The 455,685-nt window shown below is 68.5% G+C and carries 410 protein-coding genes, 3 tRNA genes, 1 other RNA gene, 2 pseudogenes and 1 riboswitch (2 of these 417 running past the window's edge); of the genes and pseudogenes, 207 read left to right on the plus strand and 209 right to left on the minus strand.

Features of this window, described 5'->3' with window-relative positions; translation table 11 throughout:
* On the plus strand, positions 1-497 hold the 3' portion of the coding sequence (locus JL100_RS23010; RefSeq protein WP_202681990.1) for an alpha-ketoglutarate-dependent dioxygenase AlkB. It extends 73 nt beyond the left edge of the window; 497 of the gene's 570 nt are visible here — the last part of the coding sequence; the start codon falls outside the window, past its left edge; it ends in the stop codon at positions 495-497.
* A gap of 120 nt (positions 498-617) precedes the next feature.
* Here the strand turns inward: JL100_RS23010 and JL100_RS23015 are convergent.
* Positions 618-707 (minus strand) — tRNA-Ser (locus tag JL100_RS23015).
* A gap of 377 nt (positions 708-1,084) precedes the next feature.
* Here JL100_RS23015 and rplU point away from each other — a divergent pair.
* The 14 genes from rplU to JL100_RS23085 all read left to right on the plus strand — a co-directional run bounded on the left by rplU (position 1,085) and on the right by JL100_RS23085 (position 14,139).
* Complete coding sequence (rplU, locus tag JL100_RS23020) at positions 1,085-1,396, plus strand: 50S ribosomal protein L21 (RefSeq protein ID WP_201073604.1); 312 nt, start codon at positions 1,085-1,087, stop codon at positions 1,394-1,396.
* Between the two features lie 54 nt (positions 1,397-1,450).
* Positions 1,451-1,735 (plus strand): 50S ribosomal protein L27, encoded by a 285-nt coding sequence (gene rpmA, locus JL100_RS23025; RefSeq protein ID WP_202681989.1) that lies wholly within the window; start codon positions 1,451-1,453, stop codon positions 1,733-1,735.
* A gap of 156 nt (positions 1,736-1,891) precedes the next feature.
* Positions 1,892-3,040, plus strand: a complete 1,149-nt coding sequence (obgE, locus tag JL100_RS23030) for a GTPase ObgE (RefSeq protein ID WP_202681988.1) — start codon at positions 1,892-1,894, stop codon at positions 3,038-3,040.
* On the plus strand, positions 3,030-4,232 hold the full coding sequence (proB, locus tag JL100_RS23035; protein WP_202681987.1) for a glutamate 5-kinase: 1,203 nt from the start codon (positions 3,030-3,032) through the stop codon (positions 4,230-4,232). Before obgE ends, proB begins: the two co-directional genes overlap by 11 nt.
* A gap of 47 nt (positions 4,233-4,279) precedes the next feature.
* Positions 4,280-4,930, plus strand: coding sequence for an HAD family hydrolase (locus tag JL100_RS23040; protein ID WP_202681986.1), 651 nt, complete (start codon positions 4,280-4,282; stop codon positions 4,928-4,930).
* A gap of 82 nt (positions 4,931-5,012) precedes the next feature.
* A complete protein-coding gene (locus JL100_RS23045) occupies positions 5,013-6,251 on the plus strand; it encodes a glutamate-5-semialdehyde dehydrogenase (RefSeq protein WP_202682055.1) in 1,239 nt (412 codons plus the stop codon).
* A gap of 46 nt (positions 6,252-6,297) precedes the next feature.
* The gene (locus JL100_RS23050; RefSeq protein ID WP_202681985.1) at positions 6,298-6,939 is read left to right on the plus strand and encodes a nicotinate-nucleotide adenylyltransferase; all 642 of its coding nucleotides are present in this window, start codon (positions 6,298-6,300) and stop codon (positions 6,937-6,939) included.
* Between the two features lie 86 nt (positions 6,940-7,025).
* Positions 7,026-7,385, plus strand: coding sequence for a ribosome silencing factor (gene rsfS, locus JL100_RS23055; RefSeq protein WP_228420854.1), 360 nt, complete (start codon positions 7,026-7,028; stop codon positions 7,383-7,385).
* 90 nt (positions 7,386-7,475) lie between these two features.
* Positions 7,476-7,934, plus strand: a complete 459-nt coding sequence (gene rlmH / locus JL100_RS23060) for a 23S rRNA (pseudouridine(1915)-N(3))-methyltransferase RlmH (RefSeq protein ID WP_202681983.1) — start codon at positions 7,476-7,478, stop codon at positions 7,932-7,934.
* Between the two features lie 77 nt (positions 7,935-8,011).
* Entirely contained in the window at positions 8,012-9,589 is a 1,578-nt protein-coding gene (gene gpmI / locus JL100_RS23065; RefSeq protein WP_202681982.1) for a 2,3-bisphosphoglycerate-independent phosphoglycerate mutase, read from the plus strand.
* A 4-nt stretch (positions 9,590-9,593) separates the two neighbouring features.
* Positions 9,594-10,913 carry a murein hydrolase activator EnvC family protein gene (locus tag JL100_RS23070; protein WP_202681981.1) on the plus strand — a complete coding sequence of 440 codons (1,320 nt, stop codon included), beginning with the start codon at positions 9,594-9,596 and terminating at the stop codon, positions 10,911-10,913.
* Positions 10,914-12,311: a S41 family peptidase gene (locus tag JL100_RS23075; RefSeq protein ID WP_202681980.1), complete on the plus strand. Its 1,398-nt coding sequence runs from the start codon at positions 10,914-10,916 to the stop codon at positions 12,309-12,311.
* Positions 12,312-12,327: 16 nt separating this feature from the next.
* Complete coding sequence (locus JL100_RS23080) at positions 12,328-13,629, plus strand: divergent polysaccharide deacetylase family protein (RefSeq protein ID WP_202681979.1); 1,302 nt, start codon at positions 12,328-12,330, stop codon at positions 13,627-13,629.
* A 27-nt stretch (positions 13,630-13,656) separates the two neighbouring features.
* Complete coding sequence (locus JL100_RS23085; RefSeq protein ID WP_202681978.1) at positions 13,657-14,139, plus strand: RNA pyrophosphohydrolase; 483 nt, start codon at positions 13,657-13,659, stop codon at positions 14,137-14,139.
* Here the strand turns inward: JL100_RS23085 and JL100_RS23090 are convergent.
* From JL100_RS23090 to JL100_RS23100, 3 genes are all read right to left on the minus strand, one after another.
* Entirely contained in the window at positions 14,120-15,367 is a 1,248-nt protein-coding gene (locus JL100_RS23090) for a sensor histidine kinase (RefSeq protein ID WP_202681977.1), read from the minus strand. The genes JL100_RS23085 and JL100_RS23090 overlap by 20 nt on opposite strands.
* A gap of 141 nt (positions 15,368-15,508) precedes the next feature.
* The gene (locus tag JL100_RS23095) at positions 15,509-16,387 is read right to left on the minus strand and encodes a transglutaminase family protein (protein WP_202681976.1); all 879 of its coding nucleotides are present in this window, start codon (positions 16,385-16,387) and stop codon (positions 15,509-15,511) included.
* A gap of 209 nt (positions 16,388-16,596) precedes the next feature.
* Positions 16,597-17,010, minus strand: coding sequence for a phasin family protein (locus JL100_RS23100; RefSeq protein WP_202681975.1), 414 nt, complete (start codon positions 17,008-17,010; stop codon positions 16,597-16,599).
* A 402-nt stretch (positions 17,011-17,412) separates the two neighbouring features.
* Here JL100_RS23100 and JL100_RS23105 point away from each other — a divergent pair, with 402 nt between their 5' ends.
* Complete coding sequence (locus JL100_RS23105) at positions 17,413-17,916, plus strand: CHAP domain-containing protein (RefSeq protein ID WP_202681974.1); 504 nt, start codon at positions 17,413-17,415, stop codon at positions 17,914-17,916.
* Positions 17,917-18,151: 235 nt separating this feature from the next.
* On the plus strand, positions 18,152-18,454 hold the full coding sequence (locus tag JL100_RS23110; RefSeq protein WP_407696894.1) for a ribbon-helix-helix domain-containing protein: 303 nt from the start codon (positions 18,152-18,154) through the stop codon (positions 18,452-18,454).
* An 81-nt stretch (positions 18,455-18,535) separates the two neighbouring features.
* Here the strand turns inward: JL100_RS23110 and JL100_RS23115 are convergent, their stop codons facing one another.
* Genes JL100_RS23115 through JL100_RS23125 form a run of 3 tightly spaced genes read right to left on the minus strand, consistent with a single transcriptional unit; the run spans position 18,536 to position 20,906 of the window.
* Positions 18,536-19,429, minus strand: a complete 894-nt coding sequence (locus JL100_RS23115) for a TIGR01459 family HAD-type hydrolase (RefSeq protein ID WP_202681972.1) — start codon at positions 19,427-19,429, stop codon at positions 18,536-18,538.
* Between the two features lie 8 nt (positions 19,430-19,437).
* Positions 19,438-20,529, minus strand: coding sequence for a quinone-dependent dihydroorotate dehydrogenase (locus JL100_RS23120; protein ID WP_202681971.1), 1,092 nt, complete (start codon positions 20,527-20,529; stop codon positions 19,438-19,440).
* Complete coding sequence (locus tag JL100_RS23125; RefSeq protein ID WP_228420855.1) at positions 20,526-20,906, minus strand: DUF952 domain-containing protein; 381 nt, start codon at positions 20,904-20,906, stop codon at positions 20,526-20,528. The genes JL100_RS23120 and JL100_RS23125 overlap by 4 nt, the downstream gene beginning before the upstream one ends.
* Positions 20,907-21,211: 305 nt before the next feature.
* Between JL100_RS23125 and JL100_RS23130 the strand changes: the two genes are divergently transcribed.
* The gene (locus JL100_RS23130; RefSeq protein ID WP_201073652.1) at positions 21,212-21,430 is read left to right on the plus strand and encodes a hypothetical protein; all 219 of its coding nucleotides are present in this window, start codon (positions 21,212-21,214) and stop codon (positions 21,428-21,430) included.
* A gap of 70 nt (positions 21,431-21,500) precedes the next feature.
* On the opposite strand, the gene JL100_RS23135 is transcribed toward JL100_RS23130, so the two are convergent.
* The 18 genes from JL100_RS23135 to JL100_RS23225 form a co-directional block, all read right to left on the minus strand.
* The gene (locus JL100_RS23135; protein WP_202681970.1) at positions 21,501-22,055 is read right to left on the minus strand and encodes a 3TM-type holin; all 555 of its coding nucleotides are present in this window, start codon (positions 22,053-22,055) and stop codon (positions 21,501-21,503) included.
* A complete protein-coding gene (locus tag JL100_RS23140) occupies positions 22,052-22,579 on the minus strand; it encodes a cell wall hydrolase (RefSeq protein ID WP_202681969.1) in 528 nt (175 codons plus the stop codon). The genes JL100_RS23135 and JL100_RS23140 overlap by 4 nt, the downstream gene beginning before the upstream one ends.
* Positions 22,576-22,899: a hypothetical protein gene (locus JL100_RS23145; RefSeq protein ID WP_202681968.1), complete on the minus strand. Its 324-nt coding sequence runs from the start codon at positions 22,897-22,899 to the stop codon at positions 22,576-22,578. The genes JL100_RS23140 and JL100_RS23145 overlap by 4 nt, the downstream gene beginning before the upstream one ends.
* A gap of 74 nt (positions 22,900-22,973) precedes the next feature.
* Complete coding sequence (gene terL, locus JL100_RS23150; protein WP_202681967.1) at positions 22,974-24,479, minus strand: phage terminase large subunit; 1,506 nt, start codon at positions 24,477-24,479, stop codon at positions 22,974-22,976.
* A gap of 6 nt (positions 24,480-24,485) precedes the next feature.
* Positions 24,486-24,806 carry a hypothetical protein gene (locus JL100_RS23155; protein WP_228420856.1) on the minus strand — a complete coding sequence of 107 codons (321 nt, stop codon included), beginning with the start codon at positions 24,804-24,806 and terminating at the stop codon, positions 24,486-24,488.
* Positions 24,807-24,843: 37 nt separating this feature from the next.
* Positions 24,844-26,874, minus strand: coding sequence for a glycosyl hydrolase family 28-related protein (locus JL100_RS23160; RefSeq protein ID WP_202681965.1), 2,031 nt, complete (start codon positions 26,872-26,874; stop codon positions 24,844-24,846).
* A gap of 25 nt (positions 26,875-26,899) precedes the next feature.
* On the minus strand, positions 26,900-27,508 hold the full coding sequence (locus JL100_RS23170; protein ID WP_202681964.1) for a hypothetical protein: 609 nt from the start codon (positions 27,506-27,508) through the stop codon (positions 26,900-26,902).
* Positions 27,508-29,421, minus strand: coding sequence for a hypothetical protein (locus JL100_RS23175; RefSeq protein ID WP_202681963.1), 1,914 nt, complete (start codon positions 29,419-29,421; stop codon positions 27,508-27,510). Before JL100_RS23175 ends, JL100_RS23170 begins: the two co-directional genes overlap by 1 nt.
* Positions 29,418-29,990, minus strand: a complete 573-nt coding sequence (locus JL100_RS23180; protein ID WP_202681962.1) for a hypothetical protein — start codon at positions 29,988-29,990, stop codon at positions 29,418-29,420. Before JL100_RS23180 ends, JL100_RS23175 begins: the two co-directional genes overlap by 4 nt.
* 31 nt (positions 29,991-30,021) lie before the next feature.
* On the minus strand, positions 30,022-30,291 hold the full coding sequence (locus JL100_RS23185) for a hypothetical protein (RefSeq protein ID WP_202681961.1): 270 nt from the start codon (positions 30,289-30,291) through the stop codon (positions 30,022-30,024).
* A 29-nt stretch (positions 30,292-30,320) separates the two neighbouring features.
* Entirely contained in the window at positions 30,321-31,139 is an 819-nt protein-coding gene (locus tag JL100_RS23190; protein WP_202681960.1) for a phage capsid protein, read from the minus strand.
* Positions 31,140-31,319: 180 nt separating this feature from the next.
* Positions 31,320-31,880 (minus strand): hypothetical protein, encoded by a 561-nt coding sequence (locus tag JL100_RS23195; protein WP_202681959.1) that lies wholly within the window; start codon positions 31,878-31,880, stop codon positions 31,320-31,322.
* Between the two features lie 770 nt (positions 31,881-32,650).
* The gene (locus JL100_RS23200; protein ID WP_202681958.1) at positions 32,651-33,007 is read right to left on the minus strand and encodes a HigA family addiction module antitoxin; all 357 of its coding nucleotides are present in this window, start codon (positions 33,005-33,007) and stop codon (positions 32,651-32,653) included.
* Positions 33,008-33,177: 170 nt separating this feature from the next.
* Complete coding sequence (locus tag JL100_RS23205) at positions 33,178-33,789, minus strand: capsid assembly protein (protein ID WP_202681957.1); 612 nt, start codon at positions 33,787-33,789, stop codon at positions 33,178-33,180.
* Positions 33,790-33,834: 45 nt separating this feature from the next.
* A complete protein-coding gene (locus tag JL100_RS23210; RefSeq protein WP_202681956.1) occupies positions 33,835-35,289 on the minus strand; it encodes a portal protein in 1,455 nt (484 codons plus the stop codon).
* A gap of 4 nt (positions 35,290-35,293) precedes the next feature.
* On the minus strand, positions 35,294-35,695 hold the full coding sequence (locus JL100_RS23215; RefSeq protein ID WP_202681955.1) for a hypothetical protein: 402 nt from the start codon (positions 35,693-35,695) through the stop codon (positions 35,294-35,296).
* Positions 35,696-35,729: 34 nt separating this feature from the next.
* The gene (locus tag JL100_RS23220; RefSeq protein ID WP_202681954.1) at positions 35,730-36,179 is read right to left on the minus strand and encodes a hypothetical protein; all 450 of its coding nucleotides are present in this window, start codon (positions 36,177-36,179) and stop codon (positions 35,730-35,732) included.
* Complete coding sequence (locus JL100_RS23225; protein WP_202681953.1) at positions 36,176-36,511, minus strand: hypothetical protein; 336 nt, start codon at positions 36,509-36,511, stop codon at positions 36,176-36,178. Before JL100_RS23225 ends, JL100_RS23220 begins: the two co-directional genes overlap by 4 nt.
* Positions 36,512-36,772: 261 nt before the next feature.
* Here JL100_RS23225 and JL100_RS23230 point away from each other — a divergent pair, with 261 nt between their 5' ends.
* A complete protein-coding gene (locus JL100_RS23230; RefSeq protein WP_201073690.1) occupies positions 36,773-37,405 on the plus strand; it encodes a S24 family peptidase in 633 nt (210 codons plus the stop codon).
* Between the two features lie 84 nt (positions 37,406-37,489).
* Positions 37,490-37,855, plus strand: a complete 366-nt coding sequence (locus JL100_RS23235) for a hypothetical protein (RefSeq protein ID WP_228420857.1) — start codon at positions 37,490-37,492, stop codon at positions 37,853-37,855.
* Here JL100_RS23235 and JL100_RS23240 read toward each other — a convergent pair.
* The 4 genes from JL100_RS23240 to JL100_RS23255 form a co-directional block, all read right to left on the minus strand.
* Positions 37,828-38,115 (minus strand): DUF2312 domain-containing protein, encoded by a 288-nt coding sequence (locus JL100_RS23240; protein WP_158046941.1) that lies wholly within the window; start codon positions 38,113-38,115, stop codon positions 37,828-37,830. The genes JL100_RS23235 and JL100_RS23240 overlap by 28 nt on opposite strands.
* Positions 38,116-38,385: 270 nt before the next feature.
* Complete coding sequence (locus JL100_RS23245) at positions 38,386-38,697, minus strand: DUF1244 domain-containing protein (protein ID WP_202681952.1); 312 nt, start codon at positions 38,695-38,697, stop codon at positions 38,386-38,388.
* Between the two features lie 142 nt (positions 38,698-38,839).
* The gene (locus JL100_RS23250) at positions 38,840-39,994 is read right to left on the minus strand and encodes a carboxylate-amine ligase (RefSeq protein WP_202681951.1); all 1,155 of its coding nucleotides are present in this window, start codon (positions 39,992-39,994) and stop codon (positions 38,840-38,842) included.
* Between the two features lie 5 nt (positions 39,995-39,999).
* Positions 40,000-40,821 (minus strand): N-formylglutamate amidohydrolase, encoded by an 822-nt coding sequence (locus JL100_RS23255; RefSeq protein ID WP_202681950.1) that lies wholly within the window; start codon positions 40,819-40,821, stop codon positions 40,000-40,002.
* A 167-nt stretch (positions 40,822-40,988) separates the two neighbouring features.
* Here JL100_RS23255 and JL100_RS23260 point away from each other — a divergent pair, with 167 nt between their 5' ends.
* Together JL100_RS23260 and JL100_RS23265 are read left to right on the plus strand one after the other, a co-directional pair.
* The gene (locus JL100_RS23260; protein ID WP_202681949.1) at positions 40,989-41,948 is read left to right on the plus strand and encodes a DMT family transporter; all 960 of its coding nucleotides are present in this window, start codon (positions 40,989-40,991) and stop codon (positions 41,946-41,948) included.
* Positions 41,949-42,067: 119 nt separating this feature from the next.
* The gene (locus JL100_RS23265) at positions 42,068-42,844 is read left to right on the plus strand and encodes a FadR/GntR family transcriptional regulator (protein WP_228420858.1); all 777 of its coding nucleotides are present in this window, start codon (positions 42,068-42,070) and stop codon (positions 42,842-42,844) included.
* A gap of 6 nt (positions 42,845-42,850) precedes the next feature.
* Here the strand turns inward: JL100_RS23265 and JL100_RS23270 are convergent, their stop codons facing one another.
* The 4 genes from JL100_RS23270 to JL100_RS23285 form a co-directional block, all read right to left on the minus strand.
* Positions 42,851-43,666 carry an IclR family transcriptional regulator domain-containing protein gene (locus JL100_RS23270; protein ID WP_202681948.1) on the minus strand — a complete coding sequence of 272 codons (816 nt, stop codon included), beginning with the start codon at positions 43,664-43,666 and terminating at the stop codon, positions 42,851-42,853.
* A 104-nt stretch (positions 43,667-43,770) separates the two neighbouring features.
* Positions 43,771-46,068, minus strand: coding sequence for a CHASE2 domain-containing protein (locus tag JL100_RS23275; protein ID WP_202681947.1), 2,298 nt, complete (start codon positions 46,066-46,068; stop codon positions 43,771-43,773).
* Positions 46,069-46,070: 2 nt separating this feature from the next.
* Entirely contained in the window at positions 46,071-47,057 is a 987-nt protein-coding gene (locus JL100_RS23280) for an OmpA family protein (protein WP_202681946.1), read from the minus strand.
* Between the two features lie 23 nt (positions 47,058-47,080).
* A complete protein-coding gene (locus JL100_RS23285) occupies positions 47,081-47,545 on the minus strand; it encodes a FecR family protein (protein ID WP_202681945.1) in 465 nt (154 codons plus the stop codon).
* A gap of 291 nt (positions 47,546-47,836) precedes the next feature.
* Here JL100_RS23285 and pyk point away from each other — a divergent pair, with 291 nt between their 5' ends.
* Positions 47,837-49,288: a pyruvate kinase gene (pyk, locus tag JL100_RS23290; protein WP_202681944.1), complete on the plus strand. Its 1,452-nt coding sequence runs from the start codon at positions 47,837-47,839 to the stop codon at positions 49,286-49,288.
* 18 nt (positions 49,289-49,306) lie between these two features.
* On the opposite strand, the gene glcF is transcribed toward pyk, so the two are convergent.
* The 5 genes from glcF to JL100_RS23315 form a co-directional block, all read right to left on the minus strand.
* Complete coding sequence (gene glcF, locus JL100_RS23295) at positions 49,307-50,650, minus strand: glycolate oxidase subunit GlcF (RefSeq protein ID WP_202681943.1); 1,344 nt, start codon at positions 50,648-50,650, stop codon at positions 49,307-49,309.
* Positions 50,651-50,664: 14 nt separating this feature from the next.
* Positions 50,665-51,888 carry a glycolate oxidase subunit GlcE gene (glcE, locus tag JL100_RS23300; protein ID WP_228420859.1) on the minus strand — a complete coding sequence of 408 codons (1,224 nt, stop codon included), beginning with the start codon at positions 51,886-51,888 and terminating at the stop codon, positions 50,665-50,667.
* Positions 51,889-51,908: 20 nt separating this feature from the next.
* Positions 51,909-53,396, minus strand: coding sequence for an FAD-linked oxidase C-terminal domain-containing protein (locus JL100_RS23305; RefSeq protein WP_202682051.1), 1,488 nt, complete (start codon positions 53,394-53,396; stop codon positions 51,909-51,911).
* A gap of 274 nt (positions 53,397-53,670) precedes the next feature.
* Positions 53,671-53,796: a type B 50S ribosomal protein L36 gene (gene ykgO, locus JL100_RS23310; RefSeq protein WP_012973122.1), complete on the minus strand. Its 126-nt coding sequence runs from the start codon at positions 53,794-53,796 to the stop codon at positions 53,671-53,673.
* 99 nt (positions 53,797-53,895) lie between these two features.
* Positions 53,896-54,849, minus strand: coding sequence for a methyltransferase domain-containing protein (locus JL100_RS23315; RefSeq protein WP_202681941.1), 954 nt, complete (start codon positions 54,847-54,849; stop codon positions 53,896-53,898).
* A 406-nt stretch (positions 54,850-55,255) separates the two neighbouring features.
* Between JL100_RS23315 and JL100_RS23320 the strand changes: the two genes are divergently transcribed.
* Positions 55,256-55,759, plus strand: a complete 504-nt coding sequence (locus tag JL100_RS23320; protein ID WP_202681940.1) for a hypothetical protein — start codon at positions 55,256-55,258, stop codon at positions 55,757-55,759.
* Positions 55,760-55,991: 232 nt separating this feature from the next.
* Here the strand turns inward: JL100_RS23320 and JL100_RS23325 are convergent, their stop codons facing one another.
* The 5 genes from JL100_RS23325 to ehuB all read right to left on the minus strand — a co-directional run bounded on the left by JL100_RS23325 (position 55,992) and on the right by ehuB (position 60,609).
* The gene (locus tag JL100_RS23325) at positions 55,992-56,600 is read right to left on the minus strand and encodes a PqiC family protein (protein ID WP_202681939.1); all 609 of its coding nucleotides are present in this window, start codon (positions 56,598-56,600) and stop codon (positions 55,992-55,994) included.
* 3 nt (positions 56,601-56,603) lie between these two features.
* On the minus strand, positions 56,604-57,590 hold the full coding sequence (locus JL100_RS23330; protein WP_202681938.1) for an MlaD family protein: 987 nt from the start codon (positions 57,588-57,590) through the stop codon (positions 56,604-56,606).
* A gap of 30 nt (positions 57,591-57,620) precedes the next feature.
* Positions 57,621-58,379 (minus strand): ABC transporter ATP-binding protein, encoded by a 759-nt coding sequence (locus JL100_RS23335; RefSeq protein WP_323378296.1) that lies wholly within the window; start codon positions 58,377-58,379, stop codon positions 57,621-57,623.
* Between the two features lie 52 nt (positions 58,380-58,431).
* On the minus strand, positions 58,432-59,598 hold the full coding sequence (locus JL100_RS23340) for an MlaE family ABC transporter permease (RefSeq protein ID WP_202681936.1): 1,167 nt from the start codon (positions 59,596-59,598) through the stop codon (positions 58,432-58,434).
* A gap of 129 nt (positions 59,599-59,727) precedes the next feature.
* A complete protein-coding gene (gene ehuB, locus JL100_RS23345; RefSeq protein ID WP_228420860.1) occupies positions 59,728-60,609 on the minus strand; it encodes an ectoine/hydroxyectoine ABC transporter substrate-binding protein EhuB in 882 nt (293 codons plus the stop codon).
* Between the two features lie 117 nt (positions 60,610-60,726).
* Between ehuB and JL100_RS23350 the strand changes: the two genes are divergently transcribed.
* Positions 60,727-63,624, plus strand: coding sequence for a hybrid sensor histidine kinase/response regulator (locus JL100_RS23350; RefSeq protein ID WP_202681934.1), 2,898 nt, complete (start codon positions 60,727-60,729; stop codon positions 63,622-63,624).
* A 3-nt stretch (positions 63,625-63,627) separates the two neighbouring features.
* On the opposite strand, the gene JL100_RS23355 is transcribed toward JL100_RS23350, so the two are convergent.
* Positions 63,628-65,247, minus strand: coding sequence for a bifunctional metallophosphatase/5'-nucleotidase (locus JL100_RS23355; protein ID WP_202681933.1), 1,620 nt, complete (start codon positions 65,245-65,247; stop codon positions 63,628-63,630).
* Positions 65,248-65,413: 166 nt separating this feature from the next.
* Here JL100_RS23355 and JL100_RS23360 point away from each other — a divergent pair, with 166 nt between their 5' ends.
* Complete coding sequence (locus tag JL100_RS23360) at positions 65,414-66,826, plus strand: alanine/glycine:cation symporter family protein (RefSeq protein ID WP_202681932.1); 1,413 nt, start codon at positions 65,414-65,416, stop codon at positions 66,824-66,826.
* Between the two features lie 121 nt (positions 66,827-66,947).
* Positions 66,948-67,265 (plus strand): EthD family reductase, encoded by a 318-nt coding sequence (locus JL100_RS23365; RefSeq protein ID WP_158046965.1) that lies wholly within the window; start codon positions 66,948-66,950, stop codon positions 67,263-67,265.
* A 200-nt stretch (positions 67,266-67,465) separates the two neighbouring features.
* On the opposite strand, the gene JL100_RS23370 is transcribed toward JL100_RS23365, so the two are convergent.
* The 3 genes from JL100_RS23370 to JL100_RS23380 all read right to left on the minus strand — a co-directional run bounded on the left by JL100_RS23370 (position 67,466) and on the right by JL100_RS23380 (position 70,976).
* Positions 67,466-69,181, minus strand: a complete 1,716-nt coding sequence (locus JL100_RS23370; protein ID WP_202681931.1) for a DUF262 domain-containing protein — start codon at positions 69,179-69,181, stop codon at positions 67,466-67,468.
* A 1,047-nt stretch (positions 69,182-70,228) separates the two neighbouring features.
* Positions 70,229-70,302 (minus strand) — tRNA-Gly (locus tag JL100_RS23375).
* Positions 70,303-70,388: 86 nt separating this feature from the next.
* The gene (locus JL100_RS23380) at positions 70,389-70,976 is read right to left on the minus strand and encodes a GNAT family N-acetyltransferase (protein ID WP_202681930.1); all 588 of its coding nucleotides are present in this window, start codon (positions 70,974-70,976) and stop codon (positions 70,389-70,391) included.
* Between the two features lie 395 nt (positions 70,977-71,371).
* On the opposite strand from JL100_RS23380, the gene JL100_RS23385 reads away from it, so the two are divergent.
* The 7 genes from JL100_RS23385 (at position 71,372) to JL100_RS23415 (ending at position 78,039) form a co-directional block, all read left to right on the plus strand.
* On the plus strand, positions 71,372-73,150 hold the full coding sequence (locus JL100_RS23385) for an ABC transporter permease (protein WP_202681929.1): 1,779 nt from the start codon (positions 71,372-71,374) through the stop codon (positions 73,148-73,150).
* Positions 73,147-73,896, plus strand: coding sequence for an ATP-binding cassette domain-containing protein (locus tag JL100_RS23390; RefSeq protein WP_228420861.1), 750 nt, complete (start codon positions 73,147-73,149; stop codon positions 73,894-73,896). The genes JL100_RS23385 and JL100_RS23390 overlap by 4 nt, the downstream gene beginning before the upstream one ends.
* Positions 73,897-74,045: 149 nt before the next feature.
* Positions 74,046-74,438: a Co2+/Mg2+ efflux protein ApaG gene (gene apaG, locus JL100_RS23395; RefSeq protein WP_158046969.1), complete on the plus strand. Its 393-nt coding sequence runs from the start codon at positions 74,046-74,048 to the stop codon at positions 74,436-74,438.
* Positions 74,439-74,637: 199 nt separating this feature from the next.
* On the plus strand, positions 74,638-75,288 hold the full coding sequence (gene folE / locus JL100_RS23400) for a GTP cyclohydrolase I FolE (RefSeq protein WP_407697027.1): 651 nt from the start codon (positions 74,638-74,640) through the stop codon (positions 75,286-75,288).
* Positions 75,289-75,364: 76 nt separating this feature from the next.
* Positions 75,365-76,810 (plus strand): TrkH family potassium uptake protein, encoded by a 1,446-nt coding sequence (locus JL100_RS23405; RefSeq protein ID WP_228420862.1) that lies wholly within the window; start codon positions 75,365-75,367, stop codon positions 76,808-76,810.
* Positions 76,811-76,855: 45 nt separating this feature from the next.
* Positions 76,856-77,479: a helix-turn-helix transcriptional regulator gene (locus JL100_RS23410; RefSeq protein WP_202681927.1), complete on the plus strand. Its 624-nt coding sequence runs from the start codon at positions 76,856-76,858 to the stop codon at positions 77,477-77,479.
* Positions 77,480-77,541: 62 nt separating this feature from the next.
* On the plus strand, positions 77,542-78,039 hold the full coding sequence (locus tag JL100_RS23415; RefSeq protein WP_202681926.1) for a hypothetical protein: 498 nt from the start codon (positions 77,542-77,544) through the stop codon (positions 78,037-78,039).
* Here the strand turns inward: JL100_RS23415 and JL100_RS23420 are convergent.
* The 5 genes from JL100_RS23420 to JL100_RS23440 are packed head-to-tail and all read right to left on the minus strand — an operon-like array spanning position 78,006 to position 83,027.
* Positions 78,006-78,602: a hypothetical protein gene (locus JL100_RS23420; RefSeq protein WP_202681925.1), complete on the minus strand. Its 597-nt coding sequence runs from the start codon at positions 78,600-78,602 to the stop codon at positions 78,006-78,008. The two genes, JL100_RS23415 and JL100_RS23420, sit on opposite strands and share 34 nt — an antisense overlap.
* 58 nt (positions 78,603-78,660) lie before the next feature.
* Positions 78,661-79,959: a serine hydrolase gene (locus JL100_RS23425; protein WP_202681924.1), complete on the minus strand. Its 1,299-nt coding sequence runs from the start codon at positions 79,957-79,959 to the stop codon at positions 78,661-78,663.
* Between the two features lie 37 nt (positions 79,960-79,996).
* Positions 79,997-80,929: an Hsp33 family molecular chaperone gene (locus tag JL100_RS23430; protein ID WP_202681923.1), complete on the minus strand. Its 933-nt coding sequence runs from the start codon at positions 80,927-80,929 to the stop codon at positions 79,997-79,999.
* The gene (argF, locus tag JL100_RS23435) at positions 80,926-81,852 is read right to left on the minus strand and encodes an ornithine carbamoyltransferase (RefSeq protein ID WP_202681922.1); all 927 of its coding nucleotides are present in this window, start codon (positions 81,850-81,852) and stop codon (positions 80,926-80,928) included. The genes JL100_RS23430 and argF overlap by 4 nt, the downstream gene beginning before the upstream one ends.
* Complete coding sequence (locus JL100_RS23440; protein WP_228420863.1) at positions 81,849-83,027, minus strand: aspartate aminotransferase family protein; 1,179 nt, start codon at positions 83,025-83,027, stop codon at positions 81,849-81,851. The genes argF and JL100_RS23440 overlap by 4 nt, the downstream gene beginning before the upstream one ends.
* Before the next feature lie 386 nt (positions 83,028-83,413).
* Between JL100_RS23440 and JL100_RS23445 the strand changes: the two genes are divergently transcribed.
* The 4 genes from JL100_RS23445 to JL100_RS23460 are packed head-to-tail and all read left to right on the plus strand — an operon-like array spanning position 83,414 to position 85,721.
* Positions 83,414-84,331 (plus strand): CsgG/HfaB family protein, encoded by a 918-nt coding sequence (locus JL100_RS23445; protein WP_228421418.1) that lies wholly within the window; start codon positions 83,414-83,416, stop codon positions 84,329-84,331.
* 11 nt (positions 84,332-84,342) lie between these two features.
* Positions 84,343-84,648, plus strand: a complete 306-nt coding sequence (locus JL100_RS23450; protein WP_202681920.1) for a DUF4397 domain-containing protein — start codon at positions 84,343-84,345, stop codon at positions 84,646-84,648.
* A gap of 5 nt (positions 84,649-84,653) precedes the next feature.
* Positions 84,654-85,049 (plus strand): DUF4810 domain-containing protein, encoded by a 396-nt coding sequence (locus JL100_RS23455; RefSeq protein ID WP_202681919.1) that lies wholly within the window; start codon positions 84,654-84,656, stop codon positions 85,047-85,049.
* Positions 85,050-85,061: 12 nt separating this feature from the next.
* The gene (locus JL100_RS23460) at positions 85,062-85,721 is read left to right on the plus strand and encodes a DUF799 domain-containing protein (RefSeq protein ID WP_202681918.1); all 660 of its coding nucleotides are present in this window, start codon (positions 85,062-85,064) and stop codon (positions 85,719-85,721) included.
* A 36-nt stretch (positions 85,722-85,757) separates the two neighbouring features.
* Here the strand turns inward: JL100_RS23460 and JL100_RS23465 are convergent, their stop codons facing one another.
* The 4 genes from JL100_RS23465 to JL100_RS23480 form a co-directional block, all read right to left on the minus strand.
* A complete protein-coding gene (locus tag JL100_RS23465) occupies positions 85,758-86,561 on the minus strand; it encodes an ABC transporter permease (protein WP_202681917.1) in 804 nt (267 codons plus the stop codon).
* A 7-nt stretch (positions 86,562-86,568) separates the two neighbouring features.
* Positions 86,569-87,372: an ABC transporter permease gene (locus JL100_RS23470; protein ID WP_202681916.1), complete on the minus strand. Its 804-nt coding sequence runs from the start codon at positions 87,370-87,372 to the stop codon at positions 86,569-86,571.
* Between the two features lie 105 nt (positions 87,373-87,477).
* Positions 87,478-88,935, minus strand: coding sequence for a methyl-accepting chemotaxis protein (locus JL100_RS23475; RefSeq protein ID WP_202681915.1), 1,458 nt, complete (start codon positions 88,933-88,935; stop codon positions 87,478-87,480).
* On the minus strand, positions 88,932-89,234 hold the full coding sequence (locus tag JL100_RS23480) for a hypothetical protein (protein ID WP_202681914.1): 303 nt from the start codon (positions 89,232-89,234) through the stop codon (positions 88,932-88,934). Before JL100_RS23480 ends, JL100_RS23475 begins: the two co-directional genes overlap by 4 nt.
* 197 nt (positions 89,235-89,431) lie before the next feature.
* Here JL100_RS23480 and JL100_RS23485 point away from each other — a divergent pair, with 197 nt between their 5' ends.
* Both JL100_RS23485 and JL100_RS23490 read left to right on the plus strand, forming a co-directional pair.
* Positions 89,432-90,007, plus strand: coding sequence for a regulatory protein RecX (locus JL100_RS23485; protein ID WP_202681913.1), 576 nt, complete (start codon positions 89,432-89,434; stop codon positions 90,005-90,007).
* A gap of 175 nt (positions 90,008-90,182) precedes the next feature.
* The gene (locus tag JL100_RS23490) at positions 90,183-91,232 is read left to right on the plus strand and encodes a response regulator (protein ID WP_202681912.1); all 1,050 of its coding nucleotides are present in this window, start codon (positions 90,183-90,185) and stop codon (positions 91,230-91,232) included.
* Between the two features lie 17 nt (positions 91,233-91,249).
* On the opposite strand, the gene JL100_RS23495 is transcribed toward JL100_RS23490, so the two are convergent.
* Complete coding sequence (locus tag JL100_RS23495; protein WP_202681911.1) at positions 91,250-91,531, minus strand: hypothetical protein; 282 nt, start codon at positions 91,529-91,531, stop codon at positions 91,250-91,252.
* A 293-nt stretch (positions 91,532-91,824) separates the two neighbouring features.
* Between JL100_RS23495 and JL100_RS23500 the strand changes: the two genes are divergently transcribed.
* The gene (locus JL100_RS23500) at positions 91,825-92,205 is read left to right on the plus strand and encodes a hypothetical protein (RefSeq protein ID WP_202681910.1); all 381 of its coding nucleotides are present in this window, start codon (positions 91,825-91,827) and stop codon (positions 92,203-92,205) included.
* An 18-nt stretch (positions 92,206-92,223) separates the two neighbouring features.
* Here JL100_RS23500 and JL100_RS23505 read toward each other — a convergent pair whose 3' ends face one another.
* From JL100_RS23505 to JL100_RS23545, 9 genes are all read right to left on the minus strand, one after another.
* Positions 92,224-93,456: an ABC transporter substrate-binding protein gene (locus JL100_RS23505; protein ID WP_202681909.1), complete on the minus strand. Its 1,233-nt coding sequence runs from the start codon at positions 93,454-93,456 to the stop codon at positions 92,224-92,226.
* Positions 93,457-93,534: 78 nt separating this feature from the next.
* On the minus strand, positions 93,535-97,329 hold the full coding sequence (locus JL100_RS23510; protein WP_202681908.1) for a response regulator: 3,795 nt from the start codon (positions 97,327-97,329) through the stop codon (positions 93,535-93,537).
* On the minus strand, positions 97,326-98,450 hold the full coding sequence (locus JL100_RS23515; protein ID WP_202681907.1) for an FIST signal transduction protein: 1,125 nt from the start codon (positions 98,448-98,450) through the stop codon (positions 97,326-97,328). Before JL100_RS23515 ends, JL100_RS23510 begins: the two co-directional genes overlap by 4 nt.
* Before the next feature lie 146 nt (positions 98,451-98,596).
* A complete protein-coding gene (locus JL100_RS23520) occupies positions 98,597-100,918 on the minus strand; it encodes a mechanosensitive ion channel domain-containing protein (RefSeq protein ID WP_228420864.1) in 2,322 nt (773 codons plus the stop codon).
* Positions 100,919-101,073: 155 nt separating this feature from the next.
* The gene (locus tag JL100_RS23525) at positions 101,074-101,877 is read right to left on the minus strand and encodes a substrate-binding periplasmic protein (RefSeq protein ID WP_202681906.1); all 804 of its coding nucleotides are present in this window, start codon (positions 101,875-101,877) and stop codon (positions 101,074-101,076) included.
* A gap of 96 nt (positions 101,878-101,973) precedes the next feature.
* A complete protein-coding gene (locus tag JL100_RS23530; RefSeq protein WP_202681905.1) occupies positions 101,974-102,552 on the minus strand; it encodes a 3'-5' exonuclease family protein in 579 nt (192 codons plus the stop codon).
* 2 nt (positions 102,553-102,554) lie between these two features.
* Positions 102,555-104,369, minus strand: coding sequence for a putative nucleotidyltransferase substrate binding domain-containing protein (locus tag JL100_RS23535; protein WP_228420865.1), 1,815 nt, complete (start codon positions 104,367-104,369; stop codon positions 102,555-102,557).
* A gap of 159 nt (positions 104,370-104,528) precedes the next feature.
* Entirely contained in the window at positions 104,529-106,241 is a 1,713-nt protein-coding gene (locus JL100_RS23540; RefSeq protein WP_202681904.1) for a cation acetate symporter, read from the minus strand.
* Positions 106,241-106,543, minus strand: coding sequence for a DUF485 domain-containing protein (locus JL100_RS23545; RefSeq protein WP_202681903.1), 303 nt, complete (start codon positions 106,541-106,543; stop codon positions 106,241-106,243). Before JL100_RS23545 ends, JL100_RS23540 begins: the two co-directional genes overlap by 1 nt.
* Positions 106,544-107,010: 467 nt before the next feature.
* Between JL100_RS23545 and JL100_RS23550 the strand changes: the two genes are divergently transcribed.
* The 6 genes from JL100_RS23550 (at position 107,011) to JL100_RS23575 (ending at position 112,380) form a co-directional block, all read left to right on the plus strand.
* Positions 107,011-107,286, plus strand: coding sequence for a hypothetical protein (locus tag JL100_RS23550; RefSeq protein ID WP_202681902.1), 276 nt, complete (start codon positions 107,011-107,013; stop codon positions 107,284-107,286).
* Between the two features lie 67 nt (positions 107,287-107,353).
* Positions 107,354-108,475, plus strand: coding sequence for a sensor histidine kinase (locus tag JL100_RS23555; protein WP_202681901.1), 1,122 nt, complete (start codon positions 107,354-107,356; stop codon positions 108,473-108,475).
* 121 nt (positions 108,476-108,596) lie between these two features.
* The gene (locus JL100_RS23560; RefSeq protein ID WP_228421419.1) at positions 108,597-109,274 is read left to right on the plus strand and encodes a glycosyltransferase; all 678 of its coding nucleotides are present in this window, start codon (positions 108,597-108,599) and stop codon (positions 109,272-109,274) included.
* A 7-nt stretch (positions 109,275-109,281) separates the two neighbouring features.
* Positions 109,282-109,932, plus strand: a complete 651-nt coding sequence (locus JL100_RS23565; protein ID WP_202681900.1) for a TIGR04282 family arsenosugar biosynthesis glycosyltransferase — start codon at positions 109,282-109,284, stop codon at positions 109,930-109,932.
* 48 nt (positions 109,933-109,980) lie between these two features.
* The gene (locus JL100_RS23570) at positions 109,981-111,105 is read left to right on the plus strand and encodes a phosphotransferase (protein ID WP_202681899.1); all 1,125 of its coding nucleotides are present in this window, start codon (positions 109,981-109,983) and stop codon (positions 111,103-111,105) included.
* A gap of 45 nt (positions 111,106-111,150) precedes the next feature.
* Positions 111,151-112,380, plus strand: a complete 1,230-nt coding sequence (locus tag JL100_RS23575) for an ABC transporter substrate-binding protein (RefSeq protein ID WP_202681898.1) — start codon at positions 111,151-111,153, stop codon at positions 112,378-112,380.
* Between the two features lie 27 nt (positions 112,381-112,407).
* On the opposite strand, the gene JL100_RS23580 is transcribed toward JL100_RS23575, so the two are convergent.
* Positions 112,408-113,601: a phosphoglycerate kinase gene (locus tag JL100_RS23580; protein ID WP_202681897.1), complete on the minus strand. Its 1,194-nt coding sequence runs from the start codon at positions 113,599-113,601 to the stop codon at positions 112,408-112,410.
* Positions 113,602-113,907: 306 nt separating this feature from the next.
* Between JL100_RS23580 and JL100_RS23585 the strand changes: the two genes are divergently transcribed.
* The 4 genes from JL100_RS23585 (at position 113,908) to JL100_RS23600 (ending at position 117,950) form a co-directional block, all read left to right on the plus strand.
* Complete coding sequence (locus JL100_RS23585; RefSeq protein WP_202681896.1) at positions 113,908-114,951, plus strand: class I SAM-dependent methyltransferase; 1,044 nt, start codon at positions 113,908-113,910, stop codon at positions 114,949-114,951.
* Positions 114,952-115,150: 199 nt separating this feature from the next.
* Positions 115,151-116,734 carry a CYTH and CHAD domain-containing protein gene (locus JL100_RS23590; protein WP_202681895.1) on the plus strand — a complete coding sequence of 528 codons (1,584 nt, stop codon included), beginning with the start codon at positions 115,151-115,153 and terminating at the stop codon, positions 116,732-116,734.
* Positions 116,735-116,752: 18 nt separating this feature from the next.
* Complete coding sequence (locus JL100_RS23595; protein WP_202681894.1) at positions 116,753-117,379, plus strand: ParA family protein; 627 nt, start codon at positions 116,753-116,755, stop codon at positions 117,377-117,379.
* 316 nt (positions 117,380-117,695) lie between these two features.
* Entirely contained in the window at positions 117,696-117,950 is a 255-nt protein-coding gene (locus JL100_RS23600) for a hypothetical protein (protein ID WP_202681893.1), read from the plus strand.
* Positions 117,951-118,027: 77 nt separating this feature from the next.
* Here the strand turns inward: JL100_RS23600 and JL100_RS23605 are convergent, their stop codons facing one another.
* The 4 genes from JL100_RS23605 to JL100_RS23620 all read right to left on the minus strand — a co-directional run bounded on the left by JL100_RS23605 (position 118,028) and on the right by JL100_RS23620 (position 121,962).
* The gene (locus JL100_RS23605) at positions 118,028-118,249 is read right to left on the minus strand and encodes a hypothetical protein (protein ID WP_202681892.1); all 222 of its coding nucleotides are present in this window, start codon (positions 118,247-118,249) and stop codon (positions 118,028-118,030) included.
* Between the two features lie 93 nt (positions 118,250-118,342).
* On the minus strand, positions 118,343-119,743 hold the full coding sequence (locus JL100_RS23610; RefSeq protein ID WP_202681891.1) for a sensor histidine kinase: 1,401 nt from the start codon (positions 119,741-119,743) through the stop codon (positions 118,343-118,345).
* Positions 119,744-119,825: 82 nt separating this feature from the next.
* Positions 119,826-121,238, minus strand: a complete 1,413-nt coding sequence (locus tag JL100_RS23615; protein WP_202681890.1) for a dihydrolipoyl dehydrogenase family protein — start codon at positions 121,236-121,238, stop codon at positions 119,826-119,828.
* On the minus strand, positions 121,231-121,962 hold the full coding sequence (locus JL100_RS23620; protein ID WP_202681889.1) for a TVP38/TMEM64 family protein: 732 nt from the start codon (positions 121,960-121,962) through the stop codon (positions 121,231-121,233). Before JL100_RS23620 ends, JL100_RS23615 begins: the two co-directional genes overlap by 8 nt.
* Positions 121,963-122,126: 164 nt before the next feature.
* On the opposite strand from JL100_RS23620, the gene JL100_RS23625 reads away from it, so the two are divergent.
* From JL100_RS23625 to JL100_RS23660, 8 genes are all read left to right on the plus strand, one after another.
* Complete coding sequence (locus JL100_RS23625; protein WP_202681888.1) at positions 122,127-122,909, plus strand: hypothetical protein; 783 nt, start codon at positions 122,127-122,129, stop codon at positions 122,907-122,909.
* An 84-nt stretch (positions 122,910-122,993) separates the two neighbouring features.
* On the plus strand, positions 122,994-123,128 hold the full coding sequence (rpmH, locus tag JL100_RS23630) for a 50S ribosomal protein L34 (RefSeq protein ID WP_158047012.1): 135 nt from the start codon (positions 122,994-122,996) through the stop codon (positions 123,126-123,128).
* Positions 123,129-123,133: 5 nt separating this feature from the next.
* A complete protein-coding gene (rnpA, locus tag JL100_RS23635) occupies positions 123,134-123,550 on the plus strand; it encodes a ribonuclease P protein component (protein WP_202681887.1) in 417 nt (138 codons plus the stop codon).
* Positions 123,547-123,888: a membrane protein insertion efficiency factor YidD gene (gene yidD / locus JL100_RS23640; RefSeq protein ID WP_202681886.1), complete on the plus strand. Its 342-nt coding sequence runs from the start codon at positions 123,547-123,549 to the stop codon at positions 123,886-123,888. Before rnpA ends, yidD begins: the two co-directional genes overlap by 4 nt.
* A 9-nt stretch (positions 123,889-123,897) precedes the next feature.
* A complete protein-coding gene (gene yidC, locus JL100_RS23645; protein ID WP_202681885.1) occupies positions 123,898-125,643 on the plus strand; it encodes a membrane protein insertase YidC in 1,746 nt (581 codons plus the stop codon).
* Between the two features lie 117 nt (positions 125,644-125,760).
* Positions 125,761-126,426: a ribosome biogenesis GTP-binding protein YihA/YsxC gene (gene yihA / locus JL100_RS23650; protein WP_202681884.1), complete on the plus strand. Its 666-nt coding sequence runs from the start codon at positions 125,761-125,763 to the stop codon at positions 126,424-126,426.
* A 112-nt stretch (positions 126,427-126,538) separates the two neighbouring features.
* On the plus strand, positions 126,539-127,465 hold the full coding sequence (gene argB, locus JL100_RS23655; protein ID WP_158047015.1) for an acetylglutamate kinase: 927 nt from the start codon (positions 126,539-126,541) through the stop codon (positions 127,463-127,465).
* A gap of 153 nt (positions 127,466-127,618) precedes the next feature.
* Positions 127,619-127,978: a helix-turn-helix domain-containing protein gene (locus JL100_RS23660; RefSeq protein ID WP_202681883.1), complete on the plus strand. Its 360-nt coding sequence runs from the start codon at positions 127,619-127,621 to the stop codon at positions 127,976-127,978.
* A gap of 12 nt (positions 127,979-127,990) precedes the next feature.
* On the opposite strand, the gene JL100_RS23665 is transcribed toward JL100_RS23660, so the two are convergent.
* Positions 127,991-128,650 (minus strand): hypothetical protein, encoded by a 660-nt coding sequence (locus JL100_RS23665; protein WP_202681882.1) that lies wholly within the window; start codon positions 128,648-128,650, stop codon positions 127,991-127,993.
* A 135-nt stretch (positions 128,651-128,785) separates the two neighbouring features.
* Here JL100_RS23665 and JL100_RS23670 point away from each other — a divergent pair, with 135 nt between their 5' ends.
* The 10 genes from JL100_RS23670 to JL100_RS23715 all read left to right on the plus strand — a co-directional run bounded on the left by JL100_RS23670 (position 128,786) and on the right by JL100_RS23715 (position 142,187).
* Entirely contained in the window at positions 128,786-129,517 is a 732-nt protein-coding gene (locus JL100_RS23670; RefSeq protein ID WP_202681881.1) for a pyrimidine 5'-nucleotidase, read from the plus strand.
* A gap of 63 nt (positions 129,518-129,580) precedes the next feature.
* The gene (gene dapD, locus JL100_RS23675; protein WP_202681880.1) at positions 129,581-130,450 is read left to right on the plus strand and encodes a 2,3,4,5-tetrahydropyridine-2,6-dicarboxylate N-succinyltransferase; all 870 of its coding nucleotides are present in this window, start codon (positions 129,581-129,583) and stop codon (positions 130,448-130,450) included.
* A complete protein-coding gene (gene dapE / locus JL100_RS23680) occupies positions 130,450-131,643 on the plus strand; it encodes a succinyl-diaminopimelate desuccinylase (protein WP_202681879.1) in 1,194 nt (397 codons plus the stop codon). Before dapD ends, dapE begins: the two co-directional genes overlap by 1 nt.
* Complete coding sequence (locus tag JL100_RS23685) at positions 131,640-132,212, plus strand: hypothetical protein (RefSeq protein WP_202681878.1); 573 nt, start codon at positions 131,640-131,642, stop codon at positions 132,210-132,212. The genes dapE and JL100_RS23685 overlap by 4 nt, the downstream gene beginning before the upstream one ends.
* Positions 132,213-132,468: 256 nt before the next feature.
* Positions 132,469-133,134 (plus strand): LuxR C-terminal-related transcriptional regulator, encoded by a 666-nt coding sequence (locus tag JL100_RS23690; RefSeq protein WP_202681877.1) that lies wholly within the window; start codon positions 132,469-132,471, stop codon positions 133,132-133,134.
* Positions 133,135-133,176: 42 nt separating this feature from the next.
* Positions 133,177-134,727, plus strand: coding sequence for a sensor histidine kinase (locus JL100_RS23695; RefSeq protein WP_202681876.1), 1,551 nt, complete (start codon positions 133,177-133,179; stop codon positions 134,725-134,727).
* 183 nt (positions 134,728-134,910) lie between these two features.
* Entirely contained in the window at positions 134,911-137,004 is a 2,094-nt protein-coding gene (prsK, locus tag JL100_RS23700; protein ID WP_202681875.1) for an XrtA/PEP-CTERM system histidine kinase PrsK, read from the plus strand.
* Positions 137,001-138,362 carry a PEP-CTERM-box response regulator transcription factor gene (gene prsR / locus JL100_RS23705; protein WP_202681874.1) on the plus strand — a complete coding sequence of 454 codons (1,362 nt, stop codon included), beginning with the start codon at positions 137,001-137,003 and terminating at the stop codon, positions 138,360-138,362. Before prsK ends, prsR begins: the two co-directional genes overlap by 4 nt.
* 13 nt (positions 138,363-138,375) lie before the next feature.
* A complete protein-coding gene (gene prsT, locus JL100_RS23710) occupies positions 138,376-141,171 on the plus strand; it encodes an XrtA/PEP-CTERM system TPR-repeat protein PrsT (protein WP_202681873.1) in 2,796 nt (931 codons plus the stop codon).
* Positions 141,172-141,176: 5 nt separating this feature from the next.
* Entirely contained in the window at positions 141,177-142,187 is a 1,011-nt protein-coding gene (locus JL100_RS23715) for a methyltransferase domain-containing protein (RefSeq protein ID WP_202681872.1), read from the plus strand.
* Between the two features lie 108 nt (positions 142,188-142,295).
* Here the strand turns inward: JL100_RS23715 and JL100_RS23720 are convergent, their stop codons facing one another.
* The 3 genes from JL100_RS23720 to JL100_RS23730 are packed head-to-tail and all read right to left on the minus strand — an operon-like array spanning position 142,296 to position 145,784.
* Positions 142,296-143,246, minus strand: coding sequence for a glycosyltransferase family 2 protein (locus JL100_RS23720; protein WP_202681871.1), 951 nt, complete (start codon positions 143,244-143,246; stop codon positions 142,296-142,298).
* Entirely contained in the window at positions 143,243-144,415 is a 1,173-nt protein-coding gene (locus tag JL100_RS23725) for a glycosyltransferase (protein ID WP_202681870.1), read from the minus strand. Before JL100_RS23725 ends, JL100_RS23720 begins: the two co-directional genes overlap by 4 nt.
* A 34-nt stretch (positions 144,416-144,449) precedes the next feature.
* Complete coding sequence (locus tag JL100_RS23730) at positions 144,450-145,784, minus strand: putative O-glycosylation ligase, exosortase A system-associated (protein WP_202681869.1); 1,335 nt, start codon at positions 145,782-145,784, stop codon at positions 144,450-144,452.
* A 352-nt stretch (positions 145,785-146,136) separates the two neighbouring features.
* Here JL100_RS23730 and JL100_RS23735 point away from each other — a divergent pair, with 352 nt between their 5' ends.
* Both JL100_RS23735 and JL100_RS23740 read left to right on the plus strand, forming a co-directional pair.
* Entirely contained in the window at positions 146,137-147,549 is a 1,413-nt protein-coding gene (locus JL100_RS23735; RefSeq protein ID WP_202681868.1) for a glycosyltransferase, read from the plus strand.
* Between the two features lie 839 nt (positions 147,550-148,388).
* Positions 148,389-148,931, plus strand: coding sequence for a hypothetical protein (locus JL100_RS23740; protein WP_202681867.1), 543 nt, complete (start codon positions 148,389-148,391; stop codon positions 148,929-148,931).
* Between the two features lie 96 nt (positions 148,932-149,027).
* Here JL100_RS23740 and JL100_RS23745 read toward each other — a convergent pair whose 3' ends face one another.
* The 3 genes from JL100_RS23745 to JL100_RS23755 form a co-directional block, all read right to left on the minus strand.
* The gene (locus JL100_RS23745; RefSeq protein ID WP_202681866.1) at positions 149,028-150,176 is read right to left on the minus strand and encodes a hypothetical protein; all 1,149 of its coding nucleotides are present in this window, start codon (positions 150,174-150,176) and stop codon (positions 149,028-149,030) included.
* Positions 150,177-150,623: 447 nt separating this feature from the next.
* Positions 150,624-151,841: a hypothetical protein gene (locus JL100_RS23750; RefSeq protein ID WP_202681865.1), complete on the minus strand. Its 1,218-nt coding sequence runs from the start codon at positions 151,839-151,841 to the stop codon at positions 150,624-150,626.
* Positions 151,774-152,910, minus strand: coding sequence for an AAC(3) family N-acetyltransferase (locus tag JL100_RS23755; RefSeq protein ID WP_202681864.1), 1,137 nt, complete (start codon positions 152,908-152,910; stop codon positions 151,774-151,776). Before JL100_RS23755 ends, JL100_RS23750 begins: the two co-directional genes overlap by 68 nt.
* A 381-nt stretch (positions 152,911-153,291) precedes the next feature.
* Here JL100_RS23755 and JL100_RS23760 point away from each other — a divergent pair, with 381 nt between their 5' ends.
* From JL100_RS23760 to JL100_RS23770, 3 genes are all read left to right on the plus strand, one after another.
* Complete coding sequence (locus JL100_RS23760; RefSeq protein ID WP_202681863.1) at positions 153,292-153,981, plus strand: hypothetical protein; 690 nt, start codon at positions 153,292-153,294, stop codon at positions 153,979-153,981.
* Positions 153,982-154,060: 79 nt separating this feature from the next.
* Positions 154,061-155,161 (plus strand): polysaccharide deacetylase family protein, encoded by a 1,101-nt coding sequence (locus tag JL100_RS23765; protein ID WP_202681862.1) that lies wholly within the window; start codon positions 154,061-154,063, stop codon positions 155,159-155,161.
* Between the two features lie 86 nt (positions 155,162-155,247).
* Positions 155,248-155,592, plus strand: a complete 345-nt coding sequence (locus tag JL100_RS23770) for a hypothetical protein (RefSeq protein WP_202681861.1) — start codon at positions 155,248-155,250, stop codon at positions 155,590-155,592.
* Positions 155,593-155,616: 24 nt separating this feature from the next.
* Here JL100_RS23770 and JL100_RS23775 read toward each other — a convergent pair whose 3' ends face one another.
* On the minus strand, positions 155,617-160,350 hold the full coding sequence (locus JL100_RS23775; protein ID WP_228420866.1) for a carbohydrate-binding domain-containing protein: 4,734 nt from the start codon (positions 160,348-160,350) through the stop codon (positions 155,617-155,619).
* Between the two features lie 406 nt (positions 160,351-160,756).
* Here JL100_RS23775 and JL100_RS23780 point away from each other — a divergent pair, with 406 nt between their 5' ends.
* The 3 genes from JL100_RS23780 to JL100_RS23790 all read left to right on the plus strand — a co-directional run bounded on the left by JL100_RS23780 (position 160,757) and on the right by JL100_RS23790 (position 162,537).
* On the plus strand, positions 160,757-160,972 hold the full coding sequence (locus tag JL100_RS23780) for a hypothetical protein (RefSeq protein ID WP_202681860.1): 216 nt from the start codon (positions 160,757-160,759) through the stop codon (positions 160,970-160,972).
* Positions 160,973-161,326: 354 nt separating this feature from the next.
* Complete coding sequence (locus JL100_RS23785) at positions 161,327-161,773, plus strand: Panacea domain-containing protein (protein ID WP_202681859.1); 447 nt, start codon at positions 161,327-161,329, stop codon at positions 161,771-161,773.
* A gap of 17 nt (positions 161,774-161,790) precedes the next feature.
* Entirely contained in the window at positions 161,791-162,537 is a 747-nt protein-coding gene (locus JL100_RS23790) for a hypothetical protein (RefSeq protein WP_202681858.1), read from the plus strand.
* Between the two features lie 44 nt (positions 162,538-162,581).
* Here the strand turns inward: JL100_RS23790 and JL100_RS23795 are convergent, their stop codons facing one another.
* The gene (locus JL100_RS23795) at positions 162,582-163,502 is read right to left on the minus strand and encodes an FkbM family methyltransferase (RefSeq protein ID WP_202681857.1); all 921 of its coding nucleotides are present in this window, start codon (positions 163,500-163,502) and stop codon (positions 162,582-162,584) included.
* Between the two features lie 368 nt (positions 163,503-163,870).
* On the opposite strand from JL100_RS23795, the gene JL100_RS23800 reads away from it, so the two are divergent.
* From JL100_RS23800 to JL100_RS23860, 13 genes are all read left to right on the plus strand, one after another.
* The gene (locus JL100_RS23800) at positions 163,871-164,488 is read left to right on the plus strand and encodes an XrtA/PEP-CTERM system exopolysaccharide export protein (protein WP_228420867.1); all 618 of its coding nucleotides are present in this window, start codon (positions 163,871-163,873) and stop codon (positions 164,486-164,488) included.
* 70 nt (positions 164,489-164,558) lie between these two features.
* A complete protein-coding gene (locus JL100_RS23805) occupies positions 164,559-166,136 on the plus strand; it encodes an XrtA system polysaccharide chain length determinant (RefSeq protein WP_202681855.1) in 1,578 nt (525 codons plus the stop codon).
* 57 nt (positions 166,137-166,193) lie between these two features.
* Positions 166,194-167,174 (plus strand): P-loop NTPase, encoded by a 981-nt coding sequence (locus JL100_RS23810; RefSeq protein WP_202681854.1) that lies wholly within the window; start codon positions 166,194-166,196, stop codon positions 167,172-167,174.
* Positions 167,174-168,685 (plus strand): TIGR03016 family PEP-CTERM system-associated outer membrane protein, encoded by a 1,512-nt coding sequence (locus JL100_RS23815; RefSeq protein ID WP_202681853.1) that lies wholly within the window; start codon positions 167,174-167,176, stop codon positions 168,683-168,685. Before JL100_RS23810 ends, JL100_RS23815 begins: the two co-directional genes overlap by 1 nt.
* Positions 168,685-169,761: an XrtA/PEP-CTERM system-associated ATPase gene (locus JL100_RS23820; RefSeq protein ID WP_202681852.1), complete on the plus strand. Its 1,077-nt coding sequence runs from the start codon at positions 168,685-168,687 to the stop codon at positions 169,759-169,761. The genes JL100_RS23815 and JL100_RS23820 overlap by 1 nt, the downstream gene beginning before the upstream one ends.
* Positions 169,748-170,647, plus strand: a complete 900-nt coding sequence (locus JL100_RS23825) for an XrtA system polysaccharide deacetylase (protein WP_202681851.1) — start codon at positions 169,748-169,750, stop codon at positions 170,645-170,647. Before JL100_RS23820 ends, JL100_RS23825 begins: the two co-directional genes overlap by 14 nt.
* Positions 170,644-171,684 carry a FemAB family XrtA/PEP-CTERM system-associated protein gene (locus tag JL100_RS23830; protein ID WP_202681850.1) on the plus strand — a complete coding sequence of 347 codons (1,041 nt, stop codon included), beginning with the start codon at positions 170,644-170,646 and terminating at the stop codon, positions 171,682-171,684. The genes JL100_RS23825 and JL100_RS23830 overlap by 4 nt, the downstream gene beginning before the upstream one ends.
* A 6-nt stretch (positions 171,685-171,690) precedes the next feature.
* Positions 171,691-172,962 (plus strand): TIGR03087 family PEP-CTERM/XrtA system glycosyltransferase, encoded by a 1,272-nt coding sequence (locus JL100_RS23835; protein WP_202681849.1) that lies wholly within the window; start codon positions 171,691-171,693, stop codon positions 172,960-172,962.
* Entirely contained in the window at positions 172,959-174,503 is a 1,545-nt protein-coding gene (gene xrtA / locus JL100_RS23840) for an exosortase A (RefSeq protein ID WP_202681848.1), read from the plus strand. Before JL100_RS23835 ends, xrtA begins: the two co-directional genes overlap by 4 nt.
* A gap of 37 nt (positions 174,504-174,540) precedes the next feature.
* Positions 174,541-174,723, plus strand: a complete 183-nt coding sequence (locus JL100_RS23845; protein WP_202681847.1) for a hypothetical protein — start codon at positions 174,541-174,543, stop codon at positions 174,721-174,723.
* Entirely contained in the window at positions 174,720-175,655 is a 936-nt protein-coding gene (locus JL100_RS23850; protein ID WP_202681846.1) for a S1 family peptidase, read from the plus strand. Before JL100_RS23845 ends, JL100_RS23850 begins: the two co-directional genes overlap by 4 nt.
* A 4-nt stretch (positions 175,656-175,659) precedes the next feature.
* Positions 175,660-176,958 (plus strand): ArnT family glycosyltransferase, encoded by a 1,299-nt coding sequence (locus tag JL100_RS23855; protein WP_202681845.1) that lies wholly within the window; start codon positions 175,660-175,662, stop codon positions 176,956-176,958.
* Positions 176,955-178,196, plus strand: a complete 1,242-nt coding sequence (locus JL100_RS23860) for a BaiN/RdsA family NAD(P)/FAD-dependent oxidoreductase (RefSeq protein WP_202681844.1) — start codon at positions 176,955-176,957, stop codon at positions 178,194-178,196. Before JL100_RS23855 ends, JL100_RS23860 begins: the two co-directional genes overlap by 4 nt.
* Before the next feature lie 35 nt (positions 178,197-178,231).
* Here the strand turns inward: JL100_RS23860 and JL100_RS23865 are convergent, their stop codons facing one another.
* Positions 178,232-180,283, minus strand: a complete 2,052-nt coding sequence (locus JL100_RS23865; RefSeq protein WP_202681843.1) for a ThiF family adenylyltransferase — start codon at positions 180,281-180,283, stop codon at positions 178,232-178,234.
* A gap of 86 nt (positions 180,284-180,369) precedes the next feature.
* Positions 180,370-181,254 (minus strand): PEP-CTERM/exosortase system-associated acyltransferase, encoded by an 885-nt coding sequence (locus JL100_RS23870; RefSeq protein ID WP_202681842.1) that lies wholly within the window; start codon positions 181,252-181,254, stop codon positions 180,370-180,372.
* A gap of 683 nt (positions 181,255-181,937) precedes the next feature.
* On the opposite strand from JL100_RS23870, the gene JL100_RS23875 reads away from it, so the two are divergent.
* The gene (locus tag JL100_RS23875; RefSeq protein ID WP_202681841.1) at positions 181,938-182,720 is read left to right on the plus strand and encodes a LamB/YcsF family protein; all 783 of its coding nucleotides are present in this window, start codon (positions 181,938-181,940) and stop codon (positions 182,718-182,720) included.
* Positions 182,721-182,902: 182 nt separating this feature from the next.
* On the opposite strand, the gene JL100_RS23880 is transcribed toward JL100_RS23875, so the two are convergent.
* A complete protein-coding gene (locus tag JL100_RS23880) occupies positions 182,903-183,580 on the minus strand; it encodes a hypothetical protein (protein WP_202681840.1) in 678 nt (225 codons plus the stop codon).
* Between the two features lie 180 nt (positions 183,581-183,760).
* On the opposite strand from JL100_RS23880, the gene JL100_RS23885 reads away from it, so the two are divergent.
* The 9 genes from JL100_RS23885 (at position 183,761) to JL100_RS23925 (ending at position 192,127) form a co-directional block, all read left to right on the plus strand.
* Complete coding sequence (locus JL100_RS23885; RefSeq protein ID WP_202681839.1) at positions 183,761-184,048, plus strand: GapR family DNA-binding domain-containing protein; 288 nt, start codon at positions 183,761-183,763, stop codon at positions 184,046-184,048.
* A gap of 145 nt (positions 184,049-184,193) precedes the next feature.
* Positions 184,194-185,300, plus strand: coding sequence for a sensor histidine kinase (locus JL100_RS23890; RefSeq protein ID WP_202681838.1), 1,107 nt, complete (start codon positions 184,194-184,196; stop codon positions 185,298-185,300).
* Between the two features lie 204 nt (positions 185,301-185,504).
* Entirely contained in the window at positions 185,505-185,897 is a 393-nt protein-coding gene (locus JL100_RS23895) for a response regulator (RefSeq protein ID WP_202681837.1), read from the plus strand.
* Between the two features lie 319 nt (positions 185,898-186,216).
* Positions 186,217-187,239, plus strand: coding sequence for a helix-turn-helix transcriptional regulator (locus JL100_RS23900; protein ID WP_407696897.1), 1,023 nt, complete (start codon positions 186,217-186,219; stop codon positions 187,237-187,239).
* Between the two features lie 146 nt (positions 187,240-187,385).
* Entirely contained in the window at positions 187,386-188,144 is a 759-nt protein-coding gene (locus JL100_RS23905) for an ABC transporter ATP-binding protein (RefSeq protein ID WP_228420868.1), read from the plus strand.
* Positions 188,137-188,859, plus strand: a complete 723-nt coding sequence (locus JL100_RS23910; protein ID WP_202685844.1) for an ABC transporter ATP-binding protein — start codon at positions 188,137-188,139, stop codon at positions 188,857-188,859. The genes JL100_RS23905 and JL100_RS23910 overlap by 8 nt, the downstream gene beginning before the upstream one ends.
* Positions 188,860-189,001: 142 nt before the next feature.
* Complete coding sequence (locus JL100_RS23915; RefSeq protein ID WP_202685824.1) at positions 189,002-190,222, plus strand: ABC transporter substrate-binding protein; 1,221 nt, start codon at positions 189,002-189,004, stop codon at positions 190,220-190,222.
* Positions 190,223-190,237: 15 nt separating this feature from the next.
* The gene (locus tag JL100_RS23920) at positions 190,238-191,125 is read left to right on the plus strand and encodes a branched-chain amino acid ABC transporter permease (protein WP_267133589.1); all 888 of its coding nucleotides are present in this window, start codon (positions 190,238-190,240) and stop codon (positions 191,123-191,125) included.
* A gap of 3 nt (positions 191,126-191,128) precedes the next feature.
* Positions 191,129-192,127: a branched-chain amino acid ABC transporter permease gene (locus JL100_RS23925; protein WP_228420869.1), complete on the plus strand. Its 999-nt coding sequence runs from the start codon at positions 191,129-191,131 to the stop codon at positions 192,125-192,127.
* 272 nt (positions 192,128-192,399) lie between these two features.
* Here the strand turns inward: JL100_RS23925 and JL100_RS23930 are convergent, their stop codons facing one another.
* Positions 192,400-193,191, minus strand: coding sequence for a 2-keto-4-pentenoate hydratase (locus JL100_RS23930; protein WP_202685441.1), 792 nt, complete (start codon positions 193,189-193,191; stop codon positions 192,400-192,402).
* A 4-nt stretch (positions 193,192-193,195) separates the two neighbouring features.
* Positions 193,196-194,689, minus strand: a complete 1,494-nt coding sequence (locus tag JL100_RS23935; protein WP_202685442.1) for a CoA-acylating methylmalonate-semialdehyde dehydrogenase — start codon at positions 194,687-194,689, stop codon at positions 193,196-193,198.
* A 148-nt stretch (positions 194,690-194,837) separates the two neighbouring features.
* On the opposite strand from JL100_RS23935, the gene JL100_RS23940 reads away from it, so the two are divergent.
* The 4 genes from JL100_RS23940 (at position 194,838) to JL100_RS23955 (ending at position 199,184) form a co-directional block, all read left to right on the plus strand.
* A complete protein-coding gene (locus tag JL100_RS23940; RefSeq protein ID WP_202685443.1) occupies positions 194,838-195,410 on the plus strand; it encodes a glutathione peroxidase in 573 nt (190 codons plus the stop codon).
* Positions 195,411-195,543: 133 nt separating this feature from the next.
* Positions 195,544-196,269: a hypothetical protein gene (locus JL100_RS23945; protein ID WP_202685444.1), complete on the plus strand. Its 726-nt coding sequence runs from the start codon at positions 195,544-195,546 to the stop codon at positions 196,267-196,269.
* A 115-nt stretch (positions 196,270-196,384) separates the two neighbouring features.
* On the plus strand, positions 196,385-196,843 hold the full coding sequence (locus JL100_RS23950; RefSeq protein ID WP_202685445.1) for a flagellar basal body-associated FliL family protein: 459 nt from the start codon (positions 196,385-196,387) through the stop codon (positions 196,841-196,843).
* Positions 196,844-197,093: 250 nt separating this feature from the next.
* Complete coding sequence (locus JL100_RS23955) at positions 197,094-199,184, plus strand: sodium-translocating pyrophosphatase (RefSeq protein ID WP_202685446.1); 2,091 nt, start codon at positions 197,094-197,096, stop codon at positions 199,182-199,184.
* Between the two features lie 158 nt (positions 199,185-199,342).
* Here JL100_RS23955 and bamE read toward each other — a convergent pair whose 3' ends face one another.
* Positions 199,343-199,819 carry an outer membrane protein assembly factor BamE domain-containing protein gene (gene bamE, locus JL100_RS23960; protein WP_202685447.1) on the minus strand — a complete coding sequence of 159 codons (477 nt, stop codon included), beginning with the start codon at positions 199,817-199,819 and terminating at the stop codon, positions 199,343-199,345.
* Between the two features lie 140 nt (positions 199,820-199,959).
* On the opposite strand from bamE, the gene JL100_RS23965 reads away from it, so the two are divergent.
* From JL100_RS23965 to JL100_RS24000, 8 genes are all read left to right on the plus strand, one after another.
* Positions 199,960-200,505 carry a ubiquinol-cytochrome C chaperone family protein gene (locus tag JL100_RS23965; RefSeq protein ID WP_202685448.1) on the plus strand — a complete coding sequence of 182 codons (546 nt, stop codon included), beginning with the start codon at positions 199,960-199,962 and terminating at the stop codon, positions 200,503-200,505.
* A 68-nt stretch (positions 200,506-200,573) separates the two neighbouring features.
* Positions 200,574-201,152, plus strand: a complete 579-nt coding sequence (locus JL100_RS23970) for a YceD family protein (RefSeq protein ID WP_202685449.1) — start codon at positions 200,574-200,576, stop codon at positions 201,150-201,152.
* A gap of 101 nt (positions 201,153-201,253) precedes the next feature.
* Positions 201,254-201,439 carry a 50S ribosomal protein L32 gene (rpmF, locus tag JL100_RS23975; RefSeq protein WP_202685450.1) on the plus strand — a complete coding sequence of 62 codons (186 nt, stop codon included), beginning with the start codon at positions 201,254-201,256 and terminating at the stop codon, positions 201,437-201,439.
* A 50-nt stretch (positions 201,440-201,489) separates the two neighbouring features.
* A complete protein-coding gene (plsX, locus tag JL100_RS23980) occupies positions 201,490-202,593 on the plus strand; it encodes a phosphate acyltransferase PlsX (RefSeq protein WP_202685451.1) in 1,104 nt (367 codons plus the stop codon).
* Positions 202,594-203,568, plus strand: coding sequence for a beta-ketoacyl-ACP synthase III (locus JL100_RS23985; RefSeq protein ID WP_202685452.1), 975 nt, complete (start codon positions 202,594-202,596; stop codon positions 203,566-203,568).
* A gap of 148 nt (positions 203,569-203,716) precedes the next feature.
* Positions 203,717-204,049: an integration host factor subunit alpha gene (locus JL100_RS23990; RefSeq protein ID WP_202685453.1), complete on the plus strand. Its 333-nt coding sequence runs from the start codon at positions 203,717-203,719 to the stop codon at positions 204,047-204,049.
* A 2-nt stretch (positions 204,050-204,051) separates the two neighbouring features.
* The gene (locus JL100_RS23995) at positions 204,052-204,564 is read left to right on the plus strand and encodes a MerR family transcriptional regulator (RefSeq protein ID WP_202685454.1); all 513 of its coding nucleotides are present in this window, start codon (positions 204,052-204,054) and stop codon (positions 204,562-204,564) included.
* Between the two features lie 109 nt (positions 204,565-204,673).
* Positions 204,674-204,747: transfer RNA gene (locus JL100_RS24000), tRNA-Pro, on the plus strand.
* Between the two features lie 581 nt (positions 204,748-205,328).
* Here JL100_RS24000 and JL100_RS24005 read toward each other — a convergent pair.
* A complete protein-coding gene (locus tag JL100_RS24005) occupies positions 205,329-205,649 on the minus strand; it encodes a hypothetical protein (RefSeq protein WP_228420870.1) in 321 nt (106 codons plus the stop codon).
* Positions 205,650-205,738: 89 nt separating this feature from the next.
* On the opposite strand from JL100_RS24005, the gene cutA reads away from it, so the two are divergent.
* Both cutA and JL100_RS24015 read left to right on the plus strand, forming a co-directional pair.
* Positions 205,739-206,053, plus strand: coding sequence for a divalent-cation tolerance protein CutA (gene cutA / locus JL100_RS24010; protein WP_202685455.1), 315 nt, complete (start codon positions 205,739-205,741; stop codon positions 206,051-206,053).
* A 114-nt stretch (positions 206,054-206,167) separates the two neighbouring features.
* Positions 206,168-207,409 carry an MFS transporter gene (locus JL100_RS24015; RefSeq protein ID WP_202685456.1) on the plus strand — a complete coding sequence of 414 codons (1,242 nt, stop codon included), beginning with the start codon at positions 206,168-206,170 and terminating at the stop codon, positions 207,407-207,409.
* On the opposite strand, the gene JL100_RS24020 is transcribed toward JL100_RS24015, so the two are convergent.
* The 4 genes from JL100_RS24020 to JL100_RS24035 all read right to left on the minus strand — a co-directional run bounded on the left by JL100_RS24020 (position 207,396) and on the right by JL100_RS24035 (position 211,026).
* Positions 207,396-208,715, minus strand: coding sequence for an O-acetylhomoserine aminocarboxypropyltransferase (locus JL100_RS24020; RefSeq protein WP_202685457.1), 1,320 nt, complete (start codon positions 208,713-208,715; stop codon positions 207,396-207,398). The genes JL100_RS24015 and JL100_RS24020 overlap by 14 nt on opposite strands.
* A 19-nt stretch (positions 208,716-208,734) precedes the next feature.
* On the minus strand, positions 208,735-209,235 hold the full coding sequence (locus JL100_RS24025) for a CoA-binding protein (RefSeq protein WP_202685458.1): 501 nt from the start codon (positions 209,233-209,235) through the stop codon (positions 208,735-208,737).
* Between the two features lie 14 nt (positions 209,236-209,249).
* A complete protein-coding gene (locus tag JL100_RS24030) occupies positions 209,250-210,518 on the minus strand; it encodes a molybdopterin molybdotransferase MoeA (protein WP_202685459.1) in 1,269 nt (422 codons plus the stop codon).
* A gap of 247 nt (positions 210,519-210,765) precedes the next feature.
* Positions 210,766-211,026: an AbrB/MazE/SpoVT family DNA-binding domain-containing protein gene (locus JL100_RS24035; protein ID WP_202685460.1), complete on the minus strand. Its 261-nt coding sequence runs from the start codon at positions 211,024-211,026 to the stop codon at positions 210,766-210,768.
* A gap of 242 nt (positions 211,027-211,268) precedes the next feature.
* Between JL100_RS24035 and JL100_RS24040 the strand changes: the two genes are divergently transcribed.
* Together JL100_RS24040 and JL100_RS24045 are read left to right on the plus strand one after the other, a co-directional pair.
* Complete coding sequence (locus JL100_RS24040) at positions 211,269-211,457, plus strand: hypothetical protein (protein ID WP_202685461.1); 189 nt, start codon at positions 211,269-211,271, stop codon at positions 211,455-211,457.
* A 13-nt stretch (positions 211,458-211,470) separates the two neighbouring features.
* Positions 211,471-211,848 (plus strand): hypothetical protein, encoded by a 378-nt coding sequence (locus tag JL100_RS24045; protein WP_228420871.1) that lies wholly within the window; start codon positions 211,471-211,473, stop codon positions 211,846-211,848.
* On the opposite strand, the gene tnpC is transcribed toward JL100_RS24045, so the two are convergent.
* From tnpC to JL100_RS24080, 7 genes are all read right to left on the minus strand, one after another.
* Positions 211,841-213,199 (minus strand): IS66 family transposase, encoded by a 1,359-nt coding sequence (tnpC, locus tag JL100_RS24050; protein WP_202685838.1) that lies wholly within the window; start codon positions 213,197-213,199, stop codon positions 211,841-211,843. The genes JL100_RS24045 and tnpC overlap by 8 nt on opposite strands.
* Before the next feature lie 437 nt (positions 213,200-213,636).
* Positions 213,637-213,891 (minus strand): CopG family ribbon-helix-helix protein, encoded by a 255-nt coding sequence (locus JL100_RS24055; RefSeq protein ID WP_202684072.1) that lies wholly within the window; start codon positions 213,889-213,891, stop codon positions 213,637-213,639.
* A gap of 75 nt (positions 213,892-213,966) precedes the next feature.
* Entirely contained in the window at positions 213,967-214,953 is a 987-nt protein-coding gene (locus JL100_RS24060) for an ABC transporter ATP-binding protein (RefSeq protein WP_202684073.1), read from the minus strand.
* The gene (locus tag JL100_RS24065; RefSeq protein WP_228420872.1) at positions 214,950-215,984 is read right to left on the minus strand and encodes an ABC transporter ATP-binding protein; all 1,035 of its coding nucleotides are present in this window, start codon (positions 215,982-215,984) and stop codon (positions 214,950-214,952) included. Before JL100_RS24065 ends, JL100_RS24060 begins: the two co-directional genes overlap by 4 nt.
* The gene (locus JL100_RS24070; RefSeq protein WP_228420873.1) at positions 215,956-216,861 is read right to left on the minus strand and encodes an ABC transporter permease subunit; all 906 of its coding nucleotides are present in this window, start codon (positions 216,859-216,861) and stop codon (positions 215,956-215,958) included. Before JL100_RS24070 ends, JL100_RS24065 begins: the two co-directional genes overlap by 29 nt.
* Positions 216,858-217,775: an oligopeptide ABC transporter permease OppB gene (gene oppB / locus JL100_RS24075; RefSeq protein WP_202684075.1), complete on the minus strand. Its 918-nt coding sequence runs from the start codon at positions 217,773-217,775 to the stop codon at positions 216,858-216,860. Before oppB ends, JL100_RS24070 begins: the two co-directional genes overlap by 4 nt.
* Before the next feature lie 30 nt (positions 217,776-217,805).
* Positions 217,806-219,398, minus strand: coding sequence for a peptide ABC transporter substrate-binding protein (locus JL100_RS24080; protein ID WP_202684076.1), 1,593 nt, complete (start codon positions 219,396-219,398; stop codon positions 217,806-217,808).
* 216 nt (positions 219,399-219,614) lie between these two features.
* Here JL100_RS24080 and JL100_RS24085 point away from each other — a divergent pair, with 216 nt between their 5' ends.
* From JL100_RS24085 to JL100_RS24095, 3 genes are read left to right on the plus strand one after another with little or no spacing between them, the layout of a single operon-like run.
* Positions 219,615-221,849, plus strand: coding sequence for a VTT domain-containing protein (locus tag JL100_RS24085; RefSeq protein ID WP_202684077.1), 2,235 nt, complete (start codon positions 219,615-219,617; stop codon positions 221,847-221,849).
* Positions 221,846-222,631, plus strand: coding sequence for an endonuclease/exonuclease/phosphatase family protein (locus JL100_RS24090; protein ID WP_202684078.1), 786 nt, complete (start codon positions 221,846-221,848; stop codon positions 222,629-222,631). The genes JL100_RS24085 and JL100_RS24090 overlap by 4 nt, the downstream gene beginning before the upstream one ends.
* Before the next feature lie 4 nt (positions 222,632-222,635).
* Positions 222,636-223,610, plus strand: coding sequence for a lysylphosphatidylglycerol synthase transmembrane domain-containing protein (locus JL100_RS24095; RefSeq protein ID WP_202684079.1), 975 nt, complete (start codon positions 222,636-222,638; stop codon positions 223,608-223,610).
* Here the strand turns inward: JL100_RS24095 and JL100_RS24100 are convergent.
* The 9 genes and pseudogenes from JL100_RS24100 to JL100_RS24140 form a co-directional block, all read right to left on the minus strand.
* Entirely contained in the window at positions 223,579-223,806 is a 228-nt protein-coding gene (locus JL100_RS24100; protein WP_202684080.1) for a sulfurtransferase TusA family protein, read from the minus strand. The two genes, JL100_RS24095 and JL100_RS24100, sit on opposite strands and share 32 nt — an antisense overlap.
* Positions 223,807-223,846: 40 nt before the next feature.
* The gene (locus JL100_RS24105) at positions 223,847-224,620 is read right to left on the minus strand and encodes an efflux RND transporter periplasmic adaptor subunit (RefSeq protein WP_202684081.1); all 774 of its coding nucleotides are present in this window, start codon (positions 224,618-224,620) and stop codon (positions 223,847-223,849) included.
* A 10-nt stretch (positions 224,621-224,630) separates the two neighbouring features.
* Positions 224,631-226,598: a TolC family protein gene (locus tag JL100_RS24110; protein ID WP_202684082.1), complete on the minus strand. Its 1,968-nt coding sequence runs from the start codon at positions 226,596-226,598 to the stop codon at positions 224,631-224,633.
* Between the two features lie 131 nt (positions 226,599-226,729).
* Positions 226,730-257,362: an autotransporter-associated beta strand repeat-containing protein gene (locus JL100_RS36575; protein ID WP_267133590.1), complete on the minus strand. Its 30,633-nt coding sequence runs from the start codon at positions 257,360-257,362 to the stop codon at positions 226,730-226,732.
* Positions 257,363-257,932: 570 nt separating this feature from the next.
* Positions 257,933-258,712: pseudogene (locus JL100_RS36885) on the minus strand (DUF4347 domain-containing protein); the annotation flags it as partial.
* A 353-nt stretch (positions 258,713-259,065) separates the two neighbouring features.
* Positions 259,066-259,344, minus strand: coding sequence for a hypothetical protein (locus JL100_RS24125; protein WP_202684084.1), 279 nt, complete (start codon positions 259,342-259,344; stop codon positions 259,066-259,068).
* A gap of 168 nt (positions 259,345-259,512) precedes the next feature.
* Positions 259,513-259,815 carry a hypothetical protein gene (locus tag JL100_RS24130; protein ID WP_202684085.1) on the minus strand — a complete coding sequence of 101 codons (303 nt, stop codon included), beginning with the start codon at positions 259,813-259,815 and terminating at the stop codon, positions 259,513-259,515.
* A 114-nt stretch (positions 259,816-259,929) separates the two neighbouring features.
* Positions 259,930-260,166 (minus strand): hypothetical protein, encoded by a 237-nt coding sequence (locus JL100_RS24135; RefSeq protein ID WP_202684086.1) that lies wholly within the window; start codon positions 260,164-260,166, stop codon positions 259,930-259,932.
* A gap of 82 nt (positions 260,167-260,248) precedes the next feature.
* Positions 260,249-260,530, minus strand: a complete 282-nt coding sequence (locus JL100_RS24140; protein ID WP_202684087.1) for a DUF6916 family protein — start codon at positions 260,528-260,530, stop codon at positions 260,249-260,251.
* 483 nt (positions 260,531-261,013) lie between these two features.
* Between JL100_RS24140 and JL100_RS24145 the strand changes: the two genes are divergently transcribed.
* Complete coding sequence (locus JL100_RS24145; protein ID WP_202684088.1) at positions 261,014-261,646, plus strand: phage tail protein; 633 nt, start codon at positions 261,014-261,016, stop codon at positions 261,644-261,646.
* A gap of 55 nt (positions 261,647-261,701) precedes the next feature.
* On the opposite strand, the gene JL100_RS24150 is transcribed toward JL100_RS24145, so the two are convergent.
* On the minus strand, positions 261,702-262,061 hold the full coding sequence (locus JL100_RS24150) for a DUF6916 family protein (RefSeq protein ID WP_202684089.1): 360 nt from the start codon (positions 262,059-262,061) through the stop codon (positions 261,702-261,704).
* 97 nt (positions 262,062-262,158) lie between these two features.
* Between JL100_RS24150 and JL100_RS24155 the strand changes: the two genes are divergently transcribed.
* Positions 262,159-262,680 carry a GNAT family N-acetyltransferase gene (locus tag JL100_RS24155; protein WP_202684090.1) on the plus strand — a complete coding sequence of 174 codons (522 nt, stop codon included), beginning with the start codon at positions 262,159-262,161 and terminating at the stop codon, positions 262,678-262,680.
* A 39-nt stretch (positions 262,681-262,719) separates the two neighbouring features.
* Here JL100_RS24155 and JL100_RS24160 read toward each other — a convergent pair whose 3' ends face one another.
* A complete protein-coding gene (locus JL100_RS24160) occupies positions 262,720-263,019 on the minus strand; it encodes a DUF6916 family protein (protein ID WP_202684091.1) in 300 nt (99 codons plus the stop codon).
* A 225-nt stretch (positions 263,020-263,244) separates the two neighbouring features.
* On the opposite strand from JL100_RS24160, the gene JL100_RS24165 reads away from it, so the two are divergent.
* Entirely contained in the window at positions 263,245-264,003 is a 759-nt protein-coding gene (locus tag JL100_RS24165) for a terminase small subunit (RefSeq protein WP_202684092.1), read from the plus strand.
* A 13-nt stretch (positions 264,004-264,016) separates the two neighbouring features.
* Here the strand turns inward: JL100_RS24165 and JL100_RS24170 are convergent, their stop codons facing one another.
* On the minus strand, positions 264,017-266,590 hold the full coding sequence (locus tag JL100_RS24170) for an ATP-binding protein (protein ID WP_202684093.1): 2,574 nt from the start codon (positions 266,588-266,590) through the stop codon (positions 264,017-264,019).
* A gap of 200 nt (positions 266,591-266,790) precedes the next feature.
* Here JL100_RS24170 and JL100_RS24175 point away from each other — a divergent pair, with 200 nt between their 5' ends.
* From JL100_RS24175 to JL100_RS24195, 5 genes are all read left to right on the plus strand, one after another.
* Positions 266,791-267,132: a cupin domain-containing protein gene (locus JL100_RS24175; protein WP_202684094.1), complete on the plus strand. Its 342-nt coding sequence runs from the start codon at positions 266,791-266,793 to the stop codon at positions 267,130-267,132.
* Positions 267,133-267,150: 18 nt separating this feature from the next.
* Entirely contained in the window at positions 267,151-267,393 is a 243-nt protein-coding gene (locus tag JL100_RS24180; RefSeq protein WP_202684095.1) for a hypothetical protein, read from the plus strand.
* A 2-nt stretch (positions 267,394-267,395) separates the two neighbouring features.
* The gene (locus JL100_RS24185) at positions 267,396-267,653 is read left to right on the plus strand and encodes a hypothetical protein (RefSeq protein ID WP_202684096.1); all 258 of its coding nucleotides are present in this window, start codon (positions 267,396-267,398) and stop codon (positions 267,651-267,653) included.
* A gap of 138 nt (positions 267,654-267,791) precedes the next feature.
* Positions 267,792-268,682, plus strand: coding sequence for a DMT family transporter (locus JL100_RS24190; RefSeq protein ID WP_202684097.1), 891 nt, complete (start codon positions 267,792-267,794; stop codon positions 268,680-268,682).
* 230 nt (positions 268,683-268,912) lie between these two features.
* The gene (locus tag JL100_RS24195) at positions 268,913-269,155 is read left to right on the plus strand and encodes a hypothetical protein (RefSeq protein ID WP_407696898.1); all 243 of its coding nucleotides are present in this window, start codon (positions 268,913-268,915) and stop codon (positions 269,153-269,155) included.
* A gap of 1 nt (position 269,156) precedes the next feature.
* Here JL100_RS24195 and JL100_RS24200 read toward each other — a convergent pair whose 3' ends face one another.
* The 6 genes from JL100_RS24200 to JL100_RS24225 all read right to left on the minus strand — a co-directional run bounded on the left by JL100_RS24200 (position 269,157) and on the right by JL100_RS24225 (position 273,799).
* Positions 269,157-269,516, minus strand: a complete 360-nt coding sequence (locus JL100_RS24200) for a ribbon-helix-helix domain-containing protein (protein ID WP_202684099.1) — start codon at positions 269,514-269,516, stop codon at positions 269,157-269,159.
* 228 nt (positions 269,517-269,744) lie between these two features.
* A complete protein-coding gene (locus tag JL100_RS24205; RefSeq protein ID WP_202684100.1) occupies positions 269,745-270,224 on the minus strand; it encodes a glycine-rich domain-containing protein in 480 nt (159 codons plus the stop codon).
* A gap of 25 nt (positions 270,225-270,249) precedes the next feature.
* Complete coding sequence (locus tag JL100_RS24210) at positions 270,250-271,368, minus strand: helix-turn-helix transcriptional regulator (RefSeq protein WP_202684101.1); 1,119 nt, start codon at positions 271,366-271,368, stop codon at positions 270,250-270,252.
* Positions 271,369-271,643: 275 nt separating this feature from the next.
* Positions 271,644-272,303 (minus strand): CDP-alcohol phosphatidyltransferase family protein, encoded by a 660-nt coding sequence (locus JL100_RS24215; protein WP_228420875.1) that lies wholly within the window; start codon positions 272,301-272,303, stop codon positions 271,644-271,646.
* Positions 272,260-273,105 carry a CDP-diacylglycerol--serine O-phosphatidyltransferase gene (pssA, locus tag JL100_RS24220; RefSeq protein WP_202684103.1) on the minus strand — a complete coding sequence of 282 codons (846 nt, stop codon included), beginning with the start codon at positions 273,103-273,105 and terminating at the stop codon, positions 272,260-272,262. The genes JL100_RS24215 and pssA overlap by 44 nt, the downstream gene beginning before the upstream one ends.
* Before the next feature lies 1 nt (position 273,106).
* Positions 273,107-273,799 (minus strand): phosphatidylserine decarboxylase, encoded by a 693-nt coding sequence (locus JL100_RS24225; protein WP_202684104.1) that lies wholly within the window; start codon positions 273,797-273,799, stop codon positions 273,107-273,109.
* Positions 273,800-273,998: 199 nt separating this feature from the next.
* On the opposite strand from JL100_RS24225, the gene JL100_RS24230 reads away from it, so the two are divergent.
* Complete coding sequence (locus JL100_RS24230; RefSeq protein ID WP_202684105.1) at positions 273,999-274,433, plus strand: hypothetical protein; 435 nt, start codon at positions 273,999-274,001, stop codon at positions 274,431-274,433.
* Positions 274,434-274,464: 31 nt separating this feature from the next.
* Here JL100_RS24230 and JL100_RS24235 read toward each other — a convergent pair whose 3' ends face one another.
* Complete coding sequence (locus JL100_RS24235; RefSeq protein WP_202684106.1) at positions 274,465-275,517, minus strand: LysM peptidoglycan-binding domain-containing protein; 1,053 nt, start codon at positions 275,515-275,517, stop codon at positions 274,465-274,467.
* Positions 275,518-275,816: 299 nt separating this feature from the next.
* Between JL100_RS24235 and JL100_RS24240 the strand changes: the two genes are divergently transcribed.
* The 4 genes from JL100_RS24240 to JL100_RS24255 all read left to right on the plus strand — a co-directional run bounded on the left by JL100_RS24240 (position 275,817) and on the right by JL100_RS24255 (position 279,268).
* A complete protein-coding gene (locus JL100_RS24240) occupies positions 275,817-276,401 on the plus strand; it encodes an LOG family protein (protein ID WP_202684107.1) in 585 nt (194 codons plus the stop codon).
* A gap of 209 nt (positions 276,402-276,610) precedes the next feature.
* A complete protein-coding gene (locus JL100_RS24245; RefSeq protein ID WP_202684108.1) occupies positions 276,611-277,834 on the plus strand; it encodes an NADP-dependent isocitrate dehydrogenase in 1,224 nt (407 codons plus the stop codon).
* A gap of 173 nt (positions 277,835-278,007) precedes the next feature.
* The gene (locus JL100_RS24250) at positions 278,008-278,385 is read left to right on the plus strand and encodes a Gfo/Idh/MocA family oxidoreductase (RefSeq protein ID WP_202684109.1); all 378 of its coding nucleotides are present in this window, start codon (positions 278,008-278,010) and stop codon (positions 278,383-278,385) included.
* Positions 278,386-278,689: 304 nt separating this feature from the next.
* Positions 278,690-279,268: an OmpA family protein gene (locus JL100_RS24255; protein ID WP_202684110.1), complete on the plus strand. Its 579-nt coding sequence runs from the start codon at positions 278,690-278,692 to the stop codon at positions 279,266-279,268.
* A 179-nt stretch (positions 279,269-279,447) separates the two neighbouring features.
* Here the strand turns inward: JL100_RS24255 and JL100_RS24260 are convergent, their stop codons facing one another.
* The 13 genes from JL100_RS24260 to flgB all read right to left on the minus strand — a co-directional run bounded on the left by JL100_RS24260 (position 279,448) and on the right by flgB (position 293,164).
* The gene (locus tag JL100_RS24260) at positions 279,448-279,816 is read right to left on the minus strand and encodes a GcrA family cell cycle regulator (protein ID WP_202684111.1); all 369 of its coding nucleotides are present in this window, start codon (positions 279,814-279,816) and stop codon (positions 279,448-279,450) included.
* Between the two features lie 488 nt (positions 279,817-280,304).
* Positions 280,305-281,492: a vWA domain-containing protein gene (locus JL100_RS24265; protein WP_202684112.1), complete on the minus strand. Its 1,188-nt coding sequence runs from the start codon at positions 281,490-281,492 to the stop codon at positions 280,305-280,307.
* Between the two features lie 73 nt (positions 281,493-281,565).
* On the minus strand, positions 281,566-281,787 hold the full coding sequence (locus JL100_RS24270; RefSeq protein WP_202684113.1) for a hypothetical protein: 222 nt from the start codon (positions 281,785-281,787) through the stop codon (positions 281,566-281,568).
* 233 nt (positions 281,788-282,020) lie between these two features.
* Positions 282,021-282,890, minus strand: coding sequence for an AAA family ATPase (locus tag JL100_RS24275; protein WP_202684114.1), 870 nt, complete (start codon positions 282,888-282,890; stop codon positions 282,021-282,023).
* A gap of 1 nt (position 282,891) precedes the next feature.
* Entirely contained in the window at positions 282,892-285,552 is a 2,661-nt protein-coding gene (alaS, locus tag JL100_RS24280; RefSeq protein WP_202684115.1) for an alanine--tRNA ligase, read from the minus strand.
* A gap of 222 nt (positions 285,553-285,774) precedes the next feature.
* The gene (gene recA, locus JL100_RS24285; protein WP_202684116.1) at positions 285,775-286,851 is read right to left on the minus strand and encodes a recombinase RecA; all 1,077 of its coding nucleotides are present in this window, start codon (positions 286,849-286,851) and stop codon (positions 285,775-285,777) included.
* Positions 286,852-287,023: 172 nt separating this feature from the next.
* A complete protein-coding gene (locus JL100_RS24290; protein WP_228420876.1) occupies positions 287,024-289,648 on the minus strand; it encodes a hybrid sensor histidine kinase/response regulator in 2,625 nt (874 codons plus the stop codon).
* Between the two features lie 65 nt (positions 289,649-289,713).
* Positions 289,714-290,790: a flagellar biosynthesis protein FlhB gene (flhB, locus tag JL100_RS24295; protein ID WP_202684117.1), complete on the minus strand. Its 1,077-nt coding sequence runs from the start codon at positions 290,788-290,790 to the stop codon at positions 289,714-289,716.
* 72 nt (positions 290,791-290,862) lie between these two features.
* Positions 290,863-291,639 (minus strand): flagellar biosynthetic protein FliR, encoded by a 777-nt coding sequence (locus tag JL100_RS24300; RefSeq protein ID WP_228420877.1) that lies wholly within the window; start codon positions 291,637-291,639, stop codon positions 290,863-290,865.
* Between the two features lie 4 nt (positions 291,640-291,643).
* The gene (gene fliQ / locus JL100_RS24305; RefSeq protein ID WP_202684118.1) at positions 291,644-291,916 is read right to left on the minus strand and encodes a flagellar biosynthesis protein FliQ; all 273 of its coding nucleotides are present in this window, start codon (positions 291,914-291,916) and stop codon (positions 291,644-291,646) included.
* Positions 291,917-291,949: 33 nt separating this feature from the next.
* A complete protein-coding gene (locus JL100_RS24310) occupies positions 291,950-292,255 on the minus strand; it encodes a flagellar hook-basal body complex protein FliE (RefSeq protein ID WP_158047125.1) in 306 nt (101 codons plus the stop codon).
* Between the two features lie 53 nt (positions 292,256-292,308).
* Positions 292,309-292,719, minus strand: coding sequence for a flagellar basal body rod protein FlgC (gene flgC / locus JL100_RS24315; protein ID WP_201074202.1), 411 nt, complete (start codon positions 292,717-292,719; stop codon positions 292,309-292,311).
* A gap of 34 nt (positions 292,720-292,753) precedes the next feature.
* Positions 292,754-293,164 (minus strand): flagellar basal body rod protein FlgB, encoded by a 411-nt coding sequence (flgB, locus tag JL100_RS24320; RefSeq protein ID WP_202684119.1) that lies wholly within the window; start codon positions 293,162-293,164, stop codon positions 292,754-292,756.
* 315 nt (positions 293,165-293,479) lie between these two features.
* Between flgB and JL100_RS24325 the strand changes: the two genes are divergently transcribed.
* The 5 genes from JL100_RS24325 to JL100_RS24345 all read left to right on the plus strand — a co-directional run bounded on the left by JL100_RS24325 (position 293,480) and on the right by JL100_RS24345 (position 296,375).
* Positions 293,480-293,812 (plus strand): EscU/YscU/HrcU family type III secretion system export apparatus switch protein, encoded by a 333-nt coding sequence (locus JL100_RS24325; protein WP_228420878.1) that lies wholly within the window; start codon positions 293,480-293,482, stop codon positions 293,810-293,812.
* Positions 293,809-294,198 carry a hypothetical protein gene (locus JL100_RS24330; protein ID WP_202684120.1) on the plus strand — a complete coding sequence of 130 codons (390 nt, stop codon included), beginning with the start codon at positions 293,809-293,811 and terminating at the stop codon, positions 294,196-294,198. The genes JL100_RS24325 and JL100_RS24330 overlap by 4 nt, the downstream gene beginning before the upstream one ends.
* Before the next feature lie 28 nt (positions 294,199-294,226).
* Positions 294,227-294,520 carry a FliO/MopB family protein gene (locus JL100_RS24335; protein WP_202684121.1) on the plus strand — a complete coding sequence of 98 codons (294 nt, stop codon included), beginning with the start codon at positions 294,227-294,229 and terminating at the stop codon, positions 294,518-294,520.
* A gap of 11 nt (positions 294,521-294,531) precedes the next feature.
* Positions 294,532-295,314 (plus strand): flagellar type III secretion system pore protein FliP, encoded by a 783-nt coding sequence (gene fliP, locus JL100_RS24340; protein WP_228420879.1) that lies wholly within the window; start codon positions 294,532-294,534, stop codon positions 295,312-295,314.
* A gap of 368 nt (positions 295,315-295,682) precedes the next feature.
* Positions 295,683-296,375 (plus strand): YsnF/AvaK domain-containing protein, encoded by a 693-nt coding sequence (locus JL100_RS24345; RefSeq protein ID WP_202684122.1) that lies wholly within the window; start codon positions 295,683-295,685, stop codon positions 296,373-296,375.
* Between the two features lie 55 nt (positions 296,376-296,430).
* On the opposite strand, the gene JL100_RS24350 is transcribed toward JL100_RS24345, so the two are convergent.
* The 7 genes from JL100_RS24350 to JL100_RS24380 form a co-directional block, all read right to left on the minus strand.
* Positions 296,431-296,739 (minus strand): hypothetical protein, encoded by a 309-nt coding sequence (locus tag JL100_RS24350; protein ID WP_202684123.1) that lies wholly within the window; start codon positions 296,737-296,739, stop codon positions 296,431-296,433.
* A 65-nt stretch (positions 296,740-296,804) separates the two neighbouring features.
* Positions 296,805-299,876: a tetratricopeptide repeat protein gene (locus tag JL100_RS24355; protein WP_202684124.1), complete on the minus strand. Its 3,072-nt coding sequence runs from the start codon at positions 299,874-299,876 to the stop codon at positions 296,805-296,807.
* A 6-nt stretch (positions 299,877-299,882) separates the two neighbouring features.
* On the minus strand, positions 299,883-300,536 hold the full coding sequence (locus tag JL100_RS24360; protein ID WP_202684125.1) for a protein phosphatase CheZ: 654 nt from the start codon (positions 300,534-300,536) through the stop codon (positions 299,883-299,885).
* A gap of 62 nt (positions 300,537-300,598) precedes the next feature.
* Positions 300,599-301,390, minus strand: coding sequence for a MotE family protein (locus JL100_RS24365; RefSeq protein WP_202684126.1), 792 nt, complete (start codon positions 301,388-301,390; stop codon positions 300,599-300,601).
* 33 nt (positions 301,391-301,423) lie between these two features.
* Positions 301,424-302,053, minus strand: coding sequence for a DUF6468 domain-containing protein (locus tag JL100_RS24370; protein WP_202684127.1), 630 nt, complete (start codon positions 302,051-302,053; stop codon positions 301,424-301,426).
* Positions 302,050-303,135 carry a flagellar motor switch protein FliM gene (gene fliM / locus JL100_RS24375; RefSeq protein WP_202684128.1) on the minus strand — a complete coding sequence of 362 codons (1,086 nt, stop codon included), beginning with the start codon at positions 303,133-303,135 and terminating at the stop codon, positions 302,050-302,052. Before fliM ends, JL100_RS24370 begins: the two co-directional genes overlap by 4 nt.
* Before the next feature lie 16 nt (positions 303,136-303,151).
* Positions 303,152-303,724, minus strand: coding sequence for a flagellar basal body-associated FliL family protein (locus JL100_RS24380; protein ID WP_202684129.1), 573 nt, complete (start codon positions 303,722-303,724; stop codon positions 303,152-303,154).
* Positions 303,725-304,127: 403 nt separating this feature from the next.
* On the opposite strand from JL100_RS24380, the gene flgF reads away from it, so the two are divergent.
* The 4 genes from flgF to flgH are packed head-to-tail and all read left to right on the plus strand — an operon-like array spanning position 304,128 to position 307,490.
* A complete protein-coding gene (gene flgF, locus JL100_RS24385) occupies positions 304,128-304,853 on the plus strand; it encodes a flagellar basal-body rod protein FlgF (protein WP_202684130.1) in 726 nt (241 codons plus the stop codon).
* Positions 304,854-304,889: 36 nt separating this feature from the next.
* Positions 304,890-305,675 carry a flagellar basal-body rod protein FlgG gene (gene flgG, locus JL100_RS24390; RefSeq protein ID WP_202684131.1) on the plus strand — a complete coding sequence of 262 codons (786 nt, stop codon included), beginning with the start codon at positions 304,890-304,892 and terminating at the stop codon, positions 305,673-305,675.
* Between the two features lie 15 nt (positions 305,676-305,690).
* Positions 305,691-306,650, plus strand: a complete 960-nt coding sequence (flgA, locus tag JL100_RS24395; protein ID WP_202684132.1) for a flagellar basal body P-ring formation chaperone FlgA — start codon at positions 305,691-305,693, stop codon at positions 306,648-306,650.
* A gap of 39 nt (positions 306,651-306,689) precedes the next feature.
* Positions 306,690-307,490: a flagellar basal body L-ring protein FlgH gene (gene flgH, locus JL100_RS24400; protein ID WP_202684133.1), complete on the plus strand. Its 801-nt coding sequence runs from the start codon at positions 306,690-306,692 to the stop codon at positions 307,488-307,490.
* 182 nt (positions 307,491-307,672) lie between these two features.
* On the opposite strand, the gene JL100_RS24405 is transcribed toward flgH, so the two are convergent.
* The 9 genes and pseudogenes from JL100_RS24405 to JL100_RS24445 all read right to left on the minus strand — a co-directional run bounded on the left by JL100_RS24405 (position 307,673) and on the right by JL100_RS24445 (position 317,518).
* Positions 307,673-307,903, minus strand: coding sequence for a hypothetical protein (locus JL100_RS24405; protein ID WP_202684134.1), 231 nt, complete (start codon positions 307,901-307,903; stop codon positions 307,673-307,675).
* A gap of 309 nt (positions 307,904-308,212) precedes the next feature.
* On the minus strand, positions 308,213-309,223 hold the full coding sequence (egtD, locus tag JL100_RS24410; protein WP_202684135.1) for an L-histidine N(alpha)-methyltransferase: 1,011 nt from the start codon (positions 309,221-309,223) through the stop codon (positions 308,213-308,215).
* 39 nt (positions 309,224-309,262) lie between these two features.
* Positions 309,263-309,544: a GNAT family N-acetyltransferase gene (locus JL100_RS24415; protein WP_228420880.1), complete on the minus strand. Its 282-nt coding sequence runs from the start codon at positions 309,542-309,544 to the stop codon at positions 309,263-309,265.
* 102 nt (positions 309,545-309,646) lie between these two features.
* Entirely contained in the window at positions 309,647-311,716 is a 2,070-nt protein-coding gene (locus tag JL100_RS24420) for a TRAP transporter permease (protein ID WP_202684137.1), read from the minus strand.
* A 96-nt stretch (positions 311,717-311,812) separates the two neighbouring features.
* A complete protein-coding gene (locus JL100_RS24425) occupies positions 311,813-312,793 on the minus strand; it encodes a TAXI family TRAP transporter solute-binding subunit (RefSeq protein WP_211113173.1) in 981 nt (326 codons plus the stop codon).
* Positions 312,794-312,927: 134 nt separating this feature from the next.
* Complete coding sequence (locus tag JL100_RS24430) at positions 312,928-314,973, minus strand: NAD(+) synthase (RefSeq protein ID WP_202684139.1); 2,046 nt, start codon at positions 314,971-314,973, stop codon at positions 312,928-312,930.
* 405 nt (positions 314,974-315,378) lie between these two features.
* A complete protein-coding gene (locus tag JL100_RS24435) occupies positions 315,379-316,452 on the minus strand; it encodes an IS701 family transposase (RefSeq protein ID WP_228420881.1) in 1,074 nt (357 codons plus the stop codon).
* A gap of 17 nt (positions 316,453-316,469) precedes the next feature.
* Positions 316,470-316,835, minus strand: a pseudogene (locus JL100_RS36890) (hypothetical protein); the annotation flags it as partial.
* A gap of 401 nt (positions 316,836-317,236) precedes the next feature.
* Positions 317,237-317,518: a hypothetical protein gene (locus JL100_RS24445; RefSeq protein ID WP_202685820.1), complete on the minus strand. Its 282-nt coding sequence runs from the start codon at positions 317,516-317,518 to the stop codon at positions 317,237-317,239.
* Between the two features lie 58 nt (positions 317,519-317,576).
* Here JL100_RS24445 and JL100_RS24450 point away from each other — a divergent pair, with 58 nt between their 5' ends.
* Complete coding sequence (locus JL100_RS24450) at positions 317,577-318,938, plus strand: transposase (RefSeq protein WP_228420883.1); 1,362 nt, start codon at positions 317,577-317,579, stop codon at positions 318,936-318,938.
* Between the two features lie 287 nt (positions 318,939-319,225).
* Here JL100_RS24450 and JL100_RS24455 read toward each other — a convergent pair whose 3' ends face one another.
* The 3 genes from JL100_RS24455 to JL100_RS24465 all read right to left on the minus strand — a co-directional run bounded on the left by JL100_RS24455 (position 319,226) and on the right by JL100_RS24465 (position 320,746).
* Complete coding sequence (locus JL100_RS24455; protein ID WP_202680497.1) at positions 319,226-319,774, minus strand: hypothetical protein; 549 nt, start codon at positions 319,772-319,774, stop codon at positions 319,226-319,228.
* A complete protein-coding gene (gene dksA / locus JL100_RS24460) occupies positions 319,764-320,183 on the minus strand; it encodes an RNA polymerase-binding protein DksA (protein ID WP_158047149.1) in 420 nt (139 codons plus the stop codon). The genes JL100_RS24455 and dksA overlap by 11 nt, the downstream gene beginning before the upstream one ends.
* Before the next feature lie 137 nt (positions 320,184-320,320).
* Positions 320,321-320,746 (minus strand): flagellar assembly protein FliX, encoded by a 426-nt coding sequence (locus tag JL100_RS24465; RefSeq protein ID WP_201074276.1) that lies wholly within the window; start codon positions 320,744-320,746, stop codon positions 320,321-320,323.
* A 234-nt stretch (positions 320,747-320,980) separates the two neighbouring features.
* On the opposite strand from JL100_RS24465, the gene JL100_RS24470 reads away from it, so the two are divergent.
* The 7 genes from JL100_RS24470 to JL100_RS24500 all read left to right on the plus strand — a co-directional run bounded on the left by JL100_RS24470 (position 320,981) and on the right by JL100_RS24500 (position 327,601).
* Complete coding sequence (locus JL100_RS24470; RefSeq protein WP_202680498.1) at positions 320,981-322,153, plus strand: flagellar basal body P-ring protein FlgI; 1,173 nt, start codon at positions 320,981-320,983, stop codon at positions 322,151-322,153.
* Positions 322,153-322,470, plus strand: a complete 318-nt coding sequence (locus JL100_RS24475; protein WP_202680499.1) for a rod-binding protein — start codon at positions 322,153-322,155, stop codon at positions 322,468-322,470. Before JL100_RS24470 ends, JL100_RS24475 begins: the two co-directional genes overlap by 1 nt.
* Positions 322,471-322,917, plus strand: a complete 447-nt coding sequence (locus JL100_RS24480; protein ID WP_202680500.1) for a hypothetical protein — start codon at positions 322,471-322,473, stop codon at positions 322,915-322,917.
* Between the two features lie 237 nt (positions 322,918-323,154).
* A complete protein-coding gene (locus JL100_RS24485; protein WP_202680501.1) occupies positions 323,155-324,930 on the plus strand; it encodes a flagellar hook-length control protein FliK in 1,776 nt (591 codons plus the stop codon).
* 20 nt (positions 324,931-324,950) lie between these two features.
* Positions 324,951-325,643 carry a flagellar hook assembly protein FlgD gene (locus tag JL100_RS24490; RefSeq protein WP_202680502.1) on the plus strand — a complete coding sequence of 231 codons (693 nt, stop codon included), beginning with the start codon at positions 324,951-324,953 and terminating at the stop codon, positions 325,641-325,643.
* A 90-nt stretch (positions 325,644-325,733) separates the two neighbouring features.
* Positions 325,734-327,035 (plus strand): flagellar hook protein FlgE, encoded by a 1,302-nt coding sequence (gene flgE, locus JL100_RS24495; RefSeq protein ID WP_202680503.1) that lies wholly within the window; start codon positions 325,734-325,736, stop codon positions 327,033-327,035.
* Between the two features lie 149 nt (positions 327,036-327,184).
* The gene (locus JL100_RS24500) at positions 327,185-327,601 is read left to right on the plus strand and encodes a flagellar biosynthesis repressor FlbT (RefSeq protein WP_202680504.1); all 417 of its coding nucleotides are present in this window, start codon (positions 327,185-327,187) and stop codon (positions 327,599-327,601) included.
* A 12-nt stretch (positions 327,602-327,613) separates the two neighbouring features.
* On the opposite strand, the gene JL100_RS24505 is transcribed toward JL100_RS24500, so the two are convergent.
* Entirely contained in the window at positions 327,614-327,883 is a 270-nt protein-coding gene (locus JL100_RS24505; RefSeq protein WP_202680505.1) for a hypothetical protein, read from the minus strand.
* Positions 327,884-328,023: 140 nt separating this feature from the next.
* Between JL100_RS24505 and JL100_RS24510 the strand changes: the two genes are divergently transcribed.
* Entirely contained in the window at positions 328,024-330,081 is a 2,058-nt protein-coding gene (locus JL100_RS24510) for an O-linked N-acetylglucosamine transferase, SPINDLY family protein (RefSeq protein ID WP_202680506.1), read from the plus strand.
* A gap of 78 nt (positions 330,082-330,159) precedes the next feature.
* Here the strand turns inward: JL100_RS24510 and JL100_RS24515 are convergent, their stop codons facing one another.
* From JL100_RS24515 to flgK, 7 genes are all read right to left on the minus strand, one after another.
* On the minus strand, positions 330,160-331,494 hold the full coding sequence (locus tag JL100_RS24515) for a tetratricopeptide repeat protein (protein ID WP_202680507.1): 1,335 nt from the start codon (positions 331,492-331,494) through the stop codon (positions 330,160-330,162).
* Between the two features lie 93 nt (positions 331,495-331,587).
* Positions 331,588-332,328, minus strand: coding sequence for a DUF1217 domain-containing protein (locus JL100_RS24520; RefSeq protein ID WP_202680508.1), 741 nt, complete (start codon positions 332,326-332,328; stop codon positions 331,588-331,590).
* A 44-nt stretch (positions 332,329-332,372) separates the two neighbouring features.
* Complete coding sequence (locus JL100_RS24525) at positions 332,373-332,771, minus strand: flagellar biosynthesis regulator FlaF (RefSeq protein ID WP_158047161.1); 399 nt, start codon at positions 332,769-332,771, stop codon at positions 332,373-332,375.
* Between the two features lie 120 nt (positions 332,772-332,891).
* On the minus strand, positions 332,892-333,710 hold the full coding sequence (locus JL100_RS24530; RefSeq protein ID WP_202680509.1) for a flagellin: 819 nt from the start codon (positions 333,708-333,710) through the stop codon (positions 332,892-332,894).
* Between the two features lie 190 nt (positions 333,711-333,900).
* Positions 333,901-335,073 carry a glycosyltransferase family protein gene (locus tag JL100_RS24535; protein WP_202680510.1) on the minus strand — a complete coding sequence of 391 codons (1,173 nt, stop codon included), beginning with the start codon at positions 335,071-335,073 and terminating at the stop codon, positions 333,901-333,903.
* 98 nt (positions 335,074-335,171) lie between these two features.
* On the minus strand, positions 335,172-336,206 hold the full coding sequence (locus tag JL100_RS24540) for a flagellin (RefSeq protein WP_202680511.1): 1,035 nt from the start codon (positions 336,204-336,206) through the stop codon (positions 335,172-335,174).
* Between the two features lie 20 nt (positions 336,207-336,226).
* Positions 336,227-337,702: a flagellar hook-associated protein FlgK gene (gene flgK / locus JL100_RS24545; protein WP_228420884.1), complete on the minus strand. Its 1,476-nt coding sequence runs from the start codon at positions 337,700-337,702 to the stop codon at positions 336,227-336,229.
* 333 nt (positions 337,703-338,035) lie between these two features.
* Between flgK and JL100_RS24550 the strand changes: the two genes are divergently transcribed.
* From JL100_RS24550 to JL100_RS24575, 6 genes are all read left to right on the plus strand, one after another.
* Positions 338,036-339,727, plus strand: a complete 1,692-nt coding sequence (locus JL100_RS24550; RefSeq protein ID WP_202680513.1) for a methyl-accepting chemotaxis protein — start codon at positions 338,036-338,038, stop codon at positions 339,725-339,727.
* A gap of 108 nt (positions 339,728-339,835) precedes the next feature.
* Positions 339,836-342,400 (plus strand): tetratricopeptide repeat protein, encoded by a 2,565-nt coding sequence (locus JL100_RS24555; protein WP_202680514.1) that lies wholly within the window; start codon positions 339,836-339,838, stop codon positions 342,398-342,400.
* Between the two features lie 261 nt (positions 342,401-342,661).
* Positions 342,662-343,078 carry a flagellar biosynthesis repressor FlbT gene (locus tag JL100_RS24560; RefSeq protein WP_202680515.1) on the plus strand — a complete coding sequence of 139 codons (417 nt, stop codon included), beginning with the start codon at positions 342,662-342,664 and terminating at the stop codon, positions 343,076-343,078.
* 41 nt (positions 343,079-343,119) lie between these two features.
* Positions 343,120-345,396, plus strand: coding sequence for an O-linked N-acetylglucosamine transferase, SPINDLY family protein (locus JL100_RS24565; RefSeq protein WP_202680516.1), 2,277 nt, complete (start codon positions 343,120-343,122; stop codon positions 345,394-345,396).
* 76 nt (positions 345,397-345,472) lie between these two features.
* Positions 345,473-346,492, plus strand: coding sequence for an NAD-dependent epimerase/dehydratase family protein (locus tag JL100_RS24570; protein WP_202680517.1), 1,020 nt, complete (start codon positions 345,473-345,475; stop codon positions 346,490-346,492).
* Between the two features lie 32 nt (positions 346,493-346,524).
* Complete coding sequence (locus JL100_RS24575; protein ID WP_202680518.1) at positions 346,525-347,883, plus strand: nucleotide sugar dehydrogenase; 1,359 nt, start codon at positions 346,525-346,527, stop codon at positions 347,881-347,883.
* A gap of 46 nt (positions 347,884-347,929) precedes the next feature.
* On the opposite strand, the gene JL100_RS24580 is transcribed toward JL100_RS24575, so the two are convergent.
* Positions 347,930-348,460 (minus strand): hypothetical protein, encoded by a 531-nt coding sequence (locus JL100_RS24580; protein ID WP_202680519.1) that lies wholly within the window; start codon positions 348,458-348,460, stop codon positions 347,930-347,932.
* A 342-nt stretch (positions 348,461-348,802) separates the two neighbouring features.
* Here JL100_RS24580 and sciP point away from each other — a divergent pair, with 342 nt between their 5' ends.
* From sciP to JL100_RS24625, 9 genes are all read left to right on the plus strand, one after another.
* Complete coding sequence (gene sciP / locus JL100_RS24585) at positions 348,803-349,078, plus strand: CtrA inhibitor SciP (RefSeq protein WP_228420885.1); 276 nt, start codon at positions 348,803-348,805, stop codon at positions 349,076-349,078.
* Between the two features lie 299 nt (positions 349,079-349,377).
* A complete protein-coding gene (gene fliF, locus JL100_RS24590) occupies positions 349,378-351,042 on the plus strand; it encodes a flagellar basal-body MS-ring/collar protein FliF (protein ID WP_202680520.1) in 1,665 nt (554 codons plus the stop codon).
* An 88-nt stretch (positions 351,043-351,130) separates the two neighbouring features.
* Complete coding sequence (gene fliG / locus JL100_RS24595) at positions 351,131-352,093, plus strand: flagellar motor switch protein FliG (RefSeq protein WP_407697029.1); 963 nt, start codon at positions 351,131-351,133, stop codon at positions 352,091-352,093.
* Between the two features lie 34 nt (positions 352,094-352,127).
* Positions 352,128-352,901, plus strand: coding sequence for a FliH/SctL family protein (locus JL100_RS24600; protein WP_202680521.1), 774 nt, complete (start codon positions 352,128-352,130; stop codon positions 352,899-352,901).
* A 10-nt stretch (positions 352,902-352,911) separates the two neighbouring features.
* Positions 352,912-353,235 (plus strand): flagellar motor switch protein FliN, encoded by a 324-nt coding sequence (fliN, locus tag JL100_RS24605; protein WP_158047175.1) that lies wholly within the window; start codon positions 352,912-352,914, stop codon positions 353,233-353,235.
* A 37-nt stretch (positions 353,236-353,272) separates the two neighbouring features.
* Complete coding sequence (locus JL100_RS24610; protein ID WP_202680522.1) at positions 353,273-354,760, plus strand: sigma-54-dependent transcriptional regulator; 1,488 nt, start codon at positions 353,273-353,275, stop codon at positions 354,758-354,760.
* 22 nt (positions 354,761-354,782) lie between these two features.
* Positions 354,783-356,894, plus strand: a complete 2,112-nt coding sequence (gene flhA, locus JL100_RS24615; protein ID WP_202680523.1) for a flagellar biosynthesis protein FlhA — start codon at positions 354,783-354,785, stop codon at positions 356,892-356,894.
* A gap of 117 nt (positions 356,895-357,011) precedes the next feature.
* Positions 357,012-358,004 carry a flagellar biosynthesis protein FlhF gene (locus JL100_RS24620; RefSeq protein ID WP_228420886.1) on the plus strand — a complete coding sequence of 331 codons (993 nt, stop codon included), beginning with the start codon at positions 357,012-357,014 and terminating at the stop codon, positions 358,002-358,004.
* Positions 358,001-358,792 carry a MinD/ParA family protein gene (locus JL100_RS24625; RefSeq protein ID WP_158047178.1) on the plus strand — a complete coding sequence of 264 codons (792 nt, stop codon included), beginning with the start codon at positions 358,001-358,003 and terminating at the stop codon, positions 358,790-358,792. Before JL100_RS24620 ends, JL100_RS24625 begins: the two co-directional genes overlap by 4 nt.
* On the opposite strand, the gene JL100_RS24630 is transcribed toward JL100_RS24625, so the two are convergent.
* Complete coding sequence (locus JL100_RS24630; RefSeq protein WP_202680525.1) at positions 358,779-359,243, minus strand: hypothetical protein; 465 nt, start codon at positions 359,241-359,243, stop codon at positions 358,779-358,781. The genes JL100_RS24625 and JL100_RS24630 overlap by 14 nt on opposite strands.
* A 541-nt stretch (positions 359,244-359,784) precedes the next feature.
* On the opposite strand from JL100_RS24630, the gene JL100_RS24635 reads away from it, so the two are divergent.
* Entirely contained in the window at positions 359,785-360,783 is a 999-nt protein-coding gene (locus JL100_RS24635; RefSeq protein WP_202680526.1) for a hypothetical protein, read from the plus strand.
* A 10-nt stretch (positions 360,784-360,793) separates the two neighbouring features.
* On the opposite strand, the gene JL100_RS24640 is transcribed toward JL100_RS24635, so the two are convergent.
* Both JL100_RS24640 and fliI read right to left on the minus strand, forming a co-directional pair.
* Positions 360,794-361,210: a flagellar export protein FliJ gene (locus JL100_RS24640; RefSeq protein WP_202680527.1), complete on the minus strand. Its 417-nt coding sequence runs from the start codon at positions 361,208-361,210 to the stop codon at positions 360,794-360,796.
* Complete coding sequence (gene fliI, locus JL100_RS24645) at positions 361,207-362,538, minus strand: flagellar protein export ATPase FliI (protein WP_202680528.1); 1,332 nt, start codon at positions 362,536-362,538, stop codon at positions 361,207-361,209. Before fliI ends, JL100_RS24640 begins: the two co-directional genes overlap by 4 nt.
* Before the next feature lie 198 nt (positions 362,539-362,736).
* Here fliI and ctrA point away from each other — a divergent pair, with 198 nt between their 5' ends.
* A complete protein-coding gene (gene ctrA, locus JL100_RS24650; RefSeq protein ID WP_202680529.1) occupies positions 362,737-363,450 on the plus strand; it encodes a response regulator transcription factor CtrA in 714 nt (237 codons plus the stop codon).
* A gap of 119 nt (positions 363,451-363,569) precedes the next feature.
* Here ctrA and JL100_RS24655 read toward each other — a convergent pair whose 3' ends face one another.
* From JL100_RS24655 to JL100_RS24680, 6 genes are all read right to left on the minus strand, one after another.
* The gene (locus tag JL100_RS24655; RefSeq protein WP_202680530.1) at positions 363,570-364,418 is read right to left on the minus strand and encodes a CheR family methyltransferase; all 849 of its coding nucleotides are present in this window, start codon (positions 364,416-364,418) and stop codon (positions 363,570-363,572) included.
* Entirely contained in the window at positions 364,415-365,581 is a 1,167-nt protein-coding gene (locus JL100_RS24660; protein WP_228420887.1) for a protein-glutamate methylesterase/protein-glutamine glutaminase, read from the minus strand. Before JL100_RS24660 ends, JL100_RS24655 begins: the two co-directional genes overlap by 4 nt.
* Positions 365,582-365,594: 13 nt before the next feature.
* Complete coding sequence (locus tag JL100_RS24665) at positions 365,595-365,960, minus strand: response regulator (protein WP_158047184.1); 366 nt, start codon at positions 365,958-365,960, stop codon at positions 365,595-365,597.
* Between the two features lie 94 nt (positions 365,961-366,054).
* Positions 366,055-366,546 (minus strand): chemotaxis protein CheW, encoded by a 492-nt coding sequence (locus JL100_RS24670; protein WP_158047185.1) that lies wholly within the window; start codon positions 366,544-366,546, stop codon positions 366,055-366,057.
* Positions 366,543-369,293: a hybrid sensor histidine kinase/response regulator gene (locus JL100_RS24675; RefSeq protein ID WP_202680531.1), complete on the minus strand. Its 2,751-nt coding sequence runs from the start codon at positions 369,291-369,293 to the stop codon at positions 366,543-366,545. The genes JL100_RS24670 and JL100_RS24675 overlap by 4 nt, the downstream gene beginning before the upstream one ends.
* Positions 369,294-369,579: 286 nt before the next feature.
* Complete coding sequence (locus tag JL100_RS24680) at positions 369,580-370,206, minus strand: histidine phosphotransferase family protein (RefSeq protein WP_202680532.1); 627 nt, start codon at positions 370,204-370,206, stop codon at positions 369,580-369,582.
* A 117-nt stretch (positions 370,207-370,323) separates the two neighbouring features.
* Here JL100_RS24680 and JL100_RS24685 point away from each other — a divergent pair, with 117 nt between their 5' ends.
* Positions 370,324-370,512 carry a DUF3553 domain-containing protein gene (locus tag JL100_RS24685; protein ID WP_158047188.1) on the plus strand — a complete coding sequence of 63 codons (189 nt, stop codon included), beginning with the start codon at positions 370,324-370,326 and terminating at the stop codon, positions 370,510-370,512.
* Between the two features lie 39 nt (positions 370,513-370,551).
* On the opposite strand, the gene hpxZ is transcribed toward JL100_RS24685, so the two are convergent.
* From hpxZ to JL100_RS24700, 3 genes are read right to left on the minus strand one after another with little or no spacing between them, the layout of a single operon-like run.
* On the minus strand, positions 370,552-370,929 hold the full coding sequence (hpxZ, locus tag JL100_RS24690) for an oxalurate catabolism protein HpxZ (protein ID WP_202680533.1): 378 nt from the start codon (positions 370,927-370,929) through the stop codon (positions 370,552-370,554).
* Positions 370,930-370,934: 5 nt separating this feature from the next.
* Entirely contained in the window at positions 370,935-372,317 is a 1,383-nt protein-coding gene (locus JL100_RS24695) for an AtzE family amidohydrolase (RefSeq protein WP_202680534.1), read from the minus strand.
* A complete protein-coding gene (locus JL100_RS24700; protein WP_202680535.1) occupies positions 372,314-372,517 on the minus strand; it encodes a DUF4089 domain-containing protein in 204 nt (67 codons plus the stop codon). The genes JL100_RS24695 and JL100_RS24700 overlap by 4 nt, the downstream gene beginning before the upstream one ends.
* Before the next feature lie 155 nt (positions 372,518-372,672).
* Here JL100_RS24700 and JL100_RS24705 point away from each other — a divergent pair, with 155 nt between their 5' ends.
* On the plus strand, positions 372,673-373,380 hold the full coding sequence (locus tag JL100_RS24705) for a GntR family transcriptional regulator (protein ID WP_202680536.1): 708 nt from the start codon (positions 372,673-372,675) through the stop codon (positions 373,378-373,380).
* Here JL100_RS24705 and JL100_RS24710 read toward each other — a convergent pair.
* Positions 373,377-373,631 (minus strand): DUF3126 family protein, encoded by a 255-nt coding sequence (locus JL100_RS24710; protein ID WP_201074386.1) that lies wholly within the window; start codon positions 373,629-373,631, stop codon positions 373,377-373,379. The two genes, JL100_RS24705 and JL100_RS24710, sit on opposite strands and share 4 nt — an antisense overlap.
* A gap of 144 nt (positions 373,632-373,775) precedes the next feature.
* Positions 373,776-375,584 carry an allophanate hydrolase gene (atzF, locus tag JL100_RS24715; RefSeq protein ID WP_202680537.1) on the minus strand — a complete coding sequence of 603 codons (1,809 nt, stop codon included), beginning with the start codon at positions 375,582-375,584 and terminating at the stop codon, positions 373,776-373,778.
* 274 nt (positions 375,585-375,858) lie between these two features.
* Between atzF and JL100_RS24720 the strand changes: the two genes are divergently transcribed.
* The 6 genes from JL100_RS24720 to JL100_RS24745 are packed head-to-tail and all read left to right on the plus strand — an operon-like array spanning position 375,859 to position 381,929.
* On the plus strand, positions 375,859-376,989 hold the full coding sequence (locus JL100_RS24720) for a BMP family ABC transporter substrate-binding protein (protein ID WP_202680538.1): 1,131 nt from the start codon (positions 375,859-375,861) through the stop codon (positions 376,987-376,989).
* A 14-nt stretch (positions 376,990-377,003) separates the two neighbouring features.
* Complete coding sequence (locus JL100_RS24725) at positions 377,004-378,107, plus strand: ABC transporter permease (protein WP_202680539.1); 1,104 nt, start codon at positions 377,004-377,006, stop codon at positions 378,105-378,107.
* 4 nt (positions 378,108-378,111) lie between these two features.
* Complete coding sequence (locus JL100_RS24730) at positions 378,112-379,032, plus strand: ABC transporter permease (RefSeq protein ID WP_202680540.1); 921 nt, start codon at positions 378,112-378,114, stop codon at positions 379,030-379,032.
* Positions 379,029-379,706, plus strand: coding sequence for a biuret amidohydrolase (biuH, locus tag JL100_RS24735; protein WP_202680541.1), 678 nt, complete (start codon positions 379,029-379,031; stop codon positions 379,704-379,706). Before JL100_RS24730 ends, biuH begins: the two co-directional genes overlap by 4 nt.
* 10 nt (positions 379,707-379,716) lie before the next feature.
* Positions 379,717-381,249, plus strand: a complete 1,533-nt coding sequence (locus JL100_RS24740) for an ABC transporter ATP-binding protein (protein WP_202680542.1) — start codon at positions 379,717-379,719, stop codon at positions 381,247-381,249.
* A 2-nt stretch (positions 381,250-381,251) separates the two neighbouring features.
* Complete coding sequence (locus JL100_RS24745; RefSeq protein ID WP_202680543.1) at positions 381,252-381,929, plus strand: cysteine hydrolase family protein; 678 nt, start codon at positions 381,252-381,254, stop codon at positions 381,927-381,929.
* Positions 381,930-382,204: 275 nt separating this feature from the next.
* Here JL100_RS24745 and JL100_RS24750 read toward each other — a convergent pair whose 3' ends face one another.
* Positions 382,205-382,780 (minus strand): YqgE/AlgH family protein, encoded by a 576-nt coding sequence (locus JL100_RS24750; protein ID WP_202680544.1) that lies wholly within the window; start codon positions 382,778-382,780, stop codon positions 382,205-382,207.
* A 139-nt stretch (positions 382,781-382,919) separates the two neighbouring features.
* Here JL100_RS24750 and JL100_RS24755 point away from each other — a divergent pair, with 139 nt between their 5' ends.
* Together JL100_RS24755 and JL100_RS24760 are read left to right on the plus strand one after the other, a co-directional pair.
* On the plus strand, positions 382,920-385,007 hold the full coding sequence (locus tag JL100_RS24755) for a protein-disulfide reductase DsbD family protein (RefSeq protein ID WP_202680545.1): 2,088 nt from the start codon (positions 382,920-382,922) through the stop codon (positions 385,005-385,007).
* A 90-nt stretch (positions 385,008-385,097) separates the two neighbouring features.
* On the plus strand, positions 385,098-385,577 hold the full coding sequence (locus JL100_RS24760; protein ID WP_202680546.1) for a peroxiredoxin: 480 nt from the start codon (positions 385,098-385,100) through the stop codon (positions 385,575-385,577).
* A gap of 48 nt (positions 385,578-385,625) precedes the next feature.
* Here the strand turns inward: JL100_RS24760 and JL100_RS24765 are convergent, their stop codons facing one another.
* Entirely contained in the window at positions 385,626-387,146 is a 1,521-nt protein-coding gene (locus JL100_RS24765; RefSeq protein WP_202680547.1) for a malonate--CoA ligase, read from the minus strand.
* A gap of 132 nt (positions 387,147-387,278) precedes the next feature.
* On the opposite strand from JL100_RS24765, the gene JL100_RS24770 reads away from it, so the two are divergent.
* The 3 genes from JL100_RS24770 (at position 387,279) to JL100_RS24780 (ending at position 391,835) form a co-directional block, all read left to right on the plus strand.
* Positions 387,279-389,087, plus strand: a complete 1,809-nt coding sequence (locus tag JL100_RS24770; protein WP_202680548.1) for an adenylate/guanylate cyclase domain-containing protein — start codon at positions 387,279-387,281, stop codon at positions 389,085-389,087.
* Between the two features lie 57 nt (positions 389,088-389,144).
* The gene (locus JL100_RS24775) at positions 389,145-390,458 is read left to right on the plus strand and encodes an MFS transporter (protein ID WP_202680549.1); all 1,314 of its coding nucleotides are present in this window, start codon (positions 389,145-389,147) and stop codon (positions 390,456-390,458) included.
* A 195-nt stretch (positions 390,459-390,653) separates the two neighbouring features.
* Positions 390,654-391,835, plus strand: coding sequence for a TAXI family TRAP transporter solute-binding subunit (locus JL100_RS24780; protein ID WP_228420888.1), 1,182 nt, complete (start codon positions 390,654-390,656; stop codon positions 391,833-391,835).
* Positions 391,836-391,842: 7 nt separating this feature from the next.
* Here the strand turns inward: JL100_RS24780 and JL100_RS24785 are convergent, their stop codons facing one another.
* Entirely contained in the window at positions 391,843-392,487 is a 645-nt protein-coding gene (locus JL100_RS24785; protein ID WP_202680550.1) for a glutathione S-transferase family protein, read from the minus strand.
* 176 nt (positions 392,488-392,663) lie between these two features.
* Here JL100_RS24785 and JL100_RS24790 point away from each other — a divergent pair, with 176 nt between their 5' ends.
* The 3 genes from JL100_RS24790 to JL100_RS24800 all read left to right on the plus strand — a co-directional run bounded on the left by JL100_RS24790 (position 392,664) and on the right by JL100_RS24800 (position 395,378).
* The gene (locus tag JL100_RS24790) at positions 392,664-394,052 is read left to right on the plus strand and encodes a leucyl aminopeptidase family protein (protein WP_407696902.1); all 1,389 of its coding nucleotides are present in this window, start codon (positions 392,664-392,666) and stop codon (positions 394,050-394,052) included.
* An 80-nt stretch (positions 394,053-394,132) separates the two neighbouring features.
* Positions 394,133-394,576: a MarR family winged helix-turn-helix transcriptional regulator gene (locus JL100_RS24795; RefSeq protein ID WP_202680551.1), complete on the plus strand. Its 444-nt coding sequence runs from the start codon at positions 394,133-394,135 to the stop codon at positions 394,574-394,576.
* Positions 394,545-395,378, plus strand: coding sequence for a C40 family peptidase (locus tag JL100_RS24800; protein ID WP_202680552.1), 834 nt, complete (start codon positions 394,545-394,547; stop codon positions 395,376-395,378). Before JL100_RS24795 ends, JL100_RS24800 begins: the two co-directional genes overlap by 32 nt.
* 6 nt (positions 395,379-395,384) lie before the next feature.
* Here JL100_RS24800 and JL100_RS24805 read toward each other — a convergent pair whose 3' ends face one another.
* Entirely contained in the window at positions 395,385-396,311 is a 927-nt protein-coding gene (locus JL100_RS24805) for a 2-hydroxyacid dehydrogenase (RefSeq protein WP_202680553.1), read from the minus strand.
* Positions 396,312-396,424: 113 nt separating this feature from the next.
* Between JL100_RS24805 and JL100_RS24810 the strand changes: the two genes are divergently transcribed.
* Positions 396,425-397,534, plus strand: a complete 1,110-nt coding sequence (locus tag JL100_RS24810) for an Rpn family recombination-promoting nuclease/putative transposase (protein ID WP_202680554.1) — start codon at positions 396,425-396,427, stop codon at positions 397,532-397,534.
* Positions 397,535-397,558: 24 nt separating this feature from the next.
* Here the strand turns inward: JL100_RS24810 and JL100_RS24815 are convergent, their stop codons facing one another.
* From JL100_RS24815 to JL100_RS24860, 10 genes are all read right to left on the minus strand, one after another.
* Positions 397,559-398,758 (minus strand): pentapeptide repeat-containing protein, encoded by a 1,200-nt coding sequence (locus JL100_RS24815; RefSeq protein WP_202680555.1) that lies wholly within the window; start codon positions 398,756-398,758, stop codon positions 397,559-397,561.
* Between the two features lie 76 nt (positions 398,759-398,834).
* Entirely contained in the window at positions 398,835-399,269 is a 435-nt protein-coding gene (locus tag JL100_RS24820; protein ID WP_202680556.1) for an RDD family protein, read from the minus strand.
* Positions 399,266-400,891 carry an ABC transporter ATP-binding protein gene (locus JL100_RS24825; protein WP_202680557.1) on the minus strand — a complete coding sequence of 542 codons (1,626 nt, stop codon included), beginning with the start codon at positions 400,889-400,891 and terminating at the stop codon, positions 399,266-399,268. The genes JL100_RS24820 and JL100_RS24825 overlap by 4 nt, the downstream gene beginning before the upstream one ends.
* A 33-nt stretch (positions 400,892-400,924) precedes the next feature.
* The gene (locus JL100_RS24830) at positions 400,925-402,073 is read right to left on the minus strand and encodes an ABC transporter permease (protein ID WP_228420889.1); all 1,149 of its coding nucleotides are present in this window, start codon (positions 402,071-402,073) and stop codon (positions 400,925-400,927) included.
* On the minus strand, positions 402,073-403,182 hold the full coding sequence (locus JL100_RS24835; RefSeq protein WP_202680558.1) for a microcin C ABC transporter permease YejB: 1,110 nt from the start codon (positions 403,180-403,182) through the stop codon (positions 402,073-402,075). The genes JL100_RS24830 and JL100_RS24835 overlap by 1 nt, the downstream gene beginning before the upstream one ends.
* A gap of 37 nt (positions 403,183-403,219) precedes the next feature.
* Positions 403,220-405,064: an extracellular solute-binding protein gene (locus tag JL100_RS24840; RefSeq protein WP_202680559.1), complete on the minus strand. Its 1,845-nt coding sequence runs from the start codon at positions 405,062-405,064 to the stop codon at positions 403,220-403,222.
* 126 nt (positions 405,065-405,190) lie between these two features.
* Positions 405,191-406,999, minus strand: coding sequence for an extracellular solute-binding protein (locus JL100_RS24845; RefSeq protein WP_202680560.1), 1,809 nt, complete (start codon positions 406,997-406,999; stop codon positions 405,191-405,193).
* A 52-nt stretch (positions 407,000-407,051) separates the two neighbouring features.
* A complete protein-coding gene (locus JL100_RS24850) occupies positions 407,052-407,714 on the minus strand; it encodes a hypothetical protein (protein WP_202680561.1) in 663 nt (220 codons plus the stop codon).
* A 129-nt stretch (positions 407,715-407,843) separates the two neighbouring features.
* Positions 407,844-408,659 carry a histidinol-phosphatase gene (gene hisN / locus JL100_RS24855; RefSeq protein ID WP_202680562.1) on the minus strand — a complete coding sequence of 272 codons (816 nt, stop codon included), beginning with the start codon at positions 408,657-408,659 and terminating at the stop codon, positions 407,844-407,846.
* Positions 408,660-408,701: 42 nt separating this feature from the next.
* Positions 408,702-409,232, minus strand: coding sequence for a c-type cytochrome (locus JL100_RS24860; RefSeq protein ID WP_323378310.1), 531 nt, complete (start codon positions 409,230-409,232; stop codon positions 408,702-408,704).
* A gap of 250 nt (positions 409,233-409,482) precedes the next feature.
* Between JL100_RS24860 and JL100_RS24865 the strand changes: the two genes are divergently transcribed.
* Positions 409,483-410,247 carry a 3-deoxy-manno-octulosonate cytidylyltransferase gene (locus JL100_RS24865; RefSeq protein ID WP_228420890.1) on the plus strand — a complete coding sequence of 255 codons (765 nt, stop codon included), beginning with the start codon at positions 409,483-409,485 and terminating at the stop codon, positions 410,245-410,247.
* Positions 410,248-410,286: 39 nt separating this feature from the next.
* Positions 410,287-411,153 carry a prephenate dehydratase gene (locus JL100_RS24870; protein ID WP_202680565.1) on the plus strand — a complete coding sequence of 289 codons (867 nt, stop codon included), beginning with the start codon at positions 410,287-410,289 and terminating at the stop codon, positions 411,151-411,153.
* A 132-nt stretch (positions 411,154-411,285) separates the two neighbouring features.
* On the opposite strand, the gene nudC is transcribed toward JL100_RS24870, so the two are convergent.
* The gene (nudC, locus tag JL100_RS24875) at positions 411,286-412,194 is read right to left on the minus strand and encodes an NAD(+) diphosphatase (RefSeq protein WP_202680566.1); all 909 of its coding nucleotides are present in this window, start codon (positions 412,192-412,194) and stop codon (positions 411,286-411,288) included.
* A 123-nt stretch (positions 412,195-412,317) separates the two neighbouring features.
* Here nudC and ffs point away from each other — a divergent pair.
* From ffs to recR, 4 genes are all read left to right on the plus strand, one after another.
* Positions 412,318-412,415: signal recognition particle sRNA small type (gene ffs, locus JL100_RS24880), an RNA gene on the plus strand.
* A gap of 118 nt (positions 412,416-412,533) precedes the next feature.
* Positions 412,534-414,423 carry a DNA polymerase III subunit gamma/tau gene (locus JL100_RS24885; protein WP_202680567.1) on the plus strand — a complete coding sequence of 630 codons (1,890 nt, stop codon included), beginning with the start codon at positions 412,534-412,536 and terminating at the stop codon, positions 414,421-414,423.
* Between the two features lie 3 nt (positions 414,424-414,426).
* Positions 414,427-414,750: a YbaB/EbfC family nucleoid-associated protein gene (locus JL100_RS24890; protein WP_158043564.1), complete on the plus strand. Its 324-nt coding sequence runs from the start codon at positions 414,427-414,429 to the stop codon at positions 414,748-414,750.
* A gap of 203 nt (positions 414,751-414,953) precedes the next feature.
* On the plus strand, positions 414,954-415,547 hold the full coding sequence (gene recR, locus JL100_RS24895; RefSeq protein WP_202680568.1) for a recombination mediator RecR: 594 nt from the start codon (positions 414,954-414,956) through the stop codon (positions 415,545-415,547).
* A 10-nt stretch (positions 415,548-415,557) separates the two neighbouring features.
* Here recR and JL100_RS24900 read toward each other — a convergent pair whose 3' ends face one another.
* On the minus strand, positions 415,558-416,124 hold the full coding sequence (locus JL100_RS24900) for a carbonic anhydrase (protein ID WP_202680569.1): 567 nt from the start codon (positions 416,122-416,124) through the stop codon (positions 415,558-415,560).
* Positions 416,125-416,278: 154 nt separating this feature from the next.
* Here JL100_RS24900 and rmuC point away from each other — a divergent pair, with 154 nt between their 5' ends.
* The 6 genes from rmuC (at position 416,279) to JL100_RS24930 (ending at position 421,185) form a co-directional block, all read left to right on the plus strand.
* The gene (gene rmuC, locus JL100_RS24905) at positions 416,279-417,682 is read left to right on the plus strand and encodes a DNA recombination protein RmuC (protein ID WP_202680570.1); all 1,404 of its coding nucleotides are present in this window, start codon (positions 416,279-416,281) and stop codon (positions 417,680-417,682) included.
* 88 nt (positions 417,683-417,770) lie between these two features.
* Positions 417,771-418,289: a peptide deformylase gene (def, locus tag JL100_RS24910; RefSeq protein ID WP_202680571.1), complete on the plus strand. Its 519-nt coding sequence runs from the start codon at positions 417,771-417,773 to the stop codon at positions 418,287-418,289.
* A gap of 2 nt (positions 418,290-418,291) precedes the next feature.
* A complete protein-coding gene (locus tag JL100_RS24915; RefSeq protein ID WP_202680572.1) occupies positions 418,292-419,119 on the plus strand; it encodes a class I SAM-dependent methyltransferase in 828 nt (275 codons plus the stop codon).
* A gap of 21 nt (positions 419,120-419,140) precedes the next feature.
* Positions 419,141-420,076, plus strand: coding sequence for a methionyl-tRNA formyltransferase (gene fmt / locus JL100_RS24920; protein ID WP_202680573.1), 936 nt, complete (start codon positions 419,141-419,143; stop codon positions 420,074-420,076).
* Positions 420,073-420,831: a tRNA pseudouridine(38-40) synthase TruA gene (gene truA / locus JL100_RS24925; RefSeq protein WP_202680574.1), complete on the plus strand. Its 759-nt coding sequence runs from the start codon at positions 420,073-420,075 to the stop codon at positions 420,829-420,831. The genes fmt and truA overlap by 4 nt, the downstream gene beginning before the upstream one ends.
* 78 nt (positions 420,832-420,909) lie before the next feature.
* The gene (locus JL100_RS24930) at positions 420,910-421,185 is read left to right on the plus strand and encodes a CopG family ribbon-helix-helix protein (RefSeq protein ID WP_202680575.1); all 276 of its coding nucleotides are present in this window, start codon (positions 420,910-420,912) and stop codon (positions 421,183-421,185) included.
* Positions 421,186-421,230: 45 nt separating this feature from the next.
* On the opposite strand, the gene JL100_RS24935 is transcribed toward JL100_RS24930, so the two are convergent.
* The 3 genes from JL100_RS24935 to thrC are packed head-to-tail and all read right to left on the minus strand — an operon-like array spanning position 421,231 to position 424,556.
* Positions 421,231-421,821 carry a GNAT family N-acetyltransferase gene (locus JL100_RS24935; RefSeq protein ID WP_202680770.1) on the minus strand — a complete coding sequence of 197 codons (591 nt, stop codon included), beginning with the start codon at positions 421,819-421,821 and terminating at the stop codon, positions 421,231-421,233.
* 48 nt (positions 421,822-421,869) lie between these two features.
* Positions 421,870-423,132: a M16 family metallopeptidase gene (locus tag JL100_RS24940; RefSeq protein ID WP_202680576.1), complete on the minus strand. Its 1,263-nt coding sequence runs from the start codon at positions 423,130-423,132 to the stop codon at positions 421,870-421,872.
* A complete protein-coding gene (thrC, locus tag JL100_RS24945) occupies positions 423,129-424,556 on the minus strand; it encodes a threonine synthase (protein ID WP_202680577.1) in 1,428 nt (475 codons plus the stop codon). Before thrC ends, JL100_RS24940 begins: the two co-directional genes overlap by 4 nt.
* A gap of 176 nt (positions 424,557-424,732) precedes the next feature.
* Here thrC and JL100_RS24950 point away from each other — a divergent pair, with 176 nt between their 5' ends.
* Complete coding sequence (locus tag JL100_RS24950) at positions 424,733-425,320, plus strand: hypothetical protein (protein ID WP_202680578.1); 588 nt, start codon at positions 424,733-424,735, stop codon at positions 425,318-425,320.
* A 104-nt stretch (positions 425,321-425,424) separates the two neighbouring features.
* On the opposite strand, the gene JL100_RS24955 is transcribed toward JL100_RS24950, so the two are convergent.
* From JL100_RS24955 to JL100_RS24975, 5 genes are read right to left on the minus strand one after another with little or no spacing between them, the layout of a single operon-like run.
* Positions 425,425-426,447 carry a 5-oxoprolinase subunit C family protein gene (locus JL100_RS24955; protein WP_202680579.1) on the minus strand — a complete coding sequence of 341 codons (1,023 nt, stop codon included), beginning with the start codon at positions 426,445-426,447 and terminating at the stop codon, positions 425,425-425,427.
* A 4-nt stretch (positions 426,448-426,451) separates the two neighbouring features.
* Entirely contained in the window at positions 426,452-427,216 is a 765-nt protein-coding gene (gene pxpB / locus JL100_RS24960; protein ID WP_202680580.1) for a 5-oxoprolinase subunit PxpB, read from the minus strand.
* Between the two features lie 3 nt (positions 427,217-427,219).
* On the minus strand, positions 427,220-428,524 hold the full coding sequence (locus tag JL100_RS24965) for a TRAP transporter large permease (RefSeq protein WP_202680581.1): 1,305 nt from the start codon (positions 428,522-428,524) through the stop codon (positions 427,220-427,222).
* Positions 428,525-428,545: 21 nt separating this feature from the next.
* The gene (locus tag JL100_RS24970) at positions 428,546-429,091 is read right to left on the minus strand and encodes a TRAP transporter small permease (RefSeq protein ID WP_202680582.1); all 546 of its coding nucleotides are present in this window, start codon (positions 429,089-429,091) and stop codon (positions 428,546-428,548) included.
* A gap of 6 nt (positions 429,092-429,097) precedes the next feature.
* A complete protein-coding gene (locus tag JL100_RS24975; RefSeq protein WP_228420891.1) occupies positions 429,098-430,066 on the minus strand; it encodes a TRAP transporter substrate-binding protein in 969 nt (322 codons plus the stop codon).
* A 393-nt stretch (positions 430,067-430,459) separates the two neighbouring features.
* On the opposite strand from JL100_RS24975, the gene JL100_RS24980 reads away from it, so the two are divergent.
* The gene (locus JL100_RS24980) at positions 430,460-430,834 is read left to right on the plus strand and encodes a response regulator (protein ID WP_202680584.1); all 375 of its coding nucleotides are present in this window, start codon (positions 430,460-430,462) and stop codon (positions 430,832-430,834) included.
* On the opposite strand, the gene mobA is transcribed toward JL100_RS24980, so the two are convergent.
* Together mobA and fdhD are read right to left on the minus strand one after the other, a co-directional pair.
* Entirely contained in the window at positions 430,831-431,466 is a 636-nt protein-coding gene (gene mobA / locus JL100_RS24985) for a molybdenum cofactor guanylyltransferase MobA (RefSeq protein ID WP_202680585.1), read from the minus strand. The two genes, JL100_RS24980 and mobA, sit on opposite strands and share 4 nt — an antisense overlap.
* A complete protein-coding gene (gene fdhD, locus JL100_RS24990; protein ID WP_202680586.1) occupies positions 431,453-432,364 on the minus strand; it encodes a formate dehydrogenase accessory sulfurtransferase FdhD in 912 nt (303 codons plus the stop codon). Before fdhD ends, mobA begins: the two co-directional genes overlap by 14 nt.
* 573 nt (positions 432,365-432,937) lie before the next feature.
* On the opposite strand from fdhD, the gene JL100_RS24995 reads away from it, so the two are divergent.
* Complete coding sequence (locus JL100_RS24995; RefSeq protein ID WP_202680587.1) at positions 432,938-434,236, plus strand: lytic murein transglycosylase; 1,299 nt, start codon at positions 432,938-432,940, stop codon at positions 434,234-434,236.
* Between the two features lie 19 nt (positions 434,237-434,255).
* Here the strand turns inward: JL100_RS24995 and JL100_RS25000 are convergent, their stop codons facing one another.
* The 6 genes from JL100_RS25000 to gcvT form a co-directional block, all read right to left on the minus strand.
* A complete protein-coding gene (locus JL100_RS25000; RefSeq protein ID WP_202680588.1) occupies positions 434,256-435,503 on the minus strand; it encodes a S41 family peptidase in 1,248 nt (415 codons plus the stop codon).
* A 104-nt stretch (positions 435,504-435,607) separates the two neighbouring features.
* Complete coding sequence (locus tag JL100_RS25005) at positions 435,608-436,450, minus strand: RpnC/YadD family protein (protein WP_202680589.1); 843 nt, start codon at positions 436,448-436,450, stop codon at positions 435,608-435,610.
* Between the two features lie 358 nt (positions 436,451-436,808).
* On the minus strand, positions 436,809-438,401 hold the full coding sequence (gcvPB, locus tag JL100_RS25010; RefSeq protein WP_202680590.1) for an aminomethyl-transferring glycine dehydrogenase subunit GcvPB: 1,593 nt from the start codon (positions 438,399-438,401) through the stop codon (positions 436,809-436,811).
* Complete coding sequence (gene gcvPA / locus JL100_RS25015; RefSeq protein WP_202680591.1) at positions 438,398-439,747, minus strand: aminomethyl-transferring glycine dehydrogenase subunit GcvPA; 1,350 nt, start codon at positions 439,745-439,747, stop codon at positions 438,398-438,400. Before gcvPA ends, gcvPB begins: the two co-directional genes overlap by 4 nt.
* The gene (gcvH, locus tag JL100_RS25020; RefSeq protein ID WP_202680592.1) at positions 439,747-440,124 is read right to left on the minus strand and encodes a glycine cleavage system protein GcvH; all 378 of its coding nucleotides are present in this window, start codon (positions 440,122-440,124) and stop codon (positions 439,747-439,749) included. The genes gcvPA and gcvH overlap by 1 nt, the downstream gene beginning before the upstream one ends.
* A gap of 53 nt (positions 440,125-440,177) precedes the next feature.
* Positions 440,178-441,221, minus strand: a complete 1,044-nt coding sequence (gene gcvT, locus JL100_RS25025; RefSeq protein WP_407697030.1) for a glycine cleavage system aminomethyltransferase GcvT — start codon at positions 441,219-441,221, stop codon at positions 440,178-440,180.
* 247 nt (positions 441,222-441,468) lie between these two features.
* Positions 441,469-441,566, minus strand: a riboswitch (glycine riboswitch).
* Positions 441,567-441,657: 91 nt separating this feature from the next.
* Between gcvT and JL100_RS25030 the strand changes: the two genes are divergently transcribed.
* Both JL100_RS25030 and JL100_RS25035 read left to right on the plus strand, forming a co-directional pair.
* The gene (locus JL100_RS25030; RefSeq protein WP_202680594.1) at positions 441,658-442,533 is read left to right on the plus strand and encodes an AEC family transporter; all 876 of its coding nucleotides are present in this window, start codon (positions 441,658-441,660) and stop codon (positions 442,531-442,533) included.
* 115 nt (positions 442,534-442,648) lie between these two features.
* A complete protein-coding gene (locus JL100_RS25035; protein ID WP_202680595.1) occupies positions 442,649-443,236 on the plus strand; it encodes a DUF2889 domain-containing protein in 588 nt (195 codons plus the stop codon).
* Positions 443,237-443,246: 10 nt separating this feature from the next.
* Here JL100_RS25035 and JL100_RS25040 read toward each other — a convergent pair whose 3' ends face one another.
* On the minus strand, positions 443,247-443,687 hold the full coding sequence (locus JL100_RS25040) for a ribbon-helix-helix domain-containing protein (protein WP_202680596.1): 441 nt from the start codon (positions 443,685-443,687) through the stop codon (positions 443,247-443,249).
* A gap of 234 nt (positions 443,688-443,921) precedes the next feature.
* The gene (locus JL100_RS25045; RefSeq protein ID WP_228420893.1) at positions 443,922-444,218 is read right to left on the minus strand and encodes a BolA family protein; all 297 of its coding nucleotides are present in this window, start codon (positions 444,216-444,218) and stop codon (positions 443,922-443,924) included.
* A gap of 119 nt (positions 444,219-444,337) precedes the next feature.
* On the opposite strand from JL100_RS25045, the gene JL100_RS25050 reads away from it, so the two are divergent.
* The 5 genes from JL100_RS25050 (at position 444,338) to JL100_RS25070 (ending at position 450,170) form a co-directional block, all read left to right on the plus strand.
* Positions 444,338-445,315, plus strand: coding sequence for a DMT family transporter (locus JL100_RS25050; RefSeq protein ID WP_228420894.1), 978 nt, complete (start codon positions 444,338-444,340; stop codon positions 445,313-445,315).
* A gap of 128 nt (positions 445,316-445,443) precedes the next feature.
* A complete protein-coding gene (locus JL100_RS25055) occupies positions 445,444-445,968 on the plus strand; it encodes a J domain-containing protein (protein ID WP_228420895.1) in 525 nt (174 codons plus the stop codon).
* 97 nt (positions 445,969-446,065) lie between these two features.
* Positions 446,066-447,064: a cobaltochelatase subunit CobS gene (gene cobS / locus JL100_RS25060; RefSeq protein WP_228420896.1), complete on the plus strand. Its 999-nt coding sequence runs from the start codon at positions 446,066-446,068 to the stop codon at positions 447,062-447,064.
* A gap of 77 nt (positions 447,065-447,141) precedes the next feature.
* Positions 447,142-449,037: a cobaltochelatase subunit CobT gene (gene cobT / locus JL100_RS25065; protein WP_202680599.1), complete on the plus strand. Its 1,896-nt coding sequence runs from the start codon at positions 447,142-447,144 to the stop codon at positions 449,035-449,037.
* 104 nt (positions 449,038-449,141) lie between these two features.
* Entirely contained in the window at positions 449,142-450,170 is a 1,029-nt protein-coding gene (locus tag JL100_RS25070) for a Fe(3+) ABC transporter substrate-binding protein (protein WP_202680600.1), read from the plus strand.
* A gap of 65 nt (positions 450,171-450,235) precedes the next feature.
* Here the strand turns inward: JL100_RS25070 and JL100_RS25075 are convergent, their stop codons facing one another.
* Genes JL100_RS25075 through JL100_RS25085 form a run of 3 tightly spaced genes read right to left on the minus strand, consistent with a single transcriptional unit; the run spans position 450,236 to position 454,498 of the window.
* On the minus strand, positions 450,236-451,519 hold the full coding sequence (locus tag JL100_RS25075; RefSeq protein WP_202680601.1) for a diguanylate cyclase: 1,284 nt from the start codon (positions 451,517-451,519) through the stop codon (positions 450,236-450,238).
* Positions 451,520-451,545: 26 nt separating this feature from the next.
* Complete coding sequence (locus JL100_RS25080; protein WP_228420897.1) at positions 451,546-451,986, minus strand: response regulator; 441 nt, start codon at positions 451,984-451,986, stop codon at positions 451,546-451,548.
* Between the two features lie 37 nt (positions 451,987-452,023).
* Positions 452,024-454,498 carry a PAS domain S-box protein gene (locus tag JL100_RS25085; protein WP_202680603.1) on the minus strand — a complete coding sequence of 825 codons (2,475 nt, stop codon included), beginning with the start codon at positions 454,496-454,498 and terminating at the stop codon, positions 452,024-452,026.
* A 317-nt stretch (positions 454,499-454,815) separates the two neighbouring features.
* Between JL100_RS25085 and JL100_RS25090 the strand changes: the two genes are divergently transcribed.
* Positions 454,816-455,685, plus strand: partial view of a sensor histidine kinase gene (locus tag JL100_RS25090; protein ID WP_202680604.1) — the 5' portion only. 507 nt of this gene lie beyond the right edge of the window; the window shows 870 of its 1,377 coding nt (coding positions 1-870); its start codon is at positions 454,816-454,818; the stop codon falls past the right edge of the window.

The raw sequence follows: 455,685 nt of genomic DNA on the forward strand, positions 1-455,685 counted from the left end.
TGGGTTTGGTTGACGCTGGCAATTGGCGAAACGACCTTAAACGCCGGGTGCAGCACTTCGGCTATCGCTATGACTATCGCGCCCGCTCGGTTTCGCTCGCGGACCACCTGGGGCCGTTGCCGGGTTGGTTGGCCATGCTCGCCGGGCGCCTTGTCGACGGAGGCGCGTTCTCCAAACCGCCTGATCAGGTCATCATCAACGAGTACCTGCCGGGCCAGGGTATTTCAGCGCATATCGACTGCGTTCCGTGTTTCGGCGAGACCATCGCCATCCTCAGCCTTGGCGGTTCGACCGTCATGAAATTCCAGTGCTCCGCCAACGGCGCGGGGAGGGAATTGACGCTGCCGAATTGCAGTCTGCTGACGCTGATGGGGCCAGCGCGCTACGACTGGCTTCATGCGATCCCCGCAAGAATGTCCGACGTAATCGACGGCGTGAAAACGCCGCGCATCCGGCGGGTGTCCCTTACTTTCCGTTCAGTCAATATCGCCGCTTGAGCGTAAACTTGGTGGAGTCGTTTCAATGTGCCCCCGCCAGGGGAGCCGCATCTACGGTATCTTGCGGATTTATGCGCGACAGCGCGGAAAGGGCCGCATTCGCACGTAGTCATGCGCAAATGGCGGACGGGGTGGGATTCGAACCCACGGTACCCTTGCAGGTACGCCGCATTTCGAGTGCGGTGCCTTCAACCACTCGACCACCCGTCCGACGCAGCAGCTTCAACCACCGTCTGGCGGCGAAGCGGCGCGGAAACTAGCGTATGGAGCCGGCCTCCGCAAGGCCATCTTTGCTCTCGCGGAGCAATATCAGGCGAGGCTGTCAGGAGCACGTCCCGCCGGTCCGGCAAGCCCATGCAGGTATCGCCGATCCATTGATCGCCGCACCGGCCCGCGATCGAGCGCCGCACGGCCGACGGATAACATACTCTCTCTTTCAAGAGTTCATCCGCCCCCGCGGAATCCGCAATCCCCCTGTTGACTCTCCCCTGCCGATGAGTATAGTCGCCGCTCCTTACCAGCGGGCTCAAATCTCGGACGAGGTTTGTCGTGCCCGTAGTTTGTATTCAGATACGGCAGTGGCAAACATGTTCGCAGTGATCCGCACCGGCGGCAAGCAGTACAAAGTCGCCAACGGCGACGTGATCAAGGTCGAGAAACTGGCCGGCGAGGCTGGCGCTTCCATCAACTTCGACGAAGTCCTGATGGTCAGCGATGCCGGCAACACGACGGTCGGCACCCCCCTGGTCGCAGGGGCTGCGGTCACCGCCGAAGTCATCGCCCAGGATCGCGGTCCGAAGATCATCGTCTTCAAGAAGAAGCGTCGCCAGAACTACCGGCGCAAGAACGGGCACCGTCAGGACCTGACCGTGCTGCGCATCACCGGGATCAGCGCGTAACCCGCGCTCGATATCCCTGTTCGGTACGATCCTGGCCCATAGGAGTTCAGAGCAATGGCACATAAAAAGGCAGGCGGTAGCTCCCGCAACGGTCGCGACAGCGCCGGCCGTCGTCTTGGCGTCAAGAAGTACGGCGGCGAGAGCGTCATCGCCGGCAACATCATCGTGCGCCAGCGCGGCACCCAGTTCCATCCCGGCGCCAACGTGGGCGTCGGCAAGGACCACACCCTGTTCGCCCTCGTCGAGGGGCAGGTCAGCTTCCGCAAGTCGATCGCCGGCCGGACCTTCGTCTCGGTGAACGGTAACAAGGCCGAAGAAGTGCCGGCGGCCGCCGAGTAACGGCGCCCCAGCATCCTGCGGTCAGGAACTGGATAATCGGGGGGTCGGTTCAGCCGTCCCCCCGATTTTCGTTTGGGCTCCCCCTACCCTCGCCGGACTGCGCTCCCCACCTCCCGCAGATGACGTCTTCCGCTGACATATGTTGACATCCGAGCCATGAAATTCCTCGATCAAGCCAAGGTATACCTGAAGAGCGGTGACGGCGGGCCCGGCATCGTCGCCTTCCGGCGCGAGAAGTTCATCGAGTTCGGCGGGCCGGACGGCGGCGACGGCGGCAAGGGCGGCGACGTGATCATCGAGGCGGTCGAGGGGCTCAACACCCTGATCGACTACCGCTACCAGCAGCATTTCAAGGCGCCGCGCGGCGGCCACGGGATGGGCCGCGACCGGTCGGGCGCCAAGGGCGAGGACATCGTGCTGCGCGTCCCCGTCGGGACCCAGGTGCTCGACGACGACCAGGAGACCGTCCTGGCCGACATGGTCGAGGTCGGGCAGCGCGTCGTGCTGCTGCGCGGCGGCGACGGCGGGTTCGGCAACGCTCACTACAAGTCCTCGACCAACCGCGCGCCGCGCCAGAGTCATCCCGGCTGGCCGGGTGAGGAGCGCTGGGTCTGGCTGCGGCTGAAGCTGATCGCCGACGCGGGCCTCGTGGGCCTGCCCAACGCCGGCAAGTCGACCTTCCTGGCCGCCTCGTCGCGCGCCAGGCCCAAGATCGCCGACTATCCCTTCACCACGCTCCAGCCCAACCTCGGCGTCGTCTATGTCGGCGAGGAGGAGTTCGTGCTGGCCGACATTCCCGGCCTGATCGAGGGCGCCCACGAGGGCTCCGGCCTGGGCGACCGCTTCCTCGGCCATGTGGAGCGCACCCGCGTGCTGCTCCACCTGATCGACGGCACCCAGGAGGACGTGGCCGAGGCCTACGCGGTGATCCGCGGCGAGCTGGAGGCCTATGGCCACGGCCTCGCCGAGAAGCAGGAGATCATCGGCCTCAACAAGTGCGACAGCTTGTACGACGAGGAGATCGCGGAGAAGAAGGCGATCCTCGAGGAGGTCGCGGGCGCCCCGGTCATGGTGCTGTCCGGCGCCACCGGTACCGGCGTTCAGCCCGTCCTGTTCGAACTGCTCCGCGGGATCAAGGACGCGCGCGAGGAGGAGGCCGAGGAGGCCGCCCCCGGACGGCGCCACCCGGTCCCGGTCCACCACGGCGAACGCACCCTGTCGGAACCCGGCCGGGAGCCGGGCGGGAAAGACCCCCGAGACCTCGCCGACGATGATCTGGACGACGAAGACGATCATGCCGACTGACCTGGCCGCCGCCAACGCCAACGCCAACACCGCCGCCACCGCCGAAGAGACCTCCGCCGGCCGGGTCCCCACCCTGCGCGACGCGCGGCGGCTGATCGTCAAGATCGGCTCGGCCCTGCTGGTGGACGAGACCACCGGCAAGGTCCGGCGCGACTGGCTGGACGCCATGGCCGACGACGTTGCGGCGTGCAGGGCGCGCGGCCAGGAAGTCATCATCGTCTCGTCCGGCGCCATCGCCGTCGGGCGCGAGCATCTGGGCCTGATCGGCCGCCCCCTGCGGCTGGAGGAGAAGCAGGCCGCCGCGGCGACCGGGCAGATCCGGCTGGCCCACGCCTACCAGGAGACGCTGGCTCGCCACGAGGTGACCGTCGCCCAGATCCTGCTGACCCTGGACGACACCGAGGAGCGGCGCCGCCACCTCAACGCCCGCAGCACCATCGACACCCTGCTGAAGCTGGGCGCGGTGCCGGTGATCAACGAGAACGACACGGTCGCCACGTCGGAGATCCGGTTCGGCGACAACGACCGGCTGGCCGCCCGCGTGGCCCAGATGGTCAGCGCCGATACGCTGGTGCTGCTGTCCGACATCGACGGGCTCTACACCGCCGACCCGCGCCGCGACCCCACGGCCACCCTGATCCCCGAGGTCCGGGAACTGACGCCCGAGATCGAGGGCATGGCCGGCGAGCCGCCGCCGGGATACAGCTCCGGCGGGATGGTCACCAAAATCGCCGCCGCCCGGATCGCGCTGGCGGCGGGCTGCCGCATGGTGATCGCCAAGGGCAAGCGGATGAACGCGCTGTCGGCCCTCGACGCGCCCGCCGCCGGGGGCGGCGCCCCCTGCACCTGGTTCCTGCCCGGGGCCGAACCCAGGACCGCCCGCAAGCGCTGGATCGCCGGGCACCTCAACGCCCGCGGCACGCTGGTGGTCGATGCCGGCGCCGCCGCCGCGCTCGCCCGCGGCAGCAGCCTGCTGCCGGCCGGGGTGGTCTCGGTCGACGGCGACTTCCAGCGCGGCGACGCCGTGGTGGTCCGCGCCTCGGACGGGCGCGAGCTGGCCCGGGGCCTGACCGCCTACGCGGCCGACGACGCCCGCCTGATCATGGGCCACCACAGCCAGGACACCGCCGACATCCTGGGCTACCAGGGCCGTACCGAGATGATCCACCGCGACGACCTGGTACTCTCCTGACAGGTCCTTTCCTGACACGCACTCCGCCCGATAATCCGGAACACCCGATGATAAGAGCCGTCCTCTGGGACATCGACGGCACGTTGCTGGACAGCGAGCCCCATCACTTCAAGTCCTTCGTCGCGGTCTGCGAGAGCCACGGCCACACCCTGGCGAAGGCCGACTACGACCGCCTGCTGGGCCGCTCCATGGCGGAGGTCTACGCCCTGCTGAACGCCGTCCAGCCGCTGCCGCTGGACCTGCCGGAATTCGCCGCCGCCTGCTCCGACCACTACGTCACCCATGTGGCCGACGTGCCGCCGCGCCCCGGCGCTCTGGAGAAGGTCGCCGACCTCGCGGGCGCGGGCATCGCCCAGGCCTGCGTGTCGAACAGCGCCCGGCGCGTCGTCGAGGCGAACATGGCCGTCATCGCCATGCCCGAGGCGCTGGGCTTCGCCCTGTCGCGCGACGACGTGACCCGGGGCAAGCCCGACCCGGAACCGTACCTGCGCGCAGCCGAGCGGCTGGGCTTGCCGCCGGACGCCTGCGTCGCGGTGGAGGACAGCCCGATCGGCGCCCGCGCCGCCAAGGCGGCCGGCATGGTCACCATCGCCTGGCCGCAGCACCGGACGCTCGAATTCGACACGGTGGACCGGATCGTCGGGCGACTGGACGAGATCGACTGGACAGCCCTTCTCCGGGACCGGAAAATCACCTAAAGTCCCGCCCCCAACGAACCGAGACCGGGAGTAAGCCGCCGTGACCGCCGTCAAGCACACCGTCGATCCCTTGCAGGGGGAAATGCAGCAGTTGGGGCGCGCCGCGCGCGCCGCGGCGGCGGTGCTTGCCCAGGCCCCGACCGAGCGGAAGGACGCGGCGCTGCGCGCGGCGGCCGCCGCGATCCGGGAACGGTCCGCCGCGATCCTGGAGGCCAACGCCCGCGACGTCGCCAATGCCGGCGCGCGCGGCATGGCGTCCGCCCTGATCGACCGGCTGAAGCTGGACGGGGCGCGGGTGGAGGGCATCGCCAAGGGCCTGGAGGACGTGGCCGCCCTGCCCGACCCGATCGGCACCGCCATGGCGGAGTGGGACCGGCCCAACGGGCTGAGGATCGCCCGCGTCCGGGTGCCGCTGGGAGTCATCGGCATCGTCTACGAGAGCCGCCCCAACGTCACCGCCGACGCCGGCGGGCTGTGCCTGAAGTCGGGCAACGCCTGCATCCTGCGCGGCGGCTCCGACAGCTTCGAATCTTCCCGCGCCATCATCGCCTGCATGCGCGACGGCCTGCACGCCGCCGGCCTGCCCGAGGACGCGATCCAGCTGGTGCCGACCACCGACAGGGCCGCCGTCGGCATCATGCTGACCATGGTGGACGACATCGACGTGATCATCCCGCGCGGCGGCAAGTCCCTTATCGAGCGGGTCGCGGCGGAGAGCCGGATCCCCGTGATCAAGCATCTCGACGGCATCTGCCACGTCTATGTGGACGCCGCGGCCGATCCGGCGAAGGCGCGCGACATCGTGCTGAACGCCAAGATGCGCCGCACCTCCGTCTGCGGTGCCGCCGAGACGCTGCTGGTGGACCGTTCCGTTTCCGAAACCGTCCTGCCCGCCGTCCTGGACGCCCTGATCGCGGCCGGCTGCGAAGTTCGCGGCGACGAGGCGACCCGGAGGATCGACGGACGCGCCGTCCCGGCAACATCCGCCGACTGGGACACGGAATATCTGGACGCGATCATCTCGGTCCGGGTGGTGGACGGCGTCGAGGCCGCGATCGAGCACGTCAACCGCCACGGCTCGCACCATACCGACAGCATCGTGACCGAGGACGCGACGGCGGCCGAGAAGTTCCTGAACCAGGTGGACAGCGCCATCGTGCTGCTGAACGCCTCGACCCAGTTCGCCGACGGCGGGGAGTTCGGCATGGGGGCGGAGATCGGCATCTCCACCGGCAAGCTCCATGCCCGCGGCCCCGTCGGCGCCGAGCAGCTGACCAGCTACAAGTACCAGGTCCGCGGCACCGGGCAGATCCGCCCATGATCGGGAGCATGACCGGCATTCCGGCCGAGGGGAGCCCGGGCCCGGCGTGACGAGGGTGACACTCTACGGTGGCCGGACCTGGGCCGGCCGGCGGGTCGGCCTGCTCGGCGGGTCGTTCAACCCGGCCCACGAAGGCCACCGCCACATCAGCCTGCTGGCGCTCAAGCTGCTCGACCTGGACTATGTCTGGTGGCTGGTCAGCCCGCAGAACCCGCTGAAATCGACCCGCGGCATGGCGTCGCTGGAAGAGCGGCTGGCCGGCGGACGGCTGGTCGCCCGGCACCCGCGGATCATCGTCACCGACGTGGAGTGCGCGCTGGAAACCCGCTTCACGGCGGAGACCCTGGCCGGGCTGCACCGGTACTTCCCGCGGACCCGGTTCGTCTGGCTGATGGGGGCCGACAACCTGACGCAAATCCCGCGCTGGCAGAACTGGACGCGAATCTTTAACGGGACACCCGTTGCAGTCTTCAGTCGTCCTCCATATTCTTTAAGTGCGTTGCACGGCCAAGCCGCGCAACGCTACAGGTGTCGCCGGGTCGGCCAGGCCCGGGCCCGGGGGCTCGCGGAAATGCAGCCGCCGGCCTGGGTGTTTTTCCAGAACCCGTTGCATCCGGCATCGGCGACGGAAATCCGGAAGCGTCGCGCGCAAGCGGCGGCGGCTTCCGGCGGTCAACCGGTTCAATAGAGGTGAAAGCCATAGCTACGTTCATGCAACAGACCCCCGAGAACGGGTCGAATTCCCAACAGCTCCGCCCTGTGGAACTCTCCCACATGGACCTGCCCAGGCAGCTGAGCGATCTGGTCGTCAAGTCGCTGGACGACGACAAGGCCGAGGACATCGTCGTGATCGACCTCGCCGGCAAAACCACCATCGCGGACTACATGGTCGTGGCATCGGGCCGCTCGACGCGGCAGGTCGGCGCCATGGCCGAGCATCTGCGCGAGAAGCTGAAGGTCGCCGGGGCCGCCGCCGTCGAGATCGAGGGCCTGCCGCAGGCGGACTGGGTCCTGATCGATGCCGGCGACGTCATCGTCCACCTGTTCCGGCCCGAGGTCCGCAGCTTCTACAACATCGAGAAGATGTGGGGCATCGAGCCGCCGGCGGCGCGCCAGGACATGCTGTACGCCTGACCGGCAGGCTTGGACGGATCGGTCCCGTGCGGAACGGCCCCGTTCGGAACGGCCCCGTTCGGAACGGTTCGGCACTGAAAAGGTAGGCCCATGAAGATCTGGCTCGCCGCCGTCGGGCGGGCGCGGGCCGGGGCGGCGCGCGACCTGTACGAGGAGTACGCCCGGCGGATGACCTGGCCGCTCGTCCTCAAGGAGGTCGAGTCGAAGAAGCGCGTGCCGCCCGACGAGCTGAAACGCCTGGAAGCCGACCTGCTGCTGTCGGCCGTCCCCAATGCTGCCATGATCGTGGCGCTGGATGAGCGCGGTGCGGCCCTGTCGAGCGAGCGCTTCGCCGAGAAGCTGGGCGGCTGGCGGGACACGGGAGTCGGCGACGTCGCCTTCCTGATCGGCGGGGCGGACGGCCATGGCGAGGCGGTGGCGAAGCGGGCGGACCTGATGCTGGCGCTGGGTCCCATGACCTGGCCCCACCTGATGGTGCGCGCCATGCTGGCGGAGCAATTGTACAGGGCGCAACAGATTCTGGCGGGACACCCTTATCATCGTGCATAAACTGTCCGTTGGGTCCGGCCTGTTCCACGGCTGCCGAAACGGATCCTTTACCAAACTGGGATAGTGCTATGTCCGCCATGACCGATACCAAACGCCCCCGCCCCGTCGTCCTTTGCGTTCTCGATGGCTGGGGCTATCGCGAGGATCCGGCGGACAACGCCGTGGCGCAGGCCCATACCCCCGTGTTCGACCGGCTTTGGCAGTCCTGTCCCCGCGCCTTCCTCCACGCGTCGGAGGAGGATGTCGGATTGCCCAGGGGCCAGATCGGCAACTCCGAGGTCGGCCACATGAATCTCGGCGCCGGGCGGGTCGTGTTCCAGGACCTGCCGATGATCGACAAGGCGATCGCCGAGGGCGAGCTGGAGCATAACCCCGCGCTGAACGGCCTGATCGACGCGCTGAAGGCCTCGGGCGGCTCCTGCCACCTGATGGGCCTGCTGTCCCCCGGCGGCGTCCACAGCCACCAGTCCCATTTCACCGCCCTTTGCAAGGCGCTCAGCGCCGCCGGCGTGCCGGTCGTGATCCACGGCTTCCTGGACGGCCGCGACGTGCCGCCGCGCAGCGCCCGCGAACAGGTCGGCGAGTTCCTGAAGTCGATCGAGGGCGTGCCCGGCATCCGCTTCGGCACCATCGACGGCCGCTACTACGCCATGGACCGCGACAAGCGCTGGGAACGCGTGGAGCGGGCCTACAACGCGATGGTCGCCGCCCAGGGCCTGGAGGCGCCGGACCCGCTGAACGCCATCGACGCCGCCTACGCGGCGGACACCGGCGACGAGTTCGTCCTGCCCACGGTGATCGACGGCTATACCGGCATGAAGGACGGCGACGGCGTCCTGATGGTCAATTTCCGCGCCGACCGCGCGCGGGAGATCCTGACCGCCCTGCTGGACCCCGCCTTCAAGGGCTTCGACCGGCGCAACCCGATCCGGTTCGCCGCCGCCGCCGGCATGGTCGAATATTCGGCCGAGCTGAACCAATATCTGAGCGCGATCTTCCCGCCGAAGGAGCTGACCAACGTCCTGGGCAAGGTCGTGTCCGACGCCGGGCTGACCCAGCTTCGCATGGCCGAGACCGAGAAGTACCCGCACGTGACCTTCTTCTTCAACGGCGGGGAAGAGAAGGTCTATCCGGGCGAGGAGCGCATCATGGTGCCCTCCCCCAAGGTCGCCACATACGACCTCCAGCCCGAGATGTCGGCGCCCGAGCTGGCGGACAAGGCGGTCGAGGCGGTCGGGACCGGCAAGTTCGACATGCTGGTGATCAACTTCGCCAACCCCGACATGGTCGGCCATTCCGGCATCCTGGAAGCCGCGGTCAAGGCCGTCGAGGCGGTGGACGCGTGCCTGGGCCGCCTGGTCGACGCCGTCGCGGCGCAGGGCGGAGCCCTGCTGGTCACCGCCGACCACGGCAACTGCGAGATGATGCGCGACCCGGTCACCGGCGGCCCGCACACCGCCCATACGCTCAACCTGGTGCCGCTGATGCTGGTCAACGGGCCGGCCGACGCGGCGGGGCTGGCCGACGGCAAGCTGGCCGACATCGCGCCCACCATGCTCGACCTGATGAAGCTGCCGCAGCCGGCCGAGATGACCGGACGGTCGCTGATCCGCCGGGACTCGGCGGGCCGCGCGACAGATCGCGCGGTGGAGTAGACGCATGCGGAGGGCGGCATTGGCGGCGGCTGCCCTCCTCGGCGCCGCGGGCGGTTTCGGCGGGCCTTCCGGGCAACCTGCCTGGGCGCAGGCCGACCCCCGCGCGTCCCAGCGCGCGCTGACCGAGATCGAACGACAGATCGAGGCGGGCCGGCAGCGGGACGCGGCGCTCGCCCGCTCGGGCGAGGCGCTGGAGCGGGAGCTGGAAGGCCTCCGCACCCGGCTGGTCCAGACCGCCGACGAAGCCGCCCTGCTGGAAACCGAGCTGACCGGGCTGGAGGAGACGCTCCGCGCCCTGGAGGCGGAGGAGACAGCCCAGGCCGGCAAGCTCGACGCCGACAAGGCCAGCATCGCCGAACTGCTCGGCGGGTTGCAGCGGCTGTCGCGGATCCCGCCCGAAGCCATGATCGCCCGCCCGGAATCGCCGGTCGACACGCTCCGCAGCGCGCTGCTGCTGCGCTCCGCCGTGCCGATCCTGCGCGAACGGGCGGAGGCGCTGGCCCTGTCCCTGCAAAGGCTGGCCGACCTGCGCGCCGACCTGGCGGCCCGCCGCGCCCAGGCGCAGGACGCCCGCACGGCGCTGGCGGCCCGCCAGGACGAAATCGCCAAGCTGGTCGAGCGCCGGCAGGAGCTTCAGCAGCAGACCGAGGCGGAACGCCGGCAGGTCGCGGACCGGATGGCCCGGCTGGGCAACGAGGCGCAGGATCTGCGCGGCCTGATCGAGCGGCTGGAGCGCGAGGCCGAGCAGCGCCGGCGCGAGGAGCAGCGCCGCAAGGCCGAGGCGCTCGCCCGGGCCAAGGCCGAACGGGAGAAGGCGGAGCGCGAGCAGGCCGCCCGCGCGGCGGCCGCCGCCGCGGAGCGGGAGCGCGAGATCGCCGCCTCGATCACGCCGCCGACCCCGCCCGATCGTCCGGACGGCGGGCCAGGGGACGGGGCATCGCGCCTGCCGGTGGCGGGCCAGATCACCACCCGCTACGGCGAGGCGGACAAGTTCGGCGTGACCAGCCGCGGGCTGACGGTCTCGGCCCGGCCGGGCGCCCAGGTGGTGGCACCGTCGTCCGGATCGATCATGTTCGCCGGGCCGTTCCGGGGCTACGGCCTCATCTTGATCGTTGAACATCCGAATGGATACCATAGTCTTATCGCAGGACTGGGCCGTATCGACACCAAGGTCGGCCAGCGCGTGCTGGCGGGCGAACCCTTGGGCGTGATGGGTAGCCCGGCGGACGGCGATCCCGATCTCTATTTCGAGCTGCGACGGAACGGCCAACCCATCAACCCGCAGCGCGGCCTCCCCGCTTCCGATGGGAAAGGACAAGGTTAGATGATGAAAACGATCAGTGCTGCCGCCCTGGCGGGCATATTATTCCTGGCGCCGGCTTGTGCGATCGCCGAGACCAACACCTCGGAAACATACAGGCAGCTCAACCTCTTCGGCGACGTGTTCGAGCGCGTCCGGTCCGAGTATGTGGAGCCGGTCACCGACGAGCAACTGATCGAGACGGCCATCAACGGCATGCTGACCTCGCTGGACCCGCATTCCAGCTACCTGAACCGCAAGAGCTTCCAGGACATGCAGGTGCAGACCCGGGGCGAGTTCGGCGGGCTCGGCATCGAGGTCACCATGGAGAACGGCCTGATCAAGGTCGTCTCGCCGATCGACGAGACGCCGGCCTTCCGCGCCGGTCTCCAGCCGGGCGACCTGATCACGCACCTGGACGGCGAGGCGATCTCCGGCATGAGCCTGGCCGACGCGGTCGAGAAGATGCGCGGGCCCGTCGGCAGCGACATCAAGGTGACGATCCGGCGGGGCGAGGGCTCCGAGCCGTTCGACGTCAGCATCACCCGCGACACCATCAAGATCCAGTCCGTCCGCTACCGCGAGGAGGGGGATGTCGGCTATATCCGCATCACCACCTTCAACGAGCAGACCCAGATGGGCCTGGAGCGGGCGGTCGAACGCCTGGAGAAGGACCTGGGCAACAAGCTGACCGGCTACGTGATCGACCTGCGGAATAACCCGGGCGGGCTGCTCGACCAGGCGATCTCGGTGTCCGACAGCTTCCTGGACAAGGGCGAGATCGTCTCGACCCGGGGCCGCAAGCCGGAGGACGGGCAGCGCTACAATTCCAAGGCGGGCGACCTCGCCAAGGGCAAGCCCATCGTGGTCCTGATCAACGGCGGCTCGGCATCGGCGTCGGAGATCGTCGCCGGCGCGCTCCAGGACCACCGCCGGGCGATCGTGCTGGGCACCCAGTCCTTCGGCAAGGGCTCGGTCCAGACCATCATCCCCCTGCCCGGCCACGGCGCCATGCGCCTGACCACCGCGCGCTACTACACGCCGTCGGGCCGCTCCATCCAGGCGCTCGGCATCAGCCCGGACATCGAGGTCCAGCCCGCGCGGGTCGAAGAGATCCAGCAGGGGCTGCGCCGCCGGGAGTCCGACCTGCGCGGCGCGCTGCGGAACGACACCGTGACCGGCGGCCAGCAGGGGCAGCCCGCTCCCCAGGCGGCTCCGCCCACCCCGGCCCCCGGCACCCCGGCTCCCGCCACGCCGGCACCCGGTCCCGGCGCGCAGGGGGCGCCCCAGGGGACGCAGCAGGGCGAGAACGGCGACGCGGCGGCGGCCGCCGGGGCCAACGACCAGTTCGACTACCAGCTCGCCCGGGCGCTCGACCTGATCCGCGGCGTTTCGCTGTTCAACACCCGCGCCGTCAACTGAGGCCCGCGCACCCCCGATGGCAACCGCCGCCAAACAGGCTCCGTCCAAGGACAAGGCTCCCAAGGCCAAAGCCAAGGTCAAGGTCGCCATCGACATCGCCGCCATCCGCCGCGCCGTGGCCCAGGCCTTTGCCAAGCTGAAGCCGCGGCGGCGGAAGGCGGCCGGACCGGTGGTCGACGGCGAACGGACGCTGTCGACCGAGATCGACACCGGCGTCGAGCGCAACCTGGTCACCCGGCGCATCCGGACGGCAGCATTGGCGGCGAAGGCGACGGCGAAGTCGCGCAACGGCCGCCGGATCGCGGCGGTCGTCGCGATCCTTCTTCCCGTCCTGCTGGCCGGCGGGACGGCGGCCTGGCTGGTGGACGGGGCCGAGGAGACCGAGCGGGAACTGGAGGCGGCGGTACCCCGCATCGTCGTTCCCGTCCTGGCGCCGGACAGCGGCGGCGTGATCCAGGCCGAGCCGGCCAAGGCGGCGCCGGCCTCCGTCAACTCGCCCTACGACCCGGTCCCGATGGTGCCGGCGCCGGCGGCCGGACTGATCGAGGACTCGCCGCGCGGTCCGCTGCCCCGGATCGCGTCGGACGGCAGGACGCCGTGGCAAACCTATGCCCGGCCCTTCTTCCACGACGACAAGCGCCCGCGCATCGCCCTGGTGGTCGGTCCGCTGGGGATCTCGTCCAACGCGACGCTGCGGGCGATCGAGGGGCTGCCGGGCGCCGTCACCCTGGCCTTCTCCAGCACCGCCGGGCAGCTCGGCACCTGGGTGGACCAGGCGCGCCGGCTGGGACACGAGGTGATGCTGGACCTGCCGGCCGAACCGGCGGATTTCCCGCGCAACGATCCCGGCCCCGGCGCCCTGCTGGTCTCGCTCGACGGCGACCGCAACCAGCAGAGGCTGCTGGGATCGCTCGGGCGGGTATCCGGCTATGTCGGCGTCCTGTCCCTGTCGGGCACCCGCTTCACGGGCGCCCCCGACAGCGTCCGCCCGATGCTGGCGGAGGTCAACCGGCGCGGCCTGATGTTCCTGGACGCCCGCGCCGGTGCCCGCAGCATCGCCGCGCGGGAGGCGACCCGGATCGGCCTGCCCCGGGCCATCGCCGACACGCTGGTCGACGAGGTTCCCTCCCGGTCCGCGATAGAGGCCCGCCTGCGCCTGCTGGAGGAAGCGGCGCGGCTGGACGGCGCCGCAGTGGGCATCGCCCAGCCCTACCCGGTCACGCTGGACCAGCTCGGCGAATGGATCAAGACGCTGGAGGGGAAAGGCATCGTGCTGGCCCCCATCACGGCACTCGTCAACAAGCAGGCCGACCGGTAAACCGTCCGGCAGGAAGACACCCACCCCATGAGCAAAGCGGACAAGCTGCCCTACCGCCCCTGCGTCGGCATCATGCTGGTCAATGCAGGCGGCAAGGTCTTCGTCGGCCGGCGGCTCGACACCCCCGACGCTTGGCAGATGCCCCAGGGCGGCATCGATCCCGGCGAAACCCCGCGCGAGGCCGCTCTCCGCGAGCTGGTCGAGGAGATCGGCACCGGAGCCGCCGAGGTCGTCGCCGAGACGGCGGGCTGGCTGCGCTACGACCTGCCGCCCCACCTGATCGGCAAGGTCTGGAAGGGCAAGTACCGCGGGCAGGAGCAGAAATGGATCCTGGCCCGCTTCACCGGAACCGACGGCGACATCGACCTCGCCACCGACCATCCGGAGTTCGACGCCTGGCAGTGGGTCGAACCGGACCGCCTCGCCGACCTGATCGTCCCCTTCAAGCGGCCGATCTACGAGGCGGTGGTGGCGGAGTTCCGGACCCTGCTCACGCCTCTACCGGACTGACCACGCGCGTTTCCAGGCGTTCGGCGGGGAAGTAGAGGGTGACCGTGGTGCCATGGCCGGAGACGCTGTCGATGCGCAGCCGGCCGCCATGCAGCTCGACCAGCCGCCGGGTCAGGGGAAGTCCCAGCCCCGTGCCCTTCTGGCGGCGGTTCATGGCGTTGTCGATCTGGCTGAACGGCTCCATAGCCCTGACCTGCTCGTCGGGACTCATCCCGATCCCGGTATCCGAGACGGCGACGGCCAGCCCGCCCTCCTCGGTCAGGACCGCGGAAACCGTCACGCCGCCGCCGGCCGGCGTGAACTTGACCGCATTGGAGACCAGGTTCAGGACCATCTGGCGCAGCTTGCGCTCGTCTCCCCACAGCGGCGGCAGCGGCGCCGGGACTTCCGCCCGGAGGGTGACGCCGCCGCGCTGCGCCAGCTCGGCGACGATCCTGACGCTGGACCCCACGATGGACCGGACATCGACCCTGCCCTCGCTCAGTTCCAGCCGGTTCGCCTCGGCTTTGGACAGGTCGAGCAGATCGTTGATCAGGTCGAGCAGATGGTGGCCGCTGACACGGATATCCGCCGCGTATTCCGCATAGCGCTCGTTGCCCAGCGGCCCGAACACCTCCGACTCGATCAGCTCGGCGAACCCGATCACCGCGTTCAGCGGCGTGCGCAACTCATGGCTCATGTTCGCCAGGAAGCTGCTCTTGGCGGAGTTGGCCGCCTCGGCCGCCTTGCGGGCCTCGTCCAGCTCGCGGTTCTTGGCCCGCGCCTGCTCGACCGACCTGCCCATCAGAGCCAGCGCCGTCGCGATCCCGCGATACTCGCCCCCCTCCGTGATGATGAAGCCGCTGACCAGCGCCCCGGGCTTGTCGTGGGCGATACGCTGGCTGACCTCGTCCAGGCTGAGGTCGGCGTCGACGACCAGCGGCAGGCGGTCCATGAGGAGGGAAATCGGCCGGCGCTCGTACAGGTCGCGCAGCAGCGGCTTGGCGAAGGTCGCGTACAGGTCCGGCCGGGCGATCATTCCGACCACCGCGCCGCGATTCACCACGGCCAGCCCCGGCCATTCCGGATGGTCGGCGAAGGTGTCGTAGACCCGCGTGCAATGCACCAGCGGATCGATCGACGGCAGCGGGATGACAAGATCCCCGGCCCTGAAGCCGCCTTCCGCGGGCGTCGCCCTGTTCGGTCCTGGCAAGCGGTAGCTGCGCGGCACGGGCGCACATGCAGACATGTCGTCTTGCCTCGAAATTTCAGGGAATGACACCCCGCAATATAGCGGAGGTGCATGACGGATTTTTGACGGTCCGGTTTCACTGCCCGCAAAAGATTTCGTGGCCGACGGTTCTTCCCGGCCTGATGATCGGCCGACGGGCTACTCGGAGGTGACCGTCACCTCGACCTCCATGCCCAGGAAGTCCTCCGCCTCGCCGAACCAGTCGCCGGTCAGGGGAACCGCCTGGGCGGGGTCGCGGGTGACGGCGACGCGGATAAGGCCGGCGCCGCCCACGATGCCGTTGGTCGGGTCGAACTCGACCCATCCGGCACCCGGCAGGTAGATCTGGACCCAGGCATGGGTGGCCCCGCCGCCGACGCGGCTCTCGGGATCGCCGTCGACCGCCGGGTCGTAGAGATATCCGGAAACGAAGCGGGCGGCGAAGCCCAGCGTGCGGGCCGCCTCCATCATCAGGAGGGCGAAGTCGCGGCAGGTGCCGGACCGCGACTCCAGGGTCTCCGCCGGGCTCTGGGTCCCGACGGCGACCCGCGCCTTATAGGTGAAGCTTTCCTTGATGGTGCCGGTCATGGCGACCAGCATCTCCTGGGTCTCCGTCGGGCCGTCGGTCCGGATGAACTGCTTGGCCCATTCGTCGACCAGATGGTCCGGATCGGGGAAATGCCGCTCCGTCGTGCGCCCGAGATCCGGGATCTCCGCGGCCGAGTAGGAGAAAGGATAGGTCTTCGCGTAGTCCTCGATCGGGAAGTCGGGATTGGAAAGGCCGAAATGGTCAAGCCGGATGAAGCTCTCGAACCGCAGTTCGGTCGCGGTCTGGTCGAAGGAGGCGATGGCGATCGAGTTGCCGAAAACGTCGTGCATCCAGCGGATGTCGGTCGGCGGTGGGCTGATCATCATCCTGGTTTCGAGCAGCCGCATGTCGTGACTGTCGCGCGGCCTGAACATCAGGCGGTGCTCCCCGAAGCTCACCGGCGCCGAGTAGCGGTATACGGTCACGTGCTTTACGTTCAGGACGGTCATCGTCGTCACCTTTGCCGGCACCCGAAGGGCACGGGCGCGGCATCAACGCAACGACCGACCAAAGGTTCCCACCCGCCCCGACGCCGACAGGGCACGCTGGAATCGGGGCACGCTGGAATCGAACAAGGCCGCGGCGGTGCCGGCGCGGCCTGGACGACCCGATGGCGTTGATCCGGCGCGGCAGCGGTCCCGCCGCCGCGCCCGCGATCTCAGGCGGCCTTGGAGACCGTCAGCGCCTTCAGTTCGGCGACGCTTTCCTGGGTACGGGAGCTGATGACCGAATAGGCTTCCCGGCCGCCCTTGGCGGCGATCTCCGACAGTTCGCGGACCTGCGCGCTGACCTTGTCGGCCGTGGTCTTCGCCAGTTCCGCCTGCATGTTCAGGGTGGCCGGCAGATCCTTGACCGCCAGGACGGCCTTGGCGCTCTCCGCGGAATCCTTCAGGTTGGCCTCGGCGATCTCGACCTGACGCTTGATCAGGGACTGGGCCGTATCGGCGAAAATCCTGCCGACCTTGACCATGGCTTCGAAATTGCGGTTCTGCGCATCGATCAGCGCCTTGACGTCGACATTCGGAATTTGGCCATTGAACAGCTTGCCGAAGTCGAAATTGTTCTGGGACATCTGTTGGAACTCCAATAGTTTCATTCTTGTTGCACCGCAGCAAACTGATGTAGCTTTTATAAATGCCGTTCCGATGCTTTGCCAACATGGAATCGCACACCCCGATCATCGAACGGCACCGGCAGACAATTTGCCGCAGGCAAGCTCAGGAATGACAGACAAACAGGGCGTTCCGAGTAGACCGGACGAGGAAAGGCATCCAGAACGGCAAAGGCGCTTCGTCTAATACTTACGCTTCACCTTTAATAGACCGACTTGTTTGTATTTATCATGGGCCGAAGTCCGTCAGCTACCCCTTTCGAGGCATTTTATTTTTACAACATGTGCTATCGATACAACATCTTTGCTTGCTGGCGGAACGGCCGCCGCTGTAGAAGGAGAAAACAGGCCAGGGAGCGGACGATGCCTTTTCTCCGGTTGACGACGTCGGGAGTTGCCGCGGTTCTATTCTCTCTGACGGCCCTGTCGCTGTCCGGACCGGCCTTGGCCGGTTACGTGAACTGCGTCCAGTTCGTCAGGCAAGCGGGCGCGATCGAACTCTCGGGCAATGCCTGGATGTGGTGGCCCCACGCCAAGGGGCGATACGAAACGGGACAGCATCCCCACCGTGACGCCGTGATGGTCTTCCGGCGGACCAAGGCGATGCCGTTCGGCCACGTGGCCCTGGTAAGACATGTGCTGGATTCGCGCACGATCGTGGTGGAGCACGCCAACTGGGCGCCGCGCGGCGGTGCCAAGGGCCGGATCTCGCGGGACCTGGTCCGGGACGTCTCCCCCGGCAACGACTGGACGGCGGTACGGGTCATGTACCGGCCGACGGGAAGCTACGGAAAGGTGTACCCCGCCGATGGCTTCATCCACCCCAATCCGCCCGACTCCTTCGCCGCTCCGATCATCGAGCCCTGACCGCCCGAATTACCCCCTCTGTGTCATTTTTGGGTAATTTGCTTCTCCATATAACTTTCTGCGTTGTCATACGATCGTCTGCATAGTACCAAAGCCATATCAGCTTTCGCCCAATGCATATTTGGCTAACAGAGTGGTGGTGGTGTCGATGCAAGCGACGAATATGGACACGGCATTGATTTGCCGTAACGTGACGGTCTCAGGACGCCGGACCAGCATTCGGATGGAGCAGGTGATGTGGACCTCGCTTACCGACATTTGCCGGCGCGAGGAGCGGTCCATCAACGAGATCATCTCGATGATCGACGAGAAGCGGGCCGACACCAATCTCACGGCCGCGATCCGGGTTTTCCTGATCTGCTATTTCCGGGATGCCTCGGCCTTCCAGAGCCTGCGCTTCGCCGGCATGGCGGAGGAGTCGGATTTCGACGTGAACGCTGACCCCTCCCCTGACGAAGGACTCCGGTGCGGCGCCCTGGTAAACTCGGCGCTCGACGTCGTCGGCCCGCGGCGCCCGGCGGCAAGCGACGGCAACTGATCGCCGGGATCGGCGCCCCAGGCCGGCTCCGCCCTGCGGGCTGAGGCCGGCCTGCAATTCAATTCGACGCCCCGCGTTTGGTTACCAGTGGAACCGAGGAATGGCGCCCCGAGGAGTATGACCGCTCGCGGCTGCCGCGGCGGCCAGCCTGGCCGGGTCGGGGTGCTCGCCCCAGGCGGTCGCCAGCTCCTCCAGGTGGATGCCGCTGGTCACCAGGAGGGCGTCGATCCCGGCGGCGTTGGCCCCCGCCACGTCGGTCCGGAAGCTGTCGCCGACCGCGACGATCCTCGTCCGGTCCTGGATGCCGAGCAGGTCGAAGCAGCGCCGGTAAACCGGGGCGTGCGGCTTGCCGTGATAGCGCACCGAGCCGCCCAGTTCCTCGTAGCGCTGGGCCAGCATGCCGGCGCAGATCGCCATCTTCGTGCCGACCACCACGACCAGGTCCGGATTGGCGCAGACCATCGGGAGCGAGTGGTCGGCGCAGGATTTCAGGATCGCCTCGTAGTCGGCGATCGTCTCGTCGAAGCTGTCGATGCCGGTATTGACGACGAAATCCGCCCGCGCCGGATCGTCGACCATCTCGATACGGAGCCCTTCGAACACGTCCCCGTCGCGCGGCGGCCCGATATGGAGGCAGCGGCGACCAAGGCCCGCGTGCCACTCGTCCGGCGGATCGGCCAAGGCGTCGTGCGTGGCCTCGCCGGAGGTCATCAGGTGGTCGTAATGGTCCGGCGTGATGCCCATGCCGGCCAGCTTCTCCGCGACGCCGGCGCAGCGGCGCGGCGCGTTGGACAGCAGGCAGACGCGCTTGCCCCGGGCCCTCAGCCGGTCCAGGCAGTCGATCACGCCCGGATAGGCTTCGACACCGTTGTGCAGGACTCCCCAGAGATCGAGGATGTAGCCGTCATAGCGGTTTGCCAGCGCGGCGATCCCGGGATGGAGCGGGACCGCCGCGGGAGTTTCTTCGGAATGCATGTCGCCCTTCAAGCTGCGGGAGAAACGGGTGAAGCCCGCCGGTGGTCGGCCCCGACGGCGTCCTTCAGGGAAGAGAACCCGTCGGCGCGCAAAAGGGCAGCAAGGTCGCGGTTGATCTCGCTCACGAGACGCGGCCCCCGGTAGACCAGGGCGGTATAGAGCTGGACCAGCGAGGCGCCGGCGCGGACCTTGGCATAGGCGTCGCGGCCGGACTCGATGCCGCCGCATCCGACCAGCGGAAGCCTGCCTCCGGTCAGGCGGTACATGTCCGCCAGCACGGCGGTGGACGCCGCCTTCAGGGGAGCCCCGCTCAGCCCGCCGGTCTCGGCCGCGACCGCCGGCGGCAGTCCGGGAGGGCGGGAGACCGTCGTGTTGGAGACGATCAACCCGTCGATGCCGCTGGCCAGCGCCACTTCCGCGATATCGCCCTTGTCCTCGTCGGTCAGGTCCGGCGCGATCTTCAGCAGCAGCGGCGGCGCCTTGCCGGCGGCGGCCGTCTCGGCGCGCGCGGCCAGCGAGCGGTCGAGCAGTTCGGCCAGCGGTCCGCGGCCCTGGAGCGTGCGCAGGCCGGGCGTGTTGGGCGACGAGACGTTGACCACCAGGTAATCCGCGAGCCGGGCCAGCCGGCGTATGCCGATCGCGTAGTCGGCCGCGGCGTCCGCCGTCTCCTTGTTCTTGCCGACATTGGCACCGACCAGCCCCGGCCGGCCCGACCGGGCCTCCAGTCGGGCGGCGACGATGTCCAGCCCGTCATTGTTGAAACCGTAGCGGTTGATCAACGCCCGCTGCTCCGGCAGGCGGAACACGCGCGGACGCGGATTGCCCGGCTGCGGGCGGGGCGTCACGCTGCCCACCTCGACGAAGCCGAAGCCCTGGGCCAGCATGGCGTCCGGGACCTCCGCGTTCTTGTCGAACCCGGCGGCGAGGCCGACCGGATTGGCGAAGTCCAGCCCCCACAGGCGGCAGGCCAGGGCCGGATCGGCGGCGGCGCGGTTGGCCGGCACCAAGCCGGTCTTCAGAGCAGAGACGGTGAGGCCGTGGGCCGTTTCCGGATCGAGACGGCGGAGCAGTGGCCCCGCGACGGGAAAGAGGTCGATCAATTTCCGTCAATACTCCGGGGATCGTCGGCGAGGGCCTGCGGGAAGCGGTGCCGACCATCTGGACCCAGCGGCAGGGGATCGACCGCGACGACCGCCTCGACCGGCAGGGCGCCGTAGAGATGGGGGAAGAGTTGCCCGCCGCGTGACGGCTCCCATTTCAGGGCGGGTCCCAGCCGGTCGGCGCGCACCGTCAGCAGGACCAAGCCGGCCTGCCCCTTCCTGTGCTTGGCGGCGCTCTCGACGATCTGGGCGGCGGTGGAGAAATGGATGAAGCCGTCGGCAGCATCCTGGGACGAGCCTGGATAGCTTCCGGAGCGCTCGGCCGCCGCCCATTCCTCGGCCCGGCACATATGATAGATGACGGTGTCGCTGGTCATGGCCGGGACACTAGCCCAAACGCGCCGCGGTGCAAAGGCCGGGCGTCTTCCGTGGAATAACCCTATTCGCTTTGCAGAATGCGAGACCCGATGCGCGGATCTTTCGGCAATTTGCAAAGCCGGACTGGTTGCTAATCTGTCGCTAACCATAGCGATAGGGTTGGATTCGGCCGACGCCATCGCGGCATATCCGTTAAACCCATGTTCCGCCATGCGTTTTGTTTCTTGTCCGAGGTAACGATCGGACCCTTGGGTGACTGGCATCAATCTTGCCTCTGCAGGTTCACCACCAGGAGGAGGAAACCATGGATACGCGACTGCATTACCAAATCGACGAGAAGCGGCCTTCGAGCAACGCGATGAACTACGCGCTGAACGTGGTCGAGACCATGGGCGATACCGGCCTGGTCAGCGTCCCCATCAAGCCGACCACCGCGATGCTGACCGCCGGCGCCCGTTCGGGCCACGTCAGCGTCGAGACCGCCTGGAAGATCTATCAGGCGATGATCAACGAGGAAGGCTGACGTCCCGCCCCGGCTTGACGGTCCGGCCCCTGACGGCGCGGCGGCATGATGCCGCCGCGGCCGCCACGCGTCAGGACGCCCCCTTTCCGGCCCGGCGCGCCAGGAAAGCGAACGGCCCGGACTCCGGCCCGTCGCCCGCCGCGACCCGCTTGTCGTCGGACCTCTTGTAGACATAGATGCCCAGCACGCTGAGACCGACCGTCCAGATCGTGCCCAGGGAGGTCATCGCCGTGATGACCAGGTTCGCCTGCCCGGGGTCGGTGACGATCACCCAGGCTATGGCGAGCATCTGGGCGAGCCAGGTCAGCGCCATGATATAGCCGAAGGTCGGCCGCATCCGCCGGACATAGGCATCCTCCGACGCGACCTCCGCCCGCAGGCTCCGGTTCACTTCGGTCAGCGCGACCCGCCGGTCGGCGGAGTCCAGCTCGGCCATCCGTTCCACGTGGCGGTTCGCCTCGGCGACCTTCGCTGCCGGGATGCTGCCGTCGCCCACCGCGGCATCCACCGCCCGGACGGCCTGCGCGGCCTGGGCCGCGACGGGGCCGTCGATCTTCTCCAGCCCCGCCCCGACCGCCTTCAGGAGCAGCGGGAGCCCAAGCTGGGCCAGCGCCAGCGGGATCATGAGGGCACCCCGCTTCCGGATTCCCCGCCCGCCGGTTCAGCGGCCGCGTAGAACAGGCGGTCGCCGATCTCCGCGGTCGGTGCCAGCCGAGCCGCCCAATCCGGCAGGACCCCGCCGTCATGGTACAGGGTGGCGCCCCCGGTCGGATCGTCCAGCAGGCCGGCCGCCGCCCGCCGGGCGATCCGCAGGCAGGTCGCGAACAGCAGGGCGTCGGACGAAGCCCTGCCGCTCCCCGCCGGAACGGAGGGCTGGACGACCGAAAGCCGGAACCGCTCCGGGTTGTCGGCGCTCCAGCAGGGAAACCGCCGACAGATGTCGGCGATGGCGACGCCGGGCTCCAGGGCCGCCCGGTTCATGACGACGGCTGCCAACGCCTCGATGCCGCGTAGCGTCTCGGTGCGCGCCTCTCCCCACAGGGTGCGGGCGAAGGTATCGACGGTGCCGTCGTCCGGCCGGTCCTGGACGGGCCGGGTGGCGGGCGAGGCAGCCGGCGACGGGATAGGCACCAGCCTCCGGCGGGTCATCGCCGCTCTCCCGACCGCTCGGCCTGGATCAGGGCCGCCCCGTCCAGCTTCGCGTCGATCCGCAGCAGGTGGTCGGTCAGCCGGCGCTCGACGTCCTTCAGGTAGCCGACGGACACGTAGGTCTTGGCGACCTCCAGCTTGTAGGCGGACAGGCTCCCCCGCATCTGGGACAGCGCCGTCTCGGACAGGCGGTGGACACGGTCGAGCGCCTCCTCCGACTCCTGGCGGACATGCCAGATCAGCCAGAACAGGGCGGCCAGCATCGGCAGCTCGACGACGGTGATCCACCAGGAGAGATTGATCCCGGAAGCTTCAGGCATTTGGCTTTCTCCTGATCAGGACGAAAAAAGGCCGCCCCGAATGGGCGGCCCGGTCATTCCCGCTGGCGGGAAGGTCACACTTTGAAATCGGTCACGGCCCGGCCCGGCGGGCCACCGCGCCAATCGGCGCTCCGGCCGGGCCTGCCGACCGCGCTGAAACGGACCGGCTCGTTCGACAGGCAGCCGGCGACGGCGTCCAGGCCGTCGTCATGGCCCTTGTGCCGGCCGCCGGGGCGCCACTCGCGCATTTCCCGCACGAAAGGCGTGTCCCAGACGCTGCGGTGGGCATGCAGCGCGCCGGCGGCCAGCACGGCGTCGAACGCCTCCAGGATGCGGCGGTCCTTCGGCACGCTGGAGCTCTTCTCCACGACCGAGGCCCCGACCCCGCACCGGGCCAGCTCCCGCCGCAGGATGCCGGGCAGGAACTTGCCCACGCCGTTGGTCTCCAGCATGACCGACGGCAAATGGAGGTCGCGCAGGAACTCCGCCACCTGCCGGCACTGCTGCGCCGCCTCGTGGTCGTCGCCGTCCGGAACCGCCGTCAGGTAGCGGATCCGGTGCAGCCAGTAGCCTCCGTCGGCGTCGGAGAAGACGGCGGCCAGGACGCTGCCGTCGCCCGCCCTGCCCTCCCGCGCGGCGCCCTCAGGCGCCCCGTAGGCCGGGTCCCACCAGCAGCTGGCCGAGACCATCCGCCGGTCGCCCAGCATCAGCACCGGAATGCCGCGGGCCTCGCGGTAGTCCAGCTCGGCCTCGTAGGGCAGCAGGCGGTCCGGGTCGAGCCGCCCGTCGGCGATGCTGACCGGCTTCAGCATCATCTGGCTCTCGAACTTGTTCGGCCCCGTCGCCCGGCGGATGCGTTCGATCGCCTCGTCCGGGAAGCGCGTCGGCCAGGCGCTTTTCCCGTCGGCGTCCCGGATCGGGATCAGCAGCCGCTGGAACCCGTCGAGGAAGGGAACGGCCTCGCCGATCTCGGCACGCGGCTCGTCGGCATAGATAGTGTAGTAGCTGTGCGGCGTGCCGACATAGAGCTGCATGCCGCCGGGCACCAGGATATAGTCGATCTCGCTCAGCCGCTCGCGCAGGTCCTCCCGTTTCGGCGCGGTGTCGCAGGTGCGCGGGACCTCCACGTCGTCGCAGATCACGACGTCGGCCCGGCTGCCGGTCAGGTTCGCCCCGATCCCGCGGGCCAGCATGCTGGGATCGCGCAGTTCCATCGGACGCCGGACGGTGAACTGGTCGCTGGCCCACTGGTCGGCCCGCTCGGGCTTGAGGCCCTGGGTCTGGGGGTGGCGTTCGACGATCCGCTTGACGGTGCGGACCATCTTCTTGGCCAGCGCCAGGTCGGCCGCCAGCACCATGATCCTCAGGGAAGGATCGGTCTTCAGCAGCCAAGCCGCGAACAGCCCGACCACGGTCGATTTCCCGCTGTTGCGGAACGCCATCAGCAGGAGCCGGCGGTCTCCCCCGTACCAGCCCGTGGTCAGCCATTCGGCGATGCGCATGTGGTGGTCGGGCGACGGCAGGTCCTGGAACGTGTTCCACACGATCAGGAAATCCCTGAAACTCTCGAACCTTTCCACCGCCGTTCAGTCCCCGTCCGGGGCATCCGTCCCGTCTAGTTCGGCGATCGTGCGCGCCGCCCGGGCATAGACCTCGGCGAACGGATCGCCCGGAGCGCCATCGCCTGGGGCGGCACCGTCCGGCTCCGCCTTCGGCAGCGTCGCCGTGACCAGCCGGTGGAGCTGGAACAGAGCCGTCAGGTGGCTGATCGCCGCCTTGCAGGCGCCCTGGAGGGCGGTGAACTCCTTCGGATCGCCGGGCGGCGGGACTTCGCAGATCTTCCCGTAGGCTTCGACGGCCCGCTTCACCGCCGGCGGCAGGACCACCGCCAGCAGGGTGGTCCGCATATCCTGTCCTTCATCGAGCATCGGGTTCCAGGTCCTTTCATGGGTTGCGCGCCAGGATGTGCCAGGCGGCGCCGTTGGACATCGCGGTCACCGCATGCCCCTTCTCGACGAGCGCGATGGCCTCGCCGTCGGGTCCGCCGCCGCCCGCCTGGGTGACGGTCACGGCATTGCCGCTGACGTCGGATTTCTTGATCGTGACGGTGCGCCCCACCGCCAGGGTGGCGGACGGGGCCGGCAGTCGGACCTCGGTCGGACCGCCATAGGCGCTGACCAGGTAGAAGCATCGCGCCAGGTCCGGCTCGAACAGGCTGCCGCCCTCGAAGAAGCCGGCGTTGCCCGGCACCGCGTGGGCCGCCGTGATCCACCACGCCGCCCCGTTGGAGACGACGGTGACGAAATCGTACCGGCTGCCGAGCGGGAACGGCCTGCCGTCCGGCCCCGATCCGGTGGCGTCGGTGACCGTCACGGCGTTGCCGCTCAGGTCCATCTTCTTGACCGTCAGCGACCGCCCCTCGGCATCCAGCGGGGCCGGAAGGCGGAACTCGACAGCGCCGTTGAAGGCGCTGACCAGATGGACCGAGCGCGTCATGTCCGGCAGCACCAGCCCGCCCGCGACCGGATCGACGAAGCGGGTTTCGTACCGCATCGCCTCCACCGTCAGGTCGGTGACCTGGCTCTTCTTGAACCGGTTCTTGGCGGGATAGCCCGCGTTGTAGGCCGTGAACTCGCCGCCGGACTGGTCCCAGATCGCCGGCCCGCCGCTCGCCGAGAACAGGTTGGTGATCGAGGTCTCCCGCGAGCCCGCCTCCAGGTAGACGTTCGGCACGCCGCCGACCGATTCGGTATAGAGGTTGACCAGCAGGTTCTTGTCGGTGTCCGGCCCGATCCGGAAGCAGGAATGGGCGGTGGTGGACAGGTTCGCCTCGCAATCGACGAAGGCGTTGTTGTAGCGCCCGTGCTGGACATAGAAGCCCGACCCGGCGCTGGGCACCGCCAGCGAATAGACGCGGACGCAGTGGAACTTGTTGGCGTTCGGCGTGTCGCCTTCCCCGGTGCGGACCAGGTGGACGCCGTGCAGCAGGTGGCGGACCACCAGCACCCGGGCGAAGTTGTTCCAGTAGCAGGGCCGGTCCGGGCTGTCGCCGCCGTCCAGCACGATCCCGGTCCCGGTGTCCCACACCGTCACGTCATGGACGGCGTTCTGGACGCACGGCCCGTCGCGCCCGGTCAGCTTGATGCCGACGCTGCCCTGCTCGATCCGCAGATGGTGCAGGCTGGCGTAGCTGTCGGGCAGCAGGACGACCGGAAAGCCCTCTCCGTCCGCGCGCAGGATCGACCCGGCGCCCGACCCGTGCAGCGTCTGCCCGTATCCCACCGGCAGCGTCCCGGTCACCCGGTAGAGGCCCGGCGGCACGAAGACGGACGTGGCGGCCGTCAGCGCGGCCTGGATCGCCAGGGTGTCGTCGGCGATGCCGTCGCCCACCGCGCCGTAGTCCCGCACCGACGCCACGTCGGCCAGCTTGTCCCGGATCGAGCGCCGGACCGCGCCCGCTCCCGGGGCCACGAAGCTGCTCAGCGCGTCGGCGTCCACCGCCGGAGTCACGGTCGGGTTGCCGCCGCCGTCGAACGCCAGCAGCCGGTTCGCCCGCGCCGCCCGTCCGGGCAGCAGCGAGGAGGCCGGCAGGTCGGTCGCGGCGTAGCGAAGCGTCAGCAGCGCGTCGTCGGCGAGCTGCTGGACGCAGGCGGTCAGGTAATCGAACTCGTCGTTGAGCGACCGGGCCGGCAGCGCGCCGCTCTCCAGGAAGTCGGTAACCCGCTCGTAGGGCAGCCGGCGCAGCAGCGTGACCTGGACACCCTCGGGCGGGGCCACGTCGAAGGTGACGGTGCCGCCCGCCGTGGCGCCGCTTCCGGTCACCGTGAAGCCGCCGGTCTGCAGCGCGGCGTCGAGATGGACCTCGAGGTCCTCCGACGCGAAGATCGGGAACGGATAGGCGAAGGCCCGCTGGGTCCCGTCCGCGATATAGTGCCGACGCGGGGGGACCGCGCCGATCTTGATGTGTCCGGTCATGATGTGTCCACTTCCCGTGCCGCCCCTAATAGGCGTTGCCGAACAGTTCGAGCCGCTGGCGCTCGGCAAGCTGAGACTGGTCCAGCAGGTTGCGCCGGCGGGTATCCTCGGACTCCTGGGACAGCGCCTGCCCGCGCAGCCGCTCGACCGCCTGGGCGTTCCGGCTGTCGGCGTCGGTCCGGTTGACCAGCCCCAGCAGCACCGCCTCCCCGGACCCATCTGAGGTGCCGCCGCCTCGCGTTCCCAGGCTGGTGCGGGTGCGCCCGACCGCCCGGCGAAGGGCATCGCGGCGGGCCGCCTCGTCGGCCTCGGCGCTGGCCTGGATCTGGGCACGGCGGGTCTCGATGTCGGCCCGCTGCGCCTCTGCCGCCGCCTCCTGGTCCTGGAGGAGCCGGCGGGTCTGGAGGGCGTGGGTCTCGCGCAGCACCTCCTCGGCGTGGCGTTTCTGGTCGGCCAGCTCCCGCTGGCGGTTCGCCTCCTTCTGCCTTTCGAACTCCAGCTCCTCGGCCCTCTGCCGGGCCTCGGCCTCCGCCGCCTTGCGGGCGTCCGACGCGCTGGAGAAGCCGTTGACCACCCGCTGCGCGCTGGAGATCACCGGCAGGGCCTGCAAGGCCACGTTGGCAATGCCACCCATCAGTCGTTCACCTTCAATTCCATGGTTACGGAGAGCAGCGTGAACGGCAGGGGAGCGTCCTGCTCGATCCGCCACAGCGGTGCGGTCTGGTCGCGCGCCCAGCCGAGCGAGCGCAGCCGGCGGTCGCCGCTGACCCGTTGCGGGGCCGCGTCGCCGAGCGCCGCGTCGCCCAGCCGGCGTAACGGGAAATCAGTCAGGCCGGCGCCGACGTCGGCCCGCAGCGCGGCGGTGTCCTCCAGCTGGAAGACCGCCTGGACCAGCCGGAGCGCCGGCCCCCGGCCGCCGCCGGTGGACAGCGGGCTGGGCGGCAGCGGTTCGACCACATGGGTGAAGGGCAGCCCCGCCTCCACCGTGCGGGCCGGCGGGTCCAGGGTTATGGCCCCGCCGGACACCGTCGCGTCCGGCCGAAGCACGCCGTCGGCCACCACCGCGACGGCCCGCCCCTCCAGGTGGTCGAGCCCCGACCACACGGCGGCCGGTTCGTCGCTCTCGCCGTACAGGCCGGCATCCAGGTGGAGCGCGTCGTCCAGCCGCTCGATGTTCCAGCGGGTCGAGAAGCCTTCCGGCCGCTGGACCAGCAGATGGACGTCGTCGCCGACCACCGCGACGGAATGGATCGTCCCGCCGGTGTCGATCCGGGTCCAGGCGGTGACCTGCTCGGCGCGGAACAGGGTCAAGGCTCCCAGCGTGCCGTCGGCCATGACGATCAGCATCAGCCGGCGTCCCTGGTCGTAGTCCTGGTCCACCGGGCGGACCACCAGATGCCGGGCCAGCAGCGCGAGGTCGGTCGCCTGATAGGCCTGCTCGCTGTCGGCGAACAGGAACTCCCGGATCTCCCGGCCGTTGCGCGACACGAACAGGGTCGCCCCGTCAACGTCGCGCGGCGCCACCGAGCGGTCGGTCGGCGAGCCGATGCGGGTCTGGCGGTTGAGCTGGATGGTCTGGGGCGTCAGCGGCTCCCCCGTCACCATCCACTCCGCCCCCGAGGTGAAGACCTGCAGGTGCCGGCCCGAGAACACCGCCCGGATCGCGTTGATCTGGTCGGACAGGATGCCGAACTCGATCGCCTCGTCGTCCAGCCCGGTGCCCAGGTCGAAGTTCCAGATGTCGGCGGAGCGGGACAGCCACAGCCGGTTCGGCAGCTCGCGCGAGCCGCCGATCACCAGCCGGTCCTGATGGAACGCGGCCGAGACCGGATAGCCCCGCAGGGGCGAGAAGGCCTGCTCGTCCCACACCGCCGTGGCCGCCGTCCCGGTCAGCGCCTCGGCCGCCAGCACCCGCACCTGCGTCCCAGACAGCACGTCCACGACGGTGACTTGGCGGCCCGCGACCCGCAGCCTGACGCCCGCGTGCCCCGGCTGGAACACGGCGGCCGAGGCGGTCAGGACGACCGTCCCGGTGGTCCCGTCGGCGGTCAGGGTCACGCCGGCCGGCGCGAAGCGGTACCAGGGCTGGCGGATAGCGCCCCCTTCCACCAGGAATTGCCACTCCTCCAGCGACCACGCGGTCTCTCCCGTACGCTTCAGCTTGCGCGGGGCGACGTCGGGATGGCAGACCAGCAGGGTGTCGCCGCTCTGGGTCCAGGTGATCTGGCCCAGCTGCGACGCCGTCCAAGGGGACTCGACGGTCGCCACGACGGCGTCGCCGCGCAGCACGTCGATGCGGTATTCCGAGAAGGCCAGCAGGTAGGTCTGCTCGGTGCTGAACTCGAACGCGACCAGCCGCCCCGGCCCCCGCGCCGCGGCCGAGAAGGCCATGCCCGGCCGCCGGGTGATCCCGCCGGTCGGGTGGATCAGCAGGTTGCGCAGGGTCAGCGCCCCGTTGTCGTAGGCCCGGAGGTCGCCGCGCCCCAGCAGCAGGCGGGAGATCTCGCCGCCGGTGAAGTTGGTCTTCAGGATCCGGACCCGGGTCATCGGCCGCGCGCCTCGACCAGGGTGAAGTCCTCGAAGCCCGGCTGGCTGTCCTGCTGCACGTCGATCAGCCGGGCGCGCCGGAACTCCGCCTCCGCCAGCCGGGCCAGCGCCTCCGCCCGGCTGGTGTTCTCGGTCAGCGGCAGGCAGAACTCCGCCGCCAGCCGGGCGATCAGCGCCTGGTCGAAGAAGGGCGGGAACGCTGCCTCTGCCGGGCGGCTGACATAGGTCAGGGTGACCTGGTCGCTATCCGACTGGAGCGTGGTGCCGACGATCCTGTAGCCGATGCCCCGCCCCCGGCCGGGCGTCCCGGCGGACAGCGCCCGCAGGAAATCGACCGGCAGGGCATGGGCGAAGCCGTGGTCGCCGAGGGGCGCCTCGGCCAGCCGGGCCAGCGTCGCCTGGACCGTCGCGAAGCTCCAGGCGTTGGCCGAGAGCAGCGCGTCGCGGGTCGGCCCGTAGAGCGCGTCCGCGACCTCCGCCTCGGCGGTGCCGTCGGTGAAGCCGGTGATGGAAGCTGCCCCGATCTTGATCAGGGCCCTGCTGCACAGACCGATCGGGGTCAGCGCCATGGGGTGGTTCTCCTCTGGCAGGGGGGCGGGATCAGTCGCCGTTGGAGGCGCCGACCTGGGTCAGGTTGGCGACGTCCACGGTGCCGCCGCTGTTGGAGGCGACCAGCAGGATGCCGGCCTGGGGCGTCCCGTCGGCGTCGAGGTTGGCCATGATCATGTCGCCGACCCGCAGCATGTCGGAGGCGGCGTTGAAATAGCCGGCGGTGTCGGCGTCCGCCGCGAGGTCGCCGGTCACGTAGTGCCAGAGCGTGAAGCCGTTGGCGTAGGCGAGGACGCTCAGGTCCTTGGTCTTGAAGGCCATCTTCGGAACTCCTGGGGATGGGGGATCGATCAGTTCTCGAGGCAGCGCAGGGTGACGACTCCGGTGGTGTCGATCAGGCAGGCGCCCTGGCTCATCATGTTGTTGACGAAGTGCGAGGCGCGGTCGCCGTGCCAGGTCACGTCGGTGGTGACGTCGGCGCCGGCCGCGTGCCCGACCGCCGTCTTGTGGTACCAGTGGCAGAGTCGAACGTTGCCGTTCAGAGTCAGGCCGGAATGGGGGATCCACAGGGTGCCCAGCCAGCGCTTGGCCTGGGTGCCGCGCCACGGCAGCTCGTCCGGCCCGACATAGTCGGACTTGGCGAACTCCTCGATCCCCAGCAGCTGGCTCCACTGCTTCCAGCCGACCACCGCGTAGCGCTGGCCGTCGTCGGGAACGTCGGCCTGGCCCAGCGTCTCGAACGCGGCCAGCACCTTGGCCTTGGTCAGGCCGTCGGTGGCGAGGCCGGCATAGCTGACCGAGGTGTCCAGCTGGGCGATGATCAGGTCGTCGGTCTTGCGCCCCAGCGCATAGGCGCCGGCGTTGGTGATGACCGAGCGCTCGTCGATGTTGGTCTTCAGCTCGTCCAGCTTGTCGACCCAGTCGCCGGCGTAATAGTCGGTCAGGATGCATTCGACCGGCGCGTGGTCGATGTTCATCACCGGGACCGCGCCGTGGCGCGCCTTGGGCGAGGCGACCCCCTTGCCGACCTTCTGGAAGATGGTCGAGGCGGCGCGGACGTCGCCCTTGCTGCGCACCGTGTTGCGCAGCTTGGAGCCCATCCGCTGGAAGCTCTCGTGGACCTCGCGCTCGAACTGCTTGACGAAGGCCCTGTCGATGGTGGTGGACATGGATGCGCGACCCTTTCTGGAAGGCCCGCCGTGACGCGGGCAAAGAAAAAGGCCGGACCGCGAGGTGCGGTCCGGCCCGGTGGACGGAGTTCTGGTGTTGACGGGGAGAGTATTAGGTTTTTATTCCTTGTCGGTCAAGCCCTTTTTCATCGCTCCGCGAATTTTCACCGAAGGCCCGGTTCAGGCGGCGAGCTGTTCATCGTCGAAGATGTCCCACTCGTCCGTCTTGGTCCGGCGGGCGGCATCCTTGAGCCGGACTCGCTCCAGGACGAGGCGCGGGGTCGGCTGCCCGTCACCCGGCTGACAGATCTCCATCCGCTTGAAATGGCCGGGCTCCACCTGGATGGCGGGGACCCGCTTGTACAGCAGGCTCCAGACGGTATCCCTCAGCGACCTCTCCGCGAAATCGCCGATGGGCGTTCCGTTTTCCCAGCGGGACAGCGTCGTATTGTCGTTGCCCAGCTCGGCCGCGAACTGCTTGCCGTTCATCCGGCATGCCTTGCGCAGGAAGCGGATCTCATCCCCGGTCAGACGCACGGGAAGAAGGATGCGGGCCACCGCGACGGCGGCCGAAAGGTTCTCGCTGTCGACCAGTTCGATACCCTCGAAGCCGCAACTGTCGCAGCTATGGCGGAGCACGCCGTTGCGAAGGGTGACCGGAATGCCGATCACGTCGGCGTCGTACGTCGGCAGCAACTCGACCTTGTCGGTCGAAGCGCCGCACGCAATGCAGGACTCCATTACGACTTCCTCCGAACTCACAGTTCAATGGCGGAGACGACGATGATGACGTGGTTCGCTTCCCTTACCGAAACGGGAATCCTCAGGAACCGACCGTCAAGATCGGTTCCCTCGGCGGCCCACACCGGCCCTTGCCTGTTCTGCCTGATGCCAGTCACTCCGCGGTTTCGGCATGGCTGCTGTAGATGAGCCGGGCGCGCCCACGGCTGTCCGGCACGGTGATTGTTTATTCTGCGAAAGGGTTGATCGCGGGCAGAAACACTCCGTTTTCGTCATGGCCGGACTTGATCCGGCCATCGTTCGCGGGAAGCATCGAAGCCTCCGTGCCTTGAGATCCGCGGGTCAAGCCCGCGGATGACGAACCGAAGGAGAAAACAGTCGCCAGGAAGGTTCTTAATGGTTGACAGGCAAATACCGTGCCGCACAGCCGTGGGGCGCGTTCCGCAATCATTCTTCCGATGACTCGGGCCTCCTCTCATACACTTGCTGAGGCGCCTCTTGACCGCCTTTGAAAACACACGCCGATGTTTGATCCTGAATCAATATGAAAAAATGAATAAGTGCGCCAACAGACAAGCTGCCGCGAGAGAGAGGATTTCGGAACAGACCTCAATCTTTGATTCTACCTCAAACCACTCGATCCGCCCGAGACAGCCGATCCGATGCGTTGCGCCCATGGCGCAACACAGTGCGCCGAGTGGAACGGCCGGCTGCGAGGACCGGAGCGGTTCAACCTGATCGGGCACACCTCTATTCCCCGAAGGTCCGGCTCAGGCGGCCCGGAACGGCATGACCTCCGCCGCGATCCTGGCGCCGGCTTCCCGGCGGGCCGTCTCCAGATCATACCGCGCCTGAAGATTGATCCACATCTGCGCCGACGTGCCGAAATACCGGCCGAGCCTGAGCGCGGTATCGCCGGTGATGCCGCGCCGGCCCGCGACGATGGCGTGGATCCGAGTCGCCGGCACTCCTACGTCCTTCGCCAGCCTGTAAGCCGAAATGCGGAGCGGCCCGAGAAACTCCTCGGAAAGGATCTCGCCGGGATGAACGGGAGGAAGCGTCTCGCCGGTTGCCACGTCGGCAAAGTCGATGCTCCCCGCGTCGATATCCTCACGTGTGATGGCCATGCGGTCCTCCCGTCACTCTCCGGTTCAAGGGTAATCGACGCTCCCGACCTCGGCAACCGGAGCTGTACCCGATCAGGTCGATCCGCCCGAGACGGCCGATCCGATGCGTTGCGCCATGGGCACAACACAGCCGCGAGGATCGGAGCGGTTCAACCTGATCGGGTTCCGCTCTATTCGCGGTCGGGATACATCCGGCGGAACCCCTCCGTCACCTTGGCGAGCAGCGCCGGGTCGCGGTCGCGCCAGTAGCGCGGGTCGCGCATCATCTTGTGCAGGTCGGCCTCGCTCCCCGCCGGCTGGGTCTCGGCCGCCGCGCGGAGCGCCGCCGGCTCCGACGCGGTCATCATGCGGTGAAGGGCGATCACCCCGTCATAGCTGGTGGTCAGGCCGTCCAGCGCCGACGCCGGCAGGTTCTTCTTCGCCCAGGCCAGGAGCTGGCGGGAGATCTCACGCCAGGCGTCCTCGCCGCCGAAATGGCTGACCAGCCGCATCACCTCGCGTTCCGCCTCGAACTCGAAGGCGATCTGCCGGATCATCGGCACCAGCCGCTCGGCCGCCAGGTCGTACAGCAGCTGCGCCTGCTCGGGCGTGAAGCCGGCGGCGTGGAGCCGCTGGTTCAGGTCCGGGTCGGCCTCGAACAGCCCGTGGTCGCACCGGATGCAATAGCCGTCCGGCGCGTCCGGCACACCCAGCATCCGCATCAGCGCGGCGCGGTCGGGAACGCCGGCGCCGGGGGAAACCGGGTCCGAAGCCGCGGGGTCGATCAGCAGGGATTCGCTCATAGGTCACACTCCTTAGGATGAAACGAAAGGAAGGAAGAAAGAAACTCACTCCGCCGCCGCGGGCGCCGCCCGGACCAGCTCGCCCGGGACGCCGAACGAGCGGCCGAGCCAGCGGGCCGCGGCGGCATGGTCGACCGCCGCCTCGGCGTCCTTGCCGAGGCCGCCGGCCACCTCCAGCCAGCGCAGCGTCGCCTGGACGTCGCGCTGGGCCTGCGCCTGGGCCAGGGGCGAGCGGTACTGGAGCTCGACCGTCCTGCCGTCCACGGCGACGTCGGGGATCTCGCCGCGCCGGCGCAGGATCGCGACGGCCCGCATCATCAGCGGCGTCAGCAGCTCGGACTGGAGCCGGCCATAGGTGGCGCCCAGCAGGCGCGACATCTCGGCCGACCGCTCCAGCACCTCGGTCGCGGTCATCCGGCCGTCCGACACCTGCCCCAGCCGGTCCACCAGCAGGGCGTGCCGGATGCGCCGCCGCAGGTCGTCGAGCACCAGCTGCGACACGTCGAACCGGCCGGGCGCCGCCAGCGGCGTCAGCCCCGCCGACCCGACCGCCTTGGGGATGATGGTGCCGGGCACCAGCCGGATCGTGCCGGGGTTTAGCACCCCGTCGTCGTCGGCTTGCCAGATGCCGGTGACCGCGATCGAGGCGTTCTTGAGCACCAGCTCGACCACCTTGTTGGCGGTCTTGATGTCGGGCAGCGCCTTCATCACCGGCGACCGGCCATAGGTCTCGCCCGGCGCCTTCAGCCAGCGGAAATTGATGAAGGGCGACCGGGCGAACCGCCCCTCCGCCAGGACGGCCGCCTCCGCCAGCCCGCTGTCCAGGATCACGCTGTAGCGGTAGGCCGGGCCGTCCTTCAGGACCGCCTCGACCACCGCGAAGCGGGCCTGGGGATCGCGGGCGGCTTCCCGCTCCAGCGCGTCCGGGACGGCGGCGTCGGGGAACCGCAGCCGGAGCTGCGCCAGCGTCAGCTCGCTGCGCCGGAAGGTGCCGTCCAGCCGTCCGTCGGCGCCCTCCTCCAGCACGACCTCGGCCAGCGGCACCGCCGTGAAGCGGAAGCCGGAGTAATCGCCCGGCGCCGCCTCCTCGAACAGCAGGCAGGCGGTCCCGGCGGTCACCAGGTCCAGATAGCATTGGTGCATCTCGACCGCGAAGTTCGACCGGTCGAAGTGCGACTGGAGCGTGATGGCCGCCTTCTCCAGCACCGGGGCGGCGGCATCCCGCTCGGCGTCGTCCAAGTCCGGCCCGGGCGCCAGGCCGAACCAGCGCGACCAAGGCGGCGTCAGCTGGGCCAGCAGGCTGGCGGCGAGCTGTTCGACCGCGTCGGCCGCGGTGCCGTCGAACAGCCGGTCGGACTTGCGCTCGCCCGGGATTCCCCCCGGCCCGAACCCGCCGCCGTGGGGCAAGGCATGGTCGTAGCATTCCTGCCAGTGGGCTTCCCAGACGCTCCGCCTGGACTTGGCTGCGCCGAAGCGCTGGAGCAGCGCCGGGGCGTCCATCGCCCTATTCCCCCAGCAGGCGCTTGCGCGCCGGCGCGGCGCCGGTTCCGGCCTGCTGGAGCACGCCGCGCCACGAAGTCAGCACCGTGCCGGTCAGGCTGCGGTCGCGCCGGGCCAGCGCCTTCTCAGCGGCGGCCAGCGCATCGGCCCGCTCCTGGGTGGCCGTGGACGTCGTCGGCGCGGGCGTGGTCGGCGCGGGCGTCACGGCCTCGACCACCGCCGGCTTGGCGGCCGGCTCCTCGATCGGCTTGGCCGGCACGGGGTCGGGCTTGGAAACCACGGGAGCCGGGACCGGGACAGGCGTCGGGGCCGGCACGGTCAGCACCGGGCTGACGGTTTCCGCCGGTGCCATGGTCGCCGGGGTCACGACCACCGGCGCCTTGGGAGGTGAGAACATCTTGGCCATGGGGACAGGCTCCTTCGGATTTCGAATGGATTGTTCAGGAAAAGGCCGGCGAACCGGCACCCGCGGCCCCGCACGGCACCGGCGCCGCCGGGTCCAGCAGCCGCCGATAGAGCTGCCAGGGCGTCACCACCCAGCGGTCGTGCAGCCCCAGCACCCGCTTGGCCGCCTCGACGCAGGTGAACGGCCCCCAGGGCGCCGGACGGTCCAGGTCGCGCCGGACCGGGGCCGCCACCACGGCGTGCCCGCGCTCGGCGAACCAGCCGACCAGGTCGAAGCCGGCGGCGACCGGCTGGACCGCGATCTCCAGATGCGGCGACAGCGGGTCCACGGTGATCCAGTGGGTGCCGTCGTTCAGCGCCACGAAGCAGTGGCGGAAGCCGGGCCGCAGCAGCCGCAGCCACCACAGGTCGGCATCGCCGCAGAACACCACCCAGGCCCGCGGCTCGGCGCGGGGCGGGGCGGCGGGCGACACGGTGCCGCTCATCCCGCGAGCCGGGCATCGGCGACGATGCCCTTCTCGCGCAGGATCGGGTCCAGGAAGTCCAGCGCCTCCCGCCACAGGCCGGACGCCCGCACTTCCAGCCGGCGGTCGGGGTCGGGCGCCATCAGGCGGCGGCCGTAATGGACCAGCACATGCAGGTGGTCGCGGATCAGCTTGCGCTGGCGGTACAGCCGGTCGACCACGCGGAGCATGTCGAGCGGCTCGCAGGGGCGCGGCACCATGCCGCGGCCGGCGACGATGCGGGCTCCGGACGCGCGGGCCTCCTGCGCCTGGATGAACCAGAACCAGGCCTCCTCGGCGCTGTCGAACGGCACTCCGCAATCGTCGGAGAGCGGGACCGGGCGCGGAGAGCCGGGGTTTCCGGCGGGGGAAGGCGGATTGTGCCGACGGGATGACGGGGACGGGTGGCCGGACAAGGCGGCACCTCCTGGGCGGACGGGATTTCGGGAAAGGGTGTCTTCCGGCGGGAAGAACCCCCTTGATGTTCCCCTTATGTTCCGCTTTAATTCCTACGTCAAGCTCTTTGTGAAAACGTTCCTAGGGACATGAGGACCAGAATATGTGAAATTGTTCCCATGCTTAAACACGCAGACATATGGCAGGCGATCGATCGCCTCGCAGCCCAGAACGGGCTGTCGGCCTCCGGCCTCGCGCGGCGGGCCGGGCTGGACCCGACGACCTTCAACAAGAGCAAGCGGACCACGACCGAGGGGAAGCTGCGCTGGCCGTCGACCGAGAGCATCTCGAAGGTGCTGGAGGCGACCGCCAGCTCGTTCAGCGACTTCGTCAGCCTGGTCGACAACGAGCAGATCACGGGCGCCACCCAGCGCATCCCGGTGATCGGCTATGCCCAGGCGGGCGCCCAGGGCTTCTTCGACGACGCGGGCTATCCCGTCGGCAGCGGCTGGGACGAGTTGCAGTTCCCGCATGTCGGCGATCCCCAGGCCTATGCGCTGGAGATCACCGGCGACAGCATGGAGCCGGTCTACCGGGACGGCGACATCATCATCGTCTCGCCCTCGGCCAGCCTGCGGCGCGGCGACCGGGTGGTGGTCAAGACCACCGGCGGCGAGGTGATGGCCAAGCAGCTGCTGCGCTCGACCGCCAACCGGATCGAGCTCCAGTCGATCAACCCGGCCCACCCGCTGCGCACGCTCAGCCCGACCGAGATCACCTGGATGGCGCGGATCGTCTGGGCCAGCCAGTAGGCCGCCGGGAGACGGCCAGGGCGGCGGCTTAGGATTGGAATAAATTCCTTTGACAGTGGGGTGGGTTTGTGGTCATATCGCCCCATGATGGACGATTCGCACCCCAACGCCGCCGATCCGGCGACTCTTCTGGCCGACCTGTATCTGGATTTTTCCGGCCCGCCGCCGCGTGCGGCCCTGTCGGCGGCACTTTTGGGCGGCCGCGCCCCTCGTGACGCCGGGCGGATCGCGGCGGCCGGGCGCTTGGCCTCCCGCCTCGCCGCCGATGCCCGACTCGGCATCGCCCGCCGCCGGGCGGCCTTCGGGCGCAGCATTACGCGAGCCGATCCTCAAAACGATCCCCGGACCGATCCATGGCTCGCCCGCCTCGTCGCCGACCTGGCGCTTCACCGGGCGAGCGCGGTGGCCCGCATGGCGTCGGCTCACTCCATGCCGAGCGCCATCTTGTAAAGCTCGATCAACTCTTCTTCCTCCTGACGCTCCTCCTTGGCCTTCTTGCGAAGCCGGATGATCGTCCGGATGATCTTCACGTCGAAGCCGGTGCCCTTGGCCTCGAGATAGACATCCTTGATGTCGTCCGAGATGCCCTTCTTCTCTTCCTCGAGTCGCTCGATGCGCTCCACGAACGAGCGCAGGCGATCGGCGGCGATACCGCCGACATCGTTCGCCGGCCCGGCATCGGCCCGCGCCGCAACTGAAGTGTCCGTCATGAATTCCTCGTCACCAGAAACGACCTGTCGGAGGCACCATAGCCAATCCGACGGCCAAGGGCACCCCCGCCGACGCCCCGCCCAGAGAATCTTGTCCCCCACCCCCTTCTGGGGGAGAATGCCGTAGGTCGGACTTCGCCCGCCAGGGCGAACTCCAACGCCCTGCATCGACGCCCCGGCTCCCTCCGTCGGCGTCGGCCTTCGGCCGAGGCCGACCTACGGAATACCGGTCAAAAGCCCTGTCCCGCGGCCCGGCCGGGCCGCCGCCCCTCAGTGGTCCGAACGGGCCTGCGCCGCCGCGAAGGCCTGCTGCTTCTCGGCCGATGCCTCGGACTGGTGCTTGCTCTTCCACTCCTCATAGGGCATGCCGTAGATGATCTCCCGCGCCTCGTCGTAGCTCATCTCCATCCCCTTGCCCTCGGCGGCGGCCCGGTACCATTTCGACAGGCAGTTCCGGCAGAACCCCGCCAGGTTCATCATGTCGATGTTCTGCACGTCGGTGCGGTTGCGCAGGTGCTCGACCAATTGCCGGAAGGCCGCGGCCTCAAGCTCGGTGCGCGTGCGTTCGTCCAGTTCGGTCATCGTCGTCCACTCCCCAAAGCGCTCCCGTCCAAGCGAAAGCCGTCGGCTTGACATGGCATCGCCCGCCGCCGGGCGCAACCGCTTCGTCGGGAGGAGCGGTGCCGAACGGACCGTGCGGAACGCGCCGATGCGCCCGCCGCCCTCAGCCCGCCGCCGCCGGCTCCAGCCCGTGCAGGGTCTCGCCGATCAGCCAGTCCACCACCAGCTTCAGCGCGTCCTCCGCCGAGGCGCCGGCCGCCAGCGCCTCCTGGTAGACGGCGACTTGCCGGTGGGCGCTGGTGCCCCGGGCCACGATGCCCCGGGCGTTCTCGATCGCCTCGACGCAGCCCAGCGCCTCGGCGTCCTCGCGCAGCAGGCCGATCAGCTCCTCCAGCAGCTCGCCATAGGGGACGATGCCGCCTCGGCCGAAATCGATCAGGCCGGCGTCGAAGCCGTAGCGCTGCGCCCGCCAACGATTCTCCTCCAGCAGCAGGTTGCGGTAGCGCCGCCACGCGACGTTGCCGCGCCGCAGCCGCCACAGCATGCGCAGCAGGCAGACATAGAAGGCGGCGACGGTCAGCGTGTCGTCCAGCCGGGTGCAGATGTCGCTGATCCGCATCTCCAGCGTCGGGAACCGGCCCGATGGGCGGATGTCCCACCACAGCTTGGTCGCGTCCTCGATCACCCCGGCATCGACCAGGGCGCCGACCTGCTGCTGGAACTCGCCGAAGCTCTGGTACTCCTCCGGCATGCCCGTGCGGGGCAGCTCGTTCCAGACCGCCAGCCGATAGCTCTTCAGCCCGCTGTCCTGCCCCTGCCAGAACGGCGAGGAGGTGGACAGCGCCAGCAGGTGGGGCAGGAAGTAGCGCACCTGGTTCATCAGGTCGATGCGCAGGTTCTCGTCCTCGATCCCGACATGGACATGCATGCCGCAGATCATCAGCCGTCGCGCCGGCGCCCCGATGTCGCGGGCCAGCATGTTGTAGCGGTCGCGGTTGGTGTGCTTCTGCGGCAGCCACACCGCGAACGGGTGGGTGGAGGCCGCGATAGGCGCCAGCCCGTAGCGGTCCGCCACGCCGGCGACCGAACGGCGCAGCCGGGCCAGTTCGGTCCGTGCCTCCGACAGGTCGGCGCAGACGCGGGTGCCGATCTCGATCTGGCAGCGCAGGAACTCGGGATGGACCTGCTCGGGCGCCACGGCGGCGCAGGCCTCCAGCATGTCCTCGGGCGGGTCGGGCACGATATCGCGGGTCTGCCGGTCTACCAGCAGGTATTCCTCTTCGATGCCGAGCGTGAAGCTGGGGGCCGGTGCAGCCATGATCCTCAGAAATGCTGGATGCGATACAAGGTAGGGTCGGCCAGGACCTCGTCCAGGGCCTCGCCCAGGATGCCGGCCCATTCGGCGGCACCATGGCGGGTGTCGATCAGGTCCTGGCGGATCTCCACCAGCAGATGGGGCAGCCCCGGCACCACCGCATGACGGTCGATGGTCGATCCCTCCGTGCCCTTGCCGGTATAGGGCTCGTTGTCGCCGACCACCAGGCGGGCGTCGGCCCGGAGCCGTTCCATCACCGGCACCGGCATGCGGGGATCGCGGTCCCACAGGATGCCGATATGCCAGGGCCGCTCGATACCGTTCATCACGGGGGTGAAGCTGTGGATCGACACGACCGCCGGAACCTGCCCGCGCCCGCGCAGCCGGTCGATCTCGGCGGCCGCGGTCGAGTGGTACGGCCAGAACAGCCCGTCCACCCGCTGCGCCGCCTCCGCCGGGTCCAGCGCCCGGTTGCCCGGCACCACCACGCCGTCGCTGATCACCGGAATCGACGTCGGATCGTCCAGGTCGCGGTTGAGATCGATGATCAGGCGGGAATAGCCGGACAGCACGGCCGCCGCGTCCCAGCGCTCCACCAGCGCCCGGGTCACGTCGGCGGCACCGATGTCGTAGGCGATGTGCCGGGACAGCGCCGCGTCGTCCAGCCCCAGCGTCCCCAGCGACGCGGGCATGGCGTTGGAGGCGTGGTCGCACAGCAGCAGGACCGGCGCGCGGCCTTCGCGGTTCAGGACCGTCACCGGCGGCGGATCGCCGGGACCGAGCAGCGGCGGCATCGCCGAGGGCTTGGGAGCCGTGGAGGAAGCAGACATGACCCGCACTATACCCGAATCGCCGCGCGGCGAAATGCCCCGCGACACTGAAATCCGGGAGCATGGCCGCCCTGACGAAATCCTCCCTTGCCACGGCACCCCCGCCGGGTGTCCATGCACATCCCGCGCGTCCCTTTCCCGGCCCCGTCTCCTTCGGAACCTTCCCGATGCCCAGCGTCCCTCCGGCCACCCCTCCGGTCCCCTCGACCAAGACCATCGCCCCGGGTCTGTCCCCCGCGGCCATAGCGGCCGACCGCGCAGCGCGGATCGCCCTTATCGCCCTGCTGGTGGGCGCGCTCGGCATCGCGCTGTCGCCGATCTTCGTCCGGCTGAGCGAGATCGGGCCGACCGCCACGGCGTTCTGGCGCATCGGCTTCGCCATGCCGGTGCTGCTGGCCTGGCTGGCGCTGGAAGGGCGCGGCACGGCGGCCCCCCGCCGTCCCTCGACCCGGAGGGACTATCTGCGGCTGACCTGGGCCGGCCTGTTCTTCGCGGGGGACCTGGCGGTCTGGCACTGGTCGATCCAGTTCACCTCCGTCGCCAACTCGACCCTGCTCGCCAACTTCGCGCCGATTTTCGTCACGCTGGTGTCCTGGGCGGTGTTCAAGCAGCGCTTCTCGCGGACCTTCATCGCCGGGCTGGCCCTGGCGATCGGCGGTGCCGTCGTGCTGATGGGCGAGAGCCTGAACCTCAGCCTCAGCCACCTGTTCGGCGACGCGCTGGGCGTCGTCACGGCCATGTTCTACGCCGGCTACATCCTGTCGGTCGGCCGGCTGCGGGCGGAGTTCTCGACCGCCACCATCATGACCTGGACCGGGCTGGTGACCGGCCTGACCCTGATGCCCCTGGCCCTGCTGTCGGGCGAAAGCCTGATCGCCCCCAGCCTGTACGGCTGGCTGGTGCTGGCGGGCCTGGGCGTGATCAGCCATGCCGGCGGGCAGAGCCTGATCGCCTACGCCCTGGCCCACCTGCCGCCGGCCTTCTCCTCGGTCAGCCTGCTCCTGCAACCCGCCGCCGCCGGCGTGTTCGCCTGGATCCTGCTGGACGAACCGCTGAGCGCCTGGCAGGCCGCCGGCGCCGCCATCGTCCTGGCCGGCATCTTCATCGCCCGGCGGGGCAGCCGGTAGGCCGGCGCCCCCGATCGGTGCGCGGAACGGTCTGATCAGGACCCCCTGGCGTCAAACGCCGTCTGGTATTACCATGGAAACCCTATCGAACGAAGATCCGGCCCGGAGGAAGGCGCCAAGTGACCGAGACGAGCGAAGCGGCCGAACCCGTCGCCAAGGCCGGCGCGGACCGCGTTTCCGACAGGGTCGCGACGAAGCTCCTGGACATGATCGCCCGCGGCGAGCTGACGCCCGGCCAGCGGCTCCCGGGGGAGCGGCAGCTCGCCGAGCAGATGCAGGTCAGCCGGGTCTCGGTCCGGGCCGCCTTGCAGCAGCTGAAGACCCAGGGATTCCTGGCCGCGGTCCAGGGCGGCGGCACGCGGGTGCTCTCCACCGCCGGCGACATGGACCCGGCGCTGACCGAGATGATCCGGGTCAAGTTCGACAATCTCTACGACCTGGCCGAGATCCGGGTGATCCTGGAGTCCTGGGCGGCCCGCCGCGCCGCGGTCAACGCCACGCCCGAGCAGGTGGCCGAGATCGGCCGGACCGTGGTCGCCATGGCGCAGCCGTCGCGCGGCAAGCTGCGGGCGACCGACGACGTGGACTTCCACATCGCGATCGGCAAGGCGGCGGGCAGCCCGGTCTACATGCACATCCTGTCCGTCATCCGCGACACCTTGACCCAGATGCTGGAGTTCCACCGGCACGAGCTGTTCGAGCGCTCCGAGGACAAGATCGTGCTGGCCCAGCACCGGGCGATCCACCGCGCCATCGACCGGCACGATCCCGATGCCGCCGCGACCGCCATGACGGCCCACCTGACCTGGGTGCTCGACCACTACCACGCCGCCCGGCGCCGCCGGGACGAGGCCGGCGCGGAGAAGCCGCCGGTGGCGGGCGCCGCCGCCGGATAAGCGGCCTCAGCCCCGGCGCTGCGGAACCACGCCGCCCACCGCCCGGGTGATCTCCCCGGCGGCGCGGCCGACCAGGGTTCCCAGTTCGGCGATCCGCCCATCGGGGATCCGGACGGCGGGGCCGGAGATCGACAGGGCGCAGAGCGGCCGGCCATGCTCGTCATGGACCGCGGCCGCCACGCAGCGCAGCCCGACCGAGTGCTCCTCGTCGTCGACGGCGAAGCCGCGCTTCCGGGTCTCGGCCAGGTCCCTCGCGAGGTCGTCCGGCCCGGTCAGCGTCCGGTCGGTGATCCGCCTCAGCGGCAGGCCCTTCAGCACCGCGAGCGACTCCTCCTCCGGCAGGGCCGCCAGCAGGGCCTTGCCGACGCCCGAGCAGTAGAGCGGCGCGCGCGTGCCCGGCTGGGACAGGGCGCGCATCATCTCCCGGCATTCGACCTGGGTCAGGATGACCGCCTCGCCCTTGTCCTCGACCGCCAGGTTGACGGTTTCGCCCGACTCCTCCATCAGGCGCCGCATGACCGGGCGGGCGATCAGGGCATGGTTGCGCCGGCGCAGGAAGGCGCCGCCCACGGTGAAGGCCTGCACGCCGATGAACCAGCGCCCCCGGTCCTCGTCGAACGACACGTAGCCCCGCTGTTCCAGGTTCTTGAGCAGCCGGTGCGCGGTGCTGGGCGGCTGGCCCGTCAGGGCCGCCAGCTCGGCGGAGCCGACGCCGTCCCCGGCCGCGGCGATGCACTCCAGCAGGTCGAGCGACCGGCTCAGCGCCTGGACCGGACCGGCGGCCTCCGCCCTGGTCCCCCGTTGCCCGTGATCCCCGTCCAAAGCCTCTCCGCCCCTCTGGAAAATCCGATCTCCCGTGCCCGTTCTCCTGTGTAGGGGTTGCCGCGGACCGGCGCAACCGGGCGAAACGGCAGGCCCCGGCCCGCTCAGTCGAACAGGCGGTCCGGCATGGCCAGCCGCACCCCGTGGCCGGGCGGACCCAAGACTTCCGGGAAGCTTTCCAGCTGCGACGCCAGCGCGGCCAGCAGGGTTTGGCCGATGCCCGCCGCGGTGTCGGTCCCGGCGACGCGCGGCAGCCCCACCCCGTCATCCCAGACCTCCAGGATCACCAGACCGGCCCGCCGTTTCAGCTGGACTGCGATAGAGCCCCGCCGCCCCTCGGGAAAGGCGAATTTCAGGCTGTTGTTTACCGTCTCGTGGATTATCAGACCCATCGGCAAGGCGGTTTCGATATGGCAATGAAGGGTTTCCACCCGGATGTCGAAGGCTATCCACCCGTCCTCCAGACGCTGGTCCGCGAGTGACCGGCACAGGCGGTCGACCTGGGCCGCGACATCGATCCGCGCCAGGTCGCCGGAAAAGGCCAGCTGATCATGGATCCGCCCCAGCACCAGCAGGCGGTCCTGGATGGCGGACAGGCGTTCCAGCGCCCTGGCATCGCTCAGGCCGGACTTCTCCAGCGCGATGATGCCCCAGATCCCCTGCAGGTTGTTCCTGACCCGGTGATGGATCTCCCGAAGCAGCGCTTCGTTGTCAGCCAGCGCCTGCGCAAGCCGGTCCTGGGCCATTCTGCGCCGGGTGATGTCGCGGCCGATCAGGACAGCCGAGGCGGTGTCCAGCACCCCGACCGCCAGTTCCAGGAACATCGGCGCCCCGCAGGGCCGCGTCGTCTCCACTTCAACCGGCGGCGTCGGAACCCCGGCAAGGCGCTGCCGGACGAGACTCTCCAGATCCGGCGGGGACAGGCCGAACAGCGGGCCGGCGGCCTGCCCGACCAGCGCCGGCGGCGGAAGCGCCGCGAGCGAGGCGGCCGCCGCGTTGCAGGACTGGATCGCCCCGGCAGCCGAAACCGTCAAGATCGGGTCGGGACTGGCGTCCACGACCTGTCCCATCAGGCGGTCGCGCCGACGCCGGATCGCCCGCTCCCGCCGCCTACCCACGAAACCGGCGACCGGCGGAGCCAACGCCATCGCGAGCACCGGCAGCGTCCAGTCCAGCAGCAGTCCTCCCGTTTCGAGGAGCAGCAGGGCGGTACCCGCCGACGCCACTGCCAGGACGAGGGAGACGCCGTGACGGGTCCGGCGGCTCCCCAGCGCACCGACCGCCATCACGCCGCCCAAGGCGGCCATGATCTCCAGGAGCCCGGCGTAAACCGGCCGCTGGAGCCAGCGCTGCCCCAGCAGGTCTCCGATCATGGCCGATTCCAGGATCGGAGCGGAAACGGGCTGGTCGGACCCGGCGATCCGCCACGCGCCGCCGATGCCCTGGGCCGACACGCCCACCACGGCGATGCGTCCGCCCAGCACCTCACCGCCGGGAGCGGGGCCGGAGCCGAGCAGGTCGGCTGCACGGACGACCGGCACGCGGTCCAACCCGCACAGCCTCGGGCGGAACCAGCCCTCCGCATCGACCGGTACGCGCAGGGGTCCGACGCGCACCGCCTCCAGCCCGGCCCGGCCGGCTTCGACCAGGAAACCGGAGCGGCCATCGGCGACCCTGGCGGCCTCCGGTCCGAGCCCGGGCAGCAGCTTGCCGTCGGACTGGAGGACGGCGGCGAACCGGCGCACGACACCGTCGGAATCCACGGCCAGCGCGGTAACTCCGGCGCCGGCCGCGGCTTCCCGCAGGATCGGCAGGTTGCCGACCGCGGCGGAATGATCGGGCAGCCCGAACCCGCCATCAGGCCCGATCAGGCCGAAACGCCCCTGGGCGCCGGCCGGAGCGACCCTGTCCGGTTGCCCGGCTTCGCGCCGCAGCGCCTGGGCAAGAACGATCGGAACGCTGCGCAGCGCATCGGCGAACACGCGGTCGGTATCCGGCAGGTCGGCCAGGACGTCGGCAACACCCGGAGGCAGGTCCGGCACCCCGGCGAACCGCGGCGGCGACCAGCGATCCGGCTCGGCGAAAACCACGGTAAAGACGACCGCCTCGACGCGCAGTTGTTTCAGCCGTTCGACCAGCCGGGCCATGACCACGCGCGGCCACGGCCACAGTCCGGCCGACGCCAGGCTGGCATCGTCGATATCGACCGCCACGACGCGCCCGGGATGCTCGGACGGCGGACAGAAGACGGCGGCCAGATCGAAGGCCTTCAGACGCATCGCCTCCAGCGGCGGCGGATCGATCCACCGCAGGAGCAGCAGGCATGCCGCCAGCATGGCGGCGGCCATCAGGCGCGCACGGCGCTCCCGGGCCGCCCCGGACATGGGCAGGATCGCCGTCATGGTCAGCGCACCATCACCTCGACACGCCGATTGCGCGGCTCCGCCACCCCGTCCGGGGTCCGCACCAGCTGGTCCGTTTCCCCGAAGGACTTCACCTCGACGGCTCCGGCGGGGATGCCCTCCTCCTGAAGCAGCCTCGCCACCGCCGCTGCCCGCGCCCTGGCCAGCCGTTCGTTGGCCGGCGCCGCGCCGACCCGGTCGGTATGCCCGACCACCGTCAGGTCGGGCATCCGGCGCCGGCGGACTTCCGCCAGCAGGTCGGCGAGCAGATCGCGCGACGGGCCGGTCAGTTCCTCGCCTCCCGTCTCGAAATAGAGGATGAAGCTCGCCGGAGGCGGCGGCACGGCGGCCAGCGGCTCGCCGAACAGGCCGGAGACGGCGGCGGGCGTCAGGGTGCCGCGATCGGCGGGCGGTGCGTCGCCATCGGCCGATGCGCTGGCCGCATAAGGCCGGTCGAGCGCCTGACGGCCGCCGCGGGTCTCGACCAAGACCGTTCCCGCGCCCGTCCCTCCCGGCAGCAGGACCACCAGTTCGCTCCGCGTGGCGCGCCTCGCCTCCGCCAGCAGGCGGCCGAATCCGTCCCGGCAGCGCGCGATGTCGTCCGCCTGCCAGCCCTCCTCCTGCTGCTCCGCCCAGCAGTCGAAAGCGGCCTGCGCCCGCGCCGCCGGAACGGGGGCCAGGATCCGGGCATTCGAATCGAGAACGGACAGCAGGTCGGCGCGCGCCTCGCCGAGCCGCCTCAGATCCGCCCCGTCCAGGCCGCGTTCCCCCGGGACCGACGGTTCGACTACCAGACCCGCGGTGGCCGCCAGGGCGCGGTGCCGATACCGCAGACTGTCCAGCCAATCGTACTGCTCCGCCTCGCTCGCGGCGAGTTCCCGGTAGGCGGCCGCCAGTTCGAACAGGAACTCGCTTTCGGCCCGGCCGGCCGGGTTTTCGGGCGGCACGGCCGCGCAGCCGACTATCCCCAACGCAAGGAGGCCTCCCATCGCCCTGCCCCTCGGGGCCGCGCTCATGGCACTGACCCCGGAACGCGGGCGGCGAACCGGGTGCCGCGAACGCCGACCGTGCCGTTCACGGTCCGGATCCGGACGGTTTCCGGCGCCAGGACGGCGATCCGGCCCGAAACATAGACCAGGGATCCCTGCATCAGGGACATGATGAAGGAAAGAACTCCTTTCTGAGGCTCGAAGGCGAATTCTTCGACCGCGAAATCACTGTTCTCGCCCAGCGACACCTGGGTACCATCCCTGAAAGTGATGCCGAGACTGGAATCTGTACCGGTCTGTATACGGTCCTTCTCATAAAGTTCCACGCCTGGCTCCACCGCCAGGGTCCGGGGTCCGCGAGTAACTGTTCCGGTCCCGGAAGCATTCTTGATCTGTGCTACGGGCTGATCCGCCTGCAAGCTTCGCGGCTGGAAGTCGACGGCTATGGCCAAGCCAAGGGCAATTGCGAATACCACGGATCTACGCATGAAAGCCGCCGCCTCGGGTGAACCATTCCAAGCTTAAGACCTTCCCAATTTTGAAGCGAGACTTTCCGGATCCGGCCCGATTGCGCAAAAGCCATACGCAACCATACCAAATGTCCGCCCCTGCCCCCCGGCATTGACAATCCGTCACCGGACGGCAAGTTTTGGCTCGGCAATGCCCCATCCTCGGCCCCCGTCCGTTTCGGAACGACCGGCACCGGCATTGTCGACCATCCGACGCCTCCAGCCGGGGCGAAGCCTCCTGAAACAAGATCCGCGCGAGAAGGGACTCACATGAAACGCAAGGCCAGTTCGATCCGGCGTTCCCGCTCGACCAAGATCGTCGCGACGCTCGGGCCGGGCACGTCCTCGCCGGAGCGTATCCGCGCCCTGTTCGAGGCCGGCGTCGACGTGTTCCGCCTCAATTTCAGCCATGGCGTCCAGGAGGACCACGGCACCCGGCTGGAGATCCTGCGGGCCCTGGAGAAAGAGACCGGCCGCCCGATCTGCATCATGGCGGACCTGCAGGGACCGAAGCTCCGCGTGGGCCGTTTCGCCGACGGTCCGATCAAGCTGAGCCCCGGCATGCGGTTCCGGCTCGACCTGTCCGACGAACCGGGCGACGAGACCAGGGTCAAGCTGCCCCATCCGGAGATCTTCGAGGCGCTGACCCCCGACACCGACCTGCTGCTCGACGACGGCAGGGTCCGCCTGCGCGTGCTGAGCTGCGGTCCCGACCATGCCGAGACGGAAGTGGTCACCGGCACCCAGCTTTCCGACCGCAAGGGCGTCAACGTCCCGAACGTCGTGCTGCCGCTATCGCCGCTGACCGCCAAAGACCGCGACGACCTGCGCTACGCGCTCGACATCGGCGTGGACTGGGTGGCGCTCAGCTTCGTCCAGCGGCCGGAGGACGTCGCCGAGGCGCGCCGGCTGATCGCCAACCGGGCGGCGCTCCTGGTCAAGCTGGAGAAGCCCTCGGCCATCGCCCACCTGGACGAGCTGGTCGAGATGGCCGACGGCATCATGGTCGCGCGCGGCGACCTGGGCGTCGAGATGCCGGCCGAGGACGTGCCCAGCATCCAGAAGCGGATCGTCCGCGAGTCGCGCATGGCCGGCAAGCCGGTGATCGTCGCGACCCAGATGCTGGAATCCATGATCGGCTCGCCGGCCCCGACCCGGGCCGAGGCGTCGGACGTCGCGACCGCCGTCTATGACGGTGCCGACGCCGTGATGCTGTCGGCGGAAACCGCGACCGGCGCCTACCCGATCGAGGCCGTCTCGATCATGGACCGCATCGCCCGCCGGGTCGAGCACGACCCGCTCTACCGCGCCATCATGGACGCCCAGCACCCCGACCCGCAGCGGACCTCGGCCGACGCGATCACCGCCGCGGCCCGCCAGGTCGCGCACACGGTGTCGGCCGCCTGCATCGTGACCTACACCACGTCGGGATCCACGGCGCTCCGCGCGGTCCGCGAACGTCCCGACGTGCCGATCCTGTGCCTGACCTCCAAGCTGGAGACCGCCCGCCGGCTGGTGCTGTCCTACGGTGTCCACAGCGTCAATACGGGCGACGTCTCCACCTTCGCCGAGATGGTCCAGAAGGCCTCGCGCATCGCCTTCCAGGACGGTATCGCCACCGAGGGCCAGCGGCTGGTGATCACCGCCGGCATCCCCTTCGGCACCCCCGGCAATACCAACGTCCTCCGTATCGCCTGGGTCGAGGGCAACAGCCAGGCCTGACGCCGCCGGCGCTCCCGCCTACTCCGCCGCCTGGACCTGCGGGGGCGCTTTCGGCCGCGTAATGAAGGCCGGATTGCCCTTCAGGGCCTCAGGCAGCGGGCCGCCCGTGGCCCAGTCCAGCAGCTCGACCGTATGGACGATCGGGATGCCGGTGCCGGACCCGATCTGGGTCATGCAGCCGATATTGCCGGCGGCGATCACCTGGGGCCTGGTGCTCTCGATGTTGTGGACCTTGCGGTCCCGCAGCTTGGTCGCGATCTCCGGCTGGAGCAGGTTGTAGGTGCCGGCCGAACCGCAGCACAGGTGCCCCTCCGGCACTTCGCGGATCTGGAAGCCGGCGGTGCCCAGCAGGGCGCGAGGCGGCGTCTTGATCTTCTGGCCGTGCTGCATCGAGCAGGCGGAATGATAGGCCACCACCTGCCCCGTCTCGACCACCGGCTCGCCCAGGCCCAGCTCGGCCATGAACTCGGTGACATCCTTCGCCAGGGCCGAGATGCGCGCCGCCTTGTCGGCCAGTTCCTTGTCCTCGCGGAACATGAAGCCGTAGTCCTTGACGGTCGTTCCGCAGCCGGACGTATTGATCACGATGGCGTCCAGGCCGCCCCGCTCGATCTCCCGGGTCCAGGCCAGGATGTTGGCGCGGGCGAAGCCGTGGCTGCTGTCGGTCTGGCCCAGATGGTGGTTGAGGGCGCCGCAGCAGCCGGCCCCCTTGGCCACCACCACCTCGACGCCGTGGCGGGTCAGCAGGCGGACCGTGGACTCGTTGATCGCGGTGTTCAGCACCTGCTGGGCGCAGCCGTTCAGGATCGCGACGCGCTTCCGCCGCGTTCCCTCGGCCGGAATGACCTGCGGCTTGTCCACGGCGCTGGGGCCGGGAATCCGCTTCGGCGCCAAGGCCAGCATGCCTTTCAGCTTGGCGGGCAGGACGCCCGCCACCGGGCTTCCCGCCCGCGCGGCCATCAGCGCCATGCGGAACAGGCCCGGACGCGGCAGGACCGTCGCCAGCATTCTGCGCATCAGCCGGTCCGCCGCCGGGCGGCGGTAGGTCTTCTCGATATGGGCGCGGCCATGGTCGACCAAGTGCATGTAATGCACGCCGGACGGACAGGTGGTCATGCAGGACAGGCAGGACAGGCAGCGGTCGATATGCTTGACCACCTGCTCGGTCGCCGGCTTGTCGTTCTCCAGCATGTCCTTCATCAGGTAGATGCGGCCGCGCGGGCTGTCCAGCTCGTCGCCCAGCAGGGCATAGGTCGGGCAGGTCGCGGTACAGAAGCCGCAATGGACGCAGGCGCGCAGGATCTTTTCGGACTCGCGGACATCGGCGTCGGCGAGCTGGGCTATGGAGAAATTGGTCTGCATGGCGGTTCTCCGCGTCAGACCCCGGCGTACATACGGCCGGGATTGAAGATGCGCTTGGGGTCCAGGGTTTCCTTGACGCGGGCGGACAGGGCCGCCAGCGGTGCCGGCTGCGGATGGAACACGTCGGTCGAGGCCCGGACCGTATCGGGAGCCCGGATCAGCGTGGCGTGGCCGCCGCCCGATCCTCCACCCAGGCCGACCGCGCCGCGCACGGCGTGCTGCCCGGCCGCCTCGGCGCCGGGATCGACGGCGAGCCAGACCAGGCCGCCGCCCCAGTCGAAATAGGCGTCGGAGCCGGGCAGCCGCCCCTTGATGTCGGCCACCACCCGGGCACCGTCGGCGGGCGGCACCGACAGGCGCCAAACCAGCCGTTCCGGTTGGGCAACGAACGGCTTGACGTCCCGGAGGGCGGCCCAGAAGGCCAGCGACGGCTCGCGTTCCAGGAACTCCACCGTCCCGAATCCGCCGAGCAGGTCGCGCAGCTTGCCGGCCCGGTACTCGATCGAGGGGCCGAAACCTTCCAGCCGGATCGCGGTCGCGGCGGCGCCCCCCAGTTCCTCTACGCCCAGGCCGCCGGCGAGCGACGCCGGCACATGGGCGGCGCCGGCGACCTCGTAAGGACTTTGCAAGGCCAGCGCCATCACCCGGATGGCATCAGCGTCGTCCAGAGCGCGGACCAGCACGGTGCGGGTGTCCTCCGGGGCCGGAAGCACCTTCAGGGTGACCTCGGTCAGCACCGTCAGGGTCCCGTAGGCGCCGGCCACCAGCTTGGGCAGGTCGTAGCCGGTGACGTTCTTGACCACCCTGCCGCCGGCCTTGAAGGCCTCGCCGCGCCCGCTGACCGCCTGGAACCCCAGGAAATGGTCGCGCACCGCGCCCGCCTTGACCCGGCGCGGCCCGGCCAGATTGCACGAGACCACGCCGCCGACCGTCTGCCGCCCGGCCTCGCCGCCCAGCAGCGGACCGAAGTCGGTCGGCTCGAACGCGAACTGCTGGCGGTTCTCGGCCAGCAGGGCTTCCAGCTCGGCGAGCGGCGTCCCGGCGCGGGCGGACAGCACCAGCTCCTCCGGCTCGTACAGGGTCACGCCGGTCAGGCCCGACAGGTCGAGCGTGTGGGTCGCCTGGAAAGGCCGCCCCAGCGCCCGCTTGGTGCCGCTCCCCACCAGTTCCAGCGGGGTTTCCTCGGAAATGGCCCAGCGGACGGCCTCCAGGGCTTGGTCCGCATCAGCGGGTTTCAAACGTGTCTTCATGCCGGACCCTAGAAGCGCGGAAGATCGGGGAACGGGATCTGCCCGCGGTGGATATGCATGCGGCCCATCTCGGCGCAGCGGTGGAGCTGCGGAAAGACCTTGCCGGGGTTCAGCAGCCCCTCGGGATCGAAGGCGCATTTCAGCCGCTGCTGCTGGTTCAGGTCGATCTCGGTGAACTGGTGGATCATCAGGTCGCGCTTCTCGACCCCGACGCCGTGCTCGCCGGTCAGCACGCCGCCGACCTCGACGCACAGCTTCAGGATGTCGGCGCCGAAATCCTCGGCCGCCTGGAGTTCACCCGGCTTGTTGGCGTCGTAGAGGATCAGCGGGTGCAGGTTGCCGTCGCCGGCATGGAACACGTTGGCGACCCGCAGCCCATGCTTCTCCGACATCTCGGTCATGCGGTTCAGCACAAGCGGCAGCTGCTTGCGCGGGATCGTCCCGTCCATGCACAGATAGTCCGGGCTGATCCGGCCCACGGCGGGGAACGCGGCCTTGCGCCCGGCCCAGAAGACCATCCGCTCGTCCTCGGACTCGCTGACCCGGACCGAGACGGCGCCGCAGTCGCGGGCGATCTTCTCGACCTCGCCGATCAGGTGATGGACCTCCGCCTCCGGCCCGTCCAGCTCGACGATCAGCAGCGCCTCCACATCCAGCGGATAGCCGGCGTGGACGAACTCCTCCGCCGCGTGGATCGCCGGCTTGTCCATCATCTCCATGCCGCCGGGGATGATGCCCGCCGCGATGATCGCGGCCACGCAGTTGCCGCCGGTCTCGCTGCTGGGGAAGCCGATCAGGACGGCCCGCAGCGTCTCCGGCTTGCGCAGGATGCGGACGGTAACCTCGGTCACGACGCCCAGCAGCCCCTCCGACCCGGTCATGATGCCGAGCAGGTCGTAGCCTTCCGAGTCCAGGTGCTTGCCGCCGAGCCGGACGATGTCGCCGTTCATCAGCACCATCTCGATGCCGAGCACGTTGTTGGTGGTCAGGCCGTATTTCAGGCAGTGGACCCCGCCGGAATTCTCGGCGATGTTGCCGCCGATCGTGCAGGCGATCTGGCTCGACGGGTCGGGGGCGTAATAGAACCCTTCGTGAGCCACCGCGGTGGTGATGCCCAGGTTGGTGACGCCGGGCTGGGCGGTCACGGTCCGGTTGGCGTAATCGATGTCCAGGATCTTGTTGAACTTGCCCAGGCCCAGGATGATCCCGTCGGCCAGAGGCAGCGCGCCGCCGGACAGGGACGTGCCGGCCCCGCGCGGGACGACCTTGATCCCCAGCTCGTTGCAGTATTTCAGGACCTGGGAAACCTGCTCGGTCGTGGTCGGCAGGACGACCACCATGGGCAACTGGCGATAGGCCGTCAGGGCGTCGGTCTCGTAGACCCGCATCTCGTCGCGTTCGACGATGACGCCTTCGCCCGGCACGATGGCCCTCAGCGCATTGACGATCTCCGCCCGGCGGGCGAGCACCGAAGCGTCAGGCGTGGGCATCTTGATCATGCCGTGTTTCCTCCTCCAGCGGACGGGGCCGTGCAGCGGCAACAGCCGGTGCCGGTCTCTTGTCCCTTGGCCGCGCCACATGGGCGGCAACATTTCAGCGCGCGCACATTGGAAAAACGTCGCGTTGATGTAAAGTGGTATCACCACTTGGCCGAACAAGAGGTCCTGAAGAAAGGATCCTGCGGGTTTTCCCCACCCCTGAAAAGCAAAACCGCGCCGAAACTGCGGCGCGGTCACCCCCCGGAGATACGGGCTCTCCCCTTCAGCACGCTCAGCCCTGGCGCGCCTTGAAGCGGGGGTTCTGCTTGTTGATGACGTAGACGCGGCCCTTGCGGCGGATCACGCGGCAAGCCTTGTGCCGGGTCTTCATGGATTTCAGCGAGTTCACGATCTTCATGGTTCACAGTCCCAGGAGGGTAAGTCACAAGAGCGCCGGAAAATATGGAGCGCAAGGCCGGATGTCAACAAGCGCCTGTGTTTGCGCGCCGTTTTCGGGTCAGCCTTCCGTTCCGTCGGACAGTTTCAGCGCGAAGAACCGGTACATGCGCAGCCCGCCCTGGAGCGCCGCGACGCGCCGCGCCCAGAGCTCCACCTCCTCGACCACCGCCAGCTTGGTCTCGTGGTCCATGCTGTGCTTCTCCAGGAACTCGGTCAGCGACTGGATCGCCGCCAGGATCAGCACCCGGTGGGCATCGGTGACGTCCTCGGTGATGCGGATGTCCAGGTTGCGCTGCTGGAGCGAGGTGACCGTCTTGGCCACCGTCAGCGGGAACGGCTCCAGCGGTTCCTTCGCCAGCCATTCCTTCACGGCCGGCGAGCGGGGCTCGTCCTTCTCGAAGACATAATCGGTGAACAGCAGCTGCCCGCGCGGCTTCAGGCTCATCTCGATGCCGTCGTTCAGGCTCTCGCGGTCCTTGATGCAGAAGAACGATTCCTTGGAGAAGATGCAGTCGAACCGCTTGGGATGCCGGAAATTCTCGGGGTCGTAATGGGTGATTGTCGCCTGCTTGGCCATGCCGGCCTTGACCGAGCGCTCCATCCCCTCCTTCGCGAGGACGGGCGACGGCTCCAGCCCGGTGACCCAGCAGCCGTACTGGGCCGCCATCTTGCGCGCAGCCCCACCCAGGCCCGCCGCCAAGTCGAGCACGCTCATCGCGGGATTCAGGCCGAGCGGCTTGACCAGGTCCGGTATGTAGTCCTCGCCCCCCGGCGAGGTGAAGCCGTCGCCCCACAGCTTCTCGACCACGCCGATCCGGGTCGCGGACCAGAGCGGTTTGCCGAACCGGGAATTGACGCCGGGCATCGCCGGCCGGGGTCCCGCGGGAGCGGCCGGGGCGGCCGCCGCCGGTTCCGGCGCGGCGTCCGCCTTCTCCTCCGGCAGGTCGTATCCTTCCCACCAGGCGAGCAGGCGCTTTTTCCAGGGCTTGCCGGTGGCCGGGGCTTCGCTCATCTCCCAAACGTCGTCCTGAATGCGGCATGGAACAGCCACGGCGCGGACCGCCGACGGCCCCCCCTCCTACCATGATGCCGTTAAGCGCCCGTTAAGGGGGGAAAGCCGGCCCCGCGCCGATTTGCCGCCCTGCCCGCCTCGATCCACAAGCGGCTCCGCACGGCGCCCCTGATCGGCCTGCGGACATGGAGGGGCGGCGTCCCGCCACCCTGGTGCGCGGGACGCGCACCCTCCGACTCCGCGGCATCCGCTCGTCAGGATCACCGTGCGGGACCACCCGTACCCGGCACGCCGATGGCCTGCGACCTGGACCTATGAAGCACGCGCGACCTCCCCTTCCGAGAACCGCTATTCATGCTGGCTCCCTTGACGGAACCGTCAGGCCCGGGACCGGAAAGTCCGGGCGGTGCGGCTGGCCGGTCGGCGGAGCAAGGGTGCCCGCCTCCCCCAAGGGCACGGGTCATTGCACGCGGCGGGCCGGGTTCCCGCCGGCCAGCAGCATCGCTTTGAAGACGGCGCGGATCTGCTCGGCCTCAGGCTCCGCGGCGTGGTCCAGGACAGGCGCATTCCGCACCATTACCTCGGCGACAGGCCGCACCCAGACGCCGACCTCGAAATCATGTACTGCGACCCGGAGGAGGAAGCCGACCACGCCATCGTCGGCGGGGCGCCCGGACCGGGTCCGGACCCGTCCCCCGTCCCGCGGCAGGCTCCCCCGCCGGAACCCGCGCCCGCCGCAAAGCCGGCCGCGGCATCGGCACCGGCGCCCGCCGCTGCGCCGGATAGTGACCTTTCGGCCGTTTCGATAGTGACCCGCCCCGCCAGGCCCGCCTCCGCCCCGCTCTGCTCCACCTCGCTGTCCGGGCCGTCAGCGACGGTGCCGCCTTTGAGGGTGCCGACCGCCGCCTGACCGCCACCGCGTCCGGCGCGGCACCTGCCGAGCAATCAAAAGGCCTGAACCATGGGCAGAAACACCCCCTTTCCGTCATGCGCGGGCTTGACCCGCGCATCCACGCGCAAACTGCCGTGGTGAAGTTTGCGCGTGGATGGCCGGATCAAGTCCGGCCATGAAGAAATGGGGGTGTTCCCGGCGCCCGGCGACGTCCCGTTTGTCTGCTCCCCCGACGCGCGGCCCCGCCCGCTCACTTCCGGGCCGTGACCCGCTTGATGCCCGCGGCGATGTCCCGGCTCAGCGCGTTCACCGCCCGGTTCATGGCGGCGACCGTGGCCGCGTAGCCCTCGCCCTCGACCGGTTCGACGTACCGCGCCCGGGCACCCGCCCGCTCCGCCTCGGTCTGCCCGTCGAGCACGCTCCAATAGGCGTTCAGCACGACGTTGCCGGAAGCGTCCCGCTCGAAGGAGGTGACGTCGATGGCGACGGTGTGGGCCAGCGGCTCGCGCCGGCGCAGCGGCAGCACGAAGACGTTGTCGCTGGGCAGCAGGCCCCGCAGGTTGTCCGCCACCACGCGGGTTATGTCGCCCTGGAGCCGCTGGCCCCAGCGATTGCCCTGGCTGACCTGGATGGTGTTGGCACTGGACCGGGTCACGATCTCCGGCCGGTCCAGGTACTCGGGGAGGTTGGCCTGCTCGACCCCGATCGCCGGGCCGCGCGCCGCGGCCGGCGACCCCGGCCCGGTCGCGGACTCACGCGGCAGGGAGCTCAGGACATGCAGGTCGGGGGGCGGCAGCGTCTCGGCGCAGCCGGCGGCCAGCGGGACCAGCAGCAGCAATCCCCAGGTAAAGCGTTTCATGGTCTATCTCCCCAGCAGCAGGGCGTTGGGATTGCGTTCCAGCGTCTCGGCGAACCCGCGCAGCGAGCGGGACGCCACCGCAAGGTTGCGCATCGACGTCTCCAGGTCGGAGCGGACAGGCGAGTTGCGGGAAACCAGCTCGTTGGTGTTGCCCAGCATCGTCTGCGCCTGGGAAACCGCCTGCTCGACGCTCTCCGACGTGGTGCGCAGGGACGTGACCAGCGGCCCGAACTCCCGGTTGGCGGTGCCGACCAGCCCCTGGAGCTCGGCCATGGTGGCCTGGAGGTCCTGTTGCACCCGGGCCAGGGTGTCGGACCCCGTGGTGAAGGTGCTGCGGGCCGCCGCCATGGTGGTCTCGAACTCGCGCATGCCGCCGGCCATGGCCGCGAGGGCCTCGCCGATTTCGGGCGAGGACAGCAGCTTGTCCACGTTGGTCAGGGTGTTCATCGCCGTCGCGACCATGTCCTGGATCGGCAACTGCTCGATGTTGCGCCGGACCACGTCCAGGGTGGACGGGATCGCCGGGATCTCCGCCACGTCGGCATCGCCGCCGACAAGATTGGCCGGGCTGCCGGGCAGCAGGTCCAGCTCGACCATCAGCTGCTGGGTCACGTAGCTCTGGAAGACGAGCTGTGCGCGCAATCCCCGCTCGACCATGGCTTCGTAGCTGATGTCCGGCTGCTCGCCGTCGGGCAGTCCCGCCCATTTCATCCGGTCCCGGTCGAACTCGATATAGGTCGGGATGCGGGCGGTCAGATCCTGGCTGTCGATCACCAGGTCCACCCGGGTCACCGAGCCGACCCGGACGCCGCGGAAATTGACCGGCGCCCCGACATAGAGCCCGTTGACCGATCCGTCGAAATAGATCACCGCCGGCGCCAGGCGCTGGTTCAGGATGCCGCTGCCCAGCGCCACCAGGGCGGTGACGAACAGGGCGATGGCACCGAGCACGAACAGGCCTATCAGGCGTGGGTTCGCCTTTCTATTCATGGAAATCTCCCGGCGGAAAACGCTTCGTCCTCATGGCTGGGCCTCCTCGAGCTCGCCGCGGCTCAGGAAGTCCCGCACCGAGCGGTGGCGGCTGTGTTCCCGCAGGTGCCGGGGATCGCCCCCGTCGATGGCGGTGCGGCTCTCCGCGTCCAGGAAGACGGAATTGTTCGCGATGGCGAAGATGCTGGCCAGTTCGTGGCTGACGATCACGACGGTGGCACCCAGGCTGTCGCGCAGCTCCAGGATCAGGTCGTCCAGCCGGCGCGAGCTGAGCGGGTCCAGCCCGGCCGACGGCTCGTCGAAGAACAGGATGTCGGGGTCAAGGGCGATCGCCCGCGCGAGGCCGGCGCGCTTGCGCATGCCGCCGCTGATCTCCGACGGGTAGAAATCCTCGAAGCCGGCGAGCCCGACCAGCGCCAGCTTCAGCGACACCAGCTCGCCGATCTCGGCGGGCTTCAGCTTGGTGTACTGGGACAGCGGCACCGAGACGTTCTCGGCCAGCGTCATGGAACTCCACAGCGCGCCGCTCTGGAACAGCACGCCGAAGCGCCGGCTCATCACCGCCCGACGCTCCTGGTCGGCGGCGGTGAAGCTCTCGCCGTCGTAGCGGATGTCGCCGGCCGCCGGCTCGACCAGGCCGATCATGTGCTTCAGGAGCGTGCTCTTGCCGCAGCCGCTGGCCCCCATGATCACGAAGATGTCGCCGGTCGGCACCTGGAAGCTGACGTCGCGCTGCACGACGAAGCCGTCGAAGGCCATGGTCAGCCCTTCGACCGTAATCCTCGGCACCGTTACCTTTGGCACGGTGATCCTGGGCACTGAAGATCCGGGATCGCCCATGTCAGATTCCCAGCAGGTTGGTCATGACGGCGAAGACCGCGTCGACCACGATGATGAACACGATCGAGGTCACCACCGCCGAAGTGGCGGCGACGCCGACTGCCTGGGCGCTGCGCCCGGCCTGCATGCCGCGCAACGCCCCGGCATATGCCACCAGCATGCCGAACACGATGCTCTTGACGAAGCCGACCCAGAAGTCGGTCATGCTGAGCGCGCCGATGGTCTGGATGATGTAGGCGTTGCCCGACAGGCCCAGCATGGCCACGCCGACGATGTAGCCGCCCAGCAGGCCCAGGAAGCAGGAATAGACGAACAGCAGCGGCATCATCAGCGCCAGCGCCAGGACCCGCGGCAGCACCAGGAAGTCGATCGGCGAGATGCCGATGGTCGACAGCGCGTCGATCTCCTCGTTGCCCTGCATCGTGCCGAGCTGGGCGGCATAGGCGGCGCCGGTCCGTCCCGCCAGCACGATGGCGGTCATCAGGGCGGCCATCTCGCGGGTCATGGCGAGGCCGACCAGGTTGGCGACATAGATGTCCGCGCCGAACTGCTGGAGCTGGATCGCGCCGACGAAGGCGACGGTCAGCCCGACCAGCAGCGAGACGATGGTGACGATGGGCAGCGCCTGCGCCCCGGCATCCTCGATCGCCTGGAGGAAATCGACCCGGCGGAAGCGGGCGCGGCCGACCAGCATCCGGCCGAGCCCCAGCATGATCTCCCCCAGGAAGCTGACGGCCTGGTCGGCGCCCCGCAGGTTGTCGAGCACTGCGCGCCCGACCCTGACCGGCAGCGTCGCGGCGGCGCCGCCGCGCGCCGCGTCCGCCTTGACCGGCACCGCGCGGGCCAGCGCGATCAGCCGGACGACCCCCGGCGGCAGCGCCCCGGCGTCGAACCCGACGTCGCGGGCGGCGCACAGGTCCCGCACCTTCAGCAGGTAGCTGACCAGGGCGCTGTCCCAGCCCCGCAGGCCGCCGTCCTCGCAGACGAGCGTGCGGACCCGGCCCTCGCCCAGCAGCGACTCGATGTCGGATGTCCCGGCAAGGCCGTTGGCGATCCGCCAGTCGCCGGACAGCACGAGGGCCAGGCGCCCGGCGTCGCCGGGGCGCAACTCAACCTCGTTGCCCCGGCCGTCGCCCCGGGACCTGTCCTGCCTGATAACCGCCGTCATTGCACTCCGTCCGAACTCGGGCCAGCGGGCCGGGAGCCGGGCGTCTTCCGTTTCGTCCGGTTACCTGAACGAAGGAGGCAAACGCCGATTTGTTCCCGGAAACCGATAAATACCACGGCGCCGCCCAGGTCAGCGGGCGCAGAGTTCCGCCGTGGTCGCCTCGGGCAGTTCAGCCGCGGAGAGTCCGAACCGCGCCACCACGTCCAGATGCTCCGGCGTGCCCAGGAACGACCGCAATTCCCGGTTGAAGGCCTCGACCAGGTCGGCGTCCTCCTTGCGGAAGCCGAAGGCGCCGTGCTCGGCGGGTACCCCGGACTGCCGGGCTGCCGGCCGGAACGGCTGCGCCACCTCCAGGATCTTCGGCTCGCGCTCCACCGCCGCCCTGACGGCGGGCGCGGCGGCCGCAAGCGCATCCACCCTCCCGGTTACCACCCCGCGCGCGGCGGCGGCCACGTTGGGGAAGATCACGAGCTGGCTGTCGCGGATCCCCGCCGCCTGGGCCTGGGATCGATCGACCGTACCCGCCACGACGCCCAGCCGGACCGAAGGGTCCCTGGCGATATCGTCGTAGCCGTGGATGTCGCGGGGATTGCCTGCGCGCACCGCCAGCTCCATGCCCAGATGATTGACGGCGCGGTAGGTCGGCGAGGAGAACGCGATCTGCCGGCAGCGCTCCGGCGTGACATACATGCCGGATGCGATCACGTCGAAGCGTCCGGCCTTCAGGTCGCGGATCAGCGCGGCGAACTCCACCTCCACCGCCCGGATTTCCCGCACTCCCATCCGCGCGAAGACCCGGCGGGCGACCTCCGGCGCCTCGCCGGTGAGGCGCCCGTCCGGCAGACGGTAGGAGAGGGGCGGCAGCGGCGCGTAGCCGATCCGGACGGTCCGGGTTTCCAGGATCCGGTCCAGGGCCTCCCCGGCCCGGGACGATTCCATCGGCAGGATCGGACCGAGCAGGATCAGCAGGAATGCCACGATCGGCCCGCCGAGTCGGCAATGGGTCGCCATCATCGCCCCCGCAGTTCATACAATTCAAGGGTGGTTGACTTGTCTATCATAGTGCCATCATTGATAGCGCCGCCATCACCCATGTTAACCAACGAAGGACAGGAACCGCCGCAACCCATGAAGCGCGTCCGACTTCCCTCGATGCTGCTGGCGGCCGCGCTGCCCGTCGTCCTCTTCGCCGCAGCCATGACGGTCCTGTTCGACCGGCAGCAGACACGGTCCTGGGAAGCGGTCATGCATCAGGCCACCGCGGCCGCGCGCGCCACCGTCGACGAGCGCGTGACGACCATCCGGATCACCCTCGAGACGCTGGCCATATCGGGCTTGTCCGCGGACCGCCGGCGCGCCGATTTTCCCGTGCAGGCAGAGCGCATATTGGCCATGCGCCCGGACTGGATGGCTCTCCGGCTCACCCAGCGCGACGGCAGCGCCGAGGCGGATGTTCGCCGGGATGGCCTGGAAGTGCCCCGGAACGCCGAGCCCGACGGGGTGGAAGCGGACATCGCGGCGGTCTTCCGCTACGGCGAGCCGCGCGTCAGCGGCGTGCTGGCCGATCCGGCGCGGGCCGACGAGCCGGTCTTCGCGGTCAGCGTTCCCCTGTTCGGCGACGGCGGGGTCGAGCGCGTGGTCACGGCCCATGTGCGGGCCTGGACGATCAACCAGGCCTTGAGGGAACAGGGGATTTCGCCGGGATGGCGGATCGCGGTCCTGGACAGGGACGGCAGCCTGGTCGCCCGCACCCTGTCGGAGGATCCGCGCGATCCCGGCATCGGCGGCCCGCCGGACGCGACCCTGCTGGACGGGCTGCGGCGCGGGCTGCCGATGTTCCACGCGACCAACGCGCTGAACGAGGACCTGTACGTCGCCTCCGCCGTGTCGGGCCTGACCGGGTGGACGGTAGCCCTCGGCATGCCGGCGTCCCTGATCGACCTGCCGGCCCAGCGGACCCTGTCGGCGGTGGTCGGCGGCGGCATCCTGGCGGTCGTGCTGGCGTTCGGGATCGGTTGGCTGCTGGCGCGCTCCCTGATGAAGCGCAGCGCCGCCGAGCGGCGCCTGCTCCAGCTGGAATTGGCCCAGGCCTCCAGCGAGCGCACCGCGGCCATCCTGGAAAGCACGACCGACGGGGTCTTCGAGGTCAACCCGGGCTGGCGCATCATCTTCATCAACAGCCGCGCCCGCGCCCTGCTCGCGGGGGGCGCCGACGTGACCGGCCGCCTGCTGTGGGACGTCCTGCCCGACGCCGACACCACCGCCTTCTGGCACGAGTACCATCGCGTCGCCACGGAGCGGGTCCCGGCGGAGTTCGAGGAGTTCTATCCGGCCCTGGGGGCCTGGTTCTATGTCCGGGCGTTCCCCCTGCCCGACGGCGGGATCGCCGTCTATTTCCAGGACGTGACCGAGGGCCGCCGCGCCCGGGACGCGCTGGCCGACAGCGAGCGCCGCTACCGGTTCCTGGCCGAGAGCATTCCCCAGATCGTCTGGACCGCGACTCCGGACGGTGGAGTCGATTACGTCAACGGCCGGCTCAAGGCCTATCTGGGCGCCCGGGAGGAAAGTTTCGCCGACGGCTGGAGATGGCTCGAAAACCTGCACCCGGACGATGTCGAGAGCACCCGGCAATCATGGCGGCACGCCCAGGCCGCCCCCGGCGTCTATGAGCACGAGCACCGCTTCCGCCGCCATGACGGCATGTTCCGGTGGCATCTGGCCCGCGCCCTGCCGATGTTGGACGAGACCGGGCAGATCGTGAAATGGTTCGGCACCTCCACCGACATCCATGACCAGAAACTGCAGCAGGAGGCGCTCCAGGCCGCGCGCGACGAGGCCGAGCGCGCCCGCGGCGTCGCCGAGCAGGCCGACCTGGCCAAGAGCAGGTTCCTCGCCGCCGCCAGCCACGACCTGCGGCAGCCGATGCAGTCGCTGTTCCTGTTCGCCGACAGCCTGCAGGCCCACATCGCCGACCCGGAGGGGGCCGACAAGCTGCTGCACCTGCGGCGCGGCCTGGACGCGCTCAAGGTCCTGCTGGACGGGCTGCTGGACATCTCGCGGCTGGACGCCGACGTGGTCGAGCCGACCATAGAGGACGTGCCGCTGGACCCGCTGCTCGACCAGGTCGGAAGCGCCTACGCGAAGGTCGCCGCGGCCAAGGGCCTGTCGTTCGAGATCAACGCCTGCGGCGGCACCGTGCGCACCGACCGTACCCTGCTCAGCCGCATCCTGAACAACCTGCTGGAGAACGCCGTCCATTACACCGAAGCCGGCCGGATCAGGATCGATTGCCGCCGGACCGGCGACACGGTCCGGATCGAGGTCCAGGACACCGGCATGGGCATTCCGCCAGACCATATGGAAGACATCTGGACGGAGTTCCACCAGGTCGGCAACCCGGAACGCGACCGGAACCAGGGGCTCGGCCTCGGCCTGGCGATCGTCGATCGCCTCGCCCGCCTGCTGGGCCACCGGGTGGACGTGCGGTCGGCCCTGGGCCGGGGCTCGGTCTTCAGCGTCGAGCTGCCGGCCGGCGCCGCCGTGGAAGCCCCGACCGCCACCCCGGCCGCCCTCCCCGCCACCCCGGCCGCCCTCCCCGCCGCCCCGGCGCCCGCCGCCGCCGCCATCGCCGCCGCTCCGGCGGGCAGGCGGCGCTACGCGGTGCTGGTGGACGACGACGCGATCGTCCTCCTGGGCCTCCAGAGCATCCTGAAGGACTGGGGCTACGACGTGCTGGCCGCCGGATCGACGGATCAGGCGCTGGAGCGGCTCGGGACATCCGACCGCAGGCCCGACATCATCGTGGCCGACTACCGGCTGCGCGGCGGCCGGGTCGGCACCGAGGCGATCCTGAAGATCCGCGGTTTGTTCGGCAGCGACATCCCCGGCGTGATCCTGACCGGCGAGACCGGGCCGGAATGCGCGAACGATGCCGCCGCCTACGGCTTCAGCGTCGCCCACAAGCCGATCACCTCGCACCAGCTCAGCCTGGCGGTGGAGAAGCTGCTCAGCGACGCCGCGGACTGACCGTCACGGCGTCCGGGTGATGCGTCCCTCCACCCGCGGCGTCACCGGACCATGCGCCTTGATGTATTCGGCGACCACCATTTCCAGGTTGGGGCCGTAGTCATAGGCATTGGCGGCCTTGGCGAACAGGGCGTAGCCGTCGCCGCCCGCGCGCACGAAATTGTTGGTCGCGACCTTGTAGGTCGCCGCGGGGTCGAGCGGGCGGAAGCCGCCGTCCGGCTCGCGCACCTCGACCGACTGGATGCGCGCCCCTTCCGGCTTGGCGGGATCGAGCGAATAGCGCAGGCCGGCGACCTGCGGGAAACGCCCGGTGCCCGACATGGTCTTGTCATGCGCCTTGGATACCCCGCTCTCCAGGCTGGCGCGCAGGTCGGCGCCGCCGATCTCGAATGTCGCCAGGGTGTTGGAGAAGGGCAGCACCTCGATCACCTGGCCCATGGTCACCCGGCCGGCCGGGATGCCGGTCCGGATGCCGCCGCCGTTCTGGATCGCGATGCGGGTCCCCTGGTCGCGGGTCGCCCACAGCATCGCGTCGGCGATCAGATTGCCCAGGTTGCATTCGCCGAACCGGCAGGCGTCGCTGGTGCCGACCAGTTCCACGCCGGCCTCGCCGACCGGCTGGTTGCGGAGCTGGGCCAGCGGCACGTTCAGTTCGGCGACCTTCTCCCGCACGGCGGGGTCCTGAGCCACCTCGGCTCCCAAGGCCACCGGCCCGCCGGTCCAGGCCGTGGGCACGCCGGATGCGTCGAAGGTGACGTCCAGCCGGCCGAGATGGGTCCCGTAGGCGCCCGCCTGGACCACCAGCGCCGGGACGCCGGACGGGGTCTTGACGACGGTCGGATAGGGGCCGGCGGCCTTGTCGTTGCCGGTCTCCAGGAAGCTGTGGCTGTGCCCGCCGACATAGACGTCCACGCCATCCACCGCCGCGGCCAGCGCCTGGTCCTCGGCGTAGCCGACATGGGTCAGCGCGATGATCTTGTCCACGCCTTGCGCCTTCAGGTCGGCGACCGCTTTCGCCAGGGCGGCGGCCTCGTCGCGGAACGCCACGGTGGGGCCGGGGCTGGAGGTGATCGGGGTATCGGACGTGGTAAGGCCGATGATTCCGATCCGCTGCCCGCCCCTCTCCACTACGGTGGACGGCTTGTAGCGGCCCTCCAGGCCGGGCTCGCGCGAGCTGTCCAGGTTGGCGCTCAGCACCGGCCAGGACACCGCGTCCAGGTAGGGGCGCAGACCCGCCGGGCCGTCGTCGAACTCGTGGTTGCCGAGCGTCTGGGCGTCGGGGTTCAGCATGCCCAGCACCGTCTGGACCGCGCCGTGCTTGAAATGAGTATAGAAGAGGGTTCCCTGGAACTGGTCGCCGGCATCGAGGAACAGGGCATTGTCGCCGCGCAGCTCCCCCAGCTTCGTCTGCAGGCGGGCGGCGCCGCCGACGCACTTGGCGGCCGATTCGTCCTTCGGCGTGCAGAACCCGCCGGAGGAAGTCACCTGGTCGTAGCGGGCATGAACGTCGTTGACGTGCAGGATGCGCAGCTGGAATTCGGCGGCTCCGGCCGCCGCGGGCCAGAGCGCGGTTCCGAACAGGGTCAGGAGCCCTGCTCCAAGCAGAGCGTTTTTCGTCGCCATCGTCGCCCTCGCCATCGTCGCACATCCCTCTGGAGTATCCCGGCCCCGAAGCCGGCCTCCAACCTTTTGCACGATCGTGCGTTCAGTCTTCAAGAAGAACCCTCCCCGACCGCCCTGCGGGCTTCGACCGCAACGCTGATTCGAGTCCAAACCTGAAAGGCCTGCCATGGAAAGTGTCGATGCCGTGCTCGGCGCACTCAATACCGTGATCTGGGGCTACGTGCTGATCTATGTGCTGATCGGCGCCGGGATCTACTTCACCGTGAAGACCAGGTTCCTGCAGTTCCGGCGGTTCGGCCACCTGTTCGGCGTCATGTCCGGCTCCCGCCACTGCGAGGGCGGCGGGATATCGCCGTTCCAGGCCTTCTGCGTCAGCATGGCGAGCCGGGTCGGCACCGGCAACATCGCCGGCGTCGCGATCGCGCTGACCCTGGGCGGGCCGGGGGCGGTGTTCTGGATGTGGTGCGTCGCCCTGGTGGGCATGGCGACCGCCTTCGTCGAGGCGACCCTGGCCCAGCTCTACAAGGTGCCGCAGCCGGACGGCACGTTCCGCGGCGGTCCTGCCTATTACATCCAGCGCGGCCTGGGTTCCCGGACCTGGGGCATCGTGTTCGCGGTGCTGCTGATCTTCACCTTCGGGCTGGCCTTCAACGCGGTCCAGGCGAACACCATCGCCGACGTGCTGGGCGAGAGCTTCGGGGTGCCGACCTGGGTGACCGGGGTGGCGCTGGCGCTGATCTGCGCGCCGATCTTCTTCGGCGGCATCCGCTCGGTCGCCCGGGTGGCGGAATGGATGCTGCCGGTCATGGCGCTGGCCTACGTGGCGCTGGCGCTGCTGATCCTGGTGATCCACATCGACCGCGTCCCGGACATGTTCATGCTGATCGTCCGCTCCGCCTTCGGGCTGGACCAAGCGGCGGCCGGGGCCTTCGGCGGGCTGACCGTGGCGCTGATGAACGGGGCCAAGCGGGGCCTGTTCTCCAACGAGGCGGGCATGGGAAGCGCCCCCAACATGGCGGCCACCGCGACGACGACCCATCCGGCGACCCAGGGCTTCATCCAGGCGCTGGGCGTCTTCGTGGACACCATCGTCATCTGCTCGGCCACCGCCTTCATCATCCTGCTGTCGGACCAGTACGACGTGACCGGCGCCACCGAGATGGCCGGCGCCAGCCTGACCCAGTCGGTGATCGCGGAGGAGTTCGGCACGGCCGGCGGCCTGTTCATGACCTTCGTGATCTTCCTGTTCGCCTTCTCCTCGATCATCGGCAACTACGCCTATGCCGACGGCAACATGACCTTCCTGGGCGCCCGGATCAGCAGCTTCAACATCTTCCGGATCGTCGCCGTTCTGGCGGTGCTGGGCGGTTCGATCGGCGAGCTGCCGACCGTTTGGGCGCTGGCCGACGTCGCCATGGGGCTGATGGCGCTGGTCAACCTGGGAGCCATCCTGATGCTGTCCAAATGGGCCTTCGCGACCCTGGCCGACTACGAGGCGTCGGAGGAACGGGGATTGCCCCGGTTCGAGGCCAGCGGCAACGCCCTGATGCCGGGCGCCCTGAAGACGGAGGTCTGGTAGGTGGTACGGCCCCCGCATCAGGCGGCGATGCTGCTTTAGTCCCGATTGACAGGAATCGCCGCCGCCGCCACCGTGCGGACACGGCAATAACAACCAATCACGAACCGGGAGGAATCGACCCATGTTCACGCTGGCCCTGCTGCTCTACCGGAAGCCCGGCACCACCACCGAGCAGTACCAGACCTACTGGCACGACGTTCACGGCCCGATCGCGGCGAAGATCCCCGGGCTGCGCGGCTATGTCCAGAAGCACGTCCAGCCCGACGCCGAAGGCAACGTGCCGGTGGACGGCATCGCCGAACTGACCTTCGACAGCGCCGACGCCCAACAGGCCGGCTTCGCCTCGCCGGAGGGCAAGGCCGCGCTCGACGATGTCGCCAACTTCGCGGACACGTCGCGGGTGGTGGCGTTCCCGGTGGAGGTGCGGCGAATCGTGTAGCGGTCGGCCGGGGCGGGGCGGAAGCGGTGGTCCTGGGGAGCTGGCGCGGCGTCGGGCTGCGGGGATTCCCCAGTGCCCCGGACCCTATGGCAAAAGGGCATTAGAGCGGATTGCGTTAATTCTGGATCGCTTTGGAGCGTGATGTAGCCCAACTATGCAGGGACACCAGCATGGACGCTTCAGACTTAGCGCACGGCGCTCTAGAGCCGCCAAACATCACGGTAAGCATAAATCGCGAGATTCGTTGCGCGGGTACGTACATCGTCCGGTGTCCAGTCGTGCGCGGCGAGCACGGATGCTGGAATGCTCGCAGCCATCTGTTGATAAAGAAGCTTCTTTGCATCGAAATCAAGATTCTCCACTTGCGCATTCTGCGCTTCTCCAAGCAATATTAAATTTCCAATATTGTGAATTAGATCTGGAGTCCAGTTACCCTTAATTTGGGACTGAGGAAGAATATGTTCAATCGTAGGCACTTGGTATAATGGGTAGGTGAGGGCTTCGGCATCAGACAATCTCTTTAGAACATACTGCAGAAGAGAGTTTGATTTCTTATTGCTATTGTAAGAAAGCTTCCGGAAACCAACACAGAATTCATCCTCACTTGGCTGTCGCTCCCTCAGGGCGACGGTCAACTCCTGGATGACCAGAGCTGCAGTTGTAGTCGTATTAGCCCTATATAATTGTCTAGCATGTCGCGTATATATCGCTGCAATGCTTCCAGACGACCGCGATGATGTTATAGCATTGAATTTGAAGTGGAAATTTTCAATCGTCTTCAATGCTTTGCGGAGCGTCTTGTATGCGATCACCTTGCGATCAAAAGCTCGGATCAACGAGAGTACGCATGGATATTGCTGCTCGACATTAAAAATGCGCAATGAGCTTAACGAGTTTCTCACAACCCATTTGTACTTTTCGCGGATGACATCTTCCGGCACATTCATCCATGTATATAGCCGCGAGTCTTCAAGGAAATGGTTCAAATGTGATAATGCAACGGCACGTTCGTTCCCGTTCGCTACAGAGTCAGCCTTCAACTTATCCTTCACTGACTTGTATGCTTTCTGCTTTGTTACGGAAGAATATCGTGAAGCCCATGAGTGCACAAAAAATGCGTCTGGCTTCTGGGCAACACCAGCAAGCCTTAAGTTATCCGTGATGCCCTTCCATTTTTCTTTAAATACATCTACGTCACCGTTCTTAACAATCATCCCGCCAAAAACGTTCTTCATAAGATCAATTAGCTGAAGATCTCTCCCACGAGCATTCAGTGTCTCGAAGATTACGTAAGCATCGTCCTCATTCTCCATTTCAACCTTGATAATTTTTAGCTGAAGGACGACATCTCGGAGGTTTGCCAAATATTCTATCGACTTATCAAGTCGCTCTTTTTCGTATAGAAGACCATTTCCTGCTTTAACAACAGCTGAATTAACTTCCTTCAAAAAAAATTCATAAGCAGACTTCAGCTTATTCTCCTCCTCGCCGGGCTCAATATCGAGCTCAGAGTCTCCAAATCTCTGTATTTTATCCTGAAGAAAAGGAAACGATGTCTCCGTCTTCAAAACAAAACTCTTGACGTTCTTCCTATCAGTTGTCTCAACATAATTGTGAACACCCTGAGCCAAGTCATTAGCGCCTAGCCTTCTCAAAATATCGCGAACGACGCACAAAAGTATCGTAACCGTTGTCAACCTTTGCTGGCCATCAACAACACCAAACGACTCAATACCATCTTTATAAATAACCATGGATCCTATGAAGTAGTTTCCCTGCTCGGATTCCTGAATATCTGCCCAGAACTCCCTTAGTTGGTCTTCTGCCCACGAATATGGCCGCTGGAACCGCGGTATGGTTAGAAATCCACTTTTTAAAAGTTTTAGAATTTCAGTATCGCTCGCTTCGATCTTCATATCCCCCCCCAGGCGGAGCAAAAACGACTAATTCTCCAGAGGTTAAAGCAACTTTTTTGAAATGCTAGCGCAATTTCTTCAACTTTTCATTCCTAAAACAAACATTCTAATCAACCCCTACGGAGGGTCGGGTAACGCGCTAGTAGTTCTGGAACGGGGGTGGCCGGTCATCGCCATAACCTCGTGGTTAAACACGTTCGTGCGCTCGAAAAGGCGACAAGTCTCCTCCTGCCTGAAATTGTGCTAGCGGAGTCCCTGAAAATGCTTTTTGGTGACGGTATCGCGCAACGCGCGGGCGACGCCCCTGCCGACTTTGACGGCAAGCACCTGCCCCGACTTCTGCGGCTTCAGTATGCAGAATGCAACGCCTTGCGCAGCGTGAGGGAGAAACCCGCCTTACGCAATCAATTTTGATCTTGAGCAAGTCGGCGTAGGGGTGTTCCACGTCCAACCTCACGCGTTCCCCGGTCAGTCCTGCCGGCTCGGACTGTCTCATGCACGTCACCACGGCACTGACCACCGCCGACCGGAGTCAAGATCGCGATAACATGCTACAGGCATTCATCAGATGCCACTACTCTCCTACGATGTGCCGACGGTCCCGGTCTTCCGGGGCACTGGGCCGAACCCCGTCCGTTACGAGTTGTTGGGGATAATACTGTGCGGCAACGACCAGGAAGCAAAACTCGGTGCTCTGCCGCTAGCTCAGCCCGGAGAGCTTGTTCTTGGCGTCGGAGTTGTTGGGAAGGGGCTTCGCCATCTACTCGCAAGATTGTGATAGAGTGATGTCACAGACGAATAGCCGATCCTGAAGTTCGTCGTCAGTGATTGTGGCCTCACGGGTGCGCGCCAATTCTTCGGCTGCAGTCCTGGTCTAGAAGGTCTTGGTTGGGAGATGCCGTTGCGCCTCACGCCAGCGCAGAACCGGTGCGGGCCGCGGTTCCAGATGCTCGCCATCGCTCTTCCTGTGACAGCCTCGATTGTCACAGATTGCCACGGCAAAACCGGTAAAATGTATAGGATAAGCGCTGAACGTGGTAGGGAACTTGGAGCGGGTGAAGGGAATCGAACCCTCGTCGTAAGCTTGGGAAGCTTCTGCTCTACCATTGAGCTACACCCGCGTCGCCCCTGTTTATAGGGCATCGCCGCCCCCGATTCAAGGCGGCGATTCGCTCCCTCGTACAGGACCTTGCACAGCCCCGTGCCCTCACGCCGGCGCGTTCAGCAGCCGCCACTCCCGGGCATAGGCCGGCGCGCCAGCACCCTGGCGGGCGGCGATCTCGGGGGCCAGCATCGGCTCGGGCTCGGCGGGCCAGCGGGTCAGCAGGCCGGAGACGCCGGCGAGCGAGCCTTCCACCAGCTCCAGCGCCAGGAAGCGATCCAGGTCCACCGGGCCGGGCAGGCTCATGGCGAGCGTCAGGTCCCGGGTGAAGCCGAAGCGGCCATAGTAGGGCGCGTCGCCGACCAGGACGACGCTGCGCCAGCCGGCGGCCGAGGCCCGGTTCAGGCTCTGCCGGATCATCTGGGCGCCCAGGCCGCCGCTGCGCATGTGCGGCGCGATCGCGATGGGGCCGAGCAGGATGGTCGGCGTGACGCCGCCGATCAGGACGGGCCAGTAGCGGATGGTGCCCACGACGGCATCGTCCTCCAGCGCCACCAGCGACAGGCCGGGGACGGGATCGACGCCTTCGCGCAGGCGGTAAACGGTCTTGCCGGCCCGTTCGGGGCCGAAGGAGAGGTCCAGCAGGGTGTCGATGGCGGCGGCGTGATGCGGCTGCTCGATCGCAATGTTCATTGAGGCTTGTGATCCCGGCGGCAGGAAGTGGGCAGAGAGGCTGTGACGCCGTGCCGCCGATGCCGGGGAGGGAAACTCAGGGGTTCAGCCTGTCATCCCATGGGCATCAGCACGCGGCGTGAGGACTGCTTCGCTTGCGACAGTGCAAGCCGGCGTCCTTCGTCGTCGTAGGGCGTGCTGGGGCGACATGGGGCTGGGGTTACCCATACAGTTTCAATGGACGCTGGATATAACACCCCACCCCTTCCGGTTAAAGCAGGAAATTCGTCATGGGACATCATGGCCCTACATCGATCAAACCGGCGTGATCGGTACGCCACATCCATGACTTCCGACTGACTCGCGGGTTGTCCTGGGATACCGTCCGGCACGGCTGAAAGGACACGATTCAAGGCATGACGACAGGCGAAAGGATCGATATCGCGCCCGCCCCGGCCGCAACCGCCGCCCCTGTCCCGGCAGCGGGCCGGCGGCGGCGCAGCCGGCTGGAAGCCGTGCCGGCGGTGACGCTCGTCCTGTTCCTCGGGCCGATCGCCGCCGGCCTGGCCGGCACCTGGGCGCCGGCCTTCGGAATCCTGCCCGCGCTGGGCGGGACCGATCCGACGCTGGACCCGTGGCGCGGGCTGCTGGCGGCGCCGGGGCTGGGCGGGGCCGTGCTGCTGTCCGCGGGAACCGGGCTGGCGGCGACCCTGCTGTCCTTCGCCATCGCCCTGTGGTTCTGCGCCGCGTGGCACGGCACCCGCACCTTCTCCGCCTTCCGGCGGCTGCTCGCCCCCCTGCTGGCCCTGCCCCACGCCGCCTTCGCGATCGGGCTGGCCTTCCTGATGGCGCCCAGCGGCTGGATCGTCAGGCTGCTGTCGCCCTGGGCCACCGGCTGGACCTTCCCGCCCGATCTGGCGCTGGTCAACGACCCCCGGGGATTGGCGCTGGTGCTGGGGCTGACGGTCAAGGAGGTGCCGTTCCTGATGCTCATGATCGTGGCGGCGCTCGGCCAGACGCCGGCGGACAAGGCGCTGACGGTCGCCCGCAGCATGGGATACGGCCCGGTCACGGCCTGGCTGAAGGTGGTGCTGCCGCTGGTCTACGCGCAGGTCCGGCTGCCGGTTTACGCGGTGCTGGCCTTCTCCCTGTCGGTCGTGGACGTGGCGCTGATCCTGGGGCCGGGCACGCCGCCGCCGCTGGCGGTGCTGGTGCTGCGCTGGTTCTCCGATCCCGACTTGGCGCTGCGGTACCAGGCGGCGGCGGGCGCCTGCCTGCAACTGGCGCTGGTGGCGGCGATGATCGCCCTGTGGCGGCTGGGCGAGGTCGCCGCCGGATCGGCCTGCCGGGGCTGGCTGGTGTCCGGGCGGCGCGGCGGTTCCGGGTGGGCGGCGCGGGCGGCCTCGGCCGGGCTCGCCGCCGGGGTGGTCGCGGTCGCGGTCGGCTCCTCGGTCGGGCTCGGCCTGTGGTCGGTGGCGTCGCGCTGGCGCTTTCCCGACGCCCTGCCCGGCGGCTGGACGCTGGAGACCTGGGCGCGGGCGCTGCCCAACCTGGCGGGACCCGCCTGGACGACGCTGACGGCCGGGCTGGCCGCCGCCGGCATCGCGCTGGTGCTGGTGCTGGGCTGCCTGGAGAACGAGCAGCGGTCGGGGCTTCGGCCGTCGGCCCGCGGGCTATGGCTGCTGTATCTGCCGCTGCTGGTGCCGCAGATCGGCTTCCTGTTCGGGACCCAGGTGCTGCTGGTGGCGGTCGGGCTGGACGGCACCTGGCCGGCGCTGGTGTGGAGTCACCTTCTGTTCGTGCTGCCCTACGTGTTCCTGACCCTGGCCGATCCCTACAGGGCGCTGGACGAGCGGTACGCCCGGGCGGCGGCTTGCCTCGGCGCCTCTCCGGCGCGGGTCTTCCTGCGGGTCAAGCTGCCGCTGCTGCTCCGCCCGATCCTCGCGGCGGCGGCGATCGGCTTCTCGGTCAGCGTCGCCCAGTACCTGCCGACCCAGTTCGCCGGGGCCGGCCGGCTGCCAACGCTGACGACCGAGGCGGTCGGGCTGGCCGCCGGGGCGGACCGCCGGCTGATCGGCGTCTACGGCTTCGCCCAGGCCGCCCTGCCCCTGGCCGCCTTCGCCCTGGCGCTGCTGGCGCCGGGACTGTCCGGACGGGTGCGCCGGATCGGGACCGGAACGGAGGGACGGGCATGAGGGCGGGAATGAGGGCGGGCTTGGGACCGCCCCTGGGAGCGGATATCGAACACCGGCTGGAACTCGACCGGGTGACGCTCAAGCTCGGCGGGCGCGACCTGTTCGCGCCGCTGTCGCTGACCATCCAGGGGGGCCGGGTCGCCGTGCTGATGGGGCCGAGCGGCAGTGGCAAGTCGAGCCTGCTGGCCCATCTTTGCGGCACCCTGGACCCCGCCTTCGAGGCGGCCGGGCGCGTGGTGCTGGACGGCGCCGACCTGGCCGGGCTGCCGCCGGAACGGCGCCGGGTCGGCATCCTGTTCCAGGACGACCTTCTGTTCCCGCACATGAGCGTGGCGGAGAACCTGGCGTTCGGCCTGCCGCCTGGGGTTCGCGGGCGCGCCGAAAGGCGGGCGGTGGTCGAGCGGGCGCTCGCCGAGGCCGACCTCGCCGGGTTCGGCGGGCGCGACCCCGCGACGCTCTCGGGCGGCCAGCGCGCCCGCGTGGCGCTGCTGCGGACCCTGCTGGCGGAGCCGGCGGCCCTGCTGCTGGACGAGCCCTTCGGAAAGCTGGACGCCGCCCTGCGCGGCCGTTTCCGCGCCTGGGTGTTCGACCATGCGCGGCGGCGCGGGCTGCCGACGCTGCTGGTCACCCACGACCCGGCCGACGCGGAGGAGGCCGACGGGCCGGTCATCGATCTCGGGACGGCAAAGCCCAGTGAGGGGGAGCCCAGTGCGGGAAGCCCGGCGCGCCGCCCGATGAGGCGATAGATCACATACCAGAGTACGGTGTTAAGCCGGCGTAAACGCAAAGGGACGTAGAAATGTGACGGATACGCTCCTGGACAAGGAGGAAAGCACGGAGTAATTTTTGTTTCGCTGCCATTTCGATATAACCGACGCCCGGTCGCGAGCCCACCATGTACAGTCAGACAACCCGCTCGATCAGGGTTTCCGTAAAGCCGACGTTCCTGGAAGAGCAGTCTTCGCCGGCGGAACACCATTTCGTCTGGGCTTATCATGTCCGGATCGAGAACACCGGGGGCGAGACCGTGCAACTGCGCAACCGCCACTGGCGGATCACCGACAGGTTCGGCCGCGTCCAGGAGGTCCAGGGGGCCGGCGTCGTCGGGGAACAGCCCGTGCTGGAGCCGGGAGAGAGCTTCGAATACACCAGCGGCACGCCGCTGACCGCTCCCTCGGGCATCATGTCGGGCAGCTATCAGATGGAAACCGCGCGCGGCGAGAAGTTCGACGTGACCATACCGGCCTTCTCGCTGGACAGCCCCCACGAGACTGTCCAACTCAACTAGCAGCCACCCCCACAGCGCCGCCCAGCGGGGTGTCGGCCGTTCCGCGCATCTTGAAAGGCGCGAACGGGACGCCACTTCGCTGTCCATGCGGAACCGGTTCCCGCCCACGCACAACGGTCGGGGGACGACAGTGCGCGACACAGCGAACCGGGACAGAACCGACCATCGAAAGGTACCCGTCGTGAGTGCATCGAAGCCCCTGGCTACGGACAATGTCGTCCGTGGCCCTTCCCACCATCGCCGCAGCGCCCCCGGGATCGCGCGTCCAAGCCGTGCGGAAGCCGAACAAGCCGTCCGCACCCTCCTGCTGTGGGCGGGGGACGATCCCGACCGCGAGGGCCTGCTGGGCACGCCCGACCGCGTCGTGCGGTCCTACGAGGAGTTCTTCGCCGGCTACGGCGTCGACCCGGTCGAGCTGCTCCAGCGCACCTTCGAGGAGACTGACGGCTATGACGAAATGGTCGTCCTGAAGGGCATCCGGTTCGAGTCCTACTGCGAACACCACATGGTGCCGATCATCGGCAAGGCGCACGTGGCCTATCTGCCCAATCACCGCGTCGTCGGCATCAGCAAGCTCGCCCGCGTGGTCGAGGCCTATGCCAAGCGCCTCCAGATCCAGGAGAAGATGACCTCCCAGATCGCCAACACGATCGAGGAGGTCCTCCAGCCGCTCGGCGTCGCGGTCGTGCTGGAAGGCGAGCACCAGTGCATGACCACCCGCGGCATCCACAAGCCCGGCGTCAACATGGTGACCAGCCGGATGCTGGGCGCCTTCCGGACGGACCCGACGACCCGCCGGGAATTCCTCGCCATGATCGGCAGCCCGTCGGGCAACGGCATCGGCGGCTGATCCCGGAAGCATATGGCAGTATGATGGGGGCGCCGCGGCGACGCGGCGCCCTTTTACATTTCCGGACCTTGGCCCTTTGGATTTCCGCCCCGTCTTCTTCGTCCTCGGCATCCTGCTGTCGACGCTGGCCTTCAGCATGCTGGTCCCGATGCTGGCCGATCTGGCGGTCGGCCATCCCGACTGGCAGACCTTCGCGATCTCGGCGGCCTTCACCCTGTTCGTCGGCGTGTCCCTGCTGCTGACCAACCGCATGCCCGAATTCACGCTGTCGATCCGCCAGGCCTTCCTGCTGACCACGCTCTCCTGGATGGTGACCGCCGCCTTCGCCGCGGTGCCGCTGATGCTGGCGGAACTGGGGCTCAGCTACACCGACGCCTTTTTCGAGGCGATGTCGGGCATCACGACGACCGGCGCCACCGTGATCGTCGGGCTGGACTCGGCCCCGCCGGGCATCCTGCTGTGGCGCGCGCTGCTGCAATGGATGGGGGGGATCGGCATCATCGTGCTGGCGCTGTCGGTTCTTCCCATGCTCCAGGTCGGCGGGATGCAGCTGTTCCGGACGGAGTCCTCGGAGAAGTCGGACAAGGTGCTGCCTCGCGCCGCCCAGCTGGCGACCTGGATCGGCCTGATCTACCTGGCGTTCACCGCGCTCTGCGCGGTCGGCTACCGGCTGGCCGGGATGGAGTGGTTCGACGCCTTCGCCCACGCCATGACGACCATCGCGACCGGCGGCTTTTCGACCGCCGACGCGTCGGTCGCCTTCTTCGACGATCCGCTGGTCGAGCTGGTGGGGATCGTCTTCATGCTGGCGGGCGCGCTGCCTTTCGTTCTGTACCTCCGGGCCTTGCGGGGCGACCTGCGGCCCCTGATGACGGACCGGCAGGTCCAGTGGTTCGCCGCCGTGGTCGCCGCGGCGATCGGCATCATGGCCGCGCACCTGTGGATCGAGCGCGGCTACGAACCGCTTTCCGCGCTGCGGCTGGCATCGTTCAACGTCGTGTCGGTGATTACCGGCACGGGATACGCGACGTCCGATTTCGGGACCTGGGGACCGTTCGCCGCGGGGCTGATGTTCTTCCTGATGTTCGTCGGCGGCTGCGCCGGGTCCACCTCCTGCGGGATCAAGATCTTCCGCTTCCAGGTGCTCTACGCCACCGCCGACGCCCAGATGCGCCGGCTGATCCAGCCGCACGGGGTGTTCATCGCGTATTACAACGGCAAGCCGATCCCGGAGGCGGTCTCGGTGTCGGTGATGAGCTTCTTCTTCCTGTACGCCCTGTGCTTCGTCGCGCTGACGCTGTCGCTCCAACTGCTGGGGCTCGACTACCTGACGGCGATGAGCGGCGCCGCCACTGCGATCAGCAATGTCGGTCCCGGCCTGGGGCCGGTGATCGGGCCGAGCGGCACCTTCGCGCCGCTGCCCGACGCCGCCAAATGGGTCCTGTCGGCCGGAATGCTGATGGGGCGGCTGGAGCTGTTCACCGTGCTGGTCCTGCTGACCCCGGCCTTCTGGCGCCAGTGAGGGAATGGGGATACAGTCGCCCCGTCCCTTGGCAGGATCAAGGAAATGCTGGAATTCGGACGCTCCCTGCGCCGGCTCCGCCGGCTGAACGGCATCAAGCAGGAACACCTGGCCGAACTGGCCGGCGTGACCCAGGCGACCGTGTCGCGCTGGGAATCCGGGCGGCACCGGCCGACTCCGGAGCAGGCGGCGCGGCTGCTGCCCCTGCTGGAGGCGCGCCTGAACCCGGCGGGCGACGCCATGCTGAAGCGGCTGGTCGAGACCTCCGCCCTGCGGATCCACTTGGTCTGCGACGTCAGCCACCGGCTGCTGGCCGTGTCCCAGGGGCGCCGGCGGGAGTGGGAGAACGACGCGCGGGACCTCTACGGAGAGACCCTGTGGCCCTTCGCGTCCGACGGCATCCGCGACGGCGAGGCGCGCCTGGGCGACCTGGGCTGGTACGAGCCGGTCGCCTCCCCCGTAGCCGGCTGGACCGACTTCAAGCATTCGGGCGTGATCCGCATGGGGCCGGGCATGTGGCTTTGGGAGCGGGTCCGCCTCAGCGACGGCGGCTTCGCCCGGATGGTCACCACGATGCCGCTGGAGGATCTGCGGCGCGGCGTGCCCGAGGCGCGCATCGTCTCCCTGCCACCCGGAGCCCCGCCCGGAGCCGAGGAACCGGTCGTATGATTTATACGTCGGCCCGGGCGAGGGTGCGGCGCTAAGCTTGCCCTCTCCTGGAGGGATGAGCCATGCCGATACGACTCTTCCGGCGCCGCCCCGTCGCGGAGCCGCCGCTTGCCGAATTGGCCGCCGATCTGATGGCGGCCCGGGACGCGGACCGGATCGCCCTGATGGTCCTGGCGCTCGGCCCACGCCTGAAGGAACGCCTGGATCTCGATGAATGCCTGCGCCTGGCGGCGGCGGGCAACTTCACCGACGGGACCCGCGAAGCCCGCTTCGTCGAGACGCTGGCGCGCTTGGCGCGCCGCATCGAGCTGAACGCCGCCCCGGCCCGGCACTGGACCGGGGACGACCGCCGCCGCCTGTTCGATCCCGATTTCCTGGCCCGGCGCTGCGCCGGCGAACCCGTGCTGGCGGAGCTGAACGACCTGCTGTGGCACGCCGCCGTCGCCCGGCTGCGCCAGGCCGGCGAAAACCCGGCGGCGGTAGCCCTGGAAGCGATGGGGTTGACCGGGGAACCTGTGACTTCCCCCTACCGCAGCGTCACGGCCGCCAGATTGCCGTAGACCCCTTCCTCCAGCTTGGCGTTCAGCTCGGTCATCATGCGCTCGACCATGGCGAACAGGGCGTCGTCCCTGCCCTGGAGGGAGATGTTCTCGGGCACGCTGATGGTGCGGGCGACGGCGGCGCCGGTGTAGCCCTGGAAGCGGCGCGACGGCTGGTCCACGACCAGATCGACCGCCAGCTTGCCGTCGTAGCGCTCGGACTGGTCGGTGGTGAAGGCGCCGCGCAGGCCGGTGGTCGGCGGCAGGCCGGTCTCGACGATGCTGGCGTCCTTGATGATCACCCGCAGCGTGCCGCTGCCGCCCATGGCGCGCAACCTTTCGTTCGCCCAGCGGCGGATGGCGTCGGACGGCGGGACCGGGGCCAGGTGATCGACGTTCGGCTGCACCTGGGGCGGCTGGAACTGCTGGACGACCTCGATGGTGGCGACGTCGAACGAGATCGGGGCCGCGTCGGCGAAGCTGATCTGGCGGGCCGCTGGGCGCGGCGGCGCCGACTGGCAGGCCGCCAAGGCAAGGGTGGCGGCGATGACCAGGGCGGCCGGACGGAGAAGGCTGCGGAGCATGATGGCGGTTTCACGGAAAAGGAGGGGAGTCACGGATAGCACGGGGCCTCCGCCCCGGTCACTTGGATTTGGCCGGCGGAGGCTTGGGCGCCTGGGATTTGGGCGCCTGGGATTTGGACAACTGAGATTTGGACGGCTGGGATTTCCGGGTCTTCGCCGAGGCAGGCATGACCGCGGCGCGGAGGTTCTTCGGCGAGACCACCAGGCAATAGGCCTTGGCCTGGCGCAGGCGCTTGCAGGCGGCCGTGGCCTGCGCCTCCTCCAGTCCGACGACGATCGGCCGGTGCTTCTTGCGCCGCTCGATCGTCGTCAGCAGGGCGCCGCCGAGCACGGCGGCATGGCGCCGCATCAGCTTGCGCCCGGCGTCGGCCGCCTTCGACTTGGTGTTGAAGGTTCCGGCGATCTCGACGCTCCAGCCGCCCTGCGCCCGGGGAACGCCGGGAACCGAGACGATCGACGCGCAGGCGGGGGAGATGACGCCGGCGGCCGGCTCGTCCGGCTCCCCGGTGCGGACCGGATCGATGTCGCGCAGGGTGACCGGGATCTTCGGGTCGGGCTTGGCATAAGCCTCGTCCATCAGACGGGCGATGCTGTCGGCGCGGTCGCCGCGGCTCAGCTCGCCCAGCACGACCGCGACCAGCCGGCGCCCGTCCCTGACGGCCGATGCCACGAGATTATAACCCGCGGCGCAGGTGAAACCGGTCTTGATGCCGTCGGCTCCCCGGTAGTTGACCAGGAAACCGTTGACGCTGTTGAAGGTGCTGCCCCGGTGGACGAAGCTCCGGGTGCTGAAATAGCCGTACTGGTCGGCAAAGTTCCGCAGCAGCGCCAGCGCCAGGATCGTCAGGTCGCGCGCCGTGACGACCTGTTCCGGGTGGTTGAGGCCGGAGGCGTTGCGGAACTCGGTCCGGTTCATGCCGAGCGACCGGGCCTTGGCGGTCATGGCCTCGGCGAAGTCGGACTCGGTGCCGCCCAGCCGCTCGGCGAGGACCACGGCGGCGTCGTTGGCGGATTCGATGATGGCGCCCAGGATGGCGTCGCGCGCCCGGATGGTCGAGCCCTGGCGCAGGCGCAGGGACTGGCCGGTCTGGCTGGCCGCCCGGACCGACACGGGCAGCTCCTCGTCCAGCTTCAGCCGGCCGGTCCGAAGCGCGTCGAACGCCATGTAGACCGTCATCATCTTTGTGGTCGAGGCCGGGAAGCTGCGCAGGTTGGGCTGCTCGGCATGGAGCACGACCCCGCTGTCGGCATCGACGACCAGGCTGGCCCGGTACGCGGCGGCAGGTCTCGGAAAGAGAAGGCTGGAGAACAGGGCTCCGAAGAGGACCAGGGCCGCGAGCGCGCCCGCCGACGACATACGAACGCATACCCGCAGCACGTTGAACCCCTATGGATCAGCCGTAGACATTCTCCAATTGTGCATCATCAAAAGTATACGTCGAGTTACAGAACTCGCACGTGACCTCGACCCGGCCGTTAACCTTCAGTTCCGAGATCTCCTCCCGCGGCAGCGACCGAAGCACCGTCGCCACGCGATCGCGCGAGCAGCGGCAGGTGGCGCGGAGCTCCGTCGGAGCATAGACCCGCACGCCGTCCTCGTGGAACAGGCGGAACAGCAGGTCGTTGGGCGGCAGCTTCGGGTCCAGCAACTCGGAGTCGGTGCAGGTGCCGATCAGCACCATTGCCCGGCGCCAGTCGTCGGCCACGTCGCTGCCCAGCGTCTGCTGGATCTGGTCCTCCGGCAGGCGCTGGAGCATCAGGGCGCCGCCGCGCCAGATGCCGGCGGAGTCCGCCCCGGCGCGGCCGACCGCGACCTTGATGCCGGTATCGAGCTGTTCGGACTGGCGGAAGTAATGCTGGACGCAGTCCGACAGGGTGTCGCCGGTCAGTTCGACGATGCCCTGGTAGCGTTCGGTGTGCTCGCCCTGGTCGACCGTGAAGGCGAGATAGCCGGTGCCCAGCAGCGCAGGCACCGGGGCATCCGCGCCCGCATCGGCGCCGGCCAGCCGCTCGGCGTCGAACTGGGCGTAGCCGCGCACGTCGCCGGTGCTGGTGACGTCGGCCACCATCAGCGAGATCGGGCCGTCGCCCTTGGTCTGGAGCGTGAAGATGCCCTCGTACTTGAGGGCGCCCGCCAGGGTGATGGCGAGCGTGATGGTTTCGCCGAGCAGTTGGGCGACCGGCTCGGGATAGGCGTGCTTGGACAGGACCTCGTCGAGCATCGGGCCGACCCTGACCAGACGGCCCCGCAGGTGCGAGGCGTCGATCTGGAAAGGCTGCACGATGTCGTCGGCGAGGGGATTCTCGGCGTGACCGAAATGACTCATGAACTCAGACACCAGGTTAGAATGCCCTTCTGGGCGTGCAGGCGGTTTTCCGCCTCGTCCCATACCACGGAGTTCGGGCCGTCGATCACGTCGGCGGTGACCTCGTCGCCGCGGTGGGCCGGCAGACAATGCATGAATATGGCGTCCGGTTTCGCGTTTGCCATAAGGCGCCGGTCTACCCGATAGGGTGCCAGCATGTTATGGCGGGTTTCGGCGTCCTGCTGGTTCATGGAGACCCAGGTGTCGGTGACCACGCAGTCGGCCCCGGCCACGGCGGCCTCCGGGTCGCCGCCGACGGTGACATTTCCGCCCTGCCCGGCCGCCCAGCCGACCAGGTCCGGGTCGGGCCGGAGCTGTTCCGGGCAGGCGAGGCGCAGTTCGAAGCCGAACCGGACCGCGGCGTGGATCCAGCTGGCGGCGACATTGTTGCCGTCGCCGCTCCAGGCCACCACCTTGCCCGCGATCGGGCCGCGGTGCTCCTCGAAGGTCAGCACGTCGGCCATGATCTGGCAGGGGTGCGACCGGTCGGTCAGCCCGTTGATCACCGGGACGGTCGCGTGCTCCGCCAGTTCCTGCAGCTTCTTCTCGGAATCGGTGCGCAGCATGATCACGTCGACGAAGCGGGACAGCACCTTGGCGGTGTCGGCCACCGTCTCGCCTCGGCCGAGCTGCATCTCCTTGGAGCTGAGCATCACCACGTCGCCGCCGAGCTGGCGCATGCCGACCTCGAAGGAGACGCGGGTGCGGGTGGACGGCTTCTCGAAGATCATGGCGAGCGTCTTGCCGGCCAGCGGCTTGTCGCTCCTCCCGCCGGCCTTCAACGCCTTGCCGCGCTCCAGGATGGAGCGCAGCGTCGCGGCGTCGAAATCGTCGAGGTCGAGGAAGTGGCGGGGGCCGGCGCCGCCGGAGGCCGGCGCGCTCATGGCGCCAGCTCCGCGCAGGCCTTGTCCAGGATATCGATCGCCTCGTCCACCTGGGTTTCGGTGATGATCAGCGGCGGCAGCAGGCGCACGACGTTGTCGCCGGCGGCGACCGTCAGCATGCCGTGGGCGCGCAGCTTGTCCACGACGGTGCCGTTGACGATCTCCGGAACGAACCGCAGGCCCAGCAGCAGGCCGGCGCCCCGCACCTCCACCAGCGCCTTGGGGTGGCGGGCCACCAACTCGGTCAGGCGGTTCCACAGCACACGGGCGATACTGTCGACGCCTTCCAGGAAGCCCGGCTCCAGCATGACGTCGAGCACGGCGTTGCCGACCGCCGTCGCCAGCGGATTGCCGCCATAGGTCGAGCCGTGGGTGCCGGGCGTCATGCCGACCGCCGCTTTCTCGGTCGCCAGGCAAGCGCCCAGCGGGAAGCCGCCGCCGATGCCCTTGGCGACCGACATCACGTCGGGCGTGATGCCGGCCCATTCATGGGCGAACAGCTTGCCGGTGCGGCCCATGCCGGTCTGGATCTCGTCGAACAGCAGCAGCAGGCCGTACTCGTCGCAGACCTCGCGGAGCTGGCGCAGATAGTCGAGCGAGCCGGCACGGATGCCGCCCTCGCCCTGCACCGGCTCGATCGAGATGCCGGCGGTCTCGTTGGTGATGGCGGCGCGCAGCTCGTTCATGTTGCCGAAGGCGACCTGATCGAAGCCGTCCTGCATGGGGCCGAAGCCCTTGACCATCTTCTCCTGCTTGGTCGCGGCGATGGCGGTTGTGGTCCGGCCGTGGAAGGCGCCCCCGGCGGTGATGATCCGCCAGCGCTCGGGATGCCCCGTCTCGTACTGATACTTGCGCACCACCTTGATCGCGCATTCCCACGCCTCGACGCCGGAATTGGTGAAGAACACCGTGTCGGCGAAGGTGTGATCGACAAGTCGTCGCGCCAGGCTCTCCTGCCCCGCGACGCGGTACAGGTTGGAGGTATGCCAGATCTTGTTCGCCTGATCGGTCAGGGCCTTGATCAGGTGCGGATGGGCATGGCCCAGCGCGGTGACGGCGACGCCGCTGGCGAAGTCCAGGTAGCGTCGGCCGGTCGTGTCGAAGACATAGGGTCCTTCGCCCCGCTCGAACACGACATCCGCACGGGCATAGGTGGGCATGACAACAGGGATCACGGGTAAGCCCCCAACGGGTTCAATTCCGGAAACGGTCCACCAGCGCCGTCCTCCGGAAAACGGCGTAGTACGGAAAGCACGAACTCCCGGAAGGCGCAGCCGTCCGGGAGATCGCAGACTATCCGAAGCCGGGGACGGGATGTCAACGGGCGCGGGCGCGAATCGGGCGGGAGGGCGTGATTTCGTGGCGCGGAGCAGCGAAATTAAAGAAAATTCTCGGTAATAAAGCTTTAAAAGCCTTGTGACAACCTTGCGCCCGATTTGCATTCAAAGGAATGCATCCACGTGTTCGGGAAAACGCCTCAGCAATGATCGCCGCTGCATTTCGTCCTGGAAGCGACAGGATCCCCCTCGGCAGGCTACTTCGCCTTGCCCTTGCCGGAACGGTGGCATTGAGCGGATGCGCCACGCCGGCGCCGCCGCCGGCTGCGGTCCAGGCCCCCGCCGCTGTCGCGGACGCCCAGAAACAGGCGGCACTGGCGCCGCCCGCCGTGAAGAGCTTCAAGCGGAAGGTGGCATTGGGCCGTTTCACCAACGAGACCCGCTACGGCAAGGCGCTGCTGGGCGGTGACCTGGATCCGCTCGGGCGCCAGACCGGCGACATGCTGAGTTCGCGGCTGGTCGAATCCGGGCGATTCATCGTGCTCGAACGGCCCGACCTCGCGGCGGTGAAGGCGGAGCAGGCGCTGTCCGGCGGCGGCAACACAGTCGGGGCCGACACCCTCATCGTCGGGTCGCTGACGGAGTTCGGCCGCGGCGCCGAAGGCCAAGCGGGATTCCTCAGCAATACCAAGCGCCAGGTCGCCCGGGCCAAGGTCGAGGTGCGGCTTGTCGACGTCAGGACGGGACACGCCTATTTCTCGGCGACCGGCGCCGGGGAGGCGGCGGTCGAGCAGGGCACCGTCATGGGGTTCGGCTCCCGCGCCGATTACGACGCTACCCTGAACGACCGGGCGATCGGCGCCGCGATTTCAGACCTGCTCAGCAGCCTCGTCGCGAAACTCGAAGAGCGCCCCTGGCGCAGCGACATCCTGAAGGTCGACGGACCGCGCGTCTATATCAGCGGCGGCACCAGGCAAGGCCTGAAACCGGGAGACAGGCTCGCCGTCATGCGGAGCGGCGAGCGGGTGAAAAGCGCGCAGAGCGGTTTCGACCTGGAACTGCCGCCCTCCTCCGTCGCCGAATTGGTGGTGGAGAGCACGTTCGGCGACAGCGTCACCAGCGAGGGATCGATCGCGCGCATCACCGGCGGAACCATTCCGGGCGGGAACACCAGCGGCCTGTTCGTCGCCGAAGTGAAGTGAGGGGCCAGAAAATGTTCTTTCGTCCACTGACCTTGGCCGGCGCCCTGCTGCTGACCGCCTGCGCCTATCCGAGCACGACGGTCCGGACACTGGAGGAAAAGCCGCAGCTGGCCTTCGCCAACGCTTCCCCCACGGCCATGCTGTTCATCAACGGCGTCCTGGTGGGCCCGGCCGCCGATTACGACGGAAAGAAGAGCACGCTTCAGGTAGGAACGGGCACCCACACCGTCGAAGTCCGGGAAAACGACAGGGTCATCTATAGCGAGAAGATCTATCTGGGATCGGATCTGACCAAAATTATCTCCCTGCCCAAGTGAGCCAGATGATGAGAACCAGCCGTATTTTAATTTTGGCTGCGGTCGCGATTTGCGTCGGATGCGGCCCAACGACCAAATATTATTGGGGAAACTACTCCAAGTCGCTTTATGACTACCAGCAGAACCCTACCAATCAGGTCACGTACCAAGCCGCGCTGGAGAGCATCATCGCGTCGGGCGACCAGACCCGGAAGGTTCCCCCCGGCATCTACGCCGAGCTTGGCTATTTGAAGCTCTCGTCGGGCGACAGTGAAGGCGCCGTGGCGCTGTTCGAGAAGGAGAAATCCGCCTGGCCGGAGTCGGCGCTCATGATGGAGAAAGCCATCCTGAATGCGCGTGAAGGCAAGAACAAGGCCCCCGCGGCAACCGGCGTCACGCCGGCTTCGTTACCCACCAGCTAAGGCGACGTCCCCATGCGAATTCTCTTCAAGGCCGCCCTGGCCTGCCTGTGCCTGGCTGGATTGTCCGCGTGCGCGGTGCCGCCACAGAAGAAGGACTTCAGCACGATCCGCGCGAACCACCCGCGATCCATCCTGATCGTACCGGTGACGAACGCCAGCACGCAGGTCGATGCGCCGGACAATTTCCTGGCGACCCTGCCGGTGCCGCTGGCCGAGAAAGGCTACTACGTCTTCCCCGTGCACATGGTGAAGCGGGTCATGGAGGACGAGGGCCTGGCCGACGCCGACCTGGTCCACTCGGCGGATGCCCGGAAGGTCGCGGCCTTGTTCGGAGCCGATGCCGTCCTGTTCGCCAATATCCGACGCTGGGACAGCCAATACATCCTGCTGTCGACCACCACGACGGTGGACATTGACTATACGTTGAAGAGCGGCAGGACGGGGGAAACGCTTTGGGAGGAAACCGTCCATACGGCCTATTCTCCGCAGGCGCAGAACTCGGGCGGCCATCCCCTGGCCTTCCTGGTCACCCAGCTCATCGTCGCCGCGATGGAGAGGGCGGCTCCGAGCTACCTGCCCCTGGCCAGCCAAGCCAACGGCGTCGCCTTCTACACGGCGGGCCGCGGCATTCCCTCCGGTCCCTACGACCCGCAGTTCGGCAAGGACTATTGAAGCCTGGGCATCGGAGCGCGGGCCTGCATAACCGCCTCACGGCCGCAGCTTCCACCCCCGGCTGATCAGCACGCCGCATGCGCCCCACAGCGCCGCCGCCGTCCCGGCGACCACCGCCAGCGACGCCAGGGGGGACGCCTCCGCTCCGCCCAGGAAGCCGTAGCGGAAGCCGGAGATGGCGTGGAAGATCGGGTTGAGCTGGATGAGCGCGGGGAACGGCTCCGGCAGGGCGTCGGCCGGGACGAAGACGCCGGACAGGAAGGTCAGCGGCACCAGGACGAAGACGAAGGCCGCCGCCAGATGGTCCCACTTTTCGCACCACAGTCCGATCAGCACGCCGGCCAGCGACATCATCAGCGCACCCAGCGCCGCGAACGCGACGACCGCCCAGGGGGCGGCCATGGGCATCGGCCAGACCAGCAGGGTGCCGGCCAGCACCACCGTCCCGGTGACGAGGCCGCTCAGTGCTCCGGCCAGGGCGTAGGCGGCCGTCATCTCGGCGGCACCCAGCGGGGCCATCAGGATGTCGCTGATGATGCCTTCCATCCGGTCGAACAGCAGGCTGAACGCCGTGGTCTCGGCCGAGCGGAACAGCGCCGCCATCAGCACGAGGCCCGGCACCGCGAAGGACAGCAGCGCGTCGCCCTCCTCCGTGCCGCGCTCCGGCCCCAGGGCGAAGACCAGAACGATGAAATAGACCAGGGTCTGGAAGGCGGGCGCCAGGACGGTCTCCAGCGCCTCCTTCAGGTAGCGGCTCAGCTCGCGGCGGAACAGGGTCCGCGCACCCATCCAGTGGATGCGCCCGATCGCGCGGGGCCGCGGCCCCTGGAAACCAGACATGGCACCGTTACGCCTTCAGCTTGTAGCCGGTGGACAGCATGCGCAGCAGCAGGACCGCAAGCGCCGCGTTGATGCCCAGCATGACCGCGACGCCGATCGCCAGGGTGCCGTCGGACTGGCCGATGAAGCCGTAGCGGAACCCGTCGATCATGTAGAAGAACGGGTTGAAGTGCGCCAGCCACCAGAAGGCCGGGGGCAGCCGGTCCACCGAATAGAAGGTGCCGGACAGGAAGGTCAGCGGCGTCACCACGAAATTGGTGAAGGCCGCGATATGGTCAAACTTCTCCGACCAGATGCCGCCGATCATGCCGAGCTGGGCCAGCATCATGGACGCCATGAAGCCGTGGAACAGGATGAAGGCCGGGGAATGGAAGCCCAGCGGCACGAAGGACCAGATCGCCGCCCCGGTCACGACGCCGACCAGCAGCCCGCGGGTCACCCCGCCGCCGACGAAGGCCACCGCCATCTCCAGCGGGGACAGCGGCGGCATCAGCACGTCCACGATGTTGCCCTGGACCTTTGATATCACCACCGAGGACGACGTGTTGGCGAAGGCGTTCTGCGCCATCGCCATGACGATCAGGCCCGGCCCCAGGAAGACCAGGAACGGCACGCTGCCCGCCATCCGCACGACGCCGCCCAGCGCCAGCGCGAAGACGGCGTAGAACAGCAGCGTGGTGACGACCGGCGCCGCGATGGTCTGGGTATAGACCTTTATGAACCGATGCACCTCCCTCTGGTACAGGGTCCAAAGGCCGATCCAGTTGACGGTGCCGATATCGCGCGGCAAAGGCGGAAAATGGGTGCTCATGATGCCCTTCAGCTAAGTGCGCGCACCCTAATGTGAAGCGGGCGCATGGCACAATTGCCGAGAGCGAATGGCTGGTGGGCGGCAACGCCGCACCCCCGGCCGGGCTTACGCCCGCAGTTGGCGGACGAAGTCGTGGACCTGGCCGTCCAGGCTTCGGACTTCCGTCATCAGGTCGTTGGCGAAGCTTCGCACCCGGCCCGCCCCGTCGCCGGTATGGTCCGCCGCCCGGCCGACGCCCTGGATGCCCTGGGCGGTGGCGGCGACGCCGGTGGCGACCAGCTGCGCCGTGGCGGCGATCTCGCGGGTGGCGGCGCTCTGTTCCTCCACGGCGGAGGCGATCGTCGAGGTCACCTGGTCGATCGAGGACACGGCCCCGGTGATCCGGCCGATGGCATCCACCGCCGACCGGGTGGCCTCCTGGATCTCGCCGATCCGGGCGGTGATCTCCACGGTGGCGTTCTCGGTCTGGCCCGCCAGTCCCTTGACCTCCGCCGCGACGATGGCGAAGCCCCGGCCGGCCTCGCCGGCGCGTGCCGCCTCGATGGTGGCGTTCAGCGCCAGCAGGTTGGTCTGCGAGGCGATCGCCTGGATCAGTTGGACCACGTCGCCGACCTGGGCGGCGCCGCGGGACAGCGCCTCGACCGCGACGGCGACCGCCCTGGCCTGCTGGTTGGCGTCGTCGGTCATGCGCGAGGCGCTGGCGATCTGGCGGCTGATCTCGCCGATCGAGGCGGTCAACTCGTCGCTCGCGGTGGCGACGCTCTGCACGCCCGCCGATACCTCCTCCGCCGAGGACGCGGACGCTCCCGCATCGGTGCGGGTTTCCTCCGCGGTCCGGGCCAGCGCCTCGGCCTCGTGCCGGACCTGCTCGGAGACCTGGCGGAGGCTCGCCGAAACGCTGCCCACGCCCTGCTGGAAGGCGGCGGCCAGCGCCATCATGTCGTCGCGCCGGCGGCGCTCGGCGGCCTGCCGTTCCTCCTCGCGGCCCGCGGCCAGCCGCTCGTTCTCCGCCTGGGCAAGCCGGACCTCATGGAGCGCCGTCTCGGAGGTCCGAAGCGCCTGCCCCAGCCGGGTGACCATCCAGACCAGGACGCCTGTCTCCAGCACGACGATCACGGCATGCAGGACGACGCGCCCGAGATCGCCGCCGCCGGGAAACACCGCCGCCGGCAGGGCGAAGTTGAGGACCAGGTGGTGGACGGCGGTGGCGCCGGCCCCCAGCAGGATCGTCACCGGACAGGCGAAGCCGGCCAGCATCGCCAGGGCCGCGAAATAATACATATGCATGTCGATCTGCCAGACGGACCCGCGCATGTCGTAGACGAGGGCGGAGACCGTCATCACGAACGCGACCGCGACGACGCTCCGCGCGGACAGGCCGGTCGGGTCGCGCCAGACGGCAAGGCTGGCCGCCAACGCGGCGAAGCCCGCCAGGGAGACGGCTCCCACCGTGTCGCTCTCCGGGTAAAACCAAGCCAGGGCAAGGATCAGGGGAACATGCAGCCACAGCAAGGCGACGGAGAACAGCGCCATGTTCCGGCGCTGGTTCATCAAACCGGTCATTTCGAGGGGGTATCCGCTGGCAGGCACCCGGACATTGCGCGCGCGTCCAGGAGCAGATAAGCATCGTCAGGATGCCGGGGATCGTCCCCGGCATCCGGGCGCGCGACGATGATGAAGGACCGGGGCGCCGAGACCGGCAGCCAGCCGGCTTCGGACACCCGGGAGATGGCGTCCGTGACGGCGGTCCGGGGATCGAACACGACCATCACCGCATGGCCGGGCCTGGGCGACAGGGTCAGGGCGCCGCTGACGGCCAAACCGCCCGCGAAGAGGGCGCAAGCCGGAAGTAGTTCCGCCATCCGACGACCCATGGCCACGTCCGTCCGAACCAAAGGAGTGAAAATCTAAAATCCCGTCTTTCCAAAATAGGGTAATTCATCCGGATTCATATTACATTTTAGCCATATATCTCTTGACCGATCCGGATCCACCACTTGGACGACCACCACTTGGCCGACCACTGCTTGAAAAACCCAGCCCAACAGGAGCCTCGATCATGTCCTCCACCCCGGGTTCCACCCCGCCGGGACGGCGGCAGCAGAAGCCGGTCACCGCCCAATACCTGGAGAACGCGGCGCTCTACTATCTCCAGCGTTTCGCCAGCTCGTCGGCCAACCTTCGCCGGGTCCTGATGGGCAAGGTGGAACGGTCGGCGCGTGCCCATGGGACCGACCGGGCCGAGGGCGCCGCCCTGGTCGAGGCGCTGATCGAGCGTTACCAGCGCAGCGGGCTGCTGGATGACAAGGCCTATGCCGAGATGAAGGCGACCAGCCTGCACCGGCGCGGCACCTCGACGCGGGCGATCCGCGAGAAGCTGTCGCTGAAAGGCGTCGGCGGCGACGAGATCGCGGCCGCTCTGGAAAGCGTCGACGAGGAAACCCCCGGCGATACCGAGCTGGCGGCGGCGGTGGCGCTGGCCCGGCGGCGGCGGCTCGGCCCGTTCCGCCGGACCGGCCGCGAGGAACACCGGGACAAGGACATGGCGGCGCTGGGCCGCGCCGGCTTCGGCTACCAGATCGCCCGAAAGGTTGTGGATGCGGAAGATCCCGATGCCATTCAGACGGAAGATTAAGGTATAACCTGTTTTTAGAATAATTTTATTATTGCGCCGCAACCGATAAGTTCTATCGTAAGGGGTGCGGCGACCGGAGTTCCGGACGTCCGTGCCGGCCACGGACCGGCGATCGACCGACGACGGAAGCGACGACGAAGGTGCCGGCACGATGTCCACAGCCCGCGGGGGGTCCATGGCCCGCGAAGACGGCATTCCCACCGACATGCCGTCGGACGTTCGCGTGGTCGTGGCGGAGGATGACCGGGGCACCCGCCTGGTCCTGCGCGGCTTGCTGAGGTCGCTCGGCGTCCGGGACTTCGCGGAATGCGCCAACGGGGCGGAGGCCTTCGTGCAGATCCAGCGCTCCGCGCCGGACATCCTGATCTCCGACTGGGAAATGCCGGAGGTCTCGGGTATCGCCCTGACGCGGCTGGTACGCAACCATCCCGACAGCCCCAATCCCCTGATGCCGGTGATCATGCTGACCAGCCACAGCAACCACCAGTTGGTCGAACGGGCGCGCGACGCCGGGGTGACCGCCTTCCTGGCGAAGCCGGTATCGCGCAAGGCGCTGGCCGCCCGACTGGAGGCGGCGGTCCACCGGTCGCGCTGCTACGTGCTGACCCGCCGGTTCTTCGGCCCCGACCGCCGCCGCGCCCAGGCCGGGGCGGCATCGGCGGCGAAGCCGCTCGCGGTTGGCCAATTTCCGGGCCAGCCTCCGGGCCAGCCTCCTGAGGGAAGGAGCCAGCCGCCGAACGCCGACCTGGACGCGGCGGGCGACGCTTTCCTGATCGATCCGGCGCCGCTGGCCGCCGCGGCCGGCATGCCGCCGGGGCTGGTGCGGCCGTCGCCGCTGTCCCGGGCGATCCTCACCCGCGTGCGCGCCAAGCGGATCGACCTGGTGGCCGCCGACCGGAGCCGGCTTGAGATCGTCCGCGACGGCCTGCTGAAGAGCGGCAACCCGGAGCGGCTGGCCGCCGTGCTGATCGACACCGTGGACCAGATCCGCCAGAGCGTCGGCCTCAGCCACCCTCTGGTGCAGCGGGTCTGGTCCTCCCTGGCGGCGATCCGCGACCGGGTGGACCCTGCCGACGTCCGCTCGCTCGACATCCTGCACCTGCATGCCCACACGATCGAACGCCTGCTGGATTTGGCCGGCCAGCCGGACCGCCGCCTCGCGGAGACGACGGTGGCCGAACTGGAAACGGCGGTCGCCAAGCTGTTCCCCCCGCTGCGGGCATGAGGGCGCGGACTTGGGATTCAGGCGGAACGGCGCCGGTCGACCCCGCCGGGGTGGCGGACTTGGAAGCGGCGGTAGGTCTCCACCATCGGGCCGCAACGGCCGGCATCGCCGCGGCGCATCGCGCGGGCCAGGTTGTCTCGCATCATCTGCCGGATTGCCGGCGGCCCCCAGGGCCGGTCGAGAAGCGTGTGGCCCTTGGCAAGGGCGATCACGAATCCCAGCCGCTCGTGGCGGGAGATTTCCTCTACCTCTTCGGGTAACAGATCGGTGAATGCGATACAGTCGTTGAGCGTCAGCACTGGTGCCTCCCATGGATTGGCGGGAGAGGCGATTGGTCGGCGGGGCATGCTGCCAACGAACATCCGGCAGGTTTATATCCGGTCAGTGGCGGACATGCCGGGAACGGTCAACCGCGGGCGGTCCCTTGTTGCTATTCCCCGGATGCGGGGCGGCTCCATGTTCTTGGTTCATTATCCGGCCCTGCTGGCCGATGCCGTCCTACACCATAAGTAGGCACCCGAATGGGCACGACTTTCCACAATCGGCTCGAACATGCGTCAACTTGTCGCGATCCCCTGCCGCAGGCCGGGCCATGACGGATAGGCCGGCCCAGGGCGATCGCTTCGTCGTGCAGCGGGCTGCCGGCAAGAAGTGGGAAACCCTGACGGTCCACGGCAGCCAGGGCGAGGGCTCGGCCGCCTTCGCCGCCGCCGTGCAGGCGGCTCCCCGGTCGTTCCTGCGGCTGATCCGGCTGCGTGCCGATCCGGAGGCGCGCGGCGAGGTCTATGACTGGACGCTGGTCAGCCTGCACGATCCCCGCCGCGACGCGGTCCCGCCGGCCCGGAAGAGGAAGCCCGCGAAGTCCGGGGGCACCGAGCGGGTCCGTGCCCCTGTCAGGCTCTACGTCCTGCTGTTCCTGGCCGGGGCCGCGCTCGTCCTGCTGTGGCTTCTGGCGGGCGGGCGGCCCCGGTAGGGCGACCTTTCGGGCTTCCTACTTCTTGACCAGCGGGCACTGGCTCTGGGCCAGCGGCAGGTAGGCCTCGGCGCCGGGAATGGTCCGAACGATCTCGTAATAGTCCCACGGCTTCTTGCTGTCCGACGGGGCCTTGACCCGCGCCAGGTACATGTCGTGGACCATCCGGCCGTCTTCGCGCACATCCCCGTTGCGGGCGAACATGTCCTTGATCGGCAGTTCCTTCATCTTGGCCGCGACCACCTTGCCCTCGTCGGTGCCGGCCGCGTCGATCGCCTTGAGATAGTGCATGACCGAGGAATAGACGCCCGCCTGGACCATGTTGGGCATGCGGTTCATGCGCTCGAAATAGCGCTGCGACCAGGCCCGCGCCTCGTCGTCCATGTCCCAGTAGAAGCCCGTCGTCAGCACCAGCCCCTGAGCCGTCTCCAGCCCGAGGGAGTGGACGTCGCTGAGCACCAGCAGCAGGCCGGCAAGCTGCTGGCCGCCCTGGACGATGCCGAACTCCGCCGCCTGCTTGATCGCGGTCGTGGTGTCCGTCCCGGCGTTGGCGAGCCCGACCACCTGGGCGCCCGACCCCTGCGCCTGGAGCAGGAAGGAGGAGAAGTCGGCCGTGTTCAGGGGATGGCGGACGGCGCCCAGCACCTCGCCGCCGGCCGCCTTGACGACCTCGCCGACATCCTTCTCCAGCGCATAGCCGAAGGCGTAGTCCGCGGTCAGGAAATACCAGGTCTTGCCGCCCTCCTGGACCACCGCCTTGCCGGTGCCGTTGGCCAGCGCCACGGTGTCGTAAGCCCAGTGGAAGCCGGTCGGCGAGCAGGCGTCGCCGGTCAGGCGCGAGGTCGCGGCCCCCGAGGTCAGGGTGACCCGGCCGGTCTGCTTGCCGATCTCCTGGACCGCCAGCGCCACCGACGAGGTGGTCAGGTCGGCGATGGCATCGACATTCTCGCGGTCGAACCACTGGCGCGCGATGTTGGAGCCGATGTCCGGCTTGTTCTGGTGATCGGCCGACAGGATCTCGATCGGCTTGCCCAGCACCTTGCCGCCGAAATCCGCGACCGCCATCTCGGCCGCGACCACCGAGCCGCGCCCGCCGAAATCGGCGTAGAGGCCGGACTGGTCGTTCAGCACGCCGATCCTGACCGTATCCGCCGAAACCTGGGCTCCCGCCTGCCCCGCCGACAGCGCCACGGCGCCCGCCGCGAGCGCCCCGGCAAGCACCCGCGACAGCGTCTTGTTCGTTGACTTCATTTGGTTTCCTCCCGTCTTCGACTCCGTTCCTTGAAGACCGGGCAGGCTTTGGTGTCAACTGATCCTTGGGAGAAATCGTCAGGGCAGCGGATTGTCGTGGAGGCGAACGGCCCGGCGGAGCGGTTCCTCCGCGGCGGCGAGCGCCGCGTCGATGCGTTCCGCCAGGGCGGAAGCCGCCGCCCCGTCGCCCGCGTGGCAGACGTCGAGCAGGTGGTGCGCGATCGCCTGGACGGTGACCGCGCCGACATTGCTCGACGAGCCCTTCAGGGTGTGGGCCTCTTTGCCCGCTGCGGCGAGGTCGCCCCTGGCCAGCGCCGCCCGGATGCCGGATGCCGCCTCCCGCCCCGCTTCCAGGAACAGGTCGATCAGGTCGGAAACCGTGTCCCAACCCATGGCGTCGGCCAAGTCGGCCAGGCGTTCCGCATCCACCAGATGGTCCGCCGGACCGGGTTCGGCGGCGGGAACGGAACGTGCCGCCCAGTGCTCCAGCTTCTCGTTGACCAGCTTGCGGTTGATCGGCTTGGTCACGAAATCGACCATGCCGCAGGCGCGCCACTCCTCGCCCTGGAGCAGTTCCGCATCCGCCGTCATGGCGATCACCGGGGCGGAGCCCGCCGGCGGCGGCAGGGCGCGGATCGCGCGGGTCGCGGCGAAGCCGTCCATCTCCGGCATCTGGATGTCCATCAGGATCGCGTGGTAGGGCCGGCGCAACGCCGCCTCCACGGCCTCCCGCCCGTTGACCGCCACGTCGATGCGGCGCCCCTCCTCCTTCAGCAGGCCGGCCAGGATGCGCCGGCTGATCGGGTCGTCCTCGACCACCAGGATCGCGGTTTCGGGACCGGCCTCGATCCCGGCGGAAGCCGGCGGCGGAACCGGGATCTGGGCCGGGAGTTGGGCCGGCGGCGCGGGCGGCTCCGCGCCGCCTCCGCCGCGCCGGTGCCCCCAATAGCCGATGGCGTTGGCGAGCTTGCGGCGGTCCACCGGCTTGGGCAGGTAATCGTCCATGCCGGCCGCAAGGCACTTCTGCGGGTCACCCTCCATCGCGTTGGCGGTCATGGCGATGATCGGCACCTCGGCCCGGCCGCCCTTCAGCCTGCGGATCGCCGCGGTCGCCTCGTACCCGTCCATCTCCGGCATCTGGACGTCCATCAGGACCAGATCATAGGGCAGGTTGCAGATCGCCTCGACCGCCTCGCGGCCGTTGGCGGCGATATCGACGCGATGCCCCAGCCGGGTGATCAGCCCGGTGGCGACCTGCTGGTTCACCTGGTTGTCCTCGGCCACCAGGATGCGCAGCCGCCGGGCCGGCGCCGCCGCCTCGGCCGGGACCTCCGCCGGATCGGCCCCCTCCGGCGCGGCGCCGCCCAGCAGTTCGGCCAGCCGGGTCAGCAGGGTGGTGTGCCGCAGCGGCTTGTGCAGGAGGGCGTCGACCTCGACCCCGACCAGTTCGTCCTTCAGGCTGCCGACGCCCGACGACGAACACAGGGCGACCTTGAGGCCGCGCAGCCTGGGATCGGCGCGCAGGATCGCCAGCAGGTCGATGCCGGACATTTCCGGCATGTTGTGGTCGAGCAGGACGGCGTCGAGCGGCTGCCCGGCCCGGCTGGCCTGGCGCAGGATCGTCAGTCCCTCGGCGGCCGAGACGGCGGTGCGGGTCTCGACGCCCCAGGGGGCGAGCTGGCGCGCCATGATGTCCCGGTTGACCGCGGTGTCGTCCACGATCAGCACCTGCCGCCCCGCCAGCACCGACCAGTCGGCCTGCCGGGCGGCGGGGGCCTGCCCGGTACGCGGCAGCGGCAGCTCGAACCAGAAGGTGGAGCCCCGGCCGACCGTGCTCTCCACCCCGATCGTGCCGCCCATCAGGTCGACCAGCCGCTTGGAGATCACCAGCCCCAGTCCGGTTCCCCCGTACCGCCGCGACGTCGTCGAATCGACCTGCGAGAAATGGCGGAACAGGCGGCCCATGGCTTCGGGCGGGATGCCGATGCCGGTGTCGTCCACCACGAAGCGCACCCCGGCGACCTCGCCGGTGTCGTCGGCACCGGGATCCGCGAGGTCGATGACCTGGAGCGAGACGACGCCCTTCTCCGTGAACTTGACCGCGTTGCCGACCAGGTTCAGCAGGATCTGCCGCAGCCGGCCGGGATCGCCGCGCACCAGCTTGTGGAGCCGGGGCGGGACGAAGCTGACGATCTCGATGCCCTTGGACAAGGCCCGAGGGGCGAGCAGCTCGACCACCGCCTCCGCCTCGTCGAGGATGGAGAACTCGGTCTCCTCCAGTTCCAGGTGGCCGGCCTCGATCTTGGAGAAGTCCAGGATGTCGTTGATGATGGCGAGCAGCGCCTCGCCGCTCTCACGGATCGTCTCCGCGTAATAGCGCTGGTCGCCGGTCAGTGCGGTGTCCAGCAGCAGGCCGGTCATGCCGATGACCCCGTTCATCGGGGTGCGGATCTCGTGGCTCATGGCGGCCAGGAACTCCGACTTGGCATGGTCGGCGGCTTCCGCCCTGTCCTTGGCCTCGACCAGCTCGCGCGCGATGCGGCGGCGCTCCGTCACGTCCACATAGATGCCGACGGTGCCGCCGTCGGGCGTTCGGCGCTCGGTGCTCTCGATCGAGACGCCGTTGGCGAAATGATGCAGGAACGGCATGCCGTCGGCCCGGCGATGGGCGCGCGACCGGCTCTCCAGCCATTCCGCCGCCCGTTCGGGCGGGCGGTCGGCGTAGTGGCCGCTGGCCGCCGCGGCTTCCAGCGCCTCGGCGAAGGGCAGCCCGGGCCGGAGGAGGTCGGCGACCGGCGCGAACATCCTTCTATATTCCTGGTTGCACAGCACCAGCCGGTCGTCGGCGTCGAACAGCACCAGCCCCTCCGAGATGCTGGCGATGGCGGCGGCCAGCTTGGCCTCGGCCTCGGTCACCCGCTGCTCCGCCTCGACCGAGGCGGTGATGTCGGTCGCGGTGCCGCGGTATCCGGCGAAGCTCCCGCCGTCGTCGAACAGCGGCGTCCCGCTGATGCTGATGGTCCGGACCGTGCCGCCCGCGTCGCGGAACGCTCCGGTCAGTCCGCGGAACGCCCGGTGCGCCTCCAGGTCGGCGAACCGGCCGGCATCCGCCGCCATCGGCTCGCCGGCCCCCATCAGCTCGCCAAGGGTGCGGCCGACCGACAGTTCGGCCTCCGGCCCCAGCACCGCCTCGAAATTGCCGAGGAACCGGGTGAAGCGCAGGTCTGCGCCCATCTCCCAGAACCAGTCCGAGGCCGAAGCGGCGAAATGGCGGAAGCTGCGCTCGCTCTCGCGGATCTCCCGCTCTGCCTCCTTGCGGAGCGTGATGTCCCGGATCACGCCGATGAATTTGCGGCCTTCCGCAAGCGTGATCTCGGCCACCGCCAGCTCGATCGGGAAGATCTCGCCGGACCGCCGCCTGGCCACCGCCTCCCGCTGCCGGCCGATGATCCGCGCCCTGCCGGAGTCGCGGTAGGCCGCGACCTGGCCGTCATGGGGTGCCGCGTCGGCCGGCGCCATCAGCAGGGTCAGGTTCCGGCCGCGCAGCTCGTGCTCGGCATAGCCGAACATGGATTCGATCGCGCGGTTGACGCTCTCGATCATGCCCCGGTCGTCGGCTGTGACGATCCCTTCCCCGACATTGTCCAGGATGGTGCGGGCGACCGCCTCCCCCTCCGCGCGGATGCGGCGGTTGACGGCCTCAAGCTCCTCCTCCATCAGGCGGGTGCTTCGCTCGATCCGGGCACGCTCCTGGTCCGCCTCGGTATAGGCGGCGTCCACCATCTCCAACAGGGCCGCCATGTCGGGCTGGCCGTCGGGCCGTCCGCGTGCCGCCCGCTTGAGCTGGCGCTCCAGCAGCCGGTGCAGGCTCATCTTTCGCCGATGGTGGTGATCGTCATGGTCTGGTTGTGCAGCTCGCAGGCGCCGGTGCGGGCCTGGGGCGAGATCTCGCCGTAGGAGTAGAAGCCGAGGGTGCGGGCACCCCCGCCCAGGATCTCCGCGGCGCTTTCGACCTCCTCGGCGACCCGCTGGCCCAGCACCAGCTTGCGGCCGATGCAGGACACCAGGATCGCCAGATGGGTCCCCTCGGGTGCTGCGGCCATGCCGGCGGCCTCGCCGGCGCCGTCGATCAGCTTCTCGAAGCTGGCCCGCATCAATTGGGCAACGCTGCCCTCGGGCACGTCGCCCGCGAAGACCATGGTGTTCGTCGCGTCGTCCGTTCCGACCACCGTGCGGACCACCTCGCCGCCGTCGGGGCGGACGATGCGCAGCGGGAACAGCAGCGCCGAGCCGGGAAGCTCCGGCACCAGGTCGCCGAGATAGCGCTTGTAAAGGTCGAGCGCCGGCTGGTTGTCCAGGGTGTGGAGCACGTTGCCGGCGGAACCGGTGATCCGGCGTTCCGGCCCGAAGGGCTGCCAGCCGCCATAGCTGCCGTGGCCGACGGCGACCGCGTCGCCGTACAGGCCGATGGCGGCGACCCGCCCGGGCCGCGGCTGGTCCCCGGCGCCGACATGGGTGACCTTGAAATCGGCGCCGTCGCCGGCAAGGCCGCCGGTGATCGTGACATCGGCGCCCAGCACCTCCTGCAGGCCGCGGATCAGGTCGCTGCCGTTGATCCGCGTGCCGTCGGACAGGATGAACAGGGCGCGCAGGCCGTCCCCCGGCAGTTCGGCGGCGAGGCGGCGGCCGACGGCGCGCGACTCGTCCTCCCCGATCTCGACCTTGGCGATCCGGACCGGCGTCGCGTCGAACGAGACCGCGGAGGCGACGACGGAGCCGTCGAACACCTCTTCCCCGATGATCTCGCCGCCGGTCGAGCATCCGACCAGGGGTGCTCCGGGAAACCGCTCCGCGAGTTCGGCGAGGCGATCCGTCAGGTCGGGGACGCCGGGTGCGAAGAAGTAGAGGACGAAGTCCGCCCGGGACAGGTCGTCGGAAGGCCCGAAGTCCTCCCACCCCTGCCCCGGCGTCCAGGCAAGCTGTTTGACGCGCATATCCCGCAACTCCGGTGAACGGCCGCGGGCATCGGCGCCGACGGCATTGACCAACGGTCACAAGGATTACCCGCATGCGTCGCGTTTATCCACATATCCTTTCCGAAACGGGAAGCACCGTCCGATCAGTGCAATCCTTAGGTTGCTCATCGAGCCCGGAGCGCCTGGGGCGGAGATCCGGCGGGAGCGGGCAACTCCGCCGCCGCCGACACCTGGCCGTCGTTGCGGATGTGGATCGTGCGCTGCGGGAACGGGATCTCGATATTCAGCTCGTCGAACCGGCGCTTCATGCGGCGGTTGAACTCGCGCCCGACGGTCCATTGCTGGATCGGGCGGGTCTTGATCCGGGCCTTGATGATGACGGCGTTGTCGCGGAAGGCGTCCACGCCCAGGATCTCGATCGGCTCCAGGATCAGCCGGCCGAACTGCGGCGTCGCCTGCAGTTCGGCGCCCAGGTCCTTGATCACGCCGATCACCCGGTCGGCATCCTCGCCGTAGCCGATGCCGATGTCCATGACGTAGTAGGAGAAGTCCTTGGTCAGGTTCAGCACCGAGTTGACTTGGCTGAACGGGATCGAATGGACGCCGCCGGCCTGGTCGCGCAGCTTGATCGTGCGGATCGTGATCGCCTCGACCAGTCCGCTGTGGCCGCCGCCCACGTCCACCACGTCGCCGACCGAGATCGTGTCCTCGAACAGGATGAACAGGCCGGTGATGACGTCCTTGACCAGCGTCTGGGAGCCGAAGCCGATCGCCAGGCCGATGACGCCGGCACCGGCCAGCAGCGGGGCGATATTGACGCCGATCTCCGACAGGGTGACCAGGGCCACCACCGTGATCAGAACCACCATGACGGCGTTCCGCAGCAAGGGCAGCAGGGTGCGGACCCGGGCGCTGCGTTCGATCCGGGTGCCGTAGCGGTCGGTCCCGGTCAGGTAATGCTCGATCAGGTTGCTGGTGACCTCCCACGCGATGGCGGCGAGGATCAGGACGACTCCGATCGAGACGGCGCCCGAGCTGATGCGCTGGCCGATCGGCGACTCCAGCCAGGCGAAGCTGTCGACGCCCCAGGCGTTGAGCAGGGCCAGCAGGGCGAAGAACCAGACCACCGCCTTGATCACCCGCTGGAGGATCGGCAGGTAGCGGTTGGCGCGCTCCTCCAGGTGCGGGAACTGCAGCTTGACCTCGGGCGAGATCGAGAAGCCGCGGCGGATCAGGGCGTCGATCAGGTTCACCACGATGCGCGCCGCGATCAGCACCAGGATCGACAGGCCTGTGGCCCGCAACATGAACTCGAACCCGTCCTGCACGCTGAGCGCCCAGATCCCGTAGATCACCACCAGGTACAGGATCGCCAGGATGTGCCAGACATCGGCCAGCCGGCGCCGGGCGGCGCGGAACGCCCCGCTGCGGTTTCCGGCCGCGATCTCCTGGGCCTCGACGGAGCCGCCGCTCCCGCCGCCCAGCGGGCGGCCGCGCAGCCATTCGGCGACGTCGCGCCGGTTCTGCAGGATCAGGATCACCAGCATGCCGGTGATCACCAGCCCGACCAGCTTCAGCAGCGCCCCGTAGGAGCCGCTGGGCAGGCCCAGCATGTAGGCCGCTTCCGAGATGAAGTAGCCGTAGACCGCGGTATAGGCGAGGCGCCGGGCCCAGATATAGCCGTAGTGGGCCGATTCGTCTCCGATGGGGAGCATCCGCAGGTTCGGCGCGGTGGGCTCCAGCACGCCGCGGGTCAGCGCCAGGACCAGCTGGATCAGGATGGTGGCGTTGATCACGATCAGGGCGACCAGCCGCACCACCAACGGCGGATCGGTGACGGAGAGGGTGCCGTACCCGGCGACGGCGAAGACGCCGATCGGCACCAGCTCGAGGATGGTGCGCAGGACCACCAGCGGCAGGCGGGACAGGACGCGCTCGCTCCGCCGGTTCTCGATCGACAGCCGGGCGCGGCGCAGCAGGCGCGACATGGCGGCGCTGGCCAGGAACCCGACGCCGACCGCCAGGATGAGCTGGAGCCCGACCTGGATCCAGCGGTCGCGGCGCATCTCGTCGGTCGCCTGCCCCTGGAGCCATTCCACCGTGTCCGGCAGGTCGGCGAACACCGCGCCGATGGCGATCATCTGCCGGCTGAGCCGCCCGACCCGCTCCGACATGAATTCGAGCACCCGCGAGCTGGGCGGCTCGACCTCCTCCGGCCCGGTCTGCTGCTGGGTCTGCAACAGGGTGCGGAGCTGGGCGGTCAGGCGTTCGCGGGCGGCGGGGTCCTCCAGGGTGGCCAGCAGATCCTGGATCTGCCGGGTGGGGTCCTCCGGCTCGGCGGCGGGTGCCGCGGGCGCGGAGGCCCCCGGCAGCGCCGCGGAGGGAACCTGGGCGGAGGCGGGCGTGCCGCACAGCAGCAGGGCCAGCAGGGGCAGGACCATCAGAAGGCCGAGCACCGACCGGCCGAAGTTACGGTCGATCATCATCCGTTCGCTTGATCCGTGATTTCGGGAAAACGCGACGTTAACGCGGGCGGCCACGGCAAGCCACCCGGCGGGGTGTGTCTTTGTCGAGCCAAAAACCCGCCACGCCGCGATTCGTTGCGACGGTGGAAAAATCGGATGAGGTAGATTGATCGGGCTCAGTCGGTCGGCGGCCGGAAACTGACGTAGCGGGCGCGGATCGCGTCGATCGAGCCGTCCTCGCGCATCGAGGCCAGCGCCTCGTCGAAGCGCTCGACGAGACCGGCGGCGCCCGCCCGGCTGCGGGCGATCGCGAGGCGGAACTCGGTCCGCCTGATGGGGAACTCCAGGAAGGCGGACGGGGCGACGCCGCTCTCCTGGGCGGTCAGCAGGACAGGGTCGGTGAAGGTCACCAGGACGACCCTGCCCTGCGCCCGGACGACCAGGGTCAGGGCTGACGCGATGCTGGGAACGTCCTCGATCTCGACGCCGGCGGCAACGAGGCTGTCCTGCACCGGGTCGCCATGGATGGCGATGACCCTCAGCCGCCCCGGCCCGTCAAGCTGGAGGGCCGCGATGGCCGGAAAGCTGTCGAGCGGCGGGCCGGAATAGCCGGTCCCGACGAAGGCGCTGACCGAAGCCTCCAGCAGGCTTTCCGAAAGCACGAAGTCCCGGGCATCCCGGCCGAAACCGCCCCAGATGACGGTGGCGAACGCCCGCCCGTTGCGCACGGTATGCTCGGCGCGGGACGCCGGCATGTAGGTGTACCGGGCGGATCGGCCATCGCGCCGGAAAGCCTCGGACAGGATGTCGGTGACGAGGCCTTGCGGACGGTCGGGCGGCATCCCTTCGACGATGAAGGGAGGCAGCGGCGCCAGCACGATGTTGACCAGATCCAATGCCGCTGCCGGCTCCGGCAGCGGCATCAGGACCGGGAGACACAGCAGGAGCACGAGTCGCAGCAGCTTGAATGACCGTGCCATCTTCTGCCTCCGGGGTTGATGGCCTCTCGCCTCATTCAATCCCAAGTGCGGAAGCTTGGCAACGACCGCCGCATCTCCGTGTGCCGCACTGCGGCATCAAGCGGCAGGCGGGCGCAATGTCAGATAGATCAGGCCGGAGGAGACGGCATCGGCCAGCGGACCGGGAGTCCCGCGCTCGGGCAGATCGAGGTCGCGCAGGATCGCGTCGAACCGGAGATCGGCCGTCGGCCGGCCGGCCGACGGCCGGTGATGATCGTAATAGAGGCCCGACACCTCGACCACGGGGTTGGGAGTCTGGACGCCGATCCGCGGCTTGACCAGCCGGTCTATCAGCGCCACCGCGAAGGTCAGGTAATATCCCACCAGCGGCCGCGCCCCGACGAAGCGCAGCAGTTCGAGCGCCGCCTGCTCCTGATCCGCACGCTCCTGAACCGAGGGGGCGGGATTTGGCGCCGACGTCCCGACCTTGAGGTGGAGCCGCCGGCTGGTCAGCAGGCGATTGCCGCGGATCGGGATCGCTACGACCTCCAGCAGATCGGCGCGCTCCGCGTCGAAGGAGCTGGCGCCCACCGCCAGGGCGACCGACTCGCCGCTGGTGTCCTCGTCGAACAGGAAGGCGTAGGCGGGATCGGTCAGGTGGCGGCGGTTGAGCGACTTGCGCAGGTCCGACAGCATGATCAGAACATCTTCAAGTGGAAGTGATAGGTGATGAATTCCTTGAACCGCTTGACGATCGACAGCGAATCCTTCAACAGGTCCCGCTCCAGCCGGTTCAGCTGGTCCGGCCGGATGAAGTTGTCGGTCTGGGTGCCGGTCTCGCCGGCCGCCAGCCGGAGCTTGAGGCGCAGCTCCAGCATCGCCAGCAGGGCCTCGGTCAGTTCGGTCGCCAGGGTCGCGTCGAACACGCCCAGCGTCTGGAGCGCCCGGATGCGGTCGATCGTGTTGCGCTCCTGCAGGCGCTTCTCCAGGGCCAGGCTGCGCACGCCATGGACGAGCGGGAAGATCCCGCCCTTCTTGATGTCCAGCTGCTCCCCCTTGAGGTGCGAGAACAACCCGATCGGCGTGTCGAAGCTGAGCGTCGGCCGCGCGAAATGGGAAAAGAACATGTCGTTGGCGGACAGCGTCTCGATCAGGTAGTCGCGCGCCTGGTCGAGCAGCGTGGCGTCGCCGGCCACGGGCGCCGCGTCGTAGAAGATCGCCAGGTTGAGCTGGGCCGCCTCGTCCGGATGGTAGACCCAGCCGTGGATCGCCGCCCGGTATCCGGCCAGCGGGCGGGTCCATTCCGGCGTGTTGACCATGATGCCGCCCGGACACTGGGGATAGCCGAACTCGATCAGCGACCGGGAGAACTCCGCCGTGATCCTTTCCAGGTCCGGGCAGGTATAGCCGTCGCGCAGGATCAGGCCGTTGTCCTGGTCGGTCTTCAGGATCTGCTCCCCGCGCCCCTCGCTGCCCATCACGATCAGGCAGGAATTCTCCAGCAGGTCGGGCGGGGCCAGCAGCTCGAACAGCTTGGCGAAGATCCGGCGGTTGAGCGCCGTGACCATCTCGGCGATGAACTGGACCTTGACGCCGTTGCCGTGCAGGGCCTGGATCAGCGTCGGGATCTCCGCGGAGGCGGCGCGCAGGTCCGCCAGGTCGGAGGCCCGCTCGACCCGGATCGCCACGATGTGGGAGTTGTTGGCCAGGAAGCCCAGCAGGTCGACCTGCTCCAGGATGCCGACGATGGCCTCCCCCTCGGTCACCACGACGCGGCGGATGCCGTGCTTGGTCATCACCACCAGGGCATTGAACAGGAAATCGTCGATGTCGAGCGAGATCATCGAATAGCTGGCGAGCGGCCCGACCGGCGAGGTCACGGGCGCCCCGTCCAGGATCACCGCGTCGCGCAGGTCGCGGTCGCTGAGGATGCCGACCCGCGCGGGCGTCCCGGCGTCCCCCGGCTCCTCCCGGACCAGCAGCGAGGTCGAGCGCGTGGCCTTCATGGCCGCGACCGCGTCGCGGGCGCTGCAGTCGGCGCCCACATAGGCGGCGGGGTGGATATAGGCCTGCCGGATGCGGGCCATCATGAACGAGGTCATCTCGCGGTTCGCCTGGCGCACCGCCAGGTCGCGCAGCCGGTCGATCATCTCCTGGTGGAACCAGGCGCCGAAGCCGGGGTTGGTCCGGGCCAGGTCCAGGAAGCTCTCCTGCGGCAGCAGCTGGCAGACGGTGTCCTCGCGCGCGACGAAGGTGCTGGTGCCGGCCGATCCCAGCAAGGCCTTGATGTCAAAGCTCTCGCCCGGACCGTAGGCGGCCAGCACCTCGGTCCCGCTCAGCTCCTGGACGAGGCCCTTGAGCACGACATGCAGGTGGCCGGACGCCTCCTCCCCGCGCAGGACAGCGGCGCCCTTGGGCCAGACGGCGATATCGGAGACCGCCATGACCTGGTCCCGTTCGGCGGGGGTCAGGCGGTCGAACGGCTCGATCGTGAAACTGAAGGCTTCGAACACGTCGGCGCACCTTCGGCGTTGGAGGTCGGAAAAACGGGGTCCAAGAAAAACGCCCCAAGGTTGGCAGCCTTGGGGCGTCTTGGCGAGAGCCTGCGTCACGGGGGAGCGTTCCCCCGCGACACCATGGCGCAGACTGCGGGGGGCGCAGACTGCCTGCACTCAGTGGGACGAAGCACCCTCGGCGCCCAGACCGGTCTGGGAGCGGATGTACTGCGCCTCGTAGGCGGCGGCCTCGTCGGCGGCGTTCTGGCTCTTGTCGATGATCGAGAAGAACCAGGTCCCGACGAAGGCCAGGGTGACCGAGAAGATCGCCGGGTTGTCGTAGCCGAACGGCGCGCTGCCCTTGGCGTTGCCCAGCACGCTCTCCCACACGGTCGGCCCCAGGATCACCATCACGGTGGCGCTGATCAGGCCCAGGAAGCCGCCGACCAGGGCGCCCTGCGTCGTCAGCTTGCTCCAGAACATCGACATCACGATGATCGGGAAGTTGGCCGAGGCCGCGATGGCGAAGGCGAGGCCCACCATGAAGGCGATGTTCTGCTGCTCGAAGGCGATGCCGAGCACCATGGCCAGGATGCCGAGGACCACGGTCGAGATCTTCGACACCCGGATCTCCTGCACCTCGTTGACCCGGCCGCGGCGGAACACCGAGGCGTAGAGGTCGTGCGACACGGCGGAAGCGCCGGCCAGCGTCAGGCCCGACACGACCGCGAGGATCGTGGCGAAGGCGACCGCCGAGATGAAGCCCATGAACAGGTCGCCGCCGACCGCCTTGGACAGATGGATGGCGCCCATGTTGGTGCCGCCGATCATGTCCTTCAGCTTGTCGTAGGAAACGCCGTCGGCGCCCAGCTTGAAGTAGCTCGGGTCCTTCATCAGCAGGACGATGGCGCCGAAGCCGATGATGAAGGTCAGGATGTAGAAGTAGCCGATGAAGCCGGTGGCGTAGAAGACCGACTTGCGGGCCTCCTTGGCGTCGGCGACGGTGAAGAAGCGCATCAGGATGTGCGGCAATCCCGCGGTGCCGAACATCAGCGCGATGCCCAGCGAGATCGCCGAGACCGGGTCCTTGACCAGGGTGCCGGGCTCCATGATCGCGATGCCCTTGGGGTGGATGTCCACCGCGGCCTGGAACAGCGCGCCGAAATTGAAGTTATAGGTCACCAGCACCATCAGCGCCATGAAGGACGCGCCGGACAGCAGCAGGACCGCCTTGATGATCTGCACCCAAGTGGTGGCGAGCATGCCGCCGAAAGTGACGTACATGACCATCAGCACGCCGACCAGGATGACGGCGTAGTTGTACTGCAGGCCGAACAGGAGCTGGATGAGCTTGCCGGCGCCGACCATCTGGGCGATCAGGTAGAGCGCCACGACGACCAGCGAGCCGGAGGCCGCCAGGGTGCGGATCGGGGTCTGCTGGAGGCGATAGGAGGCGACGTCGGCGAAGGTGTACTTGCCGAGGTTGCGCAGCTGCTCCGCGATCAGGAACAGGATGATCGGCCAGCCGACCAGGAAGCCGATGGAGTAGATCAGCCCGTCGAAGCCCGAGGTGTAGACCAGCGCCGAGATGCCGAGGAACGAGGCCGCCGACATGTAGTCGCCCGCGATCGCCAGGCCGTTCTGGAAGCCGGTGATACCGCCGCCGGCGGCGTAGAAGTCCTTGGCCGACTTGGTCTTGGACGCGGCCCAGTAGGTGATCCCCAGGGTTCCCGCCACGAAGGCCAGGAACATGACGATGGCGGTCCAGTTGGTCGCCGACTTCTGGACGGCGCCGCTGATCGCGTCGGCGGCGAACGCCGAGCCCGGAACGGCCAGGGCGGCCGCGGCGACAGCCGATGCCGCCGCGAATGCTGCGATGACGCGCTTCATTATTTCAGGTCCTCGATGATCTGCCGGTTCAGTTCGTCGAACTCGGAATTGGCGCGACGGACGTAGATACCGGTCAGCACGAAGGCCGACACGATGATCAGCGCGCCGAGCGGAATGCCGATGGTGATGACGCCGAAGACGGGCGTGCCCAGGGCCTTGGGAGCGAACGCCACCAGGAGGATGAAGCCGTAGTAGATTACCAGCATCACGATCGACAGGAACCAACCGTAAGCTGTGCGCTTCTGGGTCAGCTCCGCGAATTTGGGGTTGTTCCTGATTTTTGTTGTTAATTCTCGCTGCATCCGGGGGTCCCCTCGATTTGTCCGAGCACCATGTCAGAAATGAAGCTCTGCTTTTAGTCGCGGGATCGTACCGGAAGCTTCGCGCAATGGGACTGATCTGGATCAATTGTTAAATGTTGCGGCGCATTCGCCGAAGCACCGCTGCGCTGCGGTGGCGGCAAGGGTCCATCCGAGGTTTTCTTCGATGGCGGCACCCCTCCCCCGCGACCATCTCCGCGCCGGCGTGTTGATCTCCGGAATGTCACGGCCCGGAATGTCACGGCAGTGCGGTCCAGCCGGGGCAGGGCGAGAACAAGGAGATCCGATGACCGCCGACCATTGGACCTATGATTCGACCAATAGTCAGATGCCGGCATCCCGTAAGGCAAGAGGCCATGCGCTCAGGCGACTTATCCCGAGGGCTGCAGGTCACGGAAGCTCCGGCGGGATGTTTCTCCTCCATGACTCCATGCACAGCGGGGAAGAGCATGGTTACCAACGAATTCTTCGTAACCTCCCGGGTCGGCAAATGGTACGTGGACAACGGGACCGACAGTCACGGCCCTTACCTCAGCCGGCACGACGCGACGGCCGACGCGATCGAGGCGGCGGAGCAGGTCTCCGGCCGCAAGAAGCCGGCGGCTGTCCTGGTGAAGCTGCCGGGCTCCAACGCGTCGCTGGTCTGGACCTCGCGGCGCGGTCTGGAATCCGGGCCGGAAGCCAGGACCATGGAGACCGTGGCGGAGATGGGGCCGGAGATCTAGGCGGCCCCTCCGGGCGGGCGGGCGCGGCACCGGGCACCGCCTTTCCCGCTTGCGGTCGGACTTGAGCATGGCCCACCCCCCCAGGCAGGAAGCTCGACACCGATATCGGGAGGAGCCGTCCGAGGAAACCTGCCGCCTGTTCGATGATCTGCGGCGGGAACTGGTGATCGCCGGGCTGGAGCGTGAGCAGGCGCAGATCGAAGCCGAGGACCTGCGCGAACAAGCGACCCTGTATGTGCAGGCCTGCGCGACCCTGGAAGCCCGTCTCGAAGCCATGTCCGATCACCTGTGCCGGACCGAGCGGGCACTCGCCGAGATGCGGCGGCTTCGCGACGAGGATCGGACCTTCCGGCGCTCGCTGGAGCGGCAGTTGCTGGCCAGCCGCGTGGAAGCCGAGACCGCCGAGGAGGAATTCCGCGTCGCCTTGGAGGAACTGGACCAGTCGTCCCGCGAACTGGCCGAGAGCAACACCCGGCTGCGCGACCTGAACGAGACGCTCGAACGCCAGGTTGACCAGCGCACCGCCGACCTGAAGGCCGCGCTCGCCGATCGGGATGCCCTGATCCACGAGATCCACCATCAGACCCGCAACAATCTCCAGGTCATATCGAGCCTGCTCAATCTGCAAGCCTCGCGCCTGGAGGAGCCGAGCGCCCGGGAAGTGCGGAAGAGCTTCGGGCGGATCCAGACCATGAGCCTTGTTCACGGCCTGGTGTTCGACGACAGCAGCACCGCCGACTTGCCGATCGGGCCGCTCCTCGCCACGGTATGCGACAGGATGACGGCCGACCTGGGTCCCTTTCCCGGGATAGCCGTGCGGGTGACGGGCGGGACCGGGCTCGTTCCCCTGAAGGCCGCCGGGCAGCTTGCCCTGATCGTGTCCGAACTGGTCGCCAATGCGCTGACCCACGCCTATCCGCCCGGCGCAGGCGAAGCCGACCGGACCGGCACCGTCGAGATCGCCGTCAGCGGCGAACCCCGGGCGAAGGCCATCCGGGTTCGCGACAATGGCGTCGGCCTGGACGAAGGCGGTGCCGCGTCGCGCCGCGGCCTGGGCCTGCTGCTGGTCCATACCCTGGCGCGACAGGTCGGCGCGCGGCTACGCTTCGCGTCCGCCGCGGGGTCGGGCTCTCCCCTGCGGCCGTTACGCGGCACGGAGGTCGAAATCCAGCTGCCGCAGACGGATTGATGGCGGATGGATTGATGGCGGATGGATTGATGGCGGATGGATCGGTGATAGACTAGCGCCGGACGCTCACTCCGCCCCGCAGGAGCCATCCCTGTCCACCCTCGGCATCGTCATTCCCACCCTGAACGCCGAACGGCCCGGCACCGGGGGCCTGCGCCGGACGCTGGACGCGATCGGTCCGGCCGCGGCTGCCGCGGGATGGCCGATCCTGGTGTCCGACGGCGGCTCGACCGACGGCACTCCGGAGACGGCCCGGCGGCACGGCGCGCGGGTCGTCCGGGCGCCGCGCGGACGCGGTTCCCAGCTCGCCGCCGGCGCGGCGGCCCTGCTGGCGGACGGCGCGGCGGAATGGCTGTTCTTCCTGCACGCCGACAGCGTGCCCGACCCGTCCTGGGCCGACGAGGCGGCCCGATTCGCCGCGGCGCCGGAAAACCGCGAACGCGCCGGCTACGGGCGGTTCGCGCTGGACGACGGCGCGGCGCCGGCCCGCCGGATCGAGCGGCTGGTCGAGTGGCGGTGCCGCCGGTTCGGCCTGCCCTACGGCGACCAGGGCCTGCTGATTCATTGCGACCTGTACCGCGCGGCCGGCGGCTTCCCCGCCATCGCCCTGATGGAGGACGTCGCGATGGTACGCCGGATCGGCCGGCGCCGCCTGGTCCCCCTCCCCTTCGCCGTGACCACGTCGGCGGAACGCTACCGGCGCGGCGGTTATGTCCGCCGGCCGCTGCGCAACCTCGGCTGCCTCGCCCTGTATCTGGCGGGCCTGCCGCCCGACGCCGTCCGACGGCTCTACGGGTGAGCCCGCGATGACCCTCGGTCCCGCCCCGACCGCGCGCCACCTTGTGGTTTTCGCGCGGGAAGCCCGCCTCGGGCGCGGCAAGCGGCGCCTGGCCGCCCATGTCGGCCCGGTCGCCGCCGTGCATTTCCAGCGCACCGCCCTCCCCGCCCTGCTGCGCCGGCTCGGCCGGGACCCACGCTGGACCGTCTGGCTGGCCCTGACGCCCGACCACGCGCGCCTGCCGCCGGGATTGCCGAATCGGGTCCGCCCGCTCCCCCAGGGCACCGGCGGCCTGGGCGAGCGGATGCGCCGCCCGATGCGCCGCCCGCCCGTCGGCCTGCCGCCCGGCCCGGTGGTGGTGATCGGAAGCGACATCCCGGCGGTCCGGCCGGAACACGTCGCCGCCGCCTTCCGGTCGCTGGGGAACCGCGCCTTCATATTCGGGCCGGCGACGGACGGCGGCTATTGGCTGGTCGGCGCGCGCCGCCGGCCGGCCGAACCGCGCGATATCTTCGCCGGCGTCCGCTGGTCGGGTCCGCACGCGCTGTCCGACACGCTCGCCAACCTGCGCCCCGGCGAGGCGGGGCCGCCGCTGGACCTGCTGGAGGACGTGGACGATCCGGCCGCCTGGCGCCGCTGGCGTCGCGGCGCGGAAAATCGGGCGTTCACGCCGTTGTGAATGTTGATGCCCTATCACCGCGGGCGCCGAACGGCCATAGTGTCTCACATGATCTCGACGCCCCTGCTACAGGCCCTGCACCGGCGGCTCATCCGGCTGTCCGGATACGGGGATGTCCGTCTCGAAGACCTGGCGCCCCTTCCAACCACCGGGCTGGCTCACGATCATGTGCGCGTGGCCGGCCACGGCGTCCTCCTGAGGGTGCCCAAGCAGAGCCAGCTCGGCCTGTCCGCGGCGTCCAACCTGACCTACCAGGCGGCCTGCTTCGAACGCGCCGGACCGGGGGGCCACGTGCCCGGCCTGCGCGCCGTGATGCTGCCGGAGGCGACGGTGCCGATGGGTGCGCTGGTGGTCGACGAGATCGTCGGCCGCCCTCCCGTCCTGCCGGCCGACCTGCCCGCGATCGTCCGCGCCCTGGCGTCGATCCACGGGCTGCCGGTGCCGCCTCCGCCGGCCCGCCGCCCGCTGCGCGACCTGGACGACCCGGTCGGCGCCACGCTCGGGGAAGTGACGGCCCAGGCGCGGCACCTGGACGCCGCCGGGCTCCACCCGGAGGCCAGCGCCGCCATCGGGCAGGAACTCGCCTGGGCGGAGGACTTCGCGCGCCGGAGCGGAAGGCCCCCGGTCACCCTGATCTCGTTCGACGCCCATCCCGGCAACTTCCTCATAGCCGGCTCGGGGTCCGGCACCGCTCCCGGCACCGCCGTCCTGGTCGACCTGGAAAAGGCCCGCTACGGCGCGGCCGGCTTCGACCTGGCGCACGCCACGCTCTATACCTCGACCACCTGGGACGTCTCCTCCCACGCCGTGCTCGGCACCGCCGACATCGCCGCCGCCTACGCGCTGTGGCTGGAAACCGTGGAGGCCTCCCTGGCGGACTCCTGCCGTCCCTGGCTGCTGCCGCTGCGGCGGGTGATGTGGCTATGGTCGGTGACCTGGTGCGCCAAGTGGCGTGTCGAGTCGCGGGCGGCGGCCAAGGCCGGCAAGGACCGTGCCGAGAGCGCCGAGGACTGGTCGGCCGCCCTCAGCGACGCGGCCCTGGTGGACCATGTCGCCGGCCGGGTGGCTGATTACCTTGATCCGGTCACCATCGCCGCCGTCCGGTCGGAATGGCTCACCGCCAATCCCCTGACCGACCTGCTCCCTCTGCCGGGCCAAACCACCAGAAGCTGAACCCCCAAAAGCTGAACATCGACAGGAGACTTCGGAACCGTGCCCATGCCGATTCGCTTCCCCCTGCTCGCCGCCGCCGTCCTGGCGGCGGGGCTTCATCTGAGCGCCGTGCCGGCAGGCGCCCAGGCGCCGTCATCCCCGGCACCCGGCTGGGACGCGACGCTGGCGGCCGCGCGCGGCAAGACCGTGTACTGGAACGCCTGGGCGGGCGACCCCAGGATCAACGACTATATCGGCTGGGTCGGCGGCCAGGTGCGCGACCGCTTCGGCATCGACCTGCGCCACGTCAAGGTGACCGACACCGCCGATGTCGTGTCCCGGGTGCTGGCCGAGAAGGCGGCCGGCAAGGACCGGGGCGGCTCGGTCGACCTGGTATGGATCAACGGCGAGAACTTCGCGGCCATGAAGGAGAACGGGCTGCTGCACGGCCCCTTCGTGGACCGACTGCCCAACGCGCCCCTGATCGACACGGAGGGCAAGCCGACCACCACGGTCGACTTCACCATCCCGACCGACGGGATGGAGGCGCCCTGGGGCATGGCCCAGTTCGTGTTCGTCCATGATTCCGAAGAGGTCGCGGATCCGCCGCGCAGCGCCGCCGCCCTGCTGGACTGGACCGGCGAGAACCCCGGCCGCTTCAGCTATCCGAGCCCGCCGGACTTCATCGGCAGCACCTTCCTGAAGCAGATGCTGGTGGAGGTGACGGCCGACCCGGCGCGGCTCCAGCGGCCGGCCGACGATGCCGACTTCGATCGGGTGACGGCGCCGCTCTGGTCGTTCCTCGACCGGCTGCACCCCAACCTGGCGCGCGGTGGCCGGAGTTTCCCGGCGACCGGCCCGGCGCTGAAGCAGATGCTGGCCGACGGCGAGGTCGCCATGGCCCTGAGCTTCCATCCCGGCGAGGCGTCCCGCGACATCGCCGGCGGCCTGCTGCCGTCCTCGGTCCGCACCTTCGTGCTGGACCGCGGGACGATCGGCAACACGCACTTCGTAGCGATCCCCTACAACGCGAACGCGCCGGAGGCCGCCATGGTGGTGGCCGATTTCCTGCTGTCGCCGGAAGCCCAGATCCGCAAGCAGGATCCCGCCGTGTGGGGCGACTTCACCGTGCTCGACCTGGACCGGCTCGATCCGGAGGACCGCCGGCGGTTCGACGCCCTGCCCCGGGGCGCGGCGACCCTGTCGGACGAGGAGCTGGGCACGCCCCAGCTCGAACCGCACCCCTCGTGGATGGTGCGGATCGAGCAGCAATGGACGAAGCGGTACGGGAGCTGAAGCTCCCGGACTTCGATCTTCCCGGCCTCAGCCCTTGAGCGCCGCGACGCCCGGCAGGTCCTTGCCTTCCAGCCATTCCAGGAAGGCGCCGCCGGCGGCCGAGACATAGGTGAAGGCATCCTCGACGCCGGCCGCGGCCAGGGCCGCCACGGTGTCGCCGCCGCCGGCCACGCTCAGGACCCGGCCCGCCTTGGTCAGCGCGGCGACGCTGCCGGCCACCGCATTGGTCCCGGCGTCGAACGGCCGGGTCTCGAACGCGCCGAGCGGGCCGTTCCAGACTACCGTGCGGCAGCCCTGGAGCTTCAGGGTCACGTACTCGACCGTGGCCGGGCCGACATCCAGGATCATGGAGTCGGCGGGCACCTGGTCGATCGCCACCACCTGGCTCTCGGCGCCGGCCTTGAACTCCTTCGCGACGATGGCGTCGCGCGGCAGCAGGATCTCGCATCCCGCCTGCTCGGCGATCGCCATGATCTCGCGCGCCTGCTCGGCCATGTCCTTCTCGCACAGCGAGGCGCCGACCGCGGTGCCACGGGCATAGAGGAAAGTGTTGGCCATGCCGCCGCCCAGCGCCAGCAGGTTGACCCGGCGCACCAGGTTGCCAAGCAGGTCCAGCTTGGTGGAGATCTTGGCGCCGCCGACAACGGCGGCGACCGGGCGCTCGGGATTCTCCAGCGCCAGCGTCAGCGCCTTCAGCTCGGCCTCCATCAGGCGGCCGGCGGCGTTGGGCAGCAGGCGGGCCAGCGCCTCGGTCGAGGCGTGGGCGCGGTGGGCGGCGGAGAAGGCGTCGTTGACATAGATGTCGCCCAGCTCGGCGAGTTGCTTCGCGAAGCCGGGATCGTTCTTCTCCTCCTCCGGATGGAAGCGGAGATTCTCCATCACGATGATGGAGCCGCCATGGAGCTTGGCGAGCGCCTCCCTGGCCTGAGGCCCGACGCAGTCCGGCGCGAAGGCGACCTTCTGGCCGACCGCCTTGGAAACCGCGTCGACTACGGGCTGGAGCGAATATTTCGGATCCGGGCCGCCCTTGGGCCGGCCGAAGTGGGACAGCACGACCACCTTGGCGCCGGCCTTCGACAGCTCCGTCAGGGTCGGAGCCAGCCGGTCGATGCGCGTCGTGTCCGAAACCGCGCCGTCCTTCATGGGCACGTTCAGGTCGGCCCGGACCAGGACGGTCTTGCCGTCGAACTGGTAGTCATCAAGGGTTTTGAAGCCGCTCATCGGTTCCGTCCCATTCCTCGTGAATTCAGCGCCAAGTGGATCGCCAAAGATGTCGCAGGGTGTCTTCGTGGCATTTTCATGATGCCGGTCGCAGCGATGGGAACCAACCACAACCGGCCCGGCAAATCAATGTCCCGCCGCCGCACCGGGCGGCGACTATGACAGGCTACCCGTATCGAAATCGACGGCCCCCGCCTCCCCGGCCCGGCCGGGCCCCGCTCGACTTGGCTTGCCTTCTCTTGCCTTGGCGCCGCGGCAAACCGGCATACCTCTGATATGATCGCCAACGTTGACGGAGCTTCGACCATGATCGGACCGGCAGGACGCGCGGCCTATGCCCTCAGCCAGACCGCCCGCATCTCGTGGTTCTTCGGGCAGTACCTCCTGGCGGCCAAGCTTGACGGCCGGGCCGTTCCCAAGGACCGGGTACCGGCCGGGCTGAAGACGCCGGACCGGGCGACCATCCTTGCGGACCTGCGGGCGCTGATGCGCCGCGACTTCGCCAACATCGACGCGGGCTATTACCGCATGCCCCACGACATGGTGGAGCCGCCGCGCAAAGTGCTGCGCGACGCGGTCCGCTTCTTCCAGGACCTGCCGGAGGTACGGCGGCGGCGGCGCGGCCGGATCGCCACCGAGGTCTTCGAGGAGCGGCGGGCGGAGGGCGCGAAGCTGCCGCGCTATTATATGCAGAACTTCCACTACCAGACCGACGGCTATCTCAGCGACCACTCGGCGGAACTGTACGACCATCAGGTGGAGGTACTGTTCGGCGGCGGCGCGGACGCGATGCGCCGGCAGGCGCTGGTGCCGCTCCACCACCATTTCCGGGAGCGCCGGGTCTCCGAGTGCAGGCTTCTGGACGTGGCCTGCGGCACGGGGCGCTTCCTGACCTTCGTGAAGGACAATTACCCCCGGCTGGACGTCACGGCCCTGGACCTGAGCCCGAACTACCTTCGCCAGGCCCGGCGACTGCTCAGCCCCTGGTCCCGCACCCGGTTCGTCCAGGCCGCGGCGGAAGGCATACCCGCCCCGGACGGGACCTTCGACGCGGTCACCTGCATCTACCTGTTCCACGAACTGCCCCGCAAGGTGCGGGCCGCCGCCGCGGCCGAGATGGCGCGGGTGCTGAAGCGGGACGGCATCCTGGTGTTCGTCGAAACCCTTCAGAAGGGCGACCGGCCGGATTACGACGGCCTGCTGGACCTGTTCCCGCTGGCCTTCTACGAACCTTACTACGACGACTACATCCGGCAGGACATCGGCGCGCTGTTCTCCGAAGCCGGCCTTGAAGTCGTCGAAACCACGCTGGCGTTCATGTCCAAGGTGGTGGTATTGCGCAAGCGGTGATAGCATCGGCGGCGGTACGGCGACACCAGCACTCCGCCGCCGTCGTCTTGCCGGCGAAAGCATGTTTATTACATTTTTATGACAGTAATATTACATATTGTTTGTATATCGGCTGTCTCCTATAAAGTTTTCCAATGTTTTCAGTTTCATGACAAACCTCAGGGGCTGACATTGGCCCCGGGTTGAGAGATACGAAAGAATGGCAAGCCAGGAGATCGAGCTGAAGCTGCGGGTCGAACCGCAGCATCTGCCCCGCTTCCGCAATTCCCCGGCCTTGGCCGGATCGGCGGGCCGTCCGGCCGCCAAGAACCTCGAAAGCGTCTATTACGACACCGAAGACCTGAGGTTGCGCAGCCGCGACGTGACGCTGCGGGTACGCAAGCAGGGACGCAGCTTCGTCCAGACCATCAAGGCCGCCAACCAGCATGCCGGCGGCGTATTCAGCCGGGGCGAGTGGGAATGCGCGGTGCCGACCGCCGAACCCGATCTCGCCGCCGTGACGGACGAGGAGCCGTTGCGCCTTCTGGGTACGGTCACCCAGGCCGACCTGCTGCCGGTCTTCGCCAGCCACGTCAAGCGGCAGGTCCGGATGCTGAACGCCGTCGCGGGCCACGGCTCCGAAACCGTGATCGAGGTCGCCATCGACCAGGGCGAGATCCGGACGTCCGGCGGGGAGGTCATGCCGTTGGCGGAACTGGAGCTGGAGCTGAAAGGCGGCGACCCCCAGGCCCTGTTCGACCTGGCGCTGGAACTGTCGGGCGTGGCGCCGCTGCGGATCGAGACCCGCACCAAGGCGGAGCGCGGCTACGCCCTGGCCGCGGGGGAGACCGAGTCGGCGGTCAAGGCGCAGAAGCTGCTGCTGACGCCGGAGCATACCGCCGAGCAGGCGCTGGCCTCGATCATGCGCAACTGCCTGAGCCACATGGTGCTGAACGAGGCGTCGGCGCTCAAGGGCGCGGACCCCGAGGGCGTCCACCAGATGCGGGTGGCGCTGCGCCGCCTGCGCTCCGCCCTGGGGCTGTTCCGCAAGCTGGTGCCGCCGGGCCAGTACGACTGGCTGGCCGGCGAGGTGAAGTGGCTGGCCGGCGAACTCGGCAACGCGCGGGACTGGGACGTCTTCCTGGCGGACCTGCTGGCCCCGGTCGAAGGCGCGCTGGACGAGGAAGCCGCCCGGGGCGGCCCGCTGACCGCGCTCCGCGAGGCGGCCCTGGCCAGCAGGGAACGGGCCTACGGGCGGGCGCGCGAGGCCATCCTGTCGCCCCGCTACACCACCCTGCTGCTCAAGCTGGGAAGCTGGCTGGAGGCGCGCTCCTGGCGCCAGCAGCCGCTGTCGGAGGAGGCGGCCCGCTTGTTCGCCCCGGTCACCGATCTGGCCGACGGGCTGCTCGCCAAGCGGCACAAGCAGGCGCGCCGGCGCGGCGCCGGCTTCGCCCACCTGCGGGCCGAGCAGCGGCACGAGCTTCGCATCTCCCTGAAGAAGCTGCGCTACGCCGCGGAGTTCTTCCGTTCGCTCTACGGCGACAAGGCCACGGCGAAGTATCTGCGCCGGCTCGCCGCCCTGCAGGACGACCTCGGCCACCTTAACGACGTCGCCACCGCCGAAACCCTGATGGGCCGGCTGGCCAACGAACAGACGGGCGGCTCCGGCCTGTGGCGCATCGGCGGCGGCATGGTGATCGGCTGGCATGCGCGCGGAGTGGCGCAGATCGAGCCGCGGCTGGTCCAGGACTGGGAGAATTTCGCCTCGGCCAGGCCTTTCTGGTCGAAGCCGTCGAACGGCTAGGATAGGATCGCCGCCACCATGCTCACAGTCCTCGTCGCCAACATCAAGGGCGGTTGCGGCAAGACCACGATCGCGACCCATCTGGCCGCCGCCTTCGCGACGGCCGGGCAGAATACCCTGCTGGCCGACGTGGACCGCCAGAAATCCAGCCTGGGCTGGGTCGACCGCCGTCCGGCCGACGCGGCCCCCCTGACCGGGCTGGACTGGAGCAAGGACTTGGCGACTCCGCCCAAGGGTCCGGGCCGTCTGGTCATCGACGCGCCGGCCGCGCTGAAGACCAAGCAGATCGAGGAACTGGTCAAGCTGGCCGACATCATCGTGCTCCCGGTGCTGCCCAGCACCTTCGACGAGCAGGCGACCCGGCGCTTCCTGGACAAGCTGGAAGAGCTGAAGCCGATCGCGAAGAACAAGAAGGCGGTCGCGGTGGTCGGCAACCGGCTGCGCGCCCGGACCAAGTCGGCCGACCGACTGGACGAGTTCCTGGACGGCGTCGGCCACAAGGTGGTGACCCGGATCCGCGACACCCAGCTCTATCCCGACACCGCCGCCACCGGCCTCAGCCTGTTCGACCTCAAGGGCAAGCGGGTCGGCGACTACCGCACCGACTGGGAACCGCTGCTCGACTACATAGCGCTGGTGGAATAGCCGTCCGGCGAGCCCGGTCCCGCCCGCGCCGGGAGCCCCCCTCGGAACACCGCCTCCTGCCGGACCATACCCCTCCGGCGCACTCCGCACCCCGGATGGGTTAGTCCAAAATTACTGGACGGGTTCCAGCAAACTCGACGGTCTATCCGGCTCAGATCCGGGCCGATGGAACCCTGGCCCCGCGGAAAGCCGCTGGGGCAGCGGTTTTTCCACCACTTTCGAAAGTGGCATGCGCCTTGCTGATAAGGAAAGCATCGGCGGACGGCGACGGTGCCGACGGCGAAACGAAACAGACCTTCGATCAGCGGAGAAAATCATGAGCACCAATGTCGGCGTTGAGCAGAGCGGCAAGTCGGGCGGCGACGCGTTCGGTCACTCCACCTCGGGTTCCATGGGCTTGGGCGGCGCGGGCCTGGGCTCCGCCTCGGCCTTCGGCAGCGGCAACGGCTCGTCCTCGGGCACCGCGTCGGGCTTCGGCGGCGATGCCAGCTCCACCTCGGCCGCCGCGGGCGCCCTGGGCGGCGACGTGAGCGACAACACCTCGATCGGCTCGATCACGATCAACTCCTGATCGCTGACGGCCCTTCGGGTCGGGAAAAAGGCGCGGCACCCTGGGGTGCCGCGCCTTTTCATTTCCGACGTCCGCTCTCAGTTCTCGTGGGCCGCCGTGTCGCCCGGTCCCCGCGGACGCGCGCCGGCCTGGTCGAAGGCCCGGCGGATCGAGAAGAAGATCACGCCGACGGCCACCGCGAAAACGATCAGCCCCATGTAATAGAACGTGTGATCCGCTGCGCGCGACGCCACGAACAGCCCGATCAGGCCGATCACGCCGACGATGCCGTTGGTCACCCATGTGCCGATCTTGTCCACCGTACTCTCCTCCGTTCCGCAAGGCGGCTCGCCGCCACCGTCCATGATTGCCCATCTCTAATAGGCAAACGCCGCGATCGTCGCAATCGATCCTTAGGTCGGCGGGGTGCCGGCCAGCGGGAGTTCCAGGACGAAGCAGGTGCCGCGGGAATCGCTCCCGGCCAGGCGGATGTCGCCGCCGTGGGCGCGGGCGACCTCGCGGGCGATCGCCAGGCCGAGCCCCGTGCCGCCGGCGCGGGCGGAGCCGGCGAAGGGCTGGAACAGGTTCTCCCGGGCGCGGGGCGCCAGGCCCGGCCCGTTGTCGCTGACCGTCAGGGCGAGCCGGCCGCCATCATCCTCCGGCGCCGCCGCGGCGACCGTGACCTCGGTGGCGCCGGCCTCCAGCGCGTTCCGCGCCAGGTTGGCCAGCGCGCGGGAAAGCTGCTCGCGGTCTGCCTGGACCTTCAGTCCCCGCGGCACCCGGTTGACCAGGGCGATGCGGGTGCCGGCGGCCGGCGCCAGCTCGGCCCCGACCTCCTCCACCATCTCGGCCAGCGGCACCGCCGCGCGCCTGAGCGGCAGCGTGCCATCGCGCGAATAGGCCAGGGTCTGGCTGCACAGCTCGACCGCCCGGTCGATAGCCTGCATCAGGCGCGGCGTGACCCGGCGGACCTCCGGATCCTCGCTGACCGCCAGCCGTTCCGAAACCAGCGCCGCGGTGGACAGGATGTTGCGGAGGTCGTGGTTGATCTTCGTGACCGCCGTGCCGAGGGCCGCGAGCCGCTCCTTCTGGCGCAGCGCCGAGCGCAGCGCCGCCTGCATGTCGATCAGCTCGCGCTGGGCCATGCCGATCTCGTCCGCCCGGACGGTCGGCGGCAGGGTCGCCGACAGGTCCTCGGGATCGCGGCGGAACGCCATCATGCTGGCGGTGATCCGCTGCATCGGCCGGACCATCAGGCCGTTCAGGCTGAGGAACACCAGACCCGCGGTGATCAGCGAGATCAGCACCGACAAGGCCAGGATCCGTTCGGCGAAATCGATCATCTCCGCGCGGAGCGGGGCCTCGTCCAGCACCAGCTCGACCTCGGCGCCGCCGTCCTTCGGCGAGACCCCGGCGACCTGGATGACCCGGTCGTCCCGGCGGACCAGCAGGGCCACGGCGTCCATGATCATGTCGAACCATGTGGCCCGCCTCAGGTCGTAGGCTTGCGCCACCGGCGGAGCGGGCGTCGTGCTCAGCATGTAGATGCGCTCGTCCGGCAGCTCGAGATCGACGGAATAGGCGCCGACATGGGCGAGCAGCTTCGTCTCCAGCTCCTCGGTGACCATCTGGTCGGGCGCCGCCTCGATCGTCAGGGCCGCGAGATGGCCGGCCGCCATCCTCTGCTCCAGCCAGACCTGGCGGAAACGGGCGACCGACGGCGCGAAGATCAGCACCTCCGCCAGCATGACGAACAGGATGGTCATGACCAGCAGCTTGGCCGACAGGCTGGAGGCGAACTTGCGAAGGATCATGGCCGGCGGCGCATCCGTTCCGTTGGGGAAGGATACGTTATACTTAAAAAGCCGGCTTATTGAACCCGCGCTTGGGAAAGTTTCAGCCGAACCGGCCGAGGAAGCGGACCAGCCCGCGGGTCCGGCCGCTGAACAGCTTGGGCGTGTAGAAGCTTCCCGCCGCCCGTTTCGCCGCCTCGCCCCGGGTCGGGTACGGCGCGATCATCGACGCGACGGCGCCGATCTTGAGCTTCTGCGAGATCGCCAGGCACCAGACCTGGATCAGCTCCCCGGCATGGGCTCCCACGATCGAGGCGCCGAGGATCCGGCCGTTGGGCAGGGTCACGACCTTGACCTTGCCCTCGGTGTCCCGCTCGGCCTGGGCGCGGTCGTTCTCCTCGAAGCCCCAGTTCAGCACGCGCACGTCGCCGTGGGCTTCCCGCGCCTGGGCCTCGGTCAGGCCGACATGGGCCAGTTCCGGCTCGGTATAGGTGACCCAGGGCAGCGCCCTGTAATCCACCTTGGCGGGCAGCCGGAACAGCGCGTTGCGGATCACGATCCCGGCGTGGTAGCCGGCGATGTGGGTGAACTGCGGGCCGCCCGCCACGTCGCCCACGGCATAGACCCGCCGGTTGGTGGTGCGCAGCCGGGCGTCCGTCTTCACCCCCTGGGGGGAGTACTCGATCCCGGCGAGATCGAGCCCCAGGCCGTCCACGTTGGCCTGCCGGCCGGCGGCCACCAGCAGGTCGGAACCCTCGACCCGGCCGCCGTCGCCCAGCACGACGGCGATGCCGTTGCCGTGGCGCTCCACGCGGGCGATCTCCACCCGCTCGCGCAGGTCCACTCCCTCCGCCCGGACGCGCTCGCGCACCACCGCGACCAGGTCGGGATCGTCCTTGGGCAGGATGGTGTCCTTCTGGAGCACGGTGACGCGCACGCCCAGCCGCCGGTGGGCCTGGGCCATCTCCATCCCGATCGGCCCGCCGCCGATCACGATCAGGTGATCGGGGGCGGCCTTGCGCTCGAAGATCGTCTCGTTGGTCAGGTACGGCACGCCGTCGAGGCCCGGAATGGGCGGCGTCGCCGCACGGGATCCCGTCGCCAGCACGAAGCGGCGGGCGCGGACCGTGGTGCCGCCGGCTTCCACCGTGTCCAGGCCGGTGAAGCGGGCCTGGGCCTGGATCACCCGCACGCCCAGCCCCTCGAACCGCTGCACGGAATCGTTGGGCGCTATGGCGGCGATCACGCCGTGGACATGGTCGTGGACCCGGGCGAAGTCGATCTCCGGCTCATGGCCGTTCACGCCGAAGCGCCCGGCGTGGCGGACCGCGTCGGCCGCCCGCCCGGCGGCCAGCAGCGACTTCGACGGCACGCAACCGTAGTTGAGGCAGTCCCCGCCCATGGCGCCGCGCTCGATCAGGACCGTGGAGGCTCCCATCTGGACCGCGCCGGCCGCGACCGACAGCCCCCCGGAACCGGCACCGATCACGCAGATATCCGTCCTGATCTCAGCCATTGGCGCGATTCCCCTTGAACTTCTTGTAGATCACCGGCACCAGGGCCAGCAGCGACAGCCCGGCGATCGGCAGCAGGATCTCCGGCTTGAAGATGATCGACAGGTCCGGCGTGCCGCCCGCGTCGAACACGGCGCCCACGCCGTTGCCCACCGAGGCGTAGACGAAGCTGCCGGGAATGATCCCCAGGAAAGTGCCGAGCGCGTAGGTGCCGAGCGGCACGCCCAGGAACGCCGGCACCAGGTTGACCAGCCAGAACGGGAACAGCGGCACCAGCCGGAGGACCAGCAGGTAGCTGAGCGCGTTCTCGTGGAACCCCGCCTCCAGCCGCGCCATCCACGGCCCGGCCCGGCGGCGAAGCCCGCTGCCCAGCGCGGTCCGCGCGGCGAGGAACACGCCGACCGCGCCGAGCGTGGCGCCGGTGACCACGTAGATGCCGCCCGCCAGCGTCCCGAACATGAACCCCCCCGCGATGGTCAGCACCGCGGCGCCCGGGATCGAGAAGGCGACGGCGGCCGCGTAGACGGCGATGAAACCCAGCGGGGCCGCCACGGGATGGCGTCCGACCAGGTCCAGCAGGGTTTCCCGGTGTTCCCCGAGGCTGGAGAAGTTCAGGTACCGGTGCAGTCCGAGCGCGAAGAAGGCGACCAGCCCGGCGGCCAGCACCGCCAGCGGGAGGAATCGCTTCAGGTTGGAAGGTTCGGACATCGGTTCGGCGGCGGCCATGGGCGTCTTCCTCTCCATCGGCGGGGTTCTTCCGAGACTTATCACCGGGCGATGCTCACCGGCCAGTCACCTTGCCGTGAGGCCTCCCGTGAGGTTGCCCCGAGAGGATGGAGCAGCGGGACGGTTGATCGGGTCGTGACACACGGCATCGGGGATCCAACGCCATGGCCGAGAAAAAGAGCCGCCGGCCCGCCGAAATCATCGAGCGCGGCAACATCTACTTCTTCTACCGCCCCAAGGTCCACGGCGAGGGCGAGCCGGAGGAAAGCGCCGGCGGCATCGGGGACCTGGAACGCTTCCACATGGTCCTCCGCCCCGACGGGGTGGCCCGGTTCCGACTGATGACCGTCGGCCGCAAGCGGCTGCCCGACGTGGAGGACCACGAGCGCAACTGGGGCTTCGTCGATCTGGTCGCGAAGCGCGCGACGGAGATCACGTCGGAGTTGGGCGAGCAGCACTACCGGACGAAGACCCGGGGGGAGCGCGTACGTCCCGCCGCCCGCCTCGCCGGCGAAGGGGTGTACGTGCTGGCCAGGACCGGCCACTCCCTGCATCTGGCCTATGCCTTGGAACTTCCGGAAAAGCCCGGCCCGGTCCAGAGGGAGTTGAACATACTGGCGGAGGGCAGCTTCGCGCTCTCCGTCAAGAACCCCGAGAAAGGGTCGCCCGCCGCTGCCGGGCTGGACGAGGAGCGGGAAGCGGATTATCCCGACAAGCTCCAGGAGGAATTCCGCGGCCGCCGCTTCGCGACCGAGGACACGCGCCTGCTCGATTATGCCGGGGCCGAGTTCATCCTGGTCGGGGCCGGGCGGGACGTGAAGCGCGATCTCGGCATCGGGCTGGACCCCGAGGACGAGTCGGAGAGCTCCGCCGATATCTTCGCCCAGCTCCGCCTCGCCAAGGCCAGGCAACCGATCGAACCGCTGCTGACCGGCAAGTGGAGTTGACGAACTTGGATTGACTCACGGAGTTCGTGCCCCTATACACCGTCCTTCGTTTTTCCAGTCACCAGTTTGAACGGAGTGTGTGTCGTGAAACGCACGTACCAGCCGAGTAAGATCGTGCGCAAGCGCCGGCACGGTTTTCGCGCCCGTATGGCCACCGTGGGTGGTCGCCGGATCCTGTCCGCCCGCCGGTCCAAGGGCCGCAAGCGCCTCAGCGCTTAAGCCCGATGCCGCCCGAGGGGAGCGCGCCCGGGCTCGGGCGCCTCAAGCGGCGGCCGGAATTTCTCGCTGTAGCCGGCGCACGCCGTAAATGGGTTGCTCCCGGCCTGATCCTGCAAGCCCGCCGCCATGACGACCGCCAGCACCCCGGTGCCGGCGACCCGTCCGTGCGCGTGGGCTTTACGGCCAGCAAGAAGGTCGGCAACGCCGTGGCCCGCAACCGGGCGAAACGGCGCCTCCGCGCGCTCGCGGCGGAGATCCTGGCCGAGCACGGCGCGCCGGAAACGGATTTCGTGCTGATCGCCCGGGGCGAGACGCTGGTCCGTCCGTGGAACGACCTGCGCCAGGACCTGACGACCTGCCTCAAGCGCCTGAAGGCGTGGCGCGCGCAACGGGATACGGACCGATGCGGGACCGGACGATGAGCGGCGGCACGACGCACACCTGCCCTTCGGGCGCAAGTCCGGCGGCATGGCTGCTGCGCGCGCTGGTCAGGGTTTACCAGTGGATCCTGGCCCCGGTCCTGGGCAACAACTGCCGTTTCGAACCAAGCTGTTCCAACTACGCGCTGGAAGCGCTATCTAAGCATGGCGCGATCCGCGGCGGCCTGATGGCCGCCTGGCGCATCCTGCGGTGCAACCCGTGGGGCGGAGCAGGCTGGGACCCGGTGCCGGATGCTGGAAGCGCCAGCACCCGCAAGGCCGACACCGGGCAAGCCACCAAAGACAAGTTTCATAACAGATGCGACCACGGCAGGGACTGACCAGGATCCATGACTGACCAGCGCAACCTCCTCGTGGCGATCCTGCTGTCGATCGTCATCCTGCTCGGATTTCAGTATTTTTACGAAATCCCGCGCATGGAACAGCGCAAGGCGGAACTGGCGCAGCAGCGCGCGGAAGAGCAGGCCCGCCTGCCCGCCCCGACCACCCCGGACGGCATAACCGCCGACGGGTCGCCGGTTCCGATCCCCGGGGCCCCGGCCGCGGGCGCCCCGCAGGGCCGTGCCCAGGCGGTGGCGGCCGGGCAGCGCGTCCGGATCGACACGCCGCGCCTGCACGGCACGATCTCGACCGTCGGCGCCCGGATCGACGACCTGACGCTGGCCGACTACCATGTTACGCCCGACAGCGGCAGCCCGGAGATCGTGCTGCTCTCCCCCGCCGGGACCAACCAGCCCTACTACGCCGAGTTCGGCTGGGTGCCGGCCGCCGGGACCAACCAGCCGGTGCCGAACGCCTCCACCCAGTGGACCGCGCCGGACCAGCCGCTGACGCCGGACAATCCGGTCACCCTGACCTGGGACAACGGCCAGGGACTGGTATTCGAAAAGACCTACTCGGTCGACCAGAACTACATGTTCACGGTGACCCAGCGGGTGCGCAACAACACCGGCGCCCCGGTCTCCCTGGTCCCCTACGGACTGGTGTCGCGCCACGGCACGCCGCCGACGCTGGGATACTACATCCTGCACGAAGGCCCCCTGGGCGTCTTCAACGGGACGCTGCACGAGTACAAGTACGACGACGTCAAGGAAGACGGCAACATCCAGTACCAGACCACCGGCGGCTGGATGGGCATCACCGACAAGTACTGGCTGGTGTCGCTGATCCCTGACCAGGGCGGCGAGTTCCGGTCGCAGGTGCGCCACACCACGGCGAACGGCCAGGACCGCTATCAGGTCGACTATACCGGGCAGCCGGTCACCATCGCGGCGGGCGAGAGCACCGAGACGACCAACCGCCTGTTCGCCGGCGCCAAGCAGGTCAAGCTGCTGGACGCCTACGCCGAACAGTACGGCATCAAGAATTTCGACCTCGCGATCGACTTCGGCTGGTTCTACTTCCTGACCAAGCCGTTCTTCTACGCACTGGACTTCTTCGGCACGCTGTTCGGCAATTTCGGCGTGGCGATCCTGGTGTTCACCGTCTGCGTCAAGGCGGTCTTCTTCCCCCTGGCCAACAAATCCTACAAGGCCATGAGCAAGATGAAGGCCCTGCAGCCGGAGATGACGAAGATCCGCGAGCGGTTCGGCGACGACCGCCAGCGGATGAGCCAGGAGATGATGGCGCTGTACAAGCGCGAGAAGGCCAACCCGGTCAGCGGCTGCCTGCCGATCCTGATCCAGATCCCGGTGTTCTTCGCGCTCTACAAGGTGCTGTTCGTCACCATTGAGATGCGGCATGCGCCGTTCTTCGGCTGGATCAAGGACCTGTCGGCTCCCGATCCGACCACCATCTTCAACCTGTTCGGCCTGTTCCCCTGGGACCCGCCGAGCCTGCTGCACCTGGGCGTCTGGCCGATCATCATGGGCATCACGATGTACCTGCAGCAGAAGCTGAACCCGGCCCCGCCGGACCCGGTGCAGGCGAAGGTGTTCATGGCGCTGCCGTTCGTGTTCACCTTCATGCTGGCCAGCTTCCCGGCCGGACTGGTGATCTACTGGGCGTGGAACAACAGCCTGTCGATCCTGCAGCAGTGGATCATCATGCGCCGCATGGGCGTCAAGGTGACCTGACGCGGCGACCCCGCTCCGACAGCGCCGCCCCGGGCAACCGCGGGCGGCGTTCGTCGTTATGGGAGACGGACCCGGCACGAGAAAAGCCAGCACGAGAGAAAAAGGAACACGACCGCCATGACCGGCCCGATCACCCCGACCCTGATGCCCGAGCAGACCGAATCCGGCCTGGAGGAAGGCCGGCTGCTGTTCGCCAAGGAGTGCAACTTCATCTGGGGCGCCGCCGACGAGGCCAACCTGCCCGAGGCGACCCTGCCGGAGATCGCCTTCGCCGGCCGGTCCAACGTCGGCAAGTCGAGCTTGGTCAACGCGCTCACCGGGCGCAAGACGCTGGCCCGGACCTCCAACACGCCGGGGCGCACCCAGCAGCTCAACTTCTTCGACCTGGGCGGCCGGATGATCCTGGTCGACCTGCCCGGCTACGGCTATGCCAAGGAATCCAAGACCAAGGTCGCCGCCTGGACCGGGCTCGTGAAGAATTACCTGAAAGGCCGGGTCACGCTCCGCCGGATCTGCCTGCTGATCGACGGCCGCCACGGGCTGAAGCCCAACGACGTCGAGATCATGGACATGCTCGACAAGGCCGCCGTGCCCTACCAGGTCGTGCTGACCAAGATGGACAAGGTGAAGAAGGCCGAGCAGGACGCCGTCGTGGAGAAGACCGTCGCCGGCCTGAGGAAGCACCCCGCCGCCCATCCCGAGGTGGCCTCGACCAGCTCCGAGGAAGGCACCGGCATCCCGGAGCTGCGCGCCAGCCTGGCGACCCTGGCGCTGCCGGCCTGAGCGGGACGCGAAGTCACAGCAGTGTTGCGGCCGAATCACTTGCAACGGGAAAGCGGTCTGTCGCAAAACCGCTGCTAGCAGGCACCGCCCCATTGACTTAGAGTTCCGCGCCATGAGCGAACCGACCGTCCCCCCCGCCCCGCCGCAGCTGTCCCGCGAGGAATGGCTGAACAAGGCCCGGACCCTGTCCGAGGCCCTTCCCTATATGCGCCGCTATTCCGGCCGCACCTTCGTGATCAAGTACGGCGGCCATGCGATGGGCGACGAGTCGCTGGGCGAGCTGTTCGCCCGGGACGTCGTGCTGCTGAAGCAGGTCGGCATCAATCCCGTGGTGGTCCATGGCGGAGGGCCGCAGATCGGCGCCATGCTGGAACGGCTGAAGATCAAGAGCTCGTTCATCGACGGCCTGCGCGTCACCGACAAGGAGACGGTGGACATCGTCGAGATGGTCCTGTCCGGCTCCATCAACAAGCAGATCGTCACCGCGATCAACAACCAGGGCGGCAAGGCGGTCGGCCTGTCCGGCAAGGACGGCCACCTGATCAGCGCCCGCAAGCTGCGCCGGACCCAGCGGGACACCGACAGCAACATAGAGAAGATCCTGGACCTGGGCTTCGTCGGGGAGCCGTACCAGGTGAACCCGCAGATCCTGGAGACCTTCGAGAAGTCGGACGTGATCCCGGTGATCGCGCCGATCGGCCTGGGCCGAAACGGCGAGACCTACAACATCAACGCCGACACGGCCGCCGGCGCCATCGCCGCCGCGCTGGGGGCCACCCGCCTGTTCCTGCTGACCGACGTCGTCGGCGTGCTGGACAAGCAGAAGAACCTGATCCCCAACATGATGCTGGAGGACGCCCGGCGCTACATGACCGACGGCACCATCACCGGCGGCATGATCCCGAAGATCGAGACCTGCATCTCGGCGGTCGAGCAGGGCGTCGACGCCTCGGTCATCCTGGACGGCCGGGTACCCCACGCCCTGCTGCTGGAGATCTTCACCGAAGGCGGCGCCGGAACGATGATCGGGCGGGACTGAGAGCCGATCCGGGGGAACGCGGTTCCCCCTCCCCTCTCATGATCGATGCCACCAGCTTCGCGGTCGTCTATACGTGGCGGCTCGCCGACGACGAAAGCCCCTATCGCCGGATGATTTCAGCGCGCAAAGCAATCCGTTGGGAGCGGCGGATCTATGAAGTTGTATTCCCTGGAGCAGGTCGCCCGGACTCAGCCGGCGGACTTCCGGAAGATAGAGGCGACGACCGACGCCGACATTGAGCGTCATATCGCGGAGGATTCCGACACGGCACCCGACCTGGGCAGCCGCGATCCTTCCGAGTTCGTCGCCCGCTCCCCCGACCTCGATGTCAGGACGATCCGCAAGCGGCTTGGCATCACCCAGGAAGAGTTCGCTTCCCGTTTCGGAATCAACATCTGGACGCTGCGGGAGTGGGAACAGCATCGCCGTGAGCCGGATGGACCGGCCCAGGCGCTCCTGAAGGTCATCGCCCATAACCCGGCGGCCGTGGCCGAGGCCATCGCGGCAAAGTAGGCGCCCGTCGGCTCAGCGCGCCGGCGCTTGGTTCCGGACGGCGCGGTCGAGGATCTCCCGCACGACGGCGTCCTCGCTGCGCTTGGTCGCCATGGCGGTGCCGCGGACGATGGCGTCGGTCAGGTCCATGGCGCGGGTCAGGTCGACGCGCCATTCCCCGTTCTCCCGGACGAAATCGGCGGGCACCATGACGGGGCGCTGGTTGACCACCAGGGTGCCGCTGGCGCGGTCGCCGCGCACCGACACCCTCTCCATGCCGGCCTGGGTGATGACGTTGGGTCCCAGCCAGTTCTTGCGCAGGCCGAACTCGACGATCTGGGCCGGGGTCATGCGCCTCAGCTCCGCCGGCTTCAGATAGTGCTGTAATCCCAGCGCGCCGAACTTCTCCGACGGGCCGAGGCCCGTCATCTCGCCGTCCAGCGCCGCCTTGCGGGTCCGCTCGACGCGGGCGAGGCTCTCGCGCGACAACAGCTCCAGCACGCCGCTGCCGTCCTTCGCCAGAAGCGCCTGGCGGGCCGCGACGAAGGTCTCGCCGACCGCGGTGGCGTCCTGGTGGGCCGGCGCCACCTGCGCCAGGGCCGGAGAGCCTTCCGGGTAACCCGCGCTGATGCCGGCGCCGGCGAGGATCGCCACGCCCAGCAACGCATTGCGCACCGCAGCCACAGTCTTCATTCCATCCATATCCGTCGCGAAGAGGGATCCGTCCCCCGGGGCGTCCATCACATAATGCGCGAATGCGGCGGCGCAAAGGCGTCCCCTGCGGTGCGGCCACTTGCCGTACCGGCCCAGCCGGCCCATTGTCACGCCATGACCGCGACCGACACCCGCTCCCCCACGCCGCTTTCCGGCATCGACGTCTGGATCTTCGATCTGGACAACACGCTCTACCCGGCCTCCAGCAACCTGTTCGCCCAGATCGACCAGCGCATGACCGAGTTCATCGGCGAGCGCTTCGACCTGCCGTGGGACGAGGCGCGCCGCCGGCAGAAGCAGTTCTTTCGCGACTACGGCACGACGCTGCGCGGCCTGATGACGGAGCACGACGTCGATCCGATCGAGTTCATGGACTATGTCCACGACATCGACGTGACGCCCGTGACACCGAGCCCCGAGCTGGACCGGGCGCTGGAACGGCTGCCCGGCCGCAAGATCGTCTATACCAACGGGTCCTGCCGCCACGCCGACAACGTGCTGGCCCGCCTCGGCATCGCGCGGCATTTCGACGTGATCTACGACATCGTCGCGGCCGGCTACGTGCCGAAGCCCGACCCCCGCCCCTATGGCGAGCTGATCGAGCTGCACGGCATCGAGCCCCGGCGCGCCTGCATGGTCGAGGATATCGCGCGCAACCTGGTTCCCGCCGCGGCACTCGGCATGACCACCGTCTGGGTCCGGACCGAAGCCGACTTCGCCCGCCCCGACCGCGGCGGCGTCGGGCACGGCGACCACATCCATCATGCGGTGGACGACCTGATCGAATGGCTGGTCGGCCTGACGCGGCCGGACGGGTCTCCGAACGGGACTGCGGTCGGCAGTTGACAGCGGCTTCGCCGGTGAACCATGTTCCGGTTTCCCTGATATAGAGCCGGATCGAACCCTGCCATGACTTCCGCCGACACGACCGACCTGCAGGCCGCCATCGAGGCAGCCTGGGAAAACCGCGACCAGCTGAACACCGGCACCAAGGGCGCCGTCCGCGACGCGGTCGAAGCCGCCCTGTCGGGCCTGGACGAGGGTCGCTTCCGGGTCGCGGAACGGTCGGGCGGCGAGGACTGGCAGGTCAACCAGTGGCTCAAGAAGGCGGTGCTGCTGTCGTTCCGCCTCAACGACATGGTGCCGATCCCCGGCGGGCCGGAAGACCCGGCGCTGGGCGCGTCCTCCTGGTTCGACAAGGTGCCGTCCAAGTTCGCCGGCTGGGACGACCAGCGGTTCCGGGCGGCCGGGTTCCGCGCGGTGCCGAACTGCGTGGTGCGGCGGTCCGCCTATATCGCGCCGGGCGTCGTGCTGATGCCGAGCTTCGTCAATATCGGCGCCTACGTGGACAGCGGCACCATGGTGGACACCTGGGCGACCGTCGGCTCCTGCGCCCAGATCGGCAAGAACTGCCACATCTCGGGCGGCGCCGGCATCGGCGGCGTCCTGGAGCCTCTGCAGGCCGACCCGGTGATCATCGAGGACAACTGCTTCATCGGCGCCCGCGCCGAAGTGGCGGAAGGCGTGCGGGTCGGGACCGGCTCGGTGCTGTCGATGGGCGTCTATCTCGGCGCCTCCACCCGGATCGTCAACCGCGAGACCGGCGAGATCCTGTACGGCCGCGTGCCGCCCTACTCGGTCGTGGTCTCCGGCACCATGCCGGGCAAGCCGCTGCCCGACGGCAGCCCCGGCCCGAGCCTCTATTGCGCCGTCATCGTGAAGCAGGTGGACGAGCGCACCCGTTCCAAGACCTCGATCAACGAACTGCTGCGCGCCTGATGACCGCCGCCCCGGCAGCATTGGACCCTGTTGCCCTGACCCAGGCGCTTGTGCGCTGCCCCAGCGTCACGCCGGCCGACGCCGGCGCGCTCGACGTCCTTCAGGGCGTGCTGGAACCGCTGGGCTTCGTCTGCCACCGCCTCCGTTTCGAGGAGCAGGGGACGGCCCCGGTCGACAACCTGTATGCCCGCCTCGGCACCGCCGGCCGGAACCTCTGCTTCGCCGGCCACACCGACGTGGTGCCGCCGGGCGACCCCGCGGCCTGGGCGGCCGACCCGTTCGCCGGCGCGATCGTCGACGGCAAGCTCTACGGCCGGGGCGCCTCCGACATGAAGGCCGCCGTCGCCGCCTTCGCGGCGGCGGTCGCCCGGCGGCTCGGCCGTGCGGGTCCGCCGCCCGGCTCGATCAGCCTGCTGATCACCGGGGACGAGGAAGGCCCCGCCGTCAACGGCACCCGCAAGGTGCTGGACTGGCTGGCGGAAAAGGGCGAGGTGCTGGACGCCTGCATCGTCGGCGAGCCGACCAACCCCAACACCCTGGGCGAGATGATCAAGGTCGGCCGCCGGGGCAGCATCACCGGCTACCTGACCGTCCACGGCACCCAGGGCCACGTGGCCTATCCCCACCTGGCCGACAATCCCCTGCCCCGGCTGGTACGGATGCTGGCGGCCCTGACGGCGGAACCGCTGGACCGGGGCAACGCCCATTTCCAGCCCTCCACCCTGGCGATCACCACGATCGACGTGGGCAATCCGGCGGACAACGTGATCCCGGCCAAGGGCTCGGCCAGCTTCAACATCCGCTTCAACGACGAGCACACGTCGGACACGCTGAAGGACTGGATCAGGCGGACCTGCGACTCCGTCGGCGGCGATTACGACCTGAAGTTCCGGGTCAGCGGCGAGAGCTTCCTGACGCCGCCCGGCCGCCTGAGCGACCTGGTCGCCGACGCGGTCGAGCGGGTGACCGGCCGCAGGCCGGAGCTGAGCACCACCGGCGGCACGTCCGACGCCCGGTTCATCAGGTCGCACTGCCCGGTGGTCGAGTTCGGCATCGTCGGGCAGACCATGCACAAGGTGGACGAGCATGTCGCCGTGGCCGACGTGGAACGGCTGACCGCCATCTACGAGGCCGTGATCGACGGGTTCTTCGCTCCCGATCCTTCCCCATCCACCGGAGGCGACGCGGCATGACGCTGACGGCACGGGAAGCGGTCTATTCGATCTTCGGGGCCTACCGGCTGGCCATGCTCGACAAGACCGGCCTCAGCTATTTCGACCGCACGCCGGAAGGCGCCCTGCGATCCTTCTACGCCGCCCTGATCGTCCTGCCGGCCTATGCCGTGCTGGTCGTGCTGCGCCTGTGGGACGTGCTGCCCCAGGTATCGGCCCTGCGCTTCATCACGGTGGAAGGCCTGGCTTATGTCATAAGCTGGAGCGCCTTCCCGCTCGCCATGTTCCACATCAGCGCGCTGCTCGACCGTTCCGGCCGGTACTTCGATTTCCTGAGCGCCTACAACTGGTCGTCGGTGATCCAGATGGGCGTCTACCTGCCGGTCGTCGCCGTCGCCGATTCCGGCCTGGTGCCCGAAAGCCTGGGCGAGGGGATGGTGCTGATCGTGACGCTGCTGGTGCTGATCTACCAATGGTTCATCGCCCGGACGACGCTCGATATCGGCGGCGGGGCCGCGGCCGGCGTGGTCCTGCTCGACATGATCCTGGCCGTCTTCATCACGGGCACCGCCGACGGCATGCTGGGCTGAAGGCGCCCCGGCGGGCCACCCGCCGTTCTTGCGGATTAAAACAATTCGGTCGGAAGGTCCGCCCGAACTCCGCGCTATGGTGGCATGGGGTCCCGCGCGGTCGCGCCCGTATCCAGCTTAAGCGTATCGGCTGACTTAACCGGGGCTTCGAACCGCTATATCCTGAACAACAGCCGGCCAACCCGGATCCGCCCCGTGCCGTAGGAATCGGCCGGATCGGATGCGGACCGATCGGCGCAAAAAGCGTGGAATCGCGATGATCAAACTCCTCCATATCGACGCCAGCGATTCCTACCGATCGCTCCTGGCCGCCATCGCTCCGGCCGGCTCGTTCGCGGTCACGTCGTCCTATGCCGGCGTCGCGGAAGCCATCGGGGACGAACGGGGGCTTGCCGGCTGCGACATGATCATCCTGGGCGGCGGCGCGGACCAGGCGGGTGCCGGCGTCACGGCGCTCAAGGCCGCCGCGCCGACCAAGCCGATCGTCGTCCTGGCCGAACGCCTCTCCCTGGACAGCCTGGGCGCCACCTTCGAGGCCGGGGCGATGGGCTATCTGGTCAAGGCGATCTCGCACGACGCGCTGTTCGAATCCCTGATGCTGGTGGTCCTGGGCGAGAAGGTCTTTCCCGCCCAGCTCGCCGACCTCCTGATCGAGAAGACCCCGCACGACCTGGACCCCGGGCTGGCCGAACGGCGCCGCGCCCTGACCGCGAAAGAGTTCGAGGTCATGCAGTATGTCAAGCTGGGCTACAGCAACAAGCAGATCGCGCGGACGCTCGGAATTGCGGACATAACCGTCCGTCTCCACATCAACAACGCGTTCCGCAAGATGAACGTGAGGAACCGCATCCAGGGTGCCCTCTGGATGATCGAGCACGAGGTGGAACTGAACAGCCGGAAGACGATGCCGAAGGCGGGATAGTGCCGAACGGAAAAGCTCCGGACAGGATAATGGTTGGATGCCATGAACGTTGACAAGCCGGACCTGCCCAAGGACGCCGCGGCCGGCAACCAGTCGTCTCATCTCTGGATCGCCTGTCCGGACGGCAGCCTGGAATATGTCAACGCCGGCTGGCGCCGTTTCGCCGGCCGCTCCGCCTCGGACATGCTCGGCGACGGCTGGCAGGGGCTCGTCCATCCCGACGATCTGCCCGGCTTCCTGGCGGAGTGGCACGAGGCCCGCCGGTCAGGATCGCCGCTGGCGGCCGAGGTCCGGTTGCTGTCGGCCGACGGTCCCGCGCGCACCTTCGTCGTGCAGGCCCAGCCGCTGACCGGCGAGGACGGCGCGATCGTCAACTGGCATGGCATCAACACCGCCGTGCCGGCAGATTCCCGGCCCCTGCCCCACGCGTACGAAAAGCCGTCGGAAGTCATGGCGCGCGTGCGCACCCGCATGGTCGCTTCGGCCAACCACGACCTGCGGCAACCGCTGAGCGCCCTGTCCTTCCTGTCGAACTCCCTCGCCAAGCGCCTGGACGACCCGATGTCCCAGGATCTGCTGGCGGCCATGGGCCGCGCCATCCAGTCGATGCAGACCGTGGTCGATGGCCAGCTCTATTTCGACCAGGTGGATTCCGGGCAGGTCCAGCTCAACCTCGCGGACCATCCCGTCAACGCCTCGCTGGTGGCGTTGGCCAACGAATTCAGCCCGTTGGCGGAGCGCAAGGGCCTGGGTTTCACGTTGCACCCCAGTTCCGCCATCGTCCGGACCGATCCGACGCTGCTAGACACCATGCTGAAGAACCTGGTCTGCAATGCGCTCCGCTACACGGTCGAGGGCCGAGTCGTCGTCGGATGCCGCCGCCAGGGCGATTGGCTCCGCATCCAGGTGCTGGACACCGGCCGAGGCATCGCCGCGGAGGAGCTGGGGCTGATCTGGCAGGACTTCTTCCGCAGCTCGCAGAGCGTCCGCGAATATCCCGGAGGCTACGGGCTCGGCCTGTCGGTGGTGAAGCGGCTGGCGGAGCGGCTGGGACATACGGTGGAGGTCACGACCAGACCCCATCAAGGCTCCTGCTTCACCCTCACGCTGCCGCTGAGCAATCGCAGGTCTTTGCCGGCGCCGGACGGCGGCAGGGCAACGACGCGGCCGCTCGACGGCCTGCGCCTGCTGCTCCTGGCCGGGGAAGCAGCCGCCGGAAACGCGATCCGGCTGCTCGTGGAGGAGTGGGGCGGGACGGTCCGGACCGTGCGCACGGCGCCGGAAGCGGAAAAGCTTCTGGCCGATGCGTCCTTCCCGCCCGACGCGATCATCGCCGACTTCCGGCCGGGCGGCGAGCGGCCGGGCACAGAGCGATTTGGCGGAGGAGCCAGCGGCATCTTCACCATGCACAAGCTGATCGGCGTCCGGGGCCATCCGCTGAAGGCGCCGCTGCGCGGCTTCATCCTGTCGGACGAGGACGGCGCCGTGCGCCGGCGCGAGATAGAGCTGGCCGGCTACGGCATGATCGTCAAGCCGGTCGACCCGGAAGCCCTGTTCCGGGCGCTTTCCCAGATCCCCCGCCAGCGGCCCTGACCGTCCCGAACCGTAAAGAAATCCGACGACGCCGGCGCCAAGCTCCTGACGGCAAACACGCAATTCCGGATCGTCCGGCCCGGGCGGCGTCAAAGGGGCTGACACATTGGGATTAACCGATTGGCCCCGCAGACGCGGGCCGCCCCCGGCGCTACTGTCCCCCACGCAAAGTGCGGACAGGGAATGCAGCTCGACCAGACGATGATCGGTGCGGCGACCCATGGGGTCGCGGCGCTCACATATCTGATCCTGACGGCTCTGCTGGCCGGGACCTGGCGGCGGAACCGCCGAGGCGGAGCCCATGGCGTGGCGCTGATCGCGGCCGCCTTCATGACCGCGGCGTGGGCGGGCGCGGAGGCCTTCGCCCGGATCGGAGCACCCCTGCCGGCGGCCGTCCCGGACACGCTGCTGGTGCTTCGCTCGGCCGGCTGGCTGCTGTTCCTGCTGGTGGTGCTGCGCGAGGTGACCCACGGCCCCGCCTCCGGGTTCTGGCGGAACCCCCTGGCCGCCATAGCCGGCGCGGCGGCGGCGGTGGCGCTGGCCGACGCGGCGGTTCCGCTGCCGGCCAACCGGTTCGCCGACGTCTCGCTGGTGGCCGGGCTGGCGCTGGCGGTGCTCGGATTGCTGCTGGTCGAGAACCTGTTCCTGTTCACCCGCGACAGCGCCCGCTGGACCTTCAAGCATCTGCTGATCGGGCTGGGCGGCCTGTTCGCCTTCGACCTGTTCCTGCACAGCGGGGCGCTGCTGCTGGGCCGGACCGACCCCCTGGCGCTGGCCGCCCGGCCGCTGGTCCAGGTGCTGGCGGTGCCGTTCCTGCTGGTGTCGGCGGCGCGCATCCGGACCCTGTCGTTCGACGTCACGATCTCGCGCGAGACGGTGCTGCACACGACGGCGCTGGTCGGCAGCGGCGTCTATCTGCTCGGCGTCGCGGCGATCGGCTACCTGCTGCGCGAGACCAGCATGACCCTGGGGCCGCTGGTCCAGATGCTGTTCTTCATGGGCGCCGTCATGGTGCTTGCGGTGTTGCTGCTGTCGGGCGAGCTGCGCGCCCGCGCCCGGATGGCGATCGCGCGCAACTTCTTCAGCCTCACCTACGACTACCGGCGGGAATGGCTGCGCTTCATCCGCACGCTGTCGGACAGCGCATCGCAGACCGGCCTGCACGAGCGCGCGGTCCGCGCCATGGCCGACGTCTTCGAATGCAGCAGCGGCGCCCTGTTCCTGCGCGGGCGCGGCGACATCTACGCCATGGCCGGGCGCTACAACTGGTCGGGCGGCGCCGGCATGCTGGCGCTGCCCAACGCCCTGGCCGAGCGGCTGGGCGAGCGGCGCGTCGTGCTCAACCTGCGCGACGGGCTGGACCTGTCCGGCGACCCGGCCGAACAGGCGGTGCTGGGCTGGCTGCGCCGGCTGAACGCGCCCTGGCTGCTGGTGCCCCTGCGGCTTCGCGACGAGATCGTCGGCGCCATCGTGCTGAGCGAGCCGCGCGCGCCGCGCGACCTGACCTGGGAGGACGAGGACCTGCTGGAGATCCTGGGGGTCCAGGTCGGCAGCTACATCGCGGAGGAGCAGGCGAGCCGCGCCCTGTTCGAGGCCCAGCGGTTCGAGCGGCTGGGCCAGTCCTTCAGCTTCGTCGCCCACGACCTCAAGAACATGGTCAGCCAGCTCTCCCTGATCCTCCAGCACGCCGAGAAGCACGGCGACAAGCCGGAGTTCCAGCGCGACACGCTGGAGACGATCGGCGATTCGGTCGAGCGGATGCGGGCGCTGCTGGGCCGCCTGCGCGAGCGCGCCGAATCCGGCCCGGAGCCGGTCGCCGGGGCGGCCGACCTGCGCAGCATGCTGCTCGACGTGGTCGAGCCCCGGCGGCGCGCGCTGCCCGGCCTGGCGTTCGACCGGCTGGACGAGGGCGTCGCGATCGCGGTCGACCGGCCGGGCTTCACCGCCGCGATCGAGAACCTGGTGCAGAACGCGATCGACGCCGCGCGCGGCCGGATCCGCGTCTCCGGCTTCGCCGAGGGCGGCCATGCCGTGGTCGAGGTCGCGGACGACGGGCCGGGCATGACCGACGCCTTCATCCGCGACCACCTGTTCCGCCCCTTCGCCTCGACCAAGAGCACCGGCTACGGCATCGGCATGTACCAGACGCGCGACCTGATCGAGCGCTGGGGCGGCCACCTGGAAATCGAGAGCGAGGTCGGCGCCGGCACCACCGCCCGGGTGCTGATGCCGCTCGCCCCACCGAAAGCGCATATGGAACGGCAGGCCATCCCATGACGGCACGCACCCTGCTGCTGGTCGACGACGATCCCGCGATCCTGCGCGGCCTGAAATGGTCGTTCGAGGATTGGGAGGTCCATACCGCCTCCGACCGCGAGAGCGCGCTCCGCCAGGTCAAGGCCCAGCGGCCGGCGGTCGTGACCCTCGACCTGGGGCTGCCGCCCGCCCCCGACGACGCGGTGGAGGGGCTGCGGACGCTGGCCGAGATCCTGGCGGCGGCGCCCGAGACCAAGGTGATCGTGGTGACCGGCAACGAGGAGCGGGCCCACGCGGTGCGCGCGATAGCGCTCGGTGCCTATGATTTCTACCAGAAGCCGATCGACGGCCAGGTGCTGGGCCTGATCGTCGACCGGGCCTTCAACGTGTGGCAACTGGAAGCCGAGAACCGCCGGCTCCAGCAGGTGCGGGAGCCCAGCTTCCAGGGAATCGTCACCGGCAGCGACGCCATGCTGGCGCTGTGCCGCACGGTGGAGAAGGTGGCGCCGACCGACATCAGCGTCCTGCTGCTGGGCGAGAGCGGCACCGGCAAGGAGCTGTTCGCCCGCGCCCTGCACGATCTCAGCCCGCGCCGCCGCGCACCCTTCGTCGCGATCAACTGCGCCGCGATCCCGGAGAACCTGCTGGAGTCCGAGCTGTTCGGCCACGAGCGCGGCGCCTTCACGGGTGCCGTGCGGCAGGTCAAGGGCAAGATCGAGACGGCGCAGAAGGGCACCCTGTTCCTGGACGAGATCGGCGACATGCCGATGAGCCTCCAGGTCAAGCTGCTGCGCTTCATCCAGGAACGGGTGATCGAGCGGGTCGGCGGGCGCGAGACGATCCCGGTCGATGTCCGGATCGTCTGCGCCACCCACCAGGACCTGGAGGCCAGGATCCGCGACGGCGCGTTCCGCGAGGACCTGTTCTACCGGATCGGCGAGATGGCGCTGAACATACCGCCGTTGCGCGACCGGACCGACGACTGCGTCCTGCTCGCCCGCCACCTGATCGACAAATTCTCCGCCGACCATGGCCGCAGGAAGCTCCAGCTTTCTCCGGACGCGCTCGCGGCGCTGCGCCACCATCCCTGGATGGGCAATGTCCGCGAGCTTGAGAACCGCATCAAGCGGGCGGTGATCCTGGCCGACGGGCAGAGCATCACGGCCGCCGACATGGGGCTGGCGGCACCGCCCGGCGGCGACGCCGGGCAAGCGTCGGCGACGCTCCAGCAGGCGCGCGACGAGGCCGAGCGGAAGGCGCTGTCCAGCGCGCTCGCCCTGTCCGCCGGCAACCTGTCGGCCGCCGCCAAGATCCTGGGCATCAGCCGCCCGACCATCTACAGCCTGCTGAAGCAGCACAACGTGAATACGCCGTCCTGAGGAGGGACCTTCCATGAAGACGCATCCGCCGACGAAAACCCGGCACGGCATGCGGCACACGCTGGGCCGCCTGCTGGCCGCAGCGCCCATTGCCGTCCTGGGCGCAGCCCTGGGCGCGGGCTTCACCCCCGCGTACGCCGACGCCCAGCGTTCCCAGGGCTTCTACCAGGACGCCGTCCGCGAGTACGAGGCCGGCAACGCCGGCGCCGCGGTGATCCAGCTTCGGAACGCGCTCCAGCAGGACGCCGGCAACCTGGAAGCCCGCCAGTTGCTCGGCGAGCTGTACCTGCGCACCGGCGACCCGGTCTCGGCCGAGAAGGAGTTGCGGCGGGTCTTCGACGCCCGGCGCGGCGACTCAGTGGAACTGCTGCTGGCGCAATCGCTGATGCTGCAGCGCCGCTTCGGCGACGTCTTCGAGGTTCTCTCGCCCCAGGGCGCCACGCCGGAGATGACCCGGTCCAAGCTGGTCATGACCGGACAGGCCTATATCGGCACCGGCCAGATCGACGATGCCGAGACCATGTTCCGGACCGCGCTGGACGGAGCCCCGGACGCGGTGGACGCCAAGCTCGGCCTCGCCCGCGTCGAGGCCCTGCGCAACGACCTGGATACCGCCTCGGCGCTGGTCGAAGAGGTTATCCGGACCGATCCCGAAAGCCTGGAAGGGCTGCTCCTGTCGAGCGAGATCGACCTGGTCCGGCAGCGCACCGACAACGCCCTGGCCGCCCTCAACCGCGCCGGCTCGATCGCTCCCGACGACCCCAGGGTGCTGCTGCCGCGTGCCCGCGTCCGGCTCCAGACCGGGCTGGTCGACGAGGCGGAGAAGGACGTGGCCCGCGTCCTCCAGCGGTCGCCCAGGGACGTCACGGCCCGTTACCTGAAGGCGTCGATCCAGATGATCCGGGGCGACGCCGACGGCGCGCGGGAAACCTTCCTGCCGATCGAGGACGCCCTGGCCGACTACACGCCCGCCCTCCTGCTGAACGCGCTGATCAAGTTCAATACCGGCCAGTATGCCCAGGCCGAAGCCGCCCTGAACCGCTTCAGCGCGGTGATGCCCGACCATACCGGCGCCCGCCGGATGCTCGCCGCGACCCATCTGCGCACCGAGAACCCCTTGAGCGCGGTCGAGGTGCTGAAGCCCCTGGTCGCGGCCCATCCGGAAGACCTGACGGCCCGCCAGATGCTGGCCGGCGCCTATCTGCGGCTCGGCGAGTTCGACCAGGCGACCGCGATCTACCGCGACCTCGCCACGGTGTCCGACCGCCAGACGGCGCTCCGCGCCCGCTCCACCCTGGGCCTGCTCCAGGCCGCCGGCGACCAGTCGCAGGACCTGCCGCCGGAGAAGCGGCGGCAGGCGGCCCTGGTGCTGGACTATATCCGCAACGGTGAGTTCCGGCGGGCCCACGAGGCGGTCGCGGCGATGCGGCAGGGCGAACCGGACAACCCGTTGCTGGCCAGCCTGGATGCCGCCGTCTTCATGGCCGAGGGCGACCTGGGCGCCGCCCGGTCGAAGCTCGAGGACGCCCGGCGGATGGACCCGGAGATGGCCGAGCTGATCGGCAACCTCAACGCCGTCGATGTCCGCATGGGCAACCTGGAGGCCGTGGAGAAGCGCCTGCGCGACGACGCCGCCGCGAACCCGCGCGAAGAGCAGCCGGCATTGCGACTGGCGCAGTTCCTGGCGCGCGGCCAGCGCCCGGACGAGGCGATCGCCGTGCTGGAGACCGCCGCGACGGCTCAGCGGGAATCGATCCCGGTGCGCCGGGCGCTGGCCGAATTGTACGCGCGCCGCTCCGACAAAGCCAAGTTGCAGGGAATCGCGGCCCAGCTCCGCCAGATCGGCGCCGTCCGGCCGGAGGGGCTGGCGGCCGCCGCGGCGGTCTACCGCGCCGCGGACGAACCGGGCAAGGCGGCCGACGCGCTGCGCGACTATGTCAGGGCCAAGCCCGACGACACGGAAGCCCGGGTCGCCCTGGCGCAGAACCTGATGGCGGCCGGACGGCAGGCCGAGGCCAAGCCGGTGCTGGAGGAGATCAAGGCGAAGGACCCGGCCAACCCGGTGGCGACCCTGGGCCTGATCGACCTGGCGCTGGCCGGCAACGACGTGGAGGGCGCGCTGGGGCTGGCCGACGGCCTCGCCCAGGCCGACCCGGTGGCCGCCGCCCAGCTCCGCAGCAACGTCCTCATCCGGACGAACCAACCGGCCGAGGCGCTGAAGTCCCTGGAGCAGGCGATGCAACGCTCGCCGGACCGACGGCTCGCCATGGCGCTGTTCGAGGTCCGCCGCAACCAGGGACAGGCCGAACAGGCACTCGCCGGCCTGGAGGACTGGGTTCGGGACAATCCCGACGACACCTCGGTCCGCACCGTTCTGGCCGACAGCTACCTGACCCTGCGGAACCTGAAGCAGGCCGAGTCCCATTACGACGTGCTGGTGCGGAACCGGCCGAACGACCCGATGCTGCTGAACAACGCCGCCTGGCTGAAGCACGAGGTGGACCGGCCCGAAGCGCTCGAACTGGCGCGCCGGGCCTACGCTGCCGCCCCCGGCTCGCCGGAGATCGCAGACACGCTGGGCTGGATCCTGGTCCAGGCCGGGGAAACGGGCGAGGGGCTGAGCCTGCTGCGCCGCGCCGCCGCCATCGCCCCGGGCAACCAGGACATCCAGTACCACCTGGCCTATGCGCTGAACGCCTCGGGCGCCAAGGACGAGGCCAGGACGATCCTGGAGAAGCTGACCGAGGGCGGCCAGGCGTTCCAGGCGCGGGAAGACGCGGCGGAGCTGCTGGCGTCGATCAGGCGATAGGGACCATGCAGCTTCGGGTTTCCCCCGCCGCCCCGCCGCGCGCATTGTCCGAGTCGCTGGTGTGCCCGCGCTGCCGGGCTCCCCTGCTGGACCGGGATGACGGGCTGTCCTGCCCGGCACCCGATTGCGGCAGGGTCTATCCGGTCGTGGACGGCACCCCGATCCTGATCCACGACGAGAACAGCGTCTTCGCCATCGCCGATTTCACGTCGCGCGGCGCCGGCGAAGGTGCCGGGCCGGAGACGATCAAGCTCCGCGACGAGGCGCCAGCCCGGGGCCTCAGGGCCGCCCTGCGGCGCGCGGCGGAACGGGTGATCTATTTCTCGGTCAACGCGTCGGACTGGAGTTCGGAGAAGTCGGTGGACTACGTGGCCCGGGCCCTGCCGGAGGCGCGCATCCTGGTGACCGGGGCCGGCGACAAGCGCTACCCCGACCTGCCCAACGTCCGCTACGTCTATACCGACGTGATCCTGGGGCAAGGGGCCGACCATGTCTGCGACCTCCACGACCTGCCCTTCGCCGACGCCACCTTCGACGCGGTGATCGCGGTCGCGGTGCTGGAGCATGTCGCCGACCCCTACCGCTGCGTCGCCGAGATCGCCCGGGTGCTCAAACCCGGCGGCTACGTCTACTCGGTGACGCCCTTCATGCAGCAGGTCCATATGGGCCGCTACGACTTCACCCGCTTCACCTTCCTGGGCCACCGCCGGCTGTTCCGCCACTTCACGGAGATCAAGGCCGGCATGGCGCTCGGCCCGGCCGGCGCCCTCGCCTGGTCGTTCGAATATTTCGTGCTCAGCTTCTTCCGCGACCGGCGGGCGCGGAAATACGCGAGGGCGGCGGCCAAGGTGGCGACCGTCCCGCTGAAATATATCGACCGCGTCCTGGCCAGCCGCGAAGGCTCGCTGGACGCCGCCGGCGGCGTGTATTTCTTCGGCACCAAGGCGGAGAAGCCGATCTCCGACCGCGACCTCCTGAAATTCTACCGCGGCCTCGACGTCGTCTACGAGGATTGACGCGGTGAAGGGAGGAATGGGCCACAGATGACGGCGATGGACAAGGATACCACCCGGATCATCTCCGTCCATCGCCGTTATCTGTGGCAAGAACATGCACTATCCGACCTACAGCCCCGACGGGTTCTCGCCGTTCAGGACGCCGCGGCCGGCGGACAGGGCGGCGCGGGCGATCTCGGCGGGGGGCAGGCCTTGGCGCCGCAACCAGCGGACGGCCTCGACGAAGCGCCGGTCGCGCGCGGCGCGGGTCAGCAGGACGCGGGCGGCCCAGTAGCGGCGCGTTTCCAGGATCGGGCGCAGGCGGGCGGCTTCGGCGCGGCCGTCGAGCCAGCGGATCACCCGGCCCAGCGCCTCGACATTGTCCATCAGGCGCGGCAGCACGCGGGTTTCGTCGCGCGACAGGCTGGTCGGGATGTTGGCGATGACCGTCCCCGGTTCGGGCACGAAACCGATGCTGTCAGCCGCGATGGCGGCGCGCCAGAACAGCTCGAAATCCTCGCAGGTCCGCAGGTCGATCGGGAACAGCCCGCCGATCCGCTCCAGCAGGTCCCGGCGCAGGATCACGCTCGACGTCTTGATGTGCCATCCCGCCAGCAGCGCGGCGGGGTCGCAGCGCTGCTCGACCGTCAGCGGCGATTCCGGGTCCGCCTCGGTTCTACAGGCCTGCCCGAAATCCTGCCCGAAATCCTGGATGCAGCGGGAGTGGATGAAATCCAGGCCGGGTTCCCGCCCGATCATCCGGCGGGCATCTTCCAGCTTGCCCGGCAGCCAGGCGTCGTCCGAATCGAGCAGCGCCACCCAGTCGCCGGTCGCCGCCCCGATGCCGAGGTTCCGCGCGGCGCCCGCTCCCCGGTTGGCCTGCCGGAGCGCCACCACGGGCGGGCCGGCCTCGCGCGCCAGGGTTTCCAGGATGCCCGGCGTCCCGTCGGTCGAGCCGTCGTCCACCACGATGACCTCGTGGGCCGGGAAGGTCTGGGCGCGCACGGACCGGACCGCACGGGCGACATGCTCCGCGCGGTCGTAGGTCGGGATCACCACGCTGAAGCGCGGGCCGGTCATGACGCCGGGGACAGGGGCGGTCCGCCGGTCAGCGCCGCCCGCAGATCGTCCTTCAGCCGTCCGGCCAGCCGGGGCGCGCACGCCGCCCTGACCGCCTCGACCTGGGCGCGGTAGCGCCCGCCCTCCCCCAGCGTGCCGTGGAGGCCACTGCGGATCAGGGCGGCCATCTCCTCCCCGTCGCGGCACAGATAGCCGATGTCGCCGTGGCGGTCGAACAGGTCGCGGAAGATCGGCAGGTCGAAGGCCAGCATCGGCTTGGCGAGCGCCAGCGCGTCGGCCAGCACGCCGCTCGGCGAATAGCGGTAATGATCCCCCCGGTAGGGCATGCAGACGAAATGCAGGCGGGCCAGGGCCTCGACATAGGCGCGCCGTCCCAGCTTGGCTTCGCCGGGACGGCTTGCCAGCGCCCGCAGGTCGGCCCCGGCCATGTCGGCGGCGAGCCGCCCGGCGGCGTGGAACTCCACGTCCGGTCCCGCCGCCCGGCCGGCGATGTCCAGGAACTCGGCGAAACCCTTCTCGCGCGAGGCGGCCCCCATGAAGCCGATGCGCAGCGGGCCGTCCGGGGCGGGACCTGCCGCCGACGCCGCTTCGACCGAGCTGACGGGATGCGGCAGCACGCGCACGTCGCCGGGGTCCAGGCCGGGCAGCGTCGCCAGCAACTCGCCCCGGATCGCAGGCTCCATCACGAAATAGCGGACCGGCAGCCGGCTCGGCAGGGACATGGCGGTCCGCAGGTCGGTCAGCCGGATGACGGGGTTGCGCGACCGCCAGGACCACAGCAAAGCCAAGTTCCCGTGCAGGACCACATGGACGTCGCGCACGCTCGACCGCAGCCCGCGGAGCTTCAGCGCGGCGATCAGCGACGGGCAAGAACTTGCCAGGATCAGGTGTGACCCGACAGCATCGGCCAGCAGCCGGCCGGCGAACTCCAGGTCGTGTCGCATCCGGCCGCGGAAATCGGGCGTCCGGGGCGGCAGCTCCACCGGTCGGAAATCCACATCAGCCCCGTCGGCGGGGTCGATCAGGCCCCGGATCAGCCCGATATGCCCGGCCTCCCCGTAGAAGCGGACGTGTTCGCCGGGGAAGGCGCGCACGACGGTTTCGAGCAGGCCGGTGTTCACCGGCACGTGCTCGTCGCCCCAGATGATGGGTTCGGTGACGGTGATCATGGTCGGACGGACATGCTGGAAAATGCGGACCCGGTCAGTTCGCCGCGGCGCCGGTGGCGGCGGGCCGCAGGAAGCCGCCCCGGCTGACCCGCGCAACCGCCGGCTCGGCCGCAGCCCGCTGCTCCAGCTCGGCCCGCTCGGCCGCGGCCAGGATCGCCCTGACCGAGGTCACGATCACCACGGACAGGAAGAACACCGTGTAATAGGCCATGGACAGCGCCGCCCCGGCGACGAAATAGCTGATGAAGCTGACCTGCATCATCCGGCCCAGGTGGAATGCCCATTCGAACTCCGGCCGGTCCCGGCTCATCCGGATGATCGCCCGGGTGTTCAGCCAGCCGACCAGGCCGATGCCGAGGAAGATCGCCAGCCCGACCGGTCCCTGGTCGCCCAGCACCTGGAAATAGATGCTGTGGGCCGCGCGCTGCGGCCGGCCGGGGACATAGCGCTGGAACACCTGCCGGACCTCGGTCGTGGCGAGGCCGCCGCCGACCACGGGCCGGTCCGCGGCCACCCGCATCGCGTAGTTCCAGGCGTCGAACCGGCCCTGGACCGACTCGTCCTTCTGGAAGTTCTCGATGGTGCCGATGCGCTCCTTCCAGGTCGCCGGCATCATCGTCACGGCCGGCACGAAGGAGGCCAGCAGGAGCACCATGGTCACGAACTTGCCCGACGAGCGCAGCCAGAACACGAAGGCCGTCACGCTGAGCGCCAGGAACCCCCCGCGCGAGTAGCTCCCGATCACCGAGATGATGGTCAGCGCCATGGCCAGCGCGAGGCCGATCTTGATCAGCCGGTTGGCCGTGGTCACCCGCAGGTAGTTCATCAGCGGGATGACCATGCAGCAGGCCAGCGCCAGGTGGTTGCGGTCCTCGATGATCGATTCCGGCGGCCCCAGCACGGTGTAGGCGCCGCCGTTGACGATCGTGAAGCCGCCGCCCTTGACCCCGAAATAGCCGATCGACAGCGTGATCATCCAGATCAGCGCCTGGATGCGGACTTGGCTGCGCATGATCGCCGCGACGGCCAGCGCGAAGACCAGGTTCTTGATGTGCAGGTCCCAGTGGAACCACGAGTTGGACGGGGCCAGCGAGGTCGCCGTCGTCAGCGTCATCCAGGCCATGAACAGCATGATCATGACCGTGGCGGCGTTCATCGGCAGCCGCTTCGGCTCCTTCGCCACCAGCCACGCGATGAAGGTGATGACGACGATCACCAGGTTGAGCTGAAGGGTGTAGGTGAAATCCCAGGTCAGGCGGTGCGGGCTCATGATCGCGATCCAGGCCCAGGTGAGCACGCCGACCGCCGGCATCGTCAGCGCCATCACCGCGAGGACCAGGAACAGCATGAACAGAATGAGGGAGCGCATTCAGTGCCCGTCCACCGGAATTTCAAAACCCGTAAAAATCTTTGAAAAGACCATTCGCCGGAATGGCCGGCCGCGGCGGCCCGGCCCGCATCATGGCGGCCATTTACGGTGCCCGGACCCGTAAGGGTCAAATCGAACTTGGAAGTAAGCCCATTTCGCCCCGCCGGTCCCCTTTGACTTTTTGCATAGGGATATGGCGGGTGTGTTTCATGCCGCTTGGCAATATTTCCCGGGTATCGGCGGCATCCTTCAAGGCGGACCAACCGTTTGCTCCGTGGAGCTGACTCCTGAAGGATCGGGCCCGAAAGGAACTAGGTTGACTGGGTTTGCTTCTTCACAGATTGATCAGGCCATGGTTTCGGCATCCGGCCGCGACGGCGAGGAGCGGAGCGACCGGGATCCCCTGAAGGTGCTGATCCTGTCCTGGTACTTCCCGCCGTCCAACACGATCGGCGCGATCCGGGTCGGCAAGCTGGCCAAGTACCTGATGCGCCGCCATGTGGACGTGCGCGTGGTGACCGCGCGCGAACCCGACCTCGCCAAGACCCTGCCGCTGGAGATCCCGCCGGAGCGGGTCGTCTATACCCGCGCGGTGGACGTCAACCGGCCGATCGACGTTGTCGGCAACCTGCGCAACCGGCTGCTCCGCCGAACCCCGGCGCCCGGCGGCGGCGCATCGGCCGGCGCCGGGGGCGGCGTCGGCGGGGGCCGCGGCACCCTGGTCGGCCGGGTGCTGTCCACGGTCAGCGACTTCTATCTCAACCTGTCCAACCTGCCGGACCGCTATGTCGGCTGGCTGCCCTGGGCCGTGGCGGGGGCCAGGCGCACCTGCCGCGACTGGAAGCCCGACCTGATCTACGTGACCGGCCCGCCCTTCACCGCCTTCCTCGCCGGCCACCATCTCAGCGCCAAGCTGGGCGTTCCCTGGATCGCCGAGTTCCGCGACCGCTGGGCCGACGACCCCTATTTCGAGGCGCCGGACTGGCGGATGGCGCTGCTCGACCGCATGGAGCGGCGGGTCGCCGGCAGCGCCAGCGGCATCGTCACCGTGTCCGAGCCCTGGACCGAGTTCTACCGCGCCAAGTACGGCAAGCCGGTGGCGACCATCTACAACGGCTACGACCCCCAGGACTTCCCGCTGCCGACCGAGCCTCCTCCCGCCTCGCCGGACCTGACCATCACCTATGCCGGCGTGCTCTATTCCGGCCGGCGGGACCCCTCGCCGCTGTTCCAGGCGCTGGCCTTGCTGGGACCGGAGCGGGAGCGGGTCCGGATCGAGTTCTACGGCAGCGACCCCGGGCTGGTATTCCCACCGGCCGAACGGGCGGGCGTCACCGACCGGGTCGCGGTCCACCCCGCCGTGCCCTACAAGCGGTCGCTGGAGATCCAGCGCCGGTCCGACGTGCTGCTGCTGCTGCAGTGGAACAACCCGCGCGAACAGGGCAACGTGCCGGCCAAGCTGTTCGAGTATTTCGGCGTGCTCCGCCCCATCCTCGGCATCGGGCTGGAGGACGGCGTGCCGGCACGCCTGATCCGCGAGCGTCAGGCCGGCTTCTTCTCCAACGATCCCCAGGCCATCGCCGACCAGATCCGCCGCTGGCTGGCCGCCAAGGACGCCGCCGGCGGCCGCCTGGAACGCCTGCCGCCATCGGCGCGGGAGGGCCTGTCGCGCGACATCCAGTTCGAGCGCCTGCTGGACTTCTGCGCCAAGGTCATCCAGCCCGCCGCCGCCGACTGCGCCACCCGCAAGCCCAGGGACGCCTGAGGGGTTCAGGCGAATTCGAGGCTGCGGCGATGGTGGACCGGAACCACCGCCGGGCGCGCCGGTCACCGCTTCAGCCCCCAACCGGCCTGCGACCAAACGAGAGACTGAGCAGATCGAGCATCGCCGTCATGCGACGACGGGTTTGGGTCATGAGGAGCGGACCATCCTCGACATTTCCGTGGCTTCCGCAGCCATTCACCAGCCCAGGACGACCGGGGCCCCGGCATTGGTAGTCTTGATGATTTGTTCGTATGGACCGTTGTCAGCGACAACAAACATGAGCGTCGGCCGGCCAACGCGGCCGTTCCGACCGGCCCGTAATTTCGGATAGTGGCTTACGATCTAAAGCAGCATGCCTCGGCAGTAACTTTCCGAATATGACCCATACGCCAACTGACTTGTCGAGTTACAATCAGAAAATTACTTGCTCGTTACTCGGAAACATGATTGGCGATAATTTGCTTGGCACCATCGCCATTTACATGAAGCAGCCATCTTTTGGACAGGTTGCAGTGTATAGTCGCACATTCTTTTTCCTGCACGGCTACCCCCTGGGAGAGCATCGGCTGCGCCAGCTCAGGTGGTAGAGTCATTTTAAGACGACAACTCCTCAGATTATTTCATAAGAGGCCGATATGGGATTTTCAGCTCAACAGGGCCGACGGCCTCGATCCGCCATTCCAGCCGCCACCGCCTTCGCCTTGTTGCCCCTGGCCGGAGTCCTGTTGGCCGGATGCGTCGAACCGGGAGTCGGAGAGCCGCTGATCGTTTCCCGATCGTCGCCTGTGGTCCCCATGGCCCCGGTCCCCGTGACCAGCGCTCCCTCGGATCACGCGGGCATGAAGGTCGTGCAGCCTCCCTTTGAAATGCGAACGGTCCAGGCTCTTTCCGGACACCCCAGGACGGAAGTCGCCCTCCTGGAGTCCGCACCCCGAGGTTCCGGCTTCGCGCCGGCGACGGAAGCTCCCAAGAGCACGTCCATCGCGGAAACCGACCTGATCCAGTCTCCGGCGATGCCGCACCTCACCATGGCAGACCGCGTCGTGGCGTTGCAGACCCAGACGATGCTCGCCGGCCTGGCATGCGGCAATGTGTGGGCCGATGCGGCGGCGTTTCAGAAATATGCGGACTTCACCGTCCGGAATTCATCCCTGCTCCGCAATTCCCAGTTGGACGTGGCCTCGAGGCTGGGCGGCGTGCACGCTTTCGACAAGATGCACACCCGCATTTCCAACGGCGAGTCCAAGCGCCTGATCGACCTCGGCGACACCGCTTATTGCGCCGAGATGAGAACTCCGTTCTACGTCGTGGTGTCCCTCGACGAGCAGCGGCTTGCCGCCATGGCGATGGACAACGAGACCGTCATCGCGTCGCTCCAGTGAGATCAGCGGCTTCCTTCGCAATTTCCCATCCCAGGCATTGACCTGCGCAAGGCGGCGTGCCCTTGCACCTGATCCGCGAGCGTCAGGCACAGGTCATCAGTAGCGGAAATCGGGCCTTGTGACCACGCCCAGCAAGGTGCCGGTGGAATTCGTGACAAGTAGCGCCTGCGGCCTTGACGCTGGCGTCGAGCCCGCCGGGAAGAATTTCGCAGACAGGTCCCCGGTGGAAACGCCGACATCCACTGTGTCGATCAACATCGCTGGCGTGGCGGCGACGACGTCGGCGACAGTGGATGCCGTCACGTCGACCAACCCGCCATCCTCGGTCGCCTTGACGGAGAAGTACTCAAGCAGCATCGTCGGAGTCAGCAGCCGGTAGGGTGGCGGAGCCGTAGGATCGGGGACAAGCGCAAGCGGCGGCCGGGCGCTTCGGACGACATCCAGCGCCAAGGCGAGCGTGTCGGTTGAAGAGACTACAGTCGGCGCTACAAACTTTACGGTGGTCAGCAGCTTGCCCGGAAGGTAGGCCTCCGGCGTCGGCACCGTGCGGATCACGGCCGGCACCGTCGAGTGGCGACTCACCCATGCTCTCGTGGACGCGCAACGGAACCCGATGAATTCCAGAATTCCGTCGTGAACCTGTTTGTGATTGATGTGCCTGTAATGGACAGGTTCGTGATGCGCGATCCTGTTCCTGAAATCGTTGATGGCGGCCACCCGATCCTTGACGTAGCCCCTTCCCTTGCCGGCCGGCAGGTTGGGGAAAACCGTTTCGAGGATGCTCTTGCCGCTCACGGGGTCAGGCAACGGCCACAGCCAGCTGTAGTCACGACGAAAGAGGTTGGACCAGAAGTCGAACGTGAGCGCCGCGATGATGTCGTCCGGCTTCGGACACATGTTGCCGTTCGCTGCCAGCCTGCCGATCGCTCTCTGAATGGCCGCCTGTGGCTGGATGTTCAGGCGATTATACAGTCGCCCGGAAGCGGGATCCATCCAACCAGGACCGCCGAAATTGCGTGAGAACGCCTCGTGCATCGCGTTTCGGGTTATCACCTCGGCGACGTGCAGCGGGTACAGGAACGACTTCGCGATCCTGGCATTCCAGAGATACAACTTCATTGCCATGTCGCGGTCCGAGCCGCCCGCAGCCATGAGGTATGGCGCCAATCGCGAGGGCGATATCGCCGCATCCAGGTCGCTATGTATCTGCCCTGTATAGTGGAACAGTTCTTGACTTTCCGCCATTGCTCACTATTCTCGGTCTCAGAGCAGCTAGCGCAACGCAAGGCGCAGCACAGACCCCGGACCAGGTACGCCGCGTCCGGGGTTTTTCATTTTTATATGGCTGGCTGCGGATTTTCCACCCTTATAAGCTGTGGCAGCGATACAGGCACGTCGCAAGAAAGCGTCTCGGGTTTTTCGGCACGTGTCACTCGCCGGTGTTCCGGCCGGAACGGAAGATTCATCCATTTCATCTTTTGCGATGCGTTGGGCCACGGCCCAACCTACGGTTTGATGCAGGGCGGAAGTGATGCGGGCCGCCGATCGTAGGTTGGACCGTGGCCCAACGCATCGGTCCGGCTGCCCCGGGCGGAACACCAGCCTTTCCGTTGCTCCGCAAGCTCCCGAAGCGAACGCCCTCTCCTCCGGGCAAGGAGAGGGCCAGGACGAAGGGCCGGCTCGATGCCGGCGTCAGCCCGCGATCTCCCGCTCCAGCTCGTTCGCGTCGATGAAGAACTTGGCGGCCCAGTTCAGGTATTCGAAGGTGCCGTAGCCGCCATCCACCGGGAAGGAGCCCTTGACGCCGCCGCGGGTTTCCGGCGGGCCGGCGGTCTCCACGGTGCGGCGGACATGGGCGTTGACCTTCAGCGCCGCGTCCTGGTAGCGGGCGGCGCCGGTGTCCTGGTACAGCATCAGCCAGCAATGGGCGACCTGGACGGCGCCGGTCAGGCATATCCAGTCGACCGCCGGCTGCCACTCCGCCGTCAGCCGGCCGGGAAGCGCCCCGTCGGGGCCGACGCAACCCAGCAGGCCGTCGGCCAGGCGGATGCCAGCCGCGCGGAATTCCGGATCGGGCGAGAAGCGGGACGCCTCCAGGATGCCGCGCAACGCGTAGCCCAGCGTGTGGGTCAGCGGCCGGTGCGGCTCCTCCAGGCAGCAGTCGGCCATCCAGCCGTTGGGCCGCTGACGGCCGATCGCCCAGCGCACCTGGGCCAGGCCCGCCTCTCCCCAGCCGCGCGACGGGTCGATCCGGGCGGCCTCCAGCAGGCCCCAGGCGACATGGGTCTCGTAGCTCTTGTCGTCGGCGCGGGCGAACGGCGTCGGGAAGCGGCGCCAGCAGCCGTCCGCATCCTGGGTCGCGGCCAGCCACTCCGCGGCCTGGGTCATGGCCGGACGGTAGGCGTCGCCGAACTCCGCCACGCCGGCCGCCAGCCCCAGCAGGATCTGCCCGGTGTTGAAGGTCACCGGCACCCGCGGGGTCTGGCCGACCATGCCGCCCTGGAACCCGCCCTCCGGGAATTGGATCGACACCAGCCAGTCCAGCATGCGCCGCGTCCGCTCCCGCAGGTCGGCGTCGCCGCGCAGCCGCGCCTGGACGATCAGCGTCGGCACGATATAGCCGGTCGTCTCCGGATACGACGGCGCCCAGCCGCTCACCAGGCTGTAATGCCGGGCGACGCCGCCGTCGCGCGAGGCCGAGTTGTCCTGGGCCGCGCGCAGCCAGTCCAGGGATGCGGCGACCGCCGCCTCGATGCCGGGGTCGGCGCGCCGGCCGCCGGAGCGATCCTGCCGCACGGCCGCCTTGGCCGCCGGCGGCAGCCGCTGGAAGTCCGCCAGGTCTTTAAGCGGACGCAGCCTGTCTTTGACGATCCTCGGGACCAATCTGGGCAGAAGCTCTTGAACCGGCACCGAAGTCTTTCCTCTCGCTGGCATGGGCCGCCCCCTCGGCGGGGTCGCGGTAGATGGTGACGCCCTGGACCATCAGGCATTCCAGGCAGGTGAACATGTCGGCCGCCCGGATCACCCAGGCATTGCCGTCGCCCAGCTTGATCCAGCGCAGGCCGCCGTCCCGCTCCAGGTAGCGGGTGACGTAGTCGCGCACGCCCAGGCCGGTCGGCTTGTCGATCCGGTCGGCCGAGACGACCGACGAATGGGCCATGACGGCGACCTTCAAGATCTCGCCGTTCCGGCCGGTCACCTCCCGCAGGAGCGGGCTGTCCGGCGTATAGACCGGGAACGGGAAGCTGTCGCCGCGCAGGTCCTCCAGCACGTGATAGAAGGTCACCGGCCCCAGGTCCGTGCCCATGCCCATCAGCCAGCCGTCGGCCTCCAGCAGCCGCCCGAAGGGGCTGTCGGAGTCGAACGCGAAGGGCGAGCGGTGATGGTCGGCGACCAGCCAGTCGGCGCGGTCGCCCAGCGCCGCCACCGAATGGGTGGGGTGGATGCTGCGACGGGCGCGCGGGTCGCGGCGCAGGGTCTCGGCGATCTTCCCCATGCCGGTCGGCGTCTCGCGCACGTCGAAGCGCGGGCCGGACTTCAGCGTCTCGTACATCGACCCGGTCATGGTGAAGGTCGGCATCGCCAGCGTGCCGCCCCGCGCGACGACCGTGTTCTCCAGCGCCGCCAGCACCGTTCCGGCCCCGCCCTCGACGAAGCCCAGCCTGGACAGCGAGCTGTGGACGAAGACCACGGCCCCGTCGGGCAGGCCCGCCGCCTTCAGGTCGCTTTCCAGCTCGGCCCGGCCGATCGCGCGCCGGCCGGCGCCGTGGCGCCGCTCGGACCGCTTCGCCAGCGCGGTCTCGACCAGGGCGGCCCCGGCGGAGGATATGGCCGCGTTGATCGCCCGCTTCACTCCGGCCGGCAGCAGCCGGCTGGCAGCCCGCAGCAGCGGCTCCGGAACCGTCGATTCGATCATGCGATGGATCCGCTTCCTGTTCTCCGGCGGCATCGACGCGGCTTGGCCAGGGTTCGCAGCCATCCGATTGTCTCCCCTTGGACTTATGAAAGTCTCTGCATGATTGCGCGGATCTTCTCCAGTCAATCGGAACTCGCCCTTTCTATAAATAAAGATATAAATTCACTCATTTCTCTTTACCCGTGCGAGGTTGCGGGAACCGTAATCAGCCATCAATGACGCCAATGGTGAGGCTGATACTTCATATGGATTGTTGCATCTTCGGCACCGGATTCGGGAAAACTCGACCTGCAACAGCCGGCGCCTTGAAGCCGTTACCTCTTCGTTGCGGATATGCCGCGAATCACCCCGGTGGAACGGCTCGGATACCTCGTAAGGACAGCGGACAAGCCGCTGTCGCGTCATGCAACTCTATGGGTTCTCATGGTTAGATCGGTTTCCACGATGAGCCGGGCTCCGCTGCGGCAGCATGGCACGGAAGCCGGCTCCGACCAGACGGCGCCCACCGGCATGGTGACGGATGGCGTGGCGCCGGACGAATTGACAGAGGAGCGGGAGGTGACGCAGAGCGTCCGGGACCGGATACCGGATGACAGAACGCTGGAGGAACTTGCATCCGACCTGCGCGCGCTGTCAGGCCAGATCATGACGGCTCGGGTGATGGGCCTGGACGACCGGCCGGACTCGGCCGCGCCCCCGGAAGACGACGCCGCCGGCTCCGGTGGGCGCGTCCTGGCGCCGGCGGCCCGGATGGTCGGCGACATGCTGTCCGCCGAACTGGGCCGGACCCTGGGCCCGACCCTGGAACGCACGATGGAACAGGCGGGTGCGCGCCAGCGGGAGGAACTCGCCTCGCTCCTGCTGAACCATACCCAGGGCATGCGGGCGACCGCCGACCGGGTGGACCGCCTGATGCGCCGGCTGGAGACCGACCGCGAACGGGAAGAGCTGCTCGGCCGCGCCCTGATCGACCGCCTGGACGCGCTGGCCGTCCGTCAGGAGGAACTGCAGGCGCTGCTCCGGCACCAGCGCCGCTCGCTGGTGCCGGACTGGGTCGCCGGCCTCCTGGCGCTCGCCGCGGTCGGCATCAGCATCGGATCGGCCCTGGCGCTCCATTTCGGCATCCAGCCCTGACCCACCCCCTCCATCTTGTCGCTTGCGGGCCGGCGGTGGCCGGCTAAATCAGGCACACAACTCAGACGAACGCGGGAACATGCGGGCGGAAAAGCAAAAAGTCCTGTTCGAGGACGACTGGAATCCAATCAAGGCTCCGCCCGAACTTCCCCCGATCCTGCTGGTGGTGGTGGATGCGGAGGAGGAGTTCGACTGGTCGGCCCCTTTCTCCCGTGATCAGCGCAGCGTCCGTTCCATGGCGGCCCAGGGTCCCATGCACCGAATCTTCGACAAGTTCGGCATCCGTCCCACCTACGTCGTCGATTACCCCGTGGCGAGCCAGCGCGACGGACTCGAACCGCTCCGCGACCTGCTGAAGGACGACGCCTGCCTGATCGGGACCCAGCTCCACCCCTGGGTCAACCCGCCGTTCGACGAGGAAATCTCCGAGCGCAACTCGTTCCCCGGCAACCTGCCGCCCGACCTGGAACGGGCCAAGCTGGAGGCGCTGACCCGCGCGATCGAGGACGGGCTGGGGCTGACGCCGCGGATCTACAAGGCCGGCCGCTACGGGCTCGGCCCGCGCACCTTCCGGACGCTCGCCGACCTGGGATACTGCATCGACCTGAGCGCCGTCCCGGGAGCGGATCTCCGGGTGCATCACGGTCCCGATTTCCGGCGCGTCGAGCCGCAGCCCTACTGGATCGGCCCGCCGGGCCGGCTGCTGGAGCTGCCGCTGACCCGGGGCTATGTCGGCCTGCTGTCCGGCCAGGGTCCCGGCCTGGAAGGGGCGCTCGAGTCGCCGGTGGCCCAGGCCTGCCGGATACCCGGCGTGCTGTCGCGCCTGGGGCTGATCGACCGGATCATCCTGACCCCGGAAGGGGTGCCGCCGGCACAGCACATGGCCCTGGTCCGCGCGATGATCCGGCGCGGCCAGCGCATCTTCATGCTGTCCTACCACAGCCCGTCCCTGGTGCCGGGAAACACGCCCTATGTGCGGACCCGGCGCGACCTCGACGTCTTCATGGACCGGGTGGAAGGCTTCTGCGAAAGGTTCTTCGGGGAGCTGGGCGGGACCGCCGGCGATCCCCTGTCGGTGCGCGATCTCCTGAAGCGGCACGCCGGACTGGCTCGCGACGAACAGCCGAACCGGGCGCCCTCGGTCCGCCCGGCGGCCCGGCAGTGCTCGTCGAGCGGCTGACCCACGATTGGCCAGTGGACGCCCGCCCGGGGTTGCGCCATGGTGATCCGGGTTAGCGTACAGACTGGCAATCAGGGTTCACAACCATGCGTCCTCTCCTCACCGCCGCCTTCCTCGCGACCGCCACCCTGGCGGCCGGCGGCTGCACGACCCTGTTTCCCGAGACGTCGGCCGCCCAGGCCTGCGCCGAGCTGCCGCCGTCGGTGTGGCCCTGGCAGCCGGTCCGGAACGCCCGCATCGAATTCCTTCCCGAGGCCGGCACCCAGGCCCTGTTCCCGACCCGGATGATCCAGGTCAGGGGCACGATCGAGGGCGGGGACGGTTTCCGCGAGCCGGTGCCGGTCACGTTCGAATGCGTCTTCCGAGGCGACCAGCTCAAGAGCTTCGGCTGGATCGAGCCGGCCCAGTTCATCACGCCCTATACGGAGTGACGCGGAGGGGGCAAGCCCCCTTCTTCAGGTCATGTGGATCATGTCGGCCTTCAGCTCGCTGGCCGACAGGCCCAGCAGGATGATCTCGATGCCGCTCCCCAGGTGGAGCACGGCGTTGCCGTCGGCATCGTGGGTCGCGGTCCCGATCACCTGGGCGGCCGTGCGAAGGCCGTTGCCGTTCAGGTCGGCGGCGATCTCCAGGATGTCGGCCCCGTGCTCGTTGAAGTCCCCGATCCGGTTGCGCCCGCCCGCCTCCGAGTCGAACACGAAGGTGTCGTCGCCGGAATTGCCCTTCAGGTAATCGTCGCCCGGGCCGCCCGAGAGGCGGTCGTTGCCGGTCCCGCCATAAAGGAAATCGTCGCCGGCCCCGCCCTTCAGGATGTCGTCGCCCTCCGCGCCGAACAGGATGTCGATCCCCTTGCCGCCCGTGACGGTGTCGTCGCCCAGCGATCCGTGGATCAGTTCGTTCTTGTCCGACCCGGTCAGGGTCTGCTTGCCCGACGAGCTGGTGATGCGGATATTGTCGAAGGTCAGGTAGCTTCCGTCGGACAGCTTGGGCGCCACGTTCCAGGTCGGGTCGTAATAGAAGGACGGGGCGCCCTTGGCCTGCACGATGGACTTGGTCAGGAAGCCGAAGGCCTCCATCGCGTCGGGCGACTGGATCGCGCTGAAGATCGCGGCGACCGCCGCCTTGGCGTTGGCGGCATAGCCGTAGGGCGACGTCGGCGTGCCCATGATGCCTTCGGCCGGGACCGACGGGGAGGAGCCGAAGCTGCCTTTGAAGAGGTCGGACCAGGTCGTGTAGACCGGCCCGTTCGCCGGCGCGTTGACCTTGAGGACGTAGGCCGCCCCGAAACGCGGGTCGAACCCGTCGTCGCCATGGATGAAGCGCCCCGACGTGAAGCCGTCCATCCATTTCAGCAGTTCGGCGGCCTGCGCGCTGCCGCGCTCCGCGATCGAGCCGAGGACCAGGGCCACGAAGTCGGACTGCCAGACCAGCAGGTCGCCGTCGGGCCACATGTCGTGGCGGAAGAAGCCCTCGATCTCGCCGTACTTGTCCATGGCGCCCTTGGTGATGTACCGCTCCACCAGGTTGTCCAGGTTGCTTTCCAGCATGTCGACGAAATAGGTCTTCATCTCGTGGTCGTCGGGCGTGATGTAGGCGGTGTCGTTCATGTTGCGCCACGTCCAGGCCCGGCCGCGCACCTGGTCGAAGTCCAGGAAGCCCTCGCCGTAGCCGCGGTAGTGGGGAGCGTACGCCCCGATGCTGTAGGAGGTCTGGGCCAGCAGCTCGTCCAGATAGTACTGCGACCCGGTAACCAGGTAGGGCAGATAGCTGAGCGCCGGCTGGTGGGCGGTGTCCATCTCCCAGCCGACCGCGGTGCCCCTGGCGAAGCCGTTGGTCAGCCCGTCGGAACCGAACTCGGCCCAGTTGGTCCGGCCGTCCATCCACAGCTTCGGATGCTGGTCGATGCGCAGGTACTCGCCGGTCTCCTCGTCCCGGTAGTGCCACGGGATGCTGCCGGCCGCGTCGGCGTTGGCCAGCATGGTCTTCATGGCTTCCGCGTCCTGGCTCGCCAGGTAGCGGGCGTTCCAGACCGGCATGATGCCGATGTCGCCGCGCCCGCCGACGTCGGACATCTTCTTGTAGATCATCGCGTTGCCCAGGGGCTCCGTGTTCGCCCCCGACGGCAGGGGAATGCTGCCGGCGAGCACGCCCAGGGAGCTGTCGATCGAGGGCACGGCACCGGTCGCCTGGAGATAGCCCACGTCGTAGGCGACGTGGATGTCCGGCTCGTCGCCCGACCAGATCTCCTTGTGCCAGCGGGTGTTCCGGTAATGGGCGATGTCGGTCTTGGCGTAGGCCACCGTGCCGTGGTCGAGCACCTGGATGTCGTAATTGTAGAAATTCTGGACGCCGGGCGTGTAGGAGCTTTCGACGCCCAGGGTCACGTCGGTCCGGACGCTGCCGTCCTTGAAGGCGCGGATGTCCAGGGTGACGCCGAGATGGTCGTTGATCTGCTTGACCAGCCGGTACTCGCTCGCCAGCGGGCCGCTCATCCAGGTCGTCAGGGTGCCGGCCGCGGCGGCCTTCGCCAGCTCGGCGGCGGCATCGACGGTGAACTTCGTGACGGTCCCGTCGGCGTTCTTCAGGTTCAGGACCACGTCGACGTCGTAGCCCTCGTCGAGGATGTCGGCCGGCCTGATGGCGGCCCCGGCCGGCGGCGCCGATGCCGCCTTGAGCATCAGGTCCACCTTGGCCCCGGCGGCCAGCGCCGGCTGCGCCACGGTCACGATGGCGTGGCGGACCGAGCCGTCCTCGTGGGTCGCCTTGACATCGAGCTGGACCGGCACCTCGCGCCCGTTGATCACGGCCACCAGGTACTTGCCCGGCCCCAGGTCGCCCTGCTTGAAGACATGGCCGAAACTGACCTCGCCGGCGGGTTCGGCCTTGTCGCCGTCGTTCTGCAGCTGGAGCGCCACGATCTCCCCCGCCTTGGCGGGTTCGGCCAGGTCGGGCGCCTTGACCACCGGGCCGGTGGCCTTCACCTGGATCACCGCCGGGACGATCGCCACCGGGGCGCCGTTGAACACAAGGGCGCCGCCCCATTTCAGGGCCTCGGCCCCCGTGATCGTGGTCAGGCCGGTGCGTGAATAGACCGCGTCCTCGGCCTGGAGCCGGGTGCCGTTGACCTCGATATAGTCGACATACAGGTTGCGGTCGCCCTGGGACGAGCTGTCGTTGGTGTAGCGCAGCTCAATCTTGCTCTGGGCCGTCGTGCCGGACGGGGGCGTGAAGCCGTAGGTCTGCCATTGCCCGTTGGCGTGCGACGCCGTGACCGGCGTGGTCGCCCCGATCTTCATGCCGTCGACATACAGGTCGAACTGCGGCGGAACCCCGCCGGCGACATCGCCCGAGGCCTTGACGGTGATCGTGCCGGAACCCGAGCCGCCGGACCCGCCGCTGCCGCTTCCGGGGCCAGGACCGGGGACAACGGGGTCCGGCGCCGCGGTGCCGGTCGCGAAGATCAGCGTGCCGCCCCACAGCAGGGCTTCCTGGCCCTTGATCGCGGGCTTGGAATAGCGCTCGTACCTGGCCTGCTCCGGCTCCAGCCGGGTGCCGAGCACATCGATATACTGGACGTAGAGGTTGCGGTCGCCGCCGGAGTCACCCTGGTCGTTGTCGTAGCGGACCTCCACCTTGCGCGGATCGGCGCCTGCGGGGAGCTTGAAGACGATGTCCTGCCACTGGCCGAGCTTGTGGGACGCCTGCACCGAGGCGGTCTGGCCGATCTTCTGGCCGTCCACGAAGAGGCTGAAGGTCGGCGCGCCCTTGTAGCTGTCGCCGGAGGCGCGCACGACGATGTCCGTGCCGGCGGCCCTGGCGAGCTGGACGTCCACCGTCTTGTAGGTCGCGGCGGAGTCGTGGCTGGACGCCTCGACCGACTGGGCCGCGACGGTCAGCGCGAAGCTGTCGGAGAAGGCGGCCGGCAGGATCATCTGGAGCCCGGCCAGGTCGGCCGGCTGAAGGATCCAGTTGCCGTCGTCGTCGCGCGCGCCCGCGGTGAAGGTGACCCCTTGCGGGACCTCGCTGATCATCACCGTAAGGTTTTCGGAACCGTCAAAGTCGATCAGGTTCGCGGAAATATCGATGGGCACTGCTGTCGGCTCCGTGGGCTTCACTTCGGCTCGAAGGGTGCCGGCGACGGAGAGCAGGGGTCTGTCCGCCACGGCCGAGACCTCGACGGACACGGTACCTGTGGTGGTGCCGTTCTTCCCGTCGCTCAAGCTGTAGGTAAAACTATCCCGGCCGCTCCAATAATCCTTCGGGATATAGGTCAGCGTCCCGTCGGCATTGATGGTAACCATGCCGTTGGCGGGCTGCCCCACGCCCGTCAGGTGCATGCTCTCCCCGGCGGGCACCGTGTCGTCGGCCAACACGTCGATGACGACCGGGGTTCCCTCCTTCGTGTCGGCGTGATCCGGCGCCGCGACGGGCACCAGGTCCTTGAGATCGACGGTGCCGTCGGCGAACTTCAGCTTCTCGATCCCGTCCAGCCGATCGCTCGATCCGCGGCCGGTCACGGTGACCGTGCCGTCGGTCTCGGCGGTCACGGCATAATCGGCGCGATCGAAAAGATAACCGGCCGTGTCGATCCCGGCGCCGCCCTCCAGGACGTTGCCGCCGGTGCCGCCGTGGAGCAGATCGTCGCCGTCGCCGCCCTTCAGGACGTCGTCGCCGCTGCGGAGCCAGGCGGGGGACCGGACAGCCGGATACTTGGCGGTATCGAACACCAGGGCGCCGCCCCACATCATGCCGGACTGGCCGGCCTGGACCTTGGTGCCCCGGTCATAGACCGACTGGTCCGGCGTCAGCGTCACGCCGTTCACCTCGATGCTGTCGATCCAGAGATTGCGGTCCTTGCCGGCCGATGAGCCGCCCAGGTCGTTGACATATTCGATCCGGATCCGGGAGGCGCTGGACAGGCCCAGCCGCGAGAACGCGAACTCCTGCCAGGCACCGTCGCCGTGGACCGCCGTGACCGTGACTTCGCCCAGGAAGACCTTGTCGGCCCAGACCCGCATCTTCGGCGCCCCCTGGTAGAGGTCCGCCGACGCCTTGACGCGCAGGCTGAAAGGCTCGGTCACCGTCGCCGGCGTCCCGTCGCCCCAGATCGTGTCGTTGCCCTGGCCACCGGTGAGGACATTGTCGCCACCGGTGCCGACGAGGGTCTGGCCAGCCAATTGAGCAGTCATGATACGGATACCTTGGATGAAAACTTTGCTGCGGCGCATCGCAAGCGCCTCAAGTCAATCCAAGGCTATTCGCACGGACTTAATGATCAGTAAAAGCATTAGTACTTTAAAATCGTAACCTGTTGTACATGGTGTATACAAAGTTAATTATGTAGTCCCTTTTGTGTCCTTATCTGTATTGATTTACTCCGGTAATTACCGCATTTTGTCATACAGCTTTACGCGCTGATTCCGTGCAATTTCGAAGTAAAGTCGAACCGGAGGGACTTCGGCTGGGATCACCGCACTCTTCAGGCCGCAACCTTCGATAGGGTCACCGGCGGCGTGGAATCGCCTCGCCCGCGTTCCGCTGGCCGTGATGCGTTGGGCCACGGCCCAACCTAAGGTTCGATGCAGGGCGAAGGTGATGCGGATCGTCGATCGTTGCTGGGGCTGCGGCCCAACGCATCGGTCCGGCTGGCCCGGTCGGGTCAACCTGATCGGGTACCGCTCCAGGCCAATTCGACCGCACGAGGCCGCCGCTGTCGAAGCCGGCGAGGCGGCGCTGTCAGGCGCACGGGAACTGGATTGCGACTTCACGCCGCAGGCGGCTGTCAGCAGCCCGATCAAGGTCGGCAGGTAAGCAGCCGGAACGACGCCGACCTACCCGACCGAGGCCGACCAGAACCGCTGGTCCGCCGCACGATACTGACGGCCACCGAGCGGTTCGACGATGGCTCCCGACAGGCGACGTGCGTCCAACCTGTTGCTGAACGGTCTGGCGGTGCCCCGGAAAGCGGGATTCAAAAGCTGGAACGACCACGGTCCGCAAGGTTCCGGCCGACAAAGGGCGCAGCAAACGCTTCCCGCACACTATCGGAAGGGGTATATTGCGCGACCGGAGGGACAGATGGGCGGTCTATCTGGGAAATGTCGATGCAATGTGCGGAATCACTGGCAATAGACGTTTGCCGCCGATCCGCCGGAGAGAAATTCCATGACGACCCTGACTCGGGAGGAGTTGGTTCTGGCGACCCTCGCCAGTCAGCCCGCCGCGTGGTACCAGCCCATTCACGTCCAAAAGCTGTTCTTCCTGATCGATCAGAATTGCGCCGACATGATCGGAGGCCGGAAATTCGATTTCCGGCCCTACAATTTCGGCCCCTTCGACCGAACGGTCTATGACACGCTGGATGGACTGTCCTTACAGGGATGCGTGATCACGCGCGGCCAGATCGGTGTGGATTATCGGGAATATCACCTGACCGAAGACGGTGCTGCGCGGGGTCGGATGGCGCAAGGCCGTCTGCCGGGACCGGTGCGGGACTATATCGACCGGTTGGTGCCATGGGCGTTGAGCAGTTCTTTCGATCAGATCGTGGAAGCGGTTTATGAAAAGTATCCGGATATGCGCGCCAACAGCATCTATCGCTCCCGGATTTGAGTTCGAGTGACGGCATCATGACGGTCGCTATCGGGATGTATTGCGTGGACGGCGCCGTGATCGTCACCGACAGCGCCCTGACGACCGGCGGTCCGGAGCAGGACGGCGCGACTTCGGAAATGCGCGGACCCAAGGTCCACAAGCTGAACGACCACGCGATCTTTGCCTATGCGGGCGATTATTCGCTGGCCGAGCGTATCCGGCGTCGGATCGAAGGCCTCTTGGACACCTGGATGAAGGAAGCGCCCGACGGTCTGGAATTGGCGGACATGATCAGTGGCGATCTCCAAGGCTATTTTGAAAAGCGCCGGAAAGACGCGATGCATGGCAGCGCCTCCGTCATGCTGGCTTTCGAAATCAATGGGCGCATCGAATTGGTCACCTTCGGCGGGCAGTTCATTCCGACCCACTACTCCAGAGGGACGTTTTATGTGGCGATGGGGACGGGCAAGAAGATCGCCGACCCCGCCATGTCCTTTCTTCAGGTCGCTTGCGACATCAAGGAATTGCGGGTGGACGACGCGGTGGTGCTGGCGATGCTGGTCGCCACGCAGGTGATCATCGCCAATCCCGGCGGCGTTCGCGGTCCCCTTCAGGTGCAATATCTGAAACGGACGGACAGCGGTTTCGAACACGTCGTCCTTGACGATCTTTCGGAACTCAACACCAAGATCAAGCAGATCAACGACCGGATTCGGACCGCGATCTTCGAGTCCGGCGTGCCCGCCAAGGCTGCTCCGATGCCGGAGTTCAATGATCGATGACCTTGATCGGCGACGCCACGATGCCGGCCTGACGCCTTCCGGGCTCACCGGTGGGACAGGGCCTCCTCCCGTGCCCGCCCGGGGGCGGACTCGCCGCTACCCGTCGCCTCCGCGACCCGCTCTTCCGGCACGAACAGGTAGTTGCAATTGTCGGGATGGTAGGGCACGTCGTAATCGGTCGTTTCCAGCAATCCGGCGTCAGGCATCATCCGGAACGAGCGGTAGCCCCGGTCCGCGTTCTGGCGCAGCAGCCGCTCGACCGCGGCGGCGCGCCGGTCCCGGATCCCGGCCGCCACCGGGCCGTCGCGGCCGATCGGATCGACCGTGTAGGGCAGTATCTCGATCAGGACGTAGGGGCGGTGGCGCCGCACGGTGCGCTCCAGGCCGTCCAGCACGTCGGCCTCGGCGCCCTCGACGTCGACTTTCAGGATGCCCACGTCGTCCAGGCCCAGTTCCTCGATCACGGCGTCTCCGACCCGCAGGGGGACGAGGCGCGCGTGGGGCTGCCAGTCCGGCGGCCAGAAGCCCTGGACCGTGGTGGCGCGCGGGTCGCCCGGATGCTCGCTGGTCATGGTGGCGAAGCGGTCGGCGTCCGACAGCCCGATCGGCAGGATCTTGAACGTGTCGAGCCGATTGATCGAGACGAGCTGGTCGAGATAGTGCAGGCACAGGGGCTGCACCTCGAACCCGACATAGGCGCGTTCGCGGTCGTGGCGGGCGACCTTCAGCAGCGTCTGGCCGAAATTGGCGCCCACGTCCACGAAACAGCCCGGGCGCAGGTCGAGCAGCCGCGCGATCATCCGCTCGACGATCGGTTCGTGCAGGGTCAGGTTGCCTAGCCCCTGGCCGTCGATCACCGGGACCTTCAAGCCAGCGACGCCGTCCGCGATGTCGAACCGGCAATGGTAGCGCAGGAAGGACGACGACAGGATCGCCAGCTTGACACGATCGGCGAGGCTCTTCATCACGGCATCCCATGGCATGTTTTCGGCACGCCGACCTGATAGCGAAGCCCGCAGCCTGCCGAAAGGCCGGAAAGGGTGTAGCACGGATCGAAAGGGGTGTCGGCCAAGTAATTCCGAACCGGTCGGACACACCCTTGACGAAATCGGTGCGATGTTACGGAAGAACCGGTACGCCAGTCCGACCGGTCACGCTTAGCCCTTTAGTGGTTGCCCGTACAGACCGTTGAAAAGCACTTGCTTAGATGATTGTTTTTCTATCGTTTTAGGGCGGGAACTCGGCAATTCGCCTAAAAAGCCGTCAGTTCTAAAGGGGTAAGTGGGGTGGAGGAATGATCTCGCGCCGTTTTCGCGGTCGGCCGATAAATCTGGTGACGGCATTCGCGTCGGCGTTCCTGGCCGTGGCCGGCCTGACGGCCTGCTCGTCCGCCGACAACCCGCCGGCCCCCGGCAGCGTCCAGGTCCAGCAACCGACCACGCCGGATTATCGCATCGGGCCGCTCGACACGATCCAGATCTACGTGTGGCAGAGCCCGGAATTCTCCGTGACCGTCCCGGTGCGTCCCGACGGCCGGATCTCGACACCGCTGATCGAGGACCTGGAGGCGACGGGCAAGACGCCGACCCAGCTCGCCCGGGATGTCGAGGAGAAGCTGAAGGTCTATGTCCAGGACCCGCTGGTGACGGTGATCGTCAGCGGCTTCGCCGGCCCGTTCGACCAGCAGGTCCGGGTCGTCGGCGAGGCGATCCAGCCCCGCGCCATCCCCTACCGCGCCAACATGACGATGCTCGACGTCATGATCGAGGTCGGCGGCCTGACCGAGTTCGCCTCGGGCAACCGGGCGGTGCTGGCGCGCGGCGGCGGCGCGGGTTCGGAGAAGGCCACCTTCAACGTGCGACTGGACGACCTGCTGCGCGACGGCGACATCCGGGCGAACGTGCCGGTGCTGCCCGGAGATGTGATCATCATTCCGCAAAGCTGGTTCTGAAGCTGGTTCTGGGGCAGCCGGTGCCGGGGCCTTCCCGACCCGGAACGCCAGGAGAAACCGGACGGTTCACATGAATGACCTGACCTTCAACCTCAAAGACCTGCTCCGCCACTACGCCTCCGAGACGTGGGCGCGGCGCTGGTGGGTGGTCGGCATCGTCTGGCTGGTCAGCCTGGCCGGCTGGCTGGTCGTGGCCAAGCTCCCGGACAGTTACAGCGCCGGCGCGCGCGTCTATGTCGATACCCAGAGCCTGCTGAACCCGCTGATGAAGGGCATGACCGTCCGGCCCGACGTGGAGCAGCAGGTCGAGATCATGCGGCGCACGCTGATCTCCCGGCCCAACCTGGAGCAGCTGCTGCGGCTGACCGACCTGGACCTGACGGTCGACAGCGAAGGTGCGCGCGAGGCGCTGCTGACCAACCTGGAGCAGCGGATCAGGTTCTTCGGCGAAGGCCGCCAGATCTTCAGCATCCAGTTCGAGGACAGCGACCCGAAGCTGGCCCATTCGGTCGTGCAGTCCATCCTCCAGATCTTCGTCGAGCAGAATGTCGGTGACAACCGGCGCGACATCGAGCGGACCCGGCGCTTCGTCGATACCCAGATCGCCGATTATGAGAAACGGCTGAGGGACTCGGAGGCCGCCGTATCGGACTTCCGCCGGATCAACGCGGAGGAGCTGCGCTACAAGGACGTCGTCAACGGCCGGCTCCAGACGACCGAGTTCGACATCCGCCAGCTCGAGAACCAGCTCCAGTCGACGACCTGGCAGCGCGACCAGCTGCGCGCCCAGCTCGCCGCGACGCCGGAGACGCTGGCCGGGGCCGACGCCGCCCAGGCTGCGGCGGCCCTGGCGGCGACGCCGGCCGGCCAGCGGCTGGAGCAGCTCCGCCAGCAGCTCACCGACATGCGGCTGCGCTACACCGAGCAGAACCCGTCGGTCGCCAATCTCCGCCGCATGATCCAGCAGGCCGAGGCGGATGTCCGCCGGCAGTCCTCCTCCAGCTCGGTCCCCAACCCGATGCGCCAGCAACTGGAATCGGAGATCCAGCGCCTCGACTCCGAGATCGGAGGCCTGAACCGCCGGCTGGAGCTGCGCAACGAGGAACTGGCCGACCTGCGCGCCCGGCAGAACGAGGTTCCCGCGGTCGAGCTTCAGCTCGCCCAGATGAATCGCGACTACGGCGTGCTCCGAGAGAACTACGAGCAGCTGATCGAACGGCGCGAGTCGATCCGGATGGCGGAACGGCTGGACAGCCAGACCACCAACGTCGATTTCCGCGTGATCGATCCGCCGGTGGTGCCCAACCGGCCGAGCGGGCCTAACCGGATCCTGCTGTTCGGCGGCGTCCTGGCGGCGGCTTTCGCGGCGGCCCTGGGCGTCGTGTTCGTGCTGATCCAGCTGAAGGACAGCTTCACCAACGTCAATTCGCTTCGGGATACCTTCAACCTGCCCGTGCTGGGCAACGTCAGCATGGTCGAGTCGCCCCACCGCAGCCGCTGGCGGCTGCTGGAGGTGTCGGCCCTGGGCGGGTCGGTGGCGGTGCTGCTGGTCGTGTTCGCCGGCCTGATGATGCTGTACCAGCCGGGAGCGCCGAAGCCGACGCTGTCGGGCCTGGCCGGCGGCCTGTTCGAGCGTGGCGAGACCTGATCCCCGGCGGATGCCGCAAGACCGTTCGATCCCGGCGAAGCCGGGGGATGCCCGGAGATGGGCTATCAAGAGAAGCTCCAACAGGGCAAGGCGACGAACATGGACCTGATCCACAGAGCGGTGCAGCAGTCGAGCGCGGCCCGGCGCGGCAACATCGTCGAGTCGCCGGGGACCGAACCGGTCGCCGGCCCGGCCCCGCGGTTGGCTCCGGCGGCGCCCCCGCCGTGGGAGGCCAGCGAGGCCGTCGAGATCACCATAGATCCGGCTCGGCTGCGCGAGATGGGCATGATCAATCCGGGCGACCGCCGGTCGCGGCTGGCTGAGGAGATGCGGCTGCTCAAGCGGCGGCTGATCCAGAAGCTGAACCCGATGGAGGCCGAAGCCGAGGGGCGCACCAACCTGGTGATGGTGACCAGCGCCGTGCCCGGGGAGGGAAAGAGCTTCATCTCGCTCAACCTGGCGCTCAGCTTCGTGGCCGACGAGCATTTCGACGTGCTGCTGATCGACGCCGACGCGATGCGGCCGAGCATCCTGCGGATGCTGGGGCTGCCGCCGTCGCGCGGCCTGTCCGACCTGCTGCTGGAGCCGGGCCTGGACCCGTCGGAGGTCCTGCTGCGCGACCGGCGGATGCGGCTGACCATCCTGCCGTCGGGCGGAGAGGTGCCGTCCGCCACCGACCTCTACAGCAGCCCCGCCATGAAGGAGCTGATCGACCGGCTGGCGCGGTCCCAGCGCAACCGGATCGTGATCCTCGACGCGCCGCCGGTGCTCGCCACCACCGAGCCGGTCGTGCTGTCCCACATCGTCGACCAGGTCCTGCTGGTGGTCGAGGCGAACCGGACCGCCCATTCCCAGGTGCAGCACGCCCTGGACCTGCTGGAACCCTGCGACAACGTCAACCTGATCCTGAACAAGTCGGCCGCCGGCAAGACCAGCGAGCATTTCGGCTCCTACTACGGCGGCTACGAAAAGGGGCGCTACGGCCGGCGCGGCCACGGCAAATCCGGGGATTCCGCCGCCGCCGAAGAGAAGGCCTGATGACTTACCGAACGGAACGTCGGCGGGCGCTGCTTCCCGCCGCCGCGCTGCTGGCCTTCACCCAGGCCCTGGGACCCGCGTCCGTCCTCCCTGCCCGGGCCGCCAACATCCAGGCGCAGCGGAGCGCCGGATTCGACGTCACGATCACCGACAACGTCGACCTGGAGCCGGACGACCGGGCGGACGCGGCCCTGATCCTGTCGCCCTTCGCCGGAGTCAACGTGCGCGGAGAAGGCGGCCGGGCCGATTTCATCTTCGACTACCGGCTGACCCTGGACACCACCCTGTCGAAGGAAACCGAGGTCGACGTCCGCAACGACTTCATCGGCTTCGGCACCGCCGAGCTGGTCGAGGACATGCTGTTCGTCGATGTCACCGGATCGGCCAGCCAGCCGCTGATCGACCCCGGCGGCAGGACCTCGACCAATGCGTCGGTCGGGCGCGGCAACCGGACCCAGGTCGTCGGCGGCTCGATCAGCCCCTACCTGCTGAACCGCTTCGGCAATGTCGCCGAGAGCGAGCTGCGCTACCGCTATTCCTACACCTTCGTGGGCAGGGACGAGGTCGGCGACAGCACGACCAGCGAGGCCCGGGCGCGCCTCTCCACCGGCCCCGTGTTCTCGCGGGTGGCGCTCGACGCCATCGCGGAGTACGAGAATACCGACTCGGAAAGCCGGACCGGCGACATCGAGCGCTCGACCTACCGGCTGAACGGGCAGTACGCGGTTTCCCGCCGTTTCTTCCTGCTCGGCTCGGGCGGATACGAGACGATCGACACCAATTCGCTGAACGACGATCCCGACGGGCCGATCTGGTACGTCGGCTTCCTGACCCGTCCGGGGCCGCGCACCGAGTTGCGGGTGACCTACGGCGAGCGCTACGGCGAACCCGACTACAACGGCTCCCTGACCTACCGGATCACGCCGCGCCTGACTTTCCAGGCGGGCTACGTCCATGTGCTGGAGACGACCCAGCGCCAGTTCAGCAGCTTCCAGCTCGCGGTGGACCCGTCGGGGCAGCTGATCGATCCGGTCACCAACCTGCCGGTGGACATCACCGACACCGATCCTGGCTTCGGCCTGCGCACCGAAGCCTTCATCGCCAGCCGGTTCCAGACCTCCCTGGTCGGCAACTACGACCGCAACACCGTCACCCTGGCCGGCACGGCGGAGGAGCGCGAGTACGACATCCGCCCGGACGAGCGCTACCTGTCGGCCCGCCTGGGCTGGACCCGGCGGCTGTCGCCTGAGACCAACCTGTTCACCGGAGTCGGCTGGCGCCGCACCGAGAACGACGACACGGCGTCCGGGGCCGCCACCCCGGCCGCCGGCGTCCTGGGTCCCGCGGCGCCCGAGAGCGATACCTTCAGCGCCCGCATCGCGCTGACCCATTCCCTCGCCAAGGACGTTCTCGGAAGCGTGGCGCTCGGCCGCACCCAGCGCGTCGCCGACGACGAGGCCGACGAATACACCGAGAACTCCCTGACCTTTGGCGTACGGATCGTGTTCTGATGTTCGAGGATTTCTACAACCTGACCGGGTCGCCCTTCAAGCTGGGGCCTGACCACCGGTTCTTCTTCCCGAGCCGGAACCACGACAAGGCCCTGTCGTACCTGAGGTACGGATTGCAGCAGGACGAGGGCTTCATCGTGGTGACCGGCGACATCGGAGCCGGCAAGACGACCCTGGTCAGCCAGCTGTTCGCCGAACTGGACCGGAAGCGGTTCCTGGCGGCGCAGATCGTGACCAGCAACATCGACGCCGACGACGTGGTCCGCATGATCCTGTCGGCCTTCGGGGTGACGCCCCGGACCGCCGACAAGGCGGGGCTGCTGCGCGCCTTCGAGAGTTTCCTGCTGTCCCAGCACCGAGCCGGACGCCGGGTCCTGCTGGTGGTCGACGAGGCCCAGAACCTGCCGCTCCAGACCATCGAGGAGCTGCGCATGCTGTCGAACTTCACGGTCGAGGGCGGGTCGCTGTTCCAGAGCTTCCTGGTCGGGCAGCCGCAGTTCAAGGACGTGCTGGCCGACCCGGCGCTGGAGCAGTTCCGCCAGCGGGTGATCGCCTCCTACCATCTCGGCCCGCTGTCGGAGGACGAGACCGCCGACTATGTCCGGCACCGGCTGCGCCTGGTCGGGTGGAGCGACGATCCCGCGATCGACGCCGAGGCCTTCGCGCTGATCCATCGGCACACGGGCGGCATCCCGCGGCGCATCAACACCCTGTGCAGCCGCCTGCTGCTGTTCGGGGCGCTGGAGGGGCTCCACGCGATCGACGCGCCCTCGGTCGAGGCCGTGGTGGCCGACCTGAACACCGAGGTGACCGAGGCGTCCGCCGGCGGCTCCGGGAGAAGGGCCGCCGCCCCGGCGGGAACGGCCGCCTCCGGCGAGGTGGCGACCCTGCTGGCGAGCCTGGACGAGCGGCTGGGCCGGCTGGAAAGGCTGACCGAGACGGTCAATTCCCACGATCGGACTCTGCGCCACCTGCTGGAGACGGCGATGGGCTACCTCGCGGTGAACGCGGCCGGCCCGGGCTGGAACGGATCGGCCGGCCGGATCGCGAGGGAGGACGGCGATGACCGTACGTGACGCCGCCACCCACCCTATCGTCAACGCCATGTCGGTGGACGTGGAGGATTATTACCAGGTCTCCGCCTTCGCCGGCTCGGTCGACCGCGCCCGGTGGGACGGATTCCCGTCGCGGGTCGGCGACAACACGCGGCGCGTCCTGGACCTGTTCGCCGGGGCCGGCGTGCGCGCCACCTTCTTCACGCTGGGCTGCGTCGCCCGGCGCGACCCGTCGCTGGTCCGGGCCATCGCCGACGCCGGCCACGAGGTGGCGAGCCACGGCTGGGAGCATCGGCGCGTCGGCGAGCAGACCCCGGCGGAGTTCAGCGCCGACGTGACGCGAACCCGCAAGCTGCTGGAGGACCAGTCGGGCCAGGCGGTGACCGGGTACCGCGCCGCCAGCTTCTCCATCGACCGCGGCACCTGGTGGGCGTTCGACGAGCTGGCCGAGGCGGGATACCGCTACAGCTCCAGCATCCACCCGATCCGCCACGACCATTACGGCGTGCCCGACGCCCCCCGCTTCCCCTTCGCGCCGGCCGCGGGCCGCGACCTGGCGGAGATCCCGGTCGGCACGGTGGACCTCAGGGGCCGGCGGCTGTCCTGCGCCGGCGGCGGCTTCTTCCGCCTGCTGCCCTACCGCTGGTCGTCCCATGCGATCGGCAGGGTCAACCGGACCGAAGGCCGGCCCGTGACCTTCTATTTCCACCCCTGGGAGATCGATCCCGGCCAGCCGCGCATCAGCCCGGCGCCGCTGCGCTCCCGGCTGCGCCACTACACCAACCTGTCCGTCATGGAAGCCAAGCTGAAGCGCCTGCTGGCCGACTTCCGGTGGGACCGCATCGACCATGTCTACCGGACGGTCCTGTCGCCGGATTCCCGGTTGCCAAGGGCGGCGGCGGAATGACGGCGATGGTCGAGGTCGGGGCGCTGGACCCGGCGACGGAGCCGGCGTGGGAAGCCTTCGTCGCCGAGTCGCCGGAGGCCACGTTCTTCCACCGCGCCGGATGGGCGCGCGTGATCGGGCGGAGCTACGGGCACCCGACATATTTCCGCTACGCCAGCCGCGGCGGCCGGATCGTCGGGGTGCTGCCGCTGGTCCATGTGAAAAGCCCGCTGTTCGGCAACGCGCTGATCGGTACCGGGTTCTGCACCTTCGGCGGAATCGCGTCCTCGGACCCCGCCGCGATCCAGGCGCTGGCCGGGGACGCCGCCGAGCTGGGCGCCCGGCTGGGGGTCGATCATGTGGAGCTGCGCCACGTGGACGCGCTGCCGATCGGCTGGGCCGTGAAGTCGGAGCTCTACGCCGCGTTCCGCCGTCCGCTCGACGCCGATATCGGGGTGACCTGGGGAACCCTGCCCCAGCAGAAACGGCAGGAGCTTCGGCGCAGCATCCGCGGCGGCCTGCGCCAGCAGGTCGGGCCGGGCCTGCTCGACGCGTTCTACCGGATCTACGGCACAAGCGTCCGCAACCTGGGCACGCCGGTCTATCCGCGCCGCTTCTTCGCCGCCATCGCGGAGGAGTTCGGCGACGCGGTCGAGCTGGCGGTGGTCCACGGCGCCTCCGGCCCGGTCTCGGCGGTGATGGCGTTCCATTTCCGCGACACGGTCTGCCCCTATTTCGCGGGCGGCCTGCCGGAAGCGCGGACCGAGCACGCCTACGACTTCATGTACTGGTCGCTGATGGACAGGGCGACGGAGCGAGGCGCCCGGCTGTTCGACTTCGGCCGCAGCAAGCGCGGGACCGGGGCGTTCGACTACAAGCTGGGCTGGGGGTTCGAGCCCCGGGCGTTGCACTACCAGTTCCATCTGGTGCGCGGGCGCGCGCTGCCCGAGGTCAACCCGCTCAACCCCAAATACCGCGCGATGGTGGAGACCTGGAAGCGCCTGCCGCTGCCGGTCGCCAACCTGATGGGTCCCGTGATCGCCCGCCAGATCGGCTGAGCCGCCATGAAAGACCTGCTGTTCCTGGCCCACCGCATCCCCTATCCGCCGAACAAGGGCGACAAGATCCGCTCGTGGCACCTGCTGCGCCACTTGGCGGAACGCTACCGCGTCCATCTCGGCTGCTTCGTGGACGATCCCGAGGACCGGGCCCACGAGCCGGTGCTGCGGGCGCTGTGCGCGAGCTGCCATTTCGCCCGGCTCGACCCGGCGCTGGCCAAGCTGGGCAGCCTGCGCGGGCTGGCGACCGGGGAGGCGCTGACCTTCGCCTATTTCCGCGACGCCGGGCTGACGGAGTGGGTGAGTGCGACCCACGCCGCCCGCGCCGTCGCCGTGCAGTTCGTCTTCTCCTCCTCCATGGCACCCTTCGCCGAGGCGGCCGAGGATTTCCGGGGCCGGCGGATCGTCGATTTCATCGACCTGGACAGCGACAAGTGGCGCCAGTACGCCCTGAGCGGCCGGGCGCCGATGCGCTGGATCCACGGGCGGGAGGCCCGGCTGCTCGGCCGGGCGGAGGTCGCCATCGCCGCCCGCGCGTCCGCCGGCCTGTTCGTCAGCGAGGCCGAGGCCGACCTGTTCCGCCGGCAGCCGGGTGTCGCGGCGGAACGGGTCCACGGCCTGGGCAACGGGGTGGACCTGGATTATTTCGACCCCAGCCGGGACCATGCCGACCCCTACCCGCCGGGCGGGCCGGTGCTGGTCTTCACCGGCATGATGGACTATCGGGCCAACGTGGATGCCGTGCGCTGGTTCGCGGCGGAGGTGCTGCCGGCGATCCGGGCGAAGCACCCGGAGGCGCGGTTCGCCATCGTCGGGGCGAAGCCCGACCCCGCGGTCAGGCGGCTGGCCGGGCAGCCGGGCGTGATCGTGACCGGCCGCGTTCCCGACGTCCGCCCCTATGTCGCCCACGCGGCCCTGGCGGTGGCGCCGCTGCGGATCGCGCGCGGCATCCAGAACAAGGTGCTTGAGGCCATGGCGATGGGCCGCCCGGTGGTCGCCACGCCCCAGGCCCACGAGGGGATCGACGCCGCGCGGGACGCCCACCTTCTGGTCGGCGACGACGCCGCCGGGCTGGCGGCGCAGGCCTGCCGGCTGATCGAGAATCCGTCCGAAGCCGCGGCGCTGGGAGCCCGCGGGCGGTGCCTGCTGGCGGACGGCTACACCTGGGAACGCCGCCTGGCGCCGCTCGACGGCATCATCGAGCGGGCGCCTGCGGTGTCCCCCGCCTCGCTGGACGCGCCCTGCTCCCTCGACCGTTCCTGCGAGGAGCGGGCATGACCCAGCGGACCGACATGGACAGTCCCGGCCTGGACGGCGGCTACTACGCCGCCGCCGCGACGGCTCCGGCCGACCCGGCCTGGCCGCGCGCGATCGCCTGCTTCGCCGGGATGGCGGCGCTGCTGGTGGCGCTGCTCCACGACGTGGCCGGAGCCATGGTTCATACCTGGTGGACCAACGTCACCTACAACCATGGTTTCCTGGTGCTGCCGACCAGCCTGTACCTGATGTGGCTGCGCCGGGACGGGCTGCGCCGGCTGACGCCCCGGCTGGAGCCGCTGGGGCTGGTCGCCCTGGCCGGGATGATGCTCGCCTGGCTGCTCGGCCGGGCCGGCGACGTGCTGGCGGTGGAGGAGACGGCGCTGGTCGGCATGCTGGTCGCGCTGTTCGTCTTCCTGTTCGGCCGCGCGGTGGCCCGGCTTGTCGCCTTCCCGCTGGCCTTCCTGTTCTTCATGGTGCCCGTGGGCGACGCGCTGATCCCGCCGCTCCAGGACTTCACCGCCGTCTTCGCGGTGGGGCTGCTGCGCCTGATCGGCATCCCGGTGTTCCACGACGGGATCATGATCGAGATCCCCAACGGCCTGTTCCGGGTCGCCGAGGCCTGCGCCGGCATCCGCTTCCTGATCGCCAACCTGGTGATCTCGGCCCTGTTCGCCCATCTGGCCTATGCCAGGCGCTGGAAGTTCTGGCTGTTCCTGGGCATCGGCTTCGCCCTGCCGATCATCGCCAACGGCTTCCGGGCGTTCGGCATCATCCTGATCGCCCACCTGACCGACGGCAGGCTGGCGGCCGGCGTGGACCACCTGGTCTATGGCTGGATCTTCTTCTCCTTCGTGATGATCCTGCTGCTCGCGATCGGCAACAGCTTCGCCGACCGCCGCCTTGGCGACTTCCCGCGCGACCTCTCGATGCCGTCCGCCGGGGTTCGCCGGGGCTGGTCCTGGCGCCTGCCGCTGGCGCTGCCGGCGGTCCTGGTGGTGCTGGCGGGTCCGGCCTATGCCTGGACGGTGATGGGTCCGCAGGAGGTCCCGCCCGCTCCGGCCGCGCTTCCGGCCCCGGCCGTGGCCGGCTGGACCGCCGCCCCGCCGACCGACTGGCGGCCGGCGTTCCCCGGCGCCGACCGTACGGCGCTGGCGGGATTCCGGAGCCCGGAAGGCCGGTCCGCCGAGCTGTTCGTCGCCCATTACGCCTACCAGCGGCAGGGGTCGGAAGTGGTCTATTACGCAAACCGGCTGGAGGGGGACGGCTGGACGCGGGTGGAGAGCCGCACGGTCGAGGGCGTCGGCGGCATGCCGCCCGCCCGGCTAGACCGGATGGTGCGCGGGCAGCGCCAGCGGCTGGTGCTTTCGTGGTACTGGGTCGGCGGACGCTTCACGGCGAGCCCGTATGAGGCCAAGTTGTACCAGAGCGTCGCCACCCTGCTCGGCATCCGTCCCGCCGCGGCCCTGGTCGCCCTGTCGGTCGAGCGGCCGGAGGACGCCGCGCGGTTCCTCGGGGCTTTCGCGCTGGAGCCATACCTGGAGCAGGCCGCCGCGCGATGACGTTCTCCCCTCGATGAGGTCCCCCCTATGAGGTCTTATGGATAGCCTGCTGTTCCTGTTCTCGCTGATCGGCGTCGTGGTCATCGTCGGCTGGGCCGTGATGAACGACAAGGTCCCGGACGGCGGCAAGACCACCGGGCTGCTCGCCATGCATCACCCGGACAGGGATCGGCCGGACCGGAACGGGCAGACCGCCCGCAAGCGCCGGCGCCCGCGGTGAGGAGGCGCATCACGGGAGCGGCGCTGCTGACGGCGCTGGCGCCCGCGCTGGGCGGCTGCGCCGGCCTTGCCGCCCCCGGCGCCCTCCCGAACGCCGCCCGGGCGGAGACGCCGCCGCCGGTGGTGATCTGCCACGAGCCGGCCCGGGACCTGATCCTTCGGGTGGCTCCGGCGGAATGCCGCGGCAGGATCATCGACGAGGCCGAGGCCGCCGCCCTGGCGAGCGCGCGGGCCCAACGCCAGCGGGCGCAGATCGTCGGCGACCGCCGTTCCCGGCCGGACGACAGGGTGGAGATCCGCAGCGCCGGCTCCGGCTTCTTCATCAACGGCCAGGGGCAGGTGCTGACCGGCTTCCACGTGGTGGCTCACTGCGCCGCGCTGACCGTCTCGACGGTCGAGGGCGGGCGGAAGCCGGCCAGCGTGGTCGCCTCCGACCAGGGCATGGACCTGGCGGTGCTCCAGGCCAAGGCGAAGCCGAAGCGGTTCGCCCGCTTCGACCCGGCGCCCGGCCGCAGCCGGGGCATCGACGCCTCGGTGGTGGGCTACCCGGCGCTGGGCGCCGCCACCGTCGTGCCCAGCCGAACCGCGGTGGAGGCGTGGCCGGCCCAGGTCACCTCCGATTTCGCCGGCGGCGGGACCGAATTCTCGGTCGAGGGCCGCATCCGCGCCGGCCACAGCGGCAGCCCGGTCCTGGACGGGACCGGCAGGGTGATCGGCATGATCCGCAGCAAGGTGGACGAGGTGACGACCTTCCGCGAGACCGGCCGGTTCGTCGACGACGTGGCCCAGGCCGTCACCAACGAGACGATCTTCCGCTTCCTGGCGCCCCGGAACATCTCCTACGCCACCCGTGCGCGCGGCCCCGAACTGTCCGGCGACGACCTGCTGGAGCGCGCCGGCGCCTACTCCGCCCGCGTCGAATGCTGGAACTGACGCCGTGCGCCGCGACCTGACGGGCGGAAGCGCCGGCTTCCTGGTCGCCGTGGCGGTGCTGTTCCTGGGCACCCGGATCGGCTGGATGGCGGCGGTCGACGCCGCCCCGATGAGCGACCAGCTCTGGTATTTCCAGCGCGCCGCGGGCCTGCTGGACGGCGAGGGCTACTCGGTCGGGGGGCAGCCGACGGCGTTCTGGCCGGTCGGGTACCCGGCGTTCCTGGCCGGCCTGTTCGCCTTGTTCGGCCCCGGCGTCGAGGTCGCCAAGGCCGCCAACCTCGTGCTGTCGGCGGCGGCGCTGTTCTTCCTGTTCCGCATCGCGCGGCGCGCGACGGGGTCGGAGACGGCGGCCCGGGCGGCGCTGGTGCTGGCGGTGCTGTCGCCGACGCTGATCTTCTACACCGAGCTGCTCTATGCCGAACTGCTGTTCATGGCCCTGCTGCTGGCCGGCCTGGACGCGCTGCTCGCGGCGCTGGACCGGCCCGGCTGGCGGAGGCCGGCCCTCGCCGGCCTCTGCTTCGGCCTGGCGGCGCTGGTCAAGACCCAGGCGCTGCTGCTGCCGGCCTGCGTGATCGCGGCGGCCTACGTGCTGCGCCGGACTGGCCTGCGCCGCGCCGTGGCGGCGGGGCTGGTGCTGCACGCCGCCTGCCTGACCGTGATAGCGCCCTGGACACTCCGCAACGCCCTGGTCCTGGGCGAGCCGGTGCTGGTCTCGACCAACGGCGGCTTCAACCTGTTCATGGGCAACAATCCCTGGAACCGCTGGGGCAACTACATGTGGCCGGCCCCGCCCGAATTCACCGCGGCGACGGAAGGTCTGGACATCCTGGAGCCGATCCCCGACGAGATCGCCCTGGACCGCCGGCTGAACGAGGCGGCCCTCTCCTATATCCGGGAGAATCCAGCGCAGGCCCTGCTCCGCGTGCCCTACAAGCTGGACCAGTTCTTCCGGTTCGACCCGCTGCCCCTGGAACAGGCCGAGATCGGCGCCCGGCGCAACGGCCAGGACATCGGCGCCCTGGTCGCGGCCGTCACGCCGCTCGCGGCGCTATGGCACTGGGTCCTGGTGGTGCCGGCTTTCCTGTTTCCGTTCCTGTTCCCCTGGGCGCTCCGCCCGCGCGACGCGGCGCTGGCGGCCTTCGTCCCGATCGGCTATTTCGCCGCCATCGCCGGCGTCTTCTTCGGGGAGCCCCGGTTCAACCTGCCGCTGCTGCCGCTCCATGCGCTGCTCGCGGTATCGCTGGCGGCCGGCCTGCTTCGGACGATGCCCCGGTCGGGAACGAGGTTCGGGAAAAAAGCATGAGCGCCGCCGGTTCCACGGAAGCCGCCGCAAGGGTGGCAGTCATCGGCGGCGGCCCGGCCGGCCTGATGGCGGCCACCGTCCTGGCGGAGGCGGGCGTCGGCGTCGAGCTGTTCGACGCCATGCCCTCGGTCGGGCGCAAGTTCCTGCTGGCCGGGCGCGGCGGCCTCAACCTGACCCATTCGGAACCGTTGGAGGACTTCCTGCCCCGCTACGGCGACCGGGCGCCGACCGTGCGGCGCTGGCTGGAGATCTTCTCGCCCGCCGACCTGCGCGAATGGGCCGCCGGCCTCGGCGTCGAGACCTTCGTGGGCAGCAGCGGGCGGGTGTTCCCGGTGCAGTTCAAGGCGTCGCCGCTGCTCCGCGCCTGGCTGCGGCGCCTCGGCGCCCTCGGGGTCGCCGTGCATACGCGCCACCGCTGGCTCGGCTTCGACGAGGCAGGGCGGGCGTTGGTCCGGGGTCCCGACGGCGCTCCCCGGCCCGTCCAGGCGGATGCGGTCGTCCTGGCGCTGGGCGGGGCGAGCTGGCCCCGGCTCGGCTCCGACGGCGGCTGGACCGGCATCCTGGAAGCCCGCGGCATCGCGGTGCGTCCCTTGCGGCCGGCCAACTGCGGCTTCGACGTCGCCTGGGAGCCGGGCTTCATCGCTCGGCACGAGGGGGAGCCGCTGAAGAACCTGGCGCTTAGCTTCGAGGGCCGCACGGTCCGGGGCGAGCTGATCCTGACCCGCACGGGGATCGAGGGCGGCGCCGTCTACGCCCTGGGCGCACCGCTGCGCGACGCGATCGAGCGCCACGGCTCGGCCCGCCTGACGATCGACCTGCGGCCGCAGCTTTCCCCCGAACAGGTGCGCGACCGGCTGCGGCGGCCGAGGGGGTCGGAATCCTGGTCCACCTGGCTGCGCAAGTCGGTGAATTTGACAGGTCCCCTGCCCGGCCTGCTGCGCGGCGCCGCCGGAGCCGATGCCGGGCCGGCCGACATTGCCCGGCTGGTCAAGGCGCTGCCGCTCCGCCTGACCGGCATCAAGCCGATCGAGCGCGCGATCTCCTCCGCCGGCGGCATCGACCTGGACGAGCTTACCGGCGACCTGATGCTGCGGCGCCTGCCCGGCCTGTTCGCCGCCGGGGAGATGCTGGACTGGGAAGCGCCGACCGGCGGCTATCTGCTCCAGGCTTCCCTCAGCAGCGGCGCGGCCGCCGCCCACGGCGTCCTCGCCCACCTGGGCCGGCAACCCCCAGCCTGAGCCCCGACGCCTGAGCCCCGGAACCTTCCTGCCGTTCAGGCGCTGCGGGCGACATCCTGGTCCTGCCGATCATTCCCGTCCGTCCGGCGGTCGTCGCCGACGATCAGCTCGTCCAGCGGCCTGCGGTGGGAGCGGCTGGCCGGCCGCGTCGTCCTGGGACGGCCGATGCGGCCCATGAAGACCAGCGAGTCGACCTCGTGGCCGGACACCCGACCCAGCTCGACCGCCAGCTTTTCCGCCTTGGCGATCAGCTTCGGCGCTTCCGTGAACCGCGTGCCCGTCACGGCGTAGCTGGCGAAGGCGAGCGGCGCCAAGCTCGGCTGCAAGGCCAGGCCCAGCTTCGCGGCGGTCAGCCAGAAGCGCTGCAGCCGCTGCCCGGCGGCCAGCAGTTCCTCCGCCGTCGGCCGGGCGGCCCGCGGGGTGCTCCAGCCGATCGTGAAATGCCCGGCGCAGGCCATTCCCGGCAGGATGTCCAGCTGAAGGCTGGCGGCGCCCGTCCCCAGCAGGTTCATCCGCTCGACCCGCGACCAGTCCTGCATGGCCCAGCGCATCAGCTTGCGGGTCATCCCGTCGAGGCCGATGGCAGTGGACGGCAGGCCGTGCGGGCTGAACGGGTTCTCCCAGTCGATCATCCGGCGGTGGACGTCGTAGGCCTCCCGGCAGCGCAGGCGGATGTCGGTGGCCAGCCCATTGAGGCGGGAGAACTTCCAGCGCTCCCCCCGGCTCTCGAACCAGGAGAGGGTCAGGTCGGGACCCAGCGCCTCGGCCAGCGCGTTCTTCTGCGCCTGCGTCAGGCTGTCGCGCTTGTAGGCGGTCCGGTCGACCGACCGCAGCTTGACGAAGCCTTCCAGCGGGTCGGGCCGGATGCCCGGCTGCTTGGGCAGCCTGACTTCGATCCGGCTCTCCGTCCGGCTTTTTCCCTCCACGTGCGCCCACTCCATCCGCCGGCCGAACCGGGCCGCCGCGATGGCGATGGTCTCCAGCAGATGGCCGACCGACAGCAGCGTCGGCTGGCCGTCGGCATATTCGTAGACGTTGGCACCGGCCTCGTTCCGGACCAGCACGGTCACCGAGTCGTCGCCGTCGATATGGAAGCGCCAGGGCTGGCTGTTGTCGCCGCTGGGCGCCCAGCGGGCGAGGTCGAGGATCCGCTCGATCTCCGAGGCGCGCAGCTCCGGCTTGGCCTGGGGCGCGTTGCGGGCGATCGCCTGCATCATGCGCATGCCCAGTTTCTGCTTGAACCGCTGGCCGAAATGCCGGCTGCCGCCCGGCAGCTTCTTGCTGACGAACCGCCCGCGATAGGCGTCGAACTGGTGGAACCAGGGGGCCGCCTTGACGCCGCCGCGGTTCAGCAGGATGCGGAGTGCCTCGATCCCGGTCACGCCGGCGCAGATCTGGCAGGCCATGCCGGTGGAGGGGCCGCGCTGGTTGACCAGGTCCAGCCGGGACGGATCGACCAGATAGGAGCGGTGCAGGCCGCGGGGCGTCAGCCCGACCAGGAAATTGACGTATTGCTGCTCGATCGGCTGGCCTTCCAGGCCGAAATACTGCTCGAAGGTCATGCCGCCGGGCATGAAGACCAGATAGGCCGTGCCCATGCCGATCGGCCCCGCCGTGATCGCCGGGATGCCCAGCTCGGCGCAGCGGGCGAACACCTTGGCGCGCACGTCCAGGACGAAGAAGTCGAAGCCGTCGATGAAGAGGTCGACGCCGTCCAGGAACTCGTCGATGTTGTCGTCGCTGATTCCATTCGGGAAACGGCGGATCTCGGCGGTCGGGTTGATGTCGCGCGCCATACCGGCCATCACGTCGACCTTCGGCCGGCCGAGCGTGGCGGTGCTGGCGCCGATCTGCCGGTTGAAGTTGACCGTCTCGAAGACGTCCATGTCCGAGATGTTGAAGGCACCGATGCCCAGGCGCGCCAGCGTCAGCAGGTGGACTCCGCCGACGCCGCCCATGCCGGCGATGGCGACCCGCTTGGTGCGCAGGATCTGCTGCTCCCACTCGGTGACCCACCCGATGTTGCGGCTGAATGCCTCGTCATAATCGAAGTCGAACGCGCGCGCAGGCATCGTGGGCATGGTCATGGTCGGCATGTTCCTCAAAATCGCGTCCCGGGCGGCCAATCACCGTCGGTTTGCCCCCGTCGGTTTGCCCCGGTCGGCGCCCACCCTCAGTTGGCGACCGCGAGGCAGGCCGACCGGGAGGGAGCGGTGACCGCGACCGCTTCGGCCGGGCTCGTTTCATCCAGCGGCCACAGGCGGCCGCCATCGGTAATGATTTCCCACACGTCGGGACGCTCGGCATGGACGCGCCGCAGCAGGGCGCCCAGGTCGGCCCAGCAGGGCTGCCGCCGTCCATGGTAATCGACCAGCGATCCCAGCGGGTTGAAATGGATGCCGAGGCGGGTCAGCAGCCGAAGCAAAGCCGGCTCCATCACCGCGGCCCAGTGGGTGATTCCCTCGCGCACGCTCATTTCGACACAGGACTTAATGAGCCCGAGCGGCAGATGAAAGAGCATCTTGCGCCATTCCTCGGGGGAAAGCGTCGCCTCGACCCCGGTTTCCGGCGTGTGCTGACGGAAACTCTTGACGATCGAGAAGCGGGAGATCTCGGCCGTACGGTAGACCGGGAACGGCGCCACGGCATCCGCGGCGATCGCGCCGGCGATCCGCTGCATCGGCAGCACCCGGCGCTCTCCGCCGTCCTGCGGCAGGACGAGGCGGACCGTGCCGATGGCGTTGCCGGTGGCGCGGTGGGTCAGCAGGGAATGGACGGAATGGTCGTCGAAGGAGTCGCGTTCGAAGCCGTCGGGGTTGTTCGCGGGATCCTCGAACTCATTATCGATGCAATAAACCTGAAAACGAATACGGAAACAATTATTCTTAAGATCTGAAGTCGTCGCGACGGAAGATTCGAAAACCGAGTTGTAATATTCCAGGCCGGTGAAACCGGGAGACTTTCGCGATGCCGCGGTATCGTTCGTGAGTGAAGTGGCGTTGCCGATAGCCTGCCCTTCGGATACGAGCCGCTCAACTCCAGATCTCGAATGGTACATGGTGTCTTCCAGTTTGTTTTTTGGTTGCACAAACCACCGTGTCCCGGTGATGGCGGCTCCTGCTCATGGTCTCTCGGCGACGGTAAGCCCCGGTCGCATGCTTTTCGGCGCAGCCGCGCGGATCCGGCATTGCCTCACGGTGTGACGCGGAGCGGGTGCAAGTCCCCTGGGAAACCCAGGGCGGCTCCCCGCGCCCGATACCGTTCAGCGCAGCAGAATGCAGCGAGCGAACTGCAAATTCGCACTTCAACAAGTCGCTACAAGGGAAACGGACCCCGAAAGGCCAGACCGCTTACAGCAGATCAAGCATAAAGTTTGATATACGGTTCTTCGCCATGTATCAAAGCACTCAAAAGTTAAATCTCACTTAATCGAGTGCAGATCAACTTTATGCCACGGCCGCGAATGTATTCGAAATAGAGGAAAATTTGACGTGGCAAAGATGTGACCTCGATAAGAATTGCTGTGACTTTCAGGGGCTAATCCTGTGAATTTTCCGGCATAATCACCGTCAATTTCGAAGGATGATCAGCTTATGCGATCAACTGATTTGAAAGGATTCGATGCCCTCGACGCAGTCGGCCCGACGCAATTGGCCGACTGAACAAGGTTGTCCCGGGGCTGCGAAATCGCCATCCTGAAGCGGGCTTTCGGCAGAAGAGACCGGCGAGGATGGTGAAGGAATGGCAGGGATTTCCCGGGTTGACCTGAACTGCGACATGGGCGAGAGCTTCGGCGTCTACACGCTGGGCAACGACGCCGATATGCTGAAGATCGTCACCAGCGCGAACGTCGCCTGCGGGTTCCACGCCGGCGATCCCCTGGTGATCGACCGCACCGTGCGCCTCGCCCTGGAGGCGGGCGTGGCGGTCGGCGCCCATCCCAGCTTCCTGGACCAGTGGGGTTTCGGCCGCCGACCGATCCTCGGGGAGGACCCGGCGGACATCGAGAAGATGCTGGTCTACCAGATCGGCGCGGTGCAGGCGCTCGCCGCCGCCGCGGGCCACCGGGTCACCCACGTCAAGGCGCACGGATCGCTGGGCAACATGGCGGCGGTCGATCCCGACCTCGCCCTGGCCTGCGCCCGGGCGGTGCGGGCGGTCGACCGCGACCTGATCTGCGTCGTCATGCCCGGCATGGAGACCGAGCGCGCCGCGGAACGGATGGGCCTGAGGGCCGCGCGGGAGATCTATGCCGACCGCACCTATGACGACGACGGCAACCTGACATCGCGCAAAAAGCCCGGCGCCGTGCTGCACGACGCCGGGTCGGCGGCGGACCGGATCGTCCGCATGCTGGAGGAGGAGGCGATCACGACGGTGAGCGGCGCCCGGATCCCGGCGCGGATCGACACCATCTGCGTCCACGGCGACAATCCGCAGGCGGTCGGTATGGCGCGGACGATCCGCGGGCGCCTGGAAGCCCTCGGCATCGCGATCGAGCCGTTCAGCCGGACCCTGGCGTGATGAACACTACCGGCGGTGAATTCTCGCCAGGATCGTCATGACCGGACTTGATCCGGTCATCCACGCGCAATCTCCATCCCGCCGGTTTGCGCGTGGATGCGCGGGTCAGGCCCGCGCATGACGAAGAAGGGGCGCCCGACAGACGCGGACCATGGTCCGCGCATGGCGAAGACCGGCACCGATCACGGCCGGTCGAAGATCGGCGGGTTCGCCTGCGTCCGGATCGTGGTGGCCGAGCTTCCCGGAGGGGCGTTCTCGCGCCGGGTCTGGCCGAGCGTGTCGGCGGCTTCGCCCGACACGGTGTCGGAATGGGACGCCGAACCGTCGGGTGTCGCCCAGCCGACGCTGGTGGCGCCGCCCGAAGCCCCGCCGGCCGAGCCACGAAGCGGCTCGCCGTCGGGTCCCAGCAGGACCGAAGCGCTGTCCCGCGCCGACTTGCCGCCACCGGGCATGCCGACCAGCCGGTCCGCATCGGGCGAGCGGCCCGCCGGCCGGTCCGACATGTCACCCGAGACGTGGGTATGGTGGCGGTCCGGATCGGTGTAAAGACGCGACGTCCGGCCGGCGCCCTGGCGGCTATCGCGCTGGTAGCGATAGCCGAGCCACGCCGCCAGCAGGATGCCGGCGCTCGCGGCGAACATCACGAAGGGCACGGGATGGTCCCGAATCACCGCGCTGATGCCGCCCGGCCCGTCGCTGCGGCGCCGGTCGTGGCCGCCGTCGATGTCACCGCCGATGTCGCCGCCGATGTGGGCGCGCCCATAGGCGCTGGGGGTGTCGTAGGGGATGTACGGGTGCTCGGGCGTGTTGCTGAGGTAACGCCTGTTTTCGGTATCGGAAGCGGGTATGGCGTCCACCATTTTTTTGCCCCATTCGTTGGTTGTTGCTTGGGGACCGCCGCGGCGCGACGGCTATGCGATACCAACCGCGGGGAACGGCGGAACGTTCCGCAGCCGTCCCGCTGCGGCCTTGTTGCCAGAACCGGCGCTTGCCGGTATGACGCCATTCCCAAACCCCAGCCCCATCCACGGAGCCTGATCTTGATCGACGCTGGTGCTACGACGGCCGAACAGTTGAAGCAGTTCGCCGACCGCATGGAAAACCTGCTGAACGAAATCGATGGACTGAAGAACGACCTCAAGGACCTGAAGGGCGAGGCGAAATCGGCCGGCTTCAACATCAGGGCGCTCGACCGGCTGGTCGCGATCCGCCGCAAGGACTCGGCCGACGCCGAGACCGAACTGCTGAACGACCTGCTGCTCTACGCCCACCACACCGGCACGCATCTCGACCTCGCGGTTCCGGAGACGGCCGAGGAAGCAGCCTGACCGGCCGCGCCGGGCGGGGCTCGACATTGCGCCCCGCCCGATGCATCATCGCACGCATGCGTTCCGCCGGTCTGCCGGCCGGACGGGCCGTCCGCATTGCTCCGGTTCCGGACGCCCCCTCGATTGATTGGGACCACTAAGCTTGATGGGCACCGCCATTCCTGGCCAGCAGATCTCCGAGATCCAGCGGCTCGAAGCACTTCGCCGGTACGGCATACTCGACACCCCCCGCGAGGAGGAGTTCGACGACGTCACGCGCCTTGCAGCCTATGTCTGCCGCGCGCCGGTCGCGCTCGTGAGCTTCGTCGACGCAAACCGCCAGTGGTTCAAGTCGGAGATCGGACTGGACGCCAGCGAGACCCCGTTGAACGCGTCGGTCTGCCGCCTCGCCATCAAGCAGTCGGAGCTCTTCATCGTGCCCGACCTGGCCGCGGACGGCCGGTTCTCCGACAACCCGCTGGTGGCCGGACCTCCGGGCATGCGTTTCTATGCCGGCGCGTTGCTGAGGACCTCGGACGGGCATGCCCTCGGCACGTTGTGCGTCCTCGACCACGAGCCCCGCCCCGGCCTGGACGAGGAGCAGAAAGCCGCCCTGTCCACCCTCGCCCGCCAGGTGATGTCCCTGCTGGAGCTGCGCCGCTCGATCCAGCAGAAGGACCTGATGCTCAAGGAAGTCAACCACCGGGTCAAGAACAGCCTCCAGCTCGTCTCCAGCCTGCTGCGGCTGGAAAGCCGCCAGATCTCCGATCCGGTGACGCGCCGCCATTTCGACGAGGCCTGCTCCCGCGTCGCCACCGTCGCCCGGGTCCACGAGCGCCTGTACAAGACCGACAAGGTCGGGGTCGTGGAATTCGGCATGTTCCTGCGCGACCTGTGTGCCGACCTGGCCCACTCCGCGATGGTCGAGCAGGGTCACCATATCGAGGTGGAGGCCGACACCCACGAACTGCCGACCGACAAGGTCATCCCGCTGGCGCTGGTCGTCAACGAACTGGTGACCAACGCAGTCAAGTATGCCTACCCCGCGGGCCGCCGCGGCGTGATACGAGTCCGTTTCAAGACCCTGCCGGACGGCGGGTTCGAGGTCGGCGTCGCGGACGAGGGGGTCGGATTGCCCGCCGGGTTCGATCCCGCGAACACCCAAAGCCTGGGAATGCGCATGGTTTGCGCCCTGCTGGGGCAGTTCGGCGGCGAGTTAGCCTGTGAGTCCGGCCCGTCCGGAACCATGTTCCGGATCCACGCCGCGGGGTGACCGCATCGGAAAGACCGGAAGCCCATCGGGAGGCCCATTGGAACGAACGCTTTGTAGGCACTTGGACGATTCGATCCGGCAGGTGTTGACCTCTTGCCACTTCTGAGTCCCGAAATGTAGCTTGGTCCGATGCACGCAATCTCAAGAATTCGCCTTGTCCATTCCACCCCCGCCGCTTCCCTGCCCTCGGACCGGCAGGAACCCGTGCGATCGCGGCGCGTCCGCATCCTGATCGTGGAGGACGAGGCGATCCCGGCCATGCTGCTGGAGGAAATGGTCGAAGACCTGGGGTTCACCGTCTGCGGCAAGGCGATATCCGGTCCCGGCGCCGTGATGGCCGCCGAGGACTACCGGCCGGACCTCATCCTGATGGACATCCGGCTTGCGCAGGGGACGGACGGCATCGACGCCGCCGTCGAGATCCGCCAGCGCCTCGGCATTCCGTCCCTCTTCATGAGCGCCTTCAGCGACCAGGCCACCCTGAAGCGGGCACAGGCGGCCCAACCTGTCGGTTTCGTCGGCAAGCCCTATGACGACGCCCGGCTGGGTGCCGCGCTGACCGCGGCGCTCCAGGGCATGGGGCTGGCCGAGGACTGAGAGTATCCGCCCTTGACGCCGATACCCTCGGCCCCGGCCCTCGAATGATCCGGACGCTTCATCTTCACGCCGTCAGGTATATGTTGAAGTAAGCAGGAGAATACCGCTACACACCCGCCTATCCCGTCGTTGGAAGCACGGGCATGACCTGTGCCGAGGGGCAGCCGAAACGTTGCGGAAATTTAGCGATAAACTTGACGATCAGCCGGTGGAATCCTGTCTTGTCTTCCGTCCGCGTCTGGAAGACTGTATCGCCCGGTTTGATCGATTACGCCTCGTGCTTCTGTCTGGGCCTTCCGGCATCGGTAAGACCACCCTGATGGCGCGCTGGCACGCCATAGCGCGCAACCGCGGCATAACGGCGGGTTGGCTGTCACTGCACCGCAACGGGCATGACCCCCGGCACTTCCTGGCGGATCTGGCGGACATGCTGGAGCCGGTCCTGCCGGCCTTCGGGCGGCGGGTCGCCGGCCTTGGCTCCTGCGGGTCGTCAGCGACCCTGGAAGACGTCCTGTGCGACCTGGCGGGGGAACTGGACCGCCTCGGACGCCGGATCATCCTGTTCCTGGACGATTATCAGGCGGTGACGGACCCGGCGGTCCATCGCGACGTCAACCGGATGCTGAGCGGCCTGCCCGCCTGCTTCACGCTGGTTATCGCCACGCGCGCCGACCCGCCGCTGCCGCTCGCGCGGCTGCGCGGCTGCGGGACGCTGCTGGAATTGCGCGCATCCGACCTGCGCTTCACCCTGGACGAGGCGCGCTACTACCTGACCCGGGTCCAGGCCCTGGACATTGCCGAGGACCAGGTCCGGGAAGTCACGGAGAAGACGGAGGGCCGCATCTCGGCCCTTCAACTGGCGGTGCTGACCAGGCGCCTGATGGCGAAGGAGCGGGACGCCCTGCCGGAGATCCGCCACCGCACCGACCGATGGCTCGATCGGGCGGACCCCGGCCAGCCCGATGGGCCTCCCCAGTCCGACGACCCGCTGCTGCGGGGTTTCGCCGCCGTCATGGTGGGTTATGCGGCGGGGGCCGCGGGCGACCTGGAATCCGCGATGGCCCAGTGCCGCGACGCGATCGAAATATCCGGCCGCGTGCTGGAAACGCTCCAGCCCGAGACCGCGCGGCCGGCACCCGCATCGTCGGACCGCCTGCACCACCGCGAAATCCAGATTCTGCGGCTCGTCTCCGAAGGGTTGCGCAACCGCGAGATCGGCGAGCGACTGCGCATCTCGGAGGACACGGTCAAATGGTACATGAAAAGGTTGTTCGCCAAGCTGTACGTCACTACCCGGACAAGCGCGGTCGCCCGGGGGAGGGAAATGGGCTATCTGCAGTAGGTCTTTGGAGTTTCGGCAGAATGCCACCCTTTCGGGTGGTGCGCCGCGTCCCCCCCTGTCCCTAACTTCACGCAAAATCCAGGACATCCGACCGCATGCCCCGGCGACGGGAGATCCGGCGGACCGTCCGATAAGGGGAGGTACGCATGGACGGGGATCACATACTTGAAACCCGGAATCTGACGAAGGAATTCAAGGGTTTCATCGCGGTCAAGGACGTCAGCCTCCAGGTCCGCCGCGGCAGCATCCATGCCCTGATCGGCCCGAACGGGGCGGGCAAGACGACCGTCTTCAACCTGCTGACCAAGTTCCTGACGCCGAGCGGCGGGCAGATCCTGTTCAACGGCAACGACATCACCCGGGTCAAGCCGGCCGACATCGCCCGGCGCGGGCTCGTACGCTCCTTCCAGATCAGCGCCGTCTTCCCGCACCTGACCTGCCTGGAGAACGTACGCGTGGCGCTGCAGAAGCGCCTGCGCGGCGACAGCTTCGACTTCTGGCGCTCGGAGAAGGCGCTGCACGCCCTGAACGGCCAGGCCGAGGCGCTGCTGGACTCGGTCAACCTGGCGGCCTACCGCGACACCGCCGCCGCCGAGCTGCCCTACGGCCGCAAGCGCGCGCTGGAGATCGCCACCACGCTGGCGCTGGAGCCCGAGCTGATGCTGCTCGACGAGCCCATGGCCGGCATGGGGCACGAGGACATCGACCACACCGCGGCGCTGATCCGCAAGGTCTCGGCCAACCGCACCATCCTGATGGTCGAGCACAACCTGTCGGTCGTGTCCGACCTCTCGGACAAGATCACGGTGCTGCGCCGGGGCGAGATCCTGGCCGAGGGGCCTTACGCGACGGTGTCGAAGGACCCGCAGGTGATGGAAGCGTACATGGGGACGGGACATGCCTGACGGGGCCGCGACGACGACGGGGATGCTGGAGATCCGGGATCTCCACGCCTTCTACGGCGAGAGCCACATCCTGCACGGGGTCAGCCTGGACGTCCGGCGGGGCGAGGTGGTGACCCTGCTGGGGCGCAACGGCGCCGGCAAGACCACGACGATGCGCTCGATCATGGGCATCGTGGGCAAGCGCACCGGCTCGATCCGGCTGAACGGGACGGAGCTGGTGGGTCTTGCGTCGAACCGGATCGCCCGGCTCGGGATCGGCTACGTTCCGGAGGAGCGGGGCATCTTCTCCAGCCTGAACGTGGAAGAGAACCTGATGCTGCCGCCGACGATCAAGCCGGGCGGCATGGACGTGGAGGCGATCTACCGGCTGTTCCCGAACCTGAAGGAGCGGCGCAAGAGCCAGGGGACGCGGCTGTCGGGCGGCGAGCAGCAGATGCTGGCGATCGGGCGGATCCTGCGCACCGGGGCCGACCTGATCCTGCTGGACGAGCCGACCGAGGGCCTGGCGCCGGTGATCATCCAGCAGATCGGGCGGGTGGTGCGGGAGCTGAAGCAGAGCGGCTTCACCATCCTGCTGGTCGAGCAGAACTTCCGCTTCGCCGCCACCATCGCGGACCGCCACTACGTGATGGAGGAGGGGCACATCGTCGACATGATCCCGAACGACCAGCTCGAAGCCAACATGCACAAGCTGCACGAATATCTCGGCGTCTGATGGTCCGGCCGGGACAGCTTTGCCGGTGCGTTGGGCCATGGCCCAACCCGACGCGGCACGTGAACCGCCGGAATCAGTCGTTTCAGCCGGAACGGCGCAGAACAACAAGGTAACAGGGGAAACGGTGAACAGGATGAGCAAGATGCTGAAGCAGATCATGACGGGTACGGCTCTCGCGGCACTGTCGGTCGGCTTCGCCGCCGCGGCGAACGCGCAGGGAGCGGTCTCGGACGGCAGGATCAAGATCGGCGTCCTGAACGACCGCTCCGGCATCTATGCCGACGTGGCGGGCGAGGGCTCGGCCGTGGCCGCGCGCATGGCGGCGGAGGAGTTCGGCAACGCGATCGACGGCGCGCCGATCGAGATCGTGGTCGCCGACCATCAGAACAAGGCCGACATCGCGGCCAACGTCACCCGCCAGTGGATCGACCGCGAACAGGTAGACGTGATCGCCGACGTGCCCAACTCGGCCGCGGCGCTGGCGGTCCAGGAGATCACCCGCGACAAGAACCGCATCTTCCTGATGTCCGGCCCGGGCAGCTCGCGCCTGACCGGCGACGCCTGCTCGCCGACCGGCATCCACTGGACCTACGACAACCACGCGCTGGCCGCCGGCACCGCGCGCGCGCTGACCGAGGAAGGCAAGAACACCTGGTACTTCATCACCGCCGACTACGCCTTCGGCCACTCGCTGGAGGAGGAGACCACGGCGGTGGTCAAGGAGCTGGGCGGCCAGGTGCTTGGCTCGGTGCGCCACCCGCTGGGCAACTCGGACTTCTCGTCCTTCCTGCTCCAGGCCCAGGGCTCGGGCTCCCAGGTGATCGGCCTCGCCAACGCGGGCAACGACACCACCAACGCGATCAAGCAGGCCAACGAGTTCGGCATCACCCAGGCGGGCCAGACGCTGGCCGGCATGCTGCTGTTCATCTCGGACGTCAATGCGCTCGGGTTGAACGCCGCGCAGGGCCTGGTCGCCACGACGGGCTTCTACTGGGACATGGACGAGGACACACGCGCCTGGTCGGCCAAGTACCAGGAGAAGACGGGCTCGAAGCCGACCATGGTGCAGGCCGGCGTCTATTCCTCGGTCAAGCACTACCTGAAGGCCGTCCAGGCGGCCAAGACCGACGAGGCGAAGGCCGTCGTCTCCAAGATGCACGAGCTGCCGATCCAGGACATGTTCGCCAAGAACGGCAAGATCCTGTCCAACGGCCGCATGGTCCACGACATGTACCTGGCCCGCGTCAAGGCGCCGTCCGAGAGCAAGGGGCCGTGGGACTATTACGAGATCGTGAGCACCATCCCCGGTGACCAGGCCTATCTCGACGCGGCCGCCAGCGGCTGCAAGATCGCCCAGAAGTAAGGGACGGACCCGCAAATGATGGAGCTGCTGGGGATTCCGCCCCAGGTCCTGTTCGGTCAGCTCCTGCTGGGGCTGATCAACGGGTCCTTCTATGCCCTGCTGAGCCTTGGGCTGGCCGTCATCTTCGGCATGCTCAACGTCATCAACTTCGCGCACGGCGCCCAGTACATGCTGGGCGCCTTCGCGGCGTGGATGCTGCTGAAGTTCGCCGGGATCAACTACTGGGTGGCCCTGGTGCTGGCCCCCGTGCTGGTCGGCCTGATCGGCGTCGTGCTGGAGAAGCTGATGCTCAGCCGGCTCTACAAGCTCGACCACCTCTACGGCCTGCTGCTCACCTTCGGCCTCGCCCTGATCATCGAGGGCATGTTCCGCCACTGGTACGGCGTCTCCGGCCAGCCCTACCCGATCCCCCAGGCGCTGGCCGGCGGCCACAATCTCGGCTTCATGTTCCTGCCGACATACCGCGGCTGGGTCGTCGCCGTCTCGCTGGTGGTCTGCTTCGGCACCTGGTTCATGATCGAGCGGACCCGCCTGGGAGCATACCTGCGCGCCGCCACCGAGAACCCGGTGCTGGTCCAGGCCTTCGGCATCAACGTCCCGGTCATGATCACCGCGACCTACGGCTTCGGCGTGGCGCTCGCCGGCCTGGCCGGCGTGCTCGCGGCGCCGATCTACCAGGTCAACCCGCTGATGGGCTCGCACCTGATCATCGTCGTCTTCGCCGTCGTCGTGATCGGCGGCATGGGCTCGATCCTGGGCGCCGTGCTGACCGGCTTCATGCTCGGCATCCTGGAGGGCTTCACCAAGGTGTTCTACCCCGAGGCCTCCAACATCGTGATCTTCGTCGTGATGGCCGTGGTGCTGCTGATCAAGCCGGCCGGTCTGTTCGGACGGGAGAAGTAAGCCATGGCAACCCATTCCCAAACCGCTCCCTCCCGGGCCGCCCACCCACAGGCCGAAGCCCCGCGGGCCGGCCAGGGCTCGCCGGCGCTGAAATGGGCGGCGCTGGCGGCGCTGCTGGTGGTGGCGCTGGTCGCCCCGTTCCAGCTCTACCCGGTGTTCCTGGCCAAGGCGCTGTGCTTCGCGCTGTTCGCCTGCGCCTTCAACCTGCTGATCGGCTATGTCGGGCTGCTGTCGTTCGGCCACGCGGCGTTCTTCGGCTCGGCCGCCTACGTGACCGCCCACGCGGTCAAGGTGTGGGGCCTGACGCCCGAGCTGGGCATCCTGCTCGGCGTCGCGGTGGCGGCGCTGTTCGGCCTGGGGTTCGGCTTCCTGGCGATCCGACGGCAGGGGATCTACTTCGCGATGGTGACGCTGGCGCTGTCGCAGATGGTGTTCTTCCTGGCGCTCCAGCTGCCGTTCACCGGCGGCGAGGACGGCATCCAGGCGGTGCCGCGGGGCTACCTGTTCGGGGTGATCGACCTGGGCGACAACCTGGCCATGTACTACTTCGTGCTGGCGGTGTTCCTGGCCGGTTTCCTGCTGATCTACCGGACCATCCACTCGCCCTTCGGGCAGGTGCTGAAGGCGATCCGGGAGAACGAGCCGCGGGCGGTGTCGCTGGGCTACAAGGTGGACCAGTACAAGCTGGCGGCCTTCGTGATGTCGGCGGCGCTGGCGGGCCTCGCCGGCGGGACCAAGGCGATCGTGTTTCAGTTGGCGTCGCTGACCGACATCACGTGGCAGATGTCGGGCGAGGTGGTGCTGATGACGCTGCTGGGCGGGCTGGGCACCATCTTCGGCCCGGTGGTCGGCGCCTTCCTGGTGGTCACCTTGCAGAACTACCTGGCCGGCACGCAGCTCCCGGTGACGGTGGTGACCGGCGTCATCTTCGTCGTCTGCGTCCTGCTGTTCCGCCGCGGCATCGTCGGCGAGATCGGAGCCCTGCTCAAGGGCCGGGGGTGAGGCTTCGGGGAGGAACCTGCGTCCACGGCCGCCTTTGATTGGCTTTATGGCTGGTCACGGGCTGCCGTGGACACCCGCACAGGCTTCGGTATGGGAGAACGAACTGCTTTCGGCGCAGGCTCCCCGAGGCGACATTCCCGTACCAGAACGCGGTTGCCTATATCGCCGTAGGTCGGCCTTCGCCCGTCAGGGCGAACGCCGACGCCCTGCATCGACGCTCCGGCCACGCTGTCGGCGTCGGCCTTCGGCCGAGGCCGACCTACGGTAGGAACTCACCCGAAGCTCAGCTCCACCGCCCCCAGCCTCCCCAGGTCCATCGCCACCCGGTCGCCGGCAGCGACCCAGTTGGTCTGGACGACGCTGCCGGTCAGCACCAGGTCGCCGGCCTTCAGCCCTCCCCCCTGCCCGGCCAATTGGTTGGCGAGCCAGGCCAGCGCCTCGAACGGGTGCCCCAGCACATCGGAACCCCTGCCCGTCCCCACCACGGCGCCGTTGATCAGCATGGTCCCCGCGATCTCGTCCAGGGCGCCCCAGTCATGGACCGGGGCGCCCAGCACGCAGCCCGCGCCGAAGAAGTTGTCGGCGATCAGCAGCGGGGTGCCGACGGTCCGCCAGTCCGCATAGCGGTCGTCCACGATCTCGGCCGCCGGCATGCAGCACTCCACGAACCCGGCGACGGAGTTCCTGTCGTAGGGCGCGCCGGACTCCGGCACGTCGGCGCCCAGACGCACGGCGATCTCGCATTCCACCCCCGGCCGGCGGAAGGTGGCACGGTTCAGTACCGCCCCGCCCGCCGCCACGGTGCTCGACGGGATGCCGCCGCGGCACGGGCTCGGAATGCCCAGATAGGCCTGCATCACCGCCGTGGTGCAGCCGATCTTGTAGCCCGCCAGCTCCCCGAAGCCGGCTCCGGAGAGCTTCCGGTTCAACGCCTCCTGGACCTGGTAGGCCTCCGCCTCGTCGGCCGGCTGCAACGGGTCGGGCAGCCGGTCGAGCGCCCGCAGGCTGAGATGGGCGGCGAACAGCTCGCAGGCGGCGAAGACGGCGCTCTCCGGGGTCATCATGGCGTCACTTCATGACGGGCATGGTGAACTCGGCCCCGGCGCGGATACCGGTCGGCCAGCGCGAGGTCACGGTCTTCAGGCGGGTGTAGAAATGCACGCCCTCCATGCCGTGGACCGCATGGTCGCCGAACAGGCTGCGCTTCCAGCCGCCGAAGCTGTGGAACGCCATGGGCACCGGGATCGGCACGTTGATTCCGACCATGCCGACCTTGATCCGGTTGGCGAAGGTCCGGGCGGCGTCGCCGTCGCGGGTGAAGATGGCGGTGCCGTTGCCGTACTCGTGGTCGTTGATCATGCCGACCGCCTGGTCGAAGTCGGGCACCCGCACGACCGCCAGCACCGGGCCGAAGATCTCCTCCTTGTAGATCGTCATGTCGGTGGTGACGTCGTCGAACAGGCAGCCGCCGATATAGAAGCCGTTCTCGTAGCCCTGGAGCTTCAGGTCGCGGCCGTCGACCACCAGCTTGGCGCCCTCCTTGACGCCCTGGTCCACGTAGCCCCGGACCTTGTCGCGGTGCTGCCGGGTGACCAGCGGCCCCATCTCGGCCTCGGGATCGTTGCCCGGGCCGATCTTCAGCGCGCGGACCTTGGGCTCCAGCCGCTCCATCAGCGCGTCGCCGACCCCGCCGACCGCCACCGCGACGGAGACCGCCATGCAGCGCTCGCCGGCCGAGCCGTAGGCCGCCCCCATCAGGGCGTCGGTCGCCTGGGACAGGTCGGCGTCGGGCATCACCACCATGTGGTTCTTGGCCCCGCCCAGGGCCTGCACCCGCTTCCCGTGCTCGGTGCCGGTCCGGTAGATGTATTCCGCGATCGGGGTGGAGCCGACGAAGCTGATCGCGTCCACGCGCGGGTCGGTCAGCAGGGCGTCGACCGCCTCCTTGTCACCGTTGACCACGTTGAACACGCCGGGCGGCAGGCCCGCCTCGGTGAGCAGCTCGGCCAGACGCAGCGCCGTGGACGGGTCGCGCTCCGACGGTTTCAGGATGAAGCTGTTGCCGCAGGCGAGCGCCACCGGGAACATCCACATCGGCACCATGGCCGGGAAGTTGAACGGCGTGATGCCGGCGCAGACCCCGACCGGCTGGCGCATGGAGAAGCTGTCGACGTTGGTGCCGACGTTCTCGCTGAACTCGCCCTTCTGCAGGTGCGGGATGCCGCAGGCGAACTCCACCACTTCCAGGCCGCGGCTCAGCTCGCCGCGCGCGTCCGACTGGACCTTGCCGTGCTCGGCGCTGATCAGGCGGACCAGCTCGTCGGCATGGGCCTCGACCAGGTACTTGAACTTGAACATCACGCGGGCGCGGACGACCGGCGGAGTCGCCGCCCAGCCGGGAAGCGCGGCGGATGCCGCCTCGACCGCCGCGGCCACGTCGGCCTTGTTCGCCAGGGCCACCCGGCCGCTGACCTCGCCGGTCGCCGGGTTGAACACGTCGGCCCGGCGGTCGCCGGTCCCGGCCACGATCCTGCCGCCGATGTAATGATCGATGTCGGGCATGTTCGCCCTCCCCCTCTTTGATTGGTTGGTTGCGAAGGACACTAGCAAGCAATCGGGTACGCCGACAATCTCCGGGCGGCGGATCCCTGGACCGGCACCGCGAAAAGCCTATCTCCTGGATCAGGTTCCGCCTTCGACGGGTTTTGCCATGCGCCGTTCCGCCTGTGCCGCCGTGCTGATGCTGCTGTCGCTGGTCCTCGCCTTTCCGCCCGCCACTGGGAACGCCGCGATGCCGACACCCGGGACCGCCCATGACTTCGATTTCGTCTCGATCGATGGCCAGCCGTTGCCCCTGAAGCGGTTCGCCGGCAAGGCGGTGCTGGTGGTGAACACGGCGTCGATGTGCGGCTACACCCCGCAATATGCCGACCTCCAGGCCCTGTGGGAGCGGTACCGCGGGCGCGGCCTGGTGGTGCTGGGCGTGCCGAGCAACGATTTCGGCGGCCAGGAGCCGGGCAGCGCGGAGCAGATCAAGGATTTCTGCGAAGTCAATTTCTCGGTCGATTTCCCAATGACGGAGAAGCAGGCCGTCACCGGCGCCGGAGCGCACCCCTTCTACCGCTGGGCCGGGCAGGAGCTGGGGCAGGCCGCGGCGCCGCGCTGGAACTTCCACAAGTACCTGATCGCGCCCGACGGCCGGCTGGCCGGCTGGTTCCCGACCTCGGCCTCTCCCGGATCCGACAAGGTCGTCCGGGCGGTCGAGGCCGTGCTGCCGGAATGACCCCCGGGTCGGAGCCTGGATGATCCTGCCGTTCGCTGTTGCGCCGACCCCCGTGGCTTTGCGATAAAGCACGCTCGCGAAGGGGGTACGTACGTGTCCCCGGCATGCTTGTCGACACCACGGGAACCGCGGCATGACGCTCGGTCTGCATGACTACGAACGGCGTCGGCGGCGTCGCTTCTGGGTACGTACGGTCAAGTTCCTGGCATTCGTCGGCGTACTCCTCGGCGTCGGCCTGTTCGCGTACCAGATGGGCGTCGAGCAGGTGAAGGCGCGGGAGGCCGGGCTGCGGGCCGAGAACGCCCAGCTTGCCGGCGCCAACGCCGACCTGGCCCGCTCCGTCGCCGCGCTGCGCACGGCCGCCCAGACGGCGGAGACCAGGGCCGCCGAGCTGGAGGCGCGGCTTTCCCGCGAGTTGCCGACCGGCGACCTGGCGCGCCTGACCGAGCTGGCGCGCGAGCGGCTGGCCGCCGGAGTCGATCCCAACCGGCTGGTCTTCGTGCTGAACCAGATCCGGACCCCGCGCCAGTGCGAGAAGCCGGAGAACAAGCGGTTCATCCTGCCCACGCCGATCTACAAGGGTCCCAACTCCGCGGTGGGCTTCGCCAACGGCGCCGTCACGGTCAGCGGCGAGGGCACGCCGGCCCGCAGCGCCGCCGGCAACGCCGAGGGCTGGTTCGATCCCGCGGCCCCCGTGACGATCCGGTTCACCGAGGCGGGCGGCCGGCAGACCGAGGCCACCGGAGTGCTGCCGCTCAACCACGTGGTGGTGGCCGCCGGCATCGAGCACCAGTTCACGGTCGTGGCGGGGTCCCGGTCCTTCGTCGAGGTCACCGGCGAGCGCTGCCCATTCCCCTGACCCCATCCCGTTCACCATCCCGTTCAGGTGTAAGTTAATCGGGTATTAAGGGCTCCCGGTCCACATATCGCCCCTGCCGCCCCCGGGGCGGAAAGGCGTGGCGACGAGGGCCCTCATGAAGATCCTGATCCTGCTGCTGGTGGCGCTCCTGTTCGGCGGCGGCGGCTTCGGCGCGGGCTGGTTCCTGTTCGCCAACAAGGACGCGCACGAGGAGAAGGTCGAGGCGCCGCCGGAGCCGGAGCCGCCCGCCGGTCCGCCCGTCTTCGTCAATATCGGGCCCCTGACGGTCCCGGTGCTGGGCGCCGAGCGGATCGACCAGTTCGTCACCCTGATGGTCGCGCTGGAGGTGGCCGACGCGCCCATGGCCGACAAGGTCCGCGATCAGGCGCCCCGCCTGACCGACGCCTTCCTGACCGGGATCTACGGCGCCATCGCGTCGGGCAAGGCGATGCAGGCCGGGATGCTCGACGTCCCGCAGGTCAAGGCGAAGCTCAACGAGGCCACCGCCAAGGTGATGGGCAAGGGCGTCGTGCGCGACGTGCTGATCCAGGTCGTCAACCAGCGCCCGATGTGACGGCGCGGGCGAATCTCCGGAGTCGCGGCCCGAGTCGCGACCCTTAGTTTCCTATTCGTTGCCCCAATTCACGGCGGGATGGCGAATTTCCGCCCCGCGGCGTGGCATCGTCGTGCCGAATCAGCCCCGCAGTTGCTTTGTCGGCGGCCCTCCGGCATGCTTCGCCGACAAGAAGTTGCCCGCTACAGCCTTGAATCAACGGGATGATTGCGCGCGATAAAAGCTCTTCGACGGAAATCTGGGGGGATCGATGTCAGTTGCGTTCGTCTTCGTCGTCCTATGCGGCCTCGCGGCCCTCGGCTACGGCATCTATGCCGGCCGGGAGGTCATGGCCGCGAGTGCCGGGTCCGCCCGGATGCAGGAGATATCCGGCGCCATCCAGGAAGGCGCCCAAGCCTATCTGAACCGGCAATACACCACCATAGCCGTCGTCGGCGTCGTGATCGGCGTGATCCTGGGCTTCATCCTCGGGCTCCACGTGGCGGGCGGCTTCTTCATCGGCGCCATCCTGTCCGGCGTGGCGGGATATGTCGGCATGAACGTATCCGTCCGCGCCAACGTCCGCACGGCGGAGGCGGCGCGCCACGGCATGACCCCGGCGCTCGACATCGCCTTCAAGTCCGGCGCCATCACCGGCATGCTGGTGGTCGGGCTGGGCCTGCTGGGCGTGGCGGGCTATTACGGCGCGCTGCTGGCCGCCGGGCTGGAGATCCGCGCGATCCTGGAGGCCCTGGTGGCCCTCAGCTTCGGGGCATCGCTGATCTCGATCTTCGCGCGGCTGGGCGGCGGCATCTTCACCAAGGGGGCCGACGTCGGCGCCGACCTGGTGGGCAAGGTCGAGGCCGGCATCCCGGAGGACGATCCCCGCAATCCCGCGGTCATCGCGGACAATGTGGGCGACAATGTCGGCGACTGCGCCGGCATGGCCGCCGACCTCTTCGAGACCTACGCAGTCACCATCGTCGCCACCATGCTCCTGGCGGCGATTTTTTTCGTGGGCGAGACCCAGGCCCGGCTGATGATCTATCCGCTGGTGATCGGCGCGGTCTGCATCATCGGCTCGATCGCCGGGACCTTCTTCGTCAAGCTCGGCCCTTCCAACAACATCATGGGGGCGCTGTACAAGGGCCTGGCGGTCACCGCGGCGATCTCGGCCGTGCTGATCTTCCTGGCGACCGCGATCCTGCTGGGTTTCCGCACGCCGCTTGAGCGGATCGGCGGGGAGGCGGTGACGGGCATCCGCCTGTTCGTCTGCGCCCTGGTCGGCCTGGGCGTCACCGGGCTGCTGGTCTGGATCACCGAATACTACACCTCGACCGCGTTCCGCCCGGTTCGCAGCATCGCCAAGTCGTCCGAGACCGGGCACGGCACCAACGTGATCCAGGGCCTCGCCGTCTCCATGGAGGCGACCGCCCTGCCGGCCCTGGTGATCTGCGCCGGCATCATCATCGCCCATGCCATGGCGGGCCTGTTCGGCATCGCCGTCGCGGCCACCACCATGCTGGCTCTGGCCGGGATGGTCGTGGCTTTGGACGCCTACGGCCCGGTCACCGACAATGCCGGCGGCATCGCTGAGATGGCCGACCTGCCCAAGGAGACCCGGGTCATCACCGACGCGCTCGACGCCGTCGGCAACACCACCAAGGCGGTCACCAAGGGCTACGCGATCGGCTCCGCCGGCCTCGCGGCCCTGGTCCTGTTCGCGGCCTATATCGAGGACCTGAAGCATTACTTCCCCGACGTGGTCGTCAGCTTCAACCTCCAGGACCCTTACGTGGTCGTCGGGCTTCTGATCGGCGGCCTGCTGCCCTACCTGTTCGGGGCCATGGGCATGACCGCGGTCGGCCGGGCGGCCGGCTCGGTCGTGGTCGAGGTGCGGCGCCAGTTCCGCGAGATCAAGGGCATCATGGAAGGCACGGCGAAGCCGGACTACGGCCGCGCCGTGGACATGCTGACCCGCGCCGCGATCCGCGAGATGATCCTGCCCTCGCTGCTGCCGGTGGCGGCGCCGATCGTGCTGTACCTGGTGATCAGCCTGATCGCCGGCCAGGCGGAAGCCTTCACGGCCCTGGGCGCCATGCTGCTGGGCACCATCGTGACCGGCATCTTCGTCGCGATCTCCATGACCTCGGGCGGCGGCGCCTGGGACAACGCGAAGAAGTACATCGAGGAGGGGAACTACGGCGGCAAGGGATCGGAGGCCCACAAGGCGGCGGTGACCGGCGACACCGTCGGCGACCCCTACAAGGACACCGCCGGCCCGGCGGTCAACCCGATGATCAAGATCACCAACATCGTCGCGATCCTGCTGCTGGCGATCCTCGCCAAGCTGGGGGGCTGATACGGTTTCCGGGTGATCAGCATGATCACCCGGAAACCGAAAACCCGGCAGATCAATGCCATGGGCATTGATTGAAAGGGTCATACCGAAACCGTTGCAACGGTTTCGGTATGACAACCCCGCGGACCCGGGCGGCGCGCGCCGCCCGGGTCCGAGCCTCAGCGCCGGGGCAGGCCCGGCTGGCGGACTCCGCCCTGGCCGCCGGAGAAGCGGCCGATATTGCCCAGCATCTGTTCGATGAAGTTCATGTCGCGGCCGGCGGTCGGCGTCGTGCGCTCGACCAGTTCGACCTGCTGGCCGGCGGACTGGTCCAGTTCCTTGATGTCGGCGACCGTGCCGTTCTCGGCGAACCGGACGACCACGACCTTGCGTTCCACCACTTCCGGCTGGAAGAACGCGGTCTTCTCCGTGCGCGCGCCGATATAGTACCAGGTGTTCTCGTCGAAGGTGCCGACCGTCGACGGAGTCCCCAGCGTCACCGCCACGTCGTCGCGCGTGCTGACGCCGGGCTGGATCTGGTCGAGCCGGGTCTTCTCCGCGAGATTTCCGCGCGTGTCGATCGTGGGGGAGCAGGCGGCCACCGTCAGGCCGAGCAGGCAGGCGGCGGAGACGTGACGAAGTGTTGGTCTGACCATGATTGCCCGGTAATGTCCATTGAACGCCCTCCCCGCCATCCGAGGCGGATTGACGGGGACTGGGGCGGCACCCATTTCGGGTGGGACAATTGCACCCCCCGCGCCGCCATGTCAACTTTTCGGATCAGGGAGATCCCCCCTTGCTGAACCGCCTGTTCCGGCGCAAGCGCCCCGAGGCCGAGGCCCTGGACCTCTACGAAACCATCGTCGCCCAGGCGCGGCGGCCGGAATTCTATGCCGGATTCGGCGTGCCCGACACGATCGACGGGCGGTTCGAGATGATCGCGCTGCATGCGTTCCTGGTGATGCGCCGGCTGAAGGGCCAGGGGCAGGCAGCCGCCGCCGTGTCCCAGGAACTGTTCGACACCCTGATCGCGGACATGGACCGCAGCCTGCGGGAGATCGGCATCGGCGACCTGAGCGTGCCCAAGCATATCAAGAACATGGCCAAGGGGCTGTACGGAAGGATCGTCTCCTACGAGAAGGGCTTGGCGGACCCCGGCGACGCCGAGCTTTACGCCGCCCTCGACCGCAACCTGTACGGCACCGTCCTGGAAGTGCCCGAAACCCATCTGGCCGCCATGGCCGCCTACATGAGGCGGGAGACCGCCGCCCTCGCCGTCCAGCCGGTGGAAAGCCTGGCCGCCGGCCGTGTGCAATTCGGGCCGCCGCCTGTTATAGGGTGACATTTTATCAGGGTGACATTTTCGCCGGTGCCGACCGCCCGGCACCGGAGGACGTCGAAGGAGGCCCCATGACCGACCAGCCGATTGCCACCCCGTCGATCGGACCGGAATTCTCCCGGAACGTGCTCGCCGACAAGGTGAGCGGCGAGGAGATGGTCCAGACCATCAAGGCCAACCCGCAGGAGTGCCGGCGGCTCGCCGGGCGGCTGGACCTGCGGGACCTGAAGTCCCTGACCGCCACCGTCCGGCTGAAGCGGGTGCGCGGCGGCCAGATGATCCGGGTCCGCGGCACGCTGGAGGCCGACGTGGTCCAGACCTGCGTCGTCACGCTGGAACCGGTGGAGAACCATGTCGCGGACGAGTTCGAGATCCTGTTCGCGCCCCGCCACCTGATTCCCGAGATCCCTGCCGAGGTGGAGATCGATCCGGACGCGGAAGAGCCGCCGGAACCGCTGGTCGGCAACCGGATCGACATCGGCGAGCTGACCGCCCAGCACCTGTCGCTGGCCCTCGACCCCTATCCGCGCTGCCCCGGCATCGCCTTCGAGGACCATATCGAGGACGCGCCCGCGGAAGGCGTGGAGGAGGTCGCGGCCGAGCGGCCGAATCCGTTCCTGACCCTTGCCAAGCTGAAGCGGCCCCACTAAATTCGCGGTTCGCGCTTGCCCCCCGGGGGCGTTTTCTGTAATGAAGCGGTTCGCATAAGGCGGCTCCTTCGGGCCGCCTTTTATAATAGAGAGTTCCGACGATGGCTGTTCCGAAGAAAAAGACCTCCAAGTCCCGGCGCGACATGCGCCGCTCCCACCACGCCCTGACCGCCGCCTCCTATGCCGAGTGCCCGAACTGCGGCGAGTTGAAGCGCCCGCACCATGTCTGCGGCTCGTGCGGCCAGTATGACGGCCGTGACGTGGTGGCAGAAGCCGCGACCGCTTGACCGGTCCGGCGGACGGATCGGAACCGGACGGTGTACGGAGATCGGATGCGGTGAGCGCGCGTTTGACGATCGCCCTGGATGCCATGGGCGGAGATCATGCGCCGGAAGTGGTTGTCGCGGGTGCCGATATGGCTCGGCTGCGTTGCCCGGAGATCGATTACCTGTTCTTCGGCGACGAACAGCGGATAAAGCCGCTGCTCGCGGACCTTCCCGATCTTGAGCGCATTTCCACCATCCATCACACGCCGGATGCCGTCAGCAACGACGCCAAGCCGGCCGTGGCATTGCGCGCGGGCCGGAATTCGAGCATGCGGCTGGCCATCGACGCGGTGGCGCAGGGCAAGGCGGCGTGCGTCGTGTCCGCCGGCAACACCGGCGCGCTGATGGCCATGGCGAAGTTCGTGCTGAAGACGCTGCCGGGCATCGACCGGCCGGCGATAGCCTCGTTTTTCCCGACGCTTCGGGGCGAGAGCGTAATGCTGGACCTGGGCGCCAACATCGAGTGCGACAGCAGGAACCTGGTCGAGTTCGCGGTCATGGGATCGGTCTTCGCCCGCACCGTGCTGGGGCTGATGCAGCCGACCGTCGGCCTGCTCAATATCGGGGCCGAAGAGGTCAAGGGGCACGAGTCGATCAAGGCCGCCGCCGCCCAGCTGCGGGTGACTCCCCTGCCCGGCAAGTTCCACGGCTTCATCGAGGGCAACGACATCCCGTCCGGCACGGTCGACGTGATCGTCACCGACGGCTTCACCGGCAATGTCGCGCTGAAGACGGCCGAGGGCACCGCCAAGCTCTATTCCGAACTGCTGCGCCGGACGTTCGAATCCTCGATCGTGGCGCGCCTGGGCTATCTGCTGGCCCGCAACGCCTTCACCAAGCTCAAGAAACGCATGGATCCGCGACGGTACAACGGCGCGATGTTCCTGGGCTTGCAGGGCGTGTGCGTGAAGAGCCACGGAGGCACGGACCCGACCGGTTTCGCCAACGCGATCTGCGTGGCGGTCGATCTGGTGACCCGGGGTTTCAACGAGACGATCAAGGCCGAGATGGCGCGTATCGGCGACCTTGCCGCCGCCTCCCCGGACGGCGCGCCCCAGCAGGAACCCACGGTTCCGAATTCATCCCTCCCGGACTCAAAGGCAGCGGCCATATAGATGGTTCGACGTTCAAGGATCGTAGGCTGCGGCTCGTACCTGCCGCAGAACGTTGTGACCAATCATGACCTCGCCAAGCGGGTCGACACTTCCGATGATTGGATCACCCAGCGCACCGGCATCCGGTCGCGCCACCTCGCCGCGCCGGACGAGAAGACATCCGACCTGGCATTGGCGGCGGCGCGCCGGGCGCTGGACCATGCCGGCATCTCGGCGGGCGACATCGACCTGATCATCCTGGCGACCACCACGCCGGACCACACCTTCCCGGCGACCGCCACGAAGGTGCAGGCGGAGCTTGGAATCACCAAGGGGTTCGCCTTCGATCTCCAGGCGGTCTGCTCCGGCTTCGTGTTCGCCCTGTCGGTCGCCGACAACTTCATCCGGCTGGGCCAGGCGACGACGGCGCTGGTGATCGGCGCCGAGACCTTCTCCCGAATCCTGGATTGGGAAGACCGCACGACCTGCGTGCTGTTCGGCGACGGCGCCGGGGCGGTGGTGCTCCAGGGGGCCGAGGGCGAGGGCGCCACGAGCGACCGCGGCATCCTGTCCACCCACCTGCATTCCGACGGGCGGCAGTACGAGCTGCTGTGGGTCGACGGCGGCCCTTCCGCGACCCAGAGCACCGGCCATGTCCGGATGGTCGGCCAGGACGTGTTCCGCCACGCCGTGACCCGGTTGAGCGAGGTCGTGAACGAGGCGCTGGAAGCCAACAAGCTTACCGCCGACGACATCGACTGGCTGGTGCCCCACCAGGCCAACAAGCGGATCATCGAAGGCACGGCGCGCAAGCTGAAGCTGTCGGGCGACAAGGTGGTGATGACCGTTGACCACCACGGCAACACCTCGGCCGCCTCGATCCCGCTGGCGCTGGCGGAGGCGGTCCATGACGGCCGGATCAAACAGGGCGACCTGGTGCTGATGGAAGCCATGGGCGGCGGCTTCACCTGGGGTTCCGCCCTGGTCCGGATGTGACGCGGTGCCGGACCGGTAAAGCTGTGATGCCGCCCCGCCCCTCAACGATGTCCGCCAACTCTTTGTAATTGACGCATTTCTTCCGTGGGATTACGGTTCCGGCGGCAGGTCCGGCGGCTAGCGGGCCACTGGCGAGAGGGAAGACGTCATGACTCAGGAGACCGTCACCCGCGCTCAACTGAGCGAGGCCGTGTACCAGGAAGTCGGCTTGTCGCGCAACGAATCCGCCGATCTGGTGGAGACCGTCCTGAACGAGATCTCCGACGCCCTCGCGCGGGGGGAGATGGTGAAGATCTCGTCTTTCGGCAGTTTCTCGGTCCGGCAGAAGGGGCAGCGCGTCGGGCGCAACCCCAAGACCGGCGAGGAGGTGCCCATCATGCCGCGGCGCGTGCTGGTCTTCCGGGCGAGCCATGTGCTCAAGTCCCGGATCAACCAGACGCTCGCCGAACTCGACCCGCCGCATATTGAAGTAGCCTCGTGACGATGACCGCACCAAACCCGGACCCGCGGCCCCGCAGCATGGCGAAGTCGGCCACAGCCTTCCGCACGATCAGCGAGGTTTCGGCCGAACTCGACGTGCCGCAGCATGTGCTGCGCTTCTGGGAAACCAAGTTCCCCCAGATCCGCCCCCTGAAGCGCGGCGGCGGCCGGCGCTATTACCGGCCCGAGGACGTCGAGTTGCTCCGGCGGATCCAGAGCCTGCTGTACAAGGAAGGCTACACGATCAAGGGCGTGCAGCGCCTGCTGCGCGAATCCCGCGGCGGCACGCCCCAGCAGCCGGCCGGCGACCAGCCGCCCCCGGCCGGGGAGGAGCCCGGCGGCGCCTCTGGAGCGGAGGCGGATCACGAGCCCTTCGACCATGATGACGACGAAGACGACCATGGCCATGGGTACGAGGGTTCCGGCGGGATGTCCCGCGCCCAGCGCGACGACATCGAGGCCGTGCTGACCGAACTCATAGCGCTCCGCGACATGCTGCGGGGCGGCAGGAAATAGGCAAATAAATTCATCGGAGCGATTGCGTGACCCCGGGGGCGCGGCTATAGTCCGCGCCACACCGGACGAACCGGCGCCGGCAAGGCCGGTACGGATCGCCTGGGTTTGACGGGCAGTAGCGCAGCCTGGTAGCGCATCAGTCTGGGGGACTGGGGGTCGTGGGTTCGAATCCCGCCTGCCCGATATCTTCAGGAAACTGAAATCGGTCGAGAGCCGGCAACGTGACGAACGTTGCTGGCTCTTTCCGTTCCGGAGCGGCGCCGTCATCGACGAGGGAAACCGGGGTTGGGCCACGGCTGTCCGGCGCGGTACTTGCTTATCAACCCGCAGCTGATGCTCAAGATACTTTGTCTTCTTTTTATCGTCATGGCCGGACTTGATCCGGGCATCTCCGGCCACGAAGCCCCGGTGAGACCTGCGATACGATGGCCGGATCAAGTCCGGCCATGACGAAAAGGCAATGTTTCTGCCTACGGCTAATACTTTCCCTCACGGTGCAATCGCCGTTCCGGCCAGTCGTGGGTCAAGCCCGGTCATGACGATAAAGGGAGGAACGCTCTACCAAAAAAGCATCCTCTTCCCGACGCTGGCGTCCGACATCGATCAGGCACGCGCAAACACGAACGGCCCCCGATCGGGGGCCGTTCGCGTCTACCGAAACTTCCTGCGACTCGTTGGTCGCTTCGCCCTTTTTCGGGCGTTCCCCCCTAAACTCGGGCCGGTGTCATCCGTTGCACATGTATGCGTTGGAAGACGTTATTATGTCAAGCCTGCGACGTATCGCCACTGGCAAAATTTTTCTGTCCGTCGCCCGCCCCGCGGTCCACATGTGCCCCAAGCAGCGATCGACCCGCCCCGGTAAGGCGACAGACCACCCAGTCCGGCTTGAGGGGATTGTGGAACCAGCGCTCGGCCCACCCGGCGTCGATGCAGGACCGGACGAGCGCGCGGTCCACGCGCTGCCCCTCCTCATCGAACAGCGGCAGCTTTCCGCCGGGCTGGGCGAGCCCGCGGCGCAGCCATTGGAGTTGCCGGGCCTCCGGCCGGGCGCCCGCTTCTGGGCCGGTTTCTGGAAGAGCGGTCATGGGACGGTCCGGCTGGTGGGATGACGGGTGGCGCATCTTACGTTAGCCTGCCTGTTCAGCCAACATCATGCACACGCGGCAGGCGATCGATGGACGTGATCTTCGTTTACATAACGGCGCCGACTCTCGACGAGGCGCACCGGATCGGGCGCGCCCTGGTGGAGAATCGGTTGGCCGCCTGCGCCAACCTGCTGCCCGGCATGACCTCGATCTATCGCTGGCAGGGCAAGGTCGAGCAGGCCGGCGAGGTGGTCGTCATCGCCAAGACGACGGCCGGCCTGTTCGACCGCTTGGCGGCAAGGGTGAAAGAGATCCACAGCTATGAATGCCCCTGCATCGTGGCCTTGCCCCTGACGCGGGGCCACGCCCCCTATCTGGACTGGATCACCGCCGAATCCGGATGAAGCCGCGCATAGGAGCCATGCGCCCGGTGCAACTTGCCCGGTTTCGCCGCGACATGCGACGGTTTCATCGAACGTTCTTCCACAGCAGCGCCCCTTTCTTCCTCCGAGGTCCGAATGTCTCCCCTTTCCGCCCGCCTTTCGCTGGGGTTCGCCTGTATCGGCCATGCCTTCATGCATGTGCTGACCGCGCTGTACCTCACCGTCGTGCTCGGGCTGGAGCGGGATTGGGCCATGAGCTACGACGAATTGATCCGGCTGTGGACCGTCGGCTCCTTGATGATAGGCCTCGGCGCACCGATCGCCGGCTGGCTGGGCGACCGCTGGAGCGACGCCAGGATGATGGTCGTCTTCTTCCTGCTGACGGGCGCCGGGTCGATCGCCGCCGGCCTCTCCGACGGTACCACGGCGCTGGCGGCGGGCTTGGCGGTCCTGGGGCTGGGCGGCTCGATCTTCCATCCGGTCGGCATGTCCTGGGTGATCAAGAACGCGACCAACCGGGGCCGCGCGCTCGGCGTCATGGGCATCTTCGGCAGCGTCGGCATCGCGGGCGCCGCGGTCGTCGCCGGCGGCCTGACCGAACTGATCAACTGGCGCGCCGCCTTCATCGTTCCGGGGGCGGTCTGCATGGCCGCGGGCTTCGCGCTGCTGGCCTGCATCGCGACCGGCTTGGTGACGGACAGGGAACGGGACGTCAGGGCGCAGCCGGGGACCAACCGGGCCGACGCCGTCCGGGCTTTCCTGGTGCTGTCGGTCACCATGGTCTGCGCCGGCCTGATCTTCCAGTCCACCATGACCGCCATGCCCAAATGGTTCGGGGAGCGCATGACCGGCCTTGTCGGCGAGGGAACCCTGGGCGTCGGCGGGCTGGTCACCCTGGTCTATCTGTTCGCCAGCGGGTCGCAGTTCGTCGGCGGCATGCTGTCCGACCGCTATCCGCTGAAGCGGGTCTATGTCGGGTGCCTGGCGCTCCAGATCCCGCTGCTGCTGGTCGCCTCCCATTTCGCCGGGCTTCCCCTGCTGGTGGTGGCGGCCCTGGTGGTGTTCACCCAGAGCCTCCAGATCCCGGCGGAGACCATGCTGCTCGCCCGCTACACGCCGGCCCGGCACCGCGGGCTGGCGTTCGGCGCCAAGTTCGTCCTGTCCTTCGGCGTGGCCCCCCTGGGCGTCCAGCTCGTGGCGCTGGCCTATGGCTGGAGCACCGACTTCTGGTGGCTCTTCGTCATGCTCGGCGGCTTCGCGGCCACCGCCGTGCTGGCGGCCACCCTGCTGCCGCGCGAAGCGCCGGCGGTGGCCCCCGCCGTGCCGGCCGCTTCCGTGGCGCCGCCGCTGGCGGCCCCGGCCGTCAGCGCGGAGTAGCGGAGCCCGCCTTCGCCAGCGCCTGATCCAGGTCGGCGATCAGGTCCTCGGCGCTCTCGATGCCGACCGACAGGCGGATGACGTCGGGCGTCGCCCCGGCCGCCTTCAGCCCCTCCTCGGAGAGCTGGCGGTGGGTGGTCGAGGCCGGATGGATGATCAGCGACCGGGTATCTCCGATATTGGCGAGGTGGCTGAACAGCTCGACGCCCTCCACCACCGCCACGCCGGCATCGAAGCCGCCCTTCAGGCCGAAGGTGAAAACCGCCCCCGCTCCCTTGGGCAGGTACTTGCGGGCCAGTTCGTGGTACGGGCTGGACGGCAGTCCCGCATAATTGACCCAGGCCACGGCGGGGTGTCCCTGGAGGAATTCGGCGACCTTCAGCGCGTTGGCGCAGTGCCGCTCCATGCGGAGCGCCAAGGTCTCGATCCCGGTGATGGTCAGGAAGGCGTTCATCGGCTGCTGGTTCGGCCCCAGGTCGCGCAGGCCGATGGCATGGCCGTGGATGGTGAAAGCCAGGTCGCCGAAGGTCTCGTGGAAGCGAAGGCCATGGTAGCCCGGCTCCGGCTCGGTCAGCGCCGGGTACTTGCCCGCTGCGGTCCAGTCGAACCGGCCGCTGTCCACGACGGCGCCGCCGACCGAATTGCCGTGGCCCGACAGGAACTTGGTGGTGGAATGGACGACCAGCGTGGCGCCGTGCTCGATCGGGCGGCACAGGTACGGCGTCGCCATGGTGTTGTCCACGATCAGCGGGATGTCGGCCTCCCGCGCCACCTCGGCGATGGCCGCGATGTCGGAGACCACGCCGCCCGGGTTGGCCAGGCTCTCGATGAAGATCGCCTTGGTCTTCGGCGTCAGCGCCCTGCGGTAGCTGTCGGCGTCCTCGCCGTCGACGAACACCGCCTTCCAGCCGAACGCGCGGGGAAAGCTGTTGGCGAACTGGTTGAGCGACCCGCCATAGAGCCGGCGCGACGACAGGAATTCCTCCCCCGGCGCCATCAGCGCGAAGAAGGTCAGCATCTGCGCCGCATGCCCCGACGCCGTGGCGGTGGCGCCCCGGCCGCCCTCCAAGCTGGCGATGCGTTCTTCCAGCACCGAAACGGTCGGGTTGGTCAGACGCGAATAGATGAAGCCCATCTTCTGGAGATTGAAGAGGGAGGCCGCGTCCTCGACGTCGTCGAACACGTAGCTCGTCGTCTGGTAGATCGGCGTGGCCCGCGCGCCGGTCGCCGGATCGGGCGCCGCCCCGGCATGCACGGCCCGCGTCTCGAACCCGAATGTCCTCTGCCCAGTCCCGTCCCCGGCCATGGCGCTCTCCTCCCCTGTCCTACATCAGTTTCTTGACGGCCTTGACCGGCCGCTTGCGGTTGGTGATGACGTTCGAATTGATGCCGTTCCAGCCCAGCTCGCCGTGGAGCCGCATGAACTCGATCTTCGGGCAGCGGTCCATCACGACCTTCAGCCCGGCCTGCTCCGCCCGCTCGGCGGCCGCGTCGTTCCGCACCTGGATCTGCATCCACACGACCTTGGCGCCGATCGCGATCGCGCTGTCCGTCACGGGCCCCGCCGCTTCGGAATTGCGGAAGACGTCGACCATGTCGACCGGCTCGGGAATGTCCTCCAGCCGGGCATGCACCGTCTCTCCCAGCAATTCCTGCCCGGCGACGCCGGGGTTGACCGGGATCACGCGATAGCCTTTGGACTGCAGGTACTTCATCACGAAATAGCTGGGCCGGTTCCAGTTGGTGCTTGCCCCCACCAGGGCGATCACCTTGACCGAGGCCAGGATGTCCGAGAGGTACTGGTCGGTGTACGTGTCGTGCTTCATCGAATCCGCCCAGGTTAGCGCACTTCGCTGAACGGCATGTACGATACCATGCCGCCCCGCTCAAGCCGGGTCATGTCCTCGGGCAGGACCACGAGGCCGTCGGACTCCACCATGGAGGACAGGACGCCCGCGCCGTCGCGGGCGAACTTGGTCGCGACCAACTCCCCGGCGCTGTCGGAAGCCAGGCAGACCCGGACGAACTCCCGGCGGCCCTCCTTCTTCCTGTAGTCGAAATCGGCCCGGACCCGGAACAGTGTCGGCTCCGAAACGGTCTCGCCGGTCAGGAGCTGGATCAGGGGGCGCGCCAGGCAGAAGAAGGTGACCATGGCGGCCACGGGGTTGCCGGGCAGCCCGACGAACGGCTTGCCGCCGATCTGGCCCAGCGCCACCGGCCGGCCGGGCTTGATGGCGAGCCGCCAGAAATGCAATCCGCCCAGCGACTCGACCGCACCCTTCACATGGTCCTCCTCGCCGGTCGAAACCCCGCCGGTGGTGACGATCAGGTCGTGCCCCTCGGCGGCCCGCACCAGCGCCGCCCGAAGCTCGGCCGGATTGTCGCGGAGGATGCCGAAGTCCGTCACCAGCCCGCCCATCCGGCGGACCAGCGCCGACAAGGTGAAGCGGTTGGCATCATAGATCGCGCCGGGGCCGAGCGGCCGGCCGGGTTCCTCCAGCTCGTTGCCGGTCGAGACGACCGCGACCCGCAGCGGCCTGCGCACCGCAGCGCCGGTCAGGCCGACCGCCGCCATCAGCCCGATATCCTGCGGCCGAAGCCGCCGCCCGGCGCGGAGGATCACCGAGCCCTCCTGGACATCCTCCCCGGCGCTGCGCCGGTTGGCGCCGCGCTTGATGCCGGGTCGGATGACCACGCTCAGGGTCCCGTCGGAAGCGACCCGCTCGCCGCAATCCTCCTGCATCATCACGGTATCGTAACCGCCCGGCATCGGCGCCCCGGTGAAGATCCGGACCGCCGTCCCCGCCGGGTCCCTCTCCACCGGCCGGTCGCCGGCCGCCACCCGGGCGACGATGGGGAGCACGGTCTCCCGCTCGGCGGACAGATCCTCGAACCGCACCGCGTAGCCGTCCACGGCGGAATTGTCATGGGGCGGCACGCTCACCCCCGCCACCACGTCCTCCGCCAGCACCCGGTCCAGGGCGCCGTCCAGGGCCACCCGCTCGACCTCCGTGACGGCCACCAGCCGGGACGCCAGCATCCCGCGCGCGGCGTCCAGGGACATCAGGGGGCCGCCGAAGGCGAAGCAATCGTCACTGAGCTGGGCCATGGGAAGTGTTCTCTCGAAGTCTCGGAAACGGCAGGGTCGGAACGCCGCATCGTAACGGGCCGGACCGAAGCCGTCACCCCAGCGGATAGTAGCCAACCCGATATCAGGATGAAGACCCGTTGGGTATCCGCAGGATTCTTAGGCCGGTTGCGGCTTCCACGCGATCGTCCCAAGCGCTTTCAGCGGTGATGACCTTGGCCTGCCGTTCCCACCACAGGCAGGAACCGTCGATCCATCAAGAACCGGATCACTCAAGCCCGGCCGCCGACTGACGCCCCTCGCTCAGTTCATCGACCAGGCTGATCCCTTCCGGGACATAGCGGCGTACCATCGCCTGGGCACAAGCCACGGCAGCCCGGATCGGCACAAGGTGGACTTGACCGCCCTCGACATGGAGGATGAAATTGCCTCCCTCTTGCATGCCCAATTGGGATCGGACATCTGCCGGGATCACTAAGCGACCGTCGGCGGCCATGACGACATATGGATGCATGACGTGGATTCCCAAGCTGTCCTCTGGCAAAGAATGCCGCGCCTCAGCCTTAAGGTGGTCCCTGTCATGCCCGAGGGGCAGGCTGTTTTCTCCGAAGCATGGGCATGGAGGACGCCGACTCTCCCAGAAACATCCCGTCCGAGAATTTTGTGGATTCTTCTGCCTGATTCACAGAATTTTTGGTGTTTACCCAGAAAGAAAGTAGTATACGCGACCACCCACGCCTAGCTTCGAGTTTCTTGGGTCCGGAGGGTTGAATGAAAAGCTTAGCGCAACTTGAAGATGAAGCTGTCCGTGAGCATTTTCTGGACTCGGCCATACAATTGACACGGCAGAAGGCGGGATCCGCTACCACCGACAAAGAGTTCGGCACGAACGACGGTGTGGCTGGTGGCCAGGAGGATGACAACAACGTCGATGCGTGGTTCGCCAACGCCAAGTGGTAAGGCGAAGTGCTTTATGACCCTCCAGTTTTTCACTGAATCGTTCCAGCGCGGCCTCCTCGGCAGGATCATCCAGGTCGCCAAAGCCTCGGCTCACCCATCCGACAGAGCAAGGATTTACGTTTCCGAGAAAGCCTATGCGGAGGCTTTTGCAGAAGCTGACTTCGATGCGAGTTTCCTGAAGGCACGAAGAGGTCTTCTGAACGGGATTTCAGAGGGCAAGCTTTCGGGTGTCCTTTTCTACCGATTCAGCCGACACAGGATCGTACACCTGGGCCATGAGATCATTGACAATTTCCATTACGAAAACTTCCAGGAAAAGATAATAATAAATATTATCGGCTCTCTGATGGTAATTGCTCACGGGGTTGGCGGATCGCGAGCCGTCAGGTGACGGCGAAGGTTCCACCGACGAGGTGGCGTACGGCGGTCCAGGCGGATTGACCTTGCCGACGCGCCGTTCCTGTCACGGATCGATACCCGGCGTGGATGCCGGGTCCCCAGTCGGATCGGAAGCCGTTGGTGACCTTGCGGAAGACCACGGACGGGCGAATTTCCTGCTCGCTGGCGTTGTTGGTCGGCGGCACGCGGCGGTCGGCGAGGAAGACGAAGAACTTGCCGCGCCATGCCTTGACCAGCCGCTGCAACTCGCGTCCGGCCGGATGGGCGGCGGGGGTACCGACCAGGGCATCGAGGCCGCGCTCGGCCTTTGCGGCGTAGGCGGCAAGCGTGCTGTCCTTCAGGCCCGGTCTTCGTTTGCCGACGCGGATGGCCCAGAGCAGGTGATCGCGGATCCTGGGTGCGACCATGGTGTCGCCGCAGTCGATGGCGTACTGCACGTCCCTGAGAACGTGGGCCAGGCAGACCTGGTGGACCCGTCCCAGTTCCTGCTGCCCGGCGTAGCGGTCGGAGATCCAGACCTCGGGCCGATGCCCGCCCAGGATCCCGGCGGCCACCGCCCGGGCGCGGCTGGGGGCGATGGTGTGCAGCACGGCTTGCCCGGAATGGAACACCCATTGCCAGTGGATCACGCCGTTGACCCGCGTCGTGGTCTCGTCCGAGGCGATGACGGAAGCCCCCAGGAGTTTGGCCTTGATCGCCGCGCAGGCCGTGTCGAACGCCGTGCCCATGCGGCGCAACGCATTGGCGATGGCGCCCTCTGAGATCGTCAGTCCGAACAACTCCTCCAGCATCCGCGACAGCCGCTCGAAGCCGACATGATGGCTGTGGTGCAGATAGGCCAGCAGTGCCCGGATGCCCGGTCCGAACGGGGTGCCCGGCGGCATGGCGGCGGGCGGGGCGGCCCGGTAGCGCCGCCCGCAATCGCCGCACCGGCCGCCGAACAGCTCGACCCGCGTCACCACCGGGCGGATCACCGGAAGGTCGATGTGGTCGTAGCGGTGCCGGCACCGCTGGGCGCTCTCGGGCACCGCCGTCCCGCAATGCGGGCAGCCCTCGACCAGGCGGCGCTCGGTCCGGTCCGGATCGTCGGCCAGCGGGCGCGATACTCCGGGGCGCGACGGCCGCGGCTTGCGCCGGCGCTTGGCGTCCGCCGTACGCGACGCACCGCCGGGGCCGTCCTGCGACGGCGGAATGTGCGAATTGGCCGACGTCTTCCGCGGCTTCCCGATCAGCGCTTCCAGTTCGGCAACCCGCGCCGCCAGACGCTCGATCAGCGCCGCCTGCTCGACCAGCAGGGCGTCCTTCTCAGCCTCACTCAGACGGTAACGCGGCGGTTTCTCCATCCCATCCTTGACTCATATTCCAAGCCGCAGCGCAACCCTTTTCGCCAACCCCGTGAGCAATCACCTCTGATGCACATCGATTTCAATGACCCATGGATCTCCATGAAAAAAGGGACCAAACGCCCTGGCGGCATGAGGTACAATTTCCTGAATATTCATGGCGAGCTAATGTATCTAACCTGCCGCCGCCATTATAATCAGGAGTCGCTCGCATTGTTCTTCGATACTTGTGCGTACCTTTCACTCGCAATCGACGAAATTCGTGCGCTTGAAAGCAAGACGGCTTGCTCTTGATCAGGACCCGAGACGGTTAGCCAGCTTGCCAATCACGTCCTGTATTCTATGGCCGACGTGGGAGGCAGCGGCTGGATTGTCTCGGCGGATCTAAGCCGAAATGTCCGCGATGTTCCGTCGGGCGCCTCACAGGTAGCGGATCTTCACCGCTGGCCCGGCGGACGGTCGAACGACGCGAAGGTTTCGGCCATCTTATCATCGGTCGCGAAATCGCCGTCATCGGCTTCGGCCAGAGCTTGCCGGATATCTTCGACTTGCCACGCATGAGTCTTGAGATAGGCCCGTAGTGCCTGCTCAAGGATCCAGGATCGCTGACGGTCGGTCGCTTCGGCCAGCCGGTTGAGCTGTTCCACCGTCTGCTTATCCACCGTGAAGGATAGAGACACGCTGGCCGGCATCCTGCGCTCCATAATCATGGCCCCAAAGCATACATTGCATGCATTGATGACACGACACCGGTCAAGTGGATCTCTTCAGCCACTCCTGAAATGGCACGCCGCGAAGTGCCCCGGCGCCACCGGGTCGAAGCCGGGCGCCACCTCCGCGCAGACCGCCTCGGCGCGCGGGCAGCGGGTGCGGAAATAGCAGCCGCTGGGCGGGTTCAAGGGGGACGGCAGATCGCCGGTCAGGACGATGCGTCGTTTGGCCCGCTCCCGGTCCGGGTCGGGGATCGGCACCGCCGAGATCAGCGCCTTGGTGTAGGGGTGGCGCGGGTCGCGGTAAAGGGTGTTGCGGTCGGCCAGTTCCGCCTGCTTGCCCAGGTACAGCACCATGATGCGGTGGCTGATGTGGCGCACCACGCTCAGGTCGTGGCTGATGAAGATCAGCGACAGGTGGAACTCGCGCTGAAGCCGCATCAGCAGGTTCACGATCTGCGCCTGGATCGACACGTCGAGGGCGGAGACCGGCTCGTCGCAGACGATCAGCTTGGGGTTCAGGATCATCGCCCGGGCGATGCCGATCCGCTGGGCCTGGCCGCCGCTGAACTCGTGCGGATAGCGGTTGATCATCTCCGGCAGCAGGCCGACGCGGGCCATCATGTCCTCGATCCGGGCGCGGCGGGCGGCGCGCTTCAGGTCCGGATGGAAGGTGTCGAGCGGTTCGCCGATGATGTCGCCGACGGTCATGCGCGGGTCCAGCGAGGCCAGCGGGTCCTGAAAGATCACCTGCATGTCCCGGCGATGCGGGCGCATGCGCGATTCCGGCAGGGCGGAGATGTCCTCGCCCAGCCACGCGACCGTGCCGCCGGTCGGCTCGATCAGCTTCAGCACTGCGCGGCCCAGGGTCGACTTGCCGCAGCCGGATTCGCCCACGATGCCCAGCGTCTCGCCGGGATAGAGGTCGAAGCTGACACCGTCCACCGCGCGGAGGGTATCGGTACCGCGGAACATGCCGCGCGGGACCGGAAAGGAGACCCGCAGGTCGCGGACCGACAGGAGGGGAGCGGGCGCGGCGGTCATCGGCATTCCACGGCAGGGTGATCCACGGCGAGGCGTTGCAGGTGGCAGGCCTTGGCGCGGGCCAGTCCCCGCGCCGGATCGACGGTCAGCAAGGCCGGGTCCTCGACGACGCAGCGCTCGAAACGATACGGGCAGCGGGTCTGGAAGTTGCAGCCCGGCGGCAGGTGCTGGAGGTTGGGCGGTTGTCCCGGGATCGTCGGCAACTCCGACAGGGTGTCGGCGTCGATGCGCGGCATGCTCCGCAGCAGCGCCTCGGTATAGGGGTGGCCGGGCGCGTAGAAGATGTCGCGGACGGTGCCGGTCTCGATCACCCGGCCGCCATACATCACCATCACCCGGTCGGCCAGCCCGGCGATCACGCCCAGGTCGTGGGTGATCAGGACGATGGCGGTGTTGAACTCCCGCTTCAGATCGCCCATCAGGTCCAGGATCGCGGCCTGCACCGTGACGTCCAGGGCGGTGGTCGGCTCGTCCGCGATCAGCAGGTCGGGCCGGCACAGCAGCGCCATGGCGATCATCACCCGCTGGCGCATCCCGCCGGAGAACTCGTGCGGGTACATGTCCAGCCGGCGCCGGGCCTCCGGGATGCGGACGAGATCCAGCATCTCGACCGCGCGGGCGCGGGCCGCCGCCTTGTCCATGCCCTTGTGGAGCCGCAGCACCTCGGTCATCTGGGTGCTGACCTTCAGGTAGGGATTCAGCGAGGTCATCGGGTCCTGGAAGATCATGGAGATCTTCTCGCCCCGGATGCGGTTCAGCGCCGGCGCCGGCAGCCCCAGGATCTCCTTGCCGCGGAACCGGACGCTTCCCGATGCCCGCCCGTTGCCGGCCAGCAGGCCCATCACGGTCATGAAGAGCTGGCTCTTGCCGGAGCCGGACTCGCCGACCACGCCGACGGTCTCTCCCGGCTCCATGTCGAAACTCACGTCGTCCACCGCCCGCACCTCCCCTTCCGGGGTGGCGAAGCGGGTGGTCAGGCCTCGCACCGAGAGCAGGGCGTCCTCACCGGTCCTTTGGGTCGAGAGCGTCACGGATTCCGTCACCGATGAAGTTGAGCGAGAAGAGGGTCACCGCCAGGAAGACCGCGGGGAAGACCAGCATCCACCAGGCGCTTTCCATGTTGGCGGCACCCTCGCTGATCAGCACGCCCCAGCTGGTCATGGGTTCCTGGACACCCAGGCCCAGGAAGCTGAGGAAGCTTTCCAGGAGGATCACCTTGGGCACGGTCAGCGTCATGTAGACGACCACGGGACCCAGAGTGTTGGGGATGATGTGCCGCCGGATGATCGAGAGCGGGCGCACGCCGCCGGCCCGCGCCGCCTCGATGAACTCCTTGCGCTTGATGCTGAGCGTCTGGCCGCGCACGATCCGCGCCATGTCCAGCCACTCCACCGCCCCGATCGCGACGAAGATCAGCACGATGTTCCGGCCGAAGAACACCATCAGCAGGATCACGAAGAACATGAAGGGCAGCGAGTAGAGCACGTCCACCAGCCGCATCATCACGGCATCCACCCGGCCGCCCAGATAGCCCGCCGTCGCCCCGTAGAGCACGCCGATGGTCAGGCTGACCGCCGTGGCGACCAGACCCACCATCAGCGAGATCCGCCCGCCGTGCAGCGTGCGGACCGCCAGGTCGCGGCCGTTGGCGTCGGTTCCGAAGTAACGCCCGGATGCAGGATCGGGCGGGGCCATGATGGCGTCCCAGGAGATCTCGTCCAGGTCGAACGGGATCAGCAGCGGGCCAGCGACGCAGGCCACCACCACCAAAGCCAGGACCACGGCGGCCGTGACGGCGGCCTTGTTGCGCATCAGTCGGCGCCGCGCGTCGCCCCACAGGCTGCGCCCTCGGATCGGCGTCGCCACCGCCACGGCAGGGTCGTGCAGGACCATGTCAGGAAACCTCAATCATACCGGACCCTCGGATCAAGCAGCCCGTAGGCGAGATCGACGATCAGGTTGAACAGGATGATCAGCACGCCGTAGAAGATCACCACGCCCATCACCAGCGTATAGTCGCGGTTCAGGGCGCCCTGGACGAAGTAGCGGCCGATCCCGGGAATGCCGAAGATCTGCTCGATCACCACCGACCCGGTGATCACCGCCGCGGTGGCCGGCCCCAGGTAGGAGACGACCGGCAGCAGCGCCCCCTTCAGCGCGTGGCGCAGGATCGTCACCCGTTCCGGCAGGCCCTTGGCCCGCGCGGTCCGGATGAAGTTGGAGCGCAGCAGCTCGATCATGCTGGCCCGGGTCATGCGGGCGATGTAGGCGATCTGCGGCAGGGCCAGCGCCACCACCGGCAGCAGCATCTGTTGCCAGGTTCCCCAGCCGCCCGTCGGCAGCAGCCCCAGATGGACGCCCAGCACCAGGGTCAGCAAGGGTGCTATCACGAAGTTCGGCACGGCGATGCCGACCATGGCCGTCCCCATCACCGCATGGTCCAGCCCGCTGTTCTGGCGGAGTGCTGCGAAGGCGCCCAGCGCCGTCCCGATCACCACCGCCAGCAGCATGGCCGTGCCGCCGAGCTGGAGCGATACCGGGAAGCCGCTCCAGATCAGCTGGGTGACCGAGAAGTCCTTGTACTTGAAGGACGGCCCGAAATCGCCCTGCGCCACCTGCCCCAGATAGCGCAGGTACTGCATCGGCAGCGGCTCGTCCAGGTGGTAGACCGCCGCCAGGTTCCGCTCGATCTCCGCCGGAAGCGTGCGCTCGCCGTCGAACGGCCCGCCCGGGGCCAGCCGGACCAGGAAGAAGGTGATCGTCAGGATGACGAGCAGCGTCGGGATCGCGCCCAGCAGGCGGCGGACGGCATAGCTCAGCACGGCGTATTCCTTCAGGCAGGAGCTTCCGGGCTATTCGAGGCTCAGGTAGCGGGTCGGGTGCCAGTCCATCAGGTTGTCCTGCCAGCCCTTCACCTTGTCCGACACCATGTGCTGCTGGCTGTAGAAATAGATCGGGATGATCGGCATGTCGGCCAGCACCATCCGCTCGGCCTCCGCCAGCAGGCCGAAGCGCGCGGCCGGATCGGTCTCGGCGGTCGCCTTGTCCGCCGTCGCGTCGTATTCGGGATTGGCGTAGCCGGCCGGGTTCTGCTCCCCGATGTCGCCGCGCAGCAGTTCCAGGAAGCTGTAGGGATCGACATAGTCGCCGATCCAGGCGGCGCGCATCACCTCGAACTGCTTCTTGTTGCGGCTTTCCAGATAGACCTTCCATTCCTCGTTCCGCAGCGTGGTCTCGATGCCCAGGAACTGCTTCCACATGCCGGCGACCGCGATGGCGATCTTCTTGTGGTTGTCGTTGGTGTTGTAGAGCAGCTCGACCTTCAGCGGGTTGCCCTTGTCGAAGCCGGCCTCGGCCAGGATCTTCTTCGCCTCGGCGACGCGGGCCTTCTGGTCCGTCCCGGCCCACTCCACCTGCTGCTGCTCGTATCCCGGCACGCCGGGCGGCACCCAGCCATAGGCCGGGATCTCGCCGCCCTTGGTGATCTGCTTGACCAGGATGTCGCGGTCCAGGGCCATGGCCAGCGCGTGGCGGAGCCTGACGTTGCTCTTGAACGGCTCGCGGGTGACGTTGATGCCGTAGTAGTAGGTGCCGAAATAGGGCGAGTTGCGGAACTGTCCGGCCATGTCCTTCTCGAGCATGGGGATCTGCTCCTGCGGGACGTCGTAGGTCGTGTGCAGTTCGCCGGCGCGGAACTGCTTCAGCTCGGTGCCGTACTCCTCGACCGGGTAATAGAAGACGGTGTCGATCCCGACCTCGGCGGCATCGCGGAACCTTGGGTTCTTGACCGCCTTGATGTGCCCCTGGGGCACCCATTCCTGGATCATGTAGGCACCGTTGGACACGATGTTGCCCGGCCGCGTCCATTCCCTGCCGAACTTCTCGATGGCCTGCTTCGGCACCGGATAGGCCGAGTGGTGCATCAGCATCTGGAGGAAATAGGGGGTCGGCGACCGCAGCGTCACCTTCAGCGTGCGGTCGTCCACGGCCTGCGCGCCGATCTGCTCCTTCGGCACCTCGCCCTTGGTGATCCGCTCCGCATTGGTGATCGGCCACAGGATGAAGGCGTAGTTGGACGCCGTCGCCGGATCGACCATGCGCGACCAGGAATAGACGAAGTCCCCCGCCGTCAGCGGCGTTCCGTCGGACCAGACCGCGTCGGGCCGCAGCTTGAAGGTGTAGGTCAGCCCGTCGTCGCTGATCTCCCAGCTCTCCGCCACGCCGGGGCGCAGGGTACCGTCGGGGCCGGGATGCACCAGCCCCTCGAAGATGTCCATCTGGATGAAGGATTCCGGCACGCCGGTCGAGATGGCCGGGTCGAGGGATTCAGGCTCCGCGCCGTTGCCGCGCTTCAGGACGACCTCGGCATGCAATGAAGCGGATGTCGTCGCGGCGAGTGCCAAGGCCAGCCCGGCGCACGCCAGGAGTTTACGCAGATTCCGCATGTTTTGAATCTCCCTGTTTACGTAAACGTAAAGCACGACCTTCCGCGACCGCAACGCATTTTCCCGCGAACCCTTTACCGGGAAAGGAATTTGCAACTTTATTGTGTATCAACCCGCCGGCACGGCGTTTCCCGCCGGTTTGAGGTTATCCCGGCTTGTCAAACGTTAATACAACGATACGTCCCATCCCGGATGCCAAGCCGAAGTCCGATCCCCATGCCGCAGCCCGAGCCCCGCCGAAACTGTCCCGTTCCAGACCCGCTCGACACGTCGCCGCCGGTACTTCGGCCCGGCGCCACCTGCTGGCGCCTGGAACATGCCGACAGGGTCGCCTTCATCATCGACGCCGCCGACTATTACAGCGCGGTCAAGTCGGCGATGCTGAAGGCGCGGCACTCCATCATCCTGCTCGGCTGGGACTTCGACACGCGCATCGGGCTGGAGAGCGGCCCGGCCGACCCCAAGGTGCCCAACCGGTTCGGCGAATTCCTGGAGCGGCTGGTGGAGACCCGGCCGAATCTCCGGATCCATGTGCTGAAGTGGGACTTCTCCATGATCTTCGCGCTGGAACGCGAGATCTTCCCGACCGCCCTCCTGGACCTGATGACCCACACGCGGGTCTCGTTCCGGCTGGACGGCGAGCACCCCGCCGGCGCTTGCCACCACCAGAAGCTGGTCGTGATCGACGACGCGCTGGCCTTCTGCGGCGGCATCGACATCACGGCGAACCGCTGGGACACCAGCGAGCACCGGGACCACGACATCAGGCGCCGGCGGCCCAACGGCGACCTGTACGACCCGTTCCACGACATGATGATGGCGGTGGACGGGAAGGCCGCGGCGGCGCTGGGCGAACTGGCCCGCTACCGCTGGCACCGCGGCACCGGCGAGCCGGCGATGCCCCCGGCCACGGTCCCGTCGGACCCCTGGCCCGACCGGCTCCGCGCCGACCTGCGCGACGTCGAGGTCGGCATCGCCCGCACCCTGCCCCGCCATGGCGACCAGGCCGAGGCGCGGGAGGTCGAGGCGCTCTACGTCGCCTCCATCGCCGCCGCCAGGCACCTGATCTACATCGAAAGCCAGTACTTCACCGCGGAATGCGTCGGACAGGCGCTGCTGTCCCGGCTGGGCGCCCCCGACGGGCCGGAGATCGTCGTGGTCACCCCGCTGAACTGCCCCGGCTGGCTGGAGGAGGAGCTGATGGGCCGGGCGCGGCGCCATCTGGTCGACCGGCTGCGCCAAGCGGACACCTACGGCAAGTTCGCCATCTTCGGCGCGGTCACGCCGGCCGGGGTGCCGGTGACGATCCATTCCAAGACCATGGTGGTGGACGACACGCTGATGCGGATCGGCTCGTCCAACCTGAACAACCGGTCCATGGGGTTCGACACCGAATGCGACCTGGCGGTCGAGGCGGTTCCCGGCCATGCCGGCTGCGAGGCACGGCGCAAGGCGATCCGCCGTTACCGCGACCGGCTGCTGGCGGAGCACCTGGGAGCCTCCCGCGACGCCGTCGCGGCCAAGGTCGCCGAAACCGGTTCCCTGCTGGAGACGATCCGGCATTTCCACGACCCGAATGGCCGCCGCCTGGAACCGGTGACCGTGGATGATGTTGCCGGTGTCGACAGCTTCATCGCCGAGATCCACCTGTTCGACCCGGAGAAGCCGGTAACCGCAGAGGAACTGACCCGCCGGATCATGCCCGACCTTGAAAAGCCGACACCGCGCCTGAAGTTCGGACTGGCCGTCGGGGTTCTGGCCCTGCTGCTGGCGGGGCTCGCCGCCCTGTGGCGCTTCACCGGCCTGAGCGAACTCGCGACCGTGGACGGCGTGCTGGACTGGGCCCAGGGCGTGGCTGACATGCCGCTGGGACCGCTGATCGGCGTGGCCGTCTATGTGCTCGGCGGGTTCGTGATGTTCCCCGTGATGGTGCTGATCGCCGCGACGGCCATCGTGCTGGGCCCCGTCTGGGGGTTCGCCACCGCCCTTTGCGGCTGCCTCGCCAGCGCCGCCGTCCTGTTCGGGGTCGGCCGGTACGGCGGCCGGCGCTGGGTGCGGCGTTTCGGGGGCCGCTTCGTCAACAGGATCAGCCGGAGGCTCGCCGACCGGGGAATTCTGGCGGTCGCGGTGATCCGGGTCATACCGGTCGCACCGTTCAGCGTGGTCAATGTGGTGGCGGGGGCGTCCCATCTGCGGTTCACTGACTATATCATCGGGACGGCGATCGGCATGGCGCCGGGAGTGCTGGCGTTCAGCCTGCTCGGCAGCCAGCTCGAACGGACCCTGCGGGAACCCACTCCGGCCAGCATCGGGATCGCCGTCGGCATCGCGCTGGTGGCGGCCAGCCTGGGATGGATCGCGAACAAGCTGTTGGGCGGACGGGCGAAGCCGGGTCCGACGCGCAAGGGTGAAGCGGCAACGACAGCAAGGACGGGGGCAAGTAAAGCGTGACTGATCTGCTCGAAAACACCGATACCGACATCGAGAGCGTCGACGAGCGCGACGAGCGGCCGGGAGCGACGCCGCCCGGCCTGCGCTCGTTCCGAGTCGCGACCTACAACGTGCACAGCTGTGTCGGTGTGGATGCCAAATTCGCGCCCGACCGGATCGCCGGGGTGGTCAAGGGGCTGGAGGCCGACGTGGTCGGGCTCCAGGAGGTCGGCTGGCACCATCGGGGCGAGATCGGGCTGGACCAGTTCGAGTTCCTGGGCCGCGAGACCGGGCTGAAGGCCTATTCCGGCCCGACCAAGCACAACGAGCGCGCCCACTACGGCAACGCGCTGCTCAGCCGGCTGCCCGTGCTGGAGATCCGGCCGATGGACCTGTCCCTGCCCCACCGGGAGCCGAGGGGCGCCATCGACGCCGACATCCAGGTGGGCGACAAGGTGGTCCGGGTGATCGTCGCCCATCTCGGCCTGGACCCGTGGGAGCGCAACGCCCAGATCACCCGCGTCCTGAATACGGTGGAACGCGGAGCGGACCGGCCGACCGTGTTCATGGGCGACCTGAACGAGTGGCGGCCCCGGTCGCCCCGGATCAAGCGGCTGATGCACTGCTTCGCCGACTGTGCCGCGCCGCGCAGCTTCCATGTCCGGATGCCGACGCTCCGGCTCGACCGGATCTTCGTGTCGGACGGGCTGGTGCTGTCCAACTACGACGTGGTCCGAACGCCGGTGACCCGGCGGGCGTCGGACCATCTGCCGGTGCGCGCCACCGTCGCCCTGAAGAACTGACATCTTGAACGACCGCCTCCGCCGTTTCGCGCTCGCCGCCCTGCGTTTCGCCCTGTCGGGCCTGCTGCTCTGGCTGCTGCTGCGGCAGACCGACCTGGAGGCCCTCGCCGGGCGCCTGGCCGGCGTCGATCCCCTGTGGCTGGCGGCGGCCTTTGCCCTGACTGTGGTCCAGGTCGTGCTGATCTCGTGGCGCTGGGCCTTCATCATGGCCGGGCTCGGTGCCGCCATCGGCACCGCGCGGGCGCTGCGGATCAACCTGGCCGCCTTCTTCCTGGGCCAGGCCTTGCCGACCTCGATCGCCGGGGATGTCTGGCGGGTCTGGCGGCTCCGCGCGCTGGGGCACGGGGTCGGAACCGCCGTCCGCGGCGTCCTGGTCGACCGGACGACGGCGCTGCTCGGGCTGGTCGCGGTGGTCCTGGCCACCGGGCCGGCCCTGCTGGCGCGCATGCCCGATCCGGCGATGCGCTGGGGCCTGCTGGCCGGCCTGGGTATCGGAATCGCCCTGCTGGCCCTGGCGCTGACGGCCGACCGGCTGCCGGGCCGGTGGCTCCCGGGAAGGCTGGCCGGCGTCGCGGAATTCGGCCGGACGGTGCGCGGTCTCCTCGCCCGCCCCCTGACCGCCGTGCCGATCGTCGGCGTCTCGGCGCTGGTCCATCTGCTGGCCGGGGCGACCATGTGGCTGATCGCCAGGGGTTTGGACGTGCCGGTGGGTCTGGTCGATTGCCTGGTGCTGATGCCGCCGATCGTGCTGGTCGCGGGCATGCCGCTGTCGATCGCCGGCTGGGGCCTGCGCGAAGGCGCCGTCGTCGCGGTGTTCGGGCTGGCCGGCGTCCCGGTGGACGGCGCGCTCCTGATGTCGATCCTGTTCGGAGCGATGCTTCTGCTGGTCAGCCTGCCCGGCGGCCTGTTCCTGGCGCTGGGCGAAACCCCGGCGGCCGGCGCGGCTCTCAGCCCTCGCCGCGCCGGATCCGATAGGTGAAGACGCCGCCCTCCGCGGAATGCTCGACCAGCTCGTGCGCCGTGGTATTGCAGAAATGGCGGAAGTCGATGACCGACGCCGGGTCGGTGACCAGCACGATCAACTCCTCCCCCGCCGCCATGTGGTCGAGCTGACGGCGCGTGCGCAGAATCGGAAGCGGGCAATGGAGCCCCCGGATATCCAGTTCCCGTGCCATTCACTCTCCTCCTGTTGTCGGGACCGGAGGCGAGTGTAGCTCAGTTGGGCACGGCGAACACGGCCCGGCCGCTCATGCCCGCCAGCAGTTCCTGCTGACGGCCGCCACTCTTCTCCACCACCTTGCCGAACACCTTGATGGACTGGCTGACCGGATCGATCCGGGCGGACAGCCGGGTCACCTCCGCCGCGTAGGCGTGGCCGGTCTCCTCGATCAGGACCTTGAACCCGGTCCCCGGCACCAGCCAGGAGAGCCAGCGCGACGGCACGATCATCTCGACCTCCAGCTCCCGGTCGTCGAGGATCTCCATCAGCTCCTTGCCCTCGGTGACGAATTCGTAGCGCCGCACCTTCAGCTCGGCGATCCGCCCGGGGAACGGGGCAAGGACGACGCAGCGCTCGACCATGGTGCGCATCATGGCGGTCTCCGCCTCGGCCGCGCTGAACTGGGCCGCGGCGGCCTCCAGCTCCAGCGTGCTGACCGATCCCAGCTTGTCGAGCCGGGAATTGACCTCGTACAGCTTGCGGGCGGCCTGCTGCTGGGCGACCGCCTTGTTCAGCCGGGCGCGGTGGACCGCGCAGTCGAACCCGACGAGCTTCTGCCCCTCCTTGAACCGCTCGCCCTCGCGAAGGCCCAGGTCGTCGATCTTGGCCGCCAGTTCCGACGAGAGCATGGTGCTGCGCCGGGGCGAGATCTGCGCCCGGATCTCCGGCACGCCGCCAAGGCCGGTGCCGGGATCGAAAGACTGGCCGGCGGCCGGGGCGGCGGCGATCAGGAGGGCGGCGGCAAGCAGGCAGGAGAACCACCCGGTCATGGCCGTCTCCTCAGATCGGGTCGGCGATGAGCGGCTTCCGGCTCGGGCCGGTCCCCCGGACGGGACGCGGCTTGAGATCGACCGGCGGCGCCACCGCCTGGACCGCCACTGCCGGCGCCGGGGGAGCGGCTTCCACCGGCGGCTCCGCGCCGGTTGCTTCCCTGACCGGTTCGGGGATCGGTTCGGGAGCCGGGGCGGCGGCCACCGGTTCGGGAGCCGGGGCGGCGGCCACCGGTTCGGGAGCCGGAGTGGCGGCCATCGGCTCGGGAGCCGGAGTGGCGGCCATCGGCTCGGGCGCCGGGGCGGCGGCCAGCGGCACCGTCTCTACCGGAGCCACCGCCGGAACAGGCTGTTCGGCCGGCGGCTGCGGTGCCGGGAGAGCCACCGGAGCGGGCGCGGGTTCCGGTGCGGGCGGTGCGGGAGGCGGCGGCGGAGCGGGCGGAAGGATCCGGCCGGCCTGCCAGTCCGCGTTGATCGCGGCCAGCGCCTCGGTCAGGGCCTTGACGTCGTGGCTGGGCACGGTGGCGGGCAGCGGGTCCAGGCCGAGCGAGACGATCACGTTGGACGCTGCCGCCTGAAGGTCGGCATAGGCCCGGTCGCGCGCCAGCTCGGACAGGATCGCAGACGCCGCGGCGCGCACCCGCTCCAGCACGTTCTGGGCCTGGCCCGCCTCGGCCAGGCGGATGTTCTCGTACAAGCGCTGCTCGATCGAGTCGAGCTGGTCGGCCTGCTCGAAGTTCCGGCGTGCCCGCTGGTACTGCTGGTAACCCACATGGACCTGCGTCAGAGCCGCCATGCTCAGCGCCAGGCGCCGCGTCTCGGCCAGTTCCTGCTGGGCCTCGGCGACGCCGATCGACGCCGGCGCGGTCAGCAGGTTCAACAGGTTGAAGCTGACCCGCAGCCCCGCTTCGGCCCAGCTGTTGTTCACCAGATAGGAGTTCGTGTCCAGGTTGGCGGAGCCGGTGAAGGTGAGCCCCGGCAGCAGGCGGAGGATCGACTTGCGCACTTCGGCGGCGCTGATCCGGCGCTGGTAGTGCTCCTCCCGCAGTTCCGGCCGGCGGCTCAGCGCCAGGGTTTCCATCTCCTCGATCGCGAGGCCGACCTGGGGAATCTCTCGGCGGAAGCCGGCCGGCAGCGCCAGCGTGAAGGGCTGGCCCGGCGGCAGGTTCATCAGCGCGCGGAGCTGGGCCTTGGCGATGGCGAGGTCCTGCTCGACCGTCTCCAGCTGGCGCATGATCTCGATCAGCGCCTTCTGGTAGCGCAGCACCTCGACCGGCGGGCGCAGGCGCTGTTCCTCGACCGTCCGGGCGTCGCTCAGCGCCTGCCGGGTCTCCGCCAGGACCGGGCCGATCGCGGCCTCGATCCGCTCGGCCGACACCGCCTGCCAATAGGCGGCGCGGACCTGCTGGATCACCGAATGCACGACGCGCCGGCGCCGCTCGTCGGCGATCAGCGCGCGGTCCGCCTGCTGGCGCGCCTGATAATAGCTGACGCCGAAATCCAGCACGTTCCAGGACAGGGTCAGGTCGGTGGTGAAACGCTGCTGGTCCTGGCTGAGGGACGGGTCGGTGGACTTGACGCCGGTCCGGGTGTTCTCGCTGACCGACAGGTTCTCGTTCGACCGGGCGGTGCCCCCGGCGGCGGCCACCAGCCTGGGCAGCATGTCGTAGCGCGTCAGGTCGAGTTGCCGGTTCTGCAGCGCCTGGTCCATCGCGGTCAGCCGATAGTCCAGGTTGTACTTGATCGCCCGGGCCATCGCCTCTTCCAGGGAGATCGGGCCGGTCACCGGCTCCTGGTCCCGGAACAGGTTTTGCCGGTCCGCGGCGATCAGGGCGGAGCGCTCCTCCGGCGTGACGGGTTCGGGAGTGATCGCGCACCCCGATGCCGACAGCAGCGCGAAGCCGATTGCCGCGAACCGTAAATTCCGCCCGCTCCGCCGCCGACGTCGTCCCCGCCCGTCCGAAATGATGCCAGTCATATCCGCCCCATCAAAACGCCCAGCACGATAATCAACTATAGGGATTAACCCTTTTAGTTTATTTCATTAGGTGTAGTTGTTGCGAGTGTCACGGTCAATTGATTTTGTTGAAAAATTGACACGCGCGGCGATCACGCCGCGCGGTCCAGGGAATCCAGGCCCGCCGCCTTCAGCAGGCTCTCCAGCAGCGCCATCCCCTCGGTCAGAAGATCCTCCTGCCCGGCCGCCTTGAGCTGCGCGGTGAGCGACGGCTTGCCGGCGAGCGGAGCCTTCGTCTCCTGCTGGTCGCGCCGCGGCGCGGCGTCCGTGTTCTTCTGCCCTTCGGCCGGGGCGGTTTCGGGAGCCTGCTCGGTCGCCGGCGTTTCGGCCGAGTCGCCCACCTTCAGCTTGAAGTCCACCACGACCTCGGTGCCGGCGTTGTCGCGGGCTTTCACCCGGATCTCCAGCTGGCCCTCCGTATCGGCCGGCGGCGTTCCGCTGAACGTGCCGGACGTCGCGTCGAACTTCAGCCATGACGGGAGCGGCGAGCCGTCCGCCAGGGTGGCCTCGATGGTGATGACCGCGGTGGGGTCGGAATGGCCGAACACACCCGACGGCAGCCTGAAGCTGTTGGTGCCGTCGGTCCCGAACTGCCGATCCGGTATGCCGTTGAGCAGCTGGAGGCCGTCGGCCGCCCTTGTCCCGATGCTGACCAGCTCGGACTGGCCTGCCGGCAGGGTGAACGTGCCGGAGAAGGCGGCCTCGGTCCCGCCGGAGGAGGACGGAGACGACAGAGAGGACGGCAGCGAGGACGGGCTCGCCGACAGGGTGGAGGTCGACTGGACCAGCGGCAGGATGATCATGGCGGGCGGCGCGCCGGCCTGGACCGTCGTCGGGGTCGCCGCGGGGACCGTTTCGGCCGGCTTGGCGACCGGCGTGACCACCTTCGGCGCCGCCTCCGTGGTCAGCGTGAAGCTGGTGGAGGCGGTCGCCCCCGACGGATCGGTGGCGGTCACCCGCACCGTGACCTGCCCGACGTCGGTGCTGCCCGGCGTGCCGCTGAACGTGCCGGTCGCGGCATCGAACTTCAGCCAGCCCGGCAGGGCCGCGCCGGACGCCAGATCGGCCGACAGCGTCACCGTGTCGGAAACATCGGCGTCGGCGAACAGGCCGGCCGCCAGCTTCAGGCCGAAGGCTTCGGCTTCCCGGGCGCCCTGGGCGGCGATGGCGCCGGCCAGGACTGGCGCGTCGTTGGTCCCGACGATCGTGATCGTGGCGGTCCCGGCGGTGCTGCCGCCCTGCCCGTCCGAGACGGTGTAGCCGAACTGCTCGGTCACGGTCTCGCCGGCGGCCAGCCCGTCGTAGTTGCCGGCCGTATCCACCGTATAGGAGCCGTCCGCCGCCACGGTGACCCGCACGCCGGAGGCCAGGGTGACGGCGGTCCCGACCGCGGCGGCGTCCCCCTGGACCGCGGTCACCGTCAGCTTGGCCCCGGCATCCGCGTCCGTGTCGTTGGCCAGCAGTCCCTTGGCCGGGACGGCGAGGGCGGCGTCCTCGGCGACCTCGACGGCATCCGCGACCGCCGCGGGGGCCGCGTTGGCGCCCGTTATGGTCAGGGTGAGCGTCGCCGTGGCGCTGCCGCCCTTCCCGTCGGAGACCGTGTAGCCGACGCTGTCGGTCGTGCTCTGGCCGGCCGCGAGGGACGAGAAGGCCCCGTTGGTGTCGTAGACATAGCTGCCGTCGGCGTTCAGCGTGATCCGCGCGCCCGACGCCAGGGCGATCGCCTGCCCGACGCTGCTGGTCTGTCCGCCGACCGCGCTGACCGCCAGCGCGGCGCCGGCATCCGCGTCGCTGTCGTTGGACAGCACGCCGGCCGACGCCGCGACGGCCTTCCTGTCGCTCTCGCCCAGGCTCAGCGCGTCGGCCCTCGCCACCGGGGCGTCGTTGGCCCCGATGATGGTCAGGGTCACCGTCGCCGTGGCGGTCGCCCCGCCGGCGTCGCGCACGGTGGCGGTGAAGCTGTCGGTCGTGGTCGCCCCGGCCGCCAGGCTCTCGAACCGGCCGTTGGGGTCGTAGCGGTACGAACCGTCCGCGTTGACAGTCAGGAGCGCGCCCGAGTCCAGGGTGATCGCCTGGCCGACCGCCGATCCGCTGCCGTTGACGGCGGTCACGGTCGCGGTGTCGCCCTGGTCCGCGTCGCTCAGGTTGGACAGGACGCCGGCGGCGGCGCTTACGCTGACCGCCGAGTCCTCGAACACGGTGCCGGGATCGGGCTGCGGCACCGGCGCGTCGTTGATGCCGGTGATCGTGACGACCACCGTGGCGGTGCTGGTCGCCCCGCTGCGGTCGGACGCCGTGTAGGTGAAGCTGTCGGTCGCCGACTGGCCCAGGTTCAGGGCGGTGAAGCGGCCGTTCGGGTCGTAGACGTAGGAGCCGTCGGCGTTCAGCGTGAGCTTCGCGCCGGACGCCAGCGTGACCGTCCGTCCGACCGAGTCGGCGGACCCGTTGACCGCGCTCACCGTCAGGCTGTCGCCCTGGTTGATGTCGGTGTCGTTCGCCAGGACGCCCAGGGTCGGCACCGACAGGGTGGTCTTCTCGGTCACCGTCGCGCTGTCCGCGGCCGCCGTCGGGCCGTCGTTCACCCCGGTGATGGTGATGGTCGCCCGGCCCACCGCGGTCCCGCCGAAGCCGTCCGCGACCGTGTAGGTGAAGCTGTCCGTCGTGGTCTGCCCGGCGCCCAGCGTGTTGAAGGCGCCGTTGGGATCGTAGACGTAGGAGCCGTCCACCGCCACCGTCAGCTTCGCGCCCGAGGCCAGGGTGACCGTGCCGCCGACATCGGCGGCCGACCCGTTGACCGCGGTCACCCGCCGGGCGCCGTCGCCGCTGTCCGCGTCCGTGTCGTTGGCCAGCAGGCCGGCCGCACCGGTCGCCGTGACCACCTGCGACGCGGCCGTCGCGGCACCGTCCGCGACGGCCGCCGGCGCGTTGTTGACGCCGGTGATGGTGAGCGTCACCGTCGCGGTGGAGGTGGCGCCGGCCGCGTCGCGGACCGTGTAGGTGAAGCTGTCGGTCCGGCTCTGCCCCTGGGCGAGGTCGCGGAACGCGCCGTTGGTGTCGTACCGGTACGATCCCTCGGCGTTCATCAGCAGCCTGGCGCCCGAGGCGAGCGTGATGGTCTGGCCGACACTGGCGGTCTGGCCGTTCACCGCCGACACGGTCAGTGTGTCGCCCGTATCGATGTCGATGTCGTTGACCAGCACGCCGACGCCGGCGACGTTGAAGACGCTGTTCTCGGTCAGGACGGCCGTGTCGGCCGCCGCGGCCGGCGCGTCGTTGACGCCCTGGACGGTGATGGTCGCGGTCGCCGAGGCCGTGGCGCCGGCCGCGTCGCGGACCGTGTAGGTGAAGCTGTCGGTCGCGGTCGTTCCGGCGGGCAGCCTGTCGTACCGCCCGTTGGGGTCGTAGCTGTAGGATCCGTCGGCGTTCAGCCGCAGCAGCGCGCCGGACGGCAGGGTGATCTGGCGGCCCACCGCGTCGGTCGCCCCGTTGACCGTTGCCACCCGGAGCGTGTCGCCCGTGTCGGGATCGCCGTCGTTCGCCAGCAGGCCGGACGCGTCGCCGGTCAGCGTCGCGTCGGCTGCGACGCCCAAGGCGTCGTCGGTCGCCACCGGGGTGTCGTTGACGCCGGTGATGGTGAGCGTCACCGTCGCGGTGGCGGTCCCGCCGGCGCTGTCGCGGGCCGTGTAGGTGAAGCTGTCGGTCCCGGTCGTCCCGGCCGCCAGCGACGCGAAGGCGCCGTTGGCGTCGTAGCTGTAGGAACCGTCGGCGTTCACCGTCAGCCGCGCGCCGGACGGCAGGGTGAAGGCTTGGCCGACCCGGGCCGCCGATCCCTCGACCTCCGAGACGATCAGGCTGTCGCCCGTATCGGAGTCGCGGTCGTTGGCCAGCAGGCCGGCGGAAGCCGTGACCGACAGGGTCCCGCCGGCTCCCACCGCGCCGCTGTCCGCCGATCCGGTCGGCAGGTCGTTGACCGGCGTGATCGCGATGGTGGCGGTCGAGGCGGCCGAGTTCGGCGTGCCCCGGACCGTATCGACCATGACGTAGCGGAGCGTCGCGGCGGTGTCGCGGTCGGATGCGGGCGTGAAGCGCAGGTCGACCACGCCGGCGGTCAGCGGGATCACCGTGCCCGAGGCGCCCAGCACGATGGTCGTGCCGTCGGCCAGGGTCAGGGTTCCGCCCGAGGCCGACAGGATGCGGATCGCGTCGGGCGAATGGCCGTCGCCGTTGGCCACGACCGACGGCGCCAGCCTGATGTTGGCGGCACCCGGGGCGGCGCTGTCCTCGGGCAGGAACAGGGTCGTGTTGTCGGTGGCGGTCGCCGTGATGTCGCCGCCCGCTGCCGGCGGCTGCGAGGTGGACACGGTGAGGGCGATGGTCGCCGACGTGTCTTCGGTGCGGCTGTCGCCGTCCGAGACGGAGACCTGGAGCGACGGCGCCGTCGCCCCGGCGGTCATGGTGAACCTGAGGGTCTCCAGCGTCGCGGTAACGTCGGCCGGGCTGCCGGTGACGGTGATCAGGCCATCGGTCCCGAGGACGATCACGGCGGAACCGGACGCCGTCGCCTCGACCGTGCCGCCGGTCGGGACCAGCGTCGCGGTGACCGACGCGCTGTCCGCGTCGGATATCGAGAAGCCGTGCAGCTCCATCGGGACGCCCGCGATCGCCGTGCCGCCGGCCGGCAGCGTGACCTGGGACGGCGACACGACGGTGACGGCCAGCGTCGCCGTGACGTCGGGCGAGACCGGGTCGGAGTCGCCGGCGGTCAGGGTCACGCTGCCGGCCGCGGCGCCGGCCGCGGGCGTGAAGGTCAGGCCCGACAATGTGGCGTTGACGTCCTCCTTGGTGCCCGACACGGTCAGGCTCCCATCGGCCCCCGCCGTCACCACGGCGCTGCCGGCCGCGACCAGCCCGACGGTGCCGCCGCTGGGCGCCACGGTGACCGTCAGGTCCGCATCGTCGAAGTCGGCGACGGAAATGCCGGGTATCGCGCCGGTCTGGCCGGCGGTGACATGGATGTCGGCCTCGGCCGGAAGGGTGACGACCGGCGGATTGACCAGGGTGATCGCCAGGGTTTCGTCGATGGCGGCCAGCGACGGGTCGGTGAAGTCGATCTGGATCCGGAGCGAGGCTTCGGTCTCTCCCTGGGTGCCGTTGAAGGTCATCCCGGCCAGCGTGGCGTTGATGTCGCTGGAGTTGCCGATCAGGGTGAACAGCCCGCCTCCCAGGTCCGCGACCGCGGCGCCGCCCTGGGCGGCCAGCACCGGGACGCCGTTGGTGGCGGTCAGGCGGACCGTGACCAGGTCGGTGCCGGCATCGCTCAGCGAAATGCCGGCCAGGGACGCCTCGGTGCCGGCGGCCAGCACGACCCCGTCCGACGGAAGCTGCAGCTCGACCGAGCCGGTGATCGTGATCGACAGGGTGGCCTGCGCGTCGGCGGTGCGGCTGTCGCCGTCGCTGACGCTCAGCACGATGTTCGCGCCCGAACCCGCGCGGCCCGCCGTGAAGGTCAGCCCGGCCAGGGTGGAGTTCACCGTGGCGACCGCGCCGGTGATGGTGAGGGTGCCGTCGGACGCGGTCGAGACGGTGGCGCCGGCCGCCGCGGCGGCCGCCAGGGTGCCGCCGGTCGGGGCCAGCGTGACCGTGACCTCGCCCGGGTCGGCGTCGGCCACGGTGATGCCGCTCAGGGACACCGTGGTCCCGGCCACCACCGAGGGCTGGCCCGGCAGGTCCAGGGTCGGCGCGTTCAGGATCGTGAACTCCACCGTCGCCGTGGGGTCGGGGGTCAGCGCGTCGCGGTCGGTGGTCAGCACCTGGACGCTGCCGGCCGTGGAGCCGATGGTCCCGGTGAAGGTCAGGGTGGCGAGCGAGGCGTTGAGGTCGGCGATGGTGCCGGTCAGACGCAGCGTGGTGTCGTTCGGCCGGGTCAGCACGGCCGAGCCGACCGCGTCGATGCCGATCTGGCCGTTGGCCGGGACCAGGGTGACCTGGAGCTCCGCCGTGTCGAAATCGCCGACCGTGATGCCGGGAACCGCCTGGGGCACGCCCGCCACAACGGTCTGGGCGGTGGAGACGGCGCTTTCCGGGCTGGAGACGACGTCGATGCTCAGCAGGTCGCTGTCGTCGGCGGTCAGTTCGTCGGCATCGGCGGTGGTGATGAGCAGGCTGGCGCCGAGCACGTTCCGCTGTGCCGTGAATTCCAGCGAGGCCAGCACCTGGTTGACGTCGGCCACCGTGCCGGAGACCTGGACCCGATCATCGGACAGGCTTGTGACGGTCGCGGAGCCGAACTGGGTCACCGTGACGGTGCCCTGGCTCGGCGTCAGCGTGACGGTCACGCTGCCGCTGTCCGTGTCTGCGACGCTGATGCCGAAGATCTCGCTCGACACCCCGGCGACCACCGTCGGGCGTGCCGGCAGCGTGTTCTCCGGCGCCGACAGGATGGAGACCGACAGCCGCTCCGAGGCGTCGGCGGTGGCCGCGTCGCCGTCGGAGACCGCCACGTCGATCGCGCCCGTGGCGCTGCCGGAGTCGCCGGTGAAGCGCAGGGTGGCGAGCGTGGCGTTGACGTCGGCGACGCTGCCGGTGACCGACAGGGCGTTGCCCGATGCGGTGACCGTGGCCGGGCCGGTCAGGGCGACCGAGCCGTTGACCGGGGTCAGCGAGACGGTGACCGTGGCGCTGTTGCCGTCGGCGACGCTGATCCCCTCGATGGCGGTGGCGGCGCCGGCCAGGACGCTGGCGGTGCCCGGCAGGGTGATCCGGGGTGCGGCGGGGTCGTCGTTCAGGATGACGCCGAACGCGGCGTCGGTGGCCAGCGCCGCCGAGGCGGTCGGGTTGGACAGCACGACGCCGAAGGTCTCGTCCGCCTCGATGGCCTGATCGCCCGCGATCGACACGGTGATGGTCTTCACGGTCTCGCCGTCGGCGAAGCTCACCGTGCCGCCCGGCAGGGCGCCACCGAAATCGTCGGCGTCCAGGCTGTCGGTTCCGGTGACCTGCCAGTCTACGCTCAGCGCGCCGGACAGGTTACCCGACCGGGTCACGGTGAAGGTGTAGGCGGTGGTGCCGGCATCGCCTTCCGACTTGGCGGCGTCGGCGGCGGCGATGGCAAGGCGCGACGGCACCACGACGCCCACGGTGGCCTGGTCGACCTGGGTGTCGAGATTGGTGCCGGTGAAGCTGTCCACCGCGCCGGTCAGCCCGCTGCCCGCGGTGCCCTCCTGCAGAGCGGTCGCGGCGCTGCCCTGCGCCACCACCTGGGCCTGGGTGATGCGGGTCAGGTTCTCCAGCGCGTCGCCCGAGCTTCCGGCCGTCGCGGTGTCCACGGCGCCGTTGCTGGCGCCGATCACCCGGGCGGCGTCGGCCGCGACCGCCGCGACGCGGTCGGCGTCGATGCCGGACAGCCGGGCGGCCGCGTTGCGCAGCACGGCCTCGATGACCGTCTGCGAGGACAGGTCGATCGTGGCGCCGGACGGCAGGGCCGACACGGTCTCGGCCAGCGCCGCCAGCACCGCGCGGCCGGCGTCGCCCGAATCGATCGGCGTGCTGGCGGCCCCGGCCAGCACCGAGCTGCCCTGGACCAGCAGGTTGGCGATCTTGGCCGCCTCCGCCTGGGCAGCGACCGCCGTGGAGATTTCCCCGGCGGAACGGCCCGCGGTGGTCGCCTCGACGATCGGGTCGTAGGTCAGCAGGTCGATCCCGGCGTCGATGCCGAGCGCCGTCTTGACGGCCGTCTGGGCCGCCGCGATCTGCGGGTCGGTTGCACTGAGGCCGGCGACGCCGACCAGCAGCGTGGTCAGCGGGTTGATCACCTTGGCGCGCGGGGGCGCTTCGAAGATGCCCTTGAAGTCCAGCCCGGTGGAGATGTCGCGCCCGCCCACCAGGATATAGGGGCCGCTGCCGCCCAGGATCTCGAAGTTGCCCGAGCCGTCGGTGGTCGAGAAGGACTCGCCCTCGTCCAGCACGCTGTTGCGGTTGGCGTCGGCGAACACGGTGCCGCCCGTGATGTAGCCGTCGACCACCACGCCCTTGAAGGTGTTGACGATGACGTCGCCGGTCCGCAGCGCGCCGAGGTTCCGGGCGGCGTTGTTGCCCGCGGCGTCCCGGATCCTGCCGCCGTTCAGGTTGATGTTCTGGCCGACCGAGATGCCGTCCTTGTCGGCGTCCGACGGGGTGACGGTATAGGCGAATGTCAGCGTGTCGGCGGGCTGGCCGGCCACCTCGACCAGTTCGGCGAAGCGGGTGGTCCTGCCGATGGTCAGCGCCAGGCGCGGCGTGCCCAGGTTGGTCCGGTCGATCGCCTCGCTGAACTTGACGGTGAAGGTCAGGGTGTCGCCGTCCACGTAGTTGCCGGCCGCGGGGGCCGTGACCGACACGATGCTCGGCGGAGTCACGTCGCGGTCGTCGTCCAGGATCGTGCCCCGGGCGGTCTCGCGCTGGAAGACGATCTTGCCGTCGGCGAGGCTGGTGGCGACGCCGGTGACCGAGAAGGTGAAGGTCTCGTCCGGTTCCACCGCCGTGTCGGCGGCGACCGTTATGGTGACGTCCACGAAGCCGGCGCCGGATGCCAGCGTCGCCTTGCCGAACGGCAGCCCGCCGACGAAGTCGTCGCGGTCCGCTTGGCCGCTGTTCCGGGTCGGGTTGTCGATCTGCCAGTCGACCACCGTCTCGGCGCTGGTGTCGCCGGTCCGGGTGATGCGGAAGGTCAGCACGGTGTTGCCGGCGGTGCCCTCGCTGGCGACGGTGGCGACCGGCACCACGTCGAGCCGCTGGACGGCGGTCACGGTGATGCCGACCGCCTGCGTCGCCGCGGCGCCGCCGTCCGACACGCTGTAGGCCAGCGTGCCGGCATCGCCGCTGAAGCCGGCCGGCGGCGTGTAGGTCAGGTTGGCGAGCTGGGTCGAGCTCAGCAGCGCGCCGATCTGGACGACCGTCCCCTCGGCCGTCCTGACGGTGCCGGCGGACGGCAGCGCCGTGATCGTGATGGTCAGCGGGTCGCCTTCCGCGTCGACCGGGCGCGTGATGCTCAGCCCGATGGCCGAGCTGTCCTGGTCGATCGTCACGATCTTGTCCGGCTGCAGGACGGGGCCGTTGTTGCGGCCTTCCACCGTGATGAACAGGGTCGCGGTGGAGGTCAGGCCCCCGGCGTCGACGATGGTGTAGCGCACCTGCTCGACCACGGTCTCCCCGGCGTTGAGCCCGGCGTAGGCGCCGTTGGGGTCGAACGCGACGCTGCCGTTCTGGCGGATCGTGACCTGGCCGCCGCCGGCCAGCGTGATCGCCCGGCCGACGCTGGAGGCCAGCCCGTTCACCAGGCTGACGACGCGGGTATCGCCGGTGTCCGGGTCGGCGTCGTTGGACAACAGCCCCCGGGCGGCGGAGAGGGTGAAGGCGCTGCTCTCTCCGGTGGAGACCCGGTCGTCCGTCGCGACCGGCGCGTCGTTCACGTTCGCCACGGTGAGGATGAAGATGTCGGACGCGCTGGCGCCGGCCAGGTCGGTCACGGTCAGCCGGATCGTCAGGGTGCCCACGTCGCCGTTGCCCGGGGTGCCGCTGAAGGTCCGCGTTTCGGAATCGAAGGTCAGCCAGGCCGGCAGCGGATTGCCGTTGGTCAGCGTCGCGGTGCCGGTCAGCGGGTCGCCGTCGTCGGGGTCGCCGAAAGTGCTGGTCGGCAGGGTCAGGCTGAACGCCGAGCCCTGGGTGGCCGTCGCCCGGCTGACGCCGCGGTTGGCGAAGGGCGCGTCGTTGACCGAGAGGGTCCGGACGCTGGTCAGGCTGTCCGCCGTCCTGAACGTCCCGTCGGACACCTCGAGGGTGAACATCGTGGTCTCGACGGTGCCGGGAGTGACCCGGTTCTCGGTCGGGGTGAAGACGATGGCGCGGAGCGCGGCCTGGACCTGGGCGGCGGTGCCGGTGAAGCTCCACACGCCCGCGGCGGCGTCGTAGGTGCCGTTGAGCGAGCCCTTGGCCGGATCAATGGTGACCGTGGCGGTCAGCGTTTGGTTCGGACGGTCGGCATCGGTGACCACGACGTCCGGGAACGGCGTGGCGGTCGCCCGGTCCGTGGTGTCGATGGCGCCGGAGATGCCGGAGATCGCCGGGCCGTCGTTGGCCGAAGTGATCAGGACCGTCGTCGTGTCGTCGCTGGCGCTGGAGCCGGAAGCGTCGAGCGCGGTCACGGTGAAGCGCACGGTCTCGGTGGTGCCGGGGGCGAACAGGTTCTCGGTGGGCGTGTAGACGAGCTGGCGGAGGGCGGCCTGGGCCGCCGAGGCGGTGCCGGCGAAGGTGAAGCTGCCGGTTCCGGCCTGGGTGAAGCCGGAAGCGGTCAGCGACGCCGCGCTGAAGGTGCCTCGGCCGGGCACATCGATGCCGACCGTCAGGGTGAGGGCCTGGCTGGTGTCGGCGTCGGTGACGGTGAAGCCCTGGAAGGGCTGCAGGGTGCCCTTGTCGGAGACCGGCTGGCCGGACGCCGCCCCGCCGAGCTGCGGCGCGTCGTTGGCGGCCGTCGTGGTCACCTGGGTCGACGAGTCGGAGGCCGAGCCGCCGTTGCCGTCGCTGATCGTGACGGTGAAGGTCGTGGTTTCGGTCGAGCCGGGATTGACGCGGTTGTCCGCCGGCGTGAAGACCAGCCCGCGGATGGCCGCCTGGGCCGCCGACGCGATGCCGGTGTAGGTATAGACGCCGCCGCCCTGGCTGGTGAACCCGTTGAGCGTGGTGAAGCTGCCCTTCGCCGCGGCGTCCAGGGTCACGGTGACGGTCTGGGTCTGGTCCGGGCTGTCCACGTCGGCGAACAGGATGGAGGCGAACGGCAGGGCCGTCTGCTTGTCGGTGATCGACTGGGTGCCGGCACCGCCGATGGTCGGCGCGTCGTTCGCCGCGCTGACGGTCAGCGTGACGGTGGCCGGCGTCGGGCTGAGGCCGTTGCCGGCGCTGTCGCGCGCACCTTGGACCTGGAAGCTGAAGGTGCCGCCGTCGGCGGTGTTGGCGTTGCTGCTCGGCCTGAAATAGACCGTCGCCGCTTCCGCCGCGGTGATGACGTCGCCGCCGGCGATCGCGGTGGTGGCCGCGCTGTCCTTGTAGAGCGTGCCGCCGGTGATGGAGGAGATCTTGAAGTGCGTGATCTCCGACCCGTCTGTGCCGCTGCGGGTGATGGCGATGGCGCTGGACAGGGTGTCTTCGGTGGTGCTGGTGGCCCCCGAGACCGTCGGGGTCTCGGCGACTGCGTTGACCGTCACGGTGAAGCTGTCGGTCGCGGTGTTGCCGGCCTCGTCGGTCACGGTCAGGGTGATCACCGAGCTGCCGAACTGGTTGCCCGTCGGGGTCACGGTGACCGTGCGGTTGGCTCCGCTGCCGCCCAGCACGATGGCGCTGTCGGCCACCAGGGAGGCGTTGCCCGAGCCGCGGGTGAGCTGCACCGTTCCGGCCGAGGTCACGCCGTCGCCGACCGTGACGCTCAGCGCGCCGGTGGCGGCGTCCTCCTCGATGGTCTGGTTCGCCACGTCGGAGATGGTCGGCGCGGTCCGGTCGATGGTCACCGTCGCGGCGTTCGAGGTGGTCTGGTTGCCGGCCGCGTCGGTCGCCCGCACGGTGTAGCTGAGGCCGGTGCCCTCGGCGGCGCCGGTGTGGGTCAGCGTGTTGGTGCCGGCGGTGGAGGTCGCCGTGGCGACCACGGTGGTGCCGCGCAGCAGTTCCAGCGTCAGCCCGGCCTCGCCCACGGTCAGCGAGAAGGCGGGATTCGTGGCGTTGGTGATGCCGTCGGCGGACGAGCTGCCGCTGTCGGTCGCGGCCGTGAGGGCCGCGGTGCCCAGCGTCGGCGCGGTCGTGTCGATCACGATGGCCTTGTTGGCACCGAGCGAGCCGGTGGCGCCCGGCGTCGCGAGCGTCAGCGTCGCCGCGTTGCCGGCGCTGTCCAGGATGGTGCCGCCGTTGAGCGCCAGCGCCGCGGCCGAGGCGAAGTCCAGGTCGGCCGAGGTGTCGCCGGCCTGCACCGTGTAGGTGAAGGTCAGCGTGCTCGTGCCGGAACCGGAGACGTAGTTGACCGCCCGGTCGGTCGTGCCGGTCTCCAGCGTGAGCTGGGGCGTGCCGGTGACGGTCACGGCCTGGTTGAATTCCACCTGGATGCTGACGGTGTCGCCGGCCTTGTAGGAACCGTCGGTGGTGGTCGAGGTGACGTTGGTCACCGTCGCGGTCGCCGTGTCCACGGAGGCGCCGGTGGTGTCGGCGGCGGTGGTCGAGGTGCCGTTGGGGCCGCTCGCGGTGACGCTGACGTTGCGGCCGGTCGTCTCGATGGTGCCCGCGGCGATGGTGTAGGTGGCGGTCCAGGTGCCGGAGCTGTTGGAGGCGCTCACCGCCGAGCCGCCGCCGAACTGGCTGAAATCGACCGTGACGCCGGTCAGCGCGCTGTTGTTGTCGCCGGCCGACGTGCTGTTCCAGGTCGCGGTGACGGTGTCGCCGATCCTGAAGGCGCCGCCCGTGCCGGTGGCGCCCGAGATCGAGATGTTGGCGTCGGTGACGGCCGGGACCACGGTCAGGACGACGTCGTTGCCGGTGCCGCCGGCATAGGAGATCCGGTAGGACTTGGTGCCGACGGTCACCAGGCCGCCCTCGGCGAGACCGCTGAAGGTGCCGGTGACGAGGTCGCTGCCGTCATTGTCGATCAGCGTGAAGCTGTCGCCCTGCGCGGGCGTGAAGCCGGCGGTCAGCGTCAGCGTGGCGCCGGTGATGGTCACGGTGCCGGTGACCACGATCTGGTCGTACCCGGTCCCCGCGGTGGTGCCGTCCAGCTCCGCCGACAGGGTGCCGCCGGAGGCGATGGTCAGGCCGTTGTTCAGCGTCAGCGTGCCGGGGCTGTTGCCGGCCCCGATGGTGCCGCCCGAGGCGACCGAGACGGCGCCGGCCAGGGTGCCGGTGCCGCCCAGCGTGCCGCCCGAGGCGACCGAGACCGCGCCGGTGCCGGTGATCGACCCGTTGACCGCCAGCCTGCCCCCGCTGATCGTGGTGGTGCCGCTGAAGCTGTTGGCCCCGGTCAGGGTCAGCGTGCCGGTGCCGGTCTTGACCAGGTTGCCCGACCCGGTGATGGCGCCCGACAGGGTGACCGGGCCGGCGGTATCCAGCGTGCCGTGCCCGCTGCCCAGGGTGAAGTCGTTGGTGATCGCGGTGGCCGTGGTGGCGGTGATGGCGAGCGTGCCGCCGTCGAGCGTCACGGCGCCGCTCAGCGCCGAGGCGGAGCCGATGGCGACGTTGCCGGCGTTGACGGTCATGCCGCCGGTGGCGCCGGACACCGTCAGGGTGCCGGTGCCGATCTTCCGGAGGGTGAAGCCGTTGGCCGCGAGAGTGCCGCTGATGGTCACCGCTTCGTCGGTCTGGACCGAGGCGTTGCCGGTCAGCGTGGTGTTGTTGTGGATCGTCGTGCTGGTCTTGACCCGCAGCGCCGTGTCGGCGGCGAGCGTCACCGCGCTGGAGCCCAGGTTGACGTCGGCCGTCAGCATGACCACGCCGCCCTGGACCGAGGTCGCCCAGGCGGAGCTGTTGTTGGTGCTGCCGGTCAGGTCCACCGTGCCCGCGCCCGCCTTGGTCAGCGTCGTCGAGCCGGTGATGGCGCCGGACAGCGTCAGCGTGTCGGTGCTGCCGGTCTGACCGTAGAGGATCGTGCCGCCGCCGGTGCCCAGCGTGATGGCCTTGGCGACGGTTTGCGCGCCGGTGCCGGTGAACTCCAGCGTGCCGCCGGCCAGCGTCAGGGAGCCCGTGCCCAGGTTCGCGTCGGCCGACACGCTGAGCGTGCCCGCGGTCACCGAGGTGCCGCCGGCATGGGTGTTGGCGGCGGTGAGGAAGACCTTGCCGGTACCCGTGCTGGCGACGGTCAGCCCGCCGTTGCCGATGACGCCGCCGAAGGTCAGGGCGGCGGTGGTCGAGTTGTTGACGGTGCGGGTCGCCCCGCCCAGGTTGACGGTGCCCGTGAAAGTCAGCGCGCCCGAACCGGCCATGGTGAAGGTGCCGCCGATCGCGACGGCGTTGGCGAGCGTGAAGCTGCCGGACCCGCTGGCCCCGATGCCGCCGCCCAGCACGGACAGCGTGCCGGTGCCGAGCGCGGTGTTCGAACCGACCTGGACGACCCCGTTGTTGAGCGTCACGCCGCCGCTGTTGGTGTTGCTGGCGGACAGGGTCAGGACGTTGGTGGCGCTGGTGCCGCCGACCGCGAGCGCCCCGCTGCCGCTGATCACCCCGGCCAGGGTCAGGGAGGCGGTGGACAGGTCGATGGTGCCGCCGCCGGAGCCGAGGGCCATGTCGTTGTCGATGGTGGCGGCGGAGGTCGCGGACAGCGTGCCGCCGTTCAGCGTCACCGTGCCGGCGACCAGCGCGTCGTCGGCCGACACCGCCAGGGTGCCGGCCGAGACCGTCACGCCGCCGGTCAGCCCCGCCTCGTTGCCGGTGTTGGTCAGGGTCAGCTTGCCCGTGCCGGTCTTGGACAGCGCCTGCGCGCCGCCCGACAGCGCGCCTTGCAGGGTCACGTCGGCGTCGGTCCGGATGGTCGCGGCGCCGGTCAGCTCGATGGCGTTGTCGATCGTCGTGGCGGCGGTCACCTGGAAAATGGTGCCGGAGGCGAGGGTCAGCTTGCCGGTGCCCAGGCGGCTGTCGGCATCCACCGACAGCGTGCCGGCCGACACCGTGGTGGTGCCGTCGTAGCTGGACGCCGATGTGGTCAGCGCCACGGTGCCTTCGCCGGCCTTTGTCAGGTTGAAGGTCGAGGACCCGTCGGTGATCCCGCCCGTCAGGGCCAGGGTGGCGCCGGAGGCGGCGCCCAGCGTCGCGTCGGCCGCCAGGGTCACGGCGCCGGACAGGGTGCCGGTGCCGGACGCCGCGTGGAGCGCGCCGATGCCGCCGGCGCCGGTGCCGCTGATCGTCACCGCGTCGGCGACCGTCACGCCGGAGCCGATCCGGAGCGTGGCGCCGCTGGAGACGGTGGTGGCGCCGGTGGTGTTGCCGAGCGCGTTGTTGTGCCCGGCGACCAGGATTCCGGCCGATACCGTCGCGGACCCGCTATGGGTGTTGTTCCCCGACAGGGTCAGCGTGCCCTCGCCGTCCTTGGTCAGCGCGCCCGACCCGGAGATCACGCCCGACAGCCCGGCGGCGGCGCCGCTGGCCACCGTCACCCGGCCCCCGTCGGTGCCGATCGCCACGGCGTTGTTGACCGCCGCCCCGTCGCCCAGCAGCAGGGTCACGTTCGCGCCGTTCAGGGTCACCGTGCCGGACCCGAGATTGCCGTCGGCGCCGACGCTCAGCGTGCCGCCCGAGACCGAGGTGGCGCCATAGCCGTTGGTGCCGCCCAGCGCCAGCGTGCCGGACCCGAACTTGCTCAATGAGAAGCTGCCGGTGACGGCGCCCGACAGGGTCAGGACGTTGGCGGAGGTCTGCACCGTCGCGTTGCCGGTCAGCACCACCGCGTTGCCCAGGGTCAGGGTCGCGGCGCTGCCGAGGGTGGGAAGCTGGAGCGTGGTGCTCGCCCCCAGCGTGATCGTGCCGGTATTGGCCTGGCCGGCGGAAATCCCCGAGCTGTCGCCGAACTCCAGCGCGCTGCCGTTGGCGGCCACCGTGATGTTGCCGGCGAAGCTGGTGCTGTTGGACGTGTTGCTCAGCGTCAGCACGCCGCCGGAGCCGGTCTTGGTCAGCGTGACGCCGGACGCCGCGGTGATCTGGCCGCTCAGCTTGGCGTTGACCGTCGTGTGGATCGTGCCGCCGCCGCTGCCGATGGTGACGGCCTGGGCGAAGACCTGCTGGCCCTGTCCGCTGACGCTCAGGGTGCCGCCGTCCAGCGTCAGCGCCCCGGCGCCCAGGGAGTCCTTCCCGCTGACGGCCGACGGGCTGCCCTTGCCGACGGCCAGCGTGCCGCCGGACACCGTCGTGGCGCCCAGGAAGTTCGTCCTGTTGGCGGCGTTCTGCAGGGTCAGGGTGCCGTTGCCGGCCTTGGTCAGGCTGCCGCCGGCGGACGAGGTCAGGCCGCCGGTGAAGCTGGTGTCGGTGGTCTGACTGACGGTCAGCGCGTTGGCGCCGACCGCGACCGTGCCGGTCCCGGACAGCGCGCCGATCGTCTCGGCGGCGGACGACAGGGTCAGCGTGCCGGTCACCGAAACCGCGCTGCCGTCGGCCAGCGCCGTGCCGCTCGCGTTGTCGAGCGTCAGGCCGCCCGCCGAGACCGTGGTGGCCCCCGTGTAGGTGTTGACTCCCGTCAGGGTCAGCGTGCCGGTGCCGGCCTTGGTCAGCCCGCCGGTTCCTCCGATGACGCCGGAGAAGCTGGTCGAGGTGTCGGCGCCGCCGACGGTCAGGGTGTGCGAGCCCAGCGCCACCGTGCCGCCGCCGTCGAGCGAGCCGATCGCCTCGTCCGCGCCGAGCGACAGGGTGGCGCCCGTGGAGACGGTCGCCGCCGCGGCGTCGTCGAGGGACGAGCCGCCGGACAGCGCCAGGGTGCCGGCCGACACCGTCGTGGCGCCCGTCCGCGTGTTGGTGCCCGACAGGGTCACCGTTCCCGCGCCGGCCTTGGTCAGCGCAGCACTGCCGGCGAGCGGCGCGCTGACGGTCGCGGTGTCGCCGGTACCGTTGGAGAGGCTCAGCGCGCCGCCCAGCGTGATCGTGCTTCCGGCGATGGTGACGCCGTTCGCCTCGTCGAAGTCCAGCGTGTCGCCCGCCCCTGACGTGACGCCGCTGCCGAGCGTGACGGTGGAATTGTCGGCCAGCTTGACCTTGACGGTGTCCGCCCCCGCCTGCGCCGCGCCGCGTGCCAGCGCCTCGCGCAGCGAGAAGCCGTCGGCGGCGTCGCCGTCGCTGTCGCTGTCGGCGCTCAGGTCGGCATAGATCACCGAACTGGTCACCGTCAGGTCGGCGGTGGTGCTGGACGCGGCGGCGTCCGCCAGGGTGAAGCGGATCGTGGCGTCGCCATAGGGCGTGGCGTTGGCATAGCCGATGTTGCGGACCAGCGTCTGGACATTGCCAGAGGTCGCGTTGCCGTTGAAGGTGATCGACAGCAGGCCGGAGGCGCTGGTGTAGCTCCAGGTGGCGTAGGCGGTGCCGCCGCTGGTCAGGGTACCGGTCGAGTCCGCCCCTTTGGCGATGGTCCCGGTCGCCACCACGTCGGCGAGGAAGCTGAACACGTCGTTGACGCTGCCGTCGGCGGTCCCGCCCGCGGTCACCCGCCGCACCGTCAGGGTGCCGCCGTTCCAGTTGGCGTCCGCATCGCTCGCCGTGGCGGAAGCCAGACTGCCGCCGGCATCGGCCAGGGTCACGGTGGCCCCGGTCCCGTCGGCCGCCCCGTTCAGGTCCAGGCTGGGCGGCGAATTGTCGTTCAGGGTCAGGTCGTTGCCGGTGCCGCCCGCATAGCTCGCGCGGAAGGAGCGGCTGTTGCTGGTGAAGCTGCCGCCTTCCGCGACGCCGTTCAGCGTCCCCGTGATGGTGCCTGCCCCCGTCTGGTTCACCACCACGAAGCTGTTGTTGCTGCCGCCCGTCACCGAATAGGTCGGGACGGCGATGGCGGCGCTGGCGGTGGTGAGCGTCACCGCGCCGCTGACCGAGACCTGGTCGTGGTCGGTGCCGGCGGTGAAGTTCGGCGCCGTGCCGGCCAGATCGATCGACAGGGTGCCGGCCAGCGTCAGGTCGCCGGCGATGGTGAGCATGCCGATGCCGTTGTTGGTTCCGGCCACGCCGGGCGCCAGCGTCGCGCCGGAAGCGACCGTGACGTTGCCGGTGACGGTGCCGGTGCCGCCCAGCGTGCCGGCGGACACGGTGGCGTTGCCGCTCACGCCGCCGGTCACCAGCAGGGTGCCGGCGTCCACGGCGATGCCGCCGGTGGTGCTGCCGGTGCCGCCCAGCACCACGGTCCCGGAGCCGGACTTGGTGAGGGTCGAGCCCGCTGCGGAGATCTGGCCGCCCAGGGTGAGCGTGCCGGCGGAGGCGCCGAGGGTGAAATTGGCGGTCGCGGTGACCGCGCCCGACAGGGTATTGCTCCCGCTGACATTGTACAGCGCGCCGCCAGAGCTCAGGCCGGCCCCGGCGACGGTGACCGCGTCGGCCACGGTGACGCCGCCGCTGAAGCCCAGCGAGGCGCCGGTCGCCACCGTGGTCGCCCCGGTGGTGGTCCCCAGCGCGGTATTATGGGCCGCCACCAGCAGGCCGGCCGAGACGGTGGTGGCGCCTTCGTAGGTGTTGGCGCCCGACAGGGTGAAGGTGCCGGTGCCCGCCTTGGTCAGGCCGCCGGTGCCGCCGATGACGCCGGAGAAGCTGGTGGAGGTATCGTTGCCGCCGGCGGTCAGGGTATTGGCCCCCAGCGCCACGGCGCCTTCCCCGCCCAGCGAGCCGATGGTTTCCGAGGCGTTCAGCGTCAGGGTGGCCCCGCTCGCCACGGTGACCGCGCCGGCGTCGGCGATGGCGGCGCCGCCGCTCAGGCTCAGCCCGCCGGCCGACAGCGTGGTGCTGCCGGTGTAGGTGTTGGCGCCCGACAGGGTCAGGGTGCCGGCGCCGACCTTGACGATACCGCTGGTGTTGGTCGAGGAGATGACGCCGGAGAAGGTGGTGTCGCTGGCGTTGCCGACCGTGAGGGCATAGGTCAGGCTGACATTGCCGGCCCCGGCCAGCGACCCGATGGTTTCCCCGCCGCCGGTCAGGCTCAGCGTGGCGCCGGCCTCCACCGTGACGGCGCTGTCGTTGCCGATCGAACTGCCGCCCGACAGGGCCAGCGTGCCGGCGCCGACCGTGACCGAACCGGTATGCGTGTTGGTGCCGGTCAGGGTCAGGGTGCCCGCCCCCTGCTTGTTCAAGGCCCCGCTGCCCGAGATGATCCCCGACAGGGTGGCGGCGGCGGTGTTTTCCACCTTGCCGCCACTGCTGCCGATGAAGAGAGCGTTGTCGATCGTGGTGGCGCCGGTGACCTTCAGGATGGAGCCGGCGCCGTTCAGGGTGACGGTACCGGTCCCCAGGCTGTCGTCGCTCGCCACCGACAGGGTGTTGGTATTGGTGGTGCCGTTGCCGCCGCTGACGGTGGTGTTGGTGTGGGAGTTGTTGCCCGACAGGATGACGGCGCCGGTTGCCGCGCTGCCGGCTATGGTCAGGCTGCCGTTGCTGATCGCGCCGCTGAAGGTGAGGTCGGCAGGGATCGAATTGTCGATGGTGCGGTCGGCGCCGCCCAGGTTCACGGCGCCGGAGAAGGTGAGCGCATGGGAGCCTGAGAAGGTCAGGGTGCCGCCCAGCGTCACGGCGTTGGTCAGCGTCATGGCCGAGCCGACGCGGATCTTGCCGCCGTTGATGGTCAGCGTGCCGGTGCCCGCGGCGCTGTCGCTGTTCAATTGCAGGATGCCGCTTTGCAGCGTGGTGCCGCCCTGATGGGCGTTGGCGCTGCCGGAAAGGGTGAGGGAATTGCCGGCGGCGGTGCTGGTTACGGTCAGGGCGCCGGTGCCGGTGACATTGCCCGACAGGGTGGTGCTGCCGCCGGAGAAATCGACAGTGCCGCCGCCGCTGCCCAGGGTGATGCCCTTGGCATAGGTGACGGCCGCCGTGGCGGCCAGCGTGCCGCCGTCCAGCGTCAGGCCCGAGGTGGTGGAGATGTTGTTGGTCGCCCCGAACGCCAGCGTGCCGCCCGTCACGGCCAGGGCGCCGGTCAGGGAGTTGGAGCCCGACAAGGTCACCGTACCCGCCCCGGTCTTGGTGATGCCGAAGCCCGTCCCGGCGATCGTGCTGCCGATGGTGGCGGTGTCGGCGCTGCCGTTGGTGACGGTGACGTTGCCGCCCAGGGTCAGCGTGGAGCCGGTGATGGTCAGCCCGTTGGCCAGGTCGGTATCCAGCGTGTCGCCGGCCCCGACGGTGGCGCCGCTGGTCAGCGTGATCGTCGTGGTGTCGGCCAAGGCCACCTTGATGGTGTCGGCCCCGGTCTGGGTGACGCCGCGGGCCAGCGCCTCGCGCAGCGAGAACCCGTCGGCGGCGTCGCCGTCGCTGTCGGTGTCGTTGGACTGATCGACATAGATCGTGCTGCTGGTCACCGTCACGTCGGCACTGACCGCGTTGGTCGCGAACTTGTCGGTCAGCGTCAGGCGGATGATGGCGTCGCCATATGGCGTGGCGTTGCTGTAGCCGATGCTGCGCACCAGGGACTGGACGCGCGCGGTGGTGGCGTTGGTGTCGAAGGTGAAGACCAGCGTGCCGGTGCTGCTGGTATAGGCCCAGGTGGCGAACGAGGTGGCGCCGTCCGACACCGTGCCGGTGCCGTTCGAGGCCCGGGTGATGCTGTTGGAGATGGTCAGCCCGGCGCCGGTCAGGAAGGTGAACACGTCGTTGATCGACCCGTCCGCCGTGCCGCCCGAGGTCACCCGCCTCACCGTCAGCGTGCCGGTGTTCCACTGCCCCTCGGTATCGGTGACGGCGGCGTTCGCAACATCGGCCAGGCCGTTGGCGGCATCGGCCAGGGCCACCGTCCGCGTCCCCGAGGAGACCACCGTCAGCGTCGGCGCCGTGTCATACGGTGCCCGCAGCATGAACTCGTTGCCGCCCGACGTGGCGCCGGCATCGGTGGCGGCGTAATAGGCGGTCAGCACCGTGCTGTTGCCGCCGGCGGTCAGCGTGGCGGCCTCGGCCAGCGTGGTGCTCGGGTTCCCCGTGTTGAAGGTCCCGGTGATGCTGTCGGTGCTGTCGTTGGAAATCAGCCGATAGGTGTCGCCGTTGCCTGGCGTGTAGCTGTGATTGACCGTCAGGGTGGCGCCCGTGACGGTCACCGTGCCGTTCACCACCACCTGGTCGTATCCGGTGCCGGCGGTGGACCCGGCGATGTCCACCGACAGCGTGCCGCCCGACGAAATGGTCAGGTTGCCGTTGACCGTCAGCGTGCCGGCGCCGCTGTTGGCGCCCGCCACGCCGGGCGCCAGCGTGCCGCCGCTGCTGACCGTCAGCAGGTTGGACGAACTGGCGGCGAAGATGCTGCCGGTGCCGCCCAGCGTCGCTCCCGTGGCGACGGTGAGGCCGGAGGTGCTGCCGAGCGAGCCGGTGACCAGCAGCGTTCCGGCGCTCACGGTGGTGGCGCCCGTATAGGTATTGGCGCCGCTCAGGGTCACCGTGCCGACGCCGACCTTGGTCAGGTTGAAGCTGCCGCTGATCACGCCGCTGACGGTCAGGCTGCCGCCCGTACCGGCGCCGATCATGCTGGCGACGGTCATGGTCACGGTGCCGCTCAGCGTGGCCGTGCCGGTATCGACCCGCAACGCCCCGGCACTGGAAACGCCGGTGCCGGCGATGCTGACATTCTCGGCCACCGTCACGCCGTTGCCCAGTTCCAGGGCGGCGCCGCTACTCACAGTGGTGGTGCCGGTGGTGCTGCCGAGCGCCGTGTTGTGCGCCGCCACCAACGTGCCGGCACTGATCGTCGTCGTCCCGTCGTAGCTGTTGGCGCCGGACAGGACGAGCGTGCCGTTCGTGACGCCGGAGGCGTTGACCTTGGTCAGGTTGAAGGTGGAAGCGCCGTCGTCGATCACCCCGGAGATGGTCAGGGTCCCACTCGTGAGCACGCCGATGCTGGCGTGGCCGGCCAGGGTGACGGAGCCGCTGACCCCGCTGGTCCCGGAGCTCAAGAGAGCGCCCAGATTCCCAAGCCCGCTGCCGGTGATCGTCAGGTCTTCGGCGATCGTCACCCCGGCGATGGCCAAATTGGCGCTGTCCGCGACCACCGTCCCGGCGGCGGTCGACCCCAGGGCGTTGGCATGGCCCAGTTCGAGAGAGCCGACGGAAATGGTGGTGATGCCGGAATAGGTGTTGGCGCCGTTCAGCCGGACCGTCCCGGCCCCGATCTTGGTGAGCGCGCCGGCCCCGCTGATGATGCCCGAGAGGATGGCGGTGGCGGTGGTGTTCAACCCGCCGTTGATCGTGCCGCCGCCGGCCCCGAGCGAGATCAGGTTGTCATACGTGCTGGCGCCGGCCACGATCAGCGCGCCGCCGTCGAGCGTCACCGTGCCGCCGACCAGCCGGCTGTCGGAGCTTGCGGCGACCGCGCCGCCGCTGACGGTCAGCGCCGCGGCGGCGGCCGAATTGCCGGTGTTGTCGAGGGTCAGGGTGCCCGCCCCGGTCTTGGTCAGGGTGGCGGAGCCGGAAATCAGCCCGGTCAGGGTCAGCGCGTCGCTGCCACCGGTCAGACCGTAAGAGAGCGTGCCGCCGTCCGTCCCAAGGTTGAGCGCGTTGTCGATGGTCTGCGCGCCGGTCCCGGTCACCGTCAGCGTACCGCCGTTCAGCGTCAGCGCCCCGGAACCCAGGTTGGCGTCGGCCGCCACGCTCAGCGTTCCGGCCAGGACCGACGTCGTGCCGGTATGGGTCTGGGTGCCCGACAGGGTCAGCGTGCCGGCCCCCGTCTTGGTCAGCGCGCCGGAACCGCCGATCACGCCCGACAGCGTGGCCGCGTTGGCGTTGCTCACCGTGCCGCCGCTGCTGCCCAGCGTGACGGCGTTGTCGATGTTGGCGCCGGTGCCGGTCACCGTCAGCGTGCCGCCGTTCAGCGTCACGGCGTTGGAGCCCAGGTTGGAATCACCCGCCACGCTCAGCGTTCCGGCCAGGACCGACGTCGTGCCGGTATGGGTCTGGGTGCCGGTCAGCGTCAGGACGCCGGCCCCCGTCTTGGTCAGCGCGCCCGAGCCGCTGATCACGCCCGACAGGGTGACCGCGTTGGCGTTTTCCACCGTGCCGCCGCCGCTGCTGTTCATCGTGATGGCGTTGTCGATGGCGCCGGTGCCGGTCACCGTCAGCGTGCCGCCGTTCAGCGTCACGGCGCCGCCCACCAGCGTGCCGTCGCTCGCCACCGACACCGTACCGCCCCTCACCTCCAGCGTGGTGGCCCCGGCCGAGTTGCCGGTGCTGGTCAGCGTCAGGCCGCCGGTCCCCGTCTTGAGCAGGGCGTTGGAGCCGGTCACCGCACCTTGCACGGTGAAGGTGACGCCGCTGGCGACATTGATGGTGCCGCCGCCGGTATCCAGCACGATGCCGTTTGCATAGCTAAGGTCGGTCGTCACCGACAGGGTGGCGCCGCTCTTCAAGTTCACGGTCGTCGGCGTGCCGAGCGCGCCGGCGGAACCCAGGGTCAGCGTTCCGCCGGCGATCTCCACTTCATAGGTGAGGGCGTTGGTGCCGGTCAGCACCACCGTGCCCGCGTCGGCCTTTATCAGCTTGTTGCCGCCGTCCGTGATGACGCCCGAAACCGTCAGGCTGGCGCCGCTCGCGGCGCCGATCGCCGTGCCGTCTTCGTTCAGGGCGACCGTGCCGCTGAGCGTGGAGCCGACGCCGCCGACCAGCGCCCCGGCGCTGCCGACGCCCTCGCCCGAGATCGTCAGGTTCTCGGCGACCGTGATGTTGTCCGCGATCTTCAGCGTGGCGCCGTTGCTGACGGTCGTAGCACCGCCGGTCGTGCCCAGCGCCGTGGCGTGCCCGGCAACCAGCGTGCCGGTCGACACGGTGGTGGCGCCGGTATAGTCGTTGGCCCCCGACAGGGTCACGGTGCCGCTGCCGACCTTGGTCAGGGCGAAGGCGCCGGACACGATCCCGCTCAGGGTCAGCGAATCCCCGCTGTTGAAGGCGCCGACCGAAGCGTCGGCCGCCAGCGTGATGGTGCCGGTGACGGTGGCCGAGCCGCTGCCCTCGTTGACCTTCAGCGCGCCATAGGCGGCGTTGACGCCGGTGCCGCTCAGCGTCAGCGCGTCGGCGATGGTGAGGCCGTTGCCCAGCCTCAGCGTGGTGCCGCTGGCCACCGTGGTGCCGCCGGCCGACGTGCCCAGCGCGTTGCTGTGCGAGAGGATCACGACTCCGGCGTTGATGGCGGTGGCGCCGGTATAGGTGTTGTTGCCGCTCAGCGTCAGCGCGCTGCTGCCGGTCTTGGTGAGAGCGCCCGAGCCGGAGATCACGCCGGACAGGGTGACGGCGGCGGAAGCGCCGACCGTGCCGCCGTTCACCTCCAGCTCGATCAGGTTGTCGATGGTGGTGGCGCCGGTCACCGTCAGCGTGCCGCCGTTCAGCGTCACGGCGCCGCCGCCCAGGTTGCCGTCGCCGGCGACGCTCAGCCCGCCCGCCGACACCGTCGTCGCCCCGGTATAGGTGTTGGTGCCCGACAGGGTGAGCACGCCCGCCCCCGCCTTGGCGAAGGCGCCGGCGCCGCCGATCACCCCGGCCATGGTGGCGTCGCTGGCATAGGTCGCGGTCAGCGTCATGCCGCTGTCGATGGTCACGTCGGTGGCGGCCGAACCGTTGCCGGTCAGGGCGCCGATCGTTTCGTTGCCGCTCGCCTGGAACACGCCGGAGCCGGACAGGGTGACCGCGGCGGCGTTGCCGATAGCACTGCCGCCCGACGCCACCAGCGTCCCGGCGGAAACCGCCCAATCGCCGGAGTGGGTATTGCTGGTCCCGCTCACGGTCAGCGCCCCCGCCCCCGCCTTGGTGAGCGTGCCCGTGCTCGAGAGCGCGCCCGACAGCGTCACCGCGTTGGCGTTGGTGATGGTGGCGTTGTTGCTGGCGGAGATGGCGTTGGTGATCGTCACGCCGCTGCCGGTGATGGTCAGCGCGGTGTCCGACGTGTTGAAGGTGATGGCGCCGGTGCCGATGTTGGTCGCGCTGGCGATGCTGATCCCGTTGGACCCGCCGACCAAGGTGCCGCCGGAATAGCCGTTGGTTCCGCTCAAGGTCAGGAGCGCGCCGGTCTTGGTCAGGGCTCCCGTTCCGGTGATGTTGCCCGACACCTCGGCGGCACTGGTGGTGACGCTGATGATGCCGCCGGACGACCCCAGCTCGATGGCGTTGTCGGTACTGCCGCCGCCAAAGTTATTGAGGTTCAAGGTGCCGCCGTTGAGGGAGACGGTGCCGCTGGTCAAATTGCTGTCGGCCCCGACGGACACCGTGCCGGCCGTCACCGACAGGCCGCCCGACCAGCCGCCGGAATTGCTCGTGCTGCTGAGCGTGAGCTTGGAACCGCCGGCCTTGGTCAGGCTGCTGCCGGCCGTGCCGGTGATGGTGGCGGACAGGGTGCCGTCGCTGGACTGGGTGACGGTCAGCGCGTTGGCGCCCAGCGCCAGCGCGCCGCTGCCGGACAGGGTGCCGATCGTCTCGGCCGACGACGACAGGGTCAGCGTGCCGCCCGACAGGGTGACGGTGGCGGTGTCCGCCAGCGCCGTGCCGCCGCTATGGTTGAGCGTCACGCCGCCGGCGCTGACGGTCAGCGTGCCGGTGAAGGTGCTGGCCCCGGTCAGCGTCATCGTGCCGGTCCCGCTCTTGGTGACGCTGCCGCCGGTCCCCTCGATCACGCCGCTGAACGAGGTGGTGGTGTCGTTGCCGCCGGTCGTCAGGGTATTGGCGCCCAGCGACACCGTGCCGGCCCCGGCCAGCGACCCGATGGTGTCGCCGCCGGTCAGCGACAGGGTGGCGCCGCCGTCCACCGTCACCGCGCTGGAATTGCCGATGCCGCCGCCGCCCGTGGTGGCCAGCGTGCCCGCGCTGATCTGGGTGGCGCCGGAATAGGTGTTGGCGCTGTTGCTCAGCGTCAGCGTGCCGGCGCCGGTCTTGGTGATCCCGCCGCTGCCGGCGAGCGTGCTGGTGATCGTCGCGGTGTCGGCCGCCCCGTTCGTCACGGTCAGGACCACGCCCGAATCCAGGGTGACCGTGTCGCCCGCCAGCGCGAAGCCGCTGGCCGAGTCGGCGTCGATAGTCAGGCTTTCCGCCAGTGTCAGGCCGGAGGTCAGCGTGTTGGTCTGCGACGCCAGCGCGCTGGTCAGCACCAGCGTCTCCGCCCCCGCCGACTGCGCCGCCGCGATCGCCACCGCCTCGCGCAGGGTCACGCTGTTGCGGTCGGCGTCGCTGGTCTCGCCAGTCGCGTTGACGGTGATGGTGTTGCTGGTGACGGTGACCGTCCCGGTGGCGGCGGTGTTGCCGTCGCTCAGGCTGTAGGCCAGCGCCATGTTGCCGGTCGGGCTGTCGGTGCCGAAAGTCACGCGCCGCAGCACGTCCTGGACCAGGGCCGTGGTCGCCGCCGTCCCGGTGCTGTTGAAGTTGACGGTCAGGACGCCGTTGGTGCTGGTGAAGGTGGCGAAGGTGTTGCCGCCCGACTGGAGGTTGCCGCCGCTGACCGTGAACAGCGCGGCGTTGCTGCTGATGGAACCGGTGTTGAACCCGAGAGTGTCGGTCGTCACCGCCGTGCCGGACCGCTGGACGGTCAGGGACGCGCCGCTCCAGTTGCCGTTCCCGCCGTTCAGCGCGCCGAGTTCGGTATCCGCGACGGTCGCGTTGAAGCCGTCGTCCAGGGTCACCGTATTGCCCGTGCCGGCCCAGGCGACGCTGTTGGTGTCCAGGTTGGTGATCGTCGGCGTGGCGTTGTTGCCCGATGCCGTGATGGCGTTGGTGGTCAGGTCGGCGATGGTCACCGTCCCGTCGGCCCCGCGCGCCCAGTCCTCCGCCGCCGCCAGGTTGTAGGTGACGCTGCCGGTGGAGGTGAGGCCGTCCTTGGTCAGCCGCAGCGCCACGGCATTCTTGTCGGTCATGCCCAGCGTGACCGTGAAGCTGGTGGCGCTGGTGATCTCCACGTCGGCGGTGCTGGCGGTGGTCAGCGTATAGCTGCCGACATCGCCCAGGATGCTCAGCTTGGTGATGTCGATGTCGTTGGTGGCGCCCGATTTCGACAGGAAGCCGGTGCCGGTCACCACCAGGACGCCGGATGTCACGTTGTAGGTGGCGGACGTGATCGTGGGGACGGCCACGTTGCTGACGGTCACGCCGTTGCCGGTCGCGTCGACGTCGGTGACGCCGGCGGCGGCACCCGCCGCCCAATCCTCCGCCGCCGCGAGGTTATAGGTGGTGCCGCTGGTCGAGCTGGTGCCGGCCTTGTTCAGGAACAGGGCGACGGCCGCCTGATCGTTGGCGTTCAGCGTGACCGCGAAGCTGGTGCCGCTGGTGATCTCGACATTGGTCGAGGTCAGCGTGCGGGTCGCGGCACCTTCGCCGCTCAGGGTGAGCTTGGTGACGTCGATGTCGTTGGTGGCGCCGTTCAGCTTCAGGAAGCCGGTGCCGGTCACCGTCAGGATGCCGGTCGAGACGTCGTAGGTGGCCGACGTGATGGCCGGAACCGCCACGTTGCTGACGGTCACGCCGTTGCCTGTGAGATCGGCCACGGTGACCGCCGCGTCGGCGCCGGCCGCCCAATCCTCCGCCGCCGCGAGGTTGTAGGTGGTGCCGCCGGTCGAACTGGTGCCGCTCTTGTTCAGGAACAGCGCCACCGCAGCCAGGTCGGCGGCGTTCAGCGTCACGGTGAAGCTGGTGGCGCTGGTCACCTCGACGCTCGACGTGGTCAGGGTCCGGCTGTCGCCGCCCTCGCCGCTCAGCGCCAGCTTGGAGACGTCGATGTCGTTGGTGACCCCGCTCCGCTTCGTGAAGCCGGTGCCGGTCACCACCAGCGCGCCGGACGTGGCGTCGTAGGTGGCTGACGTGATCGTCGGAACCGGCACGTTGCTGACCGTCACCGGGGTGGTGCTGTCACTCGCTTCGTCGTTGATCACCGTGTTCCAGCCGCTCGCCGCGGCGAGGTTGTAGGTGGTGGCGCCGGTCGAGCTGGTGCCGTTCTTGTTGAGCAACAGCGCCACCGCCCCCTGGTCGGCGGCGTTCAGCGTCATCGTGATGCTGGTGGCGCTGGTCACCTCGACGTTCGACGTGGTCAGGACGCGGGTCCCCGAGCCCTCGCCCCTCAGGGTCAGCTTGGACACCGTGACGTCGTTGGTGGCGCCCGGCCAAGCCACGAAGCCGGTGCCGGTCAGCGTCAGCACGCCGGTCGAGACGTCGTAGGCGGCCGAGGTGATGGCCGGGTCCGCGACGCCGCTGACCGTCACGCCGTTGCCGGTGAGATCGGCCACGGTGACCGCCGCGTCGGCGCCCGCCGCCCAATCCTCCGCCGCCGCGAGGTTGTAGGTGGTGGAGGTGACCGAGACGGTGCCGTTGTAGTTGAGCAGGCCGTTGACCGCCAGCTTGTCGGCGGCGCTCAGCGTCACCGCAAAGCTGGTGCCGCTGGTGATCTCCACGCTCGACGTGGTCAGCGTGTAGCTGTTGTTGCCCTCGCCGGTCAGGCTGAGCTTGCTGACGTCGATGTCGTTGGTGGCGCCGCTGAGCTTGGTGAAGCCCGTGCCGGTCACCGTCAGGGTGCCGGTCGAGGCGTTGTACGTGGCCGACGTGATCGTCGGCGCGGGCACGTTGCTGACGGTCACCGCGTTGGTCGCGTCGGCGATGCTGGTGTCGGCGATCACCGTGTTCCAGTCGTCCGCCGCCGCGAGGTTGAAGGTGGTGCCGCCGGTCGAGGTGGTGCCGGCCTTGTTCAGGATCTGGTTGACCGCCGCCTTGTCGGTCGCGTCCAGCGTGATCGAGAAGGACGTGGCGCTGGTCACCTCGACGTTCGCGGTGGTGGTCAGGGTATGGGTCGCCCCGCCCTCGCCGGTCAGCGTCAGGGTGTTGGCCGTGATGTCGTTGGTGGCGCCCGACGCCGCCACCAGCCCGGTGCCGGTCACCGTCAGCACGCCCGATGTGGCGTCGTAGGTGGCTAACGTGATCGTCGGGGCCGTCACGTTGCTGACCGTGACGGCGTTGCCGGTGGCATCGACGTCGGTGACCCCTGAAGCGGCGCCCGCCGCCCAGTTCTCCGCCGCCGCGAGGTTGTAGGTGGTGCCGCCGACCGCCGCGGAGCCGTTCTTGTTCAGCAACCCGTTGACGGCCCGCTTGTCCGCGGCGCTGAGCGTGACCGAGAACGATGTGCCGTTGCTGATCTCGACGCTGGACGTGGTCAGCGTATAGGTGCCGCCGCCCTGGCCGGTCAGCGTCAGCTTGGACACGTCGATGTCGTTCGAGGCGCCCGACAGCGTCAGGAAGCCGGTACCGGTCACCGCCAATACGCCGGTCGAGGCGTCGTAGGTGGCGTTGGTGATCTCCGGCACGGGCACGTTGCTGACGTTCACCGCGTTGCCGGTCGTGTCGGCGTTGCCCGTGCCGTGCCAGTCGGCGGCACCCGCGAGGTTGTAGGTGGTGGCGCCGGTCGAGCTGGTGCCGGCCTTGTTCAGGATCTGGTTGACCGCCGCCTTGTCGGTCGCGTTCAACGTGATGGAGAACCCGGTGGTGCTGCTGGCCGTGATCGCGCCGGTCTCGGTCAGGGTATACGTCGTGCCGCCCTCGCCGGTCAGCGTCAGCTTGGTCTCGTCGATCGCGCCGCCGTTGGTCAGGGTGGCGCCGGTCACCGCCAGCACGCCCGTGGTGGCGTCATAGGTGGCGCTGGTGATCGTGGGGCCGCTGTCGTCGTCGGTGATGGTGCCGGTGGCGGTGGCGGTGGAGATCGTCGCGTTGCTGGGGCTGGACAGGGTGACCGTGAAGGTCTCGTTCGACTCGGCCGCGGCGTCGCCCGCGATGGTGACGGTGAAGGTTTTGCTCGTGTCGCCGGCGGCGAAGTTCAGGGTGCCGTTGGTGGCGGTGTAATCGCTGTTCGCCGTCGTCGCGGTGCCGTCGGAGGTGGCATACTGGACCGACACGGCCTGGCCCGACGCGGCGCTCAGGCTGACCGTGAAGGTCATGGTGGAACTGCCGCTGTTGCCCTCGGCCTGGCTGACATCGGCGATCGACAGGGTCGGCGTCGCGTCGTCGTCGGTGATCGTCACCGTCGCTTCCTGGGTGCCGCTCTCGGTGGCGCCGCCGCCGCCCGACACGGCCGTGACCTCGATGATGGCCGTCTCGTCCGCCTCGTCCAGCGCGTCCTGCACGGCGGTGAGGGTCGCCGTGCCGGTGGTGTTGCCGGCCAGGATGGTGATCGTCGTCGAGGACAGGGTGAAATCGTCCGTCAGCGTCGCGGTGCTGCTGCTCTTTCGGCCGATCGTCACCGTGGTGTTTTCGGAGGCCGCCGCGCTGAGCGTCGCGGTGACGGTGGAGGTGCCGGCCGCCTCGGCGGCGGTGGCGTTGTTGACGGAGAGCGAGACGGTCGCGGCCGAGGTGGTGACGTCCACCTTGGTGGCATTGGCCATCAGGTTGTTGGCGGTGTCCCTGCCGACCATGTAGAGGTCGTAGGCGGTGCCGGATTTCAGACCCGTGATGCTGGAACTGCTGGTGAAGGGGGACGAACCGACCACGGCATTGCCGCTCGCCAACGCGGCGCCGCCGCCCGATGCGGTCCCCGCCGCCACCTCCGCCGCGGTCGGCGCGGAGGCGCCATCGGCGACGACGACGTAATAGACGGTGCCGGACTCGTCGAGACTCGACCCGGCGGTGAATCCGGTGGTTGTGATGCTGGACGCGGCGGGGGACACGTCGAAGGTGGGGGCGGTATTGTCGGCAGCCACGATGTTGACGGTTATGCTGCTATCGGCGGTCCCGGTCGCCAGCGCCGTTACTGCACTGGCGCCGTTATCATTTACCGGTCCGCTGCCCAGGCTGACGGTATAGGTGTTGTTGTCCGCGCTGTCCCAGGTACCGCCGGGGGGACTAAACGTATAATCCACCACCGTGCTGTTGGTGCCGGACCCGGAAACGATGTTGGCTGTAGGCGTACCAAGACCGGCAATGGAAATGTCGTCATTGCCGATCGTCGAAGCATCGATGGTGCCATCGCTGTCGGCATAGGTGACGCGTACGACATAAGAGGAGCCGCCGGACGTGGTGACATCAGGGGCCGTGGTAATGGTGGCGGTGGGGGCGGAGTTGCTGACATCAGGCTCCGCTGCTGCCATAACCATAGTATCTATATGCCATGCGGCTTGGTTCTGAATGTCGCTGGCAAAGGTGAACCGAATTTCATCAATGTCTTTGAATGACCCGCTATCGGTAGTACCGAATGAAATCGTAGCATTGGAACCTGCTGTAACTGCCTTCGAACCGACTGCGGTACCGCCGCCATCCCTATAACCGGTAATCGTCACCGACGCACCGGAAGCATTGCCCGTCGCATGCATCACAAGGGACGTTAGCTTAAAATTAACTCCATCGTTCCTTTTGACAATAAACTCGCGGAAAAAATTTCCGGAAACAGATGAAGTATTTGAATACAGAACCCTATCCGAGGCGTTGCTGGATATTGTTGCCGCAGTGCCAATCGTTACCCGAGTTTTTCCAGTGAATGAAACATCCCAACCCAGACTGCCAACGTTGGTATAGGAGCCATTCGTGACATCTGTTCCCGATGGCGTTATCGATACGTTCGATCCAGTTTCAAATTCTTCAGTAGAGGGGAGCGTGAGCGCCAGGCTGCCTGTAAAATTGCCGACCGATTGAGAATCGATAATGGTTTCGGCATCAACCGACCCTGAAGAACGCTCTAGAACGAAGTCGCCCCCAAATTCAGGCGAAGCCGTCTGGTCGTCTGACGCGGCAACGTCCCCGCCGGTCAGTTCTGCCATTTTCGTGATGAAGTTCAGCCCTTCATCGCTTTCGCCTACAGAACAGCCGTAGAGCAGAATATCGCCTTGTTCCGACAGGGCGGTTCCCCAGTCCGCCAGTGAATCCGCATATTGGTCGATGTTCGCCTCTGACAGCAGGGTCGCCCCCAGTTTGACAACGCCCTTCCCGCCATGGCTCAGGATATGGATAGCATCAATCCCGGACCGCCCTTGCAGTGCTTTGGAGATCTGGGCTATGCCGTCGGTAGTCGGGTCGAGCTGGATCACCTCGACCCCAGGCGCCATGGCATTGCGTAGCGCTTCCCATCCCTCTACGCCCGTGTCGATAAAGATGATTTCTTGCCGACCGTTGTTCGCAGCGATGCCAACGAAGGAGGCCGGTAGCTCCGTCTGCTGAGCTGTTTCCGGCGCTACCGTTTCAGCGACAACTACCGCCGGGGGTTCCGATACGCTCGCCTGCGCCGCCGCGTCCAGAAGCGCCTGATCCACCACTTCGCCGGCGGTATCGAACAGCGGGTCCGCCCCCGTGTCCGGCACCGCCGAATCGACCGCCGTCGCGACACCCGCCGCGTCGAACATGAATCGCGGTTCCAGCGCGATGACGGATGTGGACATGTGCAGGTGATCCCGCATGCCGGTCAGACCGCCGCGCTTTCCCCGCCGACCAAGTCCCATCACACCCATCACGACCTCCCCACCTGACGCGAACTTCTTCGACCCACGCACCGACGCAATGGGTACCCCGTTTGTACAATATACCCATTCGGATCAAGTGTACAGGTTGGCCCTTATTAGTGAGGGTATTGCGGCGGGAAACTCGCGGCCGTGGTTGCGCGGAGCGCTATTTCCCGCGAATGCATGGCGCCCACGTCAACATCGACGCCGACGGATCGCGTTGGGCCACGGCCCAACCTACGGCGCCGACGCGCCATCCCGGCAAACGGAGACCGCGCAGGCGAGAACCGTAGGTCGGGACGTGGCCCAACTCACATCGTCAACGTCGGTGGATTGCGTTGGACCACGGTCCAGACCACGAGCTATTCCGCCAAGCCCATGTGAGTGAGCAGGGTGTTCAGCTTGCGATTCAATGAATGGGTATTCTCGGTGACGACCGCGATGTCGGCGCGCAATCTTACCTGCTCCTCGACGACATCGTCCAGCCGCCTCTCCAGCCGCGCCTGACCCTCGGCGACACCGTCCAGCCGCTTTTCAAGCCGCGCCTGACCCTCGGTCAGACGTGTATCCATGCCGTTGATCTTCCGGGCAATGGTCATCATCGTACCGACAACCACGCCCGCGCGCATCTGAGCAACCATCACCTACTCCCCGTCCGACATACGATGGAGTACCAAGCCTGCGCACCGACCGCAGCAAACACGCCGTGTGTCAAAAACCCTCGAAGCGGAACCCGTAAGGTTGGGCCGTGGCCCAACTCACACCGTCAACGCCGATGGATTGCGTTGGGGCACGGCCCAACCTACGGTTTATTCCGTCAAGCCCATGTGGGCGAGCAAGGTGTTCAGCTTGCGATCAAACGAATGGATGTTCTCGGCGACGATCGCGATGTCCGCCTTGAGTTCCGTCCGAACCTCCGCGATGTCCGCCTTGAGCTCCGATCGAAACTCCGCGATGTCGGCGCGCAGCCTTACCTGCTCCTCGACGACACCGTCCAGCCGCTTTTCCAGCCGCGCCTGCCCCTCGGTCAGGCATGTATCCATGCCGTCGATCTTCCGAGCGATGGTCGTCATCGTATCGACCACCACGTCCGCGCGCATCTGAGCAACCATCGCTTACTCCCCGTCCGACATACGATGGAGTACCACGCCTGCGCACCGACCGCAACAAACACCCCGCGTGTCCAACCCTCTCGAGGCCGGAACCGTGGCCCGACCCAAGCGCCGTTACGACAAGCCCATGCGGGCGAGCAGGATGTTCAGCTTGCGGTTCAACGAAGGGGTGTTCCCGGTGGCGGCCGTCGTGTCCGCCTTGGGTTCCGATCCGGCCTCCGCGATGTCTTCGCTCAGACGCTTTTCCGGCTGCGCCTGTCCCTCTGTCGGACGGGTACCCATGCCATCACCCTTCCGAGCGGCGGTCACCTTCTTATCGACCACTCCGCCCGCGCGCATCCGACCAACCATCGCCGCCTCCCCTCTCACATACAATGGAGTAACACGCCCGCCACCCGCGCGCCGGATACGGTCGATTTCCGTCCGCCGGACGTCAGGGGAACTCCGCCAGGTATTGCTGCACCGGCACGGTCCTTGCCACCGGGATCAGGGGAACGTAGGCGAACTCCAGCCCGTCCTCGCTCGTCAACTGGTAAATGCCCGGCGAAAGCCGTTCCTCCGACGGGTTGGCGAAGGTCAGCGTGAACGACACGTGGGAGGTCTCGAAATCCTCCTCCCCCTCCCTGACCCGGATCAGCCTCAGTTCGACCGGCCTCGGGATGGCTGCCGCCACGAAGACATTGCCCAGCTGCTTCTTGAAGTACTCGACGTCCATGGATGCCCATCCGTTCATGCCGGCCGCCTCTCGGCTGATGCCCCGCGCTTGCTCCTCCCGCATGCCTATATCGAAAGGACTAATTCTTCGCTAATGCGGGGAACTCGCCGTGTGGAAAATTTCCGCCGGTACCGGCCGGCACGATCCGAGTCGAAGCATGCCGCCTTTTCACCGGACCGCCAGGCGAGCCGGACAGGGCCTCCCAACGCCATGGTGGCATACGATGGTACCTCTGATTAGCACCAGGACAACTTCTTCCTCCAATCACGAGCATAGTACGATATCGATTCTCCTTTTCCGGCGCTTTATCGATTCAATCCGGACGGGATTTCGGGTAGCCATGGCTCGGGTCCCATGCCTTTCGGACGAGGCCAAAAGGCCGAGACGATCCGACGGATCGGGATCCGTTGGGGGGAAACGGCGGACACCCCGCGGGGCAGACCCGCGAAGCTTCGTCATCGCACCAGGAAGGAAGAGTCGACCATGTCCGATCCGTATATGGGCACAGTGATGCCCGTCGCGTTCCAGTTCGCTCCCCAGGACTGGCAGACCTGCCAGGGGCAGAATCTTCCGGTCAACCAGTACTCCGCCCTGTACTCGCTGCTTGGCACCACTTTCGGTGGCTCCAACGGCCAGAACTTCAATCTGCCCGACCTTCAGGGCCGGACCATCGTCGGCCAGGGCATCCTGAACCTCAATGGCAGCGTGAGCCAGTACGTCCCCGGCGCCAAGGGCGGTGCTGTCAACGCGACGCTGTCCACCGCCAACGTTCCGCTGGCGCCGCACGTTCATCCGGTGACCAGTTCGTCGACGACGGCGACCGTGAGCATCATGGGTTCGTCAGGAGAAGCGACTCTTCCGGGACCCGGCAATGGCAACGTGCTGGCGACCGCCAACTATGACGACCCCTCTGTTTTCGAGAAGAAGCCCGTCAGTATCTATGCCCCGGCCGGCACCCCCACCGCCACCTCGATCGGCACCGGCACCATCTCGCTCTCCGGCCTGACCGTCGGCGCCAATAACCCCACCGGCGCCACCCCGTTCAGCATCCGGGAGCCGTACCTCGTGATGTACTATATCATCGCGACCAACGGCATCTATCCGACCCGTCCGTGACCCGACGCTCCCGGGTCGCCGCTCTCCCCCGGGGGAGCGGCGGCCCGGCCGCCGGTCAGTTGAAGGCCACGTGATAGCCCATGCCGTTCTCCTCGCGGTCCGGCGTCAGGGTCGGAACGATGTGGAGGCCCAGCACGCCCGTGCCCTCCGCCTCGATATCGTAGAAGCCTTCCAGCAGGATCGGGTCGGCCGGCCCCCGGAACTGGAGGGTCAGCGGCTTGCGGAACCGGGGATGGGACGCCCCCTTGCTGGGATCGTAGACGTTGGTCAGCCTCAGCTTGAAGTCGGCTGATACGTTCGGATGCAGGATCGAGAACTCCTTCCCGATCCAGGGCGTGAAGACCTCCAGGGTAAAGATATCGGCGGCGGGGACGGCGGCCGGGGCGGCAACTGGGGCGGCGGCGGATTCAGTCATGGCGGAACTCCTTCCGGAAGTGTAACGTTCCGTCATTATACCCCCAAAGGCATATTACTCCAGCTTTCCGAAGCTACGAACCAAAGGGTTCTCCCGCATGATCCGCGATGGCGACCGAATCCTGACCACCAGGCCCGGCCTGACCCTGCGGCCCGAGCGGCCGGAGGACGAGGCGCTGGTCTTCCGCATCTTCGTCGCGTCCAAGGCGCTGGATTTCGACGGCATGCCCCTGCCGCAGCACCAGAAGGACTTCCTGCTCCGCCAGCAGCATGTCTCGCAGCTCTACAATTGGCGGCATCTCTATCCCGGCCTGGAACAGTGGATCATCGAGTGCGACGGCGAGCCGGTCGGCCGCCTGATCTTCTCCAACCCGCCGGACCAGATCCTGCTCCACGACCTCGCGATGCTGCCGGGACGCAAAGGCGTGGGCGGCGGGCGGATCGTGATCAGGGACGTGATCTTCGCCGAGGCGATCCGCTGCGGGAAGGTCGCGCGTGCCTCCGTCGCCCCCCACAATCCGGCGCGCAGGCTCTATGCCCGGCTGGGCGTGACCGAGCTGCCGATGACGCCCGGTTCGCCGATGATCCCGCTGGAATGGCTGCCCCCGGCGCTGCGCTGACACGGCCTCCGTGCCTGCGCCCCGGGGCGGCCCGGCCCTTCAGTTGTGAAGGACCTGGTATTCCTGCATCGGCCCGCTGGACTGGATCGGCGCCATGAAGACCTGCCGGAACTCCCGCCCGCTCTCGCTCTTGAAATCGTAGGTGCCTTCCAGCAGCAGCGTGTCGCGCGGGGTCGCGAAGATCAGCGAGAAGGGAATGCGGAAATCGCGGAGCGTCGGCACGCCTTCTTTCAGCCGGATCAGCTTGATCCTGACCGGCTTGGGCACGGTATCCACCCAGAACATGTTTCCGACCTCGCTCCGGAAGGTTTCCACCGTCAGCGACCCGAACACCACCATGACCCGCGCACTCCATCAGTTTCCCGTAAGTCTTACCACTAAACGCTTAGCCCTTCCGTCGTAAAGCGATAAATCTCCGCCGGAGGGGCGGCGTCCCGCCGCCCAAGGCGCGCGGGACGCGCCCCCTCCCGCCCGATGTTCCCGGCGCGTTCCTATGTCCTTGACAGGACACCCTATAATAGGATTAACATCCTTCACCACTCACCGCCGAAGGAAAGCCACGCCATGAACGCCCCCGCTCCCCGGCTCGCCGTCCGACAGGAACTCTTCTGCGAGGAGATCGCCGCCGGGGTTTCGGCGGCGGAAGCGGCGCGCCGCGCCGGCTATTCTCCGCGGGGGGCGAAGCAGCGGGGCCATTTCCTGCTGGGGAGGGAGGAGATCCGCGTCCGCATCGACGCGCTCCGCGCCGAACGGCGGGCGTTCCACAAGTCCCGCCTCGACCGCGCCGCGGAGGTGATGGAGACGGTCATCGCCGACGCCGTGGAAGCGAAGAAGCCGGGCATCGCCATGCGGGCGGTGGAGTTCCAGCTCAAGCTGCAAGGCGTCATCCAGGACCGCCGGATTTCCCACCATTTCCGCGACGAGCGCCAGTCGCCCGACGCCGACGTCGCGGGCCTGGCCCCCGACCCCTTGGAGTGGATGGACGCCATCGAGCCGGAGCCGATTCCGATGCCCGAGCCGGAGCTTGCGGCGGAGCCGGAGCTTGCGGCGGAGCCGGAGCTTGCGGCGGAGGCCCCGGCCGCGTCCCCGCCGGTGACCCAGATAGTGACCAAGGATGACCTTCGGGCGGTTCCGGAGGATGACCCCGCCCCCGCCGGCCTGCCGCCGGGCCTCCTGGAAGCCATGGCGGCGGAGCTTCCGCCCGACTTCCTGGAGGATCTGCCCGCCGACCTGCTGGACGACCTGCCGGACGAGATCGCCGGGCTGTCCTGGGCGGAGCTGAGCCGGCGCGTCAAGGAGGTCGAGGCCGCCCTGCCCGCGTGACCGTGCCGCCGGTTCAGGCCAGCTCCCGCAGCGCGGTCCGCACGCGGACGAACTCCGCCTGGATATCCTTCACGCGCCGGTAACCCTCTTCCGCCAGCTCGTCGCGCGACAGGTCGCGGCAGGACAGCAGCAGGCGCACCATGGGCGCCGCGCCGACATAGGACGCGCTGCTGCGCAGCGAATGCGCATGGTCCTTGAAGGCGTGGAGGTCGCCGGACGCCCAGGCGTGTTCCAGCTCGCCCACCAGATCCTCGGCGTCGTTCAGGAACTCGCGGGCGATCTGCGCCACGAAGGCCGGGTCGTCGTCGACCGACCGCAGCTTGTCCAGCGCGGCGGTGTCGATGCTCGGCTCGTCCTGTCCCGGCGCCGGTTCGGCCCCGCTCTGGGGGGCGGCGGGGCGGGCTCCGCCGTCCACCAGCCGGGCGATGGTCGCGAACAGCGCGGCGGGATCGACCGGCTTGGTCAGGAAGGCGTCCATCCCGGCGTCCGCGCACTGGCGCCGCGCCGCCTCGGTCGCCTCCGCGGTCAGGGCCACGATCGGCAGGTGCGGCCGCTCGGTGTGGGAGAAGCGGTACATCCGGGCGACGTCCAGGCCGCTGACCGCCGGCATGTTCATGTCCATCAGGACGATGTCGAAGCGGCTGCGGTCCAGCAGGTCCAGCGCCTCGTCGCCGTCGGCCGCGAAGACGGCCTCGTGCCCCGCCCGCTGGAGGATCTTCTCGATCACCCGCCGGTTGATCGCGTTGTCCTCCGCGACCAGGATGCGGCAGCGCCGCCCGGACGGCCCCGGCCCGTCGGCGCCGGACGCGCCCGCCGCGGCGGCGTCGGCCAGCGCCCGCGCCGATTCGAGCGCCCGCGCGACCTGCCCCGGCTCGTCGGGACAGCTCAGCACCAGCTCCGCCCGCCAGCCCCGGGCGCGCCGGGCCGCTTCCAACGGGGTGGCGCCGGCCAGCACCACGACGGCGCGCTCCACGCCGGCGGCGCTCTCCAGCCAGGCTTCCAGGGCGGTGGCCGGGTCGTCCAGCGCGCCGCGCGGGATCAGCAGCACGGGAAGCGCCGCGTCGTCCCGCAGCGCCGCGGCCAGCCGGGCCTCGGCCTCCAGGGAGTCCGCGATGACGGCCGCCTCCCCGCCCCGTTCCCTTCCTCCCTCCCCATCCGGCGCCCCGGCGACGAAAGGCAGGGTGATCCAGAACTCGCTGCCCCGGTGAAGCTCGCTCGACACGCCGATGGTGCCGCCCATCAGCTCGACCAGCTGGCGGGAGATCGCCAGGCCCAGGCCGGTGCCGCCGTAGCGCCGGTTGATGTCGTCCTCGGCCTGGGTGAAGCGGTCGAAGATGCGGTCCAGGTGCTGCGGCGCGATGCCGATGCCGGTGTCGGCGACGCGGAACTCCAGGACCCCGCGGTGCCGGCCCCGCTCCTGGGCGGACCGGGTCACGCGCACCGTCAGGGTCACGTCGCCGGCCTCGGTGAACTTGACCGCGTTGGCCAGCAGGTTGGTCAGCGCCTGCTGGAGCCGCCTTCCGTCCCCCGTCACCGTCCGCGGCACGTCGGCGCCGACCACCAGCCGCAGGGCCAGCCGCTTCGCCCTGGCCTGCCCGCGCAGCATCAGGCGCGTGGCGTAAAGCACGCGGTGCAGGTCGAAGGGGCCGGAATCGACGGTCAGCTTGGCCTCCTCCAGCTGGGAGAAGTCCAGCACGTCGGTGATCAGCGACAGCAGCTGCTTGGCCGACGCGTTGATGGTGGCCGCCATCTCGCGCTGCTCGCCGTCCAGCTTCGTCCCCATCATCATGTCGCCCATGCCGATGATCGCGGTCAGCGGCGTGCGCAGCTCGTGGCTGACGGTCGCCAGGAAGCGGCCCTTGGCGCGGTTGGCCGCCTCGGCCTGCACCTTGGCCTCGGTGAGCTGCCGGATCAGCCGGGCGACGTAGGCCGGCAGCACCACCAGCGCCGCCAGCAGGCCGTAGGCCACCTGGGGAATCTCCAGCCAGAACGGCGTCACGTGGATCACCCAGGCGAACCCGGCGGCGCCCAGCGCCGCCGACGACATCAGGAAACGGGGGCCGTAGCGGAAGCCGTTCCCGAAGGTCACCCACAGGTAGATCAGGTACCACGGCGCCGCCATGGCTCCGCCGACATGCAGGAAGGCGCTGGCCATCGACATGTCCAGCAGGTTGCCGACCACCCGGCGCGGCACCGACGGCGCGGGCTCCAGCAGCAGGTGGACCAGCAGCAGCCAGGACCCGGCGAACACGGTGGGCAGGATCAGCACCGACCGGACCAGATGGCCGGCGGCCCCCTCGGCCAGCACCAGCGCCAGCACATAGGCCAGGATCAGGCTGACCAGCAGGATGCGGATGACGATCTGCTCGTGCTCGGTGTCGGTGCGCGCGGCGAACAGCCGGCCGACGGCGGGCAGCCCGGTGCGGAAGGCCAGGAAGCCCGCCAGGGCCGGCGGCACGGCCAGCGTGACCGCCAGCCCGGCGACCTCGTGCCGCGCCGCCTCCCCGGCCATGCTCAGCACGAACTCGAACCCGCCGATACCGAAGACGGCGCAGATCAGCAGGATTACGCACCAGGAATGAATCACGCTACGCCGCCCGTCCCCATGGTCGGCACCCGCCCGACCGTTCCGTCACCCAAGATTGCGGTCCTGATTGTGGGGGAGCGGCCGGGCGGGCGCAACCGCGCCGCGCCGCCCGGCGCCTGCCGGGGAACCTCGCCCCGCCGTCGATGTTGTGGGGTGGAGCGCCGGCTTCGGCCGGCCGCAACCATCCAAGGGAGAGCGCCATGGCCGACACCACCGTGATGAAGGTCCACTCCGCCAATTCACCCAGGGGCGAGATGGGCCAGAAGTATCTGGCGTCGGGCAAGAGCCTGTCGATGCGCCTGTGGCAGGACGAGCAGCCCTCCGCCGCCGACTCGAAGGAGCCGACCGCCCGGGATTACGAGACGGTCGGATACGTGATCTCCGGCAGCGCGGAACTTCACCTCGAGGGGCAGATGGTCAAGCTGGAGCCGGGCGACAGCTGGTCCGTGCCGAAGGGCGCCAGGCATTCCTACAAGATCCTGGAACCCTTCACCGCGGTCGAGGCGACCAGCCCGCCGGCCCAGGTCCACGGTCGCGAATAGCGCCCCGGGAGAGTGCCGATGAAGATCATCTACAGCTACGAGGGCGGGCGGAACGAGGGTCTCGAAAGCTCCGTCCTGCGCGAGATCGGCGAGCGGTTCGGCGAGGCGACGGCCACTGGCAGCCACTCCGGCGAGGAAGGCCTGACCACCGTGACGCTCGACCTTCCCGCCGCCCGGGACTGGCAGCCGGTGGTCGACGCCCTGGAAAAGCGCGGCGACCTGGTCGAGGTCGCCGGCGAGTCCTTCGGCGAGGGGGCCTGACGGTGGGCCTCCGCCCCGCGGGACTCCTCCTGCTCGCGGCCGCCGGCCTGGCGGGATGCGGCACGCCGGACGAGCCGCCGGTCCGGCTGCCCGCCTCCGTCACGATCAGCCACCCGGCCGACGGGCGGCCCGAACCGGCGGTCGACGCGCAGGCCGAAGGCATCTGCCGCCAGTGGGGCCGCACCGCTTCCGTGGTCGAGCGCTACGGGAACGAATCCCGGAACAGCCGGGTCTCGGCCTACGACTGCGTCGCGGGGTGACCGGCACCCCGCTCCCGCACCATTCCTTTGCTTTCCAAATGAACGGCATCTAACGGTATGTGGCGATAACCACATTTTCGTATAATGTAAGTTAGATTGTCCAGGTAAGCGATTTTTCGGTGCGTGGAGCAGGTTCAAATGACCGGATTGATTGATGTCCGACGCCGGATCGACGGCGCGTCGTGCATGATTGCCGGATGCTTCGCTTTCAGCCTTTCCGGAGCCTCGGCGAAGTTCCTGGGGACGAAGCTCCCCCCGGTCGAGCTGGCATTCCTGCGGGCCGGCTTCGGCTTGCTGATCGTCATCGTGGCTTGGCGGGCCATCGCGGAGCTGCGCGTTCTGAAGGATCCCGCCTGGCATGCGGCCCGCGGCATCCTGGGCGTAACCGCCCTGTTCTGCATCCTGGTCGCTTTCACGCATCTCCCGATCGCCCTGGTCTCGGTCGTTCTCGCGGGGCGCACCTTCCTGCTGATCGGCCTGGCCGCGGCCCTGTGCAATGAGCGCCCCGGTCCGATCGTGTGGTCGGCGGCCTGCCTCGGCGTCTCCGGGGTGGCGATCGCCCTATGGCCGCAACTGAGTTCCGCCTTCGCCGACGACTTCACTCCGACGGTTGCAACGGTGGGCGCCGCCGCCGCGCTCGGGGCCGCGTTGACGTCGTCCGGCAGCCAGCTTGCGGTCCGCCGCCTGACCGATACCAATTCCCCGTCGGTCATCGTGATCGTCTTCGGAATCTTTGCCTTTACCGTGCTGTCGATTCCCGCCGCCTGGACCTGGACTGCGCCGGGTCCGGGCGATTGGGGCATCCTGATCGCCCTGGGAGTCTTTGGAGTCTGCTCCCAGTGGTGTTCGGCTCGCTGCTACAGCCGGATCGGCGCATCCAGGGCGGCCCCGATCGATCTCGCCCAGATACCGGTCGGCGCGTGCGTCGGGTGGCTGCTATTCAGTGAGGTTCCGGATATCTGGACCTTTGCCGGAGCCGTGCTGATCGTGACGGGCGCGCTCTTGGTAACGGCCGCGGATACGAAGTAATGCGGGCGGAGAAGCGCCGTGTCGAGACCGCCCCTCTTCCAAACCCTGCGGCATGCAAGCGCAATACATTCGGGTCGTGCAAGTCGGGCTTGTACTATGATAGAAATCAAGGAAGGCGATTAATTCCATCTTGGCTGATGAAAACCTTTGATTGAAGAGAGAACATCTTGAGCCATAGACCTGACACTCTTCTCTCCCGTCAACTTTACATTGGCTGCAGCGTGGTGAGTTTGACGCTCGAGGCCGATCTCTGGTTGGCGCTCGACCAGATCTGCGATGAAGAAAAGACCAGCCTCGAAACCATCATTCACAGGATTTCGGACGAGTGGCTCGGAGACGAGCTTCCATCGGCGCTATGGCAGTATGCAATCACCTATTTCCGGGTACGAAGCGATCCGACGCGTGGCAAGACCAAAACCGACATCGAGAAGATCCTGAGAGGTGTGCGCGGCGGCATGAGGGGTGATTGCTGAGTCAGTTGACCATGAAACCACGCGGACGAGGGGCACCGTGCCCGGCCGCTTCGTGGGCGGCGTCCTGCGTTTGTCCTTGCCCGTGGGCGGCTTCCGCATGCCCCCGCTCATTCGCAGCCTCGCGAAAATAGCGCAGGACGTAAAGACGAACGGCACTGGTCAGGCTGTTGCACTCGCTCCGGCTTCCCGCGATCTCCGTGCAGAGATCGTTCACGGATCGCCGCTCGCGATTGCAGATCTCGTACAGGGCATTCCAGACATAAGGCTCCAGCCGCATGCTGGTCCGATGGGATCCGATAGTGATGTTCTTGGAGACATACAGGTTCCGCCGGCCGGGCGACGGTTCATTATCATCTGACATGGCGCATCTCTTTCTACGGGAATGAACTGCAGCCCAAGGGAACAGTTGTCGTTCCGCGAGAAAGACATTAGCCCGCACAGCGAAGTGCATAAAGCTTAGTTCATTCGTATATGAGACGATCCATATCGGCTGATCCAGGACACCCGAGCTGTTGCCATATGGCAACGCCAACACTCAAGGGCGTACTTCACGGCGGGGGAGAACTCCCCCGCCGTGAAGAAAACAGAACTAGGCTGCTCGGTCACTCGTCACAGAACAGGGCGCCGCGCGCTCACTCGTCACAAAGCAAGGAGCCGCGCTTTCGGTCGTCACAAAGCAAGGCGCTTTATGCTCGCTGGAAGCTTCTTTCGAATTGTCATTCCGGGCGACTGCCGGATCGATACTGAATTTGGCCAGCATGAGTTCACGTGTGCGGTGCCACATGGCGGTCATCTCGAGCGATTCTTCCGCATGAGGCACGTGATGGACTCGCTTGCCGACTATCGACAAACAATCCTCATCAAAGCTTGGCATTTCCAGATGCCGATGCAGCACCTCATCCGCCAGTTTGGTCGGACGAAGCGACTCTTCCGTCGAACTCAGCAGAGCGAGCAGCCGGCAGTATTCATCAATGCCGACATTGATCTGTTCAACCGACAATTCATCATCGAGCATCAATTGGACAAGCTGCTCAATGGGCAGTTTTGCCTTAACCTGATCCACGTCCATCGATTTTTCCTTTGCTTTGTCCCCGTCAATTGTATTCAGCCCGGGGATGTGGCCGGCTCGCAAGCCGAAGCTTGGCCAGATTCGATATGACTTGTTGAAGCTTCGCGTCGGAGGTTGCACCCGTTTTCGCGTAAGCCGCTGACAACTGGTTGTTGACGGTTCCGGGTGACACACCACGAACCCTGGCAACTTCTTTTGCTGAAAGACCGGATCCAACAAGCAGGGCCACTTCCGCCTCCGCCAGGGACAATCCATACAGGGATCGAAGACAATCAGGATCGATTTCCGGCTTCTGATCAGGGTCTACAACCGATACAAGGGACATTGGTTCGGCCCCTCTGACGCTGGCCAGATGCCAGCGCGCTGGTTCGATCGATGCAATCAAAGACAACCCCCGTCGCCGGGGAATCTGAAGCAACGAAGACGCTGCCGCACTGCCGCCATCAGCATGATCGCGGATCGCACATCCCATAAGATCGTTCACGCCGATATCATCCACAATCAAACGTCCGGCGATAAGACGCAATCCATCGAACTGCTCAAGAAGCCGCACCATCGCATTGTTCGCATAGATGACGAGACCACAGGCGGAACAGATTGCGGACGGAACGGCTATCAGATTGAGGGAGTGCTCTATCGGCAGCGGTCCATCGTGATTGGCCCGCCTGATCATGCGTTCAACAGATCGGGGTGTGAGGGATTGGGCTCCTAGTATTTCATCAAGGTACATTCCGTCGAATGCAGGAATTTGTCCATCCATCGACCGCAGTTGAATCCAGGAACCATCAGGAGCATGAGCATGTATGACGTGACATTTTGCGCCCGTGTCTGCATGCCCCGCAGTGAATTCGATCAGAGGGCTACGATTGAAAATGCTTGTGACTTGGTAAATGTACTGTTCCGTATCGATATATGCGATCAGGTTACTGACACGTCCCTTTGCCACGCCCGAGCGCTGCCAATCGGCAAACCTGCTGCCATCGAAATCATGGAACGAGTACATCAGCTTTGCATGGTCGTTGACGTGAAGGAACTCACCTCCATCGGGTCCGACTACCCACAGCGCGAGCCCTGCCCTGTCCGCGAAACCGGCAAGCTTTTCGACTGGAGATGTCGTCGGCTTACAGATCCTTTTATGCGGCATTTAGGCAGGGTCCATCAGGTTGGTACTACTGACCTGGAAGGTAGCATAATTGGATGGACACCCATGCGCGACAATAAGTCCACACCGAAATATACTATTGTATAGCGATCTTAACCAATTTCCTTCGTATTTAAGGTAGAGGTTATTTCCACACGGCGCAACATTTCTGGAGATGTCGCCATTTGGACTGGCTTTTCCAGGCCCGACTCGAAAGATATAGGACAGGAAAAGATTTGAGTTCATATCAACGGAAGTTTCCTACTTGCTCCTCGCGCTCAATCCCTGAAAGCCCGGGCCGCCGCCGCGACCCTTGCCGCCGTCGTCAGCCAGCACAGGGCGCCGAAGCCCCAGGCGAGCCACGGGAAGGCGCCGGGGAACAGGCACATCGCGGCGAACAGCGCGATCGTCTCAGTCCCCTCGGTGATGCCGCCGACATAGTAGAGCGACTTGGCGCCGCGGATCTCGGTCGTGACGCCGCGCTTCGCCGCCAGGATCGCGTAGGCCAGGAACGACGAGCCGGTGCCGACGAAGCTGAACACCAGGAAGGCGGCGGCCAGCGCATCCTCCGGCCGGCCCACGGCGAAGAAGAACACCACGCCCGAATAGAACAGGAAGTCGCAGACGATATCCAGGTAGCCGCCGAAGTCGGTGGCCCCGGCATGGCGCGCGACCGCGCCGTCCAGGCCATCCATCGCCCGGTTCAGCAGGATCAGCGCCAGCGCCCATCCGTAGGCTCCCGCCGCCAGCGCCGGGAAGGACGCCGCTCCCACGGCGAACCCCGCCAGCGTCACGGCGTCGGCGGGAACGCCGCGCCGGGCCAGGGCCGCCCCGGCGCGGTCAAGCGGCGGGTCGATCAGCCGGCGCAGGCGGGCGTCGAGCATTCCGGGCCGGTCAGTCCGCCGGGCGGTCGCCGGCGGCGGCTTCGGCCTCCGCATCCTGATGCGCCGCCTCGTGCAGGCGCTCGGCCTCGCGGCGCAGCCTGCGGTACTGCCGCAGGCTGAACGGCAGGCTGGCCAGGTAGGCCAGGCCGATCAGGGCCAGGGTCAGCCAGGGGGTGCTGACCAGCATCGCGGCCAGCAGCCCGACCGCGGCCAGCAGCGGGATCACGTATTTCTGCGGGACCCGGATTCCCTTGAACGAGAAGGTCGGCCACTGGCTCACCATCAGCAGGGCGATCGCCGCGGCCCAGACCCCCACGAACAGCGGATGGCCGAACACCGTGGTGCCCGCCTCGAACGAGATCACCAGCGGCAGCAGCACCAGCCCGGCGGCGGCCGGCGCCGGGACCCCGGTGAAGTAGTTGTAGGCGTAGGGCGGCAGGTCCGAGTCGCCCAGCTTGCTGTTGAACCGGGCGAGCCGCAGCGCGGCGCAGACGCTGAAGGCCAGCACCGCGATCCAGCCCGGCGTGCCGGCCCCGGCCAGGACCCACAGGTAGAGGGTGATGGCCGGCGCCACGCCGAAGCTGACGACGTCGGACAGGCTGTCCAGCTCCTCGCCGAACCGGCTCTGGCCGTTCAGCAGCCTGGCGATCCTGCCGTCTAGGGCGTCGAGCACGGCGGCGATCATGACCGACACCACGGCTGCCTCGAACCTTCCCTGGATCGCGAAGCGCATGGCGGTGACGCCGGCGCACAGCGCCAGCATGGTCAGCATGTTGGGCAGCAGCCGGTTGATCGACAGGCCGCGCAGGCGGGGCGGACGGTTGCGGCGGCGGGCGCGTTCGGGACGGACGGTCATGTCAGCGCACCTCCCCCAGCCGTGCGGGCTCGGTCGAGTTCAGGTCGGCGATCACCGTTTCCCCCCCTATCGTGGTCTGGCCGACGATCACCTGCGGATGGACGCCGTCGGGCAGGTAGATGTCGGTCCGGCTGCCGAAGCGGATCAGGCCGTAGCGCTCGCCCGCAGCCACCGCCTGCCCCGGCTTCAGGTGGCAGATGATGCGCCGGGCCACAAGCCCGGCGATCTGCACGAAGGCGATCTCCCGCCCGTCGTCCAGCCGCAGCCGGATCGCCATCCGCTCGTTCTCCTCGCTCGCCTTGTCCAGCGCGGCGTTGAGGAAGCGGCCCTTGCGGTACTCCGCCGCCTTGACCGTGCCGGCGGCCGGTGTGCGGTTGACGTGGACGTTGAAGACGTTCAGGAAGATGCTGATGCGCAGCCGCGGCTCGGGCCCCATGCCCAGCTCGGGCGGAGGCACCGCCGGCACGATCATCTGCACCGTCCCGTCGGCCGGGCTGACCAGCAGACCCGGCCGGGCCGGCACGACGCGGTCGGGGTCGCGGAAGAAATAGACGCACCAGGCGGTCAGCAGCGCCCCGATCCAGCCGAGCGGCTGGGCGACGAAGGCCAGGACGGCCGTGGCGGCTGCGAACAGCGCGATGAAGGGCCAACCGGCACGGTTGATCGGAACGACGACGGATTGCAGAGCGGACATGGTCGGAAGCTGGTTCCTGCGCTGGTCTGAATTGAAAAGCGGGCTGGGCGGACACCGATACTTATGACACCGGAAGCCCGATGCAAACCACTTCCGGCGCCGCACCCCGGTTCCTTTACCCGATATTAAGGCGGGAGCCCCCACTATGCTTCCCCCGGCGGCGCCCTGCGCGGTCCATTTCCACAGCGGAGCGGATAGGATGCAGGCTCTCGTCGAAGTCTCCCAGGCGGCGTTGCCGCTCAGGCTGGGAACCGTCCATGTCACCCCGGACGGCATGCTCGGCATCGCCGCGATACCGTCGGCGTCGAGCCAGCGCTTCGTTATCGACGACCTCCTGTTCCAGGTCTCCACGACGCCGCTGGGCGACCGCATGCGCTTCCGCATCTGGGCTGAGATCGGCTGGGTTCCCTACACGGCCCAGTCGCCCCAGCGCCGCCGCGACGTGCTGACGATCCTCCGGGCGTCGCAGCACCTGGAACGGGCCTGCTTCGTGCTCGAAGACGGCCAGAAGATCCTGGTGATCGGCGAGTCCGAGGCGGAGGAACATCTCGACGTCACCGGGGTCGTTTTCGAGACCCTGCTTTTCCTCCGGGAGGTCCGGCCCTACCTGCGCATCCTGTCCGACTATCTGTGATCCATCGTCCTGCGATCTATCGTCCGGCCCGTCAGTTCGTCGGGGGCACGTTGAAGATCTGGCCCGGATAGATCAGGTCGGGGTCGCGGATATGCTCCTGGTTCGCCTCATAGATAAGACTGTATCGAACGCCGGATCCGTAGGTGCGCCGCGCGATGCGCCACAGGCTCGCCCCGGGCTGGACCACCACCGACTGGCCGGCCGGGAGCATCGCCGCCTGCTCCGCCATCTGGAACGGGATCTCGGCGCGGGCGGCGACCTTGCCGTCCTCGGCGACCTGGTCGGCGCGCAGGGCATAGCGGCCCGGCCGCACCGGCTGCTCGGGCGTCAGGGCCCAGCGCCCGTCGTCGCCCGACCGGGAGTTGCCGACCAGCAAATTATCCAGATACACCTGGACGCGGGTCCTCGGCGGCGCCCGTCCCCCGATATTCACCCGCCCGTCCGACCCGTAATCGACCACGTCGACCGACACGCCGCCGGCCGGCCGCGGCGCGATCGCCGGGACGGCGGCAGCCGGTGCCTGGAGGACGGCCGACGCGCCGGTGCCGTCCCGAGGGACCGCCAGGGCGATCGCGCCACCCGCTTCCTGGGCCGGCTCGGGCAGCACCAGCACCACCACGTCATCGGACGCAACCGGCGCCTCGGCGTCGGGCGCCCGCGCCGACAGGCTGAGCTGGCGGCCGCCCGGGCCGAGCGGATCGTCGGGGAGCAGCACCCACTCGCCCCGCTGGTCGGCGACCGCCCTCCCGATCGTCCGGCCGCCGTCGAGCACGGTCACGGTGGAATGCGGCTCGGCGCGCCCGGCGATGACGGCGTTGCCCTGCGGAGTGATCCTGACGACGTCGAAGCTGGGCGGCGCGCCGGATCCGGGCTCCGGCCTGGACGGCTCCGGATCCTTTTCAGGCGGTGCCGCCGGTTCAGGGACGGGTGGCGCAGCCGAAAGGGACGGCCCGGGACCGTCACTTTCGACCTTGGGCGGCATCGCGTCCATCAGCGATTCACCGGGCTGGTCGAGCAAGGTCAAGGCCAGGGCGGCGCCCAGCAGGGCGACGCCGACGGCACCGATTATGAGCGCTCTCTTCACGATCGTCCCGCTTGTTCTTCTCCGAACGATCCGACCCTCGTCCACCGCAAAGTCTATTCGGTGTAGATCAGAATGCATAGAAGTTACATCGACAGCCGAAATCCATCCGTCTAAATCATGGCGGGCCATCCGTCGAGCCGGTCTGTTCACGCCGTGAGCGCAAGGGGATGCGGCGGATCGTCATGGTCGCACTTGGCGCGGCGGCTCCGCCGTGAGAGGCTGGGAACCGCGGACGGATCGACCGCCGGCGGCAGGCGCCATGCCCGGTTCCGGCCGCCGCGGTCCGTAAGGGTGATGGAATGAAGGACTTGACTTCGATTTGTGTCTATTGCGGCTCGTCGAGCCGCGTCAGCGATACCTACAAGGATGCCGCGCACCTGCTGGGCACGCTTATCGGGCAGAGCGGACGCCAGCTCGTCTACGGCGGCGGCCGGGTCGGGCTGATGGGGATCGTCGCCGACGCCGCGATCGCGGCCGGCGGACCCGTCGTCGGGATCATCCCGGAGCATATCCAGGTGCTCGAGGTGGAGCATACCGGCCTGACCGAACTGCTGGTGGTCGACAGCATGCATACCCGCAAGCGGCTGATGGTCGACCGTTCCGACGCGTTCGTCGTCCTGCCCGGCGGGCTGGGAACGCTGGACGAGACGTTCGAGATCCTGACCTGGAAGCAGCTCCACCTGCACGACAAGCCGGTGGTGATCGCCAACATCGACGGCTACTGGGACCCGTTCGAAGCGCTGCTCGACCACATGATCGCCCAGGGCTTCGCCCAGCCAGGGCACCGCAAGCTGTTCACCGTGGTGAATCGGGTGGAGGACGTGATGCCGGCCCTGTCGCGCCAGCCGGAGTCCGTGATCAAGCCCGAAACCAAATGGCTGTGACCCGATAGGCGTTCCCTCCGGGACACCGGGCCTGCGACGCTGGACCGCTGCGGGCAAGTGCGCCTTCTTATGCGGAAGGGACGGTGCTATAAGACGCGCCGTCCAAACTTCTGGCACGCCGCACGACGCCTGCTGAACCGCCCCCGAACGGCGGCATCCAGGGCGCCCAAGAACCACACGCTACCCGCTCCAACCGGGAGATTTCATACATGGCAAAGATTAAGGTCGCTAACCCCGTCGTCGAACTCGACGGCGACGAAATGACCCGGATCATCTGGCAGTTCATCAAGGAAAAGCTGATCCTGCCCTACCTCGACATCGAGTTGAAGTACTACGATCTGGGCATGGAGTATCGCGACAAGACGGACGACCAGGTCACCGTCGATGCGGCCAAGGCAATCCAGCAGTACGGCGTGGGCGTCAAGTGCGCCACGATCACCCCGGACGAGGCGCGCGTCAAGGAATTCAACCTCAAGAAGATGTGGAAGTCGCCCAACGGCACGATCCGCAACATCCTGGGCGGCACCGTCTTCCGCGAACCGATCATCTGCTCCAACGTGCCGCGCCTGGTTCCGGGCTGGACCAAGCCGCTGATCATCGGCCGCCACGCCTTCGGTGACCAGTACCGCGCGACCGACTTCCAGGTCCCCGGCCCGGGCAAGCTGACCATGACCTTCACGCCCGACGGCGGCGGCGAACCGGTGACCTACGACGTCTTTCAGTTCCCCGAGGCCGGCGTCGCCATGGGCATGTACAACCTGGACGAAAGCATCCGCGGCTTCGCCCGGGCCTGCATGAACTACGGCCTGGCGCGCAAGCTTCCGGTCTACCTGTCGACCAAGAACACGATCCTGAAGGTCTATGACGGCCGCTTCAAGAACCTGTTCCAGGAGGTCTTCGACGCGGAATTCGCCGACGAGTTCAAGAAGCTCGGCCTCACCTACGAGCACCGCCTGATCGACGACATGGTCGCCAGCGTCATGAAGTGGGACGGCGGCTTCGTCTGGGCCTGCAAGAACTACGACGGCGACGTGCAGTCCGACACCGTGGCGCAGGGCTTCGGCTCGCTGGGCCTGATGACCTCGGTGCTGCTGAGCCCCGACGGCAAGACGGTCGAGGCCGAGGCCGCCCACGGCACCGTGACCCGGCACTATCGCGAGCACCAGAAGGGCCGCGAGACCTCGACCAACCCGATCGCCTCGATCTTCGCCTGGACCCAGGGCCTGTCCTATCGCGGCAAGTTCGACGGCACCCCCGAGGTCACCCGGTTCGCCGAGACCCTGGAGAAGGTGTGCGTCAGCACCGTGGAGGCCGGCTTCATGACCAAGGACCTCGCCATCCTGATCGGCCCGGAGCAGCCCTGGCTGACCACCAAGCAGTTCCTGGACAAGCTGGACGAGAACCTGAAGAAGGCCATGGCCGAAGCCGCCTGATCCGGCCCCGGCACAGGTTTCGTTTCATCGCGACCCCGCCCGATTCGATCGGGCGGGGTTGCTTTTTTCTGCCCGACGCGCAAAACTAGGGAGCTTTTCGCGAAATGGTATAAACCGGACGCGTCATAATACCGGGGGGCTACCTGTGTCCGCCGTGCAGAGGAATTGCAAAGATGCCACACAAGATCAGAATCGCGATCGTCGGGGCAGGTGAAACCGGTGCGCCGCTGCTTGAGCAGCTTCTCTCCGCAGATTTTGTAAAGGTTATAGGCATTGCCGATCTAAATCCCGATGCTCCGGGCATTGTATTGGCCCGGTCGAGAGGGGTAAAAACTTACAGCGACTTCCTGGAACTGGCCCGGATGGGCGAAGACATCGATATATTCATTGATGTGACAGGTGTACACAAGGTCCGCGATGCGCTGCAACATTACATGCAGGAGTCGGACAACCATCATACCGTGATCATGCATGAGTTGATCGCCGTCCTGCTCCTCTCCCTGTCCAAAGGCGAGTTGGTGCAGATCAAGCACGGTGACTTGGACTATTGAGCCGGAGATGGTCGGTTTGACTCTATCTTGATTATAGGGTTATGAAGCACTCGACTTCGGCTAGCCCCCGTGACTTTGTCGTTTCTGTCGTGTTTATACGGGGGCGGTGCTCCAGCCGGCCGCTCCGCGAAGCTTGTGGAAAACGTTTGTTTTCGGCAGGTTACTCCTCGTTCTGGATGTTACGGACTAGCCTCCGTTCTTCGGATCCGATAGGAACCGTGCCCGCGCCGTATGTGTTTTCCGCATTGGACTCTCGCGTGTACGCGTTATGTTGATGCACCAATTCAGCTCAAGGGAGAAGGTCGTGCGCCTTAATCAAATCGCTGCCTCGGGCGTCTTTGCGTTCCTGGCGATGTCGGTCGTTGCGCCCGCCAGCGTGCTGGCTCAAAGCGCCTCGGAAAAGTGCAACACTGTGGTGGACTCCACTGGCAAGCCCGTGGTTGCCGCCAACAACACTGCCGTTCTCCACGCCGGAAGCTATGACTGCCCGCCGCCGCCCGCAGCCGCCGCCGCCGCCCCGGCCGCAGCCGTTCCGCCGGCGGCTCCGCTGGCCAACGCCGTCTACTTCGTGTTCTTCGACTTCGACCGCTCGGCCATCACCCCGGCGGCGCAGGACATCCTGAACACGGTCGTCAGCGATGCCCGCCGGACCAACGCGTCCCGCCTGAACGTGCTCGGCCACACCGACACCTCGGGTTCGCCGGCCTACAACCAGCGTCTGTCGGAGCGTCGTGCGTCCGCCGTGCGCGAGGCCCTGGTGCAGCGCGGCGTCCCCGCCGGTCAGATCACCACCCGCGGTCTCGGCGAGACGCAGCCGCTGATCGCCACCGGCGACGGCGTCCGCGAGCCGTCCAACCGTCGCGCCGAGATCCGCTTCCAGTAATCGGGCGGGTTTCACGGGGTCCCTTCCAGCGGAGGGACCCGACAGGAGAAAGGGGTGCCGTCAGGCGCCCCTTTTTTCGTTGCCCGATGTTGCCCGATGGCTGGCGCCCGGTTCGCGCCTAAAAAAAAGCCCGCCGGCGGGAAGCCGGCGGGCCGTTCGGCCGTTTCGCGGAGATCGGATCAGGCGGCGCCGACTTTGCGCTCGCGTTCCTCATCGCGCTTCTTCGAGCTGGGCTGGTAGGCGATGGCCGCGTGCTCCGCGCAATAGGGCATGCCGGGCTGAGCGGTCTTGCCACAGAAATGGAAATCCGCGTGCTTGGGATCGCCAACCGGCCATTTGCACATGCGTTCAGTCAGGGCGAGGATCGTGGCGCCGCGCGACGGCTTCTTCTTGATCGGTGACGGCCGTCCTGACAATCCAAGGCGGTGGGCCTTGCCGATCACGGCGTTGCGCGTGACATCACCCAGGGTGTCCGCGATCTCGCTCGCGCTCATTCCCTGGCCCCAGAGTTGCTTCAGGCGCTCTACCCGTTCGTCAGTCCAACTCATGCCGCTGTCTCCACTCATCCGGGTCCCTATTATTTGTTGCCGACAGGAGTATGGCGGGCCGCATATGGCGTGCCGCTTTCCATAAAAACCTATATCTAGTGCCGACGCGGTGGAAGGCTACCAGATAAGCCCGCCGATGCCTAGGGGGTTGCTGTTACATTTATATGCAAAAGTGGTAAACCATTCGTTTAAACGACGTCCCTCATCAAGTCGAAAGCCATAGGCGACGGAATGACCATTCTGTTCCGATACAGCAGAGAAACCGGACACATGCCAATCATTCCAATGGAATACCGAAATCCGGGGTCTGGTGCACAGGCATCCATGCGCGGGGTCGAACTGACAATAGGGTAACTTTCGAGGCAATTACATGAACTGCCCTTTCTATTTCCGGCGGCTGCCGGACATGAAAACGATAATGCACCGTGACTTCGGAGCCACTCCGCAGGGCCTCGATCGGACGGCCACGGGAGGCGCCGTCCTTCCGGTCAGCGGTTCAGCTCACGCATCCCGGCATCCAGCCCGTCGAGGGTCAGGGGATACATACGCCCGCCCATAAGCCGCTGCAGGATCCGGGTGCTCTCCGTATAGCCCCAATAGGCTTCGGGTGCCGGGTTGAGCCAGATGGAGCGACTGTAGGTGTTGAGCAGGCGCTGGAGCCAGACCTGCCCGGCTTCCTCGTTCCAGTGCTCGACGCTGCCGCCGGGATAGACGATCTCGTACGGGCTCATCGCGGCGTCGCCGACGAAGACCAGCTTGTAGTCCGCCCCATAGGTATGCAGCACGTCCCAGGTGGAAGTGCGTTCGGCGTGGCGGCGGCGATTGTCCCGCCAGACGCCCTCGTAGACGCAATTGTGGAAGTAGAAGTATTCCAGGTGCTTGAACTCGCCCCGGGCGGCCGAGAAAAGCTCCTCGCAGATCCGGATATGGTCGTCCATGGAGCCGCCGATGTCGAGGAACAGCAGCACCTTGACGCTGTTGTGCCGCTCCCGGACCATCTTCAGGTCGAGCGTGCCGGCATTGCGGGCAGTGGAGCGGATCGTGTCGGGGAGGTCCAGTTCCTCCGCGGCGCCCTCGCGGGCGAACTTGCGCAGGCGGCGCAGCGCCACCTTGATGTTGCGGGTGCCCAGTTCGACCGTGTCGTCCAGGTTCCTGAACTCGCGCTTGTCCCACACCTTGACGGCCCGGCGATGGCGGCTGCCCTCCTGTCCGATGCGGATGCCCTCCGGATTGTAGCCGTAGGCGCCGAACGGCGATGTGCCGGCCGTCCCGATCCATTTGGAGCCGCCCTGGTGACGCTCCTTCTGCTCCGCCAAGCGCTGGGCCAGCGTCTCCATCAGCTTGTCCCAGCCGCCGAGCGACTGGATCTGCCGCTTCTCCTCCTCGGTGAGGTATTTTTCGGCGAGCTTGCGCAGCCACTCCTCGGGGATCTCGGAGGTGACCGGATCGGCCCCGTCGCCCGTGCTCTCCAGCCCCTTGAAGACGTGGCCGAACACCTGGTCGAACTTGTCGAGGTTGCGCTCGTCCTTCACGAGGCAGGTGCGGGAGAGATAGTAGAAGTCCTCGACGCTGTAGTCGGCGATGCCCTGGCGCATCGCCTCCATCAGCGCCAGGTACTCCTTCAGGGATACCGGCACCTGCGCCTTGCGCAGCTCGTAGAAGAAATTCGTGAACATGGCTCGTCGGTGAACTTCGGGCTGAAATCGTCGAAACCGCATAGTGCCATGTTTCAGCCCGATGATTCCGCCCTTATTTTCCCGGATCCTTGCGGGCGGGAGGCGGCACATAGGCGAGGCTGGTGGGAATTCGGCGGCTGATCTCCTTGACCCGGCTGCGCAACTCCGCCACGTCCAGGAGTTCCTCGATCCGCCGCAAGCGATCCTCAGCCGAGGTCATACGGGCTTCCAGCCGGACCAAGGTGTCGGACATCCGGACCTGCTCCTGCCCGACGCGCATCAACTCCTGGCTCATGCGGTCCTGTTCCGCTGACAGACGGACCAGTTCCGCAGACATACGCTTCTGTTCCGAAAGAATGCGTTCCTACTGTTCCAGGATGGTGGAAAGCATCGGCTCAAGCCGATTGAGAATCACAAGCGCTTCATCCGGCTTTTCCATGTCGCAGGCATCTTCCCAGGGCACTCACTCCCGGAGTTTAACCGTTACGACCGCATTCGTTACGAAGTTTCGAGGTATAACCTATCCCTTCAGCCGCCTCCCCGTTCGCGCCGGCTGAGAAAGGCCAGGCGCTCGAACAGGTGGACGTCCTGCTCGTTCTTCAGCAGGGCGCCGTGGAGCGGCGGGATCAGCTTCTTGGCGTCGCGGGTGCGCAGGGTTTCCGGCGACACGTCCTCGACCATCAGCAGCTTGATCCAGTCCAGCAGCTCAGAGGTGCTGGGCTTCTTCTTGAGGCCGGGGGTCTCGCGGACTTCGTAGAACAGGGTGAGCGCTTCCCGCAGCAGGTCGCCCTTCAGGCCGGGATAATGGACTTCGACGATGCGCGTCATCGTCTCGGGGTCGGGAAAGCGGATATAGTGGAAGAAGCAGCGGCGCAGGAAGGCGTCCGGCAGTTCCTTCTCGTTGTTGGAGGTGATGATCACGACCGGCCGCCGATGCGCCTTCACCACCTGCCGGGTCTCGTAGACGAAGAACTCCATCCGGTCCAGTTCGAGCAGCAGGTCGTTGGGGAACTCGATATCCGCCTTGTCGATCTCGTCGATCAGCAGCACCGGCGCCTCCGGAGCGTCGAACGCCTCCCACAGCTTGCCCTTGACGATGTAGTTGGCGATGTCGCGGACCCGCTCGTCGCCCAGCTGGCTGTCGCGCAGGCGGCTGACCGCGTCGTACTCGTACAGGCCCTGCTGAGCCTTGGTGGTGGACTTGATGTGCCACTGGATCAGCGGCCGGCCCAGCGCCCGCGCAATCTCCTCCGCCAGGATCGTCTTGCCGGTGCCGGGCTCGCCCTTGACCAGCAGCGGGCGCTGCAACGCCACCGCGGCGTTGACCGCCACCCGCAGGTCCTCGGTGGCGACATAGTTGTCGGTGCCGGTGAACTTCTTCGATTCAGGAGAGGTCATCTCAGGCAGCTCCCGCCATGGCCTGCTCTATCGCCGCCACGGCGTCACCGGCGTTGGCGCCGTCGGGTCCGCCGGCCTGAGCCATGTCGGGGCGGCCGCCGCCGCCCTTGCCGCCGACCGCCGCAGCACCGGCCTTGACCAGCTCGACCGCGCTGAAGCGGCCGGTCAGGTCCTCGGTCACCGCGACCACCAGCGACGCCTTGCCGTCATTGACCGCGACCAGCGCGATCACGCCGGAGCCGACCTGTTTCTTCATCTCGTCGGCCATCGGCTTCAGGTCCTTGGCGGGCATGCCGTCGAGCACGCGCGCGGCGAACTTGACGCCGGCGACCTCCTTCTCGCCGCCGCCGGCAGGGCCGGCTCCGCCGCCCATGGCGACCTGTCGGCGAAGGTCGGCAAGCTCCCGCTCCAGCCGGCGGCGCTCCTCGACCAGCGACGCGACGCGGGAGGGCACCTCGGCCGGCGTTGCCTTCAGGGCCGCGGCCGTCTGCTGGAGCAGGTGCTCCTGCTCGTTGAGGTAGGCCGCGGCGCCGGCGCCGGTCAGCGCCTCCACGCGGCGGACGCCGGCGGCCACCGCGCCCTCGCCGACGATCTTGAACAGGCCGATGTCGCCGGTGCGGCGGACATGGGTGCCGCCGCACAGCTCGATCGAGAACTCCTTGTTGGCGTCGGGATCGCGCCCGCCCATGGAGACGACCCGGACCTCGTCGCCGTACTTCTCGCCGAACAGAGCCATGGCACCCAGCTCGACCGCTTCCTGCGGGCTCATCAAGCGCGTCACCACGTCGCTGTTGCCCAGGACCCGCCGGTTGACCTCCGCCTCGACCACGGCGATGTCCTCGGCGGTCAATCCCACCGGCTGGCTGATGTCGAAGCGCAGGCGTTCCGGCGCCACCAGCGAGCCCTTCTGGGTGACGTGCTCGCCCAGCCGGCGGCGCAACGCCTCGTGCAGCAGGTGGGTCGCGGAATGGTTCGCCCGGATCGCGGCGCGCCGGGCGGTATCGACCCGCAGCTCGACCACGTCGCCGACCGAGACCGCGCCCTTGGCGACCTTGGCCTGATGGACCCACAGCGCGCCCAGCTTCTTCTGCGTGTCGTAGACCGGCACCTCGGCGCCGTCGGCCGTGAACATCACGCCGCTGTCGCCGACCTGGCCGCCAGACTCGCCGTAGAAGGGGGTCTGGTTGACGATCACCTGGACGTCGGCCCCGGCCTCGGCCTTCTCAACCCGCTTGCCGTCGACGATCAGGGCCAGCACCTTGCCCTCGGCCACCTCGGTGTCGTAGCCCAGGAACTCGGTGGCGCCCAGCTCGTCGCGCAGCTCGAACCACAGGGTCTCGGTCGCGGCCTCGCCGGAACCGGCCCAGGCCTTGCGCGCTTCCGCCTTCTGCCGGCCCATGGCCTGGTTGAAGCCGTCGATGTCCACCGTGCGGTTGCGGCCGCGCAGCACGTCCTGGGTCAGGTCGACCGGGAAGCCGAAGGTGTCGTAGAGCTTGAACGCGACCTCGCCGGGCAGCGATCCGCCTTCGGGAATGCCGGCGGTCTCCTCGTCCAGCAGGCGGAGGCCGCGCTCCAGCGTCTGCTTGAACCGGGTCTCCTCCAGCTTCAGGGTCTCGGTGATCAGCGGCTGCGCCCGCACCAGTTCCGGATAATGCGTGCCCATCAGCTGGACCAGCGCCGGGACCAGCCGGTACATCAGGGGCTCCTTGCAGCCGATGATGTGCGCGTGCCGCATGGCGCGGCGCATGATCCGGCGCAGGACGTAGCCGCGCCCCTCGTTGGACGGCAGGACGCCGTCGGCGATCAGGAACGAGGTCGAGCGCAGATGGTCGGCGATGACCCGGTGGGAGACCGCGTGCGGGCCGTCGGCCGCGACCTTGGTGGCGTCGGCCGAGGCCAGGATCAGCGTGCGCAGCAGGTCGATGTCGTAATTGTCGTGCTTGCCCTGGAGCACCGCCGCCAGCCGCTCCAGGCCCATGCCGGTGTCGATCGAGGGCTTGGGCAGGTCGATCCGACGGTCGGGCGTCACCTGCTCGTACTGCATGAACACGAGGTTCCAGATCTCGATGAAACGGTCGCCGTCCTGGTCGGCGCTGCCCGGCGGGCCGCCGGCCACCGCCGGGCCGTGGTCATAGAAGATCTCGGAGCAGGGGCCGCACGGGCCGGTGTCGCCCATGCGCCAGAAATTGTCGTCGGTCGGAATGCGGATGATCCTGCCGTCGTCCAGGCCGGCGATCTTCCGCCACAGGGCGGCCGCCTCTTCGTCGGAGGAGTGGACGGTGACCAGCAGCTTGTCCGCCGGAAGCCCGTACTCCTTCGTGATCAGGTTCCAGGCATGCTCGATGGCGCCATCCTTGAAGTAGTCGCCGAACGAGAAATTGCCGAGCATCTCGAAAAAGGTATGGTGCCGGGCGGTGTAGCCGACATTGTCCAGGTCGTTGTGCTTGCCGCCCGCGCGCACGCATTTCTGGCTGGTGGTCGCCCGGGAATAGGGGCGCGCCTCGGCCCCGGTGAAGACGTTCTTGAACTGCACCATGCCGGCGTTGGTGAACATCAGCGTCGGGTCGTTGCGCGGCACCAGCGGGCTGGAGTCCACGATCTGGTGCCCTTGGCTGGCGAAATAGTTCAGGAAGGTGGCGCGGATGTCGTTGGCGGTCTGCATGATGGCGCTCGGTTCCCAGGACGCAGGTATGGTGCGGCCCGTCTTCTGTTCAAAGGTTTCGGCCGACACGGGTTTCCCCTGCTTGTACCGTGCCGGCGGGGCCGATGTCCACCGATGCTGCGGAAGCCCCGGGGGAAGCCCCGGGCAATGCCCAAACGGAAAAGCCGCGCGGTCCCGAAGGTCCGCGCGGCTTTTCCGGTGCAGGATATGACGGCGGACCGATCAGTCCGGGCTGCTGGCCTCGCCGTCGGCTTCCGGCGTTCCCATCATGGCGTTGGCCACCAGGCCGGCGTTGGCGCGGATCTTGGCCTCGATGGAGTCGGCCACCTCGGTGTTCTGGCGCAGGAAGTTCTTGGCGTTCTCGCGGCCCTGGCCGATGCGCTGGCCCTCGTAGCTGAACCAGGAACCCGACTTCTCGACCACGTTGGCCTGGACGCCGAGGTCGAGCAGCTCGCCCACCTTGGACACGCCCTCGCCGTACATGATGTCGAACTCGACCACCCGGAACGGCGGGGCCATCTTGTTCTTGACCACCTTCACGCGGGTCTGGTTGCCGACCACGTTCTCCCGGTCCTTGATCGCACCGATGCGGCGGATGTCGAGGCGGACCGAGGCGTAGAACTTCAGCGCGTTGCCGCCGGTCGTGGTTTCCGGGTTGCCGAACATGACGCCGATCTTCAACCGGATCTGGTTGATGAAGATGACGGTGGTGTGCGACTTGGAGATCGAGCCGGTCAGCTTGCGGAGCGCCTGGCTCATCAGCCGGGCGTGCAGGCCGACGTGGCTGTCGCCCATCTCGCCTTCCAGCTCGGCACGGGGCACCAGGGCCGCGACGCTGTCGACCACCAGCACGTCGATGGCACCCGAGCGAACCAGCGTGTCGGTGATCTCGAGCGCCTGCTCGCCGGCGTCGGGCTGCGAGATCAGGAGCTCGTCCACGTCGACGCCCAGCTTGCGGGCATAGCCGGGATCGAGTGCGTGCTCGGCATCGACGAAGGCGCAGGTGCCGCCGTTCTTCTGGGCCTGGGCGATGGCATGGAGCGCCAGGGTCGTCTTGCCCGAGCTTTCCGGGCCGTAGATCTCGACGATGCGGCCGCGCGGCAGGCCGCCGATGCCGAGCGCGATGTCGAGGCCGAGCGAACCGGTCGAGACGACCTCGGCCTCCGTCGGAACTTCGCGGGCACCGAGCTTCATGATGGAGCCCTTGCCGAACGCGCGTTCGATCTGACCGAGGGCCGCGTCTAGTGCCTTTTGCTTATCCATGGGACTTTCAACCAAACGCAAGGGTGCGGACGACATGCTGGGGCCCCTCTTCTCTCATACGGTCGGCAGGAGTGCAACGTGAAGAGAATGTACTCTTTTCGTTCTCTTCTGCCAAGGGGCAATCGGAACATAGAGGGAACAAACCACCTGTCCCCCGTTCCGCAGCCGTACGGAGGAACCCGTTATGTGGAGACCGCCGCGGCCCGCGTCACCCGTCGCGCAGGACCTCCTTCACCTTGCCGGCGAGCTGCTTGAGGCTGAACGGCTTGGGCAGGAAATGGATATGCTCGCCGGCGTCGATCTGGTCGCGGAACTTGTCCTCGGTATAGCCGGAGATGAAGATCACCTTCATCTCCGGCCGTTTGTCGCGGACGTGCCGGATCAGGGTGGGTCCGTCCATGTGGGGCATCACCACGTCGCTGACCAGCAGGTCGACACGGTTCGACTCGGAGTTCAGCAGGCTGAGCGCCGCTTCGCCGCTGCGGGCCTCGAGCACCTGATAACCCTTGTTGCGGAGCGCCCGGGCGCTGAACACGCGCACGGCGTCCTCGTCCTCGACCAGCAGGATGGTCCCGGTCCCGGTCAAGTCCCCGGCCGACCGCTCCCGGGCCTCGCTCTCGGCTTCGGCCGTGGCGCCGGCGGCCTTGGCCGACTGGTGGCGCGGCAGGTATATGGTGAACTTGGCGCCCTCCCCCGGGGCGCTGTCGACGAAGATGAAGCCGCCGGTCTGGCGCACGATGCCGTACACGGTGGACAGGCCGAGGCCGGTGCCGGAACCGACCTCCTTGGTGGAGAAGAACGGCTCGAAGATGCGGGCGAGGTTTTCCTTGGGAATCCCGATACCGGTGTCCGACACCTCGATCGCGACATACTCGCCGGGAGGCATCTCCTCGTGCTCGCGGCGGGTCGGGCCGTCGGTCGAGACGTTGCTGGTCTGTATGGTCAGCCGTCCGCCACCCGACATGGCGTCGCGGGCGTTGACGGCGAGATTGATGATGACCTGTTCGAGCTGGCCCTGGTCGACCTTGATCAGGCCCAGGTCGCGGCCATGGGTCATCTTCAGCTCGATGTTCTCGCCGATCAGCCGGCGCAGCAGGTTCGACAGCTCGGCCAGCACGTCGGTGATATTGAGCACGCGCGGCTGCAGCGTCTGCTGGCGCGAGAAGGCCAGCAGCTGGCGCACCAGGTTGGCCGCCCTGTTGGCGTTCTGCTTGATCTGCATGATGTCGCTGAACGACTGGTCGCCCGGCTTGTGCCGGAGCAGCAGCAGGTCGCAGAAGCCGATCATCGCCGTCAGGAGGTTGTTGAAGTCGTGGGCCACGCCGCCCGCGAGCTGGCCGATCGCCTGCATCTTCTGGCTCTGGGCGAACTGCGCCTCCAGGCTCTTCTGCTCGGTCAGGTCGATGAAGTGCAGGATCATTCCGGAGCCGGAACCCGCCCCGGCATCCCCGCTCCCTGATCCATTGGCCGATCCATTGCCCGACCCGCCGGCCATCCGGCGGGCATAGAGCTGCGCCATCTTCTTGTCCCGGCCCAGGGCGCGCAGGTTCACCTCGAAAGGAGCGATCATATCGGAACCGGACTTGATCTGCTCCAGGCGGGCGACCACCGTGGACCGCTCGCCCGCGCTGAACAGTTCGGCCAGGGGGCATCCCATGATGCTGCGCAGCGGACGGCCGACCATGGTCAGGAAAGCCTGGTTGCATTCCGCCAGCCTGCCGCCCTCGTCGATCAGGGCGATGCCGATCGGCGCCTCCTCGAAGAAGCTCTGGAAGCGCTGTTCCGAAAGGTGCAGCGCCTCGCGCCATTCCCGCTCGGGCGTCAGGTCCCGCACCACGGAGCGGGTCCGCAGCGACCGGCCATCGCCCGACGCCACCACGGTCTGGACGACCGAGGCCTGGAACCGCCGCCCCCCGAGACCCTTCATGGTCACGTCGCCGCCGCTCTCGGCACCGGCGAACGGGCTGTGGGCCGCCGACGGGCTTGGCGGCGGTTCGGCCAGGACATCGTGCAGCCTGACCGAACCGCCGACCAGGTCGGCCGGCGTGCAGCCGAGCCATTCGGCCAGGGTGGCGTTGGCGTACAGGAAGCGGCCGTCCTGGTCGACCGAATAGAAGCCGATCGGCGCACTGCCCATGAAATCGGACAGGTTCGCCTGTTCGTCACGCAACTGCTGTTCGGCCCGCTTGCGTTCGGTGATGTCCTCCACCACCCACTTGACCAGCTTCTCCCCAGAGCCGGGGCCGACCCCGGCCGGGTCCGCATCGGCCAGCGGCATCACCCGGACCAGGAGCCAGGAGCGGCCCGGCCCGAGGGACAATTCGGCGGAGGCCCCGTCGCCGCGCAGCGCCGCCTCGACCAGCCCGCGGAAGCGGGAGGCCATGTCCGGAGCCTGATCGAAACGGAGCCGGAGCGATTCGAGCGGGTCCTTGCCGGCCGCGCCGGCCAGATGGCGGAAGGCGGCGTTGACCTGCACGACGCGGCCGTCACGGCCGGAGATCATGCGCCCCACGGCACCGGCCTGGAAGGCGCTGGCCAGCATCGCCCGCTCGACGTCGGCCTGCCCCCGGCCCGACGCCTGGAGCGACGAGATCCGCCTCGCCAGCACGGCGCCGCCGGCGGCCAGCAGGACGAACATGCCGCCGCTCAGGGCCACGGGATCGGTCACGATGCCCCCTGCCGCCAAGCCCAGCCCCGCGGCGCCGATCGCCGCCAGCCCGCCCGCCCCGACGAACGCGGTCCGGGTAAGGACGCCGTCGCGCGACGGCTTCTCCCCGGCGGACAGCCTCGGCCCCGCGAGGTCGAGGGCGGATGAAGAAACCTGCTCCTGCACTGCTGCCCCATGCCAATGATTACGTATCGATCCTACTACCTGCATGCGTTCCGCGCGAGGAACGGTTACCGTCCCGAGAAGCGATTTTTGAGCTTGAACACGTAGGATATGACCTCCGCCATGGCTTTGTAATGTTCCGGCGGAATCTCCTGGTCGATTTCCACGGCGGCATAGAGGGCGCGCGCCAGCGGCGGGTTCTCGACCAGCGGAATATCGTGCTCCCGGGCGATCTCGCGGATCTTGGCGGCGACGGCGTCGGCGCCCTTGGCCAGCACGACCGGCGCCGCCATGGCCGACTGGTCGTATTTCAGGGCGACCGCGAAGTGGGTCGGGTTGGTCACCACCACGTCGGCGCGCGGGACGGCCTGCATCATGCGCCGCCGCGCCTTGTCGAAGCGCAACTGGCGCAGGCGTCCCTTGACGATCGGGTCGCCTTCCTGCTGCTTGAACTCCTCCTTCACGTCATGCTTGGTCATCCGCATCTTCTTGGTGTACTCGAACCGCTGATAGAAGAAGTCGGCCATGGCCACGAAGAGCATGATGATCGTGACCCACAGGAAGAGCTTGACCACGAGGTACTGGGTCTCGGCCAGCAGCAGGTCCATGGGCATGCCGGCATAGTGCTCGACGCCGGTGATCACCGGCGTCAGGACGATCGCGCACACCACGCCGACCACCGCCATCTTCACGAAGCCCTTGACCAGTTCCAGGCTGTTCTGCATCGAGAACAGCCTCATGAAGGCGGGAAGCGGGTTCAGCTTGGTGAAATCCGGCTTCATCTTCTCGGCGGTGACCAGCCATCCGATCTGGAGAATCGTGCCCAGCACGCCGGCCGCCGCCATGATGATCACCGGCACCAGGATCGCCAGCAGGGCCGTCAACACGGTATCGGCCAGGATCAGGCCGATCATTCCCTGGTCGAGCCGCTCGGTGCCGGCCCGCTCGAAGAAGCCCACCAGCGCGTCGCTCAGCCTCCGGATCGACGCCGGCGCGGCGAGGGAAACCACCACCAAGCCGCCGAGCAGCATCAGCCAGTTCTTGGCCTCCTGGCTCATCGGAACGTTGCCCTTCTCGCGGGCGTCGCTCAGCTTTTTTCCGGTCGGGTCTTCCGTTTTGGAGGCGTCATCATCCTCCTCGGCCATCGGCACCTCCGAGCAGCCAAGGCATGCCACCGGTCATTTCGAAACCGGGACGACCGCATGTCCGGGGCGGGCTCAGCCGAGCAATCCTATCAGGGTGTCCTGGACCGTCCGCAGCCAGAACAGCATGGTCGCCGAGATGACGATCGCGAACAGCGCCAGGCCAAGGGCGACCTGCCCGCCCATGATCACGGCGAAGGCCTGGAACTGCGGCATCATCTTCTGGAGCAGGCCGACAGCCAGGTTGAACATGATGCCGACCGCCAGGAAGGGTGCGGCCATCTGGGCGCCGATCGCGAAGCTCTGTCCGACCATCTTCGTGGTCATTTCGGCGAAGTCGCCCATCGGCAGGGCGGCGCCGGGGACGAACACCTCGTAGCTCCCGACCACGGCGAGGATCAGGAGATGGTCAAGGTCGGTGACGAACAGCAGGACGACGCCGATATAGCCCATGTAGGCGCCGATCAGGGTGCCCTGGGACGCCAGCGCCGGATTGAACATGAAGGCGTTGGACAGGCCGATCTGCATGGAGATCAGGGTCCCGGCCGTATCCAGCGCCGCCGTCAGCAGCCGCGTGATGGTGCCGAGGAAGACCCCGATGAAGCCCTCCTTCACGATCAGCACGGTCATCCCCAGGGAGCCCGCGGGAACCGGCGGCAGCATGGGCATCAGGATCGGCTGGACCACCACGGTGATGGCAAGCGCCAGGAGCAACCGGATGCGGGCGGAAACATAGGCGTCGCCGAAGCCCGGCAGCAGCATGAAGGCGGTGCCGAGCCGCGAGAAGATCACCATGAAGGCGTAGATCTGTCCGGTCAGCGCCTCGTTCAGGCTCAGCAGTTCCATCGGCATGGGATCATGTGGCTCCCATGCCGATGATCCGGTCGGCCAACTGCTGGGTGAAGGTTATCAGGGTCGACAGCATGAATGGCATCAGCAGCAGCAGGGCGCCGAACACCAGGACCACCTTGGGAACGAAGGTCAGCGTCATCTCCTGGATCTGCGTCAGCGCCTGGAACAGGGAGATCGCCAGCCCGACGACCAGCGTCAGGATCATGATCGGGCCGCCGATCTTCAGCGTCACGACGATCGATTCGCGGACGACCTCCATCACGTCGGTCTCGTTCATGGGCCAGGCACCGGCTTCGGCTTCGGGGAAGGCTCAGATCGGCATCCGCAGGATTTCCTGGTAGGCCTGCACCACCTTGTCCCGCACGCTGGTCGCCGTCTGCAGGGTCAGTTCGGCGTTGGTCACCGCGGTGATCACCTCGGTCAGGTCGGCCTTGCCGACGACGGCGGCGGCGCTGACCTGCTCGCTCCGGTGAAGCTGGCCGATGCCGGTCTCCGCCGCCTCCCGGACGAAGGTCGCGAAGGACGGGCCAGCGTCGCGCGGCGCCATGCCCGGCGTGGTGCCGGTGGCGGCCATCTTGGCATAGGCGTTGACGGCGTTGGCGACGGTGGCGACCATGATTCAGGCTCCGGGCAAGGTCAGGTGATCAGTGGCGGACCGGCAAGGGCGGATCAGCCGCGCAGGATCTCGATGGTGCGCATAAGCAGCGTCTTGGACGCCTCGATGACGCTCAGGTTGGCCTCGTAGCTCCGCTGCGCCTCGCGCATGTCGTTGGTCTCGACCAGCGTGTTGACGTTGGGGAACAGCACGTAGCCCTCGGCGTTGGCGCTCGGGTGGGTCGGGTCGTAGCGCCTCTGGAAGTCGCTGCGGTCCTTGTCGATCTTGCGCACCCGCACGGTCTCGACGCCCATCTGGCGGTCCAGCGCGTTCTCGAAGGTGATTACCTTGCGCCGGTACGGCAGGTCGTTGGGGGTCTCGGCCGTCGAGTTGGCGTTCGCCATGTTCTCGGCGATCACCTTGATGCGGGCCCCCTGGACCTTCATGCCCGCGGCGGCGACGTTCAGGCTGTCGCGCAGATCCATCTCGTATCCTCCTTCAGGCGTCGGACGTCAGCGGTCAGACGCCGCCGCGGCCGATGGCCGTGCGCATCAGCCCGACATGCTTGCGGTACAGGTTCGTGACGAGCTGGTAAGTCATGCCGGTGTCGGCGACCTTGCTCATCTGCTCCTCCAACACCACGGCGTTGCCGTCCGGAGCGACCTCGAAATTGTTCTTCGGCCGGTCCTCCCGGACATCGTTGCCGCGCACCGCCACCGAACCGGACATGTGGCCGACCGCCGTCATACGCGGCGCCAGCTGGCGGGTCTGGCTCAGCGCGTTGTCGAAGGTGAACCCGGTCAGGTCGCTCGGGCGGTAGCGCGGCGTGTCGGCATTGGCGATGTTCTGGGCGAGCACCTGCTGGCGCTCGGTCAGCCAGTCCAGCTTGCCCTTCATGAGCTTGAAGAGCCCCGTATTGCCCAGATCCATGGTGCCACCACCCTTTGCAACGCAAGGTTCCAGAATTGCCCCAGCGCGTTAATTTGTCGTTAACGCCGCGCCGCGGCGGCCTGCCCGAACCTTCGCCAAGCCGCTTTCCACCACTAAAGCAAATTGCGAGCCAACACCGGACGCGCCCGGATTCCGCGGATCGTCGCGGGACACGCCGACGCTGACCGGCATTGCGGCAATTCCTGCCGGGTCAAGATTGCCTTGCCCTCCTTCAGATTTGGTTAAGCATGACCGGATTAGGGTGGCGATCGTCCCGCCCGAGCGGGCAATGTCGCAAACCCCGGTCGAGACCCCGTGGCCTATCCAGACCCTTCAGACGCCGGTCATTCCCGCAGCCGGCCCGCCAAGCCGCGCCGCCCGATCGCCGTGGCGCTCCAGTACGAACTGGACGGCCCGTCGCTGCCGCGCGTCGTGGCCAGCGGACAAGGGCACGTCGCGGAGCAGATCCTGGAAATGGCGTTCGCTTCCGGCGTGAAGGTGCGCGAGGACGCGGACCTGGCCGAACTGCTGTCGGTGGTCCAGCTCGATTCGGAGATCCCTGCCGACGCCCTGGTCGCGGTGGCCGAGATCCTCGCCTACATCTATCGGGCCAACGGCAAGCTGCCGCCCCGCGGAGGCCAGCCATGACCGGGCAACCACCGGCCCCCAGCCAGCAGGATGCCGCGGATATCCAGGCGATCGAGCTGGAACTGGAGGCGATCGTGCTGGCGGTGGCCGATGCGCAGGTGGCGTTGAGCGGCGGCGGCGTGATCGATCTGGCCGGGCTGGACGATCGGATCGCCGCCATCTGCGCCGCCCTGGAGACCCGATCCCCGGAAGCGGCCCGGGCGCTGCTGCCCAGGCTGCTGACCCTGGTGGAAGACCTCAACATGCTCTCGGCCGCCTGCGACAAGGTCCAGGCCGACACCTCGATCGAGCTGGAACGGGTCGCGACCCGCAACCGCGCCTCGCTGGCCTATGGCCGCCAGCCGGTGCCGCTACCGCCGCCGCCGGGCGACCCGACCCGCGAATAGCTTCCCGACAGTCCTGGAACCCGCCGACATGGAGATGGAAACCTATCTGCGCTTCGCCCTGGCCCTCGTTTTCGTGCTGGGCCTGATCGTCGTCGCGGCCTGGGTCATGAGACGGTTCGGCTATGGCGGAGCCGCTGCGCCCCGCCCCGGCCGCGAACGGCGGCTCGGCATCGTCGAGGTGACGCAGATCGACGCCCGCCGGAAACTCGTGCTGGTCCGGCGCGACGGCGTCGAGCATCTGGTGCTGCTCGGCATGAACGCCGACCTCGTCCTGGAAAGCGGCATCCGGCCCGCGGCGGATGCCGGCGGCACCGTGCCATGAGGAACCTGCCCATGAAGATGCCGCCCTTCAGGATGAGGATTCCCGCGGGAGCAGTCGTCGCGGGGCTGGCCCTCGCCGCGGGACTGGGCGCATGGCTCGCGGCGACCCCGGCCCTCGCCCAGAGCTTCAGCCTGGACCTGAACCGGGCCGGCGGGTCCAGCACGTCGCAGATCATCCAGCTTTTCGCCCTGCTGACGGTGCTGTCGCTCGCGCCCAGCATCCTGGTCATGGTGACCGCCTTCGTCCGGATCGTCGTGGTGCTGTCGTTCCTGCGGACCGCCATGGGCATCCAGCAGACCCCGCCGAACTCGGTGATGATCAGCCTGGCCCTGTTCCTGACCGCCTTCATCATGGCTCCGACCATGGACGAGGCCTATACGAACGGCATCGCCCCCCTGATCGCCAACGAGATCGACGAGATGGAGGCGTTCGACCAGTCGGTGAAGCCGTTCCACACCTTCATGATGCGGCATGTGCGCGAGGCGGACCTGATCCTGTTCGCCGACATCGCCAAGGTCGGCGAGATCCGCGCGCCCGAGGACACCCCGCTCCAGGTGCTGATCCCCGCCTTCATGATCTCCGAGCTGCGCCGGGGCTTCGAGATCGGTTTCCTGCTGTTCCTGCCGTTCCTGATCATCGACATGGTGGTGGCCTCGATCCTGATGTCGATGGGCATGATGATGCTGCCGCCTGCCGCGGTCGCCATGCCGTTCAAGATCATCTTCTTCGTCCTGGTGGACGGCTGGCACCTGATCTCGGGCACGCTGGTGCAGAGCTTCGGGACGATCTCCTAGCACCCCCTGAGTCGGCCCGGGGCGAGCAACTCGCTGTTCTTCCACAAACAATGACTAGATCGGAATACGGAAAAATGCGCATTCACCTCTGGATGCGCAAATATTTCAGAAAAATAAAACCTCTATCTTACTGATTAATCACTCCACATAGTGCGAACTTAGGCTCTCTCTCGAAAGAGGCTTAAAATTATTCTCACTCTTTATTGCATTCGAATAATAAAACTTCGGCAGCCCCGATTAAAATCAGGAACCCTGTGCGGTGCAGCATGTTTGTTTGCATGTGCGAGATGAGCCGGCCGACGGCTGATCCTCTCGCTCAAGACCACTACCGCAGACAATGACAGCAAACCATCGCAAGGAAATTTCACATGACCACTTCCGTCATCGGACTCTTCGAGAGCCGCGACGTCGCCAGCAAGGTTCTTGGCGAACTGACCAAGGCCGGCTTCGATAAGAAGGCGGTAGAAATCCTGCAGGGCGTCGCGGTATCCGAGATTTCCAGCCGGCTGGTCGACGCCGGCTATGAGCAGGACCGGGCCAAGAGCTACGGCCAGGCAGTCGAAAAGGGCGGCGCGCTTGTCGTCGCCGAAACAACCGACGACAAGGCCGACGAAGCCCTGAGCACCATGCGCCGCTTCGAGGTCCTGACCCCGGAGGCCCTGATGGAGAAGATCGGCGGCTCGGGAACCGAGAAGGCCCAGGTCATCGAGGAGGAGTTGGAGGTCGGCAAGACCCGGACGACCGGCGGCAAGCGCCTGGAAGTTTCGGTCAGCGAGCGGGAGGTCCAGGAGTCGGTGACCCTGCACGAGGAAACCGTCGATGTCGAGCGCACCAAGGCGGATCGCGTCCTGAAGCCCGGTGAAGCCGACAAGGCGTTCCAGGACCGGACGGTGGAAATGACCGAGATCAAGGAGAAGCCGGTCGTCTCCAAGCAGGCCCATGTGGTCGAGGAGGTCGCGCTGACCAAGCAGTCGGGCGAGCGTGAAGCCACCGTGAGCGGCACCGTCCGACGCCAGGACGTCACCGTCGAGGAAATCGACCGGAAGTCCGGCAAGTCCTGATCCGGTCCTTCCGATCGGCCCCATAGGTCAAGACCGGGCGGTCAAGACAGTGCGGTCAGGAGGTGGCGGGCTCCGCGCGCGCCCCGTCACCGCCTTCTGCCGCCTTGCCTTGGGCATCGTCGGCGGCAGCCACCCGCTCGGTGCCGTCGGCGACCGGATTGAGGCCCTTGTGCTCCGGGGCGAGATGGTCGCCGGAACCGCCGCTGCTCGATGCGGCGGCGGTCGGGCTGCCCGGGCCGGCTGCCTGCCCGGCCTTGATGCCGTTGGCATCGGTCTGCACCGCCTGGCCGGGGCGGAATCTCAGCCGCTCCGTCTGGTCGTTCCTGCTGTTCTGGTCGCTGATGCTCTGATCATGGTCTGACACGGTCGGCTTCTCCGGATCTCGTTCAGTCGGGAAGACTCAACAGGACCCGGACGACGTCCGTTCCGTCAATTCACCGCCTGCGCACCCTGCCGGCCGGAGAGGAACTTCTGGAAGGTGCCGACCTCCTTGACCCGTGACTGGATCGAGGCCAGGTCGACCAGCCCGCCGGACTGCCCCGGACGGGCCAGCACGCGGAAGGTGTCGGCGTGCGGCGTCCCCTCCATGGCCGCGGTGAACTGGCCGCGCAAGCGGTCGAGCCCGGCGGCGTCCCCGGCCAGGGACAAGGCCACCGCCTGGTTCAGCACCAGGTCGGCCTTGTCCTTGGAAAGCGGCGTCCCGGCCGGCGGCGGCGGGCCGATCACCTTGGCGAGGCCGGCCGCGGCCTCGATCCACTGGGCGCCGCGCCATGCGATGTCCACCCGCATCAGCTCCGCCGACTGGCTGGAGTCCTCCTTCAGGAGCGCCACCGCCTCGCCGTAGCGTTTCAGGTCGGCCAGCGCGCGGGCGCGCAGCACGCGCCGCCGGGCCACCATCTCCGCGGACAGGTCGGGAACCTCCGACTGGTCGAGCGCCGACAAGGCCCCGTCGGGCTTGCCGTCCTGAAGCCGGATCTCGGCCAGCCGGGCACCCACCTCGCCCTTCTCCACCCCCTGGAGCTTTCCCGCGACCTGGGCCTGCAGCAGGTCTCCGGCGCGCCCGAGCAGGTCGATCTCGACCATCCGCTCGGCCAGCATGCGGACCACCAGGTCGCCGCGCGCCCCCTCGGGGGCAAGGTCCTTGAACTGGTCGTACAGCCCCAGCGCCTCCACCGGCGGAAGCGCCGCGGCGCCGTCCTTGATGAACAGGTTGGCGAAGCTGTCGGACAGGCCGCGGGACAGTTCGGCCGCCCGCGGGCTTTCGGGGAACAGGGCGACGGCCTGCCGGATCGTGTTGAACCCTTCGGCGTAGTTGTTCGCCTTCATGTAGGTCTCGCCCAGGCGCTGCAGGATATCCAGTTCAAGGTCGTCGCCGCGCCAGGCGAAGCGCAGGCGCTCCAGCCGCGCGGCCGCGTCGGCCGGCGTCAGCTTTCCCTGCTCCAGTTCGATATCGACCAGGGCCAGTTCCGCGCGGGTCCGGTACAGCCGGTCGGTACCGTCCGCGGCCGCCCTGAAGGACGCCGCGGCGCCGTCCTTGTCACCGGCGAGCTGCTGGAGCTGGGCGCGGCGGAACTGCCCGGCCGGCTTCCTCTCGAACTCGCCGCCGGTCCGCCGCGCCAGGGTTTCCAGCATGCGGGCGGCGCCGGCACGGTCGCCGGTGCGGACGCGCGCATCCACCGCCAGCGCAGCCAGCTTGGTGAAGAACGGGTCCGGGTAGCCGTCGAGCTTGGCGCGGACGCGGTCGAAGTCGCGCGCCGCCGCCGGCCAGTCGCCGCGCGTCGCCGCCGCCGCGGCGCGCCACAGGGTCGCTTCCTCCTTCCCGTCGAGCGCCGGGTTGGCGAGGTCGTCGGCGGCCGATTGCGGGTCGCCGTAGAGCAGCCGCGCGGCACCGCGCAGCGCCAGGAACTCGGGTCGGGTTTCCAGGTCGGGCTGGTTGCCCGCGAGCAATCCCAGCAGGCCGAGGCTCTCCGCGGCATAGCCGTGGGCGAAGTAGAAATGCGCGAGATCCATGCGGGCCCGGTCGCGCTCCGCCTCGGGCGCCGTGACGACCGCCCGCTGGACCTCCTGGCGCAGCCTGTTGAACTCGTTGCTCGGGCCGCGCTTCCATTTCGCCAGATCGAACAGCCCGGTCGGAGACTGCACCTCCTTGCCCCGTCCACTCAGCCGGGTCGGCGAGACACCGACCAGGTCGCCGGGCGGCGACAGCATCAGTCCGCCGGCGGTGGTCACCTCCACGCCGTCGCGGATCGGCCGGACCGCGACCGTGTCCTCCAGCGGCTGGACGACGATGCCCTGCGCCGCCGGCAGCAGGCGGAGCTGGGCGAACCCGTGCGGCTCGGCCACCGCCTGCCCGGGATTGGGCAGCGGCACCAGCAGGAGCTGATCCCCCGCCACCGGGTCGTTCATCTGGACCACCTGACGGGCGTCGGGCACCCCGACCACCAGCCGGGCGCCGAGCGGGAAATCGCGCTGGGCATCGACCGGCAGCCCTTCGGGCCGGGTCGCGGCGCGCTGGGCCAGGGCGATGCGCCAGGTATTGCCGTCGCGCGCCACGGTCGGCTCCAGCCCGTCGGGAACCGCCATGCGGAACGCGGTGGCGCCCCGCATGGGCACCGTCTCCGGCCCTCCGAGCCCGGGGATCAGGGCATCCACCTTGATCCGGCCCTCCAGGTCCAGCGGCCGTCCGAATACGGCGTAGAGATATCCCGCCCGGACATAGACGGCCGCCGCCGCGGGTTCCTGCGCCTCCACCGTCACGGTGCCGCGCCAGGTCTCGGCGCCGCCCGGGGACAGCGGCTGCGCCGCCACGGGCTGGAGCGGGGCGGCCGAGGGCGGCGGCGGCTCCGGCACCGCGCGGGTAGCCGGAGCCACCGCCTGGGCCTGGGGCAGCGGTGCCGACGGCCGTTCCGATCTGGCCGGAGCGGGCGCAGCCGGAACCGGAGCCGCAGCCGGAGCTTTGGCCGGCGCCGGGGCGGCGGGCTGGGTGGGGGCCGGCGCCACCGCAGGCGTGGGGGCCGCAAGCGTGGGAACCGGAGGCGTGGGAACCGGAGGCGTGGGGGCGGCGGCTTCCCGGCGGGGGGGATCGACGATGTCGAGGGCCACGCCGCCGGCCCCGGTGCGGAAATCCTTGATCTCGCTGCCGGGCGGTATGGTGATCTGCACGATCAGGCGACCGTCGACGGCCGCCTGCCCGATCGTCGGCACGTTGCGCAGGCGGACCCGCTGAAGCCGCGAGAAGTCGGCCTGCCCCGGCCTGGAGAAGGTGATCTGGACCGTATCGCCCCGCCGGGCGATGGAATAGTCGACCGCTCCCGGCCAGTCGAACACCAGCCGGTTGCGGTCGGGATGCACGCCCGCGCGGACCCGGACCACGGTGTCCGAGGCCGCCGGGCCGGAGCCCGCGGGAGCGGCCTGCTGAGCCGCGGCCGGATCGGGACCCCCGGTCAACCCGGCGGCGAGCAGCATCGCGGCCCCGAGTGCCGCGCCCAGCCGGGTTGCCATGTCGGTTCAGTCGAAGCTGGCGAGCAACTTGTCGATCTCGCTCTGATCGATCGCGTTGCCCGGAAGCTGGGGACCGTTCAGCAGCGAGGACTCGTCGCCCGGGTCGGCCGCCGCGGCGGCGTTCCGGTGGGTTTTCTGGACCTCGTCGCCCAGGGCCTGGATCAGCACGTCGATCCTGCCCTCGATATGCTTGAGCGTGCGGACCACCTTGGTGATGCGCTGCCCGGTAATGTCCTGGAAGTTGCAGGCTTCGAAGATGGCGGTGACGGCGGCGGTCAGGGCGGCGCCGTTCTCCGGATCGACCTTGCTGGCGATGGCGCCGATCACGTCGCAGGAATCCATGATCCGGTTGGTCGCGTCCTCGGTGGCGCCGACCACGGCGTCCAGTTCGTCGGTGGCGCTCGCGATATGCTCGCTGCCGATGTCGTCCGGGCGGATCGCCGCGATCTCGCGCTTGGCATGCTGGATGTAGCGCGCCAGCGCCTCCAGCTCGCCGTAGAGCTTCAGGTCGGCGGCGGAGACGTCGCCCTCCATGGAGGTCAGCACGGCGGTCACGATCTCGGCGACCTCCTCCCGGGCGAAGGGTTCCCGGATTTCGTCGCGCGCCATCGCGAGGCGCTGGTGGAGCGGCGGGGTCGAGCCGATATGGGCGGTGGTCATCTTCTTCCTCGCTGGGCCGGCATGCGGGTCCGGTCTTGGGGGGCCGGTCTTCGGGGGCCTCGTTATTGAGGCATGGTGGGCAGGGCGCTGCGGTCGGCGAGGGATGCCGTGACCTCCTTGGCTTTCAACGGATCCATCGCCGCGAGGATCGGGGCGCTCTTGGCCTCCTTCATGCGCTCCATCACGTTGAGCAGCACTGGCATGTCGAGCGCCTCGAAGATCCGGGCGGCGTCCTTGGGCTTCATCGTCTCGTAGATCTTGACCAGGCTTTCGAGCTGGGCGGCCTGCTTCTCGTCGACCTGGCGGAGCAGCCCCTCAATGTTGGTCCGCAGTTCGGTCAGTTCGGCCACCTTCTGGTCGATCCGTTGCTGCGCCGCGGTCAGCAAGGCTTCGCGCTGGTCGAGCTCGCGGGCGCGCCGGTCCATTTCCTCCCGCCGCTCGGTCAGCCGCTGGAATACTTCGGCCTGGACATTGCCGAAGCCCTGCCCGTCGCTCTCGCCGGTCGAGGCGGTCATGGTCCGCAACGGCGGGATGGGCGCCAGGGCGGGTTGCGGCGACGGGGCCGGCGGAGCGGCCGCCGGGGAAGCCGGGGCCGGCGCGGCACCGGGCTTGGCCGCAGGCTCCTGGGCCTGGACGACGGCGATCGGATCGCGCATCCCGCCGCCGATCGCCAGCCAGATGTCGCCCACCCTGACGCCCAGCATCAGGACCGCGACGAAGATGGTGAACGGCAGCAGGCGCGGCCGGAAACGGGACGGCAGGCTCAGCGCCGTGACGGGGGCGGCCGATCGGGCGGGAGCCTTCGAGGGCTTGGCCGGAGCCGGAGGCTTGGCGGGACGTTTGGGTTTGGACATGGCGTGCGGCTCGACGCTGGATCTGGTGCGCTGTTAGCGCAGGTTTTCGAGGGCGCGCAGGAGTTCGCGTTCGGCCCGCGAGCGGGCCTCCTGCGGTGGCGCCGGGGATGGGGCGGGTGCCGGCTGGTCCGCATGGGCGGCGGGCGCGGCATGAAGCATCGCCGGGTGTTGCGCCCCGTTGGACGGGCCGGACGGGGGTGCCGCGCGGCGCGCGGGTCCTTCGGCCTTGACCGGCCGCGCGGGACCGGCCTGGGCCTGCGGCGATGTCGCGGCGGCCGGCTTCGGCATGGCCCCCGCCTTGATCGCGGCGGGGGCCGGGCCGGCCGCGGCGCGCAGCGTGTGGCTGCCGACCGAGCCTTCCAGGCGGCTCGCCAGGCTGTCGGCGGCCTCGATCATGAACTGCAGCTCGTCGCGCATGGTCTGGGCCCGGTCGATCGACTTCTGAAGGGTTTCGGCGACCTTGGCCGCCGTGTCCTTCATGCCGGCGACGCTGGTCTCGGCCCGGCCGGCCGCGTCGGCGAAGCCCTTGACCAGGGCGTCCAGCTCGTCCTTGCTGTCGCGCAGGCGGGTCAGCCGGCGGTTCAGCACGATGGCGAAGCCGATGGTCGCCGACAGCAGGACGACGATGAGGACGTCCAGGATGAGGGGGAACGTGATGGTCATCTCCGGGTGTCCTCCTCGCGCGGGGCCTCGCGCTCGATGCGGACCGCGATATGGCCGCCCTTGCGGCCCATGCGGCCGTCGAACATGGGTACGTCGCCGCAGCGCAGTTCGATCGTGTCGTCGGGCGTGGCGTTGAGCAGGATGCGGGTGCCGACCTTCCAGTTCAGCACGTCGTAGAGCTGCACCGTGATCTCGTCGAGGACGGCGCTGATCTGGACCTCGGTCATCCACAGCTCGCTCGCCAGGTGGGTTTCCCAGATCGAGTCACGGCCGAACTTCTCGCCCATGAACATCTGCAGCAGGAGCTCGCGCACCGGTTCCAGCGTCGCGTAGGGGATCAGCAGTTCCAGCCGGCCGCCGCGGTCCTCCATGTCGATGCGCAGCTTGGCCAGCACGGCGGCGTTGGCCGGCCGGGCGATGGTCGCGAAGCGCGGGTTCGTCTCCAGCCGGTCGAACCGGAAGGTCACCGGCGACAGCGGGTCGAAGGCGGCGGACAGGTCGCTGAGCACCACATGGACCATGCGCTCGACCAGGTTACGCTCGATCGTGGTATAGGGACGGCCCTCGATGCGCATCGCGGCGGTGCCGCGCCGTCCGCCCAGCAGCACGTCCACGATGGAGTAGATCAGCGCGCTGTCCACCACCATCAGGCCGTAATTGTCCCATTCCTCCGCCTTGAAGACGGACAGCATGGCCGGCAGCGGGATGGAGTTGAGATAGTCGCCGAACCGGACCGAGGAGATCTGGTCTAGGCTGACCTCGACGTTGTCGGAGGTGAAGTTGCGGAGCGACGTGGACATCATGCGGACGAGGCGGTCGAACACCACCTCCAGCATGGGCAGGCGTTCGTAATTGACCAGCGCGCTGTTGACCAGCGCCATCAGGCCGGAATTGTCGCCATCGCCCGAGCCGTCGCTGTCGAAGCCGAGGAGGCTGTCGATCTCGTCCTGGTTGAGCACGCGGGTCGAGGTTCCGCCCCCCGCGTCGCCGCCGCCGCCGTCGCTGCCCTCGTCGGCCAGCGCCGCCCATTCGGCGGCCAGCCGTTCCTCGTCGCTCAGCCCGTCCAGCTTAAGGTCGCTCATGACACGCTCCCCCGGCTCACTGGATCAGCATTTCGCGGAACAGGACGTCCTTGACCTGCACCGGCTGGGCGGCGACGCCGACGCGCATCAGCAATTCCTCGCGCAGGCGATAGATCCCGGCCGACCCGCGCAGGTCCTCCAGCCGCAGTTCGCGGAGGTAGACCTGGAAATTGTCGACGATGCGCGGCATGACCTTCTCGATTTCCGGCATATCCTCCGGCCGGCCGACCTCAATGCTGATGCTGATCTTGAGGAAGCTGGGTCGGCGTCCGGTGCTGTTCAGGTTGACCACCAGGTCCGGGACGTTGAAGAACACGCCGCCGGCCCCCGGCGCGCCATGTCCGCCGCCATGGCCGTCGTCCTTCGGCGCGCCGTGCCCGTCGTCGGCGGGCGCCGCCTCGCCGTGGCCTTCCTCGGCGGCGGGTTCGGCGGGGCTGAAGACGCCGGCGAAGAACGCGGCGGCCCCTCCGCCCAGTATGAGAAGCAACGGCAGGATGACAAACAGCACAAGCTTCTTGCCGCTGAACTTCTTGCGCGCCGGCGCTTCGCCGCCTGCCCCTTCATCTTCCTCGTGCGTTGCACCCGCCATAATCACTGGGCTCCCTGCGATCGCCGCGCGTGCGAAAAACTAGGTAAACACTTAGCTGCGGATAGTTAACAAGTCGTTGAAGCTACCCGGCATTATTAGGCGCCACTGCAGTTCTGCAAGCGGCGGACCAGTTTGGCGTTCAGAAACCTTTAAGTATAATTCTCCGCGATCTTCGGCCCGGCGCCCGGCAGGCAGCCCGGCAGGCGTGGGCCCGCTACCGGCACCCTTTGCCCCGACCCTCGGCGGGCACCGGCAATTTGTGCCGGGCAATCCCTTCCCCAGACCATTCCCGACGGCGGAATCCCGGCATCCGCGCGGTTTCCAGCTCTGGCACGGGGGATGCAAAGGTTATCGCGGCACGGCGGAGGGCGCCGGCCAGCAACCAGGATCGAGAGCGTCGGACATGGAAAACCCCATCTACATCGCCCTGTCGCGTCAGGACGCGCTGCGCCGGCAGATGGACGTGGTCGCCAACAACCTCGCCAACATGATGACGCCGGCCTACAAGAACCAGCGCATGATGTTCCTGGAATACCTGGCGAAGCCGGCGGCCACTCCGGTCGAGAAGGTCTCCATGGTGCAGGACTACGGCGTCCTGCGTAACACCGCGGTCGGCCCGATCAGCTCGACCGGCAACCCTCTCGACGTGGCGCTGCAGGGCGACGGCTACCTGACCGTCGAGACGCGCGACGGCCAGCGGTTCACCCGCAACGGCCGCCTGCAGCTCGACCTGGACCGCCAGATCGTCGACACCAACGGCCTGCCCGTGCTGAACGAGCAGGACCTGCCGATGACGGTCCCGCAGAATTCCGGTCCGATCACCATCACGGCGGACGGCACCGTCTCGTCCGACCAGGGCCAGATCGGCCGCATCAAGCTGGTCCGCTTCGAGCGCGAGCAGTTCATGACCGAGCTGGGCGGCGGGATCTTCACCACCGACGAGCCGCCGCTGCCGGCCCCCGGGACCAAGGTCGTGCAGGGCGCGGTCGAGGAATCCAACGTCCAGTCCGTCGTCGAGATGACCCAGATGATCGAGATCTCGCGCCAGTACGCGGTCAACCAGAAGATGATCGAAGCCGAGCACGAACGGCAGCGCAACGCCATCACCAAGCTGTCCCGGCTGAGCTGAAGCCCCGGCTACCCCTGAGAGGAAGAGGAACCCACCATGCGTAGCTTGAGCATCGGCACCACCGGTATGCTGGCCCAGCAGCTGAACGTCGAGACGATCTCGAACAACATCGCGAACATGACGACGACCGGCTTCAAGCGCCAGCGCGCCGAGTTCCAGGACCTGCTGTACCAGAACCAGCGCCGGGTCGGCTCGACCTCGTCGGACGCCGGCACGATCGTCCCCTCGGGCGTCCAGATCGGCGCGGGCGTCAAGGCCGCCGCCGTCTACCGGATCAACGAGCAGGGCAACCTGCAGGTCACCGACAACGCGCTGGACCTGGCGGTGAACGGCCAGGGCTACTTCCAGATCACCCTGCCCGACGGCGACACCGCCTATACCCGCGCCGGCTCGTTCCAGATCAACGCCGAGGGCACCGTGGTGACGGCGGACGGCTACACCGTGCAGCCGGGCATCGTCGTCCCGGCCGACGCGGTCGACATCACGGTCAACGGCAGCGGCGAGGTCCAGGTCAAGCTGGACGGCCAGATCCAGCCCCAGGTGGTCGGCCAGATCCAGCTCGCCGTGTTCCCCAACGAGGCCGGCCTGGAGGCGATCGGCAGCAACCTGCTGCTGGCGACCCCGGCGTCAGGCGACGCCGTCCCCGGCAACCCTTCGGCCCCCGGCTACGGCCGGCTGGTCCAGGGCGCCCTGGAGACCAGCAACGTCAACATCGTGGCCGAGATCACCAACCTGATCACCGCGCAGCGCGCCTACGAGATGAACTCGAAGGTGATCAGCACGACCGACCAGATGATGAACACCACCAGCCAGCTGCGCTGAGCGGAGGACCGATAGATGAACAAGCTCTCCCTGATCGCCCTGTCCGCCTCCCTCACCGCGGCGCTGTCCTTCACCGCCGCCGTGCCGGTCGACGCAGCGACCCTGCGGACCGACGCCACCGTCGACGGCGACACCGTCCATCTGGGCGACCTGTTCGACGACGTCGGGGACAAGGCCGGGCAGCCGGTCGGGCGCGCTCCCGCGCCGGGCCGCCGCGCCAGCTACGACGCCGGCTTCCTGGTCCGGCTCGCCTCCTTCCACCAGCTGGACTGGCGTCCGGCCAGCCAGTACGACCGGGTGGTCCTGACCCGCGGCAGCACGGTCGTCGGCGCCGAACGGATCCGCGACGTGGTGGCGCAGGAGCTGGCCGCCCGGTCGGAAGCCGACCGGCTGGACGTCGACCTGGACAACAAGCTGCTGGAGCTGCACCTGCCGAGCGACCAGCCGGCGACCCTGAAGCTCGAATCCGTGACCTACGACCAGATCCAGGGCCGCTTTAGCGCGGTCGTGGTCGCCCCCGCAGAGGGGCCGGAACAAGGCCGCACCGCCATCTCCGGCCGTGCCGCCGCGATCGTCGAGGTCCCGGTGCTGACCCGCCGGATCAAGCCCGGCGAAGTCATCACGGCTTCCGACATCGGCTACACCGAGGTGCGGATGAACCGGATAGGCGCCGAGCTGCTCCGCGACGCCGACGAGTTGGTCGGCCAGACCCCGCGCCGCCAGATCTCCGCCGACACGCCGGTCCGCGCCCGGGACCTCCAGCAGCCGCAGGTCGTCGCCAAGGGCGCGCTGGTCACCATGGTGCTGCAGCACAAGTCGATGATGCTGACCGCCCAGGGCAAGGCCCTGGAGGGAGGGTCCGACGGGGCGGTGATCCGCGTCGTCAACACCATGAGCAACCGCACCGTCGAGGCGGTCGTGGTCGGCCCCAACCAGGTCTCCGTCACCCGGCCCGGCGCCACCGTCCTGAACTGACCTCCTGCCGAAATCTCCGCCGTCCCAAGGAATACCGCCATGTCGCCGCTCGCCCGCATCGCCCTGATCGCCGCCGCCGCCGCTTCGCTCTCCGCCTGCAACGCCACCAGCCGCCTGTCCGAAGTGGGCAGCGCGCCGGCCCTGTCGCACATCGAGAACCCGAACCGCGCCCCCGGCTTCGTTCCGGTCAGCCTGCCGATGCCGGCGCCGCAGACCGGCGTGCGGGAGGCCAACTCGCTGTGGCGCTCGGGTGCCCGGGCCTTCTTCAAGGACCAGCGGGCGAGCCGGGTCGGCGACATCCTGACGGTGACGATCAACATCAACGACCAGGCCCAGATGAACAACCAGACCACCCGCACCCGGGCCAACAGCGAGAACGCGGGCATGCCGGAGATCTTCGGCTTCGACCTGAACAAGGTGCTGCCCGGGACCAGCGCCGCCAAGGCGCTGCTGGAAGGCAAGCTGGACGGCAACTCGACCCAGTACGAGCCGGGCGGACGCGAGAACCTGCTGGGCCTGAGCAGCGACACCAGCAACAAGGGCACCGGCCAGATCAACCGCCGGGAGACGATCACCCTCCAGGTCGCGGCTCTGATCACCGACGTGCTGCCCAACGGCAACCTGGTGCTCCAGGGCCGCCAGGAAGTCCGGGTCAACTTCGAGGTCCGCGAACTGCTGCTGGCCGGCGTGATCCGGCCGGAGGACATCAGCTCGGCCAACTCGATCAGCTATGAGAAGATCGCCGAAGCCCGCATCTCCTACGGCGGCCGCGGCCAGATCACCGACGTCCAGCAGCCCCGCTACGGCCAGCAGATCTTCGATATCATCATGCCGTTCTGACGAATGGTTCCGAAGGGCCGGTTATAACAAGGAGCGCCTTCCGCCATGTCGCATCCACGGCGGAAGGCGCTTTTCGATGCTCCCCTTCGCCGGCGGTGGTCGGAATGCGGTCACCGAAGTCCGACCGCTCCATTGCATGGGGTTCACCCTTCAGCCGCAGAACCCTTCAGTCGAAGAACCCTTCAGTCGAAGAATTTGACCGCCGCCAGGAATCCGCCGAGGGCGACGACCATCATTCCGATCTTGATGGTGATCGGCTGTTCCATCTCCTTCAGGTCCCGCCTGGTCGCGATGTCGTCGCGGAAGGCCTCCGCGAGGGCATCGGCGACACCTTCAGCCTGTTCGGGCGTGAGCTTCGCCTTGTCGCGAAGCGCCCGCGCCAGCTTCAGGGTGTCGAATGGAAGGGCGCTCATCGGGCTGTATCCTGGTATCGGGCCAATCCTACGCGTTCCGAGCCGATGAACTGGACTCCGGCGGATTTCCGGGCGCGTTGAAAAGCCTCAGGGGTGGCCCGTCGAAGAGAAGTTCGTTCGCCCCATGAATGCCGATGCGTTTCGTCACAGGACCATGTGGTGCCGGAGGCCCTGTACGAGTTCGCCCGCACCATGGCGCCGGTATCTCGGGAGAGAATGACCAAGAGGGACTCCACATGTGGACCCGAGCCGCAGCAGGAGGGCTGAGATGGCGAGATCGACATCTTCAAACCGGAACGAGATCGAGCGTCAAGCGTCCCGAGACCGATGAAACCGAACCGGCGCTTGGAAGGTCAGCAGATGGATGCTGAACAGGGGTTCGCCATCCGTCCAGGTCTCGTCGGCAAGCCATCCGGCGTCGCGCCCCAGGCTTCGAAACTCCTCCACCGTGTATTTGTGCGAGACCTCCGTGTGGATGGTCTCGCCCGCCTGGAAACGGAAGGGGACGCCCGCGACCAGGGCGGTCTGGGGCCTCAGGCTCTCCAGGTGCATTTCGATCCTCCCGAGGTCCCCGTTGTAGAAGGCGCGATGGGCGAAGGCCGCGATGTCGAACGTGCCGTCCAGCTCGCGGTTGATCCGCTCCAGCAGGTTCAGGTTGAACGCGGCGGTCACTCCGGCGGCGTCGTCGTACGCCGCCTCCAGTCGCCCGACGTCCTTCTTCAGGTCCACCCCGATCAGCAGCCTGCTTCCCGGACCGAGTTGCCGGCCCAGTCGCGCCAGGAATGCCCGCGCTTCCTCCGGCGAGAAGTTGCCGATCGTCGAGCCGGGGAAGAAAGCCAGGGTGCGTTCCGGCCCGCCCTTCACGGAAAGAGGGAAGGCCTGGTTGTAGTCGGCATGGATCGGCGAGACGGGTATATCCGGGTAATCGGCGGCCAGCCGGGCGGCCGATGCTTCCAGATGAGCTCCGGAGATGTCGACCGGGACGTAGGCCGCGGGCTGGTCCAGCACATCGAGCAGCAGGCGCACCTTGACGCTCGATCCGCTGCCCAGTTCCAGCAGAGTCACGCCCCGACCGACCCTTTCGGCGATATCGCCGGCGTGGCGGGCGAGGATGGCCGTCTCAGTGCGGGTCGGATAATATTCCTCCAGTTCGCAGATCCGGTCGAACAGCCGCGATCCCCGCTGATCGTAGAAATACTTGGCCGGCAGGGTCTTGACCGGCCGGCCCAGCCCGTCGAGGACGTCCTTGAGAAATTCCGTATCCAGGTCCGGCTCGGACGCGGGCATGGCAATGCGGCGGCTGGCAGTTCCATCCGTCATGTATCCTCCCCTGATCTTATTGTCGTCTGACGGCGGTGCTTAGCGGATCGGCAGGACGAGATCCTGGTACTCGGAATGGCGTTCCACATAGCCCTGCACGAAAGTGCAGTAAGGCTCGACCTTGAGGCCCCGGCCGCGGACGTCGTCCAGCACGCCGCGCACCAGCTTCGACCCGACGCCTTGTCCGGACAGGGACTCGGGCACCTCGGTATGGACAAGGGCGATGACGCCGTCCTTCAGCCGGTAGTCCATGAAGGCCACGGTGCCGTTCACGTCCATCTCGTATCGGTTATGCGCTTGATTGTCGCTGACTTCCGCCACGGGCGTTCTCCTCATGCAGGACTCGATGCCTTGCAGAGGAGAACACTCGGACGGGGGCTTGGTTCGACAGGAACCGCAATGCTTCCCGAGCCTACCCGATGGTTAGGCCGCGGCGGGCGTCTCCGCCCGCCAAACCGTGATCTGGCGCACCAGCACCGGTGCCAGGAGAGCCAGGCCCGCGAGCGTGGAATAGAGTTCCGGCGCGACCAGCAGGATCGCCGCCAGGGCCAGCAGCACCCGTTCCCACATCCGGGCCGTGGTGAACATCCAGCCGGCCAGGGCAGCACCCAGGCAGGTGATGCCGACGATGCACCCGACGAAGGCGATGATGAAGTCGGTCCAGGTGAAGCCGGGGGCGACCAGCAGCAGCGAGGGCGAGAAGACGAAGACGAAGGGCACCAGCGCCTTGCCCAGCCCCAGGCGGAAGGCCGTGTTGCCGGTCTTGAACGGATCGGCGCCCGCCATGCCGGCGGCGGCATAGGCCGCCAGCGCCACCGGAGGCGTGATGTCGGCCAGCACGCCGTAGTAGAAGACGAAGAAATGGGCCACGATCGGCGCCACGCCGAGCAAACCCAGCGTCGGGGCGGCGATGGTCGCCATGATGATGTAGTTGGCCGTCGTCGGGATGCCGCAGCCCATCAGGATGCAGACGATGCCGGTCATGATCAGGGTGAACAGCAGGGTCAGCGTCTGCGGCGCCGTCCAGCCCGCCGGCAGGAACGCCCCGACCCAACCGGCCATCTCGCCGGCGGTGGAGGTGACGATGAAGGAGATCTTGAAGCCGACGCCGGTCAGGGTGACCACGCCGACGATGATCCCGACCGTCGCCGCGGCCGCTCCCACGGCCAGCGCGTACTTGGCGCCGTCGCGCAGATCGATCACCAGGTCCGGGATGCTCATGCGGTTGCGTGGGTTCAGCAATCCGACCGCGATGCACAGCGTGATGCCCCAGAAGGCCGCCAGGTACGGGGTGTAGCCGGCCAGCAGGATGCCGACCAGGACGATCAGCGGGATCACCGTCGGCCAGTCGCGCCTGAGCGCCGCCTTGACGTCCGGCATCTCGTCCGGGCGCAGGCCGCGCAGGCCGGTGCGCTTCGCCTCGAAATGGACTTGGATCAGCACGCCGAAGAAATGCATGAAGGCCGGGACGATCGCCGCGATGATGATCGTGGTGTAGGGCAGCCCCAGGAACTCGATCATCAGGAAGGCGGCGGCCCCCATGATCGGCGGGGTGATCTGGCCGCCGGTGGACGCGGTCGCCTCGACGGCACCGGCGAAATGCGGCTTGTAGCCCAGCCGGATCATCGCCGGGATGGTCAGGGAGCCGACGGTGACCGTGTTGGCGACCGACGAGCCGGAAATCATGCCGAACAGGGCGGAACCGAAGATCGACACCTTGGCCGGGCCGCCGGCATAGCGTCCCGCGACCCACGCGGCGCAGTCGAGGAAAAGCTGGCCCAGGCCGATGCGGGTGGCAAGCACGCCGAACAGCACGAAATGGAAGACGTAGGTCGCGACCACGCCCAGCGCTATGCCGTAGATGCCCTGGGTGGTCAGGTACAGGTGGTCGACGAGCTGGGAAAAGCTGGCACCGGGATGGACCAGGATGCCGGGCATCGAGGGTCCCCAGATCGCATAGCCCATGAACAGCGACGCTATGATCGGCAAGGGCCAGCCGACCGAGCGGCGGGTCGCCTCCAGCAGGACGACGATCAGGAGTCCGCCCAGCACCACGTCGGTCGTGGTCGGGTTGCCGACCCGGAAGGCCAGGTCGTCCAGGGGAATCAGCGGAACGTGCAGCACGGCGACGACGGCACCGATGGCGAGCGCCCAATCCGGCAGCGAGATGCCGAGCGGCCGCAGGACCGTGCCGCGGGCCGGCTGGTCGTAGCCCCGCTTGGAGAGCGGGAAGACCAGGAACACCAGTCCCAGCACGAAGGAGAGATGGATGCCGCGGTGGGCCATCTCCGACAGCAGCCCGAAGCCCGCCGTGTAATAGTGGAACAGCGACAGCGCCACGAGAAGCCCGCCGACCAGCCAGCCGGCGGCGGGCGCCAGCGGCCGGAAGCGGATCTCGCTGTCGAATTTCTCCTCAAGCTCCTTCGCCTTTTCCGGGTCGAGTTCGAGCGAGGACTTGGTGAGGTGCGGCTGTTCGCGCGACGGGTCGCTCATCGGTATTCCAGAATCATGATTTCGACAGGATCCCAACAGGACGGACCCCCGCCCTCCCCCTACGAGAGTGAGGGCGAGGGCGGGGGTCCGGGGCGGCTACTGCTTCAGCACGCCCTTCTCGCGGTAGAACTTCTCGGCACCCGGATGCAGCGGGATCGCGATGCCGCTGGTCGCATTCTCCAGGGTGATCAGCTTGCCCTTGGCATGACCGGCGTCCAGGGCCGCGCGGGCGCTGTCGCTCCACATCGCCTTGACGATGTTGTAGACCAGCTCTTCCGGCTGCTTGGCGCTGGTGACCCACTGGGCGTTGACCGAGATGGTCTGGGTTTCCGGGACGTCGCGGTAGGTCCCGGCGGGTACCGTGTCCTTGGAGAAGAACTGGTACTCGGACAGCAGCTTGTCGGCCTGCGGGCCGGCGATCGGCACCAGGGTGATCCCGCTGGAGGTCGCCAGCTCGGAAATGGCGCCGGTCGGGTAGCCGCCGACGAAGAAATAGGCGTCCAGCGCGCCGTCGCGGAGGCGATCGCCCGCCGGACCCGGCTTGAGATATTCGGCCTTCACGTCCTTCTCGGTCAGCCCGTAGGCGCCGAGCACGATCCGCGCGTCGACCAGCGTGCCCGAACCGGGCTCGTCCAGCGACACCCGCTTGCCCTTGAGGTCCGCGACCGACTTGATGCCGGAATCCTTGGTCGCGACGAGGTGGATCGTCTCGGGATACAGGGTGGCGATGGCGCGCAGGTTCTCGATCTTGCCCTTGCCTTCGAACAGGCCGGTGCCGGTATAGGCCCAGTAGGCCACGTCGGACTGCGAGAAGCCCGACTCGAGCGAGCCGCCGTTGACGGCGCTGATGTTGGCGACGGAGCCGTTGGACGACACGGCGGTCGCCACCAGCCCGGGCACGCCGCCGCCGGTCGCCGAGATCGTGTTGGCGATCAGGCCGCCCACGGGATAATAGGTGCCCGCGGTGCCGCCCGTCCCGATGCGGAAGAAGGCCGGCGCCTGGGCCATGGCGACGGTGGTGCCGAGCGCGATGGCTCCGAGCATCGCCCCGATCGCCAGACGGCTTTTTCTTGTCATGAAGCTCACGGCAGTCCCCTCTCAATATGCAGTCCTGTCGGACTGTCTACCATTGGCCGATATGCCGGGGGATCATGGCGGTTGCCGTTGAGATTGTCACCATATCGGATCGTTGGCGGGACCGGGCGTTCAGCTTATGACCGGGGAACGTTGCGCTCCAGGTCGTCGAGCCAGGTGCGGGCGGTCGAGTCCGAAGGCGCCCGCCAGTCGCCGCGCGGCGACAGCGACCCGCCGCCGCTCACCTTGGGTCCGTTGGGCATGGCCGACCGCTTGAACTGGCTGAAGCCGAAGAAACGGCGGATGAAGACCTCCAGCCATTGCCGGATCTGCGGCAGTTCGTAGCTGCGCCGCCGCTCCGGCGGGAAGCCCGGGGGCCACGCGCCCCGCTCCGTGTCGCTCCAGGCATGCAGGGCCAGGAAGGCGATCTTGGCCGGCCGGTAGCCGAAGCGAAGCGTGTAGTACAGGTTGAAGTCCTGAAGCTCGTAGGGACCGACCTTGGCCTCGGTGCTTTGCGGCGTCTGGCCGGGCTCGACCGGCACCAGCTCGGGCGAGATCTCGGTGCCGAGAATGGCGTCCAGGGTCTCGGACACGTCCGACTCGAACTGGCCGGACGCGCTGACCCAGCGGATCAGGTGTTGGATCAGGGTCTTGGGCACGCCGGAATTGACATTGTAGTGCGCCATCTGGTCGCCGACGCCGTAGGTGCACCAGCCCAGCGCCAGCTCCGACAGGTCGCCGGTGCCGACCACGATGCCGTTGTTCTGGTTGGCCAGCCGGAACAGGTAGTCGGTCCGCAGGCCCGCCTGGACGTTCTCGAAGGTCACGTCGTAGACCGGCTCGCCGCCGGCGAACGGGTGCTTCATGTCGGACAGCATCTGCCGGGCCGCCGGGCGGATGTCCAGCTCGCGCCAGGTGACGCCGAGCGACTCCATCAGCCGGACCGCGTTGCCCTTGGTGTGGTCGCTGGTCGCGAAGCCCGGCATCGTGTAGGCCAGGATGCCGGACCGCGGCAGCCCGAGCCGGTCCATGGCGCGGGCCACCACGATCAGGGCGTGGGTCGAATCGAGGCCGCCGGACACACCGATCACCGGATGCTCGCAGCCGATCGCGCGAAGCCGCTGGACCAGCCCGGCGACCTGGATGTTGTAGGCCTCGTAGCAGTCCTGCTCCAGCCGCGCCGGGTCGGCCGGCACGAAGGGGAAGCGCTCGACCCGCCGCTCCAGGCCGATATCGGCCGAGGGCGGGTCCAACCGGAAACGGACCGTGCGGAAGTCGGCGGCGATGACGTCCTGGTAGCGGCGGTTGTCGTCGAAGCTGCCCATCCGGATCCGCTCCTGGCGGATGCGGTCCAGGTCGATGTCGGCCACGGCGATCTGGTCGCCGGTCGGGAAGCGGCCGGTCTCGGTCAAAACGGCGCCGTTCTCGTAGATCGAGGTCTGGCCGTCCCAGGCGAGGTCGGTGGTCGATTCGCCCGCCCCCGCGGCGGAATAGAGATAGGCCGCGATGCACCGCTCCGACTGGGACTGGCACAGCAGGCGGCGGGTGTCGGCCTTGCCGATCGTGATGTTGCTGGCCGACAGGTTGGCCAGCACGGTGGCCCCGGCCAGGGCGCCCGCGGAGCTGGGCGGCACCGGCACCCACAGGTCCTCGCAGACCTCCACGTGTACGGTGAAACCTTGCAGGTCCTCTGCGGTGAACAGCAGGTCGGGGCCGAACGGCACGTTCTGCCCGGCGACCCGGATCTCGCCGCCGCCGGTGCCAGCGCCCGACGCGAAATAGCGCTTCTCGTAGAATTCGCGGTAATTGGGCAGGTGGATCTTGGGGACGACGCCCAGCAGGCGGCCGCGATGGATCGCCAACCCGCAGTTGTAGACGCGCCCGGCGTGGCGCAGCGGCGCCCCGACCAGCAGGAGCGGCAGCAAGTCCTTGGACCCGGCGACCACGGTTTCGACCGCGCGCTCGACCGCGTCCAGGAGGGAGTCCTGATGGAACAGGTCGTCGATCGCGTAGCCGGACAGCGCAAGTTCCGGGAACAGCGCCAGCGCCGCCGAGCGGTCATGGCAGGTCCGGGCGACGCGCAGGACGGCTTCGGCATTTCCGGCGGGATCGGCCAGCGAGCAACGCATGGTGCAGGAGGCGACGCGCGCAAAGCCGTGCTGATAAATCGATCGGAACGTCATGTAAGCTTCCGGGCAGCGAAACGGGATGGATCAATGATCCAACACCAACAGTCTAGAGGATGATTCGTCGGCCGGCGAACCCCATGAAGTTCAACCCGCCAAGTTCGACCCGCGAAGTTTGGCGGGGGAATCCTCCGATGGCTCGGCGGGAACGGATGGTTCCCCACTTCATGTTTTTCGATGCGTTGGGCGGCTGCCCAACCCAAGGTTTTACGCAGGGCAGGGGTGATGAAGGCCGTCAATCTTAGGTTGGGCCGTGGCCCAACGCATGGCGACGAGTGGAGCGGGTCAACCCGGTCGGAAATTGCTGTAGCGCGCCGGAGCGGCGGAACCGTCATGATATGTCATCTCGACTTTGGCCATCCTAAATGGGACTACGAGCGGCTTCGGATTGGTTTTGATAGGTCAGGGGGCATAAGCGGCGGCCTGGACGAGCCTGACGTAGACGGTGCGAGGAATTTGGACGGTTTCGCCGGGATCCAGGGCTGTGACGAAATTCAGGTCGGTCCACAGGGCGATGCGTACGGCAGCCAGGGCGTCGGCGAAGGTCGGGGCGGTCTTGGGGTACCAGGCCGCCCGGCGCGGGGTCAGGTCGAGTTGGCCGGCGAAGGCCTGGACATGGAGCGCGACCAGCGAGTACAGGCCGAACAGCACCGGGGTGGTGCGGAACACCGCCTTGTCGGCGTGCTGGCGCTGGGTCTCGACGCCGAGGTGGGCGCGCGCCTCTTCATAGGTGAGTTCCATCAGCCAGCGCCTGGAGAACCAGCCGAGGATGACCAGCGGGTCGGCCGTCAAGTCGGTGCACGCCAACGCGTCGGGGTCGCGCTTGGACCCGGGATAGCGCACCAGGATCCAGCGGACCGCGACCGGCGGCTCCCCCGGGTGGTGCCACAGCGCGGTGCCGGAGATGAACTCCGCCTCCCGCGCGTGGCGACGCCCGGTGCGGACCAGCAGGGCGAAGCGCTGCCAGGGCTCGCCCGCGTCGTGCCGCCGCTTGGCCAGCTTGGTTTGGGCCTTGCCCTTGGTGGCGGGCCGACCGCCCCGGCCGGGCGGGCGCGGGGCCGGGAAGTCGAACAGCCGGGCGTCCAGGCGGAGCCGGGTCACCACGGTCATTGCGCGGCCCAACTCGCGCAGCAGGCCGACCGAGGCGAACTCGCCGTCCATCACCGCGACCATGGCGCGCCCCGGCAGCCAGCGCCGCACCAGGCGCAGCAGGCTGAGCGCCCACGCCGTGACCGGCCGGTATCGCCGGCCCTCGGCCTGGCAGAAGGCTTGGCTCGGCGCCAGCGCGCTGAGCATCGGCAGCGCCCAGACCTTGCGGGCGAACGGCACCTCGGCCAGCAGCATGGCCGAGACCCAGCGCAGGCCGCGGCTGGTGACCTTGCGCCCGCGCGAGGAGCGCACCGGGTCGTAGTAGTGTGCCGCCGGCCGGACCCGGGACCGCGCGCGGCGCTCCAGGGTGTGGTCGAGCCCGACCACCACCGGGCCGAGCGGGCGAACACGCGCACCAGCGCCCGGGTGAGCCGCCGGGCCAGCGCCAGCCCGGACCACACGTCGCGGCTGAGCACCCGGTGGAAGGTGGCGAAATCGGCCCGTCCGGCCAGGCCGAGCGCGCGTAGCGCGCCGGCCACGGTGCGCGGGCCAAGCGCCAGCAGGGCGCCGACCGCCAGCGCGGCGGCCTGGGGCCGGCAGGTCGGCGAGAACACAGCGAGCGCCGGGGCGAGCCAGCGGCAGAACGCCTCGGGCAGCGGCGGGTCAGGGCGGTCCATGGTCCCCTCCGGGCGGTTGGAGTGTTGGACCCAACAGTCCCGCCCCGCGGAGATCGCCATGGCCGCCAAGACCGACCCCGTGCTCCAGCGCATCCACGCCCACCCCTGGCCGCAAGGTGGCGTCCGCGCCCGGCGCGCCGGTCACGGCTACTCGCTGGTCAGCACCCGCACCGGCGCGCCGGTCGCCCGCCTGTGCCCGACCGGCGAGGACGACGAGGTCGAGTCCTCTGGTGGCGACGCGACGCCTGGGGACCCGCCGGTCCCTTCGGCGCCATCATGCCCCTTGATGACGCCCTCGACTTCATCGCCGAGGAACCCTTCTTCTGGATCAGGGCCTGATCAAAGTCCCATTTAGGATGGCCAAAGTCGAGGTCATCATTCGCGGGTTCTGCAGAGGGTGGCAAGCCATGAGAAGGGCAATGGCGACGACATCCGCAGGGCGGAATCGTAATCCTATGTCATCTCGACTTTGGCCATCCTAAATGGGACTTTGATCAGGCCCTGATCCAGAAGAAGGGTTCCTCGGCGATGAAGTCGAGGGCGTCATCAAGGGGCATGATGGCGCCGAAGGGACCGGCGGGTCCCCAGGCGTCGCGTCGCCACCAGAGGACCTCGACCTCGTCGTCCTCGCCGGTCGGGCACAGGCGGGCGACCGGCGCGCCGGTGCGGGTGCTGACCAGCGAGTAGCCGTGACCGGCGCGCCGGGCGCGGACGCCACCTTGCGGCCAGGGGTGGGCGTGGATGCGCTGGAGCACGGGGTCGGTCTTGGCGGCCATGGCGATCTCCGCGGGGCGGGACTGTTGGGTCCAACACTCCAACCGCCCGGAGGGGACCATGGACCGCCCTGACCCGCCGCTGCCCGAGGCGTTCTGCCGCTGGCTCGCCCCGGCGCTCGCTGTGTTCTCGCCGACCTGCCGGCCCCAGGCCGCCGCGCTGGCGGTCGGCGCCCTGCTGGCGCTTGGCCCGCGCACCGTGGCCGGCGCGCTACGCGCGCTCGGCCTGGCCGGACGGGCCGATTTCGCCACCTTCCACCGGGTGCTCAGCCGCGACGTGTGGTCCGGGCTGGCGCTGGCCCGGCGGCTCACCCGGGCGCTGGTGCGCGTGTTCGCCCTGCTCGGCCCGGTGGTGGTCGGGCTCGACCACACCCTGGAGCGCCGGCGCGGTCCCCGGGTCCGGCCGGCGGCACACTACTACGACCCGGTGCGCTCCTCGCGGGCGCAAGGTCACCAGCCGCGGCCTGCGCTGGGTCTCGGCCATGCTGCTGGCCGAGGTGCCGTTCGCCCGCAAGGTCTGGGCGCTGCCGATGCTCAGCGCGCTGGCGCCGAGCCAAGCCTTCTGCCAGGCCGAGGGCCGGCGATACCGGCCGGTCACGGCGTGGGCGCTCAGCCTGCTGCGCCTGGTGCGGCGCTGGCTGCCGGGGCGCGCCATGGTCGCGGTGATGGACGGCGAGTTCGCCTCGGTCGGCCTGCTGCGCGAGTTGGGCCGCGCAATGACCGTGGTGACCCGGCTCCGCCTGGACGCCCGGCTGTTCGACTTCCGGCCCCGCGCCCGCCCGGCCGGGGCGGTCGGCCCGCCACCAAGGGCAAGGCCCAAACCAAGCTGGCCAAGCGGCGGCACGACGCGGGCGAGCCCTGGCAGCGCTTCGCCCTGCTGGTCCGCACCGGGCGTCGCCACGCGCGGGAGGCGGAGTTCATCTCCGGCACCGCGCTGTGGCACCACCCGGGGGAGCCGCCGGTCGCGGTCCGCTGGATCCTGGTGCGCTATCCCGGGTCCAAGCGCGACCCCGACGCGTTGGCGTGCACCGACTTGACGGCCGACCCGCTGGTCATCCTCGGCTGGTTCTCCAGGCGCTGGCTGATGGAACTCACCTATGAAGAGGCGCGCGCCCACCTCGGCGTCGAGACCCAGCGCCAGCACGCCGACAAGGCGGTGTTCCGCACCACCCCGGTGCTGTTCGGCCTGTACTCGCTGGTCGCGCTCCATGTCCAGGCCTTCGCCGGCCAACTCGACCTGACCCCGCGCCGGGCGGCCTGGTACCCCAAGACCGCCCCGACCTTCGCCGACGCCCTGGCTGCCGTACGCATCGCCCTGTGGACCGACCTGAATTTCGTCACAGCCCTGGATCCCGGCGAAACCGTCCAAATTCCTCGCACCGTCTACGTCAGGCTCGTCCAGGCCGCCGCTTATGCCCCCTGACCTATCAAAACCAATCCGAAGCCGCTCGTAGTCCCATTTAGGATGGCCAAAGTCGAGGTCATCATTTTCCCAGTCTCAATCCAGGTTTCACTCCACTGTGACCGATCAGGTCGATCCGCCCGGGGGAGCCGGACCGATGCGTTGGGCCACGGCCCAACCTACGATCAACGGCTCCCATCACCTTCGCCCTGCATCAAACCGTAGCTTGGACCGTGGCCCGACGCATCGCGGCGAGTGGAACGGCAGGCTGCATGGACCGGAGCGGTTCGACCTGGTCGGAAGCCGCTCTAACGCTGGTCGCGCCGCCACTGCTCCCCGAAGTCGGCGGCGAGCTGGCGCAGGCCGGCGGCGACCGCGCCGGCATGGCTGCCGCGCGGCGTGCTCAGCAGCATGCCGCGGTCCCAGTAGAGCACCTGGACCGTCTTGCGCTGCTGGGTCGAGGGGAGCGTCAGGGTATGCGCCGACTGGGCCTTCAGGCTCAGCCAGGTCACGCACAGGGACGAGCTGTCCCGCAGCGTCGCGATGGTCGGGATCAGGTAGACGCCCGGAGTCACCGTGGTGAAGGGCTGGGCCTGGGACAGCAGTTCGGTCCGCAGGCCGGCGGACTGGACGGTGAGCTGGATCGACTCGTTGACCAGCTGCTCGGTCAGGCCGCATTCGGCGTTGGCGGCGCTGGAGGCCAGGTCGACCGGCATCACCACGGCCATGTTGACGCCTTCCAGCACGGCGCTCTCGCGCCCCTGACCGGGCACCTGGGCCAAAGCCGGCGGGCACGAGGCGGCGGCGAGCGCCAGGACGCAGGCGACGAGACGGAGGGCCGGGCGGCTAATCGTCACGGTGAGTACGTTCCAGCCGTTCATGCCTTTCCTGGGCTTCGAGGCTCAGCGTCGCGATGGGACGCGCCTCCAGCCGCCGGATGCTGATCGGCTCCCCGGTCTCCTCGCAGTAGCCGTAGCTCCCGTCCTCGATGCGCTCCAGCGCCGCGTCGATCTTGGAGATCAGCTTGCGCTCGCGGTCGCGGGTCCGCAGCTCAAGCGAACGGTCGGTTTCGAGCGAGGCCCGGTCGGCGATGTCGGCTTCTTGAAGCCCGCCTTCCTGTAGGCTTTGCAGCGTCTCCTCCGACTCGTGGAGGAGCTCCGAACGCCACTTCAGCAGCTTCCGACGGAAATACTCCGTCATCTGGGGGTTCATGAAAGGCTCGTCCTCGGACGGCCTATAGTCAGGCGGCGGAAACGGTGACGACATCCTCTAACACCCAAACCGGATGGCTGCCGAAACGGCGCGGAGTATATGGATCGGCAAGCCCCACCGCAACCATCGCGGATGGGCTTCTCGACCGGATACAAGCCTTTGGAAAAATGGCGAAATCCTGGGGGGATGAGCTACCCTCTGGGCGACAGCTTGGCAAGCTCGACCTGCGCCCTAAGGTCGATTTCGTCCAGAATCTCCACGAGACGGGGATCATCGACTTCCGCGCGGTGACTTTGGGCCACCTGCTGAAGGGCATTGAGTTTCGACTCCGGCAGGCCGCCGGACAGCAGGGCGTGCCTGATCTCGTCCAGCCGGTCCAGCAGCTCCTCCGCCCGGGCCTTCGCCTTGGACGGGCCGCTGGTCGAATCCTCCACCTCCTGTAGGTTGAGGAGCGGGTTGATCGCACCGGCCGCCTGGGCACCGTTGACGCCCGAAGCCGCCGCGTCGTCGGTGCCGTGCAGGGCCCGGGCGAAGGCGCTCGCCAGGCTGCCGTCGGAACGGCCGGTGCGTTTTGCCGCACCGCTGTTGCGCAGGGAACCGGGACCTTCGACTTTCATGGCACAAGATGCTCCAATACCGATTTCAGAGAGTGGTCAGATCTACCTTAATACCCGGTTAACGGGCGTAGCTTGATCACAGGGCGGGAGGGCGGCAGGAATTGCCGGGGTAGACCGGCACTCCTTGCCGCACGGCCGATCCCGGCCGGACGCCCTCCGGTGGCGGCGCGGGTTTCCGGAGACTGGCACGCAATTCGCTAGGGAGAGGGACGACAGTAGAGGAGCCGACCCGCCATGACACCGTTCCCCCTCCGAGACGCCGCGACTCGGACGCCGCTCCGGACCCGCTTCCGGAATGCCGTCCGGGCCATCCTGGCATTGGGCATCGCGGCGGTGGTCGTGGCGGGCGCCGGCCCGGCCCAGGCCAGCTCGCGCATCAAGGACATCGTCGATGTCGAGGGGGTGCGCGAGAACATGCTGATCGGCTACGGCCTGGTGGTCGGGCTGAACGGCACCGGCGACAGCCTGAACAACTCGCCCTTCACCGAGCAGAGCCTGATCGGCATGCTGGAGCGGCTGGGCGTCAACACCCGCGGCCAGTCCATGAAGACCCGCAACGTCGCCGCGGTGATGGTGACCGGCACCTTGCCCGCCTTCGCGGCCCAGGGCAGCCGGATCGACGCCGTCGTGTCGGCGCTGGGCGATGCCAAGAGCCTGCTCGGCGGGACCCTGCTGGTCACCCCGATGCTGGGCGCCGACGGCGAGGTCTATGCGGTGGCCCAGGGGCCGCTGGCGGTCAGCGGCTTCAGCGCGGCCGGCCAGGGCGCCTCGGTGACCCGCGGCGTGCCGACCTCCGGCAGGATCTCCGCCGGGGCCATCGTCGAGCGCGAGATCGAGTTCTCCCTGGCGGAACTGCCGGTCCTGCGGCTGTCGCTGCGCAACCCCGACTTCACCACCGCGCAGCGCGTCGCCCAGGCGATCAACGGCGTGTACGGGGCGAACACGGCGCGGGCGACCGACCCGTCCGCCGTCGTCGTGACCGTGCCCCAGATGCGGCGCGGCGACATCGTGGGCCTGATGACGGAGATCGAACAGCTCCGCGTCACCCCCGACCAGCCGGCCCGCGTCGTGATCGACGAGAAGTCGGGCGTGATCGTGATGGGCGAGAACGTCCGGATCAGCACGGTGGCGATCGCCCAGGGCAACCTGACCATCCGCATCACGGAGAACCCGCAGGTGTCCCAGCCCAACCCGCTGGCCGGCGGCCAGACCGTGGTGACCCCGCAGACCAACATCCAGGTCGACGAGCAGTCGAACAATCGGCTGGCGATCATGTCCAACGGCGTCAGCCTGCAGGAACTGGTCGAGAGCCTGAACGCGCTGGGCATCGGCCCGCGCGACATGATCAGCATCCTGCAGTCGATCAAGGCGGCCGGCGCGCTGCAGGCCGAAATCGAGGTGATGTGATGGACGGCACCCTGACTCCTCCGGCGCTCGCCTCCGCGGGCCTCGCCAACCAGGCGCCCCCGGCCCGTCCCCGGGCCGGAGCGGACGACAAGGCGGTCGCGAAGGCGGCCGGCGAGTTCGAGGCGCAGTTCGTGTCCCAGATGCTGAGCCAGATGTGGCAGGGCATCGAGACCGACGGTTATTTCGGCGGCGGCAACGGCGAGGAGATGTTCCGAGGCCTGATGATCAACGAGTACGGCAAGATGATCACCCAGAGCGGCCAGCTCGGCATCGCCGACCAGGTGAAGCAGGCCATGCTGAAGATGCAGGAGGTTTGAATGATGGAGGCATCAACCGCGGTCGCACAGACCTGCGAGACGATGGAAGCCTACGCCGCCCTGCTGGAGCGGGAGACGGAGGCGGTCAAGGCCAGCCGGCTGGAGGAGGTCGCCGGGCTGGGCGACGCCAAGACCGCGCTGGCCGGCAGGCTGGACCACCAGCTGAAGGTGCTTCGCCACAACAAGGCGGTGGTGGCGGGAGTGGACTTGACGCTCCGGCAACGGCTGGAGGCGCTGTGGAACCGCCTGAACGGGATCGCCGAGGCCAACCTGGCGGCCCTGAAGACCGCCGAGGAGGCCACCAAGCGGGTGATCGACATGGTCGTCGACGTGACCAAGCAGAACCGGCAGCAGCATTCCGTCGCCGGCTACGGCAAGCCGAGCGCCCGCTACCCCACCGGCAGGGCGCCCCAGGCGCTCTCGGTCGCCGTCAACACGACGCTGTGAACGGTCCCGGGGACCCTTCACCTTCCGGGAAGGCGGGCGGGACGCCGGGCGGTGTCCCGCCCGCCTTTTTTCCCACCGCTGGCGCAACCGGGAACGCCCTGCCGGGTACCGGGCAAAATCTTCCCGACACGGCCTGGACCGCAATTTCCTACCTTCTATAAAACTCAATAAATTCAGGTATTTAGAGGTTGGCCCGCGGTTTGCTTCACATGATCCCGTACAGCCAGCGAGGATGCCGTGGAGATCACCCAAACCATAACGATGCCCCAGGCGGCATCAACCGGGAGCGCCGGCGCAGCCGCTGCGGCCCCCACGGCCGGCGGGACCGCGGACGGCGGCTTCCTCGCGCTGGTCGCCAATCTCATGACCCCCCAGCCCTTCGCCCAGCAGGCTTCCGCCGAACCCGCGACGATGGAGGATGCCGACGCGGCCGAACAGGATGCCGGCGCCCTGCCGGACGGCCTGCTGAGCCTGATCGCGCCCGGCCTGTTCTCCAACCTGATGGTGCCGCAGCAGCAGCCGGTCGAGACCGGCCCCGCGGCCGGCGGCCTCTCCGCCGACGCCGGTGCCCCGGTACCCCCGGCCGATGCGTCCGACGCCGATCCGCTGCCGCCCGCCCTGCCCGGCATGTTCCCGATGCCGCCGGCCCAGCGCCCCGAGCTGCCCGTCAAGGGCATGGCGCCGCAAGCGGGCCAGGACGCCGACGAGGATGCCGCGGCGGCGGATGCCGATGCCCAGGACGGCGACGCGCCGCTGGACGAGGAAGTCCTGGCGAAGCTGGTCGACGAGGGCAAGGCCAGGCTTCAGGCCGCAGCCCGTCCCGCGGCGCAGTCCAAGGCGCAGGGGGAAGCCGCGCAGCCGAAGCCGGAGCAGGAAGCCGGCATCGCCGCGCGCCGTGATCCGGAGGATCCGGTGGTGGTCCAGGTGTCCCGCGATCCGGCGGCGCGCGAGTCCGCCGCGCAGCAGCCGGCGAAGGCGGAGCGCCAGCCGGAAACGGTGGCGCCGACCATCCGCGAAACCGCCGTCCAACAGCCGCAGCCTGAGCGCCAGCCGGTCGCCGCCTCCCCTGCCGCCCCGGTCGCGAACCGCCTGGAGACCGCCGAAGCTCCGGCTGAGGGCGCCACGACGGACGGAGCCGCGCTCGCCGCCGCGACCGCATCGGAAGATCCGGCCGGAGGCGACCCGATGTCCGAAGAGGCGGACCAGGAGGACAGCCACGGCAGCCGGCAGGCGGCGCGCCAGGCCGACCGTCACGAGCGTGCCGCCCTGCGGCAGGCCGGCGACGCTGCCGACGCCGAGACCTCCCGTCCCGATGACGCCGGGACGGAGGATACCGCGTCGGCCCGCCCGGCCGGCGGTCCCGCGGCGGCTCCGGCCGAAGGTGGTCCCGCGGTCAGGGAGCGCGGCGCCAAGGAGGCCGTCAGCTTCGAGGATGCGCTGGCCACGGCGGGCAACGGCAATGCCGTGCCGGTGGAGCCGGAAGCCGACCCCGCCCCGGCGGTGCAGGCCTCCGCACCCGGCCCGGCCGACACCGAGGCGGCGGACCGCACCACCCCCGGCCATCCCCGGAGCCCGATGCCCCATACTCCGGCCGAGCAGGTCTCGGTCCAGATCGGCAAGGCGGCAGCCGGCCGGATCGACCAGATGGTCATCAACCTGAAGCCGGTCGATCTGGGCGATGTCGAGGTCAAGCTGGACTTCGGCGCCGACGGCCGGGTGCAGGCCTCGATCCGGGCAGAACGTCCGGAGACCCTGGAAATGCTCCAGAAGGACCAGCGCACGCTGGAGCGCGCCCTGGCCGACGCCGGGCTGCGGACCGACGCGGGCAGCCTGAGCTTCGACCTGAAGGGACAGGGCGGCAACCAGCGCCAGTTCGCCGGCTACACCCAGCCGGCCGACCGCCGAGGCCGGAATTTCGGCGGGATCGAGGAAGATCTCAGTTTAGCGGCCGCCACCGCGACCCAGTACAAGCCCGGCGGCGCCAGCCGCAGCCGTCTCGACATCCGCATCTGAGCGCGAGCAGGAGAACGACCATGACGACGATCAACGGCACCGCCCAGACCGCGGCCCAGACGACCGCCGCGGCCACCACGAAGACCGAGGCGTCCCGCGCCAAGCTGACCCAGGACTATGACAGCTTCCTCAAGCTGCTGACCACCCAGATGCAGAACCAGGACCCGCTGTCTCCGATGGAATCGACCGAGTTCACCAACCAGCTGGTGCAGTTCAGCCAGGTCGAGCAGCAGATCAGCCAGAACGACAAGCTGGAAAAGCTGCTGACCATGCAGACCAACAACCAGACCCAGGCGTCGCTCGGGTTCATCGGACTCGACGTCGAGGCCAGCGGCAACGCCTTCACGTTCGATGGAAGCTCGGCCAGGATGTCCTACACCCTGCCGGAGGCCTCGACCTCCACGGCGATCCAGATCAAGAACGAGAAGGGCGTCGTGGTCCGGACCTTCGACGGGTCGCGCTCGGCCAACCGCCAGGAGCTGACCTGGGACGGCAAGAAGAACGACGGGTCCGCAGCGCCGGCCGGAAACTACACCCTCTCGGTGGTGGCACCCAACGCCGACGGCAAAATGCTCACCGCCAAGACCTCCGTCTACGGCCGCGTCTCCGGCATCGAGTCGGGCAACGGCAACACCACCCTGCTGATGGGCAACGTGCCGATCAGGATGGAGGACGTCGTTTCCGCCCGCCAGCCGACCGCGGCGGCCGCCTGATCCACCACACCCACAGCCCTTCGACCGATCCCATCCCTTCCGGCCTCCGCCCAGGCGTAGCAGGCCGCAGCAAAGACCAAGGAGAGTATCATGAGCCTGTTCGGATCCCTCTTCACCGGCGTTTCCGCCCTGAGCGCGCAGAGCCAGTCGATGAGCATGATCGCCAACAACATCTCCAACGTGAACACCGTCGGCTATAAGCGGAACGAGGCGGCCTTCTCCAGCCTGGTCACCCAGGCCAGCCGCAGCACGGTCTATTCGCCCGGCGGCGTGCGCGCCTCGACCGAGCAGACGGTCAACCAGCAGGGTATCCTGCAGCAGAGCGCGTCCTCGACCGACGTCGCGATCTCCGGCTCGGGCTTCTTCGTGGTCCAGGCGAGCCCGAACGGCAGCAGCACGCAGGAGACGCTCTATACCCGCGCCGGCTCCTTCTCGGAGGACGAGAACGGTTTCCTGCGGAACTCCAACGGCTACTACCTGATGGGCTGGGAGATCGGCGACGACGGCGAACTGGTGAACGCCACCGCCGACGTGGCCAGCCTGACACCGGTCAGCGTCGGTTTCGAGTCCGGCCGGACCAAGCAGACCACCCAGGCGGACGTGGTGCTCAACCTCGACGCGCGCCAGAACACCGGACTGGCCGGCCCGCACTTCAGCCGCAGCATGACCGTCTACGACTCGCTCGGCCAAGCCCAGCAGCTGGCGCTCGACTTCACGGCGACCACCACCGCCAACACCTGGACCCTCGACATCAGCGATCCGGCCGGCGGCACGCTGGCGACCCCGACCACGTCCATGACCCTGGTGTTCGGGACCAACGGCAAGATCGACGCCGTCGCCACCCAGGCGGCCAACCCGACCGACATGGTGCTCGACCCGGCCGGCGACCCGGATGGCAACCTGCAGCTGAACCTGACCGACATCGACTGGGCCAACAACTCCGATGCCACCCAGGACATCACGATCGACATCACGGGCTTCACCCAGTCCGCGTCCGACTACAGCGTCGGCACGATCAATCAGGACGGCGCCGAACTCGGGCTGCGGACCGGCATCTCGATCGACGCCGACGGCAACGTGGTCGCCAGCTTCAGCAACGGCCTGACCCAGAACCTGGCGCGGGTGCCGGTCGCCACCTTCACGAACCCCAATGGCCTGCAGGAGCGCAGCGGCAACGTCTATATCCAGACCAGCCAGAGCGGCGCCTACAACCTGCGCGAGGCCGGGACCGCCGGAGCCGGCAAGATCGCGACCTCCTCGCTGGAAGCCTCCAACGTGGACCTGGCCGACGAGTTCTCGCGCATGATCGTGACCCAGCGGGCCTACTCGGCCGGCACCAAGATCATCAGCACGGCCGACCAGATGCTGACCGAACTGCTGGGCCTCCGGTAAGGCCTGACGGATCGTTAATATTTCGTTAAGGTTGAACTCGACCGGGAGCCAATCGGCGCCCGGTCGAATTCAGGCACCTAAGTGCTGTGTCCGCGTGCGTGAAATGCTACTGTGCTCGCCGACCGACCACTTCCACATGGGTATCCGCAGTGTCGTTGAAGATTCGCCTGGCGCCGGAAGAACGCATCGTCGTCAACGGCGCCCTGATCCAGGCCGATGGCCGCTGCACTCTGATCTTCCTGAACAACGTCTCGTTCCTGACGGAAAAGCACATCATGCCGCCGCAGGCCGCGTCGACTCCGGCGCGGCGGATCTATTTCATGATCCAGAACTCATACATGGCGACCGACCAGGAACGGCCGCCGCTGCTCGAAACCCTGGAAGGCTTCGTCGACGATTTCCACGAGGCGACGACGATCCCGGCGATCAAGGAAACACTGGAGTCGATACGGTCCCTGGTGGAGCGGGGCGAATACTACCAGGCCCTGAAGCTGGCCGACGCCGTGATGAAGCACGAGGATCGCTTCCTCGACCAGCCCGGCTGGCAGGAAGCCAGGCGGGCCTGAACCGGCGTGGCGCTACACCGGCAGCGGCTCCACGGGCCCGTGGCGGAAGGGGATCCAGTCCTTCTCCTCCGGCCGCCAGCGCAGGCCGTAAGGCGATTTCAGGAAGATCCGGCTCGGCGGGTCGCCGCCCTCGCGGAGCGTCCGCTCCACATCCACCTGGTCGGACCCGCTGAAGAAGCCGGTCCAGTAATCCGCCGGGGAGGGATCGTCGCCCAGGGTCCCGGCTTTTTCCCGGGCGGCTTCGCTCAGTTGCCAAGCCTGCTCGACCTGTTCGTAGCTCATGCTGCTTCCTTCGGATCAGTCCCGCATGGGCAAGATGACGCGACCGGCCCCGGGGGTCAAGCGGACCGCACCGCACCGACCAGCACGACCATGGCGCGCACCGGCGGCCTTCGGAACCCCCGTCAGGGAAGGTGAAGTCCTTGATAGAACAGCTTGCAGCGGTAGCCCGCCGGCATCAGGCCGAGGGGAGACCCGACAAAGCCGAGGTCCTTTATCGCCAGGCCCTGGTCCTGGACGGTTCGATGGCCTCCCTCCACCGTGCCCTGGGCACCGCGCTGGAGGATCAGGGACGCGTCGAGGAGGCGGCGGGCTGCTACCGCCGGACCCTTGTCCTGGCGCCCGACGACGCCGACGGCTGGTGCGACCTCGGCATGGCCCTGCGGCGCCTCGCCCGGACGGAGGACGCGCTGGTCGCTTACCGGCGCGCGATCGCCCTGGAGCCCGGATTCGTGGAAGCCTGGTTCAACCTGGGAAACGCCTTTACCGGCCTCGGCCGCTTCGAGGAGGCGATCCGGGCCTATCGCCAAGCCCTTGCCCTGCGGGCGGGCGATCCTGAGATCTGGTGCAACCTGGGCAATGCGCTGCACGAGCGCGGCCGGATCGCGGAAGCCGCCGCGGCGGCGGGCACGGCCATGGCGCTTCGGCCCGACCACGCGCCGGCCCTGGTCAACCTGGGCAATGCGTTGATCGAGCAGGGCCGGTTCCTGGAGGCGCTGGCGCAGTTCCGCCGGGCGGCCCATGTCCGGCCGGCCGATCCGGCCTCCTTTGCCGGCGCCGGGATCGCGCTCCGCCAGCAGGGCTTGACCGAAGAGGCCAGGGCCTCGTTCCGGCAGGCCTGGAAGCTGGGTGGCGACCCCGGGCTGGAGGTCAGGATGGCGCTGTCTCTCCCGATCATCCCGGAGTCGGAGGCGCATATCCGCGAGGTCCGCGAGCGGCTGGCGGACGGCGTGGCGCGGCTGGCCGAACGCGGCATCCGGTTGCACGACCCACTCGCCCAGGTCGGCCAGACCTGCTTCTACCTGGCCTACCACGCCGCCGACGACCTGCCCCTCCAGCGGGCCGTCGCCAGCCTGTACGAGGCCGCCTGCCCCGACCTGCTCCAGGACCGCGCCGACCCGCCGCCCCGGCCCGACGGCCGCACCCATATCGGCTTCGTCTCCCAATACTGGCACCAGCACACCATCGCCAAGCTCAACCTCGGCCTGATCCGGAACCTCGACCGCGAGCGCTTCCACGTCACCCTGTTCACCACCCCCCACGCCGGCGACGCCATGCGCCACGCCCTGGTCCGCGCCGCCGACGCCACCGTCGAGCTGCCCCTCGACCTCAAGGCCGCCCGCGACGCCATCGCCGCCCGGCGACTCGACGTGCTGTACTACGCCGACATCGGCATGTCGGCCCTGACCTACTTCCTCGCCTTCGCCAGGCTCGCCCCGCTGCAGTGCCTGACCTGGGGCCACCCCGACACCACCGGCATCCGCAACCTCGACCGCTTCCTGTCGTGCGGCGCCATGGAGCCGGACGGCGCCGAGCGCCACTACTCCGAGCGCCTGGTCCGCCTGCCCGGGACCACCCTGCACTACGCAAGGCCCCGCCTGCCCGCCCGGCCCAAGCCGCGCTCGGCCTTCGGCCTGCCCGACGATGCCCGCCTCTATGTCTGCCCGCAGAGCCTGTTCAAGATCCATCCCGACTTCGACCGAGCCCTGGTCGACCTGCTGCGGCGCGACCCCCAGGGGCTGGTGGTCCTGCTCTCGGGGCGAGACCGCAACCTGGACGGCCTGCTGCGCCGCAGGCTCGCCGCCGCCGGAGCGGACGTCGCCGCGCGCTTCCGCTTCCTGCGCCAGATGCCGCTGCCCGACTTCCTCAGCCTGGTGGCGTGCAGCGACGTCATGCTCGACCCGCTGCACTACAGCGGCGGCAACACCAGCCTGGAGGCCTTCGCGCTGGGCACCCCGATCGTCACCTGGCCCGGCGCCTTCATGCGCGGCCGCCACACCTACGGCTTCTACCGCCTGATGGGACTGGACGACTGCGTCGCCCGGGACCACGGACACTATGTCGATCTCGCTCTCGCCCTCGCCCGCGAGCCCGACCGCAGGACGCACGTCATCCGAAGCGTCCTCGACCGCGTCCCCGTCCTGTTCGACGACACACATAGCGTCCGGGCCATCGAAAACGAAATCGTCGAAGCTCGCTGAGGCCTTCGCCAGCCAAAAAGGCCGGAAGAGGGTTGCCCCTCTTCCGGTCCCATGCCGCCTGTCCCCGGAACCGGGCGGTCAGGCCGGCTTCTGGGCGACGAAGATCATGCCGAACACGGGCCGGCCGCCGCTGTTGCGCAGCTGTTCGCGCGCGACCGACAGCACCTTGAAGCCGGCATCGGCCAGGACCTTCTGGACATAGGTCCGGCGGTGGGCGAATCGGCCGGCGGCGGAGACCTCGAAATCCGCCAGGAACGACTCCTCCACCGAGAAGGCGAACAGCCCGCCGGCTTCGGCGACCGCCGCTACCCTGGCGAAGAACTCTTCCAACCGGCCGATATAGCCGCACACGTCTGCGGCGACGATGACGGAGTAGGCCCGGTCGATCTCGCCCAGGGAGACCTGCAGGTCGGCGGCCTCGAGCTGGTCGTAGATCTCCTTCTCCAGGGCCAGCTTCAGCATGTTGCGCGAGATATCGACGCCCTTCTGGAAATCGGCGATATCGCGCAGCATGACGCCGGTCAGGCCGGTGCCGCAGCCGAGGTCCAGGACGGAGGCGAAGCGGGTCCTGCCGGGAACCGCCTTCAGCAGGTAGCGCCGGATCAGCCCCGGAACGCGGTAGCGCAGCTTCTCGATGACGTCCCGTTCGTAGTAGCTGGCATATTCGTCGAACAGCCCTTCCACGAAATTCGCCGGGATCGAGTCCATGTCCTCGTCCCGCAGCAGGGACAGCATGTGCTTCGACTTCCAGTTCGTCGGATCGAGCTCGACCGCCCGCTGGAACGCGGCCAGGGCTTCGGCGTTGCGCCCGGGAATCCGGTGCAGTGCGTTGCCCAGGTTATGGAACAGCTCGGGGGCCTCGACGATCGCCAGCGTCCGCCGGCAAGCCTCGACGCTGCGACCGTATTCCTTGAGCGAATTCAGTGCGCTGGACAGGTTGACCGCGGCGTCCAGCATATCCGGATGAACCGCCAGGACGGCCTCGAACAGCTCCACCGCAGCAAGGTGCTCGCCCTGCCCCATCATCGCGAGGCCCAGGTTGATGTAGAGCTGCGGATGCTGCTCCGGTTCGGAATTGTTGATCGCCTTGACATGGAAGACGACCGCCTCGTCGAACATCTTCATCTGCTGGAGATGGACCGCAAGGCTGTTCAGCAGTTCCCAGTCACGCGGCCGGGCCATCACGGCGGTGGCCAGATCCTGGATGCCGTCGCTCAGTTCCCCCTGCCGGGCCCGGCAGGTGCCGCGCAGCGCCAGAAGGTCGGCATCCTCGGGCTGATCGATCAGCGCGGCGTCGACCTCGGAGCGCGCGCCTTCCAAGTCGCCGCGCGTCAGCAGGATCGCGGCGCGTTGCTTGAGGTCCGCCAACTTGGCAGCGTCGGCCGGCATTTCCATGGTCATTTCAGCAGACATTCATCTTCTCCAGATCCCGGCACTCGGCCGGTGTTGCTGCGGACACCGCCGGCGCGGGGGAAAGCCGCCGCCAGGGCTGGGGTGTCCGGCATCTCACGCAAAGAGGTTCAGGACGTAACTGTTGGCCCCGGTCGCCGAGGAACCGTCGTCGGATGCCATCAGGAAACGCTGGGCCAGTTTGTCGACGAATTTTTCGTCCTTCAGATCGGACAGCTTCAACCGCTTCTCGATCGCCGCAGCCTGGGCTTCGACGGACTGGTTGGCGAGCTGCAACGGAAGGCCGAGCGCCGTGGTAACGACGTGGCGCATGCGCTGGTCACCGAGAATCTCGTACGTATTCTTGACGGACGAGGCGTTCTCCTTGAAATACAAGGCCAGTGGAACCGCGGAGTTCTGCGAGGCCAGGCCGGCGTCGTACTTGTTCTTGACGTACAGTTCGGCCAGATCCGCCTTGGTACTCTCGCGCTGGATCGTACCCAGGCCGTTCTCGCCCAGCTTGAGGAGGCTGGCCGCCGTCTTGAAGCGCTTGTCGACCAGCTTGTTCATCAGGGCGTCGGGGTCGTCGGCCTTCTGGGTCAGGACCTTCTTGATCAGGCCCATCTTGCCGGTTTCCTTGCCCAGGTCGACGGCGTCCAGCACGAACTGGATCATCCGCCTGTCCTTGAACAGGTCGTCGACGGACTTCACGCTCTGGATGTTCTTGTTGAAATAATCCACCTCGGCCTTGACGTCCTTGCGGTCCGCCATCTTCTCAAGCGCCGCGTCGCCCTGCTTCAGGGCCAGCTTGTATGCGGCGATCGCCGGCATTTTGGCGAAGACGAGGCTGCTGGACATTGGTCGGACTCCGCGGTGTCGTCTGATCTGCTTGGCCGGCTCCCTTATGCCGAGGGGATCTCGGTAGGCAGCCCCGCGGCGGCGGCCGTCTCGGGCTGGGCGGCAAGGCCTTCGATCATCTGGGTATTGATGTCGATCAGGAAATCGACATCGAGCGTGCCGGTGATGTTCTGGTCGATTTCGCGAATCACCGCCTGGCCGATCGAGATGATCTGCGCGCGGAGAGGAGCCGGCAGGCGGTTCTGGTCGTCCTGCAGCAGCTTGACGATGGTCATCCAGAGAAGCTTGTCGTCCGAAGCGGCGCGGACCAGGTCCATGCCGTTGGGATTTGCTTTGCCCTGGATCAGGCCAAAGGTAACTCGCTTGAAGAGATTGGCCTCTTGCGAGCGATAATCGGTCTTCATCATCGCCGCTTGCTTGTAGGCATTGATCTTCGAGTTCATTGCCACTTCCGTTCAGAACTGCGATTTTCTGATGTTTTGGGAGGGAGGGGATCGCCGGAAGGGCCTCGAGGCCATCGTGCCCCTCTCCGGGACGGTGCCCGGAGAGAGGCGGACGCGGCCTTAACGGAACAGGCCCAGCAGCGACTGCGGCGACTGGTTGGCGATCGACAGCGCCTGGCTGGACAGCTGCTGCTTCACCTGCAGGGACTGCAACCGCGCGCTTTCCTTCGCCAGGTCGGCGTCTACGATGGCGCCAAGGCCGGTGTTGGTCGCGTCTGCGATCGCATTGTTGAACCCGATCTGGTTCGTGATGCGGCGGCTGTCGGCGGCCAGCTGGTTCATGGCGCGGCCGAGGTTGCTTTCCGCGTTGGCGAGAGCGCCGGTCGTCGCGATCAATGCCGCGGCGGCCGTGTAGTCGGACGCGGCGGAAAGCTGCGAATAGACGGCGGTCGCCAGGTTCTGCGCCGTCACCGTGATGTTGCCGCCGTCGATGTTGGAGATGATCGACTGATTGGTTCCGGTATTGATCAGGGTGATGTTGTTGTACTTGGCGTCCTTGATGAAGTTGTCGATGTCGTTCTTCAGCGTGTTGTACTGGTTCTCGTAGTTCGTGCGGTCCGCACCGGTCAGCGCCTGGTCGGCAAGCTTGGTGAGGACGACGCGGACGTCCTGGAGCGACTTGGAGATGTTTTCGCCGGCCTTGACGGCGACGTCGATCATGCCCTTGCCGACCGCGAGACGCTCGTTCACCGCGCCGATCGCCTTGACGTCGCTGCGGATGCCTTCCGCGACGGCATAGGACGCGCCATCGTCATAGGCGTCCGCGACGTTCAGGCCGGTGCTGATGCGCTTCTGGGTGGTCGACAGCGAGTCGCTGACGTTGTTCAGGTTTTTCAGGGCGATCATCGCCCCGATGTTGGTATTAACCGAGTTGGCCATCGGTGCCTCCATTTTGGATAGATTGCGGTCTTCTTCCGCGAGTCGATGGTAAGCTCAGACCGTAAAAAGAGTCTTAATTGCCAGATTCCGTGAGGGGACATCCGCATCTTCAGTTGTATGCGGCACGCTAGGGATTCCGCGGCTTTCCGCCCCTCCGGGAAGGGGCGTGCCGAAGGCCGCCGGGGTCTTCTCACGGAAAAAGGGAAAGCAGCCTGTTAAAAAATGTCGCAGGGTTGTGATAGGCCCGGCACCGCTCGCCCGCGGCAGGCCCGAGCGCCCGCAGATCCCGCCAGTCGCCGGCCAGGCGGACGAGGGCCTCCTCGACCGAGTCCACGGTGAAATCGGCGGCGCGCGCGGGCGTGTGGCCGAGGCGGGCGGACTCCAGGTCCATCCAGGATCCGGAGGTGATCAGCACCGGCTTGCCGGTCCCGACCGCCTCCAGATAGACGTGGGACGTGCGCACGTCATAGATGTCGGGCTGGTAGGGAACCAGCACCGCGTCGGCGCTCGACAGCAAATCCAGATAATCCGCCTCGGACAGGGAGCGGTCGACGAAATCGACCTCGGGCAGGTCCTGGCGCCACTCGCCGAGCAACGGCCCGAGCAGCTCCGGCCGGCCGCACTGGATCGTGAAGTCGATGCCGACGAGTTCGGCGGGACGGCGGCGCAGCGACTCGACGATCAGGTGGATGCCCTTTTCCTCCCGCGCCTCGCCCAGATACACGAAATGGGGTCTTGAGGATCTTCCGTCCCGGGCGGTCACGGCCGGATAGCGAATCGGGATCGGCAGGCTCGGCATCTCGAAGCCGGCGAGCTTGCCGTAGAAACGGGCCAGACCGGCATTGTCGCACGCCATCATCACGCGCTCCGCCGGGAACTCGGTCCAGAGCGAGACTGCGTAGCGTTCCAGCGCCACCGCGATCTCGTGATACGGGCGCGCCAAGTGGAACCAGGGCGGGAATCGCAGGACCAGGCACACGCGCGGCTTCGGGTCCGGCAGGCTGCGGTACCACAGATAGAGGCCGACCATCTCGCTGCCCAGGACCGTGTGCATGACCACGATGTCGTCGGCTTCGAAATCCGCCGGCACGCCGTCGCACAGGTTGCGGCAGAAACTGGTGTTCTTGGTCGACCAGTTCTGGATCGGTGCCAGTTCCGGCAGGCCGGCGATCTTGGCGTAGGAGTGCAGGTCGAAGATCAGGCGGGCGTCGAACTGGTCCTCGATCACCGGATCCATTCCCTTGAACCCGTAGAACACCGACTCAATCCCGTGGGCGGCCGCCTGCTCCCGCAGCACGAGGTCCAGGTGGTAGTGGTGGCCGGCCGTGCTGTCCAGGCCGGGATCGAGGACGACGAGTTTCATCGGGTCTCCCGCGTGAGGTCACCGCGGGTGGTTAACACCGGGAGAGTTGACGAGTCGTGAACACCCGTCTCGCGGGTCGCCGCGCGGCCGGCACGGTTTTACAGGAAGTCGACCAGGTTCACCTGCCGCAGGGTCGAGGTCACCCTGTACGACGCCTGGAGCTGGGTCTGGATCAGCTGGAGCTTGGTGATCGCCTCGGCCATGTCGACGTCCTCGACGTCGCCCAGGTTCGTGTTCACCGTCTGGGCGGTCACATCGTGCTGGTTGTCGATCGCCTCCATCCGCTCGTAGGTGGAGCCCAGGATGCCGACATGGTTGTCGAGGTTCTTGGCGGCGCTGTCCAGCGCGTTGCGCGTGGTGTCCAGCATGGTGGTGTAGTCGGCGAAGGAGCCGGGATTGGCGGTATCGTAGGTCAGGGTCGCGGCGGTCGCCAGGCTGCGCAGGATCTCGCGGAACGGCGCGAGCTCTCCGGCGGGCGGCGCCGGGCTTTCCGGCCCGTTGGCACGGACCTGGTAACTCAGGTCGAGGTTGCGGTCCACGCGCGCACGGAGCGGCGACGGATCGGCGGCCTGGAGCGCCGTCGAGAAATAGGTGTCGTCGGTCGCGATCGCCGTGGTCGCCGCCAGGGTCGCCGTGGCGCCGTTGGCGGCGAAGGCGGTTACCTCGGTCTCGACGTCGGTGAAGAACTGGGCGGCATTGGGGAACGGCGGATTGTCGATGTCGCTGCCGGCGAAGATGTAGCGCCCCTCCACCTGGGTGCCGAGAAGCTGCACGACCTCGTCGTAGCCGCGTCGGGCGATGTCCTGGACCACCGTCTGGTTGGGTGGCGGGTTGCCGGTCAGCTTGGTCAGCTGCTCGCGCACGTCGCGCGCCACGTTCTTGATGCGGTCCATGGTCTCGACCGCGCTGGAGACCCGCAGCTTCGCGGAGGCGATGTTCTTCTGGTAGGTGTCCAGCTCGGTCACCTGGCCGCGCAGGTCGATCGACTGGCGCGCGTCGGCACCCAGCCCGCCGTAGACGGACGTCTTCTTGCCGCTCGACACCTGCGCGGAAGTCTCGGTCAGGCGCTGCTGGATGGCCAGGTTCTGGGTTTGCAGCCGCAGGAACTGTCCGTTGGTCGAGATCGAGGTCATGGCCGGACTCCCTGGTCGGATCAGCGCAGGATCGAGATGAGGTCGTTGAACAGCTGCCGGTTGGTCGAGACGACCTGGGCGGAGCTGGAATAGGAGCGCTGCAGCTGGATCAGGAGCGATACTTCCTGATCCAGGTTAACGCCGGATTGATCGGACAGCTTCGTCGCCAGATGGTCGCGCAGCGTCGTGGCGGGTTCGAGCTGGGCGGTGGTGCTGGCGCGCAGGTTCGTCTGGTGGCTGACCAGTTCGGCGGCGAACGACGCCAGCGTCGTGCTGCCTGGCAGCACGGTGCTCAGGTCGGCGTTGGGGCCGAGGCCGGTGGTATCGAAGGTCTGGTCGCCGCCCAGCACGCTGTCGACGATCGTGCGCAGCAGGTTGCTGTTCGCCGGGGCGGTGCCCGGCACGACCGGCGATCCGTCGCGCAGCAGGCTGGGCGTGTCGACGACCGCCTGGGCCACCTGGATCTGGTTGGCGAAGCCGACCGACGAGGTGGGCGGGGATGCCAGTGGGTCGTCCACCGGGACCACGCCCGTGCTGTCGGTGAACAGGAGCAGCCCGGCGCCCTCGAACGCCTCGCCCATGGTCTGGGCCATCTCGTCGAGCTGGGCCTGGAACTGCGGCAAGGTCTGGTCGCGCAGCGTGAGCAGCCCGCCCAGGTTGCCGCCTTGCGCCAGCCTTGCGGTGACGTCGGTTCCGGTCGAGGGATCGCCCAGGCGGATCGGGCCGATGGCGCCGGGATACGCCGCCTGCGGGTTGATCGAGACCTGGGAGATGGACAGGGGCTGATAGCCGGCCTCCAGATAAGGCTGGCCGAACCGGTCGAGGATCGAGACCGTGCCATCGCCCCGGCGCATCACGTTGACCTCGATCTGCTCGGAGATCTTCCGCAGCGCCTCGTCCCGCTGGTCCTCCAGGTCGGGCTGGGGCTGGCCGGTGGCGGTCAGCGAGCGGATCTGCCGGTTGAGGTCGTCGACCCGCTGGAACTGGTTGTTCAGGTCGGTCAGCGCATCCTCGATGTCGACCTGAACCTGGGTGCGGATGTCGTTGATGCCGTCGGCCACCCGGTTCAGCGTCCGGGCGACGGTGTCGGCCAGCGAGACCACCTCGTTCTGGAGCGGGACGGAGTTGGGCGTATCCATCAGCCGGGTGAAGCCGTCCTTCATCTGGTTGAGCACGTTGCCCAGGGAGCTTTCCGACTCGGGATCGCCATGCAGGGTCTCGACCTGGCCCAGGTACCGCTCCGTCACGCTCAGGTTGGCGACCCGGCTGCCCTGCTTGCGCACCTCGTTCTGAAGCGCCGTGTCGACCTCGCGCTCGACGTTGCCGGTCTGGACGCCGACGCTCTGGCCCTGGATGACCTGGGTATACTGGGTCTGGATCTTGCGCGTATAGCCGGGAGTGTCGGCATTGGCGATGTTGCGCGAGACGACGTCCAACCCTTGCTGGACAGTCCGAAGTCCGCTCATCGCCGTGCGCAGGGAAACGTCGAGGCCCATCTGATCCACCATCACCCGCAGGCCCGCCGGATGCGGAACCTGTCGCCACCTTCCAAGCAAACTCCGGGCCAGAAGTAGGATTCTTCGAGCGCAAAGGGCCTTCGCGGCGACGGCGACTGTCCGAGGGGTCGGCGCGGCGGCTGAGCCGGCGAGGAATCCCGGCAAAATCTGCCGGGGGCATGCACGCTTTGCCGGGGTGCCGGAGCAGGACGGACGCTATAGGGCCTATGCCATTTATGCTAATTTTGTTCCATGCCGTGACATGAAACCTTCTGCATCAGACCCTTCCGTGCCTGCTCCAGCCCGTGCATCCCAGCCTAGGACCGCGCAGCCATGCCACACCTGACGCTTCGCCAACGCCTGACCGGCCTTGCCGCCGGCCTGACAATCGCCGCCGGAGTCACGGGAAGCATCGGGGCCGCGGGTATCGTCGCGTCCAACCGGGCCGCCGACGACCTGACCGTCATGTCGGACGCCCTGGCCAGCCATCTGCTCGGCGACATGATGCACGACGCCCTGCGCGCCGACGTCCTGACCGCCCTGCTGTCCAGCGCCTACGGAACGCAGGAGAGCGACCATGACGCGACGCGGGAAGCACTCGACGAGCATGCCGGGACCTTCCGCGCGGCGCTCCGGGCCAATGCGGAGCGGGCCGGCCTCGACGGGGAGATCAAGGCGGCCCTGGACGAGGTCGAGCCGGCGCTCAACCGGTACATCGCCGCGGCGGAGACGATCGTCGGCCTGACGCTGACCAGCCCGGTCGAGGCCCAGGTCCGCATGCCGGACTTCATCGAGGCGTTCGAGACCCTGGAGGAGCGCAATGGCGCCATTTCCGACCTGATCGGGCGCCGCAAGGCGGAACGTGCCCTGCACAGCGCCACGACCGGCCGCTTCACGATCGCGCTGACCGCGGCGATCACGCTGCTGACCATCGCCGCGGCGCTGGTCCTGTCGGTGCTCAGCGTCAGATCGATCACCCGGCCCCTCGCGCAGGCGGCCGCCGCGATCCAGGCGATCGGCGCGGGGCGGCGCGACGTGGCGCTCGACGGAACCGGGCCCGACGACGAACTCGGGAAGGTCGCCAGGGCGATCCTGACCATGCAGACCCAGGCATCCGCGCTGGATGCGATGCGCGCGGCGGAGGACGCGCGGCGGGACGCGGCGTCGCGGGAAGCCCTGCGCATGGCCGAGGCCACCGGCCGTTTCAACGACGGAGTCGCCGGCGTCGTCGCCGCCCTCCTCGGGGCCGACCGGGACCTGCGCGTGGTCGCCGAAGGGATCTCGGCCCAGGCCGCCACGGCGAGCCGGCAGGCCCAGGCCGTCCAATCCGCCGCCGGAAGCACCGCATCGGCCGTCGAGAGCATCGCCTCCGCTTCGGAGGGTCTGGCGTCGTCGGTGAAGGAGGTCGGCGGCCGCACCGCCGAGGCGGCGGCCGTGACGCGCGAGGCGGTCGCGCATACCGGGCAGGCCGCCGCGCGCATCCAGGATCTGGAAGGCGCGGCGCAGCGGATCGGCGACGTCGTCCGCCTGATCAACGGCATCGCGGAGCAGACCAACCTGCTGGCGCTGAACGCCACCATCGAGGCGGCAAGGGCCGGAGAGGCCGGCAAGGGCTTCGCCATCGTCGCCCAGGAAGTCAAGGTGCTGGCGAACCAGACCGCCTCGGCGACGGCCGAGATCTCGACCCAGATCGCCGGCATCCAAACGGAGACCGGCATGGCGGTGGAGGCGATGCGGGAGGTCGCGGCGACGGTCGAGCGGGTCAATGCGATCGCGACCGCCATCGCCGGTTCGGTCGAGCAGCAGAGCGCCGCGACCGAACGGATCGCGTCGAGCATGGTCGACAGCGCCGGGGCGGCGCGGGAGATCACCGGCAGTCTCGGCAGCGTGACCCGGGCGATCCGCGAAACCGACGAGGCGGTCGGGCGGATGACCGGCTCCGCCGTGCAGATCGCCCGGCAGATCGACACCCTGCGGGCGGAGGCCGCCCGGTTCACCGCCGAGCTTCAGTCGGGGAAAGCCTGACCGGAGATCGGCGGTGAACCGGGCGGGACGGCGAAGGCCGGGATGTTCCCGGCGTCGCGCCGGTGTTACGGTGCGGCGGTCCAAGTCCCCACGGAACGATGCCTGCCGATGCTCGCCGACCTTCTCAAGACCGCCCAGCACCATCACGAAGCGGGACGCTTGGCCGAGGCGGCCCGGGCGTGTCGGCAGGCGCTGGACTTGGCGCCACCGGCCGGCACCCTGCTGGTGATCGGTCAGGTCGGCGCGCAGGCCGGCGACTGGGATCTGGCGGCCGACGCCTTCGGCGCCCTGCTGCTAGTGCGCCCCGACGATCCCGACATCCTGCTGGAATACGGGATAGCCCGGCGGCGCCAGGGACGCCCGGACGCCGCGGCCGAAGCCTACCGGCGGGCCATCGACCTCGAGCCCGGGATGGTCGAGGCCTGGCTCAACCTGGGCCACGCGCTTCTGGAGCAGGGGGATCCCGCGGAGGCCGCCGCCGCCTTCGGCACCGCCGCGGCGCTTGACCCAGGCAGGCCCTCGGCCCATGCCAATCTCGGCATGGCGCTGCTGGCCGCCGGCGATCCCGCCGGGGCGGAGGCCGCTTTCCGCGACTCCCTGGCGCGCGATCCGCTCGGCACGCCGGCGCTCGCCGGGCTGGGCAGCGCCCTGATCCGGCTGGGCCGCCTGTCGGACGCGACGGAGGTCCATCGCCATGCCGCGACCCTGGATCCCGCCCAGGCTTCCGCCTGGCACGACCTGGCCATGACCCTGATCGCCCGGGAACTGCCGGAACAGGCGGCCTCGGCCGCCCGCCGCGCGACCCTGTGCGACCCGGCCGACCCGGCGGCCCCGCTGACGCTCGGCAACGTCCTGCTCGTCCTGGACCGGCTCGACGGGGCGGAGCAAGCCTACCGGCGCGCCGCGTCGCTGCGTCCCGACGAAAGCGACGCCTGGAACAACCTGGGCTTCTGCCTGAACCGCCTGGGCCGGCACGGCGACGCCCGCGACGCCCTGGCCCGGGCCGCCGCCCTGGATCCCTGCTTCGCGGCGGTCTGGTGCAACCTGGGGGCCGCACTCGCCGGCCTCGGCCGCCATGGGGACGCCGCCGCGATGTGGCGGCGCACCCTCAGGCTCCGGCCCGACCATCCGGAGGCGCTGATCAGCCTGGCCAACGCCTTCCTGCGCGAAAACCGGCTCGGCACCGCGGCCGCGACGCTGGCCCATGCCCTGGCCCTGACGCCGGATTTTCCGCGCGCCCAGACGATGCTCGGTAACATGCTGCTGGACCAGGGCGACCTGGACCGCGCCCGGAAGGCCTTCCGCCAGGCCTATCGCCTGCGCGGCGACCCCGGGCTGGAGGTTAAGGAAGCGCTGGCTCTCCCGATCATCCCGGAGTCGGAGGCGCATATCCGCGAGGTCCGCGAGCGGCTGGCGGACGGCGTGGCGCGGCTGGCCGAACGCGGCATCCGGCTGCACGACCCGCTCGCCCAGGTCGGCCAGACCTGCTTCTACCTGGCCTACCACGCCGCCGACGACCTGCCCCTCCAGCGGGCCGTCGCCAGCCTGTACGAGGCCGCCTGCCCCGACCTGCTCCAGGACCGCGCCGACCCGCCGCCCCGGCCCGACGGCCGCACCCATATCGGCTTCGTCTCCCAATACTGGCACCAGCACACCATCGCCAAGCTCAACCTCGGCCTGATCCGGAACCTCGACCGCGAGCGCTTCCACGTCACCCTGTTCACCACCCCCCACGCCGGCGACGCCATGCGCCACGCCCTGGTCCGCGCCGCCGACGCCACCGTCGAGCTGCCCCTCGACCTCAAGGCCGCCCGCGACGCCATCGCCGCCCGGCGACTCGACGTGCTGTACTACGCCGACATCGGCATGTCGGCCCTGACCTACTTCCTCGCCTTCGCCAGGCTCGCCCCGCTGCAGTGCCTGACCTGGGGCCACCCCGACACCACCGGCATCCGCAACCTCGACCGCTTCCTGTCGTGCGGCGCCATGGAGCCGGACGGCGCCGAGCGCCACTACTCCGAGCGCCTGGTCCGCCTGCCCGGGACCACCCTGCACTACGCAAGGCCCCGCCTGCCCGCCCGGCCCAAGCCGCGCTCGGCCTTCGGCCTGCCCGACGATGCCCGCCTCTATGTCTGCCCGCAGAGCCTGTTCAAGATCCATCCCGACTTCGACCGAGCCCTGGTCGACCTGCTGCGGCGCGACCCCCAGGGGCTGGTGGTCCTGCTCTCGGGGCGAGACCGCAACCTGGACGGCCTGCTGCGCCGCAGGCTCGCCGCCGCCGGAGCGGACGTCGCCGCGCGCTTCCGCTTCCTGCGCCAGATGCCGCTGCCCGACTTCCTCAGCCTGGTGGCGTGCAGCGACGTCATGCTCGACCCGCTGCACTACAGCGGCGGCAACACCAGCCTGGAGGCCTTCGCGCTGGGCACCCCGATCGTCACCTGGCCCGGCGCCTTCATGCGCGGTCGCCACACCTACGGCTTCTACCGCCTGATGGGACTGGACGACTGCGTCGCCCGGGACCACGGACACTATGTCGATCTAGCCCTCGCCCTCGCCCGCGAGCCCGACCGCAGGACGCACGTCATCCGAAGCGTCCTCGACCGCGTCCCCGTCCTGTTCGACGACACACATAGCGTCCGGGCCATCGAAAACGAAATCCTCCGGGCCCAATGAAATCGGGCGGAGCCTGAACGTCCGCGAAGCAAACATCTTCCGCTGCCCATGAGCGTTCGCGCGCCGCCTTGCGCCCGGTCCGTGCCGTCCCGGCGTTTTCTCAAAAGTGTTACATCTTGAAGTGTAACTCTTTCTTGCAAGCTACTTTGAAGACGGACATAATCCCGGCTATCAACACCGGGCGGGGCAAGCTCTGAAGGCCACCCGCGATGCCAAGCAACGACCGCAAGCCAGCAACGACTGCAAGAGGGTGGCACGACAATGACCGAAACGATCGAAATGATTGCTCTCCCGCTCGAGCCCGGCGGCACCGTCATCGTCAAGGGCGTTCCGATCCACATGCAGGACGACGGCACGGTCATGGTCCCCAAGGACACCCCGACCCTGACCCGCGAACAGTTGATCCTGGACGAGAAGGATGCCGACACGGCGACCAAGCGCATCTATTACGCGCTTCAGCTGATGACGCTCGACAGCGCTTCCGCCGGCATGTACCACGGCAAGCTGATTTCGCTGCTCGACGACCGGGCGGAAGCGACCGAACTCCAGCCGGTGCTGCGCAGCCTGGCGATCATCTCGGAGCTGAGCCGTAAGGGCGAATACCTCGCCGCGCTGGAGGTTTGCCGCCACCTGATTCAGTTCGACGACGCGCTGGTCCGCGAGTTCCCGGCCGGCTGATGTCCGGCGCCATGGTGAGTCCGGGTTTCACCGGTTAGAGCATGTCCGATGAGCATTCGGCGGCCCGCGCTTCCAGGGCCGCCTCTTCCGCCGACCCGGTCGCGGCCCAGCACCCTTCAACTCCTCCCCTTCCGGCCTCCGCCCTGAGCGTCAGGCTGCTTGCCGAAGCCGAACGGTCCCTTCTGGCCGGGAATCTCGTGATGGCGGGCTGGCTTTGCGAGGAGGTCCGGCAGGTCGCGCCGGACTCCCCGGGCGCTTTGCATATCCTCGGGCTGATCGCCGAGCAGGAAGGGCGTCTCTGCGACGCGTCCCGGCTCTTTCGCCAGGCGCTGGCATCCGATACCGGCTTCGGCGCCGCCTGGCTCAGCCTCGCCTCGCTGCACCGGTCGAGCGGCAATCGGGAAGCGGCGCTGCTATGCTGCCGCAGCGCGCTCCTGATCGACCCGGCAGACCGGGACGGCTGGTACAACCTGGGCAATGTGCTGTTCGACGACGGCTGCGCTTCTGCCGCCGCCGAAGCCTATGGCCGCGCCCTGCGGATCGACCGCCACCACGACTCCGCCTGGCACAACCTGGGCATCGCCCTTCACTTGGCCGGCCGTCCCGAGGCCGCCCTGGCGGCCTTGCGCAATGCCGCCGTCTACCGGCCGGACAATCCGTCGACCTTTCACCAGATCGGGGTGGTCCGGTTCCGCGCCGGCGACTTGGACGGCGCCCTCCGGGCGGTGGAGCGGCAGGCCCGGCTCGATCCGGCACACCTCGACGGCAGTCTGATCCGGCTCCTGGCGATCGCCTTGCGCGACGCCGGGCGCACGGGCGATGCGATCCCGATCACCGCGCTGGCCGTGGCGCACCAGCCGGAGGATGTCGACCTGAGGCACTGCCTCGGGATGCTCCACCTGGCCATCCGCGACCTGTCGGCGGCCGAGGCGGTCTTCCGGGCCACCCTGTGCCACGGCCCGGCCGACCCCTTCGCGCTGAATTCATACGGCGTGATGCTGAACGGCATGGGCAGGTCGCGGGAGGGAGCGCGGCTGCTGCGGCGGTCCCTGCTGCTGCACCCCGGAAACGCCGAGATACACAGCAACCTGCTGCTGACCCTCCAGTATGACGGGTCGCTCGGCCCGGCCGACTTGAAACGTCTCCATGCGGAATGGTATCGGCGCCATGCGCCTCCCGAAACGCCTCCGACGCATCCGGAAGCATCGGCCGATCCGGAGCGGCGGCTCCGCATCGGCTATGTCTCGGCCGATTTCGGCCAGCACCCGGTAGGCTTCTTCCTGAGCGGGGTGGTCCTTCACCACGACCGGGACTCCTTCGAAGTCCACTGCTATTCGGCGCGCCGGCGGAGCGACGCCCTGACGGACCGCTTCCGCCACATGGCGGACCATTGGCACGAAATCGGCGACACCGACGGCGTGGAACTGGCCGACCGGATCCGCGGCGACGGCATCGACATCCTGGTGGACCTGTCGGGGCACACGGCGAACAACCGGCTGCGCGCCTTCGTCCATCGGCCGGCGCCGGTCCAGGCGACCTGGGCCGGTTATGTCGGAACCACCGGCATCCCGACGATCGACTACCTGATCTCCGACCCGCGCCAGACGCCGGACGGAGTCGATCGCCACTACGCCGAAGGGATCATGCGGCTGCCCGACTGCTATGTCTGCTACGAGCCGCCGCCCTACGCGCCGCCGGTCGGTCCGCTGCCGGCCCTCGGATCCGGCACCGTCACCTTCGGCTGCTTCAACAATCTCGCCAAGCTGGACGAGGCCAGCATCGCCCTCTGGAGCACCCTGCTGCGTGACCGACCCGACCGGCGGCTCATGCTCCAGACCTTCGCCCTCGACGTTGCGAGCGTGCGCGATGCCGTGACGGCGCGGTTCGCCGCCCACGGCGTGGCACCCGGCCAGCTCGATCTGCGGCCGGCCGCCGGCCACGTCGGCCTGCTCCAGGCCTATAACTCGGTCGACATTGCCCTCGACCCCCTGGCCTATTCGGGTGGACTGACCACGCTGGAAGCTCTGTGGATGGGCGTACCGGTGATCACGCTGCCCGGCGAGCGGTTCTGCACCCGCCACAGCCTGTCCCACCTGACCGCCGCGGGGCTCCCCGGCCTCGTGGCGGAGGACGCGCCGGGATATCTGGCGCGCGCGGAGGGGCTGGCCGCCGACCTTGGACGGCTGGCCGACCTGCGCGGCAGGCTGCGCGACCGGATGTCGGCCTCGCCGCTCTGCGACTCCGCCCATTTCACGCGGACGCTGGAAGCGGCGTTCAGGCGGATGTGGCGGGACCGTAGCCAGACTATGCCAAAATGATTAGTTAACCATTTCGGCATAGTCTGGCCACATCTTTCGGCGGCGTACCGCCGGTTTCGCCAGCGCGGAAATGTTCATGAAGATCCTGGTTACCGGAGCCGCCGGCTTCATCGCTGGCTATGTCGTGGCCGAACTGCTCAAGCACGGGCACCAGGTCGTCGGCATCGACAATTTCAGCAAGTACGGTCCCGTCGCCAAGGCCCACGACGGCCACCCCGACTACCGGTTCGTCTTCGGCGATTGCAAGGATGTCGGCCTGATGACGGAACTGGCCGCAGACTGCGACCGGATCATCGCCGGCGCCGCGATGATCGGCGGCATCTCCTATTTCCACCAGTATGCCTACGACCTGCTGGCGGAGAACGAGCGGATCACCGCGTCGACCTTCGACGCCGCCATCGCGGCGCACCGGGCGGGACGGCTCTCCAGGATCGTCGTGCTGAGCTCCAGCATGGTGTTCGAGAGCGCCTCCATCTTCCCGACGCCGGAGAGCGAGATCACCCGCGCCCCTCCCCCCGCCAGCAGCTACGGCTTCCAGAAGCTGGCCGTGGAATATTTCGCGCGGGCGGCCCACCAGCAATATGGGCTGCCCTTCACGATCGCGCGGCCCTTCAACTGCGTCGGCGTCGGCGAGGGCAAGGCGCTGGGAGATGCCGAGATCATGAGCGGCAACGTCAAACTCAGCATGTCCCACGTGCTTCCGGACTTGGCGCAGAAGGTGCTGAAGGGTCAGGATCCCCTGCATATCCTGGGGGACGGCGGCCAGGTGCGCTGCTACACCCACGGCAGCGACCTCGCCCGCGGCATCCGCCTGTGCGTCGAACGGGACGAGGCGCTCAACGACGACTTCAACCTGTCCACCCCGGAGCCGACCACCGTGCTGGAACTGGCCGCCCTGGTCTGGCGCGAAGTCCACGGCGACCGGCCGTTCCGCCACGCCAGCGACGCCCCCTTCGAATACGACGTGCAGCGCCGCGTTCCCGACACGGCGAAGGCCGCGCGGGTGCTGGGCTTCGCGGCCACGGTGCCGGTCGCCGACAGCGTGCGCGAAGTGGTCGGGTGGGTGCGCGCGGAACTCGCCGCGGGCCGCCTGTGAAGACCCAACCGGCGAGCGGGGGAGCCTCGGCGATGGACTACCAGCATGACCGCACCGTCTGCATCATCGGCCTGGGTTATGTCGGGCTGACGCTCGCCATCATCATGGCGGAAGCCGGCTACACGGTGCGGGGCGTCGAACTGAACCGCGACTTCACCGACCGGATCGTCACGGGAAAGGCGCACTTCCACGAACCCGGCCTGGACGAGCGGCTCGGCTTCCAACTCGGTGCCGGGCGGTTCCATGTCAGCAACACGCTGCCCGACGATCCCGCCATCTCGCTCTACATCATCACGGTCGGGACGCCGCTGGGGCCGGACGGAAAGGTCCGGCTCGACATGGTCCGGCGGGTCACGCGGGAGATCGCGGCCCAACTCAAGGACGGAGACGCCGTCGTGCTGCGCTCCACGGTCAAGATCGGCACCACCCGCGATATCGTCATCCCGATCCTGGCCGAAACAGGGCGGGACATAGACGTCGCGTTCTGTCCGGAACGGACCCTGGAAGGCCGCGCGCTCTATGAGCTGACCCATCTGCCCCAGATCATCGGCGCCACCTCGGAGCGCGGCTCGATCCGACTCGCCCAGGTCTTCAACGCCCTCACTCCGACGGTGATCCGGGTCCGCGACCCGGAAACCGCCGAGATGATCAAGCTGATCGACAACACCAGCCGGGACGTCGGCTTCGCCTTCGCCAACGAGGTGGCACGGCTGTGCGGCGCGATCGGCATCTCGGCCGCCGAGGTGATCACCTTCGGCAAGCTGGGCTATGCCCGGACCCAGCTGCCCATGCCCGGCCCGGTCGGCGGTCCCTGCCTGAGCAAGGACTCCCACATCCTGGTGGAGAGCATGACCGATCGCGGCGTCATGCCCGAGATCGCGGCGGCCGCACGCACGATCAACGAACGGTTGATGGTCGAGACCGCCCGGTACATGGCCGGCCAGGTGCTGCCGTGGCATCGGTCCGGTGACCTCAAAGTCACCTTGATGGGCCTTGCCTTCAAAGGCCAGCCGGAGACCAACGACCTGCGCGGCAGCACGGCGATCCCCCTGCTCGCGGAACTTCGCCGGCTTATGCCGGAAGCGGTTTTCTGCGGTTATGATCCGATCGTTTCAGCCCAGGATCTGAGCGCGCTCGGGCTGACCCCCCTGGCGGACCTCGCGGAGGCGTTCGAACAGAGCCACCTCGTCGTCATCCACAACAACCATCCGGCGTTCCAGGCCATGCCACTGTCACAGCTCTCGCAGGGAATGGCCCGGCCCGGCATGGTTTACGATTTCTGGAACAACTTCCTGCCAAAGCGGCTGACCCTGGATGCCGGCATCCGCTACGTGACGCTGGGAACCCATTCCATGGATGCGGGTGATACTGCGCCCGCCGGCAGCTCCTGACAGCGATGCCCTCCCGCGGGAGGGCATCGGCGAGGCCTGGATGGAATCAGGCCGAGATCGAGTTCAGCAGGGGTCGAGAAACGCCGAAAGCGGCTCCGCCACCCGAACCGGCCAACCGCGGCGAGGGCGTCGGCACGCCGATGGGAATGGCCTGGACAGCGGGACCGGACACCGGACTGGCGGAGGCGGCGATGCCGCCGGCCGGCTCGGCCTCCGATACTCCGGCCGAGGGCTGGCCGAAGGCGACCCGGATCGGTTCGCCCTGCCGCGCCGGCTTCGTCGCGTCGGCTTGCTCCTGCTCCTTCGACCGCTCGGCGATGGCCCGGTTCCGATAGGCTTCAAGCTGCTTTTCGGAGGGATACTGAACCAGCACCTTGCCGTCGGACCCGTCGCGATACTGGAGCACGGTACGCTGCGTCTCGCTGTCGAGACGGACGACCGGGCTGAAATACCGGGATGGTTCCGCCGCGGCACCGGCGGTCGGATCGGCTTCCTGCTGAGCCGTCCGCGGAACTGACTGCTGGGCGGGCGCGCGTACCGCGGCCGGTCCCTGCAGTGTATTTCCGATGGCGTCCATCATAGCTGACCCAATACTGGTGATCCATGTGCATGGTCCCGACTCTTGCGGGAGGAGTCAAGGGATTCTTAACTGCTGGCCGAAGAATCCCCCAGGCACTATACCGTTTGTTAACATGTGACTCACGAAGTGAGGGAAAGTTATTCAGCCCACGGACTTATGCACCATCGCACCGCCCGCGAACCCCGTCCGTCGGGTTACCCTACCCCTTTGGCGCGACAAGATTTCCGCGAGTTAGCAGTTTTTTAAATTGGCACTCGGATACTGACGCCCGCTGCCGACGGATGAGTAAGGATTCGCGAGGTAACCTGTCGCATGACAGCTCATAAAGAAGACCCGATGATGGACAGTGTCGTTGACCTGGCCTCGCGGGTAATGACGGAGGCAGACCTTCCGCCACCCGATACCAAGCGCTGGGTCATGAGGCGCAAGGCGGAAGTAGTTGCCGGGGTACGTTGCGGGTTGATCAGCCTTGAGGAGGCCTGCCGTCGCTACACGCTGTCGGTCGAGGAATTCCTCTCCTGGCAACGGCTGATCGACAGTCACGGGGTGCGCGGACTGCGGGCGACCCGCCTGCAGGATTATCGTCAGGGCGAGAAGGCGACCCTGGCCGAGTGAGGGGCTGCACGGGGCCATGTCCGGTCCCGGTCATTCCGCCGTTCGACCGTGACGGTCGATCCCAGACGGCGCCCCGCTTTCCACCGGCAATCCGGGGCCGGCCCCCTATCCCGGAAGCCCTCTCCAGCTAGGCAGAATTTGCCGGGCGAGCATCGAAAGAGGGCCATCTTAACCATCCATAAACGAAAATTTCGTTACATTTCAGGCGAGTGACGGCCTGGGCCGGCGGCTGCGTCCGCAGCCCGCCGAAGCAACCGGTTTTGTAAGCCGCCATTCCCAAGCCGCCAAGGGCAGTCCGCTTGAACACGTTCCTCCAGACCCTGCGCAATCTCGGCCCGGTACGGCTGGCCGCCATGGGCGTGGTGGCGCTGGGCCTGATCGGCTTCTTCGTATACCTGATGACCCGCCTGTCCACCCCGGACATGGCCCTGCTCTACAGCGACCTCGACCCCAAGGACGGGGGCGCCATCGTGCGCCAGCTGGAGGAGCAGAAGATCCCCCACCAGGTCAACGCGGAAGGCACCCGGATCATGGTGCCGGCCGATCAGGTCGGACGTCTTCGGATGGTGATGGCCCAGGCCGGGCTCCCGTCGGGCGGCTCGATCGGCTACGAGATCTACGACAAGCCCGAAGGGTTCGGCACCACCAGCTTCGTCCAGGGGATCAATCACCTGCGCGCGACCGAGGGCGAACTGGCGCGCACCGTCGCGACGCTGGGGCCGATCCAGCAGGCGCGGGTCCATCTGGTGCTGCCCAAGCGCGAGATGTTCAGCCGCAGCCAGCAGGCCGCCACCGCCAGCGTGTTCCTCAAGCTGCGCCCCGGGCAGCAGCTCAAGCGCGAGCAGATCGTCGCGATCCAGCACCTGATCGCGGCCGCCGTGCCCCAGCTCGAACCGAACCAGATCTCGATCGTCGACGACCGCGGCAACCTGCTGGCCCGCGGCATGGGGGCCGGCAGCGAACAGCTCCTGCAGGCCAGCGCCGACGAGAAGAAGCTGGCCTACGAGCAGCGCACCACCCGGGTGATCGAGGACCTGCTGTCACGCTCCCTGGGCTTCGGCAAGGTCCGCGCCGAGGTGACCGCCGACCTGGATTTCGACCGCATCACCACCAGCTCGGAGATCTTCGATCCCGAGAGCCAGGTCATCCGGTCGACCCAGACGGTCGAGGACAACAATGAATCGACCGACCGCGACGCGCTCGACCCCGTCACGGTCGCGAACAACCTGCCGACCGCCAATTCCAACTCCTCCGAATCCGCCGCGACCAGCCGCACCAAGGGCGCCCGGACCGAGGAGACGGTCAATTACGAGATCAGCAAGACGGTCAAGAGCCACGTCCGCGAGTCAGGCCAGGTCCGCCGCCTGTCGGTCGCCGTGCTGGTGGACGGCCTCTACGCGCCGGGCGAGGACGGCACGCCGGTCTACAGCCCCCGCTCCCGGGAGGAAATGGCCCAGATCGAGACGCTGGTCCGCTCCGCCATCGGGTTCGACGCCGTCCGGGGCGACACGGTCGAAGTGATCAACATGCGCTTCGCCACGCCGGACGCGGAGTTCGCCGACGCCGGCGCCACCTTCCTCGGCATGGCGAAGGAGGACCTGTTCCGCATCGCCGAGATGATCGTGCTCGCGATCGTCGCGATCCTGGTGATCCTGCTGGTCATCCGCCCGCTGATGGCCAAGGCCTTCGAGCGCGGCGACGACAGCGCGGCGGAGGAGGAGGCGGAGCGCCTGCTGACCGACCAGACCGCCGGCCAGGCCCAGCTCATGGGGCCGGGGGCACTGGCCCAGGACCTGGCGCTGGAAGACGCCCAGGCCGGCGAGGAGCTGGAGCAGATGATCGACATCAACCGCGTCGAGGGGCGCGTGCGCGCCTCGTCGCTCCGCAAGGTCGGCGAGATCGTGGACAAGCATCCGGAAGAGGCCGTCTCGATCATCCGGAGCTGGCTGTACCAGGAAACCTGATCCGGTGAACGGGGAGAATTGAGCCGTGGCAGCGCTGCGCATCCGTGAAGACTACCGCACCCTGACCGGGCCGGAGAAGGCCGCCATCATGATGCTGGCGCTGGGCGAGGAGCACGCGACCAAGCTGTTCACCCACATGGACGACGAGGAGATCCGCGAGCTGTCGCAGACCATGGCCAACCTGGGCACGGTCAGCGCCAACATCATCGAGCGGCTGTTCGTCGAGTTCGCCGAGCAGATCTCCTCCACCGGGTCGCTGGTCGGCACCTACGAGAGCACCGAACGGCTGCTCATGAAGGTGCTGGACAGCGAGAAGGTCAACCAGATCATGGAGGATATCCGTGGTCCGGCCGGCCGCACCATGTGGGACAAGCTGGCGAACGTGAACGAGACTGTGCTCGCCAACTACCTGAAGAACGAGTACCCGCAAACCGTCGCGGTGGTGCTGTCCAAGATCAAGGGCGAGCACGCGGCCCGCGTCCTGGCCCAGCTGCCGGAAAGCTTCGCCATGGAAGTGGTGATGCGCATGCTGCGCATGGAATCGGTCCAGAAGGAGGTGCTCGACGACGTCGAGCGCACGCTGCGCACCGAGTTCATGTCGAACCTGGCCCGCACCAGCCGGCGCGACGCCCACGAGATGATGGCCGAGATCTTCAACAACCTGGACCGCAACACCGAGAACCGCTTCCTGGCGGCCCTGGAGGAGCGCAACCGCGACAGCGCCGAGCGCATCAAGGCGCTGATGTTCACCTTCGAGGACCTGTCGAAGCTCGACCCCTCGGGCGTCCAGACCCTGCTGCGCGTCGTCGACAAGCCCAAATTGGGCCTGGCGCTCAAGGGCTCGTCCGAGACGCTGCGCGACCTGTTCTTCACCAACATGTCGGAACGCGCCGCCAAGATCATGCGCGAGGACATGGCGGCCATGGGCCCGGTGCGCCTGCGCGACGTGGATGAAGCGCAGATGTACATGGTCCAGGTCGCCAAGGACCTGGCCGCGCGCGGCGAGATCGTCATGGCCGAGGGCAAGGGCGAAGACGAGCTGATCTACTAGGACCGGCCGGAACCACGGAGATCAGACCCCGACCATGTCATCGACCCGCAAGTTCCTGTTCGACACCGAGTTCGACGTGGACGTCGCGCGCCGCCGCGAGGAGCGCCTGGCCGCCGAGGCCGTGATGCCGAAGCCGCCCCCGCCGCCCGAACCGGAGGAACCGCCCCCGCCGCCCGAGCCGGTGTTCAAGTCGGCCGACCTGCTGCAGGCGCACGAGGACGGCTACGCCGACGGCTTCGCCAACGGCAAGGCGCAGGCCGAGGCGGCGATGGCCGCCCGGATCGCCGCCACGCTCGACCGCCTGGCCGACCAGATCGAGTACATCGTGCAGAGCGCCGCCGAGAGCGCCGCGCGCCAGCGCGAGGGCGTGATCGAGATCGGCGCCGCGATCGCCCGCAAGCTGCTGCCCGAGTTCGCCCGGCGGCAGGGCACCTCCGAGGTCGAAGCCATGATCGCCGCCTGCGTCGGCGACCTGATCGACGAGCCCCGGCTGGTGATCCGGCTGGCCGACGGCGACCTGGACGCGTTGTCCGAACGGATCGACGCGATCACCACCCGGCGCGGCTTCGCCGGCAAGGTCGTCCTGCTGGCCGAACCGACCGTCGCCCCCGGCGACTGCCGGATCGAGTGGGCCGACGGCGGGGCGGAGCGCGACAGCGCCCGCCTGTGGCACGACATCGACAGGGCCGCGGCCCGCCTTCTCGACCCCGGCCTGCATCCGGCGGGCGCGAACCACGGCTCAGGCCATGCCCCGGGCCATGCCGCCCCCTTCCCGGCGGCAGCGCCGTCCACCGTAATCGACAGCTAGGAGAGGCCCGATGGCCAGCAAGGACAGCTTTTCGCTCGACGAACTCGACGGCGGCTCCCGCGATGTCGCCGAATTCGACAGCCATGCAGCCAAGGACCTGGAGGCGATCTACGACATTCCGGTCCAGATCTCCGCGGTGCTCGGCAAGGCGACCATGCAGGTCAGCCAGCTCCTCAAGCTCGGCCGCGGCGCCGTCGTGGAGTTGGACCGCAAGGTCGGCGAGGCGATCGACATCTATGTCAACAACCGTCTGGTGGCGCGCGGCGAGGTGGTGGTCGTGGAGGACAGACTAGGCGTGACCATGACCGAAATCATCAAGTCGGACCGGTCTTGAGCGCTTCGGCAGGAACGGTTTCTGGGGGATACGGGTCATGCGACTGCTGATCGTCGGCACGCTGGAAGGCTACATCACCGCGGCGGGCAGGATCGCCCACGAGCGGGGCGCCAAGGTCGCCTACACGGACGGCATCGACAAGGCCATGAACGCGTTGCGTGGCGGCCAAGGCGCCGATCTGGTGATGATAGACGTCAAGTTCGACATAGCGCGCCTGATCGACGCGCTGAAGCTGGAGCGCATCACGGTTCCGGTCATCGCCTGCGGGATCGGCACCGACGCCCAGGCGGCGGTGCGGGCCATCCGGGCCGGCGCCCAGGAATACATCCCGCTGCCGCCCGACGCGGAGCTGATCGCCGCCGTGCTGGAGGCCGTGGTCCAGGAAAGCCACGCGATCGTCAGCCGCGACCCCGCCATGGGATCGGTGCTGCGCATGGCAGACCAGATCGCGCCGAGCGACGCCTCGGTCCTGATCACCGGCGAGAACGGCACCGGCAAGGAGCTGATGGCCCGCTACATCCACCGCAAGAGCCGGCGGTCGGACAAGGTCTTCGTCGCGGTCAACTGCGCGGCGATCCCCGAGAACCTGCTGGAAAGCGAGCTGTTCGGCCACGAGAAGGGCGCCTTCACCGGGGCGCTGGCGCGACGCGTCGGCAAGTTCGAGGAGGCCAACGGCGGCACCCTGCTGCTGGACGAGATCAGCGAGATGGACATCCGGCTCCAGGCCAAGCTGCTGCGCGCGATCCAGGAACGGGAGATCGACCGGGTCGGCGGCAGCCATCCCGTCAAGGTGGACATCCGGGTGTTGGCGACCTCCAACCGCCGCCTGGAGGAGGAGGCCCGCGCCGGCCGCTTCCGGGAGGACCTTTATTTCCGCCTGAACGTGGTCAACCTGCGCCTGCCGCCGCTGCGCGACCGTCCGGCGGACATCGTCGCCCTGGCGGCCCATTTCGCGAAGAAATACGCCGAGCAGAACGGCATGCCGGAGAAGCAGCCGACCCCCGCGGCGCTCGACATGCTGAAGACGCACCACTGGCGCGGCAATGTGCGCGAGCTGGAGAACACCATGCACCGGGCGGTGCTGCTCTCCCGCGGGAAGGACATCGATACCGACGCGATCCTGCTGACCGACCCCGCTCCCGCCCCGGCCGCAGCCCCGTCTCCCTCCTACGCCCCGGCGCCGTCCTACGCACCCGAGGCGCCGCCGGCCGCCCATGCCGCGGCCCGCGCGGCGGCCGGCTATGCCGCCTATGGCGGCGGCCGGATCATGGCGCCGCCGCCGGCCGGCCCGCCGCCGGCCGCGTCCACGCTCCCCGGCAGCCTGACCGGCCTGGTCGGCCGGACCGTCGCCGACGTCGAGCGCGACCTGATCATCGACACGCTGCACCACTGCCTGGGCAACCGCACCCATGCGGCGACGATCCTCGGCATCTCGATCCGCACGCTGCGCAACAAGCTGAAGCAGTACAGCGAGGAGGGCATCGCCGTCCCGCCCCCGGGCGAAATGGAGAGGGCGAGCCTGTGAGGCACCGGCATAGGGCGACGCCATGACCGACCAGACCACCGGCGGCGGCTTCAACGCGGGGGACCTGTTCCAGACCGCCAAGTCCATGATCCTGCGCGGCGACATCGCGCTCGCGGTCGGCCTGGTCATGATCCTGGTGGTCATGATCCTGCCGATGCCGTCGTTCCTGCTCGACATGTTCCTGGCCCTGTCCATGACCATGTCGGTGCTGATCCTGATGACCGTGCTGTTCATCCAGAAGCCGCTGGAGATCAGCTCCTTCCCGACCATCCTGCTGATCACGACCCTGCTGCGCCTGGCGCTGAACCTGGCCTCGACGCGCCTGATCCTGTCCCACGGCCACGAGGGGCCGGACGCCGCCGGCGCCGTGATCGAGGCTTTCGCCGGCTTCGTCATGGGCGGCAACTTCGTGATCGGCGTGATCGTCTTCGCGATCCTGACGATCGTCAACTTCGTCGTCATCACCAAGGGTTCGGGCCGCATCGCCGAAGTGGCGGCCCGCTTCACCCTGGACGCGATGCCGGGCAAGCAGATGGCGATCGACGCCGACCTGTCCGCCGGCATGATCGACGAGCCGGAAGCCCGCAAGCGCCGCAAGGAGCTGGAGGACGAGAGCGCGTTCTTCGGCTCGATGGACGGCGCGTCCAAGTTCGTGCGCGGCGACGCCACCGCCGGCCTGATGATCACCTTCATCAACGTCATCGCCGGCATGATCATCGGCATCGCGCAGAACGACATGCCGTTCATGGACGCGGCCGACACCTATACCCGGCTGACCATCGGCGACGGCCTGGTATCGCAGATCCCGGCGCTGATCATCTCGGTCGCGGCCGGCCTGCTGGTCTCCAAGGCGGGCGTCTCGGGATCGGCCGACAAGGCGCTGTTCGGCCAGCTCAGCAACTACCCAACGGCGCTCGGGCTGTCGTCCGCCATGCTGTTCATGCTCGGCATGCTGCCCGGCATGCCCTTCGTCCCCTTCATGGCGCTGGCCGGCGCCACCGGCGCCGCGGCCTGGTACCTGCCGAGGATGCGGGAGAAGAAGTCCAAGGAACTGGCCGAGGAGGCCATGGAGCAGGTGGCCCCGGCCCCGATCGCCGACGAGCCGATCTCGACCGCCCTGTCCATCGACTCGGTCCGGCTGGAACTGGGCTACGCCCTGCTGACGCTGATCAACACGGCGAACGAAGGCTTCCGCCTGACCGACCAGATCAAGGGCCTGCGCCGCCAGCTGGCGGCGGAGGTCGGATTCGTGCTGCCGTCCGTCCGGATCCAGGACAATCTGCAATTGCCGCCCAACACCTACGTGGTGCGGATCAAGGAGATAGAGTCGGGTCGCGGCGACATCCGCCCGAACATGCTGCTGGTGATGGACCCGCGCGGCGAGGCGATCTCGCTGCCCGGAGAGGCGACGGTCGAGCCGACCTTCGGCCTGCCCGCCATGTGGATCGAGCAGAGCTACCGCGAGGAGGCGCTGTTCAAGGGCCTGACCGTGGTCGACGCCTGCACGGTCATCACCACGCACCTGACCGAGGTGATCAAGGACAACATGCCCGACCTGCTGTCCTATGCCGAGACCCAGAAGCTGCTGGACGAGATCGGGCGCGAGAGCCAGAAGCTGGTGGCCGACGTCATCCCGGCCCAGATCACCATGGGCGGGCTTCAGCGCGTCCTCCAGAACCTGCTGGGCGAGCGGGTATCGATCCGCGACCTCGCCACCATCCTGGAAGGCGTCTCGGAGGCGTGCGGCTTCACCCGCAACATCACCGCCATCACAGAGCATGTCCGGACCCGGCTGGCCCGCCAGATCTCGGAGTCGAACAGCAACGAGGCCGGCTTCATCCCGCTGATCACCCTGTCCCCGGAATGGGAGCAGGCCTTCGCCGAATCGATCGTCGGCGACGGCGACGACCGGCAACTTTCCATGGCACCGTCGCGCCTTCAGCAATTCATCACCAATGTGCGTCAGACTTTCGAACGTCACGCCATGATGGGCGAGACCCCGGTGCTGCTCACCAGTCCCGGCGTCCGGCCCTATGTGCGGTCGATCATCGAGCGGTTCCGGCCGGCGACGACGGTCATGTCGCAAAACGAGATACACCCCAAGGCCAAGATCCGGACCCTTGGGCAGATCTGATGGGGCGGGTGTGATGGCCTGGACGAAGGAAAGGCAAGGCCGGCGCGAACCAGCCGGCATTGAAAGGTGATTTAGGTGCGGCTGAAGAGCTTTCATGCTCCGACCATGGTTGAGGCGATGCGGCTCGTCCGCGACGCGTTGGGCGACGATGCCATCATCGTCGCGACGCGCGAGGAGGAGGGCGGCGTCCGCCTGACCGCCGCGATCGACGATGTGGAACAGCCGCTGCCGCCGCCGCCTTCCAGCCACGAGCCGGAACAGGAGCCCCCGGCCTATGGCCACGGCGGCCGCTCCTGGCGGCGCGAGCCGGAAATCGACATCGTCGACCTGATCTCCGATACGCTGACCCGCCACGGAACCCCCGCCGGCATCTGCGACCGCCTGCTCAACACCATCGCGACCTACGACACCGGCGATCCGGTGGAAGCGCTGAGCGGCGCCCTGGACAGCATCTTCACCTTCAAGCCGCTGCCCCACGGCCGCGCCCCCCGTCCCTTCATGCTGATCGGGCCGCCGGGAGCCGGCAAGACGCTGACCGTCGCCAAGCTTGCCGCCCGCGCGACCCTGGGCGGCCGCAAGGTCGGCGTCATCACCACCGACACGGTGCGGGCCGGCGGCGTCGACCAGCTCGCCGCCTTCACCAAGCTGCTGAAGCTGAAGCTGCTGGCGGTCGAGGACACCGACGCCCTGGCCGACGCGCTGGGCGTCCAGCGCGGGGTCGAGCAGGTACTGATCGACAGCGCGGGCCGCAATCCGTTCGACCCCGACGACATGAACGACCTGGGCGACCTGCTGAACGCCGCCGACCTGGAGCCGGTGCTGGTGCTGCCGGCCGGGTGCGACGCGGCAGAAGCTGCCGAGGTAGGATCTGCCTTCCGCGAGCTGGGAGCGCGCCGCCTGCTGCTGACCCGACTCGACATGACCCGGCGGCTGGGCAGCCTGCTCGCCATAGCCTACGAGGCGCGGCTAAGCTTTTCCGACATCAGCGCCACCCCGCAGGTCGCCGAGGGGCTGAGCGCGCTCGATCCCGAATCCCTGGCACGCCTCTTGCTTCCTTCCAGCGTGCAGCACGCGACACGATCCGCCAAGCAAACGGGAACTTTCTCATGACCGAAGCATCCTCGGTTTTCCCCGCCAACATCACCCCGCTGCGTGGCCACAACGTCGTCGCCGTGGCGAGCGGAAAGGGCGGCGTCGGCAAGACCTGGTTCTCCATCACCCTGACCCACGCGCTGACCAAGCTGGGCCGGCGCGCGCTGCTGTTCGACGGCGACCTGGGGCTGGCCAACGTGGACATCCAGCTCGGGCTGATGCCCAAGCGCGACCTGGGATCGGTGGTCGAGCGCCGCATGTCGCTCCAGACAGCCGCCGAACGGTTCGAGGACGGCGGTTTCGACATCATCGCGGGGCGGTCCGGCTCCGGCAACCTGGCCAACCTGACGGTACAGCGGCTTAACGAGCTGCGCGCCGACCTGCTGGAGGTGGCGCGGAACTATGACGCGGTCGTGATCGACCTGGGCGCCGGCGTGGACCGCACCGTACGCCAGCTTTCCGGCCCCGCCGGTATCACGCTGGTGGTGACGACGGACGAGCCGACCTCGCTGACCGACGCCTACGCCTTCATCAAGGTCACCCATGCCGCAAACCCGAACGCCGACCTGCGCGTGGTGGTGAACATGGCGAGCAGCGTGCGCGAGGGCGAGCGGACCTATGCCACGATCCTGAAGGCCTGCCAGAACTTCCTGAAGTTCTCGCCGCCGATGGCCGGCATCATCCGCCGCGATCAGAAGGTCCGGGACGCGATCCGCAACCAGGTGCCGCTGCTGATGCGCTCGCCCAGTTCCGACGCGGCCTCCGACGTGCGCAACTTGGCGGCGAAGCTGTTCACCGGGCCATGACCGGAACGGTGCCGCCCGCGGTCGCCGCGGCCCCTCCCGGTGCCGCCGGCACCGGAGCCGGAACGGCGGCGTCCGTGACGTCCCCGCCGCCCCAGCCGGCCGGCGAGGCGACGCTGGAGAAGCTTCCGGAAAAACTGAAGAACCTGATACGGACCATCGTGCTGTCCGGGACGGTGGTCGAGCAGGCGACCGACGGCAGCGTCAAGGTGCGTACCCAGGCGGGCGACGTAAGCCTGAAGACGCCCTCTCCGCTGCCGCCGGACCGCCCGGTGTCGCTCCAGATCCCGCCCGGCAACCCGCCCATGAAGGCCCTGGTCTTCATGCTCGGCCCGCCGGGTCCCCAGGCGCCCCAGCCGCAGGCCCAGCTCCCGCCGCAGGCCGCGCCCGCACCCGCCGCCGCGCCACCCCCGGCGCCGAAGACGTCCCCACCCCCCGCCGCGGCAATGCTCAACCATCCCCCCGTGGCGAATGCCGCCGCCGCGGCCCCAACGCCCGCGCCGCAGGTGGCGGTGGGGACGGTGATTCCGGCGACGGTCGTCTCCTCCAGCCCGCCCCCTCCCGTACCGCCGGCGCCAACGGCGGCACCCCCCGCCTCCGTCCCGGCGCCGTCGCAGCCACAGCAGCAACCGCAGGCCCGGACGCCGGCACGACCGGGTCAGGCACAGTCCCAGCCGGCGCAATCCGCCCCGCCGCCTCCCGCAGCCGCACCCGCCACAACGACCGCGGCTCCTTCGACCGCGGCCGCGCCGCCCCAGGCTGCGCCCGCGCCCCCGAATCCGCCGCAGGCACCCGCCGCGTCAGCGCCGCCGACACCACTCCGGCAGGCGCCGCAGCCGGCGCCGCTGTCCGGTACGCCGCCCGACCCTGCCCCGCAATCGTCCGCCTCGGGAAGGCCCGCCCAACAGGGTCCGGCTCAGCAACCCACCCCTCCATCTGCCACGACCTTGCCTCTTACGGCTCCGCCGCCGACGGCTTCGGCGCAGCCGCTCCCGATGCCGCTCCTGAAAGCGGGCACGCCGGTGGAGATCCGGGTGGTCGCGCTGCCGCCCCAGCCCCCAACGGCCCAGCCCCCAACGGCCCAGCCGGTCTCCACGCCGGCTCCTCCGCAGTCTCCTCCAGCGGGAGGCGCCGCGACGCTGCCGGCGACCGTGGCGGGCACGACCAACACCGGGCAGCCGATCCTGACCACGGACAACGGCGTCCTGGTCCTGAACACGCGCGCGCCGATGCCGCCGGGATCGCTGCCGCCGGGGACCCGGGTCGCCGTCAGCCTGCCCGCCCCTCCACCCGCCGCCGACCAGCCGTTCGACGCCTTGCGGGGGCGGGACTGGCCCGCGCTCCAGGACGCGCTCGACGTCCTCGCCAGGACCGATCCCGCCGGTGCCCGAACCCTTGCCAACGCGATCCTGCCCCAGGTCAACCCGCGCCTCGCCGCGACCCTGCTGGCCTTCGCGGGCCATGTGAAGAAGGGCGACGCCCGGAGCTGGCTGGGCGAGCCGGCCGCCCAGGCCCTGGAGTCGCTCGGCCGCCGCGACCTGGTCGAAAAGCTGGGTGAAGACTTCAAGCAACTCGCGCAGCAGGCGTCGGAGACCCTGCCCGGCGACTGGCGTTCCTATTCGATTCCATTTTCCGACGGCACGGAACTGGGCCGCATCAACCTGTATGTCAGGCACCCGGACGCCGACGAGGTGGACGAGGACGGCGAGAACGCGGCCGGAGGCTCGGCCCGGGCCAACCGGTTCCTGATCGACCTGACGCTCAGCCGGCTGGGCGAGCTGCAGCTGGACGGGCTGGTGCGCCCCCGGCGCTTCGACCTGATCCTCCGCACCCACCTGCCCCTGCCGCCGGAGATGCGCCGGGAGATCGGCCTGATTTTCCACGACTCCGTCGAGTCGCTCGGCATGACCGGGGTCGTGTCGTTCCAGGCGGGCAGCCATGGATGGGTCGCGGTCCAGCCTGGCTCCGGCGGAAGCGTCGGCTTCAGCGCCTAGGGAAAGAGCCTCAGCGCCGCCGCATGAAGCCGCTGAGCGCGGCCTCGTCGAAGGCGGCGTTCTCGCGCTGCTTGCGCTTGGCCTCGTCGCGCTTGTCGCGGCCTTCCTGGGCCAGCTCGTAGCGCTTCAGCTCCTGGAAGGCTTCCGCCATCTCCCCGGTCGCTTCGGCGATCTGCGATTCGACCTGGGCGATGGATTGCGCCAGACGCTTGCGCCGCTCGATCGACAGCTTGGCGAAGTTGCCGTAGCCGAACCCGGCCTCCGGCGAGCTGCGGGCGATCTCCTGCTCCGCCGCGATCTCCGCTTCCAGCCGTCCGGCATCGTCGGCCAGCTTGTCGGCCAGGGCCTGGAGTTCCGCCAGGGCCCGGCGCTTCTCGTCGAGGCGCCATTTGTGGAGACGGATCAATGTATGCAGGCCGCTGCTCATGGCCAGGGTTCACCCAGGATCTCGGCAAGCTGCGCATACCCCGTCGCCATGTCGGTGCGCTCGCGCTTGCCCTGTTTCAGGAAGGCCTCGATGGCCGGATTGTACTCGATCGCCTCGTCCACCAGCGGATCGCTGCCCCGGCGGTAGGCGCCGAGCCGGATCATCTCCGCCATGTCGTTGTAGGCCGACAGCAGCCGCCTGGCCCGGCCGACCAGCGCGTTCTCGCGGTCGGTGTTGCAGCCGGGCATGGTGCGCGAGACGCTGCGCAGGATGTTGATGGCGGGATAGCGGCCGCGCTCGCCGATCGCCCGCTCCATCACGATATGGCCGTCCAGGATGCCGCGCACGGCGTCGGCGATCGGCTCGTTATGGTCGTCGCCGTCCACCAGCACGGTGAACAGGCCGGTGATGTTGCCCTCTCCCACGCCGGGGCCGGCCCGCTCCAGCAGGCGCGGCAGCTCGGCGAAGGTGGTCGGCGGATAGCCCTTGGTGGTCGGCGGCTCGCCGGCGGACAGGCCGATCTCGCGCTGGGCCATGGCGAAGCGGGTGACGCTGTCCATCATGCACATCACGTTCTTGCCCCGGTCGCGGAAATACTCCGCGATCGACATGGTCATGTAGGCCGACTGCCGCCGCATCAGCGGCGCCTCGTCCGAGGTCGCGACGACCACGACGCTGCGCGCCATGCCGTCCTCGCCGAGGTCCTCGGTGATGAATTCCTGCACCTCGCGGCCGCGCTCGCCGATCAGGCCGATCACGTTGACGTCGACCGACATGTAGCGCGCCAGCATGGACATCAGCACCGACTTGCCGACGCCGGAGCCGGCGAAGATGCCCATGCGCTGGCCGCGGCAGCAGGACAGGAAGGTGTTCATGGCGCGGACGCCGAGGTCGATCTTCTCGCCGACGCGGCGGCGGGAATGGGCGGGGGGCGGGTTGTTGCGGATCGGGATACCGATCTTGCCGTTGAGCAGGGGGCCCTTGCCGTCGATGGGCTCGCCCAGCGCGTTGACCACGCGGCCGAGCCAGCTCTCGTCGGGAAACACTTCCGGCCCGCCTTCGGTGACTTCCGCCTTGCAGCCGAGCCCGACCCCGTCCAGACCGCCCAGGGGCATCAGGAGAGCGCGCCCCTGCCGGAACCCGACCACCTCGCAGGGAACCCGGCGCCCGGCCCGCGCCACGATCGTGCAGCGTCCGCCGATCGACAAAAGCCGCTCCACGCCGCCCACTTCCACAAGTAAGCCCAGCACGGCCGTTACGCGCCCAAAGTAGCGATACTCTGGTATGCGTTCAATTTCGTTAATAAAGTGGCTTTGCTGGAGGCGCACGATGTGAGATATCTATACGTGTATTAACCGTGTTGGCGGATGATTCGTCGGCAAATGCAGCGAAAACGAAGATATGCAGGAATGATTAACTTTCTGTAAACTTTGCTAACGGTAGCATTAAGCTGAATCGTCTGTTAATATGTGTATCATCTGGTTCGGCAGGGTTGTGTTCCTGCCCATCAACGTCGGGATGTCGCCATGAGGGTTCTGCTGGTCGAAGACGACTCCTCGGTCGCAAAGAGTATTGAATTGATGCTGCATTCCGAGGGCTTCATCGTCGATTCCACCGATCTCGGTGAGGATGGGCTGGAGATCGGAAAGCTGTATGACTACGATATCATCATCCTGGACCTGATGCTGCCGGACATCGACGGCTATGAGGTCCTGCGCCGGCTGCGGTCCGCCCGGGTCACCACGCCGATCCTGATCCTGTCCGGCCTGTCGGAGCTGGACCACAAGATCAAGGGGCTGGGGGTCGGCGCCGACGACTACCTGACCAAGCCCTTCGACAAGCGCGAACTGATCGCCCGCATCCAGGCCATCGTCCGCCGCAGCAAGGGCCATTCGGACAGCGTGATCCGGACCGGCCGACTGACGGTCAACCTGGACACCCGCACCGTCGAGGTGGACGGCCAGCCGCTTCACCTGACCGGCAAGGAATACGGCATCCTGGAACTGCTGAGCCTGCGCAAGGGCACCACGCTGACCAAGGAGATGTTCCTGAACCATCTCTACGGCGGCATGGACGAGCCGGAGCTGAAGATCATCGACGTCTTCGTCTGCAAGTTGCGCAAGAAGCTCGCCCAGTCGACCAGCGGCGACAACTATATCGAGACGGTCTGGGGCCGCGGCTACGTGCTGCGCGATCCGCAGGAAGAAGCGGTCCCTCAGAAGGCTCAGGCGGCGGGGTGACGAACCCCGCCGCCTCGGCGTTTCCAAATGCACTGATCCGGCCGCAAATGAACGGCGACGGGGGCAGCTACCACCCGGGTAGCTGCCCCCGTCGCCGTTGATCCGTGGTCGAGGGCGCTTCAGCCGGCCACGGCCCTTGCGGTCTGCGCGCCGGCGGGCTGGCTCATCACGTAGAGGCCGCGCTGGTTATCCATCGGCTTGAACCGCTCGGTGATGCCCAGGACCGTCTCGGCGCCGCCCAGATAGAGCACGCCGTCGGCAGGCATCAGCTTGGCGATGCTTTCCAGCACCTTGCCCTTGGTCGGCTGGTCGAAATAGATCAGAACGTTGCGGCAGAACACGACGTCGAACTGGCCGAGCGGGGTCAGATCGGTCAGCAGGTTGTACTCCCGGAAGGAGACCATCTGCCGGATCTTGTCGTTGAGCTGCCACTTGTCGCCGATCTGCTTGAAGTACTTGACCAGATGGGTGATGGGCAGGCCGCGCTGGACCTCGAACTGGGTGTAGATGCCGGCCTTGGCCTTCTCGACCATCTCCGACGACAGGTCGGTGCCGACGATCTCGAACCGCCACCCGTCCAGCTTGGCGCCCTCGTCCAGCAGCAGCATCGCCAGGGAATAGGCCTCCTGCCCGCTGGAGCACGCGGCCGACCAGATCCGGACCGAGCGGCGTCCGCCGCGGTTGGCCAGCATCATCGGCAGGACCACGTTGCGGAACTGATCGAACGGCTTCTGGTCGCGGTAGAAGGACGATTCGTTGGTCGTCATCGCTTCCGTGATGTCACGCAGCAGGGCTTCCTCGCGCCGGGTGCGGATGGCTACGGCGAGCTCGTCCAGGCCCTTCATGTTCCACTTGCGCGCGACCGGCATAAGCCGCGACTCGAGCAGGTAGGCCTTGTCGCGGGACAGGACGAGGCCCGAGCGCTGCTTCAGCAGGGTGCTGAACATGTCGAAGTCTTCGACCTTCATGCTGCGGTCCTCAAAGCAATCTTGCGGATAAAGGGTCCGATTTCACGCAACGGCAGGACGGCGCTGCACAGGCCCGCCGTGGATACCGCGCCGGGCATGCCCCAGACCACGCTGGACGGCTCGTCCTGGGCGATCACCATGCCTCCCGCCGCCACCAGCTCGGTGCAGCCGCGCATGCCGTCCTGGCCCATTCCGGTCAGGATGATGGCGAAGGCGCGGCGCCCGTAGATCTTGGCGATGGTGCGCATCATCGGGTCGACCGCCGGCCGGCAGAAATTCTCCGGCGGGTCCTTGTTGACCGACAGCACCGTCCCGGTTCCCCGGGTGGCCAGGGTCATGTGGAAGTCACCCGGGGCCAGATAGATGCGGCCGCCGACCAGCGGCTCGCCGTCCTTGGCCTCGGCGCAGGCGATGCCGCACTGGCGGGTGATGTGCTCGGCCAGGATCGTGGTGAAGGTGGCCGGCATGTGCTGGGTGATCAGGATCGGCTGGCGGATGCCGCCCTTCAGGTGGGACAGGACCTCGAACAGGGCCTGCGGTCCGCCGGTCGAGCTGCCGATAGCGATGATGTCCGGCGGCGGGACGATCGTCGGCATCGGCCGGAGCACCACGGCGGCCGGGTCCATCGACCGGGGTCGCGGCAGCGGGGCCAGGGGAGCCGCCACCCGCTCGTTGCGCAGGCTCGGCCGGTTGCGCGACCCGGCGCGCCGGGCCGAGGCGGCCAGCGCCTTGACCTTGCTGACCAGCTCCCGCTTGAAGGTATCCGCCGCCCCCAGCTCGCGGGTCGAGGACGGCTTGGTGACGTAGTCGGCCGCCCCGGACTGGAGCGCCTTCATGCTGACCTCGGCCCCCCGCAGCGTCAGCGTGGAAGCCATGATGATCTTCACCGCCGGATCGATCGCGACCAGCTTGGGGATCGCGGTCAGCCCGTCCATCACCGGCATCTCGATGTCGAGGACGATCACGTCGATGCTCTGGCGGGTCAGGGCGTTGATCGCCATCTGCCCGTCGCCGACCGAGGCGACGACCCGCAGCTCGGGGTCGCCCTCCAAAGCGCGGGACAGCAGGCCGCGGATCACGGCGCTGTCGTCGACCACCATCACCCGATGGGGGTCGTCCGCGACCGCTGCGGCACCAGCGGGTTTGCCCGGAATATCGCTCATGCTCCTCCGGGCCTCAGATCAGGCCGACCTGGGCGAACTTGGTCTGGATGATGTCGCTGTCGAAAGGCTTCATGATGTATTCGTTGGCCCCGGCGCTCAGCGCCTCCTGGATATGGGCCAGGTCGTTCTCGGTGGTGCAGAACACCACCTTCGGGGCGTCGCCGCCCGACATCTTGCGCAGCCGCCGCAGGAACTCGATGCCGGTCATGACCGGCATGTTCCAGTCCAGCAGGATCGCGTTCGGCATCTCCCTGGCGCAGGCTTCCATCGCCTGGCGCCCGTCCTCGGCCTCCGAGCAGGTGAAATGCAGTTCCTCAAGGATCTTCCGGGCCACCTTGCGGACAACGCGGCTGTCATCGACGACAAGACAGGATTTCATTAGGGAGACCTCGGCTATGGCGCTTGTTTCCGGGGCGTGGGGACGGGACCGGACGGGCGGATCGGCGAACCGTCCGCCGCCCGGTCCGGGCCGCCTACACCGCCTCCAGATTGGCGAAGTTCAGCAGCCGGGACACGTCCAGTACCACCAGCAGCGTCCCGTTCAGGCGATAGATGCCGGTGGACAGTTCACGCCAGCGGACATCGAGCGTCGACGGGTTGCGTTCGAAATCGTCGGACGACAGGCTCAGCACCTCGCCGACGCCGTCCACCATCAGGCTGTACAGCTCGCCGCGCAGGTCGACGACGATGCTCATGCCCGGCTTTTCCTTGGGCCGGGCCGGCAGGCCGAGGCGCAGCCGGACGTCGATCGCCGTGACGATCCGTCCGCGCAGGTTCAGGGAACCCGCGACTTCGGGCGGAGCCAGCGGGATGCGGGTGATGCGCTGGTGTCCGAGAACGTCCTGGACCTGGAGCACGGGGATCCCGAACAGCTGGTCCGCGATCATCATGGTCACGAAGTCTTCGTTCGCATTGACCGAGAAGTCGTCGTACTTGGTCTTCTTGGCCGGCAGGTTGGCACTCATGCGGCACCTTTGGTCTCGGAAAGGGTCTGCGACAGGGTGAACAGCAGGGCGTCACGGTCGAACTTCGCCACATAGTCGGTGAAGCCGGCCTGACGGCCGCGGTCCAGGTCGCGCGGCGACGCGTGGCTGCTGAGCGCCACCAGAGGGGTCGTGTTCCAGCGGGTATCCCTGCGGATCGCCTGGGCGAACTCGAACCCGCTCATGCCGGGCATCTCGATGTCGCTGACGATCACGTCGAAGTTCTCGCCCGCCTCGCACAGGTTCAGGGCCTCGTCGGCGCTCTCCACCGTGGTCACCTGATATCCCGCCACCGTCAGCAGCGGGGTCAGCAGGTTGCGGAAGAACGGGCTGTCGTCGACCAGAAGCACCTTGTGGGCCTTCTCCTCCTCGTAGGCGTCCCGGGCCGAGGAGCCGAACCAGTCCTTGTAGGCCTGGGTCAGGAAGAAGCCGGCGTCGATCAGGTCGGTCGCCTTTCCCGCGATGATCGCGCTGCCCATCATGCCCGGCCGGTCGGCGGCCAGCTCGACCTGCAGGCGGTCCTCGACGATGTCGACGATCTCGTCCACGATCAAGCCCATGGAGCGGTCGCCGTCGGCGAACACCAGGACCGGCTGGCGGCCTTCGCGCTTCATCTCCCAGCCGCTGTCGATCGGCACCAGCGGCATCAGCTTGCCGCGGTACTGGACCACCGGCATGCCGTTGCTGAGCTCCACGGCGCTGAGGTCGACGTCTTCCAGTCGGGCGACCAGCGAGAGCGGAACCGCCTTGGGGCTGACGCCGCCGGCGCGGAACAGCAGCAGGGCGATCTTGTCGTCCTGGCGGGTGGCGTGGGCCACCGCGGTGTCGGTCGCGGCGGCGTCGCCCACCGCCATCTCGCCGGACGAGGCGGCGGCGATGCCGTTGGGGTCCAGGATCATGATCACGCTGCCGTCGCCCAGGATCGTGTTGCCCGAGAACATCTCGATGTGGCGCAGGATCGGGGCGACCGGCTTGACGACGATTTCCTCGGTGTCGAACACCCGGTCGACGATGATGCCGAAGGTGTAGGTGCCGACCTGCGTCACGACGATGAAGGTCTCGGTGTCGTCGTGGGCCGGGCCGTCCAGCCGCAGCAGGCGCTGCAGCGAGACCAGCGGCAGCAGGCGGTTGCGCAGGCGCAGGACCGGCGTGCCGTTGATCCGCTCGATCGTGTGCTCGCTGTCGGCGGCGGCGCGGACCAACTCGACCACGCTGATCTGCGGGATCGCGAAGCGCTCGGTCGCGCACTCGACGATCAGGGCCGAGACGATCGCCAGGGTCAGCGGGATCTTGATGATGAAGGAGGACCCGCGGCCGTAGGTCGACTTCATCTCGATCGTGCCGCCGATCTTCTCGATGTTGGTCTTGACCACGTCCATGCCGACGCCGCGGCCGGAGACGCTGGTGACCTTCTGGGCGGTCGAGAAGCCCGGCTTCATGATGAAGGCCTGGATCTGGCTGTCCGACATGGCGGCCAGCTCGGCCTCGGTCGCCAGCCCGTTCTGGATGGCCTTCTGCTTGATCCGGTCGATGTTGAGGCCGCGGCCGTCGTCCGTGATCTCGATGATGATGTGGCCGCCCTCATGGTAGGCGTTCAGCGTGACGCGGCCGGTCTCGCTCTTGCCGGCGCGCAGCCGCTCGACCGGCGTCTCCAGCCCGTGGTCGGCGGAGTTGCGCACCATGTGGGTCAGCGGGTCCTTGATCAGCTCCAGCACCTGGCGGTCCAGCTCGGTGTCGGCGCCCAGCATCTGCAGGTCGATCTTCTTGCCCAGTTCATGGGCCAGGTCGCGCACCAGGCGGGGCAGCTTGGCCCAGGCGTTGCCGATCGGCTGCATGCGCGTCTTCATGACGCCTTCCTGCAGCTCGGACGTCACGTGGTTGAGCCGCTGGAGCGGGGCGGCGAACTCGCTGTCCTTCTGGCTGCGCAGGATCTGGAGGAGCTGGTTGCGGGTCAGCACCAGTTCCGAGACCATGGTCATCAGGTTTTCCAGCAGGTCCACGTTGACCCGGATGGTCTGGGCCGCGACCGCGGATTCCTTGTTGCCGGCGTCGCGCGTCTCGTCGGCGGTGAAGCCGGCGCCGGTCGGCGCGTGGGCGGCGGGGGCCGGGGCGGCCACCGGGGCGGACTCGTGGACGACCAGCTCCTTCGCGGCGGCGGCCGGGACTTCCGGCTCCGGCGCGCGGGCCGGGGCGACGGGGACCTGGGGAGTCGGCGCAGCGGGCGCGGGCGCCGCGACTGCCGCGGGAACGGCCGGCGGCGGCGGGGGTTCGGGGGCCGCGGGAGCAGCGGCGACGGGCTCCGGGACGGGCGGCGGCGGCGCGGCGGGTGCCGCGGCGGCTGCGGGGACGTCGCGGCCTTCGGCGATCGCGTTGAGGCGCGCGATCAGGTCGCTGTCGTCACCCGGCGGCTCGGCCTCGGTCGCTTCCAGGACCGACAGGATGAGCTTGATGGTGTCGAGCGATTCGAGGATCGCGGAGACCGCCTGGGGCGATACCGACAGCTCGCCGTCGCGGAACTTGCCGAGAACGTTTTCCGAAGCGTGGGCGACGTGCTCCAGGCGGGGAAGGCCGAGGAAGCCGCAGGTCCCCTTGATCGTATGGACCAGCCGGAAAATGTTGCTGAGCAGTTCGGGGTTGTTCGGGTTTTGCTCGAGCCGGACCAGCTCGACGTCGAGAACCGAGAGGTTCTCGGACGTCTCGGTCAGAAATTCGCTGAGCAGATCATCCATGACGATATTTCCCACGCCGTTTTTGGGCTTGCCGCTTTGCCATTCGGGCCCAAGAATGCACGACGCCACGCCGGCAGGCGTTCACTCCGGGACCTGTCAAGCCTGCCAAACACTGATTAAGAGTACCTTACTTTCGAGTTTACGAAAAAGTTCTAATTCAAGAGATATAGACAAAGCAAGCCATCGCTACCACTTATGGCGCGTAGCAATAGACACCTATTCTAGAAACAAGGGAAACCCGCCGGGGAACCCCGCGAAGCGGAGTGGTTTTATCCGACTTTTCTCGTCAGATATTCAACCTCAGGATGAATCGATCGGGTCCTTCCAGCTCACCGGAGACGCGCATGCCGTAATGTTCGGCGAAGCGTCCGGTGGCGTATGCATGGACCGTACGCGGGGTCAGGGACTCGATGTCGGCATGCCCCGACAGCGCCTGCAGGGTCTCCGCCCGCAGCCCGGCGGCGCGGCCGGCGGCGATCACGACAGGCTCGCCGCCGGGACCGGGCTCCACGCCGATCCGGCCGCCATGGGCCAGCGCCTCCTCACCCAGGATGACGAGGTTGAGAAGCACCTTGCCGGTTCCCAGCGGCAGCGGCGCCCCCTGCCCCAGGCGTCCCGGCTGCCACTCCAGCTTGTACTTGGTTCCGGCGAAATAGCCCTCGGCCGCCTGGACGACATCGGCCATTCCGGAGGTCTCGCCCGCGGCGCCATAGGCGAGACGCAGAAGCCGGAGCCGGCGGGATGCCTGGTCGGCGCTGTGCGCGATCAGGCCGATGGCCTCGTCGGCCATGTCGGCCCCCATCTCCTCGATCAGCTCGACGCCGTTGTTGATGGCGCCGACGGGGCTCACCAGTTCATGGCACAGGCGGGAGCACAGCAGCTCGACCACGCGGATATCCAGGTTGGTCTTCATCTCATCCCATCGAAGGCTGGAGCGATTCCTGACGTCGCCCGTTGAGTATATCATGGTACGAAATGGTTACGGCTGGAAGAGATCCTTTTCGACACCCGATACGGCACAGGACCGGACATGAGCGATCCGACCATGGTTCCCGGCGCCCTGGTGCGCCACCCCGCCCAGCCCGACTGGGGCCTGGGCCAGATTCAGTCCTCCATCGGCAACCGGGTCACGGTAAATTTCGAGCATGCCGGCAAGGTGCTGATCAATGCCGCCGTCGTCTCGCTCGAAGTGGTGGATCCCGACGACGACCTGCATTGACCCGACATCCCGGCTCACCAGGATCATCGTGCGGGAAGGCTACCCCCCGATCAGACTGACATGGGCGGCGACCACCCGCCAGCCCCCGGGCGTGCGCATCCAGGTCTGGCTCTGGCGCCCGGTGCGCGGGTTGCCCTCGCGGCGGAACTCGGTGTTTGCCGTCGCGAAATCGCGCCCGTAGGTCGTGATCACCGTGTTGAACAGCTCGCGCGCCAACCCGGCCGACGGGCGGGCGGCGCGGAACGCCGCTATGGCGTCGTAGCCGTACAGGTTCTCCCCGACGCCGTAGCGCAGGGTGCGGGGGCTGTCCCAGAACAGCTCGTCCAGCACGGCGACGTCGTTGGTCACCAGCGCGGTCTCGTACCGCTCGAACGCGGCGGTGACCTCCGCCAGGGTCCCGGGGTCGTTGATGTCCATGGCCTTCATCTCTCCCAGCTCGTCTCGCCGCGCGCCACCGGCGCCTTGCAAATACCCCTGGCTTCCAGCTCGGCCGCGACCCGGAAAGCCAGATCCTCCCGTCCCGGCGCGGCCACCACCTGGACCCCGATCGGCAGGCCGCCGGGCCGCGGCACCGGAACCGCCACGACCGGCAGGCCGATCAGCGACAGCGGCTGCGTGAAGATGCCGATGTTCGGCCGGACCAGCATCTCCACCCCGTCCAGAACCATGGTCTGCTGGCCGATCGGCGGGGCCGTGCAGGGGGTGGCGGGGGCCAGGATCACGTCGACGCGGGAGAACAACTCCATCACGCGGTCATGATACCAGCGGCGGAAGCGCTGCGCCTGGAGGTACCACGACGCCGGCACCATGGCGCCGGCCAGCAGCCGGTCGCGGGTCGCCGGATCGAAGTCCGCCGCCCGGTTCCGGAGCCGCTCCAGGTGCAGGTTGCCGCCCTCGGCGGTGGTGATGACATAGGCCGCCGCCCGCGCCCGCGCCGCCTCGGGCACCACGACCCTTTCCCCGGCGCCCAGGGCCTCCGCGACCGTCGCCACCGCCTCGAACGCCGCCGGATCGGCGCCTCGGGCGAAGTAGTCGCCGGCGACCGCGATCCGGAGCCCGTCCGCCCCCTGTCCCAGCACCGGCGACACCGGCGTGGCGGTTTGCGGTTCCTGCATCGCGTCGTAGGCCGCCGCGAGGTCGGCTGCGGAGCGTCCCAGCGGCCCCAGATGGTCGAGGCTGGAGCAGAACGGGAAGGTCCCCTCGCGGCTCAGCCGGCCGAAGGTCGGCTTAAGCCCGAACAGCCCGCAGAACGAGGACGGCACCCGGATCGACCCGTTGGTGTCGGACCCCAGCGCCAGCGGCACGAACCCGGCCGCGACCGCCGTTCCCGACCCGCCCGACGAGCCGCCGGACATGCGCGCCGGGTCGTGCGGATTGCGCGACGGGCCGTAATGGCTGTTCTCCCCCGTGAAGTCGTAGGCGTACTCGCCCATGTTGAGGGCGCCGACCAGCACGGCCCCGGCGTCGTTCAGGCGCCGGATCAGTTCGGCGTCCGCCCCGGCCGGCGGATGGCCGGCATTGATCTTCGAGCCCGCCAGGGTCGGCAGCCCCTTGATGTCGAACAGGTTCTTGACCGCGAACGGGACCCCGGCGAGCGGGCCCGGATCGCCTCCCGCCCGGACTCGCGCATCGACGGAGGCGGCCTCGTCGAGGGCGCGTTCCGCGGTGACCGCGGTGAAGGCGCCGAGATGGGCGTCCAGCGCCTCGATCCGGAACAGGGCGGCGCGCGCGACCTCGACCGCGCTGACCGTTCCGCCCTTCACCGCGGAGGCGATCTCCAGCGCGCCGCTGGCATGGTCGATCATCGGGACTCCTCCCCAGGCCGGAAGGCGGGCGCTGGCTCGACCGCGTCGGGCAGCGGGAACTCCGTGACCAGCCGGGCTATCTCGGCGGTGCGGGCCATGTTCGCGACGACGCCGGGCCGGTGATCCGGGTCGATCGCCAATCCCAGCGCCGCGGCCATATGATCCACATGGCTCCCGGCATCGAAAGTATTATCGGGCATGGTCCTCCCCTTTTGCTAAGGTCGTGGCCGTTCCCGACGCAACCGGCATGCCAATGGCAAAGGGTCCGGAATCGTTGGTCGAAGCGGAGGGTTCTGCATAAATGTTGTGCTGGCCGAAGGCGATGCTGGCCGAACAGGGGATCGGGTGACCGGGCGTGAGTGACCAGAGAATGGAGCTGAGGCGGACGCGGGCGGACGAGATCCGCGAGGCGGTCGCCGACGACATCATGTCCGGGCGGATTTTCCCCGGCGTCCGCCTGGACGAGCAGGAGCTGGCCGACCGCTTCGGCGTGTCCCGCACGCCGGTCCGCGAGGCGCTGAAGCAGCTGTCCGCCACCGGCCTGATCGTCCTGCGCGCCCACAAGGGCGCCGTCGTCACGCCGATGACCGACGGCGGCCTGTCGGAACTGTTCGAGGGGCTGGCGGAGCTGGAGGCCGCGTGCAGCAGGCTGGCGGCGGAGAAGATGAGCGGCGCCGAGCGGCGCGCGCTCGAGTCGGTCCACCGGGAGGTCGGCGACCTGGTCCGGCGCGGCGATCCGGACGAGTATCACCTCGCCAACATCCGCTTCCACGACATGATCTACCAGGGCAGCCACAACGGATTCCTGGCCGAAACCACCGTCGCGCTGCGCCGGCGGCTGTCGCCGTTCTCGCGCGCCCAGTTCCGTAACCTGGGCCGGATGGCCCGCTCCTTCGCCGAGCACGACCAGATCGTCACGGCGATCGTGCGCGGCGACGGGGACGCGGCCTTCCGGGCGATGCGCGCCCATCTGGCGACGGTCGAGCACGCGTTCGAGGATTATCTCGCGGAGGAAGGCCGGGCGGCCAGGGCGGTGGCGGCCACCCGGCGCCAGGCGCCCTAACGGGTCGGCTTGCCCTTGCCGCCGGCGGGGACGGCGCTGGCCGGGGGCAGGTCCTCGGACAGGATGGTGATGTGCAGGTCGTAGGACACCTCGCCCTCGTCCTCGTCCCTGTGGACCACACCGATGAACTCGTCGCCGATCAGCATTTCGATCGGCGCGCCGCGCTTGGGCGGAGGGACGATGGTGATCCGGTCGTTCCCGAAAGTCCGGCGGAGATAATCCTGGACCCTGGCGATTTCGTTGGGCGTCATCACACTCTCGACAGGCTGTTGCGGCGTCAATCCCCGATCCTGGTGCCGCAGGTCAATTGGCAACATCGGGCGGAGGCTCCGTGTTGCGGCACCGGACGCCGTTGCGCAAGTCCGGAATGTTGCGCGGCACGGATTTAGCGTCGCTCAAGCCCGTCCGGCGACATAGGCCCGCCAGCCGCCAAGATGCGAGATATCCTCCGCCCCGCGGGTGGCGAATGCTTCGCACAGGAAGCCCTTGACTGGCCCGATGCCGTCCACCAGCACCGTGCCGATGCCGAGCGGCGCCCCGATCCCGGCCATGAAGCGGGCTAGACCGGCATCCGGCACCGCCCACAGTTCGGCCTCGATCGCATGCCCGTCCTCCGGCCCGACACGCAGCAGGCCGGGCCGCGCCGGGGCCATCCCGGACAGGGCGAACAGGCGATAGAGGGGCTCGGTCCTGACCGCCGCGACCTTGCGGGCGCCCAGCGCCACCAGCTCGCCGTTCAGCGGCATGCCTTCCATATGCCCGCCGACCACCGCCACCAGCGTTCCGTCCCGCGCGGGAGCCTCGGCCGGCCGGTCCGGCAGGGCGGTGCCGGTGGCGCCCAGGGTCAGCCCGGTGGCGCGCTGCCAGCGGCTGCCCAGCGCCGCCAACGCCCGGTCGCGTCCGGCGGGCGCGATCAGCGTGACGCCGAGCGGCAGGCCGAGCGGGCCGAAGCCGTTCGGCACCGCGACGGCGGAGAGGTCCAGCAGGTTGGTGAAGTTGGTGTAGGCGCCCAGGTTGGTGTTGAGCGCCACCGGGTCGGCCTCCAGCTGGTCCACGGTGTAGATGGTTCCCGCCGTCGGCACCAGCAGCACGTCGATCTCCCGCCACGCATGGTCCGCCGTCCTGCGCAGTTCCTCCAACCGGTACATCGCCCGGAAGGCATCGACCGCGCTGTACCCATCCGCGGACTGGATGATGCGCCGGGTGACGGGATGCACGCTCTCCGGCCGGTCGCGCAGGAACGTTTCGATCGCGGCCATCCGCTCGGCGACCCAGGGACCGCTGTAGAGCAGCTCGGCGGTCTCCCGGAACGGGGTGAAGTCGATCGTGACCGCCTGCCCGCCCAGGCCCGACAGGCGCTCGACGGCGTCGGCGAAGAGCTGCGCCGCCGCTTCGTCGCCGAAGAAATGCAGGTCCTCGGCGCGCGGCACCCCGAAGCGGAAGCGCTCGGGCAGCGCCGCGTCCTGCACGGTGCGCGAATAGGGATCGCCGGCATCGAACCCGCGGGCGACGTCGAACACGGCCGCCGCGTCGGCCGATGTCAGGGCGAAGATGGACACGCAGTCGAGCGAGCGGCAGGCCGGCACGACGCCCGACGTGCTGAGGGCGCCGCGCGTCGGCTTCAATCCCACGATGTTGTTGAAGGCCGCCGGCACCCTGCCCGACCCCGCCGTGTCGGTTCCCAGCGCGAAGCCGACCAGCCCGGACGAGACCGCCACCGCCGAGCCGGAACTGGACCCGCCCGGGATATAGCGGGGATCGAACGGGTTGCGCGGGACGCCGTAGGGCGAGCGGACGCCGACCAGGCCGGTCGCGAACTGGTCCAGGTTGGTCTTGCCGACCAGCACGGCCCCCGCCTCCAGCAGCCGGCTCACCACGGGCGCCGTCGCCTTCGGCCGGTAGGCGAAATCGGGGCAGGCCGCCGTGGTCGGCATCCCCGCCACGTCGATATTGTCCTTGACCGCGAAGGGAATGCCGAAGAGCGGCAGCGCGGCGGCCTCGTCGCGGCCCAAGCCGTCCAGCTCCCGGGCGCGCCGCCGCAGGTCGGCCGGGTCGCAGCGGGAAATCCACACATGATCGTCGCCCGCCGCCTCGATCCGCCCCAGGACGCCCTCCACGACGGTTGCGACCGACAGGGTGCCGTCGGCGTACCGGTCGCCGAGAGTTGCCAGATCCAAGCTTCCGATCACGTCTTCCCCGCTCATCTCAATTCCCTTCCTTGCATTGCGTATGCGATCATGCATACAGCACGCCAGAAACTTTCCTCAGCAAAATCAATATATTACCTCACCTAGAAATCAAACATCCGAAAACGTGCTTAAATTTTGCGCTGCAAAGGCCTCGTCCGCCCAACGCTTATGCAGCCCTTGACTGACGCTTCCGCCGGAATCCCGCCGCCAAGCGGCTTATGACCCTTGGTATAAAGCTTGCACGATACCGGCCATCAAACGAATGAAAATTCCTGGATGGAGGGTTCTGATGACGGTGAATCAGGGCATTTCACGTCGCACGGCTCTGGGCGCCCTCGCGGGCGCCGCTGCGGGAACCGCGCTCTCGGGCTTCTCGCCGCTCTCACGGGCCCTCGCCGCCAAGAAGCTGATGGTCGGCTTCATCTATGTCGGCCCGCGCGACGACTTCGGCTATAACCAGGCCCATGCCGAAGCCGCCGCGGCGCTCCGCTCCCTGAGCGGCATCAAGGTCGTGGAGGAGGAGAAGGTCGCCGAGACCCTCGACGTCCAGAAGACCATGGAAAGCATGATCAACCTGGACGGCGCCGAACTGGTCTTCCCGACCTCGTTCGGCTATTTCGACCCGCACATGCTGAAGGTGGCGCAGAAATATCCCGAGGTGGAGTTCCGCCACTGCGGCGGCATGTTCAAGGCCGGCACCCACCCTGCCAACACCGGCAGCTATTTCGGCTATATCGACGAGGGCCAGTACCTCAACGGCGTCGCCGCCGGCCATGCGACCAAGTCCAAGAAGCTGGGCTTCGTCGCGGCCAAGCCGATCCCGCAGGTCCTGCGCAACATCAACGCCTTCACCCTCGGCGCCCGCTCGGTCGACCCGGCCATCACCACCCAGGTGATCTTCACCGGCGACTGGTCGATGCCGGTCAAGGAGGCGGAGGCGACCAACGGGCTGGTGAACGCCGGCGTCGATGTCGTCACCTGCCACGTGGACAGCCCCAAGGTCGTGGTCGAGACCGCCGAGCGGCGCGGCGCCTATACCTGCGGCTACCATGCCAACCAGGCGCCGCTGGCCCCCAAGGGCTATCTGACCGGGGCGGAGTGGAACTGGATCACCGTCTACAAGGACTTCGTGACCAAGGCCCAGGCGGGCGAGAAGCCGGGGCAGTTCGTCCGCGGCGGCCTGAAGGAGGGCTTCATCAAGACCTCCGCCTACGGACCGGCGGTCAGCCCCGAGTCCAGGGCCGCCGGCGAGGTGATCAAGGCGAAGATGATGGCCGGCGACTTCCCGATCTTCGCCGGCCCGATCCGCAGCAACACCGGGGCGGAGGTCATCCCCGCCGGCAAGACCTACGGCCAGACCGACCTTTGGCTCGAAGGGATGGACTGGCTGGCCGAGGGCGTCGTCGGCTCGACCTCCTGAGGAGGGCCGGGACGATGGTCAACCAGACCGCCCGGCTGCCGGGCGCCGCCGCGCCGCCCTTCGGCAACCTCCCCCTGGATGCGATCCGCAGCGCCGCCGAAGCGGTCCTGATCCCGGTCGGGGCCCTGCTCGCCACGGCGGTCGTCTTCGGGATCTTCGTGGCGCTGGCCGGGGCCGATCCGTTCGAGACCTTCGAGCTGATGTACCGGGGCGCCTTCGGCACCTGGTTCTCCTGGCAGAACACGCTCCAGCGGACGGCGCCGCTGCTTCTGACCGCCCTGTGCGTGGCCCTGCCGGCGCGGCTCGGCCTCGTCATCATCGGCGGCGAGGGGGCGCTGGTGATCGGCGGGCTGTGCTCGGCCGCCGCCGGGATGGCGATGGCGGGAGCGCCGCCGTGGCTGCTGCTGGGCGTCATGGCGCTGGCCGGCATGGCGGCGGGCGGCGCCTGGATCGCGCTGGCCGGCGCGCTCCGCCAGTTCCGCGGCGTCAACGAGACGATTTCCAGCCTGCTGCTGGCCTATATCGCGATCGCCCTGATGAACCACATGGTCGAAGGACCCTTGCGCGATCCGGCCAGCCTCAACAAGCCGTCCACGCCGCCGCTGGGGGAATCCTTCATGATCGGGTCGATGCCCGGCCTGGACGTCCACTGGGGGCTGGCGTTCGGCCTGATCGCCTGCGTCGCGGCCTATGTGCTGATGCAGCGGACCACCTTCGGCTTCGGCGCGCGGATGGTCGGCGGCAATGTCCGGGCCGCCCGCATGGCCGGGCTGTCGGTAGCGAAGCTGACCCTGGTCACCTGCTTCCTGGCCGGGGCCGCCGCCGGGCTGGCCGGCATGGTCGAGGTGGCGGCGGTCCATGGCAGCGCCAACGCCTCGCTGGTCGCGGGCTACGGCTATACCGGCATCCTGATCGCCTTCATCGCCCGGCAGAACCCGCTGGCGGTGATCCCGGTGGCCCTGATGTTCGGCGGCATCGCCGCCAGCGGCGGGCTGCTCCAGCGCCGGCTGGACCTGCCCGACGCCACCATCCTGGTGCTCCAGGGCATCGCCTTCGTCATGATCCTGGCCAGCGACACGCTCTACGGCCGGTTCCGCATCTTCCAGCCGAGGGGGTGACGCCATGGAAGATCTCGGCTGGTGGGGCGTGGCCCTGGCGGTGTTGGCGGGCGCCATCCGGGTCAGCACCCCTTTCCTGTTCGTAAGCCTGGGCGAGTTGCTGACGGAGAAGAGCGGGCGCATCAACCTGGGGCTGGAGGGCACGCTGGTGATGGGCGCCATGAGCGCCTACGCCGTCTCGTACATGACCGGCTCGCCCTGGGCGGGCGTGCTGGTGGCGGGTCTGGCCGGCGCCCTGTTCGGCCTGCTCCACGCCGCCATATGCAGCCTGCCGCGGGTCAACGACATCGCGGTCGGCATCGCCCTGATGCTGCTGGGCACGGGGCTGGCCTTCTTCCTGGGCAAGCCCTTCATCCAGCCGCAGGCGCCGATCCTGCCGGCGATCGACCTGGGCTGGTGGAGCGACCTGCCGCAGGTCCGCTCGGCCCTCCAGATCAACGTGCTGTTCATACTGGGGCTGGTGCTGGCGCCCTTCCTGCTGTGGGTGCTGACCAACACCCGCTGGGGACTGATCGTCAGGACGGTCGGCGACAGCGCCGACGCCGCGCGGGCCATGGGCTACCCGGTCGATCTGGTCCGGGCGGCGGCGACCATGGCCGGCGGCTTCCTCGCCGGGATCGGCGGGTCGTTCCTGTCGCTCTACTATCCCGGAAGCTGGAACGAGGGCCTGTCCAGCGGCCAGGGGCTGATGGCCGTGGCGCTGGTCATCTTCGCCCGCTGGCACCCGATCCGCTGCCTGGGCGCTGCCCTGCTGTTCGGCGGCGCCGGCGCGCTCGGCCCCGCCCTCCAGTCGGTCGGGGTGACGCAGGGATACTACCTGTTCAACGCGGCCCCCTACCTGCTGACCCTGGTCATCATGATCGCGACCTGCTCGCCGACCCGCACCCTGGCCGGCGCCCCGGGCGAACTGAGTATCACCAAATGACGCACATCGACTCCGATCCCTATCCCTGGCCCTACGACGGCGACCTGCGGCCGGCCAACACGGCGCTGATCGTGATCGACATGCAGACCGATTTCTGCGGCAAGGGCGGCTATGTGGATGCCATGGGCTACGACCTGTCGCTGACCCGCGCCCCGATCGGGCCGATCGGCCGGGTGCTGGCGGCGATGCGCCGGGGCGGCTTCACGGTCTTCCATACCCGCGAGGGGCACCGGCCCGACCTCGCCGACCTGCCGGAGAACAAGCGCTGGCGCTCCCGGCGGATCGGCGCCGGGATCGGCGATCCGGGACCGTGCGGGCGCATCCTGGTGCGCGGCGAGCCGGGCTGGGAGATCATCCCGGAGCTTGCCCCCGAACCCGGCGAGCCGGTCATCGACAAGCCGGGCAAGGGCAGCTTCTGCGCCACCGACCTGGACCTGATGCTGCGCCAGCGCGGCATCCGCAACATCGTGCTGACCGGAATCACGACCGACGTCTGCGTCCACACCACGATGCGCGAGGCCAACGACCGCGGCTACGAATGCCTGCTGCTGGAGGACTGCTGCGGCGCCACCGACCGGGGCAACCACGAGGCGGCGATCCGCATGGTCAAGATGCAGGGCGGCGTGTTCGGCGCCGTCGCCCGCTCCGACCATCTGCTGGGGGTCTTATCATGAGGTATGGGCCATGAGCTTCCTGCGCACCCATCCCAACGGCGCCCTCGGCCTGGAGGCCGTCGGCATGACCAAGCGCTTCGGCGGGCTCGCAGCCCTGGACGACGTGTCGCTGCGGGTCTCCGCCGGCAGCTTCCACGCGCTGCTGGGCGAGAACGGCGCCGGCAAGAGCACGCTGGTCAAATGCGTCATGGGCTATTACCACGCCGACCAGGGCCAGATCGCCGTCGGCGAGACGGAGCGGTCCATCGCCAACCCGCGCGATGCCCACGCGCTGGGCGTCGGCATGGTCTATCAGCATTTCACCCTGGTCCCCGGCATGACCGTGGCGGAGAACCTGGTGCTGTCGCGCACCCATGTGCCGGCCGTGGTGGACTGGGCGGCGGAGATCAGGGCGCTGGACGGCTTCATGGCCGGGATGCCGTTCCGGGTGCCGCTGGACGTGCCGGTATCGGCGCTGGCGGCGGGAGAGAAGCAGAAGCTGGAGATCCTGAAGCAGCTCTACCTGAAGAACCGCTTCCTGATCCTGGACGAACCGACCTCCGTCCTGACCCCCGGAGAGGCAGACGAGGTGCTGGGCCTGCTGCGCCGGATGACCCGGGAGGGCCGGCTGACGGTCCTGACCATCACCCATAAGTTCCGCGAGGTCATGGCCTATGCCGACGAGGTGACGGTGCTGCGCCGGGGCCGCTTCGCCGGGACCGGCAAGGTCTCCGACCTGACCCCGGCCGACATGGCGGAGATGATGATCGGCGCCAAGGAGATCCCCAAGGGCGCCGCCCGCCTCGGCACCGACCTGGGCGAGCCGCGCCTTCGGATCGCCGGGCTGAAGGCGCTGGGCGACGGCGGCCTGCCGGCGGTCGAGGGCCTGGACCTGACGGTCCGCGCCGGGGAGATCGTCGGCATCGCCGGCGTTTCGGGCAACGGCCAGCGCGAGTTGGTCGAGGTGCTCGCCGGCCAGCGCTCTCCCGCCGCCGGGGAGATCCATGTCTGCGGCGAGCGCTACGCCGCGACCCGCACCGAGATGAAGCGCCACCGCCTGTGCCTGCTGCCGGAGGAGCCGCTGCGCAACGCTTGCGTCGCCCGCATGAGCGTGGCGGAGAACATGTCGTTCCGCAACTTCGACGATCCGCCCTATGCCCGCGGCGGCTGGTGGCTGAACGGCGGCGCCATGCGCGGGGCGGCGCGCGAGCTGATCCAGCTCTACAAGGTTAAGACGCCCGGCCCTGACGCCGCGATCGGCACCCTGTCCGGCGGCAACGTCCAGCGCGCCGTGCTGGCCCGCGAACTGGCCCGCGACGTGCGGGTGCTGATCGTCGCCAACCCCTGCTTCGGCCTGGACTTCGCCGCCGTCGCCGACATCCGGTCGCAGATCATGCAGGCCCGCAACCGGGGCGCCGCCGTGCTGCTGGTCAGCGAGGACCTGGACGAGCTGTTCGAACTGGCCGACCGGATCTGCGTGATGTTCGACGGCCATCTGGTCCACGAGACGCCGACCGGACAGGCCGACATAGGCGTGATCGGCCAGCACATGGCGGGGCATTGACCATGACCGATATTCTTAACATACCGACCGCCAAGCCCTACCCCTTCGCCTTTCCGCCCGGCCGAACCGCGCTTGTCATCATCGACATGCAGCGCGACTTCATCGAGCCCGGCGGTTTCGGCGAGGCCCTGGGCAACGACGTGGCGCCGCTGGCGGCCCTGGTGCCCCATGTCCGCCGCCTGCTCGACGGCTGCCGGGCGGCCGGCCTGACCATCATCCACACCCGCGAGGCGCACGAGCCGGACCTGTCCGACTGCCCGCCGGCGAAGCGCCTGCGCGGTTCCTCCGACCTGCGGATCGGCGATTTCGGCCCGATGGGCCGCATCCTGGTCAAGGGGGAACCCGGCAACGCCATCGTGGACGACCTCGCCCCGCTGGCGGACGAGATCGTGATCGACAAGCCCGGCAAGGGCGCCTTCTACGCCACGCATCTCGGCGACATCCTGGCCGAGCGCGGCATCACCCATCTGCTGTTCGCCGGAGTCACCACTGAAGTCTGCGTCCAGACCACCATGCGCGAGGCCAACGACCGCGGCTTCGAATGCCTGCTGGTCGAGGACGCGACGGAAAGCTACTTCCCCGCCTTCAAGCAGGCGACGCTGGAGATGATCCGCGCGCAGGGCGCCATCGTGGGGTGGACCGCCGAAGTGGACGAAGTTGTGGGGGCGTTGGCGCGATGAGAGTTTTTTTTAGGTGTTCGGCCACAGAAGAACACAAGTAAACTCAGATATATTATTTGATTCGAAGTACACCGGCCGAAACCCGCAACATCGATCAATTGCTCATCTGAGTTGAATCGCGGTAGGGACGCCCGTTACCGGGCGCGCGTCCGCAGCGCCTTCATCCATAGGACAACGGCGTGGTAGCGCAGGTTCGAAAGGACCTTGTGTCTTGTCGGGACGGCGAAGCACTGAAAATATAAAGGCTTTGGCCGGCCTGCGTTTCCGTCGAAATCTCAGGCGTGGCCGGCTTCGCCCGACAGCATGGACAGGCTGACGCCCAGCTTGGCGATGGCGCGCTCCCACTTGGTATCCAGGTCGCGGTCGTACAGCAGGCTGTCGTCGGCCGGCGCGTTAAGCCAGCCGTTGGCCTGCATCTCGGCGTCGAGCTGGCCGGGTCCCCAGCCGGCATAGCCCAGCGCCAGCATCGCGTTCTTCGGCCCGCGCCCGTCAGCGATCGCGCGCAGGATGTCCACCGTGGCGGTCAGCGCGACGTCGTCGTCCACCGTCATGGTGCCTTCGCGGACGAAATCGGTCGAATGCAGCACGAAGCCGCGGCCCGACTCGACGGGTCCCCCGAAATGCACCCGCATGTTGGCCGCGTGGCCCGGCGTATCTATGCCGAGTTGCTCCAGCAGGTCCGGGAAGGTGATCGAGCCGAACAGCTTGTTTATCACCAGACCCATGGCGCCGTCCGGGTTATGGGCACAGATATAGATCACCGACCGCTGGAACCGCTGGTCCGGCATGGCCGGCATGGCGATCAGCAATTGGCCGGTCAGATATTGGGGCTTCCGCGTTGCATCAGTCATTCGTGCCGTTCCGTCTGCCTCAAGCTCCGAATGTGGTGGCTGATCTCACCGGATCAACGGGGCCTCATGAAAGTGTGACAGCACCTGCGACCGCTTGCCACCTATAATGCCGAACCATGAGACACAAAATCCAAGCCCCATGATCAGCAAAAGCACCCTGTCCAGCGTCGCCACCGGACTGCTCGTCCTGCTCGCGGCCCTGCTCGCCTCGATCCCGCCGGTCCATGGCGCCTCCGGTCCCTGGCAGGCGACCGAAACCGTCGAGGGAAGGCTGGTCGCCGCCGTGGACGGCACCGGCGCGCTCGACAGCGTTCCGCTCGGGCTGCACCTGAAGATGAAGCCGGGCTGGAAGACCTACTGGCGCTCACCCGGCGACGCGGGATTGCCGCCGCAACTCGCCTGGGACGGCAGCGCCAACCTGTCCGGAGCGGAGATGCGCTGGCCGGCGCCGCACCGCTTCACCCTGTTCGGGATCGAGACCTTCGGCTACGACGGCGAGGTGGTGTTCCCCATCGCCGCCCGCCCCGCGGAGCCCGGCCGGCCGCTCGACCTCCGCGCGTCGGTCGACCTGCTGGTGTGCAGCGACATCTGCGTGCCCCAGCGCCTGGACCTGATGCTGGCGATCCCGGAGGGGCCGGCAAGCTCGGCGGGCGCCGACGCCAACCTGATCGCCCGCTTCGCCTCCCGGGTGCCCGGCGACGGCGCCGCCTCCGGCCTGTCGATCGAGAGCGTGCGGACGGCGGACAAGTCGCTGCGGGTGGAAGCGAGCGCGCGGGAGCCCTTCGTCGATCCGGACCTGTTCGTGGAGGCCGGGCCGGCCGCCGCGTTCGGCGCCCCGAAGATCGAGTTTGCCGACGGCGACCGGCGAATCACCGTCACCCTGCCGGTCACCGGCGAGCCGGTGGCCATGGAAGGGATACCGGTGACCCTGACCCTGGTGGACGGGCTGCGCGCGATGGAGCGGGCGGCGACGGTCGGGGCGCCCGGCGCCGGGCCGGCCGGCAGCGCCGCCGGCCTAGCCGCCATGCTGGGCTTCGCGCTGGTCGGCGGGCTGCTGCTGAACCTGATGCCCTGCGTGCTGCCGGTCCTGTCGCTGAAGCTGCTGTCGGTGGTCAGCCACGGCGGAAGCGCGCCGCGCGAGATCCGCGCCGGCTTCCTGGCGTCGGCCGCCGGCACCCTGTTCTCCTTCCTGGTGCTGGCCGGCGCCGCGGTGACACTGAAGCTGACCGGGTCGGCGGTCGGCTGGGGCATCCAGTTCCAGCAGCCGCTGTTCCTGGTCTTCATGGTGGTGCTGGTCACGGTGTTCGCGGCCAACCTGTGGGGCCTGTTCGAGATCCCGCTGCCGCGCGCCATCGCCGACGCGGCGGTGGGCGGGCATGGCGGGCACGCCCCGACCCTGCGCGGCCATTTCGCGACCGGCGCGCTCGCCACCCTGCTGGCGACCCCCTGCTCGGCCCCGTTCCTCGGCACCGCGGTGGGATTCGCCCTGGCCCGCGGGCCGCTGGAGATCTTCGCCGTCTTCCTGGCGCTGGGTCTCGGCCTGGCCCTGCCCTTCCTGGCGGTGGCGGCGTTCCCCCGGCTCGCCGCCCGCCTGCCCCGGCCCGGCCGCTGGATGGTCGCGCTGCGCCGGGTGCTGGGCGGGGCGCTGGCCCTGACCGGCGTCTGGCTGCTGTCGGTCCTGGCGGCCCAGGTCGATCCGGCGGCGGCGCTGGCGGTCGGCGCTCTGATGGTCGCCGTCGTCCTGGCCCTGGCGGTCCGCCGCCGGCTGCCGGGCCGCATCCGGTTCGCCGGCGGCGTGGCCGCGGCCCTGCTGGCGGCCGCCGCCTTCGGAATGCCGCTGGCGCTGGACCGCCCGGCCTCGCAGGCGGCCGCCGCGACCGACGCCAAGTGGGTGCCGTTCGACCGGGCCGCCATCTCGGAGCAGGTGGCCGCCGGGCGCACCGTGTTCGTGGACGTCACGGCCAGCTGGTGCATCACCTGCCAGGCCAACAAGCGGCTGGTGCTGTCGCGGGATCCCGTCGCCGGAAGGCTGTTCGGCGGTGCCGTGGTGCCGATGCAGGCGGACTGGACCCGGCCGGACGACCGGATCGCGGCCTATCTGGCCGAGCACGGCCGCTACGGCATCCCGTTCAACATGGTCTACGGCCCCGGCGCTCCCGAGGGCATCCCGCTGCCGGAACTGCTGACCGAGGGAGCGGTGCTCGCGGCGCTGGACCGGGCGGGCTGATCGGGAACGCCGGACAGGAATGCTCCTTGCGACGCAACGCCGCACCGGTCTACACCTGTGCCCACGATTCACGCTCGGAGGGCCATCAGAATGACGATCAAGGTCGGCGACAAGTTTCCGTCCGTCACTCTCAAGCACCTGACATCCAACGGGATGCAGGAAATCAGCACCGAGGACCTGTTCAAGGGCAAGAAGGCCGTGCTGTTCGCGGTCCCGGGCGCCTTCACCCCGACCTGCTCGGCCAAGCACCTGCCGGGCTTCGTCAACCGCGCGGACGAGTTCAAGGCCAAGGGCTACGAGATCGTCTGCATGGCGGTGAACGATCCCTTCGTAATGGACGCCTGGGCCAAGTCGTCCGACGTCGGCGACAAGATCACCATGCTGCCCGACGGCAACGGCACCCTGACCAAGGCGCTTGGCCTGGAGATGGACGGCACCGGCTACAGCCTGGGCCACCGCAGCAAGCGCTTCGCCATGGTGATCGAGGACGGCACGGTGAAATCGGTGAGCGTCGAGGAGCCCGGCGCCTTCGAGGTCTCCAGCGCCGACGCCGTGCTCAACACGATCTGACGGCCGCCTCCGCCGGGCCGGGCGCCAGCGCCCGGCCCGGCAACGGGATCAGGCGAACAGGCCCTTGTGCTCGTCGCGCAGCAGGTTCTTCTGGACCTTGCCCATGGCGTTCCGCGGCAGTTCGTCGATGAAGAAGATCCGCTTGGGAACCTTGTAGTTCGCCAGCTCCTCCTTGCAGACCGCCGCCACGCTGTCCGCCGTCACGTCGCCGCGGCCCGGCCGGCGCATCGCCACGGCGACCACCGCCTCCCCGAAGTCCGGATGGGGCACGCCGACGACGGCGGACTCGACGATGCCGTCGATCGCGTCGATCACGCTCTCGACCTCCTTCGGGTAGACGTTGAACCCGCCGGAGATGATCAGGTCCTTGGCCCGGCCGACGATATGGACATAGCCCCTGCCGTCGATCTTGCCGACGTCGCCGGTGATGAAGAAGCCGTCCGGGCGGAACTCGGATTTCGTCTTCTCCGGCATCCGCCAGTAGCCGCCGAACACGTTCGGCCCCTTCACCTCGATGATGCCGACCTCCTCGGTGCCGACCGGCTCGCCGGTCTTCTCGTCCACCACGCGCAGCTCGACGTCGGGCAGCGGGAAGCCGACGGTGCCGGGCACCCGGTCGCCGTCCAGCGGGTTGGAGGTCAGCATGCCGGTCTCGGTCATGCCGTAGCGCTCCAGGATGGGGTGCCCGGTGCGCTCCTGGAACTCCCGGTGCGTGTCGGCCAGCAGGGGCGCCGAGCCGGAGATGAACAGCCGCATGGTCCGGCACAGGTCGGGCGTCACCCGCGGGTCCGACAGCAGCCGGGTGTAGAAGGTCGGCACGCCCATGAACACCGTCGCGCGGGGCAGCAGCCCGACCACCCGGTCCAGGTCGAACTTCGGCAGGAACAGCATGCCCGAGCCGTTCAGCAGGACGCAATTGGTCGCTACGAACAGCCCGTGGGTATGGAAGATGGGCAGGGCGTGGAGCAGCACGTCGCCGGGCTTCCAGCCCCAGATGCGGTGAAGCGCCTGGGCGTTCGAGGCCAGGTTCCGGTGGCTCATCATGGCGCCCTTCGACCGCCCGGTGGTGCCGGAGGTGTAGAGGATCGCCGCCAGATCGCCGGAGTCCGCCGGGACCGTGGCATGGTCGGGATCGAGGCCGCGCGCCCGCTCCGGCAGGGAGCCGTCGTCTTCCTGCCCCAGGGTGAGGACGTGGCCGACGCCGGCCTTGGCCGCCACCTCGGCGATTACCTGCTCGCTCTCCGGCCGGCAGACCACGACGGCGGGCTCGGCGTCCCCGACGAAATAGGCCACCTCCGCCCTGGTGTAGGCGGTGTTCAGCGGCAGGTAGGCGGCACCGGCCCGGAGGCAGGCGAGATAGAGGAAGATCGCCTCGGGCGACTTCTCGACCTGGACCGCGACCCGGTCCCCTTTGCGCACCCCCAGGTCGGTCAGCAGGCGGGCATAGCGGCCGGAGGTCTCGTGCAGGTCGGCATAGCTGTAGACCTGCCCGAGGTCGGTCTCGATGAAGGGGCTTGAGAGATCGGCAGGAAAACGGGACTGGAACAGGTCGTACAGGTTGTCGCTCATTTTTTCTTGGCTCCGGGGCTGCTTGGTCGATCCTCCACGCCCCGGGACCATAGCCGCCATGACTTGGGAATTGAAGCTCCCGAGCATAAGTTTGTGGCAGGCGAAGGGTCGGGGGACGGCCAAGGGGGACTGATGGCGGAGATCGCGCGGCGCACCTGGACATGGTGGTTCGACCAGCCGCCCGAGCGGCTCTGGCCGCTGCTGGCCGACACGCCCCGCTTCAACGAGGCGATGGGCCTGCCGCGCTACGAGGTGGAGGAGATCCCCCGGGACGACGGCACCCTGCTGCGCCTCGCCCGCGGCAGGATCGGCCGCTACGCCCTGGAGTGGGAGGAGCAGCCGTTCCAATGGGTGGCACCCCACGGCTTCACCCAGGTCCGGCGATTCCGCGCCGGCCCCTTCGCAAGTGTCGGGCCGACCCTGGAGCTGACGCCCGAGCGCGGCGGCTCGCGCGTATCCTACACGCTGGAGATAAGTCCGGCGAACTGGCTGGGCCGGCTGCTGCTCCGCCTGGGCTTCCTGGAGCGGTCGGGCCGGAAGTTCGAGGCGCTGATCCGCACCGCCGCCGGCCATGCCGCGGGAACCCGCCCGCAGCCCTTCGACTATGTGCCGCCCGTTCCGGACGCCGCCGTCGCGGAACGGGTCGCCGGAATGGTCCGGGCGCTGGAGGAGAGCGGCAACGGCCATGGCCTGTCGCGCCGACTGGCCGACCATCTGCTGGCCGCGCAGGAGGTGGACCTGACCCGCATCCGGCCCCTGGCCCTGGCGCGAAGCTGGGGCGAGCAGCCCCGGACCATGGTCGAGCTGTGCCTGGGAGCCGTCAAGGCCGGCCTGCTGACGCTGCGCTGGGACCTGTTGTGCCCGCGCTGCCGGGGCGCCAAGGCGGTGGCATCGACCCTGGATCGGCTGCCCAGCGGCGCCCACTGCCCGTCCTGCAACATCGACTACGGCAGGGACTTCGCGCGCAACGTGGAGCTGACCTTCCAGCCGTCGCCGGGGGTCCGGCATCTCACCGAGGGCGAATACTGCCTGGCCGGCCCCATGACCACGCCGCACGTCCATGTCCAGCAGACGCTCCGCCCCGGGGAGGCGAGGACGCTGGAAACAGTGCTTCCCGCCGGGCCGCTGCGCCTGCGCACTCTGGAGCCGGGCGGCAGCGCCGACCTGGACTGGCTGCCCGCCCCGGGCCAGGGCTTCCCCATGGTGACCGCGGAGGATGACGCGGTCAGATCAGGCCCTCCCGCCGCCCCCGGCCTGCTTTGCCTGGAGAACAGGACCGGCCGCCCCCTGACGCTGGTGGTGGAGGACCGCGACTGGATCGCGGACGCCCTGACCGCCCACCAGGTGACGACCCTGCAGGCGTTCCGCGACATGTTCTCGGACGAGGTCCTGCGTCCCGGCGACGAGGTCGCGATCGGCACCGTCACCCTGATGTTCACCGACCTCAAGGGCTCCACCGCGCTCTACGACCGCATCGGCGACGCCAGCGCCTACCACAGGGTCCGGGAGCATTTCGCGGATCTGGCGAAGGCGGTGCGCGACCATGACGGCGCCGTGGTCAAGACCATCGGCGACGCCGTCATGGCCGCCTTCGCCGACCCGGCCCAGGCGGTCCGCGCGGCGCTGGCGATCCAGTCGGCGCCCCGCGACGGGCTGGTGATCAAGATGGGCCTTCACGCCGGCGCCTGCGTCGCGGTGACCCTGAACGGCCGCCTGGATTACTTCGGCTCCACCGTCAATCTGGCGGCGCGCCTGGAAGGGCGGAGCCGGGGCGGCGATATCATCCTGTCCGAGAGCCTGGCCGCCGATCCGGCCGTTTCGGCTGTGATAACATCGTTGCATTCCGAGGTGGAATCGGCCGAGCTGAAGGGAATCGCGGCCCCTGTCACCTTCCGCCGTCTTGTTCCGGCGACCGTTAGTTCCTATACCGCCCTGTCTTGAAGAGGAGCCTTAGGGGGAAGCCGGGCGAGCCGGCCGCAACCCTGTCAGGAGGAGTGGATGTCGGATCTGCGGCAGGTGTTCGCCGCCATTCTACCGTTGCTGGTCAGTCTCGGTATCCTGGTCCTGGGCAACGGCCTGTTCTCCACGCTGCTCGCGGTGCGCATGGGGGCGGAGAGCTTCCCGGTCGACCGTATCGGCATCATCATGGCGGCATACTCGGTCGGTTTCGTTCTCGGAACATTGCGCTGCCCAAGGGTCGTCGAGCGGGTCGGCCATATCCGCGCCTTCGCGGCCTTCGCGGCGCTGGCCGCCGTCTCGGCACTGGTCCACGCGATCGTGGTGGACCAGATCGTCTGGCTGCTGCTGCGCGTCGTGGCGGGCTTCTGCCTGGCCGGGCTGTTCACCATCACCGAGAGCTGGATCAACGCCTCCTCCTCCAACACGGTGCGGGGCCGGGTGCTGTCGGTCTACATGACCGTCAACTATCTCTCCCTGGGCGCGTCGCAGTCGCTGATCACCGTGATGGATCCCAACGGGTTCCAGATCTTCAGCCTGGTCGCGATCCTGGTGGCGCTGTCGCTGGTTCCGCTGGCGCTGAGCCGGGTCCAGAGCCCGAGCACCGTCGGCACCAACCGGCTCCGCGTGATCGAGATCGTCCGGATCTCCCCGCTGGGCGTCGCCGGATGCATCGGGGCGGGGCTGATCAACGGCGCCTTCGGCAGCATGGGGCCGGTCTATGTCCAGGCGCGCGGCGGCACGGTGGAGGATGTCGGACTGTTCATGATGGTCGCGATCCTCAGCGGCTTTCTGATGCAGTTCCCGATGGGCCGCCTGTCGGACAGGTTCGACCGCCGGACCGTCTTCCTGGCGGCGATCGCCGGCGTTTCCGTCGCGGCCGTGGCCCTGGCCTTCGCCGACGGCGTTCCCAACCTGGTCTTCGCGGCGATGCTGGGCCTCTACGGCGGCCTCGCCTACTCGATCTACCCGATCGCCCTGGCCCATGCGAACGACTTCATGAGTTCGGACGAGGTCGTGCCGGCCAGCGCCGGGCTGCTGCTGATGTTCGGCGCGGGTTCCGTCGTGGGACCGGTGCTGGCATCCCAGGTCATGGGCGTGCTCGGGTTCAACGGGCTGTTCTTCTATATCGGGTCGATCGCCGCCGTCCTGATGCTGTTCACGCTCTACCGCATGACGGCCCGCCAGGCGAAGCCGCTGGAGGAACAGGGCGCCTTCGTGCCGATGCCCCAGACGGCGACCACGCCGATCGCGCTGGAAATGAACCCGCGCGCGGAGGCCGGCCCACAGGAACCGGACCAGCTCGCCTTCGACTTCGACCCGCCGGACCGGATGCAGGCCCAGGCGGCGGAGTGAGGGCGGTGGAGTGAGGGCAGCGGCCTTAGCCCGATCGGGCCGGAAATAAACCGGTCATGGCGGCGTTATTAAACGCGTAATGCCTTTACGCCATATTGAGGCCATCTCTTTCGTCTCAATTTGGTAAAGCGTCATTGCGCGGAACCGGCCCGTTCCGCTTCCGGATGCCCTACCCTCACTGGAAGGCCGTCTGCCGTGTTTCCCGTCCTGTCCGCCGCCCGGCGCCGCTGCTCACCGATCGCTGCGCGAACGGTCATCGGCATCCTGATGGCAGCCCTGATCGCCACGGCCATGACCGCGGTGCTGCTGGTCCCTGCACCGGGCGGACCGCGCGCGGACGACATCCGTTTCTTCCGGATCGGCACCGGCACCACCGGCGGCACCTATTTCCCGGTCGGCGGCATGCTGGCCAACGTGATCAGCAACCCGCCCGGCTCCCGCCCCTGCGACCGCGGCGGAAGCTGCGGCGTGCCCGGCGTGATCGCGGTGGCCCAGGCGACGCAGGGCTCAGTGGAGAACCTGAAGGAGATGCGGACCGGGACGCTGGAATCTGCGCTGTCCCAGGCGGACATCGCCTTCTGGGCCCGCGAGGGGACCGGCCCCTACAAGGGCCAGCAGCCGTTCGATCAGCTCACCGCCATCGCCAACCTCTATGTCGAGACGGTCCATCTCGTGGTCCGCGCGGAAAGCGACATCCGCAACGTCGCCGACCTGAAGGGGAAGCGGGTGTCGATCGGCGAGGAAGGGTCCGGCACGCTGGTCGAGGCGCGGGTGATCCTGGAGGCGTACGGGATCGCCGAAACGGAGATCGACGCCCGGTACCTGAAACCGGGCCCGGCCGGCGACCGGCTGGTCGAGGGCGGGATCGACGCCTTCTTCATCGTCGGCGGGCATCCAATCGCCGCCGTTGCCGAGGCAGCGGCCCGCACGCCGATCCGGCTGCTGTCCTTCGACGACGAGCAGGGCCACGGCCTGAAGGAACGGCTGCCCTTCTTCACCGAGTCGGTGATCGGCGAGGGCGTCTACGAGGGCGTCTCCGAAACGCTGACCCTGGGCGTCGGCGCCCAGTGGCTGGTCCGCGGCGACGTGCCGGAGGAACTGGTCTACGGCATCACCCGAGCGCTGTGGCATCCGAACACGAGGCGCCTGCTGGACAACGGCCATCCCAAGGGACCGTCGATCCAGCTCGCGACCGCGACGAAGGGCCTGGCCGCCCCCCTCCATCCCGGCGCCGCCCGCTATTATCGGGAAGCCGGCGTGCTGGAGGACGGCGGCGCCGAGCCGAAGGTCGAGCCGCGCCGTGAGCCGGAGCGCACCGAGGACGACCCCATGCCGGCCCTCCCGGTTCCCGTCCCCCCCGCTCCCCCGGCCCGGTAGGGGTTCCTCAGAGCAGCGCCCCCCAGGGTTCGGCGGAGCCGGCGGCGTACCATTCGCGCATGGCGGGAAGGCCCAGGATCGTGGCGACATAAGCCTGGGCGACCTCGTCCAGTTCCACCCCGTACGTGTCGAAACGCGTGCAGACCGGCGCGTACATGGCGTCGGCGGCCGTGAAGCGGCCGAACAGGAAGGGGCCGTCCGCGCCGAAACGCGCCCTGGCGTCCCGCCAGATCTGGGTGATCCGGGCGATGTCGGCCAGCACCTCCGGATTGCGCCCCGCCCCCGGATGCCTGTCGGTCACGTCCATCGGCATGTTCCGGCGCAGGTCGGCGAAACCGGAATGCATTTCCGCCGAGATGGAGCGCGCCACGGCGCGGGCGCCGCGGTCGTCCGGCCACAGGCCGGCATCCGGATGGCTCTCCGCGAGATATTCCAGGATCGCCAGCGAATCATGGACGGTCAGGTCACCGTCGCGCAGCACCGGCACCTTTCCGGCGGGGGAATGGCGCAAGATTTCCGCCTTCGTTTCCGGCTGCCGCAGCGGGACCGTGACTTCGTGGAACGGGATGCCGATCTGCTTCAGGGCCAGCCAGGGACGCAACGACCAAGATGACGAGGCCTTGTTGCCGATGACGAGAGTGAGGTCGCTCATGAAGAACCGCCCGATCTGCTGGGGATGAAGGTCGGGCGGGAGACTAGTTGCTGGCGCGCGGTTTCGAAAGCGTGGCGATGGGAAACGGCGCGAAGAACAGTTCCGTCTTTTCAGCGGCGCCCCGGTGATCCATGTTCTGGGCACGCCAACCGTAATCGCGACGAAGGAACAGCCACTTGCTGACCCATATGCGCCCGAAGGCCGGGACGGATTCGATCCCGCTCACCCCCGTGACGAAGGATGGCCTGGAAGGCTGGCTCGCCGATCAGCCGGCCGCCGTGCGCGCCTGGGTCGCCGGCATCGGCTTCAAGGCCGAATCCGGCAAGACGGCGCTTCTGCCGGGCGACGGCGGAAACCTCGCCCGGGTGCTGGTCGGCGTGGATGCCGACGCCGACCTCTGGGCCTATGCCGCCCTTCCCGCGTCCCTGCCGGCCGGCGCCTACCGGATCGACGCCGGCCTGGACGCCGGCACCGCGACCAAGGCGGCGCTGGGCTGGGCGCTCGGATGCTACGCCTTCACCCGCTACAAAGCCAAGAACGACAGGAGCTTCGCGACGCTGGTCTGGCCGGAAGGGGCCGACCGGGACGCGGTCGAGCGCACCGCGACCGCCACGTATCTCGTGCGCGACCTGATCAACACGCCCGCCTCCGACATGGGTCCCGCAGAACTGGCCGCCGCGGCCGAGGCGCTGGGCGCCGAGTTCAAGGCCAAGGTCAAGGTGACCGTCGGGGAAGACCTGCTGAAGAAGAACTATCCCGCCGTCCACGCCGTCGGCCGGGCCAGCACCCGGGAGCCCCGCCTGATCGACCTGACCTGGGGCGACAAGGGCGCCCCCCGGGTGACCCTGGTCGGCAAGGGCGTCTGCTTCGACACCGGCGGCCTGGACCTGAAGCCGTCCAGCGGCATGCTCCTGATGAAGAAGGACATGGGCGGCGCCGCGCACGTTCTGGGCGTCGCCCGCATGATCATGATGGCCGGGCTGCCGGTCCGCCTGCGCGTGCTGATCCCAGCCGTGGAGAACTCCGTCTCCGGCGACGCGTTCCGGCCGCTCGACGTCCTGGCGACCCGCAAGGGCCTGAGCGTCGAGGTCGGCAACACCGACGCCGAGGGACGGCTGATCCTGTGCGACGCGCTGGCGGAAGCTGTAACCGACAAGCCCGACGTGATCATCGACTTCGCCACCCTGACGGGCGCCGCCCGAGTCGCGCTGGGCACCGAGCTTCCGGCGCTGTTCTGCAACGACGAGGCGCTGGCCGGCGGGCTGCTGGCATCGGCCGAGACCCAGGGCGACCCGATGTGGCGGCTGCCGCTGCACCAGCCCTATGCCAAGATGCTGGAAAGCAAGGTCGCCGACCTGAACAATGTCGGAAGCGGACCGTTCGCGGGCGCCATCCTGGCGGCCCTGTTCCTGGAGCGGTTCGTCGACAAGTCGATCCCGTGGGCGCACCTGGACGTGATGGCCTGGAACCCGTCGTCGAAGCCCGGCCGGCCGGAGGGCGGCGAGGCCCTGGGCATGCGCGCGGTCTTCGCCTACCTGGAGGGCCGTTATGCCAATAAGAGTTAAATACTTGCCGATTTCAACTCGTTTCGGCACTCTCTCGGTCGAGACCCGATACGCGCGGGTTCGGTATCGGGAGTCAGCGCATGCCGCAGAAGCTTCAAGCCCTCGATCTCTGGCGCCACGTTCTCGTAACGAATGTGCGGCAGGCGGGGCCGGACCTGTCTTCCCGGCAACTGGCGCTGCTGCTGACCGTCTACCTGACGCCGCCGCCCCACACGGTTCGCGGCCTCGCCGCCACCCTGAACATCTCGAAGCCCGCGATCAGCCGCGCGCTCGACCGGCTCGGTCGGCTAGGCTTCATACGGCGCAAGCGCGACGAGGCCGACCGGCGCAACGTCCTGGTCCAGCGCACGGTCAAGGGATCGGTCTTCCTGACCGAGTTCGCGCATCTGGTGCTGGAGTCGCGGCATCTGACCCTGGGCGACGGATCGCCGGCCGACGGGCATGGCGCGTCCCCGCCGGACCTGGCGCCGGAACCCGCGACGGAGGCCGTCCATGACCGCGTCCTTGCCGGATCCTCGGACTAACCCCTACCGCCCGGATCTCGCGGCGGCGCATCTGCAAGGCATCGTCCAGGCCGACCGATTCATTGAGGGGGTCCCCTGCCAGGTCAGGGCCGGCTTCGCGACGGTCAAGGGATCACCCGACTTCGAGGCCCGCCAGACTACCCAGGCCCTGTTCGGCGAGACGGTCACCGTCTACGAGGAGCATGACGGCTGGGTCTGGGGCCAGCTTTCCGGCGACGGCTATGTGGGGTACCTGCGGCTCGACACGCTGTGGGAGGAAACCCCGGAGCCGACCCACCAGGTCACGGCGCTGCGCAGCTTCCTGTTTCCGGAGCCCGACCTGAAGACCCCGCCGCTCGACGTGCTGAGCCTGACCACCCGGGTGGCGATCGCCGGGGAGCGAAACGGCTTCGTGGAGCTGGCACAGGGCGGCTGGGTCTTCGCCGGGCACCTGGACGACCTCGCCGCTTACCGGCCGGACTATGTCGCCACCTCACGCCGCCTGCCCGGCGTTCCCTACCTGTGGGGCGGCAAAACCAGCCTGGGGCTGGACTGTTCCGGCCTCGTACAGATCGCCCTGGCGGCGGCCGGCATCGCGGCCCCGCGCGACAGCGACCAGCAGGGCGGCACGCTGGGACAGCCGGTGCCGGAGGGAGAGACGCTTCGGAGCGGCGACCTCATATTCTTCCCCGGCCATGTCGGCATCATGACGGGACCGGAACAACTGATCCACGCCAACGCCTTCCACATGATGGTGACCGAGGAGCCACTTTCCGACGTGGTCGCCCGCGGCGCCCGGATCACCGGAATGCGCCGGCTCTAGGCCCGGTCAGTAGCCGCGCGCGCGGTCGATCACGTTCTCGAGCGGCAATCCCGCCTCGAACCTTCTGATCTGCTCGGCGATGTGGCCGGCCGCCGTGCGGGCATGGGTCACGGCGGCCACGTGGGGCGTCACGATCACCCGCGGGTGGCTCCAGAACGGGTGGTCCGGCGCCAGCGGCTCCTCGGCGAAGACGTCGAGGCTGGCCCCGGCGATATGGCCGCTGTCCAGTTCGGCCAGCAGGTCCGATTCGTCCACATGCCCGCCCCGGGCGACATTGATGATGCAGGCCCCCCGCGGCAGTGCCGCCAGCGTTTCCCAGTTCAGGATGCCGGCGGTCTCGGGCGTGAGCGGCAGCAGGCAGACCAGGATCTCGGTCCGCGCCAGGAACTCCGGCAAGCCGGCGGCGCCGTGGAAGCAGGTGACGCCGGGAAGATCCTTGGGCGAACGGCTCCAGCCCGCGACGTCGAAACGCAGTTCCTTCAGGACCCGCGCGGCGTCGGCTCCCAGGACCCCGAGCCCGAGCACCCCGACGCGGCGCTCGCGGGCCAGCTTCTGGCCGAGCTGTCGCCACTCCCGCCGCTCCTGCTGCGCCCGGTAGGCCTCCGTCTGGCGGTGCCAATGGAGCACCTGGAGGACGACATACTCGGTCATGCCCTCGGTCAGGCCGGGTTCGACCATGCGGACCAACGGCTTGTCCGGCAGTTCGGGATCGCTGAGCACCCCGTCCACCCCGGCCCCGAGCGAGAAGATCACTTTCAGGTTCGGCAGCCGGCCGAGCACCCCGGCCGGCGGGCGCCACGCCAGGGCATAGTCGATCTCCGACAGGTCGCCGGCGTCCGGCCAGACCCTGATCTCCCGCCCCGTAATCCGGTTGTTCAGTTCTGGCAACCATTCGGCCGGATCGTCGGACGGGGACAGGAACAGGATAGCCATCGGCCGAAATCCTTCGAATATGATGGATTGCTGAGGCCGCCAGTCCTGGCACAGCTTTCCCCGTCCGGCAAGCCCGGGCGTGGGCCGGCGCGCTCCGCCGGCGGCAGACCGTTATGACGCAGCCGGCCCGCCCCGTTTCGCATCGTCATTCCCCGGCGTTCATGCGACTACTCACGCATGAAATTCCTATGACCGGCTGCCGTGATGCGATGCAAACCCGCCTGATTCATCGCCATGATCATTTCTTCAAGCATCTGCTCGACCAACCCGGAACAGCGGGCGCACTGATCCGCGAACGCCTGCCGGCTGCCGTCGCGGAGCTGATCTCGCAGGATGACCCCGTGCTTATGCCCGGGTCGTTCGTGGACAAGGAACTGCGGGAGTATCGGACCGACCGTCTCTACGGCGTCGGCATCCGGACCGGCGGCGCCGCGTTCATCTATGTGCTCATGGAGCACAAGTCCTCTCCGGACCCTCGGATCGACCTTCAGTTGCTGGGCTACGAGACGCGGATCTGGCAGGACTGGGACAAGCGCGAAGGGCGGGACGCCGAAGGCAGGATCAGGAAGCTGCCGCCGATCTTCCCGCTGGTGGTGTATCACGGCGAGGCGGAGTGGCGGATTCCGCTGAGCTTCGCCGACGGCCTGGATCTCGGGGACGAAGCCCTGCGCCCCCATGTCCTGGATTTCCGCTACTCCCTGGCGGATCTGGGGCGCATCGATGACGACCGCCTGTCGCGGGAGGAGAGGCTCCGTGTCGGGCTGCTCATCCTGAAACACGGCACCCGCGACGGCGACCTTCACCGCACCCTCGTCAAGCTCGGCCGAGCCGCATTCGCCCTCGGCCCTGATGACCTGATAGCCCTGGTGCGCTACATTCTTTCCGAGCCGAATTCAGTCGAAACGGCGATACTTCGCGATGCGCTGAAGGAAATCGTTCCAGGTGAGGAGACGAGGGTCATGTCGATCGCTGCGGAGGAATGGAAGGCCGAGGGTATCCTGATCGGCGAAGCCAGGGGTGCGGCCAGAGGCAAGGCCGAGGGAAAGGCAGAGGGCAAGGCCGACATCCTTCTGCGCCTGCTTCGGCGTCGTTTCGGCACCGTACCGGAAGCTGCGATCGCGACGATCCATAATGCTTCCGACGATCAGTTGAACGCCTGGGCCGAGAACATCCTCGACGCGGCAACCCTCGACGCCGTTTTCACCGGCCACAGGTCCAACTGATGCCGCCGCGAAACCGGCTTCCCCTCACCCCCGGGTCGTCGGCAGCTTGGCCCCGCTGGTGTCGCTGCCCTTCATCAGCGCCATGTTGACCCGGGCCCCAGTCAGGTCGGCATGGCGGAGAATCACGCCGGCGGCGGCGCGGCAGCGCAGGTCGCAGTCGTTCAGCCTGGCATATTGAAGGTTGGTCGGCCAAGGCCGTTCCAGGTCGCCGACCGGAACGCTGAGCAGGATGCTGTCCCGCAGGGACCCGCCGGTCAGGTTGACCCGGCGCATGCCGCACCCGGACAGGTTGGCGCCGCTCAGGTCCGCACCGCTCAGGTTGCTGTAGCTGAGGTCGGCCATCATCAGGTTGGAGCCGGCCAGGTTGGCATTGCGCAGGTTGCAGCGCTGGATCTTGGCGGCGGACAGGTCGACCTCGCCCAGGGGCGCGTCGCTGAGGTCGGCCAAGTCCAGTTCCAGCCGCTGCCCGGCCCGGCCTTCGCTGTCCAGCCACTCCTGGTGATGGGCCAGCAGTTCGAACAGCCGCTCGCCCAGCGACTCAAGGTTGCCGTCGGGGTTGATGCCGACCTGGGCCATGCGGGCGACGGCATCGGCATCCAGCACGGCGCCCGACAGGACGGCACCGGTCAGCGTCGTGTTCCTCAGGGTGGCGCCGGACAGGTCGGTGGAAACCAGGATCGCGCCGGTCAGATCGGCCCCGGACAGGTCGGCATCGACCAGCTCCGCCCCGGTGAGGTCGCAGTTCCCCAGGTTGGAGCCGACCAGGATCGCCCGGTTCAGGTTGGCGTCCATCAGCTCGGTGCGCCGGTTGACCGTGGTTCCGGCGTTGGCCCGCTGCTTGGTGCTGACCGCGCCGAGCGACCCGGTGCGCAGGTCGGCCCCGGCGAGGTTCGCCTCCGCCAGGTTGGCCCCGTTGAAGCAGGCGCCGCGCAGATCAGCGCCGAGCAGGTCGGCCTGGCTGAGATCCGCCCCCTCCAGTTCCGCCATCATCAGCACGGCGGCCTTGAGGTCGGCCCGGGACAGGTTGCTGCGGGCGAACGAGGTGCCGACCAGCTTGGCATTGCGCAGCACGACGCCGCCCAGCGGCAATTGCGACATGTCGTAGAAGCTGAGGTCGGCCTGCATGCCGCCGCGCGTGCCGACCACCCACTTTCGGTGGGAGTTCAGCCGCTTCTTCAGCTCGGCGATGTAGGCGGCGCTGTGGCCGGTAGCCGGAGGGGACATCGGGAGCTGCTGGCACTCAGCCTGGGGCGGAAGGATGCGGACGACTATCCGCCAAGAATCTTAAGTAGATAATAATTCAGGCCGGCGCGTCGTAGACGACGCGGGTCGAGCAGACCAGGTCATGAAGCGCCGTCTTGTCCCTGGTCCAGCCCGCCATCAGGTAGCCCAGGCCGAAGGTTATCGCCGACAGGATCAGCGCGAAGTACCGCCCGAGCGCCCGCGCCGGGGTCAGCCTGCCGCCGTCGCGGGTCATGACATGGATCCCGAGCACCCGCTTGCCCGGCGTAGCCCGGCGTTCGGACGAATGGAAACCGGTATAGTAGGCGATCGCCACGACCGTGCTCAGCACCTGCCCGACACCCTGGGCCGTCCCCTCCCCGATGCCGATCCACAGCATCGCGGAGACGACGACGATGCCGATGAAGGCCGATACCAGCCCCAGGACGAAGCCGTCGACCAGGGCCGCCGCGGCCCGGATCCAGAAGCCGGCGAACCGGACCCCGCCCGTCACATCCGCACGTCGGAGGTCTTGACCGCGACCAGGTTCAGCGCCGCGGCGATGAGGGCGCGGGTATAGTCCTGCCGGGGCGCCTCGAAGATCTGCCGCGTCGGACCCGATTCGACCACCTTGCCGTCCTTCATCACGATCACCTCGTTGGAGAGGGCCCTTACCACTTTCAGGTCATGGCTGATGAAGAGATAGGCCAGGTTGTGCTTCACCTGCAAGTCCCGCAGCAGGTCGACGATCTGCGCCTGGACGGACATGTCCAGGGCCGAGGTCGGCTCGTCCAGGACGACGAATCGCGGCTTCAGCACCATGGCGCGGGCGATCGCGATCCGCTGGCGCTGGCCGCCGGAGAACTCGTGCGGATAGCGGTTGCGGCTGGCCGGGTCCAGCCCGACCTCCTCCAGCGACCGGGCGATCATCGCCTCCCGCTCGGCCCTGCTGCCGATGCCGTGGATCTTCAGCCCTTCCTCGATGATCTGGGCGACAGACAGGCGGGGGCTGAGGCTGCCGTAGGGGTCCTGGAAGACAACCTGCATCTCCCGGCGCAGCGGGCGCATCTGCTTGGCCTGCCAGCCCTGGATATCCTTGCCGTCATAGCGGATGGCGCCCTGGCTGGCGTGCAGGCGCAGCAGCGCCAGCCCCAGCGTCGTCTTGCCCGACCCCGACTCGCCGACCACGCCGACGGTGTGTCCCTCGCGCACCGTGACGCTGATGCCGTCCACCGCCCGGACGTGATCGACGGTCCGGCGCAGCAGTCCCTTCCTGATCGGGAAATGGACCTTGATGTCCCGCGCGATCATCACGTCGGCCGCGTCCTCGGGCGGCGGCGCCGGGTTGCCCTTCGGCTCCGCCGCCAGCAGCCGCTGGGTATAGGGGTGGCGCGGACCGGCGAACAGCTCCGCGTTGGACCCCTTCTCGACGATCTCGCCCTGGTTCATGACGCAGACCTGGTCCGCCATCTTGCGCACGATGCCGAGATCGTGGGTGATCAGCAGCAACGCCATGTTGAAGCGGCGCTGGAGGTCCTTCAGCAACTCCAGGATCTGGGCCTGGATCGTCACGTCCAGCGCGGTGGTCGGCTCGTCCGCGATCAGCAGGTCCGGCTCGTTGGCCAGCGCCATGGCGATCATCACGCGCTGGCGCTGGCCGCCCGAAAGCTCGTGGGGGTACGCCGCCAGACGCTTCTCCGCTTCCGGCAACCCGACGAGGCGCAGCAGTTCCAGCGTGCGCCGCCGGGCGGCCGAGCGGGTCAGCCCCTTGTGCAGGAACAAGGTCTCGTTGATCTGCTTCTCGATGGTGTGGAGCGGGTTCAGGGAGGTCATCGGCTCCTGGAAGATCATGGCGATGCGGTCGCCGCGAACTTCCCGGAGCGTCTTCTCCTCCGCCCCCACCAGCTCGGTCCCCTTGAAGCGGATGCTGCTGCCGGCCGGATGCGCCGCCATGGGATAGGGCAGGAGCTGCAGGATCGACAGGGCGGTCACCGACTTGCCGGAACCCGACTCGCCGACCAGCGCCAGGGTCTCGCCCGCCTTGATGTCGAACGACACGCCCCGGACGGCACGGACCTCGCCGCCCGACAGCCGGAAATCGACCGCCAGGTCGCGGACGGAGAGCAGGTCGGTCATGCTGATGGTTTCCCTTTGTTCATTCCGGGCCGTTCATTCCGCCGCCGCCTTCTTCTCCGCCGACGCGGCGGCCGGGTTGGCCGTCAGCCCTTTGCGGGGCAGCGGGCCGACCGACTTCCGGGGATCGAAGGCGTCGCGCACCGCCTCGCCGATGAAGATCAGCAGGCTCAGCATGATGGCGAGCGTGAAAAAGGCGGTCAGGCCCAGCCAGGGTGCCTGCAGGTTGGCCTTGCCCTGGGCCAGCAGCTCGCCCAGCGACGGCGAGCCGGGCGGCAGGCCGAAGCCCAGGAAGTCGAGCGCGGTCAGGGTAGTGATCGAGCCGTTCAGGATGAAGGGCATGAAGGTCAGCGTCGCCACCATGGCGTTGGGCAGCACATGCTTGACCATGATCAGCACGTCGCCGGCGCCCAGCGCGCGGGCCGCCCTGACATAGTCGAAGTTGCGGGCGCGCAGGAACTCCGCCCGGACGACGCCGACCAGGCTCATCCAGTTGAACAGCAGCAGCAGTCCCAGCAGCCACCAGAAGTTCGGCTCGACCACGCTGGCCAGGATGATCAGCAGGTAGAGCGTGGGCAGTCCCGACCAGATCTCGATGAAGCGCTGGAACAGCAGGTCGGTCGTGCCGCCGAAATAGCCCTGCACCGCTCCGGCCGCGATGCCGATGATCGAGGAGAAGATCGTCAGCGTCAGCCCGAACAGGATCGAGATGCGGAAGCCGTAGATCAGCCGCGCCACCACGTCGCGCCCCTGGTCGTCGGTGCCCAGCCAGTTCTCGGAGGACGGCGGCGCCGGGGCCGGGACGGTCAGGTCGTAGTTGATGGTCCGGTAGGAGTAGCGGATCACCGGCCAGATCATCCAGCCCTTCTCGTCGATCAGGTCGCGCACGAACGGGTCGCGGTAGTCGGCCTGGGTCTCGAACTCGCCGCCGAACGTGGTCTCCGGATAGACCGTGAAGATCGGCATGTAGAACGCGTCGTCGTAGCGGATCAGCAGCGGCTTGTCGTTGGCGATGAACTCGGCGAACAGGCTCAGCGTGAAGAGGATCAGGAAGATCCACAGGGACCAGAATCCCCGACGGTTGGCCTTGAAGTTGTGCAGCCGCCGCCGCGTGATCGGCGTGATGCGCATGCCCAGGAAGCGGTCCGCCGGGGCGGCGGGGGGAATGGTTCGGGCATCGTCCATCACGTCCTCCTCGCCTCGAAGTCGATGCGGGGATCGACCGCGACATAGGTCAGGTCGCCGATCAGGTTCATCAGCAGTCCCAGCAGCGTGAAGATATAGAGCGTCGCGAACATCACGGGATAATCGCGGTTGATCGCCGCCTCGAAGCCCAGCAGCCCCAGCCCGTCCAGCGAGAAGATCACCTCGATCAGCAGCGACCCGGTGAACAGGATGCCGATGAAGGCTCCGGGGAACCCGGCGATCACGATCAGCATGGCGTTGCGGAAGATGTGGCCGTACAGCACCCGCCCCTCGCCCAGCCCCTTGGCCCGCGCGGTGATGACGTACTGCTTGTTGACCTCCTCCATGAAGCTGTTCTTGGTCAGCATGGTCAGGCCGGCGAAGCCGCCGATCACCAGCGCCACCACCGGCAGGGTGATGTGCCAGAAATAGTCCAGCACCTGCTGCCACCAGGGCATCAGGTCCCAGCCCTCGCTGGTCAGCCCGCGCAGCGGGAACCAGTCGAGATAGCGGCCGCCGGCGAACAGCACGATCAGCAGCACGGCGAACAGGAAGCTGGGAATGGCATAGCCGACGATGACCACGCCGCTGGTCCAGATGTCGAACTTCGACCCGTCGCGCACCGCCTTTCGGATGCCCAGCGGGATCGAGATCAGGTAGGTGATGAGCGTGGTCCACAACCCCAGGGAGATCGACACCGGCAGTTTGTCGATCACCAGGTCGATCACCCGCTGGTCGCGGAAATAGCTGGTCCCGAAATCGAAGGTCAGGTAGCTGGCCATCATCTGGAGGAAGCGCTCGTGCAGCGGCTTGTCGAAGCCGAACTGCCGCTCCAGCTCCTTGATGAACTCGGGGTCCAGTCCCTGGGCGCCCCGGTAGCGGCCGGTGACCTGCTCGCCGCCCGACTGCTGGGCCTGGGGCGGCAGGTCGCCGCCGCCCGACGTGCCGCCGATCCGCGCCGTGGCATCCACCCCCGTCCCCTGGAGCTGGGCGAGCGTCTGCTCGATCGGGCCGCCGGGAGCCGCCTGCACGATCAGGAAATTGATCACCATGATCCCGAGCAGGGTCGGGATGATCAGCAGCAGGCGGCGGACGATGTAGGCCAGCATCCTCGTCTCCTCAATCGCTGCTTTCTGGAATTCCGCTTCAACCGGGCGAGCGGACGGACGCCTGCTTGCCGGTATCTACCCACCAGGTGGTGGGGAAGCCGATCGTGTATTTCGCCATCGTCTCCGGATAGCCGAACTTGTTCCAGTAAACCAGCCAGGACTCGTCGTTGTACCATTGCGGGATCTGGTACCAGCCCCAGGACAGCACCCTGTCCAGCGCGCGGTTGGTCGCGGCCAGCGTATCCAGGTCCCGGGCGGCGATCAGCTCCTCGATCAGGCCGTCCACGACCGGGTCCTTGATGCCGGCCAGGTTGCCCGAACCCCGGGTCCCGGCGGCGACCGACCCGAAATAGCTGCGCTGCTCGGCGCCCGGCGGCGGGAAGAAGTTCAGCGCGACCGACAGCAGGTCGTAGTCGAAATCGTCGATCCGCACCTGGTACTGGGAGGTGTCCACCACGCGGATCGAGGCGTCGATGCCGGCGCGCCTGGCGTTCTGCACGAACGGTTCGGTCAGCCGGACCAGCGCCGGGCTGACCAGCAGGATCTCAATCCGCATCTGCTCGCCGGCCGCGTTGACGAGGCGGTTGTTCTTCAGCTCCCAGCCGGCCTCCCTGAACAGGCGGAGCGACTCCCGCAGGTTGGCGCGGATGTTGCCGGACCCGTCCGTCACCGGCGGCTCGTACGCCTTGGTCAGCACCTCCGGCCGGACCTTGTCCCTGTACTTCTCCAGGATCGACAGTTCCTTGGGGTCTGGCGGACCGCTGGCGCCGAACTCCGAGTTGGGGAACCAGCTCTTCACGCGCTTGTACTCGCCGAACAGCAGGGTCCGCTGGATCGCCTCGAAATCATAGAGGAGGGTGATCGCCTCGCGCACCCGGACGTCCTGGAACTGCGGCCGGCGCAGGTTGAAGATATAGCCCTGGGTCCCGCGCGGCGTCTGGTCCGGCACCACCCGCTTGATCATGCTGCCGTCCTTGACGGCGGGCACATCGTAGCTCTGGTTCCAGCGCTGGGCGCGGTTCTCCTGCCGGAAATCGATCCGGCCGGACATGAAGGCCTCCGCCAGCACGGTGTCGTCCAGGTAATAGTCGTACCGGATCTGGTCGATATTGTTCAGGCCGCGGTTCACCGGCAGGTCCGCCGCCCAATAGTCCGCCACCCGCTCGTAGGTGATCGAGCGCCCGGCGTCGATCGCCTTGATCCGATAGGCGCCGCTGCCCAGGATCGGCTCCAGCGTGGTCTTGGTGATGTCGCGCCCCTCGGCCGTCCACCAGTGCCGCGGCAGCGGGGAGCTGGACGCCACGGTCAGCAGCGGCTTCATGCTGTCGCGCGTCTTGAAGGTGAACTTGAGCCTCCGGGGGTCCAGCACCTCGACGCCGCTGACATCCTCGTAGAAGCTCTGGAGGAACGGCCGCCCATGCTCCTTGATGGTGTCGAACGCGAACTTGAAATCGTCGGCGGTGATCGGATGGCCGTCGTGCCAGCGGGCCTCCGGCCGCAGGTTGAAGATGATCCAGCTCTTGTCCTCTGGATACTCGGCGGTCTCGGCGATCAGGCCGTAGGCGGAGGACAGCTCGTCGCCCGACCCGGTCATCAGGCTGTCGGAGATCAGCCCGATGCCGGTCGGCCAGCTCCCCCGCAGGATATAGGTGTTGAGGCTGTCGAAGCTGCCGAAGGCGCCCAGCACGACCGAGCCGCCCTTGGGCGCGTCGGGGTTGGCATAGGGCCAGTGCCGCATGTCCGGGCCGTAGAGCGGTTCGCCGAACTCGGCCATGGCCCAGGTCCGCGTGATCTTCTCTCCCGCATCCTGGGCCAGGACGGGAGCGGTCCCGCCCATCAGCAGGGTTCCCAGGCAAACGGCGGCGGCAAGCAGTCTCTTCATCCGGCCCTCATCTCTCCCGCGGCAAGGCCGCATCCTTGCGTGACAATCGTTCCGGCATTCCCGTACTTCTGCGTTTTGCAGCCGAATCGGGCTTAATCAAGGCGAAACCGATCCGGGGCGGACGGTTCAGCGCGCCGCCTCCTTCGACCACCAGGTCGACGGGAAGCCCACCTCGTAACGGGGCTTGCGCTCCGGCCAGCCGAACTTGGTCCAATAGGCGATCCAGGTCTGGTCGTTGTACCATTGCGGGATCATGGCGTGCTGCCACAGCAGCACCCGGTCGAGCGCCCGCGACGTCGCCTGCAGGGTCTCCAGGTCCTTCGCCGCGACGACCTCCTCAATCAGCGCGTCGACCACCGGGTCCTTGATGCCGGCATAGTTGGCCGACCCCTTCACGTCGGCCGCGGCCGACCCGAAATAGCTGCGCTGCTCGGTGCCCGGCGGCGGGAAGAAGTTGAAGAACACCATCACGGCGTCGAAGTCGAAATCGTCCGTCCGGGCCTGGTGCTGGGCGCTGTCGACGATCCGGATCGACGCGTCGATGCCGACCCGCTGGAGCGCCGTGACATAGGGCTGCATCACCCGGACCATCGACTGGTTGTCGTCCAGGAACTCGATCCGCAATTGCCGCCCGGTCCCGGCATCGACCAGCTTGTTCTCGCGTGTCTGGAAGCCCGCCTCGCGGAACAGCGCCAGCGCCTTCCGGACATTGTCGCGGTTGTTGCCCGACCCGTCGGTGGAAGGCGGCTCGTAGGCGGTGGTGAAGACCTCCTCCGGGACGCGGCCCCGGTACTTCTCCAGGATGGCGAGTTCCGCCGGCGTCGGAGCACCGCTGGCGCCGAAGTCGCTGTTGGGGAAGTTGCTCTTCACCCGGCGGTACTGGCCGTACAGGATATTCTTCTGGAGCCACTCGAAATCGTAGAGGTATGACAGCGCCAGGCGCACCCTCGGATCGGCGAACTGCGGCCGGCGCATGTTGAAGCGGATTCCCTGCGCGCCGAACGGCCGCTCGTTGGCGATCGTGCGCTTCTCGATCCTGCCGTCCTTCACCTGGGGAATGTCGTAGCCCGAGGTCCAGCGCTGGGCCCGGTTCTCCTGCCGGAAATCGTAGGCGCCGCCCTTGAACGCCTCGAACATCACGTCGTCGTCGCGGTAGAAGTCCGTCCGCACGGTGTCGAAGTTGTTCTGGCCGACATTGATCGGCAGGCCGCGGCCCCAATAGTCGGGCACCCGCCCATAGGTGATCGACCGGCCGGGATCGACCGCCGTGACCCGGTAGGGTCCGCTGGTGAGCGGCGGTTCCAGGGTCGTCTTGGAAATGTCGCGGTTCTCCGCGGTCCACCAGTGCTCCGGCACCGGCGTCAGGATGCCGGCGGCGCGGATCAGGGGCTTCATCTCCCCCCGGCTCTTGAAGCTCACCTTCAGTCGATGCTCGTCCAGCGCCTCGACCGCCGCGATATCCTCCAGGAAGCTCTTGAGGAAGGGCCTTCCATGCTGCTCGATGGCTTTCCAGCCGAACACGAAATCGCCGGCCGTCACCGGATGGCCGTCATGGAACCGGGCCTGCGGGCGCAGGTTGAACACCACCCAGCTCTTGTCCTCGGGGTATTCCGCCGTTTCGGCGAGCAGGCCGTAGACCACGTCCAGCTCGTCGCCGGACCCCGTGAACAGGGTCTCGGAGACGATGTCTAGGCCCCGGGGCACCTGTCCGCGCAGGATGATCGGGTTGAGGCTGTCGAAACTTCCCGGTTCCGCCGTGACGACGGCGCCGCCCTTCGGAGCCGCGGGATCGACATAGTCGAAATGGGCGAAGCCGGCGCCGTACCTGGGCGTGCTGAACTCCGCCAGCGCATGCGTCCGGATGACGGGATCTTCGGCATGGCCGCCGGAAACCAGGACGAGCAGAAGCACCGGGACGGCGAAGAGGAGTTTCATCCGGGAAGATTCCTCGCAAGCGGAGCCAATGCCGGGGGCCGGAGCCGCCGGCTCATTCGTCCTCGTCTTCGTCGTCGTCCTCTTCGCCGTAGCGTTCGTCCATCATCTCCAGGATCGCCTCGTAGTCGGGCGTATCGTCGACGAACTTCTGGAAGCGCTTCATGTTGGCGCCCTTCTCCAGCCAGGACTGCGCCGCCTCGGTATGCTCCGGGTGACACGACAGCAGATAGAAGGCGGCCTGCTCGGGGCGCTCGATCTTGGTCTCGCCCAGCCGCTCCAGGACGGCGCCGACATAGAAGGGCAGCACGTCGGCGAATTCCTCGACCACGACCGCATCGTCGTCATCGCCGTCGTCGGCCGGAACCACGTCGTCGGCGTGCCAGCCGTTCACCTTCCCGTCGGCCGCGGCCTGCGACTCCACATACTCGTCATCCTCGTCATCGAACTCATCCCCGTCGAGTTCGTCGTCCTCATCCAGGTCGTCGTCGTCCAGGTCGGCCGCATCCAGCCCCTCGGCCTCCCCGTCATACTCTTCGTCCGCATCCTCGTCCCCCTCGAACGCCAGTTCCAGGGCGTCGATGATCTCGAGGAACTGGGTGCTGCGCTGTTCCCAGGAGGGGGTGGCCTGAAGTTCGGCGATCATCCGGTCGAGCATCTCGCGGATGTCAGTGTCGGCATTCTCGTAAGCTGACTGGGCTGGTTTCGGGATCAGCATGGCGGACATTCCCTGGTCTCAGGCGCAAGGGTTAGGGAGCGGCGCAGCCGGTCGGTGGCCGCGCGGACTCGACTCTTATCAGATGGCGATGGGGGATGGGCAGGAGAAAGCGAAAAGATTGCCGGGATATCAACCGAATGGCATAACGCCGAGGCGCCGCAGCGCCTCCGTATGACCGGCCATATCACCGGCGGCCAGCACGCGGCCGTCGGAGCCCGGGCCGAGCGGCGCTCCCGCCCAATCCGTCATGATCCCGCCGGCCCCCTGGACCACAGGGACCAGCGCCGCAAAATCGTACAGCTTCAGCCCGGCTTCGACCACCAGGTCGACGAATCCGGCGGCCAGCAGCCCGTAGGCGTAGCAGTCGCCGCCGTACATGGTCAGCTTGACCTCGTCCGCGACGCGGCGGAAGGCGGTGAAATCGTGCTGCCCGAACAGGTCGGGCGAGGTTGTGTTCAGGGTGGCGCGTCCCAGAGTGGGGCAAGCCCGCACCCGGACGGCCTTGCCGTTCAGCGTGGTCGGGCGCCCTTCGACGCCGACCCAGCGGTCGCCGACGATCGGCTGGTCGATCACGCCCAGCACGGGAACGCCCCGGTGAAGCAGAGCCACCAGGATGCCGAAGGTCGGGCGGCCGGTGATGAAGGACTTCGTGCCGTCGATCGGGTCGATCACCCACAGCCAGTCGGCGTCGGGGTTGGTCGTCCCGTGCTCCTCGCCGACGATGCCGTCGTCCGGCCGCTCCGCGGCCAGGATCGATCGGATCGCCGCCTCGGCCTCGCGGTCGGCGACGGTGACCGGCGAATTGTCCGGCTTGTCGTCCACCTCGAACGGAGTGCGGAAGTACCTGCGGATCACGCTGCCGGCGGCATCGGCGAGGCGGCACGCGAGATCCACCGTCCCGCCCGACGGGGTGACCGGTTGATCGGTATTGTATGAAGCCGTCATGTCTCTGGTCATCCGGTCGGACGGGATTGGAGCGTCAGCAGGTTACTGAGGCAGCGGCGCCGGCTCGTCGGCCTGGGTGCGCAGCCAGGCGATCAGGTTCGCCCGATCCTCGGGCTTCTTGATGCCGGCGAAGTTCATCTTGGTACCGGGAGCGTACTGCTTGGGATTCAGCAGGAAATGGTTCAGTGCCTCGTAGTCCCAGTTGCCGGGCATGTCCGCGATCGCGGCGCTGTAGGCGAAGCCTTCCATATGGCCGTGCGGACCGCCGACGACGCCCCATAGGTTGGGGCCCACCTTGGCGGCGCCGCCCTTCTCGAAGGAGTGGCAGGAGGCGCAGGCCCGCGCCGCGCGCTCGCCGGCCGTCGGGTCGGCCGATGCGAGCAGCGGTGCGATCGGCTCCGGCTCGGCCGGACCTTCCTCGGCAGGGGCCGACGCGGTGACCGCGCTGGTGTCCACGACGTAGGCGTTCTGCTCCAGATGCTCCGGTGCGACCAGTACTTCCGCGATGAATCCGGACATCATCGCGATCAGGCCGCCCAGAAGGACGGCGCCGGACAGTTTGTTGAATTCCATGCTCGACATGCCGCGAGTCCCCAATTCCCTTGTAATCACCGCACGATAGCGGCCGGGCCGGCTGCTGTCACGCGCAGCGGCTTGTTGTTTCCTTGTCCGCAACATAGGGTCCAGAGGCGCGGGGGTCAGCCGCCTTGAAGCTTGACCCTCGGGACGAAATGTCGCACGCACAGCTATAACCCAAATGTCGCAGATGGCCACCATGCCAACCAATCCTGCTCAGAACAATCCCGCCCAAAGTGATGGGGACGTGAAAAATCCGGGAATCCCGGGCAACGGGCCGGGCAATCCGGTCATCATCGTGCCCGCGCGACTCGCGTCCACGCGGCTGCCCGGCAAGCCGCTGGCCGACATCAACGGCGAGCCGATGATCGTCCATGTCTGGCGCCGCGCCACCGAGGCCGAGATCGGCCCGGTCCTGGTCGCCTGCGCGGAGGCCGAGATCGCCGACGCGGTCACCAAGGCCGGCGGCCAGGCCGTGCTGACCCGGCCGGACCATCCCTCCGGCTCCGACCGGATCTTCGAGGCGCTTCAGTCCTTCGACCCGGAGGGCAGGTTCGACGCGGTGGTCAATGTCCAGGGCGACCTGCCCACGATATCTCCCGCTACGATCCGCGCCGCCTACGCGCTGCTGGACGAGCCCGGGGTCGACATCGGCACGCTGGCGGTGGAGATCGAGGACGCGACCGAGCGCGGCAATCCTAACGTGGTCAAGGCGGTGGTCGAGCGGGCGCCGGGCGCCCTGCGCGGCCGGGCGCTCTATTTCACCCGCGCCACCGCGCCGACCGGGGAAGCGCCGCTGCTGCACCATATAGGCCTCTACGCCTACCGGCGCTCGGCCCTGGCCCGATTCGTGTCGCTGCCGCCGTCGCACCTGGAACAGCAGGAGCGGCTGGAGCAGTTGCGCGCCTTGGCCGCAGGCATGCGGATCGACGTGGCCGTCGTTGACGCGGTTCCGCTCGGCGTCGATACTCCCGCCGACCTCGCCCGCGCCCGGGTGCTTCTCAAGCGCTGAACCCGGCCCTTTCCCCGTCCTCGAGTTTCCTCCGGTCCCATGTCCAGATCCAGCCTGATCGCCTTCCAGGGTTCGCCCGGCGCCTACTCCGACCTGTCCTGCCGCAACGTCTTCCCCGACCGGAAGACCCTGCCCTGCGCCACCTTCGAGGACGTCTTCGCCGCGGTGCATGGGGGAGAGGCCGAACTGGGCATGATCCCGGTCGAGAACTCGGTCGCGGGGCGGGTCGCCGACAACCACCACCTGCTGCCCCAGGGCGGGCTGCACATCATCGGCGAGCACTATCAGCGGGTGAACCATCACCTTCTGGCGCCGCCGGGGGCCACGCTCGACACCATCAAGGTGGTGCGCAGCCACATCCAGGCCCTGTCCCAGTGCCGCAAGGTGACCCGGGCGCTGGGCCTGCGCGAGATCACCCATGCCGACACCGCGGGCGCCGCGGCCGAGATCGCCCAGCGCGGCGACGTCACGGAAGCCGCCATCGCTTCGGAGCTGGCCGGCGAGATCTACGGCCTGAAGTCCCTGAAGCAGGGGATCGAGGACGCCGAGCACAATACCACCCGGTTCCTGATCATGGCGCGGGAGCCGATCCATCCCGCACCCCATTCCGGCCCGGTGGTGACGACCTTCGTGTTCCGGGTCCGCAGCGTGCCGGCGTCGCTCTACAAGGCGATGGGCGGGTTCGCGACCAACGGCGTCAACATGACCAAGCTGGAAAGCTACATGGTGGACGGCCGCTTCACCGCCGCCCAGTTCTACGTGGACGTCGAGGGCCACCCGGAGGAGCGCCCCCTGCGCCTGGCGCTGGAGGAATTGGAGTTCTTCGCCCGCGAGGTGAAGATCCTGGGCGTCTACCCGGCCCATCCCTTCCGCCGCGAGCAGAGCCAGGCCCACGGCGACGATTGAGCAACCCGCGGGTGCCGGGCACCTCGCGCACCCGAACCTTGAAATCACTGATGAACACGGATCAGGCACGGATGCACACGGATCAGGGCATGGTCAGCGACCTTCGTGCCTGATCCGTGCTGAAACTCCGCCTCAGCCGTGCAGCCAGTCCTCGATCAGCCGGCGCGAGATCGAGTCGGGGCGCGGCAGGCGGTGGGTCCCGCCCTCGCCCCACGTGGTCAGGATCTCGTCGCGGCTGAACCAGCCGGCATCTTCCAGTTCGTCCTGCTCGATGCTGATGTCCCGGCTCACCGCCTCGGCGTGGAAGCCCAGCATCAGCGACGACGGGAACGGCCAGGGCTGGGACGAATGGTAGGTCACCTCACCCACCCGGATGCCGGTCTCCTCCAGCACCTCGCGGGCGACCGCCTCTTCCAGGCTCTCGCCCGGCTCGACGAACCCGGCCAGGGTCGAATACATTCCCGGCGGAAACCGCGACTGGCGGCCCAGCAGGCAGCGGTCGCCGTCATGGACCAGCATGATCACGGCCGGGTCGGTCCGCGGGAAATGCGGCGTGGCGCAGTCGGGGTTGGTGCAGCGACGGACATGGCCGCCTTCCGCGCTGACCGTGGGATGGCCGCAGACGCCGCAGAACCGGTGGCGGGCATGCCACCAGGTCAGGCCGCGGGCGTAGGCCAGGATATTGCCCTCCTCCGGCGCCATCAGCGGGCCGAAGCTGCGCAGGTCGGCGAAGCTGCCCCGTTCGGAAAGGCCGGGATGGACCGCCGGGTCCTCGACATGGGACAGGTCGGCGGCGAAATAGGCCGTGCCGTCGCGCAGGCCCAGCAGCACGTATTCCGCCCCCTCGGGCAGATCCGCCGCCGAGAGCAGCCCCGCCTGAGGCAGGTCGGCTCCTCCGGCCACGAAATTCTGGGCGCGCCAGATCGGCACGATCCTGGTCTCGGCCGCCGCGAACATGGCGTCGATCCAGCTCTGGTCCTTGCGCTGCGCCGATACCCTGTCGAGCACGCCGCCGGCGTAGAAATTTGGCTTGTTTGGCATGGGCATATAGGTGGCACACCGGATCGGTTTCGGGAAGGGAGTTCATCCCGGATCTGTGCCCTGCGCGCGGCGGCGGCGCGTTTCCCCTTGCTCCGCGCGCCGCCGCGCGCCATATAGGCGGTGGGAGGTTGGCGGCGGACGAGTCCCTCGCCAACCCGGTCAGGTCCGGAAGGAAGCAGCCGTAACGAGTTTCGGCTCGGGTCGTTCGTCCAGCCTCCCACCCAACTTATCTCCCTCGCATCACCCGACACTCCGCGCCGGTTCGTCTTTCCGCTTCGACATGCCGCCGTCGGGGATTAGACTGGCCGCAACGCCGTTGCCCGACGCCAGAGTATCGTGTTGACCGACCAGACCCTCCCCCCCCTGACCTCCGCGCCGGCCGACGGCGCGTCCGAAGCCGGCGGCAAGGCCTATCGGGTCCTGGCGCGCAAGTACCGTCCGCGCGACTTCTCCGAACTGGTGGGCCAGGAGGCTCTGGTCCGCACGCTGACCAACGCCATCCGCTCGGGCCGCCTGGCCCATGCCTTCATGCTGACCGGCGTGCGCGGGGTGGGCAAGACCACGACCGCCCGCATCATCGCCCGCGCGCTGAACTGCACCGGCCCGGACGGGACCGGTGGGCCGACCATCACGCCCTGCGGCGTCTGCGACAATTGCCGCAGCATCACCGCCGACCGGCACGTGGACGTGATGGAAATGGACGCCGCCAGCCGGACCGGCGTGGACGACATCCGCGAGATCATCGACGGCGTGCGCTACGGCCCGGTGTCGGCGCGCTACAAGGTCTACATCATCGACGAAGTCCACATGCTCACCAAGAACGCCTTCAACGCCCTGTTGAAGACGCTTGAGGAGCCGCCCGAGCATGTGAAATTCATCTTCGCTACGACGGAGATCCGCAAGGTTCCGGTCACCGTGCTGTCGCGCTGCCAGCGATTCGACCTGCGCCGGATCGACAGCCAGACGCTGGTGAAGCATTTCAACCGCGTCGCCGAGGCGGAAGGCGTGACGGTCGAGCCGGACGCCATGGCGCTGATCGCGCGGGCCGCCGACGGCTCGGCGCGCGACGGGCTCAGCCTGCTCGACCAGGCGATCGCGCTGGGCGGGGAACGGCTGACCGCGGTCCAGGTGCGCGACATGCTGGGCCTGGCCGACCGCGCCCGGGTGGTCGACCTGTTCGAGTCGGCGATGACCGGGCAGCCGCGCGACGCGCTGGACATCCTGTCCGACCTGCACCGCAGCGGCGCCGACCCGGTCGTGGTGCTCCAGGACCTGCTCGATTTCACCCATTTCCTGACCCGCTTCAAGGTGGTGCCGGAGACCGCGACCGACCCGGGGACGCCGGAGACGGAACGGGTCCGTGGCGGCGAACTGTCGGGCAAGCTGGGCATGCCCGCGCTGACCCGGGCCTGGCAGATCCTGCTGAAGGGCCTGGGCGAGGTGCAGAGCGCGCCGGTGCCGTTCGACGCGGCCGAGATGGTGCTGGTGCGCCTGGCCTATTCCGCCGACCTGCCCAACCCGGCCGACCTGATCCGCCAGCTCCAGGGCGGCGCAGCCTCGGGCGGGCCGGCCGGCGGCAACGGCGGCGGAGGGGCCGGTGGAGGGGGCGGCGGTGCCCGGGCAAACGGGCCGGCGCTGGCGGTCGCCCACTCGGCCCCGCCCCGCGTCCAGTCCGGTTCGGCCCAGCCGGCGGCGGAAACTGCCGTGACGGCGCAGGCCGCCCCCGAGCAGGCCCCTTCGGAACAGGCCGGAGAGGCGGAACCGCTGCCGGAACCGAAGACCTTCCGCGAGGTGGTCGAGTTGTTCGGCGAGATGCGTGAGGGCTCGCTGTACGGCCAGCTCTACAGCAGCGTCCACTGCGTCCGGTGCGAGCCGGGCCGGCTGGAGATCCGCCCGAAGGACCGCGCCATGGCGGAGCTTTCCGGCCGGGTCGGCAAGCTGCTGACGGAATGGACCGGCCGGCGCTGGATGGTCACGATCTCCGGCGCCCCCGGCGAGCCGACCCTGGGCGAGCAGGACCGCAACGCCAAGACCCGGGCGCGCGAGGAGGCGGCACGGCATCCGGTGGTGCGCGCGGTGCTCGACATCTTCCCCGGTTCCGAGATATCCGAAGTGCGCGATTTGACGGAACCGGAACCCACCTCCGACGGAGCGCTTGCGGAAGACGCCCTTGAGACCGATTTCTACGAGGAAGCCCCGTCCGACCTGGACGACATAGGAGAATTTTAAGCCATGAAGAATCTCGGCCAAATGATGAAGCAGGCCCAGGAAATGCAGACCCGCATGCAGCAGATGCAGGACGCGCTGGCCGAGGTCGAAGTCACCGGCCAGTCCGGCGCCGGGATGGTCAACGTCACGCTCAACGGCAAGGGCGAGATGAAGAAGCTCAAGCTGGACAAGTCCGTGGTCGATCCCGACGACGTCGAGGTGATCGAGGACCTGATCGTCGCCGCCTTCAACGACGCCAAGCTGAAGGTCGAGCAGCATGTCGCCGAGGAGACCCAGAAGCTGATGGGCGGCATGAAGCTTCCGCCCGGCATGAAGCTGCCGTTCTGAGCGGAAGGGCTGCCTCTCCGGTCGCGCCGGCCTTCCTCTTCGTCGTGGGCCGGACTACTGGCAACGGCCTCCTTTTCGTCATGACCGGGCTTGACCCGGTCATCCCCGGGCGTTCAGACGATCCCGTTCCCGCCGGGAGATAGCCGGGTCAAGCCCGGCTATGACGGGAGAGCGCAATTCTCCGGCAAAGCCAGGGAGCGAATTTGAGCAGTTCCGAGATCGACCGCCTGATCCAACTCCTGGCCAAGCTGCCCGGGCTGGGGCCGCGATCCGCGCGGCGGGCGGCGCTGCACCTGATCAAGCGGCGCGAAAGCCTGCTGGGCCCGCTGGCCGACGCCATGCACGAGGCGGCGGACGCTATCAAGACCTGCTCGGTGTGCGGCAACCTCGACACCCGCGATCCCTGCTCCGTCTGCGCCGATCCAAGGCGCGACGGCGCCCTGATCTGCGTGGTGGAGGAGGTCGGCGACCTGTGGGCGCTGGAGCGCACCGGCTCCTTCAAGGGCCTCTACCACGTGCTGGGCGGCACCCTGTCGGCGCTGGAAGGCATCGGCCCCGACGACCTCAACGTCACCGGCCTGATCAACCGCGCCCGCCGGCCGGAGGTGACGGAAGTGATCCTGGCGATGAACGCCACGGTCGAGGGCCAGACCACCGCCCACTACATCACCGACCGGCTGGCCGACTGCGACGTGACGGTATCTCGTCTGGCCCACGGCGTGCCTGTGGGCGGCGAGCTTGACTACCTGGACGACGGGACCCTGACTGCGGCGCTCCGGTCCCGGCGCCCGTTCTAGCCGTGCCGCCCTAGGCGGCGAGCGGGATGGCCTCGACCTTGCCGTCCAGAGCCATCAGCAGCAACTCCACCGCGAGGTCGGGATGCTTGGCCGAGATCGCCGCGGCTAGCTTGCGGAGTTGCTGGGCGTGGGCCTTGGTCTCCGTCTCCGTATCCTTGGCCGTTTCCGGACCGAGGAACAGCTTGTAGGCGCCGCAGTCGCGGTGGTCGATGATCATGACCTTGTGGATGTCGTGCAGCTTCTTCGCGGCGTCCACATGCCCCCAGAATGTGGCTCCCCACTCCGGCTTGGCGTCGACCAGAGCGCCGAGCGAGGCGCCGGCCAGGATGACATGGTCGTATTTGTCGGTCAGGCCGCGCCCGTCCATGTAGCGCGCGATGTCGTCGAGCAGGCGGTAGTCCATGCAGCTCAGGAGAAGGACCTCGGCCTTGCCCCCGGCCCGCGCCGCCGACACCGGCAGGCCGGCCGACATGAGGGCGGCTCCGGCCCCGAGCGACGCCAGTTTCAGGAATGTACGACGGGGATGCCCGGCATGCGCGTCGGCGCAGCCATGATGACAGGAGCGGACGTTTTCCACTGCGGTTCTTCCTCTTGGTTGGAAAGATGAATGCGAATGTATCCGATACTCCTTAAGATTTCTTCTAATTAATGCCAAAAGGCATGCGTTCTTCCCCTGTTCTCTTTCTCCGCCCGATCCGGTAGCATCCCGTCACTTGGTGGAAGGAGAATGGATGCCGTTCGCGCTCGACGTGCTGTCGCTGATCCTGGGCTTCGTCTTCGGAGCCGGAATCGTCCTGCTGCTGCGCAGCGGCGGCATCGGCCAGGCGGAGGCCGGCCGGCTCGCGGCGGAGGCGGACTTCGCGTTGCGCCAGAACGACGACCTGCGGGCCGATCTGGCGGAGCGGGACCGGGTGCTCTCCGCGCTCCGCGCGGAGCTCGGGCGCGCCCAGACCGGCCATGCGCAGCTCCAGACCCGGCTGGAACAGGAGCGGCTCGCCTCGGCCGAGAAGATCGCCCTGCTGGAGCGTGCCGAAGCGAAGCTGTCCGACGCCTTCAAGGCGCTGTCGGCCGAAGCGTTGCGCAGCAACAACCAGAGCTTCCTCGATCTCGCCCGCACCACGCTGGAGCGCTTCCAGGAGAATGCCCGCGGCGACCTTGAGCAGCGGCAGGCGGCGATCTCCGACTTGGTGGCGCCGGTGCGCCAATCGCTGGAGAAGATGGACGGCCAGATCCAGACCCTGGAGAAGGAGCGGATCGGCGCCTACGAAGGCTTGAAGCAGCAGGTGCTCTCCCTGCTGGACAGCCAGCGCGAGCTGCGCGGCGAGACGGCCAGCCTCGTCCGGGCGCTGCGCTCGCCGGTCGCCCGCGGCCGCTGGGGCGAGATCCAGCTGAAGCGGGTGGTCGAGATGGCCGGCATGGTCGACCATTGCGATTTCTTCGAGCAGCAGACGGTGACCGGCGACCAGGGCAACAAGCTGCGCCCCGACATGGTGGTCAAGCTGCCGGGCAACAAGACCATCGTCGTGGACGCCAAGGCTCCGGTCGAAGCCTATCTCGACGCCAACGGCTCGGCCGAGGATGCCGGCCGGCGCGACGCCCTGATCCGGCATGCCCGCCACGTGCGGGAGCACATGAAGCAGTTGGGCGGCAAGGCCTACTGGGACCAGTTCGCCGCCTCGCCGGAATTCGTCGTGCTGTTCCTGCCCGGCGAGAACTTCTTCAGCGCGGCGCTGGAGCATGATCCGAGCCTGATCGAGGCCGGCATCGACAACGGCGTGATCCTGGCGACGCCGACGACGCTGATCGCGCTGCTGCGCGCCGTGGCCTACGGCTGGCGGCAGGAGCACCTGGCCCGCAACGCGCGGGAGATCAGCGACCTGGGCGCGGAGCTGTACAAGCGCCTGGGCGACCTGGGCGGCCACATGGACCGGCTGGGCAGCCAGCTCGGCAAGGCGGTGGACTGCTACAACGGCGCGGTCGGCACGCTGGAGACCCGCGTGCTGGTCAGCGCGCGGCGCTTCCGCGACCTCCACGTGGCGCCGAACAACGCGGAACTGCCCGAACTCCAGCCGCTCGACCAGGCGCCGCGAAGCCTCCAGGCCCAGGAATGGCGGCTGCCCGCCCCGCTTCCCTGAACAGGCCAGCTTGCGGCTTGACGCACGGCCCCGGAAATCATATCTGCAACAGTCATCCCGCAATAGACCGAATTCGCTACAGGGCTCCATGGCCATCCGCCCCATCATCATCGCGCCCGATCCCGTCCTGAAGACCAAGGCGAAGCCGGTCGAGGCCATCGACGGCTCCATCGCCACCCTGATGGACGACATGCTGGAGACCATGTACAAGGCGCCCGGCATCGGCTTGGCAGCGCCGCAGATCGGCATCCTGAAGCGGGTCATCGTGGTGGACGTGGCGGAGAAGGAAGAGAAGCCCCAGCCCTTCGCCATGGCGAACCCCGAGATCCTGTGGCAGTCGGACGAGAAGTCGGTCCATAACGAGGGCTGCCTCTCCCTGCCCGACCATTATGCCGACGTGACGCGCCCGAAGCAGGTGCGCCTGCGCTACCTGGACCGCGACGGCGAGGTGCGGGAACTGGACGCCGACAATCTGCTGGCGACCTGCATCCAGCACGAGATCGACCACCTGAACGGCGTGCTGTTCATCGATCACCTGTCGCTGCTGAAGCGCAACATGATCCTGCGTAAGCTCCAGAAACAGAAGCGGTCGCAGGAAACGGTCTGACTTTGGCCGATACTTCCGAAACGCCGCCCGGCCAGTCGCAGCACGGCCGCATCTACGGCGCCGCGCGCTACTACGACATCGCCTTCGCCTATCGCGACTTCGCGCAGGAATGCGACTTCCTGACCGCCGCCGCGGCCCGGCACCTGGGCCGCGCTCCGGAAAGCGTGCTTGAACTGGCGGCGGGACCGGCGAACCACGCGATCGAGCTGGCGGGGCGCGGGCTCCGGGCGGTAGCGCTCGACCGCGAGCCGGCCATGGTCCGTTACGGCACCGAAAAGGCCGAGGCGGCCGGGGTCGAGATCGCCTACCAGGAAGGCGACATGACCGGTTTCGCGCTGGACCGGCCGGTCGATATGGCGCTGCTCCTGCTGGGCTCCGCCGCCTGCCTGCTGACCAACAGCGCGGTCATCTCGTGCCTGCAACGGGTCTCCGAGGCGCTGACCCCCGGCGGCGTGCTGATCGTCGAGCTGCCCCACCCGCGCGAGCTGTTCAACATCGACGACGCGACCGAGGACGGCTGGGAGGTCACCCGCGACGGCACGCGGGTGCGGGTCCGCTGGGGATCGCCGGGCGACAGCCTCGATCCCGTCAGCCAGGTCGCCCAGGTGACCACGACGCTGACCATCTGGGAAAGCGGGCGCAAGCAGGTGATCCGGGACAAGGCCTTCCAGCGCCGCTTCACGGTGCAGGAACTGGACGCGCTGGCGCGTGCGAGCGGATGCCTGGAGGCGGTCGCCTGGTTCGGCGGGCTGGACCTGGACGTCGCGATCGACGATCCGGAGGAAGCCTGGCGCATGGTCGCCGTCTTCCAGAAGCCGCCCCTTCGCTGACCCGAGTTCGAGGACCCGGACATGACCCCTCTCCGCCTCGCCTTCATGGGCACTCCCGAGTTCGCGGCGGTCGGCCTCCGCGCCCTGATCGACGCCGGACACGAGATCGCCTGCGTCTACAGCCAGCCGCCCCGGCCCGCCGGCCGCGGCCACCAGACGCAGCGCTCGCCGGTCCATGTGCTGGCGGAGGACCGCGGCATCCCGGTCCGGACGCCGAAGTCGCTCCGCAATGCCGAGGCCCAGGCCGACTTCGCCGCCCTCGGCCTGGACTGCGCGGTCGTCGCCGCCTACGGCTTGATCCTGCCGCAGCCGATCCTGGACGCGCCGCGCCTCGGCTGCCTGAACATCCATGCCTCCCTGCTGCCGCGCTGGCGCGGCGCCGCCCCGATCCACCGCGCCCTCCTGGCGGGAGATTCCGAGACCGGCGTCACCATCATGCGGATGGATGCCGGCCTGGACACCGGGCCGATGCTGCTGAAGGGCAGCGTTCCGATCACGGAACGGACGACCGCGGTCGAGTTGCACGACGCGCTGGCCGCCGTGGGCGCCGACCTGATCGTGACGGCGCTCGACGGTGTTTCGGATGGAAGCCTGACGGCGGTGCCGCAGCCGGAGGAAGGCGTCACCTATGCCGCCAAGCTGACCCGCGAGGACGGCAGGCTGGACTGGAACCGTTCCGCTGCCGAGACGGAGCGTCAGGTGCGGGCGCTGAACCCCTGGCCCGGCGTCTGGTTCGACCTGGGCAAGGAACGGATCAAGGTGCTGGGCGCCGAACCGGCCGGCAATCCCGCCGGCGCCGCTCCCGGCACCCTGCTGGACGATCGCCTGACCGTGGCCTGCGCTGAAGGCGCCGTCCGCCTGACCCGCGTGCAGCGGCCCGGCAAGGCGGCGGTGGACGGGGACGCCTTCCTGCGCGGCTTCCAGCTGCCGGTCGGGACCGCGCTGACGGCGCCATGAGCCGCTGGAAGATCACCGTCGAGTATGACGGCCGCGGGTTCGTCGGCTGGCAGCGCCAGGACAACGGTCCCTCGATCCAGCAATGTCTGGAGGAAGCCGTCGAGAAGCTGTCGGGCGAGACCGTACGCGTCCATGGCGCCGGCCGTACGGACGCGGGCGTACACGCGCTGGGGCAGACCGCCCATTTCGACCTGGGGAAGGTCCTGACTGAACGCGCCGTCCGCGACGGGCTGAACTTCTATCTGCGGCCGGCTCCCATCGCGGTGCTCGATGCAGAACCGGTCCCCGACGATTTCCACGCCCGAATGTCCGCCGTCGAGCGCGGCTATGTCTACCGCATCGTCAACCGGCGGGCTCCGCTCGCCCTGGACGACGGCCGCGCCTGGCAGATCGGCCGCCCCTTGGACGCCGAGGCCATGGACGCGGCCGCCAGGATCCTGATCGGCCGCCACGACTTCACGACCTTCCGCGCCAGCCTGTGCCAGGCGAAATCCCCGGTGAAGACCCTCGACGTGCTGACCGTGACCCGATCCGGCCCCGAGATCCGCATCACCGCCCGCGCCCGCTCCTTTCTCCACCATCAGATCCGCAACATCACCGGCACCCTGGCGCTGGTCGGCGAAGGCCGCTGGCCGGTCGAACGCGTCCGCACCGCCCTTGAAGCGCGCGACCGCTCGAAAGGCGGCCCCACGGCGCCGCCGGACGGGCTCTATTTCACCGATGTGGTGTACGATGCAAATCGGCGAGTGGGATGATCGGCCATGGACGGCTTTCCGCTCGACCTGACGACCCCAGATCGGTAACGTCTTTCTCAATTTGAGCCGAGTTGCCGTATGGAAACCAAGGTGCTGACCGCGCACGTGCCGCTGTCGCTCGCCGAGAAAGTGGATCAGTTGGCAGCGCGCCTTGATCGCTCGCACGATTGGATCGTCAGGCAGGCTCTGTCAGCCTGGGTCGGACAAGAGGAAGAGCGGAGGCGCCTGACCCTGGAGGCACTGGCCGACGTTGACTCCGGCTGGGTCATCGACCATCAGTCTGTGCAAGCCTGGGCCGACAGCCTCGGTACCAGGATATCAGCCGAGGGTGCCATCCTTCCCCGTGATCAGTAAATCAGTGCCGTAGGTCGGCCTTCGGCCGAGGCCGACCTACGTTCCTCAGCCCCGCCATTCCTCCCGCAGGATCGCGTAGAGCACGTGGTCGCGCCAGGCGCCGTCGATGCGCAGGTAGCCCCTGGCATAGCCCTCGTACTGGAATCCCACCTTCTCCAGCAGGCCCCGGCTCGGCGCGTTCGTCGGAAGGCACGCCGCTTCGATCCGATGAAGTCCCAGCTGGCCGAAGGCGAAGTCCAGGGTCAGGCGGGTCGCCTCGCTCATGTAGCCGCGCCGGGCGTAGGTCTCGCCGACCCAATAGCCCAGCGTCCCCGTCTGGGCCACGCCGCGCCGGATGTTGCTAAGGCCGATGCCGCCGACCACCCGGTCGGTGCGGCGCTCCACGGCCAGGAAGCTGTAGGCCTCGTCGTCGCGCCACTCGATGATCTGGCGGCGCAGCCGGCGCAGATAAGCCGTCCGGGCCAGCGCGTCCGCCGGCCAAGTCGGTTCCCACGGCGTCAGGAAGGCCCGGCTGCGCTCGCGCAGGTCGGACCATTCCTGCCAGTCGCGCGCCAGCGGCGGCCGGATCGAGACCCGCTGGCCCTCGAGCCGGATGGCGGGCGAACTGATCAGACCGTTCCTCAGCAATCCGATCACGGCCCTGCGCCATCCCCCGGATGAATCTTCCATGGCGGGAACACGGCGTCAGGACAGGCGCGCGGCGATCCGCCCATAATCCTCAAGCCCGTCCAGGGGTCCCAGCGCGGTCACGGTCGGCGCCTTGGCGCGCAGGCGCAGGGCGGCGCGGCGCACGGCGGCGGCATCGACCGCGTCGATCTTCTCCACCATCTCGGCGACCGGCACGGGACGGTCGAAGATCACCATCTGCTGGCCCAGCTGCTCGCAGCGCGACATGGTGCTTTCCAGCGCCATCAGCATGCCGGCCTTCAGCTGCGCGCGGGCGCGGCGCACTTCCTCGTCGGTGACGTCCAGCGCCACCTTGCACAGCTCGTCGCACATCACCGGCACCAGCTCGCCGATCTTCTCCGGCCCGGTCCCGGCATAGACGCCGAACAGCCCGCCGTCCTCGTAGGCGCCGGAGAAGGTATGGACGCTGTAGGCCAGCCCCCGCTTCTCGCGCACTTCCTGGAACAGCCGGGAAGACATTCCGCCGCCCAGCAGGGTCGACAGCACGGAATGGGCGTAATAGTCCGGATCGTGGACGCCGACGCCTTCGAAGCCCAGCACGATGTGCAGCTGCTCCAGGTCGCGGTCCTCGCGGAAATCCCCGCCGGTGTAGCGCGCCGGGTCGAGCGCGGCGGGATCGGCCGGGGCCGGCAGGTCGCGGAAGACCTCCGCCGCCTTCTCGACCAGCCAGCCGTGGTCGATCCGGCCCGAAGCCGCCAGCACCATGGTGCGGCCCGAATAGTTGCCGCCGATATAGTCGACCAGCGCGTCGCGCGGCAGGGCGCCGATGATCTCCGGCTGGCCCAGGACCGGGCGGCCGAGCGCCTGGTCGGGGAAGGCGCGGGCCTGGAAATGGTCGAAGATGATGTCGTCGGGCGTGTCCTCGGCCTGCCCGATCTCCTGCAGCACCACGTCGCGCTCGCGGACCAGTTCGTCCTCGTCCAGCAGGCTGTGCTGGAGCATGTCGCCGATCACGTCCAGGGCGAGGGCCGCGTCCTCCTTCAGCACCTTGGCGTAATAAGCCGTGTGCTCGCGGGTGGTATAGGCGTTCATGTGGCCGCCGACCGCCTCGATCTGCTCGGAAATGTCGAAGGCTGTCCGTGTCGGCGTGCCCTTGAACACCATGTGCTCGACCAGATGGGCGACGCCGTTGACCTCGGCGCGCTCGTTGCGGGTGCCGACTCCGACCCAGACGCCGAGCGACGTCGTCTCCACATGGGGCATGCTGTCGGTGGCGACCCGGAGGCCGTTGGGAAGAGTCGTTACCTTGATCGTGCTCATGCGCTCCTCTGCCCTGCGGCGGTGCGTCGGGCTCGGGATCGGACGAAGGCCTGGACGGCCTTGAGATCGTTGGGCAGCACGGTGACGCGCTCCTCGCGCTCGTAAAGGTCGGCCAGACGGGGCGGCAGCGGCGGGCGCACGCCGGTCGCCCGTTCGACCGCATCGGGGAATTTGGCGGGGTGGGCGCAGGCGAGCGCCACCAGGGGAACGGCGGGATCGATATGGGGCTGCTCGGCGCGCGCGGCGGCCAGGCCCACGGCGGTGTGCGGATCGATCAGCAGGCCGCCGGCCAGCCGCCTCGTCTCCGCCATGGTCGCCCGGGTCAGATCCTCGTCCACCTTGTGCCCGTTGAACACCAGGCGGGCGCGGTCCAGCTGGGCCGGGGTCACGGCGAAGGAGCCGCCCGACCGGAACCGCCCCATGCACTGGTTCAGCGCCGGGCCGTCGCGGTCGTAGAGGTCGAACAGCAGCCGCTCGAAGTTGCTGGAGATCTGGATGTCCATGCTGGGGCTGATGGTCGGCATCACGGCCTGGGTCTGCATCGTGCCCGTGGCGAAGAAACGCGCCAGGATGTCGTTGGAGTTGGTCCCGACCACCAGCCGCTGGATGGGCAGGCCCATGGCCCGCGCGCCGTAGGCCGCGTAGACATTGCCGAAATTGCCGGTCGGCACGGCGAAGGAGACCTGCCGGTCCGGCGCCCCCAGCTCGATCGCCGCCGCGAAGTAATAGACGATCTGGGCCATGATGCGGGCCCAGTTGATCGAATTGACCGCCGACAGGTTCTGCTCGTCCCGGAAGGACGTATCGTTGAACATCGCCTTGACCAGGTCCTGGCAATCGTCGAACGAGCCTTCCAGCGCGATGTTGTGGACGTTGTCCGACAGTACCGTCGTCATCTGGCGGCGCTGCACCTCCGACGTGCGGCCCTTGGGGTGCAGGATGAAGATGTCGACCGCCTCGCGGTCCCGGCAGGCCTCGATCGCCGCCGACCCCGTGTCGCCGGAGGTGGCGCCGACGATCGTCACGTGCTCGGCCTTCTTGGCCAGCACATGGTCGAAGAGGCGGCCGAGCAGCTGGAGCGCCACGTCCTTGAAGGCCAGCGTCGGGCCGTGGAACAGCTCCATCACCCAGGTGCTCTGGTCAAGCTGCACCAGCGGCGTCACCGCGGCATGGTCGAAACCGGCATAGGCGTCGCGCACCAGGCCCGCGAACTCCGCCTCGGTCACCCGGCCGCCCAGGAAGGGCGCCATGACCCGGACCGCGAGTTCGGCATAGGGAAGTCCGCGCATCGCGCGGATCTCGTCGGGGGTGAAGGTCGGCCAGGTCTCAGGCACGTACAGACCGCCGTCGCGCGCAAGCCCGGCGAGCAGAACTTCGTCGAAGGCGAGAGTCGGGGCTGCGCCCCGCGTGCTGATGTAGCGCAAACTGAAAAGTCTCCACGTGCGTGCCCGGTCCATCGGACATCGTACACTAGCCAGTGAGCCGGTGCGGGCGCAAGGGCCGGGCATGTCTCCATGGAACAGGGCAGCGAAACAAAAGGCGCATGGATCGGGTTGTTGCGGGCGTATCCCTGCCCAACCCAGAAACGGACCCTCCGGCGATGCCCCAGCCTGCGACCACCCCCGACCTCAGCCTGGATGCCGCCCAGCGGGAAACCGAGGAGTTCCTGACGGTCCAGATGCCGTCCATCCTGTCCTCGGTGGAATACGACATGCCCCGGTTCAGCGAGGAGGCCCGGCCGCAGACGCTGGCCCACGTGACCCGCGCCAAGGTGGAGACCCGGCACGTGACCGGCACCTCCGACGCTGCCTACCTGATCCACGCCTTCGGCGAGGATCTGCTGATGAAGATGCAGCTGAACGTGCGCCGCTTCGTCGTGGTCTACTCCATCCCGGTGATCAAGCCGATCGGGTCCACCACGGTCGCCCCTCATTTCGAGCGCTGGGCGACCGGGGCCGGCCATGCCGGCTGGATGATCGGCTGGCGCGACGCGGCGTCGCCGACCGAGCCGGACCAGACCTGGGTCGAGACCTACTGCTACGCCAACCTGGAACCCGACTTCCTGGTCAACGACCTGCACAAGCTGTACTGGCGCACCGACACGCTCCAGATGACCCGCTACTTCATGCTGGAGGCGATCCGCGCCAACGTGCCGCTTTCCCCGCTGCGCGCCGGATACCGGATCTGAGGGTCCCTTGCCACGGATGACGGCGATGGACAAAGATATCATCCGGATCATCCCTGCCCGTCGCCGTCGTCCGTGGCCGATCATCTCTCTTGCAGCCCGGCAACTCAGGCAAGGCCATCCACCACGCCGCCCACGAGGTTGATGCCGAGCAGGCGCTCGCTGTCCAGCTCCCTCCCCGCGCCCGCCGGAGCCAGCCATTCTCCCATCCGGCCGAGCATCGCCTCCCAGTTCCGGCGGACCGCCACCGCCTCGGCCGGATCGACGGCCTGGAACCGGACGGTATTCCCCGGCCGCGCCTGGGCCAGGGACGGCAGGTCGGGCGTTATGACGGTCGCGATCTTGGGATAGCCTCCCGTCGGCTGACGGTCGGCCAGCAGCACGATGGGCTGGCGGGTGCCGGGAACCTGGATGCTGCCGGCCGCGATCCCGTCGGAGATGATGTTGAATCCGCCGGCATGCTCGATCTCCGGCCCGTTCAGCCGATAGCCCATGCGGTCGGCATCGGCCGTCACGGCATAGGCACCGGTCAGGAAGGTCTCGATCCCGGCGGCCGTGAAATGATCGTCCTGCGGTCCCAGCACCACCCGAAGGATCTCGCGCCGGGGCGGCAGTGCCTGCGGGTCGAGGGTCATCGGCGGCCCGGCGGGCGCTGCGCCGGCAGCCAGCGGCAAGCGGTCCCCCGGCCGCAGCACCCCGCCGTCCAGCCCGCCCAGGCCGGAGCGGACATGGGTGGACAGGCTGCCGAGCCGAGGCGGCAGGGCGAAGCCGCCGCCGGCCGCCAGATATCCGCGCAGGGCGTCCGGGGCGGCGCCGATCCTCAGGCGCCGCCCCGGCTCCAGGTCGAAGCCCGTCCAGGGCGGCACCGGCTCGCCGTCCACGGTGACCTGGAAATCCCCGCCCGCGACGGCCAGGCGCAGCGTGGCCCCCTCTGCCTCGTACTCCCCGCCCGCCAGGGTGAACTCGACCGCGGCGGTCCCGGGCGGGTTGCCGGCCAGAAGGTTGGCGGCGCGCAGCGAAGGAGGGTCCAGGGCTCCCGCCGCGGCGATGCCGAAGCGCTGCCAGCCGACCCGGCCCAGGTCCTGGATCGTGACCTGGGGGCCGGGCTGGACGACTATCAGGTCGGCCATCGCCTCAATCCTCCCCTCCTCCGGCGGGTCCGTCCGGCTCCGGCAGGTAGCCGCCGGATTCCGCCAGGGCATCCAGCCGTTCGAACTCCTCCGCGTCGATCCGGACGAAACGGATCCGGTCGCCGGGCCGGAACAGGAACGGGTCGGGCCGCCGCAGGTCGAATCCCCGGACCGGCGTCCGCCCCAGCAGGTGCCATCCCGACGGGATCGGGGTGGAACAGACCGCCGCCTGCATGCCGCCGATGGAGATGGTCCCGGCCGGCACCCTCATCCGGGGATCGTGCCGGCGCGGCGTGTGCAGCGCTTCCGGCAGCCCGCCCAGATAGGCGAAACCGGGCGCGAACCCGATCATGTAGACCCGGTAGTCGCCGGAGAGGTGAATCCGCACGACCTCCTCCGCCGAGATGCCGTGGTGGCGGGCGACATCCTCCAAATCGATGCCGTGCTTGCCGCCATAGGCGACCGGGACGGTCCAGCGCCGCGCCGCGGCCTTCCCGCCATCGGGGGCGGGTCCAAGGGCCGCCAGCGCCTCAGCCAGCTCGGCATGGGTCAGCACGGCCGGATCGAACTGCACCAGGAGCGAGCGGTATGTCGGCACCGTCTCGACCACGCCGGGCAGCGCCGCGTCCGCCAGGGCCGCGTCGAGCGCCAGGACCCGCCCGTTGATGTCGGCGTCGATCGCGGCGCCGAACTCGACGATCAGCGCCGCGTCGCCCGCCGGCAGGAAGCGCGGCTGATCACCAGCCGCTCCGGATTCGATTCCGGCCATGGCTCAGCGGCCGATCATCTGGGCCGGCAGCCAGGTCACGATGCCGGGAAAGACGGTGACCAGCACGATCGCCGTCACCAGGATCAGGAAGAAGGGGAAGGCCGCCCGGGCGACATAAAGGATGTCCCGCCCCGTCAGCCCCTGCAGGACGAACAGGTTGAATCCCACCGGCGGGGTGATCTGGGCCATCTCGACCACCAGCACGATATAGATCCCGAACCACAGCGGATCGATCCCGGCGGCCTGGACCATCGGCATGACCACCGACGTGGTCAGCACCACCATGGAGATCCCGTCGAGGAAGCAGCCCAGCAGCACGAAGAACGCCGTCAGCGCCGCCAGCAGCGCCAGGGGCGACAGGCCCAGGTCGTTGATGAACTGGGCCAGCACGCGCGGGATTCCGGTGAAGCCCATGGCCACCGTCAGGAAGGCGGCCCCGGCCAGGATGAAGGCGATCATGCTGGAGGTGACCATGGCGCCCATCAGGCTTTCCCGGAAGCTGCTCCAGGTCAGCGTCCCCGACGCCGCGGACAGCACCAGGGCCCCGGCGACGCCCAGCGCCGCCGCCTCGGTCGCGGTGGCGATCCCGGAATAGATCGAGCCGATCACGGCGGCGATCAGCACCACCACCGGGATCAGCCGGCGCGAGGCCTGCAGCCGCTCGCCCAGGGTCGTCGCCGGCCCGCCGGGCGGCGTGCGGTCCGGATTCATCAGCGACCAGACGGCGACATAGCCCATGAACAGGGCGATCAGCAGGATGCCGGGCAGCACCCCGGCGATGAACAGCCGGCCGATCGACACGTCGGCCGCGACGCCGTAGACGATCATGATGATCGACGGCGGGATCAGCAGTCCCAGCGTCCCGGAGCCAGCCAGCGTGCCGATGCTCATCCGCTCGTCATAGCCGCGCCGCTTCAGTTCCGGCAGGGACATCCGGCCGATCGTTGCGCAGGTCGCGGCGGAGGAGCCGGACACCGCGGCGAAGATCCCGCAGCCGACGATGTTCACATGCATCAGCCGGCCGGGCAGCCGCGCCATCCACGGGGCCAGCCCCTGGAACATGTCCTCCGACAGGCGGGTGCGGAACAGGATCTCGCCCATCCAGATGAACAGCGGCAGGGCCGTCAGCGTCCAACTGGCACTGGCCCCCCAGACGGTGGTCGCCATGACCAGCCCCGACGGGGCGGAGGTGAAGAACACCATGGCGATCAGCCCGACCGCCAGCAGCGACAGCGCCACCCAGATGCCGCTGGCGAGCAGGAGCAGCAGCAGGATGATCAGGACGGCGGAGAGGATCAGGGGGTCCAAGGGCGAGGCCTTTTCCTGCAATCAGAGCTTCGCATCGGGGCCGGCCGCCAGCTTCTCGGACTCGAGCAGGTCGCCCTCGGCTCCCTCGTAGCTGGCGGGCTGTCCTTTCGCCACCGCGACGAGGTCGTCGACCAGAGCCACGCAGATCAGCCCCAGGCCCAGGGTCATGGTGCTCTGGGGGATCCACAGCGGGATCGGCAGCAGCCCCGGCGAGACGTCGCCGAAGGTGAAGAACTCCCAGGTCATGGCGCCGCTGTACCAGGCGAAGTAGCCGGTCAGCAGGCTTCCCGCCCCCAGGCTCCACAGCTCCGCCCAGCGGCGGGGGCCGCCGGACAAGCGCTGGAGGATCAGGCTCACCCGGATGTGCCCGCCGGCCCGGAGCGCGTAGGCCAGGCCCAGGAACGACGAGGCCGCCATGGCGAAGCCGGCCAAGTCGTCGGCGGACGGGATCAGCACCCCGACCATCCTCCCTCCGACCTGGAGCAGGATCAGGACGGCGATCGCGACCAGGAAGAAGGCCGCGAGCCAGCCGCACAGCCGGTAAAGCCCGTCGAGGACCCTGCGCATCGGCCGTTACTTCAGCGCGTCGGCGATCTTCTGCCCGTCCGCTCCGGCCTTCTTGACCCACTCGTCGATCATGGTGCGGCCGACCGCGCGGATGTCGCCCATCAGGGCATCCGGCGGCGTGACGATGGTCAGCCCGTTCTGACCCATGGTCTTCTTGGTCTCCTCGGCGATCCGCTCGCTCTCGGCCCAGCCGCGCGCTTCCGCCTTGGCGGCGATCTCCAGCACGCTGGTCCGCACCTCTTCCGGAAGGCGGCGCCAGGCGCGCTCCCCGATCATCACGGCGTTGCGCGGGTGCATGGCCGAGGTGTCGTAGTAGAACTTGGAGAACTCCCAGGCCTTGGTATCCACGCCGGTGGCGCCCGACGTGATCATCGCGTCGACCACGCCGGTCGCGAAGGCCTGCGGCACCTCGGCCTGCTGGACGGTGGTCGGCGCGGCGCCCAGCAATTCGGCGAGCCGCGCGGTGGCGGCGTTGTAGGCCCGGAACTTGATGCCGCGGAAATCGCCGACCTGGGTGATCTCGCGCTTGGTGTAGATGCCCTGCCCCGGCCAGGCGACCGAGTAGAGCAGCCGGATGCCCTGGTCGGCCAGGCGCTTCTCCAGCAGCGGCTTCTGCGCCTCGTACAGCTTGCGCGCCGCCGGATAGCCCGCCGCAAGGAAGGGGATGGCGTCGGCCTCGAACACCGGGTCCTCGTTGCCGTAGGCGGACAGCAGGATCTCGCCCGCCGGCACTTGGCCCGTCTGGACCGCCCGCTTGATCTCCGGCATCTTGAACAGGGACGCGTTGCTGTGCAGCGTGATGTCGAGCTGCCCGCCGGTGGCGCGCCGGACCTCGTCGGCGAACCAGCGCAGGGTCTGCGTGTGGAAATTGCTGTCGGGATAGGCGGTGGGCAGGTCCCACTTGGTCTGGGCCCAGGCAACCGCGGGCATCGCCGCGGATACCATGAAGCTCGCCGCCAAGCTCGCTGCAGCCACGGCAGCGGTCACCATACGTCGCATCGGCACATCCCCTGTTGTAACCGTGAAGCCCCGGGCATCCGGCCCCGAGCCCGCCATTTTGTCGCTCCAGGCGGTATGGATCGATGCTCGCCTGTCGGGGAGGGACGGTCAAGCGTCCAGACAGGGCTGCCGGTACGAACGGCAGTAGCGGGAATTGCCCGAAATGAATCGCATATACCGGGTTTTGCCAAGCACGCCTCCGCATGGTAGTTCCTCCGCGCGGCCCGTGGACGGCTTTCGAGGTGCCGGAGCAAAAATCCGGATGCCAGACGCGACAAACCACACCGTATATCGTTGAGACTAATTGCAGCACCCAAGATATAGGGATACCCATAAGCCTTGGGTCGGTCGCCCCTGTGGAGGCAAGATATGGACCATAAAACCCGCCTGATCGTTGCGGAAAATGATCCCCTGATCGCCTGGGCCGTGCGATTCGGACTGATGGACCTCGGTTACGAAGTCTGCGCCTGGGCTGATACCGCCCCGGACGCCGTACGGCTGGCCGAGCTGCACCGCCCGGACGTGGCCGTCGTGGACGGCGGCCTCTCCGACCGGAACGAGGGCATCGACGCCGCGCGAGAAATCTCGGGCCGGCTCGGGATTCCCGTGGTGATCTGCCGCGGCAACGCGATCGACGAGGTGATCGGGACCGGTCACGACGCGTCGGCCCCGGCAGGCTGGGTCGCCAAGCCTTACCGGATCAGCGACCTGGACCGTCTCATCGCGGCGGCAGCCCGGCATTAATCGACCAGCCCGTCCCCCACCAGCCGCTCCGCTTCCGCAAGGTCGTCGGGGCGGTTCGTGTTGAAGAAGGGATCGACCGGATCGGCGTCGAAATCGGCGACGGCCAGCCGGTACCGCGCCGTCCAGACATCGACCTTTCGAACCTGCTCCTCCACCATCGCCCGGCGCAGGTCGTGGCGCAGATGGACCGGCCACAGGCCGAACACCGGATGCTCGCGGCCGCCGGAGCGGGCGCAGGCCATGTCGGCGCTCTCGCGCTCCACGGCGGCCAGCAGCCGCTCCACCAGGTCGGGCGGCTGGAAAGGCGCGTCGGTCGCGAAGCTCGCCACCCAGCGGGCGCCGGGGGCGTTTTCCGCCGCCCAGTCCAAACCGCTCAGCACGCCGGCCAACGGCCCGGCATAGTCCGGCACCACGTCGGGCACGACGTCCAGCCCCGTCATGGCGAATCGCGCCGGGTCGCCGTTGGCGTTCAGCACGAGCCTGCCGACCTGCGGCCGGACGCGGTCGATGATCCGGTCCAGGATCGGCCGGCCGGCCAGCGGCCGCAGCGTCTTGTCCCCGCCGCCCATGCGGCGCGACAGCCCGCCGGCCAGTAGCACGCCGACGACGCCCTCCGCCCTATTCCCCGTCATCGCCGCGGCTCCCCTTCCTGCGATGGGTGGTGGGTTCGTCGTCTCCCTCCCCCGAAGCTTTCTCCCCCGGCTCCAGGTCGAACACGATCCGCTCCTCCCCGGCCAAAGCCACGAAGCGGCGCCCGCGGGCGCGTCCGATCAGCGTCAGGCCGGCCTCGCGCGCCAGTTCCACGCCCCAGGCGGTGAAGCCGCTGCGCGACACCAGGATGGGAATGCCCATCTGGACCGTCTTGATCACCATCTCCGAGGTCAGGCGCCCGGTCGTGTAGAAGATCTTGTCCTCCGGCGTCAGGCCGTGCCGCCACATGTAGCCGGCCACCTTGTCCACGGCGTTGTGGCGGCCGACATCCTCCATATAGACCAGCGGCCTGTCCTCCTGGCACAGGACGCAGCCGTGGATCGCGCCGGCCTCCAGGTAGAGGCTGGGCGCGGTGTTGATCTTGCGGGTCAGCGCCGCCAGCCAGGAAGTCTTGAGCCGCGCCTCCGAAGACAGGCGGATGTCGCCGAACTTCTCCATCAGGTCGCCGAACACGGTGCCCTGGGCGCAGCCCGAGGTCAGCGTCTTCTTCTTCAGCTTCTGCTCGAAGTCGGTCGGGCGCTCGGTCCGAACCACGACGGTCTCGATCTCGTCGTCATAGACGATGTCGGTGACGCTGTCGTCGGTGCGCAGCATGTTCTGGTTCAGCAGGTATCCCAGCGCCAGATATTCGGGATAGTCGCAGATCGTCATCATGGTGACGATCTCCTGACCGTTGAGGAACAGGGTCAGGGGCCGCTCGACGGTGACTGAGGTTTCGATCGGGGCGCCGGTCTGGTCGATGCCGGTGACCCGCTTCGTCAGGCGCGGGTCGGCAGGATCCGGGCGGACGACGAATTCTTCCTTGGGGGATTCTTCCATGGGGCGAGCGTAATTCGACCGCCCCTGTTCAGGCAAGCACGGTCAGGCAAGCATGGCGCGCGACAGCGCACCCGAAGCCGGACCGGCCGATCAGATCACGTCGAGCAGGAGATGGGTCGCCACGCCGATCAGCGAGGCCGCCACGACGCCGATCGCGGTGTACCGCTCGGCGACAGACCACCGTGCCCAGTCCTTGACGAAACTGTCCATCTTGGAGTCTCCGTTACTCCGGTTCCTGCGCTCTGCCATGACCATGCCCAAGAAAAAAGCCGCCCGTCATGAGATACATCAAATTCATGGCAAGGTAGCCTCAATCAAAAGGCGGGTTTTACACTTTGTCGCAACCTGATGCCGCGTTGCAACATAGACCGTTCGGCCGAGTCCCCATGGATCAGAGAATGCCGCGATATCCGGACGGACCCTGTGACCTGCATCACGGATTTATACGAAAAAGGCGCGAAACCACCCTAAAGTGAGAGATCCCGGAACATCGCCGCCTCGCCGGCTGCCGCTTGTGCCGGGAACTCAACACCTCTATTGAGATGCGGTACGGGTGCAACAGCGGGTCGGCGCATGGGACTGAAGACTTCTCACATCCTCTTTCTGGCCGCCGCGGTCGTGGCGTCGGCCGGCTGCTCCTCCGCCGGGAGCGAGCCCCTGCCTGTTCCGGGCGTCAAGCCGCCGCCGGGCGCCACGGACCGGGCGGCGCCCCTGACGGCCGACCCGGCAGCGCAGGAAACCGATTTCGAGACCTGGCTGGCGGGCTTCCGGGCCGATGCGCGCGCCGCCGGGATCGGGGCCGCCACGGTGGACCGGAATCTGTCGGGGCTGCGCATCCTGCCTGAAGTCCTGGCATCGGACAGCAGCCAGCCGGAATTCGTTCGCCCGGTCTGGAGCTATCTCGACGGCGCCGTCAGCGAGACCCGGATCACCCGCGGCCGCGAACAGCTCTCCGTGCAGCGCGCCCTGCTCTCGGGCGTCGAGCGCGACTACGGGGTGCCGCCCGAGATCGTCGTCGCGATCTGGGCGATGGAGAGCAATTTCGGCGGCAACATGGGCAGCTACAACGTGGTCGAGGCGCTGGCCACGCTCGCCTGGCACGGCCGCCGGGCCGACTTCTGGCGCGAACAGCTGCTGGAGGCGCTCCGCATCATCGACCGGGGCGACGCGCCGCAGGGCCGCCTGGTCGGGTCCTGGGCCGGCGCCATGGGCCATACCCAGTTCATCCCGACGACCTACGCCGGCCACGCGGTGGACCGGGACGGCGACGGCCGGCGCGACCTGTGGAACAGCCTGCCCGACGTGTTCGGCTCGACCGCGGGATATCTGCGCGACGTCGGCTGGCGCGCGGGAGAGCCCTGGGGCGCCGAAGCCGTGCTGCCCACCGGGTTCGACTACGAATCGGCCGACATGTCGGTGCGCAAGCCGGTCGCGGAGTGGCGCCGTCTCGGCGTCCGGCAGGCGGCCGGCACGCGCGCCCTGCCCGACCAGGCCGAGGCGTCGATCCTGCTGCCCGCCGGCCACCGGGGCGCCGCGTTCCTGGTGATGAACAATTTCCGCTCGATCCTGCGCTACAACAATTCCAGCAGCTACGCGCTGGCGGTCTCCTACCTGAGCGACCGGATGGCCGGCCGGCCCGGCGTCCAGGGTGCCTGGCCGCGCGACGAACGGCCGCTCAGCCGCGACGAGCGGTTCGAGCTGCAGCGCCTGCTGGGCGCGCGCGGCCTGCCGGTCGGCAATCCCGACGGCATCATCGGCGCCAATACCCGGGGGGCGATCCGGGCCTTCCAGAAGTCGCAGAACCTTCCCGCCGACGGCTTCGCGTCAAGCACGCTGCTGGACCGGCTGAGGACGACGGCCTCGGCGTCCTGAAAGCCGGAAGGGCTGGTGCCTAGCGCACCAGCTCCGCCTGCTGGGATGCGGCCTGTGAGGGGGCTGCGAACATCGCGGCCCCGCGCACGATGTCGAGCGCCCGGGTGAGCTGGTAATCCTCGGGTTTGGCCCCGGCCTGGATGCCCGCCTCGGACCGGGCGCCCACCGGCATCACCTTCGCAGCCTCCACGACGACATCCGGCGTGATCCCCAGCGCCTGGATCGAGCGGCCCGACGGCGTGTAGTAGCGCGCCGTGGTCATCCGGGTCGCTCCCCGGTTGGACAGCGGCGTGATGGTCTGGACCGACCCCTTGCCGAAGGTCTGGCTGCCCAGGACGACGGCCCGGCGCTGGTCCTGCAGGGCGCCCGCGACGATCTCCGAGGCGGAGGCGCTGCGGCCGTTGACCAGCAGGACGATCGGCTTGCCATGGGCGAGGTCGCCGGGCGTAGCCCAGTAGCGCCGCTCCGACAGCGCGCCCCGGCCGCGCGTCGAGACGATCTCCCCCTGGTCGAGGAAGCTGTCGCAGACCGAGATCGCCTGCTTGACCAGCCCGCCCGGATTGTCGCGCAGGTCGATCACGTAGCCGGTCAGCCGGTCGCCCAACCGTGCGTCCAGCGCCGCCAGGGCCTTCTCCAGGCCCGGCTGGGTCTGCTGGGTGAAACCGCTGATCTTGATGTATCCGACGGTGCCTTCCGCCCGCCAGCGCACCGCCGGGCTCTTGACCATCTCGCGCACCAGGGTCAGCTCGAAGGTCTTGCCGTCCGGACCGCGCTGGATCGTCACCGTCAGGGGCGTGCCGACGCTGCCGCGCATGCGGTCCATCGCCTCGCTCAGGGTGACGCCGCGGACCGGCTGGCCATTGATGTGGGTGAACAAATCGCCGGCCAGAACGCCGGCCCGGAAGGCCGGCGAGTCCTCGATCGGCGCCAGCACCTTCACCAGCCCGTTCTCGACCGCCATCTCGACCCCGACTCCGCCGAACTCGCCGCTGTTCTGCGCCTTGTTTTCCGCATAGCGGTCTGGATTGAGATACTTGGAATGGGGATCGAGCGATGCCAGCAGCCCTCCGATGGCCGCCTCCACTAGCCTGTCGGCATCGACCTGATCCACATACCCTGCCCGCAGATCGGCGAAAGCGGCGTTGAACAGCCTCAACGCCTGCGACCGGGACATCTCCTCCGCCGATGCCGCCGCCGTCTGCCCCCAGGCCTGGAGCGGGGCGAACAGAAGCAGGGAAGCGACGAGGGCGACGCGGGTCCGGCTCATAGGCGCATTCCTTTTCCACGAGAACGCAAGGGAATGAGCCAAGCCTACAGAGCTTAAGGTTAAAATTTGGTGTGAAATTATGTCCCGGTCGGCGCCGCTGAGAGTCAGTGGCGCGGCTGGGCCAGGATGGCCTCGAGATCGGCGGCGGTGAGGGTCGGCGCGTCGATAACGGCGTCGAGCCAGCGGTCGAGGTCGGCGACCGTCGCCGCGCGGATGCGGCGCCCGGTTTCCTCCGGCACGGCGACGCGGCGGCGCTCGACCAGCCGGAGAAGTGCTTCCGCCCTGCCTTTGGCCTCGCCCTCCTCCAGGCCCTGGGCGAAGATCTCGCTGAGGTAGGGGTGTTCCTTGATGTTGAACTGGATCGCCATGGTCTCCAACTCCTCCTTGACGACCGGGGTCGCCCTGCGCAACTGGGACAGGATCAGCAGCTTGGCCGCGGCGTCCGCGCGCTCGCGCCGGGGCAGCGGGGCAAGGCGGGCCAGGATGCGCCGGACGCGCTCCCTAATATCGTCGCATCGGCAAAGGATTGCCAGCACCGCGTCCTCCGGCGCCGGGCTGTCGAGCAGCGGCCCGGCGTCGAGGTCGGCGATGTAGCGCACCTCGTAGCGGAAGTTCAGGTTGGGGTGGCGGATGCCGGGCGGGCCGCCCTCGCCGCGCTCGCCGAGATGGAGCACCAGCTGGGTCACCGGGGCGCCGCCATGGTGCCGGGAGATCAGGGCGTAGTATTCCAGCATGCGCCAGACCATGTCCTCGCGGCCGACCTGGAACTCCATGTGGAACAGGCCGCCGCCGTCCAGCTCGGCGACCATGTCCGGGCGGCGCTGGCGCACCGTGGAGAACTCGGCCGAGAGGAAGCTGGCGACCCGGTCGCCTGCCAGCAGCTTCAGCAGGGCCGGGGCGCCGGCCCAGACCAGTTCCTTGATCGTCGCGTCGTAGCCGTTCGCCATGCCCCCGCCCCTTGCCGCATGCCGGGGCATGCCCAGCGGGCAATTCATCGCGGGTCTGCACGCGCCGGTCCATGCGGTGCGGTGACGCGGGGCGGGCTTTATATATCGGCCGCAGATGCACGCAGATGCACCCAGATTAAGAATCCTGGATCAGCGCCGGCGGGCAGCGAGCGCATCCGTCTCCGGAACCTATCTGTTTCCAATCGCGGTAGGTACGCCCGTTACCAAGCACCCCCCTCCGCGCAGAACCGAACGACGGATTCAGTTCGCGTATCTGCCACATATTGACGAGAAGGCCAGGGACGTTGATCGCATCCCCGGCCTCCCCTCTCCTTGAACCGGCCTACACGTCGGTCCCCTACTCCGCCGCCTCCCGCTGTTCCACCTCCGGCACCCAGCGCAGCACCGGCTTCCGCGCGGCCCCCGTCTCGTCCAGCCGCCGCCTCGGCGTCATGCGGGGCGCGCCGAGGAAGTGGTCGGCGTCGCCGGACTTGGCGCGTTCGGCAAGGCCGCGCATCACGCGGATGAAGGCGTCCAGGCTCTGCTTGCTCTCGGTCTCGGTCGGCTCGATCAGGAAGGCGCCGTGGACGACCAGCGGGAAATACATGGTCATCGGGTGGTAGCCCTCGTCGATCATCGCCTTCGCGAAGTCGAGCGTCGTGACCCCCGTCCCCTTCAGGAACCGGTCGTCGAACAGCGCCTCGTGCATGCACGGCCCCTCGAACGACGGCGTCATCACGTCGCCCAGGCTCGCCATCACGTAGTTGGCGTTGAGCACAGCGTCGGAGGCCACCTGCCGCAGGCCGTCGGCGCCGTGGCTCAGGATATAGGCCAACGCCCGCACGAACATGCCCATCTGGCCATGGAAGCCCTTCAGCCGGCCGAACTCCTTGCCGGTGGAGTCCTCGTCCGCGGTGCTTTCCACCAGGGAGAAGCCGTCCGGGCCGTGGACCACGTAGGGCAAGGGCACGAACTTCGCCAGCGCGTCGGACAGCACGACCGGGCCGCTGCCCGGGCCGCCGCCGCCGTGGGGCGTGGAGAAGGTCTTGTGCAGGTTGATGTGCATCGCGTCGATGCCGAGGTCGGCGGGACGGACCCGGCCGACGATGGCGTTGAAGTTGGCGCCGTCGCAGTAGAAATAGGCGCCGGCCGCGTGCACGGCTTCCGCGATCTCGACGATGTCGCGCTCGAACAGCCCGCAGGTGTTGGGGTTGGTCAGCATGATCGCGGCGACGTCGTCGCCCAGCTTCGCCTTCAGCGCCTCGACATCGACCCGGCCGGTGGCGTCGGCCGGGATCGCGTCCACGGTGAAGCCGCAGGCCGCCGCCGTCGCCGGATTGGTGCCGTGGGCGGATTCGGGGACCAGCACGCGGCGGCGCTGGCTGGTGCCGCCGTCGCGGTCCTCGATGGCGGCGCGGATCGACATCATGCCGCACAGCTCGCCGTGGGCCCCCGCTGCCGGCGACATGGCGACGGCCGGCATGCCGGTCAGCGTCTTAAGCCAATGGGCCAGCGTGTCGATCAACTCCAGCGCGCCCTGCACCGTCCGCTCCGGCTGGAGCGGGTGGATGTCGCTGAAGCCCGGCAGGCGGGCCAGCTTCTCGTTCAGGCGCGGGTTGTGCTTCATGGTGCACGACCCCAGCGGATAGAGCCCGCTGTCGATCGCGTAGTTCTTCTGGGACAGTCGGGTATAGTGGCGGATCACCTCGGGCTCGCTGAGGCCGGGCAGCCCGATCCGCCCGCGCTCCCGCACTTGGCCCAGGCGGCTCTTGACGGCGGGCGGCTCCGGCAGGTCCACACCGGTGGTGCCGGGGCTGTCCTGTTCGAAGATCAGGGGTTCTTCCAGCATCAGCGCGCGGTTGCCGCTGATCGTGCCGGCCGCGGCGGAAGCGGCCCCGCCACCCTCGACGCCCAGCGCGTCGATATGGGTCTTGCGTCCCTGGGTATTCATAACAGTGCTTCCTTCAGGCCGGAGGCCAGGGCATCCATGTCGGCGTCGGTATTGGTCTCGGTCGCGGCCACCAGCAGCAGCTCGGCCAGGGCCTCGTCGCCCGGATAGAGGCGGGAAACCGGGACGCCGCCCAGGATGCCGGCCTTGGCCAGCTTGTTGACCACCTTCGCGGCGGGCTTCTTCAGGTGGACGGTGAACTCGTTGAAGAAGCTGTCGCTGACGATCTCGACGCCCTTCAGCGCGTCCAGCCGGTCGGCGAGCCGCACCGCCTTGGCATGGTTCAGCCGGGCCAGGCGCGTGAAACCTTCCTCGCCCAGCAGGCTCATGTGGATCGTGAAGGCCAGCGCGCACAGCCCGCTGTTGGTGCAGATGTTGCTGGTCGCCTTCTCGCGCCGGATATGCTGCTCGCGGGTGGACAGCGTCAGCACCCAGCCGCGCCGGCCCTCGGCATCCACGGTCTGGCCGGTCAGGCGGCCGGGCATGTGGCGGACATATTTGTCGCGCGTCGCGAACAGGCCGACATAGGGGCCGCCGAAATTCAGCGCGTTGCCGATGGACTGCCCCTCGGCCACCACGATGTCGGCGCCCATCTCGCCCGGCGGCGTCAGCAGCCCGAGCGAGACCACCTCCGCGACCGCGACGATCAGCAGCGCGCCCTTGGCGTGGACGGCGGCGGCCAAGTCGGTCAGGTCGCGCACCTGCCCGAAGAAGCCCGGGTTCTGCACCACGACGCAGGAGGTCTTGTCGTCGACCAGGGCTGCCAGGTCCTCGTTCCCGTCCGGGTCGGCGGGAGCCGTCACCACCTCGAACCCGTGGAAGCGGGCGTTGGTCGCCGTCACGTCGCGGTAGTGCGGGTGAAGGCCGCCGGACAGCACGGCGCGGCTGCGCCGGGTCACCCGGTTCGCCATCATGACCGCCTCGGCGCAGGATGTGGCGCCGTCATAGAGCGAGGCGTTCGCCACGTCCATGCCGGTGATCAGGGCCACCTGGGTCTGGAACTCGAACAGGTACTGGAGCGTGCCCTGGGTGACCTCCGGCTGGTACGGCGTATAGGAGGTCAGGAACTCGCCGCGCTGGATCAGGTGGTCGACCGCCGCGGGCACGTGGTGGCGGTAGGCGCCTGCGCCGAGGAAGCTGGGCACGCTGCCAGCGGCCACGTTCTTGGCCGCCATGGCAGCGATCGTCCGCTCGACCTCCATCTCCCCGGCATGGGGGGCGAGGCCGTCGATCGGCGCCGCCAGCCGGGCCGATTCCGGCACGTCGCGGAACAGGCTGTCGACCGAGGGCACGCCGATGGTGGCGAGCATCGACCGGCGGTCGGCCTCGGTCAGGGGCAGGTAGCGCATCAGTGCAGGCCCTCGCAGTATTCCTTGTAGGCCGCCTCGTCCATCAGGTCGTCCAGGTCGGACTGGTTCTCGATGCGCAGCTTGACGAACCAGCCCTCGCCCATGGGATCGCGGTTGACCAGGGCGGGGTCGTCCGCCAGCGCCTCGTTGACCTCGACCACGTCGCCGGCGACCGGCGCGTAGACCTCGCTGGCGGCCTTGACCGACTCGACCACGGCGGCTTCCTTGCCGGCAACGACGTTGCGGCCGATCTCGGGCAGTTCGACGAAGACCACGTCGCCCAGCTGCTGCTGGGCGTAGTCGGAGATCCCGACGGTGGCGACGTCGCCCTCGACGCGGATCCACTCGTGGTCCTTGGTGAACTTGATGGTGCTCATGGCGGATATCCCGGAATTGAAAACCTGAGGAAGTAGGACGGCCGGAGAAACGCTTATCCCCGGTAATAACGCTGGGCGACGAAGGGCATCTCGGCGACCCTGGCCGGAATCGCCTTGCCCCGGACCATCAGGTTGACCGGCGTGCCCGGCGCCGCGGCCGGGGTCGCGACGTAGCCCATCGCGACCGGGCCGTTGACGCTGGGGCCGAAGCCGCCGCTGGTCACCTCGCCGATCGGGGCGCCCGAGGCGTCGGTGATGGGGGCGTGCTCGCGGGCAGGCGCCCGGCCGTCCGGGCGGATGCCGACGCGGCGGCGCGCGGTGCCGTCGGCGAGCTGGCCCAGGATCACATCAGCGCCGGGAAAACCGCCCTCGGCGCGGCGGCGCTTTCCGATCACCCAGTTCAGACCGGCCTCGACCGGGGTGGTCGTGGTGTCGATGTCGTGGCCGTAGAGGCACAGCCCCGCCTCCAGCCGGAGCGAGTCGCGCGCCCCCAGGCCGATCGCCTCGACCTCGGCCTCGGCCAGCAGCAGGCGGGCGACGGTGTCGGCCAGCACGTCGGGCATCGAGATCTCGTAGCCGTCCTCCCCGGTATAGCCGGAGCGGGTGATCAGCACCGCCACGCCGCGGAAGTCGGCCTCGATCGCGCTCATGAACTTCATGGTCGCGGCCTCGGGCACGAACCGGGCCAGCACCTCGGCCGCCTGCGGCCCCTGGAGCGCCAGCAGCGCGCGCTCGCCCAGGTACTCGACCGCGATCCGGTCGCCGATGTGCCGGCGCAGATGGGCGATGTCGGCCTCCTTGCAGGAGGCGTTGACGACCAGGAACAGGTGGTCGCCCATGTTGGTGATCATCAGGTCGTCGAGGATGCCGCCCTGCTCGTTGGTGAACAGGCTGTAGCGCATCCGCCCCTGCCCCAGCGCCTGGACGTCGCCGGGAACCAGGGTCTCCAGCGCCGCCGCGGCGCCTTCGCCGATCAGTCGGACCTGGCCCATGTGCGAGACGTCGAACAGCCCGGCGGCCGCGCGGGTATGGAGATGTTCCTTGAGGATGCCCAGGGGGTACTGGACCGGCATGTCGTAGCCGGCGAAGGGCACCATCTTGGCGCCCAGTTCCACATGAAGGGCGTGGAGCGGCGTCGTCAGCAGGGGGGCGTCACCGCCAGTTGAGTCACTCAAGGAACATTTCCTCCGACAGGGTCCCATTCCGCGCGAACGGCGCGGTCACGGCCCCCTCTGTCGCGGACCTGAGAGATTCACCGGCGCGCCATTCGGCAGGACCAGCTTACTCCTTCGGTGAGGTGTGTCCGAGTCGGATCGACCGACCGGCATCCTGCTTTCCAGAGTGCTTCCCTCTGCGGTCCTTTTGCCTGAGAGTTTCCGGGGGCGGTTGCTCCTTCGGCGCCACCGGGACGAACGCCCGGCGATCTCTCCCGCGAGAGGTCTTCAGCATGTTCGCCTAAGCTAACGGGTGCGGTGCGAAAGTCAACGCGCCTCTGCCGTTTCCCCTGCGGCATCCGCGCGGTATAGAGCCCCCATGATCCTTCAGTTCATCCATGTGGTCTGGCCGATCTTCGCGTGCGCCGGGCTGGGCTGGCTATGGCAGCGCCTGGGCCAGCCGTTCGACGAGAAGTCGGTTTCGGCCCTGGTGGCGTATCTGGGGGTGCCCAGCCTGCTGCTGACTTCCCTGTCGAAGACCGAGGTGCGGCTCGACGTGCTGCTGGAGACGCTGCTCGCCGGCGGGCTGGCGCTGGCGCTCTGCGCCGCCGCCGGGGCCGCGGTGCTGAAGCTGGCGCGGTTGCCGGTGCGGCCCTACCTGCCCTCGATCATCCATCCCAACACCGGCAACCTGGGCCTGCCGATCGTCTTCTTCGCCCTGGGCGAACCGGCGATGCCCTACGCCATCGCCTTCTCGACCCTGGTCCAGATCAGCCATTTCACGGTCGGCGTCGGGCTGGCCTCCGGGCAGATGTCGTGGCGCACCGTGCTCGCCTCCCCGCCGCTCTATTCGCTGGCGGTGGCGCTTGCGCTGATCGGCACCGGCACGCCGCTGCCCCGGTGGGTGCTGGACGTCACGGGCCTTCTCGGCGGGATGACCGTGCCGCTGATGCTCCTGCTGCTCGGCGGGTCGCTGGCGAAGCTGAAGCTGTACCGGCTGGGCCGGCCGGCGGCGCTGTCCGTCCTGCGGGTCGGGCTGGGGCTGGCAGCCGGCCTGGCGGTGTCGAAGGCGCTGGGGCTGGACCCCTTGCCGGCGGGGGCGCTGGTGATCCAGTGCGCGATGCCGGTCGCCGTTTTCAGCTATCTGTTCGCCGTCCGCTACAACGGCCCGGCCGACGAGGTCGCCGGCATGATCCTGATCTCCACCCTGCTGGCGCTGGCTGCCTTGCCGCTGATCCTGATGGCCGCCGCGTGAGGCAGGTGCGTGAGGGGGCATCGCAGGCATTCCGGTGCCGCGCTTGACCCCCCGGGGCGCGAGGCCGATATTCGGGTACAGGTTTACGTATACGTAACATAGAGCACAGGTCCAGATGCCGCTTTCAGCACCCGCCCCGCGCGAGCATATCCATACCCGCCGGGTGACATGCCAGGGATTCCGCCGGACCGACGGGCTGTGGGACATCGAGGGCCATATCACCGACGTCAAGACCTACCCGTTCGAGAACGACTTCCGCGGCCCGATCGAGCCGGGCGATCCGATCCATGACATGTGGATCCGGCTGACGGTGGACGACCGGTTCGAGGTCAGGGCGGTCGAGGCCGTGACCGACAAGAGCCCCTATGCGGTGTGCCCGGCGATCACGCCCAACTTTCAGCGGTTGATCGGATTGCGCATCCGCTCCGGGTGGACCCAGAAGGTCAAGGAACTGCTGGGCGGCGTCGAGGGCTGCACCCATTTGGTCGAACTGCTGGGGCCGGTCGCCACGACGGCGTTCCAGACGATCTTCCCCGTGCTGGCGCGCGAACGGGCGCGGGGCGGGTCGGTGGACGGCGATTCGCCATCCGCCCCCGCCGCGCGCAAACGCCCGCCGCTGCTGCTCAACACCTGCCACGCGTTTCGGAGCGACGGCGAGGTCACCCGGAAACAGTGGCCGGAACACTACACCGGCAACGACTGAACCCCGGCGATTACTCGGCGGCGTCCGGCGTCTCGAACGGTGTCTGCTGGAACGGTTCGCCATGCCCGTGGGAGGCACGGGCATGTCCCTCCTCGGTGGCGGCCGCCCGGAAATAGGCCAGCGCGAAGACCCGGATCGCGGCGGTCAGGGACGTGGCCGGCTCCTTCCTCTCGCTGATCTGGGTGCACAGCGTGTGGATGGTGATCCGCTCGCGCCGGCAGATGTCGTACAGGGCGTCCCACATGAAGGGCTCGAGACGGCAACTGGTACGATGCCCCGCGACGGTGACGTTCCTGCTGACCAACGTGCTCGGCTTCAGGGCCGCCTCCAACCGGGAAGACCCGGATTCGTCGCGCTCCGTCGCGAAATCGGCAGGCTGGTTGTCGCGAATGCCCGCCGGTTCGGAGGCGACCTCTGGCGCCGGGGCGGCTAGCGCCTGATCAGAATGCATGCGGTGAATCCCTCTTAATCGATCCCACGGAATACGCCGCCGTCCGATCGACAGGGGCCTCGAAAACCCATATCAGCCGAATGGTTGCGCAGGTGTGACTTTACGCACTTTCGAGGTAATTTCAACCAATGTCATACCCCTTTTGGAAGATATTTCTCTGCCTCTGCTATCGCTCTGGTTGCTCTCGTATGCAGTCCCCCGCCGCCTGCATCCCGTCGTATTCGGCTTCCCGGATCAGACATCCTCCGTGGGTGTCAGCGTCTTGAGGCTCAGGGCGTGGACCCGCTCGCGCAGTTCCTCCGCGACGGCCTCGTAGACCAGGCGCTGGCGGGCGACGCGGGACTTCCCGTCGAAGGTTTCCGACACGATCAGGATGTTGAAATGGGTTTCGCCCAGGGGGTCCGCGCCGGCATGGCCGGCATGGCGGTGGGAATCGTCGACGATTTCCAGCCGACTCGGGCGAAAAGCCTCGGTCAGCTTGTTGCGCATGCGGGTCGCGTAGTCCCCGGACTGGGTCGCCGTACTGGTCATGATGAAACCGCCTTGCCCATGGGGCTGTTGAGGTGCGTGGTCCGACGTGCGGCGGATGCAGCATCGCCGCCCTTTGAAAAGTGCTATCGTCCCGTTCCCACTGTCAAGGAAGCCCCTGATTGTCCGATCCCGGTTCCACCCGGCCCGCCCTTTCCTCCCCGGGTTCCCCGTCCGGCACGGCCGGGATCGGGACCAGCGCAACCGTCTCGGCCCGAAGCGCCTACCTGCTGCTCGCGACCGTCATCCTGCTCTGGGGAATCAACTGGCCGGTCATGAAGCTCGGCCTGGCCGACATTCCGCCCATGACCTTCGCCGTGATCCGGATGGTGCTTGGCGCGCTCTGCATGTTCGGCGTGGTGGCGGTGCGCGGCGGCATCCGCCTGCCCGACCGCCACGACCTGCCGATCGTGCTGTCGGTCGGGCTGCTCCAGATGGGAGCCTTCCTGGCTCTGGTGACGGTGGCGCTCCAGTTCGTGCCGGCCGGCCGGTCCTCCATCCTGGCCTATACCACCGCCCTGTGGGTGGTGCCGGGCGCCGCGATATTCCTGGGCGAACGGCTGGGCGGCCGGCGCCTGATCGGGTTCCTGCTCGGGATGGCGGGCGTGGCGGTGATGTTCAACCCGGCGGCGTTCGACTGGACCGACCGCGACGTCCTGATCGGCAACGGCCTGCTGATGCTTGCGGCGCTGGCCTGGGCCGCCCAGATCATACAGGTGCGCGGCCATACCTGGCACGCGTCGCCCCTTCAACTCGCCCCCTGGCAATTCACGGTCGCGGCGGTCGCCCTCCTGCCGTTCGCCATCTTCCTGGATGCCGGCAAATCCATCGATTGGACCGCGCAGCTGGCCGCGGTCCTGTTCTACAATGCGCCGATCGCCACGGCGTTCTGCTTCTGGGCGGTGGTCACGGTCAACCGTGCCCTGCCCGCCATCACCACGTCGCTGGGCACGCTCGGCGTACCGGTCGCGGGCGTCTTCGCCTCGGCCGTGATGCTGGGGGAACCGGTGACCTTGACCAATCTGACGGGACTGGTCCTGATCCTCGGGGGGCTGACTTGGCTGGCCCTCGCGGACCGCAGGCCGTCCCGCGCGCCATAGCCGCGCTGCGAGCGGGGATGCTTGCCAGCGCCTCAACCTCTGACCATACTTTTCCGATGCACAAGAACCGTGTCCAATACTCGACCCGTTTTTCCGAGGAGGCTCCGCCGGCGGCCCGCTGCTGCGACATGCCCACATGCACGGCCACGGGCGAGTACCGGGCGCCCAAGGGGCGCGAGCGCCTGAACGAGTATTTCTGGTTCTGCCTGCAGCACGTGCGCGAGTACAACAAGGCGTGGGACTATTACGCCGGCATGTCGGAGCGCGAGATCGAGCGGCATGTCCGCAGCGACGTGACGTGGCAGCGGCCGACCTGGCCGATGGGCTTCTGGCGTACCCGCGAACGGACGATGCATGACGAGGCGATGCGCCAGTACGGCTTCCGCGACGCCGGCGACGGGACCGGCGCCCGGGGAAACGGCCGCAACGGCCATGCCGACGGCGCCGCCAACCGGATGCGCACCCCGGAGGAGGAGGCGCTGGCCGACCTCGACCTGGAGCCGCCGGTGGACTTCGCGCGGATCAAGGCCAGATACCGGGAACTCGCCAAGATCCACCATCCCGACATCAATGGTGGCGACAAGACCGCGGAAGAGACGTTAAAACGGATAAACAGGGCCTACTCGGTACTGAAAACCAGCTACGGGGCCTGAGACGGCTTCCCCCGGATCCTCTGCAAGGGGGATCCTCCGCACGACAGAACCGGCGCCCGAGCCGTCCATCCAACCGATGAATGAAGCGACAGACACTATGGCCTCCGAAACGAACCAACAATCAGCGCTGACCGGCTCGCTCCCGGACATCAAGGTCTCCGTCCGGCAGACTTTCGGGATCGACAGCGATCTCCAGGTTCCCGCCTTCAGCGCCAATTCCGAGCATGTGCCCGACGTGGACGACACCTACCGGTTCGACCACGACACCACGCTCGCGATCCTGGCCGGCTTCGCCTACAACAGGCGGGTCATGGTCCAGGGCTACCACGGCACCGGCAAGTCGACCCATATCGAGCAGGTCGCCGCCCGCCTCAACTGGCCCTGCATCCGGATCAACCTGGACAGCCACATCAGCCGCATCGACCTGATCGGCAAGGATGCCATCGTGCTGCGCGACGGCATGCAGGTGACCGAGTACCGCGAGGGCATCCTGCCCTGGGCGCTCCAGCACCCCTGCGCGATCGTGTTCGACGAGTACGACGCAGGCCGCCCCGACGTCATGTTCGTGATCCAGCGCGTGCTGGAGGTCGAAGGCAAGCTGACCCTGCTCGACCAGAACCGCGTCATCCGGCCGCACCCGGCGTTCCGGCTGTTCGCCACCGCCAACACGGTCGGCCTGGGCGACACCACCGGCCTGTACCACGGCACGCAGCAGATCAACCAGGGCCAGATGGACCGCTGGAACATCGTCGCCACGCTCAACTACCTGCCGCACGACGACGAGGTGAAGATCGTCGCGGCCAAGGTCCAGGGCTACGACGACGAGAAGGGACGCCAGCAGATCGCGGCCATGGTCCAGCTGGCCGACCTGACGCGCGCCGGATTCATGTCGGGCGACATCTCGACCGTCATGTCGCCCCGCACGGTCATCACCTGGGCCGAGAACGCCAAGATCTTCAACGACATCCCGTTCGCGTTCCGGATCACCTTCCTGAACAAGTGCGACGAGGTGGAGCGGTCGACCGTGGCCGAATACTACCAGCGCTGCTTCGGCACCGAGCTTCCGGAGACCGGGGTTCGCGCCAACCTGGCGTAAGGAAGACGGGGGCACCGATCCGAGGGTCGGGTGAAGGACGCCCCGACCCGCGCGAAACAGCAGAGCCGAAGATAGACATGTCCGACAAAGAAAACCCCGTCGAGATCTTCAAGCGCGCCACGTCGGCCACGATCCGGGCCATCGCGGAGCGCAACGATCTCCAGATCGGCTTCAGCGGCGAGCCGCCGGGCGTGGCCGGGGCGCGGGTCCGGGTGCCGATGCCGGCGCGCGACCTCAATCCCCGGGACGTCGCCACCCTGCGCGGGGCGGCCGACGCGGTGGCCCTGCGCCTTCGCCACCACGACAGCGGCATCCACACCCAGCGCATGCCCACCGGCGACACCGCCCGGGCGGCGTTCGAGGCGCTGGAGCAGGCCCGCTGCGAAGCCCTGGGCGCCCGCGCGATGCCGGGCGTCGCGTCCAACCTGGGGGCGGCGCTGGACGAGCGCTACCGCCGCCAGGGCTTCGAGCGGGTGACCGAGCGCGACCAGGCTCCCCTGTCGGAGGTGATGCGGCTGCTGGCCCGCGAGGCGCTGACCGGCGCGCCGCCGCCGGCCACCGCCCGCTTCGCGGTCGACCTGTGGCGCCCCTGGGTCGAGGAGCGGATCGGCAAGGACATGAACGAGCTGGCGGCGCTGCTGGACGACCAGGACCGCTATGCCCGCGAAGTCCGCAAGCTGCTGTCCCACCTGGACATGGAGGTCGGCGGCGAGCCGGAGGCGACCGAGGAGGACGACGAGGAGCAGCAGGAGGGCGAGCCGGACGAGAACGAGCCGAACGACGGCCAGTCCCGCGGCGGCGAGGATTCGACCAGCCAGACCGAGACCATGACCCAGCCCGACACCCGCGAGGTCGACCAGGACGACGGGGCGGAGGGCGCCGACCAGATGGACGGCGAGATGGCCGAGGGCAGCGGGTCGGAGGAGCCGGGTTCGCCCGGGCAGCCCTGGCGTCCCGACCACGGCCGCCGCAACGAGGTCGATCCCGACGCCTACAAGGCGTTCACGACGGAATTCGACGAGGTGGTCGAGGCCGACGACCTGTGCGACCCGGACGAGCTGACCCGGCTGCGCGCCCTGCTCGACCAGCAGCTCCAGCACCTGCAGGGCGTGATCTCCCGGCTGGCCAACCGGCTCCAGCGCCGGCTGCTGGCCAAGCAGACCCGCGCGTGGGAGTTCGACCTGGACGACGGCCTGCTGGACGCGGCCAGGCTGAGCCGCGTGGTGGTCAACCCGGTGCTGCCCTTGTCCTTCAAGCGGGAGAAGGAGACCGACTTCCGCGACACCGTGGTCGGCCTGCTGATCGACAATTCCGGATCGATGCGCGGCCGGCCGATCACCATCGCCGCGATGAGCGCCGACATCCTGGCGCGCACCCTGGAGCGCTGCGCGGTCAAGGTCGAGATCCTGGGCTTCACCACGCGGGCCTGGAAGGGCGGGCAGGCGCGTGAGCGGTGGATCGGCCGGGGCAAGCCGGCCAATCCGGGCCGGCTCAACGATCTGCGGCATATCGTCTACAAGAACGCCGACGCGCCGTGGCGGCGCGCCCGCAAGAACCTGGGCCTGATGCTGCGGGAAGGCATCCTGAAGGAGAACATCGACGGCGAGGCGCTGCTGTGGGCGCACAACCGCCTGATGGCCCGGCCGGAGCAGCGGCGCATCCTGATGGTGATCTCCGACGGCGCGCCGGTCGATGACTCGACGCTGTCGGTCAATTCCGGCAACTACCTGGAACGGCACCTGCGGCAGGTCATCGACACGATCGAGACCCGCTCGCCGGTCGAGCTGGTGGCGATCGGCATCGGCCACGACGTCACCCGCTACTATCGGCGCGCGGTCACCATCGTAGACGCGGAGCAGCTTGGCGGCACCATGATGGAGAAGCTGGCCGAACTTTTCGACGAGGACACCAGGGCCGGCCAGCCTGCCGGGGGACGGCGCGGAGGGGGCGCGGCCAACCGCCGCGCCCGTTGATTTGCAAATGCTTCTCAAACTCGCTTGACAGGCGCGGCGTGTCCGAACATGGTTCGGGTCGTTGCGAACGCATCTCATTCACGCCGGCCTGTCGAGGGAAACCGATGAACTTCTTCACTCGCGGCACGCTTGCCGCCACTTTCGGCGCCGTCATGCTGGGCACGGCCTTCGCCGCCCAGGCTGCCGAAGTCAACGTCTATTCGTCGCGCCACTACGACACCGACAAGGCGCTCTATACGAACTTCACCCAGCAGACCGGCATCAAGGTCAACATCATCGAAGGCAAGGATGACGAGCTGATCGAGCGCATCCGGACCGAGTCCGGCAACAGCCCGGCCGATATCCTGATCACCGTCGATGCCGGCCGGCTGTGGCGCGCCCAGAACGCCGACATCCTGCAGCCGACCAAGTCCCAGGTGCTGGAGCAGGCCGTCCCCGCCCATCTGCGCGAACCGTCCGGCCTGTGGTTCGGCCTGACCAAGCGGGCGCGCGTCATCATCTACAACAAGGCGGCGGTCAAGCCGAGCGACCTGTCGACCTACGAGGACTTGGCCGACCCGAAATGGAAGGACCGCCTGCTGATCCGGTCCTCGACCAACGTCTACAACCAGTCGCTGGCCGGCTCCATGCTGGCCGCCCACGGCGAGAAGAAGACGGAAGAGTGGGCCCGCGGCATCGTCGCCAACTTCGCCCGCCCGCCCCAGGGCGGTGACAGCGACCAGATCAAGGCGGTCGCCGCCGGCGAGGGCGACATCGCGGTCAGCAACACCTATTACTTCGGCCGCATCGCCGGGTCGAGCAAGCCCGAGGACAAGGCCATCGCCGAGAAGGTCGGCGTCTTCTTCCCCAACCAGAACGACCGCGGCACCCATGTCAACATCAGCGGCGCCGGCGTCCTGAAGAACGCCCCGAACCGCGAGAACGCCGTCAAGTTCCTGGAATACCTCGTCAGCCCGGCGGCCCAGAAGATCTTCGCCGAAGGCAACTACGAGTACCCGGTCCTGAAGCAGGCGGAGCAGTCGCCGGTCATCGCCTCCTGGGGCTCCTTCAAGGAGGACGAGCTGAACGCCTCCGTGTTCGGCAAGAACAACGAGGAAGCCCTCAAGATCATGGACCGCGCCGGCTGGAAGTGAGCTGGCGGTCCGGCGCTGGCCCTACGGGCCGGGGCCGACCTACGAAACGTGAATCCGATCATCCCTCAGGGCGCGACCACGGTCCGGTCGCGCCCTGTCGCTTTTGCCTGGTACAGCGCGCGGTCGGCCCGCCCCAGGGCCTGCTCGATACTGGCGTCCTCGAACCGGCAGCCGGCCACGCCCATGCTGACCGTGATGCCGAAGGCGGCCCCGTCGTCGGCGGCGACCTCCAGGTCGGCCAGGTTCCGGCGGACCCGCTCCGCGATCCGCAGGGCATCCTGGTCCGTGGCGTCCACCAGCAGGAGCGCGAACTCCTCCCCACCGAGACGTCCGACCAGATCGGTATCGCGCAGCATGCAGCGGCAGCTCTTGACCAGCAGGATCAGCGCCGCGTCGCCCGCGGCATGGCCGTGCGAATCGTTCACCCGCTTGAAATGGTCGACGTCGAGCATGACCAGCGACACCGGCCCGCCGTAGCGCCGCAGGCGGGCAAGTTCGAGTTCGGCCCGTTCCATGAAATGCCGCCGGTTGGCGGCGCCGGTCAGCGCGTCGGTGGTGGCGAGCCGGACCAGTTCCTCCTGCGCGCGGCGGCGATCCGTGGTGTCCCGCACGACGGCGGTGAAAAGCCGCCCTCCCGGCGATGCGAAGTGCGAGATGGAGACCTCGGCGGCGAACTCGGTACCGTCGCGGCGCAGCCCCATCACCGCCGGGCGCTCGGTCATGGTGCTGGAGCCTGGACCGGTGCCGGCGAATTGCTCGACATGGTGCCGGTGAGCCTCGCGCGCCCGCTCCGGCAGCAGCAGGTCGAGGGGCTGGCCCAGGATCTCGTCCGCCCGGTAGCCGAACAGGCGTTCGGCCGCCGGGTTGAACAGCGAGATGCGGTGGCTCCCGTCGATCACCAGGATGCCGTCATGGGCCAGGTCGATGATCCCCTTCAGGCGCTCCTCCGACAGGCGGACGCGTTCCTCCAGGGATCGGCGCGTGATCGCGTAGCGGATCGCCCGCCGGATGGTCCCGCCCTCGAACTGTCCCTTGACCAGGAAATCCTGGGCGCCGGCCTTGACCGCCTCCACCGCGAAGTCGGCATCGTCGAAGCCGGTCAGCACGATCAGCGGCAGGTGCGACGCCCGGGCGCGGATGCTGCTGATCGTGCCGAAGCCCTGGCTGTCGGGCAGCGACAGGTCGAGCAGGACCACGTCGCTGGTGCCGGCCGCCAGCCGCTCGACCGCGGCTCCCAGGGAACCGACATGGTCCACGACGAAGCGGCCCTCCTCCTCGCCGAGCAGTTCACGCACGAGGCGGGCGTCGCCGGGATTGTCCTCGACCAGCAGGACCTGGATGGGCGGCATCTCGGGCATTCCGGACCGCGACGGGATCAGCCGGACGGCAGCCGGACGGCGGTAAGCCAGAAGTCCTTCAGGAGGGTGATCATCCTGATGAAATCCTCAAGCTCCACCGGCTTGGTCAGGAAGCAGTTGGCATGCCGGCTGTAGGCACGCTGGACATCGGAATGCACGTCCGAGGTGGTCAGGATGATGACCGGCAGATCGGTGAGGCCGGCGTCCGCGCGGATGTCCTCCAGCACTTCCCAGCCGTCCTTCCTCGGCATGTTGAGGTCCAGCAGCAGCAGGTCCGGGCGCGGCATGGCCTCGTAGGGGGGCTGCCGGCGCAGGAACGCCATCGTCTCGACCCCGTCCTCCACATGGTGCAGCTTCGCCAGGAACCTGCCCTCCTTCATGACCTCCTCGACCAGGCGTGCGTCCGCCCGGTTGTCCTCGGCGAGAAGGATGTTCAGGCCATGGGAGAGCTGATTCACGCTGAAGCCCCGATCCGTCGGTGAGCAAAGGGATTCCTTATGATGACGCCGGTCCGGCGGCAAGCTCGCCGCGCAGGCCGTGGTCATCCGCCGCAGCCGCGGGAAGGGTGAAGGAGAAGACCGAGCCGGAACCGGCCACCGACGATACCGATATGGTGCCGCCGTGGCGTTCCACGATCTTGCGGCAGATCGCCAGCCCGATGCCGGTGCCGGGATGGACCCGCTGGTTATGCAGGCGCTCGAACACCACGAAGATCCGGTCGAAATACCGGGCCTCGATCCCGATGCCGTTGTCCGAGACCGAGAACTCCCAGGCGGAGCCGGCCGCCTTGACGCCGATGCGGATCTTCAGGCCGCGGTCGGGCGCCCGGTACTCGATCGCGTTCGCCAGCAGGTTCCGGAAGATCTCGGTGATCTGGCGGGCATCGCCCGGCACATGGGGGGTGCGGTCCGGCAGTTCGACGGTGGCGCCGATCGCATGGACGATGTCCTTCATCCCGTCCACGGCCTCCCGGACGCAGGCACCGGTATCGGCCAGCGACGCCGGGGGATCGCTCCGCTCGATCAGGGAGTAGCGCAGCAGGTCCTGGATCAGGCACTTCATGCGCACGCTGCTCTCGACGATGAACCCCAGGAAATCGTCGGCATCCTTGTCGAGCCGGCCGGAATAGCGGCGGACCAGAAGGTTGGCGTAGCTGACCATGATTCGCAGCGGCTCCTGAAGGTCATGGGCCGCCACCTCGGCGAAGCGGGCCAGTTCGACGTTGGAGCGCTCCAGCTTCTCGACCGTCCGGCGCAGCCGGTTCTCGATTATCTTCTGGTCGGATATGTCCTGCGCCACGCCCCGGAACCCGGTGACGTGACCGTCGGCATGCAGGATCGGGATGCCGCTTCCCCACAGCCACACCGTCCTGCCGTCCTTGCCGATGCAGCGGTACTCCTCGTGGCGGAACGGGCGCGCCGTGGCGGCGTGGTTGCGCAGCACGGCCGTCATGCGGGCGCCGTCTTCCGGCGCCATCATGTCGACCATGGCGCACTGCAGGAGTTCCGCCGGGCTGTGCCCCAGCACGTCCTGGACCCGGTCGCTGACGAAGGTGTAGCGGCCGGCGATGTCGCTTTCCCAGATGAACTCCCCGGCCATGCCGACGATGTCCTGGAAGCGCCGGTTGCTCTCCCGCAGGGTGTTTTCGATCTCGATCCGCTGGGTCAGGTCGTGGGTGACCACGGAGAAGCCCAGCAGACGGTCCTCGCCGCCATCCCCGGTCTTCTTCCGGCCGCCCTCCCGGATGCCCGCGACGGTGGTGACGCAGGGGAAGCGCGAGCCGTCCCGGCGCAGATGCCAGCGTTCGGTCGAATGCCGGCCCTTCTCGCGCGCGACCGCCAGCTCGGCCTCCGGCACGCCGGCCCGGACCGCGTCGGGAAGGAAGAACAGGCCGTAGGGCCTGCCGATCACCTCCTCCGCGCCGAAACCCACGATGCGCCGGGCGCCGTTGCTCCAGCTCGCGACCGTGCCGTCAGGCCCGAGCATGTAGATGGCGTAGTCCTCGACGCTGTCCACCAGCATCGATTGGCGGCGTTCGCTGAGCAGGACGGTCTCCCGCGCGGCGGCCACCTCACGGCGGAGGTTGATCGGGTCCCGGACCAGCCGCCACGCCGCGAACCCGCAGGCCGCGGCCAGCAATCCGCCGACCAGGCGCAGGCTGGCGCCGTAGGGGGACCGGCTGGACCAGCCGTCGCGCGGCAGCGCGCCGAGTTGCCAAGTGCCGTTGGGCAAGGTGATGTCAGTCAGCACCGGGGAGTTGCCGAAAAGCTCGGGCCGCCCCAGGAAGACTTCCCCCGACGCTCCCAAGCCGTCCCGGCCGCGCATGGCGAACTCGATGGTCTCGTCCCCGTCGCCCGCCGCTCCCGCCTCGCGCAGGATGGTCTCCACGTCGATGATGATGGCCGCCAGTCCCCAGACCTTGCCGCGCGGAGTGGCCTGGATGGCCGCCGTCGGGCTGTCGGGCAGCACCACGGGCAGCCGCCCGACCAGGGCGACGCCGCCCTGCAGCAGGGGCACCGGACCCTGGATCAGGAAGCGCCGCTTGCCGAGGACCTCCATGATGGCGGCCCGCCGGTTCGGATCTGCCAGCAGGTCGTGGCCGATCGCCTGCTCGTTGCCGGCCAGGGGATAGAAGTGCGTCGCGACCGCGTTGCGCGCCAGCGCCAGGCTGCGCACGCCGGTGATGCCTTCCGCGGCGGCGGCGGCGGCCTCCTCGAACTCGGTCTGGGTCAGGTCAGGGTTGCTGCGGACCAGCGCCACGAGGCTCCGGACCAGGAACAGGCGGGTATTCAGGGCCTGTTCGACCCGGGCGCGGATCGCCGCGGCCCGTATGGTCACCGTGGCGGTGGTCTGCTCGGCATAGCGCCGCCCCTCCGCCGCGTCGATCAGGAACACGCCGCCTAGGACCAGAAGCACGACCAGCGCGGCCGCCAGCCCCGGCAGCAGGTCCTCCCAGCGCGCTTGCCTCATGGAACGGTCCGCCGGTCGGCGCGTTCGGTCGGCGGGAGGTGGTGCCCGCGACCGGCCGCAGGAAGCTTCGACCGTCCGTCCATTCCGATGACCCTCCCGATGCGCCCCGCAGCGGCCTTGCGCCGACATCCGCCGCGGACAGCCTATGTCTGCGACGTCAAACGGTTCGTACCGTTACCATAACGGGTGCAAACTTTCAGGGTCCGCGACTTATTGTCCGGATCGGCGTTATCATTTGAATGTTAAGCAGTACCCGGACTAGCTGGCGCAACCCATTCACCACAGGGCATCCGGGGTCTATCCTGAACGGCGGAACATTGAAACGGCATGCCGCCTCGGCCGTGGCGATCGCCTCCCTCGCCATCATGGCCGGCATCATGGCCGGGTCCGGGGGCGGGGCGCCGCCGTCGACCGTCGCCGTGGCGGGTGCCGCCGGGGTGATCATCCTGGCGCTCCTGCGCCGGATCGATCGGCTGTCCGAAAGCGGGCGGGCGCTGGCGGAGCAGCTGCGCCTGCAGCAGGCGGCGATCGACTCGGCCGCGCGCGACGATACCGAGCGGAAACGGGCGGAAGCTGCGCTGCGCGACCAGGTGGCATTCCTCTCCACCCTGCTCGATACCATTCCCAGCCCGATCTATTACAAGGACGCGGCCGGCGTCTATCTCGGCTGCAACCGGGCCTTCGCGTCGATCCACGGCCGCACGGTGGACGAGGTGGTCGGACGGCGCGCGGCGGACCTGATGGGACCGGCCATCGCCGGGCTGGACGACAACACCGATACCTGCCTGGCGGCCCTGGAAGACCCGTTCCAGGTCTACGAGACCCAGATCGACTTCGCCGACGGCTCGCGCCACGACATCCTGTTTTCCAAGGCGCTCTACCGGCAGTCGGACGGCTCGGTCGGCGGCCTCGTCGGCGTGATGAGCGACACCACCGACCGGACCCGGCACGAGCAGCAGATCGCCGACGCGCGCGACCGGATGGCCCGTCAGGCGGAGGAACTGAGGCGCTCCAACGCCGAGCTGGAGCAGTTCGCCTATATCGCCTCCCACGACCTGCGCGAGCCGCTCCGCATGGTCACCAGCTATCTGTCATTGCTCCAGCGCCGCTACGAGGACAGGCTGGACGACGATGCCCGGGACTTCATCGGCTTCGCCCGCGACGGTGCCACGCGGATGGACCGGCTG

Origin of the sequence: Skermanella mucosa (assembly GCF_016765655.2) — a bacterium.
In the GTDB taxonomy this organism is placed as follows: Bacteria; Pseudomonadota; Alphaproteobacteria; order Azospirillales; family Azospirillaceae; genus Skermanella; species Skermanella mucosa.

Excerpts from the sequence above, each read along its gene's own strand:
- rplU (WP_201073604.1), top strand. The coding sequence starts at position 1,085 with ATGTTCGCAGTGATCCGCACCGGCGGCAAGCAGTACAAAGTCGCCAAC.
- rpmA (WP_202681989.1), top strand. The coding sequence starts at position 1,451 with ATGGCACATAAAAAGGCAGGCGGTAGCTCCCGCAACGGTCGCGACAGC.
- obgE (WP_202681988.1), top strand. The coding sequence starts at position 1,892 with ATGAAATTCCTCGATCAAGCCAAGGTATACCTGAAGAGCGGTGACGGC.
- proB (WP_202681987.1), top strand. The coding sequence starts at position 3,030 with ATGCCGACTGACCTGGCCGCCGCCAACGCCAACGCCAACACCGCCGCC.
- JL100_RS23040 (WP_202681986.1), top strand. The coding sequence starts at position 4,280 with ATGATAAGAGCCGTCCTCTGGGACATCGACGGCACGTTGCTGGACAGC.
- JL100_RS23045 (WP_202682055.1), top strand. The coding sequence starts at position 5,013 with ATGCAGCAGTTGGGGCGCGCCGCGCGCGCCGCGGCGGCGGTGCTTGCC.
- rsfS (WP_228420854.1), top strand. The coding sequence starts at position 7,026 with ATGGACCTGCCCAGGCAGCTGAGCGATCTGGTCGTCAAGTCGCTGGAC.
- rlmH (WP_202681983.1), top strand. The coding sequence starts at position 7,476 with ATGAAGATCTGGCTCGCCGCCGTCGGGCGGGCGCGGGCCGGGGCGGCG.
- gpmI (WP_202681982.1), top strand. The coding sequence starts at position 8,012 with ATGACCGATACCAAACGCCCCCGCCCCGTCGTCCTTTGCGTTCTCGAT.
- JL100_RS23070 (WP_202681981.1), top strand. The coding sequence starts at position 9,594 with ATGCGGAGGGCGGCATTGGCGGCGGCTGCCCTCCTCGGCGCCGCGGGC.
- JL100_RS23075 (WP_202681980.1), top strand. The coding sequence starts at position 10,914 with ATGATGAAAACGATCAGTGCTGCCGCCCTGGCGGGCATATTATTCCTG.
- JL100_RS23080 (WP_202681979.1), top strand. The coding sequence starts at position 12,328 with ATGGCAACCGCCGCCAAACAGGCTCCGTCCAAGGACAAGGCTCCCAAG.
- JL100_RS23085 (WP_202681978.1), top strand. The coding sequence starts at position 13,657 with ATGAGCAAAGCGGACAAGCTGCCCTACCGCCCCTGCGTCGGCATCATG.
- JL100_RS23090 (WP_202681977.1), bottom strand. The coding sequence starts at position 15,367 with ATGTCTGCATGTGCGCCCGTGCCGCGCAGCTACCGCTTGCCAGGACCG.
- JL100_RS23095 (WP_202681976.1), bottom strand. The coding sequence starts at position 16,387 with ATGACCGTCCTGAACGTAAAGCACGTGACCGTATACCGCTACTCGGCG.
- JL100_RS23100 (WP_202681975.1), bottom strand. The coding sequence starts at position 17,010 with ATGTCCCAGAACAATTTCGACTTCGGCAAGCTGTTCAATGGCCAAATT.
- JL100_RS23105 (WP_202681974.1), top strand. The coding sequence starts at position 17,413 with ATGCCTTTTCTCCGGTTGACGACGTCGGGAGTTGCCGCGGTTCTATTC.
- JL100_RS23110 (WP_407696894.1), top strand. The coding sequence starts at position 18,152 with ATGTGGACCTCGCTTACCGACATTTGCCGGCGCGAGGAGCGGTCCATC.
- JL100_RS23115 (WP_202681972.1), bottom strand. The coding sequence starts at position 19,429 with ATGCATTCCGAAGAAACTCCCGCGGCGGTCCCGCTCCATCCCGGGATC.
- JL100_RS23125 (WP_228420855.1), bottom strand. The coding sequence starts at position 20,906 with ATGACCAGCGACACCGTCATCTATCATATGTGCCGGGCCGAGGAATGG.
- JL100_RS23130 (WP_201073652.1), top strand. The coding sequence starts at position 21,212 with ATGGATACGCGACTGCATTACCAAATCGACGAGAAGCGGCCTTCGAGC.
- JL100_RS23135 (WP_202681970.1), bottom strand. The coding sequence starts at position 22,055 with ATGATCCCGCTGGCGCTGGCCCAGCTTGGGCTCCCGCTGCTCCTGAAG.
- JL100_RS23140 (WP_202681969.1), bottom strand. The coding sequence starts at position 22,579 with ATGACCCGCCGGAGGCTGGTGCCTATCCCGTCGCCGGCTGCCTCGCCC.
- JL100_RS23145 (WP_202681968.1), bottom strand. The coding sequence starts at position 22,899 with ATGCCTGAAGCTTCCGGGATCAATCTCTCCTGGTGGATCACCGTCGTC.
- JL100_RS23155 (WP_228420856.1), bottom strand. The coding sequence starts at position 24,806 with ATGCGGACCACCCTGCTGGCGGTGGTCCTGCCGCCGGCGGTGAAGCGG.
- JL100_RS23160 (WP_202681965.1), bottom strand. The coding sequence starts at position 26,874 with ATGACCGGACACATCAAGATCGGCGCGGTCCCCCCGCGTCGGCACTAT.
- JL100_RS23170 (WP_202681964.1), bottom strand. The coding sequence starts at position 27,508 with ATGGGTGGCATTGCCAACGTGGCCTTGCAGGCCCTGCCGGTGATCTCC.
- JL100_RS23175 (WP_202681963.1), bottom strand. The coding sequence starts at position 29,421 with ATGACCCGGGTCCGGATCCTGAAGACCAACTTCACCGGCGGCGAGATC.
- JL100_RS23180 (WP_202681962.1), bottom strand. The coding sequence starts at position 29,990 with ATGGCGCTGACCCCGATCGGTCTGTGCAGCAGGGCCCTGATCAAGATC.
- JL100_RS23185 (WP_202681961.1), bottom strand. The coding sequence starts at position 30,291 with ATGGCCTTCAAGACCAAGGACCTGAGCGTCCTCGCCTACGCCAACGGC.
- JL100_RS23190 (WP_202681960.1), bottom strand. The coding sequence starts at position 31,139 with ATGTCCACCACCATCGACAGGGCCTTCGTCAAGCAGTTCGAGCGCGAG.
- JL100_RS23195 (WP_202681959.1), bottom strand. The coding sequence starts at position 31,880 with ATGGAGTCCTGCATTGCGTGCGGCGCTTCGACCGACAAGGTCGAGTTG.
- JL100_RS23200 (WP_202681958.1), bottom strand. The coding sequence starts at position 33,007 with ATGGCCATCACACGTGAGGATATCGACGCGGGGAGCATCGACTTTGCC.
- JL100_RS23205 (WP_202681957.1), bottom strand. The coding sequence starts at position 33,789 with ATGAGCGAATCCCTGCTGATCGACCCCGCGGCTTCGGACCCGGTTTCC.
- JL100_RS23210 (WP_202681956.1), bottom strand. The coding sequence starts at position 35,289 with ATGGACGCCCCGGCGCTGCTCCAGCGCTTCGGCGCAGCCAAGTCCAGG.
- JL100_RS23215 (WP_202681955.1), bottom strand. The coding sequence starts at position 35,695 with ATGGCCAAGATGTTCTCACCTCCCAAGGCGCCGGTGGTCGTGACCCCG.
- JL100_RS23220 (WP_202681954.1), bottom strand. The coding sequence starts at position 36,179 with ATGAGCGGCACCGTGTCGCCCGCCGCCCCGCCCCGCGCCGAGCCGCGG.
- JL100_RS23230 (WP_201073690.1), top strand. The coding sequence starts at position 36,773 with ATGCTTAAACACGCAGACATATGGCAGGCGATCGATCGCCTCGCAGCC.
- JL100_RS23235 (WP_228420857.1), top strand. The coding sequence starts at position 37,490 with ATGATGGACGATTCGCACCCCAACGCCGCCGATCCGGCGACTCTTCTG.
- JL100_RS23240 (WP_158046941.1), bottom strand. The coding sequence starts at position 38,115 with ATGACGGACACTTCAGTTGCGGCGCGGGCCGATGCCGGGCCGGCGAAC.
- JL100_RS23245 (WP_202681952.1), bottom strand. The coding sequence starts at position 38,697 with ATGACCGAACTGGACGAACGCACGCGCACCGAGCTTGAGGCCGCGGCC.
- JL100_RS23250 (WP_202681951.1), bottom strand. The coding sequence starts at position 39,994 with ATGGCTGCACCGGCCCCCAGCTTCACGCTCGGCATCGAAGAGGAATAC.
- JL100_RS23255 (WP_202681950.1), bottom strand. The coding sequence starts at position 40,821 with ATGTCTGCTTCCTCCACGGCTCCCAAGCCCTCGGCGATGCCGCCGCTG.
- JL100_RS23260 (WP_202681949.1), top strand. The coding sequence starts at position 40,989 with ATGCCCAGCGTCCCTCCGGCCACCCCTCCGGTCCCCTCGACCAAGACC.
- JL100_RS23275 (WP_202681947.1), bottom strand. The coding sequence starts at position 46,068 with ATGACGGCGATCCTGCCCATGTCCGGGGCGGCCCGGGAGCGCCGTGCG.
- JL100_RS23280 (WP_202681946.1), bottom strand. The coding sequence starts at position 47,057 with ATGGGAGGCCTCCTTGCGTTGGGGATAGTCGGCTGCGCGGCCGTGCCG.
- JL100_RS23285 (WP_202681945.1), bottom strand. The coding sequence starts at position 47,545 with ATGCGTAGATCCGTGGTATTCGCAATTGCCCTTGGCTTGGCCATAGCC.
- pyk (WP_202681944.1), top strand. The coding sequence starts at position 47,837 with ATGAAACGCAAGGCCAGTTCGATCCGGCGTTCCCGCTCGACCAAGATC.
- glcF (WP_202681943.1), bottom strand. The coding sequence starts at position 50,650 with ATGCAGACCAATTTCTCCATAGCCCAGCTCGCCGACGCCGATGTCCGC.
- ykgO (WP_012973122.1), bottom strand. The coding sequence starts at position 53,796 with ATGAAGATCGTGAACTCGCTGAAATCCATGAAGACCCGGCACAAGGCT.
- JL100_RS23315 (WP_202681941.1), bottom strand. The coding sequence starts at position 54,849 with ATGAGCGAAGCCCCGGCCACCGGCAAGCCCTGGAAAAAGCGCCTGCTC.
- JL100_RS23325 (WP_202681939.1), bottom strand. The coding sequence starts at position 56,600 with ATGAAACGCTTTACCTGGGGATTGCTGCTGCTGGTCCCGCTGGCCGCC.
- JL100_RS23330 (WP_202681938.1), bottom strand. The coding sequence starts at position 57,590 with ATGAATAGAAAGGCGAACCCACGCCTGATAGGCCTGTTCGTGCTCGGT.
- JL100_RS23340 (WP_202681936.1), bottom strand. The coding sequence starts at position 59,598 with ATGACGGCGGTTATCAGGCAGGACAGGTCCCGGGGCGACGGCCGGGGC.
- ehuB (WP_228420860.1), bottom strand. The coding sequence starts at position 60,609 with ATGGCGACCCATTGCCGACTCGGCGGGCCGATCGTGGCATTCCTGCTG.
- JL100_RS23350 (WP_202681934.1), top strand. The coding sequence starts at position 60,727 with ATGAAGCGCGTCCGACTTCCCTCGATGCTGCTGGCGGCCGCGCTGCCC.
- JL100_RS23355 (WP_202681933.1), bottom strand. The coding sequence starts at position 65,247 with ATGGCGACGAAAAACGCTCTGCTTGGAGCAGGGCTCCTGACCCTGTTC.
- JL100_RS23360 (WP_202681932.1), top strand. The coding sequence starts at position 65,414 with ATGGAAAGTGTCGATGCCGTGCTCGGCGCACTCAATACCGTGATCTGG.
- JL100_RS23365 (WP_158046965.1), top strand. The coding sequence starts at position 66,948 with ATGTTCACGCTGGCCCTGCTGCTCTACCGGAAGCCCGGCACCACCACC.
- JL100_RS23370 (WP_202681931.1), bottom strand. The coding sequence starts at position 69,181 with ATGAAGATCGAAGCGAGCGATACTGAAATTCTAAAACTTTTAAAAAGT.
- JL100_RS23380 (WP_202681930.1), bottom strand. The coding sequence starts at position 70,976 with ATGAACATTGCGATCGAGCAGCCGCATCACGCCGCCGCCATCGACACC.
- JL100_RS23385 (WP_202681929.1), top strand. The coding sequence starts at position 71,372 with ATGACGACAGGCGAAAGGATCGATATCGCGCCCGCCCCGGCCGCAACC.
- JL100_RS23390 (WP_228420861.1), top strand. The coding sequence starts at position 73,147 with ATGAGGGCGGGAATGAGGGCGGGCTTGGGACCGCCCCTGGGAGCGGAT.
- apaG (WP_158046969.1), top strand. The coding sequence starts at position 74,046 with ATGTACAGTCAGACAACCCGCTCGATCAGGGTTTCCGTAAAGCCGACG.
- JL100_RS23410 (WP_202681927.1), top strand. The coding sequence starts at position 76,856 with ATGCTGGAATTCGGACGCTCCCTGCGCCGGCTCCGCCGGCTGAACGGC.
- JL100_RS23415 (WP_202681926.1), top strand. The coding sequence starts at position 77,542 with ATGCCGATACGACTCTTCCGGCGCCGCCCCGTCGCGGAGCCGCCGCTT.
- JL100_RS23420 (WP_202681925.1), bottom strand. The coding sequence starts at position 78,602 with ATGCTCCGCAGCCTTCTCCGTCCGGCCGCCCTGGTCATCGCCGCCACC.
- JL100_RS23425 (WP_202681924.1), bottom strand. The coding sequence starts at position 79,959 with ATGTCGTCGGCGGGCGCGCTCGCGGCCCTGGTCCTCTTCGGAGCCCTG.
- JL100_RS23430 (WP_202681923.1), bottom strand. The coding sequence starts at position 80,929 with ATGAGTCATTTCGGTCACGCCGAGAATCCCCTCGCCGACGACATCGTG.
- argF (WP_202681922.1), bottom strand. The coding sequence starts at position 81,852 with ATGAGCGCGCCGGCCTCCGGCGGCGCCGGCCCCCGCCACTTCCTCGAC.
- JL100_RS23450 (WP_202681920.1), top strand. The coding sequence starts at position 84,343 with ATGTTCTTTCGTCCACTGACCTTGGCCGGCGCCCTGCTGCTGACCGCC.
- JL100_RS23455 (WP_202681919.1), top strand. The coding sequence starts at position 84,654 with ATGATGAGAACCAGCCGTATTTTAATTTTGGCTGCGGTCGCGATTTGC.
- JL100_RS23460 (WP_202681918.1), top strand. The coding sequence starts at position 85,062 with ATGCGAATTCTCTTCAAGGCCGCCCTGGCCTGCCTGTGCCTGGCTGGA.
- JL100_RS23465 (WP_202681917.1), bottom strand. The coding sequence starts at position 86,561 with ATGTCTGGTTTCCAGGGGCCGCGGCCCCGCGCGATCGGGCGCATCCAC.
- JL100_RS23470 (WP_202681916.1), bottom strand. The coding sequence starts at position 87,372 with ATGAGCACCCATTTTCCGCCTTTGCCGCGCGATATCGGCACCGTCAAC.
- JL100_RS23475 (WP_202681915.1), bottom strand. The coding sequence starts at position 88,935 with ATGACCGGTTTGATGAACCAGCGCCGGAACATGGCGCTGTTCTCCGTC.
- JL100_RS23480 (WP_202681914.1), bottom strand. The coding sequence starts at position 89,234 with ATGGCGGAACTACTTCCGGCTTGCGCCCTCTTCGCGGGCGGTTTGGCC.
- JL100_RS23485 (WP_202681913.1), top strand. The coding sequence starts at position 89,432 with ATGTCCTCCACCCCGGGTTCCACCCCGCCGGGACGGCGGCAGCAGAAG.
- JL100_RS23490 (WP_202681912.1), top strand. The coding sequence starts at position 90,183 with ATGGCCCGCGAAGACGGCATTCCCACCGACATGCCGTCGGACGTTCGC.
- JL100_RS23500 (WP_202681910.1), top strand. The coding sequence starts at position 91,825 with ATGACGGATAGGCCGGCCCAGGGCGATCGCTTCGTCGTGCAGCGGGCT.
- JL100_RS23505 (WP_202681909.1), bottom strand. The coding sequence starts at position 93,456 with ATGAAGTCAACGAACAAGACGCTGTCGCGGGTGCTTGCCGGGGCGCTC.
- JL100_RS23510 (WP_202681908.1), bottom strand. The coding sequence starts at position 97,329 with ATGAGCCTGCACCGGCTGCTGGAGCGCCAGCTCAAGCGGGCGGCACGC.
- JL100_RS23515 (WP_202681907.1), bottom strand. The coding sequence starts at position 98,450 with ATGCGCGTCAAACAGCTTGCCTGGACGCCGGGGCAGGGGTGGGAGGAC.
- JL100_RS23520 (WP_228420864.1), bottom strand. The coding sequence starts at position 100,918 with ATGATGATCGACCGTAACTTCGGCCGGTCGGTGCTCGGCCTTCTGATG.
- JL100_RS23525 (WP_202681906.1), bottom strand. The coding sequence starts at position 101,877 with ATGGCACGGTCATTCAAGCTGCTGCGACTCGTGCTCCTGCTGTGTCTC.
- JL100_RS23530 (WP_202681905.1), bottom strand. The coding sequence starts at position 102,552 with ATGCTGTCGGACCTGCGCAAGTCGCTCAACCGCCGCCACCTGACCGAT.
- JL100_RS23540 (WP_202681904.1), bottom strand. The coding sequence starts at position 106,241 with ATGAAGCGCGTCATCGCAGCATTCGCGGCGGCATCGGCTGTCGCCGCG.
- JL100_RS23545 (WP_202681903.1), bottom strand. The coding sequence starts at position 106,543 with ATGCAGCGAGAATTAACAACAAAAATCAGGAACAACCCCAAATTCGCG.
- JL100_RS23550 (WP_202681902.1), top strand. The coding sequence starts at position 107,011 with ATGGTTACCAACGAATTCTTCGTAACCTCCCGGGTCGGCAAATGGTAC.
- JL100_RS23555 (WP_202681901.1), top strand. The coding sequence starts at position 107,354 with ATGGCCCACCCCCCCAGGCAGGAAGCTCGACACCGATATCGGGAGGAG.
- JL100_RS23565 (WP_202681900.1), top strand. The coding sequence starts at position 109,282 with ATGACCCTCGGTCCCGCCCCGACCGCGCGCCACCTTGTGGTTTTCGCG.
- JL100_RS23570 (WP_202681899.1), top strand. The coding sequence starts at position 109,981 with ATGATCTCGACGCCCCTGCTACAGGCCCTGCACCGGCGGCTCATCCGG.
- JL100_RS23575 (WP_202681898.1), top strand. The coding sequence starts at position 111,151 with ATGCCGATTCGCTTCCCCCTGCTCGCCGCCGCCGTCCTGGCGGCGGGG.
- JL100_RS23580 (WP_202681897.1), bottom strand. The coding sequence starts at position 113,601 with ATGAGCGGCTTCAAAACCCTTGATGACTACCAGTTCGACGGCAAGACC.
- JL100_RS23585 (WP_202681896.1), top strand. The coding sequence starts at position 113,908 with ATGATCGGACCGGCAGGACGCGCGGCCTATGCCCTCAGCCAGACCGCC.
- JL100_RS23590 (WP_202681895.1), top strand. The coding sequence starts at position 115,151 with ATGGCAAGCCAGGAGATCGAGCTGAAGCTGCGGGTCGAACCGCAGCAT.
- JL100_RS23595 (WP_202681894.1), top strand. The coding sequence starts at position 116,753 with ATGCTCACAGTCCTCGTCGCCAACATCAAGGGCGGTTGCGGCAAGACC.
- JL100_RS23600 (WP_202681893.1), top strand. The coding sequence starts at position 117,696 with ATGAGCACCAATGTCGGCGTTGAGCAGAGCGGCAAGTCGGGCGGCGAC.
- JL100_RS23610 (WP_202681891.1), bottom strand. The coding sequence starts at position 119,743 with ATGATCCTTCGCAAGTTCGCCTCCAGCCTGTCGGCCAAGCTGCTGGTC.
- JL100_RS23615 (WP_202681890.1), bottom strand. The coding sequence starts at position 121,238 with ATGGCTGAGATCAGGACGGATATCTGCGTGATCGGTGCCGGTTCCGGG.
- JL100_RS23620 (WP_202681889.1), bottom strand. The coding sequence starts at position 121,962 with ATGGCCGCCGCCGAACCGATGTCCGAACCTTCCAACCTGAAGCGATTC.
- JL100_RS23625 (WP_202681888.1), top strand. The coding sequence starts at position 122,127 with ATGGCCGAGAAAAAGAGCCGCCGGCCCGCCGAAATCATCGAGCGCGGC.
- rnpA (WP_202681887.1), top strand. The coding sequence starts at position 123,134 with ATGCCGCCCGAGGGGAGCGCGCCCGGGCTCGGGCGCCTCAAGCGGCGG.
- yidD (WP_202681886.1), top strand. The coding sequence starts at position 123,547 with ATGAGCGGCGGCACGACGCACACCTGCCCTTCGGGCGCAAGTCCGGCG.
- yidC (WP_202681885.1), top strand. The coding sequence starts at position 123,898 with ATGACTGACCAGCGCAACCTCCTCGTGGCGATCCTGCTGTCGATCGTC.
- yihA (WP_202681884.1), top strand. The coding sequence starts at position 125,761 with ATGACCGGCCCGATCACCCCGACCCTGATGCCCGAGCAGACCGAATCC.
- argB (WP_158047015.1), top strand. The coding sequence starts at position 126,539 with ATGAGCGAACCGACCGTCCCCCCCGCCCCGCCGCAGCTGTCCCGCGAG.
- JL100_RS23660 (WP_202681883.1), top strand. The coding sequence starts at position 127,619 with ATGAAGTTGTATTCCCTGGAGCAGGTCGCCCGGACTCAGCCGGCGGAC.
- JL100_RS23665 (WP_202681882.1), bottom strand. The coding sequence starts at position 128,650 with ATGAAGACTGTGGCTGCGGTGCGCAATGCGTTGCTGGGCGTGGCGATC.
- JL100_RS23670 (WP_202681881.1), top strand. The coding sequence starts at position 128,786 with ATGACCGCGACCGACACCCGCTCCCCCACGCCGCTTTCCGGCATCGAC.
- dapD (WP_202681880.1), top strand. The coding sequence starts at position 129,581 with ATGACTTCCGCCGACACGACCGACCTGCAGGCCGCCATCGAGGCAGCC.
- dapE (WP_202681879.1), top strand. The coding sequence starts at position 130,450 with ATGACCGCCGCCCCGGCAGCATTGGACCCTGTTGCCCTGACCCAGGCG.
- JL100_RS23685 (WP_202681878.1), top strand. The coding sequence starts at position 131,640 with ATGACGCTGACGGCACGGGAAGCGGTCTATTCGATCTTCGGGGCCTAC.
- JL100_RS23690 (WP_202681877.1), top strand. The coding sequence starts at position 132,469 with ATGATCAAACTCCTCCATATCGACGCCAGCGATTCCTACCGATCGCTC.
- JL100_RS23695 (WP_202681876.1), top strand. The coding sequence starts at position 133,177 with ATGAACGTTGACAAGCCGGACCTGCCCAAGGACGCCGCGGCCGGCAAC.
- prsK (WP_202681875.1), top strand. The coding sequence starts at position 134,911 with ATGCAGCTCGACCAGACGATGATCGGTGCGGCGACCCATGGGGTCGCG.
- prsR (WP_202681874.1), top strand. The coding sequence starts at position 137,001 with ATGACGGCACGCACCCTGCTGCTGGTCGACGACGATCCCGCGATCCTG.
- prsT (WP_202681873.1), top strand. The coding sequence starts at position 138,376 with ATGAAGACGCATCCGCCGACGAAAACCCGGCACGGCATGCGGCACACG.
- JL100_RS23715 (WP_202681872.1), top strand. The coding sequence starts at position 141,177 with ATGCAGCTTCGGGTTTCCCCCGCCGCCCCGCCGCGCGCATTGTCCGAG.
- JL100_RS23720 (WP_202681871.1), bottom strand. The coding sequence starts at position 143,246 with ATGACCGGCCCGCGCTTCAGCGTGGTGATCCCGACCTACGACCGCGCG.
- JL100_RS23725 (WP_202681870.1), bottom strand. The coding sequence starts at position 144,415 with ATGATCACCGTCACCGAACCCATCATCTGGGGCGACGAGCACGTGCCG.
- JL100_RS23730 (WP_202681869.1), bottom strand. The coding sequence starts at position 145,784 with ATGCGCTCCCTCATTCTGTTCATGCTGTTCCTGGTCCTCGCGGTGATG.
- JL100_RS23735 (WP_202681868.1), top strand. The coding sequence starts at position 146,137 with ATGGTTTCGGCATCCGGCCGCGACGGCGAGGAGCGGAGCGACCGGGAT.
- JL100_RS23740 (WP_202681867.1), top strand. The coding sequence starts at position 148,389 with ATGAAGGTCGTGCAGCCTCCCTTTGAAATGCGAACGGTCCAGGCTCTT.
- JL100_RS23745 (WP_202681866.1), bottom strand. The coding sequence starts at position 150,176 with ATGGCGGAAAGTCAAGAACTGTTCCACTATACAGGGCAGATACATAGC.
- JL100_RS23755 (WP_202681864.1), bottom strand. The coding sequence starts at position 152,910 with ATGGCTGCGAACCCTGGCCAAGCCGCGTCGATGCCGCCGGAGAACAGG.
- JL100_RS23760 (WP_202681863.1), top strand. The coding sequence starts at position 153,292 with ATGAGCCGGGCTCCGCTGCGGCAGCATGGCACGGAAGCCGGCTCCGAC.
- JL100_RS23765 (WP_202681862.1), top strand. The coding sequence starts at position 154,061 with ATGCGGGCGGAAAAGCAAAAAGTCCTGTTCGAGGACGACTGGAATCCA.
- JL100_RS23770 (WP_202681861.1), top strand. The coding sequence starts at position 155,248 with ATGCGTCCTCTCCTCACCGCCGCCTTCCTCGCGACCGCCACCCTGGCG.
- JL100_RS23775 (WP_228420866.1), bottom strand. The coding sequence starts at position 160,350 with ATGACTGCTCAATTGGCTGGCCAGACCCTCGTCGGCACCGGTGGCGAC.
- JL100_RS23780 (WP_202681860.1), top strand. The coding sequence starts at position 160,757 with ATGCGGATCGTCGATCGTTGCTGGGGCTGCGGCCCAACGCATCGGTCC.
- JL100_RS23785 (WP_202681859.1), top strand. The coding sequence starts at position 161,327 with ATGACGACCCTGACTCGGGAGGAGTTGGTTCTGGCGACCCTCGCCAGT.
- JL100_RS23790 (WP_202681858.1), top strand. The coding sequence starts at position 161,791 with ATGACGGTCGCTATCGGGATGTATTGCGTGGACGGCGCCGTGATCGTC.
- JL100_RS23795 (WP_202681857.1), bottom strand. The coding sequence starts at position 163,502 with ATGAAGAGCCTCGCCGATCGTGTCAAGCTGGCGATCCTGTCGTCGTCC.
- JL100_RS23805 (WP_202681855.1), top strand. The coding sequence starts at position 164,559 with ATGAATGACCTGACCTTCAACCTCAAAGACCTGCTCCGCCACTACGCC.
- JL100_RS23810 (WP_202681854.1), top strand. The coding sequence starts at position 166,194 with ATGGGCTATCAAGAGAAGCTCCAACAGGGCAAGGCGACGAACATGGAC.
- JL100_RS23815 (WP_202681853.1), top strand. The coding sequence starts at position 167,174 with ATGACTTACCGAACGGAACGTCGGCGGGCGCTGCTTCCCGCCGCCGCG.
- JL100_RS23820 (WP_202681852.1), top strand. The coding sequence starts at position 168,685 with ATGTTCGAGGATTTCTACAACCTGACCGGGTCGCCCTTCAAGCTGGGG.
- JL100_RS23825 (WP_202681851.1), top strand. The coding sequence starts at position 169,748 with ATGACCGTACGTGACGCCGCCACCCACCCTATCGTCAACGCCATGTCG.
- JL100_RS23830 (WP_202681850.1), top strand. The coding sequence starts at position 170,644 with ATGACGGCGATGGTCGAGGTCGGGGCGCTGGACCCGGCGACGGAGCCG.
- JL100_RS23835 (WP_202681849.1), top strand. The coding sequence starts at position 171,691 with ATGAAAGACCTGCTGTTCCTGGCCCACCGCATCCCCTATCCGCCGAAC.
- xrtA (WP_202681848.1), top strand. The coding sequence starts at position 172,959 with ATGACCCAGCGGACCGACATGGACAGTCCCGGCCTGGACGGCGGCTAC.
- JL100_RS23845 (WP_202681847.1), top strand. The coding sequence starts at position 174,541 with ATGGATAGCCTGCTGTTCCTGTTCTCGCTGATCGGCGTCGTGGTCATC.
- JL100_RS23860 (WP_202681844.1), top strand. The coding sequence starts at position 176,955 with ATGAGCGCCGCCGGTTCCACGGAAGCCGCCGCAAGGGTGGCAGTCATC.
- JL100_RS23865 (WP_202681843.1), bottom strand. The coding sequence starts at position 180,283 with ATGACCATGCCCACGATGCCTGCGCGCGCGTTCGACTTCGATTATGAC.
- JL100_RS23870 (WP_202681842.1), bottom strand. The coding sequence starts at position 181,254 with ATGTACCATTCGAGATCTGGAGTTGAGCGGCTCGTATCCGAAGGGCAG.
- JL100_RS23875 (WP_202681841.1), top strand. The coding sequence starts at position 181,938 with ATGGCAGGGATTTCCCGGGTTGACCTGAACTGCGACATGGGCGAGAGC.
- JL100_RS23880 (WP_202681840.1), bottom strand. The coding sequence starts at position 183,580 with ATGGTGGACGCCATACCCGCTTCCGATACCGAAAACAGGCGTTACCTC.
- JL100_RS23890 (WP_202681838.1), top strand. The coding sequence starts at position 184,194 with ATGGGCACCGCCATTCCTGGCCAGCAGATCTCCGAGATCCAGCGGCTC.
- JL100_RS23900 (WP_407696897.1), top strand. The coding sequence starts at position 186,217 with ATGGCGCGCTGGCACGCCATAGCGCGCAACCGCGGCATAACGGCGGGT.
- JL100_RS23905 (WP_228420868.1), top strand. The coding sequence starts at position 187,386 with ATGGACGGGGATCACATACTTGAAACCCGGAATCTGACGAAGGAATTC.
- JL100_RS23910 (WP_202685844.1), top strand. The coding sequence starts at position 188,137 with ATGCCTGACGGGGCCGCGACGACGACGGGGATGCTGGAGATCCGGGAT.
- JL100_RS23915 (WP_202685824.1), top strand. The coding sequence starts at position 189,002 with ATGCTGAAGCAGATCATGACGGGTACGGCTCTCGCGGCACTGTCGGTC.
- JL100_RS23920 (WP_267133589.1), top strand. The coding sequence starts at position 190,238 with ATGATGGAGCTGCTGGGGATTCCGCCCCAGGTCCTGTTCGGTCAGCTC.
- JL100_RS23925 (WP_228420869.1), top strand. The coding sequence starts at position 191,129 with ATGGCAACCCATTCCCAAACCGCTCCCTCCCGGGCCGCCCACCCACAG.
- JL100_RS23930 (WP_202685441.1), bottom strand. The coding sequence starts at position 193,191 with ATGATGACCCCGGAGAGCGCCGTCTTCGCCGCCTGCGAGCTGTTCGCC.
- JL100_RS23935 (WP_202685442.1), bottom strand. The coding sequence starts at position 194,689 with ATGCCCGACATCGATCATTACATCGGCGGCAGGATCGTGGCCGGGACC.
- JL100_RS23940 (WP_202685443.1), top strand. The coding sequence starts at position 194,838 with ATGCGCCGTTCCGCCTGTGCCGCCGTGCTGATGCTGCTGTCGCTGGTC.
- JL100_RS23945 (WP_202685444.1), top strand. The coding sequence starts at position 195,544 with ATGACGCTCGGTCTGCATGACTACGAACGGCGTCGGCGGCGTCGCTTC.
- JL100_RS23950 (WP_202685445.1), top strand. The coding sequence starts at position 196,385 with ATGAAGATCCTGATCCTGCTGCTGGTGGCGCTCCTGTTCGGCGGCGGC.
- JL100_RS23955 (WP_202685446.1), top strand. The coding sequence starts at position 197,094 with ATGTCAGTTGCGTTCGTCTTCGTCGTCCTATGCGGCCTCGCGGCCCTC.
- bamE (WP_202685447.1), bottom strand. The coding sequence starts at position 199,819 with ATGGTCAGACCAACACTTCGTCACGTCTCCGCCGCCTGCCTGCTCGGC.
- JL100_RS23970 (WP_202685449.1), top strand. The coding sequence starts at position 200,574 with ATGACCGACCAGCCGATTGCCACCCCGTCGATCGGACCGGAATTCTCC.
- rpmF (WP_202685450.1), top strand. The coding sequence starts at position 201,254 with ATGGCTGTTCCGAAGAAAAAGACCTCCAAGTCCCGGCGCGACATGCGC.
- JL100_RS23985 (WP_202685452.1), top strand. The coding sequence starts at position 202,594 with ATGGTTCGACGTTCAAGGATCGTAGGCTGCGGCTCGTACCTGCCGCAG.
- JL100_RS23990 (WP_202685453.1), top strand. The coding sequence starts at position 203,717 with ATGACTCAGGAGACCGTCACCCGCGCTCAACTGAGCGAGGCCGTGTAC.
- JL100_RS23995 (WP_202685454.1), top strand. The coding sequence starts at position 204,052 with ATGACCGCACCAAACCCGGACCCGCGGCCCCGCAGCATGGCGAAGTCG.
- JL100_RS24005 (WP_228420870.1), bottom strand. The coding sequence starts at position 205,649 with ATGACCGCTCTTCCAGAAACCGGCCCAGAAGCGGGCGCCCGGCCGGAG.
- cutA (WP_202685455.1), top strand. The coding sequence starts at position 205,739 with ATGGACGTGATCTTCGTTTACATAACGGCGCCGACTCTCGACGAGGCG.
- JL100_RS24015 (WP_202685456.1), top strand. The coding sequence starts at position 206,168 with ATGTCTCCCCTTTCCGCCCGCCTTTCGCTGGGGTTCGCCTGTATCGGC.
- JL100_RS24020 (WP_202685457.1), bottom strand. The coding sequence starts at position 208,715 with ATGGCCGGGGACGGGACTGGGCAGAGGACATTCGGGTTCGAGACGCGG.
- JL100_RS24025 (WP_202685458.1), bottom strand. The coding sequence starts at position 209,235 with ATGAAGCACGACACGTACACCGACCAGTACCTCTCGGACATCCTGGCC.
- JL100_RS24030 (WP_202685459.1), bottom strand. The coding sequence starts at position 210,518 with ATGGCCCAGCTCAGTGACGATTGCTTCGCCTTCGGCGGCCCCCTGATG.
- JL100_RS24040 (WP_202685461.1), top strand. The coding sequence starts at position 211,269 with ATGAAAAGCTTAGCGCAACTTGAAGATGAAGCTGTCCGTGAGCATTTT.
- JL100_RS24045 (WP_228420871.1), top strand. The coding sequence starts at position 211,471 with ATGACCCTCCAGTTTTTCACTGAATCGTTCCAGCGCGGCCTCCTCGGC.
- tnpC (WP_202685838.1), bottom strand. The coding sequence starts at position 213,199 with ATGGAGAAACCGCCGCGTTACCGTCTGAGTGAGGCTGAGAAGGACGCC.
- JL100_RS24055 (WP_202684072.1), bottom strand. The coding sequence starts at position 213,891 with ATGCCGGCCAGCGTGTCTCTATCCTTCACGGTGGATAAGCAGACGGTG.
- JL100_RS24060 (WP_202684073.1), bottom strand. The coding sequence starts at position 214,953 with ATGACCGCCGCGCCCGCTCCCCTCCTGTCGGTCCGCGACCTGCGGGTC.
- JL100_RS24080 (WP_202684076.1), bottom strand. The coding sequence starts at position 219,398 with ATGCGGAATCTGCGTAAACTCCTGGCGTGCGCCGGGCTGGCCTTGGCA.
- JL100_RS24085 (WP_202684077.1), top strand. The coding sequence starts at position 219,615 with ATGCCGCAGCCCGAGCCCCGCCGAAACTGTCCCGTTCCAGACCCGCTC.
- JL100_RS24100 (WP_202684080.1), bottom strand. The coding sequence starts at position 223,806 with ATGGCACGGGAACTGGATATCCGGGGGCTCCATTGCCCGCTTCCGATT.
- JL100_RS24105 (WP_202684081.1), bottom strand. The coding sequence starts at position 224,620 with ATGACCGGGTGGTTCTCCTGCCTGCTTGCCGCCGCCCTCCTGATCGCC.
- JL100_RS24110 (WP_202684082.1), bottom strand. The coding sequence starts at position 226,598 with ATGACTGGCATCATTTCGGACGGGCGGGGACGACGTCGGCGGCGGAGC.
- JL100_RS36575 (WP_267133590.1), bottom strand. The coding sequence starts at position 257,362 with ATGGCAGCAGCGGAGCCTGATGTCAGCAACTCCGCCCCCACCGCCACC.
- JL100_RS24125 (WP_202684084.1), bottom strand. The coding sequence starts at position 259,344 with ATGGTTGCTCAGATGCGCGCGGGCGTGGTTGTCGGTACGATGATGACC.
- JL100_RS24130 (WP_202684085.1), bottom strand. The coding sequence starts at position 259,815 with ATGGTTGCTCAGATGCGCGCGGACGTGGTGGTCGATACGATGACGACC.
- JL100_RS24135 (WP_202684086.1), bottom strand. The coding sequence starts at position 260,166 with ATGGTTGGTCGGATGCGCGCGGGCGGAGTGGTCGATAAGAAGGTGACC.
- JL100_RS24140 (WP_202684087.1), bottom strand. The coding sequence starts at position 260,530 with ATGGACGTCGAGTACTTCAAGAAGCAGCTGGGCAATGTCTTCGTGGCG.
- JL100_RS24145 (WP_202684088.1), top strand. The coding sequence starts at position 261,014 with ATGTCCGATCCGTATATGGGCACAGTGATGCCCGTCGCGTTCCAGTTC.
- JL100_RS24150 (WP_202684089.1), bottom strand. The coding sequence starts at position 262,061 with ATGACTGAATCCGCCGCCGCCCCAGTTGCCGCCCCGGCCGCCGTCCCC.
- JL100_RS24155 (WP_202684090.1), top strand. The coding sequence starts at position 262,159 with ATGATCCGCGATGGCGACCGAATCCTGACCACCAGGCCCGGCCTGACC.
- JL100_RS24160 (WP_202684091.1), bottom strand. The coding sequence starts at position 263,019 with ATGGTGGTGTTCGGGTCGCTGACGGTGGAAACCTTCCGGAGCGAGGTC.
- JL100_RS24165 (WP_202684092.1), top strand. The coding sequence starts at position 263,245 with ATGAACGCCCCCGCTCCCCGGCTCGCCGTCCGACAGGAACTCTTCTGC.
- JL100_RS24175 (WP_202684094.1), top strand. The coding sequence starts at position 266,791 with ATGGCCGACACCACCGTGATGAAGGTCCACTCCGCCAATTCACCCAGG.
- JL100_RS24180 (WP_202684095.1), top strand. The coding sequence starts at position 267,151 with ATGAAGATCATCTACAGCTACGAGGGCGGGCGGAACGAGGGTCTCGAA.
- JL100_RS24190 (WP_202684097.1), top strand. The coding sequence starts at position 267,792 with ATGACCGGATTGATTGATGTCCGACGCCGGATCGACGGCGCGTCGTGC.
- JL100_RS24200 (WP_202684099.1), bottom strand. The coding sequence starts at position 269,516 with ATGTCAGATGATAATGAACCGTCGCCCGGCCGGCGGAACCTGTATGTC.
- JL100_RS24205 (WP_202684100.1), bottom strand. The coding sequence starts at position 270,224 with ATGGACGTGGATCAGGTTAAGGCAAAACTGCCCATTGAGCAGCTTGTC.
- JL100_RS24210 (WP_202684101.1), bottom strand. The coding sequence starts at position 271,368 with ATGCCGCATAAAAGGATCTGTAAGCCGACGACATCTCCAGTCGAAAAG.
- JL100_RS24215 (WP_228420875.1), bottom strand. The coding sequence starts at position 272,303 with ATGCGGAGGCCGAAGCCGCCGCCGGCGACCGCCCGGCGGACTGACCGG.
- pssA (WP_202684103.1), bottom strand. The coding sequence starts at position 273,105 with ATGACCGTCCGTCCCGAACGCGCCCGCCGCCGCAACCGTCCGCCCCGC.
- JL100_RS24225 (WP_202684104.1), bottom strand. The coding sequence starts at position 273,799 with ATGTCCGCTCTGCAATCCGTCGTCGTTCCGATCAACCGTGCCGGTTGG.
- JL100_RS24230 (WP_202684105.1), top strand. The coding sequence starts at position 273,999 with ATGCAGGCTCTCGTCGAAGTCTCCCAGGCGGCGTTGCCGCTCAGGCTG.
- JL100_RS24240 (WP_202684107.1), top strand. The coding sequence starts at position 275,817 with ATGAAGGACTTGACTTCGATTTGTGTCTATTGCGGCTCGTCGAGCCGC.
- JL100_RS24245 (WP_202684108.1), top strand. The coding sequence starts at position 276,611 with ATGGCAAAGATTAAGGTCGCTAACCCCGTCGTCGAACTCGACGGCGAC.
- JL100_RS24250 (WP_202684109.1), top strand. The coding sequence starts at position 278,008 with ATGCCACACAAGATCAGAATCGCGATCGTCGGGGCAGGTGAAACCGGT.
- JL100_RS24260 (WP_202684111.1), bottom strand. The coding sequence starts at position 279,816 with ATGAGTTGGACTGACGAACGGGTAGAGCGCCTGAAGCAACTCTGGGGC.
- JL100_RS24265 (WP_202684112.1), bottom strand. The coding sequence starts at position 281,492 with ATGTTCACGAATTTCTTCTACGAGCTGCGCAAGGCGCAGGTGCCGGTA.
- JL100_RS24270 (WP_202684113.1), bottom strand. The coding sequence starts at position 281,787 with ATGAGCCAGGAGTTGATGCGCGTCGGGCAGGAGCAGGTCCGGATGTCC.
- JL100_RS24275 (WP_202684114.1), bottom strand. The coding sequence starts at position 282,890 with ATGACCTCTCCTGAATCGAAGAAGTTCACCGGCACCGACAACTATGTC.
- alaS (WP_202684115.1), bottom strand. The coding sequence starts at position 285,552 with ATGCAGACCGCCAACGACATCCGCGCCACCTTCCTGAACTATTTCGCC.
- recA (WP_202684116.1), bottom strand. The coding sequence starts at position 286,851 with ATGTCGTCCGCACCCTTGCGTTTGGTTGAAAGTCCCATGGATAAGCAA.
- flhB (WP_202684117.1), bottom strand. The coding sequence starts at position 290,790 with ATGGCCGAGGAGGATGATGACGCCTCCAAAACGGAAGACCCGACCGGA.
- JL100_RS24300 (WP_228420877.1), bottom strand. The coding sequence starts at position 291,639 with ATGCCGATGGAACTGCTGAGCCTGAACGAGGCGCTGACCGGACAGATC.
- fliQ (WP_202684118.1), bottom strand. The coding sequence starts at position 291,916 with ATGAACGAGACCGACGTGATGGAGGTCGTCCGCGAATCGATCGTCGTG.
- JL100_RS24310 (WP_158047125.1), bottom strand. The coding sequence starts at position 292,255 with ATGGTCGCCACCGTCGCCAACGCCGTCAACGCCTATGCCAAGATGGCC.
- flgC (WP_201074202.1), bottom strand. The coding sequence starts at position 292,719 with ATGGATCTGCGCGACAGCCTGAACGTCGCCGCCGCGGGCATGAAGGTC.
- flgB (WP_202684119.1), bottom strand. The coding sequence starts at position 293,164 with ATGGATCTGGGCAATACGGGGCTCTTCAAGCTCATGAAGGGCAAGCTG.
- JL100_RS24330 (WP_202684120.1), top strand. The coding sequence starts at position 293,809 with ATGACCGGGCAACCACCGGCCCCCAGCCAGCAGGATGCCGCGGATATC.
- JL100_RS24335 (WP_202684121.1), top strand. The coding sequence starts at position 294,227 with ATGGAGATGGAAACCTATCTGCGCTTCGCCCTGGCCCTCGTTTTCGTG.
- fliP (WP_228420879.1), top strand. The coding sequence starts at position 294,532 with ATGAAGATGCCGCCCTTCAGGATGAGGATTCCCGCGGGAGCAGTCGTC.
- JL100_RS24345 (WP_202684122.1), top strand. The coding sequence starts at position 295,683 with ATGACCACTTCCGTCATCGGACTCTTCGAGAGCCGCGACGTCGCCAGC.
- JL100_RS24355 (WP_202684124.1), bottom strand. The coding sequence starts at position 299,876 with ATGGCAACCCGGCTGGGCGCGGCACTCGGGGCCGCGATGCTGCTCGCC.
- JL100_RS24360 (WP_202684125.1), bottom strand. The coding sequence starts at position 300,536 with ATGACCACCGCCCATATCGGCTCGACCCCGCCGCTCCACCAGCGCCTC.
- JL100_RS24365 (WP_202684126.1), bottom strand. The coding sequence starts at position 301,390 with ATGTCCAAACCCAAACGTCCCGCCAAGCCTCCGGCTCCGGCCAAGCCC.
- JL100_RS24370 (WP_202684127.1), bottom strand. The coding sequence starts at position 302,053 with ATGACCATCACGTTCCCCCTCATCCTGGACGTCCTCATCGTCGTCCTG.
- fliM (WP_202684128.1), bottom strand. The coding sequence starts at position 303,135 with ATGAGCGACCTTAAGCTGGACGGGCTGAGCGACGAGGAACGGCTGGCC.
- JL100_RS24380 (WP_202684129.1), bottom strand. The coding sequence starts at position 303,724 with ATGGCGGGTGCAACGCACGAGGAAGATGAAGGGGCAGGCGGCGAAGCG.
- flgF (WP_202684130.1), top strand. The coding sequence starts at position 304,128 with ATGGAAAACCCCATCTACATCGCCCTGTCGCGTCAGGACGCGCTGCGC.
- flgG (WP_202684131.1), top strand. The coding sequence starts at position 304,890 with ATGCGTAGCTTGAGCATCGGCACCACCGGTATGCTGGCCCAGCAGCTG.
- flgA (WP_202684132.1), top strand. The coding sequence starts at position 305,691 with ATGAACAAGCTCTCCCTGATCGCCCTGTCCGCCTCCCTCACCGCGGCG.
- flgH (WP_202684133.1), top strand. The coding sequence starts at position 306,690 with ATGTCGCCGCTCGCCCGCATCGCCCTGATCGCCGCCGCCGCCGCTTCG.
- JL100_RS24405 (WP_202684134.1), bottom strand. The coding sequence starts at position 307,903 with ATGAGCGCCCTTCCATTCGACACCCTGAAGCTGGCGCGGGCGCTTCGC.
- egtD (WP_202684135.1), bottom strand. The coding sequence starts at position 309,223 with ATGACGGATGGAACTGCCAGCCGCCGCATTGCCATGCCCGCGTCCGAG.
- JL100_RS24420 (WP_202684137.1), bottom strand. The coding sequence starts at position 311,716 with ATGAGCGACCCGTCGCGCGAACAGCCGCACCTCACCAAGTCCTCGCTC.
- JL100_RS24425 (WP_211113173.1), bottom strand. The coding sequence starts at position 312,793 with ATGACAAGAAAAAGCCGTCTGGCGATCGGGGCGATGCTCGGAGCCATC.
- JL100_RS24430 (WP_202684139.1), bottom strand. The coding sequence starts at position 314,973 with ATGACGTTCCGATCGATTTATCAGCACGGCTTTGCGCGCGTCGCCTCC.
- JL100_RS24445 (WP_202685820.1), bottom strand. The coding sequence starts at position 317,518 with ATGGCCGCCAAGACCGACCCCGTGCTCCAGCGCATCCACGCCCACCCC.
- JL100_RS24450 (WP_228420883.1), top strand. The coding sequence starts at position 317,577 with ATGGACCGCCCTGACCCGCCGCTGCCCGAGGCGTTCTGCCGCTGGCTC.
- dksA (WP_158047149.1), bottom strand. The coding sequence starts at position 320,183 with ATGTCGTCACCGTTTCCGCCGCCTGACTATAGGCCGTCCGAGGACGAG.
- JL100_RS24465 (WP_201074276.1), bottom strand. The coding sequence starts at position 320,746 with ATGAAAGTCGAAGGTCCCGGTTCCCTGCGCAACAGCGGTGCGGCAAAA.
- JL100_RS24470 (WP_202680498.1), top strand. The coding sequence starts at position 320,981 with ATGACACCGTTCCCCCTCCGAGACGCCGCGACTCGGACGCCGCTCCGG.
- JL100_RS24475 (WP_202680499.1), top strand. The coding sequence starts at position 322,153 with ATGGACGGCACCCTGACTCCTCCGGCGCTCGCCTCCGCGGGCCTCGCC.
- JL100_RS24480 (WP_202680500.1), top strand. The coding sequence starts at position 322,471 with ATGATGGAGGCATCAACCGCGGTCGCACAGACCTGCGAGACGATGGAA.
- JL100_RS24490 (WP_202680502.1), top strand. The coding sequence starts at position 324,951 with ATGACGACGATCAACGGCACCGCCCAGACCGCGGCCCAGACGACCGCC.
- flgE (WP_202680503.1), top strand. The coding sequence starts at position 325,734 with ATGAGCCTGTTCGGATCCCTCTTCACCGGCGTTTCCGCCCTGAGCGCG.
- JL100_RS24505 (WP_202680505.1), bottom strand. The coding sequence starts at position 327,883 with ATGAGCTACGAACAGGTCGAGCAGGCTTGGCAACTGAGCGAAGCCGCC.
- JL100_RS24515 (WP_202680507.1), bottom strand. The coding sequence starts at position 331,494 with ATGTCTGCTGAAATGACCATGGAAATGCCGGCCGACGCTGCCAAGTTG.
- JL100_RS24520 (WP_202680508.1), bottom strand. The coding sequence starts at position 332,328 with ATGTCCAGCAGCCTCGTCTTCGCCAAAATGCCGGCGATCGCCGCATAC.
- JL100_RS24525 (WP_158047161.1), bottom strand. The coding sequence starts at position 332,771 with ATGAACTCGAAGATCAATGCCTACAAGCAAGCGGCGATGATGAAGACC.
- JL100_RS24530 (WP_202680509.1), bottom strand. The coding sequence starts at position 333,710 with ATGGCCAACTCGGTTAATACCAACATCGGGGCGATGATCGCCCTGAAA.
- JL100_RS24535 (WP_202680510.1), bottom strand. The coding sequence starts at position 335,073 with ATGAAACTCGTCGTCCTCGATCCCGGCCTGGACAGCACGGCCGGCCAC.
- JL100_RS24540 (WP_202680511.1), bottom strand. The coding sequence starts at position 336,206 with ATGACCTCGATCTCGACCAACGGACAGTTCCTGCGGCTGCAAACCCAG.
- flgK (WP_228420884.1), bottom strand. The coding sequence starts at position 337,702 with ATGGGCCTCGACGTTTCCCTGCGCACGGCGATGAGCGGACTTCGGACT.
- JL100_RS24550 (WP_202680513.1), top strand. The coding sequence starts at position 338,036 with ATGCCACACCTGACGCTTCGCCAACGCCTGACCGGCCTTGCCGCCGGC.
- JL100_RS24555 (WP_202680514.1), top strand. The coding sequence starts at position 339,836 with ATGCTCGCCGACCTTCTCAAGACCGCCCAGCACCATCACGAAGCGGGA.
- JL100_RS24560 (WP_202680515.1), top strand. The coding sequence starts at position 342,662 with ATGACCGAAACGATCGAAATGATTGCTCTCCCGCTCGAGCCCGGCGGC.
- JL100_RS24565 (WP_202680516.1), top strand. The coding sequence starts at position 343,120 with ATGTCCGATGAGCATTCGGCGGCCCGCGCTTCCAGGGCCGCCTCTTCC.
- JL100_RS24570 (WP_202680517.1), top strand. The coding sequence starts at position 345,473 with ATGAAGATCCTGGTTACCGGAGCCGCCGGCTTCATCGCTGGCTATGTC.
- JL100_RS24575 (WP_202680518.1), top strand. The coding sequence starts at position 346,525 with ATGGACTACCAGCATGACCGCACCGTCTGCATCATCGGCCTGGGTTAT.
- JL100_RS24580 (WP_202680519.1), bottom strand. The coding sequence starts at position 348,460 with ATGGACGCCATCGGAAATACACTGCAGGGACCGGCCGCGGTACGCGCG.
- sciP (WP_228420885.1), top strand. The coding sequence starts at position 348,803 with ATGGACAGTGTCGTTGACCTGGCCTCGCGGGTAATGACGGAGGCAGAC.
- fliG (WP_407697029.1), top strand. The coding sequence starts at position 351,131 with ATGATGCTGGCGCTGGGCGAGGAGCACGCGACCAAGCTGTTCACCCAC.
- JL100_RS24600 (WP_202680521.1), top strand. The coding sequence starts at position 352,128 with ATGTCATCGACCCGCAAGTTCCTGTTCGACACCGAGTTCGACGTGGAC.
- fliN (WP_158047175.1), top strand. The coding sequence starts at position 352,912 with ATGGCCAGCAAGGACAGCTTTTCGCTCGACGAACTCGACGGCGGCTCC.
- JL100_RS24610 (WP_202680522.1), top strand. The coding sequence starts at position 353,273 with ATGCGACTGCTGATCGTCGGCACGCTGGAAGGCTACATCACCGCGGCG.
- flhA (WP_202680523.1), top strand. The coding sequence starts at position 354,783 with ATGACCGACCAGACCACCGGCGGCGGCTTCAACGCGGGGGACCTGTTC.
- JL100_RS24620 (WP_228420886.1), top strand. The coding sequence starts at position 357,012 with ATGCGGCTCGTCCGCGACGCGTTGGGCGACGATGCCATCATCGTCGCG.
- JL100_RS24625 (WP_158047178.1), top strand. The coding sequence starts at position 358,001 with ATGACCGAAGCATCCTCGGTTTTCCCCGCCAACATCACCCCGCTGCGT.
- JL100_RS24635 (WP_202680526.1), top strand. The coding sequence starts at position 359,785 with ATGCCGCTCCTGAAAGCGGGCACGCCGGTGGAGATCCGGGTGGTCGCG.
- JL100_RS24640 (WP_202680527.1), bottom strand. The coding sequence starts at position 361,210 with ATGAGCAGCGGCCTGCATACATTGATCCGTCTCCACAAATGGCGCCTC.
- ctrA (WP_202680529.1), top strand. The coding sequence starts at position 362,737 with ATGAGGGTTCTGCTGGTCGAAGACGACTCCTCGGTCGCAAAGAGTATT.
- JL100_RS24655 (WP_202680530.1), bottom strand. The coding sequence starts at position 364,418 with ATGAAGGTCGAAGACTTCGACATGTTCAGCACCCTGCTGAAGCAGCGC.
- JL100_RS24660 (WP_228420887.1), bottom strand. The coding sequence starts at position 365,581 with ATGAGCGATATTCCGGGCAAACCCGCTGGTGCCGCAGCGGTCGCGGAC.
- JL100_RS24665 (WP_158047184.1), bottom strand. The coding sequence starts at position 365,960 with ATGAAATCCTGTCTTGTCGTCGATGACAGCCGCGTTGTCCGCAAGGTG.
- JL100_RS24670 (WP_158047185.1), bottom strand. The coding sequence starts at position 366,546 with ATGAGTGCCAACCTGCCGGCCAAGAAGACCAAGTACGACGACTTCTCG.
- JL100_RS24675 (WP_202680531.1), bottom strand. The coding sequence starts at position 369,293 with ATGGATGATCTGCTCAGCGAATTTCTGACCGAGACGTCCGAGAACCTC.
- JL100_RS24680 (WP_202680532.1), bottom strand. The coding sequence starts at position 370,206 with ATGAAGACCAACCTGGATATCCGCGTGGTCGAGCTGCTGTGCTCCCGC.
- JL100_RS24685 (WP_158047188.1), top strand. The coding sequence starts at position 370,324 with ATGAGCGATCCGACCATGGTTCCCGGCGCCCTGGTGCGCCACCCCGCC.
- hpxZ (WP_202680533.1), bottom strand. The coding sequence starts at position 370,929 with ATGGACATCAACGACCCCGGGACCCTGGCGGAGGTCACCGCCGCGTTC.
- JL100_RS24695 (WP_202680534.1), bottom strand. The coding sequence starts at position 372,317 with ATGATCGACCATGCCAGCGGCGCGCTGGAGATCGCCTCCGCGGTGAAG.
- JL100_RS24700 (WP_202680535.1), bottom strand. The coding sequence starts at position 372,517 with ATGCCCGATAATACTTTCGATGCCGGGAGCCATGTGGATCATATGGCC.
- JL100_RS24710 (WP_201074386.1), bottom strand. The coding sequence starts at position 373,631 with ATGACGCCCAACGAAATCGCCAGGGTCCAGGATTATCTCCGCCGGACT.
- atzF (WP_202680537.1), bottom strand. The coding sequence starts at position 375,584 with ATGAGCGGGGAAGACGTGATCGGAAGCTTGGATCTGGCAACTCTCGGC.
- JL100_RS24720 (WP_202680538.1), top strand. The coding sequence starts at position 375,859 with ATGACGGTGAATCAGGGCATTTCACGTCGCACGGCTCTGGGCGCCCTC.
- JL100_RS24725 (WP_202680539.1), top strand. The coding sequence starts at position 377,004 with ATGGTCAACCAGACCGCCCGGCTGCCGGGCGCCGCCGCGCCGCCCTTC.
- JL100_RS24730 (WP_202680540.1), top strand. The coding sequence starts at position 378,112 with ATGGAAGATCTCGGCTGGTGGGGCGTGGCCCTGGCGGTGTTGGCGGGC.
- biuH (WP_202680541.1), top strand. The coding sequence starts at position 379,029 with ATGACGCACATCGACTCCGATCCCTATCCCTGGCCCTACGACGGCGAC.
- JL100_RS24740 (WP_202680542.1), top strand. The coding sequence starts at position 379,717 with ATGAGCTTCCTGCGCACCCATCCCAACGGCGCCCTCGGCCTGGAGGCC.
- JL100_RS24745 (WP_202680543.1), top strand. The coding sequence starts at position 381,252 with ATGACCGATATTCTTAACATACCGACCGCCAAGCCCTACCCCTTCGCC.
- JL100_RS24750 (WP_202680544.1), bottom strand. The coding sequence starts at position 382,780 with ATGACTGATGCAACGCGGAAGCCCCAATATCTGACCGGCCAATTGCTG.
- JL100_RS24755 (WP_202680545.1), top strand. The coding sequence starts at position 382,920 with ATGATCAGCAAAAGCACCCTGTCCAGCGTCGCCACCGGACTGCTCGTC.
- JL100_RS24760 (WP_202680546.1), top strand. The coding sequence starts at position 385,098 with ATGACGATCAAGGTCGGCGACAAGTTTCCGTCCGTCACTCTCAAGCAC.
- JL100_RS24765 (WP_202680547.1), bottom strand. The coding sequence starts at position 387,146 with ATGAGCGACAACCTGTACGACCTGTTCCAGTCCCGTTTTCCTGCCGAT.
- JL100_RS24770 (WP_202680548.1), top strand. The coding sequence starts at position 387,279 with ATGGCGGAGATCGCGCGGCGCACCTGGACATGGTGGTTCGACCAGCCG.
- JL100_RS24775 (WP_202680549.1), top strand. The coding sequence starts at position 389,145 with ATGTCGGATCTGCGGCAGGTGTTCGCCGCCATTCTACCGTTGCTGGTC.
- JL100_RS24785 (WP_202680550.1), bottom strand. The coding sequence starts at position 392,487 with ATGAGCGACCTCACTCTCGTCATCGGCAACAAGGCCTCGTCATCTTGG.
- JL100_RS24795 (WP_202680551.1), top strand. The coding sequence starts at position 394,133 with ATGCCGCAGAAGCTTCAAGCCCTCGATCTCTGGCGCCACGTTCTCGTA.
- JL100_RS24800 (WP_202680552.1), top strand. The coding sequence starts at position 394,545 with ATGACCGCGTCCTTGCCGGATCCTCGGACTAACCCCTACCGCCCGGAT.
- JL100_RS24805 (WP_202680553.1), bottom strand. The coding sequence starts at position 396,311 with ATGGCTATCCTGTTCCTGTCCCCGTCCGACGATCCGGCCGAATGGTTG.
- JL100_RS24810 (WP_202680554.1), top strand. The coding sequence starts at position 396,425 with ATGACGCAGCCGGCCCGCCCCGTTTCGCATCGTCATTCCCCGGCGTTC.
- JL100_RS24815 (WP_202680555.1), bottom strand. The coding sequence starts at position 398,758 with ATGTCCCCTCCGGCTACCGGCCACAGCGCCGCCTACATCGCCGAGCTG.
- JL100_RS24825 (WP_202680557.1), bottom strand. The coding sequence starts at position 400,891 with ATGACCGACCTGCTCTCCGTCCGCGACCTGGCGGTCGATTTCCGGCTG.
- JL100_RS24830 (WP_228420889.1), bottom strand. The coding sequence starts at position 402,073 with ATGGACGATGCCCGAACCATTCCCCCCGCCGCCCCGGCGGACCGCTTC.
- JL100_RS24835 (WP_202680558.1), bottom strand. The coding sequence starts at position 403,182 with ATGCTGGCCTACATCGTCCGCCGCCTGCTGCTGATCATCCCGACCCTG.
- JL100_RS24840 (WP_202680559.1), bottom strand. The coding sequence starts at position 405,064 with ATGAAGAGACTGCTTGCCGCCGCCGTTTGCCTGGGAACCCTGCTGATG.
- JL100_RS24845 (WP_202680560.1), bottom strand. The coding sequence starts at position 406,999 with ATGAAACTCCTCTTCGCCGTCCCGGTGCTTCTGCTCGTCCTGGTTTCC.
- JL100_RS24850 (WP_202680561.1), bottom strand. The coding sequence starts at position 407,714 with ATGCTGATCCCGAAACCAGCCCAGTCAGCTTACGAGAATGCCGACACT.
- hisN (WP_202680562.1), bottom strand. The coding sequence starts at position 408,659 with ATGACGGCTTCATACAATACCGATCAACCGGTCACCCCGTCGGGCGGG.
- JL100_RS24860 (WP_323378310.1), bottom strand. The coding sequence starts at position 409,232 with ATGGAATTCAACAAACTGTCCGGCGCCGTCCTTCTGGGCGGCCTGATC.
- JL100_RS24870 (WP_202680565.1), top strand. The coding sequence starts at position 410,287 with ATGTCCAGATCCAGCCTGATCGCCTTCCAGGGTTCGCCCGGCGCCTAC.
- nudC (WP_202680566.1), bottom strand. The coding sequence starts at position 412,194 with ATGCCAAACAAGCCAAATTTCTACGCCGGCGGCGTGCTCGACAGGGTA.
- JL100_RS24890 (WP_158043564.1), top strand. The coding sequence starts at position 414,427 with ATGAAGAATCTCGGCCAAATGATGAAGCAGGCCCAGGAAATGCAGACC.
- rmuC (WP_202680570.1), top strand. The coding sequence starts at position 416,279 with ATGCCGTTCGCGCTCGACGTGCTGTCGCTGATCCTGGGCTTCGTCTTC.
- def (WP_202680571.1), top strand. The coding sequence starts at position 417,771 with ATGGCCATCCGCCCCATCATCATCGCGCCCGATCCCGTCCTGAAGACC.
- fmt (WP_202680573.1), top strand. The coding sequence starts at position 419,141 with ATGACCCCTCTCCGCCTCGCCTTCATGGGCACTCCCGAGTTCGCGGCG.
- truA (WP_202680574.1), top strand. The coding sequence starts at position 420,073 with ATGAGCCGCTGGAAGATCACCGTCGAGTATGACGGCCGCGGGTTCGTC.
- JL100_RS24930 (WP_202680575.1), top strand. The coding sequence starts at position 420,910 with ATGGAAACCAAGGTGCTGACCGCGCACGTGCCGCTGTCGCTCGCCGAG.
- JL100_RS24940 (WP_202680576.1), bottom strand. The coding sequence starts at position 423,132 with ATGAGCACGATCAAGGTAACGACTCTTCCCAACGGCCTCCGGGTCGCC.
- JL100_RS24950 (WP_202680578.1), top strand. The coding sequence starts at position 424,733 with ATGCCCCAGCCTGCGACCACCCCCGACCTCAGCCTGGATGCCGCCCAG.
- JL100_RS24955 (WP_202680579.1), bottom strand. The coding sequence starts at position 426,447 with ATGGCCGACCTGATAGTCGTCCAGCCCGGCCCCCAGGTCACGATCCAG.
- pxpB (WP_202680580.1), bottom strand. The coding sequence starts at position 427,216 with ATGGCCGGAATCGAATCCGGAGCGGCTGGTGATCAGCCGCGCTTCCTG.
- JL100_RS24970 (WP_202680582.1), bottom strand. The coding sequence starts at position 429,091 with ATGCGCAGGGTCCTCGACGGGCTTTACCGGCTGTGCGGCTGGCTCGCG.
- JL100_RS24980 (WP_202680584.1), top strand. The coding sequence starts at position 430,460 with ATGGACCATAAAACCCGCCTGATCGTTGCGGAAAATGATCCCCTGATC.
- mobA (WP_202680585.1), bottom strand. The coding sequence starts at position 431,466 with ATGACGGGGAATAGGGCGGAGGGCGTCGTCGGCGTGCTACTGGCCGGC.
- fdhD (WP_202680586.1), bottom strand. The coding sequence starts at position 432,364 with ATGGAAGAATCCCCCAAGGAAGAATTCGTCGTCCGCCCGGATCCTGCC.
- JL100_RS24995 (WP_202680587.1), top strand. The coding sequence starts at position 432,938 with ATGGGACTGAAGACTTCTCACATCCTCTTTCTGGCCGCCGCGGTCGTG.
- JL100_RS25000 (WP_202680588.1), bottom strand. The coding sequence starts at position 435,503 with ATGAGCCGGACCCGCGTCGCCCTCGTCGCTTCCCTGCTTCTGTTCGCC.
- JL100_RS25005 (WP_202680589.1), bottom strand. The coding sequence starts at position 436,450 with ATGGCGAACGGCTACGACGCGACGATCAAGGAACTGGTCTGGGCCGGC.
- gcvPB (WP_202680590.1), bottom strand. The coding sequence starts at position 438,401 with ATGAATACCCAGGGACGCAAGACCCATATCGACGCGCTGGGCGTCGAG.
- gcvPA (WP_202680591.1), bottom strand. The coding sequence starts at position 439,747 with ATGCGCTACCTGCCCCTGACCGAGGCCGACCGCCGGTCGATGCTCGCC.
- gcvH (WP_202680592.1), bottom strand. The coding sequence starts at position 440,124 with ATGAGCACCATCAAGTTCACCAAGGACCACGAGTGGATCCGCGTCGAG.
- gcvT (WP_407697030.1), bottom strand. The coding sequence starts at position 441,221 with ATGGTGCCCTTCGCCGGCTACGACATGCCGGTCCAGTACCCCCTGGGC.
- JL100_RS25030 (WP_202680594.1), top strand. The coding sequence starts at position 441,658 with ATGATCCTTCAGTTCATCCATGTGGTCTGGCCGATCTTCGCGTGCGCC.
- JL100_RS25035 (WP_202680595.1), top strand. The coding sequence starts at position 442,649 with ATGCCGCTTTCAGCACCCGCCCCGCGCGAGCATATCCATACCCGCCGG.
- JL100_RS25040 (WP_202680596.1), bottom strand. The coding sequence starts at position 443,687 with ATGCATTCTGATCAGGCGCTAGCCGCCCCGGCGCCAGAGGTCGCCTCC.
- JL100_RS25045 (WP_228420893.1), bottom strand. The coding sequence starts at position 444,218 with ATGACCAGTACGGCGACCCAGTCCGGGGACTACGCGACCCGCATGCGC.
- JL100_RS25055 (WP_228420895.1), top strand. The coding sequence starts at position 445,444 with ATGCCCACATGCACGGCCACGGGCGAGTACCGGGCGCCCAAGGGGCGC.
- cobS (WP_228420896.1), top strand. The coding sequence starts at position 446,066 with ATGGCCTCCGAAACGAACCAACAATCAGCGCTGACCGGCTCGCTCCCG.
- cobT (WP_202680599.1), top strand. The coding sequence starts at position 447,142 with ATGTCCGACAAAGAAAACCCCGTCGAGATCTTCAAGCGCGCCACGTCG.
- JL100_RS25070 (WP_202680600.1), top strand. The coding sequence starts at position 449,142 with ATGAACTTCTTCACTCGCGGCACGCTTGCCGCCACTTTCGGCGCCGTC.
- JL100_RS25075 (WP_202680601.1), bottom strand. The coding sequence starts at position 451,519 with ATGCCGCCCATCCAGGTCCTGCTGGTCGAGGACAATCCCGGCGACGCC.
- JL100_RS25085 (WP_202680603.1), bottom strand. The coding sequence starts at position 454,498 with ATGAGGCAAGCGCGCTGGGAGGACCTGCTGCCGGGGCTGGCGGCCGCG.